This window comes from Isoptericola sp. Y541 (genome assembly GCF_059445465.1).
The window spans coordinates 1-330,375 of the sequence record NZ_JCAIUJ010000001.1 but is presented as its reverse complement, the minus strand read 5'-3'; the positions used below and the strand labels follow the sequence as shown (position 1 = coordinate 330,375).

The 330,375-nt window shown below is 73.5% G+C and carries 303 protein-coding genes, 5 tRNA genes, 1 other RNA gene, 6 pseudogenes and 1 riboswitch; of the genes and pseudogenes, 191 read left to right on the top strand and 124 right to left on the bottom strand.

Features of this window, described 5'->3' with window-relative positions; all coding sequences use genetic code 11:
* Positions 1 to 86 precede the first annotated feature (86 nt).
* The gene (gene glgB, locus AC1C2V_RS01575; RefSeq protein ID WP_495387813.1) at positions 87 to 2,363 is read right to left on the bottom strand and encodes a 1,4-alpha-glucan branching protein GlgB; all 2,277 of its coding nucleotides are present in this window, start codon (positions 2,361 to 2,363) and stop codon (positions 87 to 89) included.
* Positions 2,364 to 2,833: 470 nt separating this feature from the next.
* Between glgB and AC1C2V_RS01570 the strand changes: the two genes are divergently transcribed.
* On the top strand, positions 2,834 to 5,419 hold the full coding sequence (locus AC1C2V_RS01570; protein ID WP_495387812.1) for a glycoside hydrolase family 2 protein: 2,586 nt from the start codon (positions 2,834 to 2,836) through the stop codon (positions 5,417 to 5,419).
* Between the two features lie 1,770 nt (positions 5,420 to 7,189).
* Here the strand turns inward: AC1C2V_RS01570 and treS are convergent.
* The 4 genes from treS to glgX all read right to left on the bottom strand — a co-directional run bounded on the left by treS (position 7,190) and on the right by glgX (position 15,495).
* Positions 7,190 to 8,983, bottom strand: a complete 1,794-nt coding sequence (treS, locus tag AC1C2V_RS01565) for a maltose alpha-D-glucosyltransferase (protein WP_495387811.1) — start codon at positions 8,981 to 8,983, stop codon at positions 7,190 to 7,192.
* Positions 8,984 to 9,007: 24 nt separating this feature from the next.
* Complete coding sequence (locus tag AC1C2V_RS01560) at positions 9,008 to 11,083, bottom strand: alpha-1,4-glucan--maltose-1-phosphate maltosyltransferase (protein ID WP_495387810.1); 2,076 nt, start codon at positions 11,081 to 11,083, stop codon at positions 9,008 to 9,010.
* A gap of 247 nt (positions 11,084 to 11,330) precedes the next feature.
* Positions 11,331 to 13,079, bottom strand: a complete 1,749-nt coding sequence (locus AC1C2V_RS01555; RefSeq protein WP_495387809.1) for an FAD-binding dehydrogenase — start codon at positions 13,077 to 13,079, stop codon at positions 11,331 to 11,333.
* A gap of 85 nt (positions 13,080 to 13,164) precedes the next feature.
* Positions 13,165 to 15,495 (bottom strand): glycogen debranching protein GlgX, encoded by a 2,331-nt coding sequence (gene glgX, locus AC1C2V_RS01550; protein ID WP_495387808.1) that lies wholly within the window; start codon positions 15,493 to 15,495, stop codon positions 13,165 to 13,167.
* A 309-nt stretch (positions 15,496 to 15,804) separates the two neighbouring features.
* Here glgX and AC1C2V_RS01545 point away from each other — a divergent pair, with 309 nt between their 5' ends.
* Both AC1C2V_RS01545 and AC1C2V_RS01540 read left to right on the top strand, forming a co-directional pair.
* Complete coding sequence (locus AC1C2V_RS01545) at positions 15,805 to 16,611, top strand: electron transfer flavoprotein subunit beta/FixA family protein (protein ID WP_495387807.1); 807 nt, start codon at positions 15,805 to 15,807, stop codon at positions 16,609 to 16,611.
* Between the two features lie 13 nt (positions 16,612 to 16,624).
* The gene (locus AC1C2V_RS01540) at positions 16,625 to 17,620 is read left to right on the top strand and encodes an electron transfer flavoprotein subunit alpha/FixB family protein (protein ID WP_495387806.1); all 996 of its coding nucleotides are present in this window, start codon (positions 16,625 to 16,627) and stop codon (positions 17,618 to 17,620) included.
* Positions 17,621 to 17,653: 33 nt separating this feature from the next.
* On the opposite strand, the gene AC1C2V_RS01535 is transcribed toward AC1C2V_RS01540, so the two are convergent.
* From AC1C2V_RS01535 to AC1C2V_RS01465, 15 genes are all read right to left on the bottom strand, one after another.
* Positions 17,654 to 18,109 (bottom strand): TA system VapC family ribonuclease toxin, encoded by a 456-nt coding sequence (locus tag AC1C2V_RS01535; RefSeq protein ID WP_495387805.1) that lies wholly within the window; start codon positions 18,107 to 18,109, stop codon positions 17,654 to 17,656.
* Complete coding sequence (locus AC1C2V_RS01530; protein WP_495387804.1) at positions 18,102 to 18,347, bottom strand: hypothetical protein; 246 nt, start codon at positions 18,345 to 18,347, stop codon at positions 18,102 to 18,104. Before AC1C2V_RS01530 ends, AC1C2V_RS01535 begins: the two co-directional genes overlap by 8 nt.
* A gap of 83 nt (positions 18,348 to 18,430) precedes the next feature.
* Complete coding sequence (locus AC1C2V_RS01525) at positions 18,431 to 18,718, bottom strand: MoaD/ThiS family protein (RefSeq protein WP_495387803.1); 288 nt, start codon at positions 18,716 to 18,718, stop codon at positions 18,431 to 18,433.
* Between the two features lie 16 nt (positions 18,719 to 18,734).
* Positions 18,735 to 19,841 carry a GTP 3',8-cyclase MoaA gene (gene moaA / locus AC1C2V_RS01520; protein WP_495387802.1) on the bottom strand — a complete coding sequence of 369 codons (1,107 nt, stop codon included), beginning with the start codon at positions 19,839 to 19,841 and terminating at the stop codon, positions 18,735 to 18,737.
* Positions 19,842 to 19,845: 4 nt separating this feature from the next.
* Positions 19,846 to 20,190, bottom strand: coding sequence for a DUF6457 domain-containing protein (locus AC1C2V_RS01515; protein ID WP_495387801.1), 345 nt, complete (start codon positions 20,188 to 20,190; stop codon positions 19,846 to 19,848).
* Positions 20,187 to 20,876, bottom strand: coding sequence for a molybdenum cofactor guanylyltransferase (mobA, locus tag AC1C2V_RS01510; protein ID WP_495387800.1), 690 nt, complete (start codon positions 20,874 to 20,876; stop codon positions 20,187 to 20,189). Before mobA ends, AC1C2V_RS01515 begins: the two co-directional genes overlap by 4 nt.
* Position 20,877: 1 nt before the next feature.
* Positions 20,878 to 22,254, bottom strand: coding sequence for a molybdopterin molybdotransferase MoeA (locus AC1C2V_RS01505; RefSeq protein WP_495387799.1), 1,377 nt, complete (start codon positions 22,252 to 22,254; stop codon positions 20,878 to 20,880).
* A gap of 91 nt (positions 22,255 to 22,345) precedes the next feature.
* Positions 22,346 to 23,581, bottom strand: coding sequence for an MFS transporter (locus AC1C2V_RS01500; protein WP_495387798.1), 1,236 nt, complete (start codon positions 23,579 to 23,581; stop codon positions 22,346 to 22,348).
* Positions 23,582 to 23,618: 37 nt separating this feature from the next.
* The gene (narI, locus tag AC1C2V_RS01495) at positions 23,619 to 24,377 is read right to left on the bottom strand and encodes a respiratory nitrate reductase subunit gamma (protein WP_495387797.1); all 759 of its coding nucleotides are present in this window, start codon (positions 24,375 to 24,377) and stop codon (positions 23,619 to 23,621) included.
* Positions 24,368 to 25,066, bottom strand: coding sequence for a nitrate reductase molybdenum cofactor assembly chaperone (gene narJ, locus AC1C2V_RS01490; protein ID WP_495387796.1), 699 nt, complete (start codon positions 25,064 to 25,066; stop codon positions 24,368 to 24,370). The genes narI and narJ overlap by 10 nt, the downstream gene beginning before the upstream one ends.
* Positions 25,063 to 26,832, bottom strand: coding sequence for a nitrate reductase subunit beta (gene narH, locus AC1C2V_RS01485; RefSeq protein ID WP_495387795.1), 1,770 nt, complete (start codon positions 26,830 to 26,832; stop codon positions 25,063 to 25,065). Before narH ends, narJ begins: the two co-directional genes overlap by 4 nt.
* The gene (locus AC1C2V_RS01480; RefSeq protein WP_495387794.1) at positions 26,829 to 30,686 is read right to left on the bottom strand and encodes a nitrate reductase subunit alpha; all 3,858 of its coding nucleotides are present in this window, start codon (positions 30,684 to 30,686) and stop codon (positions 26,829 to 26,831) included. The genes narH and AC1C2V_RS01480 overlap by 4 nt, the downstream gene beginning before the upstream one ends.
* A 205-nt stretch (positions 30,687 to 30,891) precedes the next feature.
* Positions 30,892 to 31,347, bottom strand: coding sequence for a hypothetical protein (locus AC1C2V_RS01475; protein WP_495387793.1), 456 nt, complete (start codon positions 31,345 to 31,347; stop codon positions 30,892 to 30,894).
* 24 nt (positions 31,348 to 31,371) lie between these two features.
* Complete coding sequence (locus tag AC1C2V_RS01470; protein ID WP_495387792.1) at positions 31,372 to 31,872, bottom strand: hypothetical protein; 501 nt, start codon at positions 31,870 to 31,872, stop codon at positions 31,372 to 31,374.
* A gap of 78 nt (positions 31,873 to 31,950) precedes the next feature.
* Positions 31,951 to 32,427, bottom strand: coding sequence for a hypothetical protein (locus tag AC1C2V_RS01465; RefSeq protein ID WP_495387791.1), 477 nt, complete (start codon positions 32,425 to 32,427; stop codon positions 31,951 to 31,953).
* Between the two features lie 193 nt (positions 32,428 to 32,620).
* Between AC1C2V_RS01465 and AC1C2V_RS01460 the strand changes: the two genes are divergently transcribed.
* The gene (locus AC1C2V_RS01460; protein WP_495387790.1) at positions 32,621 to 34,846 is read left to right on the top strand and encodes an AfsR/SARP family transcriptional regulator; all 2,226 of its coding nucleotides are present in this window, start codon (positions 32,621 to 32,623) and stop codon (positions 34,844 to 34,846) included.
* Between the two features lie 139 nt (positions 34,847 to 34,985).
* Entirely contained in the window at positions 34,986 to 36,476 is a 1,491-nt protein-coding gene (locus AC1C2V_RS01455) for an HNH endonuclease signature motif containing protein (RefSeq protein WP_495387789.1), read from the top strand.
* A gap of 71 nt (positions 36,477 to 36,547) precedes the next feature.
* On the opposite strand, the gene AC1C2V_RS01450 is transcribed toward AC1C2V_RS01455, so the two are convergent.
* Entirely contained in the window at positions 36,548 to 37,264 is a 717-nt protein-coding gene (locus AC1C2V_RS01450; protein ID WP_495387788.1) for a class I SAM-dependent methyltransferase, read from the bottom strand.
* Between the two features lie 48 nt (positions 37,265 to 37,312).
* Here AC1C2V_RS01450 and AC1C2V_RS01445 point away from each other — a divergent pair, with 48 nt between their 5' ends.
* Both AC1C2V_RS01445 and AC1C2V_RS01440 read left to right on the top strand, forming a co-directional pair.
* A complete protein-coding gene (locus AC1C2V_RS01445) occupies positions 37,313 to 37,960 on the top strand; it encodes an HAD family hydrolase (protein WP_495387787.1) in 648 nt (215 codons plus the stop codon).
* A gap of 1 nt (position 37,961) precedes the next feature.
* The gene (locus AC1C2V_RS01440; RefSeq protein WP_495387786.1) at positions 37,962 to 38,483 is read left to right on the top strand and encodes a P-loop nucleotide/nucleoside kinase family protein; all 522 of its coding nucleotides are present in this window, start codon (positions 37,962 to 37,964) and stop codon (positions 38,481 to 38,483) included.
* A 7-nt stretch (positions 38,484 to 38,490) separates the two neighbouring features.
* Here AC1C2V_RS01440 and AC1C2V_RS01435 read toward each other — a convergent pair whose 3' ends face one another.
* Positions 38,491 to 39,075, bottom strand: a complete 585-nt coding sequence (locus AC1C2V_RS01435; RefSeq protein ID WP_495387785.1) for a DUF4143 domain-containing protein — start codon at positions 39,073 to 39,075, stop codon at positions 38,491 to 38,493.
* Positions 39,076 to 39,233: 158 nt separating this feature from the next.
* Between AC1C2V_RS01435 and AC1C2V_RS01430 the strand changes: the two are divergent.
* From AC1C2V_RS01430 to AC1C2V_RS01420, 3 genes and pseudogenes are all read left to right on the top strand, one after another.
* A pseudogene (locus tag AC1C2V_RS01430) lies at positions 39,234 to 39,464 on the top strand (SAM-dependent methyltransferase); the annotation flags it as partial.
* 104 nt (positions 39,465 to 39,568) lie between these two features.
* The gene (locus tag AC1C2V_RS01425) at positions 39,569 to 39,733 is read left to right on the top strand and encodes a hypothetical protein (protein ID WP_495388454.1); all 165 of its coding nucleotides are present in this window, start codon (positions 39,569 to 39,571) and stop codon (positions 39,731 to 39,733) included.
* A gap of 28 nt (positions 39,734 to 39,761) precedes the next feature.
* Entirely contained in the window at positions 39,762 to 40,859 is a 1,098-nt protein-coding gene (locus AC1C2V_RS01420) for a uroporphyrinogen-III synthase (protein ID WP_495388426.1), read from the top strand.
* Between the two features lie 341 nt (positions 40,860 to 41,200).
* On the opposite strand, the gene AC1C2V_RS01415 is transcribed toward AC1C2V_RS01420, so the two are convergent.
* The 4 genes from AC1C2V_RS01415 to AC1C2V_RS01400 form a co-directional block, all read right to left on the bottom strand.
* Positions 41,201 to 42,268, bottom strand: coding sequence for a sulfate/molybdate ABC transporter ATP-binding protein (locus AC1C2V_RS01415; protein WP_495387784.1), 1,068 nt, complete (start codon positions 42,266 to 42,268; stop codon positions 41,201 to 41,203).
* On the bottom strand, positions 42,265 to 43,035 hold the full coding sequence (locus tag AC1C2V_RS01410; protein ID WP_495388425.1) for an ABC transporter permease: 771 nt from the start codon (positions 43,033 to 43,035) through the stop codon (positions 42,265 to 42,267). Before AC1C2V_RS01410 ends, AC1C2V_RS01415 begins: the two co-directional genes overlap by 4 nt.
* A gap of 200 nt (positions 43,036 to 43,235) precedes the next feature.
* Positions 43,236 to 44,054 carry a molybdate ABC transporter substrate-binding protein gene (modA, locus tag AC1C2V_RS01405; protein ID WP_495387783.1) on the bottom strand — a complete coding sequence of 273 codons (819 nt, stop codon included), beginning with the start codon at positions 44,052 to 44,054 and terminating at the stop codon, positions 43,236 to 43,238.
* A complete protein-coding gene (locus AC1C2V_RS01400) occupies positions 44,051 to 44,458 on the bottom strand; it encodes a TOBE domain-containing protein (RefSeq protein ID WP_495387782.1) in 408 nt (135 codons plus the stop codon). Before AC1C2V_RS01400 ends, modA begins: the two co-directional genes overlap by 4 nt.
* Before the next feature lie 177 nt (positions 44,459 to 44,635).
* Between AC1C2V_RS01400 and AC1C2V_RS01395 the strand changes: the two genes are divergently transcribed.
* The 7 genes from AC1C2V_RS01395 (at position 44,636) to araA (ending at position 54,555) form a co-directional block, all read left to right on the top strand.
* Entirely contained in the window at positions 44,636 to 46,000 is a 1,365-nt protein-coding gene (locus AC1C2V_RS01395; protein ID WP_495387781.1) for a molybdopterin molybdotransferase MoeA, read from the top strand.
* Complete coding sequence (moaC, locus tag AC1C2V_RS01390) at positions 45,997 to 46,590, top strand: cyclic pyranopterin monophosphate synthase MoaC (protein ID WP_495387780.1); 594 nt, start codon at positions 45,997 to 45,999, stop codon at positions 46,588 to 46,590. Before AC1C2V_RS01395 ends, moaC begins: the two co-directional genes overlap by 4 nt.
* On the top strand, positions 46,587 to 47,756 hold the full coding sequence (locus AC1C2V_RS01385; RefSeq protein ID WP_495387779.1) for a molybdenum cofactor biosynthesis protein MoaE: 1,170 nt from the start codon (positions 46,587 to 46,589) through the stop codon (positions 47,754 to 47,756). Before moaC ends, AC1C2V_RS01385 begins: the two co-directional genes overlap by 4 nt.
* A 182-nt stretch (positions 47,757 to 47,938) precedes the next feature.
* Positions 47,939 to 50,191 (top strand): PhoX family protein, encoded by a 2,253-nt coding sequence (locus AC1C2V_RS01380; protein WP_495387778.1) that lies wholly within the window; start codon positions 47,939 to 47,941, stop codon positions 50,189 to 50,191.
* Positions 50,192 to 50,526: 335 nt separating this feature from the next.
* On the top strand, positions 50,527 to 52,140 hold the full coding sequence (locus tag AC1C2V_RS01375; RefSeq protein ID WP_495387777.1) for a xylulokinase: 1,614 nt from the start codon (positions 50,527 to 50,529) through the stop codon (positions 52,138 to 52,140).
* A gap of 81 nt (positions 52,141 to 52,221) precedes the next feature.
* The gene (locus AC1C2V_RS01370; protein WP_495387776.1) at positions 52,222 to 52,932 is read left to right on the top strand and encodes an L-ribulose-5-phosphate 4-epimerase; all 711 of its coding nucleotides are present in this window, start codon (positions 52,222 to 52,224) and stop codon (positions 52,930 to 52,932) included.
* A 111-nt stretch (positions 52,933 to 53,043) separates the two neighbouring features.
* Complete coding sequence (araA, locus tag AC1C2V_RS01365) at positions 53,044 to 54,555, top strand: L-arabinose isomerase (RefSeq protein ID WP_495387775.1); 1,512 nt, start codon at positions 53,044 to 53,046, stop codon at positions 54,553 to 54,555.
* A gap of 207 nt (positions 54,556 to 54,762) precedes the next feature.
* Here araA and AC1C2V_RS01360 read toward each other — a convergent pair whose 3' ends face one another.
* The gene (locus AC1C2V_RS01360) at positions 54,763 to 55,362 is read right to left on the bottom strand and encodes a TetR/AcrR family transcriptional regulator (protein WP_495387774.1); all 600 of its coding nucleotides are present in this window, start codon (positions 55,360 to 55,362) and stop codon (positions 54,763 to 54,765) included.
* Positions 55,363 to 55,429: 67 nt separating this feature from the next.
* Here AC1C2V_RS01360 and AC1C2V_RS01355 point away from each other — a divergent pair, with 67 nt between their 5' ends.
* The 4 genes and pseudogenes from AC1C2V_RS01355 to AC1C2V_RS01340 all read left to right on the top strand — a co-directional run bounded on the left by AC1C2V_RS01355 (position 55,430) and on the right by AC1C2V_RS01340 (position 59,501).
* Positions 55,430 to 56,356 (top strand): SDR family NAD(P)-dependent oxidoreductase, encoded by a 927-nt coding sequence (locus AC1C2V_RS01355; protein ID WP_495388424.1) that lies wholly within the window; start codon positions 55,430 to 55,432, stop codon positions 56,354 to 56,356.
* Between the two features lie 143 nt (positions 56,357 to 56,499).
* Positions 56,500 to 57,481: pseudogene (locus AC1C2V_RS01350) on the top strand (LacI family DNA-binding transcriptional regulator).
* Between the two features lie 35 nt (positions 57,482 to 57,516).
* Positions 57,517 to 57,933: pseudogene (locus AC1C2V_RS01345) on the top strand (carbohydrate ABC transporter permease); the annotation flags it as partial.
* A gap of 92 nt (positions 57,934 to 58,025) precedes the next feature.
* Positions 58,026 to 59,501 carry a helix-turn-helix domain-containing protein gene (locus AC1C2V_RS01340; RefSeq protein ID WP_495387773.1) on the top strand — a complete coding sequence of 492 codons (1,476 nt, stop codon included), beginning with the start codon at positions 58,026 to 58,028 and terminating at the stop codon, positions 59,499 to 59,501.
* Positions 59,502 to 59,675: 174 nt separating this feature from the next.
* Here the strand turns inward: AC1C2V_RS01340 and AC1C2V_RS01335 are convergent, their stop codons facing one another.
* The gene (locus AC1C2V_RS01335) at positions 59,676 to 60,962 is read right to left on the bottom strand and encodes an MFS transporter (RefSeq protein WP_495387772.1); all 1,287 of its coding nucleotides are present in this window, start codon (positions 60,960 to 60,962) and stop codon (positions 59,676 to 59,678) included.
* Positions 60,959 to 61,585, bottom strand: a complete 627-nt coding sequence (locus AC1C2V_RS01330; protein ID WP_495387771.1) for an ArsR/SmtB family transcription factor — start codon at positions 61,583 to 61,585, stop codon at positions 60,959 to 60,961. Before AC1C2V_RS01330 ends, AC1C2V_RS01335 begins: the two co-directional genes overlap by 4 nt.
* A gap of 192 nt (positions 61,586 to 61,777) precedes the next feature.
* On the opposite strand from AC1C2V_RS01330, the gene AC1C2V_RS01325 reads away from it, so the two are divergent.
* The 7 genes from AC1C2V_RS01325 to AC1C2V_RS01295 all read left to right on the top strand — a co-directional run bounded on the left by AC1C2V_RS01325 (position 61,778) and on the right by AC1C2V_RS01295 (position 67,454).
* On the top strand, positions 61,778 to 62,176 hold the full coding sequence (locus AC1C2V_RS01325) for a hypothetical protein (protein WP_495387770.1): 399 nt from the start codon (positions 61,778 to 61,780) through the stop codon (positions 62,174 to 62,176).
* A complete protein-coding gene (locus tag AC1C2V_RS01320; protein ID WP_495387769.1) occupies positions 62,106 to 62,690 on the top strand; it encodes an NPCBM/NEW2 domain-containing protein in 585 nt (194 codons plus the stop codon). The genes AC1C2V_RS01325 and AC1C2V_RS01320 overlap by 71 nt, the downstream gene beginning before the upstream one ends.
* Before the next feature lie 21 nt (positions 62,691 to 62,711).
* Positions 62,712 to 62,799: riboswitch (ZMP/ZTP riboswitch) on the top strand.
* A gap of 81 nt (positions 62,800 to 62,880) precedes the next feature.
* Positions 62,881 to 64,164, top strand: coding sequence for a serine hydroxymethyltransferase (gene glyA, locus AC1C2V_RS01315; protein ID WP_495387768.1), 1,284 nt, complete (start codon positions 62,881 to 62,883; stop codon positions 64,162 to 64,164).
* Positions 64,161 to 65,018: a bifunctional 5,10-methylenetetrahydrofolate dehydrogenase/5,10-methenyltetrahydrofolate cyclohydrolase gene (locus AC1C2V_RS01310; RefSeq protein WP_495387767.1), complete on the top strand. Its 858-nt coding sequence runs from the start codon at positions 64,161 to 64,163 to the stop codon at positions 65,016 to 65,018. Before glyA ends, AC1C2V_RS01310 begins: the two co-directional genes overlap by 4 nt.
* Before the next feature lie 82 nt (positions 65,019 to 65,100).
* Complete coding sequence (locus AC1C2V_RS01305; RefSeq protein ID WP_495387766.1) at positions 65,101 to 65,964, top strand: polyphosphate kinase 2 family protein; 864 nt, start codon at positions 65,101 to 65,103, stop codon at positions 65,962 to 65,964.
* 117 nt (positions 65,965 to 66,081) lie between these two features.
* On the top strand, positions 66,082 to 66,564 hold the full coding sequence (locus AC1C2V_RS01300; RefSeq protein WP_495387765.1) for a VOC family protein: 483 nt from the start codon (positions 66,082 to 66,084) through the stop codon (positions 66,562 to 66,564).
* Between the two features lie 68 nt (positions 66,565 to 66,632).
* Positions 66,633 to 67,454 carry an exodeoxyribonuclease III gene (locus AC1C2V_RS01295; protein WP_495388423.1) on the top strand — a complete coding sequence of 274 codons (822 nt, stop codon included), beginning with the start codon at positions 66,633 to 66,635 and terminating at the stop codon, positions 67,452 to 67,454.
* A gap of 214 nt (positions 67,455 to 67,668) precedes the next feature.
* Here AC1C2V_RS01295 and AC1C2V_RS01290 read toward each other — a convergent pair whose 3' ends face one another.
* The 4 genes from AC1C2V_RS01290 to AC1C2V_RS01275 all read right to left on the bottom strand — a co-directional run bounded on the left by AC1C2V_RS01290 (position 67,669) and on the right by AC1C2V_RS01275 (position 72,160).
* A complete protein-coding gene (locus AC1C2V_RS01290) occupies positions 67,669 to 68,973 on the bottom strand; it encodes an alkaline phosphatase (RefSeq protein WP_495387764.1) in 1,305 nt (434 codons plus the stop codon).
* 106 nt (positions 68,974 to 69,079) lie between these two features.
* A complete protein-coding gene (gene galK, locus AC1C2V_RS01285) occupies positions 69,080 to 70,345 on the bottom strand; it encodes a galactokinase (RefSeq protein WP_495387763.1) in 1,266 nt (421 codons plus the stop codon).
* A gap of 70 nt (positions 70,346 to 70,415) precedes the next feature.
* On the bottom strand, positions 70,416 to 71,570 hold the full coding sequence (locus AC1C2V_RS01280; protein WP_495387762.1) for an Mrp/NBP35 family ATP-binding protein: 1,155 nt from the start codon (positions 71,568 to 71,570) through the stop codon (positions 70,416 to 70,418).
* Positions 71,567 to 72,160: a P-loop nucleotide/nucleoside kinase family protein gene (locus AC1C2V_RS01275; RefSeq protein ID WP_495387761.1), complete on the bottom strand. Its 594-nt coding sequence runs from the start codon at positions 72,158 to 72,160 to the stop codon at positions 71,567 to 71,569. Before AC1C2V_RS01275 ends, AC1C2V_RS01280 begins: the two co-directional genes overlap by 4 nt.
* A 111-nt stretch (positions 72,161 to 72,271) precedes the next feature.
* On the opposite strand from AC1C2V_RS01275, the gene AC1C2V_RS01270 reads away from it, so the two are divergent.
* Positions 72,272 to 73,081 (top strand): maleylpyruvate isomerase family mycothiol-dependent enzyme, encoded by an 810-nt coding sequence (locus tag AC1C2V_RS01270; protein WP_495387760.1) that lies wholly within the window; start codon positions 72,272 to 72,274, stop codon positions 73,079 to 73,081.
* Between the two features lie 33 nt (positions 73,082 to 73,114).
* Here AC1C2V_RS01270 and AC1C2V_RS01265 read toward each other — a convergent pair whose 3' ends face one another.
* Both AC1C2V_RS01265 and AC1C2V_RS01260 read right to left on the bottom strand, forming a co-directional pair.
* Positions 73,115 to 73,621 carry a DUF1003 domain-containing protein gene (locus AC1C2V_RS01265; protein WP_495387759.1) on the bottom strand — a complete coding sequence of 169 codons (507 nt, stop codon included), beginning with the start codon at positions 73,619 to 73,621 and terminating at the stop codon, positions 73,115 to 73,117.
* Positions 73,614 to 74,885 carry a magnesium transporter MgtE N-terminal domain-containing protein gene (locus tag AC1C2V_RS01260; protein WP_495387758.1) on the bottom strand — a complete coding sequence of 424 codons (1,272 nt, stop codon included), beginning with the start codon at positions 74,883 to 74,885 and terminating at the stop codon, positions 73,614 to 73,616. The genes AC1C2V_RS01265 and AC1C2V_RS01260 overlap by 8 nt, the downstream gene beginning before the upstream one ends.
* 91 nt (positions 74,886 to 74,976) lie before the next feature.
* On the opposite strand from AC1C2V_RS01260, the gene AC1C2V_RS01255 reads away from it, so the two are divergent.
* Complete coding sequence (locus AC1C2V_RS01255; RefSeq protein WP_495387757.1) at positions 74,977 to 75,789, top strand: YflT domain-containing protein; 813 nt, start codon at positions 74,977 to 74,979, stop codon at positions 75,787 to 75,789.
* Positions 75,790 to 76,485: 696 nt separating this feature from the next.
* Here AC1C2V_RS01255 and AC1C2V_RS01250 read toward each other — a convergent pair.
* Positions 76,486 to 78,051: an aminopeptidase P family protein gene (locus tag AC1C2V_RS01250; RefSeq protein ID WP_495387756.1), complete on the bottom strand. Its 1,566-nt coding sequence runs from the start codon at positions 78,049 to 78,051 to the stop codon at positions 76,486 to 76,488.
* A 54-nt stretch (positions 78,052 to 78,105) separates the two neighbouring features.
* Positions 78,106 to 79,008 (bottom strand): alpha/beta fold hydrolase, encoded by a 903-nt coding sequence (locus AC1C2V_RS01245; RefSeq protein ID WP_495387755.1) that lies wholly within the window; start codon positions 79,006 to 79,008, stop codon positions 78,106 to 78,108.
* 174 nt (positions 79,009 to 79,182) lie between these two features.
* Between AC1C2V_RS01245 and AC1C2V_RS01240 the strand changes: the two genes are divergently transcribed.
* The 4 genes from AC1C2V_RS01240 (at position 79,183) to AC1C2V_RS01225 (ending at position 82,691) form a co-directional block, all read left to right on the top strand.
* Entirely contained in the window at positions 79,183 to 80,049 is an 867-nt protein-coding gene (locus tag AC1C2V_RS01240; RefSeq protein WP_495387754.1) for a PHP domain-containing protein, read from the top strand.
* Entirely contained in the window at positions 80,046 to 80,681 is a 636-nt protein-coding gene (locus tag AC1C2V_RS01235; RefSeq protein ID WP_495387753.1) for a MarC family protein, read from the top strand. Before AC1C2V_RS01240 ends, AC1C2V_RS01235 begins: the two co-directional genes overlap by 4 nt.
* A 61-nt stretch (positions 80,682 to 80,742) precedes the next feature.
* Entirely contained in the window at positions 80,743 to 81,501 is a 759-nt protein-coding gene (locus tag AC1C2V_RS01230; protein ID WP_495387752.1) for a FadR/GntR family transcriptional regulator, read from the top strand.
* Positions 81,498 to 82,691, top strand: coding sequence for a CynX/NimT family MFS transporter (locus AC1C2V_RS01225; RefSeq protein WP_495387751.1), 1,194 nt, complete (start codon positions 81,498 to 81,500; stop codon positions 82,689 to 82,691). The genes AC1C2V_RS01230 and AC1C2V_RS01225 overlap by 4 nt, the downstream gene beginning before the upstream one ends.
* 19 nt (positions 82,692 to 82,710) lie before the next feature.
* On the opposite strand, the gene AC1C2V_RS01220 is transcribed toward AC1C2V_RS01225, so the two are convergent.
* Entirely contained in the window at positions 82,711 to 83,007 is a 297-nt protein-coding gene (locus tag AC1C2V_RS01220; RefSeq protein WP_495387750.1) for a DUF1905 domain-containing protein, read from the bottom strand.
* Between AC1C2V_RS01220 and AC1C2V_RS01215 the strand changes: the two are divergent.
* A pseudogene (locus tag AC1C2V_RS01215) lies at positions 83,006 to 83,257 on the top strand (hypothetical protein); the annotation flags it as partial. The gene AC1C2V_RS01220 and the pseudogene AC1C2V_RS01215 overlap by 2 nt on opposite strands.
* A 552-nt stretch (positions 83,258 to 83,809) precedes the next feature.
* Here AC1C2V_RS01215 and AC1C2V_RS01210 read toward each other — a convergent pair.
* A pseudogene (locus tag AC1C2V_RS01210) lies at positions 83,810 to 84,703 on the bottom strand (DEAD/DEAH box helicase); the annotation flags it as partial.
* A 470-nt stretch (positions 84,704 to 85,173) separates the two neighbouring features.
* On the opposite strand from AC1C2V_RS01210, the gene AC1C2V_RS01205 reads away from it, so the two are divergent.
* Positions 85,174 to 85,899 carry a ferritin-like fold-containing protein gene (locus AC1C2V_RS01205; protein ID WP_495387749.1) on the top strand — a complete coding sequence of 242 codons (726 nt, stop codon included), beginning with the start codon at positions 85,174 to 85,176 and terminating at the stop codon, positions 85,897 to 85,899.
* Between the two features lie 95 nt (positions 85,900 to 85,994).
* On the opposite strand, the gene AC1C2V_RS01200 is transcribed toward AC1C2V_RS01205, so the two are convergent.
* Positions 85,995 to 86,219: a DUF3107 domain-containing protein gene (locus AC1C2V_RS01200; RefSeq protein ID WP_495387748.1), complete on the bottom strand. Its 225-nt coding sequence runs from the start codon at positions 86,217 to 86,219 to the stop codon at positions 85,995 to 85,997.
* A gap of 221 nt (positions 86,220 to 86,440) precedes the next feature.
* Here AC1C2V_RS01200 and AC1C2V_RS01195 point away from each other — a divergent pair, with 221 nt between their 5' ends.
* A complete protein-coding gene (locus AC1C2V_RS01195; protein WP_495387747.1) occupies positions 86,441 to 89,860 on the top strand; it encodes an ATP-dependent helicase in 3,420 nt (1,139 codons plus the stop codon).
* A gap of 209 nt (positions 89,861 to 90,069) precedes the next feature.
* Complete coding sequence (locus tag AC1C2V_RS01190) at positions 90,070 to 93,519, top strand: ATP-dependent helicase (protein WP_495388422.1); 3,450 nt, start codon at positions 90,070 to 90,072, stop codon at positions 93,517 to 93,519.
* Between the two features lie 116 nt (positions 93,520 to 93,635).
* Here AC1C2V_RS01190 and AC1C2V_RS01185 read toward each other — a convergent pair whose 3' ends face one another.
* Positions 93,636 to 94,559, bottom strand: coding sequence for a macrolide 2'-phosphotransferase (locus tag AC1C2V_RS01185; RefSeq protein WP_495387746.1), 924 nt, complete (start codon positions 94,557 to 94,559; stop codon positions 93,636 to 93,638).
* Between the two features lie 151 nt (positions 94,560 to 94,710).
* On the opposite strand from AC1C2V_RS01185, the gene nudC reads away from it, so the two are divergent.
* The gene (nudC, locus tag AC1C2V_RS01180) at positions 94,711 to 95,703 is read left to right on the top strand and encodes an NAD(+) diphosphatase (protein ID WP_495387745.1); all 993 of its coding nucleotides are present in this window, start codon (positions 94,711 to 94,713) and stop codon (positions 95,701 to 95,703) included.
* Between the two features lie 35 nt (positions 95,704 to 95,738).
* Here nudC and AC1C2V_RS01175 read toward each other — a convergent pair whose 3' ends face one another.
* Positions 95,739 to 96,008, bottom strand: coding sequence for a mycoredoxin (locus AC1C2V_RS01175; protein ID WP_495387744.1), 270 nt, complete (start codon positions 96,006 to 96,008; stop codon positions 95,739 to 95,741).
* 72 nt (positions 96,009 to 96,080) lie between these two features.
* Here AC1C2V_RS01175 and AC1C2V_RS01170 point away from each other — a divergent pair, with 72 nt between their 5' ends.
* Both AC1C2V_RS01170 and AC1C2V_RS01165 read left to right on the top strand, forming a co-directional pair.
* Positions 96,081 to 98,114, top strand: coding sequence for an ATP-dependent helicase (locus tag AC1C2V_RS01170; protein ID WP_495387743.1), 2,034 nt, complete (start codon positions 96,081 to 96,083; stop codon positions 98,112 to 98,114).
* 523 nt (positions 98,115 to 98,637) lie between these two features.
* Complete coding sequence (locus AC1C2V_RS01165; RefSeq protein ID WP_495387742.1) at positions 98,638 to 99,009, top strand: WhiB family transcriptional regulator; 372 nt, start codon at positions 98,638 to 98,640, stop codon at positions 99,007 to 99,009.
* 134 nt (positions 99,010 to 99,143) lie between these two features.
* Here AC1C2V_RS01165 and AC1C2V_RS01160 read toward each other — a convergent pair whose 3' ends face one another.
* Entirely contained in the window at positions 99,144 to 100,208 is a 1,065-nt protein-coding gene (locus tag AC1C2V_RS01160) for a ThiF family adenylyltransferase (protein ID WP_495387741.1), read from the bottom strand.
* Positions 100,209 to 100,311: 103 nt separating this feature from the next.
* Between AC1C2V_RS01160 and AC1C2V_RS01155 the strand changes: the two genes are divergently transcribed.
* Complete coding sequence (locus AC1C2V_RS01155; protein ID WP_495387740.1) at positions 100,312 to 100,887, top strand: M48 metallopeptidase family protein; 576 nt, start codon at positions 100,312 to 100,314, stop codon at positions 100,885 to 100,887.
* A 188-nt stretch (positions 100,888 to 101,075) separates the two neighbouring features.
* Here the strand turns inward: AC1C2V_RS01155 and AC1C2V_RS01150 are convergent, their stop codons facing one another.
* A complete protein-coding gene (locus AC1C2V_RS01150) occupies positions 101,076 to 102,542 on the bottom strand; it encodes a zinc-dependent metalloprotease (protein ID WP_495387739.1) in 1,467 nt (488 codons plus the stop codon).
* A 238-nt stretch (positions 102,543 to 102,780) separates the two neighbouring features.
* Here AC1C2V_RS01150 and AC1C2V_RS01145 point away from each other — a divergent pair, with 238 nt between their 5' ends.
* The 9 genes from AC1C2V_RS01145 (at position 102,781) to AC1C2V_RS01105 (ending at position 112,747) form a co-directional block, all read left to right on the top strand.
* Positions 102,781 to 103,941, top strand: coding sequence for a YlbL family protein (locus AC1C2V_RS01145; protein ID WP_495387738.1), 1,161 nt, complete (start codon positions 102,781 to 102,783; stop codon positions 103,939 to 103,941).
* A 116-nt stretch (positions 103,942 to 104,057) separates the two neighbouring features.
* Positions 104,058 to 107,105, top strand: coding sequence for a UPF0182 family membrane protein (locus AC1C2V_RS01140; RefSeq protein ID WP_495387737.1), 3,048 nt, complete (start codon positions 104,058 to 104,060; stop codon positions 107,103 to 107,105).
* Between the two features lie 158 nt (positions 107,106 to 107,263).
* A tRNA-Met gene (locus tag AC1C2V_RS01135) sits at positions 107,264 to 107,340 on the top strand.
* 164 nt (positions 107,341 to 107,504) lie between these two features.
* Positions 107,505 to 107,774, top strand: coding sequence for a DUF7218 family protein (locus AC1C2V_RS01130; protein WP_495387736.1), 270 nt, complete (start codon positions 107,505 to 107,507; stop codon positions 107,772 to 107,774).
* A 386-nt stretch (positions 107,775 to 108,160) separates the two neighbouring features.
* Positions 108,161 to 108,655, top strand: coding sequence for a dsRBD fold-containing protein (locus tag AC1C2V_RS01125; protein WP_495387735.1), 495 nt, complete (start codon positions 108,161 to 108,163; stop codon positions 108,653 to 108,655).
* 132 nt (positions 108,656 to 108,787) lie between these two features.
* Positions 108,788 to 109,648: an ABC transporter substrate-binding protein gene (locus tag AC1C2V_RS01120; RefSeq protein WP_495387734.1), complete on the top strand. Its 861-nt coding sequence runs from the start codon at positions 108,788 to 108,790 to the stop codon at positions 109,646 to 109,648.
* Positions 109,649 to 109,655: 7 nt separating this feature from the next.
* Positions 109,656 to 110,549 carry an amino acid ABC transporter permease gene (locus AC1C2V_RS01115; RefSeq protein ID WP_495387733.1) on the top strand — a complete coding sequence of 298 codons (894 nt, stop codon included), beginning with the start codon at positions 109,656 to 109,658 and terminating at the stop codon, positions 110,547 to 110,549.
* Positions 110,546 to 111,334, top strand: coding sequence for an amino acid ABC transporter ATP-binding protein (locus AC1C2V_RS01110; protein WP_495387732.1), 789 nt, complete (start codon positions 110,546 to 110,548; stop codon positions 111,332 to 111,334). The genes AC1C2V_RS01115 and AC1C2V_RS01110 overlap by 4 nt, the downstream gene beginning before the upstream one ends.
* 72 nt (positions 111,335 to 111,406) lie before the next feature.
* Positions 111,407 to 112,747: a T6SS phospholipase effector Tle1-like catalytic domain-containing protein gene (locus AC1C2V_RS01105; RefSeq protein WP_495387731.1), complete on the top strand. Its 1,341-nt coding sequence runs from the start codon at positions 111,407 to 111,409 to the stop codon at positions 112,745 to 112,747.
* Positions 112,748 to 112,839: 92 nt separating this feature from the next.
* Here AC1C2V_RS01105 and AC1C2V_RS01100 read toward each other — a convergent pair whose 3' ends face one another.
* Positions 112,840 to 113,232, bottom strand: a complete 393-nt coding sequence (locus tag AC1C2V_RS01100) for a universal stress protein (protein ID WP_495387730.1) — start codon at positions 113,230 to 113,232, stop codon at positions 112,840 to 112,842.
* Positions 113,233 to 113,366: 134 nt separating this feature from the next.
* Between AC1C2V_RS01100 and AC1C2V_RS01095 the strand changes: the two genes are divergently transcribed.
* Positions 113,367 to 113,756, top strand: coding sequence for a TFIIB-type zinc ribbon-containing protein (locus tag AC1C2V_RS01095; protein WP_495387729.1), 390 nt, complete (start codon positions 113,367 to 113,369; stop codon positions 113,754 to 113,756).
* A gap of 41 nt (positions 113,757 to 113,797) precedes the next feature.
* On the opposite strand, the gene AC1C2V_RS01090 is transcribed toward AC1C2V_RS01095, so the two are convergent.
* Positions 113,798 to 114,238: a SufE family protein gene (locus AC1C2V_RS01090; RefSeq protein ID WP_495387728.1), complete on the bottom strand. Its 441-nt coding sequence runs from the start codon at positions 114,236 to 114,238 to the stop codon at positions 113,798 to 113,800.
* A 105-nt stretch (positions 114,239 to 114,343) separates the two neighbouring features.
* A complete protein-coding gene (locus AC1C2V_RS01085) occupies positions 114,344 to 115,270 on the bottom strand; it encodes a sulfurtransferase (protein ID WP_495387727.1) in 927 nt (308 codons plus the stop codon).
* A 420-nt stretch (positions 115,271 to 115,690) separates the two neighbouring features.
* Between AC1C2V_RS01085 and AC1C2V_RS01080 the strand changes: the two genes are divergently transcribed.
* Positions 115,691 to 116,230 carry a nucleoside deaminase gene (locus AC1C2V_RS01080; RefSeq protein ID WP_495387726.1) on the top strand — a complete coding sequence of 180 codons (540 nt, stop codon included), beginning with the start codon at positions 115,691 to 115,693 and terminating at the stop codon, positions 116,228 to 116,230.
* Here AC1C2V_RS01080 and AC1C2V_RS01075 read toward each other — a convergent pair.
* Positions 116,145 to 116,645 carry a nucleotidyltransferase family protein gene (locus AC1C2V_RS01075; RefSeq protein ID WP_495388421.1) on the bottom strand — a complete coding sequence of 167 codons (501 nt, stop codon included), beginning with the start codon at positions 116,643 to 116,645 and terminating at the stop codon, positions 116,145 to 116,147. The two genes, AC1C2V_RS01080 and AC1C2V_RS01075, sit on opposite strands and share 86 nt — an antisense overlap.
* A gap of 253 nt (positions 116,646 to 116,898) precedes the next feature.
* Between AC1C2V_RS01075 and AC1C2V_RS01070 the strand changes: the two genes are divergently transcribed.
* The 6 genes from AC1C2V_RS01070 to AC1C2V_RS01045 all read left to right on the top strand — a co-directional run bounded on the left by AC1C2V_RS01070 (position 116,899) and on the right by AC1C2V_RS01045 (position 123,255).
* Positions 116,899 to 118,071, top strand: coding sequence for an SPFH domain-containing protein (locus AC1C2V_RS01070; protein ID WP_495387725.1), 1,173 nt, complete (start codon positions 116,899 to 116,901; stop codon positions 118,069 to 118,071).
* 3 nt (positions 118,072 to 118,074) lie between these two features.
* The gene (locus AC1C2V_RS01065) at positions 118,075 to 119,151 is read left to right on the top strand and encodes a TFIIB-type zinc ribbon-containing protein (RefSeq protein ID WP_495387724.1); all 1,077 of its coding nucleotides are present in this window, start codon (positions 118,075 to 118,077) and stop codon (positions 119,149 to 119,151) included.
* A gap of 288 nt (positions 119,152 to 119,439) precedes the next feature.
* Positions 119,440 to 119,736: a DUF3175 domain-containing protein gene (locus AC1C2V_RS01060; RefSeq protein WP_495387723.1), complete on the top strand. Its 297-nt coding sequence runs from the start codon at positions 119,440 to 119,442 to the stop codon at positions 119,734 to 119,736.
* Between the two features lie 141 nt (positions 119,737 to 119,877).
* A complete protein-coding gene (locus AC1C2V_RS01055) occupies positions 119,878 to 121,146 on the top strand; it encodes a GAF domain-containing protein (protein ID WP_495387722.1) in 1,269 nt (422 codons plus the stop codon).
* Between the two features lie 146 nt (positions 121,147 to 121,292).
* Entirely contained in the window at positions 121,293 to 122,816 is a 1,524-nt protein-coding gene (gene exaC, locus AC1C2V_RS01050) for an acetaldehyde dehydrogenase ExaC (protein ID WP_495387721.1), read from the top strand.
* 16 nt (positions 122,817 to 122,832) lie between these two features.
* A complete protein-coding gene (locus tag AC1C2V_RS01045; RefSeq protein ID WP_495387720.1) occupies positions 122,833 to 123,255 on the top strand; it encodes a DUF779 domain-containing protein in 423 nt (140 codons plus the stop codon).
* Between the two features lie 18 nt (positions 123,256 to 123,273).
* Here AC1C2V_RS01045 and AC1C2V_RS01040 read toward each other — a convergent pair whose 3' ends face one another.
* Positions 123,274 to 123,639: a DoxX family protein gene (locus AC1C2V_RS01040; RefSeq protein ID WP_495387719.1), complete on the bottom strand. Its 366-nt coding sequence runs from the start codon at positions 123,637 to 123,639 to the stop codon at positions 123,274 to 123,276.
* Between the two features lie 161 nt (positions 123,640 to 123,800).
* On the opposite strand from AC1C2V_RS01040, the gene AC1C2V_RS01035 reads away from it, so the two are divergent.
* On the top strand, positions 123,801 to 124,796 hold the full coding sequence (locus AC1C2V_RS01035; protein ID WP_495387718.1) for a hypothetical protein: 996 nt from the start codon (positions 123,801 to 123,803) through the stop codon (positions 124,794 to 124,796).
* 48 nt (positions 124,797 to 124,844) lie between these two features.
* Here the strand turns inward: AC1C2V_RS01035 and AC1C2V_RS01030 are convergent, their stop codons facing one another.
* Positions 124,845 to 125,324, bottom strand: a complete 480-nt coding sequence (locus tag AC1C2V_RS01030; RefSeq protein ID WP_495387717.1) for an HNH endonuclease — start codon at positions 125,322 to 125,324, stop codon at positions 124,845 to 124,847.
* Between the two features lie 322 nt (positions 125,325 to 125,646).
* Between AC1C2V_RS01030 and AC1C2V_RS01025 the strand changes: the two genes are divergently transcribed.
* On the top strand, positions 125,647 to 125,964 hold the full coding sequence (locus AC1C2V_RS01025; RefSeq protein WP_495387716.1) for a dihydrofolate reductase family protein: 318 nt from the start codon (positions 125,647 to 125,649) through the stop codon (positions 125,962 to 125,964).
* Positions 125,965 to 126,082: 118 nt separating this feature from the next.
* Here AC1C2V_RS01025 and AC1C2V_RS01020 read toward each other — a convergent pair whose 3' ends face one another.
* Positions 126,083 to 127,198, bottom strand: coding sequence for a class I SAM-dependent methyltransferase (locus AC1C2V_RS01020; RefSeq protein WP_495387715.1), 1,116 nt, complete (start codon positions 127,196 to 127,198; stop codon positions 126,083 to 126,085).
* Positions 127,199 to 127,326: 128 nt separating this feature from the next.
* Here AC1C2V_RS01020 and AC1C2V_RS01015 point away from each other — a divergent pair, with 128 nt between their 5' ends.
* Positions 127,327 to 130,086, top strand: coding sequence for an ATP-binding protein (locus AC1C2V_RS01015; RefSeq protein WP_495387714.1), 2,760 nt, complete (start codon positions 127,327 to 127,329; stop codon positions 130,084 to 130,086).
* Positions 130,087 to 130,125: 39 nt separating this feature from the next.
* Here AC1C2V_RS01015 and AC1C2V_RS01010 read toward each other — a convergent pair whose 3' ends face one another.
* From AC1C2V_RS01010 to aceA, 5 genes are all read right to left on the bottom strand, one after another.
* Complete coding sequence (locus AC1C2V_RS01010; protein ID WP_495387713.1) at positions 130,126 to 130,986, bottom strand: PKD domain-containing protein; 861 nt, start codon at positions 130,984 to 130,986, stop codon at positions 130,126 to 130,128.
* Positions 130,987 to 131,033: 47 nt separating this feature from the next.
* Positions 131,034 to 131,660 carry a DUF6318 family protein gene (locus AC1C2V_RS01005; RefSeq protein ID WP_495387712.1) on the bottom strand — a complete coding sequence of 209 codons (627 nt, stop codon included), beginning with the start codon at positions 131,658 to 131,660 and terminating at the stop codon, positions 131,034 to 131,036.
* 142 nt (positions 131,661 to 131,802) lie between these two features.
* Complete coding sequence (locus AC1C2V_RS01000; protein WP_495387711.1) at positions 131,803 to 132,228, bottom strand: hypothetical protein; 426 nt, start codon at positions 132,226 to 132,228, stop codon at positions 131,803 to 131,805.
* Between the two features lie 243 nt (positions 132,229 to 132,471).
* Positions 132,472 to 134,214, bottom strand: a complete 1,743-nt coding sequence (aceB, locus tag AC1C2V_RS00995) for a malate synthase A (protein WP_495387710.1) — start codon at positions 134,212 to 134,214, stop codon at positions 132,472 to 132,474.
* 56 nt (positions 134,215 to 134,270) lie between these two features.
* A complete protein-coding gene (gene aceA / locus AC1C2V_RS00990; RefSeq protein WP_495387709.1) occupies positions 134,271 to 135,593 on the bottom strand; it encodes an isocitrate lyase in 1,323 nt (440 codons plus the stop codon).
* Positions 135,594 to 135,766: 173 nt separating this feature from the next.
* On the opposite strand from aceA, the gene AC1C2V_RS00985 reads away from it, so the two are divergent.
* Together AC1C2V_RS00985 and AC1C2V_RS00980 are read left to right on the top strand one after the other, a co-directional pair.
* On the top strand, positions 135,767 to 137,278 hold the full coding sequence (locus AC1C2V_RS00985; RefSeq protein ID WP_495388420.1) for a helix-turn-helix domain-containing protein: 1,512 nt from the start codon (positions 135,767 to 135,769) through the stop codon (positions 137,276 to 137,278).
* Between the two features lie 126 nt (positions 137,279 to 137,404).
* Entirely contained in the window at positions 137,405 to 138,154 is a 750-nt protein-coding gene (locus tag AC1C2V_RS00980) for a DedA family protein (protein ID WP_495387708.1), read from the top strand.
* Here the strand turns inward: AC1C2V_RS00980 and nhaA are convergent.
* Positions 138,120 to 139,319 (bottom strand): Na+/H+ antiporter NhaA, encoded by a 1,200-nt coding sequence (nhaA, locus tag AC1C2V_RS00975; protein ID WP_495387707.1) that lies wholly within the window; start codon positions 139,317 to 139,319, stop codon positions 138,120 to 138,122. The genes AC1C2V_RS00980 and nhaA overlap by 35 nt on opposite strands.
* 232 nt (positions 139,320 to 139,551) lie before the next feature.
* Positions 139,552 to 140,166, bottom strand: a complete 615-nt coding sequence (locus AC1C2V_RS00970; protein ID WP_495387706.1) for a DUF1697 domain-containing protein — start codon at positions 140,164 to 140,166, stop codon at positions 139,552 to 139,554.
* 436 nt (positions 140,167 to 140,602) lie between these two features.
* Here AC1C2V_RS00970 and phoH2 point away from each other — a divergent pair, with 436 nt between their 5' ends.
* On the top strand, positions 140,603 to 141,886 hold the full coding sequence (phoH2, locus tag AC1C2V_RS00965; protein WP_495388419.1) for an RNA 5'-3' helicase PhoH2: 1,284 nt from the start codon (positions 140,603 to 140,605) through the stop codon (positions 141,884 to 141,886).
* Positions 141,887 to 141,896: 10 nt separating this feature from the next.
* Here the strand turns inward: phoH2 and AC1C2V_RS00960 are convergent, their stop codons facing one another.
* Complete coding sequence (locus AC1C2V_RS00960; protein ID WP_495387705.1) at positions 141,897 to 143,246, bottom strand: FUSC family protein; 1,350 nt, start codon at positions 143,244 to 143,246, stop codon at positions 141,897 to 141,899.
* 48 nt (positions 143,247 to 143,294) lie between these two features.
* Here AC1C2V_RS00960 and AC1C2V_RS00955 point away from each other — a divergent pair, with 48 nt between their 5' ends.
* Entirely contained in the window at positions 143,295 to 143,804 is a 510-nt protein-coding gene (locus tag AC1C2V_RS00955; protein WP_495387704.1) for a MarR family winged helix-turn-helix transcriptional regulator, read from the top strand.
* 197 nt (positions 143,805 to 144,001) lie between these two features.
* Here the strand turns inward: AC1C2V_RS00955 and AC1C2V_RS00950 are convergent, their stop codons facing one another.
* Positions 144,002 to 145,441 (bottom strand): class II fumarate hydratase, encoded by a 1,440-nt coding sequence (locus AC1C2V_RS00950; protein ID WP_495387703.1) that lies wholly within the window; start codon positions 145,439 to 145,441, stop codon positions 144,002 to 144,004.
* Between the two features lie 83 nt (positions 145,442 to 145,524).
* On the opposite strand from AC1C2V_RS00950, the gene AC1C2V_RS00945 reads away from it, so the two are divergent.
* Positions 145,525 to 146,082 (top strand): DUF1697 domain-containing protein, encoded by a 558-nt coding sequence (locus AC1C2V_RS00945; protein ID WP_495387702.1) that lies wholly within the window; start codon positions 145,525 to 145,527, stop codon positions 146,080 to 146,082.
* 21 nt (positions 146,083 to 146,103) lie between these two features.
* On the opposite strand, the gene AC1C2V_RS00940 is transcribed toward AC1C2V_RS00945, so the two are convergent.
* The 3 genes from AC1C2V_RS00940 to AC1C2V_RS00930 are packed head-to-tail and all read right to left on the bottom strand — an operon-like array spanning position 146,104 to position 147,997.
* The gene (locus tag AC1C2V_RS00940) at positions 146,104 to 146,736 is read right to left on the bottom strand and encodes a carbonic anhydrase (RefSeq protein ID WP_495387701.1); all 633 of its coding nucleotides are present in this window, start codon (positions 146,734 to 146,736) and stop codon (positions 146,104 to 146,106) included.
* The gene (locus AC1C2V_RS00935) at positions 146,733 to 147,704 is read right to left on the bottom strand and encodes a carbohydrate kinase family protein (protein WP_495387700.1); all 972 of its coding nucleotides are present in this window, start codon (positions 147,702 to 147,704) and stop codon (positions 146,733 to 146,735) included. The genes AC1C2V_RS00940 and AC1C2V_RS00935 overlap by 4 nt, the downstream gene beginning before the upstream one ends.
* Positions 147,701 to 147,997: an exodeoxyribonuclease VII small subunit gene (locus AC1C2V_RS00930; RefSeq protein ID WP_495387699.1), complete on the bottom strand. Its 297-nt coding sequence runs from the start codon at positions 147,995 to 147,997 to the stop codon at positions 147,701 to 147,703. Before AC1C2V_RS00930 ends, AC1C2V_RS00935 begins: the two co-directional genes overlap by 4 nt.
* A 103-nt stretch (positions 147,998 to 148,100) precedes the next feature.
* Here AC1C2V_RS00930 and AC1C2V_RS00925 point away from each other — a divergent pair, with 103 nt between their 5' ends.
* The gene (locus tag AC1C2V_RS00925; RefSeq protein WP_495387698.1) at positions 148,101 to 149,729 is read left to right on the top strand and encodes an ABC-F family ATP-binding cassette domain-containing protein; all 1,629 of its coding nucleotides are present in this window, start codon (positions 148,101 to 148,103) and stop codon (positions 149,727 to 149,729) included.
* Positions 149,730 to 149,763: 34 nt separating this feature from the next.
* Here the strand turns inward: AC1C2V_RS00925 and AC1C2V_RS00920 are convergent, their stop codons facing one another.
* Positions 149,764 to 150,414, bottom strand: a complete 651-nt coding sequence (locus AC1C2V_RS00920) for a TetR/AcrR family transcriptional regulator (RefSeq protein ID WP_495387697.1) — start codon at positions 150,412 to 150,414, stop codon at positions 149,764 to 149,766.
* A 97-nt stretch (positions 150,415 to 150,511) separates the two neighbouring features.
* Between AC1C2V_RS00920 and AC1C2V_RS00915 the strand changes: the two genes are divergently transcribed.
* Positions 150,512 to 151,723 carry an FAD-dependent monooxygenase gene (locus tag AC1C2V_RS00915; RefSeq protein ID WP_495387696.1) on the top strand — a complete coding sequence of 404 codons (1,212 nt, stop codon included), beginning with the start codon at positions 150,512 to 150,514 and terminating at the stop codon, positions 151,721 to 151,723.
* Positions 151,724 to 151,769: 46 nt separating this feature from the next.
* Here AC1C2V_RS00915 and xseA read toward each other — a convergent pair whose 3' ends face one another.
* On the bottom strand, positions 151,770 to 153,062 hold the full coding sequence (gene xseA, locus AC1C2V_RS00910) for an exodeoxyribonuclease VII large subunit (RefSeq protein WP_495387695.1): 1,293 nt from the start codon (positions 153,060 to 153,062) through the stop codon (positions 151,770 to 151,772).
* 81 nt (positions 153,063 to 153,143) lie between these two features.
* On the opposite strand from xseA, the gene AC1C2V_RS00905 reads away from it, so the two are divergent.
* Entirely contained in the window at positions 153,144 to 154,187 is a 1,044-nt protein-coding gene (locus AC1C2V_RS00905) for a 4-hydroxy-3-methylbut-2-enyl diphosphate reductase (RefSeq protein ID WP_495387694.1), read from the top strand.
* A gap of 98 nt (positions 154,188 to 154,285) precedes the next feature.
* On the opposite strand, the gene AC1C2V_RS00900 is transcribed toward AC1C2V_RS00905, so the two are convergent.
* Positions 154,286 to 155,881: a DNA recombination protein RmuC gene (locus AC1C2V_RS00900; protein ID WP_495387693.1), complete on the bottom strand. Its 1,596-nt coding sequence runs from the start codon at positions 155,879 to 155,881 to the stop codon at positions 154,286 to 154,288.
* Positions 155,882 to 155,997: 116 nt separating this feature from the next.
* Between AC1C2V_RS00900 and AC1C2V_RS00895 the strand changes: the two genes are divergently transcribed.
* The 7 genes from AC1C2V_RS00895 to AC1C2V_RS00865 all read left to right on the top strand — a co-directional run bounded on the left by AC1C2V_RS00895 (position 155,998) and on the right by AC1C2V_RS00865 (position 162,483).
* Positions 155,998 to 156,849 (top strand): ABC transporter ATP-binding protein, encoded by an 852-nt coding sequence (locus AC1C2V_RS00895; protein WP_495387692.1) that lies wholly within the window; start codon positions 155,998 to 156,000, stop codon positions 156,847 to 156,849.
* Positions 156,819 to 158,414 carry a hypothetical protein gene (locus AC1C2V_RS00890; RefSeq protein WP_495387691.1) on the top strand — a complete coding sequence of 532 codons (1,596 nt, stop codon included), beginning with the start codon at positions 156,819 to 156,821 and terminating at the stop codon, positions 158,412 to 158,414. The genes AC1C2V_RS00895 and AC1C2V_RS00890 overlap by 31 nt, the downstream gene beginning before the upstream one ends.
* Positions 158,415 to 158,525: 111 nt before the next feature.
* Positions 158,526 to 159,566 (top strand): GNAT family N-acetyltransferase, encoded by a 1,041-nt coding sequence (locus AC1C2V_RS00885; protein ID WP_495387690.1) that lies wholly within the window; start codon positions 158,526 to 158,528, stop codon positions 159,564 to 159,566.
* Positions 159,567 to 159,632: 66 nt separating this feature from the next.
* Positions 159,633 to 160,406 (top strand): DinB family protein, encoded by a 774-nt coding sequence (locus AC1C2V_RS00880; RefSeq protein WP_495387689.1) that lies wholly within the window; start codon positions 159,633 to 159,635, stop codon positions 160,404 to 160,406.
* A complete protein-coding gene (locus AC1C2V_RS00875) occupies positions 160,403 to 160,975 on the top strand; it encodes a chloramphenicol phosphotransferase CPT family protein (RefSeq protein ID WP_495387688.1) in 573 nt (190 codons plus the stop codon). The genes AC1C2V_RS00880 and AC1C2V_RS00875 overlap by 4 nt, the downstream gene beginning before the upstream one ends.
* Positions 160,976 to 160,986: 11 nt before the next feature.
* On the top strand, positions 160,987 to 162,072 hold the full coding sequence (gene ychF / locus AC1C2V_RS00870; protein WP_495387687.1) for a redox-regulated ATPase YchF: 1,086 nt from the start codon (positions 160,987 to 160,989) through the stop codon (positions 162,070 to 162,072).
* A 51-nt stretch (positions 162,073 to 162,123) separates the two neighbouring features.
* Positions 162,124 to 162,483, top strand: a complete 360-nt coding sequence (locus tag AC1C2V_RS00865) for a nucleoside triphosphate pyrophosphohydrolase family protein (protein WP_495387686.1) — start codon at positions 162,124 to 162,126, stop codon at positions 162,481 to 162,483.
* Between the two features lie 4 nt (positions 162,484 to 162,487).
* On the opposite strand, the gene AC1C2V_RS00860 is transcribed toward AC1C2V_RS00865, so the two are convergent.
* The gene (locus AC1C2V_RS00860) at positions 162,488 to 163,696 is read right to left on the bottom strand and encodes a N(5)-(carboxyethyl)ornithine synthase (RefSeq protein WP_495388418.1); all 1,209 of its coding nucleotides are present in this window, start codon (positions 163,694 to 163,696) and stop codon (positions 162,488 to 162,490) included.
* A gap of 122 nt (positions 163,697 to 163,818) precedes the next feature.
* Between AC1C2V_RS00860 and AC1C2V_RS00855 the strand changes: the two genes are divergently transcribed.
* Both AC1C2V_RS00855 and AC1C2V_RS00850 read left to right on the top strand, forming a co-directional pair.
* Positions 163,819 to 164,457, top strand: a complete 639-nt coding sequence (locus tag AC1C2V_RS00855; RefSeq protein ID WP_495387685.1) for a LysE family translocator — start codon at positions 163,819 to 163,821, stop codon at positions 164,455 to 164,457.
* Between the two features lie 86 nt (positions 164,458 to 164,543).
* Entirely contained in the window at positions 164,544 to 164,933 is a 390-nt protein-coding gene (locus tag AC1C2V_RS00850; RefSeq protein ID WP_495387684.1) for a hypothetical protein, read from the top strand.
* On the opposite strand, the gene AC1C2V_RS00845 is transcribed toward AC1C2V_RS00850, so the two are convergent.
* Together AC1C2V_RS00845 and AC1C2V_RS00840 are read right to left on the bottom strand one after the other, a co-directional pair.
* Positions 164,910 to 165,659 (bottom strand): YqjF family protein, encoded by a 750-nt coding sequence (locus AC1C2V_RS00845; RefSeq protein WP_495387683.1) that lies wholly within the window; start codon positions 165,657 to 165,659, stop codon positions 164,910 to 164,912. The two genes, AC1C2V_RS00850 and AC1C2V_RS00845, sit on opposite strands and share 24 nt — an antisense overlap.
* A 46-nt stretch (positions 165,660 to 165,705) precedes the next feature.
* Entirely contained in the window at positions 165,706 to 167,274 is a 1,569-nt protein-coding gene (locus tag AC1C2V_RS00840) for an alcohol dehydrogenase catalytic domain-containing protein (protein ID WP_495387682.1), read from the bottom strand.
* 501 nt (positions 167,275 to 167,775) lie between these two features.
* Between AC1C2V_RS00840 and AC1C2V_RS00835 the strand changes: the two genes are divergently transcribed.
* Complete coding sequence (locus AC1C2V_RS00835; RefSeq protein ID WP_495387681.1) at positions 167,776 to 168,558, top strand: phosphatase PAP2 family protein; 783 nt, start codon at positions 167,776 to 167,778, stop codon at positions 168,556 to 168,558.
* 20 nt (positions 168,559 to 168,578) lie between these two features.
* Here AC1C2V_RS00835 and AC1C2V_RS00830 read toward each other — a convergent pair whose 3' ends face one another.
* Entirely contained in the window at positions 168,579 to 169,247 is a 669-nt protein-coding gene (locus AC1C2V_RS00830) for a LysE family translocator (protein ID WP_495387680.1), read from the bottom strand.
* A gap of 77 nt (positions 169,248 to 169,324) precedes the next feature.
* Between AC1C2V_RS00830 and AC1C2V_RS00825 the strand changes: the two genes are divergently transcribed.
* Complete coding sequence (locus tag AC1C2V_RS00825) at positions 169,325 to 169,762, top strand: GNAT family N-acetyltransferase (RefSeq protein ID WP_495387679.1); 438 nt, start codon at positions 169,325 to 169,327, stop codon at positions 169,760 to 169,762.
* Complete coding sequence (locus tag AC1C2V_RS00820; RefSeq protein ID WP_495387678.1) at positions 169,759 to 170,355, top strand: hypothetical protein; 597 nt, start codon at positions 169,759 to 169,761, stop codon at positions 170,353 to 170,355. Before AC1C2V_RS00825 ends, AC1C2V_RS00820 begins: the two co-directional genes overlap by 4 nt.
* Before the next feature lie 31 nt (positions 170,356 to 170,386).
* On the opposite strand, the gene AC1C2V_RS00815 is transcribed toward AC1C2V_RS00820, so the two are convergent.
* On the bottom strand, positions 170,387 to 171,247 hold the full coding sequence (locus AC1C2V_RS00815; protein WP_495387677.1) for an alpha/beta hydrolase: 861 nt from the start codon (positions 171,245 to 171,247) through the stop codon (positions 170,387 to 170,389).
* 63 nt (positions 171,248 to 171,310) lie between these two features.
* Here AC1C2V_RS00815 and AC1C2V_RS00810 point away from each other — a divergent pair, with 63 nt between their 5' ends.
* From AC1C2V_RS00810 to AC1C2V_RS00720, 19 genes are all read left to right on the top strand, one after another.
* Positions 171,311 to 172,033 (top strand): TetR/AcrR family transcriptional regulator, encoded by a 723-nt coding sequence (locus AC1C2V_RS00810; RefSeq protein ID WP_495387676.1) that lies wholly within the window; start codon positions 171,311 to 171,313, stop codon positions 172,031 to 172,033.
* Positions 172,034 to 172,096: 63 nt separating this feature from the next.
* Entirely contained in the window at positions 172,097 to 172,906 is an 810-nt protein-coding gene (locus tag AC1C2V_RS00805) for a GNAT family N-acetyltransferase (protein WP_495387675.1), read from the top strand.
* A 13-nt stretch (positions 172,907 to 172,919) separates the two neighbouring features.
* Positions 172,920 to 173,135, top strand: coding sequence for a hypothetical protein (locus tag AC1C2V_RS00800; protein ID WP_495387674.1), 216 nt, complete (start codon positions 172,920 to 172,922; stop codon positions 173,133 to 173,135).
* 234 nt (positions 173,136 to 173,369) lie between these two features.
* Positions 173,370 to 176,333, top strand: coding sequence for an FtsX-like permease family protein (locus tag AC1C2V_RS00795; RefSeq protein ID WP_495387673.1), 2,964 nt, complete (start codon positions 173,370 to 173,372; stop codon positions 176,331 to 176,333).
* Positions 176,333 to 179,086 carry an FtsX-like permease family protein gene (locus AC1C2V_RS00790; protein WP_495387672.1) on the top strand — a complete coding sequence of 918 codons (2,754 nt, stop codon included), beginning with the start codon at positions 176,333 to 176,335 and terminating at the stop codon, positions 179,084 to 179,086. Before AC1C2V_RS00795 ends, AC1C2V_RS00790 begins: the two co-directional genes overlap by 1 nt.
* Before the next feature lie 11 nt (positions 179,087 to 179,097).
* Positions 179,098 to 180,030: an ABC transporter ATP-binding protein gene (locus AC1C2V_RS00785; RefSeq protein WP_495387671.1), complete on the top strand. Its 933-nt coding sequence runs from the start codon at positions 179,098 to 179,100 to the stop codon at positions 180,028 to 180,030.
* Positions 180,027 to 180,788, top strand: coding sequence for an ABC transporter ATP-binding protein (locus tag AC1C2V_RS00780; RefSeq protein WP_495387670.1), 762 nt, complete (start codon positions 180,027 to 180,029; stop codon positions 180,786 to 180,788). The genes AC1C2V_RS00785 and AC1C2V_RS00780 overlap by 4 nt, the downstream gene beginning before the upstream one ends.
* A 210-nt stretch (positions 180,789 to 180,998) precedes the next feature.
* A complete protein-coding gene (locus AC1C2V_RS00775) occupies positions 180,999 to 182,618 on the top strand; it encodes a peptide ABC transporter substrate-binding protein (RefSeq protein WP_495387669.1) in 1,620 nt (539 codons plus the stop codon).
* A 244-nt stretch (positions 182,619 to 182,862) separates the two neighbouring features.
* A complete protein-coding gene (locus AC1C2V_RS00770; protein ID WP_495387668.1) occupies positions 182,863 to 183,789 on the top strand; it encodes an ABC transporter permease in 927 nt (308 codons plus the stop codon).
* Positions 183,782 to 184,759: an ABC transporter permease gene (locus tag AC1C2V_RS00765; protein WP_495387667.1), complete on the top strand. Its 978-nt coding sequence runs from the start codon at positions 183,782 to 183,784 to the stop codon at positions 184,757 to 184,759. Before AC1C2V_RS00770 ends, AC1C2V_RS00765 begins: the two co-directional genes overlap by 8 nt.
* Positions 184,756 to 186,549, top strand: coding sequence for a dipeptide ABC transporter ATP-binding protein (locus AC1C2V_RS00760; protein ID WP_495387666.1), 1,794 nt, complete (start codon positions 184,756 to 184,758; stop codon positions 186,547 to 186,549). The genes AC1C2V_RS00765 and AC1C2V_RS00760 overlap by 4 nt, the downstream gene beginning before the upstream one ends.
* Before the next feature lie 98 nt (positions 186,550 to 186,647).
* Positions 186,648 to 188,474, top strand: a complete 1,827-nt coding sequence (locus AC1C2V_RS00755) for a BCCT family transporter (protein ID WP_495387665.1) — start codon at positions 186,648 to 186,650, stop codon at positions 188,472 to 188,474.
* A 55-nt stretch (positions 188,475 to 188,529) separates the two neighbouring features.
* Complete coding sequence (gene typA, locus AC1C2V_RS00750; protein WP_495387664.1) at positions 188,530 to 190,440, top strand: translational GTPase TypA; 1,911 nt, start codon at positions 188,530 to 188,532, stop codon at positions 190,438 to 190,440.
* A 2-nt stretch (positions 190,441 to 190,442) separates the two neighbouring features.
* Positions 190,443 to 191,462 (top strand): PIG-L family deacetylase, encoded by a 1,020-nt coding sequence (locus tag AC1C2V_RS00745; protein WP_495387663.1) that lies wholly within the window; start codon positions 190,443 to 190,445, stop codon positions 191,460 to 191,462.
* Positions 191,459 to 191,950 (top strand): DUF6113 family protein, encoded by a 492-nt coding sequence (locus AC1C2V_RS00740; RefSeq protein ID WP_495387662.1) that lies wholly within the window; start codon positions 191,459 to 191,461, stop codon positions 191,948 to 191,950. Before AC1C2V_RS00745 ends, AC1C2V_RS00740 begins: the two co-directional genes overlap by 4 nt.
* A gap of 224 nt (positions 191,951 to 192,174) precedes the next feature.
* Positions 192,175 to 194,559 (top strand): VanW family protein, encoded by a 2,385-nt coding sequence (locus AC1C2V_RS00735; RefSeq protein ID WP_495387661.1) that lies wholly within the window; start codon positions 192,175 to 192,177, stop codon positions 194,557 to 194,559.
* Entirely contained in the window at positions 194,559 to 195,473 is a 915-nt protein-coding gene (locus AC1C2V_RS00730) for a hypothetical protein (protein ID WP_495387660.1), read from the top strand. The genes AC1C2V_RS00735 and AC1C2V_RS00730 overlap by 1 nt, the downstream gene beginning before the upstream one ends.
* Complete coding sequence (locus AC1C2V_RS00725; protein WP_495387659.1) at positions 195,470 to 196,513, top strand: prephenate dehydratase; 1,044 nt, start codon at positions 195,470 to 195,472, stop codon at positions 196,511 to 196,513. Before AC1C2V_RS00730 ends, AC1C2V_RS00725 begins: the two co-directional genes overlap by 4 nt.
* A gap of 20 nt (positions 196,514 to 196,533) precedes the next feature.
* Entirely contained in the window at positions 196,534 to 197,595 is a 1,062-nt protein-coding gene (locus AC1C2V_RS00720; protein ID WP_495387658.1) for a prephenate dehydrogenase, read from the top strand.
* A gap of 41 nt (positions 197,596 to 197,636) precedes the next feature.
* Here AC1C2V_RS00720 and AC1C2V_RS00715 read toward each other — a convergent pair whose 3' ends face one another.
* Positions 197,637 to 197,924 carry a DUF6725 family protein gene (locus AC1C2V_RS00715; protein ID WP_495387657.1) on the bottom strand — a complete coding sequence of 96 codons (288 nt, stop codon included), beginning with the start codon at positions 197,922 to 197,924 and terminating at the stop codon, positions 197,637 to 197,639.
* Positions 197,925 to 198,055: 131 nt separating this feature from the next.
* Between AC1C2V_RS00715 and fdxA the strand changes: the two genes are divergently transcribed.
* The 3 genes from fdxA (at position 198,056) to AC1C2V_RS00700 (ending at position 201,055) form a co-directional block, all read left to right on the top strand.
* The gene (fdxA, locus tag AC1C2V_RS00710; RefSeq protein ID WP_495387656.1) at positions 198,056 to 198,373 is read left to right on the top strand and encodes a ferredoxin; all 318 of its coding nucleotides are present in this window, start codon (positions 198,056 to 198,058) and stop codon (positions 198,371 to 198,373) included.
* Positions 198,373 to 199,551: a succinyldiaminopimelate transaminase gene (gene dapC / locus AC1C2V_RS00705; RefSeq protein ID WP_495387655.1), complete on the top strand. Its 1,179-nt coding sequence runs from the start codon at positions 198,373 to 198,375 to the stop codon at positions 199,549 to 199,551. Before fdxA ends, dapC begins: the two co-directional genes overlap by 1 nt.
* Positions 199,552 to 199,732: 181 nt before the next feature.
* Entirely contained in the window at positions 199,733 to 201,055 is a 1,323-nt protein-coding gene (locus AC1C2V_RS00700; protein WP_495387654.1) for a citrate synthase, read from the top strand.
* A gap of 118 nt (positions 201,056 to 201,173) precedes the next feature.
* Here the strand turns inward: AC1C2V_RS00700 and AC1C2V_RS00695 are convergent, their stop codons facing one another.
* Both AC1C2V_RS00695 and dapD read right to left on the bottom strand, forming a co-directional pair.
* Positions 201,174 to 202,100, bottom strand: coding sequence for a hypothetical protein (locus AC1C2V_RS00695; protein ID WP_495387653.1), 927 nt, complete (start codon positions 202,098 to 202,100; stop codon positions 201,174 to 201,176).
* Positions 202,101 to 202,140: 40 nt separating this feature from the next.
* Positions 202,141 to 203,109, bottom strand: a complete 969-nt coding sequence (gene dapD / locus AC1C2V_RS00690) for a 2,3,4,5-tetrahydropyridine-2,6-dicarboxylate N-succinyltransferase (protein WP_495387652.1) — start codon at positions 203,107 to 203,109, stop codon at positions 202,141 to 202,143.
* A gap of 30 nt (positions 203,110 to 203,139) precedes the next feature.
* On the opposite strand from dapD, the gene dapE reads away from it, so the two are divergent.
* The 4 genes from dapE (at position 203,140) to AC1C2V_RS00670 (ending at position 206,562) form a co-directional block, all read left to right on the top strand.
* Positions 203,140 to 204,348 (top strand): succinyl-diaminopimelate desuccinylase, encoded by a 1,209-nt coding sequence (gene dapE / locus AC1C2V_RS00685; RefSeq protein ID WP_495387651.1) that lies wholly within the window; start codon positions 203,140 to 203,142, stop codon positions 204,346 to 204,348.
* 9 nt (positions 204,349 to 204,357) lie between these two features.
* Entirely contained in the window at positions 204,358 to 205,230 is an 873-nt protein-coding gene (locus AC1C2V_RS00680; protein WP_495387650.1) for an LOG family protein, read from the top strand.
* A 29-nt stretch (positions 205,231 to 205,259) separates the two neighbouring features.
* Positions 205,260 to 206,231 (top strand): dihydropteroate synthase, encoded by a 972-nt coding sequence (gene folP / locus AC1C2V_RS00675; protein WP_495387649.1) that lies wholly within the window; start codon positions 205,260 to 205,262, stop codon positions 206,229 to 206,231.
* A 163-nt stretch (positions 206,232 to 206,394) separates the two neighbouring features.
* Positions 206,395 to 206,562, top strand: coding sequence for a DUF3117 domain-containing protein (locus AC1C2V_RS00670; RefSeq protein WP_079573043.1), 168 nt, complete (start codon positions 206,395 to 206,397; stop codon positions 206,560 to 206,562).
* A 115-nt stretch (positions 206,563 to 206,677) separates the two neighbouring features.
* Here the strand turns inward: AC1C2V_RS00670 and AC1C2V_RS00665 are convergent, their stop codons facing one another.
* Positions 206,678 to 207,247, bottom strand: a complete 570-nt coding sequence (locus AC1C2V_RS00665) for an O-methyltransferase (protein WP_495387648.1) — start codon at positions 207,245 to 207,247, stop codon at positions 206,678 to 206,680.
* Positions 207,248 to 207,440: 193 nt separating this feature from the next.
* On the opposite strand from AC1C2V_RS00665, the gene sigE reads away from it, so the two are divergent.
* From sigE to AC1C2V_RS00630, 7 genes are all read left to right on the top strand, one after another.
* Complete coding sequence (sigE, locus tag AC1C2V_RS00660; protein ID WP_495387647.1) at positions 207,441 to 208,094, top strand: RNA polymerase sigma factor SigE; 654 nt, start codon at positions 207,441 to 207,443, stop codon at positions 208,092 to 208,094.
* On the top strand, positions 208,091 to 209,077 hold the full coding sequence (locus AC1C2V_RS00655; RefSeq protein WP_495387646.1) for a zf-HC2 domain-containing protein: 987 nt from the start codon (positions 208,091 to 208,093) through the stop codon (positions 209,075 to 209,077). The genes sigE and AC1C2V_RS00655 overlap by 4 nt, the downstream gene beginning before the upstream one ends.
* Complete coding sequence (locus tag AC1C2V_RS00650; protein ID WP_495387645.1) at positions 209,074 to 210,420, top strand: S1C family serine protease; 1,347 nt, start codon at positions 209,074 to 209,076, stop codon at positions 210,418 to 210,420. The genes AC1C2V_RS00655 and AC1C2V_RS00650 overlap by 4 nt, the downstream gene beginning before the upstream one ends.
* Positions 210,421 to 210,494: 74 nt before the next feature.
* Entirely contained in the window at positions 210,495 to 210,860 is a 366-nt protein-coding gene (locus AC1C2V_RS00645; protein ID WP_495387644.1) for a twin-arginine translocase TatA/TatE family subunit, read from the top strand.
* A 68-nt stretch (positions 210,861 to 210,928) separates the two neighbouring features.
* Positions 210,929 to 212,011: a tryptophan--tRNA ligase gene (gene trpS / locus AC1C2V_RS00640; RefSeq protein WP_495387643.1), complete on the top strand. Its 1,083-nt coding sequence runs from the start codon at positions 210,929 to 210,931 to the stop codon at positions 212,009 to 212,011.
* Positions 212,008 to 212,562 (top strand): 2'-5' RNA ligase family protein, encoded by a 555-nt coding sequence (locus AC1C2V_RS00635; protein ID WP_495387642.1) that lies wholly within the window; start codon positions 212,008 to 212,010, stop codon positions 212,560 to 212,562. Before trpS ends, AC1C2V_RS00635 begins: the two co-directional genes overlap by 4 nt.
* A 9-nt stretch (positions 212,563 to 212,571) precedes the next feature.
* On the top strand, positions 212,572 to 213,615 hold the full coding sequence (locus AC1C2V_RS00630; protein WP_495387641.1) for a YihY/virulence factor BrkB family protein: 1,044 nt from the start codon (positions 212,572 to 212,574) through the stop codon (positions 213,613 to 213,615).
* Here the strand turns inward: AC1C2V_RS00630 and AC1C2V_RS00625 are convergent.
* From AC1C2V_RS00625 to sdhC, 4 genes are read right to left on the bottom strand one after another with little or no spacing between them, the layout of a single operon-like run.
* Complete coding sequence (locus AC1C2V_RS00625) at positions 213,599 to 214,375, bottom strand: succinate dehydrogenase iron-sulfur subunit (protein ID WP_495387640.1); 777 nt, start codon at positions 214,373 to 214,375, stop codon at positions 213,599 to 213,601. The two genes, AC1C2V_RS00630 and AC1C2V_RS00625, sit on opposite strands and share 17 nt — an antisense overlap.
* Positions 214,375 to 216,210 carry a succinate dehydrogenase flavoprotein subunit gene (gene sdhA, locus AC1C2V_RS00620; protein ID WP_495387639.1) on the bottom strand — a complete coding sequence of 612 codons (1,836 nt, stop codon included), beginning with the start codon at positions 216,208 to 216,210 and terminating at the stop codon, positions 214,375 to 214,377. The genes AC1C2V_RS00625 and sdhA overlap by 1 nt, the downstream gene beginning before the upstream one ends.
* A 15-nt stretch (positions 216,211 to 216,225) precedes the next feature.
* A complete protein-coding gene (gene sdhD, locus AC1C2V_RS00615) occupies positions 216,226 to 216,696 on the bottom strand; it encodes a succinate dehydrogenase, hydrophobic membrane anchor protein (RefSeq protein ID WP_495387638.1) in 471 nt (156 codons plus the stop codon).
* Positions 216,696 to 217,079, bottom strand: coding sequence for a succinate dehydrogenase, cytochrome b556 subunit (sdhC, locus tag AC1C2V_RS00610; protein WP_495387637.1), 384 nt, complete (start codon positions 217,077 to 217,079; stop codon positions 216,696 to 216,698). Before sdhC ends, sdhD begins: the two co-directional genes overlap by 1 nt.
* A gap of 179 nt (positions 217,080 to 217,258) precedes the next feature.
* Between sdhC and AC1C2V_RS00605 the strand changes: the two genes are divergently transcribed.
* The 15 genes from AC1C2V_RS00605 to AC1C2V_RS00535 all read left to right on the top strand — a co-directional run bounded on the left by AC1C2V_RS00605 (position 217,259) and on the right by AC1C2V_RS00535 (position 233,914).
* Positions 217,259 to 218,422, top strand: coding sequence for a mannose-1-phosphate guanylyltransferase (locus AC1C2V_RS00605; protein WP_495387636.1), 1,164 nt, complete (start codon positions 217,259 to 217,261; stop codon positions 218,420 to 218,422).
* Positions 218,419 to 219,612, top strand: coding sequence for an amidohydrolase (locus tag AC1C2V_RS00600; protein WP_495387635.1), 1,194 nt, complete (start codon positions 218,419 to 218,421; stop codon positions 219,610 to 219,612). The genes AC1C2V_RS00605 and AC1C2V_RS00600 overlap by 4 nt, the downstream gene beginning before the upstream one ends.
* A 161-nt stretch (positions 219,613 to 219,773) precedes the next feature.
* Complete coding sequence (locus tag AC1C2V_RS00595) at positions 219,774 to 220,880, top strand: BMP family lipoprotein (protein WP_495387634.1); 1,107 nt, start codon at positions 219,774 to 219,776, stop codon at positions 220,878 to 220,880.
* 179 nt (positions 220,881 to 221,059) lie between these two features.
* Positions 221,060 to 222,616: an ABC transporter ATP-binding protein gene (locus AC1C2V_RS00590; protein WP_495387633.1), complete on the top strand. Its 1,557-nt coding sequence runs from the start codon at positions 221,060 to 221,062 to the stop codon at positions 222,614 to 222,616.
* 221 nt (positions 222,617 to 222,837) lie between these two features.
* Positions 222,838 to 224,112: an ABC transporter permease gene (locus AC1C2V_RS00585; protein WP_495388417.1), complete on the top strand. Its 1,275-nt coding sequence runs from the start codon at positions 222,838 to 222,840 to the stop codon at positions 224,110 to 224,112.
* Complete coding sequence (locus AC1C2V_RS00580) at positions 224,109 to 225,407, top strand: ABC transporter permease (protein WP_495387632.1); 1,299 nt, start codon at positions 224,109 to 224,111, stop codon at positions 225,405 to 225,407. The genes AC1C2V_RS00585 and AC1C2V_RS00580 overlap by 4 nt, the downstream gene beginning before the upstream one ends.
* Positions 225,408 to 225,418: 11 nt before the next feature.
* Complete coding sequence (locus AC1C2V_RS00575; protein WP_495387631.1) at positions 225,419 to 225,838, top strand: cytidine deaminase; 420 nt, start codon at positions 225,419 to 225,421, stop codon at positions 225,836 to 225,838.
* A complete protein-coding gene (locus tag AC1C2V_RS00570) occupies positions 225,835 to 227,148 on the top strand; it encodes a thymidine phosphorylase (RefSeq protein WP_495387630.1) in 1,314 nt (437 codons plus the stop codon). Before AC1C2V_RS00575 ends, AC1C2V_RS00570 begins: the two co-directional genes overlap by 4 nt.
* Before the next feature lie 24 nt (positions 227,149 to 227,172).
* Positions 227,173 to 227,994, top strand: coding sequence for a serine/threonine-protein kinase (locus tag AC1C2V_RS00565; RefSeq protein ID WP_495387629.1), 822 nt, complete (start codon positions 227,173 to 227,175; stop codon positions 227,992 to 227,994).
* Between the two features lie 86 nt (positions 227,995 to 228,080).
* The gene (locus AC1C2V_RS00560; RefSeq protein WP_495387628.1) at positions 228,081 to 228,335 is read left to right on the top strand and encodes a hypothetical protein; all 255 of its coding nucleotides are present in this window, start codon (positions 228,081 to 228,083) and stop codon (positions 228,333 to 228,335) included.
* Between the two features lie 19 nt (positions 228,336 to 228,354).
* On the top strand, positions 228,355 to 229,473 hold the full coding sequence (locus AC1C2V_RS00555) for an adenosine deaminase (protein ID WP_495387627.1): 1,119 nt from the start codon (positions 228,355 to 228,357) through the stop codon (positions 229,471 to 229,473).
* Positions 229,470 to 230,216 (top strand): deoxyribose-phosphate aldolase, encoded by a 747-nt coding sequence (deoC, locus tag AC1C2V_RS00550; protein ID WP_495387626.1) that lies wholly within the window; start codon positions 229,470 to 229,472, stop codon positions 230,214 to 230,216. Before AC1C2V_RS00555 ends, deoC begins: the two co-directional genes overlap by 4 nt.
* A 41-nt stretch (positions 230,217 to 230,257) precedes the next feature.
* A complete protein-coding gene (locus tag AC1C2V_RS00545) occupies positions 230,258 to 230,893 on the top strand; it encodes an ABC transporter ATP-binding protein (protein ID WP_495387625.1) in 636 nt (211 codons plus the stop codon).
* A complete protein-coding gene (locus tag AC1C2V_RS00540; RefSeq protein WP_495387624.1) occupies positions 230,890 to 232,545 on the top strand; it encodes a hypothetical protein in 1,656 nt (551 codons plus the stop codon). The genes AC1C2V_RS00545 and AC1C2V_RS00540 overlap by 4 nt, the downstream gene beginning before the upstream one ends.
* 550 nt (positions 232,546 to 233,095) lie before the next feature.
* Complete coding sequence (locus AC1C2V_RS00535) at positions 233,096 to 233,914, top strand: siderophore-interacting protein (protein WP_495387623.1); 819 nt, start codon at positions 233,096 to 233,098, stop codon at positions 233,912 to 233,914.
* Between the two features lie 4 nt (positions 233,915 to 233,918).
* On the opposite strand, the gene AC1C2V_RS00530 is transcribed toward AC1C2V_RS00535, so the two are convergent.
* Positions 233,919 to 235,763 (bottom strand): phospho-sugar mutase, encoded by a 1,845-nt coding sequence (locus AC1C2V_RS00530; RefSeq protein ID WP_495387622.1) that lies wholly within the window; start codon positions 235,761 to 235,763, stop codon positions 233,919 to 233,921.
* Positions 235,764 to 235,811: 48 nt separating this feature from the next.
* A complete protein-coding gene (locus AC1C2V_RS00525) occupies positions 235,812 to 236,663 on the bottom strand; it encodes a purine-nucleoside phosphorylase (protein WP_495387621.1) in 852 nt (283 codons plus the stop codon).
* A gap of 76 nt (positions 236,664 to 236,739) precedes the next feature.
* Between AC1C2V_RS00525 and AC1C2V_RS00520 the strand changes: the two genes are divergently transcribed.
* A complete protein-coding gene (locus AC1C2V_RS00520) occupies positions 236,740 to 238,239 on the top strand; it encodes an NAD(P)H-quinone dehydrogenase (RefSeq protein ID WP_495387620.1) in 1,500 nt (499 codons plus the stop codon).
* 37 nt (positions 238,240 to 238,276) lie between these two features.
* Here the strand turns inward: AC1C2V_RS00520 and AC1C2V_RS00515 are convergent, their stop codons facing one another.
* From AC1C2V_RS00515 to AC1C2V_RS00495, 5 genes are all read right to left on the bottom strand, one after another.
* Positions 238,277 to 238,822, bottom strand: coding sequence for an NUDIX domain-containing protein (locus tag AC1C2V_RS00515; protein WP_495387619.1), 546 nt, complete (start codon positions 238,820 to 238,822; stop codon positions 238,277 to 238,279).
* Positions 238,823 to 239,044: 222 nt separating this feature from the next.
* Positions 239,045 to 240,835, bottom strand: coding sequence for an acetyl/propionyl/methylcrotonyl-CoA carboxylase subunit alpha (locus tag AC1C2V_RS00510; protein ID WP_495387618.1), 1,791 nt, complete (start codon positions 240,833 to 240,835; stop codon positions 239,045 to 239,047).
* 164 nt (positions 240,836 to 240,999) lie between these two features.
* Positions 241,000 to 241,671 (bottom strand): Maf family protein, encoded by a 672-nt coding sequence (locus tag AC1C2V_RS00505; protein WP_495387617.1) that lies wholly within the window; start codon positions 241,669 to 241,671, stop codon positions 241,000 to 241,002.
* A 49-nt stretch (positions 241,672 to 241,720) separates the two neighbouring features.
* Positions 241,721 to 242,647, bottom strand: coding sequence for an AEC family transporter (locus tag AC1C2V_RS00500; protein WP_495387616.1), 927 nt, complete (start codon positions 242,645 to 242,647; stop codon positions 241,721 to 241,723).
* A gap of 27 nt (positions 242,648 to 242,674) precedes the next feature.
* Complete coding sequence (locus AC1C2V_RS00495) at positions 242,675 to 244,414, bottom strand: DUF885 domain-containing protein (protein ID WP_495387615.1); 1,740 nt, start codon at positions 244,412 to 244,414, stop codon at positions 242,675 to 242,677.
* A 458-nt stretch (positions 244,415 to 244,872) separates the two neighbouring features.
* Here AC1C2V_RS00495 and AC1C2V_RS00490 point away from each other — a divergent pair, with 458 nt between their 5' ends.
* Positions 244,873 to 246,081, top strand: a complete 1,209-nt coding sequence (locus tag AC1C2V_RS00490) for a glycerate kinase (protein ID WP_495387614.1) — start codon at positions 244,873 to 244,875, stop codon at positions 246,079 to 246,081.
* Positions 246,082 to 246,134: 53 nt separating this feature from the next.
* On the opposite strand, the gene AC1C2V_RS00485 is transcribed toward AC1C2V_RS00490, so the two are convergent.
* From AC1C2V_RS00485 to AC1C2V_RS00470, 4 genes are all read right to left on the bottom strand, one after another.
* Positions 246,135 to 246,707 carry a hypothetical protein gene (locus AC1C2V_RS00485; RefSeq protein WP_495387613.1) on the bottom strand — a complete coding sequence of 191 codons (573 nt, stop codon included), beginning with the start codon at positions 246,705 to 246,707 and terminating at the stop codon, positions 246,135 to 246,137.
* The gene (locus tag AC1C2V_RS00480; protein WP_495387612.1) at positions 246,704 to 246,946 is read right to left on the bottom strand and encodes an acyl-CoA carboxylase epsilon subunit; all 243 of its coding nucleotides are present in this window, start codon (positions 246,944 to 246,946) and stop codon (positions 246,704 to 246,706) included. Before AC1C2V_RS00480 ends, AC1C2V_RS00485 begins: the two co-directional genes overlap by 4 nt.
* Positions 246,943 to 247,509, bottom strand: a complete 567-nt coding sequence (locus AC1C2V_RS00475; RefSeq protein ID WP_495387611.1) for a hypothetical protein — start codon at positions 247,507 to 247,509, stop codon at positions 246,943 to 246,945. Before AC1C2V_RS00475 ends, AC1C2V_RS00480 begins: the two co-directional genes overlap by 4 nt.
* 62 nt (positions 247,510 to 247,571) lie before the next feature.
* Positions 247,572 to 249,182 carry an acyl-CoA carboxylase subunit beta gene (locus tag AC1C2V_RS00470; RefSeq protein WP_495387610.1) on the bottom strand — a complete coding sequence of 537 codons (1,611 nt, stop codon included), beginning with the start codon at positions 249,180 to 249,182 and terminating at the stop codon, positions 247,572 to 247,574.
* 112 nt (positions 249,183 to 249,294) lie between these two features.
* Between AC1C2V_RS00470 and AC1C2V_RS00465 the strand changes: the two genes are divergently transcribed.
* Positions 249,295 to 250,236 (top strand): biotin--[acetyl-CoA-carboxylase] ligase, encoded by a 942-nt coding sequence (locus tag AC1C2V_RS00465; RefSeq protein WP_495387609.1) that lies wholly within the window; start codon positions 249,295 to 249,297, stop codon positions 250,234 to 250,236.
* Positions 250,237 to 250,256: 20 nt separating this feature from the next.
* Positions 250,257 to 251,369, top strand: coding sequence for an adenylate/guanylate cyclase domain-containing protein (locus AC1C2V_RS00460; protein ID WP_495387608.1), 1,113 nt, complete (start codon positions 250,257 to 250,259; stop codon positions 251,367 to 251,369).
* 34 nt (positions 251,370 to 251,403) lie between these two features.
* On the opposite strand, the gene AC1C2V_RS00455 is transcribed toward AC1C2V_RS00460, so the two are convergent.
* Positions 251,404 to 252,285 (bottom strand): helix-turn-helix transcriptional regulator, encoded by an 882-nt coding sequence (locus tag AC1C2V_RS00455; RefSeq protein ID WP_495387607.1) that lies wholly within the window; start codon positions 252,283 to 252,285, stop codon positions 251,404 to 251,406.
* Positions 252,286 to 252,439: 154 nt separating this feature from the next.
* Here AC1C2V_RS00455 and AC1C2V_RS00450 point away from each other — a divergent pair, with 154 nt between their 5' ends.
* The gene (locus AC1C2V_RS00450) at positions 252,440 to 253,195 is read left to right on the top strand and encodes an SDR family NAD(P)-dependent oxidoreductase (RefSeq protein ID WP_495387606.1); all 756 of its coding nucleotides are present in this window, start codon (positions 252,440 to 252,442) and stop codon (positions 253,193 to 253,195) included.
* A 21-nt stretch (positions 253,196 to 253,216) separates the two neighbouring features.
* On the opposite strand, the gene AC1C2V_RS00445 is transcribed toward AC1C2V_RS00450, so the two are convergent.
* Positions 253,217 to 254,005 carry an SOS response-associated peptidase gene (locus AC1C2V_RS00445; protein WP_495387605.1) on the bottom strand — a complete coding sequence of 263 codons (789 nt, stop codon included), beginning with the start codon at positions 254,003 to 254,005 and terminating at the stop codon, positions 253,217 to 253,219.
* A gap of 92 nt (positions 254,006 to 254,097) precedes the next feature.
* Here AC1C2V_RS00445 and AC1C2V_RS00440 point away from each other — a divergent pair, with 92 nt between their 5' ends.
* Entirely contained in the window at positions 254,098 to 255,327 is a 1,230-nt protein-coding gene (locus tag AC1C2V_RS00440; protein WP_495387604.1) for a multidrug effflux MFS transporter, read from the top strand.
* A gap of 10 nt (positions 255,328 to 255,337) precedes the next feature.
* Here AC1C2V_RS00440 and AC1C2V_RS00435 read toward each other — a convergent pair whose 3' ends face one another.
* Complete coding sequence (locus AC1C2V_RS00435) at positions 255,338 to 256,699, bottom strand: permease prefix domain 1-containing protein (RefSeq protein WP_495388416.1); 1,362 nt, start codon at positions 256,697 to 256,699, stop codon at positions 255,338 to 255,340.
* Complete coding sequence (locus AC1C2V_RS00430) at positions 256,699 to 257,079, bottom strand: PadR family transcriptional regulator (RefSeq protein ID WP_495387603.1); 381 nt, start codon at positions 257,077 to 257,079, stop codon at positions 256,699 to 256,701. The genes AC1C2V_RS00435 and AC1C2V_RS00430 overlap by 1 nt, the downstream gene beginning before the upstream one ends.
* A 119-nt stretch (positions 257,080 to 257,198) precedes the next feature.
* Here AC1C2V_RS00430 and AC1C2V_RS00425 point away from each other — a divergent pair, with 119 nt between their 5' ends.
* Positions 257,199 to 258,431 carry an LCP family protein gene (locus tag AC1C2V_RS00425; RefSeq protein ID WP_495387602.1) on the top strand — a complete coding sequence of 411 codons (1,233 nt, stop codon included), beginning with the start codon at positions 257,199 to 257,201 and terminating at the stop codon, positions 258,429 to 258,431.
* Between the two features lie 69 nt (positions 258,432 to 258,500).
* Here the strand turns inward: AC1C2V_RS00425 and AC1C2V_RS00420 are convergent, their stop codons facing one another.
* Positions 258,501 to 259,463, bottom strand: coding sequence for a LysR family transcriptional regulator ArgP (locus tag AC1C2V_RS00420; RefSeq protein ID WP_495387601.1), 963 nt, complete (start codon positions 259,461 to 259,463; stop codon positions 258,501 to 258,503).
* Between the two features lie 85 nt (positions 259,464 to 259,548).
* Here AC1C2V_RS00420 and AC1C2V_RS00415 point away from each other — a divergent pair, with 85 nt between their 5' ends.
* Positions 259,549 to 260,172, top strand: coding sequence for a LysE/ArgO family amino acid transporter (locus tag AC1C2V_RS00415; RefSeq protein WP_495387600.1), 624 nt, complete (start codon positions 259,549 to 259,551; stop codon positions 260,170 to 260,172).
* Between the two features lie 27 nt (positions 260,173 to 260,199).
* Here the strand turns inward: AC1C2V_RS00415 and AC1C2V_RS00410 are convergent, their stop codons facing one another.
* Entirely contained in the window at positions 260,200 to 261,438 is a 1,239-nt protein-coding gene (locus tag AC1C2V_RS00410; protein WP_495387599.1) for a pyridoxal phosphate-dependent aminotransferase, read from the bottom strand.
* 103 nt (positions 261,439 to 261,541) lie between these two features.
* Here AC1C2V_RS00410 and AC1C2V_RS00405 point away from each other — a divergent pair, with 103 nt between their 5' ends.
* From AC1C2V_RS00405 to AC1C2V_RS00350, 12 genes are all read left to right on the top strand, one after another.
* Positions 261,542 to 262,234 carry a TetR/AcrR family transcriptional regulator gene (locus AC1C2V_RS00405; protein WP_495387598.1) on the top strand — a complete coding sequence of 231 codons (693 nt, stop codon included), beginning with the start codon at positions 261,542 to 261,544 and terminating at the stop codon, positions 262,232 to 262,234.
* Positions 262,231 to 263,157: an alpha/beta fold hydrolase gene (locus tag AC1C2V_RS00400; protein ID WP_495387597.1), complete on the top strand. Its 927-nt coding sequence runs from the start codon at positions 262,231 to 262,233 to the stop codon at positions 263,155 to 263,157. The genes AC1C2V_RS00405 and AC1C2V_RS00400 overlap by 4 nt, the downstream gene beginning before the upstream one ends.
* Positions 263,158 to 263,279: 122 nt before the next feature.
* The gene (locus AC1C2V_RS00395) at positions 263,280 to 264,542 is read left to right on the top strand and encodes a TadA family conjugal transfer-associated ATPase (RefSeq protein WP_495387596.1); all 1,263 of its coding nucleotides are present in this window, start codon (positions 263,280 to 263,282) and stop codon (positions 264,540 to 264,542) included.
* Positions 264,542 to 265,399 (top strand): type II secretion system F family protein, encoded by an 858-nt coding sequence (locus AC1C2V_RS00390; protein WP_495387595.1) that lies wholly within the window; start codon positions 264,542 to 264,544, stop codon positions 265,397 to 265,399. The genes AC1C2V_RS00395 and AC1C2V_RS00390 overlap by 1 nt, the downstream gene beginning before the upstream one ends.
* Complete coding sequence (locus tag AC1C2V_RS00385) at positions 265,396 to 266,337, top strand: type II secretion system F family protein (RefSeq protein WP_495387594.1); 942 nt, start codon at positions 265,396 to 265,398, stop codon at positions 266,335 to 266,337. Before AC1C2V_RS00390 ends, AC1C2V_RS00385 begins: the two co-directional genes overlap by 4 nt.
* A 60-nt stretch (positions 266,338 to 266,397) precedes the next feature.
* Positions 266,398 to 266,589, top strand: a complete 192-nt coding sequence (locus tag AC1C2V_RS00380; RefSeq protein ID WP_495387593.1) for a hypothetical protein — start codon at positions 266,398 to 266,400, stop codon at positions 266,587 to 266,589.
* Between the two features lie 22 nt (positions 266,590 to 266,611).
* Positions 266,612 to 267,037, top strand: a complete 426-nt coding sequence (locus AC1C2V_RS00375; protein ID WP_495387592.1) for a VOC family protein — start codon at positions 266,612 to 266,614, stop codon at positions 267,035 to 267,037.
* The gene (locus AC1C2V_RS00370) at positions 267,034 to 267,453 is read left to right on the top strand and encodes a TadE family protein (protein WP_495387591.1); all 420 of its coding nucleotides are present in this window, start codon (positions 267,034 to 267,036) and stop codon (positions 267,451 to 267,453) included. Before AC1C2V_RS00375 ends, AC1C2V_RS00370 begins: the two co-directional genes overlap by 4 nt.
* Complete coding sequence (locus tag AC1C2V_RS00365; protein ID WP_495387590.1) at positions 267,450 to 267,938, top strand: pilus assembly protein; 489 nt, start codon at positions 267,450 to 267,452, stop codon at positions 267,936 to 267,938. Before AC1C2V_RS00370 ends, AC1C2V_RS00365 begins: the two co-directional genes overlap by 4 nt.
* Positions 267,935 to 268,417, top strand: a complete 483-nt coding sequence (locus tag AC1C2V_RS00360; protein ID WP_495387589.1) for a hypothetical protein — start codon at positions 267,935 to 267,937, stop codon at positions 268,415 to 268,417. The genes AC1C2V_RS00365 and AC1C2V_RS00360 overlap by 4 nt, the downstream gene beginning before the upstream one ends.
* A 77-nt stretch (positions 268,418 to 268,494) precedes the next feature.
* Positions 268,495 to 268,938, top strand: a complete 444-nt coding sequence (locus tag AC1C2V_RS00355; protein ID WP_495387588.1) for an RrF2 family transcriptional regulator — start codon at positions 268,495 to 268,497, stop codon at positions 268,936 to 268,938.
* A gap of 63 nt (positions 268,939 to 269,001) precedes the next feature.
* Entirely contained in the window at positions 269,002 to 270,216 is a 1,215-nt protein-coding gene (locus AC1C2V_RS00350) for a globin domain-containing protein (RefSeq protein WP_495387587.1), read from the top strand.
* A gap of 17 nt (positions 270,217 to 270,233) precedes the next feature.
* On the opposite strand, the gene AC1C2V_RS00345 is transcribed toward AC1C2V_RS00350, so the two are convergent.
* Entirely contained in the window at positions 270,234 to 270,770 is a 537-nt protein-coding gene (locus tag AC1C2V_RS00345; protein WP_495387586.1) for a putative glycolipid-binding domain-containing protein, read from the bottom strand.
* A gap of 75 nt (positions 270,771 to 270,845) precedes the next feature.
* Here AC1C2V_RS00345 and AC1C2V_RS00340 point away from each other — a divergent pair, with 75 nt between their 5' ends.
* From AC1C2V_RS00340 to AC1C2V_RS00305, 8 genes and pseudogenes are all read left to right on the top strand, one after another.
* Entirely contained in the window at positions 270,846 to 271,229 is a 384-nt protein-coding gene (locus AC1C2V_RS00340; protein ID WP_495387585.1) for an ankyrin repeat domain-containing protein, read from the top strand.
* Between the two features lie 70 nt (positions 271,230 to 271,299).
* Complete coding sequence (gene prfB / locus AC1C2V_RS00335; RefSeq protein WP_495387584.1) at positions 271,300 to 272,415, top strand: peptide chain release factor 2; 1,116 nt, start codon at positions 271,300 to 271,302, stop codon at positions 272,413 to 272,415.
* 162 nt (positions 272,416 to 272,577) lie between these two features.
* Positions 272,578 to 273,255, top strand: a pseudogene (ftsE, locus tag AC1C2V_RS00330) (cell division ATP-binding protein FtsE); the annotation flags it as partial.
* Positions 273,256 to 273,594: 339 nt separating this feature from the next.
* Positions 273,595 to 274,506: a permease-like cell division protein FtsX gene (ftsX, locus tag AC1C2V_RS00325; protein WP_495387583.1), complete on the top strand. Its 912-nt coding sequence runs from the start codon at positions 273,595 to 273,597 to the stop codon at positions 274,504 to 274,506.
* An 8-nt stretch (positions 274,507 to 274,514) separates the two neighbouring features.
* Entirely contained in the window at positions 274,515 to 276,008 is a 1,494-nt protein-coding gene (locus AC1C2V_RS00320) for a peptidoglycan DD-metalloendopeptidase family protein (protein ID WP_495387582.1), read from the top strand.
* 115 nt (positions 276,009 to 276,123) lie between these two features.
* Positions 276,124 to 276,624 carry an SsrA-binding protein SmpB gene (gene smpB, locus AC1C2V_RS00315; protein WP_495387581.1) on the top strand — a complete coding sequence of 167 codons (501 nt, stop codon included), beginning with the start codon at positions 276,124 to 276,126 and terminating at the stop codon, positions 276,622 to 276,624.
* 126 nt (positions 276,625 to 276,750) lie between these two features.
* Positions 276,751 to 277,117: a transfer-messenger RNA gene (gene ssrA / locus AC1C2V_RS00310) on the top strand.
* A gap of 113 nt (positions 277,118 to 277,230) precedes the next feature.
* Complete coding sequence (locus tag AC1C2V_RS00305) at positions 277,231 to 278,958, top strand: beta-N-acetylhexosaminidase (protein WP_495387580.1); 1,728 nt, start codon at positions 277,231 to 277,233, stop codon at positions 278,956 to 278,958.
* A 4-nt stretch (positions 278,959 to 278,962) separates the two neighbouring features.
* On the opposite strand, the gene AC1C2V_RS00300 is transcribed toward AC1C2V_RS00305, so the two are convergent.
* The gene (locus AC1C2V_RS00300; protein WP_495387579.1) at positions 278,963 to 279,985 is read right to left on the bottom strand and encodes a DUF4349 domain-containing protein; all 1,023 of its coding nucleotides are present in this window, start codon (positions 279,983 to 279,985) and stop codon (positions 278,963 to 278,965) included.
* A gap of 200 nt (positions 279,986 to 280,185) precedes the next feature.
* Here AC1C2V_RS00300 and AC1C2V_RS00295 point away from each other — a divergent pair, with 200 nt between their 5' ends.
* From AC1C2V_RS00295 to AC1C2V_RS00255, 9 genes are all read left to right on the top strand, one after another.
* Positions 280,186 to 281,361, top strand: coding sequence for an ROK family transcriptional regulator (locus tag AC1C2V_RS00295; RefSeq protein WP_495387578.1), 1,176 nt, complete (start codon positions 280,186 to 280,188; stop codon positions 281,359 to 281,361).
* Positions 281,362 to 281,464: 103 nt separating this feature from the next.
* Positions 281,465 to 282,811 (top strand): extracellular solute-binding protein, encoded by a 1,347-nt coding sequence (locus tag AC1C2V_RS00290; protein ID WP_495387577.1) that lies wholly within the window; start codon positions 281,465 to 281,467, stop codon positions 282,809 to 282,811.
* Positions 282,812 to 282,904: 93 nt separating this feature from the next.
* On the top strand, positions 282,905 to 283,849 hold the full coding sequence (locus AC1C2V_RS00285) for a carbohydrate ABC transporter permease (protein ID WP_495387576.1): 945 nt from the start codon (positions 282,905 to 282,907) through the stop codon (positions 283,847 to 283,849).
* Positions 283,846 to 284,793: a carbohydrate ABC transporter permease gene (locus AC1C2V_RS00280; protein WP_495387575.1), complete on the top strand. Its 948-nt coding sequence runs from the start codon at positions 283,846 to 283,848 to the stop codon at positions 284,791 to 284,793. The genes AC1C2V_RS00285 and AC1C2V_RS00280 overlap by 4 nt, the downstream gene beginning before the upstream one ends.
* Before the next feature lie 19 nt (positions 284,794 to 284,812).
* Entirely contained in the window at positions 284,813 to 285,853 is a 1,041-nt protein-coding gene (locus AC1C2V_RS00275) for an ROK family protein (protein WP_495387574.1), read from the top strand.
* 20 nt (positions 285,854 to 285,873) lie between these two features.
* The gene (locus tag AC1C2V_RS00270) at positions 285,874 to 287,211 is read left to right on the top strand and encodes an extracellular solute-binding protein (protein WP_495387573.1); all 1,338 of its coding nucleotides are present in this window, start codon (positions 285,874 to 285,876) and stop codon (positions 287,209 to 287,211) included.
* Between the two features lie 49 nt (positions 287,212 to 287,260).
* Entirely contained in the window at positions 287,261 to 288,043 is a 783-nt protein-coding gene (nagB, locus tag AC1C2V_RS00265; RefSeq protein WP_495387572.1) for a glucosamine-6-phosphate deaminase, read from the top strand.
* A 74-nt stretch (positions 288,044 to 288,117) separates the two neighbouring features.
* Positions 288,118 to 288,432, top strand: coding sequence for a DUF3039 domain-containing protein (locus tag AC1C2V_RS00260; RefSeq protein ID WP_495387571.1), 315 nt, complete (start codon positions 288,118 to 288,120; stop codon positions 288,430 to 288,432).
* A 113-nt stretch (positions 288,433 to 288,545) separates the two neighbouring features.
* A complete protein-coding gene (locus tag AC1C2V_RS00255) occupies positions 288,546 to 290,327 on the top strand; it encodes a DEAD/DEAH box helicase (RefSeq protein ID WP_495388415.1) in 1,782 nt (593 codons plus the stop codon).
* Between the two features lie 9 nt (positions 290,328 to 290,336).
* On the opposite strand, the gene AC1C2V_RS00250 is transcribed toward AC1C2V_RS00255, so the two are convergent.
* Positions 290,337 to 291,656: a nicotinate phosphoribosyltransferase gene (locus tag AC1C2V_RS00250; RefSeq protein ID WP_495388414.1), complete on the bottom strand. Its 1,320-nt coding sequence runs from the start codon at positions 291,654 to 291,656 to the stop codon at positions 290,337 to 290,339.
* Positions 291,657 to 291,922: 266 nt separating this feature from the next.
* Here AC1C2V_RS00250 and clpS point away from each other — a divergent pair, with 266 nt between their 5' ends.
* From clpS to AC1C2V_RS00225, 5 genes are all read left to right on the top strand, one after another.
* The gene (gene clpS / locus AC1C2V_RS00245; protein ID WP_495388413.1) at positions 291,923 to 292,249 is read left to right on the top strand and encodes an ATP-dependent Clp protease adapter ClpS; all 327 of its coding nucleotides are present in this window, start codon (positions 291,923 to 291,925) and stop codon (positions 292,247 to 292,249) included.
* Positions 292,246 to 292,947, top strand: coding sequence for a DUF2017 family protein (locus AC1C2V_RS00240; RefSeq protein ID WP_495387570.1), 702 nt, complete (start codon positions 292,246 to 292,248; stop codon positions 292,945 to 292,947). Before clpS ends, AC1C2V_RS00240 begins: the two co-directional genes overlap by 4 nt.
* Before the next feature lie 90 nt (positions 292,948 to 293,037).
* Positions 293,038 to 293,841, top strand: coding sequence for a glutamate racemase (gene murI / locus AC1C2V_RS00235; protein WP_495387569.1), 804 nt, complete (start codon positions 293,038 to 293,040; stop codon positions 293,839 to 293,841).
* Positions 293,838 to 294,677 carry an MBL fold metallo-hydrolase gene (locus AC1C2V_RS00230; protein ID WP_495387568.1) on the top strand — a complete coding sequence of 280 codons (840 nt, stop codon included), beginning with the start codon at positions 293,838 to 293,840 and terminating at the stop codon, positions 294,675 to 294,677. The genes murI and AC1C2V_RS00230 overlap by 4 nt, the downstream gene beginning before the upstream one ends.
* Positions 294,678 to 294,694: 17 nt before the next feature.
* Complete coding sequence (locus tag AC1C2V_RS00225; RefSeq protein WP_495387567.1) at positions 294,695 to 295,075, top strand: DUF3054 domain-containing protein; 381 nt, start codon at positions 294,695 to 294,697, stop codon at positions 295,073 to 295,075.
* Positions 295,076 to 295,161: 86 nt separating this feature from the next.
* Here AC1C2V_RS00225 and AC1C2V_RS00220 read toward each other — a convergent pair whose 3' ends face one another.
* Positions 295,162 to 295,833 carry a non-canonical purine NTP pyrophosphatase gene (locus AC1C2V_RS00220; protein ID WP_495387566.1) on the bottom strand — a complete coding sequence of 224 codons (672 nt, stop codon included), beginning with the start codon at positions 295,831 to 295,833 and terminating at the stop codon, positions 295,162 to 295,164.
* Between the two features lie 2 nt (positions 295,834 to 295,835).
* Positions 295,836 to 296,609, bottom strand: a complete 774-nt coding sequence (rph, locus tag AC1C2V_RS00215; RefSeq protein ID WP_495387565.1) for a ribonuclease PH — start codon at positions 296,607 to 296,609, stop codon at positions 295,836 to 295,838.
* A gap of 117 nt (positions 296,610 to 296,726) precedes the next feature.
* Here rph and AC1C2V_RS00210 point away from each other — a divergent pair, with 117 nt between their 5' ends.
* Both AC1C2V_RS00210 and AC1C2V_RS00205 read left to right on the top strand, forming a co-directional pair.
* Entirely contained in the window at positions 296,727 to 297,284 is a 558-nt protein-coding gene (locus AC1C2V_RS00210) for a dihydrofolate reductase family protein (RefSeq protein WP_495387564.1), read from the top strand.
* 89 nt (positions 297,285 to 297,373) lie between these two features.
* The gene (locus AC1C2V_RS00205) at positions 297,374 to 299,068 is read left to right on the top strand and encodes an ATP-binding cassette domain-containing protein (protein WP_495387563.1); all 1,695 of its coding nucleotides are present in this window, start codon (positions 297,374 to 297,376) and stop codon (positions 299,066 to 299,068) included.
* Here AC1C2V_RS00205 and AC1C2V_RS00200 read toward each other — a convergent pair.
* A complete protein-coding gene (locus AC1C2V_RS00200; RefSeq protein ID WP_495387562.1) occupies positions 299,061 to 299,630 on the bottom strand; it encodes an NUDIX hydrolase family protein in 570 nt (189 codons plus the stop codon). The genes AC1C2V_RS00205 and AC1C2V_RS00200 overlap by 8 nt on opposite strands.
* 98 nt (positions 299,631 to 299,728) lie before the next feature.
* On the opposite strand from AC1C2V_RS00200, the gene trxA reads away from it, so the two are divergent.
* Positions 299,729 to 300,106, top strand: a complete 378-nt coding sequence (gene trxA, locus AC1C2V_RS00195) for a thioredoxin (protein WP_495387561.1) — start codon at positions 299,729 to 299,731, stop codon at positions 300,104 to 300,106.
* Between the two features lie 161 nt (positions 300,107 to 300,267).
* Here trxA and AC1C2V_RS00190 read toward each other — a convergent pair whose 3' ends face one another.
* Together AC1C2V_RS00190 and AC1C2V_RS00185 are read right to left on the bottom strand one after the other, a co-directional pair.
* Entirely contained in the window at positions 300,268 to 300,624 is a 357-nt protein-coding gene (locus AC1C2V_RS00190; protein WP_495387560.1) for a VOC family protein, read from the bottom strand.
* 15 nt (positions 300,625 to 300,639) lie between these two features.
* Entirely contained in the window at positions 300,640 to 301,683 is a 1,044-nt protein-coding gene (locus AC1C2V_RS00185; protein WP_495387559.1) for an aldo/keto reductase, read from the bottom strand.
* 72 nt (positions 301,684 to 301,755) lie between these two features.
* Here AC1C2V_RS00185 and AC1C2V_RS00180 point away from each other — a divergent pair, with 72 nt between their 5' ends.
* Positions 301,756 to 302,295: a TetR/AcrR family transcriptional regulator gene (locus tag AC1C2V_RS00180; protein ID WP_495387558.1), complete on the top strand. Its 540-nt coding sequence runs from the start codon at positions 301,756 to 301,758 to the stop codon at positions 302,293 to 302,295.
* Between the two features lie 263 nt (positions 302,296 to 302,558).
* On the opposite strand, the gene AC1C2V_RS00175 is transcribed toward AC1C2V_RS00180, so the two are convergent.
* A tRNA-Leu gene (locus AC1C2V_RS00175) sits at positions 302,559 to 302,640 on the bottom strand.
* A 31-nt stretch (positions 302,641 to 302,671) separates the two neighbouring features.
* Positions 302,672 to 303,178: a peroxiredoxin gene (locus AC1C2V_RS00170; protein ID WP_495387557.1), complete on the bottom strand. Its 507-nt coding sequence runs from the start codon at positions 303,176 to 303,178 to the stop codon at positions 302,672 to 302,674.
* Between the two features lie 125 nt (positions 303,179 to 303,303).
* On the opposite strand from AC1C2V_RS00170, the gene AC1C2V_RS00165 reads away from it, so the two are divergent.
* The 7 genes from AC1C2V_RS00165 to AC1C2V_RS00135 all read left to right on the top strand — a co-directional run bounded on the left by AC1C2V_RS00165 (position 303,304) and on the right by AC1C2V_RS00135 (position 308,576).
* Positions 303,304 to 303,600: a GroES family chaperonin gene (locus AC1C2V_RS00165; RefSeq protein ID WP_495388412.1), complete on the top strand. Its 297-nt coding sequence runs from the start codon at positions 303,304 to 303,306 to the stop codon at positions 303,598 to 303,600.
* Positions 303,601 to 303,646: 46 nt separating this feature from the next.
* Complete coding sequence (locus tag AC1C2V_RS00160; RefSeq protein WP_495387556.1) at positions 303,647 to 304,843, top strand: acyl-CoA dehydrogenase family protein; 1,197 nt, start codon at positions 303,647 to 303,649, stop codon at positions 304,841 to 304,843.
* An 83-nt stretch (positions 304,844 to 304,926) separates the two neighbouring features.
* Positions 304,927 to 305,002 (top strand) — tRNA-Lys (locus AC1C2V_RS00155).
* Between the two features lie 128 nt (positions 305,003 to 305,130).
* Entirely contained in the window at positions 305,131 to 305,535 is a 405-nt protein-coding gene (locus tag AC1C2V_RS00150) for a pilus assembly protein CpaE (RefSeq protein ID WP_495387555.1), read from the top strand.
* A 113-nt stretch (positions 305,536 to 305,648) separates the two neighbouring features.
* Positions 305,649 to 306,464, top strand: a complete 816-nt coding sequence (trmB, locus tag AC1C2V_RS00145; protein ID WP_495387554.1) for a tRNA (guanosine(46)-N7)-methyltransferase TrmB — start codon at positions 305,649 to 305,651, stop codon at positions 306,462 to 306,464.
* Positions 306,465 to 306,588: 124 nt separating this feature from the next.
* Positions 306,589 to 306,933: a DUF485 domain-containing protein gene (locus AC1C2V_RS00140; protein ID WP_495387553.1), complete on the top strand. Its 345-nt coding sequence runs from the start codon at positions 306,589 to 306,591 to the stop codon at positions 306,931 to 306,933.
* A complete protein-coding gene (locus AC1C2V_RS00135) occupies positions 306,930 to 308,576 on the top strand; it encodes a monocarboxylic acid transporter (protein ID WP_495387552.1) in 1,647 nt (548 codons plus the stop codon). Before AC1C2V_RS00140 ends, AC1C2V_RS00135 begins: the two co-directional genes overlap by 4 nt.
* 111 nt (positions 308,577 to 308,687) lie before the next feature.
* Here AC1C2V_RS00135 and AC1C2V_RS00130 read toward each other — a convergent pair whose 3' ends face one another.
* The 3 genes from AC1C2V_RS00130 to AC1C2V_RS00120 all read right to left on the bottom strand — a co-directional run bounded on the left by AC1C2V_RS00130 (position 308,688) and on the right by AC1C2V_RS00120 (position 311,209).
* The gene (locus tag AC1C2V_RS00130) at positions 308,688 to 309,731 is read right to left on the bottom strand and encodes a glycine betaine ABC transporter substrate-binding protein (protein ID WP_495387551.1); all 1,044 of its coding nucleotides are present in this window, start codon (positions 309,729 to 309,731) and stop codon (positions 308,688 to 308,690) included.
* Positions 309,732 to 309,851: 120 nt separating this feature from the next.
* Entirely contained in the window at positions 309,852 to 310,541 is a 690-nt protein-coding gene (locus AC1C2V_RS00125) for an ABC transporter permease subunit (protein WP_495387550.1), read from the bottom strand.
* Positions 310,538 to 311,209 (bottom strand): ABC transporter permease, encoded by a 672-nt coding sequence (locus AC1C2V_RS00120; protein ID WP_495387549.1) that lies wholly within the window; start codon positions 311,207 to 311,209, stop codon positions 310,538 to 310,540. Before AC1C2V_RS00120 ends, AC1C2V_RS00125 begins: the two co-directional genes overlap by 4 nt.
* Before the next feature lie 96 nt (positions 311,210 to 311,305).
* On the opposite strand from AC1C2V_RS00120, the gene AC1C2V_RS00115 reads away from it, so the two are divergent.
* On the top strand, positions 311,306 to 312,367 hold the full coding sequence (locus AC1C2V_RS00115) for an ABC transporter ATP-binding protein (protein ID WP_495387548.1): 1,062 nt from the start codon (positions 311,306 to 311,308) through the stop codon (positions 312,365 to 312,367).
* Positions 312,368 to 312,376: 9 nt separating this feature from the next.
* Positions 312,377 to 313,282, top strand: a complete 906-nt coding sequence (locus AC1C2V_RS00110) for an ATP-grasp domain-containing protein (protein ID WP_495387547.1) — start codon at positions 312,377 to 312,379, stop codon at positions 313,280 to 313,282.
* Between the two features lie 72 nt (positions 313,283 to 313,354).
* Here the strand turns inward: AC1C2V_RS00110 and AC1C2V_RS00105 are convergent.
* The 4 genes from AC1C2V_RS00105 to AC1C2V_RS00090 all read right to left on the bottom strand — a co-directional run bounded on the left by AC1C2V_RS00105 (position 313,355) and on the right by AC1C2V_RS00090 (position 314,717).
* Positions 313,355 to 313,430: transfer RNA gene (locus AC1C2V_RS00105), tRNA-His, on the bottom strand.
* 57 nt (positions 313,431 to 313,487) lie between these two features.
* On the bottom strand, positions 313,488 to 314,126 hold the full coding sequence (gene orn / locus AC1C2V_RS00100; protein WP_495387546.1) for an oligoribonuclease: 639 nt from the start codon (positions 314,124 to 314,126) through the stop codon (positions 313,488 to 313,490).
* A gap of 162 nt (positions 314,127 to 314,288) precedes the next feature.
* Complete coding sequence (locus AC1C2V_RS00095) at positions 314,289 to 314,630, bottom strand: hypothetical protein (protein WP_495387545.1); 342 nt, start codon at positions 314,628 to 314,630, stop codon at positions 314,289 to 314,291.
* A gap of 13 nt (positions 314,631 to 314,643) precedes the next feature.
* A tRNA-Arg gene (locus AC1C2V_RS00090) sits at positions 314,644 to 314,717 on the bottom strand.
* Between the two features lie 99 nt (positions 314,718 to 314,816).
* Here AC1C2V_RS00090 and AC1C2V_RS00085 point away from each other — a divergent pair.
* Positions 314,817 to 315,248, top strand: coding sequence for a group I intron-associated PD-(D/E)XK endonuclease (locus tag AC1C2V_RS00085; RefSeq protein ID WP_495387544.1), 432 nt, complete (start codon positions 314,817 to 314,819; stop codon positions 315,246 to 315,248).
* A gap of 48 nt (positions 315,249 to 315,296) precedes the next feature.
* On the opposite strand, the gene AC1C2V_RS00080 is transcribed toward AC1C2V_RS00085, so the two are convergent.
* Together AC1C2V_RS00080 and AC1C2V_RS00075 are read right to left on the bottom strand one after the other, a co-directional pair.
* Complete coding sequence (locus tag AC1C2V_RS00080; RefSeq protein ID WP_495387543.1) at positions 315,297 to 315,479, bottom strand: hypothetical protein; 183 nt, start codon at positions 315,477 to 315,479, stop codon at positions 315,297 to 315,299.
* 73 nt (positions 315,480 to 315,552) lie between these two features.
* Complete coding sequence (locus AC1C2V_RS00075; RefSeq protein WP_495387542.1) at positions 315,553 to 316,461, bottom strand: EamA family transporter; 909 nt, start codon at positions 316,459 to 316,461, stop codon at positions 315,553 to 315,555.
* A 109-nt stretch (positions 316,462 to 316,570) separates the two neighbouring features.
* Between AC1C2V_RS00075 and AC1C2V_RS00070 the strand changes: the two genes are divergently transcribed.
* Positions 316,571 to 317,149 carry a CGNR zinc finger domain-containing protein gene (locus AC1C2V_RS00070; protein ID WP_495387541.1) on the top strand — a complete coding sequence of 193 codons (579 nt, stop codon included), beginning with the start codon at positions 316,571 to 316,573 and terminating at the stop codon, positions 317,147 to 317,149.
* 6 nt (positions 317,150 to 317,155) lie between these two features.
* Here AC1C2V_RS00070 and AC1C2V_RS00065 read toward each other — a convergent pair whose 3' ends face one another.
* The gene (locus AC1C2V_RS00065; protein WP_495387540.1) at positions 317,156 to 317,536 is read right to left on the bottom strand and encodes a winged helix-turn-helix transcriptional regulator; all 381 of its coding nucleotides are present in this window, start codon (positions 317,534 to 317,536) and stop codon (positions 317,156 to 317,158) included.
* Positions 317,537 to 317,662: 126 nt separating this feature from the next.
* Between AC1C2V_RS00065 and AC1C2V_RS00060 the strand changes: the two genes are divergently transcribed.
* Complete coding sequence (locus AC1C2V_RS00060) at positions 317,663 to 318,346, top strand: NAD(P)-dependent oxidoreductase (protein ID WP_495387539.1); 684 nt, start codon at positions 317,663 to 317,665, stop codon at positions 318,344 to 318,346.
* 294 nt (positions 318,347 to 318,640) lie between these two features.
* Here the strand turns inward: AC1C2V_RS00060 and AC1C2V_RS00055 are convergent, their stop codons facing one another.
* Genes AC1C2V_RS00055 through AC1C2V_RS00045 form a run of 3 tightly spaced genes read right to left on the bottom strand, consistent with a single transcriptional unit; the run spans position 318,641 to position 323,346 of the window.
* Positions 318,641 to 321,166: a PEP/pyruvate-binding domain-containing protein gene (locus AC1C2V_RS00055; protein ID WP_495387538.1), complete on the bottom strand. Its 2,526-nt coding sequence runs from the start codon at positions 321,164 to 321,166 to the stop codon at positions 318,641 to 318,643.
* 48 nt (positions 321,167 to 321,214) lie between these two features.
* Positions 321,215 to 322,810, bottom strand: coding sequence for a multicopper oxidase family protein (locus AC1C2V_RS00050; RefSeq protein ID WP_495387537.1), 1,596 nt, complete (start codon positions 322,808 to 322,810; stop codon positions 321,215 to 321,217).
* A 56-nt stretch (positions 322,811 to 322,866) separates the two neighbouring features.
* A complete protein-coding gene (locus AC1C2V_RS00045) occupies positions 322,867 to 323,346 on the bottom strand; it encodes a hypothetical protein (RefSeq protein WP_495387536.1) in 480 nt (159 codons plus the stop codon).
* A gap of 166 nt (positions 323,347 to 323,512) precedes the next feature.
* On the opposite strand from AC1C2V_RS00045, the gene AC1C2V_RS00040 reads away from it, so the two are divergent.
* The 3 genes from AC1C2V_RS00040 to AC1C2V_RS00030 all read left to right on the top strand — a co-directional run bounded on the left by AC1C2V_RS00040 (position 323,513) and on the right by AC1C2V_RS00030 (position 325,284).
* Positions 323,513 to 324,412: a LysR family transcriptional regulator gene (locus tag AC1C2V_RS00040; protein WP_495387535.1), complete on the top strand. Its 900-nt coding sequence runs from the start codon at positions 323,513 to 323,515 to the stop codon at positions 324,410 to 324,412.
* Positions 324,413 to 324,556: 144 nt separating this feature from the next.
* Complete coding sequence (locus tag AC1C2V_RS00035; protein WP_495387534.1) at positions 324,557 to 324,979, top strand: relaxase domain-containing protein; 423 nt, start codon at positions 324,557 to 324,559, stop codon at positions 324,977 to 324,979.
* Between the two features lie 131 nt (positions 324,980 to 325,110).
* Positions 325,111 to 325,284, top strand: a complete 174-nt coding sequence (locus tag AC1C2V_RS00030; protein ID WP_495388411.1) for a relaxase domain-containing protein — start codon at positions 325,111 to 325,113, stop codon at positions 325,282 to 325,284.
* A 344-nt stretch (positions 325,285 to 325,628) separates the two neighbouring features.
* On the opposite strand, the gene AC1C2V_RS00025 is transcribed toward AC1C2V_RS00030, so the two are convergent.
* From AC1C2V_RS00025 to AC1C2V_RS00005, 5 genes are read right to left on the bottom strand one after another with little or no spacing between them, the layout of a single operon-like run.
* Complete coding sequence (locus AC1C2V_RS00025) at positions 325,629 to 326,801, bottom strand: MFS transporter (RefSeq protein ID WP_495387533.1); 1,173 nt, start codon at positions 326,799 to 326,801, stop codon at positions 325,629 to 325,631.
* On the bottom strand, positions 326,798 to 327,409 hold the full coding sequence (locus AC1C2V_RS00020) for a PPOX class F420-dependent oxidoreductase (RefSeq protein ID WP_495387532.1): 612 nt from the start codon (positions 327,407 to 327,409) through the stop codon (positions 326,798 to 326,800). The genes AC1C2V_RS00025 and AC1C2V_RS00020 overlap by 4 nt, the downstream gene beginning before the upstream one ends.
* A gap of 8 nt (positions 327,410 to 327,417) precedes the next feature.
* Positions 327,418 to 328,884, bottom strand: coding sequence for a carboxylesterase/lipase family protein (locus AC1C2V_RS00015; protein WP_495387531.1), 1,467 nt, complete (start codon positions 328,882 to 328,884; stop codon positions 327,418 to 327,420).
* A gap of 44 nt (positions 328,885 to 328,928) precedes the next feature.
* Entirely contained in the window at positions 328,929 to 329,633 is a 705-nt protein-coding gene (locus AC1C2V_RS00010; protein ID WP_495387530.1) for a VC0807 family protein, read from the bottom strand.
* On the bottom strand, positions 329,626 to 330,225 hold the full coding sequence (locus tag AC1C2V_RS00005) for a TetR/AcrR family transcriptional regulator (protein WP_495387529.1): 600 nt from the start codon (positions 330,223 to 330,225) through the stop codon (positions 329,626 to 329,628). Before AC1C2V_RS00005 ends, AC1C2V_RS00010 begins: the two co-directional genes overlap by 8 nt.
* Positions 330,226 to 330,375: the final 150 nt, after the last annotated feature.

The following is a 330,375-nucleotide window of genomic DNA, read 5'->3' as shown; positions in this document are numbered from 1 at the left end:
CAACCACGAAAAAAAACCCCCCCAAACCACCCCCCCCTCCTTCTCTTTCCCCCCCCCCCCTTCTCTATCTCGCGGGTCTGCCTTCTCTATCTCGGCGTGAGGAGCAGCGCGCCGAGGGGCGGCACGCGCAGCACGACGGAGTGCTGCCGCCCCTTCCACGGCACGTCCTGGGCCACGACTCTCCCGAGGTTGCCGACGCCGGAGCCGCCGTAGTCCTGGGCGTCGGTGTTGAGCGCCTCGTCCCAGGTGCCGCCGTCGGGCAGGGCGAGGCGGTAGTCCTCGTGCGGGACGCCGGCGAAGTTCACGACGACCACGACGGGCCGGCCCTCGTGGTCGCGGCGCACCCACGAGAGCGTGTCGTGGTCGGCGTCGTCTGCGTCGAGCCACTCGAAGCCGGCGGGGTCGAAGTCGCGCTCCCACAGGGCCGGCGTCGCCCGGTAGATGGCGTTGAGGTCGCGCACCAGGCGCTGCACCCCGGCGTGGCCGGGGGTCTCGAGCTGCCACCAGTCGAGGCCGGAGCCCTCGTCCCACTCGGCGTCCTGCGCGAACTCCTGGCCCATGAACAGCAGCTGCTTGCCGGGGTGGGTCCACTGGTAGGCGAGGAAGGCGCGGACCCCCGCGAGCTGCTTCCACCGGTCGCCGGGCATCCGGCGCAGCAGCGAGCCCTTGCCGTGCACCACCTCGTCGTGGCTGATCGGCAGCACGTACTGCTCGGAGAACGCGTAGACCAGCGAGAACGTCAGCTCGTGGTGGTGGTAGCGGCGGTACATCGGGTCGTGGGCCACGTACCGCAGCCCGTCGTTCATCCAGCCCATGTTCCACTTCAGGCCGAAGCCCAGGCCGCCCGCATCGGTGGGGCGCGTGACGCCGGGGAACGCGGTGGACTCCTCGGCGATCATCATGACGCCCGGGGTGCGGCGGTAGGCGGTCGCGTTCGCCTCCTGCAGGAGGGCGATCGCCTCGAGGTTCTCCCGGCCGCCGCGCACGTTGGGCTCCCACTCGCCGGGCTTGCGCGAGTAGTCGAGGTAGAGCATCGACGCGACCGCGTCCACCCGCAGCCCGTCCGCGTGGAACTCCTCGAACCAGTAGGTCGCGTTGGCGACCAGGAAGTTGCGCACCTCGCGCCGGCCGAAGTCGAAGACGTACGTGCCCCAGTCGGGCTGCTCGCCGCGGCGCGGGTCGGGGTGCTCGTACAGCGGCGAGCCGTCGAAGCGCGCGAGCGCGAACTCGTCGCGGGGGAAGTGCCCTGGCACCCAGTCGAGGATGACGCCCACGCCCTCCTGGTGCAGCCGGTCCACCAGGAACCGGAAGTCGTCGGGATGGCCGAACCGCGCCGTCGGGGCGTAGTAGCCCGTCACCTGGTAGCCCCACGAGCCGCCGAACGGGTGCTCCGCCACGGGCAGCAGCTCCACGTGCGTGAAGCCCTGCTCGACGACGTACGCGGTGAGCTCCGCGGCGAGCTCGCGGTAGCCGAGGCCCGGCCGCCACGACCCCAGGTGCACCTCGTACACGCTGACCGGGCCGGAGTGCGGGTCGGTCGCGGCGCGCCGCGCCATCCAGTCCGCGTCCTGCCAGTCGTAGGACGAGTCGACGACGACGGACGCCGTGGCGGGCGGCACCTCGGTGCCCTTCGCGAGCGGGTCGGCCTTGGCCCGCCAGACCCGGTCGGCGCCCAGCACCTCGTACTTGTACCGGGTGCCCGCGCCGACGTCCGGCACGAAGATCTCCCACACCCCGCTCGCGCCCAACGAGCGCATCGGGTGCACGGCGGTCCACTGGTTGTGGTCGCCCACGAGCCGCACCCCCCGCGCGTTCGGCGCCCACACGGCGAACGCCGTGCCGCGCACCTCGCCGGCCGCGCTCGGGTAGCGCCGGGGGTTGGCGCCCAGCACGCGCCACAGCTCCTCGTGCCGGCCCTCGGAGACCAGGTGCAGGTCCATCTCGCCGAGGGTCGGCAGGAAGCGGTACGGGTCGTCGACGACGCGCACGTCGTCGTCGTAGCGCGTGCGGAGCCGGTAGTCGGGGGCGTGCCACCCGCCGTCCGCGTCCACCTCGGCCGGGACGACCGCCTCCCACACGCCCGCGGCCACATGCCGGGCGGGGTACTCGGTCGAGGTCCCTGGCACCGCGCCAGCGGTGGACGCGCCGGCAGTGGCGGTGAGTACGACGACCTCGTCGGCCAGCGGCCGCAGCACCCGGACCACCGCCCAGGCGGCGCCCGTCCCGTCCCTCGTCCCGTCCTTCGTCCCGGCGTGCTCGACGTCGAGCAGGTGCGGGCCGAGCACCGCGTGCGGGTCGTGCAGGGTGCCCTGCGCGACGGCGGTGAGCACCTCGGGGTCGACCGGCGGCGGAGACGGCGTCATGGCCCCACGATTCCACGCCACGTCGGCGGTCGCGTGGCGACGCGCGCCGGGCCGCTCGCGGAGGGCGGGCGGCGGGCCGGCATACGATCCAGGTCGAAGGGGGTGGCGTGACCCGGATCACGATTGCGGCATGGCCGTCCTGGACGTCCCGCACGACCTCGCGACCGCCCGGCACTTCTCCACGAGATCGTGGTGCTGTACCGCGGGCGCGTCGTCGAGCGGGGTCCGTCGGACGCCGTCGACCGCGACGCGATCGACAACAGCGTGTACTTCGACCACTTCACGGGACCGCGGCAGGTGGCGGGGTCCCGGCGGACAGGGCACGTTCCGAGAGTGCGTCGTCCGCCTGACCGCTCCACGGCACCCCTATCGTCCCTCCCGACCCGACCCGACCCGACCCGTCCCGCCCCACCCGAACGACAGACCCGCGTCCGGCATGCCCGGACCCACCGATCGACCAGAGGACACCGATGACGTACATCCCCCCGACCTTCCGCGCCCTGCACGGCGGCTGGACCCTGACCGCGGCCGGGCTGCCCGCCGACCCGCCGGACGGCGTGGCCGGCCCGCTCGAGGCGGGGATCCCCGCCGTCGTGCCGGGCGAGGCGCACCTCGACCTGCACCGGGCGGGGCTGATCGACGCCCCGTTCGACGGGGACAACGAGGCCGCGCAGCAGTGGATCGGCGACACGGCGTGGCGCTTCACCACGACGTTCGGGTGGGCGCCGGGAGACGCCGCCCGCCACGACCTCGTCGCCCACGGCCTGGACACGGTCGCGACGGTCACGCTCAACGGCGTCGAGGTGGGCCGCACCCAGAACATGCACCGGGGGTACCGGTGGGACGTGCGCGACGCGCTGCGCGAGGGCGAGAACACCCTGGCCGTGGCGTTCGCGGCCCCCGTGCCGGAGGCCCTCGCCCGCGCGGACCGCGACGGCTCCCTGCCGTCGACCAACCACCACGAGTACAACCAGCTGCGCAAGATGGCGTGCTCGTTCGGCTGGGACTGGGGCATCGACGTCGCCGGCGCGGGCATCTGGAAGCCGGTCGGGCTCGAGGCGTGGTCCGGGGTTCGGGTCGCGTCGGTGCGCCCGCTGGTCGACGTGGTGACCGGGGCCGACGGCGCGCCCGAGGGCGTGCTGACGGCGTACGTCGAGATCGAGCGCGACGGGGTCGTGTCGGACGAGGGCTCGCCCGGCGGCGACGTGCCCGTGACCGTGCGCCTCGCCGGTCCGGACGGCGAGGGGCTCGTGGCCGCGGGCGTCGTCCCGGCCGGGGAGACCACCGGGACCGTCACCGTCCGCGTGCCCGCGGTGCGGCGCTGGTGGCCGGTCGGCCGCGGCGACCAGCCGCTCTACGGGGTCGAGGTGGTTGCTGGCGGCACCGGCACGTGGTCCGGCCGGGTCGGGTTCCGCACCGTCGCGCTGGACACGACGCCCGACGCGGCCGGCGCGCCGTTCGCGCTGCAGGTCAACGGCGAGACCGTGCTGGTGCGTGGGGCCAACTGGATCCCCGACCACGCGTTCCTCACCGAGATCGACCGCGACCGCTACGCCCGCCGGGTGGACGACGCGCTCGAGGCGAACGTCAACCTGCTGCGCGTCTGGGGCGGCGGCATCTACGAGTCCGACGACCTCTACGACCTCGCGGACGAGGCCGGCCTGCTGATCTGGCAGGACTTCCCGTTCGCCTGCGCCGCGTACAGCGAGGACGAGCCGATGCGCGCCGAGGTGGAGGCCGAGGCCCGCGAGAACGTCACGCGGCTCAGCCCGCACGCGTCGCTCGTGCTGTGGAACGGCAACAACGAGAACACCTGGGGCTCGGTCGACTGGGGCTGGGCCGCGCGCCTCGGCGGCCGCCCGTGGGGCGACCTCTACTACCGCGAGCTGCTGCCCGGCGTCGTCGCCGAGCTCGACCCCACGCGGCCCTACTCGCCGGCCAGCCCGTACTCGTTCGGCGACTACCGGCACCCGAACGACGAGCGCTACGGCACCATGCACATCTGGGACGTGTGGAACCGCGAGGACTACTCCGTCTACGCCCGCTACAAGCCGCGGTTCCTCTCCGAGTTCGGCTTCCAGGGGCCGCCCGCCTGGTCGACGCTGACCCGCGTCGTGCACGACGAGCCGCTCGACCCGTTTGGCCACCAGATGCTCGTGCACCAGAAGGCGCACCTGGGCAACGCCAAGCTCGAGCGCGGCTGGCAGGGTCACCTGCCGGACCCGGCCACGATCGAGGACTGGCACTGGACCACGCAGCTCAACCAGGCGCACGCCGTGCGCTTCGGCATCGAGCACGTGCGCTCCCTGACCCCGCACAACACGGGCACGATCATGTGGCAGCTCAACGACAACTGGCCCGTCGTCTCGTGGGCGGCCGTGGATCACGACGAGCACCGCAAGCCCCTCTGGTACGCGCTGCGCTCCGCCTACGCGCCGCGGCTCGCCACGTTCCAGCCGCGCGCGTCCGCCGAGGCGCGGGCCGCGGCCTGGGCGGGCATCGAGCCGGAGCCGGACGTCGTGGCGCTCGTCGTCGTCAACGACACGGGCGAGCGCCTGGCCGGGACGTGGACCGTCACGCGCGAGGCGCTCGACGGCACCGTGCTCGCCAAGACGATCCTCGAGGTCGACGCCCCGGCGCGCGGGGCCGCCACGGTGGCCGTGCCCGCCGAGGTCGCGACGTTCGGTGACGGGGCCGGCGAGGTGCTCACGGCCACCGCGGACGACCCGGACGCCGACGTCGCCCCGGCCCTGCGGCACGGCGCCGAGGTGGTGGACCAGCGGCTCGCCCCCCGGCCCCTGCAGATAGAGGCGTCGGCCACCGCCGACGGCTGCGAGCTGCGGGTGACGGCCACGTCGCTTGCCCGCGACGTGTTCTGCCCGGCGGACGTCGTGGACCCAGCGGCCCGCGTCGACGCGGGCATGGTCACCCTGCGGGCCGGGCAGACCGCAACCCTCCGGATCACCTCGCCGGGCGGCGGCGACCCCGCCGGCTTCGCCGCCGCGGTGCGCTGCGCCAACGACCTGCTCGGGACGGGGGTCAGCGCGGCCGGCTGAGCACGCCGTCGATGGCGGACAGGGGGATGTGCACCCACCCCGGCCGCTGCCGGGTCTCGTAGACCACCTCGTACAGCGCCTTGTCCAGGACCAGCGCGCCGAGCACGACGTCCGTGGTGTGCGGGTCGAGCTCGGCGCGCGGGCCGGTCGACAGGCCCCGGAGCGTCGGGCGGGCCGACTCGCGGTAGCGGGCGAGGAAGGCGTGCACCGCCTCGGCCTCCCAGGTGGGGTCGGGTGCGCCGCCCACGGCCGCCGCGTACGCGAACGAGCGGATCATGCCCGCGACGTCGCGCAGCGGCAGGTCGGCGGCGGCGCGCTCGGCGGCGGGGCGCTGCGGCTCGCCCTCGAAGTCGAGCAACTTCCACCCCGTCTCGCCGTGCAGCGCCTGGCCCAGGTGCAGGTCGCCGTGCACGGTCTGGAGGGGCACCTGCGGCACCCGGGGCAGACGGCGCTCCAGGTCGGCGAGGAGGCCCATGATCTCGGGAGCGCGCGGGATCAGGGCGGGCGCCTCCGCGACGGCGAGCTCCGCCCGGTGGCGCAGCCCGGCCACGAACCGCGTCGGGTCGAGCAGCGGGCCCGGCGGCATCGCCTGGCGCAGTACGGTATGCAGCTCGGCCACGACGCGCCCGAGGTCGGCCGCGAGATGCGCGAACGACTCGCCCTGGCGGGCGTGCTCGCAGGCCAGCTCGAACCCGTCCCGGGCCCGCGGCACCAGCTCGCTCAGCACCGCCAACGCCGCTGGTCGATCCTGTCGGGTTCCGACGGGCTCAGCCAGTGTGGTCTCCACAGGCTCGACCGGCGTGGTCGGGCCGGGCTCGACCAGCGGGACCTGCAGCGCGCCGAGGAACTGCGGCACGCCGTCCCAGCCGGCGCGCGTGAGCGCCCGCGGCACCACGACGTCGGGGTGGGGCCCGGGCACGACCGTCCGCAGGATCTTGAGCATCCCGCCCGTGCCGGCCGGCGACGGCACGCCCGGCAGCACGACGCTCGTGTTGGACTGCTCGCCCGCCACCACGTGCCCGCCGGCCACGAGGGCGGCGTCCGGCACCGGCTCGCCGCCGCGCACGCGGTCCGCGCCCATCGCGTGCAGCATCGCGAGCCAGCAGGCGGGGTGGGCGCCGCCGTCGTGCACCGCGACGTCCCCCGCGGCGGTGTGCACGTCGGCGATGAACCCCGGCCCGTGCTCGCCCGGGTCGGTGAGCACCAGCGGCACCTGCGCCACCACCGACCCGCCCGGCACCCCGGCGCCGCGCAGGTGGACCAGCAGCACGAGGACGTCCGCTCCCGGCGGGCCTGCGCTCGGTCTGCTCGCGCTCCCGACGGCCGCGCTCCCGACGGCCGCGCTCCCGACGGCCGCGCTCCCGACGGCCGCGCTCCCGACGGCCGCGCTCCCGACGGCCGCGGGCCCGACGGCGGCGNCCGACCCGCCCGGCACCCCGGCGCCGCGCAGGTGGACCAGCAGCACGAGGACGTCCGCTCCCGGCGGGCCTGCGCTCGGTCTGCTCGCGCTCCCGACGGCCGCGCTCCCGACGGCCGCGCTCCCGACGGCCGCGCTCCCGACGGCCGCGCTCCCGACGGCCGCGCTCCCGACGGCCGCGGGCCCGACGGCGGCATCGTCGGCCTCGTCGAACGTCACCGCGAGCCACGGCTCGACGCGCACGCCGGCGCCGCTCGCACCGCCTGCCGGGAACCAGCGGCGGCCGGGCAGCCAGGCCGCGAGCAGGTCCCCGACGCTCGGGTCGGGGACGCCCGCGGCCGGCCGCACGGCGGTCATGACGATGCGCCTCCCGGTGCCGGTGGGCTGAGCAGGAGCCAGTAGAAGTCGCGCGACCCCCACGTCATCGTGACGGCCCCGCCCGCGGCGACGTCGGGGAAGCGCGCGCCGCCGAACAGGTCGGTGAGCGACCAGCCCGCATGCGCCGGCAGCCACACGTGCGCCGACCGCGCCGTGGCCGACAGGTTCGCGGCCACCAGCAGCGTCTCGCCCGGCGTCGTCCGGGTGTACGCGATGACGGCCTCGTCGTCGGCCTCGAGCGCCGTGAACTGACCGGTGCCGAACGCCGGGTGCAGCCGCCGCACGGCGAGCATGCCGTGCACCCAGTGCAGCAGCGACGACGGCTGGGCGAGCTGGACCTCGACGTTGGTGTGCTGGTAGTGGTGCACCAGGGACTGCACCAGCGGCAGGTACAGCTTGCCCGGGTCGGCCGTGGAGAAGCCGGCGTTGCGGTCCGGCGTCCACTGCATGGGGGTGCGCACGGAGTCCCGGTCGGGCAGCCAGATGTTGTCGCCCATGCCGATCTCGTCGCCGTAGTACAGACAAGGGCTGCCGGGCAGGCTCAGCAGCAGCGCGTGCGCCAGCTCCACCTCCTTGCGGGAGTTGTCGAGCAGCGGGGACAGACGGCGGCGGATCCCGATGTTCGCGCGCATGCGCGGGTCGGGGGCGAACCACCCGTACATCGCGGCGCGCTCCTCGGTGGAGACCATCTCGAGGGTGAGCTCGTCGTGGTTGCGCAGGAAGGTGGACCACTGGCCGCCGGGCGACGGGATGTCCGGGGTGTCGGCCAGGATGTCGAGCAGCTGGCGGGCGCGCTGGTCGCGCATCGCATAGTAGACGCGCGGCATCACGGGGAAGTGGAAGCACATGTGGCACTCGGGCGCGTCCGGCGTGCCGAAGTAGTCCACCACCTCCTGCGGCCATTGGTTCGCCTCGGCGAGCATGATCCGACCCGGGAACTCGTCGTCGAGCATCCGCCGCACCCGGCGCAGGAAGGCGTGCGTCTCCGGCAGGTTCTCGCAGTTGGTGCCCTCGGCCTCGAACAGGTACGGCACGGCGTCGAGCCGGAACCCGTCCACGCCGATCCGCAGCCAGAACCGCGCGACGTCGAGCATCGCGTCCACCACGCGCGGGTTCTCGAAGTTCAGGTCCGGCTGGTGGCTGAAGAACCGGTGCCAGAAGTACTGCCGCCGCACCGGGTCGAACGTCCAGTTGGACGTCTCGGTGTCCACGAAGATGATCCGCGCGTCCGGGTAACGGGTGTCGTCGTGCGACCAGACATAGAAGTCCCCGTACGGGCCCTCCGGGTCGTTGCGGGACGACTGGAACCACGGGTGCTGGTCGCTCGTGTGGTTCATCACCAGGTCCACCACCACGCGGATGCCGCGGGCGTGCGCCGCCTCGATGAGCTCCTGGAAGTCGGCGATCGTGCCGTACTGGCTCGCGATCGACGTGTAGTCCGCGATGTCGTACCCGCCGTCGCGCAGCGGCGACGGGTAGAACGGCGGCAGCCACAGGCAGTCCACGCCCAGCCACTGCAGGTAGTCGAGCCGCTCGGTGACGCCGCGCAGGTCGCCCATGCCCGCCCCGCCCGTGTCCGAGAAGGCGCGCACGATGACCTCGTAGAAGACGGCCTTCTGGTACCACTCCGGGTCGTCCGACAGGCCCGGCTTGTCCAGCGGCGGCGGCAAGGGCTGCTCCCGCGTGGGCAGCACCTGCACCGGCACCTGCCGGGTGATCGGGCGGGGCACCTGAGCGCCGCGGGCTGCGGGCGGCACGTCGGTCGTCATCGTCGCCTGCTCATGGCTGCCTCGTCATGCCAGGCCCACCTTGAGCACGTGCGCCACCTGCTCGCGCGGGTCGAGGCGCACGTACGGGTGCGCGCCCCACGGGTAGGTGGCGCCGGACAGCTCGTCGTGCGCGACGAAGAACGGCTGGTCCTCCACCCCGTCGGGGCGGGTCAGGCCGAGCGCCTCGAGGTCGAGGAGGACCGTCGACTCCTGCGTGGCCCACGGGTCGAGGTTGAGCACCACGAGCACGACGTCGTCCTGCGTGGCGCCGGGGCGGCCCGCGGCGGGCAGGTGCTCGGCCCGCACCCGGCTGGAGAACGCGACCACCTGGTCGTTCGTCGTCGGGTGCACCGCGAGGTCGCGCAGCTGCTGCAGCGCCGGGTGGGCACGGCGGATCTCGTTGAGCCGGCGCAGCAGCGTGGAGATGCCGATCACCTCGGCCTGCGACCAGTCGCGCGGCTTGAGCTCGTACTTCTCGTTGTCGATCTGCTCCTCGACGCCCGGGCGCGGCACGTTCTCCACCAGCTCGTAGCCGGAGTAGACGCCCCAGGTGGGGGAGCCGGTGGCGGCGAGCACCGCCCGCACCGCAAAGCCCGCGACCCCGCCGTGCTGCAGGTACGGGGGCAGGATGTCGTGCGTGGTCGGCCAGAACGACGGGCGGAGCACCGAGCCCTGCGGGCCGCTCACCTCGGCCAGGTACTCCTCGATCTCCTCCTTGGTGTTGCGCCAGGTGAAGTACGTGTACGACTGGTGGAAGCCGATGCGCGCGAGCGTCTGCATCATCGCGGGGCGGGTGAACGCCTCGGACAGGAAGATCACGCCGGGGTGCGCGTCGTGCACCTGCGCGAGCAGCCACTCCCAGAAGTTCAGCGGCTTGGTGTGCGGGTTGTCGACCCGGAACGCCGTCACGCCGCGGTCGATCCAGAGGAGCACGATCCGCAGGATCTCGGCGCTCAGTCCGTCCGGGTCGGTGTCGAAGCTCAGCGGGTAGATGTCCTGGTACTTCTTGGGCGGGTTCTCCGCGTACGCGATGGTGCCGTCGGCGCGGTGGGCGAACCACTCCGGGTGCTCGGTGACCCACGGGTGGTCGGGGGAGCATTGCAGCGCCAGGTCCAGCGCCACCTCGAGGCCTTCGTCGCGGGCCGCCGCGACGAAGGCGCGGAAGTCCTGCTCGGTGCCCAGCTCCGGGTGGATCGTGTCGTGGCCGCCGTCGGGCGAGCCGATGGCGTACGGGCTGCCAGGGTCGTCCGGCTGCGGGTCGAGCGTGTTGTTCCGACCCTTGCGGAACGTGGTGCCGATGGGGTGCACCGGCGTCAGGTACACGACGTCGAACCCCATCGCCGCGACCGCGGGCAGGCGCTGCGCGGCCGTGCGGAACGTGCCCGAGCGCCTCGTCCCGTCCTTGCGCCGGGTGGCGCCCTCCGAGCGCGGGAACAGCTCGTACCAGGCGCCCGCGAGCGCCAGCGGGCGGCTCACGCGCAGCGGGTATGCGGCGCTCGCGGTCACCAGGTCGCGCAGGGGGCCGCGGCGCAGCGCGTCCTTCACGGCCGAGGTCATCGCCATCGCGAGCCGCGCCTCCGGCGGGCGGGTGTCGTCCGCCAGCTCGTGGGCAGCCGCCGTCAGCGTGGCGGCGTCCTTGGCGCTCCGGGTGGCCTGCAGCTGCCGGGTCACGATGCGCTCGAAGAGTTGCCTGCCTTCCGCGAGCACGAGGTCGACGTCCTGGCCGGCATCGAACTTGATCACGGCGTCGTGCACCCACGTGGCGTACGGGTCGGACCAGCCCTCCACGCGGAACGACCAGTCGACCGTTCCGTCGGACGTCGTGTCGGGCTGCAGGAAGCCGCGGAACCGGTCGAGCCCCGGTGCGACGTCGACCATGGGGGCGGTGGAGTGTACCGAGCCGTCCGGGGCGAGCAGTACGGCGGTGGCGGAGACGGCGTCGTGTCCCTCGCGGAAGACCGTCGCCTCGACGGGCACCACCTCGCCGATCGCCGCCTTCGCGGGCCAGCGCCCGCCCTCGACCACGGGGGAGACCTCCAGGACGGGGATCCGTCCGATCGGCACGTGCGGCGTGGGCTGCGGAGACGTCACGGCCTCCACGCTAGCCAGCGCACCCCGGCAGCGCGCGCCAACCCGCCCACCGCCGGGGTAGTGCCCGATCCCGCGAGGTAGTTTGAAATCCCGCGAGGTAGTCCCGAATTTCGCGAGGTAGTTCAAAAATCGCCGAGGTAGTTCGATTCTCAGCGAGGTAGTGCGCTACCTCGCGAATCTTGGAACTACCTCGGCGATTTTTGAACTACCTCGCGAAATTCGGGACTACCTCGCAGGATCTAGCACTACCTCGCGGTCAGACGCCGGCGGCGAGGGCGCGGCCGGTGACGCGACCGGTGTGCAGGCAGCCGCCGAGGAAGGTGCCCTCCAGCGCGCGGTGGCCGTGCACGCCGCCGCCGCCGAACCCGGCGGCCTCGCCGACGGCCCACAACCCCTCGAGCACGGACCCGTCGGCGCGCAGGACGCGGCCGGACGGGTCGCACCACAGGCCGCCGAGGGTCTTGCGGGTCAGCACGGACAGCCGGACGGCGAGCAGCGGGCCGTCCTTCGGCGTCGTGAGCGGGCGGGGCTTGGCGACGCGGATGAGCTTGTCCACCCGGTAGTCGCGGGCGGCGCGCGTGGCCACGACCTGCGGGTCCTTGCCCAGCCCGGAGGCAACCTGCGCGTCGCGGGCCGCGACCAGCGCCGCGAGGGCGTCGGGGTCCACGTGCCCGCGCGAGCCCGGCGTCGCGTCGACGAGGGCGTTCATCTTGGCGGCGAGCTCGGCGGGGGTGTCGGCCCAGAGGAACTCGGGCGACTCGTGGGCGAACCGCTCCACCGGCCCGACGGCGCGGGGCAGCACCCGCTGCGCGAGGAGCTTCACGTCCTTGCCGGTGAGATCCGGGTTCTGCTCCGACCCCGACAGCGCGAACTCCGACTCCATGATCGCCTTGTTGAGCACGAACCAGGAGTGGTCGTCCCCGCGCTTGGTGACGTGCTGCAGCGCGCCGAGCGCGTCGAACCCGGGGAACAGCGGAGCGGGGAGCCGCCCGCCCTCGGCGTCGAGCCACAGGGAGCTCGGCCCGGGCAGAATGCGGATGCCGTGGTTCGTCCAGACCGGGGAGTGGTTGGCGATGCCCTCCGGGTAGTGCCACATGCGGTCCTCGTGCACGAGGGCGGCCCCGGCGTCGGCGGCGTGGCCGAGCATCAGGCCGTCGGTGGAGTCCGGGACGCCGGAGAGCATCCGGTCGGGCAGCGTCCCCGCCTCGGGGTCCCAGTGCGCGCGGGCCAGGTCGTGGTTGGCGCCGATGCCGCCGGTGGCGACGACGACCGCGCCCGCGGCGATCTCCTCGGTGCCCACGACGTCGCGGTTCGACGGCGCGCCGCGCCCGCCGAACGGGAGACCGCCCATCGCCTGGCCGGCCAGCACCTCCGCCCGGACGCCGGTGACGCGGCCGTCGGTCGTGACGAGCTCGGTGACCCGCCGCCGGAACCGCAGGTCGAGCAGACCGGCGTCGCGCGCCGCCCGTGCCGCCGTCACGAACGGCTCGACGATCCCGGGCCCGGTGCCCCATGTGACGTGGAAGCGGGGCACGGAGTTGCCGTGCTCGACCCTGCCGTCATCGTGGCCCACGGTGTACCCGCCGCGCTCGGCCCACTGCACCAGCGGGAACCAGCGCACGCCCTTGCCGTGCAGCCACGAGCGCATGTCGCCGGAGGCGAACTCGACGAACCGCCGCGCCCACGCGTACCCGTGCCGGTCGGGGCCCTCCCCGCGCTCGGCGCCGGGCGCGAACTGCGCGGAGCCCAGCCAGTCCGACCACGCCAGGTCGGCCGAGTCGTGCACGCCCATCGCGCGCTGCTCCGGCGACCCGACGAGGAACAGCCCGCCGAACGACCACCACGCCTGGCCGCCGAACGACGCCTCGGGCTCCTGGTCGAGCAGCACCACCCGTTTGCCCGCCGCGGTGAGCTCGGTCGCGGTGACCAGCCCGGACAGTCCGGCTCCGACGACGACGACGTCGGCGGTCACGGGCGAGGCAGCGGGGGAAGCGTCGGCGCTCATGACTCGCAGTGTGGCAGAGGAGTGCCGGTCAGCACACGGGCGAAGAGCGGTCGACGTCATGCACCCCGGAGCGGTGCCGTCGGCCCTATCGCCCGACGAAGACCTCCACGCTCAGCGCCTCGAGCGTCGTCCCGCCGGCGTCGTCGCCCTCGTCGCCCTCGTCGCCCTCGTCGCTCAGGCCGCCCTCGGGCGGCTCGGGCCGGTCCCAGGCCGAGCTCCACACCTGCTCCCAGGCCGTGTCGCCGGGCGCGGGTGGCAGCGCGACGTCCGCCCCGTCGAGGCCGCCGTTCAGCACCAGCAGCACGTGCGCGTCGCCGTCCTCGGGGCCAGGGCGCAGCATCTGCACCACCCGTCGCCCGGCCACGGCCCACGCGTCGCGGTCCATCGCCTCGCCGCGGTCGTCGAACCACAGCAGGTCGGGCTGGTCCTCGCCGGGCCGCGGCGTGCCGAGGAAGAAGGAGTCCGCGCGCAGGGCGGCGTGCCCGCGGCGCAGCGCGAGCAGGAACCGCGTGGTCTCCAGGAGGTCGCGGGCGGCGTCGTCGAGGTCCCAGCCGAGCCACGAGATCTCGTTGTCCTGCGCGTAGGCGTTGTTGTTGCCGCCCTGCGTGCGGCCGAGCTCGTCGCCGGCGGTGAGCATGGGCGTGCCAGCGGACAGCAGCAGCATCGCGAGCAGGTTGCGCTGCGAGCGGCGGCGCAGCGGCACGACGGCGGACCACGGCTCGGTGGTCGTGTCGCCTCCGTCTCCGCCGTCGTCGTCGACGCCGGGCGGCGCGTGCCCCTCGACGCCGTGGTTCCAGGACAGGTTGTGGTCGGACCCGTCGCGGTTGTCCTCGCCGTTGGCCTCGTTGTGCTTGTGGTCGAAGGCGACGAGGTCGGCGAGCGTGAATCCGTCGTGCGCGGTGACGTAGTTGACCGACGCCACCGGGCCGCGGATCAGCGGCGGGTCGGAGTGCCCGAACAGGTCGGCGGAGCCCGCCAGGCGCGTGGTGAGCTCGCGCAGCCCGTGCATCTCGCGCCCGTGGGAGCCCTCGCGCGGGGCGTCGAGCCAGAACCCGCGGACGCCGTCGCGGAACCGGTCGTTCCACTCCGCCATCGGGGGCGGGAAGTTCCCGGTCTGCCACCCGCCGGGCCCCACGTCCCAGGGCTCCGCGACGAGCTTGAGCCCGTTCAGCACCGGGTCGGTCTGGAGGGCAACGAGGAACGGGTGGTCGGGGGAGAAGCCGTGGTGCGTGCGGCCCAGGGTGACGGCGAGGTCGAACCGGAAGCCGTCGACGCCCACCACCTCGGCCCAGTAGCGCAGCGAGTCGAGGGCGAGCTGCACCACGCGCGGGCGGCGGAAGTCCAGCGAGTTGCCCGTGCCCGTGACGTCCGCCAGCGCGGCGGGGGACGCGCCGTCGTGCAGGTAGTAGCCCGCGTTGTCGAGGCCGCGCCAGCTGATCTGCAGCGCGTCGTCGCCGCCCTCGCAGGTGTGGTTGTAGACGACGTCGAGCAGCACCTCGATGCCCGCCTCGTGCAGCAGGTGCACCATGCCGCGTACTTCGTCGAGGACGGCGGCCGGTCCGGCCTCCTGCGCCGCCCGCGTGGCATACGCGGCGTGCGGGGCGAAGAAGCCGAGCGTCTGGTAGCCCCAGTAGTTGGTGAGGCCGTGCGCCACCAGGCGCGGCTCGCTCGCGAACGCGTGGATCGGCAGCAGCTCAAGGGTCGTGGCGCCGAGGCTCGTCAGGTGCTCGATGGTCGCCGGGTGCGCCGCCCCCGCGTAGGTGCCGCGCAGCTCGGGCGGGACGCCGGGGTGCCGCGCCGTCAGCCCCTTCACGTGCGCCTCGTAGACCACCGTGTCCGCCCACGGCACCCGCGGGCGGCCCAGCGGCACCGAATCCTCGTGCAGTGGCATGACGACGGAGTGCGGCACGAAGGCGAGCGAGTCGCGGTCGTCGGCCTCGCCGTACTGCTCGGCCACCCACCACCGGCCGTCCGGGTCGTCGCCGTCCTGGCTCCGCGGCGCGCTCACCGCGCCGAGCGTCTCCGGGCCGTACGTCAGGTCGCCCACCAGACCCCGCGCGTACGGGTCCACCAGCAGCTTCGCGGGGTTGTGCCGCTGCCCGGCCTGCGGGTCCCACGCGCCGTGCGCCCGGAACCCGTACCGCTGCCCCGGCGCGACGTCGGGCACGTGCGCGTGCCACACGCCGTAGACCGGCCCGTCGAGGGCGATCCTCCGCTCGGCGTACCGGGCCGGGTCGTGGGCGTCGCGGTGCGGCTCGACGACGTCGACCAGGCACAGCTCCACGCCGTCCGCGTGCGACGCCGCGACGGCGACGTCGATGCCGCCTTCCGGCGTGGGATGCACCCCCAGCGGCCGCACATGGCTGCGTCGCGCGCTCGGGCGCGTGAGCGGCGTGACCTTCGGGCGCGACTCCATGGGGACATGGTGCCCGGCGTGGCTGACAGGCGCGCGGCTCACGGCGGTATGGCGCACGGCGGCATGTTGTTCGCCGGGTCTCTCCTTGAGTGGATCATCGTGCAGGTCGACCGACCCAGACTTTTCGTCCCTCCACAGATGCGCTCCATGCAGGGGATGAGAGAGATCTTGGGGGAGCGCGCGGATCGTGGCGTTGCCGCGGACTTCACACCGGATCCCGCACCGGGCGGGAGGCCGCCGCGGGTAGGCTCGGCAGCGTCGGCCGCGCTGCCCGCGGCCCACTGTCACCGTGAGCTGGAGGTCGCGCCCGTGCGCATCGTCGTCGCCGTGAAGTACGTGCCGGACATCAATGCGGAGCGGCGGTTCTCCGGCCGTCGCGTCGACCGCGATCCGGGCGTCGGCACCCTCAACGAGCTGGACGAGAACGCGCTGGAGGCGGCGCTGCGGATCCGGGACGGCCTGCCCGAGGACGAGCGCGCGGCGAGCGAGATCGTGGCGCTGACCGTGGCTCCGGCGACCGGGGACGTGGCGCTGCGCAAGTCGTTCCAGCTGGGCGTGGACCGGGCCGTGCGGGTCACGGACGACGCGCTGGCCGGGTCGGACTACTTCGGCACCGCCGCCGCCCTCGCGGCCGGGGTGCGCAAGCTCGAGGCCGACGGCGCGCCCGTCGACCTGGTGATCACGGGCATGGCGGCGCTCGACGGCCTCGGCTCCGTGGTCCCGGCCCTCGTGGCAGCCGAGCTCGGCCGCCCGGCGCTCACGCTGGCGAAGAAGATCGGCGTCGCGGACGGCACCCTCACGGTGGGCCGCGAGACCGACGAGGCCAGCGAGACGCTCACCGCGCCGCTGCCCGCCGTCCTGTCCGTCGCGGACACGGCGAACAGGCCGCGGATGCCGAACTTCAAGCTGATCATGGCGGCCCGCACCAAGGAGATCGAGGAGTGGTCGGCCGCCGACCTCGGCCTCGACCCCGGGTCGGTCGGCGATGCAGGGGCGCGCACGCAGGTGCTCAGCGCTGCCCAGCGCCCGCTGCGGCCGGAGGTCGAGCTGGTGGTCGACAAGGGCGAGGGCGGCACCGCGCTCGCCGAGTACCTCATCCGCAACGAGCTGGTCTGAGAGGGCTGCCACCATGACCAACCGCACCGTCCTCGTCCTCCTGGACCCCGCCACCGAGGTGCGCTCCGGCGCGCTGGAGCTGCTCACCATCGCGCGCGGCCTCGGCCGCGTCGAGGCCGTGGCCCTCGAGGCCCCGACCGTCGAGGTGCTCGCCCAGCTCGGCGCCTACGGCGTCGAGATCGTGCACCAGGCCGAGGTGCCGCCCGCCGCGCTCGGCGCGGCCGGGGGTGACGCCGCCCGCCACCTGCCGTCGGTCGTCGCCGCGACGCTCGCCTCCGCCGTCCGGCGCACGGACGCCGACGTCGTGCTGGCCCCCGCCACGTTCGGCGCGAAGGAGGCCGCCGCGCTGGCCGCGTACACCCTCGGCGCCGGTCTGGTCATCGACGCCGCCGCCGTCGGCGAGGACGACGACGGCCGCATCGTGGCCGGCAAGCGCGTCTTCGCCGGCGCCTGGGACACGCGCTGCGTGGTCACCGCCGACGTCGCCGTGCTCACCGTGCGGTCCAACGCCGTCGTGCCCGAGCCCGCCGAGGCGGCCGTCGCCACCGAGGTGGAGGCCCTGCCCGTCGAGCTGCCCGCCGGCACGTCCGGCGTGGTCGTGACCTCGCGCGAGCTCAAGGAGCGCACCTCCGGCCGCCCGACGCTGGAGGACGCCGCCGTGGTCGTCGCCGGCGGGCGCGGCACGGGCGGCGACTTCGGCCCCGTCGAGGAGTTCGCCGACGCGGTCGGCGCCGCCATCGGCGCGACCCGCGACGCCGTCTTCGAGGGCTGGTTCGACCGCTACGTCGGCCAGACCGGCGTCACCGTCGCCCCCCGGCTGTACGTGGGCGCGGGCATCTCCGGTGCCCCGCACCACCGCGGCGGCATGCAGGCGTCCCAGGTGATCGTCGCCGTGAACTCCGACCCGGAGGCCCCGATCTTCGAGATCTGCGACTTCGCCGTCGTCGGCGACCTCACGGACGTGCTGCCGCAGGCGGCGGCAGCGATCCGCGCCCACCGCGCGTCCTGACCCGCTCGTTGCACGGAGGTCAGGTGGCGAGCGCTACCGTCTGCTTCCACCGACCAGGTGGACATGCTTGCGGTCGCGCGGCCTGAGCGAGTCGCGGATCCTGGCATCGAACGTCGCAAGGACGCCGCCGTGCGAGATCGCGAGGTTGAGCAGATGGGCGTCGGTGACCTGTCGGTGTCCGGTGACGTGTCGGGTCAATGACCGGGCGTCCGCGATCGACGTCGCATCGGCGACGAACTCGGCGTTCGGCAGGGCTTTGATGGCCCGCAGGGCGTCGAGCGCGACATCGATCTTGAGGGGCTTCCCGTCGGAGCCGACCGTGATCGCCGGGTTGAGCAGGAGGCGCACCAAGGCGGTCTCGGTCATCGGAGTCGTCGCGAACCGTGTCACCTGCGACAGCCAGCGCCGCGCGTCCGCGTGATCGACATGCTCCTGGAGTGTGAGCGCGATCAGGACGTTGGCGTCGGCGATCGCGACCTGCTCACTCATCGTCGTCCAGGGCCTCGGCGACCATCTCGCGGGTGACCGTTCGGGCCGCGGAGTGGAACACGGGGATGGAGTCCAAGGGGTAGTCCCCCTCCCGCGCTAGCTGGTCGGCCCGCTCGGTGGCGAGCTGAACCAGGACACGACCGGGGCGATGGTCCGGGAAGCGGCGCGCCCCGAGCGAGAGGAGCCTTTCCACGTGCTCGTCCCGGGTGACCTGGATGCGTTCGTGGATGGTCGGCATAGCCGCGAGTGTACCACCGGGGGTACGTCAGGTGACACACCTGCGCAGTCTCTGCGCCGCTCGGACTCGAATCGTGCGTCGGTTCAGCCGCCCGCGAAGGGCGGCAGCAGGTCCAGGCTCGCGCCGACGGGCACGACGTCGGACGGCGCGGCCCGGCGCCCGTCGAGGAGCACGCTGCAGCGGGCGAGCACGGGCTCGGCCGCTGGGGTGGCGGCGGCGAGGTGGGCGAGGACGTCGCCGACGGTCGCTCCCGACGGCACGGTGAGTGTCTGCTGCGAGCGGCCGAGGGCGGCCCGCGCGGCGGCGAAGTAGCGCAGCGCCACGTCCTGCGTGGCCGTCGGAGCATCTGCCGTGGTCGTCGTGTCAGTCATCGTCGTCTCCCGGGTCTCATCCACCGATGGCGCTCATGGTCCGTTCGGGCTGCGTGAACCCGCCGTCGAACCCCGTGCCGGAGCCGGTGTCGCTCATCCCGTGGCCGGACTGCTTGCCCCACATGGCGGTGCGCCACAGGTCGGCGAGCACCGCGTCGGACGCCCCCGCGCGCAGGGGGCCGAGCAGGTCGGTCTCGGTGTGCGCGAACAGGCAGTCGCGCACGCCGCCCTCGGCGGTGAGGCGGGTGCGGCGGCAGTCGGCGCAGAACGGCTCCGTCACCGACGCGATGATGCCCACCCGGCCGAGGCGCCGACCGCCGGCGTCGCGCACCACGAACCGCTCCGCGGGCGCGCCGTCGCGCGGCTCCTCGTCGGTCTCGAGGGCGAACCGCCCACCCAGCTGGGCGCGCACCTCTGCCGCGGTGACCATCGCGGCGCGGTCCCACGCGTGGTCGGCGTCCAGCGGCATCTGCTCGATGAAGCGCAGCTCGAAGCCGCGCCCCAGGCACCAGGTCAGCAGGTCGGCGGCGTGGTCGAGGTTGACGCCGCGCACCAGCACGGCGTTGACCTTCACGACGTCGAACTCGCGCGCGGCGGCGTCGATCCCCGCGAGCGTGCGCTCGAGGAACGGGCGCCGCGCGAGCGTGGCGAACGTGTCCGGGTCGAGCGTGTCCAGCGAGATGTTCACCCGGTCCAGGCCCGCCTCGCGCAGCGCGCGGGCGCGGGAGTCGAGCCCGACGGCGTTGGTGGTGAGGCTCAGCTCCGGGCGGTGGGGGAGGGCGGCGCAGTCGCGCACGATGTCGAGCAGGTCGCGGCGCAGCAGCGGCTCGCCGCCGGTGAAGCGCACCTGCCGGACGCCGAGCTCGCCGGTCGCGATCCCCACCAGCCGTACGATCTCCTCGCGCGTCATCACCTGGTCGCGGGGCAGCGTGGGCAGCCCCTCGGCCGGCATGCAGTAGGTGCAGCGCAAGTTGCAGCGGTCGGTGAGCGACACCCGCAGGTCGGACGCCACCCGCCCGAACGAGTCCACCAGGCCGGGCGTCGCGGGTCGCTCGGCGGGCAGGCGGACGTCCGGCACCCCCTCGGCGGGCAGCCGCGGCATCCCGAGCGCGACGGTCGTCATCCGATCAGCTCCCAGGGTTGGTGGCGAGGTCCGTGGCTGTGCCCGACGAGGGGCCCGCCGACGCTTTCGGCCCGGGGTCCTGCCAGGACAGCGCAGCCGCCGTCGCCCGCTCGAGCGCGTCGGAGCCGTTGCCGTGCGCGGCGGCGAGCCCGGCCGCGAAGCCGACGACGTACGTGGTGACAGGCGCGGCCGGCCGGGCGACCTGATGCGCGGCGTCGCGTGCGAGGTCCAGCACGGCCCCGACGTCAACGCTCCGCGGGGGCAGGCCGAGCTCGGCCTCGAGCGCGTCCACCCATCGGTCCAGCACGCTGGAGCCGGGGTCGTCGGTGCGGGGCGTCTGATCGGTCATCGGGTTCCTTCCCGCGGTCGGGCGTGTGGTCGTCCCACCGTAAGCCGTCGCACGTCGTCCCAGGTGTCGACGTCGGCGCTGAGGCCCCCGCCGTCCGGCACCTCGACGCACGACAGCGCCGCGACCAGCCGCCGCACCGACACCCCGACGAGGCCCTCCGGCCCGGCGGCCGACCGCAGGGCACGGCGCAGCGCGTCGCGGCGGTAGAGGCCGACCAGCCACTGCGCGCGGCCGTCGCGCACGAGGTAGGCGCCGTCGGCGTGCGGCGCGGGACCGGTCGTGCTCACGGCGCCGACGGCGGTCCGCAGCAGGGGCACGGCCGCGGCGGCGCGCGGCACGTCCACCGCGAGGACGAGCACCCACGGTGCGGCGAGTTCCGTGCGGTCGTGGCTGTGGTCCAACGCGCGTAGCCCGGCGTCGAGGCCGGCCACCGGACCGCCGAACGGCGGGTCCTCGCGCGTGAGGACGACGTCACGGACGTCCAGGGCACCCGGCGGGAGCGCCGCCGCGGGGCCGACGATGACGGTGCGCGCGGCGTCGCGGGTCGCGGCGAGCGCGTGGTCGAGCAGCGGTGCGCCGTCGACGACGACGGTCGGCTTGGGCACCCCGCCGAGCCTGGCCGCGCGCCCGCCGGCGAGGACGACCGCGTCGTGCAGGGCCGGGGTGGGGCCGGGGCCGGCCGTCACGTCACGCCTCGCCGTCGGTCGTGGGTGCACCGAACGGCAGGTCCAAGGGGAGCACGTCGATGTCGGCGCCGGCCTCGACCTTCTCGACGTCGGCCGGCACGAGCGCGAGCCCGTCGGCGCCGAGCAGAGCCGACGTCGCGTGGCCTCCCGCGGCGCCGGGTCGGTCGTCACCGGGGGCTGCGGCTCGCTCGACCTCTCCCGAGGGCAGCGTCCGCACCGGCACGACGTGCACGCGCCCCGGCGGGCTCGACCAGGCAGAGGCCGCGCGACGTCGCGCCGGAAGTACGGGCGCCCGGCCCGCCAGCACCGCGACCGCCGGGCGGACGAAGAGCGCGAACGACACGAAGGCGCTCACCGGGCTGCCGGGCAGCGCCACCCACGGCACCCCCTGCCAGCGCGCCAGCGCCTGCGGACGCCCCGGCCGCACCGCCACGGCGGCGACGTCGACGTCGCTCAGCCGCGCGTCGTCGTCGGCGAGCACCGCCCGCACGACGTCCGACGCCCCGGCCGAGACCCCGCCCGTCGTCACGATCAGGTCCACCCCCGCCCCGCCGCCCACCACGTCATCGAGGGCGGCGCAGAGGGCGGCGCGGAGCGCGTCGGGATCGTCGGGGACGGCGCCGACGCGCACGACGTCGGCCCCCGCAGCCCGCACCAGGGCAGCGAGCAGCAGGGAGTTCGAGTCCGGGATGCTGCCGAACCGATCCGTCGGCAGGAGCTCCGAGCCCGTGGACAGCACCGCCACCCGCGGGCGGGCGCGCACCGGCAGGGCGGTGAGGCCGCCCGAGGCGGCCACGGCGACGAGGGCCGGCGTCACGGGGTCGCCAGCGGACCCGAGCAGGTCCCCGGGCCGCACGTCCTCGGCGCGGAAACGCACGTGCGCGCGGGGCTGGCGGGCGAGCGTGACCTCGCGCTCCGTCGTCGGGCCGCCGGCGACGAACCGCCCGGTCGACGTGCGCTCCACCGGCACGACGGCGTCCGCCCACGCCGGCACTGGCGCGCCGGTCATGATCCGGACCGCCCCGCCTTCGTCCGAAGTGTTGTGGGCGCGATTTCGGGGGCTATCCGTCGACGGATAGCCCCCGAAATCGCGCCCACAACACTCGGGGAGGGCGGGGGAGCCGGGGCGGAGGTCGCCGACGACGGGCAGGGTGACGGCGGCGCCGTCGTCGGGCAGGTCGGCCAGGCGCACCGCGTAGCCGTCCATCGCGGCGGCGTCGAACGGCGGGACGGCGGCGTCCGCGCGCACCGGCGCGGCCAGCACGCGGCCGGGCGCGCCGACGGCGAGGTCCGCGAGCGGCACGTCGCGCGACGGGAGCGGCGCGACCAGGGCGAGCACGGCGGCGACGTGCTCGTCGACGGTGCGGGCCGGGTTCACGGCGCCACCGTAGGCCGGGTGCGTGACGCGGGTGCGGCCGGGTCCTCACCGCGCGCCGTCGCGGGCTGTGAACGGGTGCGGCGCGCCGCGCTCATCCCGCCCCCGTGTTGGCGCGCACGCGCTTGCGCACCGGTCCGAGCGTGAACAGCAGCGTGATCAGGCCGGTGAGCGCCAGCAGCGCGAAGCCGATGCCGTAGTCGCCGCGCCCACCGTAGACGGCGCCCATGATCAGCGGCGGGATGAACCCACCCAGGCCGCCCGCGGCGCCGACGACGCCCGTCACGGCCCCCACCGTCCCGGGGGGAGCCATCTTCGCCACGAGGGCGAACGTCGCCCCCGACGACGCGCCGAGCGCGACCGCCATCCCGAGGAACGCGATGGTCGCGCCGGGCATCAGGGCGGGCTGGAAGATGATCACCGCCGCGAACACCGTCACCACGGTGAAGCACGCGATCGACACCGGCACGCCGCCGAACTTGTCCGACAGCGTGCCGCCGATCGGCCGGCAGAGCACCGCCAGCACCACGAACCCGGCGGTGCGGAACGACGCGTCGCTGGCACTGAGCTCATACGCGTTCTGCAGAAACGTCGGCAGGTACACGGAGAACGCCACGAACCCGCCGAAGCCGATCGCGTACAGCCAGGAGAGCTGCAGGGTGGCGGGGATCTTCATGGTCGCCCAGGTGCGCGCCCACATGCCGCTGCCGGTGCCGGGCGTCCAGGCCGGCGAGTCGCGCAGCAGGGCCCGCGAGACGAGGGCGAAGACCGCCAGGAACACCGAGACGATGATGAACGGAGCGCCCTCGCCCCACGCGTCGCGGATCGGCACGGTGGAGAAGGATGCGATGGCGGTGCCGCCCATGCCGGCGCCGAAGATGCCGATGGCGGTGCCACGCCGGGCGGGCGGGTACCAGTTGTTGACGAACGGGACGCCGATGGCGAACGTCGTGCCGCCCAGCCCGAGGAAGAACCCGCCGACCAGCAGCCAGGGCAGGCTGTCCGCGACGAACCCGACGAACAGCACGGGCAGGATCGTCAGCACGCTGCACAGCGGGAACATCACCTTGGCGCCGAAACGGTCGGTGAGCGCCCCGATCGGGATGCGGCCGAGGGACCCGACGATCACGGGGACGGCCACGAGCACCGACACCTCGAAGTCGGACAGGTGGTACAGCTGCCCGTAGGTGTTGCCCAGCGGGCCGAGCAGGGCCCACGCCCAGAAACAGATCGCGAACCCGGCCGTCGCGAGCGCGAGCTGGGTCCCGTTACCCTGCACGGCCTGAGCCGCCGGCGCGTCGGCGGGGCCGGTGGACGGTGCCGAGGTCATGGATCCTCCTGGTGCGTGGGCGGTGCGGTGAGCGGGGTCATCGCGGGCTGTCGGACGGGTCCCAGCCCGGCCGCGGCGCCCGCGACGACACTGACGCCTCGCGGGACCGGTAGACCACGTACGGGCGGAACGGGTACTGCACGGGGGCGGAGAACGCGTGCACCAGGCGGGTGAACGGCCACAGGGCGAACAGCAGCAACGCCGCCACGATGTGCACCTGGAACGCCAGGGGCACGCCCTCCATGAGGGCGGGCTGCGGCTGCAGGTACCACAGCGACCGGAACCACGGCGAGATCGTCTCCCGGTAGTCGTACCCGTGGCCGCCCGCCAGGATCTGGGTCTGCACCGTCGCCCAGGCGCCCGACAGCAGCGAGGCGGCGAGGAACACGTACATGGTCTTGTCCATGCGCGTGGTCGCCAGGAACACCGGTCCGGTGGAGCGGCGCCGGTAGATGAGGATGAGCAGGCCGGAGACGGCGACGAGGGCGGCGACGGACCCCATGGACGTGGCGATGAAGTGGTAGACGCCCTCGCTGATGCCGACGGCCTCGGTCCAGGAGCTCGGGATCACGAGACCGAGGAAGTGCCCGAGCACCACGAAGAGCAGCCCGAAGTGGAACAGCGGCGAGCCGTAGCGCAGCAGCCGCTTCTCGTACAGCTCGCTGGACCGGGTGGTCCAGCCGAACTTGTCGTACCGGTACCGCCAGATCGACCCCACCACCAGCACGGCGAAGGTCACGTACGGCAGCACCACCCACAGCAGGATATTGTCGCCGCCCGTGTCGGTCACGCCCATGGCAGGTCCTCCCCGTCCCCGTATCCGCTCAGCCCGACCATCTCCGCCGGCGGACCGGCCGTCACGAGGTCGGCGATCCGCTCGGCCGTCGCGTCGTCGACGGGCGGCAGGGTGAGGCACACGGCCTCGATCGCCGCCGTCCACGGCGAGCCCTGCGCCGCGAGCGCGGAGCGCAGGACCTCGATGCCGTCGCGGTGGACGGCCAGCAGGCTGCCGGCGATCCGGGCGCCGTCCTCGCCCCCACGGGCGGACAGCTCGAGCACGGTGGGCAGATAGTCGGGCAGCTCGTCGCCCGTGGGCTCGAAGCCGGCCGCGCGATACGCCTCGACGAACCGCACCAGCGCGGTCCCTCGGCGCCGGGTGTCGCCCGCCGCGTAGTACGACAGGTACATCGCGCACCGGCGCTTGAGGTCGAACGTCGCGACGTAGGCGGTCTGCAGGGCGGCGGGGTCGCCGTCCGTCAGGGCGTCGGCCAGGCCGGTGAGGCGCTCGCGTACCGGCGCGGGCAGGCCGCCGACGGCGTCGCGCACCGTCTGCGCGGCCGCGCGCGTCTCGTCGTCCGGGTAGCCGAGCAGGACGGCGGCCCCCATGTGCGCGACGGCGCGCTGGCCGCCGTCGAGCCGCACGGGTGTCAGCGGGTCGAGGCGCTTGGCCCGGACGCCGGGACGAGGCAGGAAGGCGAGGCTCATCGCGCGCTCCCTGATCCGGAGGCATCGGAGCCGCCGGGCTCCTCGTACGTGGCGTCCTGCCGGCCGCCCGGCACGGTGCCCGGGCTGCCGGGGGGCACGCCGCCGCCGCCGCCCTCGGAGGGCGGGAACAGGCCCGTGGGGCTCCCGTTGCCGTCCCAGTTGAGCAGGTTCACGCGCCCGGGGGTGGACGGCCCGTAGGGGGAGTCGGCGGTCTGCCGGTTGGCGAGCGCGTGGAAGTTCTCCACCGCGACCGGCAGCGGGGTGCCTGACGACGAGCCGAACGGTCCGGCGCCGCTCATCCCCTGGCCGCCCATGCCCGGCCCGCCCTCGACGTCGAGGGAGCACGCCATCTCCTCCAGCTCGCGCGCCACCTCCGTGTGCGCGGACGGGATGACGTACCGGTCCTCGTACTTGGCGATCGCGAGCAGCCGAAACATCTCCTGGACCTGATCGCCGGTCATGCCGACGGCGGTGGCGGTCTCCTCGGGGAACTCGCGGCCCAGGTTGACCTCCCGCATGCCGGAGCGCATCGCCGCGAGCTTGCGCAGCACCCGCTCCACCGGCCTGGTGTCGCCCGCGGTGAACAGGCCCGCGAGGTACTCCAGCGGGATGCGCAGCTGCGAGATCGCAGCGAACAGGGTGCGGCCGTCCTCGCCGTCGTTGCCGGAGCTGGCCACGACGTCGACGACGGGCGACAGCGGCGGGATGTACCAGACCATCGGGAGCGTGCGGTACTCCGGGTGCAGGGGGAGCGCCACCTCGTAGTCGTGGATGAGCTTCCAGATGGGGGAGCGCTGCGCGGCCGTGATCCAGTCGTCCGGGATGCCCTCGCGGCGGGCGGCGGCGACCACCTCGGGGTCGTGCGGGTCCAGGAAGACGGAGCGCTGCGCGGCCAGCAGGTCCTGCTCGTCCTCGATCGCGGCGGCGGCCCCGACCTTGTCCGCGTCGTACAGCACCAGGCCTAGGTAGCGCAGCCGGCCCACGCACGTCTCGGAGCACACGGTGGGCAGGCCCACCTCGATGCGTGGATAGCACAGCGTGCACTTCTCGGCCTTGCCGGTCTTGTGGTTGAAGTAGACCTTCTTGTACGGGCAGCCGGTGACGCACATGCGCCAGCCGCGGCACTGGTCCTGGTCCACCAGCACGATGCCGTCCTCGACCCGCTTGTACATCGCGCCCGACGGGCAGGACGCGACGCACGACGGGTTGAGGCAGTGCTCGCAGATGCGCGGCAGGTAGAACATGAACGTCTGCTCGAGCTCCTCGGCCACGTGCTCGCTCATGTGCTTGAGGATCGGGTCGTCCTGCATCGTCGCCGTCGACCCGCCGAGGTCGTCGTCCCAGTTGGCCGACCACTGGATCGACATGTCGTCGCCCGTGAGCAGCGACTTCGGCTTCGCGACCGGCGTGTGCTCGCCCTGCGGCGCGCTGAGCAGCATGTCGTACTCGTACGTCCACGGCTCGTAGTAGTCGTGGATGGACGGCAGCTTCGGGTTGTGGAAGATCGACGCGAGCTTCTTCGCCCGACCGCCCGCACGGAGCTTCAGCTTGCCGCGCTTGGTGCGCATCCAGCCGCCCTGCCACGTCTCCTGGTCCTCGTACTGGCGCGGGTAGCCCAGCCCCGGCCGTGTTTCGACGTTGTTGAACCACACGTATTCCATTCCCGTGCGGTTCGTCCAGGCCTGCTTGCAGGTCACCGAACACGTGTGGCACCCGATGCACTTGTCGAGGTTCATCACCATCGACATCTGCGCCATGACCTTCACTGGTAACGCACCTCCTGGCTGCGGCGTCGGATGACGGTGACCTCGTCGCGCTGGTTACCGGTGGGGCCGAGGTAGTTGAACGCGTAGCTGAGCTGCCCGTACCCGCCGGCGAGGTGCGTGGGTTTGAGCAGGATGCGCGTCAGCGAGTTGTGGATGCCGCCGCGCTTACCGGACGTCTCCGCCAGCGGCACGTCCACCGTGCGGTCGGTGGCGTGGTGCATGTAGACGGTGCCCTCGGGCATGCGGTGGGAGAGGACGGCGCGGGCGACGACGACGCCGTTGCGGTTCACCGCCTCGATCCACTCGTTGTCCGCGACACCGATCTTCGCGGCGTCTGCCGGGCTCATCCAGATGTTCGGCCCGCCGCGCGACAGCGACAGCATGAACAGGTTGTCCTGGTACTCCGAGTGGATGGACCACTTGGAGTGCGGGGTGAGGTAGCGCACGGCGACGGCGGCATGACCGGTGACGCTGCCGTCGTCGAACGTGCCGGGCACGGGACTGTCGCCGAACAGGTGGTGGAGGTCCAGCGGCGGCCGGTACACCGGCAGCTGCTCGCCCAGCTCGATCATCCAGTCGTGGTCGAGGTAGAAGTGCTGGCGGCCGGTGATGGTGTGCCACGGCTTGAGCCGCTCCACGTTGACCGCGAACGCCGTGTACCGGCGCCCGCCGTGCTCCGACCCGGACCACTCCGGGGAGGTGATGACCGTGGTCGGGCGGGACTGCACGTCGGGGAACGTGACGCGCTTGGCATGGTCGTCGCGCGCCAGGTCGGCGAGCGGCTGCCCCGTGCGGCGCTCCAGGTTCTCGAAGCCCTGCACCGCCAGCCGCCCGTTCGTGGTGCCGGACAGCGCGAGGATCATCTCGCACGCGTGGGTGTCGCGGTCCAGCCGCGGGCGCCCGGCCGCGGGCCCGGAGGTCACGACGCCGTTGACCTGGCCGAGCTTGCGCACCTCCTCGTCCGGCATGTACGCGACCCCCTTGGTGGCCATGCCCTTCGTGTCGGTCAACGGGCCGAGGGCCGCCATGCGCGCCGCGAACGCCGGGTAGTCGCGCTGCACCACCTGCAGGCGCGGCATCGTGACGCCGGGCACCAGCTCGCGCTCGGTCATCGGTGCGCCCGCGTCGGTGAGGGTGCCGTGCGGCACGGCGAGCTCGTCGGGGGTGTCGTGCATCAGGGGGGTCGCGACCAGGTCCTCGCGCACCCCCAGGTGGGTCTCGGACATCTGGGACACGAGCCCGGCCAGCGTGTGGAACGTGTCGAAGTCCGTACGGGTCTGCCACGGCGGGCTGATCGCCGGGTTGAAGGAGTGCACGAAGGGGTGCATGTCCGTGCTCGACAGGTCGTGCTTCTCGTACCAGGTGGCGGCGGGCAGCACGACGTCGGAGAACAGCGTGGTGCTCGTCATGCGGAAGTCCATCGTGACGAGCAGGTCGAGCTTGCCGCGCGGCGCCTCGTCGCGCCACGCCATGGACGCCGGCCGCCGGTCGGGCGGCGCCTCGGCGGCCAGCACGGACGAGTCCGTGCCGAGCAGGTGCTTGAGGAAGTACTCGTTGCCCTTGCCCGAGGACCCGAGGATGTTGGCCCGCCAGATCGTCAGCACGCGCGGGAAGTTCGCCGGGTCGTCGGGGTCCTCGCAGGCGAACTTGAGCGTCCCCTTCTTGAGCTCGTCGACGACGTGCTGCTCCGGCTCCTTGCCGGCGGCACGCGCCTCGTCCACCAGGTCCAGGGGGTTGCGGTCGAACGTCGGGTAGCTCGGCATCCAGCCGCGCTGGGCGGACTCCACGAGCGTGTCCGCCGTCGTGCGTCCGGCCAGGCGGCCCGGCGCGAGCGGGGAGGCGAGCGCGTCGGCCGGCATCCCGTCGTACCGCCACTGGTCTGTGGCGAGGTAGAACCACCCGGTGCCGATCATCTGCCGCGGCGGCCGCAGCCAGTCCAGGCCACCCGCGTACTGCGCCCACCCGGTGATCGGCCGGCACTTCTCCTGCCCCACGTAGTGCGCCCAGCCGCCGCCGTTGACGCCCTGGCAGCCCGTGATCGTCGTGAGGGTGAGGAACGCGCGGTAGATGGTGTCGGCGTGGAACCAGTGGTTCGCGCCCGCGCCCATGATGATCATCGACCGGCCGCCGGAGTCCTCCGCGTTCTGCGCGAACTCCCGGCCGATCTGCGCGGCGTCCGCGGCCCGCACGCCGGTGATCTCCTCCTGCCAGGCAGGAGTGCCGGGGGCGGTCGCGTCGTCGTAGCCGGTGGGCCACTCGCCCGGCAGGCCGAGCTCGGCACGCTCCACGCCGTACTGCGCGAGCAGCAGGTCGAAGACGGTGGTCACCAGGTGCCCGCCCACCCGCCGGGTCGGCACGCCGCGTGTCAGCACGCCCTTGCCGCCGAGGTGCGCCTCGACGTCGGTCGAGCCTGTCGAGACCATGTCGAACCGGGGGAGCAGCACAGGTACGCCGGTTTCGACAGGCTCGACCGGCGGTGGGGCGTCGGCCACCGACAGCAGCGGGTCGACGTCGCCCAGGTCGAGGTTCCACTTGCCCTCGCCCGCCTCGCCGTACCGGTCGGCGAGGGTGCCGTTGGGGGCGACGACGGTGCCGTCGGCGTCCAGCAACAGCGTCCTGAAGTGCGGGTTCGCCCCGGACGACGCCCCGGGCAGGACGTCGTCGTCCACGTCCGCGGCCGTGAGGAACTTGCCCGGCACGTACGTCGCCGCCTGTCCTGAGCCTGCGCCGTCCTGAGCCTGTCGAAGGGTCGAAGGGTCGTGCTCGTCGAGGCGCACCAGGAACGGCGCGTCGGCGTACTTCTTGAGATAGTCGGCGAACGGCGCGGTGCGCTTCTCCACCAGGAACTCGCGCAGGATGACGTGCCCCATCGCCAATGCCAGCGCGCCGTCCGTGCCCGGCTGGGGGGCGAGCCACTGGTCCGCGAACTTCGTGTTGTCCGCGTAGTCCGGCGAGACCGAGACCACCTTGGTGCCGCGGTAGCGCGCCTCGGTCATGAAGTGCGCGTCCGGGGTGCGGGTCACCGGGACGTTGGAGCCCCACATGATCAGGTAGGACGAGTTCCACCAGTCCGCCGACTCGGGCACGTCCGTCTGGTCGCCGAACACCTGCGGGGACGCGACCGGCAGGTCGGCGTACCAGTCGTAGAACGACAGCATCGTGCCGCCGAGCATCTGCACGAATCGCGCCCCGACGCCGTGCGACACCATCGACATCGCCGGGATGGGGGAGAACCCCGCGACCCGGTCCGGGCCGTGCTCCTTGATGGTGTGCACGTGCGCGGCCGCGACGATCTCCGCGGCCTCGTCCCACGTGGCGCGCACCAGCCCGCCCTTGCCGCGGGCCGACTTGTACGCGCGGGCCGTCTCAGGGTCGGACGTCACCCGCTGCCACGCCAGCACCGGGTCGCCGCCCACCGCGGCCTTCGCCTCTCGGTAGGCGGCGAGCAGCACGCCGCGCACGTACGGGTAGCGCACCCGGGTGGGGGAGTAGGTGTACCAGGAGAACGCCGCGCCGCGCGGGCAGCCCCGCGGCTCGTACTCGGGGGAGTCCGGGCCGACCGACGGGTAGTCCGTCTGCTGCGTCTCCCACGTGATGATGCCGTCCTTGACGTACACCTTCCACGAGCACGACCCCGTGCAGTTCACGCCGTGCGTGGAGCGCACCACCTTGTCGTGCGACCACCGGTCCCGGTAGAAGACGTCGCCCTGACGCCCGCCCTTGAGGAACAGCTGGCGCAGGTCGTCGGACACCTCCCCCTTGCGCAGGTGCTTGCCGAGTCTCAGGAGGGCGTCGGCCGCTCCGGTCGGTGGTGCCGTCCCGGTCTCGACGTCGGGCGGGCGGGTGGGCGACATGCGCACTCCTGAGGCTGGGGGGATCCGAAGAATCACTGCTTCGAATCATGGTCCCGGACCTGCGGCAGTGCACGCCAGACACCCCTGATCGGGGTACGGCATTGATCACGCGGCCGCGTCATCTCGGTCCTGACGGGACGTCGGAACACCCGTCACGGTGCTCCGACGCCCGTCCTCCCGTCGTGCGGACGCGTGTGGGCACCCGTCAGGACCTGCCCGGAACCTTCTTCTTCGCCGTGCACACCGCCCCGGCCGTGTCGGACGTGCACGTCTGGATGTACACGGTCTGCCCCTCGTCGTACGACAGGTTCACCTCTCGGTAGGTGTTGTCGCCCTTGGAGTAGAAGACCGCGGGCCCGCTGCCGCCGACCCAGAGCCGGACGATCGACTTGCGGTCGTTGTCGTGGTAATCCCAGATCGACAGAACCTCGCCGTAGGCGCGGAACCGGCCGTGGACGTACTCGTCGCTGCCGCTCTTGGACGCCATCTCGGCCACGGAGACGCCGCCGGCGTCCTCGGGATCGTTCCAGGCGTAGTAGTTGGGGGTCCAGCTGGCCTGCGGTGCCACGTCGGAGGCCACGTCGGAGGACGCGGCGCCGGCGGCCGTGCCGCCGAACGTCCCCAGGGCGGCGACGGCGAGCGTCGCGGCCGCTGCTGTCATCGATCGAAGTCGCATGATCCCTCCTCAGGACTTGCCCTTCGCGGTCTTGGGCGTGCAGACGGCGTTCGCGGACGTCGAGGTGCAGGCCTGCAGGTACACGGTCTGGCCCTCGTCGTAGGACAGGTTCAGCTCGCGCTTCGTCCCGTCGCCGTTGGAGTAGAAGACGGCCGGGCCGCTGCCGCCGACCCAGAGCTTGACGATCGACCTGTAGCCGTTGGGGTGGTGGTCCCAGATCGTCAGGTGCTCGCCCTTGGCCTCGAACATGCCCATCACGTACTGCTCGGTGCCGTTCTTGATGGCCTGCTCGTAGATGCTGACGCCGCCGGCGTCGCCGTCGTCGGCCCAGGCAGCGGTGTCCATGTACCAGCTGGCCGCCGTGGCGGTCGTGGCGGTCGTGGCGGTCATGTCGGTCATGTCAGGTGCGGGCACAGGCGCGGGGGCGGCCGTGGCCGCCGGACCGAGCAGGCAGAGGCCGGCGACGCCGAGCGTCGCGGCGACGGCCGCCGTCATGGTGCGAAGTCGCATGATTCCTCCTCGAGATCGTTCGTGGGTCGTTCGTGGGTCGTTCGTGGGTCGTTCGTGGGTCGTCCGTGGCGGTGGCGGTCAGGACCTGCCCTTGTACTTCCTGTCCGAGCAGACAGCGTTCGCCGAGTCGGAGGTGCAGACCTGCACGTAGACCGGCTGGCCCTCGTCGTACGACTTGTTGACGACCCGCTCGGTGCCATCGCCGTTGCCGTAGAAGACGGCGGGGCCGCTGCCGCCGACCCAGAGCTTGACGATCGCCTTCCGGTCGTTGTCGTGGCTGTCGATGATCGTGATCTTCTCGCCGTAGGCGATGAACTGGCCGAGGACGTTCTCCCCGGTGCTGGGCTTGGAAGCCCGCTCGTAGACGGAGACTCCGCCGACGTCGTTCGGGTCGTTCCACGTGGCGCCGGTGCTCGTCCACGCGGCCGCCGTGGCCGGGTCGGCGCCCGGCGCGTCCGGAGCGGGTGCGGCGGTGGCCGCCGTGGCGCCCAGCAGGCCGAGCCCCGCGGCACCGACGGCCGCAGCCGCCAGCGTCCTTCTCGTGCTGTGTCGCATGGGTTTCCCCTCGTGTCCCTCGCGCCGGGCGGACGGTGCGGTCGTCGGCCCGGCCCGGCGGCGGTCGACGACCTCTGATGGGCACCACCGTGCCGACGGCCGCTTTCCTCGCCCTTTCGCCGTACTTCCGTCGCCCCGGTCACCTCTTGTGTGGGGTGGGGATCAATCGGTCCCGACGTCGGAAGGGGACGACATGCGCTTCGAGGTGCTGGGGCCGGTGCGGGTCGCGCGGGCGGACGACGTACCGCAGGTGTCCGGGGCGGTCCGGCTCGGGCTGTTGGCGTTGCTGCTCACCCGCGCCAACTCGCCGGTGCCGGCCGAGGCGCTGTTGGACGCGCTCTGGGACAGCGGGGACCCGGCCGACCTGCAGCGTCTGCACCTGACGGTGCACCGGTTGCGCCGTGCGCTCGGGGAGGAGGGCCGGCTGGCGCTCGACGCCGGGGGCTACGTGCTGCAGGTGCACCCGGGGGAGCTGGACGCGCACCTTTTCGACGAGACCGTGGAGCGCGCGACGGGCACCGCCGACCCCGGCCGCCGGGCCGAGCTGCTGCACTCCGCGATGGGGTTGTGGCGAGGCGAGCCGTTCCAGGGCCTCGACCTCGGCCCCCTCGCCGCGGAGGCGGGGCGGCTCACCGAACGGAGGGACTCCGCGCTCGAGCAGCTCTACGCCGCCGAGCTCGAGTGCGGACGCCACGCGAGCGTCGTCGGGGACCTCGCCGATCTGGTGGGCCGCCACCCGCTGCGGGAGCGCCTGCACGCGCTGCTCATGACGGCGCTGTACCGCAGCGGCCGACAGGCCGACGCGCTCGCCGCCTACCGGTCGGCCCGGCAGACCCTCGTCGACGAGCTCGGCCTGGAACCCGGATCGGAGCTCCGCGAGCTCGAGCGGTGCATCCTCACGGGCGAGGACGCCGCGATGGCGCCATCCCCCGTACCGGCGCACCGTCCGCCTGCGCACCGTCCGCCTGCGCAGCTGCCGCACGACCCGTGCGGGTTCGTCGGTCGCGCCGAGGAGCTGGCGGCGCTCGACCGGTTCAGCAGGCACTCGGAGGGCGGTGCGCGGGTGGTCGTCGTCACCGGGACCGCCGGGGTCGGCAAGACGGCGCTGGTGACGCACTGGGCGCACCGGGCGCGCAAGCGGTTCCCCGACGGGCAGCTCCACCTGGACCTGCACGGCTTCAGCCCGCACGCACCGGTGTCGCCCGTGGACGCGCTCGGGGTGCTGCTGCGGTCCGTCGGCGAGGCCGGCGACGCGATCCCCGCCGACCTGGATGCCCGCGCCGCGAGGTTCCGCACCCTGACCGACGGCCGCCGCCTGCTGCTCGTGGTGGACAACGCGTCCGACGCCGACCAGGTGCGGCCCCTGCTGCCCGGGTCGGCCGGCTGCGTCACGGTGGTCACCAGCCGCGACACACTTGCCGGGCTGACCGCGGGGGAGGGCGCCGACCGGCTCGACGTCAGCCGGATGACCCGGCGGGACGCGCGGGCCCTGCTGGGTGCTCGGCTCGGGGACGACCTCCCTGCCCACAGCGACTCCGGGCGCGGGGTGGACGACCTGGTGGACGACCGAGTGGACGACCTGGTGGACGCCCTCGTCGAGCGGTGCGCCCGCCTGCCGCTGGCGCTGCGCGTCGCCGCCGAGCGGCTGCGCGACGCCGGGCCCGACGACATCGCGCACCTGGTGGCGGCGCTGGGCGTGGAACGGGACCGGCTGGACCTGTTGGAGACCGGCGACAGCCACACGTCGGTCCGCTCGGTGCTGTCGTGGTCGTACCGGCAGCTCGCGCCGGAGCAGGCGCTGCTGTTCCGGCGCTCCGGCTTCCACTGCGCGCACGCGCGCCACTACCTGGACCCGTTCTGCGCGTCGGCGCTGCTGGGCAGCACGGACCTGCAGCGCACGCGCCGGCTCATCGACGACCTCGTACGGTGCCGCCTGCTCGACGAGGCGGAGCGCGGCCGCTACGAGATGCACGACCTGCTGCGCATCTACGCCGCGGAGCTCGCGGCGGAACACGAGGACGCCGCGGCCGGCCCGCGGCGGATGTTCGACTACTACCTGGCCGCGGCGGTGCGCGCTGCCGCCTGCCTCGAACCGGCCGAGACGCGCCTGCGCACCGACCTCCCCGAGGTGCTCACGCCACCGCTGGACGGGCCCGACGCCGCCCTGCGATGGCTCGACGACGAACGGTCGACCCTGGTGTGCGCCGCGGAGCAGGCGCTGCTCCTGGGCCACCTCACCCACGTCGTCGACCTGTCGACCGTGCTGTGGCGGTACCTCGACGCGCACGGGCACCGCGACGAGGCGCGGCGCCTGCACACCGCCGCGCGTCGCGCGGCCCGGGACCTGGGGGACCGCACCGCCGAGGGCGTCGCGACGCGCTCGCTCGGCGTGCTGGAGCTGCAGAGCAAGCCCGCCTGAGCCGCACAGGCCTGGCGTGCGCCCTGTGCGTTCGCGCTCGCGCGCGTTTCACGCCTCGACCCGCCCCGCCCGGGGCACGGCCGCGATGGGTCGAACGCGTGTTCGAGTGCCTGTCGGTGGCTGGTGGTTGACTCGTCCCATGGCAACGCAGCCCGGCACCGTCGCAGCGCAGCAGGCGCTGGATGCTGCCCTGGGTCGGGCGACGGACGAGCAGACAGCTCTGAATGCGGCCGCGGGACGACGTACGGTCGCCCTGGCCGAGGTGCTCGAGGCCGCCGATGCTGCCCCGGAGTCGATGCTGGACGTCGAGGTCGCGCGGGTGGAGTCGTCATCTGCCGAGCGTCGTGGGTCGGTCGCGCACCGGGCGTTGGCGGCCGAGGTCGCCTGCGCCCTGGGGGTGAGCGAGCACGTCGCGCAGGGGTTCCTCGCTGACGCGCAGGTCCTCGCGTCGACGGCGACCGCGACGCTGGAAGCCCTGTGCGGGGGCCGCATCTCCTACCAGCACGCCTCGACGCTCGTCGACGCGGTCGCCGACCTCCCCGCCCAAGCCGCCGCCCAGGTCGAGCGCGCGGTCCTGGACCGGGCGCCCGCCCTGACACCGGCGCGGTTCGGCTCCCTGGCCCACGCCGCGCGAGACCGGTTGCACCCCATCCCCGCCGAGGTCCGGCGGGAGGCCGCCGCCCTGCGCGCCGACGTCTGGGTCGACGACGGCAAGGACGGCATGTCCTGGCTCACCGCCCACGTGCCCACCCCCGTCGCCCACGCCGTCCACGACCGGCTCACCCGCGCCGCCGCGCGCGCCAGGTCCGCCGGCGACCCTCGCGGGATCGGTCAGCTGAGAGCAGCCGGGCTCAGCGCCCTACTGCTCGACGGTGCACAGGTCGAGGACGCGCAGGTCGAGGACGCACAGGTCGACAGCGCACAGGTCGACGGTGCACAGCACGAGCACGACTGCGGTCCTCCCGACCCGTTGGTCACGCTGGCCCGGAGCGTGCGGCCCGTCGTCCACGTCACGGTCCCGATGTCCACGCTCGCGGGCACGAGCGAGTCCCCCGCGACTCTCGACGGCACGACGCCCGTCGACGCCGAGACCGCGCGACATCTCGCTGCTCGCGCACCCACCCTCAGACGCATGCTCACCGATCCGGTCAGCGGCGCGATGCTCACCGTCGACCGGCGCAGCTACGTCGTGCCCGCCGACCTGCGCACCTTCCTCACCCAACGCGACGTCACCTGCCGGTTCCCGGGCTGCCGCGTGCCCGCCGCGCGCTGCGACGTCGACCACACCCTCGGCTGGGCCGACGGCGGCTCCACCGACGCCGGCAACCTGGCGCATCTCTGCCGCGCGCACCACACCCTGAAGCACGAGTCCTGCTGGCAGGTCGAGCAGCTCGACGACGGCGTCCTCGCCTGGACCTCGCCCCGCGGGCGCACCTACCTCACCGCCCCCGGCAGCGCCGACCACGCCCTCGACCAGCTCGACACCTGGGCGATTGAGGCACAGTTCCTGGCGGGCCAGGCGCCCCCCGAACCTCCCGCCGCTGGCCCGGTCGACGAGCCCACCAGGGAAAGCGCTCCGGAGTCGGCGGCACGGACCGTCGTCACTGATGACGGCATCCCGCCGTTCTGACCGAAGCGTCCACCGTGCACGACGGCACCGCGATGGTGGGCTCGCTCACCAAGAACGCACAGCCGCCCTTTCTAGCAGTCCGTCGGACGGGTCCACTCGAGCGTGTAGCGGAAGAACAGCCGCTGCCGGAAGCGCGCACCGGGCAGCACGCGGCGCGCGGCCGTGGCGACCTCGCCGTACGTCTCGCGCGCGTCCCGCACGGGCACGACCGGCCGGCCCTCGGCGTCGGTCCCGGCCTCGTCCGGCAGGGCGGCCGGCGCGGCGACGCGCGGGTGCTTGATCATCCCTACAACGGGGTTTGCGAACGATGAGACCAGGTCGACGGCGAGGTCCCGCGGCGCTCCCAGCCGCGCCAGGCCGACCACCAGCAGCCGCCCGCCGGGCGCGAGTACGCCGGCCGCGTGGCGCAGCGCGGCCTCGAGCTCCATGTGGTGCAGCGAGGCCACCATCGTCACGACGTCGAACGAGCCGTCGGCGGGCAGGTCGAGGAAGCCGTCGTGGCGCACGGTGACGGCGGGGTCGTCGGCGAACCGGGCGCGCGCGGCCTCGGCCATCGTGACGTCGACGTCGAGGCCCACGACCTCGAAGACCTCGCGGCGCAGGCGGTTCACGAGGGCGCCTGTGCCGCACCCGACGTCCAGGGCGCGCAGGCGCCGCCGCGGCAGCCGCCGCAGGATCCAGCCGTGGAAGTGGTCGTTGTGGTTCCACGGGTGCCGGGCGTTCAACCGGCCGAGGGCTCGGCCACCGGCACGGACCAGCGGGTTCGTCGTCGTGCGCGGGTCGGCCATGGGCGACGAGGCTACGCGCGCGACCAGGCCGGCGGTAGTGTCCCGGGCATGGCGATCCGGCACGTGCTCTTCGACGCGGACGAGGTCCTGCAGGTGATCCCGGGCGGGTGGGACGCGGTGCTGGACCCGTACCTCGGCGACCGGTCGAGCGAGTTCCTGCGCGAGACGTGGACGCAGGACCTGCCGATGCTTGCCGGGCGGGGCAACTATCTGCCGGTGCTCGCTGACGGGCTCGCGCGCTTCGGCGTGCCCGACGACCCCTGGGACGTGTTCCGCGCCGTCTGGCTCCGGATCGAGGTGATCGACGCGTCGATCGGTCTGGTCCGCGAGCTGCGCGCGGCGGGCTACGGCGTGCACCTCGGCACCAACCAGGAGGCCCACCGCGAGGCGTACATGCGCACGGAGCTGGGGTACGACTTGCTGTTTGACGTGAGCTGCTACTCCTGCGACCTTGGCGCCGCGAAACCCGCCACGGAGTTCTTCGACGAGGCGGTGCGGCGCATCGGCGCCGAGCCGGACGAGGTGGTCTTCGTCGACGACGTGGAGCGGAACGTCCTCGGCGCGCGCCAGGCGGGGCTCCACGCCGTCCAGTGGTGCGTCGACGACGGTCACGACCAGCTGCGGCGCCTGCTGGCCGAGCACGACGTCGCCGTCGACGCGGGCGACGTCGGGCCGGACGCGATGCTCGAGGCCTGAGGTGACCACGGCCCGCCCCGCCGCCGGCGCGGTGCGCCGCCGCCTCGTCCTGATGTGCGGCCCCGCGGGCGCCGGCAAGTCCACCCACACCCGCCGGTACGCGGACGCGGGGTACGCGGTGGCGTCGGTCGACGAGCTCGCGTGGGAGGCCACGCACGCGGCCCGCCACCCGCTGCCGGAGGACGACGCGCGGCGGGTGGGCGAGGCGCTGCGGGAGCGGGCGGACGACCTGCTCGCGCAGGGTCGCGACGTCGTCGTGGACTCGTCGTTCTGGTCGCGGGCCTCCCGCGACGAGTACCGGGCCCTCGGGGCGGCCCACGGCGCGGACACCCTGGTGGTGTACGTCGACACGCCGCGCGACGTGGCCCTGGCGCGCGTGGCCGCGCGCACCGGCGCGCACGCGCACGACGTCCTGCTGGCACCGGAGGTCGCGGCGGCCCACTACGACGGGTTCGAGGTCCCGACACCCGAAGAGGGCCCGCTCCAGGTCGTCCCCGGCGTCGTGCCGGGGACCTTCGCATGAGAGGTCCTCAGGGTCCGAGCAGCGCGGCGGGAATGACGGCGATCCCGTCGCGGCGACGGTAGGCCCGCTCGCCCGTCGTGATGACCGCGGCGTCCAGAAGGTCGTCGCCGAGCTTGTCGCGGAGCCAGAGCAGGTGCTTGACGTCGGCGTCGCTCACGCTGCTCGCGAGCTTGGTCTCGAGCGCGACGACGGCGCCGTCGTCGCGCTCGACGATCAGGTCGACCTCGTCCTCGTGAGTGCCGCCCTGGGTGCGCAGGTGCTGGGCTCGGGCCCGTGCCGACTCGGCGTAGGTCTGGACGCTCAACGACACGAGATACTCGAAGAGCGGTCCGAGCAGCGAGCCGTGCCGGCCGAGGTGGAGCGAGGCCTGGGTGGCCCCGAGGAGCCTGGCGGCCAACGCGGGGTCGGCGAGCTGGTGCTTGGGCGCCGAGACGTGGCGGTCGAAGGCGCTGCGGCTCGGGGACCACGCCGGCAGGTCGTCGAGCAGCCAGAGGCTGGTCAGCGCGTCTCGATAGGCGATGGTCGTCGTCAGTGCGGGGCTGTCCCCCTCGCCTGGCGTTGCCGCGTCCAGGATCCTGGACGCCGCCGGCAAGGATCCGCGGGCGGGGCTCGCCGGCGACCTCGCCTCGTACCCGGTCGTCGTGACGGGCGGCGTCGTTCACGTGGGGCTCGGATGACGAACGCCGCGCCCGGCGCTCCGGCCGGGCGCGTGACGCTCGTCGGCGCCGGCCCCGGCGCCGCGGGGGAGAGGTGGTCGCGGCCTGCCCTGCCGCCGGGGTACCGGTCGAGGTGGTGCCCGGGGTGTCGTCCGCGCTCGCTGCACCTGCCCTGGCCGGGGTGCCCTTGACCCAACGCGGCACCACGACGGCGTTCCACGTGGTCACCGGGCACGCGCGCGACGGCGCGGAGCACGCGGGAACAGGAACTGACGCCGTCCTCGACGCGGTCTCCGTGGCCTGCGTCACGTCCCGCGCCGCTACCCTGGTGATCCTCATGGGGGTGTCCGCCCTGCCCGCGATCGTGGCCCGGCTGCTCGATGCGGGCGCGAACCCGGCCACCCCGTGGCGATCGTCGAGCGGGGTTCGTTGCCCGACCAGCGCGTCACGCGGGTCGCGCTCGACCTGGCGGCCCAACGTGCCGAGGAGGTCGGGGTGCGGGCTCCCGCCGTGGTCGTGGTCGGGGACATCGCGGACGAGAAGCTGCTGGAGGTCGCTGGTGACGCAGGAGCCGTGGGGTGGGCCGGTGCCTGAGGGCGCCCGGCCCGCGCTGGGCCAGGTGATGGCGGGGTGCACGGTGCTGGTCACCGCCGATCGGCGCTCCGGCGAGCTCGCTGCGGCCCTCGAGCGGCGGGGCGCCGCGGTGCGCCACGCGCCCGCGCTGAGCATGGTGCCGCACGTGGACGACGACGCGCTGATCGCCGCCACCCGTGCCCTGGTCGCCGACCCGCCGGACGTCGTCGTCGCCACGACGGGCGTCGGGTTCCGCGCCTGGATCGAGGCCGCCGACGCGCACGGGCTCGCCGACGACCTGCTCGCCGTCCTCGGCCGGTCGCGGCTCGTGGCCCGCGGGCCCAAGGCGCGCGGCGCCATCCAGGCCGCAGGGCTCCAGGCCGACTGGGTGGCGGAGTCGGAGACGTCCGCCGAGGTCGCCGAGGTGCTGCTCAGCGAGGGCGTGTTTGGGCTGCACGTCGCGATCCAGCACCACGGCGCCGGCGCCGACGGGCTCGACGGGGTATTCGCGAAGGCGGGTGCCCGGGTGTCGGCCCTCGTCGTCTACCGCTGGGGGCCGCCGCCCGACCCGGCCGCCGTCGAGGCGTCCGTGCGAGCGGCCGCCGCGGGGGAGGTCGACGCCGTCGCGTTCACGTCGGCCCCGGGTGCCGAGGCGTGGATGCGGGCCGTCGAGGACCAGGGGCTGCGGGGCGCGGTCGTGGCGCGGTTCGCGGACGGGGAGATGGTGGCCGCCGCCGTCGGCCCGGTGACCGCGCGCCCGCTGGAGTCGCGCGGCATCCCGACGCTACAGCCCGAGCGCGGCCGTCTCGGGGCCCTGGTGCGGTCGCTCGTGGGGCACTACGAGCACCTCGAGTCGGTGGCGCTCGCCACCGTCGCCGGGCCCCTCGTCATCCGCGCGCGCGTCGCCGTCCTCGCCAGCCAGGTGCTGCCGCTGTCGCCCACGGGCGTCGAGGTGCTGCGGCTGCTGGCGGCCGCGGGCGGCGACGTTGTGTCGCGGGAGCGGGTGCTCGACGTGCTGCCCGGCTCCTCGCGCGACCCGCACGCCGTCGGGGTCGCCGTCGCGCGGCTGCGCGAGGCCGCCGGTCGCCGCGACCTGGTCAAGACCGTCGTCAAGCGCGGCTACCGCCTGGAGCTGGCCCACGGCTGAGCGCCAGCTCGAGCTTCGGCGCGGAGGGCGACCCGATCGCTCCGCGTCTGACCTCGACCGTCTGGACGGCAAGGGAGCTGCGCAGTTGTCGGACCCGAAGTATGAGCGCCGGTGAGGACATTGCCGTCGCGGTCCACGACCGATCCCTTGTTCGCCCCGGTCACCAGCGCGACCGTCTGACGGTCGTCCTGCTCGTTCATGATCGGCTCCTTGTCGAGCACGATCGACCTCCGGGAGCGGAGACGCCTGCTCGCTGTGTCTCTTCGAGACTTCGGGTCTTCGAACCTGGGACGAGACAGCCGACCTGGCTGTGACACGGGCCGCACGCGGGCCCGCCGCCGCTAGACCGGGTAGACGTCCACCTCGGCGGCCTTCACGGACAGCCACACCCGGGTGCCGGGGGTCAGCGCGAGCTCGGCGGCGGCCTGGGGCGTGACGTCGGCGGCGAGGTGGTCGGTGCGCACGCGCTCGAGGTCGCCGTGCGGCTCGAGCGTGCGGACCGTGCCGCGGAACGTGTTGCGCGGGGAGCCGTGACGCTCGTCGAGGTAGACGGAGACGGCGGACGGCCGGAACACCGCGGTCATCGGCGTGCCGACGGGGAGGTCGCGGCCGGGCTCGTCGGCGTGCGCCAGCCCGTGCACGACCTCGCCGGCCTCGGTCGTGACCCCGTCGCCGGACCACGTGCCGGCGAGCAGGTTCAGCCCGGCGATCCGCGCGGCGTACGCGCTGCGGGGGCGGCCGAGCACCTCGGCGGTCGGGCCGCGCTCGACGACGCGCCCGCCCTCGATGACGGCGATCTCGTCGGCCAGGAGCAGGGCGTCGAGCACGTCGTGGGTGGTGATGATCGCGGTCTGCCCGGCGAGCAGGTGCCGCAGCGTCTGGCGCAGCTCGGGGGTGACGTCGACGTCGAGGGCGGCCATGGGCTCGTCGAGCAGCAGCAGGCGCGGGCGGGCGGCGAGCGCGCGAGCGACCGCCACCCGCTGCGCCTGGCCGCCCGACAGGGTCGCCGGCCGGCGGTCGGCGAGGTGCGCCAGCCCGATGCGCTCCAGCCACCGGTCGGCCTCGGCGTCGGCGGCCCGCCGCGGCGTGCCCTGGGAGCGGGGCCCGAACGCGATGTTGTGGCGCACCGACAGGTGCGGGAACAGCAGGGGCTCCTGGGCCAGCAGCGCCACCTGCCGGGCGTGGGGCGGCACCCAGGCCCGGGTGCGGCTGGCCGCGGCGCGGACCAGCGGGCGCTCGCCGAGCGTGATCTCGCCGTCGTGCGGCCGGAGCGTGCCCGCGGCCAGGCCGAGCGCCGTGGACTTGCCGGCGCCGTTGGGCCCGAGCAGGGCGAGGGTGCGGCCCTCGGCGACGTCGAGCTCGACGTCGAACCCGCGTGCGGGCAGCGTCGCGGCGAACGAGAGCGTCACAGCGCAGCCCCCCGGTGCCGGGTGAAGCCGATGACCAGCACAGCGATCACCACCAGCAGCAACGAGAGGGCGACCGCGGCGTCCGGGTCGGTCTCGCGCTGCAGGTAGATCTCCAGCGGCAGCGTGCGCGTGGTGCCCTGGAGGCTGCCGGCGAAGGTGATCGTGGCGCCGAACTCGCCGAGGGCGCGGGCGAACGACAGCACCGTCCCCGACAGCAGGCCGGGCCACACGAGCGGGAGGGTCACGCGGCGGAGCACCGTCGTCGGGCGGGCCCCGAGCGACGCCGCGACGACGTCGTACCGCGCACCCGCCGTGCGCAGCGCGCCCTCCACGCTGACGACCAGGAACGGCAGCGCGACGAACGTCTGGGCGAGCACCACCGCCGTCGTGGAGAAGGCGATCTGCAGGCCCAGCACCTCCATCGTCTCCCCGAGCAGGCCGCGGCGGCCGAACGTGTACAGCAGGGCGATGCCGCCGACGACGGGGGGGAGCACCAGCGGGATCAGCACCAGCGACCGCAGCAGGTCGAGACCCGGGAACCGGGAGCGTGCCAGCACCAGCGCCATCGGGATCCCCAGCACCAGGCACGCCACCGTGCTGGTGGCCGACGTCTGCAGGCTCAGCACGAGCGCGGCACGCGCGGACTCGCTGGTGACCAGCCCCCAGTAGCCCGACCAGTCGACCCGCGTGCCCATCGCGACCAGCGGTAGCACCACGAGCAGCCCGCCCAGGGCGGCGGGCACGAACGCCCAGCGTGGCAGGCCGATGGCGGCCTCGCCGGTTGAGCTCGTGGGAACCCGACCGCTGGTTGAGCTTGTCGAGACCCGATCGCTGGTTGAGCCTGTCGAGACCCGATCGCTGGCTGAGCCTGTCGAGACCCGATCGCTGGTTGAGCTTGTCGGGACCCGATCGCCGGTTGAGCTTGTCGGGACCCGATCGCCGGTTGAGCTAGTCGAAACCCTCATGGCTATGCCGACGGCGTGGCGAAGCCGAAGTCGGCCAGGATCGACCGGCCGTCGTCGCCGAGCACGAGGTCGACGAACTCCCGGGCGAGGTCGGCCCGGTCGCTGTCGTCCGCGCCGCGCTCGACGGTGGCGATCGGGTAGGTGTTCACCGCGCTGGACGACTCGGCGAACTCGACGCCCTCGACGTCGACGCCCGCGGCGGCGACGTCCGTGACGTAGACGAGGCCGGCGTCCGCCTCGCCCGCGATCACCTTGTTGAGCACGTCGGTGACGCTCTGCTCCTCGCTCACCGGCTGCAGGTCGAGGCCGGCGGCCGCCTCGACCTTCGTCGAGGCGGCGCCGCACGGAACCTCGGGGGCGCACAGGACGAGATCGAGGCCCGAGTCGGAGTCCGGGGCAGCAAGGTCGGCGAGCGAGGAGACGCCGGCCGGGTTGCCCGGCGGGACGGCGATCTCCAGCGTGTTGGAGGCGAAGTCCTGCGGGTCGCCCACGAGGTCGTCGGCGACGAGCTTCTCCATGTTCGCCGTGTCCGCCGAGGCGAAGACGTCCCCCGGCGCGCCCTGCTGGATCTGGGCCACGAGGTCCGACGACCCGGCGAAGCTGAGCTGTACGTCCACGCCGTCGTGGTCGGCCTCGAACCGCTCGGCGAGCTGCTCGAACGAGCCCGTCAGCGACGACGCCGCGAACACCGTGAGCGTCGTCGTGCCGCCGCCCGCGTCGTCGTCCCCCTGGGCGGCGCCGCCGCAGCCCGCCAGCGCGGCGACCGCCAGCGCGCACAGGCTCAGCGCGCACGGCCCGGTCAGCGCCACGCGCCTGCTCATGCGGCTCCTCGGCCCTCGGCCTCGATCACCACGGTGGTCGACTTGATGACCGCCACCGCCACGGAGCCGCGCTCCAGGCCGAGGTCGCGCACGGCCTCGCTGCTCATCAGCGACACCACGCGGAACGGCCCGCACTGCAGCTCCACCTGCGCCATCACCGTGTCGACCGTGAGGTCGGTGACCAGGCCGACGAAGCGGTTACGTGCCGAGCTCTTCGTCCCGCCCGGCACCGCCGGCGGCGTCGCGTGCTCGCGGGCCACCATCGCCACCTCGTACCCGTCCACGACCTTGCGGCCCGACGCGTCGGCGGTCGCCCGCAGCAGGCCGCGGTCGATCCAGCGGCGCACGGTGTCGTCGCTGACGCCGAGGTAGACGGCGGCTTCGGAAACTCTCATGTGCGGCATCGTGGCGAGCATAGCGCCGTATCTGCGGGTTGGCATCCGTCGGTCGAGCCTGTCGAGACCACCTCGTCGGTCGAGCTTGTCGAGACCGGGTTTCGACAAGCTCAACCAGGGGTCGAGGCGGTCGAGGCCACCTCGTCTCAACCAGCGGTCGGTGGTCGAGACCATAGGCTTGCGCTCGTGCATGACGTGACGCATTCCCGCCGGACGGTGGCCGAGCACACCGCCGCGGTGACCGACATCGTCGTCCCGGCGCTGGCGTCGGCGCGCGAGCGTGGGGTGCAGCCGGTCGAGGTCGCCGCACTGCTCGCCGCGGCCGCGGCCGGCGCCTCGCTCGCCCCGCGCGTGCTGGCGCGCGACGCCGTGGCCGCCGTCGCGCTGCCGGGCTTCGACAACTCCCAGATGGACGGGTACGCGGTGCACTCCGCGGGCCTCGCCGCGGCGTCCGAGGCCGAGCCGGTGGTGCTCCCCGTCGGCGCGCCCGTGCCCGCCGGCACGCAGCCGCCGCCGCTCGCGCCCGGCAGCGCCGCGCCCGTCATGACCGGCGCGCCCGTGCCCGCCGGGGCCGACGCCGTCGTGCGGATCGAGGACGTTGACCCGCCGCGCTTCCCCGCCCCCGGTCAGGATGCCGAGGTGCGGTTCGCCGCGCCGGTCGCGCGCGGTACGTACGTGCGGGCCGCGGGGTCCGACGTCGCGGCGGGCGCCGTGCTGCTCCGCGCCGGGACGCCGCTGGGTGCCGCGCAGCTCGGCGCGCTCGTCGCGGCGGGCGTGCCACGCGTCGACGTCGCCCCGCCGCCGCACGTGCTGCTCGTCTCCACCGGGTCGGAGCTCGGGCCCGCCGGCGTCGTCCTCGGCCCCGCCCAGGTGCACGACGCCAACGGCGCCGCCCTCACCGCCGCCCTCGCGCAGGCCGGCGCGCGCGTCACGACCCGCGTCGTGCCGGACGAGCCCGACGCGCTGCACCGCGTGCTCGCCGCGGCGCCGACCGACGTCGTGCTCGTCGTGACGACCGGCGGCGTGTCCGCGGGGGCGTACGAGGTGGTGCGCCAGACCCTCACTGCCGCTCCACCCGAGGACGCCTCCGGCGTCTGGTTCGGGCACGTCGCCGTCCAGCCGGGCGGGCCGCAGGGCCTCGGCACGGTCACGCTCGGCGAGTTGTCAGGACCACACGCAGGTCCTCATGCTCCTGGCCCTGACAGCTCGGGGGAGCGGACGGTGCCGCTCGTGGCGTTCCCCGGCAACCCGGTGAGCGCGTACGTGTCGTTCGAGCTCTTCCTGCGCCCGCTGCTCGCCGCCGCCACGGGCGCCGTGCCGGCCCGCCGCCCCGTCGGCCGCGCGCCGCTTGCGGAACCCCTCGACTCGCCGCCCGCCCTGCATCAGGTGCGGCGCGGCAGGCTCGACGACGACGGCCGCGTGCGCATGACCGGCGGCCCCGGTTCGCATCTTTTGACCCACCTCGCCGCCGCGACGATCCTCGTGCACGTGCCGCCCGGCGTCGCGCGGCTCGAGGCCGGCGACCCCGTCGACTACTGGGAGCTCCGATGACCGCACCAACTGCCGACCCGACACCCGATCCGACACAGGGTCTGTCGCACTACCGGGCCGACGGCGCCGCGCACATGGTCGACGTCTCGGCCAAGGACGTGACGAGGCGCGAGGCCACCGCGACCGGCGTGCTGCGCACCCGCGCGGACGTCGTCGCGCGCATCGCGTCGGGCGACCTGCCCAAGGGGGAGGCGATCGCCACCGCGCGGATCGCCGGGATCCTGGGCGCCAAGCGCACGCCCGACCTCGTGCCGCTGTGCCACCCGCTGCCGATCTCCGGGGTGGAGATCGACATCGTCCCCGCCGATGGCGCCGACACCGTCGAGACCGGCACCGTCGAGACCGGCACCGTCGAGACCGGCACCGTCGAGATCCGCGCGACCGTGCGCACCACCGGCCGCACCGGCGTCGAGATGGAGGCCCTCACCGCCGTCACCGTCGCCGGGCTCACGCTGTACGACATGATCAAGGCGGTCGACAAGACGGCGGTGCTCACGGACGTGCAGGTCGTCGCGAAGTCGGGCGGCAAGTCCGGCGACTGGGCGCGACCGGCCGCATCGAACCCGGCCGCGGACCAGGAGGACGCATGAGCGGGTCGCACGAGCACGAGCACGAGCACGAGCACGAGCACCACGGGGCGGACGGCGCGGTGCCCAGCGTGGCCGTCGTCGTCGCGTCGGACCGTGCCGCCGCGGGCGAGTATGCGGACCGCTCCGGGCCGGCGGCCGTGGAGTGGTTCGCCGCGCGCGGCTGGCGCACGTCGTCACCCGTCGTGGTGCCCGACGGCGACCCGGTGCGCGAGGCGCTCGAGTCGCTGCTCGCGGGCGCAGTCGCCGGCGTGGTCCCGGACGTGATCGTGACCAGCGGCGGCACCGGGTTGGGCCCGCGCGACCGGACCCCGGAGGCGACCCGCGCCGTCCTCGACCGGGAGGTCCCCGGCATCGCGGAGCTCGTCCGCGCCCGGTCGACCACCCCGACGGACCCGGCGAAGCCGCCGGTGGTGGCCGCGGCGCTCTCGCGCGCCGTCGCCGGGGTGGCCGGGCGGACGCTGGTCGTGAACCTGCCCGGGTCCGTCGGTGGGGTGCGCGACGGTCTGGACGCGCTGGCCGACGTGCTCTCGCACGCCGCCGACCAGCTGAGCGGCACCGACCGCCCCATCACCCCGCCGGCCGAGCCCGGCCCGTCGGTTGCCCTTCGACAGACTCAGGAACCGCTGGTCGAAACCCGATCATCGTCGATTGAGCCTGTCGGTACCGCGTCCGGGGCTTCGACCCTTCGACAGGCTCAGGACGGCGCAGGCTCGACCAGCGACGCGGTCGTGCTGCGCGCCGACGTCGTCGACACGCGCCTGGACCCGCTGCTCGCGGAGCTGAGCACCCTGGTGCGCGACGACACGTGCGGCGCGGTGGCGACGTTCACCGGGTTCGTGCGCGACCACGACTCAGGGCGGGGCGTCACCCGGCTGCACTACGAGGCGCACCCGGAGGCGGCGTCGGTGCTGCGCGCGGTGGCCGAGCGGGTGGCCGCGCGGACGGCGGCGGCGACGGGCGACCGCGTGCGGGCCGCCGTCGTGCACCGCACGGGCGACCTGACCGTGGGCGACGTCGCCGTGGTGGCGGCCGTCGCCGCGGGGCACCGTCACGCGGCGTTCACCGCGGCGTCGGACCTGGTCGAGGAGCTCAAGGCCGAGGTGCCGATCTGGAAGGAGCAGGGCTTCGACGACGGCACCTCCGAGTGGGTGGCGTCGCTGGGCTGAGCGCCAGGGCTGAGCGGCAGGGCTGAGCGGCAGGGCTGGACGAGCCGACCCGGCCGAACCTGTAGGTCACCTGGTGTTCACCTGAGGGTCGGTGTCACGACGGCGAGCGGCCATCGGTGATCCCTAGCGTCGGGCGCGTCACCCCCGGCCTCAGTCACCGCCCTACCTCAGGAGTGTCACCGATGACGATCGCCCCCGAGTCACGCCCGCTGCTGGAGCTCGCCGCCACCCCGCACGCCCTTCACTACGCGCGCGGCAAGCGCAGCGCGGTCACGTGCCGGCTCAAGTGCGCCGACGCGTGCTCCCACCCCGCCCCCAACGAGTCCGCCAACGAGTACTTCCGCGACGTCGCGGCCCGCGCGCTGTCCCGGCGCGTCATGCTCGGCGGCCTCGCCGCCGCGGCCGCCACCGTCGTCGTCGGCGCCCAGGTGGCCGGCGCCCCCGGAGCGAGCGCCGCCACGTCGTCCGGGATGGCTGCGGGTCGCGGCGGGTCCAAGGGCCTCGCCTTCGGCGCGATCACGCCGCAGGACGCCGCCACCGACGCGTTCGTCGTGCCCGAGGGTTATGAGTGGTCGCCGATCATCCGATGGGGCGACCCGATCCTGCCCGGCGGCCGCGCGTTCGACGTCGCGCGCCAGACGCCGGAGCAGCAGGCCAAGCAGTTCGGCTACAACGTCGACTACCTCGACATCCTGCCCGCCGACCCGGACGACGTCCGCCCGCGCGGCACGACGAAGCGCGGCAAGCGCGGCCTGCTGGTGAGTAACCACGAGTACACCAACGCGGGCATCATGTTCGACGACTCGTACGACGCCGCCACACGCCGTGCGATCGAGCGGGCGGCGTGGGGCATGTCGGTGGTCGAGGTCCGTCGCGACCGCGAGGGCTCGCCGTGGAGCTACTCCCGGATCAGCCGCTACAACCGCCGCATCACCGTGGACACGGAGTTCGAGGTCGACGGCCCGGCGGCCGGGTCGTACCTGCTGCGCACGGTCGAGGACCCGACCGGCACGCGCGTGCGCGGCACCCTGAACAACTGCGCGGGCGGCACCACGCCGTGGGGCACCGTCGTCTCCGGCGAGGAGAACTTCAACGCCAACCTGCGCGTCAACGGCAAGGACCCGCGCGACGCGCGCTACGGCCTCGCCGACAAGGCGACCAGCTACGGCTGGGAGCTCGACGACCCGCGCTTCGACGGCAACAACGCCGGCTACGAGTACGAGAACCACCGGTTCGGCTGGGTGGTCGAAGTGGACCCGTACGAGCCCGACGAGGCGCCCGTGAAGCACACCGCGCTGGGCCGCCTCAAGCACGAGGGCGCCAACGTCATCCTCTCGAAGCGCGGCCACGCCGTCGCGTACATGGGCGACGACGAGCGGTTCGACTACGTGTACAAGTTCGTCTCGAAGGAGCGGTTCCGCGACGGCAGCAGCCGCTGGGCGCGCCGCCACAACAAGACGCTGCTGAGCGCGGGCGACCTCTACGTCGCACGGTTCATCGGCGACTCCCCGGCGTCCGAGATCGACGGCACGGGCGCGGTCCCCTCGGACGGCGGCTTCGACGGCACAGGCGAGTGGATCCCGTTGGTGGAGGACGGCCGGTCACGCGTCGAGGGCATGACGGTCGAGGAGGTGCTGGTCTTCACCCGGCTCGCGGCCGACGCCGTGGGCGCAACCAAGATGGACCGCCCCGAGGACGTGGAGCCCAACCCCGTCACCGGTCGCATCTACGTGGCCTGCACCAACAACACCGACCGCGGCGCGGACGGCAAGGAGGGGGCCGCCGAGCCCAACCCACGCACCACCAACCGCGACGGCCACATCGTCGAGATCATCGAGGACCGCGGCGACCAGACCGCCACGACGTTCACCTGGAACCTGCTCCTCGTGGCCGGTGACCCGTCGGTGAACGACTCGACCTACTTCTCCGGCTTCCCGGCGGACAAGGTGTCGCCCATCTCGTGCCCCGACAACGTGGCGTTCGACGCCGAGGGCAACCTGTGGATCTCCACCGACGGCGCGCCGTCGACCATCCAGAAGTGCGACGGCCTGTTCAAGGTGACCCTCACCGGGCGCCGGCGCGGCCGGGTGGAGCAGTTCCTGTCCGTGCCGCGCGAGGCCGAGACCTGCGGGCCGGTCGTGGACTCCCGCGACGCGATGGTCTACGTCAACGTGCAGCACCCGGGCGAGAACGGCAGCGTCGACGACCAGCACTCGTTCTTCCCCGACTACCTCGCCGAGGGCGAGCAGGCCCCCGCAGGCGCGTGGCGCGGCCCGCGCCCCGCCACGGTGCAGGTCTACAAGATCGGTCGTGACGAGCACCCCGGGAACGGGAACGGCAATGGGCACGGCAACGGGAACGGCGGCGGGAACGGCGGCGGCTGGGACGGCCCCGGCCCTTTCCCGTGGCCCCGTGGCCCGAAGGGTCGTCGCTGACCCCGAGGTAGTACCCAGGCAGGCCGAGGTAGTTCAGAGCCGCCCGAGGTAGTACCCAGGCGGGCCGAGGTAGTTCAGAACCGCCCGAGGTAGTTTCGTTCCCAGGCCAGAACGGAACTACCTCGGGCGGTTGGGCTACTACCTCGCCGAGGATCGGACTACCTCGGCGGATTCCGAACTACCTCGGCGGGGGGCGGGGTTGGTCGGGCGTCATGTGAGCGCTAACATCCTTGTGTCATCCGGGGAGAGCGCCGGGTGGAGGCCGCAGCGGTGGCGGCCGCACGCGACGATGGACTCGACGACGCCCGGGACGGCCGGGCGGGGACGGAGCAGCAATGACGCAGCTGGACGCGACGGTCGAGATCCGGGAGGCGATCGCCGCCGGCCGGACGTCGCTGGGGATCGAGCTCGGTTCGACCCGGATCAAGGCCTGCCTGGTGGGGCCGGACCGCGCCCCGATCGCGAGCGGCGGCCACGACTGGGAGAACCAGCTGGTGGACGGGGCGTGGACGTACTCCCTGGACGAGGTCTGGGCCGGCCTGCAGGAGAGCGTCGCCGCCCTGCTGGCCGACGTCGAGGAGCGGTACGGCGTCCGCCCCACGACGTTCGGTGCGCTCGGCGTCTCGGCGATGATGCACGGCTATCTCGCGTTCGGCGCGGACGACGAGCAGCTGGTGCCGTTCCGCACCTGGCGCAACACCAGCACGGGCCCAGCCGCCGCGGAGCTCACCGACCGGTTCGGCTACAACGTGCCGCTGCGCTGGTCGATCGCCCACCTGTACCAGGCGATCCTCGACCACGAGCCGCACGTGCCGCGGGTGCGCTTCCTCACCACGCTCGCGGGCTACGTCCACTGGCGGCTGACGGGCCGCAAGGTGCTCGGCGTCGGCGACGCGTCCGGCATGTTCCCGGTGGACCCGGAGACGGTCGACTACGACGCCACGATGCTCGAGCAGTTCGACCACCTGGCGGCCGCGCGCCGCCCGGGGCTGGCCGTGCGCGACCTGCTGCCCGAGGTGCTGGCCGCGGGCCGCGAGGCCGGCGAGCTCACCGCCGAGGGCGCCGCGCTGCTCGACCCGACCGGCACGCTGCGGCCAGGGATCCCACTGTGCCCGCCCGAGGGCGACGCCGGCACCGGGATGGTCGCGACGAACTCCGTCGCGCAGCGCACCGGCAACGTCAGCGCCGGCACGTCGATCTTCGCGATGGTCGTGCTCGAGCACCCGCTGCGCAAGGTCCACCACGAGCTGGACCTCGTGACCACGCCGGCGGGCGACCTCGTCGCGATGGTGCACTGCAACAACGGCGCCAGCGAGCTCGGCGCGTGGGCCGACATGTTCGGCCAGTTCGCCACGGCGCTGGGGGCGCCCGCCGACGACGACGCCGTGTTCGGCACGTTGTTCCGCGCCGCCCTGGACGGTGACGCTGACGGTGGTGGGCTGCTGGCCTACAACTACCTGTCCGGCGAGCCGATCACCGGCCTGGACGCCGGGCGCCCGCTGTTCGTCCGCACGCCCGACAGCCGCCTGACCCTGGCGAACTTCATGCGCGCCCAGATCTACGGGGCGTTCGGCACGCTCGCCCTGGGCATGCACGTGCTCGCGGAGGAGGACGTCGCGCTCGACGCGATGTTCGCCCACGGCGGCCTGTTCCGCACCGAGGGCGTGGCCCAGCGGCTGCTCGCCGCGGCGCTCGGCGCGCCCGTCGCCGTCGGGACCACCGCGGGGGAGGGCGGCGCCTGGGGCATCGCGGTGCTGGCGGCCTTCCGGGCGGCGTGCGCCGCGAACGAGGCGTCGGACCTCGGCGCCTACCTGCGCGAGCGGGTCTTCGCCGACGCGAACATCGTCGTCGTCGAGCCGGACCCGGCGGACGTCGCGGGGTTCGCCGCGTACCTCGAGCGCTACGCCGCCGGCCTCGCCGTCGAGCGTGCCGCCACCGACGCGATCTAGCTCGACCTGACACGACCTGACACGACCTGACACTCGATCTGACACTTCGATCTGACACGACCTGAGACGAGGAGCACCACCATGACCGCGCTGACCGAGGTCCCCGCCCACCTGCGCGAGGCCGTCGGCGCCGCCAAGGAGCGTGTCGCCGCGCTGCACGCCGAGCTGCCCCGCTGGGAGCTCGTGGTGTGGACGGCGGGCAACGTCTCCGAGCGGGTCCGCGACGACGCCCGCCCCGACGGCTCCGGCGACCTCCTCGTCATCAAGCCGTCCGGCGTCGCGTACGACGACATCACCCCCGGGTCGATGGTCGTGTGCGACCTGGACGGCACCCTGCTCGAGGGCGACCGCTCGCCGTCGTCGGACACCGCGGCGCACGCCTACGTGTACCGGCATATGCCCGAGGTGGGCGGCGTGGTGCACACCCACTCCACGTACGCGACGGCGTGGGCCGCGCGCGGCGAGGAGATCCCCTGCGTGCTGACGATGATGGCCGACGAGTTCGGCGGGCCCGTCCCCGTGGGGCCGTTCGCGATCATCGGCGACGACTCGATCGGCCGCGGCATCGTCGCGACCCTGGACGGCCACCGCAGCCCGGCCGTGCTGATGCGCAACCACGGCCCGTTCACGATCGGCAAGGACGCCCGCGCCGCGGTGAAGGCCGCCGTGATGGTCGAGGAGGTGGCGCGCACCGTGCACGTCTCGCGCCAGCTCGGCGAGCCGCTGCCCATCGAGCAGGCCCACATCGACTCCCTGTACGCGCGCTACCAGAACGTCTACGGCCAGCACTGAGCCCCTTCGGCGGTTGAGCCTGTCGAAACCCCGCCTGTCGAAACCGGGTTGCGACAGGCTCAACCAGCGGGGTGGTTTCGACAGGCTCAACCACCGAAGGAGACACATCCCATGAGCAAGCCGTACGCCGACCGCGAGGTCTGGTTCTTCACCGGCAGCCAGGACCTGTACGGCGAGGAGACCCTGCGCCAGGTCGCCGAGCAGTCGCAGGAGGTGGCGCGCGCCCTCGACGCGTCGTCCGACGTGCCCGCAACCGTCGTGTGGAAGCCGGTCCTCAAGGACTCGGACTCGATCCGGCGCGCCATGCTCGACGCGAACGCGGACGACAACGTGCTCGGCGTCATCACGTGGATGCACACCTTCAGCCCGGCCAAGATGTGGATCTCCGGCCTCGACGCGCTGCGCAAGCCGCTGCTGCACCTGCACACGCAGGCGAACGTCGAGCTGCCGTGGGCGGACATCGACATGGACTTCATGAACCTCAACCAGGCCGCGCACGGCGACCGTGAGTACGCGTACCTCGCCACCCGCCTGGGCGTCGCCCGCACGACGGTCGTGGGCCACGCGTCGAACCCGGCCGTGACCCGCCGGTTGGGTACCTGGGTGCGCGGCGCCGCCGGCTGGGCCGCCACGCACGAGCTGAAGCTGGTGCGGTTCGGCGACAACATGCGCAACGTCGCCGTCACCGAGGGCGACAAGACGGAGGCCGAGCTGCGGTTCGGCGTCTCGGTGAACACGTGGGGCGTCAACGACCTGGTCGCGGCCGTCGGTGCCGTGGAAGACGCCGCGGTGGATGCGCTCGTCGCCGAGTACGAGGAGCTCTACGACGTCGCCGACGGGCTGCGCCGGGGCGGCGAGCGGCACGAGTCGCTGCGCTACGCGGCCCGCCAGGAGATCGCCATGGAGGCGTTCCTCGTCGAGCGCGGCGCCAAGGCGTTCACCACGAACTTCGAGGACCTCGGCGCCCTGCGCCAGCTCCCGGGCATCGCCGTGCAGCGGCTCATGAGCAAGGGCTACGGCTTCGGCGCCGAGGGCGACTGGAAGACGGCCGTCCTGGTGCGCGCCGCGAAGGTCATGGGCGAGGGGCTGCCTGGCGGGGCCTCCCTCATGGAGGACTACACCTACGACCTCACGCCCGGCTCCGAGCTGATCCTCGGCGCGCACATGCTCGAGGTGTGCCCGTCCCTCACGACGTCGAAGCCGCGGGTGGAGATCCACCCGCTCGGCATCGGCGGCAAGGAGGACCCGGTCCGCATGGTCTTCGACGCGGACGCGACCGAGGACGCCGTCGTGGTGTCCCTGGCCGACATGCGCGACCGGTTCCGCCTCACGGCGAACGTGGTCGACGTCGTGCCGCCCACCCAGGAGCTGCCGAACCTGCCCGTGGCCCGCGCGGTCTGGGCGCCGCGGCCGGACTTCACCACGTCCGCCGAGGCGTGGCTGACCGCCGGGGGAGCGCACCACACGGTGATGTCGACCGCGGCTGGGGTGGAGGCGTTCGAGGTGTTCGCGAACATCGCGCGCACCGAGCTGCTCGTCATCGACGAGTCCACCACGCGGCGTGGGTTCGCCGACCAGGTGCGCTGGAACCAGGTGTACTACCGCGTGGCGCAGGGCCTGTGACCTGCTGAGTCCGGTGGTGCCCCGAGGGCCGTCGTCCGCGAGGACGGCGGCCCTTCGTCGTGCGCTGGCGCGGCTGTTACGGAATCGTGATGGCAGCGCTCCCGCGCAGGTGATGCGATGTGGGTCGCAACATCGCCCGCAGGCTCTGGGAGGTCTCCGAAGGGCACACCGACACTCGCTTCCCGCTCTAGGCCGGTCGGTGACGCCCTACGGGGAGTGGGGTCGGACGACGAGGCCGGTGAGCAGCAGGTCGACCACGGCGGCCAGCTCGGCCTCGTCGGGCACCTCTCCGACGACGAACACGCTGAAGAACAGGGCGCCGCCGAAGGCCCGGTGCAGGGTCGCGGCGTGCGGGGTCCGGTCCAGCTCGCCGCGCTCGGTGGCCCGGACGAGGAGGGCGTCGATCTCCGCGCGCTCGCCGGCGACGAACTCGCCGCGCCACCGTTGGGCGACGGCGGCCGAGCGCGAGATCTCCGCGATCACCTGCGGGGCGACCTCGCGCGCGGCGGGGGAGGCCATGTCGTCCAGGATGCGCCGGCCGAGGGTGAGCAGGTCGCCGCGCAGGGACCCCGTGTCCGCGGGCACCGCGACCTCGGCCGGGTGCAGCGTCGCCGCGAACAGCAGCTCCGCCTTCGAGCCGTACCGGCGGTAGATGGCGGCCTTGGAGGTGCCGGCCCGGGCCGCGGCCGCGTCCATCGTCACGCGGGCGTACCCCACCTCGGCGAGCAGGTCGCGCGCGGCGGCGAGCACCGCGCCGTCGATCTCGGCGTCCCTCGGCCGCCCCGGCCCTTGACCCGTTCGTCGCATGGTGGCAGCATACGATACGCCGGTATCGATACGCCGGTATCGGAAAAGGCTGGGGCGGGTGACGACGATGCGGAACGTCGTGATGACCGGCGGGACGTCGGGGTTCGGCGCGTTCGCCGCGCGGGACCTCCTGGCGGGCCCGAGCACGCGGTTGCTGCTCGGCACCCGCGGCACGCGAGTGCCGGACGGCGCCCACGAGGCGCCGCTGGACCTCGAGCGCCTCGAGAGCGTGCGCTCGTTCGCCGCCGCGGCGGCCGGCTGGGCGGGCGGGCGCATCGACGCGCTCGTCCTCAACGCCGGCGTGCTGCGCCCGGACCTCGCGGGGCGCACCCCGGACGGGTTCGAGACCACCTTCGCCGTCAACCACCTCGCCCACTACCTGCTGCTGCGCCTCCTGCTGGGCGCGCTCGCTCCCGGCGCCGTCGTCGTCCTCACCACCAGCGGCGCCCACGACCCGGCCGAGAAGGCCGGGCTGCCCGTGCCGCGCCACGCCGACGCCCGCCTCCTGGCCCGCCCGGACCGGGGTGCGCGCGACCGGTCTGACGACGACGGGACAGGCGACCCGCCCGGCGTCGCGGGCCGCCGGGCGTACACCGCGTCCAAGCTGTGCGCCGTCCTGACGGCCCGGGCGCTCGCCGACCCGGACCTCGCAGGCGGGCGGGGGGTCGCCGGGGTCGCGTTCTGTCCCGGGCAGACCGCCGGGACCGGTCTGGTGCGCGCCATGCCCCTCCCGCTGCGCGCCGGGTGGCGGCTGCTCGGCGGCCCGTTGCGCGTGCTGAAGCCGGGGGTAAACCGGCGCGCGGACGCCGGGCGCGCGCTGGCAGGGCTCGCGCTCGGCGAGCCGCGGCCACCGAAGGGGCAGTACTACGCGGCGCTCCGCCGCGGTCGCCTCGTCTGGAAGGAGCCGTCGGAGCTCGCCCGACGCGAGGACGCGATGCGGGCGCTCTGGCGCGACAGTGCGGAGCTGGTGGGGCGGGACGCCCCGGTCGCGTGACCGTGACCCCGCTGCCTGTTCGGCGCTGGGCTGGGGGCGGGTAGTCCGACGCGCACGCAAGCGACGCAACGGCGCGCAAGCGGCTTGCGTCCGCGTGTAGGGGCGCGAGCACGTCGAGACGACTTGCAGACGTCGCCGCGAAGGTGGGGGTCAGCGAGGCGACGGTCAGCCGGGTGCTCAACGGCAAGCCCGGGGTGTCGCAGGCGACCCGGGACGCCGTCCTCACGGCGCTCGACGTGCTCGGGTACGAGCGCCCCACCAAGCTGCGCGGCGACCGGCCGCGGCTCGTGGGCCTGGTGCTGCCCGAGTTGGCCAACCCGATCTTCCCCGCGTTCGCCGAGGTTGGTCGGTGGAGCGCTCGCCCAGCAGGGGTTCACCCCCGTGCTGTGCACGCGCACGGCGGGCGGCATCTCGGAGGCCGAGTACATCGACCTGCTCCTGGGGCAGCAGGTCTCGGGCGTCATCTTCGCGGGCGGCTTCTACGCCGAGCGCGACGCCGACCACGCGCACTACGAGCGCCTGCAGGCCCTGAGCCTCCCGGTCGTGCTGATCAATGCCTCGATCGAGACGCTCGAAGTCCCGCACGTGTCGTGCGACGACCAGGTGGCTACGCACCAGGCGCTGGAGCACCTGGTGTCCATGGGCCACGAGCGGATCGGCCTGCTGCTGGGCCCGGACGACCACGTGCCGTCGGAGCGCAAGCTGGCCGCGGCGCGCACCTTCGCCGACCGGCACGGGCTCGCGCCGCTGGAGGCCGCGCACAGCCAGTACTCGCTCGAGAGCGGGCAGGCGGCGACCAGCCGGCTCCTCGAGTCCGGGGTGACGGCGATCATGTGCGCGTCGGACCCGCTGGCGCTGGGGGCGGTGCGCGCGGCGCGTCGCGCGGGGCTCGACGTCCCGCGCGACGTGTCCGTCGTGGGTTACGACGACTCCGCGCTGATGAACTCGACCGGCCCGGCCCTCACCACCGTCCGCCAGCCCGTCGACGCGATGGGGCGCACCCCCGTCGACCTGCTGGCGAACACGATCGCCGGCGGCACCGTCTCGCGCGACGAGCTGCTCTTCGAGCCCGAGCTGGTGGTACGACGCTCGACGGCGGCGGCCCCGCGGCCGCAGGCCGGCTGACTCCCACCGCTCCACGACGGCCGGCGGCGTGCCCGAACAGCTTCTGGGCGGTGTGGCTGCCCGCCGGTGCGAGCGCCTTCAACGTGCTGTTGGTCACGCGGTTCTTCGACAACCTGCCGCGCGAGATCTTCGAGGCCGCCCGGGTCGACGGCGCCGGGCCGTTCCGCGTCGGCTGGTCGATCGTGCTGCCGACGTCGAAGCCGATCCTCGGGGTGGTGTCCGTGTTCGCGTTCATCGCGGCCTGGAAGGACTTCCGGTGGCCGCTGCTGGTGCTGCGCGACGTCGACAAGCAGCCGCTGTCCGTGCGGCTCCCGGCCCTGCAGGACTACGTCGAGCTCGACGTCTTCCTCGCGGCGCTCGCGATCTCGACCATCATCCCGGTCGTTCTCTTCCCGGCGTTCCAGCGGACGTTCCTGCGCGGCGCCGGCCTCGGGGGCGCGGTCAGGGGTTGACAGGCGGTCTTCACCCGGAGCGGCGTTGACTCCGAGGCCGTCCCAATGCTCCTATATGCCAGATCACCGACACTCCGGAGGAAGAGGAAGATGTGACCCAGTCCGACACGACGGCCGACGCTCGAGGCGGCGGCCGGCCCGCGGTGCGCTACCGCGGCCGGCACCTGCCGATGGTCGCGGTCGTCATCGCCGCGACGATCGCGACCGCCCTGGCCTACAGCGGCATGGTCCTGTTCGGCCTCGAGGTCGCGGGCATGTCCCCGGCGGAGGCGTACGCCCTCGCCGGCTTCCTGGAGGTCAGCCTCGTCGCCGTCGCCCTCATGGCGCGCAACGCCGCCCTCGAGGGCCGCCCCTACGGCGTGCTGCTGACGCTCACCTGGGTCCTCTCCGGCACCTCCGGCGTGTTCGCGGCGCTCCACGAGATCGCCGTGCCGGACGCCAGCACCCCGTACATGGTCGCGTTCCGGTTCGTGCCCCCGCTGGTCGCCGCGCTCATGTGGCACCTCGCGCTCGTGGGCGAGCGGCACATGGTCACGGGGCACACCCTCGACGAGCGCCGTCGCGAGCACCGGGTGCACCAGTACGTCACCGCGCTGGAACTGTGGCGCGACGCGCGGCTCGACAGCTCGGGCACCCGGCGCGGCATGCGCAGGGTCCGGGCGGCGCACCGCCGCCAGCGCTCCGCGCGGGACGGTGCGCTGAAGCTGCTGACGGTCGAGGACTTCGTGCGGCGCATGCAGGTCTGGGTCGAGCGGCTCGAGGCCGCCGAGCGGCACGGCAACCGCCTCGACCTGATCGGCGCCAGCTCGCTCGAGCGGGGCGTGGTCCGTGGCGCCGCCCTCGGCACGACGCGGGCGGTGCCTGCGCTCGCGGCCGCGCGGTCCGGCGCGCCCGCAGGGGAGGTCGTGCCGGCCGCGGCTGCCGCACTGTCCCCGATCGAGCCCGTCGAGCGACCGGCGGACGAGTCGCTCGACGAGCCGTTCGCCGACGAGTTCCAGGCGGCGCTGACCGGAGGGACCCCGGTCGTGCAGCCGGAGGAGCGGGCGGACTACTTCGCCGACGGCACCGCAAACCTGGCGGCGGCCGACGGCGCGGAAGACGGCGTGGACGACGGCGCGGAAGACGCGGACGCCGAGGCGGAGGCCGCCGCCGCGGAGCGCGAGGCGGAGGCCGGGCTGCCGGGCACGCGCGAGCCGCTGCCGGAGACGGGGCACACCCGCCGGGTGGAGGTGTTCGACATGCTCCGGCAGACGGACCCGGCGATGGGCGACGCCCTCGCCCACCGGTCCGCGTTCCTCACGGCGCACGGCGCCGCCGAGGAATCGACCGAGACCGGGGGCGGGGCCGCGGCGGCCCTCGCGCCGGACCCGGCGCCCGGCGTGGCGAACGAGCCGGCCGCGCAGCCGACGGGCGACGTCGTGCCGCCGGACGACGAGCCCGCGTCGGCCCGCGACCGCCGGATCGTGGAGCTCGCCGGTGACGGCCTGAACCACCGCGAGATCGCCGAGCACGTCGACGTGTCGAGGGCGACGGTGGGGCGCGTCGTGAAGCGGTACGCCCCCGCCTGAGGACGTCCCACCCGTCGGGGGCGGGGTCAGGCGCGGGCGAACGTCCCCGCGAACGCGTTCCACGACTCCGGGGCGAGCGGCACACACCCGGGTGCACCGGCGACGTGGCGGCCGCCGGCCAGGAGAAGGTCGTGGCCGTGCAGCCGGGCGGCAACGAGGAGATCGTGCCGGTCCTCAGCTCGACGGGCTGAGCTCCCGCGGCTCGGGCAGGTCGCGCAGCCCGCGCAGCGGTCCGCGGACGACGCTCAGGCAGGCCGCGCAGTGCACGGCCGCCATCAGCACGACGGTCTCCCGCACGCCCAGGGCATCGCCCAGCACACCCGCGACCAGGCCGGCCAGGGGCATGGTGCCGAAGTTGACGACCTGGCTCGTCGTGACGACGCGGCCCATCAGCGGCTGCGGCACGTAGCGCTGCCGCCACGCCCCGCGCAGCACGTTGCCTGCCACCACGGCGAGGCCGACGAGGAAGAGCCCGGCCACGGTCCATGCGACCCGGGCGCCTCCGCCCCCGAGGCCCACGAGGAGTGCCGGCGGGCCGGCCGCGACCATGAGCAGCACGGTGGCGCGGGCGCTGCCGAGACGCCGGCTGAGCCGGGTGGCCACGGTGGCGCCGAGCAGGCCGCCGCAGCTGCTGACCGCCAGCACCAGGCCGAGCGCGGACGGCTCGAGGCCGACGGTGTCCACGAGGAACAGGACGAGCAGTGCGCCGTACCCGGTGAGCCCGAAGTTGGAGATGCCGCCGACGACGACCATCCAGCGCAGGTACCGGTCGGACGCGACGAACGCGACGCCCTCGCGGATCCGCTGCCGCAGCGGTGCGGTCGGCGGGCGCTCCGGCCGGCGCCCGGGGCGGATGCGCCAGAGGCAGACCGCCGAGACGACGAAGCTCACGGCGTCGAGGGCCAGGCCGATCGCGGCGCCGAGCGCCTGCGCCATCGCGCCGCCGACACCGGGGCCCGCGACCTGCGTGGCCGACTCGGTGCCCAGCAGGCGCGCGTTGGCGGCCTCGAGCTGGTGGCTGGGCACGACCTGGGGGAGGAAGACCACGTACGCGGTGCGGAAGAACACGGTGCTCACCCCGGAGGCCAGGGCGACCGCGATCAGCTGCGGCACGGTCAGCACGTCGAGCGCCGCCGCCACGGGCACGCTGCCGATGGCCACCGCGGCGACGAGGTCCGCGACGATCATGACAGCCCGCGCCGGGAGCCGGTCGATCCATGCGCCCGCGGGCAGCCCGATCACGAGCCACGGCAGCCATGCCGCCGCGGTGAGCAGACCGACCGTGGTGGCCCCGGCGTCGAGCTCGAGGACGGCGACGAGCGGCAGCAGCACAGACGTCGTGGCGTTGCCCAGCACGCTGACGCCCTCGCCGATCCACAGCCGGAGGAAGCCGGCGTTGCGCCCGAGCGGGGCGTCGCCGGACTCGTCGGCGCGGGGGTCGCGGCTGGTGGTGGCGGTCATGGCTGCGCGGGGAAGCCGCGGCCGAAGACGAGCACCGGCTCGCGCTCGACGTCGTCGTCGGGGCGCGGGCGTTCCGCCCACCGCACGAGCACGGCCGTGATCTCCGAGCCGAGCTCGGCGAGCTCGGCGGGCGACAGGTGCAGCCAGGTCTCCGTGGCGAACGCGGCGGCGTCCCACGCGGGGGCGGACTCGGCGTTCGCGACCCACTGGCGCACGCGGTCGACCTGGCGCTGAAGGTTGAGCGCCTCTGCGGCCTGGGCGGCCGTGACGGCGGCGGTGTCGTCGGCGAACTCCTGGCGCGACCAGCGCAGCCGCGGCGCGACGAGCCGCCACCACCGCTCCCGACGGTCGCGGGCGAGCTCGGGCGCCTCGGTCACGAGGCCGGCGTCGTGCAGCACCTTGAGGTGGTGGCTGGCGCTGCCGACGGCCTGGCCGGTGCGGCGTGCGAGGCCGGAGGCGGTCGACGGCCCGTCGACCTTGAGGGCGTCCATGATGCGCGCGCGGTACGGGTTGGCCAGGGCGGCGAGTGCCTTGGCCTCGGTGACCGTGCGCACCGGGGGCTGCGCCGCGGGGGCGGTGGCGGTCTCGGGCGCGCCGTCGGGCTCGGGAGGAAGCTGCGTCATCCCGCCACCGTAAACCCACAAGAAGTGTTGTACAAGAGGTCTTGTGGATTGCGTCCAGCTGTGGTGGCTCGGCACGCGCCTCCCTGGACTCGCCGCGACGGCTCGACGACGAGCCGCACGACTCGACGACGAGGAGTGGCGATGACCCACCGCCCGGCACGACGTACGAGGCCCCGAGGCCTGCGATCCCTGGTGGCACCGGTGACGGCGGTCGCCGTCGCCCTCGGCGTCGCCGCGGCCGGCCCCGGCGCGGCGGCCGAGGGGGACGCCGACGCCTCCCGGTGGCGCGTCGCCTCGCCGTCGGGCTCCGTCGACGCCGAGGTGCGGCTCGTCGACGGCGCGCTCGACCTCGCCGTGCGCCGGGACGGCCGGCAGGTCCTGACCGTGGGCTCGCTGGGCGTGGTGACGGACGTGGCCGACCCCGGGCATGGCGGCGTGGTCGTGGATCACCGGCGGCTCGACCCAGGCAGTGACGCGGGGCCGGCTCGCGGGCGGGCAGACGGTCACAGGGATTTGGGCCGTGCGGTGGGCCGCGACGGGCCGCGACGGGCCGGTCGGCGCCGTCGACCTGCCGGTCGTCGGCACCTATGAGACGCGGGACGGCCGGACGATCCGCTCGGGCGACGCCGCGCGGCTCGACGTCCTGCCGCCGGTGCCGCAGGGCGACGCCTGGGTCTCGGGCCTACCGTTCGTCGAGGCGACGACGGGCTTCGGCGACGTCACCCGGGACGTCGACCTGGGCGGCGGGCCCATCGACGTCGGGGGCCAGCAGTTCGCGCACGGGATCGTCGCGCACGCCCCCGCCGACGTCCAGGTGCGCCTCGGCGGGGCATGCGCCACGTTCACCGCGACGCCCGGCATCGAGCCCGGAGGGGATGACCCGGAGGAGGGCAGCGCGACGTTCACGGTCGTCGGCGACGGGGTGCCGCTGGCCACGGTGGGCTCGGACGCCGACCCGGTGACCGTCGAGACGGCGCCGGAGCCCCTCGAGGTGGACGTGACCGGCGTCGAGTCCCTCTCCCTGCAGGTCGGCGACGGCGGCGACGGCAAGAACAACGACCACGCGGCGTGGGGGGACGCCCGGCTCGCCTGCGCCGGCTCCTGACCCGCCCTCTGCTGCTAGCATCGACGGCGTCGCGACTGGCGTACAGGTGGATCACCATCGGGGAGCGACGCGCTGTGCAGACGACGGGTCGTTCGCCTGGGCCCGGTCGCTCGATTGACATGATGGCCCGGCCTCCTGACGGTCGGCCGAGCCTGTCCGAACGCCGTCCGACACAGCAGGAGAACGCCGCATGAGCACTCCCGACCCCACGTTCAACGCGCCCCTGGCCGAGCTCGACCCCGAGATCGCGGCCGTCCTCGACGGGGAGCTGGCCCGCCAGCGCGACACCCTCGAGATGATCGCGAGCGAGAACTTCGTGCCCCGCGCCGTCCTGCAGGCGCAGGGCAGCGTGCTCACCAACAAGTACGCCGAGGGCTACCCGGGCCGCCGCTACTACGGCGGCTGTGAGCAGGTCGACATCGCGGAGAACCTCGCGATCGCCCGGGTCAAGGACCTGTTCGGGGCCGAGGCCGCGAACGTCCAGCCGCACTCCGGCGCCCAGGCCAACGCGTCAGTGCTGCACGCCCTCATCAACGCGGGCGACAAGATCCTCGGCCTCGAGCTGGCGCACGGCGGCCACCTCACGCACGGCATGAAGATCAACTTCTCCGGCAAGCTCTACGACGTCGGCGCCTACGGAGTGGACCCGCAGTCGTACCGCATCGAGATGGACGAGGTGCGCAAGCGCGCTCTCGAGCACCGCCCCGACGTCATCATCGCCGGCTGGTCCGCCTACCCCCGCCACCTCGACTTCGCCGCGTTCCGCGAGGTCGCGGACGAGGTCGGCGCCAAGCTCTGGGTGGACATGGCGCACTTCGCCGGCCTCGTGGCCGCGGGCCTGCACCCGAGCCCCGTGCCGCACGCCGACGTCGTGAGCTCCACCGTGCACAAGACCATCGGCGGCCCGCGCTCCGGCTTCATCCTGAGCAAGGAGGAGTACGCCAAGAAGATCAACTCCGCCGTGTTCCCGGGCCAGCAGGGCGGCCCGCTCATGCACGTGATCGCGGCCAAGGCCGTCGCGTTCAAGGTCGCGGGCACCGACGAGTTCAAGGACCGTCAGGAGCGCACGCTGCGCGGCGCTCAGATCATCGCCGAGCGGCTGACCCAGGCCGACGTCGCCGAGCAGGGCGTGTCCGTGCTCACCGGCGGCACCGACGTGCACCTGGTGCTCGTGGACCTGAGGAACTCCGCGCTCGACGGCCAGCAGGCGGAGGACCTCCTGCACGATGCCGGCATCACCGTGAACCGCAACGCCGTGCCGTTCGACCCGCGCCCGCCGCGCGTCACCTCCGGCCTGCGGATCGGCACGCCGGCGCTCGCCACCCGCGGGTTCGGCGACGCCGAGTTCACCGAGGTCGCGGAGATCATCGCGGTGGCCCTGCGCGACGGCGCCTCGGCCGACGTCGACACCCTCTCGGCCCGCGTCGCGAAGCTCACCGCCGACTTCCCGCTCTACCCCGGCCTGCAGCAGTGACCGCCCGGATGCTGCCGGGCAAGCCGGTCGCGGAGGCGGTGTTCGCAGACCTCGCTCCGCGGATCGAGTCGCTCGTCGCCGCCGGTCACCGGCCGGGGCTCGGCACGATCCTCGTCGGCGACGACTCGGCGAGCGCCGGCTACGTCCGGATGAAGATGGACAAGGCGACCGAGCTCGGGTTCACCTCGCCGCACATCCACCTGCCGCAGGACGCCACGCAGGCGGACGTCCTGGCGGCCGTGCGGGAGATGAACGACGCCAAGGACGTCGACTCCGTCCTCATCCAGCACCCCACCCCTCCGCAGATCGACTTCGACGCGGCGCTGCTGGCCCTCGACCCGGACAAGGACGCCGACGCGCTGCATCCGGTGAACATGGGGCGTCTCGCGCTCGGCATGCCGGGCCCGGTGCCGGCGACGCCGGCGGGGATCGAGACGCTGCTGGCGCACTACGAGATCCCGGTCGCCGGTCGCGAGGTGTGCATCCTCGGCCGTGGCACGACCCTCGGGCGGCCGCTGGCGCTGCTGCTCTCGCAGAAACGTCCCACGGCCAACGCGGCCGTCACCGTGGTCCACACCGGGGTGCCGGACTGGCCGGAGTACACCAAGCGTGCCGACATCGTCATCGCCGCCGCTGGTGTCCCGGGCATCCTGCGGCCGGAGCACCTGACGCCGGGCGTCACGGTGATCGGCGGCGGTGTCCGGTACGAGGGCCGCAAGCTGCTGCCGGACGTGGACGAGTCCTGCGAGGAGGTCGCCGGCGCGATCACGCCGCGGATCGGTGGCGTCGGGCCGACCACCATCGCGATGCTGTTCCGCAGCGCCGTCGAGGCTGCCGAGCGCTCGGTCGCCTGAGCGCCGCGGCCCGAGAGGTCGCGTCCCGGGCCCGTCGTCCCTTCGGGGCGACGGGCCCGGTCACGTCCGCCATCATGAGCGCATGACCGCGAAGAGCCAGCAGGGATGGGCGGGCGAGCCGAGCGAGCTGCTCCGGGTGGGCGAGGGGTTCCGGCTCGCGGACGTCGACCCCGACGCGAAGCCCGGGTACGAGGGGAAGAAGAAGGACGGCGCGGCCGACCTCCGAGCGGGCGCCGAGGAGCTGGACGAGCTCCAGGAGCGCCTCTACGCCCAGAGCCGCGAGGACCCGTCCGCGCCGGCCGTGCTGCTCGTGCTGCAGGCCATGGACTCCGCCGGCAAGGGCGGCATCGTGCGCCACGTCATCGGCGCCACCGACCCGCAGGGCATCCACCTGAAGGCGTTCAAGAAGCCCACGCCGGAGGAGCTGGGCCACGACTTCCTGTGGCGGGTCGAGAAGGAGGTCCCGGAGGCCGGCTACATCGGCGTCTTCGACCGCTCGCACTACGAGGACGTCCTCATCGGCAGGGTGCGCGAGCTTGCCCCGCCCGCGGAGATCGAGCGCCGGTACGGCGCGATCGACGAGTTCGAGAAGCGGCTGACCGACGCGGGCACCCGCGTCGTCAAGGTCATGCTGCACATCTCGTACGAGGAGCAGAAGGAGCGCCTGGCCGAGCGGCTCGAACGACCGGACAAGCACTGGAAGTACAACCCCGGCGACGTCGACGAGCGGTTGCTGTGGCCGCGGTACATGGATGCCTTCCAGCAGGTCTTCGAGCGCACCTCGACCGACAACGCCCCGTGGTTCGTGGTGCCCGCGAACGCGAAGTGGTACGCCCGGCTGGCGGTGCAGGCGCTGCTCCTGGAGGCGTTGGAGGACATCGACCCGCGCTGGCCGGCCGCCACGTTCGACGTCCAGAAGGAGAAGGCGCGCCTCGCCGCGACGTGACGTCCCATCCGACCGGCATCTGACTGGCGATGAGTTCGCCCGCCCGTCCCGGTCGACCCCTGGGACGACACCGCGCGCCACCGACGGCGCGTGGGCCGGGAAGAACGGGAGACGGACATGGTCGACGTGCTCACCCACCTGTGGTTCGGCAACAACAAGGCCCACGAGGCCGCCGAGTTCTACGCCGCGCACATCCCCGACTCCTCGGTGGGCTCGGTGCTGGTCTCGCCCGAGGGCGTGCCCGGGGCCGAGCCGGGGCGGCCGTTCATCGTGGAGTTCACGCTGGCCGGGCACCGCGTCATCGGGCTCAACGCCGGGCCGGAGTTCCAGCTCAACGAGGCCTTCAGCTTCTACCTGCGGGTCGACTCGCAGGAGGAGGTGGACCGGTACTGGGAGGTCCTCACGTCCGACGGCGGCGAGCCCGGGCCCTGCGGCTGGTGCAAGGACCGCTACGGCGTCTCGTGGCAGGTCGTGCCGAAGCGGCTCGAGGAGCTGTCGGGCGACTACACGACCGAGGCCAACATCCGCGTGATGAACGCGATGCTGCAGATGCACAAGATCGAGGTCCCCGTGCTGGAGGCCGCCTACCGCGGAGAGTGAGCAGGGGCACCCGCCGCCGACGTCGTCGGGTGCGGGCGGTGTCGCCGGCGTGTGATGGGATGACCGGCGTGCTGACCGTCGCCACCGCCAACGTCAACGGCATCCGTGCCGCCTTCCGCCGCAACATGGACGCCTGGATCGCCACCCGCACGCCGGACGTGCTGCTGCTGCAGGAGGTGCGCGCCCCCGACGAGCTGGTCCACGAGTTCCTCGAGGGCTGGCACGTCGCGCACCTGCCGAGCGAGATCAAGGGCCGCGCGGGGGTGGCGGTCGCGTCGCGGCTGCCGCTGCACGCCGTCCGCATGGGTCTCGCGGCCCACGGCCCAGCGGGGGAGCCCGAGCCCCCGGTCGACACCGGCCGCTGGGTGGAGGCCGATGTCGAGCTGCCGGGCGGCGGCCTGCTCACGGCCGTCTCCGCCTACCTGCATTCGGGGACGAACACCCCGGGCAAGGAGCACACGATGGCGGCCAAGTACGCGCACCTCGACAAGGTGACGGCGCGCCTGGCCGAGCTCGCCGCGGCCGAGCGGCCCGCCGTCGTCGCCGGCGACCTCAACGTCGCCCACCAGAACGCCGACATCGCGAACTGGAAGGGCAACCTCAAGAACGCTGGATTCCTCCCCGAGGAGCGGGCGTATGTGGACCGCTGGCTCGGCGAGCTCGGCTGGGCCGACCTCGGCCGCGTGCACGCCGGCGACGGCCCCGGACCGTACACCTGGTGGTCGTGGCGCGGGCAGTCGTACGTCAACGACCGCGGCTGGCGCATCGACTACCAGCTTGCCAACACCGTGCTCGCGCCGCGGGCCGTCAAGGTCGAGGTCGACCGCGCGCCCACCTACGACGAGCGGTGGAGCGACCACGCGCCCGTGATCGCCACGTACGACCTCTGAGTCTCCGCTGGTTGAGCCTGTCGAAACCCGGATCCTCGCTGGTTGAGCCTGTCGAAACCCGGATCCTCGCTGGTTGAGCCTGTCGAAACCTGCGTGAGGGGTTCGACAAGCTCAACCGGCGGCGCGGGGTTTCGACAAGCTCAACCGGCGGCGCGGGGTTTCGACAGGCTCAACCGGCGGCGCGGGGTCTCGACAGGCTCAACCGGCGGCGGAACTATCGGCGCGGGAACATCGCCTTCAGCACCGCGTCGTGCACGTCGGTGTTGAGCTGGGCGCCGCTGAGCCGGTCGGCTCCCGGGCCCTGCGCGGTGATCGGCGTGGCCTCGCCGGTGTGCCCGCCGGTGGTCCAGTCGACGGTGAACTCCAGGTCCGTGCCCGGGATCGGGAACGGGCCGTCCTCGGCGGTCGCGCCCGCGCCGGACTCGTCGTCGGCGTCCACGTTCTCGATGGCGAGCCCGCCGGTGGCGTGGTCGCCGACCACGAGGATCAGCGTGTCCTTGTGCTTCTTCTGGAAGTCCAGCGCGAGCGCGACGGTCTCGTCCAGCGACTGCCCGGCCTCGATGGTGCGCGTGGCGTTGCTCTGGTGGGCGAACTCGTCGATCGCCTCCTCCTCGAGGAAGAGGAAGAAGCCGTCCCGGTCCCGGGAGACGACGTCGAGGGCCTTGGCGGCCATGTCGACGAGCGGTACCTCAGGCGAGTAGATGTCGCCCTCGCCCTCGTTGGCCTGCTGGAACGTCTCCTCGTTGGCGAACAGGCCGAGCAGGCGACGGCCGTCGGCGTCGGCCAGCCCCTCGGCGTCGCTCACGTACGTGTACCCGATCTCCTGCGCCCGCTCGACGAGGTTGCCCTCGGTGCCCTGGCTCTCCTCCTCGGGGTCCTGGGCCGGGTTGTCCGGCCAGGCGCCCGGGTCGCCCGCCGGGTACCACCAGTCCTCGCCACCGCCGAGCATGACGTCGGGCCTGGTCTCCTCGAGGTACTGGCGCGCGATCTCGCTGTGGTCGTACCGATCGGTGACGTGTGCGCCGAAGGCGGCTGGGCTCGCGTCGGTCACCTGCGCCGTGGAGACGAGGCCGGTCGCCTTGCCTCCCCGCTTCGCCCGCTCGAGCAGCGTCTCGACCGGGGTGCCGTCCGCGTCGACGCCCACGGCCCCGTTGAACGTGCGCACGCCGGTGGCGAACGCCGTCGCCGCGGCGGCGGAGTCGGTCACGGCCTCCTCCGGGTCCGCGGAGTCGGTCGCGGTCCAGCCGGCCTCGTCCAGCGAGTCCATGGTCAGCCGGCCGTCCTTGCCCTCCGTGGCGAGCCGGATGAGCTCCCGCGCGGAGAGCCCCATCCCGTCGCCCTGGATGAAGATGACGTTGCGGGCCCTGTCCTTGGTCGGGTGCCTGTGGTCGCGGTCGGCGGCGTGGCCCGCGGGCCGCTCGGTGGCGTCGTACGACGCCACCGCGGCCACGGATGCGCCGGCGGCGGCCAGCGCCGTCAGGCCCGCGGCGCCTGCCCTGAGAATTGCCTTGCGTGACATCGCTCCTCCTCGAACGCATGCCGGCGGCGTCCGTGCCGCCATGCCGGGGCACCGTAAGCAGGCCCGGCCGCGGCCGGCATCTCGGGGGAGGCTCGAACGACGGGGGTCAGGCGGTGCGGCCCGCGGCGGCCGACGGCGGCGCGAGCAGGAAGCCGGGCGAGCGCAGCCCGGCGTCGTCGAACGCGGCCTGCACGGCCGCGACCACGTCGTCGACCTCGCCGGCGCGCACGAGCGCGATCGCGGAGCCGCCGAATCCACCGCCCGTCATCCGGGCGCCGAGGGCCCCGGCGGCGAGGGCCGCGTCCACGACGAGGTCCAGCTCGCGTGCGGAGACCTCGTAGTCGTCGCGCAGGGAGGCGTGCGACGCGACCATCAGCGGCCCGACCTCGCCGGCCCGGCCGCCGGTGACGAGGCCGCGGAACTCCTCGGTGCGCGCGATCTCGGTGACCACGTGCCGCACGCGCTGATGCAGGACGCCGTCCGGGTCGTGCGGCTCGAGCGCGGCGAGCGTCTCGTCCAGGTGGTCGGCGTCCACGTCTCGCAGCGTCTCGATCCCGAGCAGTGACGCCGCGTGCTCGCAGCTGGCGCGCCGCTCGGCGTACTGGCCGTCCACGTGGGAGTGCTCGGCGCGGGTGTCGACCACGAGCAGCGTGAGACCGGCGGCGGCGAGGTCGAAGGGCACGGGGGTGCCGGACTCCAGCGCGGTCAGCCCGGGGCGGGAGTCGACCAGCAGGGCGTGCCCGGCCGTGCAGCGCAGCGACGCCGCCTGGTCCATGCCACCGGTCGGCGCGCCGGCGATCTCGTTCTCGGCGCGCACGCAGGCGGTGACGAGCGTCGCCCGGCCCGCGTCGTCCGCAGGGTCACCGATGAGGCCGAGTCCGAAGACCTCGTCGAGGGCGACGGCGACGGCGCACTCCAGCGCGGCCGACGAGGAAAGGCCGGCACCGAACGGCACGCAGGAGTCGACGACGGCGTCGAAGCCGCCCACCGTGCGCCCCGCCTCGCGCAGCGCCCACGCGACGCCCGCGACGTACGCCCCCCACCCGGTCACAGCGCCGGGGGCGACGTCTGCCAGGTGGGTCGTCCAGGTCTCGCCCGGCGCCTGCGCGGAGCCGAGGCGCACGACGTCGTCGTCCCGGCGGCGCAGGGCGACGTAGGTGCGGTGGGGCAGCGCGGTCGGCAGCGCCAGGCCGCCGTTGTAGTCCGTGTGCTCGCCGATGAGGTTGACGCGGCCCGGGGCCGACCACACGCCGTCAGGCCCGGCGCCGTCGTCCCTGCCGTCACCGCCGCCGAAGGTCGTGGCGAACAGCTTCGCCGCGCGCCGCGCGCCGTCGTCGTCGGACCAGGACTCGAGCCACTCGGGCGTGCTCATGGCAGTGCTGCTCCTTCGTAAGCGGGGTAGGTGGGGGGCACCGCGGCGTGCCCCGGGCGAGGGTATCGCGTCAGCCCGAGACCGGGCTGAGGTTCAGGTGCATGCCCGCGAGCCCGCGGGAGCGGCGGCCGAGCGATCGCGCGACGTCGCGCAGCACGCGGGCGCCGGCGGAGTCGGGGTCGCTGAGGACGACGGGGGTGCCGTCGTCGCCCGCCGCGCGCACTGCGACGTCCAGGGGCACCTGGCCGAGCAGCGGCACGGGGGTACCGAGGGTCTGCCCGAGCCGGTCGGCCACGCGCTGCCCGCCGCCGGAGCCGAAGACCTCCAGCCGCGACCCGTCCGGCTGCTCCAGCCACGACATGTTCTCCACCACGCCCACCACGCCCTGCGACGTCTGGGTGGCGACCGACCCGGCGCGCTCCGCGACCTCGGCGGCCGCGGCCTGCGGCGTGGTCACGACGAGGATCTCGCTGCTCGGCAGCAGCTGGGCCACGGAGATCGCGATGTCGCCGGTGCCGGGCGGCAGGTCGAGGAGCAGCACATCCAGGTCGCCCCAGAACACGTCGGCGAGGAACTGCTCGAGCGCGCGGTGCAGCATGGGGCCGCGCCAGACGACCGGCTGCCCCGCCGGCACGAACATGCCGATGGACACCACCTTGACGCCGTGCTCGACCGGCGGCAGCAGCATCGAGTCCACGCGCGTGGGCTGACGGTCCACGCCGAGCATGCGGGGGATGGAGAAGCCATAGATGTCGGCGTCGACGACGCCCACGCTGAGGCCGTCGGCCGCCATCGCCACCGCGAGGTTCGCCGTCACGCTCGACTTGCCCACGCCGCCCTTGCCGGACGCGATCGCGTACACCTTGGTGAGCGACCCCGGCTGAGAGAACGGGATCACCGGGTCGCCCGCGCCGCCACGCAGCTGCGAGCGCAGCGACTGGCGCTGCTCCGGGGTCATGACCCCCAGCTGCACGTCGACGCCGGTCACGCCCTCGAGGGTCTCCACGGCGGCGGTCACGTCGCGCACCAGGGTGCCCTTCATCGGGCAGCCGGCCACCGTGAGGTCGATGCCGACCGTCACCCGCCCGCCGTCGTGCACGTCGACCGACCGGACCATGCCGAGCTCGGTGAGAGGGCGGCGGATCTCCGGGTCGATGACCGTGCCCAGCGCGGTGCGGACGAGGTCGCTCAGCGGTGCGGAGCTGTCGGGGGAGCCGGTGGTCATGCCTCGATCCTAGGCGCGGAGCGCCCCGGGCCGGTGCGGCGTCGGTCACGGGCGCCCGCGGCGGCGCCCGGCAGCGCCGCGGCCACCCGGTGCGCCAGGTGGCCGACGTCCACGGGGCCGCTCGTATCCTGCATGACGACGCGCCCCAGGGCGAGCGGCGTGCCCTGGGCGGACCACGCGGCCCACTCGGCCGCCATGTCGCGGCCGTCCGTGTGCGCGGGGTGCCGGTGCGGTGCCCCGGCCTCGAAGCGCTCGCGCGCGACGGCGGGCGGCACGTCGCACCAGACCTCGACGACGGCGTCGGCGCCGGCCGTCGCCAGCCCGCGCAGTGCGTGGTCCAGGTCGCGGGGCCGGAACCACCAGGACTCGACGACGACGAGCGGCAGCGGAGCGGCGGCCAGCAGCCACAGCGCCTCCGACGCGGCGGCACCGAGCCGGGCGTGTGCCCGGGGGTCGGAGGCGTTCGCGAGGGCCTCCTTGACGACGTCCTTGCCCAGGAGCGGTGCGTCGAGCCGCGCGGCGAGCGGCGCCGCCAGGGTCGACTTGCCGGACCCGGGCAGGCCGTTCACGAGCACCACCTGTCGCGCCATGACCAGCAGCACCTCCTTCGGTGACCGAACGTGAGCCCCCGGCGGAGGCTATCGCTCCGGACGCGGTGGCGCTCCGCGCGGTAGGACCTGCCGAGGGCTACGTTGACCAGCATGGACGCCCTCGCCTCGATAGCCCGCGACTCGGCCCTGCTGGTCGAGGCCGTGAACGCCGCGCCCGCAGAAGCCCGCGTGCCGGCCTGCCCGGAGTGGACGGCGGGCGACCTGGCGTTCCACGTGGCGTCGGTGCAGGCCTTCTGGGCGGAGGTCGTCGGCCACGAGCCGGGCGCGGGGAGGGCGCACGGTGCCGTCGTCGCCCTCGAGCGCCCGGACGACGACGCGGCCCTGACCGACCTCGTCCGCCGAAGCACCGCCCGGCTGGTCGCGGCGCTCGCGGGGCGTGACCCGCACGAGCCGTGCTGGTCATGGCACCCGGAGGGCCACACCGTCGGGTGGGTGACCCGGCGCCAGCAGCACGAGGCGCTGATCCACCGCGTGGACGCCGAGCAGACGGCCGGGCGCGGCGTCACGCCGCCGGACCCCGACGTCGCCGCGGACGGCGTGGACGAGGTGCTCGGCGTCCTGCTCGACGGGCACCCGGACTGGACGACCTTCGTGCCGGACGGCGGCACCGTCGCCGTCGCGGTGGACGCGCCCGGCGAGGCGGCGCACACGTGGTACGTCGAGCTCGGGTGGGTGCGCGGTACCGGTCCCGAGTCGGGCCGGGAGTACGACGTGCGGGGTGGACGGCTGGTCGACGCCGCTGCCGATGCTGACGCCGCTGCCGTCGCCGTCGTCGCGGGTGCCGCCGCCGACCTCGACCTCTGGCTGTGGGGGCGTGCCGGCGCCGAGCCGGCGCGCTTCACCGGCGACGCCGGGGCCGTGGTGGCGCTGCGCGTCGCTGCGGTCGGCGCCATGCAGTGATCCGGGTGCTTCGGACCTCGCCCGGGCCGTGACTCAGGACGACGACGCGTCCCGGCTCCGCTCGACCTCCTTCTCCTCGAGCTCCTCGAGGAGGTTGCGGATCTCCGAGCGCACGAAGTCGCGCGTGGCGACCTCGCCGAGCGCGATCCGCAGGGCGGCCATCTCCCGGGCCAGGTACTCCGTGTCGGCGAGGTTGCGCTCGGCGCGCTGCCGGTCCTGCTCGGCCGTGACCCGGTCCCGGTCGTCCTGGCGGTTCTGCGCGAGCAGGATGAGCGGCGCCGCGTAGCTGGCCTGCAGCGACAGCATGAGGGTGAGCGCGGTGAAGCCGTTCGCCGCGGAGTCGAAGCGCAGCTCCTGCGGCCCCCAGGCGTTCCAAGCCAGCCACATCGCGCAGAACACGGTGAGGTAGACGAGGAAGCGCGGGGTGCCGAGGAACCGGGCGATGCCCTCCGTGGCCTTGCCCACCGCGTCCTGGTCCATCTGCGGGCGGGGGATGAAGGTGCGGCGGCTCTCCTTCGGCTGGTCGAGGCGGTCAGCCACGCGGCACCTCCTCCAGGTTCTCGTCGATGTGCTCGCGCCAGTCGTCCGGGAGGATGTGGTCGAGCACGTCGTCGACGGAGACGGCGCCGAGGAGCCGCTTCGCGTTGTCGAGCACGGGCAGGGCGAGGAGGTCGTACGCGGCCAGCAGCCGGGTGACCCGGCCTACCGTGGCGTCGGAGGTGAGCCACTCGGTGTCCGTGTCGAGGACGGACCCTACCGAGGCGTGCGGGGGCTCGCGCAGCAGCCGCTGGAAGTGGGCGACGCCGAGGAAGCGGCCGGTCGGCGTCTCCAGCGGCGGCCGCACGACGAACACCATGGAGGCGAGCGCGGGCGGCAGGTCCTGCTTGCGAATCTGCGCGAGCGCCGTCGCGATCGAGGTCTCCGGGCCGAGGATCACCGGCTCGGTGGTCATGAGGCCACCCGCGGTGTCCTCGGCGTAGGAGAGGAGGCGCCGTACGTCCTTCGCGTCCTCCGGCTCCATGAGCTCCAGAAGCCGGGTTGCCTGCTCGTTGGGCAGCTCGTTGAGCAGGTCGGCCGCGTCGTCCGGCTGCATGGCCTCGAGCACGTCGGCCGCGCGCCCGGAGTCCAGCCGGGACACGATGGCGACCTGGTCGTCCTCCGGCAGTTCCTCGAGCACGTCGGCCAGTCGCTCGTCGTCGAGGGCGGTCGCGACCTCCAGGCGGCGCGTGTCGCCGAGCTCGTGCAGCACGTCCGCCAGGTCGGCGGGCCGCAGGCCCTCGTATGCCTCGAGCAGCTTGGCGGCGCCCTGCTCCTGTGTGGAACCCGCCAGGCCGGTCACGGCGGTCACGGGAACCACGAGGGTCTCGCCGCGGCGGCGCAACGACAGCCCCTTGGACGGCTGCTTGCGGCGCACGAAGAGCTGGTCCACGAGCCAGTCGCCCGTGCGCTGGCGGGTGATCGACAGGTCCTCCACCGTCGCCTCGCCGGAGCCGTCCGAGAGCCGCACCGTGCGGTCGAGCAGCTCGCCCAGCACCAACGACTCCATCGCGCGCTGCTCGAAGCGGCGCATGTTCAGCAGGCCGGTCGAGAGCACCTGGCCGGCGTCGATCGCCGTGACCCGCGTCAGGGGGAGGAAAACCCGGCGGCGACCCGGCACCTCCACGACGAGGCCGACGGCGCGGGGCGCGCCCTTGGCACGGATCAGGACGACGGCATCGCGCACGCGCCCCACCTCGTCACCGATCGGGTCGAAGACCTGGGTGCCGGCGAGGCGTGCCACGAAGACCCTGGTTGCCACGCTCACGCGGTCAGCCTACGCGGGGCGAACCCGTCGGTCCTGGTAGGAGGCGCGCGGTGTGGTGGTGCCTGGGCCCGGAAGGGGCCAGACTGGGTGAATGACCTTCAGCCGCCCGAACGCAGTGCCCCGCGTCCCCACCCTGCCGGGCGGCGACGAGGTCGCCGCGTACGACACGTACCTCGAGGCCCAGCAGGCCGTCGACTACCTGTCGGACAACAAGTTCGCCGTCGAGCACGTGACGATCGTCGGCACCGACCTGCGGATGGTCGAGCGGGTGACCGGCCGCCTGTCCTACGGCAGGGTGGCGCTCGCGGGTGCCCTGTCGGGCGCGTGGTTCGGCTTCTTCGTCGGGCTGCTGCTGAGCCTGTTCGGCGGGGCGGGGATGGGTGGCGTGCTCCTGGTCGGCATCGGGCTGGGCGCCGGCTTCGGCCTGCTCTTCTCCGTGCTGTCCTACGCCCTGACCGGCGGGCGGCGAGACTTCACCTCCTCCTCGCAGATCGTGGCCTCCACCTACGCGATCCTCTGCGGGCCGGAGCAGGCCGGCGAGGCGCGGTCCATGCTGCTGAAGTCGCCCAACGGCCTGGGCAAGGCGCGGCGCGGATCCACCACTGTCTCCGCCCCGCCCGCGGCGGCACCGGCCGCTCCCGCCGGGTCGGCGCCGGCTGCACCCGCCCCCACCACGCCCCGCGCTCCCGACCCGCGCTGGACCACACCCAGCGGCGCGCCGCGGTACGGCGCCATGCGCCCCGCCGGCGAGCAGGCACCCGCGGCCCCGCAGGCTCCGAGCGCCGAGCCGCAGACCGCCGAGCCCTCGACGGCCGAGCCCCAGCCTTCGGAGCCGCAGACCACTGAGCCGCAGGAGCCGCGACCGGAGGAGCGGGACGACCCGTACCGCCCGCCCCAGCCCTGACCCGTCGATCAGTTCGGCAACGGATTGTTCTGTTCGGCACGGATGTCTGCCGAACGGACCCACCTACTGCCGAACTGAAGCAGGTGGCCGCGGACTCCCTGGTGGCGATGGGAGCAGAGGATGGGTGCGCAGCGTTCGGCGTACGTCATCCGGAAAGCGCGCGGCCAGCGTGTCGACGATCCTCGCCAGGGGTGCGCAGGGACGAGCGAGGTCAGGTGCCGCCGGACGTCCGACGCGGCACCACCGGATCGTCGACAGCGTTGCACGACGTGCGTCGCGGCGGGAGGCGTCCAGAGGCGCAGCCCGTGGCACCGGGCGGCGGTCTCGTGACTGAAGACGTGGTCCGCCGTGAGCTGACGGTGCACGGCACGGGCGAGGTCGAGCATCCGCCGTCGAGCGGTCTCCGCGGCGTGCTCGACGCGGGTCGGCTCCGCTCGCCGGTACGCGCCGTGACGAAGTCCTTCGAGTTCCCCGGCGCGGCGCGCTCGGTCGAGTTCGTGCCGCTGGACGCGCGGGCGATCACGAGGGGGGCGTCGTCGGTCACACGCCAAGACTGGCGGACCACAGGAACAAGGCGACCATGCCCGTGGACAATGCCCTGGCGCTCTCAGGTCAGTTCGGCAGGGGGTTGATCTCCTCGGCACAAATGTATGCCGAAGAGATCAACCCCCTGCCGAGCAGAGCGGATGGGTCCGGTCAGCCGCGCAGGCGCGCCATCCAGGCCTCGACGTCCTCGGGACGGCGGGGGAGGGCGGCGGACAGGTTCTCGTTCCCGTCCTCCGTGACGAGCACGTCGTCCTCGATCCGCGCGCCGATGCCGCGGTACTCCTCGGGCACCGCGAGGTCGTCGGCCTTGAAGTACAGGCCCGGCTCGATGGTGAACACCATGCCCGGCTCGAGCACGCCGTCCAGGTAGAGCTCGCGCCGCGCCTGCGCGCAGTCGTGCACGTCGAGGCCCAGGTGGTGGCTGGTGCCGTGCACCATCCAGCGACGGTGCTGCTGGCCCTCGGGGGACAGGGACTCCTCGGCGGTCACGCCGTCGGGCAGCAGGCCCCACTCCTCGAGGCGGGCCGCGATGACCTCCATCGCGGCGGCGTGGATGTCACGGAACTTCGTGCCCGGCTTCGCGACGTCGAACGCGGCGTCAGCCGCGTCGAGCACGGCGGAGTAGATCCTGCGCTGCACGTCGGTGAACTTGCCGTCCACCGGCAGGGTGCGGGTGACGTCGGCGGTGTAGAGGGAGTCGACCTCGACGCCCGCGTCCAGCAGCACCAGCTCGCCCTCGTGGACCACGCCGTCGTTGGAGATCCAGTGCAGCGTGGTGGCGTGCTCGCCGGCGGCCGCGATGGTCTCGTAGCCCACGGTGTTGCCCTCGATCCGGGCGTGCGCGTCGAACGTCGTCTCGATGACGCGCTCGCCGCGGCGGTGCGCCACGGCCTTGGGCAGCGCCGGCACCACCTCCTCGAAGCCCTCGATCGTGCGGGCCACGGCCTCGCGCAGGTGCTCGAGCTCGATCGCGTCCTTGACCAGGCGCAGCTCGGAGGTCGCCTCGACCAACGACCCGTCCTGGGACTCGGCCTCGACGCCGGCCTCCTCGCGGATCGCCTCGACGAGCGTCTCGATGCCCTCGTCGGCGCCGGTCACGACGAGGATCCGCACGCCGTCCGCGCCGACGTCCTTGGCCAGGGCGTCGCGCAGGTCGTCGACGTGGCGCGCGTGGACGCCGGTGAGCGTCGTGACGTCGTCGAGCGAGGGACGGGCGCCCACCCAGAACTCGCCGTAGCGCGAGTCGGCGTAGAACTCCTCGGTGTCGCGTGCCGCGAGCGGGCGCACGTAGAGCACGGCGTGGTGCCGCGACGGGGCGCCGTCGGCGCCCGGGTCGCCCTCGCCCTCGGCGACGGGGTGCAGCACAAGCACGGCGTCGGGCTCCTGGTCGGTGCCCAGGCCGGTGAGGTGCGCGAACGCGGAGTGCGGGCGGAACCGGTAGTCGGTGTCGTTGGACCGGACCTTCAGCGGACCGGCGGGGATCACGAGCCGAGCACCGGGGAAGAGAGCGGAGAGCTTCGCGCGACGCTCGGCGGTGAACGGGGCGGCGTCGCCCGCGACGATGCCGAGGTCGGCGCGCGGGGCCCAGTGCGAGGTGATGAACGACCTGAACGCCTCGGAGACGGGGCGCTGGGAACGGTTGCTGCCGCGGTCCTCTTCGCCGGGCGGAGTGTTCGGGGCGGGTGCGGACTCGTCGACGGGGGTGGAGTCGGTCATGGTTCCAGTGTCCCACCCGACGGCGGGGCGGACGGGCCGGGCGGGGGGCGCGGTTCAGGCGCGGGCGAAGTCGTGCAGGGCGCGCGTCAGGACGCGGTTGAAGGCGTCGGGCGCATCGGAGTTGACGTCGTGACCTGCCTCCGGCACGACGACGAGCGCCCCGCGGTCGGCGGCCGCCACGTGGCGGGACTCCTCGAGCCGCATCCGGTCGCGCGCCCCGTTGACGAACCACACGGGCACGCGGAGCGCGCGCGTGCTCGCCACCGAGGACCTGCCGGCGAGGTGGGTGAGCGCGTCGGTCACCACGTCCCAGCCCGGACGGTGGACGCCCGCGGTACCGAGGGCGTCACCCATCAGCTCGGCCACCTGCGTGCCGCCGGCGCGGGAGCGCCCGCCCATCAGCGCGGACTGCCAGGCCAGCGACGCGTCCCGCAGGCCGCGTCGGAGCGTCGTCGTGCCGGAGACGGCGAGGCGAGCGACGTCGCGGTACAGCGCGACGGGCTTGCCCTTCGGGTCGGACGTGCAGCCGGCCGCGACCACCCCGGCCAGCCTCGGGGCGTCGGCGTCGGCGTCGGCGGCGGGGGTGGTGTGCCGCGCCGCGTGCTGGGCCTGCTGCGCCGCGTGCTGGGCCGCCCAGGCGAGCGAGGTGTACCCGCCGAGGGAGAGGCCCACCACGACCACCGGCGTCCCCGCGTCGAACGACCGGGCCGCGTCGTCGAGCACCTCGAAGGCGCCGGGCATCGAGAACCGCTCGCCGTGCCGCGCGCCGTGCGCGGGCAGGTCGACCGCGACCGCGTCGTGGCCCGCGTCGCGGACGTGCTCCAGCTGCCGTTCCCAGATCGCCGACGACGTGCGCATGCCGTGCACGAAGACGATCCCGGACCGGCCGTGGCCGGATCCGGGAAGGGGGGTGAGGTCGGGCAGCGAGGGGGCGACGTCGGCGCGGGTGTGGTCCATCGCGACGATCGTCTCGCGCCCATCGGCGCGTGCCGGGGGCAGGAGCAGCGGGCGCGGTGGAGAGCTTGTGTCTCCCGCCTTCACGACGCTCGGGCGGCGGACGTGGCCGACGTCGCACCGGTGCGGGCGCCGGATCGCGCGTCGTCACGCCCCTCGCTCCCTAGACTTGGGCCCGTGACGACTCGGCCCGTGATCGACCTCCATACCCACTCGCGGGCGTCCGACGGCACCGACCGGCCGCGTGCCGTGCTGGAGGCCGCGGCCGGAGCCGGGCTGAGCGTGGTGGCGCTGACCGACCACGACACCGCCGCGGGCTGGGCGGAGGCCGCCGACGCCGTTGCCGGCACCGGGGTCGCCCTGGTGCGGGGCACCGAGGTGTCCACGCGGGTGCGCACCGCCGAAGGGGGCATCAGCGTCCACCTGCTGTCGTACCTGCACGACCCGGACGGCACGGACCTGCGCGCCGAGTTTGAACGCACCCGCTCCGACCGGCTGACGCGGGCGCGCCGGATGGCGGACCTGCTGGCGGAGGACTTCCCGGTGACGTGGGACGACGTCGTCGCGCAGACGGGCGACGACGCCACGGTGGGGCGCCCCCACCTGGCGGACGCGCTGGTCGCCGCGGGGGTGGTCGCGTCGCGGGACGAGGCGTTCGCGACGATGCTGCACCCGGGCGCCCGGTACTACGTGCCGCACTACGCCCCCGACACGGATGCGGCCGTGCGCGCGGTGCTCGCCGCGGGCGGCGTGCCCGTGCTGGCGCACCCGGCCGCGGGGGCTCGGGGGCGCGTCGTGAGCGACCAGACCGTCGCAGACCTCGCCGCCGTCGGCCTCGCGGGGCTCGAGGTGGACCACAGGGACCACGACGCCGCCTCGCGCGACCGGCTGCGGGGCCTGGCGGCCGAGCTCGGGCTGCTGGTCACGGGCTCCAGCGACTACCACGGCACCGGCAAGCTGAACCGCATCGGGGAGAACTCCACCGATCCCGAGGTGCTCGCACAGATCGAGGATCGAGGTCGACTGGACGTGATCCGCCCGTGAGCGCGGTGCTGGACACCGCGCTGTTCACCGAGGTGTTCGTCACCCTGTTCGTGATCATGGACCCGCCCGGCACCGTTCCGGTCTTCCTGGGCCTGACCTCCGCCATGGGCGCTAAGCAGCGCAACCGCGCCGCGCGGCAGGCGATCCTCGTCGCGTTCGGCGTCATCGTGGTCTTCGCGCTCTTCGGCCAGCAGGTGCTGCACTACATGGGCATCTCGCTGCCCGCGCTGCAGGCGTCCGGCGGGCTGCTCCTGCTGCTGGTCGCGATGGAGCTGCTGACCGGCAAGATGGAGGAGCCGGCGCCGTCCGGGAACAAGGGCGTCAACGTGGCCCTGGTGCCGCTCGGGACGCCGTTGCTCGCCGGCCCGGGCGCGATCGTCGCGACCATGGTCTTCGTGCAGCAGACCAGCGTCTCGGACGGCGGCGCGCCGCAGCTGATCGCCATCGCGGTGGCGATCGTGCTGGTGCACGTGAGCCTGTACCTGGCGATGCGGTTCGCGAACGTGATCCACCGGGTGCTCAAGGACTCCGGCGTCACGCTCGTGACGCGGATCGCGGGCCTCCTGCTGGCCGCGATCGCGGTCCAGCAGATCGCCACGGCGGTCACGGAGTTCGTCAAGATGGCGCAGTGAGCACCCGGCGTCCGCCGCCGGCGGACGCCGATCCGCAAACATGGGATGTTAGGGTTTTTGGATGCCTGAGCCCACCGCCTCCCCGATCTCCACCCCCCGCAAGGTCTCCGAGCTCGTCGTCGAGCACCTGACCGACCTGGTCGAGCGGGGGGAGTGGCCCGTCGGCTCACGCATCCCCGCCGAGCCCGAGCTGGTGGCCCAGCTCGGTGTCGGGCGCAACACCGTCCGCGAGGCCGTGCGCGCCCTCGAGCACGCGGGCATCCTCGCGCCGCGGCGCGGCGACGGCACGTACGTGCGCGCCGCGAGCGGGCTCGACGCCGCACTCGGGAGGCGCGCCCGGACGGCCGACGCGCTGCAGGTGCTCGAGGTGCGCTCGATCCTCGAGCGCGGGTCCGCCCGGGCCGCCGCGGCCCGTCGCGACCCCGCCGCGCACGAGGCGCTGCGCGCGGCCCTGGCCGCACAGGTCGCCACCCGCGGGGCCGCCGACGACGTCGCCTACCGCGCAGCCGACATCGCCTTCCACGCCGAGGTCGTCCGCGCCGCGGGCAACCCCCTGCTCGCCGAGCTCTACGACGGGCTCGACCACGTGCTGCTGCGGACGCTCGCCACCGACGCCCACGGCCGCCACCACCGCGACGTCCCCGGCCACGAGGAGGTGGTCGCCGCCGTGCTCGACGGCGACCCCGACGCCGCCGAGCGCGCCGTCCTCGCCACGATCGAGGCCGTGCGTGCCCACGTCGTCGAGAGCACGAGCGGCGGTGCCGGCGGTGCCGGCGGTGCCGGCGGTGCGGCGCGCGACGGGCACTGGGAGGACGCATGATCGCCGACCGCCGCCCCCTGGCCGCCGGCGCCGTCCTCGCGATCGTCCTCGCCGCGCTCAACCTGCGCCCGGGAGTCGTCGCAGTCTCGCCGCTGCTGGGGGAGATCCTGGCCGAGGAGGGCCTCGGCGCGACCGCCGGTGGCTTCCTCACGACGCTCCCCGTGCTGTGCTTCGGCCTGCTCGCCCCTGCTGCCCCGGCGCTCGCCCGCCGGTTCGGCCTGGAGCGGTCGCTGTTCGCGAGCCTCGTGCTGCTGTGCGTGGGGTTCGCCCTGCGGCTCGTCCCCGGCGTCGGCACCCTGCTGCTCGGCACGCTCGCCGTCGGGTGCGCCATCGGGCTGGGCAACGTGCTCCTCCCGGCACTGATCAAGCGGGACTTCGCGGAGCGGGTCGGCCTCATGACGGGCCTGTACTCGATGGCGCTGTCCGGCGGGGCGGCGCTCGCGGCCGGGCTCACGGTGCCGCTCGCCACCGCCGCGGGCCTCGACTGGCGCGCTGCGCTGGCGTCGTGGGGACTGCTCGCGGTGCTCGGCGCGGTGGTGTGGGCGCCGCGCGCGCTGCGCGCCGGGGAGCGGACGGCGGCCTCGCTGCGCCCGGCCGGCGCCTCGCCCGTCGACGCCGCGAGGTCGGTGTGGCGCAGCCCGCTGGCCTGGGCGGTCACGGTGCTGATGGGGACGCAGTCGCTGTCGTTCTACGCGATCAACGCCTGGCTGCCGGAGATCTTCGTGGCCGCGGGCCGCAGCGTCGCGGTGGGCGGCTGGCTCCTGGCGCTGACCAACCTGCTCGGCATCGTGGGGTCGTTCGTCACCCCGGTGCTGGCCGGGCGTCTGCGGCGGCAGCGGGCGATCGGCATCGTCATCGTCGCCCTGATCACGACGGGCCTGCTGGGCCTGGCACTCGCGCCGGGCGCGGCATTTCTCTGGGTGGTGCTGCTCGGCCTCGGTCAGGGCGGCGGCATCAGCCTGGCGCTGACCCTCATGGCCCTGCGCACCGAGAACGCCGCTCGCACGTCGGAGCTGTCGGGCATGGCGCAGAGCGCGGGCTACGTGCTGGCCGCCTGCGGGCCGCTCGGCCTCGGCGTCGCGCACGACGCCACCGGGTCGTGGACGGTGCCCCTGCTGGTGCTGGTCGCAGCCTCGCTGGTGCAGGGTGTCGCCGCCTGGTTCGCCGGCCGCGACGAGATCGTGCGTTGACCCGCGGTGTCGCCCGCCCTCAGGGCCCGACCGGCTCCAGGGTGACCCGGACCGTCCCGCCCGGCTCAATGCCCTCGGCCTGGCGCACCGCCTTCTTCAGCGGCAGCACGTAGCCCTTCTGCTCGTCGCTGGGGAAGACTGACGTGGACCACGTGGTGGCGCCGACCGTGACGGTCACCTTGATCGAGCCGAACCCCCGCGGGGGCAGCGGCAACTCGGCGAGCGTGTCGGACTCCTCCGGCGGCACGGTGACGAACCACCACGAGTCGCTGCGCACCTGCCACTGCCACAGCGGTGCCGAGAACGTCAGATGCATGACGGCAGGCTACGGCGTACCGCCGACAACAGAACGGCGGTCGAGCCCGCGGGCTCGACCGCCGGCTTCCGGTGGGTCAGCTCTCCGACGGCGCCTGCGGAGCCGACGAGGCGCCACCCTCGGTGGGGCGGCCGCCGCGGGTGCGGCGCCGGTTGCGGTTGCGACGGCGCTGCCCGCCCTCGGACTGCTCCGCAGCACCGTGCTCGCCGGTGCCGTGTTCGCCGGTGCCGTGTTCGCCGGTGCCGTGTTCGCCGGTGCCGTGTTCGCCGGTGCCGTGTTCGCCGGTGCGGTGCTCGGCGCTGCCAGACGTCGCGGCGTCCGGCCGCGAGCCCTGCGTGGCGCCGCCGCGGGGGCCCTGGCCGGAGCGCGAGCCGTCACGACGACCGCCGTCACCTCGACCGCCGTCACCTCGACCGCCGTCACGACGACCGCCGTCACCTCGCCCGCCGTCACCTCGCCCGTGATCACCCCGGCCGCCGTCGCGCGGGCCGCTCTGGGCGCTGGTGCGCTTGCCGGTCTCGCCGAGGTCCTCGAGTACCTCGGCATCGAGGCCGCCGAGCTGCTGCTTGTTCCTCGGCAGCCGGCCCTTGGTGCCCTCGGGGATGCCGAGGTCGGAGAAGAGGTGCGGCGAGCTGGAGTACGTCTCGACGGGCTCGGGGAAGCCCAGGTCGAGGGTGCGGTCGATCATCTGCCAGCGCGGGATGTCGTCCCAGTCGACGAACGTCACGGCCGTGCCCTTGTTGCCCGCGCGGCCGGTGCGGCCGATGCGGTGCAGGTAGGTGCGCTCGTCCTCGGGGCACTGGTAGTTGACGACGTGCGTCACGTCGTCGACGTCGATGCCGCGCGCGGCCACGTCGGTCGCGACGAGGACGTCGATGTGGCCGTGGCGGAACGCGCGCAGCGCCTGCTCGCGGGCGCCCTGGCCGAGGTCGCCGTGGAGGGCACCGGCCGCGAACCCGCGGTCGCGCAGCTCGTCCGAGACCTTCGCCGCGGTGCGCTTGGTGCGGGCGAAGACGATGGTGCGGCCGCGGCCCTCGGCCTGCAGCAGGCGGGCGAGCACCTCGATCTTGTCCAGCGCGTGCGCGCGATAGATCACCTGGCGCGTGTCCTTCACGGTCGCGCCCTGGTCGTCGGGCTCGGCCGCGCGGATGTGCGTGGGCTGCGACATGTAGCGGCGGGCCATCGAGACCACCGGCCCGGGCATCGTCGCGCTGAACAGCATGGTGTGCCGCACGGCGGGGGTGCGCGACAGGATCTTCTCGACGTCGGGCAGGAAGCCGAGGTCGAGCATCTCGTCGGCCTCGTCGAGCACGACCGTCGCAGCGCGCGTGAGGTTGAGGTGCCCCTGGTTGAGCAGGTCCACCATGCGGCCGGGGGTGCCGACGACGACCTCGACGCCGTTGTTGAGCGTCTCGATCTGCGGCTCGTAGGCGCGGCCACCGTAGATCTGGACGATCCGGACGCTGCGGTGCTTGGACGCGGTCTCGAGGTCGCGCGCCACCTGCGAGGCGAGCTCGCGGGTGGGGGCGACGACGAGGGCCTGCGGCTTGCCCGGGGCGGGCAGCTCGTCGAAGCCCGGCTCGCCCGGCGCGACCACGCGGTTCAGCAGCGGGACGCCGAAGCCGAGGGTCTTGCCGGTGCCGGTCTTGGCCTGGCCGATGATGTCGTGCCCCTGCAGGGCCACGGGCAGCGTCATCGCCTGGATGGGGAACGGGTGGGTGATGCCGGAGTCGGCCAGGGCCTCGACGATCTCGGGGCGCACCCCGAAATCGGCGAAGGAGACGCCCTGCGCCTGGATGGCGGCGGGGGAGGAGTAGTCGGGCTCGCCGGCGGTGCCGGTCGTGGGCGCCACCGTCTCGGCGGCGCTGCTGTCGGTCGTGGTCACGGGTACCTTCGTCTGCTCGTCGGCGCGCGCGAACCGGGCTCCCGAACGGGCCGGAGGGCCGTTGACGGGCCGCACTGTTCGGATCGCATGAAGCGCCGAGGTGGTCGGCAGCCGATCGTGAAAGAACGTCGCTCAGGCTCCGCGGGACGTCCCGCGGGCCGCTGCGGTCGAGTCAAAGCGTGACGACCGGGCAACCGAAGTACATGTCCATGGTACGCGACCGGCCCGCGACGAGGGTCTCGCCGCGACGGACGCGCGGCGGCCGCACTTATCCTGGGCGGGTGAGCCACCAGCGCAGCACCCCGGCCGATCATCCCGGAGGCGTCGCCGGCGCCGACACCGCGCCGGCAGGCGGGGCCCCGGACCCCGCGCGCGCGGTGCTGGTCGGGCTCGCCGCCTACACCGAGCTGTCGGCGTTCGGGCTGCTCGCGAGCAGCTCCGTGGACGCGCCCGACCTCGCCACGCGCCAGACGCTCGCCACCGCCGCGGGCGACGCGCTCGACCGGCAACGACGGCTGCTGGTGTCCGTACCGGGCGAGGTGGCTCCGGCGGCCGTGATGGCGCCGTTCGACGGGGCGCTGGCCGACTTCGACGCGCGGACCGCGCCCGCGAGCTGGGCGGAGGGCCTGCTGAAGGGCATCGTCGGGCACGGGGTGGCGCAGGACCTGTGCCGCGAGCTCGCGCGGGGCCTGCCGGCCGGCGGCGAGGAGTTCCTGCGCGCCGTCGGGGGACCCCGTACCGACGACGCCGCGACGGTGCTCCTGGCGGGCGCCGCGGCAGCCGACGACGTGCTCGCCGCGCGTCTCGCCCTGTGGGGGCGACGGGTGGTCGGCGAGGCCCTGGGGCTGGTGCCGGTGCTGCTGGCCGCCCACCCGCCGCTGGCCGCGCTGGCAGCCGCGGCGCGGGGGGCCAGACCCGCCGCGGGCGCGTCCGCGCAGGGATGGCTCGTCTCGCGGCTCACCGCCGAGCACACCCGGCGCATGGACCGGATGGGCCTGGCCGCCTGACGATCCGCGGAGCGTCCCGGCCGACGACTGACCCGGCCGCACACCGACGGTGCGACCGGGTCAGGGATGGTGCCGTCGTCAGGGACGGAGCCGGCTCAGAGCGCGCCGAACCCCACCCGACGCTGGTCCTCGGCGCCGACCTCGACGTAGCCGATGGTGGCGGTGGGCACCAGGATCTTGCGCCCGCGGGCGTCGGTGAGCTCGAGCACGCCGTTGTCGGCGAGGGCCTCGCGGACAGCGGTGGTGACGGCCTCCGCCGTCTCGTCGGTCTCGATGACGAGCTCGCGCGCCAGGTTCTGCACACCGATCGTGATCTCCACGTTGTCTCCTTCGCGAGCTGCGCCGGCGCTGCCGGCGGCGGTCTGTCGTTCTCCGGTCACCCGGACGTCCCGTCGATCCTAGTCACGGCGGGCCCCGGTAACGGGCCACGACGCCCTTTGTCAGCGGAGGGTGAAACTCGCGACGGCGCTGTCGGTGTGACCGGCGGCCCGTGGGGCTGTCGGTGGGGCGGGCTGTCGGTGGGGCGTGGTCGAATCGGCCCGTGACGCCAGCGACCGCGACCGCCCCCCGCCTCGTGCCGTCGGCGTCCGTGGACGCCGACGGCATTGACGGCGCCGATGTCCTGGACGCGACGCAGACGTCCGCCGTCGTGGCGGCGCTCTCCGGGCCGGCGACGCTGGTGGTGGGCGCACCCGGCACGGGACGCACCACGGTGGCGACGGCGGTCGCGGTGCAGGCGCTCGAGGCCGGCGCGGACCCGGCGCGCGTGCTCGTGCTCGCGGCGTCCCGCAGGTCGGCGGCCCGGCTGCGCGACCGCGTCACCGCGCGGGCGGGGCGCACGGTCGGAGCACCGATGGTCCGCACCCCCGCGTCGGCCGCGTTCGCCGTGCTGCGCACCCGGGCGGCAGCGCACGGCGAGGCCGCGCCCACGCTCGTCTCGGGGCCCGAGCAGGACCTCGTGCTCGCCGAGCTCCTTGAGGGTCACCTCTCCGGCGAGGGCACCGACCTGCAGCTGCCGCCCGGGCTGCCCGAGGAGTCGCTGGGCCTGCGCGGCCTGCGCCAGGAGCTGCGCGACCTGCTGATGCGGGCCGCGGAGCGTGGGCTGGGGCCGGTGGACCTCGCGGGGCTGGGCGCCCGGCACGACCGCCCCGAGTGGGTCATGGCGGCGCAGCTCTACGAGGAGTACCTGGACGTCACGACGCTGAGGCTCGGCACGCCGGACGCGGGCGCCCGGTACGACCCGGCCGGTGTCGTCGACGAGGCGGCGCACGCGCTCGCGGGCTGGGACGAGGAGCTGCCGGACGTGCCGCGGCCCGCCTGGGACCTCGTGGTCGTGGACGACTACCAGGAGGCGACCGTCGCGACGGCGCGCCTGCTGCACGTGCTGCACGACGCGGGCGCCCGGCTGGTGCTGCTCGCCGACCCGGACTCAGCCGTGCAGGGCTTCCGTGGCGCGTCCCCGGGGCTCGTCGGGCGGGCTGCGGCGCCGGCCCGGCACGGCGTGGTCGGAGCCTTCGACGCCCGCACGGTGGTGCTCGGCACGGCGTGGCGTCAGCCCGAGGAGCTGCGCGCCGTCACGCGGGGGGTCACGTCGCGCATCGCCACGGTCTCCGGGGCGTTGCACCGCGTCGCCGGGGCCCGCCCGGAGGGGGACGACGACCTCACGGACGCCGACAGCTCCGGGACGGGCGAGGCTGCAGCCGCTGCCGGCGCCGGCGACGTCGAGGTGGGCGACGCGCCTGGGAGGGGCGTGCAGGTCGCGGTCCTCGCCGGCCCGGCCCAGGAGGCCGCGTACGTGGCACGCGAGCTGCGCGCCGAGCACCTGCTGCACGGGACGCCCTGGGAGCGGATGGCTGTCGTCGCCCGCAGCGGCGACCGGCTCGCCTCGGTGCGCCGCGACCTGGTCGCCGCCTCCGTCCCGGTGGCGCTGCTCGGCTCTGACCTGCCGCTGCGCGACGAGCCGGCCGTGACGCCGCTGCTCGCCGCGCTGCGGGTGTGCGCCGCCGGGGGCGGGATCGACCGCCTGCTCGCCGACGAGCTGGGGGAGCCGGGGCCCGGCGTCGGCTCGGAGCTCGACGCCGACACGGCCGCGCTGCTGCTCACGTCGCCCGTCGGCGGCCTCGACGCGGTGGCGCTGCGCCGGCTGCGTCGCGCGCTGCGCGCGGAGGAGCTCTCGGGGGGCGGGGGCCGCTCGTCCGACGCCCTGATCGTCGAGGTGCTGGACGACCCCGCGCGCGTCGAGACGCTCCCGTCCCCGGTGCGCCGGGGGCCGGGGGCCGTCGCCCGGGTGCTCGCCGCGGGACGCGCGGCGGCGGCCGAGCCGGGCGCCACCGCACAGACGGTGCTGTGGGCCGTGTGGGCTGCCACCGGGCTGGCTGACCGGTGGCGGGATTCCGCGCTCGCGGGCGGCTCGTCGGGTGCGCGCGCGGACCGCGACCTGGACTCCGTGCTCGCCCTGTTCCGGGCGGCGGAGACGTACGTCGACCGGATGCCCGGCGCCCCGGTCGCGGCGTTCGTCGACTACCTCGCTTCGCAGGACCTGCCGGCCGACTCGCTCGCCGCCTCGGCGGCCGGCGCGCACGCGGTGGAGGCGCTGACGCCGGCCGGCGCGGCGGGCCGGGAGTGGGACGTCGTGATGGTGGTCGGCGTGCAGGACGGTGTGTGGCCCGACCTGCGCCTGCGCGACTCGCTGCTCGGCTCGCAGGCCCTCGTCGAGCTGCTCGCGGGGCGCTCCGACGACGCGCACGGGATGGGCACCGAGGCGCGGCGCCAGGTGCTCGCCGACGAGCTGCGCGCCTTCGCCGTCGCGACCTCGCGGGCGCGACGGCGGCTGGTCGTGACAGCGGTCGAGGACGCCGAGGACGCGCCGTCGGTCTTCCTCGACCTCGTGACGCCGCCCGGCACCGACGTCACGGGTCCCGACGGCGGGCCCGACCCGCGGAGGGTCACGGTGGGGCCTCCGCTCGACCTGCGCGGCGTCGTCGCCGAGGCCCGGGCCGCGCTGGTCCGCGACGCCCGGGCGGGCGCGCCGGACGGTGGCCCGGTGACTGCCGGCCCGGTGCCGGACGAGGTGGCGGCGCACGACCCGGCGAGCGTGGCAGCCGCCCTGCTCGCCGACCTCGCCGGCGCGGGGATCGCCGAGGCAGACCCGCGCACCTGGTACGGCGTCGCGACCACCTCCAGCGACGAGCCGCTGTGGGGGCCGCAGGACGAGGTGACCGTCTCGCCCTCGAAGGTGGAGACGGTGAGCACGTGCGCGCTGAAGTGGGCGTTCGAGTCGGCCGGGGCCACGGCCCCCGACGCCACCCACCAGACGCTCGGCACGCTGGTGCACGAGATCGCCGAGACGCTGCCGAAGGCGCCGCTCTCCGCGCTGCGCGCCGAGCTCGACCGTCGCTGGCCGGAGCTCGCGCTGCCCGAGGGATGGCCCTCGCGCCAGCTGCGCCGCCGGGCCGAGCAGATGGTGGAGCGGCTCGCCGCGTACTACGCCGACGCGGGGGACCCCGTGCTCGTCGAGCCGGCCTTCGAGCTCACCGTCGGCCGTGCGCGCCTCAAGGGCAAGATCGACCGGGTCGAGGACGCGGGCGACGACGGGGTCACCGTCGCCGACCTCAAGACCGGCCGCACCGCGGCGTCGCGGGCCAAGGCGACCGAGCACCCGCAGCTCGGCGCCTACCAGCTGGCCGTGGCCGAGGGCGCCCTCGACCTGCCCCCGGGCACCCCGAGCGCGGGGGCGCGGCTGGTATACGTCGGGACGCCCACGGTGGCGCCCAGCGTCCGCAGCCAGCCCGCGCTGCCCGTCGAGCAGGACGGCTCGAGCTGGGCGCGGGCGCTGGTCGAGAGCGCGGCCGACACCATGGCCGCCGCCCGCTTCACCGCGCACGAGAACGACCTGTGCCCCATGTGCCCCGTGCGGCGGTCGTGCCCCGTGCAGCCCGAGGGAAGGAACGTCATCGGATGACCGGCGACAGCACGTCCGCACCCGGCCCGGTGCCGGCCTCTGGGCCGGACCCGGCGTCGGCCGCCGCGCCCGACGGCGCGTGGGATGCACTCGGCGAGCCTGACCGGGCGGCGGACCTCGGCTTCCCCGAGCTCGCCGGCCTCGGCGCGCCCGACGGCGTGCTGTTCGACGACCCATTGCTCGACGGCGGGGCTCTCGACGACGGACCGATGCACCGCGACGGTGCGGCCGCGTCGGCGACGCAGCGGCTGTCGGCCCGCGAGATCGCCGAGCTGCTGGGCCGCCCGTCGCCCACCGACGAGCAGGCGGCCGTCATCGAGGCTCCGCTGGAGCCGGTGCTCGTGGTGGCGGGCGCGGGGTCGGGCAAGACGGAGACGATGGCGGCCCGCGTGGTGTGGCTCATCGCGAACGAGCTCGTGGCGCCCGAGGAGGTGCTCGGGCTGACGTTCACGCGCAAGGCGGCCGCCGAGCTCACCACGCGGGTGCAGTCGCGGCTCGCGCAGCTCGCCCGCGCGCAGGGCCGCGCGGCGTCGGGCCTCGACCTGTTGGCACGCCCGACGGTCGCGACCTACAACGCCTACGCGGCGTCGCTCGTGGCCGACCACGGGCTGCGGCTGGGGATCGAGCCGGGCTCGCGGCTGCTGGGCGAGGCGAACCAGTGGCAGCTCGCGGCCCAGGTCGTGGAGTCGTGGGCTGACGACCTCGGCACGGACCGCGCGGTGAGCACCGTGGTGGGGGCCGTGCTCACGCTCTCGGGGGCGCTCGGGGAACACCTGCTGGCGGTGGACGACGCGCGCGACGCGCTGGCCGACGTCGTCGCCCGGCTCGACGCGGTGCCGCTCGGCCCGCGGCAGAAGAAGCGGACCAAGGAGATCCAGGGCCTGATCGACTCGGTCGCGGAGCGGGCGCGGCTGCTCGACCTCGTCGCCGAGTACCGCCGCCGCAAGCGCGTCGTGGACGCGCTCGACTTCGGCGACCAGATCGCCTTCGCGGCCGAGCTGGCGCGGTCGGTCCCCGCCGTCGGGGCCACCGAGCGCACCCGCTACCCCGTGGTGCTGCTCGACGAGTACCAGGACACGTCGTACGCGCAGGTGGAGCTGCTCGCCGGGCTGTTCGGCGGCGGCCACGCGGTCACGGCCGTGGGTGACCCGCACCAGTCGATCTACGGCTGGCGCGGGGCCTCCGCGTCCGGCCTGGCGCGGTTCCCCGAGCGGTTCCGCACCCGTGGTGTCTCGCCCGCGGCGGTGCGCTACCTCAGCACGTCGTGGCGCAACGACGGCGCGGTGCTCGCGGCCGCGAACGTGGCCGCCGCTCCGCTGCGGGAGCGCGCGCGGCAGACGGGCACGGGCATGGACGTGCCGCCGCTCGACCTGCGGCCCGACGCCGGCACCGGAACGGTGCGGGCGCACGTAGCCACGACGAGCGAGGAGGAGGCCGAGGCGGTGGCGGAGGTCGTGGCCGCGCGCTGGCGGCGCGGGACGCGCCGCGACGGCTCCGACCGGGTGACGGCGGCCGTGCTGTGCCGGGCCCGCTCGCAGTTCGCGGCCGTCGAGGTGGCGTTGCGCCGTCGCGGGCTGCCCGTCGAGGTGGTGGGCCTGGGCGGCCTGCTGTCGACGCCGGAGGTGGTCGACGTCGTCGCGCTGCTCGAGGCCGTGCACGACCCGTCGCGCGGTGACTCGCTGTTGCGGCTGGTCACAGGGCCGCGGGTCAGCCTCGGCGCGGCAGACCTGCACGCACTCGGGTCGTGGGCGTCCGACCTGGCACGTGCCGCCGGCGCCCGGCCGGGTGCCCCGTCCGGTGCGGGTGCCGGGCCCGAGGACGAGAGCGCCCCGGTGATCGAGGGCGACGTGGTCGACCACCGCTCGATCGTCGACGCGCTGGACGACCTGCCTGCCCCCGGCCGGCCGGCCAGGGACGGGCGTGTGTTCACCGCGGTGGGGCACGGGCGGCTGACGGCCCTCGCACGCCTGCTGCGCGAGCTCCGCGGGCTCACCTACCTCTCCCTGCCGGAGCTCGTCGTCGCGGCCGAGCGCGCGCTGGGGCTCGACGTCGAGGTCGCCACCGCCCAGGTGCTGGCCGACGCGCTCGCGTCCGGCCCGCCCGGCAGCCCCGGCGCGGTCGCCGGGGCCGGCGTGAGCCTGCGAGGGCGCGAGCATCTCGACGCGTTCCGGGACGTCGCCGCGAGCTTCGCGCAGTCGGCGGACGTCGCGACGCTCGGCGCGTTCCTCGCGTGGCTCGGCGTCGCGGGCGATCGGGAGCGCGGGCTGGACATGCCGGTGCGTGAGCCCGACCCGGACGCCGTGCAGGTCATCACCGCGCACGCCGCCAAGGGGCTCGAATGGGACGTCGTCGCGGTGCCGGGGCTGGTGGACGGGGTATTCCCGAGCCAGGCGGAGTCGGCCGGCGGGCGCACCGACAGTGGCTGGCTCACCGACCCGGCCGCACTCCCGTACCACCTACGGGGCGACGCCGCCGATCTGCCTGAGTTCACCTGGGCGGACGCCTCCGACACCAAGGACCTCGCCGCCCGCCGGGACCAGTTCCGCGCGGACAGCGGCGCCCACCGCCTGGCCGAGGAGCGCCGGCTGGCCTACGTCGCGTTCACCCGGGCGCGCAAGGAGCTCTTCCTCACGGCGCACTGGTGGGGCACGGGCAGCAGCCCGCGCCGCGTCTCCCCGTTCCTCGCCGAGCTCGTCGAGGCCGGCGTCGTGGACCCGCGCGGCTGGGCCGGTCAGCCGGACCCCGGCGACGGCAACCCGCGCGACGCGCAGGAGCGCGCCGGCTCGTGGCCCACGCCCGACGCCGCGCCCGACGCCGCGGCCGGCCACGCGGCAGCCGGCGGCGACGGAGCAACGACCGCGGACGCTGTGCCCTCGCCGCGCGAGCTCCTGCGGCGGACGGCGTCGCGGGTGGACACGGCGCGCGCGGCGGGCGGCGGCGCGACCACCGGGATCCTGCGTGACGACTCCGGCCGCGACCTCGTCGTCCTGGCCCGCACCCTGCTGACGGAGCGTGGGGCGCGCACGACGCGGGAGGTCGAGATGCCCGCGCACGTCTCCGCGTCGGGCCTGGTGCGGCTGGCCGCCGACCGGGACGCGTTCGCGCTCCAGCTGCGCCGCCCCGTGCCGCAGCAGCCCACCGTGCACGCGCGCCGCGGCACCCGCTTCCACGAGTGGATCGAGCGGTTCTTCACGTCGTCCTCGCTGGTCGACGTGGACGACCTCCCCGGCGCCGAGGACGGCGAGATCCCGCCCGACCTCGACCTCGAAACCCTGCGGCAACGCTTCCTCGACTCGCCCTGGGCGGCACGTACGCCGCTCGCCGTCGAGGTGGACGTGGAGACGCCGGTCGCGGGGGTGATGCTCCGCAGCCGGATCGACGCCGTCTTCGCCGACCCCGAGGCCGCGTCACCGGCGGGTGGCGAGGCGCCCGCCGTCGTCGTCGTGGACTGGAAGACGGGCCACGAGCCGACCGACCCGGCGGCCCGTGCCGCCCGCGAGGTGCAGCTGGCCGTCTACCGGTTGGCCTGGTCGCGGTATGCCGGGCTGCCGCTCGACCAGGTGTCCGCGGCGTTCGTCTACGTGGCGAGCGGTACCACGGCGCGCCCCCGACGCCTGCTCGACCAGGCGGAGCTGGAGGCGCTGGTGCGCGGCGCCTGAACGACGACGGGCCCGGGCACCGGCGACGTCCGGGTCACCAGCGGTATGCCCGTGGTTTCGGCCGCCTCGCATGCCCGGCCGCGTCGCAGTGAGGATGTGCCGTTGCCCGGGCGGGGTCAGGCGGGGGCGTCCTCGCGGGTGGCCTCGTCGAGGTCGGCCAGCATCGCCTCGGCGTCGGCGACGACGTCGGACAGGGCGTGCCGGACGCCGTGCAGCAGCCAGCGGGCGAGCGCGAGCTCGCCGACGAGGAGCGCGCGGTCGACCAGCCGGGCGTCGTGCAGCTCGGTGCGCCGCAGCTGGTAGGCCTCCATGATCGAGTCGACCGAGTCGGGCGGGGCGGCGACGAGCAGCCAGGCGAGGTCGTCGGCCGGGTCGGCCACGCGGGCGTCGGACCAGCCGCTGATCGCGGTGACGCGCCCGCGGGTCACGAGCATCTGATCGGTGGCGAGGTCGCCGTGCACCACGACGGGCTGGAAGCGCCACAGCGCGACGTCCTCCAGCGCGGCCTCCCAGCGGCGCAGAAGCGTGGGCGGCACCTTGCCGGTGGCCGCGGCCTCGTCGAGCTCCACGAGACGCCGCTCGCGGTACTCGGCGGCGGTGTACGAGGGCAGCCCGCACGACTCGACGACGGATGCCGGCAGCTCGTGCACGGCGGCGAGCGTGCGGCCGAGGTCGGCGGCGAGCCCGGGGCCGGGGCGCAGTGCCTCGAGGTCCAGCGCGGCGCCCGTCACGTGCCGGTGCACGACGGCGCGCCCGCCTTCCGGCAGCAGCGCGTAGCCGGCCACCTGCGGCACGGTGAACGGGAGCACGCCGGCGTCGACGTACAGGTGCAGCGCCTCGAGCAGCTCGATCTCGGCCTCGAGGGCGGCGCCGGCAAGCGTGGTGCGGGGCGCGCGCACGAGCCAGTCGACGCCGTCGTCGGCGGTGACGACCGCGGCGTCGTAGTCGCCCGGCAGGTCCTCGGGGCGGACCGAGTGGGCGTCCAGGCCCGGGACGGCGGCCGTCGCGAGAGCGGCGAGAGCGAGTGGACTGCGTGGCACCCGCCCACCGTAGACGCTCGCGGGGGCCGCCCGGGGGCACCGCGGCGCGCGTGTCCGTCGCCGCGCCGGGCGAGTTCCGGCCGCATGCCGGTGCCGGCCGGCCGGGGCCGGGCACGGCCATGACCGGAGCGGGCGCGGGTACCGTCGAGGCGTGACTGCACCCTCCTCGCTCCCCGACCTCTCCTACACCCGCGCCACCCACGACCGTGCCGCCGGGCGGCGCGTGGAGCCGGGACTGGTCCCGGACCTGCTCGCCGACGCCGCGACCCGGGTGGTGCTGGTGCTCCGCGGCCGGGTGGCGGTCGACGCCGCGGGCGACCTCCTGCTCACCGGCCCTGCTGGCGTTGCCGGCCTCGCGGCCGAGGCGGAGCGGCCCGAGGGTCACGCGCCGGGCCACCGCTGGCTGTTCCTCGGCGAGGAGGACGGCGGCGGTCTGCTCGGGCTCGTGCTCCCGGACGAGGCGGACGCCGACGCCGTCGGCATCGAGGGCGTCTCTCCGGCGACCCCTGCGACGCGCCTCGCCCGCGAGCACACCTGGGCCGGCCTGCGCGACGTCGGGGGCCGGCCGCACGACGCGCTCGCCTCCGAGGCGGTCGCGCTGTCGGCGTGGCACGCCTCGCACGAGCGGTGCCCGCGCTGCGGGGAGCCGACGGTGGTCGAGCAGGCGGGCTGGGTGCGCCGCTGCGTGGCGCAGGACGTCGAGATCTACCCGCGCACCGACCCCGCCGTGATCATGGCCGTGGTGGACGACGCCGACCGCCTGCTCCTGGGGCGCGCGGCGCACTGGCCCGAGGGGCGCTTCTCGACGCTCGCCGGATACGTCGAACCGGGAGAGGGGCTGGAGCAGGCCGTGCGGCGGGAGGTCGCCGAGGAGACGGCGGTCGTCGTCGGCGACGGCCCCGACGACGTCGTGTACCGCGGGAGCCAGCCGTGGCCGTTCCCAGCCTCGCTGATGCTCGGGTTCCGTGCCCGGGCGGTCGCGACCGACATCGAGGTGGACGGCGCCGAGGTCACCGCCGCGCGGTGGTTCACCCGCGCCGAGCTCGCCGACGAGGTCCGGGCCGGCGCCGTGGGCCTGCCGGCGCGGCCGTCGATCGCCAGGGCGCTCGTCGAGGAGTGGTTCGGGGGCGAGCTGCCCGGCTGACCGCGCTGATGACCTGCCGGTGACCGTGCCGGGCGTCAGGACGCGAGCCGCGCCTTGACGTCGTTCAGCGACGGGTTGGTCGCTGCGGTGCCGTCGGGGAAGACGACGGTCGGGACGGTCTGATTCCCGTCGTTGACCTGCTCCACGTACGCGGCCGTCCCCGGCTGCTCCTCGATGTCGACCACCGTGTACCCGATGCCCGCGGAGTCGAGCTGAGTGCGCAGCCGGCGGCAATAGCCACACCACACGGTCGAGTACATGGTGACGGTGCCCGGCGCGGGGAGCTGGGGGGTGACGATAGTCATGGGGGTCCTTCGGGGAGTCGGCTGGGGACGAAGGGAGCGCGTTGTCGGCGACGGCTGCGAGAATCGCAGACGATGCCGACAGCTACCAACTCCCCGTCCGCCCTGCTTCATCCCGACGCGATCCTCGACGCGCTCGATCCCGAGCAGCGCGAGGTGGCGCTCGCGCTCACCGGGCCGGTGTGCGTGCTCGCGGGCGCGGGCACGGGCAAGACGCGGGCGATCACGCACCGCATCGCCTACGGGGTGCGCTCGGGTACCTTCAAGCCGACGTCCGTGCTCGCGGTGACGTTCACCGCCCGGGCGGCGGGAGAGATGCGCACCCGGCTGCGCGAGCTCGGGGTCGCGGGCGTCCAGGCCCGCACGTTCCACGCGGCCGCGCTGCGCCAGCTCGGCTACTTCTGGCCGCGCGTGGTGGGCGGCGCCCCGCCTCGGATCCTCGAGCACAAGGCCTCCGTGGTCGCGGAGGCGAGCCGCCGCATCGGGGCGAGTGTCGACCGGGTCGCGGTGCGCGACCTGTCGTCGGAGGTGGAGTGGGCCAAGGTCTCCCTCGTCACCGCCGAGGACTACGTCCGCGCGGCGGCGGCCGACGACCGCCCCTCGCCGTCGGGCTACGACCACCAGACAGTGGCCCGGCTCATCACCGCGTACGAGGACGTCAAGACCGAGCGCGGCGTCATCGACTTCGAGGACGTCCTGCTCATGCTCGCCGACATGCTGAACTCGCACCCGCAGGTCGCGCAGGAGGTGCGCTCCCAGTACCGGCACTTCGTCGTCGACGAGTACCAGGACGTCTCGCCGCTGCAGCAGTTCCTGCTGGACCAGTGGCTGGGCGGGCGCAACGAGCTGTGCGTCGTCGGCGACCCGTCGCAGACCATCTACTCCTTCACGGGGGCGACGCCGCACTACCTGCTGGACTTCACGCGCACCCACCGCGACGCCCAGGTGGTGCGCCTGGTGCGTGACTACCGCTCGACCCCGCAGGTGGTCCACCTCGCCAACGAGGTGCTGCGCCGCGGGCGGGTGCCGGGCGCGCTCGAGCTCGTCGCGCAGCGCCCTGCGGGCCCGCCGGCCGGCTTCACCGCGTACGACGACGACGACGCCGAGGCCGTCGGGATCGCCGCGCGGGCCGGCCGGCTGATCGCGGGCGGAGTGCGGCCGAGCGAGATCGCCGTGCTCTACCGCACCAACGCGCAGTCCGCGGCGTTCGAGTCGGCGCTCGCCGACGCCGGGATCAGCTACCTGGTCCGCGGCGGGGAACGGTTCTTCCAGCGCAAGGAGGTCCGCGACGCGATCGTGCTGCTGCGGGGCGCGGCGCGGTCGTCCGACCCGGACCAGCCGATGCCCGAGCAGGTGCGCGACGTGCTGACCTCGGCCGGCTGGTCGGAGCGGCCGCCGGCCGCCCGAGGCGCGGCGCGGGAGCGCTGGGAGGCGATGCAGGCGCTCGTCGGGCTCGCCGACGACGTCGTGGCCGCTGGCACCACGGAGGCCCCGGCCACCATGGCGACCCTCGTCGGGGAGCTCGAGGAGCGCGCGTCGGCGCAGCATGCGCCCACTGTCGAGGGGGTCACCCTCGCGTCGCTGCACGCGGCGAAGGGGCTCGAGTGGGACGCCGTCTTCCTCGCGGGCATGAGCGAGGGGCTGATGCCGATCTCGCTCGCGGACACGGACGAGGCGGTGGCCGAGGAGCGCCGGCTCCTCTACGTGGGGGTGACCCGCGCCCGGGAGCACCTGGAGCTGTCGTTCGCGCGGTCCCGCAACCCGGGAGGCCGGGCCACGCGCAAGCGCACGCGGTTCCTGGACGGGCTGTGGCCGGACGACCCGTCGGCGCGCGGCCGCTCCCGCGGTGCGCGCGGCCAGGCTCGGCAGCAGCTGACGGGGGATCACGACGTCGCCCTCTTCGACGCGCTGCGCGAGTGGCGTCTGTCGGTGGCGCGGGAGACAGACAAGCCCGCGTTCACCGTGCTGGGGGACGCCACGCTCGCGGCGATCGCCGAGCTCAAGCCCACCTCGGTGGCCCAGCTCGCCCGCGTCAACGGCGTCGGGCCGGCGAAGATCGATCGCTACGGGCAGGCGATCCTCGCGATCGTGGCCGACTCGATCGGCTGATTCCCGCGGCGGACGGGCGGATGTCGGGGTCTCGAGCATTGCCCCGAGAAATTGGTCGAAGAAAAATCAGATAAAAGATGTGGCGCCCCGGACGGGGGCGTCTATGCTCGGAGAGTCCCAGACGGAGTGGCGTCTGCCGAGAGGCGGATCGTCCGAGAGCAGTGAGGAGGTGGGTGCAGAAATGGACACGATGACTCAGATGATGAAGGTGAACGCGTCTGTCGGCGCGCCGGGGCACATGTCTGCCTATGGCGAGCTGATCGCAGTCGTCCCGTTCCGTGCGCGGAAGCACGGAGCAGGCCTCGTCGATCTCCACATCGCACCCGACTCCGCCCCCTGGAGCCCACCGGTTTAGGTACCGGTCCAGGCCGCGGAGTCCCACCGGGACCCGCGGCTTTCGTCTTTCCGCCCAGGGAAGAAGACCTCACCAGGTCGCACGAGCCGGCCCCCTGACTCCAGGGGACCACCGCAGGTCCTGAACACCGACGTTCACATCAACACCCAGGACCTGACGGAGGAACTCGTGCGTCTCGCACAGCTGTTGGACGAGCGGCTGCTCGACACGACCCCCCAGGGCGGATCCGGCCCCTGGACACCCCATCAACCCCTCACGCAGAGCCCGGCCGAGGTGGCCGAGCTCGACCGCCAGTTCGCTGCGCTGCTCCCGTGCCGCACCAACGACCCGGAGCTGTGGTTCGCTGAGCACACCGCCCAGGTCGAGGAGGCCAAGGCGCTGTGCCGCAGCTGCCCGCTGCAGGCCGGCTGCCTCTCCGGTGCGCTCGGGCGGCAGGAGCCCTGGGGCGTGTGGGGTGGTGAGGTCTTCGTCGACGGAAAGGTCGTCGCCCGCAAGCGCGGACGCGGCCGGCCCCGGAAGTCGGAGACTGTCGCAGCATGACCGCCGGCGTTGCCGGACAGAGAACCCGGCTCGCCGAGATAGAGAACCCCGGACCGCGAGATAGAGAAGCTCGGACGCGACCGCACTCAGGTGCGGCTTCGTCCGAGCTTCTCTATCTCGCGGTCCGGGGTTCTCTATCTCGGCAGTGCCGTGCAGCTGCAGCCCGGGTGGGGTGCGACCTCGCGCACCCGCGGGACGGCCTCGGGCAGCGCCACCTCCAGGACCCGGCCCACGGCCGTAGGCGTGGCGCCGTCGATCAGCGCGAGCACCTGCCCCGCGGCGAGGGCGGCACCCGTCGCGGCGAGCGTCGTCTCGTGGGCCGCGACGTCCGTCGCGCCCCCCGTCAGGGCGGCGACGACGTACGGCCAGCGGTGGTCGGTGTCGGTGGCGTGCCGGTCGCAGCACCCGACGCACGCCGACCGCCCGGGCAGCACCAGGGGGCCGACCACCACGTCCGCCTCGCGCACCACGACGGGCAGGTGCGGGACGGCCGCGCCGAGCAGCCGCTCGTAGCGCGCCGGCCGAGCGGCGTGGGACTCCAGGACCACCACGACGTCGAGGGCTCCGGCGTCGTCCAGCTCCGTGTTGACGCGCAGGCGCGGGTGCCGCCGCCGCAGGAGCGCTGCGACGGCGTTCTCCCGGGGCCGGCCGACGTCCTCGGGTCCGTACCCGCCCAGCCCGAGGTCGCCGACGTGCACCGGGTCGCGGTCGTCCAGCACCAGCGTGCCGACCCCCGCCGTCGCGAGATGCTCGGCCAGTGCTGCGCCGAGCCGGCCCAGTCCGTGCACCCCCACGGTGGACCGGTGCCGACGCTCGAGCGTTGCGGCACCGGCGCCGTCGGGTCGCAAGGCACCCAGGACGGCGACGTCGGGCGACCAGCCCGACGGCTCGGCCCCGCCGCGCCGGGCCGACGCGGGGCGGACCAGGAAACCGCCGTCGACCAGGACGCGGACGATGTCCGCCTGCCGCTCCGGGCTCACGCCCCAGTGCCGCGCACTCCGGTCGAGCGACCGGTGCCTGCGCACCCCGACGTCGCGCAGCCAGCCGGCCTCGTGGTCGGCGAGGCCGGCCAGGACGAGGCTCCACCGCGGGTCGGTGCCGAGCTGGACCTCCCCGTCGCCGTGGCCGAGCACGGGCGTGGCGGGGCGCAGGGCGAGGCGCTGGTCCGACCCCGCCTCGGGGTTCTCGGCATCTGCCATGCGGTCACCCTGGCACGCGCCCCGCGGAGCCCGAGGCCGTCGTCCACAGGGCTCAGGGGGGCCTCCGTACCACCCGGTTCGTGTGGTGTGACACACAAAGATCATGAATCCCCGGTACGGTCGTGCCGTGGCCCACGACACCATGACGTCGGTGGAGGTCCGGCGAAGCCGTCGACGGACCGCCACGGTCAGCGCGTACCGCGACGGGGAGCGCACCGTCGTGGCCATTCCCGCGCGCTTCTCCCGCGCGCAGGAGCGCGAGTGGGTCGCCAAGATGCTCGCGCGGCTCGAGGACAAGGAGCGCCGGCGCCGGCCGTCGGACGCCGAGCTGGTGGAGCGGGCGCGGGAGCTGTCCGAACGGTATCTCGACGGACGAGCCCGGCCGACCAGCGTGTCGTGGTCGCCCCACCAGGGCCGGCGCTGGGGATCGTGCACCCTCGTCGACGGCTCCATCCGGATCTCCACGCGCGTGCAGGGGATGCCGGAGTGGGTGCTGGACTACGTGCTGCTGCACGAGCTGGCGCACCTGCTGCACGCGGGCCACGGCCCCGCCTTCTGGCAGCTGCTCGAGGCCTATCCGCGCACCGAGCGGGCGCGCGGCTTCCTGGAGGGGGTGTCGTTCGTCCAGGACGACGGCGGCGCGACGCCCGCCGCCGCGGGCGACGACACCGCTGGTTGAGCCTGTCGACACCGCTGGTTGAGCCTGTAGACACCGCTGGTTGAGCCTGTCGACACCGCTGGTTGAGCCTGTCGAAACCCCGTGAAGTGGGCTCGACAGGCTCGACCGGCTCGACCGGCTCGACCGGCTCGACCGGCTCGACCGGCTCGACCGGCTCGACCGGCTCGACCGGCTCGACCGGCGGCTGGTCAGCGGGCCGGCGTGTCCCCGTCGTCAGACCCGTCCGTGTCCGCCTGATCTGCCGACTCGAAGATCTGGGCCAGGGCCGCGTCGACGTCGGACTGCTCGTCCGCCTGCTCCGCCCGCCGCGAGAAGTAGCCGGCGGGGTCGTCGAGGTCCGCAGTGCCGGGCAGCAGGTCGGGGTGGTCCCAAATTGCGTCCCGGGCCTCGGGCCCGCCCTCGGCGAGGACGTGGGCGAAGAGAGCGGTGGCGTCGCGCGAGCGGCGGGGCCGCAGCTCGAGCCCGACCAGGGTGGCGAAGGTGCGCTCCGCGGGCCCGCCCGCCGCCCGCCGGCGCTGGATCATCTCGCGCAGGGGGTAGGCGTGCGGCAGGTGCGGCAGCGCCGCCGTCGCCGCGACCTCCGTGACCCAGCCCTCCACGAGTGCGAGCGCGGTCTCCAGACGCAGCAGGGTCGCCTCCTGCTCGGGGGTGTGCTGCAGGCCGAAGACCCCGCCGGTGAGGGCCCCGCGCAGGGCCTCCGGGTCGCTGGGGTCGATGTCGCGCACCTGCTGCTCGAGCATGTCCAGGTCGATGGTGATCCCCCGCGCGTACTGCTCCACGAGCCCGTGCAGGTGCGCGGCGAGCCACGGCACGTGCGTGAACAGCCGGGCGTGCGCCGCCTCGCGCAGGGCGAGGAAGAGGCGTACCTCCTCGAGCGGCGCGTCCAGACCGTCGGCGAAGGCGGCGACGTTGGTCGGGACGAGCACGGTGGCGGGCTCGGACAGCAGCGGGACTCCGACGTCGGTGGCGCCGAAGACCTCGCGTGAGAGCGTGCCTGCCGCCTGCCCGACCTGCATGCCGAAGACGGCCGAGCCGAGGCGCCGCATCATCTGGGTGGGGTCGAGGCCGCCGCCCAGGGCCCCGACGGGCAGCCCCGGCAGCGCGGGGGTCCCGAAGTCGTCCGACTCGCCGAGCTCGCCGGGGAGCTGGTCGCGCAGCACGGTCGCGAGGGCGTCGGCCACCGACGCCGCGACCGGGGCGACCAGGCGGTCCCACGCCGGGAGCGTGGCCTCCACCCACTCCGAGCGGCTCCAGGCGTGCGTGCGGCCGCCGGCGGGGGGCAGGTCGGTCACCGCGTCGAGCCATAGCTCGGCCACGCCGAGCGCGTCCGTCGCGGCCTTTGCCTGCCCGCCCGTGAGCGACGGGTCGCCTCCGGCGATCGCGGCCTGGCGCGCCACGTCGTGCGCGACGTCGGTGTTCACGGGCCCGTCTCCGGAGGCCGAGAGCAGGCGCTGCACCTGGGTGAGCACCTGCTGCATCGTCGCTGGGTCCGGGGCGCCCCCGGGCATCCCTGCCAGCGTCGCCGGATCGATGCCCTGGGCGCGCATCTGGTCGAGCACCTCGTCGGTGCGCTCGCCGAAGAAGCCCTCGAGCATGGCGTGCAGCATGCGTTCGCGCTCCTCGGCACCCTCGGGGTCGTCGGGAAGGTTGCTCATGCGGGCTCCTCGGCTGTACGTCTCGGCTGAAACGTCTCTGCTGAACGTCTCGCGGCCGTCGGTCGACCGGTTCACCGTAACCACCCTCGACGTCCGCCCGGGCCGTCTGGTTCCGCCAGTTCGCTCTGGGCGCAGATCTCCCGAGGCACCCTGAGTCACGGGCGTCGGAGCGCCTGTGCCCGGCCGGCGTCGGCGTCGTGACCGGCGCGCGCCCAGGAACGTCGGCGATGATGGATCCGTGACCTTCGACCGCGACATCCTCGCGCCCGACGACCCCTCGGCCGCGGAGGCCGACGTCCCGACGCCGCGGGCGTCGCGGCGCAGCGTGACCCTCGGCATCTCCCTGCTGGTGACCGCGCTCCTGGCCGCCGTGCTCCTCGTGCTGCCCGCGCCGTACGCGATCCGGGCGCCCGGGCCCACCGAGGACACCCTCGGCCTGCAGGGGCAGGACGTCTCGGGCGACGACGTTGCCTCGGGCGGGCGGAGTGCCACGGCGCTGCCCGTCGTCGAGATCGACGGGGCGGAGACGTTCGACGTCACGGGGGAGCTGCGGCTCACCACGGTCTCGGTGTACGGCGGCCCGGGCGGCGACGTGCTGCTGGGAGACGTCCTGTGGGGGTGGGGCTCGCGCGAGCGCTCGGTGCAGCCGGTGGAGGCGATCTTCCCCGAGCAGACCACTCAGGAGGAGCAGCAGCAGGTGGGCCAGGCGCAGATGGCCGGCTCGGAGTCGTCCGCCACGGTCGCGGCGCTCACGGAGCTCGGCTACGACGTGCCCGCCACGCTGACGGTCGCGGGCACCGCGCCCGGGTCGGGCGCGGAGGACGTGGTGAAGCCGGGTGACGTGGTGCGCAGCCTCGACGGGCACGCGGTCACGACGCACCAGGAGCTGCTCGCGGACCTCGACGCGGTGGCGCCGGGTGACGACGTCACGCTGGGGGTGGAGCGCGACGGCGAGCCCTTGGACCTGACGGTGACCACGGCGGAGGGCGACGGGCGCGCCGCCCTGGGCGTGTACCTCGACCCGAAGTACGACTACCCGGTCGACGTGTCGATCCGCCCCGGGAACATTGGCGGCCCGAGTGCCGGCACCATGTTCGCGCTCGCGATCATCACCAAGCTGACCCCGGAGGACGAGCTCGACGGCGCACGCGTCGCGGGCACGGGGACGATGAGCGTCGACGGTCAGGTCGGGCCGATCGGCGGCATCCAGCAAAAGCTGTTCGGGGCGGTCGAGGACGGCGCGGACTGGTTCCTCGCCCCCGCGGACAACTGCGACGAGGTCAAGGGACACGTGCCCGACGGCCTGAACGTGGTGCGGGTGGCCACGCTCGACGACGCGCGGGCGGCCGTCGAGGCGATCGGCTCCGGGAAGGGCGCGGAGCTGCCCACCTGCGCGTAACCCTCCCGTGAAGGGCCCGTTCCCCCACCAGGGTGCGAAGCGTGGGAACCTGAGGGATGACAGGGACGTTTCACCAGACGTCCGCCCGTCCCGAGCACGAGTGAGGTGCCCGCACCGTGTCTTTCGCTGCCCCACCCCGTCGACGTCCCGGCGGTCCGCCGGCCAAGCGCCGGCGTAGCCCCCTGGCGATCACGCTGGTGGTGATCGCGGCGATAGTCGTCGCGCTGCTCCTGCTCGCGCAGTTCTGGACCGAGGTGATGTGGTTCGACGCGATCGGCTTCAGCAACGTGATCTGGACGGAGTGGATCACGCGCGGCGTCCTGTTCGTGCTGGGCTTCCTGGTGATGGGCGCGGCGGTGTTCTCCTCGTTCGCCGTCGCCTACCGGGTGCGCCCGGTCTACGCGCCGTCGACGCCGGAGCAAGCCACCCTCGACCAGTACCGCGAGGCGATCGAGCCGCTGCGGCGCGTCGTGACGATCGCGGGCCCGGTCGTGGTCGGATTCTTCGCCGGCGTCGCGGCGTCGGCGCAGTGGCGCGGCGTGCTCCTTGCGCTGCACCCTGCCGAGTTCGGCAAGGACGACCCCCAGTTCGGTTTCGATCTCGGGTTCTTCGTCTTCACGCTGCCCGCGCTGCGGTTCGCCGTGAGCTTCCTCATGGCGGTGGTGATCATCGCCGGCATCGCGGCCCTGGTCACGCACTACCTGTACGGCGGGCTGCGGCTGGGACCGGTGCCCGCGGGCACCCCGCGCACCACTCGCGCGTCCCGCGTGCACCTCGCCGTGCTCGGCGCTGTGCTCATGGTGGTGATCGCCGCCAACTACTGGCTCGACCGGTACTCCCTGCTCACGTCGACCAACACGAAGTTCGACGGCGCGTCGTACTCGGACGTGCACGCGGTGATCCCGTCGAAGGAGATCCTCACGGGCGTGGCCGTGCTCGTGGCGCTGCTGTTCGTGCTCGCGGCAGTGCGCGGCACGTGGCGCCTGCCGGCGATCGGCGTCGGCCTCATGGTCGTGTCGGCGATCGCGATCGGCGGGATCTACCCGGCGGTGGTGCAGCGCTTCCAGGTGCAGCCGAACGCCCAGGAGCTCGAGGCCGACTACATCCAGCGCAACATCGACGCTACGCACTCGGCGTACGGCCTGGACGGCATCGAGACCGAGCCGTACGACGCCACCACGGAGGCGGAGGCCGGCGCGCTGCGCGAGGACGCGGACACCACGGCGTCGGTGCGTCTGCTCGACCCGCAGGTGGTCAGCCCGTCGTTCCGGCAGCTGCAGCAGAACAAGCAGTACTACGACTTCGCCGACAACCTCTCGGTGGACCGGTACGACATCGACGGCGAGTCCCGCGACACCGTGATCGCGGTACGCGAGCTGAACCTCGCCGGGCTGGGCGACAACCAGCGCAACTGGGTCAACGACCACACCGTGTTCACACACGGGTACGGGGTGGTGGCCGCGTACGGCAACCAGCCGGGGCCCGACGGCCAGCCTGCCTTCTACGAGGGCGGCATCCCCACGCAGGGCGCCCTGACGGACAAGGGCTACGAGCCGCGCATCTACTTCAGCCCGTCCACGACCGACTACTCGATCGTCGGCGCGCCTGAGGACACCGACCCGTGGGAGCTCGACTACCAGGCCGACGACGAGCAGGGGGGCGAGCAGGTCAACACGGCCTTCCCGACCGAGGACATCGCCGCCGGCCCGGACATCGGGTCGTTCGGCAGCAAGCTCCTGTACGCCCTGAAGTTCGGCTCGCAGGAGATGCTCTTCTCCAACCGCGTCACCGACGACTCGCAGATCATGTACGACCGCGACCCCATGACGCGCGTGCAGAAGGTGGCGCCCTGGCTGACGCTCGACCAGGGCATGTACCCCGCGGTGGTCGACGGGCGGGTCAAGTGGATCGTCGACGCGTACACGACCACGGACGCCTACCCGTACTCCACCGGGCAGCCGATGCAGGAGGCCACGGCCGACTCATTGACGCTCGCGGCGCAGGGCGTGCCTGTGGACATGCCCCCGGAGGTCAACTACATCCGTAACTCCGTCAAGGCGACGGTCGACGCGTACGACGGGTCCGTGACGCTCTACGCCTGGGACGCCGACGACCCGGTACTCAAGGCCTGGTCGGAGGTCTTCCCGGCGTCGGTGAAGCCGATGTCGGAGATGTCGGGCGAGCTGATCAGCCACGTGCGCTACCCGGAGGACATGTTCAAGGTCCAGCGGACGCTGCTCGCGCAGTACCACGTGGAGGATGCCGGGCAGTTCTTCTCGGGCCAGGACTTCTGGGCTAACCCGACGGACCCCGTGTCCAGCGGGGACACGTCCGCGGCCAAGCAACCGCCGTACTACCTGTCGCTGCAGATGCCCGGCCAGGACACCTCGGCGTTCTCGCTGACCAGCACCTTCATACCCGGCGGTAATACCGACCGCGAGATCCTCACGGGATATCTGGCCGCCGACGGCGATGCCGGGGCCACCGCGGGCGAGGTCGCCGACGGGTACGGAGACCTGAGGTTGCTGGAGCTCCCGAGAGACTCCACGGTGCCCGGCCCCGGCCAGGTGCAGAACAACTTCGACTCGAACCCCACCATCTCCGAGCAGCTCAACATCCTGGAACGGGGCTCGTCGAGCGTCGTGCGAGGCAACCAGCTGACGCTGCCGGTGGGTGGCGGCCTGCTGTACGTGCAGCCGGTGTACATCCAGTCCGCCGGGGGCACCCAGTTCCCGCTGCTGCGCCGCGTGCTCGTGGCGTTCGGCGACCAGACCGGGTACGCCGAGACCCTCGACGAGGCTCTGGACCAGGTCTTCGGCGGCGACTCCGGCGCCAACGCCGGCGACGCCGGCGGCGAGGCGGAGACGGACGTCCCGACAGCGCCGGTGGAGGGCGGCGACACGGCTGAGCCGGGCACCGAGCCGTCGGCGGAACCCTCCACGGAGCCGAGCGACGAGCCCACGGGCGAGTCGACGCCGGCGCCGACAGGCGACGCGCAGGCGCGTCTGAACTCCGCCCTCGAGGACGCGAACGACGCCCTCGCACAGAGCGATCAGGCGCTGAAGGACGGCGACTTCACCGCGTACGGGGAGGCTCAGGACCGCCTGCAGAAGGCGATCGAGGAGGCCCTGGCCGCGGAGGAGGAGATCGGGTCCGCGGGCTGATCGGTTCGCGGTCGCACGTGGCGGGGTCGTCGGTCCATCGGACCGGCGGCCCCGCCGTCGATCTCGGGCGTTTTCGCGACCCCTTGTGTGACGTGGGTCCCATTTGCCCGAACCGACTTGGCACTCGTCCATCCGTGGCGTAATGTTCGAGGAGTCGACGCGGGGTGGAGCAGTTCGGTAGCTCGCTGGGCTCATAACCCAGAGGTCGCAGGTTCAAATCCTGCCCCCGCTACCAAAAGGGAAGGCCCGATCGGATTCGTCCGGTCGGGCCTTCGTCATGTCCGGACGGTTTCGCCTGCGCTCCCCTTGGGCAGACGCCCCGAGATGTGGCGGTCGGCTCGCTGTGGTCACGCTGAGGTGACAGCACTACGGAGCAGCCGTGGACGGAGGGAGCGCACCATGCCGCGACGGGATGCCGGGCCGAGCGTCAAGGACAAGGAGCTCTACGAGGAGCTCCGCGACGAGGGCAGCAGCAAGGAGAAGGCGGCGCGCATCGCCAACGCCGCCGCGGCCCGCGGGCGCAGCAAGGTCGGCGCCAAGGGCGGCAAGGCCGGGTCGTACGACGACTGGACGGTGGATCAGCTGCGCGAGCGGACCGCCGAGCTCGGCGTCGAGGGCCGCTCGACAATGCGCAGGAGCGAGCTGATCCAGGCCCTGCGCTCCCGCTGAGCGCCCCCGGGCCGTGGCTGTGGGATAACCCGCCCGGGGCGCGACCCGACCTCGCTACCTTCGCGTCGTCGGCGCACGCGTCGTCGGCGCACGCGTCGTCGACGACACAGTCGAAGGAGCGAGATGTCCGACCCGCCGTCGACGGGCGCGCCCTCGTCACACCCTTGCCGACCCCGCGCCGTACGGAGCCGGTGGATCCGGCTCGTGGGGTCGGGGCGGTCGTCACGCTCCTGGTGCTCGCCTTCCTGGCGTGGGTCGTGTTCGAGCCGGCGAGCCTGCGTACGCGTCCTCCCGAACCGAGGCGCTGCCGGTGGCGCCCACCGGGCGCATGATGGAGGGACCTGACGGTTCGACGGCGAGCACGCGACGATGCGAGGAGGCTGGCGATGAGGGCGACGGTGGGCGACCGGATCGTGGTGGCGTCGGGGGTGGTCGGCGGCGCGGTGCGGGACGGCGTGATCGTCGGCTGCGCACACGAGGACGGGTCGCCGCCGTACCGGGTGCGCTGGTCGGACACGGACGAGGAGACGCTGGTCTTCCCGGGCGTGGACACGGTGGTGCAGCACGACGGTGCGGACGTGGGCGGTGCGGTGGCCGCGAAGCCCGAGCCGGCCCGGGCGCTCACCTGGGAGGTGCGGGTGACGCTCATGGAGGCGTCGGGGAACACGACGGCCGAGGCGATGCTGACCCCTGGGCCGGACGTCGGCTCGCTGCGGGGCGTCGGGCACGCGCGCAAGGACCCCGACGACACCCAGATGCCCGTGATCGGGGACGAGGTCGCGGCAGCACGTGCCCTGCGCCGGCTCGCGGACGTGCTCCTGGAGCAGGCGGAGCAGGATATCTCGAACGAGACCGGGCACCGGGCGCACGTGCACCCCTGACGACCCGACCGCGGGAACCGACAACCCGGTACGCCCCGGCCTGTGACCAGCGCCATGCCCGGTCGGGGCCGCGTCGGCATAGGCTCGACGACGTCGTGTCCCGTCGTGTCCCGTCCATGGAAGGCCCCACCCGTGCGTACCCCCCGCCCCCTCGTCACGGTCGCCCTCGCTGCTGCCGTCACGCTCGGGATCACCGCCTGCTCCTCGTCGGACGACGGCGGCGACGAGTCGTCGGATTCGGCGTCTGCCGTCGACTGCACGCCCGAGGGTCTGCAGACTCTCGCGGCGGGCACCCTGACCGTCGGAACGAGTGACCCCTTCGAGCCCTGGTATGTCGGCGAGGCGAGCAGCGGGAAGGGCTTCGAGTCCGCCCTCGTGTACGCGGTGGCCGACGAGCTGGGTTTCGCGAAGGACGACGTCGAGTGGACGCCGGTGACCTTCGAGCAGATCATCAGCCCCGCCGTGAAGCCGTTCGACATCGCCGCGTACCAGACGACGATCACCGAGGAGCGCAAGGGCGCGGTCGACTTCTCCAGCCCCTACCTCACCAGCCGCCAGGGCGCCATCGTGGCCGACGAGGGCGAGTTCGCCGACGCCGCGAGCCTCGCCGACCTGACGGGCGCGAAGATCGGCGTCACCGCGACGCAGACCTCGCTCGCCGCCGCCGAGGCGGCATGGGGCGACGACGTCGACGTCACGCCGTTCAACGCCGCCGGCGACGGGATGACCGCGCTGAGCTCCGGCACGATCGACGCGATGGTGATGGATGTCGACCAGGGCGTGGCGGCGTCGACCGTCTACTTCCCGGACACGCACGTGGTCGGCACCCTGCCGCCCGTCGGCGACCCGGAGCAGCTCGGCCTGGTGCTCGACAAGGGCTCGTCCCTCACGGCGTGCGTCTCCGGCGCCGTCGACACGCTCGAGGAGAACGGCACCCTCGACGAGCTGCGGACCGAGTGGCTCAAGTCGGACGACATCGCCGAGCTCTCCTGATCCGCGCGTGAGCGACCCCACGACCGCGGCGACCGATGGCCGGCAGCCGTCGGGGAGGGCGCGCGCCCGCGAGGCCTTCCGCCGCGCCCAGCGGCGACGCGCGACCCTCGTCGCCCTCGTCGCGACCGTCGTCGTGCTGGCCGCCGTGGTGTACGTCGTGACGACGGCGCCCGGGTGGGAGCGAGCACGCGAGGCCTTCTTCTCGCCGGAACGCGCCTGGGAGGTGCTGCCCGAGATCGCCTCCGGGCTGTGGCTCAACCTGCGGGTGTGGGTCGTGGCGAGCGTCGTGGGCCTGGTGCTGGGGCTCGTCCTCGCCGTCGTGCGCACCTCCCGCATCCCGGCGCTGTTCCCGGTCCGCGTGCTCGCCGTGGTCTACGTCGACGTGTTCCGCGGCGTGCCGCTGCTGCTGGTGCTGCTGCTGGTGGGCTTCGGCCTGCCGGCGCTGCGGCTGCCCTGGCTCCCCGTGAGCGCGGCGTTCCTCGGCGGGCTGTCGATCGTGGTCTGCTACACCGCATACCTCGCGGAGATCTTCCGGGCCGGGATCGAGTCGGTGCACCCGTCGCAGGTCGCCGCCGCGCGCTCGCTCGGGCTGAGCCGCGGGCAGGCCGTGCGGCGCGTGGTGCTGCCGCAGGCGGTACGCCAGGTGACCGCGCCGGTGGCCAGCATGCTCGTGTCGCTGCAGAAGGACTCCGGCCTGATCTCGATCCTCGGTGCGGTCGACGCGATCCGGGCCGCGCAGATCGCCACCACGGGGGACTACAACTTCACGCCGTACGTGGTGGCCGGCATCCTCTTCCTGCTGGTCTCCATCCCGCTGACCCGCCTCGTCGACGCCTGGTCGGCGCGGCAGGGCTGGCGCGGCGAGCTGCGTGGCGTCAGCGGAGCGGGGGTCGTGCGATGAGCGCGCCGTCCGCCCAGGGGGCGCCGGGCGCCCCGCTCCTGTCGCTGCGCGACGTGCGCAAGTCCTTCGGCACGGGCGCCACGCGCAAGGTCGTCCTCGACGGCATCGACCTCGACGTGGCCGAGGGGTCGTGCGTCGTGGTGGTGGGCTCCTCGGGCTCCGGGAAGTCCACCCTGCTGCGGGTGGTCGACCTGCTCGAGGAGGTCGATGACGGCGAGGTGCTGCTCGACGGCGAGGACGTCGCCGACCCGTGGGTGGACGCGGACGCCGTGCGGGCGCGGCTCGCGATGGTGTTCCAGCAGTACAACCTCTTCCCGCACCTGCGGGTGCTCGACAACGTGACCCTCGCACCGCGCGTCGTGCACGGGCTCGGCCGCGCGGACGCCGACGACGCCGCGACGGCGATGCTGGAGCGCGTCGGGCTGGCGGACAAGGCGGGGGCGTACCCGGACCAGCTCTCGGGTGGACAGCAGCAGCGCGCGGCGATCGCCCGGGCCCTGGTGAACGGGCCCGAGCTGTTGCTCCTCGACGAGATCACGTCCGCCCTCGACCCCGAGCTGGTGGGGGAGGTGCTCGACCTGCTGCTCTCCCTGCGCAGCGAGGGCGTCGCCGGGCGACCGACCACCATGCTCGTCGCGACGCACGAGATGGGCTTCGCCCGCGAGATCGCCGACGAGGTCGTCTTCCTGCACGCGGGCCGCGTGCACGAGCGCGGCACCCCCGAACAGGTGCTAGGCGACCCGCGGCAGGAACGTACGCGGGAGTTCCTGCGCCGCCTGCGGTGAGGCGCCCGGCCGTCGCCTGAGCCCGCCGGCGATCCGGGGTATCACCCCCGCTCCCGCGGCCCTCCGAGGTACATGGAAGGGACGATCATGAGGCGACTGGTGCTGTGCTGTGACGGGACATGGAGCCACGCGGTGAACCCGCAGGTATCCAACATCGAGAAGCTCGCGCGCTCCGTGCTGCGCTCCGGGGGGAGCGGCGAGTCCGACGTCGAGCAGATCGTCGGGTACGTGGCGGGTGTCGGGGCCCGCGGCTACCTGATGGACCAGCTGCTCGGCGGGGCGTTCGGCTACGGCTTCGCGCGCAACGTCGTCGAGGGCTACCGCTTCCTGGCGATGAACTACGAGCCGGGGGACGAGATCGTCGTGCTCGGCTACTCCCGCGGGGCGTACACGGCCCGCAGCGTGGCGGGGATGCTGGCGCAGGTCGGGCTGATCACGCCGGAGGCGATGGACGCCGGGCTCCTGTGCGAGGCCGAGCGGGTGTACCGGCTCAAGCCGCCGCCGCCGCGCCGAGTCGCCCGCGCCGAGCGCACCGTGCAGCGCACGCGGCCGGGGTCGTGGCGCCGCCGCCGCGCCGAGGCCGTGATCCGTCGCGGTGACGACGTCCGGACGGCGAAGGAGCATTTCCGGTCCGCCAACGGACGCCAGGTGCCGGTGCGGTTCCTCGGCGTCTTCGACACCGTCGGCGCGCTGGGCGTCCCCGGGCCCTCGCGGCGCAAGAACCGGTTCCACGACGTCTCGCTCTCGGCGTCCGTCCTCACCGCGCGGCAGGCGCTCGCGATCGACGAGCGGCGCCTGACGTTCGCCCCCTGCCTCTGGACCGTGCCCGACGACGACCCGCCCGACCGCGTGCAGCAGGTCTGGTTCCCCGGCACGCACGGGGACGTCGGCGGCGGGGGGTCGCGCTGCGGCCTCGCCGACGTCGCCCTGCAGTGGATGGCCGCGGAGATGCGGGCCGTGGGCGTCCAGTTCGACGAGCACCGCCTCGCCCGACAGCTCACGCCGCGGGCCGAGCTCGTGCTGGCCCAGGCGCCGCCGTGGCCGTTCCGGGTGCTGAACACGGTCAAGCGGGTGCAGCCCGGCTACGAGGTGATCGACGGCCGCGTCGTCTTCCGCCGGGGCCTGCGCGTGCTGGCCCTGCCGTCGGTGGTGGACGGGGCCACGGGGGAGGCGGTGTCCGCCTGGCGCGACGGCGTCCGCCTGGCCGATACCGTGCTGCGGCACGTGCTGCGCGACGGCTATGCGGCGCTCGCCCCCAACCTCGGGTGGTGGATGGCCGAGGCCGGTGGCGTGGAGCGGGTGCCGGTCGAGCAGATCGCGGCGGCACGCGCCGACCTGCGGCCGCTCGTCGTGCCCGAGCGCGCGGTCATCGCGTCCGAAGAGGCTCCGCGAGCTCTACCGGTGGGTCGGTGAGGTCGGGGTCCTTCGCCAGGTACGCCTTCGCCTCCCGTGCGATGAGGCGCCGACACACGACCCGTCCGACGCGTGTCGGCGGATCGCGCAGATCAGTCGTCGTAGGTGTCCTTGACGACGAGCACGGGGACGGGGGCGTCGAGCAGAACGCGCTGCGTGGTCGTGCCGATGAGGAAGGTCCCGGCGTTCGACCGCTTGCGCGACCCGAGCACGACGAGCGTCGCTCCCGAGGCCTCGGCGGCGTCCAGGATCGCGTCCGCCGGCTCGGTGCCGGAGCTGCGGCGGGTCACCGGCTGCACTGTGACGTCCTGGGGAGCCTCGGCGAGGAGCGACTCAAGCGGGTCCTCCTCGTTCGGCGCCGCGGCGTCCGCGCGGGCCAGGTGGACCACGTGCAGGGGAAGTCGCCGTCGTGCCGCCTCCGCGATCGCGGTCCGGACGGCCGCCGCACCGTGGGGCGACGGGTTGTAGGCCACGAGCACCGTCATGGGCACACTCTCGCACATCCGTCGGCGTGGCCGCGGGTGTCCGTGACGTCCGGACCGACGCCCTGACCGGTGCGCAGGAACTCCGTCGCGCCGCCGGGCGTTGACCCAGCCATCCAGACGAAGGAGCAAGCGCGATGCAGTGTCCGCAAGATCAGTCCGTCCTGGTGATGACCGAGCGCAAGGGGGTCGAGATCGACTACTGCCCGCAGTGCCGGGGCGTGTGGCTGGACCGGGGGGAGCTCGACAAGATCATCGACCGCTCCATGGAGGCCGAGATCGCCGCGGAGGCGGGGGGCGCGAGGCCTGCCGAGACGGCCGGCCACGGCGGGCCCGCCCCGGCCGGGTACCCGGGGGCCGCGCCGTACGACGACCGGCGCCCCGACCCGCGGGGGTACGACCCGCGCTACGACGACCGCCGCCGGGACGACCGGGGGCGCGACAGCCGCGGGTACGACCCTCGGCGCGATGACTACCGCCGCAAGAAGAAGAAGGAGTCCTTCCTCGGCGACCTCTTCGACTTCTGACCGGCCGCTGAGCGCCGCGGCCTGGTGCGGCGCCCTCCGCGTCAGGCCGCGAGCTGCTCGCGCACCTGGCGCTTGGCGCGCGTCAGCATGCCCGCCATGCCGTTGAGCCGTAGCGGGCTGACGGCGCGGGTGAGGCCGATCATCAGGGGGAAGTCCTCGGGCACGTCCAGCACCTGCTGCGTCGTGAGGCCAGACAGGCCCTGGGCGAGGATCGAGGCGAACCCGCGGGTGGTCGGCGCCTCCTCAGGAGCGGTCGCGTAGAAGTGCACGACGTCGCCGTCCACCTCGGCGAACGCGCGCACGGGGGACTGGCACTCCTCGACGGCCTCGAGCAGGCCGGGGGCGCTCTCGTAACGCGGCGGCAGCCCGGGCAGCTCGTGGGAGAACTCGAGCAGCAGCTGCAGGCGGTCGCGCTCCTCCAGGGCGAGGAAGTCCTCCCGGATCTCGGCGAGCGACTCGGGCAGGGCGGGGGCGTCGGTCATGGCTCCAGTGTCTCGTACAGGGGAGATGCCGGTCGAGCCTGTCGAGACCACGCGTCAAGGGCTGACAGGGTGTCGACAGGCTCGGCCGGCGGGTGGTGGGGCGGGTCAGGCAGCCTGCTGCTGCTTGACGCTCGCGGGGACCTCGCCGGGCTCGGCGCCGGCCGCGATCGGCACGCGGACGGCGTTGCCCCACTCCGTCCAGGAGCCGTCGTAGTTGCGCACGTCGTCGATGCCGAGCAGGTAGCGCAGGGCGAACCAGGTGTGGCTGGAACGCTCGCCGATGCGGCAGTACGTGATCACGGAGTCGCCGTCCGTGAGGCCGAGGCCGCCCTCCTGGTAGATCGCCTGGAGCTCGGCGCGCGGCTTGTAGGTGCCGTCCTCGGCCACCGCGGTGGCCCAGGGCACGTTGCGCGCCGACGGGATGTGGCCGCCGCGCAGCACGCCCTCCTCGGGGTAGTCCGGGATGTGCAGGCGCTCGCCGGAGAACTCCTGCGGGGAGCGGATGTCCACCAGCGGGCCGTTGCCGAGGTGGGCCAGCACGTCCTCCTTGAAGGCGCGGAACGTGGAGTCGTCGCGCTCGACGACGGGGTACTCGCCCGGCGCGGGGGAGGGCACGTCGGTGGTGAGCTCGCGGCCCTCGGCGGTCCACAGGTTGCGGCCGCCGTCGAGCAGGCGCACGTCCTCGTGGCCGAACAGCGTGAAGACCCACGCCGTGTACGCCGCCCACCAGTTGTTCTTGTCGCCGTAGAGCACGATCGTCGTGTCGCGGGAGATGCCGCGGCTCGCGAGCAGGTCGGCGAAGCCGGCGCCGTCGAGGTAGTCGCGCTCGACGGGCTGCAGCAGGTCGGTGTGCCAGTCGATCTTCACGGCGCCGGGGATGTGCCCCGTCTCGTACAGCAGCACGTCCTCGTCGGACTCCACGACCACGAGGCCCGGGGTGTCGAGGTTCTCGGCGAGCCAGGACGTCGTGACGAGGCGCTCGGGGTGCGCGTACTCGGCGAGACGCGGCGTCGGATCGGTGGGTGCGGGCATGGGTTCCTCCATCTATCGGCGCGCATGCGCCGGTGCGTCGGGTGCGTCCGAGAGCCACTGTAGGAACCGCGCCACCTGCAGCGAAAGCGCGTGTCCATCATGTGGGACCACGATGCGAGACGACCGCTTCTCGCGGCTCGAAGTCCGGCATGTGGAGGTGCCATTCCGAGCCAGTGGTGGGCCGTGTCACCGGCTGCTAGCGTCGTGAATGCCAACGGCGGGCCCGGGCCGAGCGGACGTGAACGTCCCCGCGGTGGTCGACCTGAAGTCGATCCGACACCGGCAGCTATCTACCAGGCGGCATGAAGGACAACTCGCCTGCAGCGGCCCGCCGAGCGCCCGGTCTTCACCCGGTCCCGGTGTGGTCCCGTCGACCCGAGGTGCACCCGGGGGTCGCTGCCCGAACCGTGGAGACCCACCATGGACCGCAATGCCGTGGACACCCGGCCGGCCGGCGCCGCGGCCGAGCCGCCGGCCGCCGCATACCTCGAGCGGGCCATCACCCTCGCCGTCGACAGCGTCGCGAACGCCGGCGGCCCGTTCGGCGCCGTGATCGTCACCCGTGACGGCCGCGTGGTCGAGGGCAGCAACCGCGTCACCCAGGACAACGACCCCACCGCCCACGCCGAGGTCACCGCCATCCGGCGGGCGTGCGCAGAGCTCGGCACCTTCGACCTGTCGGGCTCCGTCCTCTACTCGAGCTGCGAGCCGTGCCCGATGTGCCTCGCCTCGGCGTTGTGGGCGCGCGTGGACGCGGTCTACTTCGCCGCGGACCGGCACGACGCCGCGTCCGCCGGCTTCGACGACGCCGCGTTCTACGACTTCTTCGCCGCTCGGCTCCAGGACCTGCCCGAGGACCGGCCAGACGGCGGGATCATGACCGTGCGGCACGAGCGCACCGGCAGCGCCCTCGCCCCCTTCGACGCGTGGCGCGTCCTCGAGACCCGCACCGACTACTGACCCGCGGCGCCCTCGTACTTCGTGCGCGGAGGAAGGACACCGATGCTGTGACGCGTCCAGGCCGGTGAGCGGCCAGCAGGCGCGCGACATCGCCGGGCTCCACGCCGGGCTGGTCCACGTGGGCGACCACCACGCGCTGCGGGCCCAGGGCGAGCGCGGTGGTCACGCCGGCACGCAGCGAGGAGGCCATGCCCGACGCCCAGTCCGGATTGTCGACGACGCGCATGCGCGGGTCGTGGAACGAGGCCTCGGCGCGCGCACGGTCTGCCTCGGCACCGAGGACCACGGCGACGGCGTCGCACCCGCCGGCGAGCAGGGTACCCACGACGTGCTCGACGAGCGGACGGCCGCGGTGGGGGAGCAGGCCCTGGGGACCGCGCCCCAGCCGGCTCCCGGCACCGGCCGCGAGGAGCACCGCGACGGCCGGCGTCCGGGTGGAGGTCGTGGGCGCGGCGGGCACCCGGTCAGGATAGGTCCCTGCGCGCGCCGTCGGTCGGGAGTCGCGCGGGCGCGAACGTGGCGAGGGGTCCGGTTTCGGAGGCCGGATCACAGTGCCGCGACCTGGCGATTTTGCCAAGACTTGGCGTCTTCATCGTCCGTGCCGGGCACCGCTATGCTCAGCCCGGCGCGACGGTCGCGCCCGACTCGAACGACGCGAAGGATTCCGGATGAGCTTCATGGAGAAGCTGCGTGGACAGCTGATCGACATCGTCGAGTTCCTCGACGAGAGCCGGGACACGATGGTCTGGCGCTTCCCCCGCCAGGGCAACGAGATCAAGAACCAGGCGAAGCTGGTCGTGCGCGAGGGACAGACGGCCGTGTTCGTCAGCGAGGGCCGGCTCGCCGACGTGTTCGGCCCGGGCACGTACACGCTCGAGACGAAGAACATGCCGATCCTGTCCACCCTCCAGGGCTGGAAGTACGGGTTCAGCTCCCCGTTCAAGGCGGAGGTCTACTTCGTCGCCACACGCCAGTTCACCGACCTCACGTGGGGCACGCAGAACCCCGTGATCCTGCGCGACCCCGAGCTCGGCGCGGTCCGCATCCGCGCGTTCGGCACGTACGCCCTGCAGGTGGTCGACCCGGCCTCGCTCCTGCGTCAGCTCGTGGGCACCGACCCTCAGTTCCGCACCGACGAGATCGGCGACTACTTTCGCAGTCTCGTCGTCGGACAGCTCGGCCCGGCGCTCGCCGAGGCGGGCGTCGCCGCGATCGACCTCGCCGCGAACCAGCGCGAGATCGCGGTGCGCCTGGCGGGGCAGCTCTCCGAGGACCTGGCGGAGTACGGGGTCGCCGTGCCGCGCTTCGTCCTCGAGAACGTCTCGTTCCCGCCGGAGGTCGAGGCGGCGCTCGACAAGCGCACCCAGATGGCCGTCGTCGGGAACCTCGACCAGTACACGAAATTCCAGACGGCGACCGCGATCGAGACCGCCGCCGCGAACCCGGGCGGCGCGGGCGAGGGCCTCGGCCTGGGCATGGGGATGGCGATGGGCCAGCAGATGGCCCAGACGCTCGCCCCGTCGCCGGCCCGGCCCGCGCCTGGCGCTCCGCCGGCTCCCGGCGGCCCGCCGCCGCTGCCGGTCGCCGAGGCGACATGGTTCTGGGCGGCAGGAGGGTCGCAGGCCGGACCCGGCACGACGGCGGACGTCGCCGGGCTCGTCCGGGCCGGTGAGCTCACGGGCGAGACGCTCGTGTGGCAGCAGGGCATGGCCGCGTGGACGGCCGCCGGTCAGGTGCCCGCGCTCGCGCCCCTCTTCGCCGCGACACCGCCCCCGCTGCCTCCGGCCCCCGGACCGCCCGCAGGTCCGGCGTCCGGCACCTCGACCGGAACCGAGGGCTGACCGTTGAGCGACGTCCAGGGTGACCTCGTCCGCACGCGCTGTGAGGCGTGCGGGTCCCAGCTCGCGTACTCGCCCGGCACCCGGCACCTGCGGTGCGTGGCGTGCGGCGGTGAGGTGGAGATCGTCCACGCGGCGGGCGACGCCGTCGACGAGCACTCGTACGACTCATGGGCCGCCGCGCAAGGGGGGTCGCGAGCCGGGATCCTCGACGCACGGCTGCTCACGTGCGACGGGTGCGGCGCGACCACGCAGGGCACCGACCTGTCCGTCGCGTGCCGGTTCTGCGGCGGACATCTCGTCGCTGTGGCAGAGGCCGACGGGCTCGTGCAGCCGGAGGCGGTCGTCCCGTTCGGCGTCGAGCAGGCGCAGGCGCGGGAGGCGTTCCGCCGCTGGGTGCGTTCGCGCCCGTTCGCGCCGGGCGAGCTCAAGAAGGTCGGCGACACGGAGTCGCTGCACGGCACGTACGTGCCCCACTGGACGTTCGACGCCGAGACCTCGTCGTCGTACACCGGCCAGCGCGGCCACGAGTACCACGTCACGGTGAAGGACGGCGACAACGAGCGTCAGGAGCGGCGGGTGAGCTGGACGCCCGTGTCGGGACAGGTCGAACGGTCTTTCGACGACGTGCTCGTCCCGGCCTCGTCCCAGGTCGCCGAGCTCGATCTCCGCCGCCTCGGGCCATGGCCGCTCGAGGACGCCGTGCCGTTCCGTGCGGAGTACCTCGCGGGCTACTCCGCGGCCCGGTACGAGGTCGAGCCTTCCGACGGTCTCGAGCGGGCCAAGGCGACGATGGCCAAGACCATCACGAAGGACGTCCGGCGGGACATCGGCGGCGACGAGCAGCGGGTCGGCACGGTCGGGACCGCGTACGCCGACGTCATGTTCAAGCTCGTGCTGCTCCCGCTCTGGATCGCGACCTACGTGTACGCGGGCAGGCAGTGGCAGGTCATGGTCAACGCGAACACGGGCCAGGTCGTCGGGAAGCGCCCCTTCAGCAAGGCGAAGATCGTGTTCGCCGTGCTCGTCGGGCTGCTCGTCGTGGCGGCACTCGTCTTCTTGTACGTGCGCTCGCGGACGTGAGGGTCACGCGTCCCGGCGACCTGCGGACGGTGCTGCTGCAGTTGCTGGCGCCGTGCGTCGTCGGGCAGCTGCTGCAGCCGCTCGTCGGCGACCGGTTCCGCGCCCGCCGGTGGCTCACCCTCGGCGTGGACCGTGGCGACCATTCCCGTCGCGGTGGCCGGCGGATCGCGGTCCCGGTGATCCTCTTCCACCAACTCCAGCTCGTGGTGTGCGCGGCGCCTCGCGCTGCGCGACCGAGCCCCTGCCCGCACCGCTGCGAGCAGGCGGCGTCCCGCCTAGCGTCGGGGGATGGCGAAGCGGGACGACGGCGCGTCGGGGGAGCGGTGGTCGCAGGACGTCACCGAGCACTCCGACGCGCTGGACCTGGAGGAGGACGTCTTCACCTGGGACGACCCCGCGCGCATCGCCGCGTCGCTCAAGCGCTCGGCGGAGGCGAGCGGCCGGCGCAAGGGCACGCCGTACCAGTCGGCGATGTCGATGCTGACGTTCTACGTCAACCGCGCCGGCACGGGCCTGCCCGCCGCGCAGCGGGACGTCCTCGAGCGGGCGAAGGGCGAGCTGCGCAAGGCGTTCGGCCGGGAATGACGCACGCGGCGAGACGTCACGCGGTCGGCCGACAGACCTCGCCGTCAAACCTCTCACGAAGGCGGGAGAGACCCCCCTACACTGGCTCGGACGCACCGGACGACGACGTCGGGAGTCGCGATGGAGGGGACGGCCGCCTCGGTGGCACGTGCAGGGGACCCGCGCGGGGCCGCCGTGCGTCGTGACCCGCGCACGGTGCGCGCCGCGTACGAGCGGTTCCTCGGCACCGGAGAGCCTCCGGGCGATATCGACCCGGTGGTCGCCGACTCCTGGCGCCGATCGCTGCGCAGCGGCGTCGACCCGGACACCCTGAACCCGCAGGTCTCCCTCGCGGACGACGACCTCGCCGCCTACCGTCTGGCACACCCCCTGGCCGCGGTGATGCCGGTGGTGCGCGAGTTCGTGGTCGACGGCGCGGCCGACGACGGCCTCGTGGTCGCGGTCTCCGACGAGGCGGGGCGGCTGCTCTGGGTCGAGGGCAACCACCGCCTGCGCGGCACGGTCGACCGCGTCGGGTTCGTCGAGGGCGCGGTGTGGCGGGAGGAGAACATCGGCACCAACGCGCCGGGCACGGCGCTGGCCACGCGGCGCGCCGTCCAGGTGATCGGCGCCGAGCATTTCTCGCGTCCCATCCAGGACCTCAGCTGCGCCGCCGCGCCCATCCGCGACCCCGCCACCGGCCGGGTGCTCGGCGTCCTCGACGTCACGGGGCGGCGGGCCGCGGCGACGCACGTCGTGATGTCGCTGGTGCGGGCCACGGTCGCGACGGTCGAGCGGGAGCTCGCGACCCGGGCCGCCGCCGGTCCCCGCCGGCCGGACGTCGTCGCCGGACCCACGCCGGTCGACCTCCACGTCCTCGGGCGCCCCGCCCTGCGCGGGCGCGACGGCGCACGGCCGCTGTCGCTGCGGCACGCCGAGATCCTGCTGCTCCTCGCCGAGCACCCCCGCGGCCTCGGCGCCGACGAGCTCGCCGTGCTGCTGCACCCCGGGGAGCTGTCCGACGTCACCGTGCGTGCGGAGGTCTCCCGGCTGCGGCACGTCGTGGGCCCCCTGCTCGCCGGGTCGCGGCCCTACCGGCTCGCCCGCGCGCTGCGTACCGATGCCGACGACGTGCGGGCGGCGCTCGCCGCGGGCGACGTGCGCACCGCCGTCGCCGCGTACGCTCCGCTGCTGCCCCGGTCGGTCGCCCCGGGGGTGGAGCGGCTCCGGGCCGAGCTGTCGGCCGAGGTGCGCGCCGCCGTCCTGGCCTCGGGAGACGCCGACGCCCTGGACGCCTGGGTGCGCGGCGTCGACGGCGCCGACGACCACGCCGCGTGGACGCGCCTGCTCGCCGCGTCGTCCGCCGGCAGCCCGCAGGCCCTGCGCGCCCGCGCACGCGTGACGCTGCTCGACGTCGACCTCGGCGGTTGAGCATGTCGCAACCTGGTTGAGCGTGTCGAGGTCTGACAGCTCAACCAGCGGGACCGCAACGCACTGCAACGGGACTGCAACCTTCGGCGTCCTAGGGTCGCCTCATCGCGGCGCGACGAGGCGCTGCAGGCACGCGAGGAGGCAGCATGACCGTCTACGCAGCCCCTGGTCAGCCCGGGGCGATCGCCGAGTACCGAGCCCGCTACGACCACTGGATCGGCGGCGAGTACGTGCCGCCGTCGAGCGGGCAGTACTTCGAGAACCCGAGCCCCGTCACCGGGCAGACCTTCACCGAGGTGGCGCGCGGCAACGCCGACGACATCGAGGCGGCCCTCGACGCCGCGGAGGGCGCCGCGCCCGCGTGGGGCCGCACCTCGGTCACGGACCGCGCGAACATCCTCAACAAGATCGCCGACCGCATGGAGGCACACCTCGAGGAGCTGGCCGTCGCCGAGAGCTGGGAGAACGGCAAGCCCGTCCGCGAGACGCTCGCCGCCGACATCCCGCTCGCCATCGATCACTTCCGCTACTTCGCGGGCGCCATCCGCGCGCAGGAGGGCTCGATCTCGGAGATCGACGAGGACACGATCGCCTACCACTTCCACGAGCCGCTCGGCGTGGTCGGGCAGATCATCCCGTGGAACTTCCCGATCCTCATGGCCACGTGGAAGCTGGCGCCGGCGCTCGCGGCGGGCAACGCCGTCGTGCTCAAGCCCGCCGAGCAGACCCCGGCGTCGATCCTGTTCCTCATCGACATCATCGGCGACCTGCTCCCGCCGGGTGTGCTCAACATCGTCAACGGCTTCGGCGTCGAGGCGGGCAAACCGCTCGCGTCGTCGTCGCGCGTCCGCAAGATCGCCTTCACCGGCGAGACGACGACCGGCCGCCTGATCATGCAGTACGCGTCGCAGAACATCATCCCGGTCACGCTGGAGCTGGGCGGCAAGAGCCCCAACATCTTCTTCTCGGACGTCGCGGCGGCGCATGACGACTACTACGACAAGGCGCTCGAGGGGTTCACGATGTTCGCCCTCAACCAGGGCGAGGTGTGCACGTGCCCGTCGCGCGCGCTGATCCAGTCCGACATCTACGACCAGTTCCTGGGCGACGCGCTCGAGCGGACCAGGGCGGTGAAACAGGGCAACCCGCTGGACACCGACACGATGATCGGCGCCCAGGCGAGCAACGACCAGCTCGAGAAGATCCTCAGCTACATCGACATCGGCAAGGCGGAGGGCGCGAAGGTGCTCACCGGCGGGCACCGGGCCGAGCTCGACGGCGACCTGGCAGGCGGCTACTACGTGACGCCGACCGTCTTCGAGGGCAAGAACTCGATGCGGATCTTCCAGGAGGAGATCTTCGGGCCTGTCGTGTCGGTGACGGACTTCGCGGACTTCGACGACGCGATGAAGCTCGCGAACGACACGCTGTACGGGCTCGGCGCCGGCGTCTGGTCGCGCCAGGGCGAGACGGCGTACCGGGCGGGACGCACCATCGAGGCCGGCCGCGTGTGGACCAACTGCTACCACGCCTACCCGGCGGCCGCGGCCTTCGGCGGGTACAAGGGCTCGGGCGTCGGGCGTGAGAACCACAAGATGATGCTCGATCACTACCAGCAGACCAAGAACCTGCTGGTCAGCTACTCGGGCCAGAAGCTCGGGTTCTTCTAGGAGGTTCGAGAACCACATGGATGACGACGACGGGGCCAGCCCCGCACGTGTCGCCGTGACGGACGCCGCGGCCGGGCTCCTCGCCCGGTTGCGGCGTCAGCACGGCGAGCTGATGTTCCACCAGTCCGGCGGCTGCTGCGACGGGTCGAGCCCCATGTGCTACCCCGACGGGGACTTCCTACTCGGGGACGCCGACGTGCACCTGGGCGACCTCGAGCTGAAGGACGAGCCGGTCGCCGCCCCCGGCGCGACGGGCGAGCCGTTCACCGTCGCGGTGTGGATGAGTCGCGCGCAGTTCGAGTACTGGCAGCACACGCACCTGACGATCGACGTCGTGCCCGGCCGCGGTGCCGGGTTCAGCGTCGAGGCGCCCGAGGGCGTGCGGTTCCTGACCCGGTCGCGGCTGCTCACCGATGCCGAGAGGGTGGCGCTCAGCTGACGACGACCGGGCTGACGGTCACCAGCCGGCGAACCGGCCCACCGCGACGAAAGCGGCCGCGAGCAGCAGGAGCACGTTGACCCACAGCTGCCCGAGCTCGCGGCGCCGCACGTGCACGGAGATCGCCAGCACCTGAAGCACCACCAGGAACGATGCGGCGATCGGCGTGAGTACGGTCACGGTATTGGTGGCCCACGGCAGGATCAGCCCCAGCGCGCCCGCGATCTCCGCGAGCCCGATGAATCGCACCACTATGCCCGGGAAGTCCTCCACCCAGCCCATGCCTGATCGCAGCCGTTCGCGGCTCCGGGTGAGCTTCACGAAGCCCACCGCCAGGTAGAGCAGGGCCAGCAGCCCCGCGGCGACCCACAGTCCGATGTCCATCCGGTGCCTCCTCGCGGCAAACAGCTCGACGGCGAGCGGCGGCGGAGCCGTGGGCGGAGCGGCGACGCCGTCGTGCCTGCTGGGAACCTAGCGCGGGGACGCCGCAACCGGAACGACCTCGGCCGTGGTGTCGGAGGGCCCGCGCCCGATATGTTCTGCAGGTGACCCGAGAGACCCTCCCCTCCCTGTCGGCGCTGCCTGCCTGGCTCGTGCCCTCCGTGTACCTCCACTGGTCGACCGACTGGCTGCAGGAGGCCGTCGCGATCTCCATCCGCTCCCCGGAGCACCGGCTGCCCGGCGGGCAGGACGGACCGCAGCGCGGCGACGTCGTCGTGACCGTGCTCGGCGACGCGGGCGTCGTGGCCGCGGTCGAGCTCATGGGGTCCAGCGACGGCGAGAGCTGGGTGAGCGACGAGCTCTTCGGCCCCGACCGGCCCATCGTCTGGGCCGACTTGTTCGAGGGCGCAGAAACGTACACGAACTCGTCCGGCTGGCTGCCGCCCGAGCACGCGCGGCTCGTGCTCGACGGCGTCGCCGAGCAGTTCCGCGGCGGCCCCGTCCACACCCTCGACCCGGGCGACTGCGGCGCCGGGGACACTTCGCCCGACGTGCACGCGCTGCGCATCCTCGGCCACCGCGCCGTGACGGGCTGGGCGATGCGTCGCGAGGAGCGGTGCGCCACCTGCGAGCGGTTCGTCGACGTGCACCGCATGCACGCCCACGACGACGGCGCCGTCCGCCTCGGCACCACCACCGCGGGCGGGCGCACGCTCGAGCAGCTGGTGCGCGACGTCCACCTCCTGTGCGAGCAGTGCCACGACCTCATGCACGCACACACCGTCGCGTCCCAGCGCGCCCGGATGCGGCCGCAGTGCCCCGGCTGCGGCGCGCGCGGCAAGACCAAGCGGATCGTGTGGGGCATGACGTTCCAGGACGACGTGATGAACGCCGAGCCGGACGTCGTGTACGGCGGCTTCGAGGTGCCCGTGCCCACGCCCGAGTGGTACTGCACCGAGTGCCACGCCAACTTCGCGAGCAGCGTGATCGCGTCGCGCGCGCTGACGTCCGCCGAGACGGGTGGCAGCTCCGGGGCCGTGGCGGTCACCGGGTCGCTGTCCGTGGTGCCGGACCTGTCGGACGACGAGCCCGTCGCCTGAGCGCATGGCCCGATCGCGGTGCCTGACCGTCCGGCGGTGGCCGAGGGGTCAGGCCGCGGCCGTCACGGCGGTGCGTCGATGCCGGCGCACGAGGCCGTGCTCGGCAGGCGGCACGTACGGGGCGTGCAACAGCGGCATGCCCGCCTCGAGCGGGGTGCGGTCGGCCTTGCGGCTGTTGCACGGCTCGCACGCCGCGACCAGGTTGAGCCAGGTGGAGTCCCCGCCGCGTGAGCGCGGGATCACGTGGTCCACAGTCTCGGCCGGGCCGCCGCAGTACGCGCACGCGCCGTCACGCCGCCGCACACCCTCCTTGGTGACGGCCGGGTGACCGGCGCTGCGATACCGCCAGCGCATCGCGACATACCGCACGAGGCGCAGCACGCGGGGGAGCGGGTACGGGCCGAACTGATGCCCCTCCACCGCCTCCTCGACCACCGCCACCTCGCGCACCAGCATCGTGATGGCGTGCTTGACCGACACGCGGTGCAGGGGCTCGTAGCCCGCGTTGAGCACCAGTACGTCGGCCACGGCCCTGCTCCTTCCGGTGGCGGTGCGCGCCGGGTGGCGCGCGGGCGGCTCCTTGTCGCTCGGTCTGCTGTCGGTCGGGGCTGTGAATCCGATCACAGCATCCTGCCGAGGCGAAAGTATTCCGCCGCGCCGCGGAAGTCCAGCGTGATTGCCCGTCGCTGTGCGACGAAGCCGGTGGTTGAGCCTGTCGAAACCCGATGATTCCGCGCCGTCGGCGCCGTCCCCCCCGTCGCGGACTCCGGTGGTTGAGCCTGTCGAAACCCGATGAGTCCGCGCCGTCGGCGCCGTCCCCCCCGTCGCGGACCCGCTGTTCGGGGAAGTGGTGGACGGGTGGCTGGGCGAGCCGGCGTGGGCCGGGAGCACCGTGATCGACCCCGCCGACCTCGTCGACCTTGCCGCCCAGGTGCAGGCGCTCAAGGACGGCCCTGACGGCGAGCTGCAGGTGCACGGCAGCGCCCGGCTCGCCAGCACCCTGCACGACCTCGGCCTGGTGGACGTCTATCGGATCTTCGTCGCGACCGTCGTCACCCCGTCCGAGGTCGGCGAGAGCGGGCTGGTGTACCTGGAGCTCGAGCCGCGGGCACTGCAGCACGGCACCGCCGCCGTCGCGGACGGCGCGCAGGCGGTCCGGATCGAGTGAACTGCCGAGCGAGCGCCCGGGAGCTGCCGAACAGGCGGTTGACACCGTTATGGCGGCCCTGACGGCCCGGTGTCAACCGCCTGTTCGGCACGGGGTGGGCGCGGGGTGGATGCTGCCGTCACCGCCGGGCTTCGAAGACGAGGTTGAACGGCGTCTGCGCGACCTCGCGGAACCGCGTGAGCCCACCCGCCGTCACGACGTCGCGGATCCGCGCCGGGCCCGCCTGGGTGCCGAGCGCGAGGCCGACGTCCTGGGCCAGCGACGTCGGCGTGCACAGCAGCGTGGAGAAGCCGTAGTAGGCGCGGCCCACGGGGTTGAGGTTGTCCTCGACCCGGTCGCCGGCCATCGGCTCGACGATCATCCACGTGCCGTCGTCGGCCAGGGCGTCGCGCACGTGCCGGGCAGCTCCCACGGGGTCGCCCATGTCGTGCAGGGCGTCGAACATGGTCACGAGGTCGAACCCTGCGCCGGGGAAGTCCTGCGCCGACGCGACCTCGAACCGCACACGGTCGCCGACTCCTGCCGCCTCGGCGCGCTCCCGCGCCGTGGTGACCGACCCCTCGTGGTAGTCGTAGCCCACATAGGTGGAGCGGGGGAACGCCTCCGCCATGAGGATCGTCGACGAGCCGTGGCCGCAGCCGACATCGGCGACGACCGCCCCCTGGGTCAGCTTGTCGACCGTGCCGTCGAGGGCGGGCAGCCACGACTCCACGAGGTTCGCGTGGTAGCCGGGTCGGAAGAACCGTTCGCACCCGACGTGCACGTCGGCGCCGTGCTCGTGCCAGCCGAAGCCTGTGCCGGTCCGTGCGGCCTCCAGGATGTGGTCCGTGTCGTGGACCGTGCCGAGCGCGGTCTGGAAGAGGCCCGGGAGGAACGCCGGGCTGTCCTCGACCGTGAGGGCGACGGCCTGCTCGGGCGGCAAGGTGTACCGGCCCGACGCCGGGTCGTAGGTCACGTACGCGCCCGCGGCCTGGGCGTTGAGCCACTCGCGGGCGTAGGGCTCGGCGGTGCCGGTGCGGGCCGCGAGCTCGGCGGGCGTGCTGGGCCCGTGGTCCGCGAGGTCCCGGTAGTAGCCGAGCTTGTCGCCCATCACGACGAGCGCCGCGTTCAGGGTGGCGCCCGCCTCCTCCACGGCGCGGAACACGAACGCCATGAGGGCGTCGGTGTCGACCTGCGGCGTGGCGGGTGCGGGTGTCTCGGGCGTCTGGGTGCCGGGCGTCTGGGTGTCGGTCATGGTGCTCTCCGTCGGACGGGTGCCGGCCGGGTGCCGACAGGTGCCCCTCGCCCGACCGTAGGAAGCGGGCGGGTGAACCCGCGTCAGGGGCCCCACCTGGTGGTGCCGCGCTGCCTAGACTCGAAGGCGTGCTCCTGGGGCGCGACGCCGAGGTCGCGACGATCGACCGGATAATGGCCGGGGCCCGGCTCGGGGAGGCGGGACGGCTCGCCATCCTCGGTGAACCGGGCGTCGGCAAGAGCGCGCTGCTCGAGCACGCGGCGGAGGCGCTCGGGTCGTCGTTCCGCGTCCTGCGCGCCACCGGCACGGCGGCCGAGTCCGGGATCGCGTTCGCGGGGCTGTCCCAGCTGTTCGGGGGCTGCCTCGACCTGCTCGGCGATCTCCCCGCGCGCCAGGCGGACGCGCTCGCGGCGGCGCTCGCGCTCGAGGGCGCCGTCGACGAGGTGGTGGCGGGCGACCGGCTCGCCGTCGGCGCCGCGACGCTCGGGATGCTCACCCGGTGCGCCGAGGCCGGCCCCGTCGCCGTCCTCGTCGACGACCTGCACGAGCTCGACCCGCCGTCGTCGCGGGCCCTCGTCTTCGCCGCACGACGGCTCTCCGCGGACCGGGTGGTCATGGTCCTCGCGGGACGCACCCCCGAGGCGGACGCCCTGGTCGACGGCCTCCCGGTACTCGTCCTCGCGGGGCTCGACCGGGCACCCGCGCGGACGCTCGTGGAGCGCGCCGTGGGATCCCCGGTGCCGCGCGACCGCTTCGCCGAGCTCTACGGGCGCGCGGCCGGGAACCCGCTCGCACTGATCGAGCTCGCGACCCAACCCGACCCGCTGTGGCCCGAGATCCCGGGCATGCCGTCGACGGTGCCCGAGACCATCACCCGTGCGTTCGCCCAGCGGGTGCGGCGGCTGCCGACCGCGACGCAGCAGGCGCTGCTGGTGACGGCCGTGGCCGACGGGGACCTCGCCGTGACCGCCGCGGCGGCGACGGCCCTGGGGCTCGACCTCGCGAGCCTGAGCGCGGCCGAGGACGCCGGCCTCGTGGCCTCCACCGGTGGCGGCACCACGTTCCGGCACCCGCTGCTGCGGTCGGTGGTGTACTCCGGGGCGCACGCGTCCGAACGACGCACGGCACACCGGGCGGTGGCCGCGGCGCTCCCGCGCGGCGACGACGACCGCCGGGCGTGGCACCTGTCCGAGTCCGTCTGGGGGCCCGACGCCGGCGTCGCCGACCTGCTCGACGCGGCGGCCGAGCGGGCGATCTCGCGGGCGGGGTACGCGGTCGCGTCGACGGCGTACCAGCGGGCGGCGGCCCTCAGCCCGGCCGCGCCCGCGCGGCACGGCCGGCTGCTGCGTGCCGCGAGCACCGCCTGGGCGGACGGCGACGCGCACCGGGCGGTCCTCCTGCTCGACGAGCTGGCCGGGCAGCGTCCCGAGCCCGCGGTGGCGCGTGGGGCGCTCGAGCTGCGAGCCCGGGTCGCCGCCCGGACGGGGGCCCTGGGGGAGGCGATCGCCATGCTCCGGCGGCTGGCGGCCGACACGCCGTCGCCCGACGACCGCGTCTACCTGCTCGCGGACGCCGCGTACGTCGCGTTCTTCCTGGGCGGCACCACCACCTCCCTCGAGCTGGCCGACGAGCTCGAGGCGCTCCTGCCTGCGGTGTCCTCGTCCCGGACGCGGGCCCTGGCGCTGCTCGGCTGCGGCGTCGCGCGCATCCTCGCCGGCCGTGGCGGCACCGGCCAGGTCGAGGCCGCCGTCCCGCTCCTCGAGGCGGACGGCGGGCTGGTGGCCGACCCGCGGTGGTGGCAGTGGCTCATGATCGTGCCGCTGTACCTGCGCGACGCGTCGGGAGCGGCCGCGCTCGGGAGCCGGGTGCCGGAGATCCGCCGCTCCGCGACCGTCGCCGAGCTCCCGGGGCTGCTGTTCCTCGCGGCACGCGGGCACGCGACGGGCGACGCGTGGGGCCGCGCCACGGCCGAGTACTCGCTCGCCGTCGACATCGCCCGCGAGACCGGCCAGGTGGGGCCGCTCGCGGCTGCGCTCGCCGGCCGGTGCTGGCACGCCGCGCGGCAGGGCGATCCCGAGCGTTGCCTGGCCGACGCCGAGGAGGCGCTGGCGCTCGGCCGGGGCGGCGACATGCACCTGCTCGAGGCCTGGGTGCGCTTCGCCCTGGGGGACCTCGCCCTGTCGCGGGGAGACGTCGGGACGGCGGTCACCGAGCTCACGGGCCTCGAGTCGCTGCTCGTGCGGCACGGGATGGACGACGTCGACCTGGCGCCCGTCCCCGAGCTCGCCGAGGCGCTGCTCCGGTCGGGGGACCGGCCCGGAGCCCAGCGACGCGTGCGGGCCTACGCGGCGGCCGCCCGGGCCAAGGGCCGGCCCTGGGCGCTGGCGAGGGCGCACCGCGCCAGTGCCCTCGTCACGGACGACGCCGACGACACGGACATGGGCGCGTCGTTCGCCGCGGCCCTCGCGCTGCACGCCCGGACGCCCGACGTGTTCGAGACGGCCCGCACGCAGCTGGCGTTCGGGCAGAGGCTGCGCCGCGGCGGGCACCGCGTCGACGCCCGCGAGCACCTGCGGGCGGCGCTCGCGACGTTCGAGCAGCTGGGGTCCGCGCTCTGGGCCGGGAGCGCCGGCGCGGAGCTCACCGCGACCGGGGAGGTCGTCCGCCCGTCCGCCGACGGCTGGCGGGCCGAGCTCACGCCGCAGGAGCTCCAGGTGGGGCTGCTGCTCGCCGACGGGCACACCACGCGCGAGGCGGCGGCCGCCCTCTTCCTGTCGCCGAAGACCGTCGAGTACCACCTGCGCAAGGTGTACCTCAAGCTCGGGATCCACTCGCGGCCGGATCTCGCCGGGGCGATGGCCGACCGCGCGGCCGGGGTCGGCCCCTGAGCTGACAGGCCGGCCCGTCACGCGTCGTGCGAGGCGGCGTCACCGGCCGGGGACGGTGTCCTCGACGAGGTGGGTGTGGGCCTCATGGACGGTGATCGGGTCGGAGGACGACGAGGTGGTGAGCTCGCCGTCGACCGGTTCCCAGCCGCTTGCGCCGCGGAGCTGGAACTCGCCGTGCCAGGTGGTGGTCAGGGTGACGGTCACGTCGCCCGGGGCGGTGTAGGTGTGCCCGACCCAGCTCGCGTCGGGGACGGGATCACCCTTCGTCCACGGGTGCCCGGGATCGTCGGTGACAAGAGGTGCGGTGCCGTCGCCGTAGTCCCAGGAGTAGGAGTCCGGGACCGCCCGCACCGTCACGGGGATGTCGAGCAGCTCGATGTCGAACGACTGGGGATCGGCGTCGGTGTAGGTCACGGTGCGCAGGTTGATGAGCGTCCAGCCCTGGTCGGGCTGAACGTGCACGGGTGACGGGTCCAGCGTGAGCTCCTGGAACGCGCGGCGGGCCTCGTCGGCGAGGTCGGCCGCGCCGAGGCACGTACCTTGGTTGACCGGAGCCCAGTCGGAGTACTCACCGGCGGCCGCATCCCACTTCTGGCTCCACAGCGGGTCGAGCTGCTGCTCGTCGTCCGCGCACGCCAGGTCGTTCGCGATTTCCGTCTCGCGGGCGTCGCACGCCTCGCGGATGCGGCGTGGAGCGGTGGGGGAAGCCACCGTCATGCACAGTGCCGAGTCGAGGCGCCGGTAGCGGGGCGCGTGGTCCGAGAGAGTCTTGCCGCCGGTGGCCGACGCCTGCGCAGCGCGCTCGGCGGCCGTCATGACAACGGTGTTGTTGTATTCCGAACCGTCGCCTCGTTCGGAGTCACCCCCGAAGCTGCTCGCGACGGCGTAGGTCGTGGACATCGCAAGGACCGAGCACGTCAGAGCCGCGACGGCCGCGATCCGCCGGCTCACAGGTTGGACCTGTCCAGAACGTTGACAAGTCGCCAATTGCTTCCGTCGTGCAGCAACTCGAATCTGGCCTTTGTCACCCCGCCAGGCTCAGTGTGTACACGCTTACCCTCGGCGTCGCTAATGACGAGATCGCTCTCCTTGATGGTCGCATCGAGGGGATACCCGTTCGTCATGGTGTCCTTGGCGTAGGTCTTGGTCACCTCGATGGTCATGTCTCCTCCCTCGAAGACGCTTCCCATGGAGTGGTACTTCTTCGTCGTCTCGTAGGCGTTATCGCAGAAGACGCAGGTCTTGGGCCACGCGAGCTTCTTGAACGTCGTGGTGTCGCCGGTATGGATCATGTACGAGTACAGCTCGACGAAGTACTTCGCCGCCACCACGGCGCCCTTCTCGTCGGTGCGCTCGAAGTCCGGCCCGGGCTGCGGCTCGGCGCGCGTGGCGGTGGGCGACGGGCTGGGGCTCTCGGACGGCGTCGGGGCGCTGGTGCTCTGCTCGGGCGACGACGACCCTGACGCGGCGGGTGGTTCCGACGGGTCGCTGCAGCCGGCGAGCAGCATTGCGGCGATCGTGGCGGTGATCGCGGTGGCGGCGAGCGGTCGGCTGCGGCCGTGGGTCCGTGCCATCGGGGAGACCTTCCGGTTGGCGGGCTCGTCATGACCGGGCAGTCAGTTCGAGCAACGCTGCGTCGAGAACGCTCGGCAGAATACCCGTGACGGCCCCCCGGGGCCGCCGTCGGTCCACAGGTCAAACGGCCCGGCGGGCCGGTCACGCGTCGTCGAGTGCCAGCGGCCGCACCTGCCCGCCGGCGGCGACGAAGAACCCCCGCAGGCGGACGCCCTGCACGCGCGCCTGTTCGCGCAGGTCACGGTTCCAGGCGCGGTCGTCGGCAGCGATCCCGGCCTCGCCGGGCCGCTCGAGCACGGCGACGGCGCAGCCTCCGGGCGCCTCGTCGTCGATGACGCTGCGCAGCACGGTGCCCAGCCCCACGAGGGCGGCGCCGTCGGGGCGTGCGGGCACGTCGTCGATGGGGAGGGCGAGCCCGAGGAGCCGGTCGTCGGCGTCGAGCCAGGTGATGGTGAGGGTGCGGCGCCGTGGCCGGGCACCGCCTGCGAGGAACGTGGCGAGCTCCAGCAGCTCGGCGTCGTCGGCGATCAGGGCGCCCGGGCGGAAGGGTGCGGTCGAGGTGTCCATGCGTCGTGACCCTGCCCGACGACGAAGGCGTGCGTTGGGGTTATCCACAGGCCCATCGCCCTCGAGCCCCTTCGCCGGTCGAGCCTGCCGAGACCTCGAGGGGTTTCGACAGGCTCAACCGGCGGGGTGGTTTCGACAACCGGCGGGGTGGTTTCGACAGGCTCGACCGGCGGGGTGGTTTCGACAGGCTCAACCGGCGGGGTGGTTTCGACAGGCTCGACCGGCGGGGTGGTTTCGACAGGCTCAACCGGCGAGGTAGCGGGCGTAGGCGCCGGTGGTGAGGAACGGCGGGAACTCCTCGCCGAGGGCGATCTCGCGGAACAGGGCCACGGCGTCGTCGAAGCGGTCGCCGGGCGACCGGTCGAGGCCGCGCACGACGTCGCGCAGCACGGCCTCGCAGCGCACCCGGGTGATGGGCAGGCCGTCGTCCGTGGTGGTGCCCGCCGCGACCCACTGCCACACCTGCGACCGGGAGATCTCCGCGGTGGCGGCGTCCTCCATCAGGTGGTCGATCGCGGCGGCGCCCACCCCGCGCAGCCATGACTCGATGTACCGCACCCCGACGGACACGTTGGTGCGCAGCCCGGCCGCGGTGACGGTCGCACCCGCCCGGCGGGCCGACGCGACGTCCAGCAGCTCCGCCTGGCCCACCGCGACGTCGTCGCGCAGGCGGTCCACCTGGTTCTCGCGCTCGCCGAGCACCTCGTCGAAGGCGCCCCGCGCCACCTCCACCAGGTCGGGGTGCGCCACCCAGGTGCCGTCGAAGCCGTCGTGGGCCTCGCGGGTCTTGTCGGCCCACACCTGCTCGACGGCGCGCTCCGTGACCTCGGGCGAGTGGCGGTCGGGGACGAAGGCGCTCATCCCGCCGATGGCGTGCGCCCCGCGCCGGTGGCACGTGGCCACCAGCAGCTCGGTGTACGCCCGCATGAACGGCGCCGTCATCGTCACCTGGCCGCGGTCGGGCAGCACGTACGACGACCCCCGCGTGCGGAAGCACTTGATGATGCTGAACAGGTAGTCCCAGCGCCCGGCGTTGAGGCCGGCGCAGTGGTCGCGCAGCTCGTGCAGGATCTCCTCCATCTCGAACGCGGCCGGCAGCGTCTCGATGAGCACCGTGGCGCGGATCGTGCCGCGCGGGATCCCCAGCGCGTCCTGCGCCGCCTCGAAGACCTCGTTCCACAGCCGCGCCTCGCGGTATCCCTCGAGCTTGGGCAGGTAGAAGTACGGCCCCCGCCCGCGGGAGATCAGCTCGCGGGCGTTGTGGAACAGGTACAGCCCGAAGTCCACGAGGGACCCCGACGCCGGCTGCGTCGACCCGTCCGGGCCGGTGTATGCCAGGTGCGACTCGAACAGGTGCCAGCCGCGGGGGCGGAAGACGATCGTCGGGAGCCCGGTGAGGTCCGTCGAGCGCAGCTCGTACTTCTTGCCCGCGTCGTTCGTGAACGTCAGCGTGCCGCGGATCGCGTCGTGCAGCGCGAGCTGGCCCTCGACGACGTTGCGCCACGTCGGGGACTGCGCGTCCTCGGCGTCGGCCAGCCAGCACCGGGCGCCCGAGTTGAGGGCGTTGATCGTCATCTTCGGGTCGGTCGGGCCCGTGATCTCGACCCGCCGGTCCTCCAGCCCCGGTGCCCCGGCCGCGCCCGCGACCCGCCAGGACGGGTCGTCTCGCACGGGCCGCGTGGCCGGGTTGAAGTCCGGGTCGTCGCCGTCGGCGATCCGCCGCATGCGGCGCTGCCGCTCGAGCAGCAGGCCGGTGCGGTCGTCGGCGAACCGGTCGTGCAGCATCGCCAGGAACGCCAGCGCCTCCGGGGTGAGGATCTCCTTGTCGCGCGGCCCGAGCGGGGCGGAGACCGTGACGTGGCCCTCGGCGAGGGTCGCCGCGCCCCAGGCCGACGGGCCGCCAACGGTCTCGGCGAGCGAGTCGCCGACGACGGGCACGGGAGCGGTGCGCGGGGGAGCGGTGGTCGGGGACGTGAGCGTGGTCATGGCATGCCTCCGGTCGATCGGGGCTAGGGCTGGGTAGGGAACGGCGTGGGGACCGCTCAGAACTGCGCGGCCTCGGTGGAGCCGGCGAGCGCGAGGGTGGCGGCGTCGGGGTTGAGCGCCGTCGACACGCGGTCGAAGTAGCCGGTGCCGACCTCGCGCTGGTGCCTGGTCGCGGTGTAGCCGCGCTCCTCGGCGGCGAACTCGGCCTCCTGCAGCCGCACGTACGCCGACATCTGCTCGCGGGCGTAGCCGTGCGCGAGGTCGAACATCGAGTAGTTCAGGGCGTGGAAGCCGGCCAGGGTGATGAACTGGAAGGTGAAGCCCATCGCGCCCAGCTCGCGCTGGAACTTCGCGATGGTGTCGTCGTCCAGGTGCTTCTTCCAGTTGAACGACGGCGAGCAGTTGTAGCTGAGCATCTGGTCCGGGAAGTCGGCCTTGACGGCCTCGGCGAACGTGCGCGCGAGCTCGAGGTCGGGGGTGCCGGTCTCCATCCAGATCAGGTCGGCGTACGGCGCGTACGCCTTGGCGCGGGCGATGCACGGCTCGATGCCATTGCGGACCTCGTAGAAGCCCTCGCCCGTGCGCCCGCCGGTGAGGAACTCCCGGTCCCGCTCGTCGACGTCGGACGTGATCAGGGTGGCGGCCTCGGCGTCGGTGCGGGCGATCACGACCGACGGCACGTCGGAGACGTCGGCGGCGAGGCGCGCCGCGTTGAGCGTGCGCACGTGCTGCTGGGTGGGCACGAGCACCTTGCCGCCCAGGTGGCCGCACTTCTTCTCGCTGGCGAGCTGGTCCTCCCAGTGCACGCCCGCGGCGCCGGAGGCGATCATCGACCGCATCAGCTCGTACGCGTTGAGCGGGCCGCCGAAGCCGGCCTCCGCGTCCGCCACGATCGGGGCCAGCCAGTCGCGGGTGGCGGCGCCGTTCTCCGACACGTCGATCTGGTCGGCGCGCAGCAGCGCGTTGTTGATGCGGCGCACCACGGCCGGCACCGAGTTGGCGGGGTAGAGGGACTGGTCCGGGTAGGTCTGGCCCGCGAGGTTCGCGTCGCCCGCGACCTGCCAGCCCGACAGGTAGATGGCCTGGAGACCCGCCTTGACCTGCTGCACGGCCTGGTTGCCGGTCAGCGCGCCGAGGGCGTTGATGTAGTCCTCCTCGTGCAGCTGACGCCACAGCCGCTCGGCACCGCGACGCGCCAGCGTGAACTCCTCGCCGACCGACCCGCGCAGCGCCACGACGTCCTCCGCGCTGTACGTGCGCTCGACGTCGGCCCAGCGCGGGTCGGCCGCCCACTGCTCGGCGAGGTCCGCGGCGGTCTGTGTCTGGTCGCCGGCAGCGCCGGTGGTGCCGGTGGAACCCTGCTCGAGGATCGCGGTCATGTCGTGCCTCTCTCGTCTCTCGTGGTGCGCCGACGGCGGGTGCCCGCCGTCGTGCCTTCGTCGTCCTTGCCCACGACCCTGACGCGCCGCACCAGCCCCCGGCCAGCAATCTGGCGGAGAAGTTTCAGCGTTCTTCTCCTGGACGGAAGCTGTGGCGCGTGTCACCCTCGAGCATGGCGATCTCGACCGACCCCAGGCCCGATACCCGGGACGGCACGGCGCTGCCGCTCGACATCCCGATCGAACGCGAGGCCGACGCCCTGACGATCGGCCGCCGCATCCGGCACCTGCGCACCCGCCGCGGCATGACCCTGGGACAGCTCGGAGAGGCCATCGGACGTGCGCCGTCACAGGTCTCGATGCTGGAGAACGGCAAGCGCGAGCCCACGATCGCGCGGCTGCAGGCGGTGGCGCGCGCGCTCGGTGCGAGCGTCGAGGACCTGCTCGCCACGGAGCCCCCGTCACACCGCGACGCCCTCGAGATCGAGCTCGAGCGCGTGCAAAGGGGGTCGCTCTTCTCCGCACTCGGCGTGCATCCGGTGCGGGTGGGCAAGTCCCTGCCGACGGACGCGCTGGAGGCCATCGTCGGCCTCCAGCGCGAGCTGGAGCGGCTGCACTCCGAGCGGGCGCTGACGCCCGAGGAGGCCCGGCGGGCCAACACGGAGCTGCGGGCCGACATGCGCGCGCAGGACAACTACTTCCCGGACCTCGAGATCGTCGCGCGCGGCCTGCTGGACGACGTCGGGCACGCCCGCGGCCCGCTGCCGCAGCGCGCCGCGGGCGAGCTGGCGGCGCACCTCGGCTTCACCATCCACTACGAGCCGGACCTGCCGCAGTCCACGCGCGCCGTCATCGACCAGCGGAACCACCGGGTCTACCTGCCGAGCAACGGGATCCGCGGGCGGTCCGACGCCCGGTCGGCGGTGCTTCAGGCGCTCGCCTCGCACGTGCTGGAGCACGCCGAGCCGCGGGATTACCGGGAGTTCCTGCGCCAGCGGGTCGAGGCCAACTACCTGTGCGCGGCGCTGCTCGTGCCCGAGCGGGACGCCGTGCGGCGGCTGCGCGAGGCCAAGGAGGCGCGCGCGATCTCGCTCGAGGACCTCCGCGACGCCTTCGCCGTCTCCTACGAGACGGTGGCCCACCGCTTCACCAACCTGGCCACCCGGCACCTGGGCATCAAGGTGCACTTCATGAAGGTCCACGAGTCGGGATCGATCCACAAGGCGTACGAGAACGACGGCGTGCGCTTCCCCGCCGACCCGCTCGGCACGCTCGAGGGACAGCACGTGTGCCGGCACTGGACCGCCCGCGTGGTGTTCGGCATCGCCGACCGGCTCAGCCCGTACTACCAGTACACGGACACGCCGACGGGCACGTACTGGTGCACCTCGCGGGTGACCGACACGTCCGACGGCCGGTTCTCGGTGAGCGTCGGGGTGCCCTACGCGCAGGTCAAGTGGTTCCTGGGTCGCGAGACGACGGCGCGGACCACCTCGCGGTGCCCGGACGAGAGCTGCTGCCGCCGTCCCGACGAGCCGCTGGCCCGCCGCTGGGACGGGCACGCCTTCCCCAGCGCCCGCCCGCACGCGTCGATGCTCGCGGCGATGCCGTCGGGCGCCTTCCCCGGCGTCGACACCACCGAGGTGTACCAGTTCCTGGAGCGCCACGCCCCGGCCTCGGACTGACCTCGCTGCGCCGTCGGCGAGGGGGCCACCCGCGCGGCTGACCAGGGAGGGGTCGGGGTCACCCCAGGGTCGAACCGGGGGGACACCCCATAGTGACGCACCACCGCCGCAGCAGAGGGTGGAGCCATGTTCGAAGCGATCGCCTCGCTGTGGGGCCAGCTCGAGACCGCGCTCTTCGCGCTCGTCTCCTCCGACTGGGCATACCCGGCGCTGTTCGCGGCCACGGCGGGCGACGGCCTCTTCCCGCCCGTGCCCGGCGAGACGGTGATCATCATGCTCGCCGTGGGCGCGCAGACCGGCGGGGGCGTGAACCTCGCCCTGGTGGTCCTGGTGGCCGCGCTCGGTGCCTGGTGCGGCGACCAGCTCGCCTATGCCCTCGGCCGGGCGCTGGGCACGTCCCGGGTGCCGTTCCTGCGGGGCAGGCGCGGGCGCCGCGCCGTGGACTGGGCGGCGCGCTCCTTCGAGCGACGCGGGGCGTCGGTGGTGCTGGGCGCGCGCTTCGTCCCGGTGGGGCGGATGGCGGTGAACGTCACCGCCGGCGCGGTCGGTCTGCCTCGCCGCCGCTTCATGGCCCTGTCGGCCGTGGCCTCCCTGGCCTGGGCCTGCTGGTCCGTGCTCATCGGCGTGGTGGCGGCCGAGCCCCTCGGCGACCGGCCGCTGCTGGCCGTCGCGGTCGGGGTGGTGGTCGGGACGGTGCTGGGCGTGGTGGTCGACCGGGTCCTCACGGCCTGGGGAGCCAGGGCTGCCCGGGTCGCTGCCCCGGCAGCAGAGCTGGTGCCCGTGGCGGAACTGGCGCCGGCGTTCGCGTGCGCCGCCGGCCCGAGCGTCCCGGCGCGGGGCGTCAGTGTTCCTGGCGGTCCTTCTCGTCCCCGATGAAGTCGGCGACGGCGTCGTCCTGCCCGTCGAGGTTCATGTCCGGGGTGCGCGCCTTGCGAGCGTCCCACCGCAGGGTGATCGCGCCGAGCGCGGCCGCGATCACCGAGCCCATGAGGATGGCGGCCTTGGCGCCCTCGGTGTGCTCCGACGCGTGCCCGAACGACAGCTCCGACACGAGCAGCGCGACGGTGAACCCGATGCCGGCGAGGAAGGCGACGGGCAGCAGGTCGCGCACGCCGATGCCCTGCGGAAGCCGCAGCGGGGTCAGCCGGGTGACGAGCGCCGTCGTCCCGAGCACGCCGATGAGCTTGCCGACCACGAGCCCCACGGTGATGGCCGGCACCACCGGCTGACCGAGGATCTCGCCCACGCCGCCGCCGTCGACCAGGTTCACGCCCGCGGCGAAGAACGCGAAGACCGGGAGCGCGAGGCCCTGGGACCAGGGCTTCACCGCGTGCTCGTAGCGGTGCGTGCGGGGTTCGGCCTCGCCGTGAGCCGGCCGCGCGGCGACGGTGAAGCCCATGAGCACGCCGGCCACCGTGGCGTGCACCCCGGAGGCGTGCATGAAAGCCCAGGCGACGACGAACAGCGGCACCAGCAACCACCACCGCGGCGCGCGTGAGCGCACGTACCAGCCGAACACCACGACGGTGACCAGCGAGGCGGCGAGGTAGGCGAAGTCGAGGGCGTCGGTGTAGATGACGGCGATCACGACGATCGCGAGCAGGTCGTCCACCACGGCGAGGGTGAGCAGGAACGTCCGCACGGCGGCGGGCAGGCCCCTGCCGAAGACCGCGAGCACGCCGAGCGCGAACGCGATGTCCGTGGCGGTGGGGATCGCCCAGCCGTTCAGCGCGCCCGGCTCGCCCAGCACGACGACGGTGACCGCGTAGATGGCGGCGGGGACCGCCATGCCGCCCACGGCGGCGAGCATCGGCACGCCCGCCTCCCTAGGGCTGCGCAGGCTGCCCGCCACGAACTCGTGCTTGAGCTCGACGCCGACGACGAAGAAGAAGATCGCGAGGAGGCCGTCGGCCGCCCAGGCGGCGACCGTGAGGTCCAGGTGGATGTGCAGGGGCCCGAGGGAGTCGAAGCCGAGGACGGTCTCGGAGAGGGCGGAGTACCACTCGCGCCACGGGGCGTTCGCGCAGATCAGGGCCAGCACGGCGGCGCCGATCAGGAGCGCGCCCCCCGTGGTCTCGCGGGCGGCGAAGCGGCGCAGTCGTGCGCCGCGGGACGGGGTGGTGGTCTCGGAGGTCAGGGTCGTGCTCCTGTCCGGTCGTGGGGTCGCTCGTGTCCCGGCGTTGCAGCCGGTGCCACCGACCAGACTTCCCGGCTCACCGCCCGACAGCGTACCGGCCGGGCGCAGTGCCTGCGGGTCCGGGAGGCGCGGCGCATCAGGTGGCCTCGCGTGCCATCGTCGCGAGCCGGGTCAGGGTGTTCCAGTTCCGAGCGGTGGTCCACGTGCCCGCCGCCCGGTCGATCGCGGCGGGGGTGAGCCGGGACCGACCGATCCCGTCCACGTAGTCCACGAACAGGACGCCCTCGGCGACGGCGAAGCTCTCGCCGCCGGGGTTGTCCTCCTCCAGGCGGGCGATGCCCTCCGGGTCCACCGGCACCGGGCCCACGTGCACCTGGACGTGGGACGGGTGGTCCGCGGTGGCGTCGGGGAACGGGTCGGCGGCGACGACGGCGGCCGCGCGCCCGGCGGACAGCGCGACCGCGCGTACGTCGCCGCCGAGCCGGTCGACGAGCGCCGCCGCGACCCGGTCGGCGACCGCGGTGCTCTCGGTGCTCTCGACGTCCGTGCCCGCCCCGGCCCCGGCACCGGCACCGGCGCCGACGGTGACGGCAACCAGGTTGCCGCTGTTGGCGTAGGTACGCGCGTCGGTCAGCCCCGCCGCGGCCGCCGCGTCGCGCAGCTCGGCGGAGCTCACGCGTCGGTGGGGGCCGAGATTGACCCCGCGGAGCAGGACGACCCAGGCGGTGGGGGTCGCGTCGGTCTTCGGCATGGGCACCATCGTGCCCGCCCGCGCTCGCCGGTGCGTCGTGGGGGAGTCCGGCCCGTGAACGCCGGGTGACATCTTCCCGACCCGCCGCGGTGGGGGTGGTGGCACGAATCACAGCGTCGTAGTTTGACGACAAGGACGACAACCAGCCGTCCTCCGGGAGGCCAGCCGATGGGGTTCACGCTCCGCGCAGGAGGGCCGGCACCGGCTCTGCGTCGCACGGCGCCCAGGGCCGGCCGACCGCCCACCACCAGTCCGCCCCTGCCCGGCCGGGACCACACCGGTCCCACACCGGGCTCGTGGCCGGAGGGAGCTCGCCGTGGCCCACACCGCACCCGTCCCTGAGCAGGCTGTTGATTCCCCCGCTGTCAGCACGAGCGCTGCCGGCACCACCAGCGACACCGTCGACGCCCGTCGGACGTTCGTCGTCGACACGTCGGTGCTGTTGTCCGACCCCCGGGCGTTCCACCGGTTCGCCGAGCACGACGTCGTCCTCCCGGTCGTGGTCGTCACCGAGCTGGAGGCCAAGCGGCACCACGCCGAGCTCGGCTACTTCGCCCGCAGCGCCCTGCGCATGCTGGACGACCTCCGGGTGAAGCACGGCCGGCTCGATGCCCCGATCCCCGTCGGGGACGGCGGCGGGACGCTGCGCGTGGAGCTCAACCACACCGACCCGCTGGTGCTGCCCGCGGGCTTCCGGCTCGGCGACAACGACACCCGGATCCTGTCGGTCGCGGCCAACCTGTCGGCGGAGGGGCGCGACGTCACCGTCGTGTCCAAGGACCTGCCGATGCGGGTGAAGGCCTCGGCCGTCGGGCTCCGCGCGGAAGAGTACCGGCACGAGCTCGCCGTCGACTCCGGGTGGACGGGCATGCGCGAGGTGGACGTGGCGCAGGAGCAGGTCGGCGCGCTGTACGAGGGTGAGGAGCTCGAGCTCGCCGCGCTCGACCCGGCCGTCGTCGAGGCGGCCTCCCCGCTGCTGTGCCACACCGGGCTGGTGATCCACTCGCCGAGCGGGTCGGCGCTCGGCCGGGTGACCGCCGACAAGAAGATCCGCCTGGTCCGGGGCGACCAGGACGTCTTCGGCGTGCACGGCCGCTCCGCGGAGCAGCGCATCGCCATCGACCTGCTGCTCGACCCCGAGGTGGGGATCCTCTCGCTCGGCGGCCGCGCCGGGACCGGCAAGTCCGCGCTCGCGCTGTGCGCCGGCCTGGAGGCGGTGCTGGAGCGTGGTCAGCACCGCAAGGTGATCGTCTTCCGCCCGCTGTACGCGGTCGGCGGCCAGGAGCTGGGCTACCTGCCCGGGTCCGAGTCGGAGAAGATGAACCCCTGGGCGCAGGCCGTGTACGACACCCTGGGCGCGCTCGTGTCGCCCGAGGTGGTCGACGAGGTGATCGGCCGCGAGATGCTCGAGGTGCTACCCCTGACGCACATCCGCGGGCGCTCGCTGCACGACGCGTTCGTCATCGTCGACGAGGCCCAGTCGCTGGAGCGCAACGTGCTGCTCACCGTTCTCTCGCGCATCGGCCAGGCCTCGCGGGTGGTGCTCACGCACGACGTCGCGCAGCGGGACAACCTGCGGGTGGGACGGCACGACGGCGTCGCGGCCGTGATCGAGGCGATGAAGGGCCACCCGCTCTTCGCGCACGTGACCCTCACTCGCTCGGAACGCTCGCCCGTCGCGGCGCTCGTCACCGAGATGCTGGAATCGATCGAGATCTGAGCGCCCAGGCTCAACCAGCGGTGGGGCGGCGCGGGTGCACCAGCACGACGGCGAGCACGCCGAGGGCGGCGCCCACCACGGTGTCGAGGGCGCGGGACGCGGCGATGCCCGCCGGGTCGGCCGCCCCGCCGAGTGACGTCATGAGCAGCGCCATCGGCGTGATCGTGAGCATCGCGAGGCCGTAGTGCCGGCCCACGACGATCTCGGTGACCACCTGGAGGGCCACGACGAGCACGCACGTGGCGGCGAAGCCGAGGTGGGCGCTGAGCAGCGGCCACGCCAGGAGCGCGCCGAGCGCGGTGCCGCCCGCGCGTTGCAGGGCGCGGACCACGGCGTGGTGCGTCGTCGAGCCCTGCAGCGTCGCGGTCGCGCCCATCTGGGCCCAGGCGGGGTGCCCGAACCCCGCGACCAGCGCCACGGCCCCGGCCATGAGGCTTGAGACGACGACGCGCACCGAGGCGAGGCGCCAGCCGCGCGCCGGCCACGTGGCGCGCGCGGTGTCGCGCAGGCGCTCGCGCGGGGGGAGCGCCGCGGCGGGGCCGCCGTCGAGCGTGCCAGCCTCGGGCACCGGGTGGTCGGGCACTGGGTCGAGCAGCGCGGTGATCTCGGCGAGGTCGGCGGCGAGCAGGCGCGCGGTGTCGCGGGTGCGGCGGTGGGAGAGGTCGTCGGCGAGCACCACGCGGGCGCGGGCGACGGTGGCGCGGGCCGCGGTGTCGGCGGGTAGAGCAGGCGCGTCGTCGGTGTCGCGGACGGCCAGCGCACCCCGCACGGCGTCCGCCGCGCGACGGACGGCGAGCCGCGCCGGGCCGCTGGGGCGCACGAGGTAGCCGCTCATCGCGACCGCCCAGGCGATCGCCGCGCCGGCCGCGCAGGCCAGGCCCTGCTCGAGCACCCCGGCCCAGGAGTGCGGGGCCGCGAGCCCGCCGGCCGCGGTAAAGACCACGATGGTGGTGCCTGGCGGGCCGGAGCGCACGAGCACGCAGGCGGCGGTGGCTGCGCTCGCCACGAGGCCGACGACGGCGAGGGTCACCGGGAGCGGCGAGCCCGCGGCGGTCAGCACTGACGTCAGGGCGAACGAGCCGACGAGAGCGACCGCCGCCCCCGCGAGGATCGCCGCCCGGCGCCGGTACGGCTCGTACCGGCCGTACAGGGATGTCAGGGCGCCGAGCGCGGCGATCCCCGCCAGATCGGTGCGGCCGGTGGTAGCCGCGACCACGAGCGCGAGCGCGACGGCGGCGCCGCACCGCAGGGCGGCGGCGAGGGTGGCGTCCGCAGGGTTGACGTGCAGCGCGGCGCGCAGGTGGTGGGGATCGAGCACGTCACGGGCGCTCGCGAGTACGAGGGAGGAGGAGGGGGGCATTGGTTCCACAATAGTTCACCGGTAAATCATCATGGAACTATTCGCTGTGTGACGTCTATCCTGGTCGCCGTGGACTACATCGAGCGCGTGCGTGCGCAGTGGGTCGAGCGGCTGCCCCGCGTCGACACCTCCCCGGCCGACGTCGGCGCGCGGGTGCGGCGCATCGCGGCGCTGCTGGAGGCCGAGCTCGCCGACGACCTCGCCGCGAACGGCCTCACCCGGCCCGAGCTCGACGTCCTGACCGCGCTGCGTCGCTCCGGTCGCCCGCTGCGAGCGGGGGAGATCACCACGATGACCGGTTCGCCCGGCGCGTCGATCACCAAGCGGGTCGACCGCCTCGAGTACGCCGGGCTGGTGGAGCGGGCCGTGCACGAGCGCGACAAGCGCGGGGTGCTCGTGGCGCTCACGGCGCAGGGCGAGGAGCTCGTCGATGAGCTGTTCCCGCGCCAGGTCGAGCACGAGCGGGCGATGCTGGCCGACCTGAGCGAGGCCGACCGGGCCGAGCTCGGCCGGCTGCTCGCCATCGTGCTGCGCCGGCTGGACCCGCGCGACTACTGAGCCGTTCCGCGGGGAGGCGCCACGCATCAGGTGGAACCCCCCAGCCCCGCGCCCCGAGGGACGCCTCCCCGCGTACCGCCGACATTAGCAGGTGAGGTTAGGCTAACCAACCCCTGATCGGGATGCGTGAGAACCCCGGGGACGTCGACGGCGGCAGTCCCGGTGGGGACCGCCGCCGTCGCGGGTGCGGGAGAGGATCAGGCCTGCGGGGGCCGCGTCATCGAGAGCACGTCGAGCGCGGAGTCGAGCTGCGCCTCCGTGACCTCGCCGCGCTCCACGAAGCCGAGGTCGATCACGGCCTCGCGCACCGTGAGGCCCTGCTTTACCGAGTGCTTGGCCACCTTGGCCGCCGCCTCGTAGCCGATCACGCGGTTGAGCGGCGTGACGATCGACGGCGAGGACTCGGCGAACGCGCGGGCCTTCTCCACGTTGGCGGTGATGCCCGAGACGGCCTTGTCGGCCAGCACGCGCGACGCGTTGGCGAGCAGGCGGGTCGACTCCAGCACGCCCTGCGCGATGACGGGAATCTGCACGTTCAGCTCGAACGAGCCGCTCGCGCCGGCCCACGCGACCGTGGCGTCGTTGCCGATCACCCGCGCCGCGACCATGAGCACGGCCTCCGGGATGACCGGGTTGACCTTGCCCGGCATGATCGAGCTGCCCGGCTGCAGGTCGGGGATCGCGATCTCGCCCAGGCCGGCGTTGGGGCCGGAGCCCATCCAGCGCAGGTCGTTGCAGATCTTGGTGAGCGAGACCGCGATGGTGCGCAGCGCGCCCGAGAGCTCGACGAGGCCGTCGCGCGCCGACTGCGCCTCGAAGTGGTCGCGGGCCTCGGTCAGCGGCAGCCCGGTGTCCTCGCGCAGCAGCTCGATGACGCGCTGGGGGAAGCCTGCCGGGGTGTTGATGCCGGTGCCGACGGCCGTGCCGCCCAGCGGCACCTCGGCCGCGCGGGGCAGCGCCGTCTCGACGCGCTCGATGCCGTAGCGGATCGCCGCGGCGTACCCGCCGAACTCCTGGCCGAGGGTCACGGGGGTGGCGTCCATGAGGTGGGTGCGGCCCGACTTCACGACGGTCGCGAACTCCTCGGCCTTGGCGCCCAGCGCGTCGGCGAGGTGCCGCAGCGCGGGCACCAGGTCGCCCGTCGCGCCGGCCGTGGCGGCCACGTGCACCGACGTCGGGAAGACGTCGTTGGAGGACTGTGACGCGTTGACGTGGTCGTTGGGGTGCACGTCCTTGCCGAGCGAGCGGGTGGCCAGCGTCGCGAGCACCTCGTTGGTGTTCATGTTCGACGACGTGCCGGACCCGGTCTGGAAGACGTCGATCGGGAAGTGCGCGTCGTGCGCCCCCGACGCGACCTCGTCGGCGGCCGCGGCGATCGCGTCGGCGATGTCGCGGTCGAGCACCCCGAGCTCGGCGTTCGCGAGGGCGGCGGCCTTCTTGATGCGGGCCAGGGCCTCGATGTGCCCCCGCTCGAGGGTGGTGCCGGAGATGGGGAAGTTCTCCACGGCCCGCTGCGTCTGCGCGCGGTAGAGGGCGTGCGCCGGGACGCGCACCTCGCCCATCGTGTCGTGCTCGATGCGGTAGGTCTCGCCGTTGCCGGACGCGCCGGTGCCGGGGACGACGGTGTCGGAAGTCATGCCTCTATCGTGCCGCACCCCGGCGGGCGGTCCGTCGTGAGCCGGATCACGCCGGTGTGGGTGCTGCACGCGAGGATGGCGCCGTGACCTACACCCACGCGGCCTTCTACCGCGCGATGAACCTCGGGCACCGGGGCAGCCCGGTGCGTGCCCAGCTCGAGGACGCCCTCGTCGAGGCGGGCGCCCGCGCCGTGCGGTCGTTCCAGACGAACGGCACGGTGCTGCTCGACGTCGCTGGCGCGCCCGACGACGTCGCGGCGGCCGTGGTCCGCGGTGCGGCGCCCCTGCTGGCCGAGCGGTCGGGCTACTCCCACGCGGCGCTGGTGCGGTCCCTCGAGGACGTGACTGCGGCGATCGACGGCGACCCGTTCGCGCTCACCCGCGACGAGCGGACCTACCGCGAGACGCTGACATTCCTGGACGGCGGAGAGCCGCTGCCCATGGTCCTGCCGTGGACCGACCCGCGCGACATGCTCGACCTCGTGGCCGCACGACGCGGCGTCGTGGTGGGCGTGGTCCGGGGCGGGCCGGGCACCTGGGCCGACCCGAACTCCCTCGTCGAGCGGTTCACCGGCGGGGTCGCCACGACGCGCACCCTCGGCACCGTGCAGCGCCTGCTGGTCGCCGCCGCACGGGCCTGAGCCCCGCCGCCCCGGGGCGGGTCAGTCGACCGGCTGCTCGGCGACGTCGCCGTCGACCGCCACGAGCCGCGCGCTGCCGTCGTCCAGGTCGTAGACGACGCCGACGACGGCCAGGCGGCCCGCGTCGACCGCCGCGGCCATCGCGGCCGAGTAGCCGCGCAGCAGGCCGACGGTGTGCTTGACGTGCTCCGTGCGCAGCACGTCGGGGTCGATCGGGCCCGAGAGCCCCTGGCGGCTCGTGAGCTCCGCCAGCGACGGGATGACCTTGTCGACCACGGCGCGGACGAAACCCGGCGGCTGCTCGCCCGTGCTGAGCGTGTGGGCCGTGGCCGCGATGGCCCCGCAGGAGTCGTGCCCCAGCACGACGACCAGCGGAGTGTGGAGCACCTCCGTGCCGTACTCGATGGAGCCGAGCACGGTGGTGTCGACGACGTGCCCCGCCGTCCGCACGACGAAGACGTCGCCCAGGCCCTGGTCGAAGATGATCTCCGCCGCCACCCGCGAGTCCGAGCACCCGAAGATGACGGTGTGCGGGTGCTGCACCGTGCGCAGCTCGTGGCGGCGGACGGCGTCCTGGTCGGGGTGCTCCGGCATGTTCTCCACGAACCGGGCGTTGCCGGCGCGCAGCCGGGCCCAGGCCTCGATGGGCGTCATGCGGACTTCTCCTGGGTGTGCCCGGTGGGCCTGTCGACGCGCACGCGGTCTGGCCCGATCAGGTCCGTGGGCCACGGCGGGTTCGCGCCGGCGCGGGAGACGGTCACGGCCGCCACCGCCACGCAGCGGACGAGCAGGCGCGCGGTGGCCGCACGGTCGATACCGCGCAGCGCCTCGCGCCGGCCGGCCCCGAGCAGCTCCGCGCCCCACAGCCAGTCGAGCAGCGCGCCCATGAAGGAGTCGCCGGCGCCGACCGTGTCGACCACGTCGACCTTCGGGGCCGCGATCGTCACCTCGCCCGCAGCCGTGATCGCCGTCGCGCCCTCGCCCCCGAACGTCACGACGAGGACCGCGGGCCCGGAGCGCTGCCAGGCGCGGGCCACGTCGAGCGGGTCGGCGCCGGGCGCGAGCCAGGCGAGGTCCTCGTCGCTGACCTTCACGACGTCCGAGAGTGCCACCAGCTCCTCGATGCGGGGCCGGGCGTCGGCGGCCTCGCCCATCAATGCCGGCCGGGCGTTGGGGTCGTAGGTGATCGTCGACGTCGAGCGGGCCGACTCCACCAGCCGGCGCACGTCCGCCGCCCCGGGCGCGAGGACCGCGGCGATGGAGCCGGTGTGCACGGCGACGGTGTCGTCCCCGGCGGCCGCCCGGCCCGGCACGCGCCACTCGAGGTCGAAGTCGTAGGTGGCGGCGCCCGTGCCGTCCAGGGTGGCCTGCGCGACGCTGGTGCGGTCGGCGCCGTCGCTGCCGTCGACCAGCTCGACCTTCGACTCGGCGAGCCACGACCGGACGTCGTCGCCGCGCGCGTCGCGGCCGAGCCAGGTGGCGAGCCGCACGTCGCGACCCAGCCGGCCGAGGGTGAGGGCGACGTTCGCGAGGCTGCCGCCGGGGTGCTCCTCGCTGGTGCCGTCGGGGCGGTGCACCACGTCCACGAGCGCCTCGCCGATCGCGAGCACGTGCGCGCTCATGCGTCGTCCCCGTCGTCGGTCGCGTCGTCGTCGGCGGCGCGGGTCTCGGCCTGCGCGGCCTCGAGCCGCCGGCGGGCGCCGTCCAGCCACTCCTGGCAGCGGGCCGCCAGGGCCTCGCCGCGCTCCCACAGCGCGAGCGAGGCCTCGAGCGGCTCGCTGCCGGCCTCGAGCCGGGCGACGACGCTCACGAGCTCGTCGCGCGCCTCCTCGTAGGTCAGCGCGGAGACGTCGGCAGGGAGGTCGGGGGACGCGCCGGGGGGTGAGCTCGGGGCGTCGGTGTTCGCGTCGGTCACGGGGACAGTCAACAACACGGTGCCGACACCATGTCACCGTGTTCCGTAGGCCGGGCCGAAAATGGGCTTGCCGCGCCGGACTGCGTCGGGCAGCGTGCGCGCTATGGGACATCTCGAGGTGGCGCACGTGGAGCACGTGCTGCCGGACGGTCGCACGCTGCTCGACGACGTCTCCTTCCGCGTGCCCGAGGGCAGCGCGACCGCCCTCGTCGGGCCCAACGGGGCGGGCAAGACGACGCTGCTGCGCCTGCTCTCGGGCGAGCTGGCGCCGCAGGCCGGCTCCGTCACGGTGACGGGCGGCCTCGGCGTCATGCCGCAGTTCGTCGGCTCGGTCCGCGACGAGACCACCGTGCGCGACCTGCTCGTCGCGGTCGCCCCGCCGCGGGTGCGCGACGCCGCGCGCGCCGTCGACGCCGCCGAGCTCGCGATCATGGAGACCGACGACGAGCCCGCCCAGATGCAGTACGCGCAAGCGCTCGCCGACTGGGCGGAGGCGCAGGGCTACGAGGCCGAGACGCTGTGGGACGTGTGCACCGTCGCAGCCATCGGCATCCCGTACGAGCAGGCCCGGTGGCGCGAGGTGCGTACCCTCTCGGGCGGCGAGCAGAAGCGTCTGGTGCTCGAGGCGCTGCTGCGCGGCCCCGATGAGGTGCTGCTGCTCGACGAGCCGGACAACTACCTGGACGTGCCAGGCAAGCGGTGGCTCGAGGGGCAGCTGCTGGCCACCCGCAAGACCGTCCTGTTCGTGTCGCACGACCGCGAGCTGCTGGCGCGCGTCGCCCATCGCATCGTCTCCCTCGAGCCCGCGCCGTCGGGCGCCGACGCCTGGGTGCACGGCGGCGGCTTCGCCACCTTCCACGAGGCGCGCCGCGAGCGGTTCGCGCGCTTCGAGGAGCTGCGCCGGCGCTGGGACGAGAAGCACGCCCAGCTGGTGCGCCTCGTGCGCGAGCTGCGGCAGGCGGCGGCGAACAGCGACGCGCTGGCGTCGCGGTACCGCGCCGCGCAGACCCGCCTGAGCAAGTTCGAGGAGGCGGGCCCGCCGCCCGAGCCGCCGCGCGAGCAGGACATCCGGATGCGGCTGCGCGGCGGGCGTACCGGCGTGCGCGCGGTGACGTGCGAGCGCCTCGGCCTCACCGGCCTGATGCAGCCGTTCGACCTCGAGGTCTTCTACGGCGAGCGCGTCGCGGTGCTGGGGTCGAACGGGTCCGGCAAGTCGCACTTCCTGCGGCTGCTGGGCGGCGGCGACGTCGCGCACACGGGCGCCTGGAAGCTCGGCGCGCGCGTCGTGCCCGGCGTCTTCGCGCAGACCCACGCCCAGCCCGAGCTGTTCGGCCGCACCCTGGTGCAGGTGCTGTGGGAGGACCATGCACGCGACCGCGGTGCGGCGATGTCCGTGCTGCGGCGCTACGAGCTCACCGTCGCCGCGGACCGTGAGTTCGAGCGGCTCTCGGGCGGCCAGCAGGCGCGGTTCCAGATCCTGCTGCTCGAGCTGGCGGGCTGTACGGCGCTGCTGCTCGACGAGCCCACGGACAACCTCGACCTCGCCAGCGCCGAGGCCCTGCAGGAGGGGCTCGAGGCCTTCGACGGCACGGTCCTCGCCGTCACGCACGACCGCTGGTTCGCGCGTTCCTTCGACAGGTTCCTCGTCTTCGGGGAGGACGGCGCCGTGCGCGAGACCTCTGAGCCGGTCTGGGACGAGGGGCGCGTCGCCCGAGAACGAGCCGCTGGTTGAGCCTGTCGAAACCCGGCGCCGGGTTTCGACAGGCTCAACCAGCGGTCGTCCCGAGCGCCTCGGACGCCGTGCGCGCCCGCCGGCCGGCGACGACGTCGAGCACGTTGTCGACGAGCTGCCCGGCGACCTGCTCGGCGTCGTCACCCGCAGGGGTGATCATGCCGAGGGTCGCGCCGAGGTGGGCCGGGGCGATGATCAGCAGCACCAGGTCGAGGGGCGTCAGCTCGCTGGTGCCGCTCGCGTCGAGCAGCTCCTGGAAGAGCGTGAGCCGCGGCTGCAGGAGTTCCTCGACCCGGTCGGGCCCGGTCAGCTCGTCGCCGGACGCCCGCATCAGGGCGTCGACGAACGCGAGCCCGCCGGGGCGGTCGAACTCTTCGAGGAGGTTGCGGGCGTAGGCGAGCAGGTCGGCCCGGAGGTCGCCCGTCGCCGGCACGGGTGACCGCGCGTTGACGTCGGACACCGCGACGTCCAGCACGAGCGCCTCGCGGGTGCGCCAGCGGCGGTAGATGGTCGTCGCGTGGACGCCCGAGCGGGCGGCGACGTCGGGGATCTCGGGGGGCACGCCGCCGTTCGCGGCCATGAGCGCGCGCACCGCGTCGTGGACGGCGGCCCGCGTCCGCGCCGTCCGCCCGCCGGGGCGCACGGTGCCGGTCGCCTGGAGCGCAGGGTCATGGGGATCGGGCATGCCCCGACCTTATCGCAATCGCTCTTGCATTAGGAGTCTCGTCGCGCCTAGGCTCTGCTAACGCAAACAGCGTTGCATCAAGGGCGAGGGGGACGAGATGTCGAAGGTGCTGATCGTGGGGGCGGGGATCGCGGGCGACGCGCTGGCGGTGCTGCTGGACCGGGCCGGCTGGCAGGTCGACGTGGTCGAGATCGCGCCGTCCCTGCGCCCGGGTGGCCAGACCGTCGACCTGCGCGGGGACAGCCGCGAGGTGCTCGAGCGGCTCGGGCTGCTCGACGCCGCCCTCGCGCTCACCGTGGAGCAACGGGGCGTCGCCTGGATCGACGAGCGCGAGCAGCGGCGGGCCGAGATGCCGGTCGAGGCCTTCGGCGGCGCCGGCTTCGTCTCCTCGGAGGAGCTGCTGCGCACGGACCTCGCCCGGCTCCTGCACGGGGCCACCGGCCCGCGGACCTCGCACCGCTTCGACGACACGGTCGTCGGCCTCACCGAGGTCGACGGCGGGGTCGCGGTCGAGTTCCGCGAGCGTCCCCCCGAGATCTACGACCTCGTCGTGGGAGCGGACGGCGCCCACTCCCGGGTGCGGCAGCTCGTCTTCGGGCCCGAGGAGGCGTTCCGCCGGCCGCTCGGGCTCGCCCACGCGTGGTTCACGCTGGACGAGACGCCGACGACCCCCGCCCTCGACGGGTGGTTCCTCATGCTCAACCTGCCCGGGTCGCGTGTCGTGGAGGCACGACCCGGGCACCCCGGCCAGCAGGAGGTCGGCCTGACGTTCCCGGCCGACGCACTGCCGCCGCGGCACGACGCCGAGGCCCGGTTCGCGCTCCTCGAAGGCACCTTCGCGGACGTCGGCTGGCGCACCGCCGAACTCCTCGCCGCCGCCCGCGTGGCCGGCGACTTCGCCCTCGACACCTACGACCAGATCCTGATGGACACCTGGTCCCGGGGCCACGTCGTCCTCCTCGGCGACAGCGCCTGGTGCGTCAGCCCGCTGAGCGGCCTCGGCACGGCGCTCGCCCTCCGGGGCGCTGCGGCGCTCGCTGACCGGCTCGGCGCCGGCCTCCCGGCGGACGTCGTGGGGGCGCTCGCCGGCTACGAGTCCGCCATGCGCCCGATGGCCCTCCGGGCGCAGGCGATGTACCCGGGGCGCGTGCGGTCGTTCGCACCGCGCACCCGGTGGGGCATCCGCGCCATGACCACCGTGATGCGGCTGGTCCAGCGCGGCCCGGTCGGCGCGTTCCTCACCCGGCACGTCGGCGACTACGGCCGCGCGGACGGCGCGCCGGAGCTCGCGGCGGCTGTGCCGAGGTAAGTCGGGCCGAGGTGAGTCGGGCCGAGGTGAGTCGGGCCGAGGTGGGTCAGGCCGCGACGGTGCGGGCGACCTCGGCGTCGAGGGCGCCGCGGCCGAGGTGGACGTGCACGGAGTCGCCGACGGCGACGTCGTCGGCGGAGCGCACCACGTGCCCGTCCGCGCGCTGGACGACGGCGTAGCCGCGGGCGAGCGTCGAGTCGGGGGACAGGGCGCGCACCTGGGCCTCGAGGCGCCCGAGCTCGCCCGCGGCGCGCAGCAGCGTCGCGTCCAGGAGGTGGCGGGCGTGCCGCACGAGGTGGCCGATCTCGCGCTCGCGGGCGTCGACCGTCGTCTGGGGCCGGGCGAGCACCGGCCGCGACCGCAGGCCGTCGAGCCCGTGCTGCTCCCGCTCGACACGGGTGGCGACCGCGGAGCGCATCCGCCGGCGCGACTGCTCGAGGCGGAGCCGTTCCTCGCCGACGTCGGGCACGATCGCCTTGGCGGCGTCGGTGGGCGTGGAGGCGCGATGGTCGGCGACCAGGTCGAGCAGCGGGGCGTCCGTCTCGTGCCCGATGGCGCTGACCAGCGGCGTCAGGCACGCCGCGGCGGCCCGCACGAGCGCCTCGTTGCTGAACGGCAGCAGGTCCTCCACGGACCCGCCGCCGCGCGCGACGACGATCACCTCGACCTCCGGGCGGGCGTCGAGCTCCGCCAATGCCGCGCTGACCTCGCGGACGGCGTCGACGCCCTGGACGGCGACCTCGCGGATCTCGAAGCGCACCTGCGGCCAGCGGGCGCGGGCGTTGACCACGACGTCGTGCTCGGCCTTCGACTCGCGCCCGCACACGAGGCCCACGACGCCAGGCAGGAACGGTAGGGGTCGCTTGCGGTCGAGGTCGAACAGTCCCTCGGCGGCGAGCACGCGGCGCAGCTGGTCGATGCGGGCGAGCAGCTCCCCGACGCCGACCTGCCGGATCGCGGTGGCGCGCAGCGACAGCCGGCCGTTCTTCATCCAGAACTCGGGCTTGGCCTGGACCACCACGTGGTCGCCCACCTCGGGCTTGTGGTGCAGGCCTTCGTAGATCTTCGTGAGCACGTGCACGGGGAGCGACGCTTCGGCGTCGGTGTCCCGCAGGGTCACGAACTGCAGCCCCGACCGTCCGCGGTACGTGTGCTCCACGACCTGGCCCTCGACCCAGACCAGGGACATCTTGGCGACGTAGTCGCGGATCTTCGCCGACAGCAGCCGCACCGGCCAGGGCCGTTCCGCCGTCGTCTCGCGGGCGAGGGTGGGCAGGGGCTGCGGCTGGGCCTGCGGCTGGGCTTGCGACTGGGGCGTGTCCGACACGCCGTCCAGCATGCCCCACACCTCCGACGGCGCACACGCGCTCGGGTCGTCCCCGTCACAGACCGTCCACACCCGCCCGCCTAGACTGACCGGGTGACTGCGACCGCCACTGCCCACTCCCTCCCGACGTCGACCAAGCGCGTGCTGCTGGCCGCGCCGCGCGGCTACTGCGCGGGGGTCGATCGCGCCGTCGTGGCCGTTGAGAAGGCCCTGGAGACGTACGGCGCGCCCGTGTACGTGCGCAAGGAGATCGTGCACAACAAGCACGTCGTGGAGACGCTGCGTGACCGCGGTGCGATCTTCGTCAACGAGACGGACGAGGTGCCCGAGGGCGCCCGGCTCGTGTTCTCGGCCCACGGCGTCTCGCCGGCCGTCCGCGAGTCGGCCGCGGCGCGCAGCCTCGACACCATCGACGCCACCTGCCCCCTCGTGACCAAGGTGCACAAGGAGGCCGTGCGCTTCGCCAAGGACGACTACGACATCCTCCTCATCGGCCACACCGGCCACGAGGAGGTCGAGGGCACGGCGGGCGAGGCGCCCGATCACGTCCAGGTCGTGAACTCCCCGGCCGAGGTGGACCAGGTGCAGGTGCGCGACCCGGACAAGGTGGTGTGGATCTCGCAGACCACCCTGTCGGTGGACGAGACGATGGAGACGGTGCGGCGCCTGCGCGAGAAGTTCCCCGAGATGCAGGACCCGCCCAGCGACGACATCTGCTACGCCACGCAGAACCGCCAGGTCGCGGTGAAGAAGCTCGCGCCGGACTGCGACGTCGTGATCGTCGTCGGCTCGGCGAACTCGTCCAACTCGGTGCGGCTCGTCGAGGTGGCGCTGCAGGCCGGCGCGCGTACCTCCTACCGGGTGGACCGGGCGACGGAGATCGACGACGCGTGGTTCGAGGGGGCACGGACGGTCGGCGTGACGTCGGGCGCCTCGGTGCCGGAGATCCTCGTCGATGACGTGCTGACCCGCCTGGCCGGCCAGGGGTTCGGCGACGTCGAGGAGGTGCGCACCGCGACCGAGGACCTGATGTTCTCGTTGCCGCGGGAGCTGCGGGCCGGCCTCAAGGCCGCGGGCCAGGACGACAGCCGTCCTCGCCGTGGCCCCCGTACCGCGCTGCCGGTCGAGCCGGCCTGACGTCGGGCCTGTGCGGCGCGTTGGTTGAGCCTGTGCAGCGCGTTGGTTGAGCCTGTCGAAACCTGGCTTCGAGGTTTCGACAGGCCCGCGAGAACGCCTCAGCCGGCGGCGGTGTCGTCCTTCGAGTCGTCGGTGGAGCGAGCCAGGCCCTCGTGGTCGGCGTCCACGAGGGAGTCGACCGACGAGCGGTCCTTTGCGACGACGGCGACGTCCCCGAGATCGACGACCAGCCCCTCCTCTGCCGCGAGCAGCTCGGGCTTGGTGAGCGGCCGGGTGGTGTCCTCCACGACCTTCAGCGGCTCGATGGTCATGCCCGGGTCGGCCACCTTGAGCTCGACCATGCGCCGGGCCTGCGGCAGCACGCGGGTCTCCAGGGAGCCCACGAACTCGTTGTAGCGCTTCGTCGTCGTGGTCATCGCCTGGCCGAGCTTCGAGATCTTGCCCGTCATGGTGACGATGCGGCTGTAGAGCTCCTTGCCGACCTGCAGCACCTTCTGGGCGTCCTCGGCGATCGCGTCCTGCTGCCAGGCATATGCCACCGTGCGCAGCATGGCGATCATCGTCATCGGCGTCGCGAGGATGACGTTGCGCCGCGCCGCCGTGTCGAGCAGCTCGGGCCGGCGCTCGACGGCGGCCGAGAGGATCGGCTCCGCCGGCACGAACAGCACGACGAACTCGGGGGTTGCGTCGAACTGCGACCAGTACGCCTTGCCCGACAGCACGTCGACGTGCTTCAGCAGGTCCTTGACGTGGGCGTCCAGGTGGGCCTCGGCCTCCTGCGGGACGGCGGTCGCCTGTGCCTTGAGGTAGGCGCCCAGCGGCACCTTCGAGTCGACGACGATGTTCTTGCCGCCCGCCAGGTGCACGACCATGTCCGGGACCAGCAGCTCGCCCTCCGCGCTGGTGACGTGCACCTGAACGTCGAAGTCGACGTGGGCGACCATCCCCGCGGCCTCGACCACGCGCTGCAGCTGCAGCTCGCCCCAGACGCCGCGCGTCTGGTTCGAGCGGAGCGCGGAGAGGAGGTCGTGGGTGCCCGTGCGGAGCTCGGAGTTGGCGGTCTCGAGGTGACGCAGGTGCTCCGTCAGGCTGCTGTGCCCCTCCCGGCGGGCCTTCTCGGCCTCGTCGACCCGCACCGTGACCTTCTCGAGCGTCTTGCTCATCGGGTCCAGCAGGGCGCGGATCGCCTGCTCGCGTCGCGCCAGCGTCTCGTCGTTCTTCACGGTGCTGGAGGCGAGCCGCTGCTCCGCGAGCTCGAGGAACTGCTTCTGGCTGGCCGTGAGCACCTCGTTCGCCAGGCTGCGGAACCGCTGCGCCGCCGCCTCCTGGTCGCCCTTGGCCTCCGCGAGCTGCCGCTCCAGGTCCTCGCGCACCTGACCGAGCAGGCGGTCTGCCTGCTCCCGCGTCTCCGCCACCCGGCGGTCGGCCTCCTCGCGGGCCCGGACGAGATCGCGCTCGGACTGCTCGTGCTGGGTGGCCAGCCGGCGCTCGGACTCGGCGGCCGCGCGGTCGAGGCGGCTGCGCTGCTCGGCGGCGTCGCGGCGCAGCGACTCGAGCTCCCCGTGCATACGCACGGTCTCCATCTCCTCCGACCGCCGCGAGCGCGCCGCCCGGTTCGCGTGCCCGAGCCAGCCGACCACAGCGCCCATCACCAGGGCGCCGAGCATCAGGAGCAGAGCGGTCGTCGTCGTCATGGGCTCAGGCTGCCACGGCGCACCGACAGGTCGGCGCCGACCGGCCGGGCGCCGCCGAGAACGCCGCGACGGCGACGCCCTCGCCGGTCGTCGGAGGCCCGCACTACGGTTGACCCGTGAGCGACCAGCCCGGACCGGCGCCCGGAAACGCCGTCCCCTCCCCTCCGCCCGACAACGCCGTCCCCTCCCTACCACCCGACCTCGGCGCCGCCCTCAGCCTGCGCGGGCTGTGGAAGCGGTTCGGCCAGAAGATCGCCGTCGCCGGCGTGGACCTGGACGTGCCCACGGGCTCGTTCTTCGGCCTCGTCGGGCCCAACGGGGCGGGCAAGACGACGTCGCTGTCGATGGCCACCGGCCTGCTGCGTCCCGACTTCGGCACGGTGCACGTGCACGGCACCGACCTCTGGGCCCACCCGGACCGGGCGAAGGCGACCCTCGGCGTGCTGCCCGACGGCGTCCGCCTCTTCGACCGCCTCACCGGGGCGCAGCTGCTCACTTACGCGGGCCTGCTGCGCGGCCTGGACCGCGCCACCGTGGCGGAGCGCACCGAGGACCTGCTGCAGGCCATGGACCTGGTGGCCGACCGCGACACGTTCGTCGTCGACTACTCCGCGGGCATGACCAAGAAGATCGCGCTCGCCTCGGCCATGATCCACGCTCCGCGCGTCCTCGTGCTGGACGAGCCGTTCGAGGCCGTGGACCCGGTCAGCGCCGCGAACATCCGCGACATCCTGCACGCGTACGTGACCGACGGCGGCACGGTCGTGGTCTCGAGCCACGTCATGGACCTGGTGCAACGGATGTGCTCGCACGTGGCGATCATCGCGGGCGGGCACGTGCTCGCGGCCGGCACCGTGGCCGCGGTGCGTGGCGACCAGAGCCTGGAGGACCGGTTCGTGGACCTCGTGGGCGGCCGCCGGGAGTCGGAGGGATTGGCGTGGTTGCGCAGCTCGTCCGCCTCAAGCTGACCCTGCTGGCCAACACGTTCCGCCGGAGCGTGTGGCAGACGATCGGGCTCGTCGTCGGCTCCCTGTACGGGCTCGGCGTCCTCGTTCTCGTGGTGCTCGCGGCCGTGGTGGGCGGCACCGCCGACGCGGCCGTGACCGGGCAGGTGCTCACCATCGTCGGAGCGCTCGTCGTGCTCGCCTGGTGGGTGGTCCCGGTCTTCGCATTCGGCCTCGACGCCACCCTCGACCCGCACCGCTTCGTCACCTTCGCCATCCCGCGGCGGCCGATGCTCGTCGGCCTGGCGCTGGCCGGCCTGATCTCCGTGCCGGCCGCGGTGACGGCGCTCGCGGCGCTCGGCGTGTCCTTCGCGTGGTGGCGGGAGCCCGCGGCGCTCGTCGCCGCGCTGGTGGGCGGGGTGCTCGCGGTCGCACTGTGCGTGGTCGGGTCGCGCGCGACGACGACGGTGCTCGCGCCCCTGCTGGACTCGCGCCGTTACCGCGAGGTGCTGGCGGTCGTCGCCGTGGTCCCGCTGGTGCTGATCGGGCCGGCGTTCGGCTGGCTGGCCAACGGCGTGGAGGTCACCGTGGGCGGGGACGCCGACGCGCTCGGCGCGGCGATCGCCCCGTTGGCCGAGGTGGTGGCGTGGATGCCCCTCGGCGCGCCCTGGGCCCTGGCGTCCGCGGTGCACGACGGTGCGTGGGCCCTGCTGGGCGCGCGGCTCCTGATCGCCCTCGCCACGCTCGCGCTCGCCTGGGTGGTGTGGGACCGGGCGCTCGCCCGCGAGCTGGTGACGCCGCGCGGCGGCAGCAAGGCCGGCGCCGGCAAGGGGCTCGGCTGGTTCGACCGCCTGCCCGCGACCCCGACGGGTGCGGTCGCGGCGCGCGCCGCGACGTACTGGCTGCGCGACCCTCGGTACGCGGTCTCGATCGCCATGGTGCCGCTGCTGCCGGTGGTGCTCCTCGCCATCGGGTTCTCCAACGGCGCCGGCGGCGGGCTCCTGCTGGTCATGGCGCCCCTGGCGGCCTGGCTGCTCGGGTTCGGGATCTCGAACGATGTGGGCTACGACAACACCGCGTTCGCCCTGCACGTCGCCACCGGCACCTCCGGCCGCGCGGACCGGTGGGGGCGGGTGCTGCCCGTGCTGGTGGGCGGGCTCCCGCTGTGCCTCGCGTTCGCGCTGGTGGGCTGCGGGGTCGCGCAGCGCTGGGACGCGCTGCCGGCGATGCTCGGGGTGACGTGCGCCACGCTCGGCGCGTCGCTGGGGATCTCCAGCGCCGTGTCCGCGCGGCTGGTCTACCCGGTGCCCAAGCCGGGCGACAGCCCGTTCAAGACGCCGAAGGGCGCGACGATGGCGACGATGGTCGCGCAGATGGTGGCGATGCTGATCGTGCTCGCGGTGAGCGTGCCCACCCTCGCCCTGGCCCTCCCCGGGATCCTCGTGCCGCAGCCCGCGCTCGGGTGGGCGGCGCTCGGCGTCGGCCTCGTCACAGGGGTGGGCGTGCTGGCCCTGGGCGTGCGCTGGGGCGCCCGCACCTACGACCGCCGGCAGCCCGAGCTGCTGCAGCAGGTCATGGCGTTCGGCTGACGAACCGGCGGGCGGGCGAGGGTGATCCCGCCGGGTCGGTCACGGGTTCCCCAACGAGGTCGTGCGACGGCCGTGCGACGGTCTTGCGACGGTCTTGCGACAATGGGGGACGTGACTTCTGAGAACCACGACCACCCGACCCTCCCCGAGCGCTGGACCACCGCGACGCCCGACCTCGCCGACCTGACCCGGCTGAGCAACCTGCGCGCGGCGCTCGCGGAGCCGTTCACCGGGTCGGCGACGGTGAACTCGGAGGCGATCGCGGCCGAGGTCGCCGGTCCCATGTCGTGGACACGCCGGCAGGTCGTCGTGCGTGACCCGGACGGGGTGGTGCGGGCCTGGGCGACGGCGCACGACCGCGCGGCCGGCCGCGTCGTCGTCGGGCTCGATGTCGACCGGTCCGTGCCGCAGGCGGACGACCTCGCCGCCTGGGGGTACGCCTGGGGTGCCCGGCGGGGGCGCGAGCTCGCCGCGCAGCGGGGCCTGGGACGCACCCAGCTCGACTCGGGCGCCTACGCCGGCGACGAACGCCAGCGCGCGTGGCTCGCGGAGGCCGGCTACCGCCGCGCCCGGTCCTGGTTGCAGATGACGCGGCCCGTGCAGCCGGAGGAGGCCGCCCCCGGCGTGCTCCCGGCGCCCCGCCCCGGCGTCACCGTCCGCCGGATCGACACCCACGACGGCGGACTGCCGGTCGCCGAGGACCTGCAGACCGTGCACCGGGTGCTGGAGAGCGCGTTCGAGGACCACTTCAACTCCTACCGCGAGAGCTTCGGGGAGTTCCTGGTGCGGCTCCGCGCGGACCCGGGCCACCGGTGGGACCACTGGTGGCTCGCCCTCGTGGCCGACCCCGACGACCCGGCCTCCGTGCCCGAGCCGATGGGCGCGCTCGTGGGCGCCGTCCTGCCCTCCGGGGCGTCGGGCAAGGAGGCCAGCTACATCGAGTACCTCGGCGCCGACCGCCGGGCCCGCGGCCGCGGCGTGGCCACCGCGCTGCTGTTCGCCGTCGTCCAGGACGCGGCGGCGCGGGGGCACGACCGGGTGGGGCTCGAGGTCGACGCCGACAGCCCGACCGGGGCCGCGGCCCTCTACGAGAAGTGGGGCTGGCGCACGGCGTACGTCACCGAGTCCTGGCACCAGGACGTCGACGTCTGACCGCGCCCGGACGCGCCGCCCGGACCTGCACCCGGGTGCGTCGGTGCCCCCGCGTAGGTTCGGCGCATGACACGGTTCGGGCCGGACGACGACCTGCAGGGCGCCGAGTTCGTCGAGGCCGACATGACGGGCGCCGCGTTCCGCCTCGCGCGGCTCGACGGCGTGACGTTCGACCAGAGCTTCCTCCCGGGCGCCCGGATGCGGGGCGTCGACCTGACCGACGCGGAGATCGACGGCGAGATCACGGGCCTGCGGGTCAACGAGGTCGAGGTGGCGCCCCTGGTCGAGGCCGAGCTGGACCGGCGGTTCCCGGGGCGGGAGCAGGCGCGCTCGCAGGACCTGGCCGAGCAGCTCGCGTCGTTCGACGCGGCGTTGCTGCGCTGGGACCGCCTGCTCGAGCGCGTGGCGGCGATGCCCGCGGGGACGGTCGACGTGTCGGTCGACGGCGAGTGGTCGACCACCCAGACGCTGCGCCACCTCGTGTTCGCGGTCGACGGCTGGCTGCGCTACGGCCTGCGGGGGATGGACGACCCGTTCTGGTACGCCGGGCTGCCGTTCACCGAGTACGAGCCCGAGGTGGCGGCGCTCGGCGTCGACCTCGACGCGACCCCGTCGCTCGACGAGGTCCTCGCCGTGCACGCCGACCGGGTCGCCCAGATCCGCGCCGCCTACGCCGAGCTCGCGGGCACGGACGTCACCGTGGACGCGCCGCGCCTGCCCCCGTGGGTGCCGGACGGGATGACGCGCCCGGTCTGGCGCAGCCTCGGCGTGCTCCCGCGGGAGCACTGGGAGCACCTGCGGTTCGCGGAGCGCGATATCGACCGGCTCGCCGCGTCGTGACCGACGTGATCGTCCTCAACGGCGGCTCGAGCTCGGGCAAGACGACCATCGCGCGGCGCCTGCAGGAGCTGCTGCCGCGCCCGTGGCTCGCGCTGAGCATCGACGACCTGGTCGATGCCCTCCCGCCCTCGGTCCGCGACGGCGAGGGTGGCATCGAGCTCGGCGCAGAGGTCGTCGTCGGTGAGGCCTTCGGCGCGCTGGAGAGGGCCTGGCGGGCCGGCATCGCGGCGACGGTGCGTGCCGGGGCGCCCGTCGTGATCGACGACGTCTTCCTCGGAGGCGCCTCCTCCCAGGAACGGTGGCGGTCCACGCTGCACGGGCTCGACGTCCTGTGGGTCGGCGTCCGGTGCGACGCCGACGTGGCGGCCTCCCGCGAGGCGTCCCGCGGCGACCGCGCGGCCGGCATGGCCGCGACGCAGGCGGTGGTCGTCCACGACGGCGTGACGTACGACGTCGAGGTCGACACGTCGTCGGCCGGCCCAGGGGAGTGCGCCGGGGCGATCGCCGCCCGGTGCGCTGAGCCGGTGCGGGACCCGGTGGGCCGAGAGGGGGCGCGGCCCGGCACGTAGACTTGCGCAACGTGGCACTCACCATCGGCATCGTCGGCCTGCCCAACGTCGGCAAGTCCACCCTTTTCAACGCCCTGACCCGCAACCAGGTGCTCGCGGCGAACTACCCGTTCGCGACGATCGAGCCCAACGTGGGTGTGGTCCCGCTGCCGGACCCCCGCCTGGACAAGCTCGCCGAGATCTTCTCCTCGGAGCGCACCCTGCCCGCCACCGTGTCGTTCGTCGACATCGCGGGCATCGTCAAGGGCGCCTCCGAGGGCGAGGGGCTGGGCAACAAGTTCCTCGCCAACATCCGTGAGGCCGACGCGATCTGCCAGGTCACCCGCGTGTTCGACGACGGGGACGTCGTCCGCGTCGAGGGCTCGGTGGACGCCGAGGGCGACATCGAGACCATCTCCACCGAGCTGATCCTCGCCGACCTCCAGACGCTGGAGAAGTCGCTGCCGCGGATGGAGAAGGAGGTCAAGATCAAGCGTGGCGACCCCGCGCTCTTCGCCGCCGCCAGCACCGCGCAGAAGATCCTCGAGTCCGGCACCACGCTCTTCCAGGGTGCCAAGGCCGAGGGGCTCGACCTGGCCGACATCGACTCGCTGCAGCTGCTGACGGCCAAGCCGTTCATCTACGTCTTCAACACCGACGACGCCGGCCTCGCCGACAAGGGGATGCAGCAGCGGCTGCGCGACCTCGTCGCCCCCGCGGACGCCGTGTTCCTCGACGCGAAGTTCGAGGCGGAGCTCGTCGAGCTCGAGCCCGACGACGCGCGCGAGATGCTCGCCGACTCCGGCCAGGAGGAGGCGGGCCTCGACCAGCTCGCTCGCGTCGGTTTCCACACGCTCGGCCTGCAGACGTACCTCACCGCCGGCCCGAAGGAGTCCCGCGCCTGGACGATCCGCAAGGGCTGGACCGCCCCGCAGGCCGCCGGCGTCATCCACACCGACTTCGAGCGCGGCTTCATCAAGGCCGAGGTCATCTCGTTCGACGACCTCGTCGAGACCGGCTCCGTGCAGGCCGCCCGCGCCGCCGGCAAGGCGCGCATCGAGGGCAAGGACTACGTCATGCAGGACGGCGACGTCGTGGAGTTCCGCTTCAACGTCTAGCGTGACGACGGGTGCCTGCACCATCGACGCCACCAGCGGAAGGCAGGATGCATGACCGACACCGACCAGACAGCCGGGATCCTCGCCGAGGCGCGAGAGCGGGCCCTCGACGTGCGGGCCCTCTACGAGATCCTGGAGAACCGGTTCAACGGCACGACGTGGTCCCTGCACGAGCTGATGCTGGGCTTCTCCAACGACGTCGGCTACATCGGACGCCTGCTGCTCGCCCACGACGGCACCTGGGACATCGACGGCGACGTCGACGTGGAGCTGAAGCACAAGCTTGCCGAGACGCTGTGGTGGGTGTTCGTCCTCGCAGACCGGCTCGACGTCGACATCGACACCGCCTACGACGACACCATGACCCGTATCCGCACCGGACTCGAAGAGACCGTCGACCGCACCGCCTGAAAGCCTAGGCAGTCAGGGCGTGCGGATAGGCCGGCTCGCGACCCTGGAAGCTCAGGATGCTCGGGTTGCTGATCTCTCCGTCGTGGATCTCGATCGCGCGGGAGATGGTGAGATCGTTCGCCCACGCCGCCGGCCCCTCCATGACCGTGCGCAGGAACGGCAGGATCGCCTCGCTGATCTCCCACGTGGCGGAGTTCCACAGGTACGACGGGCTGTGGTCGACGGCGTAGTAGTGCACCCCTCGGCCGACCGTGAACATCGGGTCGTCGAACCCGGTGGGCCTGGCCCACTCGAATCCCATCCCCGCGTCGCAGGAGACGTCGACGACGAGGCTTCCCGGGGTGAATCCCTCGAGGTCCTCGGTGCGCAGGTAGGTCAACGGTGCGGCGACGTCCTGGAGCGTGCAGTTGACCACGATGTCGTGCGAAGCCAGGAACTCCGGGAGCAGGACGTCGCCGTCCTGCGTCTGCACCGTGCTGAGGTGGGCCGCGCCGCCGTCGGTGTTGAGCTGGATGATGTGTGCGGCGTGGATCGGCGAGCCGACGGCCGCGACACCGCGCTGCGTGAGGACCTGGATGTCGTGGATCCCGTGCGCCTTGAGCGCGGTCACCGCACCACGGGCCGTCGCGCCGAAGCCGATGACGACCGCGCTGAGTCGCGGCCCGTAGTCGCCGGTCGAGCCGATCAGGCTCAAGGCGTGCAGCACGGAGCTGTAGCCGGCGAGCTCGTTGTTCTTGTGGAACACGTGCAGGCTGAAATCGCCCCGGTGCGACCAGTGGTTCATCGCCTCGAAGGCGATCAGCGTGAGTCGGCGGTCGATCGCCGTCTGCGTCATTCCGGCGTCCTGCACGCAGTGCGGCCACCCCCACAGAACGCGGCCCTCGGGGATCGCGGCCACGTCCGCCGCCTGCGGCTTGGGCAGGAGCAGGACATCGGCCGACTCGATCACCTCGGATCGCTCCGCGACCCTGCCCACGCGCGACTCGACGTAACCCGGTTCCAGCTGGAACTCCGCGCCGTAGCCATGCTCGACCGTCATCCGCGCGCGCACGTCCGGGTCGATCCGGTCCAGGTGATGCGGATGTATCGGTAGCCGGTGCTCGTTCTCCATCGAGGAGCTCGCGAGCAGCCCGAGGGTGAGCAGATCATCGCTCGGCGAGGCGTCGTTCGACGACTCGGCGGGGACAGCGGAAAGTTGAGCGGCGCCGGACATTCGGACTCCCATCATCGGGGAACCAAGGTCGTCAGCTCCTGGCCCGATAGTACGCTGACGTGCCGTGGGACCTGGCCGAGGGCCGGAGTCGGTCACGGGGTCGGCGGCAGAGGGGGAGATCCGTGCTGGTGAGCTGGGCGGCAGTCGGGGGCGTAGCCCTCGTGGAACTGGGGATGGCGCTGACGCCGGGACCGAACATGATCCATCTGGCGTCGCGGTCGATCGGGCAGGGGACCCGTGCCGGGCTGACCGCCCTGGCCGGGACGGCGGTCGGCTTCCTGGCGTACCTCGTGGCCGCAACGCTCGGCCTCGCGGCGCTGTTTGCCGCCGTGCCCGCGGCCTTCGTCGCAGTGAAGGTCGCCGGGGCGGTCTACCTCGGCTGTCTCGCCTGGCAGATGCTCCGCCCCGGCGGTCGGTCCGTGTTCGATCCGGCGGAGGTGGCGCCGATACGCCCACGACGGCTGTTCGGCATGGGCCTGGTCACCAACCTGCTCAACCCGAAGATCGCCGTGCTGTACGCCGCCCTGCTCCCGCAGTTCATCGATCCGACCCGCACGCTGTGGCCCCAGTTCCTGCTGCTCGGTGGCGTCCAGGTCCTCATCGGGGTCACCGTGAACGGCCTGGTCGTCCTGGGCGCGGGAAGGCTCGCCGGCTTCCTGCGCGGCCGTCCGCGGGCGATGCAGGTGCAGCGCTGGCTGTCGGGGACCGTGCTGGCCGGGTTCGCCGTCAAGCTCGCCCTCGAACGGCAGCCCGCGTCGTAGTCCCCGGTCCCTGTCGTCGTCCTCGGAGAGGGCGGCTCGCCGCCGACTCGCTTGCGTCCGGTAGCAGCCGTTGGGAGCCTATCGGGATGAATCTCCCAGCCCGCGCGCCCGAGGCACCGTCACGCGCTCGTCACGCGGCAGCGTTCGTGGCGGGGCTCCTGGTCGCCAACTCTGCACCCCACGTCGCGTCGGCCGTGACGGGACGCGAGCATCTGACGCCGCTGGCGGGCAGGGAGTCGTCGCCGCTGGTCAATCTCGCGTGGGGTGCGGCCAACCTCGGCTGCGGGCTCGCGCTGGTGCGCGCGGCCGCGGGGAGGGGGCGGCGTTGGGACCGGCGGCTCGTCACCTTCGAGGCGGGCGTCGTGACCTTCGCCGCCTGGATGGTGGTGAGCGAGGGGCTGATGCCCTTGAACTCGATCCCTCGTCCGGGCGGGCGGCGCGCAGGTGCGAGCTCACGTCGGAACCAGACCTGGTGAGGCGAAGACGGTGTGCACCGCCCTGGCGTAGAGCACCGAGTCCGGCGCACGGTCGGCGAGACCGACGAAACCCGCCGTCGCCAGGAGGGTGTCGTCGAGCTGGACGAGCTCGGCGCGCTGCAGAGGCCACGGTTCGTGGTGGTTCCGGCAGTAGAGCGTGCGACCGAGGTGCGCCTCGTGGAACGCCCAGCGGGCGGTGAGCGCGGTGGCGATCGGATCGGCGGCGACCTCCGCGGTGCTCGCCGGGTCGTCGACCGGGCGGACCACGATCCGGGAAGCGGCAGCTCCTCGGCCGTGCCGCCTCGTCGTGTAGGCGATCGATCCGTCGATGCGGCGGATCGACATCGAGGCCCACTGGTACCTGAGGCCGAAGGCGGCCCTGGCGACCAGCACGGGGACGAGGCGCGAGGCCTCCAGGCTCAGGAAGACGACGCCCCGGCGGCCCTGCGAGTCGACCGAGTACAGGCGCACGTTGACCTCGGGAAAGTCCCCCAGCCAGGGGATGCGCGGCCCGCCGAAGAGGGCGGTCCGAGACATCTGGAACGCGACGAGCCCGACCCAAGCGGTCCCGTCGACGACGTCCGGCACGCAGTCGGCCGGCAGGTGCCGCGCCACCACGCACGGGTCCACGCGCCAGTGCAGGAACGAGACCTCGCTCCATCGCTGCCGCATGATGCCCTTGCGGCCCAAGGGCGGTGCTACGGCGGAGATCTCCTCGATGCGCATCTCGGTCTATCCGGGTCGGCGGACTGGGGACGGACAAGTATGCCCCTCAGGCGCGACGGGGCGGGGCCTCCTGGACGTCGACGTCGCGGTCGGCGACCCGCTCGAGGGCGAAGTAGTAGAGGTCGCCGTGGTCGGCGGCCTCCCGCCCGGTCATCACACCGAGGACGGCGTCGTCGGACACCCGGGTGAAGTGGTCGATGATCGGCTGCCCGTCGTAGACCATCGACGCCGTGCGGATGCCGTCGTGCTCGACCGTCCGCAACGTCGCGCCTCCGCGGGCGAGCCTCTCCTGGCCGACGAGCATGCCGTCCGGGCCCTCGCACACGAGCGGGAGCACGTCGTCGTCGGCGCGGAAGAGCTTGCCGAACCAGTGGCTGCGGGTCAGCAGCGCCTGGGTGCGATGCCCGGTGCTGACGCCGAACCCTCGCCAGAGCCCGCGCAGCTCGGCGGTCCCCACGGGCGGCAGCGAGCGCCAGAGCCCGGGGAGGTCGCGCGCGGGGATCCTGCCGTCCCGCAGCAGGTCGATCAGATCGCCGCGGAGCGGCGTGGGGGAGACGCCGGGGTCGCCCATCCGCAGCACCGGCTTGATCGCGCGCCCCGCGCGCACGTCGTCGATCGCCGTCGCGACGTCGGCGAACGGGTACGTGCGCACCAGCCGCTCGACCGGCAGCCGGCCGGCGCGCCAGAGCGCCACGAGCGTCGGGATGTCCCGGGCCACGTCGGCATCGCCCTCGATGACGCCCGTCAGGGTGCGGCCCCAGAGCACCTGCGTCTGCGACACCGTGATCCGGTTGGCTCCGGCGTGCAGCGCCACCGTGGCGCAGACCCCTCGGGGGGCCAGCGCGGCCAGACCGAGGTCCACCGTCTCCTGCCGCCCGACGGTGTCGAGCGCGTGCGTCGCCGCGAGGGTGCGTGCCGGTACATCGTCCGGCGTGTGCGCCTCGGTCGCACCGAGCTCGAGCGCCAGGGCCCGCCGGTCGGCCGCGGGGTCGCTGACCACGATGCGCCGCACGCCGCGGTGCTTCGCCGCCATGACGGCGGCGAGACCGGTCGTGCCCGCTCCGATCACGAGCAGGGTGTCGTCCGGTCCGGGAGCCAGCACGCGGAGCACCGTGCCCGCGCCGGTGAGGATCCCGCAGCCGAGCGGCGCCGCCACCTCCCAGGGCACGTCGTCGCCGATGCGGACGGCGTTGGTGGCGCGCGCCAGTGCGTGCGTCGCCCAGGACGACTGCGCCATCCAGCCGGTGGTCGCCGGGACGCCGTCGACGACGGCTCCCGCCCGCGACCGGTAGTTGAGGTCCGCGAACCGCTCGCAATAGGCGGGGTGCCCGTCCGCGCACGACGCGCAGCCTCCGCACGAGTCGAAGCTCAGCACCACGCGATCGCCGGGCCGGAGCGAGTCGACGCCGGGCCCGACCGCCTCCACGACGCCGGCGCCCTCGTGCCCGAACACCGCCGGGAAGCGGTCGCCGGCCCTGCCGGCGATGCCGAAGAGATCGGTGGGGCACACACCGGAAGCGAGGATGCGGACCAGGATCTCGCCGTCGCCGGGCTCGCTCATCGTGACGTCCGAGAGCGCCACGGGTCCGCCGGGTTCGTGAACCAGGGCGGCCACGGCCGCCGTCATCGTCCGGGCCGGGGGGAGCGCAGAGGGGTGAAGCGCGGTGGTGCAGGTGCGGGGATCGCCCTCGGGGCCAGGTCGGACATCGGTGCCTCTCCCTCGTGCGTCGTCGGAGGATGTCGCGCCACAGGGGCCACGGCATCGCCCCGAGTCTGGCAGCGCCCGCGCCGGAAGTCACGGAGCTTGTTAATGGCAATTCACATCGGCATCGCTTCGAGGAGGCGGCCGCCTGTCCGCACCGGCTACATGGCCCGGCTGCTGAAAGGGTGCACAACGCCTGGCTCGTGGAGGAGTCGACGCCGCGCGGCTGACGCGCCCCGGCCGCGTGCCGGTGCCGCACGCCACACCACTGACCCGGTCCGCTCTCCCGCCGGATATCGGGGCAGGTCAGAGCCTTTGCGCCTCCTGCGGGGGACGCGGGGCGTGCGCCCGATGGGCCGGGGGAAGGGCGGAACGGGTGAACGATCCCGCGCGTCGCTGCCTACATTGGGGCCGATGTTGCTCCAGGCTCCCTCCCCACCCGCGCGTGATCTCGGCCGACCGCGCAGCGCGGCGGGAGGCGGCGCGAGCCCGCGACCGGCGACGCTGCCCTGGGCACGGCTGACGTCGGTGCCGGTGCTGTTCCTGGCGCTGCTCGGCGTGACGCTGCTGGCCGCCGGCCCGTTCCGGGGCGTCGACGAGGCCGCCCACCAGTACTGGGTGGCCCGGCTCACCCCGGGGCTGCAGCCGTTCATCCAGCACGTGCTCGACCCGATCGCCGGGCAGGCGGTCTGCCTGCCCGTGCTCGTCGTCGTCGCCGGCACGCTGTCGTGGCGCCACCGCACGTGGCGGCCGCTGGGCTGCGCGGCCGCCGCCGAGCTGGCGTTCTACGGGGGAGTGGGGCTGCTCAAGGTGGTGCTCGCCCGCCCCGCGCCGACGACCGACGACGCCGACCTGTTCGGCGGCGGCCTGCGCGCCCTGGGGTGGAGCGGGATCAGCTTCCCGTCGGGCCATGCGGCCGAGGCCGTGCTCGTCTACGGCGCGGCGGTGTACCTCGTGAGCCGGTGGACCACGGCGTCGCCGCGCACCCTGCGCACCCTGCGGCTCGCGGTGGGCGTCGTCGCGCTGAACGCGGTGGCGGTGTCGTACTACCTCGGGTGGCACTGGATCTCGGACCTCGTGGGCGGCCTGCTCGTGGGCGGCCTCCTGCTGCGCCTGCTGGTCGTGGCCGACCGGCGCGGGTGGCGCCGCCGCTCGGCGAGTCGCGTCGTCGACTCTGTCCCGGGTCAGCACGGCTAGCTCACGCCCGCTGTCCGTGCTTACACGACGACGGCCACCCCGGCCAGGGCCAGGTACACGCCGCCGGTCGCGCGGCCCAGGCGCCGGCGGGCTCGCTCCGACCCACGCAGCCGACCCGACATCCGGTCGGCGAGGACGGCGTAGGTGCTGTCCACGAGAGTGGCCAGCACCACGAACACCGCCCCCAGGACGGCGAGCTGCGCGGCGACCGCGCCGTGCCCCGGCCGCACGAACTGGGGCAGGAACGCGAGGAAGAACAGCGCGGTCTTCGGGTTGAGCACGTCCACGAGCACGCCGTCGGCGAAGAGCCGCCAGGGCCGGGGCACAGCCTTAGCGGCGCCGTCGTCCGCCGTCGCGGGCTGGGCGCGGGCCGTGCGCAGCTCCCGCACCCCCAGCCACACCAGGTAGGCGGCGCCCGCCCAGCGGACCGCGTCGAACAGGGCGGGGGACCGCGCCAGCAGGGCGGCCAGCCCGGCGGCCGCCGCGACCACGTGCAGCGCGGCGCCGGTCTCGAGCCCCGCCATCGACCAGAGGCCCGCCCGCCGGCCTTGGACGGTGCTGCGCGCGACGACGTACACGACCGACGGTCCCGGAACGGCCAGCGTCGCGAGCGAGGCTCCCAGGAAGCCCAGCAGCGCCGGGGCGACCGGCAGCAGCGCGGTCACGCTCTCCATCGCCTGCGTGGTCATGGTGGTGAGGAGGGCGGGCGCCGGCTGTCCGTGACATCCGTTCGCCCCGGTGCGCGATCCGGGTGACGATGGCGGGCATGGCCGGCTGGACGATCGCGCAGGTCACGGACCCGGCCGAGCTGGTCGCGGCGTCGCACCTCTTCGACGCGCCGGTCTCGCCCCGGGGCGCGGCCGACGCGCTGGGCCGGCCCGGGCACGTCGTGCTGCTCGCGCGCGCCCCGGACGGGCTCGGGATCGGCTTCGTCTCCGGGGTGGAGATGCGGCACCCGGACAAGGAGCCGGAGATGTTCGTCTATGAGCTGGGCGTGGACGAGGCGTGGCGGCGCCGCGGCGTGGCCACCGCCCTGCTCGGGTCGCTGCGGGACCTCGCGGTCTCCCGCGGCTGCCGCGGGATGTGGACCGGCACCGAGGCGGACAACGTCGCGGCGCTCGCGACCTATCGTTCGCTCGGCGCCGAGGTCGACCGGGACTCCGTGTTCGTGGTCTGGGAGAACCTGGCCGAGGGGGGCCGATGACGGAGGTCACGGCGGCGCTGCGCCGCGCGTGGGGCGAGTTCGTCGGCCCGGAGGCCACGCGGGCGAACCACGTGCTGACGGTCGTCACGACGGTGGCCGGGGCCGTCGCGGCGCCGGTCGTGGCGCGGGCACGCGGTGCCGACACGAAGCGCGCGGTGGTCGCGTGCCTGCTGGCGGTGGACCTCGCGGGCGGCGTCTACGTCAACAACACGCGCGCGTGCGCCCGCTGGTACGAGCGCCCGGGGCAGGGGGACGCCGAGCACTACTCCTTCGCCGCGCTGCACGGGCACCCGGCCGCGGTGGCGTGGCTGGACGCGGGGCCCTCGGGTCGGGGCGCGGGGCGCCGGGTCCAACCCGCGGCCTGGGCCGCCGCCCACTACGCCTTCATGGTGGCCGCGACGGTCGCGATCCGGCGCCACCCGGCCCGTCGGCGCCCGCTCGGGGTGGCCCTGACCGCCGGCGGGCTCGCGCTCGACGGGCTGCTGGGCCCCTCGCGGACCGCGCCCTGGTTCGCCTGGGCGTACTACCCCAAGCTGCTGGCGGGGCACGCCGCGGCGGCGCTGTGGTCGGACGACGACCTCGCCCCGCGCTGAGGCCGCGCTCACCGGCCGGCCCCCTCGCGGGTCATCGCGCGAGGTGCTCCGTCAGCCACGGCAGCAGCACCGGGAGCACGGCGTCGGCCTGCATGGCCGACAGGTGGTCCTTGCCGGGCAGCACCTCGACGCTCCATCCGGCGGCCTCGAGCTCGGCACGCCGGCCGGTCACGGCCCCGGCGATGACCACCTCGACGTCGCCCCAGCCGGGGCCGTAGGTGATGTCATCGTCCGCGCCGACGACGACCAGGCGCGGGAGGGCGAGCCCGAGGGACACCCGGTCGTCGAACCCCGCGAGGGACTCGTAGAGGGTGAGGTACTGCTGCGTCAGCTCGGGCGGCTGCGTCATCTCGACGGAGTCCCAGTCGCCCGGCTCGGTCGTCGCGGGCTCGGTCGTCGCGTCGGACGGCGGCGCGTCGCGGTGGGCGAGCGCCAGGCGGTGCGCGGCGCGGGTGACCGCGAGCATCGCGTCGTACGGGCCGTCGAGCGGCGGGTACCCGCCCATGGCCAGCCCCGTGAGGCGGTCGGTGCGCAGTGCGAGCTGCAGCCCGGCGAGGGCGAGCCACGAGTAGCCGTAGTACGCGAACCGGTCCGTGCCGGCGGCGTCGGCGACGGCCAGCAGGTCCGCGGCCAGCGCGTCGGCAGTGAGGCTGTCGGGGGCGGGGTGGGCTGCGCGGTGCCCCTCGTAGTCGGCGGCGACGACGCGGAAGCCGGCGTCGGACAGCCTGGTCGCGAGCGTGCGACCGAGGTCCGGGTCGGCGCCCCAGGCTCGCATCGCGTCGGCCTGGGGGCCGTCCAGCGGGGCGGTCCGGACCGGGAGCAGCACCGCCGGGCCCTCCCCGAGGACGGTCGCCTCGATCGTCGTCCCGTCGTGCAGTCGTGCGGTGGGCATCCGGGCTCTTCGGGATGGGGGAATAAACTACGTACACTGTAAGCGAATGAGAGGATCGCGGCGATGAGCGAGACCGAGGAGCATGTGCGCCGGCTGTGGCGGCACCGTGGCGTGGCGCCGTCGGCACCCCGGCGAGGCCCGCGGCGCCGCCTCGACCTGGACGCCGTCCTCGACGCCACCGTGGCCGTCGCCGACGCGGACGGGCTCGACGGGCTGTCCACGCGGGCCGTCGCGACGCGGCTGGGGCTCAGCGCCATGGGCCTGTACCCGTACGTCGGCACCAAGGGCCAGCTGCTGGCGCTCGCGGAGGACCACGCGTCCGCGCTGCCCGGCTGGGCGGACCCGGGCCCCGACCTCGCCGCGGACCTCGACGCCTGGGCCGGGCGCCTCTTCGACCTCTACCTGCGCCACCCCTGGCTCACGGAGCTGTCGTGGTCCGAGGCGCCGGGCGGGCCGCGCCAGCAGGACTGGCTCGAGCGGCTGCTCGACGTCCTCGCCCGGTGGGACGTGGCGACCGAGGCGCGCGCGGCCGTCGTCACAGCCCTGTACGCCGTGGTGCGGGCCTCGGCGCAGACCGCCGCCGCGCACCGGCGGCTGGACGCGGCCGGGGCGCAGGCCTGGCTGGAGCGCGCCGCGGCGACCCGCCGGCTCGTGCCGGACCTCGAGCGGCGGTACCCGTGGTCGGTCGCCCTCGCCCCGCAGGTCGACGGGGACTGGCGGGACGCGCCCCGCGCCGCGGTGCGGCACGTGGTCGACGCGCTGTGCCGGGGCGTCGAAACGTCCTGACCCCTCGATGCGCCCTGGCGAAAACCGTTGCCCGGCGCGCGCGGCTCTGGAAGGGTTGCGGCCGTGAACGCACCCGCCGCGGCCCTGGACGCCGCCCTCCTCCTCGCCGCCTACGACGACCAGCTCCGCACCGACGCGGAGACGCCGAGCGCCGTCTCGGTGACATGCCTCGGCCCGCTCCGGCTCGTGACCTTCGCCGGCGGCCGGGGGTTCGTCACCTACCGCGACCTCGATGGGGCGGACGCCGCGACGATCCGCGGCTTCGTCGCGTCGGCGCTCGCGCACTTCTGCGCGGACCCCGAGATCACCCGCGCGGAGTGGAAGACCCGTGGCCACGACGTCGCGCCGGGGCTGCACGAGGCGCTCCTCGACCACGGCTTCGAGCCCGACGAGACGGAGTCGGTCATGATCGGCGAGGTGGCCGCGCTGGCCGTCGACGTCCCTCTGCCCGACGGCGTGACCCTGCGCCGTGTGACGGCGGAGGCGGACGTGCGCGCGATGACCGCGATGGCGGACGAAGTCTTCGGCGACGACCCCGCGACCTCCGGAATCGCGGACGCGCTGCTGCGCCGCCAGGCGATCGACCCGGACATGGAGCTCTGGGTCGCCGAGGCGGACGGGCAGGTCGTCAGCGCCGGCCGGCTCGAGCCGGTGGCCGACACGGCGTTCGCCGGGCTCTGGGGCGGGTCGACCCGCCCCGAGTGGCGGGGCCGCGGCATCTACCGCGCGCTGACCGCCGCCCGGGCGCGCTCCGCCCTCGCGCGGGGCAAGACGTACATGCACAGCGACTCCACCGAGTTCTCCCGGCCCATCCTGGAGCGCTCGGGCCTGGTCAAGGTCTCCACCACGACGCCGTACATCTGGCGCCAGTAGACGGGGCGGGCCCGTGGGACTCGACGACGATCCCTTCGACCACCGCGTCACCAAGGACGGCAAGGTCCTGGTGAGCCGGGGTGGTCGGTTGGTCGTCACCGTCTCGGGCGCGCGCGCCGCCCGGCTGGTCGCGCTGCTCGGCCAGGACCCCGCGACCGACCAGGAGCTGCTGGCGCGCGCGACCGGCAACTACCGCCGCGGCAACGAGCGTCGCGAGCACCGGCCGTGACCGGTGTACGAGACGGGCGGCAGGCGCCTCCCTCCCCGATGACGCCCCGTGGCAAGCGCTCTTTGCGCCCTGGTGACAAGGGGAGCGCGGCGGGCCGTGGGGGGACTAGGGTCCGTCATTGCCGCCCGCACCGTTGCGGGCGGCGCCCGCAGGATGGCACCGGGGGTGGACCCCGGGCCGGGACGCAGGAGGGCACGTGAGCGAGGCGCTCAGGCCGCTCGTGGGGGCACGCCGGTGAGCCGCGCGCGGCTGCTCGTGCGGCGTTCGTCCGCGCACCGGGGTCTGCTGCTCCTCGTGGCGCTGCTGGTCGCCACCGTCTCGGCGGCGCTCGGCACGACGGCCGGCACCGTGCGGGCGGCCGAGGCACAGATCGTGCAGGACGGGCTCACCCGGGGCGGCGCGCCGGGCGTGGTCGAGGTGACCACGCGGCTCGCGCCGCCCGAGGACGCCGCCGCGCAGGACGAGGCGCTGCGCCGGCACCTCGGCCAGCTCTTCGCCGGCGCCAGCTACGACGTCGTGCGGCAGGAGGTGCCCGACGACGACTCGGACGACCCGTTCGTCCGCTGGACGCTCACCCCGGACGTCGCGGCGAGCCGCGTCGCCGACCTGAAGGTCCTGGCGGCGGGCTCCGACGAGCTCCTGGAGACCGTGCTCGGCGACGAAGCAGTCGCGGTGCGGGGCGGCACGGTGACGGGAGACCTGGGCGAGCGCGCGTCCGACACGGTGGCGGCCGTGGGCGCGGCGTCGGCCGTCACGCTGGTCCCGATGCTGTTGCTCGCACTCGCCGGCGCGGTCGCGGTCACGCAGGTCGCGCGGTTGCTCGCCGGCTCCCGGGAGGGCGAGGTGCGCCTCCTCGTCTCCCGGGGTGCCTCGCCCGGCCAGGTCACGCTGGCGGCGGCCCTCGAGGCGTGCGCGGTCGCGCTTGTCGGCGCGGTCGTCGGGGTCGGGGTCGCGGCCGTCGTGCTCGTCGCCCAGGGCGCGGTCGCCGGGGCGGGAGCGGGCGGGCGCCTGGCCGCCGCGGTCGCGCCGGCCGCAGTGGTCACGGCGGTGGTCGCCGTCCTGGTGCTCGGCGCGGTGAGCGGTGCGCAGGCGCGCGCCGCGGCCTCGCTGCGGCCTGCGGACGCCTCGGGGCGGGGGCGGCAGGCGGCGGCGTGGGGCACCGTCGTGCTCGTCGTCGCCGCGGCCGGGGTGACGACGTGGCTGCTGCGGCGATACGGCTCACCGCTGGTGCCGACGCCGCAGGGTGGCCAGACCGACCCGGCGGCGGCCGCGGCGCCGGCCCTCGTCCTCGCGGCCGCGGCCGTTGTGGCGGTCGCGCTGCTCGGCCCGCTGTCGCGCGGCTGGGCGACGCTCGCCGCGCGCCGCACCGACACGCGGGTGCTGGCCGCACGGCAGGTCGCGCGCCGGCTGGCGGTCACGGCGGTCCCCGTGGTCCTGGTCGTCCTCGCCGCCGGGAGCCTCGCCCTCTCGGCCGCCTACACGGGCACGGCCCAGCAGGTCCGCGCGGACGCCACCGGCCTCGCCACCGGCAGCGACGTGCGCGTCGTGGCGAACGGCGAGGCGCCCGGGCCGCTGGCGTCGTTCGCGTCCCTGCGCGGTGCGGCCGCCGTCGCTCCGGCGCTCGTGCTCGGCGGCACGGTCGACCAGCGCGAGCTGTCCGTGACGGGCCTGCCCGTGGACCGCATCGAGGACGTGGCCCTCACGCCGGCGAGCACGGGCGGCGCGCAGCGGCTCCGGTCCGCGCTGGCGGGCGCCGACCCGTTCGAGGACACGCCCGTGCTGCCGGCCACGACCAGCGAGGTCACGATGCGCGTCTCCGGCCGGTTCTTCGTCGTCGACGCCGCGCTTGGCGGCACCTCCGCCCTCGGTGAGCCCATGACCCGGGCGGAACTCGCGCGGGAGGCAAGCGGCTCCGCCAGGCTCAAGGGCGCGCTGCAGGGCCTCGAGGCGGGACAGGTGCGGGTGCGGCTCTGGCTCGGCGGCGCCGACGGCCGGCTCGTCCCCGTCGAGGTGGGCGCGTTCGACATCGACCTGGACGGCGACGGCGACGGTGCGAACCCGATCGGCCCGCAGGAGAGCACCCACGAGCTGACGGTGGACGTCCCGTCCGCGGCGGCTGAGTCGCTGCGGGACGACGCATCCTGGCGCGTGCTCGCCCTCGACGCGGTGCCCGAGGGTTCGTCCGCCTGGGAGACGGCCCTCCGGCTCCACGTCGACGAGCTCGTGGCCACCACCGACGACGGGGCCGAGCAGGTCGACGTGGCGAACGCCGGCTGGGCGCCGGCGTCGAGCGACCCGGTCGTGCAGGCCGTCTGGGGCGCGCGCGGGGACGGGATGAGCCTCGCGTTGCGGACCAGCGAGGCGGGGCCGTCGGCGTTCCGGATGATCGCCGCGGGCATCGCGCGCGAGGCGGTGCCTGCCGTCGTCTCCCGGCCCCTGGCCGACCTGCTCGACCTCGACGTGGGCGAGCAGGCCGAGATCCCGGTGGGGTCGCGTCGCCTCACCGTCGAGGTCGCCGACGTCGTGGACGCCGTCCCGGGGGCGCAGCAGACCGCCGCGGCGATGGTCGGGCTCGGCGACCTGCAGGCCGCCTTCCTGCGGCTCACCTCCACCGTCCCCGAGGCCTCCGAGGTGTGGGTCCGCGCCGCGGAGGGGGCCGACTCCGACTCCGCGCTCGGGCGGCTGGCGGAGGCCGCCCGGCAGGCCGCGGCCGCGGACGACGTGCAGGTGACGACGTCGGCCGGGGGCGGCCGGTCCGACGCCGCGGCGCCCGTGCGGCAGGCATTCGGCGTGGCCGCGCTGGCGGCGGTGCTGCTCGCGCTCGTCGGGGTCGCGGCCGTCACCGTGAGCACGCTGCGGGAGCGCCGGGCCGAGGTCGCGGTGCTCCGCGCCGTCGGGATGCCCCCGCGCGCGCAGGGGAACGGGCGGGCCCTCGAGCTGGTGGTCGTGACCGCCGCCGCGGCGGTGGCCGGAGCGGCGGCGGGGCTGGCGCTGGCGGCCGCGACGGTGCCGGGCCTCGCCGAGGCCACGCTCACCGGGTTCGCCGTGGTCCCGCCCGCGGTGACCGCCCTCTCGCAGTGGGCCGCCCTCGTCCCCGGCATGGTGCTCCTGGGCGGGCTGGCGGGGCTCGCGCTCGCCGTGCGGGCGCAGGTCGTGGCCCAGGCACAGGACGGCACCTACCGCGAGGAGGTGCGCTGATGTTCCGGCTGCTGCTGCGCCGCCACCTGCGGACCGGATGGGGCACCGCCCTCGTCCTCGCGCTCGTCACCCTCCTCGCCGCGGCCGCCGGCACCGCGGCCACACGGGCGATCGGGGAGATGCGCGCGCGGCAGGTGTCCTACGCCACCGAGAACCTCACGCCCCTGCTGCGCGACGCCGTCTCCCTCGCCGGCGACGTGCCCGACGGGGACCCGGCGCTCGAGGCCAGTGCCCTCACCGTCCTCGACCCCCACCCGGGTGTCCCCGACGAGCCGGCCTGGGACGAGTTCCTCGACGCGATGGTGGGCCTGCGCGACGCGCGGCCGCAGCCGCTGCGCGGCGTGCTCGGCGACCCGTCGTTCGCCGTCTCGTCGACCGACCCCGTCGTGACGGAGGTGGTGCCCGGCAACGACGTCGACGTGCCGCAGGTGGTGCTGCGGGCGTCGGCGCGCCTCGGGCAGGACGCGCGGCTCGTCGAGGGCAGCTGGCCGGAGGCCACCGAGATCACCGCCGGCGTCAACGGCGCCGAGGGGGACGAACCGGTGCAGGTGGTCGTGACGCGCGACGTCGCGCACACGCTCGGGTGGGAGGTCGGCGGCGTCTATGCCGTCGAGGAGTGGAAGCACCCGCCGCTGCGCGTGGTCGGGCTCACCGAGCCGGTCGCGCCGGGGGCGACCGCCTGGTACCACCAGCCGTTCGGCCGCCAGGCCCAGGTGGTGCCGGACCCGGAGGTCGGCAACATCGCCACCGCAGCCGCCTACGTCGACCCGGCGATGATCGGCTCCGTCACGATGCGGGGGAGGACGACCCGCCTCTGGTACCCGGTGTCGACCACCGACCTGAGGTCGGACGACGTGGTCGAGCTCGCCGCCCAGGTGCGGGGACTGACCCACGACTCCCTCGAAATCGTGCCGGGCGATCCCGTGCGGCTGCAGGCGCGCACCCAGCTGGCCGACGTGCTCGACCAGGTGGTGCGGGACCGGGCGGGGACGGACGCCGTCCTCGCGGTGCTCGTGGTGGGGCCCCTGGGCGCGCTCGTCGCGGTGACCGTGCTGGCCGCGCGGCTCGTCGTCGAGCGCCGGCGCTCGGCGCTCGCGGTGCTGCTCGCGCGCGGGGCCACCGGGACGCAGCTCCGGCTGCTGACGGCGACGGAAGGGCTGGTGGTGAGCGTGCCTGCCGCCGTCGTGGGCGTGCTGCTCGGCCTCCTCGCATGGCCCGGGGACGTCACGGGGACCCAGCTCCTGATCGCGGGCGCGGCGGCGCTCGCGCCAGCCCTGGCGGCCGCGGCCGTGACCGTGCCGCGCACCCTGCGGGTGCAGCGGCAGGACCTCGCGGCCGGGAAGGTGAACCGCTGGCGCCGCACGACGGAGCTGGCGGTGGTGGGCCTCGCGGTCCTGGCGGTCCTGCTGCTGCTGCGCCGCGGCCTGGTCGCCGGGGCCGGGTCGGGCGGCGTCGACCCCCTGCTGGCGGCGACGCCGCTGCTCGTCGCGGCCGCGGCGGCCGTGCTCGCCGTCCGCGTGCTGCCGGTGCTCGCGCGCGGGCTCGAACGCCTGGCGGCCCGCCGGCGGGACCTGGTCCCGTTCCTCGGTGCGGCACGGGCCACCCGGTCACCCGCCGGCGGCGTCGTGCCGGCGCTGGCCCTGGTGCTCGCGGTGTCCGTCGGGGCGTCGTCGGCCGTGCTCCTGTCCACGGTGGACGCCGGCGTCGCGCGGCAGGCGCACGTGGAGCTCGGCGCCGACCTGCGTGTCACGGGCCTGGTCGTGACGCCCGAGACGGCGGCGGACCTGCGCCGCGTGGACGGCGTCACCGGGGTGGCGACGGTGTCGCGGCTCGCCGAAGGCGGCAGGCTGACCGGGTCGGACGGCCGCGGCCGTCCCGTCCAGGTCGTCGCGGTGGACGCCGCGGCGCTGGCGGCGGTCCAGGCCGACGTCCCGGACGCGCCGCGGGGCGTCGCGGCCCTGGCCGGACCGGAGGAAGCGCCCGGTGAGGACGGGGCGCTGCCGGTCGTGACGCAGTTCGTCGACGGCCTCGCCCTGGGCGCCGACGAGGCCACCCTGCAGATCGTGGACCGCACCCTCGACGTCGACGTGACGGGCACGGCCGGTTCCCTGCCCGGCCTGGGCGGCGCGACGGCGGCCGTGCTGGTGGACCGGGAGGCCCTCGTGGCGGCCTTCGGCGAGGAGGTCGAGCCGCGCACCGCGCTGGTCGCGCTCGCGCCGGACTCCGACCCGGCCCGGGTCGCGGCGGCCGTGCGGGACCTGGTGCCGGGGGCCACGGTGGACGACCTCGCCACGACGACGGACGACCTGCTCGACGCGCCCGCGGCGAGCGGGATCACCACCGGGGCCACCGTGGCCGTGGTGCTGGCCGCCGTGCTGATCGTGCTCACGGTGGCGATCACCCTGGTGCTGGCCGCCCCCGACCGGGAGCGGCTGCTGAGCGTGCTGCGGTCGATGGGGATCCGGCGTGCGGAGTCCCGCGCGCTGGTCGCGTGGGAGGTCGGGCCGTGGTCGCTGGCCGCGCTGCTCGTCGGCGCGCTGGTCGGGGTGGTCGTGCCCGCGCTGCTGCGCGCCCGCGTGGACCTGACGTCGCTGACCGGCGGCGGCCCGCAGCCGGGCCTGTCGATGAGCCCGGTGCTGGTCGCGGTCGGCGTGGTCGGGTTCGTCGTGACCGTGGCGGTCGGGGCGGGCGTCGCCGCGGTCGTCGGGCGGCGCTCCGCCTCGACGGAGCGGCTGCGAGAGGCAGCGGAATGAGGGAGGACGACATGGTGGTGACAGAGGAGCGGGCGCCGGAGCCCGCGGTCGACGGGACCGGCGAGCCGGGCGAGGAGATCCGGTGCCGCGGTCTGGTCCGGATCTTCGCGACGGACGGGATCGAGGTGCAGGCGCTGCAGGGACTGGACCTCAGCGTGCGGCGCGGCGACCTGGTCGCCGTCGTCGGGGCGTCCGGCTCGGGCAAGTCGACCCTGCTCAACATCCTGTCCGGCATGGACGTGCCGACGGCGGGCTCGGTGGTCGTGGCGGGCACCGACCTGCTGGCGATGGCCCGCGCGGACCGGGTGCGCTACCAGCGGTCGACGGTCGGGTTCGTGTGGCAGCAGACCGCCCGCAACCTGCTGCCCTACCTCACGGCCGCGGAGAATGTGCGGCTGCCGTTGGAGATCTCGCGGTCCGACGCCGGGGCGAGCCGCGGGGCGCGCGTCGCCGAGCTGCTGGAGATGCTCGACGTCGGCGCGGTCGCCGACCGCCGCCCGGGACAGATGTCCGGCGGCCAGCAGCAGCGCGTCGCGATCGCGGTGGCCGTGGCGGGCTCTCCCCGCGTGCTCCTGGCCGACGAGCCCACGGGTGAGCTGGACGAGGCGACGAGCGTCGAGGTGCTCGAGGCCCTGCGGTCGGTGAACGCCGAGACCGGGGTGACGACGCTGATCGTCACGCACGACCCCACCGTGTCGGAGCACGTCGCGCGGACCGTGCAGATCCGCGACGGGCGCACCTCGACGGAGGTGCTGCGGCGTGTGGAGGTCGACGAGCACGGCACGCAGCACCACGTGGCGGAGGAGTTCGCGGTGCTCGACCGCGTGGGCCGCCTGCAGCTGCCACCCGACTTCGTCAGCGCGCTCGACCTGCGCGACCGGGTGCGGTTGGCGCTCGAGGAGGACCGGGTCGAGGTCCGGCCGGACGGGAGGCAGGGGCGATGAGCGGCACGACGGATGTCACGACGACGGTGCTGCGCGCCGACGGCGTCTCGCGGGTCTTCGGCACGGGGGCGGGCGAGGTGAGCGCCCTCGCGGACGTGTCGATCGAGGTGGGCGCCGGGGAGCTGGTCGTGGTGGTCGGCCCGTCCGGCTCCGGGAAGTCCACGCTGCTGCACGTGCTCGGCGGTCTCGACCGGCCGTCGTCGGGCACCGTGCACCTGGGGGCCGACCCGCGGGCGGCTGGCTCGGGGTCGGACGGGGGGACGGGCTCCGGGGCGCGCGCCGGTGAGCGCGAGCTCGGCACGCTGGGCGAGGCGGAGCTGCACGCCGTGCGCCGCACCGAGATCGGCTTCGTCTTCCAGTCCTTCGGCCTGGTGCCCGTGCTGTCCGCGGCGGAGAACGTGGAGGTGCCGTTGCGGCTGGCGCGGGTCGACCCGGCGGAGCGTGCGGAACGCGTCGCGGAGGCGCTCGCGGCCGTGGGGCTCGCCGAGCACGCCGACCAGCGGCCGTACGAGCTCTCCGGCGGTCAGCAGCAGCGGGTGGGCGTGGCGCGCGCGCTGGTCGCCCGGCCGCGCGTGCTGCTCGCCGACGAGCCGACCGGTCAGCTCGACTCGGGCACCGCCGCGCGCGTGATGGTCCTGGTCCGCGACCTGGTGCACTCCCGCGGGGTGGCCGCCGTCGTCACGACGCACGACCCCGAGCTCGTCGCGATGGCCGACCGGGTCCTGGTGCTGCGCGACGGGCGGCTGGCCGCCGTCTGAGGGTGCCCGCGGCGTGGGACCGAGTGTCTCGGAGGTTGCGCGGAGATACCGGAATGGTCACGGTTCCGGGCGCAAATGGGATCAAGGGTATGAGCCGGGGCCCAGACGTGACTAGGCTCACCGGCGCACAGTGCAGTGCGCGCGCACACGCGCATGCACCTCACCGAGGGCTGACCCCCGCCGGTGAGCGACCCTTACTCAGGAGGACACGTGACACCTCGACGACGTCTAGCAGGCATCGGGGCCTTCACCCTCGCCTCGGCCCTGCTGCTGTCCGCGTGCGGTGGCGGTTCCGGCGACGACCCCGAAGCCACGGGCGACGGTCCCAGCACCGGCATCGTGACCGTCAGCAACGGCGAGCCCCAGAACCCGCTCATCCCCACGATGACCAACGAGACCTACGGGTCCAAGGTCATCAACAACCTGTTCTCCGGCCTGGTGTACTACGACGCCGACGGCATCGTGCACAACGAGATGGCGGAGTCCATCGAGTCGGACGACCAGCAGACCTGGACGATCACCATCCAGGACGGCTGGAAGTTCACGGACGGCACCCCCGTCACCTCGCAGAGCTTCATCGACGCGTGGACGTACGGCGCGGACCTCGAGAACGCGCAGAACCTCTCGTACTTCTTCGAGCCGATCGAGGGCTACAACGGCGAGAAGAGCGCCGAGCTCACCGGTCTCACCGCCGTCAGCGACACCGAGTTCACGGTCAAGCTCAAGCAGCCGGAGTCGGATTTCAAGACGCGCCTCGGGTACGCGGCGTTCATGCCGGTGCCGGAGTCGTTCCTCGACGACCCGGAGGCCTTCGGCGAGACGCCGGTCGGCAACGGCCCGTACAAGCTGGACTCGTGGGAGCACAACTCGCAGATCTCGCTGGTCCCCAACGAGGACTACAAGGGTGAGCGGGCGCCCCAGAACGGCGGCATCGACCTGATCGCGTACACCCAGGAGGACACGGCGTACAACGACCTCCTGTCGGGCAACCTCGACATCGTCACCAACGTCCCGTCGTCCGCCTTCGCGACGTTCGAGGACGAGCTGGGCGACCGCGCGGTCAACCAGGCGTCGGCGGTCATCCAGGTCGTCAACGTGCCCGAGTACCTGCCGGAGTACGGCGGCGAGGCGGGCCACCTGCGCCGCCAGGCCATCTCGATGGCCATCGACCGCGACCAGATCACCGAGACGATCTACAACGGCTCGCGCACGCCTGCCAAGGACTTCAGCTCCCCGGTGATCGCGGGCCATTCCGACGAGGTCGAGGGCAACGAGGTGCTCGAGTACAACCCCGACGAGGCCAAGAAGCTCTGGGCCGAGGCCGAGGGCATCGAGAAGTGGGGCGACAAGCCCGTCACGATCGCCTCGAACGCCGACTCCGACCACCAGACCTGGGTGGACGCGGTCTGCAACAACGTCCGCAGCACCCTCGGCGTCGACTGCGAGTTCGCCCCGTTCCCCACGTTCGACGAGTTCCTCGACGCGCGTGACAACGAGACGCTCACCGGCCTCTTCCGCGGTGGCTGGCAGGCCGACTACCCGTCCATGGGTAACTTCCTCGGGCCGATCTACGGCACGGGCGCCGGCTCGAACGACATGGGTTACTCGAGCAAGGAGTTCGACGCCAAGCTCAAGGAGGCGAACGGTGCCTCCGACCCCGAGCAGGCGATCACCCACTTCAAGGAGGCCCAGACGATCCTGTTCCAGGACCTCCCGGGTATCCCGCTCTGGTACCAGAACGTGACCGCCGGCTACGGCGAGGACGTCGAGAACGTCGTCTTCGGCTGGGACAGCGACCCGCTGCTCTACCAGGTCACGAAGGCCGAGTGACACCCGGTCGACCCTGATCGACCGGCCCAGGGCGGGCAGGGCGCATGCCCGGCCCGCCCCGGGCCGATCGATCGATTCGGAGCGTGCCGTCCGCGTCCTGTACCGTCGCCGACGGCCTCCCGACTGAAAGGGGGGCGGGGCGTGCCGACGACGCACGCTCCGCCCCCGCACCTGTCCGGGCAGAGACGGCCGGACAACGACCCGTAGCCCGGGGAACCCCGGAGCGAACGAGGAGAAAACACGCATGCTCTGGTATCTCGGACGCAGGCTCCTGCAGGTGATTCCTGTGTTCCTGGGGGCGACCCTCCTGCTCTACGCGCTCGTGTTCCTACGGCCCGGTGACCCCGTGGCCGGCCTGGGCGGGGAGCGCGGTCTCCCCGAGGCCGTGCAGGAACAGATCCGTCAGCAGTACAACCTGGACGAGCCGTTCATCGTCCAGTACCTGCTCTTCCTCAAGGGTGTCTTCACCCTCGACTTCGGCGTCGACTTCCGCGGCCGCGAGATCCTGGACGTGATCGCGGAGGCGCTGCCCGTCACGTTCCAGCTCGCCATCATGGCGCTGGTCATCGAGGCCGTCTTCGGCATCGTGTTCGGCCTCATCGCGGGCATGCGCAAGGGCGGCTGGTTCGACGGCAGCGTCCTGGTGCTCAGCCTGCTCGTGATCTCGGTGCCGACGTTCGTCATCGGCTTCGTGCTGCAGTTCGTGATGGGCGTGAAGCTCGGCTGGTTCCCCGTGACGGTGGGCCGAGATCCGAACTTCTACACCCTGCTGCTGCCGGCGATAGTGCTCGCCGCCACGTCGTTCGCGTACGTGATCCGGCTGACCCGCACGTCGGTGGCGGACAACCTCAGCGCCGACTACGTGCGGACCGCGCGGGCCAAGGGCCTGAACCGGACACAGGTGACCGGTCGGCACGTGCTGCGCAACTCGCTCATCCCCGTCGTGACGTTCCTCGGCGCCGACCTCGGCAACCTCATGGGTGGCGCGATCGTCACCGAGGGAATCTTCAACATCCAGGGCGTCGGGGGCACGCTCTACCAGTCGATCATCCGTGGCGAGAGCATCACCGTGGTCTCGCTGACGACGGTGCTGGTGCTGGTCTACATCGCGGCGAACCTGCTCGTCGACCTCCTCTACGCCGCCCTCGACCCGAGGATCCGTTATGCCTGAGAACCGATACGACACGGTGCCCGGCGGGCGCCGACCCCGCCCGGGGCAGGAGCACTTCGCCGCCGAGCTGGACGAGGGCGGCCTCGGCGCCGTCGACGCCGTCAAGTCCGACGAGAAGCCCTCGAGCCTGTGGCGCGACGCCTGGCGGGACATGCGCCGCCGCCCGATGTTCTGGATCGCCGCCGCGATCATCCTGCTGGTCGTGACCGTCGCCGCGTTCCCGGGCTGGTTCACCGACGTGCACCCGCGCTTCGAGTGCGAGCTGCCCAAGTCCCTCGGCGGGCCCGAGCCGGGCCACCCGTTCGGCTTCGACCGACAGGGCTGCGACATCTTCGCGCGCACGCTCTACGGCGCGCGGGCCTCCGTGCTCGTCGGCGTCCTGTCCACGGCGATGGTCGTGATCATCGGCACGATCATGGGCGCGGTCGCCGGGTACTACGGCGGCTGGTTCGACGCGATCCTCTCCCGCATCACGGACATCTTCTTCGCGATCCCGCTGGTGCTCGCCGCCATCGTCATCATGTCCGTCACGACCAACCGCACGAGCTTCACGGTCGCCCTGGTGCTCGCGTCGTTCGGCTGGACGTCGATCGCCCGCATCACGCGCGGCACGGTCATGTCGGTGAAGAACAACGAGTTCGTCACCGCGGCCCAGTCCCTGGGCCAGAGCCGCGGCGGGATCCTCGTCAAGCACGTGCTGCCGAACTCAGCCGCGCCGATCATCGTGTACGCCACGGTGGCGCTGGGAACGTTCATCGTGGCCGAGGCGACGCTGAGCTTCCTCGGCATCGGCCTGCCGCCCAGCACCGTCTCGTGGGGCGGGGACATCGCCCAGGCGCAGGCGTCGATCCGCCAGGCGCCGCAGATCCTCTTCTACCCGGCCGGCGGCCTGGCCCTCACGGTGCTCGGCTTCATCATGATGGGCGACGTCGTGCGCGACGCCCTCGACCCGAAGGCACGGAAGCGATGACGACACAGTTCCCAGTGACGGATGGCATCCGGCCTTCCGGTCAGGTCTCCGGCACGAGCTACGAGGCGGGCACCGACAAGCCCCTGCTCGAGATCCGCGACCTCGAGGTGTCGTTCACCACCTCCGAGGGCGTGGTGCACGCCGTGCGCGGCGCCGACATCTCGGTGTACCCGGGGCAGTCGGTCGCCATCGTCGGCGAGTCCGGCTCGGGCAAGTCGACCACGGCGCACGCCGTCATCGACCTCCTGCCCGGCACGGGCAAGGTCACCGGCGGCAGCATCAAGTTCGACGGTCGGGAGATCGTCGGCCTGCCACGCGCGGAGATCGAGGCGATGCGCGGCAAGGACATCGGCCTCGTGCCGCAGGACCCGATGTCCAACCTCAACCCGGTGTGGCGTATCGGCACCCAGATCGAGGAGGCGCTCAAGGCCAACGGCTTCCAGGGCGGCCGGCGCGAGCGCAAGGACCGCGTGACGGGCCTGCTCGAGGAGGCCGGCCTTCCGGACGCGGCGCGGCGTGCGCGCCAGTACCCGCACGAGTTCTCCGGCGGCATGCGGCAGCGCTCGCTCATCGCGATCGGCCTGGCCTCGCGGCCCAAGCTGCTCATCGCGGACGAGCCGACGTCGGCCCTCGACGTCACGGTGCAGCGGCAGATCCTCGACCACCTCGAGGTGCTGACGCGAGAGCTCGGCACCGCCGTCCTGTTCATCACCCACGACCTGGGCCTGGCCGCCGAGCGCGCCGAGCACCTCGTGGTGATGTTCAAGGGCCGCGTGGTGGAGTCCGGGCCGGCCCGACAGATCCTGGCCGACCCGCAGCACCCGTACACCAAGCGACTCGTCGCCTCGGCGCCGTCGCTCGCGTCCCGCCGCATCCAGGTGGCGCACGAGCGCGGCCAGGAGTCGGGCGAGCTGCTGGCTCCCGACCTCGACGCCACGGTGTCCCTCGCCGCGGTGAACGCCGGGGTGGCCAAGGCCAAGGCACGGGACATCGTCGCGGTGCGCAACCTCACCAAGGTGTTCAGCATCCGTGGCGGCCGGCCGGGGACCTCGACGGACTTCACCGCCGTCGACGACGTGAGCTTCACCCTCAAGCGCGGGCACACGCTCGCGCTGGTGGGGGAGTCGGGCTCCGGCAAGTCCACGGCGGCCAACCTGGTGCTCGGCCTGCTCGAGCCCACGTCGGGCGTCGTCGAGTTCGACGGCACGGACATCGCGGGGCTCTCCCCCAAGGAGCTGTTCGCCTTCCGCCGGCGCATCCAGCCGGTCTTCCAGAACCCCTACGGGTCGCTGGACCCGACGTACTCGATCTTCCGTTCGATCGAGGAGCCGCTGCGGCTCCACCGCGTGGGGACCAATAAGGAGCGCGAGCTCCGGGTGCGCGAGCTGCTCGACCTCGTCTCGCTGCCGCAGTCGGCGATGCGCCGGTTCCCCAACGAGCTGTCGGGCGGGCAGCGTCAGCGCATCGCGATCGCGCGCGCGCTCGCGTTGCGGCCCGAGGTGATCGTGCTCGACGAGGCCGTCTCGGCGCTCGACGTGCTGGTCCAGGCACAGATCCTCGACCTGCTGGGCAACCTGCAGGACGAGCTGGGGCTGTCGTACCTGTTCATCACCCACGACCTCGCGGTGGTCCGCCAGATCGCCGACTCCGTCGTCGTGATGCAGACGGGCAAGGTCGTGGAGCAGGCCTCGACCGACGAGGTCTTCGACAACCCGCGCCAGCAGTACACGCGCGACCTGCTCGCCGCCATCCCCGGTGCCGGGCTGGAGGGCGCCGCGATCGCGGGCTGACCGCGCACCCCCGACGGGGCCGGCAGACGATCTGATCGTCCGCCGGCCCCGTCGTGCTCCGTTTGCCGACCCCGCACCGGGGGGCCAGTGTGATCCCCATGGCAGGGGCGTCGACGCTGGCCCGCGGGGTCTTCTATCCGGCAGCAGGGATCATCCTGCTGTTCGTGCTGGTCGCCGTGTTCGCCGCCGACGCCACCGACGCCGTGATGAGCACGCTGCAGGGCGAGGTCGTCGGCGCCTTCGGCTGGTACTACGTGATCCTCGTCGCCGGGTTCGTGATCTTCGCGATCTGGATGGGCCTGAGCCGGTTCGGCGACATCGTGCTGGGACCGGACGACGAGGAGCCGGACTTCAAGCTCCCCGTGTGGTTCTCGATGCTCTTCGCCACGGGCATGGGCATCGGCCTGGTCTACTACGGCGTCTCGGAGCCGTTGTCCCACTTCGTGAGCCCCAAGCCGGGCGTCACCGGCGACGACGCGGCGCTAGCCCAGGCCGCGATAGGCCAGACGTACGTGCACTGGGGCTTCCACGCGTGGGCCATCTACGTGGTGGCGGGCCTCGCGCTCGCGTACTCGATCCACCGCAAGGGCCGGCCGGTGTCGATCCGGTGGGTGCTGGAGCCGCTCCTCGGGGACCGGGTGAAGGGGTGGCTGGGCAACGTCATCGACGTGGTCGCGATCATCGGCACGGTGTTCGGCGTCGCGACGTCGCTGGGCCTCGGCGTGCTGCAGGTGGCCCACGGCCTGGGGTACCTGGACGTCGTCGAGCCCAGCACCGGGCTCCAGATCGGGCTGATCGCCGTGATCACGGTGCTCGCCACGATGTCCGTGGCCTCGGGCCTGTCCAAGGGCATCAAATGGCTCTCGAACGGCAACATGGTCCTCGCCGGGGCGGTGCTGGCGGTGGTGCTGGTGCTGGGCCCCACGCTGTTCCTGCTGCGCAGCTGGGTGCAGTCGTTCGGCTACTACTTCGCGAACGTCGTGCAGATGACCTTCGACACACTGGCGTTCCGGGGTGACGCCGGGCTGGAGTGGGAGTCGTCCTGGACGATCTTCTACTGGGGCTGGTGGATGTCGTGGGCGCCGTTCGTCGGCGTCTTCATCGCCCGCATCTCCCGGGGCCGCACGGTGCGCGAGTTCGTGCTCGGCACGCTCGCGGTGCCGATGGCGGTCACCACGATCTGGTTCAGCGTGTTCGGCGGCGCCGGCCTGCACCAGGAGATGACGAGCCCGGGCAGCATGCTGGACCCGGATACCGGCGAGGTGAACACCGACACCGCGATGTTCCAGCTCTTCGACAGCCTCCCGGGCTCCGGGACCTGGCTGGCCGTCGCGGGGATCGTGCTGGTCGTCATCTTCTTCGTCACCTCCTCGGACTCGGGGTCGTTCGTCGTCGACATGCTCGCCCACGGGGGCAACCCGAACCCGCCGCTGTGGAGCCGGTTGTTCTGGTCGATCCTCGAAGGGCTGGTCGCGGCGGCCCTGCTGCTGGCGGGCGGCCTGGAGGCGCTGCAGACCGCGGCGATCCTCATCGCCCTGCCGTTCTCGCTCGTCCTGATCGCGATGTGTGTCTCCGTCGTCAAGGAGCTCAGAGTCGAGCACCGGGCGATCGTGCGGGCAGAGCGCCGCGCCGCACGGCAGGTGTTCACCGAGCAGGTCACCGACAAGGTCACCGACAAAGTCACCGACAAAGTCACCGAGCAGGTCACCGAGAAGGTGGCGACCACGCTCGCCGGCCGTGGGGAGAACGTGCTCCCGCCGGCCCCCGGCGCGCTGCGGCTGCGGGTTCCACGACGGCGGGAGCCGTGTGCGCCCGGTGAGACGGGAACGACGGGCGGGACAGACGGCGGGACAGATGGTGGGACAGATGGTGGGACAGATGGTGGGACAGATGGCGGGACAGATGGTGGGACCGGGGGCGGGTAAGATGGAGGTTGCCCGATTCGCGGGCACCCTCCCTCTCCAGGAATGAGAACCCTCGATGTCTGTGCGCTCCGACCTGCGCAACGTGGCGATCGTCGCCCACGTCGACCACGGCAAGACGACCCTCGTGGACGCCATGCTGCGCCAGGCAGGCGCCTTCTCCTCCCACCAGCACGTGGACGACCGGGTCATGGACTCCGGCGACCTCGAGCGGGAGAAGGGCATCACGATCCTGGCGAAGAACACGGCGGTCCGGTACTCGGGCCCGTCGGCGGCCGAGACGGGCGAGCCCGGCGGCATCACCATCAACGTCATCGACACCCCGGGCCACGCGGACTTCGGCGGCGAGGTCGAGCGCGGCCTGTCGATGGTCGACGGCGTCGTCCTCCTCGTCGACGCGTCCGAGGGCCCGCTGCCGCAGACCCGCTTCGTGCTGCGCAAGGCGCTCGCCGCGAAGCTGCCCGTCATCGTCGTCGTGAACAAGGTCGACCGCCCCGATGCGCGCATCACGGAGGTCGTGGGGGAGACCACCGACCTGCTGCTCGGCCTCGCGAGCGACCTGTCCGACGAGGTCCCCGACCTCGACCTGGACGCGATCCTCGACGTGCCCGTCGTCTACGCCTCGGCCAAGGCCGGCCGCGCCTCGATCGACCAGCCCGCCGACGGCTCGCTGCCCGCGAACGAGGACCTCGAGCCGCTGTTCGCCACGATCCTCGAGAAGATCCCGGCGCCGACCTACGACGAGAGCATGCCGCTGCAGGCCCACGTCACCAACCTCGACGCGTCGCCGTTCCTCGGCCGCCTCGCGCTGCTGCGCATCTTCAACGGCACGCTCCGCAAGGGGCAGACGGTCGCCTGGGCGCGCCACGACGGCACGCTGTCCAGCGTCCGCATCACCGAGCTGCTCGAGACGAAGGCGCTCGACCGCGTCCCGACCGAGTCCGCCGGCCCCGGCGAGATCGTGGCTGTCGCGGGCATCTCGGACATCATGATCGGCGAGACCCTCACGGACGTCGACGACCCGCGGCCCCTGCCGCTCATCACCGTCGACGACCCGGCGATCTCGATGACGGTCGGCATCAACACCTCGCCGCTGGCGGGCAAGGGCGGCAAGGGCCACAAGGTCACCGCCCGGCAGGTCAAGGACCGCCTCGACGCGGAGCTCGTCGGCAACGTGTCGCTCAAGGTGCTCCCGACCGAGCGTCCCGACGCGTGGGAGGTGCAGGGCCGCGGCGAGCTGGCCCTCGCGATCCTCGTCGAGCAGATGCGCCGCGAGGGCTTCGAGCTCACGGTCGGCAAGCCGCAGGTCGTCACCAGGCAGATCGACGGCAAGCGGCACGAGCCGATGGAGCGCATGACCATCGACGTCCCCGAGGAGTACCTCGGCGCCGTCACCCAGCTCCTCGCGCAGCGCAAGGGCCGCATGGAGACGATGAGCAACCACGGCACCGGCTGGGTCCGCATGGAGTTCATGGTCCCGGCGCGCGGGCTCATCGGCTTCCGTACGCGCTTCCTCACCGACACGCGCGGCACGGGCATCGCGTTCTCGATCGCCGAGGGTTACGAGCCGTGGCACGGGCCGATCGAGACCCGTGTCAACGGCTCGCTCGTCGCGGACCGTTCCGGTGTGGTGACGCCGTTCGCGATGATCAACCTGCAGGAGCGCGGCACCTTCTTCGTCGACCCCACGCAGGAGGTCTACGAGGGCATGATCGTCGGCGAGAACGCTCGCAACGAGGACATGGACGTCAACATCACCAAGGAGAAGAAGCTCACGAACATGCGTGCCGCCTCGAGCGACACGTTCGAGAACCTCACTCCTCCGAAGCACCTGACGCTCGAGGAGTCGCTCGAGTTCGCGCGCGAGGACGAGTGCGTCGAGGTGACGCCGGAGGTCGTGCGCATCCGCAAGGTCGTGCTCGGCGCCTCCGAGCGTGCCCGGGCGACGGCGCGGGCCAAGCGCGACTGAGGATGATCCCGGCGGGGCCGCTGCTGGCCGTGCACGCGCACCCGGACGACGAGACGCTGTCGACCGGGGCGCTGCTGGCGACCTGGGCGGCGGCGGGCGAGCCGGTGACGGTCGTGACGTGCACCCGCGGGGAGCGCGGCGAGGTCATCGACACGCCGTCGCACCCGACCGGGCTCGCGCACCTGGAGGGCGGCGGTCCGGCGCTGGCCGCACACCGCGAGACCGAGCTGGCGGCCGCGCTGGCCGCGCTCGGCGGCCCCGCTCTCATAGGGCACGCGTTCCTCGACTCGGTGCCGGTCCGCGGCGCGGACCGCACGCGGTTCGAGGACTCGGGGATGTCGTGGCTGGCCCCGGGGATCGCGGGCCCCTCCGACGACGCGCCGCCGACGGCGTTCGCGCGGGTTCCGCTCGACGACGCCGCCACCCGCCTGGCGGCGCTGGTGCGCGCGCACCAGCCGGCTGTCGTCGCGTCCTACGACGGCCGCGGCAGCTACGGGCACCCCGACCACGTGCGGACCCACGAGGTCACCGTGCGGGGGCTCGAGCTCGCGGCCGACCCCGCGGCCCCCGTGCCGGGCGAGCCGTGGTCGGCGGAGTTCTGGCAGTCCGTCGCACCGTCCGCGGCGCTGCGGGCCGCGCGCCGGGCCCTGGCCGCCGACCCGGACGCCCGCCAGATCGCCGCCCGCGCCGGGCTGACCTTCCCGGACCCCGACGAGCCCCTGCCGCCGCTCGCGTGCCACGACGCGGAGCTGGCGCACGGTCCGGTGCGCACGGTCGACATCGCCCCCGTGCTGGACCGGGTGCTCGCCGCCATGGACGCGCACGCCACGCAGGTGCAGCACGCCGTCGCGGCCGGTCGCGGCGACGACCCTTCCGCAGACCCTGCCCTCCTCGGGTGGTACGCCCTGAGCAACGACGTCCTCGTGCCTGTCCTCGCGCACGAGTGGTACGTCGTCGACGCGACGGCGTCCCCGGTGGACGACTCGCCGGCCCCGGGAGCGCCGGTAGGCTCGGCGCGATGAGCCTGCCCGAGCCCTCGACGGCGCCCGACCCGGCCGTGCCCGACTCGGCCGTGCCCGATCCGGCCGGGCCGACCGCTGCAGATCACGGCGCCGTCCCCGGCCGGGCGCCCGCGGCGGGCCGCGCGGGCCGCTGGTGGCGGTCCGTCGCCCGCGCGGTGCTCGCCCTCCTCCTGGGCGCGGTGGTGGGCGTCCTCGGCACCGTCGCGCACCGGGCGCAGTGGGAGGACCTCCCGGTCGGCATCGTGCTGGCGCTGGCGATCACGCTCTCGACCGCGGTGCTCTGCCGGGCGTGGGCGGGGCTCGGCCCGCTGCTGGCCGCCGGCGCGGGCTGGGTCGTCGCGGTGCAGGTGCTGTCCGTCGCGGGGCCGGGCGGAGACGTGCTCGTGCCGGCCCAGGCCGTCGGGCTCGTGTGGACCTACGGCGGGGTCGCGATGTTCCTGGTCGCGGCATTCCTGCCGCGCTCCTGGTTCGTCGACAGCCAGGGCTGAGCCCCACGGAGGCCCGTGCCGCGGGCATCTGTGTGAGGGACCGGTGCACGCCGGCCCGCCACCGGTGACGAAGCTGTGCGAACTTCCGCCCAAAAGCCACTTTCACCCGGAGTCGGGCACGGTCGGGGTGGGGCTCCCGAGTAGGATCCTCCAGGCGGGCGCGCCCCGCGTCCCCTAGTCCTTTCCGGGGCATCGTCCCCGTTCTTTCACCTGACGGAGCCTGCATGGGTCACCCGACCGAGCGCGAACCGGAGACCACCGAGCCCGAGAGCACCGAGCCCGAGATCGCCGGTTCGAGCCCCACCCTGCCCGAGAACCCGGGGACGAGGGCCGCCGAGCCCAAGACCCCGCCTTCGGGGAGCACCGAGCCGGCCGCCGCCGAGCCGCCGACCGAGACGACTGCGGCCGACGCGGCACCGGTTGACGCGACCCCGGCCGAGCCGACCCCGGCCGACTCGATCCCGGCCGGGCCGGCTCCCGTCGTCCCGACTCCGGGTGAGCCGACTCCGGGTGAGCCGGCCCTGGTCGGGGGCGGCGACGGGGCTCCCGATGCCGTCGACGCGGCCGCCGTCGCTCCGCACGGCGCCCGGGCCGACCCGTCCGACCCGTCCGACCCGTCCGACCCGTCCGACCCGTCCGTCCCCGAACCGTCCGCACCCGACGTGCCGTACCAGCCCACGGTGCGGCTGTACGAGCAGCGCGTGATCGGGACCGTGCCGGCGCCGACCACCGGCCCGCCGACGCAGGCGCTCCCCGCGGTGGCACTCTCGGCGGGGGCGTTGGGCGGCGCCGCGAGCGCGATCCCGGCCGATGCCCCCGACACCGGTTCCGCCGGCACCGATTCCCCCGACACCGGTGCGCCGGGCGCGCCGAGCTCCCCGCTCGATGGCCTGGCGGGCGACGGCGCGCCGAGCCGCGCGCCGAAGGTCGCGCTCTGGGCGGGCGTCGGGCTGGTGGTCGTGGCCGGTCTGTACGTGGGCGCGCAGTGGGCGGTCTCCGGCACCGTGCCGAAGGGCACGAGCGTCGCGGGCGTCGAGGTCGGCGGCATGGAGACCTCGGACGCGGTCGCCGCGCTCGACTCCGGGCTCGCGCCGCGCGCCGCCGAGGCGATCACGGTGCAGGCGGGCGAGGCGTCGAGCACCCTCGACCCGGCAGAGTCGGGCCTGTCGTTCGACGCCGAGGCGACCGTCGACGGGCTCACCGGGTTCTCCCTGAACCCCGCTCACCTGTGGGAGCACCTCGGCGGCGGCGGCACCGCGGACCCCGTCGTGGACGTCGATCGCTCCACGCTCACCGGGACGCTCTCCGGCCTGGAGGAGACCCTGCAGGTGGAGGCCGTGGACGGCACGGTCGGGTTCAGCGGCGGCAAGGCCGTCGCCACCGAGGCCGTGGACGGGTCCCGCGTCGTCGTCGACGACGCCGTGGACGCGGTCGCGGACGCGTGGCTCGTCTCCTCGGGGCCGGTCGGCCTGCCCACGGAGGCGGTCGAGCCCGGCATCACCCAGGCGGAGACGGACGCCGCGATGGCGGAGGCGGAGCAGGTCGTGAGCGGGCCCGTCGAGGTCGCGGTGAGCGACCAGACCGCTGAGCTGGGGGCGAAGGCGCTCGGCAAGGTCACGTCGTTCAAGTCGGACGACGGTTCGCTGACGGCACAGTTCGACGGCGAGAAGATCGTCGCCTCGGTGGTCAACCGCACGGACGACCTGCTCACGGAGCCGGACGACGCGCACTTCGTCTTCACGGGCGGCAAGCCGGTCGTGGCGGGCGGCGAGCAGGGCACGACGCTGGACCCGGACGCCACCGCCGACGCCGTCGGGAAGGCCGCGCTCGGCGACGACCGGACGGCCCCGGTGAAGCTCGTCGAGCGCGACCCGGAGCGCACGGCGGAGGCGCTCAAGGGCATGGGGGTCAAGGAGGTCGTCTCGAAGTTCTCCACCCCGCTGACGAGCGAGCCGATCCGCACCAAGAACCTCGAGCGGGGCGCCAAGATCCTCACGGGCACTCTCGTGGCGCCGGGCGAGACCTTCTCGTTGCTGGACACGCTGTCGCCGATCGACGAGTCCAACGGCTTCGTCGCCGCCGGCGTCGTGAGCAACGGGGAGCACGTCGATGCCGTCGGCGGCGGGCTCTCCCAGATGGCCACGACGACCTACAACGCCGGCTACTTCGCCGGCTTCGACGACGCCGGGCACCAGCCCCACAGCTACTGGTTCAGCCGGTATCCGGCCGGTCGCGAGGCCACCATCTACGTGGGCGCGATCGACATGAAGTTCACCAACGACACGCCCTACGGCGCGGTGATGCAGTCCTGGGTCTCCGGCGGGGAGCTGAACGTCGCGATCTGGTCGACCGAGTACTACGACGTCAAGACCTCGAAGGGCGACCAGCAGAACGTGGTTCCGGCCACGGCCGTGCACAAGTCGGGCGCGAATTGCGTGAGCTACGGGGGCGGCAACGACGGGTTCACCATCACGAACTACCGCAAGGTCTCCCACGGCGGCGAGGTGGTCAAGGACGAGTCGAAGACGTGGACGTACAAGCCGGACAACCCGGTCGTCTGCGACAAGCCGAAGGACGACGCGAAGGCCGACGAGGGCAAGGAGGGCTGATGCTCGGACGCTCGGAACGCGAGTCCCCCGCGCACGCCGCGCAGGCGGCGCACGACGCGGGATGGTCGGGGGTCGCAGCCGGGTCGGGGGTGGCGACGGCGGTGGCGGACGAGTCGCTCGAGCTGCTGGACCTCGGCACGACGTCGGACACGCTCGCGACGGTGGCGACCATCGACGACCTCGCGGCCGTCGTGCACCTGGGGCACCCGGAGCAGCCGTCCCCGGCGCTCGAGGAGGCGCTCCTCGCGGGCGACACGGCGCTCATCGTGACCGGGGCGGTCGCCGTCGCCCCGCAGTGGGTGTGGGTGGCCCCCGCGGGCGCCTCGGGCGGGCAGGTCGTCATCGACGAGGCCGGGATGCGCGACTGCCAGGACCTGCTGCGTGGCATGGGCGTGAGCCCCCGGCTCGTGCCGACCCGCACGCCGGTCGACGAGCGGGTGAGGCTGGCCGGGCAGGCGGGCTCGATCGTCGTCGAGCGGTCGCGGGTGCCCGCCGGCTGGGTCGAGGTGCCCGGCAGCGGGCGCCTGGCCGGCCGCCGGCCGGTCTGGTACGGCCTGCTCGAGTCCCGCGGCTCCTGGCCGCGCTTCGACGCGTCCTCGCAGGTGTGGCTCGCCGTCGGGCCGTCGGACGACCACCGCGGTTCCCTGCAGCGCACGCTCGCCGTGCTCTCCGCCGCAGGCGTGGACCTGCAGCACCTGCGCAGCCACCTGTCGACCCGCGGGCCGCACGTCTTCTTCACGTCGTTCCGGTGCCCGACGGTCGAAACGCTCGACGGCCTCGTGGCCGAGCTCGACGGGCGGGGCGTGGCGCACCGCACGCTGGCGGTGCTGCCGGGCGAGAGCTTCGTCCCCGGGCCGGTCCCGCTGGCACCGCGGTGGGCCGAGGGATGGGCCGAGGGAGGGACGGGGGCATGACCCGGGTCGCCTACCTCGGCCCGGAGGGCACGTTCACGCACGAGGCGGCGCGCCGGTGGGCCGCCCGGGTCGGACCGGGCGGACCGGGCGGCCCGGGCGGCCAGGGCGGACCGGGTGGACTGGACGGACCGGGCGGACCGGGCGGACCGGGCGGACCGGGCGGCGGCGAACCCGTGACCGCCGTGCCGCTCCCCGCCGTGGACCGGGTGCACGACGCCGTGGCGTCGGGTGCCGCGGACCGGGGTGTGGTGGCGATCGAGAGCTCCGTCGAGGGCTACGTCGTCCCCTCGCTCGACGCGCTCCTCGGCAGCCCCGACGTGGTGGCCGTCGACGAGGTGGTGCTGGACGTGTCGTTCGACGCGTTCGTCCGCCCGGGGCACACCGACCCGGCCGGGCTCCGCGAGGCCACGGCCCACCCGCACGGCCTGGCACAGTGCACCCGCTTCGTGGCGGAGCGCGGCCTGCTGCCAGTCCCGGCGTCGTCCAACGCTGCGGCGTGCCGCGACCTGACCGACCACCAGGTCGCCTTCGGGCCCCGCCTGTGCGGCGAGCTGTACGGGCTGGAGACCCTCGCGACCGGCGTGGAGGACTTCGCGGGCGCGCGGACCCGGTTCCTCGTGCTCTGCCGACGGGACGGCGCGGCGGACGCGTGGGCGTCGCCGCGCGCCGCCGGCGAGGGCGCGTGGCGCACCATGCTGGCCGTGACGCCGGTCGTCACGGGCCCGGGGGTGCTCGCGCGCGTCACGGCCGAGTTCGCGCGGCGCGACGTCAACATGTCGAGCCTCGTGGAGCGGCCGTTGAAGGTGCGCGAGGCCCAGTACGTCTTCGTCATCGCGCTGGACGGCGCACCTTGGGACCCGCGGGTGCGGGACCTGTTCGGCGCCCTGCTCGACGCGGGCGACTCGCTCAAGGTGCTCGGCGCCTTCCCCGTCGCGCCGGGCGGGCCCGGGCTGGACGGCGTGCTGCCCGACCACGTGCCCACCGGCAGCGTGCTGCGCGCCGACGCCGACGCGAACCTCGCGCGGGGCCTGCTGTGGTGAGCGGGCAGGCGAGCGAGCAGATGAACGAGCAGATGAACGAGCAGTTGAATGAGCAGGGACCGAGCCGCGTGGGCGTCGTCGGCCTGGGGCTCGTCGGCGGGTCGCTGACCCGCCTGCTGGCCGCGCGCGGGGTCGACGTCGTCGCGACGGACACCGATCACGGCACCCGGACGGACGCGCGGGCCGTGGGGCTGGAGGTCACCGACGACCTCGCCGGGCTGTGCGCCGCGGCGCCTGACCTGATCGTGCTCGCCGTGCCGCTGCGCGCGGTCCACGCCACCGCCGCCGAGCTGGCGCCGCTCCTGCCCGCACGGGCCACGGACGACGACGGCGGCCCGACCCTGACGGACGTCGGCAGCGTCAAGGGTCCCGTGCGGGCGGCGCTGCGGGCGGCGGGCCTGGGCGATCGGTACGTCGGCGCGCACCCGATGGCGGGGACGGAGCACAGCGGTTTCGCCGCCTCCGACGCGGCGCTCCTCGACGGGGTCCCGTGGGCGGTCACGGTGGCCGAGCCGGGCGGCGCGGCCACCGACGAGCCCGCGCGGCTCGCGCAGGTGCTGCGGCTCGTCACCGGCCCGCTGGCCGGCACGGCTGCGGTGGTCACCGACGACCGGCACGACGAGGCCGCGGCCCTGATCAGCCACGTGCCGCACGTGCTGGCCACCCAGCTGCTCAACGCGGTGGCGGGCGCCCCCGTGCGCGACCTGGCGCTCGGCCTCGCGGCCGGCAGCTTCCGGGACGGCACCCGGGTGGCGCTCACAGACCCAGGGCGCACGGAGGCGATGGTCACGGAGAACGCGGCGTGGGTGGCGCCCATGCTGCGCAAGGTGGTGCGCGACCTCGAGGTCGTGATCGGGGCACTGGAGACCAACGGGTCGCTGCACGACGTCTTCCATGCGGCCGACGACGTGCGGGCGCAGCGCGCTGGTGCCGAGGTGGGGGTCGGGGGCGCGCCGGCGCGGCTGCCGCTCACCGACGGCTGGGCACCGGGCCTGGTGGAGTCGCTCGTGGGCCGGTGCGTGGCCGGTGCCGTGGTGGTCGGCCTGGACGACGACGCCGTGCACCTGCGCGCGCCGCGCTGAGCACCGCCCGGCTGGTGTGCGAGCGGGCCGTCAACCCGTCGTCAGCGCTCGGACCGTCGGGCGGGCCGGGGCGGGACCGGCTTCATCGCCTCGACGTCCGCCGCGGCCACGCGCACCTCGGCGAGGCCGGGCACGCGGTCGGGGCGCACGCGGACCCCGTCGTCGCCGTTGGCGGTGAGAATTCCCACGACGTCGGTCCACAGGGCCCTGCTGTCGGCCGCCTCGGCGGCGTCCAGGCGGCGCCGGACGACGACGCGCGCGCCCACCGGGACGCCGCGCCAGCGGGGCGGGGGGACGGCTGGCGGGACGGCTGACGACGAAGGCACCACGTCAGCGATACTAGAGTTGGCAGTGCGGGTCTCGTGCCCTTGAAAATTCTCGCAGCACCGACGATTCATCGAGCGCCGCAGCCCCCGGTCTCCCGGGTGGCCGCACCCTCGTCAGCTGGAAGGTAGCCGCAGTGACCTACGTGATCGCTCAGCCGTGCGTCGACGTCAAGGACCGGGCGTGCATCGAGGAGTGTCCCGTGGACTGCATCTACGAGGGCTCGCGGTCGCTCTACATCCACCCGGACGAGTGCGTCGACTGCGGTGCGTGCGAGCCGGTGTGCCCGGTGGAGGCCATCTACTACGAGGACGACGTGCCCGACCAGTGGAAGGACTACTACCGCGCCAACGTGGAGTTCTTCGACGACCTGGGCTCGCCGGGCGGCGCCGCCAAGATGGGCGTCATCGAGAAGGACGACCCCATGATCGCCGCCCTGCCGCCCCAGGCCTGATGGGGTTCGCCGACCTCGGCTCGCTGCCCTACCCCTGGGACACGCTCGAGGACGTGCGCGCGACCGCGCGCGCCCACCCGGACGGCGTCGTCGACCTGTCGATCGGCACGCCGGTCGACCCGACGCCGCCGGTGGTGCGCGAGGCGCTCGCTGCCGCGTCGGACGCCCACGGCTACCCGACGACGCACGGCACGCCCGCGCTGCGGGAGGCGGTCGTGGACTGGTTCGCCCGGCGCCGCGGCGTCCCGGGCCTCGACCCCGCGGCCGTTCTGCCCACGGTGGGTTCCAAGGAGCTCGTGGGCCTGCTCCCGTCGCTGCTGCGCCTGGGCCCCGGCGACGTCGTCGTGCACCCCGCCATCGCGTATCCCACGTACGACGTCGGGGCGCGCCTCGCCGGGGCGACCCCTCTGGCCACGGACGACGTCGAGGAGTGGGCGGGCCGCACGGACGTCCGCCTGGTCTGGGTCAACTCGCCGGGCAACCCGACAGGCAAGGTCGCCGACGTGGCGCACCTGCGTCGCGTCGTGGAGGCCGCGCGGGAGATCGGCGCCGTGGTGGCGGGCGACGAGTGCTACGCCGAGCTGCCCTGGGCGGACGCCTGGGTCGGCGAGGGCGGGGTGTCCCGGGTGCCGAGCCTGCTCGACCCGCGCGTCACGGGCGGCAGCCACGACGGCCTGCTGGTGGCGTACTCGTTGTCCAAGCAGTCCAACGTCGCCGGGTACCGCGCCGCCTTCGTCGCGGGCGACCCGGCCCTCGTCGCCGGGCTGCTCGCCACCCGCAAGCACCTCGGCATGATCGTGCCCGCCCCCGTGCAGGCCGCGATGACCGCCGCCCTCGGGGACGACGCGCACGTGGCCGGCCAGCGCGAGGTCTACCGGCGCCGGCGCACGGCGCTGGCCGGGGCTCTGGCCGCCGCGGGCTTCACGGTCGACGGCTCCGAGGCGGGCCTCTACCTGTGGGCCCGGCCCGCCGGGGAGTCGACGAGCGGCTCGGCCGCGCCAGGCTCGCCGGCGGCCGGCGCGTCCTCGCGCGAGCTGGCGGCCTGGTTCGCCGGGCGCGGCATCCTCGTCGGCCCGGGCGAGTTCTACGGCTCGGCGGGGGAGCGGCACGTGCGTGTCGCGCTCACCGCCCCCGACGATTCCGTGGCCCAGGCTGTGGTGCGCATCACATCTCCGTGACTGGATGATTGGTCGGGGATTGGATCACCTTGGTGTTCGGGGGTAGGTTCGACCGCAGGCCGAGGTCGCCCTGGAGGACGCCACGGCCGGCGTACCCCGGGCCGCCCGCCTCCGAGCCACGAGTCACGCGCTTTCCGGAACCCCTCGCAGGGACCCGTCGAGCCCGTCACGGAAGGAAGTCATGACGTCTACCACGCCTGCCGCCGGCACCAGGGGCACCGCCGCCACGGTCGAGCTCGCCGTCGACGGCACCGCCCGGCAGCTGCCCGTCGTCCCCGCCACCGAGGGCAACGACGGCATCGTCGTGTCGTCCCTGCTCAGGGACACCGGGTTGGTCACGGTCGACCCCGGCTTCACCAACACCGCGTCGTGCGAGTCCGAGATCACCTACATCGACGGGGACCAGGGCATCCTGCGCTACCGCGGGTACCCGATCGAGCAGCTCGCCGACTCCTCGACGTTCCTCGAGGTCGCGTACCTGCTCATCCACGGCGAGCTGCCGTCGCCGTCCGAGCTCGCGTCGTTCGAGGAGCGGGTCAACCGGCACACCCTGGTGCCCGAGGGATTCCGCGCCTTCCTCTCGTCGTTCCCGCGCGGCGGCCACCCGATGTCGATCCTCGCGTCGGCCGTGAACGCGCTGGCCACGTACTACCCGGAGTCCCTGGACCCGCACGACCCGGACGCGGTCGAGCTCGCCACGGTGCTCATCCTGGCCAAGATCCGGACGATCACGTCGTACCTGCACCGCGCCACGCGCGACGAGCCGCTCATGTACCCGGACTACGCCCGCGGCTACGTGGACGACTTCCTGCGCATGACGTTCTCGCGGCCCTACGAGCAGTGGGAGTCCGACCCGGTGCTCGTGTCCGCGCTGGACAAGCTGCTCATCCTGCACGCCGACCACGAGCAGAACTGCTCGACGTCCACCGTGCGCATCGTCGGCTCGTCGAACGCGACGCTGTACGCGTCCGTCTCGGCGGGTATCAACGCGCTGTCGGGCCCGTCGCACGGTGGCGCCAACGAGGCGGTCCTCACGATGCTCGAGAGCATCCGCAGCGGCGACGACTCCGTCGAGACCTTCATGAAGAAGGTCAAGAACAAGGAGGCCGGTGTCCGGCTCATGGGCTTCGGGCACCGGGTCTACAAGAGCTACGACCCGCGCGCGGCGATCGTCAAGAAGCACGCCGACGCCGTGCTCGACCGGCTCGGCGCCAAGGACGAGCTCCTCGATATCGCCCGCGGGCTCGAGGAGATCGCGCTGGGCGACGACTACTTCGTGGAACGCAAGCTCTACCCGAACGTCGACTTCTACACCGGCCTCATCTACAAGGCCATGGGGTTCTCCCCGGCCATGTTCACGCCGCTGTTCGCCCTGGGGCGCATGCCTGGCTGGATCGCCCAGTGGCGCGAGATGATGACCGACCCGCAGACCAAGATCGGGCGCCCGCGCCAGATCTACACCGGCCCGACCGAGCGCGCGTACGTGCCGCTCGAGGCCCGCTGAACCCCTCGCCGAGGTAGTGCGAAACTCCGCGAGGTAGTCCGAGATCGCGCGAGGTAGTCCGAGATCGCGCGAGGTAGTCCGAACTTCGCGAGGTAGTGCGGCTCCAGTTGCGGAGGCGCTAGTCCACGGGGAGGAGCACGGTGACCTGGCCGTCGGGCTGGCGGTCGGCGTCGTCGTCGCCGACGGCCCAGTCGCCGGTCTCGCGGGACCAGGAGCGCGCCCCGGCGCGGACCTCCTCGGCGCCGGTGACCGACGCGGTCGCGACGGCCCAGTGGGCGACAGCCCAGGTGGCGATGTCTGCTTGGAGCGCCACGGCGGTGGCGTCGAGGCGGACGGCGGCGCGGTCGTCGTCCACCTCGACATCGCGCAGGGCGCCGGCGGGCAGGCCCAGGTCGCGGGCAGCGCGCTCGGCGAGGGCAGCGCGGGCGTCGTCGCCGGTGGGGGCGTCGTCCTCGTCGGTCGGAGGCAGCGTGCAGGTCACGGCGCCGGGAGAGTGGCCGGTGAGGGCGGAGGCCCAGGCGCGCGAGCGCGCCTCGTGCTGGGCGTAGGCCTCGGGGAACGCGGAGCGCTGCACGGCCTGGGCGGCCACCGTGACCTCGAGCGACTCGTAGTCCTTCACCTCGACCAGGCCGTCGTAGAACGCGCCCGTGGAGTACACCGGGTCCATGATCTCGTCGGGCGTCCCCCAGTCCTGCGAGGGACGTTGCTGGAACAGGCCGAGGGAGTCCCGGTCGCCGTAGTCGATATTGACGAGCCTCGACTCCTGCAGGGCCGTGGCGAGCGCGATCGTCGCTGCCCGGCCGGGCAACCCGCGCTGCACCGACGTCCCGACGACCAGCGCGGCGTTCTCCGCCTGCACCGGCGTGAAGTACCACCCGGTGCCATCGAGCTCGGCGGCGCACCGTTCGGGCTCGGGCGTGTCGATTCGATCGAGGAACCACACGACGCCGGTGGTCGCGGCGGCGCCCACGACGAGCACGACGGCGAGAGCTCCCGCCGTGCGTCGCGCACGCCGGTGGCGGCTCGGCGCCGGACGGGTATTCATCGGTGGTTCCCCGGGCTCGGTCGGTGCAGCGCGGACGGGCTCAGTTGGCGTGCAGCGCGGCGTTGAGCTCGATGCCGACGCCGCCGCGCTCGAGCACCTCGACGGTGCCGGTGCGGGAGTTGCGACGGAAGAGCAGGTTGTCGCGGCCGGCCAGGTCGCGGGCCTTGGCGACCAGCGGGTCGCCGTCGGCGCCCATCTCGCCGAGCACGGTCACCTTGGTGCCGGCCGTGAGGTAGAGCCCGGCCTCGACCACGCAGTCGTCGCCCAGCGGGATGCCGAGGCCGGCGTTCGCGCCCAGCAGGGACCGCTCGCCCAGGGCGATGACCTCCTTGCCGCCACCGGACAGCGTGCCCATGATCGACGCGCCGCCGCCCACGTCGGAGCCGTCGCCCACGACCACCCCGGCGGAGACGCGGCCCTCGATCATGGACGCGCCGAGCGTGCCGGCGTTGAAGTTCACGAAACCCTCGTGCATCACGGTGGTGCCCGCCGCGAGGTGGGCGCCCAGGCGCACGCGGTCGGCGTCGGCGACGCGCACGCCCGCGGGCACCACGTAGTCGACCATCCGCGGGAACTTGTCGATGCCGTACACGGTCACCGCCCGCCCGGTGTCCGCCCGCAGCCGCAGGCGCGTGGCCTCGAAGCCCTCGACCGCGCAGGGCCCGTGCGAGGTCCACACGACGTTGGTCAGCACGCCGAACAGGCCGTCGAGGTTGAGGCCGTGCGGCTGGACGAGGCGGTGCGACAGCAGGTGCAGGCGCAGGTACGCGTCCGCGGTGTCCTGGGGCGCGGCGTCGAGGTCGATCACCGTGAGCACCACGGCGACGTCCACCCGGCGGGAGTCGTCGCGCTCCGTCAGCGCGTCGAGCTCGGCGGGGATGTCGACGTCGGACTCCGGCGGTGCGCCGAGGACGGGGGAGGGGTACCAGACGTCGAGCGTCGTGCCGTCGTCGGCGACCGTGGCGAGTCCGAGGCCCCAGGCGGGGCGCGATGCAGCAGGCGTCGTCATGCGGGCCAGCCTATCTGCGCGTCTGCCACGATGGTGGGCGTGACTACGGACCATCCCGCGCCGCCCGCCGTCGATCTCGCCCCCCACCTCGACCCGGCTGCGGTCGCGTCGTCCGACCTGGTGGACCTGCTCGCCGCGATCTGCGACGTGCCGTCGGTCTCGGGCGACGAGGCGGCCCTCGCGGACTCCGTCGAGCGGGTGCTGCGCGCGCAGCCGCACCTGGACGTGCTGCGGGACGGCGACGCGCTGGTCGCGCGGACGCGCCTGGGTCGTGACCGCCGCGTGGTGCTGGCCGGGCACCTCGATACCGTGCCGCTGACGGTCCCGCCGAACCTGCCCACGCGGCTCGAGACGACGCCGGACGGCCAGGTCGAGATGTGGGGCCGCGGCACGGTGGACATGAAGGGCGGGGTGGCGATCATGCTCGCCCTCGCGGTCGAGCTCGGGCGCCCGGGCCGCGAGCCCGTCGTCGACCTCACCTACGTGTTCTACGACCACGAAGAGGTCGAGGCGTCGCTGAGCGGGCTCGGCCGGCTCGTGCGGCACCACCCCGGGGCGCTCGCGGGCGACTTCGCGATCCTCGGGGAGTCGAGCAACAACGGGATCGAGGGCGGCTGCAACGGGACGCTGCGCGCGGAGGTCCGCACCACCGGGGTGGCCTCCCACTCGGCGCGGGCGTGGGCGGGGGTCAACGCGATCCACGCCGCGGCGCCGGTGCTCGCGCGCCTCGCCGACTACGAGGCGCGCCAGGTCGAGGTCGACGGGCTGGTCTACCGCGAGAGCATGAGCGCGGTCGGCATCTCCGGAGGCATCGCGGGCAACGTCGTGCCCGACGCGTGCACCGTCACCGTGAACTACCGCTTCGCCCCGTCGCAGGGGGTCGTGGCGGCGGAGGCGCATGTGCGGGAGCTCTTCGACGGGTACGACGTCGTCGTGACGGACGCCGCCGGCGGTGCGCGCCCGGGCCTGGACGCCCCGCTGGCGGCGGACTTCGTCGCGGCGGTGGTCGCAGCCACCGGTGGCGAGCCGCGACCGAAGTACGGATGGACGGACGTGGCGCGGTTCGCGGAGCTCGGTGTCCCGGCGGTGAACTTCGGCCCGGGCGACCCGGTGCTGGCGCACAAGGACGACGAGCGCCTGCCCGTCGCCCGGCTCGCGGTGGGCCGCGACGCCCTCCGCTCCTGGCTGCTGGGCGAGGGCGCGGCGGCGGGGACAACGGCGACGGCGCAGGGCGCTTAGGCTCGAGGCATGACGCGAGCGACGACCTCACAGGGCAGCCCAGGTACCGGCCGCGGAGACGACGGGGTGCCGCAGAAGGGCAAGGGCTACCGCAAGGGCCCCGTGCTGCTGCGGGGCACCCAGATCCCTGCCCAGACCACCGACCAGCGGCTGCTCTCGAGCGGGGGGGACCCCGACTGGGTGCACTCCGACCCGTGGCGCGTCATGCGGATCCAGTCGGAGTTCGTCGAGGGCTTCGGCGCCCTGGCCGAGGTCGGGGCGGCCGTGTCCGTGTTCGGCTCCGCGCGCACGCAGCCCGACCACCCGGACTACGCGCAGGCCGTGGAGGTCGGACGGCTCCTCGCCGAGGAGGGGTACGCCGTGATGACCGGGGGCGGGCCGGGGATCATGGAGGCCGCCAACGCCGGTGCGCAGAAGGCGGACGGCACGTCGATCGGGCTCGGCATCGAGCTGCCGTTCGAGCAGGGCATGAACGAGTACGTGAACCTCGGCGTGAACTTCCGCTACTTCTTCGCGCGCAAGACCATGTTCGTCAAGTACGCGCAGGGCTTCATCGTGCTGCCGGGCGGGTTCGGCACGTTCGACGAGCTGTTCGAGGCGTTGACGCTCGTGCAGACGCACAAGGTGACGGAGTTCCCGATCGTCCTGGTGGGCACGGACTACTGGGGCGGGCTGCTCGAATGGCTGCGCGGGGCGGTCGCGGACCGGGGCATGATCGCACCGGCCGACCTCGACCTGCTCCACCTGACCGACTCGCCCGCCGACGCCGTCAGCTACGTGATCGAGCGCGGCCGGGCGCTGGCGGCGTCCGAGCGCGAGGCCCTGGACGAGCTCGTGGAGGACCAGCAGGACGCGGCGAGCGCCTCGGCCGACGGCTCGTGAGCGAACCGGGCACCGGAGGGACCGCGGGCGTGCCCGCCGCCGGGACCTCGCTGGTGCTCCGCGGCCGCGAGGTCGGCCGTGCGGACGGTGGTGGTCCGGACGGCGCGCTGCGGCCGGTGGTGATGGCGATCGTCAACCGCACCACCGACTCGTTCTACGCCCCGGCGCGGCTGTCCGACGACGGCGCCGCGCTCGACGCGGCGCACCGGGCGTGGGCGGACGGTGCGCAGATCCTCGACGTCGGAGGGGTGCGCGCCGGCGTGGGTCCCGAGGTCGACGAGGCTGCCGAGATCGCGCGGGTGGTCCCGTTCGTCGCGCGGGTGCGCGAGCAGATCCCCGACCTGATGGTCTCCGTCGACACGTGGCGCTCGGGTGTGGCCCGCGAGGCTGTCGCTGCGGGCGCCGATCTGGTCAACGACACGTGGGCCGGGCACGACCCGGCCCTGGTCGAGGTCGCCGGGGCGGCCGGCGTCGGCGTGGTGTGCTCGCACACGGGCGGGGCGGTGCCGCGCACCGACCCGTATCGGGTCGAGTACCCCGGCAGGGGCCACGACACGAGCCACGACACGAGCCACGACACGAGCCACGACACCGACCCGCGGGACGGGGTCGTGGACGATGTCGTGGCGACCCTGCGGGCAGCGGCCGAGCGCGCGGTCGCGTGCGGAGTGCCGCCGCGGTCGGTGTTGGTGGACCCGACGCACGACTTCGGAAAGAACACCTGGCACTCGCTGCACCTCCTGCGCCGCACCGAGGCGCTCGCCGAGCTGGGCTTCCCGCTGCTGATGGCGCTGAGCCGCAAGGACTTCGTGGGGGAGACCCTGGGGCTCGGGCCGGACGAACGACTGGAGGGGACGCTGGCCGCCACGGCCCTCGCCGCGTGGATGGGCGCGAGCGTCTTCCGGGCGCACGACGTGCGTGCCACCCGGCGCGTCCTGGACCTGGTCGCGGCCGTCCGCGACGAGGTCCCGCCGCAGGCCGCGGTCCGTGGGCTGGCCTGACGCCCGACAGTCTCGCCTGTCGACCGCTGACGTCCGGGGTGTGGAAGTGATGGTCCGGTTCTGACCTAGAATGGTGAGGCGCGCCTCAACCCGCCCCGCCGACCGGCGGACGCCGGGAACGAGGTCAGGTCGAGGAACCAGACAACGGAATGGAGAGCCACAGATGGCTGCGATGAAGCCGCGGACGGGCGACGGGCCGCTGGAGGTCACCAAGGAAGGGCGCGGCATCGTCATGAGGGTCCCGCTCGAGGGTGGCGGCCGTCTGGTCGTGGAGCTGAACGCCACCGAGGCAACCGAGCTGGGCGAGGCACTCCAGGCCGTCGTCTCCTGACGACGACCGGGCCCGCGGCCGGGAGGATCCCGGAAGCCGCGGCCCGCCGGGACTGATCATGTGAGCGCGGGGCGGGTCGTCCGTCCCGCGCTCATGCGTGTGCGTACGAAGGTCGCTAGCGCCGCACGGCGAGCAGCAGCCCGTCACCGGACGGGGCGAGCGCGGACAGCACCCGCTCGTCCGCCCGCAGCGACCGCCCGACGTCGCGCACCACGGTGGTCGCCTCGTCCCGCCGCGCCGGATCGGGCACCCGGCCACCGTGCAGCGCCCCGTCGACGGCGAGGACCCCGCCCGGTCGCAGCAGCCTCAGCCCGGCCTCGACGTACTCCGGGTACGCGTGGGGTTCCGCGCCGACGAGCACCAGGTCGTACGCCCCGTCGGTGAGTCGCGGCAGGACGTCGGCGGGGCGGCCCGGGATCGCACGCGTGCGGGCGGGCGCCAGCCCTGCCTCGGCGAACGCCCGCTTCGCGGCGCGCTGGTGCTCCAGCTCCGGGTCGATCGTCGTGAGCACACCGTCGTCGGGCATGCCGCGCAGCATCCAGAGGGCGGCCACGCCGGTGCCTGTGCCGACCTCGACGACGGCACGTGCGCCGAGCGCGGCGGCCACGACCTGCAGCAGGGCACCCGTGCCGGGGGACGCTGCCTGGCACCCCAGCTCGGCGGCGCGCTCACGGGCGCGCAGCAAGACGTCGTCCTCGGGGACGAAGGCCTCGCTGTAGGCCCAGGCGGCGGTACGACCGCTGCGGGCGTCGACGTCGGTGCTGATAGTGGGTCCTCCACGGCGGGTCGCCGGCGGACGGCCGGCGTCGTGATGCTGCGGTGATCGTACGCGGGAACGACCCGGCGTGCCTGGACGTTGCCGTGGGACGATGGGTGTGATGACGAAGAACCCTGCTCCCGTGCACGCCGCGCCAGTGGCGCCCGCGCCGCCCGGCGCTGCGACGACCTCGGACACCGGGGAAGGATCGCAGGACCAGGCACCGTGGACGCCTCCGACCTGGGACGCGATCGTCCGCGAGCATTCCGCACGGGTCTACCGGCTGGCGTACCGCCTGAGCGGCAACCGGCAGGACGCCGAGGACCTGACGCAGGAGACGTTCCTGCGCGTCTTCCGTTCCTTGTCCAGCTACACCCCGGGCACGTTCGAGGGCTGGCTGCACCGCATCACGACCAACCTCTTCCTCGACCAGGTCCGACGGCGCAAGCGCATCCGCATGGAGGCCATGGGCGACGACGCCGCGCGGGTCGCAGCGCCGGAGGACCACAGCCGGCCCGAGCGCGGTTTCGAGCACGCCAACCTCGACAACGACGTGCAGGCGGCGCTCGACGCGCTGCGGCCCGAGTACCGCGCCGCCGTCGTGCTGTGCGACATCGAGGGGCTCAGCTACGAGGAGATCGCCGTGACCCTGGGGATCAAGCTCGGCACGGTCCGCTCCCGCATCCACCGGGCTCGCGCGCAGCTCCGAGACGCGCTGGAGCACCGTCGCGCGGAGGTGACGGCGCGAGGCGCGAGCGGCAGGGCCGGGTCGTGACGGGGTTCTTCGGCTCGGGTCACCTCGGCGCGAGCCATCTCGGGACCTGGGTGAGCGACCTCGCCGACGGCCAGCTCGACGCGGCGACCACGGAGCGGGCGCTCGCCCACGTGGCGCGCTGCGCGCGGTGCGCGGCCGAGCTCGACGCCGCACGAGCCGCGCACCGCGCGCTCGCCGCCGCCTGCGACGTGGCCCCGGACCCGGCACTCACCGACCGCCTGCTGGCGCTGTCGGCGTCGATCCCGTCCACGGCGGGGGACCCGCTGCGCGACCCGGGCCGCTCCAGCGCGTGGGAGCGTCCGGCCGCCTGGGAACCCGCGCTGACCGGCGATCTCGGCTCGAGGCGCCGCCATCGCACCCGTCGTCTGGTCGCAGTGGGCGCCGGCGGCGTCGGGGTGCTCGGCATGGCGCTCTTCGTCCTCGGGCAGGCGCCGGTGGTCAGCCCGGACCCGTCGAGGGCCGCTGCGCTCACACTGCTGGCGGGAGCGGAGACGACCGTGGGTGACGTGACCGTCGCCGGGGAGACGACCGCCGAGTCCCTCGCCTGGTTGCAGGAGCACGGCTGGGAGGCGCCGACGTCGCTGCCCGCGGGGTACGAGGTCACGGCGCTGCGGACCGGGACGTGCCAGACCGGCGACGGCGCGGACGCCGCGTCCGTGGAGCTGGATCTCACCGGACCGGACGGCGCTGCCGTCGTGTGCCAGCGGCAGGGACGTCTCGCCGACGTCGGCGGCGCCGGCGTGGAGGGCCCTGGCGCCCTGGACGTCGACGGCCACGACCTGCGCGTGCTCTCGACCGAGCCGTGGCACGTCGCCTGGCAAGCCGGGGACACCGCGATCGACGTCGCCGCCGACGTGCCGGCCGACGTGCTCGCCGAGCTCGTCGCAGCGTTCCCGGTTTCCGCCGAGGGCGACGGCACGGGCGTGCTGCGTGAGATCTCGCGCGGATGGACGACCATGACAGGAGCCCTCTGGCGACGATGACCACGCCTCCCGACCCCGCCGACGACCTGTTCGCGCCGCCCGAGCCGCCCGAGCGTGCACCCGAGCCGCCCGCACGGGACCCCGAGCCGGCGCCGCATCTCACCCTGCCCGCGTCGCCTTACCCGACGCTCCCGACGCTCGCGGTGCCCATGCCCCAGCCCTCGGGCACGGGCGCGACGGCGACCGACCCGCTCCCGGTGGCGGCGCGAGACGCGCCGCGCCGCCGCCGCCCGCGGACGGCGGCCGTCGTCGTGGTCGCCCTGCTCGCGGGTGCGGTGGGCGGGTTCGCCGGCGACCGGCTCTCGGACGCGCTCGCCGACGGCCGTCCGGCCGACGCGGCGCTCCCCGAGCCGGCCGCAGCACGCCAGGGCACGGCGGAGACAGCGGGGGAGCGCCCCGCGGGCTCGGTGGCCGCGCTGGCCGCCGACGTCCTGCCGAGCGTCGTCTCGATCCAGGTCGCGGGCGCGGACGGGGTCGCCACGGGCTCGGGCTTCGTGCTGCGTGCGGACGGCTACATCCTCACCAACAACCACGTCGTGGCCGGGGCGACCGGCGCCGACGACAACGCCGTGGTGACGTTCGCGGACGGCCGGGAGCGGGACGCGGAGGTGGTCGGCCGCACGGCCGACTACGACCTCGCCGTCATCAAGGTGGACGAGAAGGGCCTCGTGCCGCTCGTCCTCGGCGACTCCGACGAGGTCGTGGTGGGCGACCCGGTGCTCGCGGTCGGCGCGCCCCTGGGCCTGGACTCCACGGTGACGACGGGGATCGTGAGCGCCCTGCACCGGCCCGTGCAGGCCGGGGACGAGACGGGCGGCGCCGCGGCGACCGCGTTCATCGACGCGATTCAGACGGACGCCGCGATCAACCCCGGCAACTCCGGCGGCCCGCTGGTCGACGCGGACGGCGAGGTGGTGGGCATCAACTCGGCGATCGCGCAACCGCCCGGTGCCGCCGCCGCGACGGGCAGCATCGGCCTCGGGTTCGCGATCCCCGCCGCCCAGGCGCGGCACACCGCGGAGCAGCTGATCGAGTCGGGGCACGCCACGTACCCCGTCATCGGGGCCCTGATCGACACGTCGTACACCGGCGAGGGCGTGCAGGTCTCCAGCGATGCCCAGCAGGGCCAGCCGGCCGTGACGCCGGACGGCCCCGCCGACCGCGCCGGGATCCGGCCGGGCGACGTGATCCTCACGATCGACGGGCGGCCGGTCGCGCGGAGCGACGAGCTGATCGTGGCGATCCGCGCGCGGCAGCCCGGCGACGCCGTGACGCTGCGCGTGCGCGACGACGGCGACGAGCGGGACGTGCGCGTGGTGCTGCAGGAGAAGGAGAGCGGGTGACGCGGCGACGCAGGTCCGCCGCGAGTCCACCCCGCCGGGTCCGTCCGTCCCCCTCCGACCGTTAGGCTGCTGCCGTGTTGGACATCAACGGCGGTGAGCTCATCATCATCGTGGTGCTTGCCGTCCTGCTCATCGGGCCCGAGCGCCTCCCCGGTTACGCCGCCCAGCTCGCCTCGCTCGTGAAGCGTGGCCGGGGCCTGCTGCGCGACGCGAAGGAGCGGGTGGACACCGAGCTCGGCCCGGAGTTCAAGGACGTGGACTGGTCCAAGCTCGACCCGCGCCAGTACGACCCGCGCCGGATCGTGCGGGAGGCGCTCCTCGACGACGACGAGTCGGCGCCGACCCCGAGGGCCGCCGCGCCCGCCGCTGCCCCGACGTCCGCCACGGGCGACGCCGCGAGGTCGGCCGCCCCGGCACCGTTCGACGACGAGGCCACCTGATCCCACCCATCGGGACCGCCCCCGACGTGGTTTCCGAGGTGCCCCGCCGACCTGCCACAATGGACGCCATGTCCGACGTCGCCACCCCCGGTTCTCTCGAACACGGTTCCCTCGAGCGCGGGACCGCCCCACAGGGACTGCCTCGCATCTTCTCCGGTATGCAGCCGACCGACGGTTCGCTGCACCTCGGGAACTACCTGGGAGCCCTGGCCCAGTGGGTGGCGCTCCAGGAGGACCACGAGGCGCTCTACTGCGTCGTCGACCTGCACGCCCTGACCGTGGGCCCGGACCCGGCCGCGCTGCGCGAGCGCACGCGCCGCACGGCCGCGCAGTACCTCGCGGGGGGCATCGACCCGGGGCGGTCGATCCTCTTCGTGCAGTCCCACGTCGCGGAGCACGCCGAGCTGGCCTGGGTGCTGAGCTGCCAGACCGGGTTCGGCGAGGCAGGCCGGATGACGCAGTTCAAGGACAAGTCGGCGAAGCAGGGGGTTGAGGGCACCACGGTGGGCCTGTTCACCTACCCGGTGCTCATGGCGGCAGACATCCTGCTCTACGACACCGACCTGGTGCCGGTGGGCGAGGACCAGCGCCAGCACCTGGAGCTCACCCGCGACCTGGCCCAGCGGCTCAACGCCCGCTTCGGCGAGGGCACCGCCGTGGTCCCCGAGGCGCACATCGTCAAGGCCGTGGCCAAGATCCAGGACCTCCAGGAGCCCACGGCCAAGATGAGCAAGTCGAACGCCGGCGGCAAGGGCGTCGTCTGGCTGCTCGAGGACCCGAAGAAGGCGGTCAAGGCGATCAAGTCCGCCGTCACGGACGCCGACGAGACCTATGGGGTGCGCTACGCCCCCGCGGCCAAGCCGGGCATCTCCAACCTGCTGACCATCTTCTCGGCGGTCACGGGTCGCGGCGTGGACGAGATCGCGGCCGAGTACGACGGCCGCGGCTACGGCTACCTCAAGGCGGACCTGGCGGACGCGGTCGTCGCCTTCCTCGAGCCCTTCCAGGCCCGGGCCCAGACCTACCTGTCGGACCCGGCCCAGCTCGACAAGGTGCTCGCCGACGGCGCCGAGCGGGCGCGGGAGATCGCCCGACCGGTGCTCGGCCGGGTCTACGACCGGTTCGGGCTGCTGCCGCGAGGCGCTCGGTGAACCTTCCCGAACGCGGCCCTTCCCAGGTGCGGATCGGCGTCGCCATCGCGGTGCCCGAGCCGTTCGGGAGCCGGCTCCAGGACGCGCGCGCCCGGCTCGGCGACCCGCTCGCGCACGCCATCCCGCCGCACATCACGGTGGTCGGCCCTACCGTCGTCGACGTGTCGGTGCTGGACGCGGTGTCCGAGCACCTCGAGAAGGTGGCCGCAGAGACGCCCCCGTTCCGCGTGCACCTGCGCGGTGCCGGCACGTTCCGCCCCGTCTCGCCCGTCGTGTTCGTCTCGCTCGCCGAGGGCATCGCGGAGTGCGAGCAGCTGGAGATGGCCGCCCGGTCGGGGTTGCTGGCACAGGACCTGCGCTTCAACTACCACCCGCACGTCACGGTGGCGCACGAGGTGGCCGACGCCTTCCTGGACCGGGCCTTCGACGAGATGGCCGACTTCGACGGGGTCTTCGAGGTCGACCGGCTCTGGCAGTACGAGCACGGCGACGACGGCGTGTGGCGTCCCCACCGCTGGTTCCGGCTCGCGGGGGCGTCCTCGGCTTCCTAGGGTCGGCCTGTGAGCGCAGCCGTCGACCGGGTCAAGGCCCTGATGGAGTGGTGGAACGACACGCGGCTATCCCGGGCGCTCTCGTGGTACGGCGCCCGCCGGGGTGCGCTGCTGTGCGGCGGCATCGCGTACACGGCGCTGTTCTCGCTCTTCGCCGGGCTGACGATCGGGTTCAGCGTCTTCTCCGCCGCGCTCGGCAGCCGCCCCGAGCTCCAGGCGGCGGTGTTCGAGCAGATCGACACCTGGATCCCGGGGCTGATCGCGACGGGCGGCAAAAAGGGCGCCCTGGCGCCCGAGAACCTCGTCCTCTCGCACGCCCTGAACCCGGCGACCGTGGTCGCGGTGGTGGTGCTGCTCTTCTCCGCCATCGGTTTCATGAGCGCGATCCGCATCTCGGTGCGCACGATGTTCGACGAGCCCATCACGGCGGAGAGCCCCGTGTGGTCCAAGGTGTGGGCCCTGGTCGGCTTCGTGCTGCTGGGCGCGATGGTGCTGGCCTCGGCGGCCGCGAGCATCGTCTCCCGATGGGTGGGCGGCGAGGTGCGCGAGCTCCTGGGCAGCTCGGCCCTCGTCGGCTGGGCCCTCAGCCTGGGGAGCGTCGCCGTGGGCGTGGTCCTCGACGCGTTCCTGGTGTTCCTGCTCGTCCGGGTGATCGCCCGGGTCCACCCGCCCCGCACCCGGGACCTGGTCCTCGGGTGCCTGGTCGCCGGCCTCGTCGCCGGGTTCCTGCGCTGGGCGGGGACGTCGATCATCGTCGGCAGCGCGGCGCGCAACGCGCTCCTGGCGTCCTTCGCCGTCATCGTCACGGTGCTCGTGCTGGTCAACTTCGTCGCCCGCGTGCTGCTCATGGTCTGCGCGTGGATCTTCGACCCGCCGCGCCTGGACGAGCTGGAGCGGGCCGAGGCCGAGCTCCGTGCCCGCCGCAGGGCCCTCGAGACCGAGCGCATCGTGCGACAGGGGCAGGGCAGCGGAAGGCCGTGGAGCCCCGTCGTACGGGGGGTACGACGGGGCTCCTACGACCGGGTGGCTCCCAGCGTCAGAACGCGCGGGTGATCATCGCGCGCTTGACCTCCTGGATCGCCTTGGTCACCTCGATGCCGCGGGGGCAGGCCTCGGTGCAGTTGAAGGTCGTGCGGCAGCGCCACACGCCCTCCTTGTCGTTGAGGATCTCCAGGCGCTGGGTGGCGCCCTCGTCGCGGCTGTCGAAGATGAACCGGTGCGCGTTGACGATCGCCGCCGGGCCGAAGTACTGCCCGTCGGTCCAGAAAACGGGGCACGACGACGTGCACGCGGCGCACAGGATGCACTTGGTGGTGTCGTCGAAGCGGGCCCGGTCCTCGGCGGACTGGATCCGCTCGCGGCTGGGCTCGTTCCCCGAGGTGATGAGGAACGGCATGATCTCGCGGTAGGAGGCGAAGAACGGCTCCATGTCGACCACGAGGTCCTTGACCACGGGCAGGCCCTTGATGGGCTCCACGGTGATCGGCTTGTCCGGGTTGACGTCCTTGAGGAGCGTCTTGCAGGCGAGCCGGTTGCGGCCGTTGATGCGCATGGCGTCGGAGCCGCACACGCCGTGGGCGCAGGAGCGACGGAACGTCAGGCTCCCGTCCTGCTCCCACTTGATCATGTGCAGGGCGTCCAGGACGCGGTCGGTGCCGTGCGCGGTGACCGTGAACTCGTCCCAGGTCGATTCCTCGCCGTGCTCCGACTCCGGGTTGTAGCGCCGGATGCGCAGCGTGACCTCGAACGAGGGGATGGCGCCCACCTCGGGCTTCAGCGACTCGGTCGCGGGGTTCTCGAGAACAGCAGTCATCAGTACTTCCGCTCCATCGGCTCGTAGCGCGTCTGGGTGACGGGCTTGGATCCGAGGACGACCTTGTAGTCCCCGAAGTCCTCGACGTGGTCGAAGTAGCCCGTGACGTGCCCGTCGGCGGCGTCGGAGGCCGACGTCGGACGGCGGTACGCCATCGTGTGCAGCATGTAGTTGGAGTCGTCCCGGTCCGGGTAGTCCTCGCGGTAGTGCCCGCCGCGCGACTCCTTGCGGTTGATCGCCGCGACGACCGTGACCTCGGCGATGTCGAGCAGGAACCCCAGCTCGATGGCCTCGAGGAGGTCGGTGTTGAACAGCTTGCCCTTGTCCTGAACCGAGACGTTCCGGTAGCGCTTCTGCAGCTCGCGGATCGTCGAGAGCGCCTCGTTCAGCGAGTCGCCGGTGCGGAACACCTGGGCGTTCGCGTCCATGGTCTCCTGCAGGGCCTTGCGCACGTCGGACACGCGCTCGCCGTCGGGCCGGTCGCGCATCTCGGAGAGCTGCGCCTCGACGCGGGCGGTCGGTGCCTCGGGGAGCTCCCGGTGCTGGGGGACCGTCTTGGAGTACGCGGCCGCCGCGCGCCCGGCCCGCTTGCCGAAGACGTTGATGTCGAGCAGCGAGTTGGTGCCGAGCCGGTTGGAGCCGTGCACGGACACGCACGCGACCTCGCCGGCCGCGTAGAGGCCCTTGACGACGGTGTGGCTGTCGCGGAGCACCTCGCCCTGCACGTTGGTCGGCACGCCGCCCATGGCGTAGTGCGCCGTGGGGTACACCGGCACGGGCTCGGTGTAGGGCTCGACGCCGAGGTAGGTGCGCGCGAACTCCGTGATGTCCGGGAGCTTGGCGTCGATGTGCGCCGGCTCCAGGTGCGTGAGGTCGAGCAGCACGTAGTCCTTGTTCGGGCCGGCGCCGCGGCCCTCCCGCACCTCGTTGGCCATCGACCGGGCCACGATGTCGCGCGGCGCGAGGTCCTTGATGGTGGGCGCGTAGCGCTCCATGAACCGCTCGCCCTCGGAGTTGCGCAGGATGGCGCCCTCGCCGCGTGCGGCCTCCGAGAGCAGGATGCCCAGGCCGGCGAGGCCCGTCGGGTGGAACTGGAAGAACTCCATGTCCTCCAGCGGCAGGCCGCGGCGGTAGGCCAGCGCCATGCCGTCGCCCGTGAGGGTGTGCGCGTTCGACGTGGTCTTGAAGATCTTGCCCGCGCCGCCGGTGGCGAAGATGATCGCCTTCGCCTGGAACACGTGGATCTCGCCCGACGCGAGGTCGTAGGCCACGACGCCGGTCGCGTTGACCTCGGCGCCGTCGGCCAGCTCCTCGGTGGTGAGGTCGTGGTCGGTGAGCAGGTCGAGCACGTAGAACTCGTTGAAGAACTCCACGTCCTGCTTCACGCAGTTCTGGTAGAGCGTCTGCAGGATCATGTGCCCGGTGCGGTCCGCGGCGTAGCAGGCGCGGCGCACGGCGGCCTGCCCGTGCTCGCGGGTGTGCCCGCCGAAGCGACGCTGGTCGATCCGGCCCTCGGGGGTGCGGTTGAACGGCAGCCCCATCTTCTCGAGGTCGAGGACGGAGTCGATGGCCTCCTTGGCGAGGATCTCGGCCGCGTCCTGGTCGACGAGGTAGTCGCCGCCCTTGACCGTGTCGAAGGTGTGCCACTCCCAGTTGTCGTCCTCGACGTTCGCGAGGGCCGCGGCCATGCCGCCCTGGGCGGCGCCGGTGTGGGAGCGGGTGGGGTAGAGCTTGGAGATGACGGCGGTGCGGGCCTCGCCGGAGGCCTCGAGCGCCGCACGCATGCCGGCGCCGCCTGCGCCGACGATGACGACGTCGTACTGGTGTGTCTGCATCGGGGGAGCCAGTCCTTAGTTCGCGGAACAGATCGACGGCAGGAGGTTCGCCGGCGCATCCGGCGGGCAGGGGTTGAACGTGAAGATCACGAGCGTGCCGAGCACGACGACGATCACGGACGCCAGGTAGAGCAGCACCTTGAGCACGCCGCGCGTCGCGTCGCGCTGGGCGTAGTCGTTGATGACGGTGCGCACGCCGTTGGTGCCGTGGATCATCGCGAGCCACAGCATCAGCAGGTCCCAGACCTGCCAGAACGGGCTGGACCACTTACCGCCGACGAAGGCGAAGTCGATCGCGTGCACGCCCTCGCCGACCATGAGGTTGACGAACAGGTGCCCGAAGACGAGCACGAGCAGCAGCACGCCCGACACCCGCATGAACACCCAGCTGTACAGCTCGTAGTTGCCGCGCGTGGTCTTGCGCCGCGCGTACGGGGAGCGGGGTTCGGCGATCGCGGACGGGGACCCGGTCTGTGTCGCTGCCATCAGTGCCCACCTCCGAAGACGTTCATCAGGTGCCGCGGCAGGAAGCCGGCCATGGTGACGACGAACAGGCCGACGACGACCCAGAGCATGGCCCTCTGGTACTTCGGGCCCTTGGCCCAGAAGTCGACGAGCACCACGCGGACGCCGTTGAACGCGTGGAAGACGATCGCGGCCACGAGGCCGGCCTCCCCGAGTCCCATGATCGGCGTCTGGTACGTCCCGATCACGGCGTTGTAGGCCTCGGGCGAGACCCGGACCAGTGCGGTGTCCAGGATGTGCACGAGGAGGAAGAAGTAGATGAGCACGCCGGTCACGCGATGCGCGACCCAGGACCACATGCCTTCACGGCCGCGGTAGAGCGTGCCAGCAGGTGCTGTAGGCACGGGGGGAGCCTCCGTTGGCGGATTCTGGGTGGATTCCGTTCACGTTCACTGTAGTGACATCAGGTCGTCTCGCGGCACACGGGGTCCGGCAAACCGGGGCGCTCCGGTGCCTTTCGTGACCTATTCCACAGGGTTGACGTCGCCGACGGCTCGGCCGTCAGCACGCCTATGCTGCGGACATGAGCACTGCGGCACCTCCGTCCGGATCATCGAGCCCGGCCGGACCGGCCTCCCGACCGATCCCTGGGTTCTACGCCGTGGTCCCCGCCGGCGGCGCCGGCACCCGGCTGTGGCCGCTGTCCCGCGCGGGCGCCCCCAAATTCCTGCACGACCTCGCCGGTACCGGGCGCTCCCTGCTGCAGGGCACGGTGGACCGGCTCGGGCCGCTCACCGGCCCCGGCGGCGTGGTGCTCGTCACCGGGACGCAGCACGTGCCCGCGGCCCGCGAGCAGCTGCCCGAGCTCGGGGCGGACGACGTCCTGGCCGAGCCCTCGCCGCGGGACTCGATGGCGGCGATCGGGCTGGCGGCCGCGGTGCTCGAGCACCGGCACGGCGACGTCGTCGTCGGCTCGTTCGCCGCGGACCAGGTGGTGTCGGGCACGGCCTCCTTCGAGGCGGCGGTGCGCGAGGCCGTCGCGGCCGCGCGCGCGGGGTATGTCGCGACGATCGGGATCGCCGCCTCGCGCCCGTCCGTGGCGTTCGGCTACGTGCACAGCGGCGACCCCCTGGGTGTCGACGACGCGCCGAGCGCCCTGCACGTGCGGGGTTTCACGGAGAAGCCGGACGCCGCGACCGCCCGCGAGTACGTCGCCTCCGGGGAGTACCGCTGGAACGCGGGGATCTTCGTGGCCCGCGCGTCGGTGCTGCTCGGCCACCTTGCGCAGCAGCGGCCGGCCCTGCACGACGGGCTCCGCGCCGTCGCGGCCGCCTGGGACGGCCCGGACCGCGACCGGGTGCTGGCCGAGGTGTGGCCAGGCCTGGAGAAGATCGCGATCGACCACGCCGTGGCCGAGCCCGTCGCGGCCGAGGGCGGCGTCGCCGTCGTTCCGGGCACGTTCGGCTGGGACGACGTGGGGGACTTCAACTCGCTCGCGGCCCTGCTCCCGTCGGACGACGACAGCGGGTCCAAGGTGCTCGGCGACCCGGGGGACGTGGTGCGCGTGCAGTCGGCCGGGTCCGTCGTCGTACCCGGCGGGGACCGGGTGGTGGCGCTGCTCGGCATCGACGACGTCGTCGTGGTGGACACGCCCGACGCCCTGCTGGTGACGACCCGTGCCCGCGCCCAGCAGGTGAAGGACATGGTCGACGCGATGCGCTCGCACGGCCGCGAGGACCTCCTGTGAGCGCCCCCGTGGACGCCGGCGCGCGGCTCGACGAGGTCCTCGCGGCCCTCGAGGCCGAGCTGATCGAGATCCGCCGCGACGTGCACGCGCACCCCGAGCTCGGCCGCCAGGAGGTGCGCACCACCGCCCTGGTGGCCGACCGCCTGCGCGCGGCGGGTCTCGCGCCGCGGCTGCTGGAGGCCACGGGGCTGGTCTGCGACGTCGGGCCGGAGCGCTCGGCGGACGGGCGCGGCCGCGTCGCGCTGCGCGCCGACATCGACGCGCTGCCGCTCGACGACTCCTGCGGGCTGCCCTTCGAGTCCGTCGTGCCGGGCGTCGCGCACGCCTGCGGCCACGACGTGCACACCACGGTGGTGCTCGGCGCGGGGCTGGCGCTCGCCGCCCTGCACGACGAGGGTCTGCTCGACCGCGGGGTGCGGCTCGTCTTCCAGCCGGCTGAGGAGGTCACGCCCGGCGGCGCGCACGACGTCGTGGCGCAGGGCGCGCTGGACGGCGTCGACCGGATCGCCGCGGTGCACTGCGAGCCCAAGCTCGACGTCGGGCAGGTCGGCACCCGGATCGGCCCCATCACCTCCGCCTCCGACAGCGTCACCGTGACCCTGTCGTCGGGCGGCGGGCACACGTCGCGGCCGCACCTGACCGGGGACGTGGTGTACGCGCTGGGCCAGGTCATCACGCAGGTGCCGGCGGTGCTGGGCCGGCGGCTCGACCCGCGCTCCGGCGTGAACCTCACCTGGGGCACCGTGCACGCGGGCAACGCGCACAACGCGATCCCGGCCACCGGCACGGTCAGTGGCACGCTGCGCTGCCTCGACGTGCGCGCCTGGGAGCGGGCCGGCCAGGTGCTGCACGACGCGGTGGAGCAGGTGGTGGCCCCGTACGAGGTGGACGTGACAGTGCGGCACGCGCGCGGCGTCCCGCCGGTGGACAACGACGCGGCGGTGACGGGCGCGCTCGAGGCCGCCGGCGCCGCGGTGCTCGGGCCCGACGGCGTGGTGCTCACGGAGCAGTCCCTCGGCGGCGAGGACTTCGCCTGGTACCTGACCAAGGTCCCGGGCGCGATGGCCCGGCTGGGCACCGGGACGCCGGGGGAGCGGCGCTACGACATCCACCAGGGTGACCTGGTCGTGGACGAGCGGTCGATCGCCGTCGGGGCCCGGCTGCTGGCACGTTTCGCGCTGCAGCCCTGATTCACCGGAAAGTCTCCGGCGTGTTCCCGGTCGATACCGCTTCGGTAACGACTACTGCGGGTTCGTGGCGCGCGGTACTCCGCGTCCCCAGCGGTGACTAGGATTCCCTGCGTGACGGGCCGGACGACCCTGGCCCGACGAACGATCGACAGGAGCGACAGGTGAAGAGAGCGATCCAGCTCACTGCCCTCGCAGGCGTCGCCGCGCTCGCGCTGGCGGCTTGTGCCGAGGCCCCGGAGGAGTCCGGTGGCGACGGGGGCGGTTCGGCCGCCGCGAGCGACTTCAAGCCGTGCATCGTCTCGGACCAGGGCGGGTTCGACGACAAGAGCTTCAACCAGCTCAGCTACGAGGGTGTGCTCCAGGCCGCGGAGGAGCTCGGCACGGAGGCCGTCGAGGTCCAGTCGCAGTCCGAGAGCGACTTCAAGCCGAACCTCGAGTCCCTCGTCGGGCAGAACTGCGACACGATCGTGTCGGTGGGCTTCGCGCTCTCGGCCGCGACGATCGAGTCGGCGACCGCCAACCCGGAGTCCGAGTACATCATCGTCGACGACGCCGCGGACGCGGACTTCGACGGCACGACGGACGCCGAGAACATCAAGCCCTTGCTGTACGACACCGCCCAGGCCGCGTTCCTGGCGGGCTACCTGTCGGCCGGGTACTCGGAGACGGGCAAGGTCGGCACGTTCGGCGGCCAGCCGTTCCCGACCGTGACCATCTTCATGGACGGCTTCAAGCAGGGCGTCGAGTACTACAACGAGGCCAAGGACGCCGAGGTCGAGGTCGTCGGGTACTCCGGCGGCGACGAGGGGTCGTTCACGGGCGGCTTCGAGGCCAACGAGACCGCGAAGACGACCGCGCAGAACATCATCGACCAGGGCGTGGACGTGCTCCTGCCCGTCGGCGGCCCGATCTACCAGTCCGCCATCGCGGCGATCCAGGACTCGGGCAAGGACGTGGCCCTCGTCGGCGTCGACGCGGACTTCTTCGAGACCGACCCGTCCACCCAGGACTACGTGCTGACGTCGATCCTCAAGAAGATGGACGTCTCCACCTACGACGCGGTGATGGCGGCCGGCAAGGGCAACTTCGACCCGACGCCGTACGTCGGCACGCTGGAGAACGAGGGCGTGGGGCTCGCCCCGCTGCACAACTTCGAGGACAAGGTCGACCCGGCCCTCATGGAGGAGGTCACCGCCCTCCAGGAGAAGATCATCTCTGGCGAGGTCGAGGTCGACTCCTACCTCTCCGGCCTCTCCGGCAAGGAGTGATGGCAGCGGCGTGACGGCACGTTGAGCGGTGGCGCGGTCCGCATGGACCGCGCCACCCGTGCGTGACCGATGCAGACGGTGTCGGGGCTGCCCCTTGAGAGGCTGCCCCGGTGAGAGGCTGATGGCGGTGCGCTGCTCCACCACCTCCTGAGACCCCGCGATCGGACGGAAGGCTGAGCATGAGGCTCGAGCTGCGAGGCATCACGAAGCGCTTCGGCGCGCTCGTGGCGAACGACCACATCGACCTGGTGGTGCAGCCCGGCGAGATCCATTGCCTGCTGGGCGAGAACGGCGCCGGCAAGTCCACGCTGATGAACGTGCTCTACGGCCTGTACCAGGCCGACGAGGGCGAGATCCTGCTGGACGGCGAGGTCCGGACCTTCGACGGGCCCGGCGACGCGATGGCGGCCGGTATCGGCATGGTGCACCAGCACTTCATGCTCGTGCCCGTGTTCTCGGTGGCCGAGAACGTCATGCTCGGCCACGAGTCCACGCGCGCCGCAGGCGTGCTCGACCTGGACAGCTCGCGCACCAAGGTCACCGAGATCGCCGACCGCTTCGGTTTCCACGTGGACCCGGACGCGCTGGTGGAGGACCTCCCCGTGGGCGTGCAGCAGCGGGTCGAGATCATCAAGGCGCTCGGGCGCGACGCGGACGTGCTGATCTTCGACGAGCCGACCGCGGTGCTCACCCCCCAGGAGACCGACGAGCTCATGGGGATCATGCGCCAGCTGCGGGACGAGGGTGCGGCGATCGTCTTCATCACGCACAAGCTGCGCGAGGTGCGGGCCGTCGCGGACCGCATCACCGTGGTGCGGCACGGCAAGGTGGTCGGCGAGGCCAGCCCCACCGCCACCGACGCGGAGCTGGCCTCCCTCATGGTGGGCCGCGCCGTCGAGCTCACCGTGCGCAAGGACGAGCCGCAGACCACGGCCAACGAGCTCGTCGTCACCGACCTGCGGGTCGCCGGCCCGGACGGGCAGGTGCTGGTGGACGACGTGAGCTTCACGGTGGGCGGCGGCGAGGTGCTCGTGGTCGCCGGGGTGCAGGGCAACGGACAGACCGAGCTGACCGAGGCGCTCGTGGGCCTGCAGGAGTCGGTGACCGGCAGCGTGCGGCTGGACGGCAAGGAGCTGGTGGGCCGCTCGGTGCGCCGGATCCTCGACGCCGGCGTGGGCTTCGTGCCCGAGGACCGCACGGTGGACGGGCTGGTCGGCGAGTTCACCATCGCCGAGAACCTCGTGCTCGACCGCACCGACGGGCCGCCGTTCGTGCGGCACGGCACCCTGCAGCTCGCGGCGCGCGACCAGTTCGCCGTGGAGAAGGTCGCCGAGTTCGACGTGCGCACCCAGGGCATCGAAACTCGCGTGGGCCGGCTGTCGGGCGGCAACCAGCAGAAGGTCGTCCTGGCGCGGGAGCTCTCGCGCGACCTCAGCCTGCTGGTCGCCGCGCAGCCGACCCGCGGCGTCGACGTCGGCTCGATCGAGTTCATCCACAAGCGGATCGTCGAGACCCGCGACACCGGCATCCCGGTGCTGGTGGTCTCGACCGAGCTCGACGAGGCCGTCGCCCTGGCCGACCGGATCATGGTCATGTACCGCGGGCGCGTCGTCGGCATCGTCCCGGCGACGACCCCGCGCGACGTGCTCGGCCTCATGATGGCCGGCATCGCGCCGGAGACCGGCCCCGAGGCAGGCCCCCAGACCGGCCCCCAGAACCAAGGAGACGCGGCGTGAGCGGCGAGACGCCCCGGCCCGACGGCACCGACCCGGACGGTACGCAGCCCGAGGTCCCGGAACCCGGGTCCTCGACGGGCTCGACGCGCTCGACGCGCTCGACGGGCTCGACGCGCTCGACGCGCTCGACGGGCTCGACGCGCTCGACGGGCGATCTCGTCGACCCCGACTCGCCGCTGGGCGAGGCGCTCGAGACGGTCGACCCGGAGGCCGAGCCCGGCCTGGCGGAGGCGCTCGAGCAGGAGGTCGCCCGCGAGCAGGCGCCCGCCCTGGACGAGTCCGGCGACCGGTGGCGCGACGCGCTGCGGCGCGCGACCTCCGGCGGCTGGGCCGTGGCGCTCGGCGCGATCGTGCTCGCGATCGTGGCGGGCTCGATCCTCATCGTCGTCACGGACGAGGAGGTGGTCGCCGCCGCGCCGTACTTCTTCGCCCGCCCGGGCGACACGCTCGCGTCGATCGGCCAGGCCGTGGGCGGCGCGTACTCCGCGCTCTTCCAGGGGGCGGTCTACAACTTCGGCGCCGACTCGTTCGCGCAGGGCATCCGCCCGCTGACGCAGACCCTCACGAACGCCACGCCGCTGATCGCGGCCGGCCTGGGCGTCGCGCTCGCGTTCCGCGCGGGCCTGTTCAACATCGGCGGCCAGGGGCAGATGCTCATGGCCGCCACCGCCGCCGGCTGGATCGGCTTCGGCGTGACCGGCCTGCCGTTCCCCCTGCACATGCTGCTCTGCCTGGTCGCGGGCATCGCCGCCGGCGCGCTGTGGGCGGGCATCGCGGGCCTGCTCAAGGCCCGCACCGGCGCGCACGAGGTGATCGTCACGATCATGCTCAACTACGTCGCGTTCTACCTGCTGTCGTACTTCCTCGCGACGCCCGGGCTGATGCAGGCGCCGGGGTCGGCTAACCCGAAGACGCCGCCGATGCAGGACAGTGCCGTGCTGCCGGGGCTGCTCGGCGAGCGCTACAACCTGCACTGGGGCTTCGTGCTGTCGCTGCTCGCCGTGGTGGGCGTCTGGTGGCTGCTCAACCGCTCGAGCGCCGGCTTCGCGTTCCGCGCCGTGGGGGAGAACCCCAAGGCCGCGCGGGTCGCGGGCATCGACGTGCCCCGCACCACGGTGCTCGTCATGCTCGTCGCCGGTGGTCTGGTGGGCCTCGCGGGCACACAGCAGGTGCTGGGCACCGTGACCACGGGCTTCAGCGCCGACATCGACGCCGGCATCGGCTTCGACGCGATCACGGTCGCGCTGCTGGGCGGCTCCTCGCCGTGGGGGGTGCTGGGCGCGGGCATCCTCTTCGGCGGCTTCAAGGCCGGCGGCTCCGCGATGCAGGCGGCGCAGGGCATCCCCATCGAGATCGTGCTCGTCGTGCAGTCGCTGATCGTGCTGTTCATCGCGGCGCCGCCGCTCGTGCGGGCCATCTTCCGCCTGCCGCAGCCGGACCGGGCGCCGAAGCGACGAGAGCGCCGCCGTCGCACCGCACAGGAGGGACAGGCATGACCGCCACGACCGTCGACGCCCCGGGGCCCGCCGCCTCGCGGGCCACGTCGCGCACCGTCAGCACGGTGACGTGGAAGGCCGTCATCGGCCTCGGGGTGGTGCTCGTCCTGTACGCGCTGCTCCTGTTGGTCGGGCCGCACGAGGGGTCGGCTCGTTTCCAGCTGTCCACCAGCACCGACTACGTCGTGCTGTCCACGATCGTGGTCCCGGCCATGGCCACCGCCTGGGTGTGCGGCGCCGTGGGGATGCTCGTGCTCGGGTTCGCCGCCGTGCGCACCCGGGCCGGGCGGCCGGTGCCGGTCTGGGCGATCGCCGTCTTCGTCGCCGCACTCCTCGTGGGCTTCCTCGCCTGGGCCGCCGCCGGCAGCCCGCGCGACCTGTCTGTCGTCGGCCTGCTGAGCGGCGCCGTCGGGCTGTCCGTGCCGATCGTCTACGGCGCGCTCGGCGGCGTCGTGGGCGAGCGTGCCGGCGTGGTGAACATCGCGATCGAGGGCCAGCTGCTCGCCGGCGCGTTCGTCGCCGCCATCGTCGGGTCGATCACGAACAGCCCCTGGGCCGGCCTGTTCGCCGCGGTGGTCGCGAGCGCCCTGGTGGCGCTGGTGCTCGGCCTGTTCACGATCACCTACAAGGTCAACCAGGTGATCGTCGGCGTGGTGCTCAACGTGCTGGTGATCGGCCTTACCAGCTTCTTCTACTCGGAGCTGCTGGTCCCCAACACCGAGGCGCTCAACGCCACCACGCGCTTCGAGCGCCTGCCAATCCCGCTGCTCGAGCGCATCCCGATCGTCGGCCCGGTGCTGTTCAACCAGACCATCGTCGTGTACCTGATGTTCGTCGCCGTCGCCGCGGTGTGGTTCGCGCTGTTCCGCACCCGCTGGGGCCTGCGGGTGCGCGCCGTGGGCGAGCACCCCAAGGCGGCGGACACGGTCGGCATCGACGTCGTGCGCACCCGGTACCGCGCGGTCCTCATCGGCGGCGCGATCGCCGGCATGGGCGGCGCCTTCTACACGGTGGTGTCGATCAACCAGTTCGGCCGGGAGATGACGGCGGGCGCCGGGTTCATCGCCCTCGCGGCCGTCATCTTCGGCAAGTGGGACCCGCTGCGCGCCGCGCTGGCGGGCCTGCTGTTCGGCTTCGCCACGAACCTGCAGAACGTGCTGTCGGTGGTGGGATCCCCGGTGCCGAGCCAGTTCATGCTCATGCTCCCGTACCTGGTGACGCTGCTGGCGGTGGCCGGGCTCGTCGGGCGGTCGCGTGCCCCCGCGGCGTCCGGGACCGCGTACACCAAGGAATAGGGGGCACAGCCATGCCCGACGAGCACATCGACTGGGACACGCTGCGGGCGGCGGCGCGCGACGTCGTCACCCGGGCGTACGCGCCGTACTCCGGGTTCCCGGTGGGCGCGGCGGCGCTCGTCGACGACGGGCGCGTGGTGGTGGGCTGCAACGTGGAGAACGCCGCCTACGGCGTGACGCTCTGCGCCGAGTGCTCGCTGATCTCCGCGCTGGTCACCGGCGGGGGAGGCCGCCTCGTCGCCTTCACCTGCGTGGACGGTACCGGCGAGGTCCTCATGCCCTGCGGGCGCTGCCGGCAGCTGCTGTGGGAGCACGGCGGGCCCGACCTCCTCGTCGAGTCCGTCCGGGGCGTGGTGCCCATGACCGAGGTGCTGCCCGACGCGTTCGGCGTGCAGGACCTCGAACGCCACAAGGGAAGGGGCACGGCATGAGCAACACCTCGTCAGGTCACGAGCCATTCGACGCCGTCGACGTCATCCGGGCCAAGCGGGACGGACTCCCGCTCGGCCCCGACCAGATCGACTGGGTGGTGGGCGCCTACACCCGTGGGGCCGTCGCCGAGGAGCAGATGTCGGCGCTCGCGATGGCGATCCTGCTGCGGGGAATGAGCCGGCCCGAGGTGGCCCGCTGGACGGGCGCGATGATCGCCTCCGGGGAACGGATGGACTTCTCCGGCCTGTCGCGCCCCACGGCGGACAAGCACTCCACCGGCGGGGTGGGCGACAAGATCACCCTGCCGCTCGCGCCCCTGGTGGCGTCGTTCGGGGTCGCCGTCCCGCAGCTCTCCGGGCGCGGGCTCGGCCACACCGGCGGCACCCTGGACAAGCTGGAGGCGATCCCGGGCTGGCGCGCCTCGCTGACCAACGCCGAGCTCATGGACCAGCTCGAGGACGTCGGCGCCGTGGTCTGCGCCGCGGGCGCCGGCCTCGCCCCCGCCGACAAGAAGCTCTACGCCCTGCGCGACGTCACCGGCACGGTCGAGTCGGTGCCGCTCATCGCCAGCTCCATCATGAGCAAGAAGATCGCGGAGGGCACGGGCGCGCTCGTGCTCGACGTGAAGGTCGGCTCGGGCGCGTTCATGAAGGACCTGGAGTCCGCGCGGGAGCTCGCGCGCACCATGGTGGACCTGGGCACGGACGCGGGGGTGCGCACGGTCGCGCTGCTCACCGGCATGCAGGTACCGCTGGGCCGGACGGCGGGCAACGCGCTCGAGGTCCGCGAGTCGGTGGAGGTGCTCGCCGGCGGCGGCCCCGCCGACGTCACCGACCTGACGGTGGCGCTCGCGGTCGAGATGCTCGCGGGCGCGGGACGCCCGGTGCCCGAGGCGGAGGTGCGCGCCGCGCTCGGCGACGGGCGCGCCATGGACGTGTGGCGGCGGATGATCGCGGCGCAGGGCGGCGACCCCGACGCGCCGCTGCCCGTCGCCCGGCACCGCGAGGACGTGGTCGCCGACCAGGGCGGCGTCCTCGCCCGCCTGGACGCGTACGGCGTGGGCATCGCGGCCTGGCGGCTCGGTGCGGGCCGCTCCCGGCGCGAGGACCCGGTCCAGGCGGGTGCGGGCGTCGAGATCCATGTGCGCCCCGGCGAGCGTGTCGAGCCCGGGCAGCCGGTGCTGACGCTCCACACGGACACCCCGGAACGCTTCGACCGGGCCCGCGCGGCGCTGGACGGCGCGTGGTCCGTGGCCGAGGACGGCGGCCCGGCCGCGGTGGCGCCGCTGGTGCTCGACCGGATCGGCTGAGGGCAGGCGGCGATGGGCCCGCGGGTGCGTCTGACCGACGTCCTCGCGACGGTCGGCGCCTTCGCGGGGCGGCCGCCCGAACCGCCGCCGGCTGGCCGGTTCGCACGCCCGACGGTGCCGGCCGACGTGACGGCAGCGCTCGGCGACCTGCGGCCGTCGGCCCGCGCCCGCGTGCTCGACCCGCTCGGTCGTGACGCGCAGCCGCCGCAGCCCGGGCGACCGCGCGTCCTGCTGCTCCCGGCGGTCGGGGGAGCGGCGCCGCCGGCCCGCCAGGTCGACGAGCGCACGTGCGGCTCGGCGGTGCTCGCGATGCTCAGCCTCGTGGGCGACCCCCGACGGGCTCTCGAGCTGGCGCGGTGGCCGACCGGGCCCGCCGCGGCGTTCTCCGGGATGCAGCGGCGCTGGCACGCGCGCACCACCCACGGGCCCGGTGGGCTGGTGTGGTGGCTCCCGTCCCTCGGCACCCCGCCGTGGGGCGCGGCGGCGCACGCGCGGTACGGGCGTGTGCGCTACACCCACCGGGTGGTAGGCGGCACGACCGCACGGCGCACCCTCGAGGCGGCGGTCGCCGCCGCGGCGGCGGGAGTGCCCGTCCCCCTCTTCACGGGCGGGGACCTCGCCCGCGGGGTGACGACGGCGGTGCCGCGGCACGTCGTCCTGCTCACCGCCGTCCGCGACGGGCTGGCCACGCTGTACGAGCCGTCGTCGGGCCGCCTGCACGCCGTGCCGGCGAGCGCCCTCACCGCGCCGGCGCCGTCGGCGGACGGCCGCGCCGCGCTGGTGGCGGCGCTGGGCGGCTGGCCGCACGTCGTCTGGGCGCTGCTGCCGCGGGACGCGCGCGGCTGAGGTGCGCGGCCCCTCTGGCGCTCCGATCCGGCCCGGGCCACGATGGAGCGGCAGGCACACGACGCCGTCGAGCGAGGAGGAACGCCATGAGCACCGTTCCGGAGGACGCCTGGCGCGACGCCGGGCTGGAGTCGCCCGAGGACACGACGAGCCTGGTCGAGGACGCCCTGGCTCAGGACGCGCCGTCGCCCGACGACGCCACGGACGCCGGCGGCCCGGAGGAGTACCGCCCGCGGCACGCGCGCGCCGACCTCGACGACCGGGCCGCCGAGGCCGACGTCGTGGAGCAGAGCCAGGAGGTGTCCGGCCTCGACGAGCCCGATGCCGTCCAGGACGCGTGATCGCCGGTAGGTTGAGCCCATGACGCAAGCCCTCGTCGACCTGATCCCTGCCCTGCCCAAGGTGCTGCTGCACGACCACCTCGACGGTGGTCTCCGGCCGCAGACCGTGCTCGAGCTCGCCGCGGAGGTGGGGCACGACCTGCCCGCCGGCGACGCCGCCGCGCTCGGCACCTGGTTCGTCGAGTCGGCCGACTCGGGTTCGCTGGTGCGGTACCTGGAGACCTTCGACCACACGATCGCGGTCATGCAGACCACCGACGCGCTGGCGCGCGTCGCGCGCGAGGCCGTACTCGACCTCGCCGCGGACGGCGTGGTGTACACCGAGCAGCGCTGGGCGCCCGAGCAGCACCTGGCGCGCGGGCTGACGCTCCCCGAGACGGTCGAGGCCGTGCAGGCGGGCATCGACGAGGGCATCCGCGAGGCCGCCGCCCGTGGGCAGATCATCCGGGTGGGCCAGCTCGTCACCGCCATGCGGCACACGGACCGGTGGCAGGAGATCGCGGAGCTCGCCGTCGCGTACCGCGACCGGGGCGTGGTGGGCTTCGACATCGCCGGGCCGGAGGACGGCTTCCTGCCGTCGCGGCACGCGGGGATCTGGCGCTTCCTGGCGGAGCAGGACTTCCCCACGACCATCCACGCGGGTGAGGCGGCGGGGCCGGCGTCGATCGCCGAGGCCGTGCACGTGGGGCAGGCGGACCGCATCGGGCACGGGGTGCGGATCGTGGAGGACATCACGTTCCACGACTCCTTCGACGACGGCGGCGAGCGGCGGGCCGAGCTCGGCCGCCTCGCGCACTGGGTCCGGGACCACCAGATCGCGCTGGAGGTGGCCCCGGTCTCGAACCTGCAGACCGGCGCCACGCCGTCGGCGACGTCGGTGGCCGACCACCCGATCACGCGGCTGAAGGAGCTCGACTTCGCGGTCACGCTCAACACGGACAACCGCCTGATGTCGCGCACCTCCATGTCGAACGAGATGACGCGCCTCGTCACGGAGGCCGCCTGGACGATCGACGACCTCGCGGACGTCACGATGACGGCCGCGTGGAGCACGTTCATGCACCACGACGAGCGCCGCGCCCTCGTCGACGAGATCATCCTGCCGGGGTACCAGCAGGCCGAGGGGGCGCAGCGATGAGCGACCTGCGCCTGCCCGACGGGGCGCGCCCCGTGCCCGCCGACGCGGCCGCCCTCGCGCGGTACGTCGACCACACGCTGCTCAAGCCCGAGGCGACGACGTCCGACGTCACCGCGCTCGTCGAGGAGGGCGCGCGGCTCGGGGTCTTCTCGGTATGCGTGTCGCCCACGTTCGTCGCGCACGCCCGGTCGGTGGCGGCCGGACGCCTCGCCGTCGCGACGGTGTGCGGCTTCCCGTCCGGCAAGCACGTCAGCGAGGTCAAGGCGGCCGAGGCCGCGCGGTCCGTCGCCGACGGCGCCGACGAGGTGGACATGGTCATCGATGTCGGGGCCGCCAAGGAAGGCGCGTTCGACGCCGTCGAGGCGGACATCGCGGCCGTGCGGTCCGCCGTGCCCGCGGATCGCGTCCTCAAGGTCATCATCGAGGCGGCAGCCCTGACGGACGCCGAGATCGTCGCGGTGAGCCGCGCGGCGCGGTCCGCCGGCGCGGACTTCGTCAAGACGTCGACCGGGTTCCACCCCGCAGGCGGCGCGTCGGTGCATGCCGTGGCGCTGATGGCCGAGACGGTCGGCGACGCCCTGGGCGTCAAGGCATCGGGCGCCGTCCGCACCCTGGACGACGCGCTCGCGATGGTCGCGGCGGGCGCCACGCGGCTCGGGCTGTCGGGGACGGCGGCCGTGCTGGCGGGCTTCGACGCCCCGGCGAGCGATGGCGCCGCGGCGCCCGCGACCGACGCCTACTGAGCCGCGGAGCTGTGTCCTCGATGAGCGGGCCCGTCGATCCCGTGGTTCGTGCACGAGACGTCTCGCGCAGGTACGGGACCGTCGAGGTGCTCGCGCCGACGTCGCTGATCGTCGCCCCGGGCGGGGCGCTGGCGGTGACGGGGTCCAACGGCAGCGGCAAGTCCACGCTGCTGCGCCTGGTCGCCGGCCTCGACGCCCCGACGTCGGGCACGGTGCACGCGCTGGGCCTGCCCGCTGAGGAGGCCCGCCTGCGCCGCCGCGAGGATGTTGCGCTGCTGCTCGGGGGCCTGTCCTCCTACCGCGACCTGACGGTCGCCGAGCACCTGCGGCTCGTGTCCGTCGCGTGGGCGGGTCGGCATCCGGGCCCGGGCGTGGACGACGCCCTCGCGGAGGCGGAGCTCGACCGCGTCCGCGACCAGTTCCCGGGGGAGCTGTCGTCGGGTGAGAGCCAGCTGTTCTCCCTCGCCACGACGCTGTACCGGCCGGCACGGCTGGTGATCCTCGACGAGCCGGAGCAGCGGCTCGACGCCCGTTGGCGCGCGGTCGCGCGGCGGCTCGTCGGCCGCGCGCTGGACCAGGGGCGTGCCGTGGTGGCGGCCACCCACGACCCTGGCCTGCGGGCCGAGCTCGGGGGGCGCGGTCAGGTCCTCGAGCTCGCGGAGCCGGGGCCCCGGTGAGCGCTTCCGCCGAGGGGGCCGGCCTGGTGATGCCGTACCCGCGGTGGCGGCGGTGGGTCAGGTCCCTGCGCCGACGCTCGGCGCTGGCGCACGCCGCGGCGTCAGGCACGGACGCGAACGACCGCGTCTACCTGGGCTACGGCGCGGTCCTACTCGTGCTCGTCTACGGCCCCGTGCTGTGGGCCGCGCTGGCGCAGGCGGCGGCCCCGCTGGGTGCGGCGGCCGCCGGGCTCGGCGCGTTCGAAGGGCTCGTGGTCGTCGGCCTGGGCGCCGTCGGCCTCGCCTCCGTGTTGGCCGTCGCCGCGGCGCGGGCCGGCGGGCCCTTGTGGGTGAGCCCGCCGGAGGCGACGTTCGCGCTGTCCGGGCAGTTCTCGCCCAGGGCCGTGCTGTGGCGGCGCGCGGCGCTGCTCGCCGTGGGGGCGGGGGTGCTCGGCGCTGCCGTGGGCTCCGCGGTCGCCGCCGGTGCGCTGGGGATCGCGGGCGGTGCCGGCGGGGACGCGTCGGGCGGGACGGCGGCCGACGTGGCCGCGTGGGCACTGGCGGCCGCGCTCGCCCTCCAGGCGCCGCTGGCGGTCGGGGTCGCCGCGCAGTGCCCAGGTCGGCGCCGCGGGGCCGACGGGGTCGCAATGACCCTCGCCGCACTGGGGGCGCTGGCCGTCGGAGCGTGGCTCGCGGCCCCAGATGTCCTGAGCACGGTCGCGATGGCCTGCCTCGGCCCGGGCGGCGCGCCGGAGCGCTGCCCGGTCGCGACCGGGCCCGGCGCGGGCGTCCTCGTCGTCGCAGGGCTGCTCGGGCTCGCGAGCCTGTGGCTGGTGCTGCGCGTGCTGCCGGCCGAGGTCGACCCGGACGTGACGTCGGCCGCCCAGCGGCGAACGGTCGCCGCCGGGCAGGCGCTCGCGGGGGGCGAGGCGTCCGCGGCCCGAGGCGTCCTGGGCGTGCCCCGGTTCCGCGGCCGGGGTCGGACGTACGCGGGTGCTCTGCTACGCCGCGCACCGCTCGTCGCCCGCGACCTGCTGGGCCTCTCGCGGCGGCCGCTGCCGGTCGCCGTGTCCCTGACAGCGGGACTGGGTGCGGCGCTGCTCGTGCTGATCGGCATGCCGACGGGGGCGGGCGGGCGGTCCGGATCGACGCTCGCCGTCGTCGTGGGTGCCGTGGTGCTGTACGCCGCATCGGCGGTCTGGGCCGGGGGCCTGGCCGACATGGCGGCCCAGCCGGTGCCCGGTGGGCTGCTGCCGGGCCGCGTCGCGCGCCTGGTGGCGGGGCACGCCGTCGTCCCGGCGACGGCCGCGCACGCGGTCGGGGCCGCGGCGGTCGGTCTCGGTGCCCTGCTGCCGGGGGAGTTCGCGCCGATGTCGGCCGTCGGGCTCGCCGCCGTGCTGGTGACCGTGATGGCGGCGCGGGGCTGGGTGGCCGGCGCGACGACCGCGCCGGTCGAGCTGTTCACCCCGATGTCCACGCCGGCGGGCGATGCCCAGACGCTCGTCGTGGGCGCCTGGTACCTACGTGGCTGGATCGTGGTGACGGGTGCCGCGTGGGTCGTGCACCGCTCCGCCGCCGCGGGGACGGACGCCGCCGTGGCGGCCGCGGTGCTGGTCGCGCTGTGCGCTGGCGCGCTCGCGGCCGCCGGCGTGCGCCGGCTCGGGCGAGCCTAGGACCCGATCGCGGACCCGCTGATCGCGGGGGCGTCCGGGCCGAGGCCGGCGAGCACCGCCAGGACGTGCTCGGCGGGGTGCTCGGCGATCCGGTTGATGGCCCAGAGCCACCACTCGGCGCCGTAGACGACGTACTCGCGGGTGCGGTAGCCGTCGGCGTGGAGCCAGTCGAGCAGCGCGGTGCCGAGCCCAGCAGCATCTCGAACTCGACGTCCGGTGCCTTGAGCCGGTCGCCGTGTGTGCCGACGAGCTGTCCGATGAGCTCTGCGTCGTGAGTGGCGAACGTGACGGGGTGCCCCGCCCCGACGATCTCGGTGGACAGGGCGAGGTAGGAGTCGGTCAAGCTCGGCGCGCTGCGGCGTAGCCTCGCCTGCAGCGTGATGCCGACCGCGTTCGCGTTCTTCATGCCCCGGCACGCGGGCTGGTCCCGGAGGTCGCGGGCACCGCGCGTCGCGAGCGGGCGGACGACGCCCTGGAGTGAGGGCGCGACCGGCGGGTGACCGACGTCACAGGGGGAGCGGGTGCGCGCGGAAGTTAGGCTCGCCTGACCATGACAGACACGAACCCGGAGACTCCCGCCGGCCCGCCGGCCCGCAAACGCATCCCCCGCCACGCGACCGTCTCGGCCGTGCGCCACGTCACCCCGCACCTGGTGCGGGTCACGGTCGCCGGCCCCGAGCTCGCGACGCTCGACCCCACCGCGCACACCGACAGCTACGTGAAGCTTGTGCTGGGCGAGCTGGCCGACGGCCGCCCGCTGCTGCGCACGTACACGGTGCGGGCGGTGCGCGACACCGACGGGGGCGCGGAGTGGGACCTCGACCTGGTGGTGCACGGCGACGAGGGCGTCGGCGGCCCCTGGGCCACGCGGGTGCAGCCGGGCGAGCCCGTGGCCTTCATGGGGCCGGGCGGCGGGTACGCACCCGACCTCGGCGCGCCGTGGCACCTGCTCGTGGGCGACGACTCCGCCCTGCCGGCGATCGCGACCGCCGTCGAGGCGCTCCCGGCGGGCGCCGTCGCGCACGTGGTGGTCGAGGTGCCCGGGCCCGAGGACGAGCAGCGCATCGAGTCCGCCGCGGACCTGACGGCCACCTGGGTGCACCGGGGGAGCGGCGACCTCGCCGACGCCGTCCGGACGGCGCACGCCGCCGGCCGGTTCCCTGCGGGCGTCCCGCACGTCTTTCTGCACGGCGAAGCGGGCTGCGTGCGCGACCTGCGCCAGTGGGTCCGCACCGAGCTCGGCGTGCCGCGCGAGCTCCTCTCGGCGTCGGGCTACTGGCGCCGCGGCAGCGACGACGAGGACTGGCGCGGGCGCAAGCGCGACTGGGCCGCCGCCGTCGAGCAGGACGACGCCGCCCTCGTGGGCTGACCCGTCAGAGCCCCAGCGCCGTCCTCAGGTCGGCCTTGATCCGCTCGAGCTTGGCGTGCGCCGCCACGCGCAGGCTCCCGACGTCGAGGGCGGACGCGTCCGGCTCCACCGGTTCCACGACCTCGAGGTAGCACTTCACCTTCGGCTCGGTGCCGCTGGGGCGCACGACGACGCGCGTGTCGTCGGCGCCGAGCAGCACGATGCCGTCGGTGGGCGGCAGCCCGTCGATGCCGTCGGAAAGGTCGAGCACCTGGGCCACGCCCGCTCCGCCGAGCGTGCGCGGGGGAGCGTTGCGCAGCCGCCTCATCGTCTCGGGGATCAGGTCGAGGTCGTCGTAGCGCAGCGAGAGCTGGTCGGTGACGAACAGCCCGTTCTCGCGGGCCACGTCGTCGAGGGCGTCGATCAGCGTGCGGCCCTCGGCCTTGAGCCGGGCCGCGAGCAGCGCGACGAGCACGGCAGTGCTGAGCCCGTCCTTGTCGCGCACGTGCGCCGGGTCCACGCAGTACCCGAGGGCCTCCTCGTAGCCGAAGACCAGGCCCGGGGTGCGGGCGATCCACTTGAACCCCGTGAGCGTGGTGGCGTGCCCGACGCCGTGCCGGACGGCGATCGACGACAGCACGCGCGAGGACACCACGGAGCACGCCACCACGGTCCCGGCGGCGCCGTCGGGGGCCACGAGGTCGCCCCGCGCGACCCGCAGCACCGCCTCGCGGCCGAGGAGCGCGCCCACCTCGTCGCCGTGCAGCATGCGCCAGCCATGCGAGCGCGCGGTCTCGGCGCCCTGGTGCGTGCCAACGGTCGGGTCGTAGACGGCGACCGCGCACCGGTCCGCGTCGGGGTCGTTGGCGATCACCAGGTCCGCGTGCGCCTCCGCGAGCGCCACGGCCATGTCGATCGCGCCCGGCTCCTCCGGGTTGGGGAAGCGGACCGTGGGGAACCGCGGGTCGGGGTCCAGCTGCTCCTCGACCGGCGTCACGTGCGTGAAGCCGGCGTCGGCGAGCACCTGGGCGAGCACCCGGCCGCCGACGCCGTGCAGCGACGTCGTGACGATGCGGAGCCCGGCCCGCTCCTGCGGCCCAGTCCCCGTCCCGGCACGCTCGGCGAGCGCGCGCACGGACGCCAGGTACGCGTCCACGACCTCGCGGCCCAGCACCGTCCACCCCGACTCCACCCGGGGGACGCCCGACGGCGGCCCGACGGCGGCGATGCGCTCGGCGATGCGCGCGTCGTGCGGGGGCACGATCTGCGCGCCCTGCCCGGCGTCGGTCACGACGCGGCCGCCCAGGTACACCTTGTACCCGTTGTCCTGGGCGGGGTTGTGGCTCGCGGTGACCATGACGCCTGCGTCGGCGTCCAGGTGGCGCACCGCGAACGCGAGCACGGGGGTGGGCAGCGCGGCCGGCAGCAGCAGCACCTCGGCGCCCGCGGCGGTGAGCACCGCCGCCGTGTCCGTGGCGAACGTCGACGACCGGTCGCGGGCGTCGTACCCGACCACGACGCGCGGCCTCGCGCCGGGGCGGAGCGCCGACGCGAGGTACGCGCCGAGGCCCGCGGCCGCCGTGGTGACCACCGCGCGGTTCATGCGGTTCGGGCCGGGCGCCATCGCGCCGCGCAGCCCGGCCGTGCCGAACTGCAGCGTGCCGGCGAACCGGTCGTGCAGCAGGGCCACGGCCCGCCGCCGGGTGCTCTCGCGGGGTGACGACGTCTGCTCGGCGAGCTGGGCGAGCTCGGCCTTGTCGTCGTCGTCGACGTCGTAGCGGATCCAGGCCTCCACCTGGTCCAGCAGCACGGGCAGGTCGAGCGCGCCGGCGGCCGGCTCGAAGGCGGGGTCGTCGGTGTCAAGGCTCATGGTGAAACCCCTTGGATGATCGGCGGCGGTGTCACAGGGACGTGGCAGTCACAGGGACATGGCGATGCGGGCGAGCAGGTCGCTGATGCGCGGGCCGGCTGTCTGGCCGGCCTCGAGCACCTCCTCGTGCGACAGCGGTTGCGGGCTGATGCCGGCGGCGAGGTTCGTCACCAGGGAGATGCCGAGCACCTCCATGCCCGCGTGCCGGGCGGCGATGGCCTCGAGCGTCGTCGACATGCCCACGAGGTCAGCGCCCATGATCCCTGCCATCTTGACCTCGGCCGGGGTCTCGTAGTGCGGGCCGCGGAACTGCGCGTAGACGCCCTCGGGCAGCTCGGGGTCGACGGTCCGGGCGATCGCGCGCAGCCGCGGCGAGTAGAGGTCGGTGAGGTCGACGAACGTCGCGCCCTCGAGCGGGGAGGCGGCCGTGAGATTGATGTGGTCGCGGATCAGCACCGGCTGGCCGGGGCGCCACGCGATGTGCAGGCCGCCGCAGCCGTTGGTGAGGACGACGGTCTCGCACCCGGCCGCGGCCGCGGTGCGCACACCGTGGGCCACCCGCCGCACGCCCTTGCCCTCGTACAGGTGGGTGCGGCCGCCGATCACCAGGGCGTTTCGCACCGAGCCGTCCGGGCGCTCCACGCGGATCGAGCGGGTGGTCGCGGCGTGCCCGGCCACGGACGGCTTGGCGAAGCCCGGGATCTCGTGGGTGGGGAGCTCGGCCACCACGTCGCCGATCAGCTCCGCGGCGCCGCCCCAGCCGGAGCCCAGCACGAGCGCGACGTCGTGCCCGGGCACCCCCGTCGCCTCGGCGATGTGGTCGGCCGCCGCGCGGGCGACGTCGAACGGGTCGGTGGTCGGGTCGTCGAGGTCCCCGACGCTGCGGCTCGTGGTGCTCATGATCCCGAGGGTAGTCCGGGCGGCGGGGTGGCGCCGCGTCGACGCCGCGGCCCTGGGGGCCTGACACAATGGCCCCGTGCCCTCCGTGAACACCTCTTCCCCGGACACCTCCGACACCCCGGCTTCCTCGATCGCCCCCACCCCCGGCGTCCCCGAGGCCGACCCCCGCACCCCGCACGTCGTCGTGGTCGGTGGCGGCCCCGGCGGCTACGAGGCCGCCCTGGTGGCGCGCCGGCTCGGCGCCCGAGTCACCGTGGTCGAGCGCCAGGGCGTCGGCGGCGCCGCGGTGCTCACGGACGTCGTGCCCTCCAAGACCCTCATCGCTACCGCCGAGTGGTTCGTCACCGCCGAGCAGGGCCCAGAGCTCGGCATCCGCGGGGACGCCCCGGCGGGTGACCGTCGTGACCTCGTGGACCTCAAGGCGGTCAACGCCCGGGTGCTCGCCCTCGCCGACGCGCAGTCGCGGGACATCCACGCGCGGCTCGAGCGGGAGGGCGTGGACGTCGTCGCCGGCACCGGACGGCTCGACGGGCCGTCGCGCGTCGTGGTGGAGGAGCCGTCGGGGACCTCGCGGGCGCTCGAGGCCGACACGGTGCTGCTCGCCATGGGCGCGACCCCGCGCACGCTGCCCACCGCCGTCCCGGACGGCGAGCGGATCCTCACGTGGACGCAGCTCTACCGGCTCAACGAGCTGCCCGAGCGGCTGATCGTGGTGGGCTCCGGGGTCACCGGCGCCGAGTTCGCCGGCGCGTACCAGGCGCTGGGTTCGCAGGTGGTGCTGGTCTCCTCGCGCGACCGGGTGCTGCCGGGCGAGGACGTGGACGCGGCCGAGCTGCTCGAGGGCGTCTTCCGCTCCCGCGGCATGATCGTCATGTCCCGCTCCCGCGCCGCCTCCGCCGAGCGCACCGCCGACGGCGTCGCCGTCACGCTCACGGACGGCCGCGTGGTCGAGGGGTCGCACGTCCTCATCGCGGTCGGCGCCGTGCCGTCGACCGAGGGCCTCGGCCTCGAGGAGGCGGGCGTGCGCCTCGCCGCGAGCGGCCACGTCGAGGTGGACCGCGTCTCGCGCACGTCCGTGCCCGGCGTCTACGCCGCGGGCGACTGCACCGGGGTGCTGCCGCTGGCGTCCGTGGCCGCCACGCAGGGCCGCACCGCGATGGCGCACGCCCTGGGCGACGCTGTCGTGCCGCTCAAGCTGGGCCGTGTCGCCGCCAACATCTTCACCGCCCCGGAGATCGCGACCGTCGGGTTCAGCGAGGAGCGGCTGCGCGAGCGCGGGCACCGGTACGTCACGACGACACTGCCCTTGGCCCGCAACCCGCGGGCGAAGATGCTCGGCATGCGCGACGGGTTCGTCAAGCTCTTCGCCCACCCCGACGCGGGCGTCGTGCTGGGCGGGGTGGTCGTGGCGCCGCGGGCGAGCGAGCTGATCTTCCCGATCACGCTGGGCGTGGCGCACCGCCTCACGGTGGACGACGTGGCGGACTCGTTCACCGTCTACCCGTCGCTGTCGGGGTCGATCGCCGAGGCCGCGCGCGTCCTGCACGGGCAGTCCGGGCAGCGCGACAGCGACTGACGTCTGCTCGACGACTGAGGTCTGTTCGAGAGCCGGCTCAGCGGCCGGCGTCGAGCCGCGCGCGCAGCGCCGGCCAGGCGGCGCCGAACGCCGGCAGCAGCGGGAGGCGCGCCACGTCCTCGACGGGGACCCACCGGACCTCGAGGCTCTCCGGGTCGGCCGCGGTCGGCTCGACCACCGCCCCCGGCACGACGTCGGCGAGGACGGTGGTGTAGGCCCACGGGCCGTGGTCGAGCAGGTGCGTGCCCAGAAGGTGCACGGTCCGGGGCTCGACCGCGGCCTCCTCGAGGCTCTCGCGCAGCGCCCCCTCGACCGGCGTCTCGTCGGGTGCCAGGGCCCCGCCGGGGACGCCCCACGTGCCGCCCTGGTCCGACCAGGGAGCGCGGTGCTGGAGGACGACGTCGGTCACGGGCGCGAGCGCGCCGTCCGTCGTGGCGCCGAGCTTGGTTGCGGGCGTCGCGCGCCGGGCGAGCAGCAGGCCCGCCGCGCCGTACCGGCCCCAGTGCCGGTGGTCGCCGCAGGCCACCCAGCCGTCCCCGGCGTGGCGATGGAGCGTCTCGCGCGGGGGAAATGGGCTGGGCACGCCGTCAGGCTACAGGCGACGATGATCGGGTGAGCGACCCGCCGGCACCCGAGCCCGCGGAGGTAGCACCCGAAGAGCGCGAGGTAGTTCAAAGATCGCCGAGGTAGTTCGAAAATTGCCGAGGTAGTTCGCAGACCGGCCGGTCGCGAACTATCTCGCCCAGAATCGAACTACCTCGGCGATCTTTGAACTACCTCGGCGAAGGTGGGACTACCTCGGCGGTCAGTCGACGATGTCGCAGATGGTGGCGCCGGCGGTCACCGTCTCGCCGGCAGCGGCGGCCAGGGACCGCACGGTCCCGGCGCGGTGGGCGAGGAGCGGCTGCTCCATCTTCATGGCCTCGAGCACGACGACGAGGTCGCCCTCGGCCACCTGCGCGCCGTCCTCGACGGCGACCTTGACGATGGTGCCCTGCATGGGGGAGGCGAGCGTGTTGCCGCCGGCCCCGGAGGACGCGCGGGACGCGCCGCGGTGCACGGGGCGGCGGGCCGCGTTGGCGCGGCGCGCCCGGCCCGCCGCCACGCCGAGCCCGGCGGGCAGCACCACCTCGAGGCGGCGCCCGCCCACCTCGACGACGACTCGCTCGGCCAGCTCCTCGGTCGACTCCTCGGCATCGGGCACGGGCGCAGGCGCCGCGGGGGCGAGGGCGCTCAGGGCGCCGGCGAAGTCGGTCTCGATCCAGCGGGTGTGCACCCGGAAGGGCGCGCCGTCGCCGGGGACGAAGTCCTCGGCGTCGAGCAGCGCCCGGTGGAACGGCACGACGGTCGGGATGCCGGCCACCTCGAGCTCGCGGAGCGCGCGACGCGCCCGCTGCGCGGCCTGCTCGCGGGTGGCACCGGTCACGATCAGCTTGGCGATCATCGAGTCGAACGCGCCCGAGACCGTGTCGCCCTCGACGACGCCCGTGTCGACGCGGACGCCGGGCCCGCTGGGCCAGCGCAGCGTCGTGATCGTGCCGGGGGACGGCAGGAAGCCGGCGGCCGGGTCCTCGCCGTTGATGCGGAACTCGAACGAGTGGCCGCGCACCGTCGTGGTGTCGTAGCCGAGCGGCTCCCCGGCGGCGATGCGCAGCTGCTCGCGGACCAGGTCGATGCCGGTGACCTCCTCGGTCACGGGGTGCTCCACCTGCAGGCGGGTGTTCACCTCGAGGAACGACAGGGTGCCGTCGGTCCCGACGAGGAACTCGCAGGTGCCGGCGCCGACGTAGCCGGCCTCCGTGAGGATGGCCCGCGACGCGCGGTCGAGCTCCGCCTCCTGCGCGGGGGTGAGGAACGGCGCGGGCGCCTCCTCGACCAGCTTCTGGTGCCGGCGCTGCAGGGAGCAGTCGCGCGTGGACACGACCACGACGTTCCCGTGCGTGTCCGCGAGACACTGCGTCTCCACGTGCCGGGGCCGGTCGAGGTACCGCTCCACGAAGCACTCGCCGCGGCCGAAGGCCGCGGTGGCCTCGCGCACCGCCGACTCGAACAGCTCGTCGATCTCGTCCGCGCTGCGGGCGACCTTGAGCCCGCGGCCGCCGCCGCCGAACGCGGCCTTGATTGCGATCGGCAGCCCGTGCTCCGCGGCGAAGGCGCGCACCTCGTCCGCGCCCTTGACGGGGTCGGGGGTGCCGGGCACCAGCGGTGCGCCGGCGGCGGCCGCGATGTGCCGCGCGCTCACCTTGTCGCCCAGGGACTCGATCGCGGCGGGGGGCGGGCCGATCCACACCAGGCCGGCGTCGAGCACGGCCTGCGCGAACTGCGCGTTCTCCGACAGGAAGCCGTAGCCGGGGTGCACCGCGTCGGCGCCCGCGCGGCGCGCGACGTCGAGCAGCTTGTCCATGTCGAGGTACGTGTCGGCGGCGCGCTGGCCCTGCAGCGCGAACGCCTCGTCGGCGAGCCGCACGTGCAGCGCGTCCCGATCGGAGTCGGCGTAGACGGCGACGGACGTGATGCCGGCGTCCGTACAAGCGCGGGCGATGCGGACGGCGATCTCGCCACGGTTCGCGACGAGGACCTTGCTGATGGTGGGCACGGCTCACGGTAACGCGCGGCCCGGCGTCCCCCGGCATGCGCGCGGCCTCTCCGAGGAAGTCTGTGCCCGGTGCCAACGCGGATCCGGGCCGTTTGGAGGGATCCCACATGGACTGTGCCGCTTCAGGGTGTCGGACCACCTCCGCGTTGGTGGTTTCGGCAGGCTCAGCCGGCGTCGCGGAGGCTGCGCCAGGGGACGCCCAGCTCGCCGAGGAGCTCGCGCAGCAGCGGCAGGCTCAGCCCGACCACGCCGTGGTGGTCGCCCTCGATCCGCTCGACGTACGGCCCGCCGAGGCCGTCGATCGTGAACGCGCCCGCGACCTCCAGCGGCTCGCCGGTGGCGACGTAGGCGTCGATCTCGGCGTCGTCCACGTCGGCGAAGTGCACGGTGGTGGCCGACGACGCGCCGAGCGTGCCCCCGGTGCCGCCGTCCTCGGGGTCCCGCGCGTCCACCAGCCAGTGCCCCGTGTGGAGCACCGCCGCGCGGCCGCGCATCGAGCGCCACCGGCGCCGGGCGTCCGCCGCGTCGGCCGGCTTGCCCACGACCTCTCCGTCCAGCTCCAGCATCGAGTCGCAGCCGAGCACCAGCGCGGAGACCTCGTCCTCGACGCGGCGGGTCACGGCCTCCGCCTTGCCGCGGGCCAGCACGAGGACGGCGTCGGCGGGCCCCAGGCCGTCGCCGTCGCCTTCGAGGCTCGCGCGGGCCGCGTCGAGCGCCGCGGGCTCGTCGACGTCGGACACGACGACCTCGGGCGTGACGCCCGCGGCCGCGAGGGTGGCGAGGCGGGCGGGGGACCGGGAGGCGAGGACGAGGGTGACGGTCGCTGATGCAGGCACGGTGGGCACCCTAGCGACCGGGTCAGCCGTGTGCATCAGCCCGTGTGCATCAGCCCGTGTGCAGAAGCAGGGTCGACACGATGAGCACGATCGGCGAGGCCACCGTCGTGACGAGGATCGTGTCGCGCGCCAGCATCTCGCCCGTACGGAAGCGGGCCGCATAGTTGTACACGTTCTGCGCGACGGGCAGCGCCGCGAGCACGACCGCGGTCGCGACCTGCGCCTCGTCGAGGCCGAACGCGTACCGCGCGAGCGCGAACGCGACGGCGGGCATGACCGCCGCCTTCAGCACGCACGCCACCACCACCGCCGTGCGGCCGCCGGCCTGCTGGAACGGTCGCGACCCGTGCAGCGACATCCCGAAGGCGAGCAGGATCATCGGCACGGCGGCGCCGCCCAGGATCTCGAGCGGGGCGAGCACCGGGGCGGGCACGCGCCATCCGGTGAGCGAGACCACGGCGCCCGCGAGCGAGCCGAGGATGATCGGGTTACGCACTGGCTGGCTCAGCACGAACCGCACCGACACCCGGCCCGAGGTCTGTGCGTCGAGCACCAGCAGGGTGACGGGAGCGAGGATCAGCAGCTGCAGCAGGATCACCGGCACGACGGCGGCCGGGTCGCCGAGCACGTACACCGCCACCGGCAGGCCGATGTTGTTGGCGTTGACGTACCCGGCGGAGACTGCGCCGATCGTGGCCTCGGCCGCCGGGCGGCGCAGCCACAGCAGGTTCACGGCCACGAAGACCCCGGCCATCGCCACGGCCGCCAGGGCCTGCACCAGCAGCGGGGCCTGGAACAGCTCCCCGACGTCGGCGTCCGCGATCACCGTGAACAGCAGCGCGGGGCTGGCGACGAAGAAGCCGATCCGGTTCAGCGCGGTGCGGGCGTCAGGCCCGCCGAGGCGCAGGCGGGCCGCGACGTAGCCCACGGCGATGACGACGCCGATGATCGCGAAGCCGGTGAGGATCCCTTCCATGCCTGACGCGTCCCGTGCGCGCGGGCGTCAGGCGAGCGGGTCGCGCAGGGCGCCGGTGAGCACGTCCAGGCCGACCGAGCCGAGGCTGAGGGCCCGGGCGTGGAACGCCCGCAGGTCGAACTCCTCGCCGCGGCCCTGCGCCGCCGACCACGCGTCGTCGCGCGCCTGCTCCCACAACCGCTGGCCCACCTTGTACGACGGGGCCTGCCCCGGCCAGCCCAGGTACCGGTTGAGCTCGAACCGCACGAAGGACTCGGGCATGTTGACGTTGGCCTTGAGGAACGGCCAGGCCTTCTCGGCGTCCCAGACCCCGCCGCCCCACTCCGCGGGGGCCGGCTTGCCCAGGTGCACGCCGATGTCCAGCACCACGCGGGCGGCGCGCATCCGCTGCGCGTCGAGCATGCCGAACCGGTCGCCCGGGTCGTCGAGGTGGCCGAGGTCGGCCATGAGGCGCTCGGCGTACAGCGCCCAGCCCTCGCCGTGCCCGGAGACCCAACACATCAGGCGGCGCCACGAGTTGAGGGTGTCGCGCGCGAGGACGGTGGCCGCGCACTGCAGGTGGTGGCCCGGCACGCCCTCGTGGTAAACGGTCGTCTTCTCGCGCCAGGTGTTGAACTCGGTGACGTCGGCCGGCACCGACCACCACATGCGGCCGGGGCGGGAGAAGTCGTCGCTCGGCGGCGTGTAGTAGATGCCGCCGGTCTGCGTGGGGGCGATGCGGCACTCGATGGTGCGCACGGGGCCCTCGATGTCGAAGTGGGTGCCGGCGAGGTCGTCGATCGCGGCGTCGGCAGTCTCCTGCATCCAGCGACGCAGCTCGTCGGTGCCGTGCAGGGTGCGCGACGGGTCGGCATCGAGGGCGGCGACGGCGTCGGCCACGCTCGCGCCCGGGCCGGCGAGACGCTGGGCCACCGACTCCTGCTCGGCCACGATGCGGGCCAGCTCGTCGAGGCCCCACTCGTAGGTCTCGTCCAGGTCCACCGTCGCGCCCAGGAACTCGCGCGAGAACATCGCGTAGCGGTCGCGGCCCACGGCGTCCCGCTCCGGCGCCTGCGGCGCGAGGTCGCGCTCCAGGAAGTCGGCCAGCCGCGCGTACGCGGACCGGGCGGCGTCGGAGCCGCGCTCCAGCTCGGCCCGCACCAGGCTGCACGCCGACGACTCGTCGAGCACGGCCTCGGCATCCTCGCCCCGCACGAGACTGCGGAAGAAGGAGCCCTCCCCGGCGAGCTCGCGGGACTGGGAGACCCCCTCGCGGACCTGGCGGATCGCGGCGACCTGCCCGCGGCGCGCCGCCTCCGTCAGCGACGCGACGTAGCCGTCGATCGCGTCCGGGATCGAGTTCAGCCGGGCGGCGACGTTCTCCCATGCCTCCACGCTGCCGGTGGGCATGAGGTCGAAGACGTCGCGCAGCTGCTGCACGGGCGACTCGATGTTGTTCAGGCTGGCCAGCGGCTCGCCCGCGTCGTGCAGCTCGAGCTGCAGCCCCACGCGCTCGCGCATCGCGGCCAGGGTGACGCGGTCGACGTCGTCTCCGGCTCCGCCGTCGCGCTCCGCGGAGTCGAGCTCGCGGAGCACCGCGCGGTCCGCCTCCGCTCGGGCCTCGTGCCCGGCGGGAGACAGGTCGGTCATGCGGTGGTCGTGACCCGGCAGGCCGATCGCGGTGGCGAGCATCGGGTCGAGCTCGGCGGAGCGGACGACGTACGCGTCGGCCACGGCGTCGATCGCGGAGGGCGTGCGGGGCGTGGTGGGTGGGGTGCTCGAGGTCACGCGTGCAGCCTAGGGCGTGCCGCTGGGTCGTTCGCGTGATTTCGCTGCGGGTCTTGCCGCCGCGCGGCCAGATGGCGAGAAGCTGGGCGCCGTGGAGTCCGAGCCCACGCTCACCACCGTGCACGTGGACCATCGCAAGCTCGGGCGGGCCGCCATGGCGCGGCTGGTCGCGACGCTCCGGGCGGAGCCGGACCCGGCGCCCCTCGCGGAGCCGCTCAACACGATTATCTGCCGGAGTTCCACCGGGCCGCCTGGGAGGCCGCCACCGCGGCGTGGGCCAAGGGCGGCGGCGACACGATCCGCGACGAGTACGAGAAGGCGCTCGCCGACAGCCCGGAGTGGCGGCCGGGGTGACAGCCGGAGTGACGGCCGGGATGACGAGCCGGGTGCAAGTGCGGCCGGGCGGGGGCGCGAGACGCCCGCGCCCGCCGCGGGTCGAGGCGCTAGCCTCGACCACCGTGCACGAGGACGTGAAGAACACCGCCCCCGACCTGCAGCCCCGACCGTGGCGGGTGGTGGTCGCGCCCGACTCGTTCAAGGGCAGCGCCACGGCCACCGAGGTGGCCCAGGCGCTCGCTGCGGGGGCCCGGGCTGCGCTCGGCGAGACCGCCGAGGTGCTCGCAGTGCCGTTCGCCGACGGGGGCGAGGGCACGCTCGACGCGATCCTCGGGGCGTGGGGCCGGGCGCCGCGCACCTGCGACACCACCGATGCGTTGGGGCGCCCGACGACGGCCCGATTCGGCGTCTCGCCCGACGGCCGCACGCTCGCCGTCGAGGCGGCGGAGGCGTACGGGCTGCCGAAGGTGTCCGACGTGCCGCTGCGCCCTTTGGACGCGACGAGCCGCGGCGTGGGCACCGTCGTGCTCGCCGCCCTCGACGCCGCGCCGCAGGCCGAGGAGGTCGTGCTGTTCGTGGGCGGGTCCGCCTCCACCGACGGCGGCGCCGGCCTTCTGCACGCGCTCGGGGCGAGCCTCCTCGACGCCGCGGGCGAGCCGGTGCCCCCGGGCGGCGGCGGCCTGCGCGACCTGGCGACCATCGATCTCGACGCGCTGGACCCGCGGGCCCGCGCGCTGCGCTGGCGCATCGCGTGCGACGTCGACAACCCGCTGCTCGGGCCGCGCGGCGCCGCCGCCGTCTTCGGGCCGCAGAAGGGCGCGTCAGCCCGCGACGTGACGGCGCTGGAGCACGGCCTGGCGCACCTGGCCGACGCGCTCGCCGCCGTCACCGGCGACGACGCCCGCGACCTGCCCGGTGTGGGGGCCTCCGGCGGGCTGCCGGTCGGGCTGTCGGCCGCACTGGGCGCCGAGCTCGTACCCGGCGGCGCGCTCGTCGCCGACGCCGTGGGGTTGGCCGATGCCCTGGTCGGCGCGGACCTCGTCCTCACGGGGGAGGGGCGGCTCGACGAGCAGTCGCTGCACGGCAAGGTCGTGGACACCGTGGTGCGCCTCGCGGACGGCGGGGCGGACGGCGGGGTGGCGGTCGTCGTGGTCGCCGGCGACGTCGAGCTCACACCCGCGCAGGTCGCGGGCGCGGGCATCGCGGCCGCGTTCTCGATCGCGCCCGGCCCGCGCACCCTCGCCGAGCTGTCGCGCGACGCGCTGATGGAGCTCGAGCGCACGGCCGCCCATGCCTGCCGGCTCTTCGCGGCGGGGCGCGCCGCGCGCTGAGCCGCGGCGCGTCGTCGACGCAGTGCCGGGTCAGCGTCCGGCGGGAACCGGCCTCAGCGGCCGGCGCGCCGGCGCACGGCGTCGGCCCAGTCCCGGTGGTAGCGCACCACGATCGTGTCGGTCTCCGGCGCCCACCAGACGGCCACGGGGTCGCCGTCGCGCGGCGGCAGCGGTGCGTCGTCGCCGCGCACCAGCAGCGAGTACGCCTGCTCGGCCGTGCCGGCGGCGGGGTCGTCCGTCGGGTAGGACACGACGCCGCTGATCAGGAGGCCGGAGTTGGTCGTGCGGCCGTTCACCGCGACCGTGCCCGTCGTGGACCGCGCGCCGGCGGCGAACGCCGTCGCCGCGCGGGCGTCGGCGGCGCGGCGCTGGTCGTCGCGGTAGCGCACCAGGGCGGCGACGGCGGTGACCATCAGCCCCGCGAGCACGCCCATGAACAGCCAGAGCTCGACCTCCCCGGACGGGTTCTCGATGGTACGCCGCAGTACGTACAGCCCGGCCGTCACCACGAGCGCCGGCGCCCACAGCCAGCGGCGCAGCCAGCCGGGACGCGGCGGCGTGGGCAGCTCGGTCAGCGGGGCGTCCGCCCCGTCGGCGCTCTCCACCTGCTGCCAGACGACGCTCACGAGTGCAGGCTCCAGCGCCACGCGTCCGCGTTGTGGCGGCCCCACCGGCCGCCGAAGTTCTTGGCCGTGACGCCGGCCCCGTTGCCGCGCACCGTTCGCGCGCGGTTGGTCCACTCCTCGACGGGCGCCTCGTCGTCCGGCAGCCCGCTCGCCGACGCGACGGCCGCGAGCCCGGCCACCAGCGCGGCGACCTCGACGTCGTCGGGCCGGCCGCGCACCACGCGGACCTCGCGCGTCATCGGGCACCCCCCAGCGGGTCGTCGTCGGGCTCGTCGTCGTCGCCCTCGTCGGCGCCGAAGTCCACCGCGGCGCCGCGTGACGTGGCCCACTCCGCCACCTCGTAGCCGCCGTCGAAGAGCCGCTGCGCGACGTCGTTCCCGGCCTCGTCGAGCAGCTCCACGACCCCGTCGAGGGTCATGCTCGCGCCCGGCGCCGGGTCGGCGACGACGAACCCGAGGTAGAAGACCTCGGCGGGCACCGCGCCCTCGGGGGTGTCGTGCGCGTGCTCGGGCTCCTCGTCCTCCTCCGCCTCCCACACCGAGCTGGTGAGGTCGGGATGCATCCCGAGGCCGTCGTGCAGCGCGTCGAAGACGGCGGCGTTGAGCTGGCCCACCCGGCTCTCCAGCGCGAGCACGCGCGGGTCCTCGTCCGCCTCGGCGGCGCCGAACTCGGCGCGCACGCCGACCGCCGTCTGCACGTACTCGTGCAGCGCCTCCGCCAGCGCGTCGACCGCGCGGTGCATCGGTTCGGGTTGCACCGACCCCAGCGGGGCCGGTCCGTGCGTGGCGTCCTCGTGGCTCATTCAGACATTCTCTCTCGGTTCCTGAGCCTGTCGACGGACGACAGGCTCAACCAGCGGGCCCGTCACAGGGGGATGTTGCCGTGCTTCTTGGGCGGCAGGCTGGCGCGCTTGGTGCGCAGGGCCCGCAGGGCGCGCACCACCTGCACGCGCGTCTCGGACGGGCGGATCACCGCGTCCACGTAGCCGCGCTCGGCGGCGTCCCACGGGTTCACGATCGCGTCCTCGTACTCCGCGACGAGCCGCGCCCGCTCCGCCTCGACGTCGCCGCCGGTCTCGGCGACCTCCTTGAGCGCCGAGCGCTGCAGGATGTTCACCGCGCCGCTCGCGCCCATCACCGCGACCTGCGCCGTCGGCCAGGCGAGGTTCACGTCGGCACCGAGCTGCTTGGACCCCATGACGATGTAGGCGCCGCCGTACGCCTTGCGCGTGATCACCGTGATGAGCGGGACCGTGGCCTCGGCGTACGCGTAGATGAGCTTGGCGCCGCGACGGATGATGCCCTGGTGCTCCTGGCCCACGCCGGGCAGGAAGCCGGGCACGTCGACGAACGTCAGGACCGGCCGGTTGAACGCGTCGCAGGTCCGCACGAACCGGGCGGCCTTTTCGGCGGCGTCGATGTCGAGGGTGCCCGCCATGGACAGCGGCTGGTTGGCGACGATGCCCACCGATTGACCCTCGACATGCCCGAAGCCGATCAGCACGTTCTGCGCGAACAGCGGCTGCACCTCGAGGAACGAGTCGGGGTCGAGGACGGTCTCGACCACTGCGCGCATGTCGTACGGCTGGTTGTCGCTGTCGGGGACGATGACGTCGAGCGCCTCGTCGTCGGCCGTGACCTCCAGCGGGGTCTCGTCCTCAGGCGGGAACGCGGGGGCGTCGCCGAGGTTGTTCTGCGGCAGGTAGCCCACGAGGTGGCGCACGTAGTCGATCGCGTCGTCCTCGTCGGCCCCCAGGTAGTGGGCGACGCCGGACTTCGAGTTGTGCGTGCGGGCCCCGCCCAGCGTCTCGAAGTCCACGTCCTCGCCGGTCACCGTGCGGATCACGTCCGGGCCGGTGATGAACATGTTCGACGTGCCGTCGGCCATGACGATGAAGTCGGTCAGGGCGGGGGAGTAGACGGCGCCGCCCGCGCTGGGGCCGAGGATGAGGGAGATCTGGGGGATCACGCCGGACGCCGCCACGTTGCGCCGGAACATCTCCGCGAACTGGGTGAGCGCGGCAACGCCCTCCTGGATACGCGCGCCGCCGCCGTCGGAGATGCCGATGATCGGCGCGCCGGTGCGCAGCGCCAGGTCCTGGACCTTGGCGATCTTCTCGCCGTGCACCTCGCCGAGGGACCCGCCGAAGACGGTGAAGTCCTGGCTGAACACGCACACCTGGCGGCCGTCGATCGTGCCGTGGCCCGTGACGACGCCGTCGCCGGCGACCCGGCGCCTGTCGAGGCCGAAGTTGCGGCTGCGGTGCATGGCCAGCGCGTCGAGCTCGACGAAGCTGCCCTCGTCCAGCAGTGCGTCGATGCGTTCGCGCGCCGTCTTCTTGCCGCGGGAGTGCTGCCGGGCCCGGGCGTTCTCCTCGGCGTCGGTGACGGCCTCGGCCCGGCGGCGATCCAGGTCGGCGAGCTTGGCGGCCGTGCCGGAGGGCTGCGGGTCGGCTGCGGTGGTGGCATCGTTCACCCGACCGACCCTAGTTGGTGGGTTGCCACGGATCGATGCGCGACAGGCTGCGGGGAGGCTCCGTTCTTTGGTGGGACCCGACAAAGCGCGAGCGGTGCGGCACCATCGTGCCGTGACCTGTGACCGCCGCGCCCCGTTGGACGTCCACGCCTTGCGCCGCGACCTGCTCGCGCCGTCGGGACCCCTCGCCCGACTCGACGTCGTCGAGGCCTCCGCGTCGACGAACACGGACCTGGTGGCGGCCGTGGGCCGCGCGCCGGGCGACTGGCCCGCCCCCGCCGCGCTCGTGGCGGAACACCAGGTGGCCGGCCGCGGGCGGGCGGGCCGCGCGTGGCAGGCGCCGCCGCGGGCGGCGCTCACCGTCTCGGTGCTGGTGCGCCCCCGCCTGCGCCCCGCGGCGCTGGGCTGGGTGCCGCTGCTCGCGGGACTGGCCGTGGTGCGGGCGGTGGGCGACGGGGCCGTCGCCCCGGGGGCCCGGGTGAAGTGGCCGAACGACGTGTTGCTGCCCGCGCCGACCGAGGCGCCCGGCCTGGGATTCTTCCGCAAGGTGGCGGGCGTCCTCGCGGAGGTGGTGCCCGGGAGCACCGCCGTCGCCGGGGCGCCGACCGCCGTCGTGGTGGGCGTCGGGCTCAACGTGGACCAGACCGCCGCGGAGCTGCCCGTCCCGACCGCGACGTCGCTGGCGCTCGGTGCCGGTGCCGGTGCGGGAACCGGGGCCGACCCGGACCGCGGCGCGCTGCTCGCCGCGCTGGTCCGCGAGCTGGTGGACCTCGTCGGCCGGCTCGAGGCCGCGGGCGGCGACGCCTCCGCGGCGGGGCTGGCGCAGGAGTACGCGGCCACGTCGGCCACGCTCGGGACGCGCGTGCGAGCCGAGCTCGCGGGCGGCGGCGAGGTGGTCGAGGGCACGGCGGCCCGTGTCGCGGACGACGGCGCGCTGGTGATCGCGACCGCCGACGGCGAGCGGACCGTGACCGCCGGGGACGTGCACCACCTGCGCACCCGACCGGCGGAGCGGGGCTCCCAGCCGGGGTACAGCGGGTTCTCACCGCAGTAGACGCTGGCTACAGTGGGGGCGTGACGAGCGATACCACGACGGGACCCGATCTGCCGACCGACGACGCGGCGGACGCCCCGGGCTCGGGTGCCTCGGTGCGCCGGGTCACCCGCGGCGACGAGCCCCGGCGGGCAGGGGACACGGCAGCGCGGCTCGACGAGGAGATCCTGGGCGGCCCGCGGCGGTACACGCTGTCGGACCTGGTCGAGGGCACGGGCCACTCCCGGGAGTTCATCGAGCACTACTGGCGCTGGCTGGGGCTGCCGGTCACCCATCCGACGGAGGTCTGGTTCACCGACGCGGACATGCAGGCCCTGCGCGAGATCGGCGAGCTCGTGGATTCCGAGCGGCTGGACGAGCAGGCGCAGATGACGCTGATCCGCTCGCTCGGGCATACCACGGACCGGCTGGCGCTGTGGCAGGTGGAGGCGTTCGTCGAGCACCTGAGCCGGCGCGACGGCCTGGACGACGTCAGCGCCCGGCTCGCCGCGCTGGATCGCATGCCCGACCTGACCGAACGGCTCTCCCGGCAGCTCGAGCACGCCTGGCGGCGCCAGCTCGCCGCCCTCACGGGCCGGCTGGCCACGGAGTTCGGCGGCGCCCGCGGCGCGACGGAGGCGCAGGACGACGAGCTGCCGCTACCCCGCGCGGTGGGGTTCGCCGACATCGTCTCGTTCACCAAGCGCACCGCTGGCCTCGGCTCCCAGGAGCTGTCGGAATTCGTGCAGCTCTTCGAGTCGCGAGCCCGGGACGTCATCACGGAGGCGGGCGGGCGCGTGGTGAAGACCATCGGCGACGCCGTGCTGTTCGTGGCCGACGACGTCACGACGGGCGCCGAGGTGGCCCTCGGCCTGGCCGCGCCGCACGCCACGGAGGCCGAGATCCCCGTGCGGGTCGGGTTCGTGTGGGGGCGGGTGCTGTCGCGGTTCGGCGACGTCTTCGGCTCGGACGTGAACCTCGCCTCCCGGATCACCGAGCTCGCCGAGCCCGCCACCGTGCTGGTCGACCCGCACACGGCGTCGCTGCTCGCGTCGTCGTCCCGCTACGCGCTCACGGCCCAGCCGACGCAGGAGGTGCAGGGCCTCGGCGAGATCACGCCGGTGCGCCTGCAGCGCGCGTACACGGGCTCCTGAGCCGTCGGGGCCGAAGTGCCTGATGACGCCCTGACTACGAGGCGTCGCTGCGTACCACGCGCAGCCCCCGGCCCCCGGCCGCGAGGGTGTCGAGCGCCCTCTCGCTCGCGTCGTCGGCCGGCAGCAGCAGCTCGATCCGCAGGTGTTCGCCGCTGGCGGGCACCAGGACCTGCGGCTCCACGCGCAGCGGCCCGGCCGCGGGGTGGTCCAGCCGGAGGACGGCGCTGCGACCTCGGTCGGCGAGGGGTCGCGCCCACCGCTGCGTGAACGCGGCGCCCGCGAGCACGGTGAGCGCGTCCACGAGCTCCGCCAGCACCGGGTCGGACGGGACGGACCCGCGCTGCAGGTCCGCGACAACCCGGTCTGCGACGGCCTCCCAGTCGGGGAAGAGGGCGCGGGCGCGCGGGTCGGTCAGGACGGCGTGCGCCACGGTCGGCTGCGCGGGCGCGGTGTCGAACAGCCCCGCCGGGGCGAGGAGCGCGCGGTAGGCGGGCGTGCACGCGAGCACCGCGCCGAACCGGTCGAGGAGCACCGCGGGCGCCGGAGCGAGGCGGTCCAGGACGGCGCGGGTGCCCGCCGGGACATCGTCGCCGGAGGTGGTGGCCAGGCAGGTGCCGGTCCCCAGTGCGTCCTTGGAGGCGAGCAGCAGCACCCGCCGCTCGTCGTGACCCAGGCGGAGCGCGTCGGCCAGCGCACCGACCACCGCGGGGGACGGGCGCCGGTCGCGGCCCTGCTCCAGCCGGGTGAGGTACTCGACGCTCACGTCGGCGAGCACCGCCAGCTCCGAGCGGCGGAGCCCCGGGGTCCGTCGCCGCCCGCCCGGGGGCAGGCCCACGTCCCGCGGGCCGACCGACTCTCGGTACCCGCGCAGCAGGGAGCCGAGGTCGCGGTCGATCCGGTCGCTGTCGTCGGTCATGCGGCCAGCGTAGGCGCGCCTCCCGGCGCGAGGGTGGCCCTGCCACGGCCAGTCTCGGCGCGGCCTCCCCACTGCGCGGCGCACGGGCGACGGTGGTCGACGTCGGACGCCGACCGGGCGCCGCACCACCGGCTCGCACACGAGGGGAACCGCCATGGACCTGGGACTGCAGGGACGCACCGTCGTCGTCACGGGGGCGTCGGGAGGGATCGGGCGGCACGTCGCCGCGACGTTCGGCGCCGAGGGCGCGCACGTCGTCGTCACGTACCGCGAGTCGAAGGACGACGCGGCGCGCGTCGCCGAGGAGATCGGCGACCGGGCGCTCGTCGTCCGCTACGACCAGGACGAGGAGGGCGCGGCCGAGGGGCTGCGCGACGCGGCCCTGGCATGGACTGGGCGCGTGGACGTGCTGGTCAACAACGCCGTGTCGTGGGGCGGGACCGCGCCGGAGGCCGCGGCAGGTTTCGAGCACGCGCCGGACGACGCCTGGGTGCCGACGCTGCGCTCCAACATCGAGGGCGCGGTGCGGCTCACGCGCGCCGTCGCGCCGACGATGCGCACGCAGCGGTGGGGTCGCCTCGTGCACCTGTCGTCGAGCCTCGTGAACGACGGCGCCGAGGGCACCGAGTACTACGCGACCGCCAAGTCCGCGCTGCACGGCTTCAGCCGCACCATCGCGTCCTCGCTGGGCAGGGACGGCGACATCCTGTCGAACGTCGTGCTTCCGGGGCTGACGCGCACGGTGCGCAACGGCGGGATCGTCGAGGCGTTCGGCGACGCCCAGGCCGCGCGCGCCCCGCTCGGCCGTCTGCTCGACGCGCGGGAGGTCGCGAACTCGATCGTCTACCTGGGCTCGGCCGCCAACACGGGGATCACGGGCCAGGCCGTCTCGGTCTCCGGGGGCGCGTGACGCCGTCGGGCGCGTGACGCCTCAGCCACGGCCCGTGGTGACCACGTCGGGGTCCCGCGGGTCGGGGTCGGGGTCGAGCAGCGAGGGGCGGTTGTTCTGCACCGACCCCACGGCGTCGCCGACGGGGCGGGTGGCCATGCCGACCTGCGGGCCGGTGACGATGCCCATCGCCTGCTCGGCGCCGACCGCCGGGTCGAGCCACGCGTCCCACGACGCGCGCGGGAGCACCACGGGCATGCGGTCGTGGATGCGCTCGAGGTCGGACGACGCGGCCGTGGTGATGACGGTCGTCGAGACGAGCCAGCGGTCGGGGTCGTCATCGGCCTTGGACCGGTCGCGCCAGAACTCGTAGAGGCCCGCGAGGGCCGCGAGGCCGCCGTCGTCCGGGTGGATCCAGTAGGGCTGCTTCGGGACCTTGGCGCGGGTAGGGGCGCCGTCGGGCAGGTCCAGCTTGCGCCACTCGTAGTAGCCGTCCGCGGGCAGCAGGCAGCGCCGCGCCGCGAGGGGCTTGGCGAACGTCGACTTGTCGAGCAGCGTCTCGGTGCGGGCGTTGATCATGCGCGCGCCCACCGACGGGTCCTTCGCCCACGACGGGACGAGGCCCCAGCGCGCGACCTGCAGCGTGCGCGTGATCTCGCCGGTACTGCCGCCCTCGAGACGCTTCGGGCGTTCGACGACGATCCGCACCGGGTCCGTCGGGGCCACGTTCCACGAGGCGGGCAGGACGCGTGCGTCCTCGGCGATCTCGGCGACGGCGAGGTCGTCGGCGATGTCCTGGGCGTCACGGAAGGACGCGTAGCGGCCGCACATGGGTCCATCGTGACGCATCCCACCGACAGTCGCGGGGCCTTGGGCGGCCAACTCCCTGGGCGGCGTCGTATCGATTCGATAGGATGGCGGCCATGCCCGCTGAACCCGCGACGTCCCCGCGCGCCCGCTCGCCGTACCGCTGGGTGCTCATGCTCGGGGCGCTCGCCGCGCTCCCGGCGTTCACCGTCGACATGTACCTGCCGTCGCTGCCCGAGGTGGCGGTGGACCTGGGTTCCACCGCGTCCTTCGCGCAGCTCTCGGTGTCCGTGATGCTCGTCGGCGGCGCCCTGGGTCAGCTCACGATCGGGCCGCTCTCCGACCGCTTCGGGCGGCGGGCGCCGCTCATGTGGGGGCTGGCCCTGCACGTCGTGACCTCGCTGCTGTGCGCCATCGCGCCGAACATGACGATCCTCATCGTGCTGCGCCTGCTGCAGGGTTTCTTCAACGCCGCGTGCGGCGTCGCGGCCATGGCGGTCGTGCGCGACCGCTTCGTCGGGGCCGAGGCCGCCCGCATCCTGTCGCGCCTCATGCTCGTCATCGGCGTCGCGCCGATGCTCGCGCCCACCTTCGGCTCCGCGGTCGCGGCGGCCGCCGGCTGGCGCTGGGTCTTCGGCTTCCTCGCCCTCGCGGGCGTCGCGATGGCATTCGTCGTCTCGCGCTTCATGCCCGAGACGCTCCCCGTCGAGCGCCGGCAGGGCGGGGGCGTGCGCAGCATCTTCGCCGGCTACCGCACGCTGATCAAGGACAAGCAGTTCATGGCGCTCGCGGTCATCCCCGGGCTGGGCCAGGCCGTGCTCATGAGCTACGTCGTCGGCTCGCCGTTCATCTTCCAGCAGGGCTACGGGCTGACGCACGGGCAGTTCTCCCTGCTGTTCGCCGCCAACGGGCTGGGCCTGGTCCTGTCCGCGCAGGTGAACGCGGCGCTGGTGCGCCGCGTCGCCCCGATCCGCCTGCTGCGCGCCGCGCTCGCGATCCAGGGGGTCGTCGCGATCGGCCTGCTGGCCGTGGCGCTCACCGGGGCCGGGGGGCTGATCGGCCTGCTCGCTGTGCTGTGGTTGGTGCTCGCCTTCCAGGGACTGATCCCCGCCAACGCGTCGGCGATCGCGCTGTCGCGGCACGGCGAGCGCGCCGGGTCGGCGGCGGCCGTCATCGGCGCCGTGCAGTCCGGCGTCGCGGGGCTCGTCTCGCCGCTGGTCGGCGTCCTGGGCGGCGACGTCGTCGCGATGTCGTGGGTGATGCTCGCCGCGCTGGCAGGCGCGCTGGCCGTGCTGGGGTTCGCCACCCCGGCCTACCGCCGCGACGGCTGGGTCAAGCTGGCGTGAGCGGTCGCCGTCAGGCGAAGCCGAACACCGGCCCGAAGGCCACGACCACCACCGCGGCCCACACCGCGTAGACCGGCAGGAACTGCGTCTGCCAGCGGCCGAGCGCGCCGAACGGCGCCCGGTCGCGCAGGAAGGCGAGCTGGAGCCATCCCGAGCGCGCCAGGTGCACCAGCAGCAGGAGGTTGAGGCCGAGGGCCGCGACCTTGTTGGGGCTGAACCCGAACTCCGCGATGCGGGTGAGCATCGCCGTCAGCGCGACCGCGTCGACGGCGAGGGCGGCCGCGACGAGCAGCAGCTGCAGGCCGTCGAACCAGCCCGCCCGGGCGAGCGAGTCACGCGCCGAGATGGAGTACAGCAGCAGGCACAGGACCAGCACGAGGATCGCGTCCATGAGGATGAGCAGGTCGCGGTCCGCGGCGGCGAGGTCCCCCGCGCCGACCAGCACGACCAGCGTCACCAGCAGCATCACAGTGGTCAGGGGCGTGAAGACGCGGGTGAGCACCGGGGCGATGTTCTCCACCACGTCCTGCTTGGCCTCGACGAGCCAGGCGCCCACCACGACCGCGCCGGGCACCGCGAACGGCAGGATCCACTGCTCCAGCGCCGGCTCGATGTCGACGCCGACGAGGCCGAGAGTCGCGGCGGTGAGGCCGACGAGCACGCCGCCGCCGAGCGCGAGCAGGGTGACGTAGACGGCGAGCTCGCCCGTGAAGCGGGCGAAGTCCATGCGGGGCTCCTCGGCGCGCCACCGGCCGCCGACGTACGCGACGCCGACCAGGGCCCACAGCACGACCGGCGCGTGCAGGGCGGCGAGCAGCACCGTGGAGCCCGCCGGGTCGTACGGGTACACGTTGAGCACGACGGCGAGGAGGGCGAACGGGATCAGAAGCGCCCCGACCGCCCGCCAGGTGAGCCGCCGCTTCCACGCGAAGTAGCCGGCCAGGAACGGCGCGGTCAGGAGGGGAACGTTCCGGAGCAGCACGGTGTCGTCGTGGAACGCGGCGAGCCCGACCTTGGCGGCGATCCCGGCGCCGACGGCGAGCGCGAGGACGACGGCGAGCTCGCGCCACGCCGGCGCGTGCTCCTCGGCGGGGCCGTCCGGCACGAGCACGAGCTGCTTCCAGAGCCGCTCGGAGTGCTCGCGGGCGAACTCGCGCGAGACGGCGTCGAGGTTGCCCATCCGGCGGACGGCCACGAGGAACGCCTCGTCGTCGTCGAGCCCGGTCGCCGTCAGGTCGGCGACCTGGCCCCGCAGGTGGTCCTCCATCTCGTCCACGTCGGCGGCCGAGATGGCCCGGCTGCGCTGCACGTAGGAGCGCCACTGGTCGATCTGCGCCTCGAGCTGCGCGTGCTCCTGCTCGTGGTCGCGCATCACGCCCACCCCTCCGCCGTCGTCCCGAGAACCGGCCCGGCGGGCGGCGCCTGCGCGGCCTTCCATACCTGCTGCAGGACCTCGGCGACGACGGACCACTGCTGCTGGCGCTCGGCCAGCGCGTCACGACCCGCAGCCGTGATCGCGTAGTGCTTGCGTCGGCGGCCCGCCTGGGACGTGCCCCACGACGCGACGACGAGGCCGAGCCGCTCGAGGCGGTGCAGGAGGGGGTAGAGCATCCCGTCGGTCCATTCCATGCGGCCGCCGGAGAGCTCGTTCACCCGCTTGCCGATCGCGTAGCCGTACGACTCGCCGTCGGCGAGGATCCCGAGGACCAGCGGGGTCGCGGAGGCCGCGACGAGGTCTTTGTCGATGTGCACGACCCACCCCATGTCTAGATCTGCTAGGGGTGTCAAACCTAGCAGATCTAGGTGTGTCGTGAAGCGGAGAGACCGGCACTTCTCGCGCGAACGCGCTGCTCACGGCCTATGCTCGCGCTGTGCGGACCCAGCCCCGGCACGCGCCGAGCATCGCCTCGCATCGCGTCGTCCGCTCGATCGCCCTCGTCGTCACTGCGGTGCTGGCGTTCGGCGCGGCGGCCGCGGTCGCGACGTTCCTCGACCTGCGCTCCCAGATCGGCGTGTCGGACGTCGACGCCCTGCTGGGCGACGACGGGAACCGGCCCGCGGTGGCGGAGGACCCGGACGACCCGTTCGCCGGCAAGGCGCTGAACATCCTGGTCATGGGGACCGACTTCCGCGACGAGGCCAACGCCGAGATCGCGGGCGCCGGCGACGAGTTCCACTCCGACACGACGCTGCTGGTGCACATCTCGGGCGACCGCAGCCGCATCGAGGCCGTCTCGATCCCGCGCGACTCCCTCGTGGACATCCCGTCGTGCCCGCTGCCCGGCGGGGGCGAGACCGCGTCGCAGTCGAACGCGATGTTCAACACGTCGTTCACGCTCGGCGGCGGGCCCGACAAGGACGTCACCGGGGCCGCGGCCTGCACCATCCACACGGTGGAGGAGCTCACCGGGGTGCCGGTCACCGACCACGTCGTCGTCGAGATGACGGGCGTGATCGGCGTCGTCGACGCCATCGGCGGCGTCACCATGTGCCTGCCCGAGCCGGTCAGGGGCGAGCGCGTCGACCTCGACCTGCCGAAGGGCGAGCAGAAGCTCGACGGCTACACGGCCATCAACTTCCTGCGGGCCCGCAAGGGCGAGGGCATGGGCCTGGAGATCGGTAGCGACCTCAAGCGGATCGAGCGCCAGCAGGCGTTCTTCGACGCGACGATGCGCGAGGTCCTGTCGCAGAACGTCATCACCGACTCGCCCCGCCTGTACCGGATGGTGCGGGAGATCCTCGGCGCGATCTCCACCAGCCCCCAGCTCGCGAGCCCCACGGCGCTCGCGGGCCTCGCCTGGAGCATCCGCGACCTCGACCCGGCGCAGATCGTGTTCACCTCCGTGCCGGTGGTGAACGCGCCGAGCGACCCCAACCGGGTGGAGTGGACCGCGGAGGCCGAGGCGGTCTGGGAGCGGATCATCGCCGACGACGCGCCGCCGGGCAGCCCGGAGCCGACGGCTGGCGGCACGACGAAGCCGACCGACGCCACCGCCGTCGAGGACGAGGTCCCCTCGCCCGACGCGGGGGACGACGGGGGGGCCGGCACGCCGTCCTCAGACCCGTCGCCCAGCCCGACGCTGCTGCCCGGCGTCTGCGCCTGACGCGCTTTTCGCTGGTTGAGGCTGTCGAAACCACGGGGGTCTCGACAGGCTCGACCGGCGACGACGGGGTCAGGCCTGCGGGAGCGCGCGGCGGGCCTCGGTGCGCAGGGCCTGCGATACCCGGTCCAGCACGGACGAGCGCAGCTTCCACTGCTGCAGGTAGATCGGGACGTCCACGACGGCGTCGGCGTCGAGCAGCCGCACGCCGCCGCGCCCGCCGGCCCGGACCTCCAGCGCGTCGCCGAGCAGCGGGAACCGCGCGTCCGGGCCGGGCAGCGGGCCCCACATGCCCCAACCGAGGCCGCGCCGGATCGCGTCGAGGTACTCGGACGTGCTCGGCACGTGGTGCCGCGGCGGGTCCGGGACGGCGGCGCCGGCGGTGGCGGCGCGCTCGCGCAGCCAGAGGTCCTGCAGGTCGTCGGCGCGGTTGAACACGATCATCGGGGCGCGGTCGAGGGCCTCGAGCGTGGGGCCGTCGGGGAACCACCGGTCGACGACGTGCCGGGCGGCGGCGGGGCGGTACCGGGTGATGCCGAGCGGCACCGACGTGCACCCCTGCACCGGTTCGCGCTGGGACGTGATGGCGGCCATGACGACGCCGGCGGGCAGCAGGTCCACGGTGCGGTCCTGGTCCTCGCGGTAGAGGTCGAAGGACACGTCCTCCACCCGCGCGAGCGCGGGCATCACCCAGGTGGCCAGCGAGTCGGCGTTGACGGCGAGCGGCACGGTCACCGGGCGTGGGGGCGGGGCGTCGTCGCCACCCGAGGCCTCGGCCTGCGGGCCGAGCTCGCGGGAGGCCTCCGCGCCGAGCAGCTCGACCTGGCGGGCGAGGCGCAGCAGGGTGCGGCCCGGCTCGGTCGGCGCGACGGGGCGGGTGCGGCGTACCAGCACGGACCCCGCCGCGTTCTCCAGGGCGCGCACCCGCTGGCTCACCGCGGACGGCGTGACGTGCAGGGCGTGGGCCGCGGCCTCGAACGACCCCTCCGTGACGACGGCGGCCAGGGCCTCGAGCTGTCGGGAGTCCCATCTCATCCCGCCACCCTAGATGAAGCGAGGCTTCATCAGATGAAGAAACAGTAGATGGACTTCATCTGCCCGGCCCGCCTACCGTCGACGCGTGCTCACCGTCCTCGCCGGCCTCGGCTTCGGCCTCTCCCTCATCGTCGCCATCGGCGCGCAGAACGCGTTCGTGCTGCGCCAGGGCGTGCGACGCGAGCACGTGGGCGTGGTCGTCGCGGTGTGTGCGGCATCCGACGTGCTGCTGTACACCGCGGGCACCGCGGGGCTCGGCGCCCTCGTCGTGAGCCACCCGGCCGTCGTCGAGGCCGCCCGCTGGCTGGGCGCCGCCGTCGTGCTCGGGTACGGGGCGCTCGCGGCGCGGCGGGCGTGGCGCGGGGAGGAGGCCGGCCTGGAGGCCGCGTCGTCCGGGGCCGCGCCCGACGCCGGGCGCCGGCTGCGGCCCGTGCTGCTCACCGCCCTCGCGCTCACCTGGCTCAACCCGCACGTGTACCTGGACACGATCGTGCTGCAGGGCTCGCTCGCGGCCTCGCACGGCGACCTGCGCTGGATGTTCACCGCCGGCGCAGTCGTCTCGAGCGTGCTGTGGTTCGTCGGCCTCGGCTACGGGGCCCGCCTGCTGGCACCGGTGCTCGCGCGGCCGGGTGCGTGGCGCGTCGTGGACGGCATCGTCGCGGCGATCATGGTCGTCGTCGCGGTCACCCTCCTGGCGCCCGTCGGTTGAGCCCGTCGAAAGCCGGTGTCGACAGGCTCAACCAGCGGCGGGGGAGAGCCGGTGGAGCCGCCCGACCGCGTCGCGCAGCACGTCCTCGCGCTTGACGAACGTGAACCGGACGCGGGAGGCGAGCGCGTCGGCCGTGGCCGAGCCGGCGCGGCAGAACGCGGAGACCGGCACGCCCACGACGCCGGCGAGCTCCGGCAGCCGGCGGCACAGGTCGTGTCCGTCGGGGAAGCCGAGCGGGCCGCCGTCGGCCACCACGAAGTACGTGCCCTGGGGGACGACGACGTCGAAGCCCGCGGCGGTCAGCCCGTCGCACAGCAGGTCGCGGCGCGCGGCGAGCGAGGCCGCGAGCGCGCGCGGGGCGTCGTCGTCCGCGAGCGCCAGGGCGATGGCGGGCTGGAACGGCGCGCCCGACGTGTAGGTGAGGAACTGCTTGACCGTCCGCACCGCCGTGATCAGCTCGGCGGGGCCGTGCACCCAGCCGACCTTCCAGCCCGTGAGGCTGAACGTCTTGCCGCTGGAGGAGACGGTGAGGGTGCGCTCGGCCATGCCGGGCAGCGTGGCGATCGGCACGTGCACGGCGTCGTCGAAGACGAGGTGCTCGTAGACCTCGTCGGTGAGCACCACGGCGCCGGCATCGCGCGCGACGGCGGCGACCTGCTCCAGCTCGGCCCGCGTGAGCACCGTGCCGGTGGGGTTGTGCGGGGTGTTGACCACGATGAGCCGCGTGCGCGGTCCGACCGCGGCACGCAGCGCGGCGGCGTCGAGCCGCAGGCCCTCGGCGGTGAGCGGCACGGGCACGTGCGTGGCGCCGGCCAGCGCGATGCTCGCGGCGTGCGAGTCGTAGTACGGCTCGAGGGTGACCACCTCGTCGCCCGGGCCGGCGAGGGCGAGGATCGACGCGGCCAGTGCCTCCGTGGCGCCGGTGGTGACCAGCACCTCGGTGTCCGGGTCGACGTCGAGGCCGTAGTGGCGGCGCTGGTGGTCGGCGATCGCGCGGCGCAGCTCGGGCACGCCGTCGCCCGGCGAGTACTGGTTGCGGCCCGCGTCGATGGCGTCCTTGGCCGCCTGTTTGATGTACGCGGGGCCGTCGACGTCGGGGAAGCCCTGGCCGAGGTTGATCGCGCCGGTGCGCGCGGCGAGCGCCGTCATCTCCGCGAAGATCGTCTGCGCGACGGCGCCGTCGGGCGAGAGCAGGCCCGTCGCGCGGGCGACGTCGTGCCAGCGGCCGGGCGGGGGAGTGAGCGGCGCTGTCGGCATGGTCGGCATGGTCGGCATGGTCATCGACGATAACCGCACGGGGTGGATGCGGTAGGGGCGTCCGGCTATGGTAGTGACCAGATATATCAATCTGGTCACTAAGGAGTCCTCCGTGCCCCGCCCGCTCGTCCCGGACCGCCGAGCCCGCATCCTCGACGCCGCCCGCGCGCTGATCCTCGAGCACGGCTGGCAGCGCACCACGGTCGCGGACGTCGCCGCGCGGGCCGGGATCGGCAAGGGTGCGGTCTACCTGGAGCTGCCCGGCAAGGCGGCGATCCTCGACGCCGTGCTGCGGCGCAGCACCCGCGCGCTCACCGCCGAGGTGCATCGACGGGTGCTCGACGCCCCCGGCCTGGTCGACCTGCCGTCCGTCTACCGGTTCGGCGTCGAGGCGCTGCTGGCCGACCCGCTGATGCGCGCGCTCTGGCTGGGCGACGACGCCGTGCTGGGCGAGCACGTCCGGGAGGTTGCCGCGTCCGGCGAGGGCCGCTACCGGGACCGGTTCGACTGGCTGACGGCGTACGTCGCGCGGCTGCAGGACGCCGGGGTCCTCGACGCCGCGGTGCCGCGCGAGACCGTCGTGCGCGTGCTCGCCGTCTTCACCGTCGGGCTCGTGCACGCCCCGGGCACCCTCGGCGCCACGACGGACGCGCAGCTGCGCGACGCCGTCGCGCTGTTCGCCGACCTCGTCGGCCACGGGCTCGCAACCGGCCGGCCCGCCGACACCGCCGCCGCCCGCGCGGCGCAGCTGGACCTGCTCGCCCGCCTCGACCACCAGCTCGACCAAGCGGAGGATCCCGCATGACCGACATGACTGACCCCACCGAGACCACCGCCGACCCCGCCGGCGACGCCGCCGACGTCTTCGCCCGGTGGTCCGACCTCACCGTCTCCGGCGGCCCCGTGCGGGCGTACCGCGCGGGCGACACCGGCCCGCCGGTGCTGCTGCTGCACGGCGGGATGCTGGACACCGCACGGGGCGTGTGGCGGGCGGTGGCGCCGCGGCTCGCCGTCGACCACCGCGTGCACCTGGTCGACCTGCCCCGTCACGGCGGGAGCCGCCCGTGGCCGGGGCTCCTCGACGACGCCTTCTACCGCCGCTTCCTCGGCGACCTGCTCGACGCGCTCGACCTGGAGCACGCGGCGCTCGTCGGGCTCTCGCTGGGGGCCGGCGTCGCCGTCGGGTACGCCCTGGACCACCCGGAGCGCGTCGACGCCCTGGTGGCGATCGGGCCCGGCGGGATCGGCGCGCGGCGCAAGGCGCAGCTCCTCACCTGGCTGGCGCTGCGCGCGCCGGGCCTGATGCGGCTCACCAGCCGGTACCTGGCCCGGCGCCCCGCGCTGGTGCGGCGGTCGATGGTCGACAACCTCACCGCGGGGGAGGGCACCGACGGCTTCGAGGAGATCGTCGCGCTGGCGGTCGAGGAGGCGCGGGCGAAGGCCGCGCACGGCGAGCCCGCCCTCGACGACTGGATGGCCCGCGCCTACGGGCCGTTCTCCATGGCCGTGGACCGCATCCCCGAGCTGCCGGGCCTGCGCGTGCCGAGCCTGTGGGTGCGCGGCGACGCCGACCCGCTCGTGGGGCACGAGGAGCTCGCGGCCGCCGCCGCGGCCGCGCCGGGCTCGCAACTGTTCACGATGCGAGACGCCGGCCACATCGTGACCTACGACCGACCCGAGGAGACGACTCGGCTGGTCAGGGAGTTCCTCGCGCACGCGATCCGGTAACGCTCCCGGGGCGCCGGACAGGGTTGTCCACAGGTCGGCGCCGCGCCATTGCCCGGGACCCTTATATTGGTGCCGCCTTGCCGCCGCCGCACCGTCGCGGCACCACGAGAGGGAACAGATCAGTGTCGATCGACACGGTGGCGCCGACCGCCGCACCCGCCATCCTCGAGCACGAGGTGCGCGAGCTGGTGCGCCGCCGCGCCATCGACCCCGTCCGCGACCGGGCGGGGCTCGAACGGCTCGTCGCGGAGGCCGCTGCCGACTACACCGAGCGCGCCACGCGCGGCCTGGTCCCTCCGCTGGTCGACCCGCACGACGCCGTCCGCGCCGTCGTCGACGCCCTCGGCGGGCTCGGCCCGCTGCAGAAGTACCTCGACGACCCCGAGGTCGAGGAGGTCTGGATCAACACCCCGGCCAAGGTGTTCGTCGCCCGGCGCGGTGTCCCGGAGCTCACGACGACGATCCTCACCGCCGCCCAGGTGCGCGACCTCGTGGAGCGGATGCTCAAGGCGAGCGGTCGCCGCCTGGACCTGAGCAGCCCGTTCGTCGACGCGTCGTTGCCCGGCGGGGAGCGCCTGCACGTGGTGATCCCGGACGTCACCCGCGAGCACATGGCGGTGAACATCCGCAAGCACCTGGTGCGGGCCGACCACCTCGACCACCTGGTGCGCCTCGGTTCGCTCACCCCGCACGCCGCCGCATTCCTCGACGCCGCCGTCCGGGCCGGGCTGAACGTGCTCGTCTCGGGGGCCACGCAGGCCGGTAAGACCACCATGCTCAACGCGCTCGCCGGCTCGATCCCCGCGGGGCAGCGGGTGGTCTCGTGCGAGGAGGTCTTCGAGGTGCGGTTCGCCGCCCGCGACCACGTCGCCATGCAGTGCCGGCAGCCCAGCCTCGAGGGCACCGGAGAGATCCCGCTGCGCCGCCTGGTCAAGGAGGCCCTGCGGATGCGCCCCGACCGCATCGTCATCGGCGAGGTGCGGGAGGCCGAGAGCTTCGACATGCTCGTTGCCCTCAACGCGGGTATTCCCGGGATGTGCACGGTGCACGCCAACTCGGCCCGCGAGGCGGTCACGAAGATGTGCACGCTGCCGCTGCTCGCGGGGGAGAACGTGTCCGACCGCTTCGTCGTGCCGACCGTCGCGTCGGCGATCGACCTGGTGGTGCACCTGGACGTGTCGTCGGACGGCGCCCGGCAGGTGCGCGAGGTCGTCGCCGTGACCGGCCGGGTCGAGGCCGACCGGGTCGAGACGGCAGGCATCTTCCACCGGCTCCCCGCCGAGCAGGGCGGGGACCTCGTGCGCGGGGACGGGTTCCCGCCGGGCGAGGAGCGCTTCGCGCGGGTGGGGATCGACGTGCGGTCCATGTTGGCCGGGAGTCGCTGATGGGGGTCGTGGTCGGCCTGCTCCTCGGCGCGGGCCTGGTGTGCGTGTGGCTGTCCTTCTGGGAACCGGCGTCGCGGCCGGTGCGCCGGGACGGGCGCAGCGCCGCCGTGCAGGACCTGCTCGTCCAGGCGGGCGCGCCGTCGGTGACGCCGGCTGCCCTGTGGTGGCTGAGCGCGACGACCGGGGTCCTCATCCTGCTCGCCGGTCTGGCGCTGACGCGTTCGCCGGCGATCGCCGCCTGCTTCGCCCTGATGGCGGCCGTCGCCCCGGAGACCCTCGTGCGGGTGCGGGCGCGCAGGCGGCGCCGGGACCTGCGGGACGTCTGGCCGGAGGTCGTCGACCACCTCGCCTCGGGGGTGCGGGCCGGCCTGTCCCTGCCCGAGGCCGTGGCGCAGCTGAGCGAGCGGGGGCCGGCCGAGCTGCGCGAGCCCTTCGCGCGCTTCGCGGCGGACTACCGGGCCACGGGCCGCTTCGGCGAGTGCCTCGACCTGCTCAAGGCCCGCCTCGCGGACCCGGTGGCCGACCGGATCATCGAGGCGTTGCGGCTCACGCGGGAGGTGGGCGGCACCGACCTCGGCCGGCTGCTGCGCACGCTGTCGTCCTTCCTGCGCGAGGACACCCGCACCCGCGGCGAGCTCGAGGCACGCCAGTCCTGGACGGTCAACGGCGCCCGCCTGGCGGCCGCGGGGCCGTGGGTGGTCCTGGCGTTCCTCGCGACGCGGCCCGAGACGGCGCAGGCGTACAACTCGCCGGCCGGGGTGGGCGTGCTCGCGGCGGGCGGCGCGACGTCCCTGGTCGCGTACTGGCTGATGCGCCGCATCGGCCGGCTGCCGGAGGAAGGGCGGGTGCTGCGGTGAGCGGCGACTGGATCTCCGCGCCCGGCGCCCTGATCGGGCTCCTCGGGGGCCTCGGCCTGCTGCTAGTGGTCTCCCGCGTCCGCGCGCGCCGCATGACGCTCGACGAGCGGCTCGCCCCGGCCCTGCGCCCCCGCGACGCCACCTCCGGCCTGCTGCGCGACCAAGCCACGCACACCCCGTTCCCGGTGCTCGAACGCCTGCTCGCCCCGTGGATCGCGGACGCCGCGCACTGGTTCGAGCGGCTCGGCTCCACGCGCGCCGACGTGCGCCGCCGCCTGGACCGGGCGGGTTGGTCGGAGAGCGTCGAGGCGTTTCGCGCGCGCCAGGTGGTCTCCGCCGCGCTGGGCCTCGCGGCCGGGCTGGTGCTCGCGCTCCTGCTCGCCGCGACGCGCGGGTCGTCGCCGGTGCCGTTGGCGGCCCTCGTCCTGCTGTGCGGGGCGACGGGGTTCGTCCTGTGCGACCAGTGGTTGAGCCGGGCCGTGCGGCGCCGCGAGGAGCTGATGCTGGCCGAGTTCCCGACGATCGCCGAGCTGCTCGCCCTGGCTGTCACCGCAGGCGAGGGGCCGGTGCCCGCGCTCGAACGGGTGGCGTCCACGGCCCGGGGCGAGCTCTCCGGCGAGATCGGCGCCATGCTCGCCGACGTACGCGCCGGCGCGCCGATCGCGGCCGCCCTGACCTCGATGGCCGACCGCACCGGCCTGCCTTCGCTCACACGCTTCGCCGAGGGCGTCGCCGTCGCGCTCGAGCGCGGCACCCCGCTCGCCGACGTGCTGCGCGCCCAGGCGCAGGACGTCCGCGAGTCCGGCCGCCGCGCGCTCATGGAGGCTGGCGGGAAGAAGGAGGTCGCGATGCTCGTCCCGGTCGTCTTCCTGATCCTGCCGATCACCGTCGTGTTCGCCGTCTTCCCGTCCCTCGCCACGCTCAAGATCGGCCTGTGAGCCGTGCGTCGTGACCCCGATCCCGCCGCGCAGGCGCGGCACCACCCGAAAGGACCGACCATGCAGCACGACGAGACCGAGAACCGGCAGCCCGACCGGCCCGCGGCCGACGACCCGGAACGCGGCGACGTGCCAGGGTGGGTGCTGGTCACCCTCATGACGGCGGGCCTCGTCGTGGCGTTGTGGGCCATCGCCAGCCCGCTGCTGGAGGACGCCTTTACCCAGGCGATCTCCAGCGTCACCGGCGGCTGAGCCGCGCGGTGCGGGAGGAATCATGATCGGTCGGTTGCACCACACGGTCGTCGACTGTCCCGACCCGCTCGGTCTCGCGACGTTCTGGTCCACGGTGCTCGGCGAGCCGATCACCTCCCGGAGCGACGACTTCGTGGTGGTCGCGCGGAGCGACCGACACTCCGGCCTGGCGTTCCAGCGTGCGACCGACCATCGGCCGCCCGTCTGGGGCGACCCGGCGCGCCCGCAGCAGCTGCACCTGGACGTCATGGTCGACGACATCGTCCTCGCGCACTCCCAGGTGCTGGCGATCGGGGCGCGCCGGCTCACGCCCGAGCCTCCCGGCAGCGGCGCGGGGGACGTGTACGCAGACTCCGCCGGGCACCCGTTCTGCCTGGTCGCGCGCCCGTCGTGGGCATCGCCGGTCGGCGAGCCGATCCACGCGTCGATCGACGGGCCGGGTGCGTGACGGGTGTCGGGGCCGGACCGGGCACGCGGGCGTCGTGGTCCCGTCCGGACGGGGAGTCGGGGTCGGCGGTCGCGGAGTTCCTCATGGTCTCGGCCCTCGTGCTCGCGCTCTTCCTTGGGGTGGTGCAGGTGGCGCTCGCGATGCACGTGCGGGCGCTGACCATCGACGCGGCGGCTGAGGGCGCCCGGATCGCGGCCCGGGCCGACCGGGACCTCGCCAGTGGCGCCACGCGCACGCGGGAGCTGCTGGCGTCGTCGCTCGGCTCGCGTTACGCGGACGACGTGTCGGTGCAGCAGACCCGCCTGGACGGCCTGGATGTGGTCGAGGTGACGGTCCAGGTCCCGCTGCCGGTGGTGGGGCTCCTCGGCCCGTCCGGGGTGCTCACCCTGCAGGGGCATGCCCTGGAGGAGGCATGAGCGCGGCCGACGCCCGGGTCGAGACCGTGCCCGGCACCGTGCCCGGCACCGACGTCGACGGCGAGAGCGGTGCAGCGCTGGTCGAGTTCCTGGGCACCGCGGTGCTGCTGCTGGTGCCGCTCGTGTACCTGGTGCTGACGCTGGCGCAGGTGCAGGCTGGGGCGTTCGCGGTCGAGGGCGCGGCGCGGGAGGCGGGGCGGGCGATGGTCACCGCGGATTCCTCCGCCGCGGGCGGCGAGCGCGCCCGGGCCGCGGCTGGCATCGCGTTCGCCGACCAGGGTTTCGACGCGGGGGACGGCGTCGTGGAGCTGGAGTGCTCCGCCGATCCCTGCCTCACGCCCGGCGCCACCGTCGGGGTGCGGGCCCGGCTCACCGTGCCGCTGCCGTTCGTGCCCACGGGGCTGCGCAGCTGGGTACCGCTCGAGATCCCGGTCACCGCGACGCACGTCGCGACGGTCGACGAGTACGGGCAGGTGCGGCCGTGATCGCACGCGCAGGACGCGGCCGGGTCGAGCCCGGACCCGAGGACGGCCGGATCATGCTCCTCACCGCGGGCGTGGTGGCGCTGGCGCTCATGATCGTCGGGATGGTCGCGTCGGCGACGGCAGTGCACCTGGACCGCAAGCACCTGTACGACCTCGCCGACGCGCTCGCGGCCGACGCCGCCGACGCGATGCCGCCCGACCGGTTCTACGCCGGCGAGGCCCGCGCGCCGAGCGGGTCGGCGGTGCTGACGCTCACCGACGCGGACGTCGAGGAGTCGGCGGTCGCCTATCTCGCGGCGCACCCCGGCGAGGCCGACGGCCTGGACGGCCTGCGGATCGTGGAGGCGGCCTCGCCGGACGGGCGGACGGCGCGCGTCGGCCTGGTCGCGACGTCGCACCCGCCGCTGGTCCGGTGGTTCACGGACGCGTTCGGCGGCGGCTTCGCCGTGGCCGCTACGTCGTCCGCCCGCGCCGGCTGAGCCCGCGCCGGGACGTGTGGGGCAGGCCACAGCGCAAAAAGGCGCATTTGAGATACCAGTTTGATTAACCTGCGGGTGTGCAGCTCACCGCATTCACCGACCTCGGACTGCGCATCGTGATGCGCCTCGCCGTGCTCGACGACGGACGGACCGCGACGACGCGGGTGCTCGCCGAGGCGCTGAACGTGCCCGCGGCGCACGCGGCCAAGGTCGTCACGCAGCTCGGCCGGCTCGGGGTCGTCGAGGTACGGCGGGGTCGTACGGGCGGGCTGCGGCTCGCCGACGCAGCCCGGGACACCTCCGTCGGCCTCGTCGCCCGAGCCCTCGAGGGCGACGGGGAGGTCGTCGAGTGCGAGGGCGCCAACCCGTGCCCGTTGCGGGGCGGCTGCCGGCTGCGCGGCGCGCTCGCGCACGCCCGCGAGGCATTCTTCGCGGCTCTCGACCCGGTCACCATCGCCGACGTCGCCGCACCACCGACCCGGGACCTGCTCCTGCACATCGGAGCACGCCCGCCCGGCTGACCGCCCACCGAGCACGCCCGGCGCGTCCGGCCAGCACCGTAGAACACCAGACAGGAGTCATCCATGCTCAGCCCCGAGTCCGCCGTCGTCGTCCGCGCCACGCTGCCCGTGATCGGCGGGGCGATCGGCGACATCACACCGATCTTCTACCGCCGCATGTTCGCGGCCCACCCGGAGCTGGAGCGGAACCTGTTCAACCGCGGCAACCAGGCCCGCGGCGACCAGCAGCGGGCGCTCGCCGGGGCGATCGCCGCCTACGCGACCCTCCTCGTGGGCGACGGGCCGGACCCGCGCACGGTGCTCGCTCGGATCGCGCACAAGCACGCGTCGCTCGGCATCCTGCCCGAGCAGTACCCGATCGTGCACGAGCACCTGTTCGCGGCGATCGTCGAGGTGCTCGGCGACGCGGTGACGCCCGAGGTGGCCGCCGCGTGGGACGAGGTCTACTGGGACATGGCCGACGCGCTCGTGTCGGTCGAGCTGGGCCTGTACGCCGAGTCTGGCGTGACGCCGGGCGACGTGTGGCGCACGGTGCAGGTCCGCCGCCGGGTGCAGGAGTCGCCCGACACCGTCTCGCTCGAGCTGGCCGCGCCCGACGGCGGGCCGCTGCCGTCGGCGCGGCCGGGACAGTACGTCTCGATCGCCGTCACGCTGCCCGACGGCGCGCGCCAGATCCGCCAGTACAGCCTCACGGGCGCGGGGGCGGCCGACGTGTGGACGATCTCGGTCAAGGCGCTCCCGCCCGTGGCGGGGGCGGACCGGATCTCCCCGGCCGGGGAGGTGTCGAACCACCTGCACGCCAACGTCTTCGAGGGGGACGCGCTCGAGGTCTCGGCACCGTTCGGCGAGCTCACGCTGGTGGAGGGCGAGAACCCGCTCGTCCTGGTCTCGGCGGGCATCGGCATCACCCCGATGATCGGGTTCCTGCACCACCTGCGCCGCACCGGCACGACGCGGCGGGTGGTCGTGCTGCACGCCGACCGCTCGCCCGCGCGGCACGCGCACCGCGCCGAGCTGCGGGCGCTCGTCGCCGACATCCCGACGGCGGAGCTGCACCGGTGGTACGAGGACCTCGGCACGCGAGCGGGGGGCGACCGGCTCCGATCCGGTCTCATCGACCTCGCCGATGTCGACCTGCCGCACGACGCGGACGCCTACCTGTGCGGGCCGGCCCCCTTCATGACGGTGGTGCAGTCGGCCCTGCTGGGCCGCGGCATCACGGACGACCGCATCCACCACGAGGTATTCGGCCCCGGCCGGGAGATCGCCGCGGCCTGACCCGCCCGCGCCGATGGTCAGCCGGCGACCGGCAGGCGGGAGAAGAGCCCGGGGTAGTCGACGACGAACTTGTCGTCGTCCACCGTGATCTCGCGATGGAAGTCGCCGTCGCCGGACTCGTAGACGTAGCGGTCCGGCGCCAGCCGGGTGTACCGCCGGGTGTCGGGCGCGACCTCGAACGTCGCCCCGTCGACGTGTGCCGTGACGATGTCCGCCGCCGTCTCGACCGCCAGGTCGAGGCGGCGGATCGGCAGCGTGTTGGTGAACGGGCTGAACGAGAGGTCCACGTCCACCGCGTCGGCGAGGTCGGACCGAGCCGCCCCGTCGACCAGCCAGGCGCCCGCGGGGTCCCTGCTCAGGTCGAGCTCCCGCCCCGACGACGACCGCACCCGCAGGGCCAGGAACATCCACGCCGGGTCGAGCTCCAACGCGTACTCCAGACGCTCCGGGCCGAGGTCGACCACCGACCGGGCCCGTAGCAGGCCGTCGCGCTCCCTGAGGTCCAGATGCTCGACGCTGCCCGTCTCGAGCCCCCGCCACCCGTACGACGCCACCGCGGACCACCTCCGGCTTCAGGATCGGGGAGGAACGGGGAGCCCGCCCGCGGGCCGCCCGGTAGATTCGCCCGCATGCCCGACGACAAGCCGCCGGTGGACAGACTGCCGGTCGATCTCGATCAGATGTTCGACCTCGCCCGCGCGGGCTCCGACCTGCTGCTCGAGTTCGTCGACGCGGGCGTGCCGGCCGACCACGCGGACGCGGCAGGCAACACGCTGCTCATGCTCGCCGCTTACCACGGGCACGCGGGCCTCGTGCGGGGCCTCGCCGAGCGCGGCGCCGATGTCGATCGCGTCAACGCGCGCGGGCAGTCGCCGCTCGCGGGCGCCGTCTTCAAGGGCTCCGACGACGTGATCGCGGCGCTGCTCGCCGCGGGCGCGGACCCCGACGCGGGCACGCCCAGCGCCCGGGACACCGCGCAGATGTTCGGCCGCACCCTGCCCGAGCGGGACTGACACCGGGCGGACCCCAGGCTGACTTGGGGCACGTGAGGGGAACCCGCGGTGGCGGGTAACCTTGAGGATCGTGGCCACCATCGACTTTCCCGCAGAGATCAAGGCGCTGCGCGCCACCCTCGAGTCCATCGAGAGCGTGAGCGACCCCACCGCCCTGCGGGCGAAGATCGAGGACCTGTCGGAGCAGGCGTCCGTGCCCGATCTGTGGGACGACCCCGAGAAGGCGCAGAAGGTGACGTCGGCGCTGTCGACCACGCAGGGCGAGCTCGAGCGCGTCTCACGGCTCCAGCGGCGCATCGACGACGTCGAGACCCTCGTCGAGATGGGGGTCGAGATGGACGACCAGGACACCCTCACCGAGGCCGAGACCGAGGTCGCCGCGATCCGCAAGGACCTCGACCTCCTCGAGGTCCGCACCCTCCTCAACGGCGAGTACGACGCCCGCGAGGCGGTCGTGACCATCCGCGCGGGCGCCGGCGGCGTCGACGCCGCCGACTTCGCCGAGATGCTCATGCGCATGTACCTGCGCTGGGCCGAGCGGCACGGCTACCCGACGAAGGTCATGGACACCTCGTACGCGGAGGAGGCCGGGCTGAAGTCCGCGACCTTCGAGGTCAACGCGCCCTACGCCTTCGGCAACCTGTCCGTCGAGGCCGGCACGCACCGGCTCGTGCGGATCTCGCCCTTCGACAACCAGGGCCGCCGGCAGACGTCGTTCGCCGCCGTCGAGGTGGTGCCCCTCATCGAGCAGACGGACTCCGTCGAGATCCCCGAGGCGGAGCTCAAGATCGACGTGTTCCGCTCGTCGGGTCCGGGCGGGCAGTCCGTGAACACCACGGACTCCGCCGTGCGCATGACGCACCTCCCGACGGGCACCGTCGTGTCGATGCAGAACGAGAAGTCGCAGATCCAGAACCGTGCCGCGGCGCTGCGCGTGATGCAGTCCCGCCTGCTGCTGATCCGCCGGCAGGAGGAGGCCGCGAAGAAGAAGGAGCTCGCCGGCGACATCAAGGCGAGCTGGGGCGAGCAGATGCGCTCCTACGTGCTGCAGCCGTACCAGATGGTCAAGGACCTGCGCACCGAGCACGAGTCCGGCAACACGCAGGCCGTGTTCGACGGCGCGATCGACGACTTCATCGAGGCCGGGATCCGCTGGCGCCGCTCCGGTGGCGCCGACGCCGCCTGACCGTCGCTGCTCCTGATCGCTGCTCAGGGCGACGACCTCGACCCACGACTCCCCGGCGTGTCCTTCCTGTGACCATCGCCGCCGGGTGCGACTCTCGGGAATCGGGCGGCCCGGCCATCGTGCCGGCGCCGCACGGTCGACCTGGCAGGGGAGAGGCACGTCGTGATCCGGTTCGAGCACGTCTCGAAGGTCTACGCCCGAGGGGCGCGACCCGCGCTCGACGACGTCTCCGTGGACGTCTCGCGGGGGGAGTTCGTCTTCCTCGTGGGAGCGTCGGGCTCGGGCAAGAGCACCTTCCTGCGGTTGGTGCTGCGCGAGGAGCGGCCGACGGGCGGCAGCGTGTATGTCGCGGGTCGTGACCTCTCCCGGCTCTCGAGCTGGAAGGTGCCGTCGCTGCGCCGCAGCATCGGCGTCGTCTTCCAGGACTTCCGCCTGCTGCCGAACAAGACCGTCCACGAGAACGTCGCGTTCGCGCTGCAGGTGATCGGCAAGCCTCGGCACACGATCAGGTCGACGGTGCCCGAGGTGCTCGAGATGGTGGGCCTGGACGGCAAGGAGAAGCGGCTTCCGCACGAGCTCTCCGGCGGCGAGCAGCAGCGCGTGGCGATCGCCCGGGCGTTCGTGAACCGGCCGCAGATCCTGCTGGCCGACGAGCCGACCGGCAACCTCGACCCGACGACGTCCCTGGGGATCATGCGCCTGCTCGACCGGATCAACCGCACGGGCACCACGGTGGTGATGGCCACGCACGACGACGAGATCGTCAACGAGATGCGCAAGCGCGTGGTGGAGCTGTCGACGGGTTCGGTCGTGCGCGACGAGGCCAACGCCGGCTACGGCGAGCGGGAGTCGATCCTGCCGCAGGTGGGCCGGACGCCGGTGCTCGACGCCCCCGGGCGTGGCGAGCGGACCGTGCAGCGCGTGCAGGTGACCCCGGAGCCCGCCGACCTCGAGGCCGAGCATGCCGCCGAGGCCGCTGCGGCGAGGTCCGAGACCGAGGAGACGGGCCCGCCGGCACCGGCGCACGCGGCACACGCGGCGGAGGCCGCCGTGGAGGCGGAGCCGGCCGACGCGGGGGCGGCCGAGCCTTCGGGACCGGGCCCCGGCTCGGCCGACCAGGTGGTGCAGCAGGTGCTGCGCGAGCACGAGCGCGTGCGCGCGGGACGGGAGGCCTGAGGCGTGCGGTTGCAGTTCGTCCTCACCGAGGTCCTGGGCGGCCTCCGGCGCAACATGTCGATGGTGATCTCGGTCGTCCTCGTGACGTTCGTGTCGCTGACGTTCGTCGGAGCGGCGGCCCTGCTGCAGACCCAGGTGACCAAGCTCAAGGGGGACTGGTACGACCTCGTCGAGGTCTCCGTCTTCCTGTGCCCCGACGGCTCGACCTCGCCGACGTGCGCGGACGGCGAGGCCACCGACGAGCAGGTCGAGGCGCTCCAGAAGGTGATCGACACCGAGCTGGCCGACGTCGTCGACACCACCTACTTCGAGAGCAAGGCCGATGCGTTCGACGCGTTCGCCGAGATGTACCCGGACGGCTACCAGGGCACACAGCTCACCGAGGACGACATGCAGGCGTCGTTCCGGCTCAAGCTGATGGACCCGGAGCAGTACCAGGTGGTGGACGACGTGCTCGAGGGCCGCTCGGGCGTCGAGGTCGTGGAGGACCAGCGCGAGGTGTTCGAACCGTTGTTCCTCGCGCTCGGCCGCGCCTCGCTGCTGGCCGCGGGGCTGGCGGGCGTGATGCTGCTCGCTGCGGTGCTGCTCATCACGACGACCATCCGGCTGTCCGCCGTCTCGCGGCGCCGCGAGACCGGCATCATGCGGCTCGTGGGCGCGTCGAACCTGTTCGTGCAGCTGCCGTTCATGCTCGAGGGCGCGATCGCGGCCCTCGTCGGCGCACTCCTGGCCGTGGGCGGGCTCTGGCTCGCCGTGCAGTACCTGGTGACGGACTGGCTCCAGGACTCCGTCGACTGGGTGGCGTACGTGGACGTGGGCGACGTCCTGCTCATCGCGCCGCTGCTGATAGGAATCGCCGTGCTGCTGGCGGTGGTGTCCTCCGTGGTGACGCTCAACCGGTACACGAGGGTGTGAGATCACAGATGACGACCCTGAGCACGACCCGAGGCGTCTCACGACGCGTGCTGGGCGGCCTGGTGGCCGCGGTGCTGGTGCTGGGCGGGGCGACGACGTCGGCGACCCTGTCCGCGAGCGTCTCGGCGCCCGCCGCCGCCGCGGACGACATCGACGACCAGCGAGCCGCCGCGGAGGCGAAGCAGCGCGCCAAGGAGCGCGAGCGCGACAGCCTCCACGAAGAGCTCGAGGACACCAACGCGAAGTACCGGAAGGCCGTGCTCGACCTGAACGAGGTCGAGGCGCGGCTGCCCGTGGCGCAGGCCGAGCTCGCCGCCGCGCAGGCGGCGCTCGAGGAGGCGCGCCGCAAGGCCGCGATCCTCGCCCAGCGGCTCTCCGACGCCGAGGCGGAGGAGGCCGCGGTCGCCGAGCAGATCGACTCCGGCAAGGGGAAGGTCGAGTCGGCGCGGGCCGACGTCGTCCAGATGGCCCGCCAGGCCTACCGCAACGGCGACGACTCCAGCACGATCGGTCTCGTGACGGGGGCCCAGTCCACCGAGGACTTCCTCGACGAGTTCGCCGTGTCGTCGTCGGCGGCGCGGAGCCAGGCGCGCACGCTCACGGACCTGCAGGACGCCGAGGCGGTGGCCCGCAACCAGCAGGCGCGCCTGGACGCGATCCGCGCCGCGATCGCCGACCTCAAGGCCGAGGCGGACGCGAACGTGGTCGCGGCCGAGAAGGCGCAGCGCCAGGCCGCCGACCGCAAGGCCGAGGTCGAGGGGCTCATCGCCAAGCAGCGCACGCTCAAGGCCTCGATCGCGTCGCAGCGGGAGACCGCCCTCGCCGACCTGAAGTCCAACGAGAAGGCGCAGGCCGGGCTCGAGTCGCAGCTCAAGGAGATCATCCAGAAGCAGAAGGCCCGCGACGCCCGGCTCGAGGAGCAGCGCCGCAAGGCAGACGAGGAGGCGCGCCGCAAGGCCGCCGCCGAGCGGAAGAGCAACAGCGGCGGCGGCGGTGGCTCCAACGACGGCGGCAGGTCCGGCGGTGGCGGTGGCGGCGGTGGCGGTGGCGGAGGTGGAGGTGGCGGAGGAGGCGGAGGAGGCGGCTCGTCGTCCTCGGGGCCGTTCCTCGGCTGGCCGACGAACTACCACGTGGTCACCAGCAGCTACGGGATGCGCTTCCACCCGACGCTGCACTACTGGCGGCTGCACGCCGGCACCGACATCCGCACGTACTGCGGCACCGCGGTCTACGCCGCCCAGAGCGGCTACGTGGAGCAGGCGCACTTCTCGTCCGGCGGCGGCAACAACGTGCTCATCAACCACGGCACGCGCAAGGGCGACAACGTGATGTCGCGCTACCTGCACCTGACGCGGGACATCGTGGGGGTCGGCCAGAAGGTCGACAAGGGGCAGACCATCGGCTACTCGGGCTCGACGGGCACCTCCGCGGCGTGCCACCTGCACTTCGAGGTGTACGTGAACGGCAGCACGACCGACCCGATGGGCGGCTGGCTCAACTGAGCCAGCCCCCGCGGGCGGCGGGTTGCGTCCGCGGTCCGCGGAAAAGCCCTGGCCACCGCCCGGCTCTCCCGTATCCTGGGTCGTCGCGAGACCGCGATCCCGGGAGGAGGAGACCATGTCCAACAAGGCCAAGGGCGCCAAGAAGAAGCCGGACGACCCGCGCAAGATCGTGGCGAACAACAAGAAGGCCCGCCACGACTACGTGATCGAGGACGTCGTCGAGGCCGGGATCGTGCTGTCGGGCACCGAGGTCAAGGCGCTCCGCATGGGCCGAGCGTCGCTGATCGACGGCTACGCGGCGATCGACCACGGCGAGGCCTGGCTCGAGAACGTGCACATCCCCGAGTACTTCCAGGGCACGTGGAACAACCACGCGCCGCGCCGCAAGCGCAAGCTGCTGCTGCACCGCGAGGAGATCGACCGGCTGGGGGCCAAGTCGCGGGAGAAGGGCCACACCCTGATCCCGCTGAGCCTGTACTTCCTGGACGGCCGCGCCAAGGTCGAGATCGCCCTGGCACGCGGCAAGAAGGAGTACGACAAGCGGCAGACGCTGCGCGAGCAGCAGGACATGCGCGAGGCGCGGCGCGCCATCCGCCACCAGGAGATGCTCGGCTGAGCGAGGCTCGGCCGGCCGTGGTCCGGCCGGCGGAAATAACGGCGCCGCGGTGGCGGTTGATCCTCTAGACTGGAGAACGTCGGCGCGCGAGCGTCGGCGGATGCCAACACAGTTGACAAATCCATAGGGGCTGATCGGTTTCGACGGTGGTCGTGCTTCAAGGAGAAGCGGGCCGAGGATGCAGGCTCATCTCGTGAACGCTTGCCTGCAAACTTATAGGTGCCGATAACAAGCGCACCGACTTCGCACTCGCCGCCTGAGCGAGTCTGAAGTCCGTCGGCCCGGGGATGCTCTCGCCCCGGTAGCCGGCGTCATCTAGAGAGCCACTGCTTGCCGTCCTCGTCATCGGGGCGGTGGGGACTTTTTGATGACTGGGCCCGTCCGCACCTTGTCTGCGTGAGTGCGGGGGCCGAGAAAAGCACAGCAGACTGCGCCCGGAGAAGTCCTCGAAAAGCGCCACCGGACCCGGGTTCGATTCCCGGCAGCTCCACCCCTCTCGACGAGGCGGGTCACCATCACGGTGACCCGCCTCGTCGTGCGTTGCGGGGAGGTCGCGGCCGGCCCGGCCATTGCTTCGGAGTCCGTACATTCACCTAGGGTTGCCGCATGCCGAACGCCAGCGATGTCGTCCCTGCGCCCGTTCCCGCCCCCCTGACCCTGCACGCCGACGGGGCGACGGTCGTCCTGGCGGAAGGCGCGCGGGTCGCCGCCGACCCGACCCTCTATCCGGCCGCCCGGTGGTGGCGCCGCGTGAGCGAGGACGCCTTCGGGCTCGACCTGGTGCCCGTGGGCCCGGGGCAGCCCGCCGACGTCACCTTCGACCTGGATGCCGCCCTTCCGGCGCGCGGCTATCGGATCGAGGTCGAGGGCGAGGGCGAGGGCGAGGGCGAGGGCGCACGGGTGCGCGTGTCCGCGGCCGACGCCGCCGGTGCGCACGCGGCCGCGCAGACGCTGCGGCAGCTGGCCGGCCCGCAGGCGTTCCGCCGCGCAGGAGCGGCGCCGCTCGCCCTGCCGGTCGCCACCATCGACGACGCGCCCCGGTTCGCCTGGCGCGGCGTGCTGCTCGACGTCGCGCGGCACTTCCTGCCGAAGGCGGACGTGCTGCGGTTCGTCGACCTCGCGGCCGCCCATCACCTGAACGTGCTGCAGCTCCACCTCACGGACGACCAGGGGTGGCGGATGGAGGTCGAGCGCTACCCGCGGCTCACCGAGGTGGGCTCCTGGCGGCGCGAGTCCGGCGTCGGGACCTGGCGGGCCGGACGGCACGACGGCCGACCGCACGGCGGCTTCTACACCCAGGCCGACCTGCGCGAGATCGTCGTGTACGCGCGCGAGCGGGGCGTCACCGTGGTGCCGGAGATCGGCTCGCCCGGCCACGTGCAGGCGGTACTGACGGCCTACCCGGAGCTCGCCGCGCGCCCCGGCGAGCACGAGGTGCGCACCACCTGGGGCATCAGCGAGGACGTGCTCGACCCGTCGCCCGCGGCCGTCGACTTCTTCCGAGACGTGCTGGACGAGGTGTGCGACGTCTTCGACGCGCCGTTCGTCTCCCTCGGCGGCGACGAGGTGCCCACGACGGCGTGGCGCGAGCGGCCCGACATCGTGGCCCGCGCCGCCGACCTGGGGCTGAGCGCCGCGGACGGCACGGGCGACGTCGCCCGCCTGCACGGCTGGTTCCTGGCGCGGCTCGCCGAGCACCTGCGCTCGAAGGGCCGGCGGGCGGTGGTGTGGGACGAGGCGTTCGGCCCCGACCTGCCGCGCGACGTCGTCGTCACCTGCTGGCGCGGGCACGCGGTGGCCGCCGACGCGCTCGCCGCCGGCCACGACGTGGTGATGGCCCCGGAGCAGGAGATGTACCTCGACCACAGGGCCGCCGACGGCCCCGACGAGCCCGTGCCCGTCGGGTTCGTGCGCACCGTCGACGACGTCCGGGCGTTCGAGCCGCTGCCCGCCGGGCTGCTCGCCGCGCGCCCCGAGCTGGCCGGCGACCTGCCGGGCACGCTCCTCGGGGCGCAGGCGCAGGTGTGGGCCGAGCACCTCGACTCCGCGCGCCGCATCGACTATGCGGCCTACCCCCGCCTGGCCGCGTTCGCGGAGGCGGTCTGGAACCCGGACGCCACCGGGTTCGCCGAGCGGCTGCGCCGCGCGCACCTGCCCCGTCTCGACGCGGCGGGCGTCGAGTACCGCCCGCCGGGTGGGCCGCACCCGTGGCAGCAGCGGCCGGGAGTGCAGGGCTACCCCCGCAACCTCGCGGCCGAGCGCGCCGCGGCCGGGTGGGCCGGCATGGGCGGCTGGGTGGCGGGGCGCGACGGCGCCGGGCCCGGGGACGGGTGAGAGCTCAGCGCCCGGCGGGCACGGGCTCCGGGTCGCGCTCGGTGTCCGGGTCGGCAAGGACGGCGGGGTCGCCGCCGTCGCGGGGCCCGTCGGGGCCCTCGGATCCGCCCGCATCACCGGCCCCGCCGCCGGTGGCGGCCGACGGCCGCCGACGGCGCAGCCACCGGTACCCGAGGTAGCCGAGCGCGGCGACGGCGAGCCAGGGGAGCAGCACGCCGAGCACGAGGACGACGGTCTGCACCGTGGAGACCAGCGCGGCCCAGCCGGACGACAGCCCGCCCAGGAACCCGCCCCGCGACTGGGCGGCGGCCGCGGGCTCGGGCACGATCTCGACCTCGAGCGTGGACATCGCCACCTGGTCGGACAGGAGCTGGCGCTGCCCGGTGAGCGAGTCCAGCTCCGCCTGCCGGCCGGAAAGCTCCTGCTCCACCTGGAGCAGGTCCTCGGTGCTGCCGGCGCTGGCCATGAGGTCGCGCAGGCGGTCCGTGGACGTGGTCAGGGCGGCGATCCGCGCGTCGAGGTCCCGGCCCTCGCCGGTGACGTCCACGCTCTGCACGTCGACGTCCTCGACGGTGCCCAGGCGGTCCAGGGCCTCGACGGCCCCGGTCATGCGGTCGGCCGGGAGGCGGACGGTCATCGACGCCGACCCCGGGGAGTCGTCCGTGGCGGCGGTCTCGGAGCGCCGCTCCACGCGGCCGCCGGCCTCCTCCACCTGTCGGGCGAGCTCCCGGGCGGCGGCCGCGGGGTCGTCCGCCACGACCGTCGCGTGGCCGGTGGTGACGATCTCGCGCTCGGCCGCGGTGCCCGGTGCCTCCGCGGCGTCGGCGACCGCCTCGCCGCCGGCCTCCTCGGCGGCGCCGCCCTCGGCGACCCCGGCGGTGTCGGCGGCGGAGCGGGAGCCGTCCGACCCGGCCGAATCGCCGCCGCCCGAGCCCGAGCAGGCCGCGAGCACCAGGAGCAACGCCGTCGCGAGGGAGGCGACGAGAGGCGCGCGACGCGCCCGGGTGGAGCGCGGTGTGGCAGGCATGGACCCGAGCGTAGGGCGGCGCGACGTCCGCCCCGGTCGCGGCCGCGGGATCGTGACCGGACCGTGCCGCGACCGTGACCTTGGGCCCCGGCCGCGGGGCCCGGTGATGTCGGGGCGCACCGTCACGATCCGGTAACACGACCGTGCGCCGGGGGCCGGTGGATTGACAGGCGTCTAGTTAAGACGCTGTACTAACAAACATGTCCACACCGACGACGCGCACAGTGCGACGAGGTCTGGGTGCCGGCCTGCGAGCCACCTCCAAGGTGCTCCCCGAGCATGCCCGGGCGCACAACCGCTCGTTGGTGCTGCAGCACCTGTTCCATGAGGGGTCGACGTCCCGGGCCGACCTGGCCCGCGCCACCGCCCTGACCCGGGTGACGATCTCCGACCTCATCAGCGTGCTCCTCGCCGAGGGGCTCGTCGAGGAGCTGGGCGTGCAGCCCGGCCGCCGGGTCGGCAAGCCCGCGATCCTCGTCGGGATGCGGACCGACGCCTACCAGATCGTCGCCCTGGACCTGTCGGACGACGCGGTGATGCGCGGCGCCGTCATGACCCTCACCGGCGAGGCGGTGGTGCGTCGCTCCCTGCCCGTGGCCGGCCAGGTCGGCGACGAGCTCGTCGACCTCCTCACGCGCTTCGCCCGCACCCTGATCTCGGCGGCGACCCGCCCGGTCATCGGCGTCGGCGTCGGCTCGCCGGGCGTGGTGGACGGCTCGGGCCGCGTCATCGAGGCCCCCAACCGCCAGTGGACCGACCTGCCCCTGGCCACCATCCTCACCGAGCGGCTCGCGCTCCCGGTGCACGTCGCGAACGACGCCAACTCCGCTGCCCTCGGCGAGTACACCTACGGGGGAGCGGCGGGCTCGATGCTCGTGCTCACCGTGGGCCAGGGCGTGGGCGCGGGCGTCATGGTCGACGGCGCACGGGTGCAGGGCGCGGCCGACGCCGCGGGCGAGCTCGGGCACGTCACCGTCGTCGACGGCGCTTCGACAGGATCAGGGCGGCGCGCCGAGCTGTGCGCGTGCGGCCGCTACGGCTGCCTGGAGACCGTGCTCGCCGCGCCCGCGCTGCGACGCGCCGTCGCCGGCCTCGACCCGGCCGCCGCCGACGAGGAGCTGGCCGCCGTCGGGCGCATCCTCGGGTCGGCGCTGGCACCCGTCGTCGGCGCACTCAATCTGGCCGAGGTGCTGCTCAGCGGCCCGCCCGAGCTGCTCGACGGAGCCCTGCGGACCGCCGCCCTACAGACCCTGACCGACCGCACGATGCCGGCCACCGCCGCCGGCCTGCGGCTGCGGATGGCGACCCTCGACGAGGACGTCGTCCTCGCCGGGGCGGCCGTCCTGGTGCTGGCCGCCCAGCTCGGGGTCTCGTGACCCCGACGTCCCAGCCGAACCGACGGACGACCCGCACCCGGCAGCGCCGCCGCTGGCGCCGCGCTGCTCAGAACGAGCCAGTACAGATCGAGAGGAATCCCCAGTGAAGAGGACCCGTGTCGTCGCCACAGGCGTGGCGACGAGCCTGACCCTCGCGCTCGCGCTCGCTGCGTGCGCACCCGCCGACGAGGGGGACGGCGAGACCGGCGGCACCCCCGAGTCCGGCGACATCACACTGTGGCTCAACGGGCCCGACACGCCCGACGAGCTGCGCGACTACCTGGTCGACACGTTCGAGTCGGAGAACCCCGGCTCGACGCTGTCGATCGAGCAGCAGGACTGGGAGGACCTCGTCACCAAGCTGACGACCGCCCTGCCCGACACCGCGAACACGCCCGACGTCGTGGAGATCGGCAACACGCAGGCCCCCACGTTCACGTACGCGGGCGCGTTCCGGGAGGTCTCGCCCGAGCTGTACGACGAGCTCGGCGGCGACAAGCTGCTGCCGTCCTTCGTCGAGGCCGGCGCGGTCGACGACGTCAAGTACGCGCTGCCGTACTACTACGGCTCGCGCTTCATGTTCTTCCGCAAGGACATCTGGTCCAAGGCCGGCCTCGAGGTGCCGACCACGCTCCAGGAGTTCGGCGACTCGGTCAAGGAGCTGCACACCAAGGACCGCTCGGGCTTCGCCATCGGCGGCCAGGACTGGCGCAACGGCATCTCCTGGGTCTTCGCGAACGACGGCGAGCTCGCGGTCAAGGACGGCGACCAGTGGACCTCCACGCTCTCCGACCCGAACACCGTCAAGGGCCTGGAGCAGTGGCAGGACGCCTTCGAGGGCGCCTCGAACCTCCCGCCGACGGCCAAGGACGAGGCGTACTGGGACTTCCTGAACGACGGCTCCGACGGCGAGGCGCCCGACGGCGCCACGATCATGGCGCCGGGCTGGGCCCGCTGGTCCCTCGGTGACCTGACGAAGAACGACGACGGCGAGGAGGTCCGCGACGGGATGGCGGACGACTCCACGTTCGACATCTTCGCCCTGCCGGGCGTCGACGGCGGCGTGGCCCCCGTCTTCGCCGGCGGCTCGAACCTCGCGGTCTCCGCGAAGTCGGAGCACCCGGAGCTCGCGGAGAACCTGCTGCGGATCGTCTACTCGGACGAGTACCAGACCATGCTGGCGAAGAACGGCCTCGGCCCGGCGAACTCGGACTTCGACGAGCTCATGACGGTCGACGCCGACGGCAACCCGAACAAGTTCGGCGAGGTCACGGTCGAGACCGCGGCGGCGTCGAAGCTCACCCCGGCCGCGCCGGGCTGGGCCGCCGTCGAGGGCGCCTCCGTCTACGAGGAGCTCTTCCAGAAGATCGCCGAGGGCGGTGACGTGGCGGCGCTCGCCAAGCAGTACGACGAGAAGGTCACGCCGATGCTCAACGGCCAGGCGGGCTGACACCCACCCTCGTCAGACCCCCGACGGGCGGGGTGGCAACCAGCGACAGGATGCCACCCCGCCCGTCACCCACGACCCGGGAAGGAGGACCGCATGACCAGCACGTCGACCCTTGCCTCACGGGAGACGCCGCGCGTCGCGATCCGCCGCCGGCGCACGCCGGCCACCCCCTACCTCCTGCTGATCCCCGCTGTCGCGGTCCTGCTCATCGGTCTCGGGTATCCCGTGTACTGGCAGGTCGTGACCTCGCTGCAAGAGTTCGGCATGCTGCAGCAGTTCGGCGCCCCGCCCACGTTCGTGGGGCTCGACAACTACGCGCGCATCTTCGCCGACGACCGCCTGTGGGCCGTCGTCGGCCGCTCGATCGTCTTCTGCCTGGTGAACGCCTTCGTCACGGTGGCGATCGGGCTCGGGTTCGCGATGCTCATGCGGGCCGTGCACGGCGCGGTGCGGATCGTCATGCAGGTGGTGCTGCTCCTCGCCTGGGCGACGCCGCTCGTGGCGGCGGTGACCGTCTTCCGGTGGCTCTTCGACTACCGCACGGGCGTGGTGAACTGGCTTCTCGTCCAGATCGGGTTCGAGCAGTACCAGGGATACGCGTGGCTGGCGCAGCCGCTCACCTTCTACTTCGTCGCGACGCTCGTCATCGTGTGGATGTCGGTGCCGTTCGTCGCCATGTCCCTGTACGCCGGCCTGACGCAGGTCTCCGAGGAGGTCCTGGAAGCGGCCCGCCTCGACGGCGCCAACGGCACGCAGATCCTCATGCGGATCCTGCTGCCGCTCGTGCGTCCCGTGCTCGCCATCGTGCTGCTGCTGCAGATCATCTGGGACCTGCGCGTCTTCGGGCAGATCCGGCTGCTGCAGGACGGCGGCGCGCCGATCGCCGAGACGAACCTGCTCGGCAACTTCATCTACGAGCTCGGCATGGGCAGCCAGGACTTTGCCGGCGCCGCCGCCGTCTCGATCTTCGTCCTGCTGCTCACGGTGCTGCTCTCGGCCCCCTACGTGCGCAGTCTCATGAAGGAGGACGCCGCATGAGCGCCGCGACCGAGCCCGCCCCGGCGGCGGTCCGGGCGCCCACGACGGCCCCCGGTTCCGGCCAGCGCATGCCCCGTCCCGTCGCCCGGCGCAAGCCGCGCGCCGGCAAGGCGCTGCTGAGCGTGCTGGGCGTCGTGGTGTCGCTCGTGTGGATCTTCCCGGTCTACTGGATGGTGCTGTCGGCCGTCACGCCGAACGCGCGGCTGACCACCTCGACGCCGAGCTTCCTGCCGACGCACTTCACCCTCGGGAACTTCTCGAGCGTGCTGACCGATTCCGGCTTCGGGGGCGCTCTCCGGATGAGCCTGACGATCACGGGCATCGCCCTCGTGCTCGTCCTGGCGTTCGCCTTCCTCGGCGCGCTCGCGATCAGCCGGTGGCGCTTCCGCGGCCGCGCGAGCTTCGTGCTCGCGATCCTGTTCATCCAGATGTTGCCGGCCGAGGGCCTGTTCATCGCCCAGTACAAGATGCTGTCGACGGTGGGGGAGAGCGCCCCGGTCCTCGGGCTGAACTCCGTGCTCGGCATCTCGATCCTGTACACCGCGATGCTCGTGCCGTTCACGATCTGGATGCTGCGCGGCTTCGTCGCGGGCGTCCCGGCCGAGCTCGAGGAGGCAGGGATGGTCGACGGGCTCTCGCGGACCAAGGCGTTCCTGCGGATCACGTTCCCGCTGCTGGCGCCGGGCCTCGTGGCCTCCGGCGTCTACGCGTTCCTGCAGGCCTGGAACGAGTTCACCACGGCGCTCGTCCTCCTCCCCGCGGAGTCGAGCCAGACCCTGCCGGTCTGGCTGCGCAGCTTCCTGTCGGCGTCCGCGTCCCGTGGGATCGACTGGGCCGAGGTCATGGCCGCGTCGACCCTCATCGCGGTGCCGGTGATCATCTTCTTCATGTTCGTGCAGGGCCGGATGACGTCCGGGCTCGTCGCCGGGGCGGTGAAGGGCTGACGTGGACGACGGCACAGACATGACTGCAGGGCCCGGGGCCGGCCCCACTGTCGGACCTACCGTCGGACCGACGGTCGGGCTGGACATCGGCGGCACCAAGACGCTCGCCGTGCTGCTCGACGCGAGGGGCGAGATCGTGGCGCAGGCCCGGCTCGCCACCGAACGTGGCCCGCGCGGCGTGGTCGCGGGCGCGGCCCGCGCCGTGCGCGGCGTGGCGCGGCAGGCCGGGACCGACGTCGCCGACGTGGTCGGCGTGGGCGTGGGCATGCCCGGCCTCGTCGACCCGGCGGCCGGCACCGTCCGGCACGCCGTCAACGTGGGCATCGACGGCGAACCCCTGGCGCTGACGGAGCTGCTGGCCGCCGAGCTCGACGACGTCCCCGTGGGCCTCGAGAACGACCTCAACGTGGCCGCCCTCGGCGCCGCCCACCTCGAGGGCATCGCGGGCATCGAGGGCACGGCGTCCGGCGGGGCCGGGCACGACGCCCGCGGGGTCGACCTCGCGTTCCTCGCGCTGGGCACCGGGCTGGCCGCGGGCCTCGTGCTGGACGGCCGGCTGCGTCGCGGCGTCGGCGGCGCCGCCGGCGAGATCGGGCACGTGCCGGTGGACCCGGCCGGCCCCGTCTGCCCGTGCGGGCAGCGCGGCTGCCTGGAGCTGTACGCCTCCGGGACGGCGGTGGCCCGGCTGTGGCCTGCCACGACCGGGCGCCCGGCGCCCGTGGAGCTCTTCGAGGCCGCTGCCCGGGGCGTGCCCGGCGCCGTCGAGGCCCGGGAGACGTACGCCTCCGCGGTGGCGGCGGCGGTGCGCATGCTCGTGCTCACGGTGGACGTGCAGCACGTGGTGCTCGGCGGCGGGGTGGCACACCTCGGCGAGCCGCTGCTCGACGCGGTGCGCGGCGCGCTTGCGCGGGAGTCGACGTCCTCGGGCTTCCTGACGTCGCTGCACCTGCCGGAGCGCGTCCGCCTGGCCCCCGGCCGCGTCCCCGTCGGGGCCGTCGGCGCCGCTGTCGTGGGCCGGTCGGTCGCGCGGCCTGTGCCCGCGGGCGGGGTAGCCTCATGACCCGCCGCGTGATCCGACCCGTGACCCGACCCGTGACCCGCCGCGGGAGGGCCGCAATGGTCCTGGCCGGCGTCGTGACGCTGGCGCTGGCCGGGTGCGGGGTGCTGGGCGCGGACCCGAAGGAGTCCGCGCCGGACCTCGACCTGACGATGTGGCTCGTCGGCACGGACACGACGCCCGAGCTGCGCGAGTACCTCGTGCAGACCTTCGAGGACGAGCACCCCGGCGCGACCCTCACCATCGAGCAGCAGGAGTGGGGCGACCTCGTCCAGAACCTCACCCGGTCCCTGCACGACCCCGCCACCACGCCGGACGTGGTGGAGGTCGGCAACACCCAGTCGCCCACGTTCACCACCTCCGGGTCCTTCCGCGAGATCTCGCCCGAGCTGTACGAGGAGCTGGGCGGCGACAAGCTGCTGCCGTCGTTCGTGGAGGCGGGCTCGGTGGACGGTCGTCACTACGCGCTCCCGTACTACTTCGGGTCCCGGTACGTCTTCTACCGCAAGGACCTCTGGCGCGAGGCCGGGTTCGAGAAGCCGAAGACGCTCGCCGAGTTCGGCGAGACGGTGAAGGCGCTCACCGACGACGACCACGCGGGCCTCGCGATGGGCGGCCAGGACTGGCGCAACGGCATCTCCTGGGTCTTCGCCAACGGCGGAGAGCTCGCCGTGAAGGAGGGCGACGGCTGGGTCTCCACCTTGGCGGAGCCCCGCACCGTCAAGGGCCTGGAGCTGTGGCAGGACGTGTACGAGACCGCGTCCTACCTGCCGTCGACGGAGAAGGACGTCTCGTACTGGGACTTCCTCAACGACGGCGTGGAGGACGCGCCGCCCGCCGCGGCCACGATCATGGCGCCCGCGTGGGCGCGCTGGTCGATCGGCGGCCTCGAGCGCACCGACGGGGGCGAGGAGGTGCGCGACGGCATGAAGGACTCCTCGACGTTCGACATCTTCGCGCTGCCGGGCGTGGACGGCGGCCTGGCCCCGGTCTTCGCAGGCGGGTCCAACATCGCGGTCTCCGCGGCCTCCCCGAGCCCGGACCTGGCCGAGGACGTGCTGCGCGTGGTCTTCTCCGAGGAGTTCCAGACGAAGCTCGCCGAGAGCGGGCTCGGCCCGGCGAACGCCGACGCCCAGGAGGCGATGGAGGGCGACAAGTTCGGCCGGACGCTGGTGGCCACGGCCGCGGCGTCGAAGCTCACCCCGGCGGCCCCGGGCTGGGCGTCGATCGAGGACGCCGGCGTCTACGAGGACCTGTTCGGGCGGATCGCCGGCGGCGGGGACGTCGCGACGCTCGCCGCCGAGTTCGACGCGCGGCTCACGCCGATGCTCAACGCCCCGCCCGCCGAGCCCGAGGAATGAACTCCGGGATGATGTGCTGCATCCTGGAACCGAGAGACTGGAGCCCCGTATGGAAGTTGTGATCGCCCCCGCCGAGGAGCTCGCCGTGCTGGCGGCCGACGCGATCGAGACGCTGCTGCGCCGCGATCCCGCGACCGCGCTCGGTCTGGCCACCGGGTCGAGCCCGCTGAAGGTGTACGACGAGCTGGCCCGCCGCCACGAGGAGACGGGGCTGTCGTTCGCCCGAGCTCGCGGCTTCATGCTCGACGAGTACGTGGGCCTGCCCACCGAGCACCCGCAGCGCTATCGCAACGTCATCGAGACGGAGATCGCGTCGCGCGTCGCGTGGCCGGCGGACCAGGTGCACGGCCCGGACGGCCTGGCCGAGGACATTCCTGCGGCGTGCGCGGCGTACGAGCAGGCGATCACGGACGCGGGCGGCGTGGACCTCCAGCTCCTCGGGATCGGCACCGACGGGCACATCGCGTTCAACGAGCCGGGCTCCTCCCTGGCGTCGCGCACCCGCATCAAGACCCTGACGCGCCAGACCCGCGTGGACAACGCGCGGTTCTTCGACGACGACGTGGAGCGGGTGCCCGCGCACTGCCTCACGCAGGGTCTCGGCACCATCATGGAGGCGCGCCACCTCGTGCTGCTGGCCACCGGGCGGCACAAGGCCGAGGCCGTGCACCAGCTCGTCGAGGGCCCGGTCTCCGCCATGTGGCCCGGCACGGTGATGCAGCTGCACCCGCACGCCACCGTGCTGGTCGACGACGCCGCGGCCTCGCGCCTGCAGCTCGGCGACTACTACCGGCAGACCTTCGGGTCGAAGCCGAACTGGCAGGGGCTGTGATCCGTGCCCGGATCCCCGGCAGGGGGGCCGTGACGGTCGGGGAGCGTCACAGGGTGCGTCGTAGACTGCCCGGCATGAGCGATCCCCTCTCCACCCCGCCTGCCGAACCCTCGCGCGACACGGGTGCCGGCACCAGCGTGCTGGAGCGCCCGGACACCCGCGAGCAGACGGCGGAGCCGGGCGACCACGAGCGCTTCGCGCACTACGTGCGCAAGGAGAAGATCATGGAGTCCGCCCTGTCGGGCAAGCCCGTGATCGCGCTCTGCGGCAAGGTGTGGGTGCCGGGTCGCGACCCGGCGAAGTTCCCGGTGTGCCCGATCTGCAAGGAGATCTACGACGGGCTGCGGGAACCGCAGGACGGCGAACCTGGGGACGACTCCGGCAAGTGAGCGCCCAGCCACTGCCCGAGCCCGAGTCCGAGTCAGTACCCGCCCCCGCGATCGAGGCCGACGGCTTCGATCTCTTCGCGGCGGCCGAGGACCCGGCCGCCAAGGCCCTGCCGCTGCCGCAGTCGCCGTCGTCGGCCGCGGCGTCCCACCTCAGCCCCGCATTCCCGCGCCGTGCCCCGTGGGGGACGGCGTCCAACCTGCGCGCCTGGCAGGCGGAGGCGCTCGAGCTGTACCGGCAGCGCGACCCGCGGGACTTCCTCGCGGTCGCGACGCCCGGGGCGGGCAAGACGACGTTTGCGCTGCGCGTCGCCACCGAGCTGCTGGAGGCCGGCGTCGTGCGGCGGGTGGCCGTCGTCGCGCCCACGGAGCACCTCAAGCACCAGTGGGCCGACGCGGCCGCGCGCGTCGGCATCCGCATCGACCCGTCGTTCAAGAACAGCCAGGGCCGGCACGGCTCGCACTACGACGGCGTCGCCCTGACGTACGCCCAGGTCGCCGCCAAGCCCGCGCTGCACCGCGCGCGCACCGAGGCCGCCCGCACGCTCGTCATCCTCGACGAGGTGCACCACGGAGGCGACGCCCTGAGCTGGGGCGACGCCGTGCGCGAGGCGTTCGAGGGCGCCACCCGGCGGCTCGCGCTGACCGGCACGCCGTTCCGGTCGGACACCTCCCCGATCCCGTTCGTCACGTACGAGCAGGACCGGGAGGGGATCCGCCGGTCCAAGGCCGACTACACCTACGGCTACGGCGAGGCGCTGCGCGACCACGTGGTGCGGCCCGTGCTGTTCATGACCTACTCCGGCGAGATGCGCTGGCGCACGCGGGCGGGCGACGAGATCAGCGCCCGCCTCGGCGAGGCCATGACCAAGGACATGCACGCCCAGGCCTGGCGCACCGCGCTGGACCCGAACGGCGAGTGGATCCCGTCGGTCCTCGCGGGGGCGGACAGGCGACTCACCGAGATGCGTCGCGTCGTGCCGGACGCGGGCGGTATGGTCATCGCGACCGACCAGACCGATGCCCGCGCCTACGCGGGCCACCTCGCCCGGCTGACGGGCGAGAGCCCGATCGTGGTCCTGTCCGACGACGACGGCGCCAGCGCGCGCATCGACGAGTTCGCCCAGGGCGACTCGCGCTGGATGGTGGCGGTACGCATGGTGTCCGAGGGCGTGGACGTGCCGCGCCTCGCGGTGGGCGTCTACGCCACCAGCACCTCCACCCCGCTGTTCTTCGCGCAGGCCGTCGGCAGGTTCGTCCGCGCCCGTAAGCGCGGCGAGACCGCGTCCGTCTTCCTGCCCAGCGTGCCGCTGCTGCTGGAGCTGGCGAACGGGATGGAGATCGAGCGGGACCACGCGCTCGACCGGCCCCAGACGGCGGAGGAGCAGGGCATCGAGTACGACCCGGAGGCGGCGCTGCTGGCGGCCGCCAACCGGGAGGAGAAGGCGTCCGGCGAGCTCACGGGCAGCTTCGAGGCGCTCGAGGCGCAGGCGTCGTTCGACCGGGTGCTGTTCGACGGCGGCGAGTTCGGCACCGGCGCCGACGTCGGCTCGGCCGAGGAGCTCGATTTCCTCGGGCTGCCGGGGCTGCTCGAGGCCGACCAGGTGACCACGCTGCTGCGGCAGCGGCAGGCCCAGCAGGTCCGCGGACGGTCCGGCGCCGCGTCCTCCGAGGCCGCGCTCGAGCAGTCCGAGGCGGAGCACCGGCGGGCCGCCGACCTGCGCAAGGAGCTCTCCAAGCTGGTGTCCGCCTGGGCGCGCAAGAGCAGCACCCCGCACGGGTCGGTGCACACCGAGCTGCGACGGCGCTGCGGCGGCCCCGAGGTGCCGCTCGCCACGGCCGACCAGCTCACCGCGCGGATCGAGATGGTGCGGGGCTGGTTCGTCGGGAAGCGGTAGGGCCGGCGCTCAGGTGAGCGGGAGCTCGACGGTCGGGATGGCCGCGTCGCCGGCGGAGAGGCGGCGTCCGCCGCGCGGCAGCTCGGCCCGGGCCTGCAGGTGGTGGCGCGCCGCGGTCTGGACGCCGTACGGGCCCACCCAGCGGGAGTCGACGGCGCCGTCCACCACGAACGGGACCAGCAGACCGCGCAGGTCGGGCCGCTCGCCGTCGTCCACCGGCTCGCCCGGGTCGCCGTCCTCGGGCGACCACGCGAGGACGAGGTCGTCGGCGCCCGTGACCAGCACCTCCTCGACGGCGCGGCCGTCGGGGCCGTACCGCCGGGCCGCGGACTTGCGGCCACCCTGGCTGGACTTGTGGGCGGACGCCTTCGCCACCGGCTGCAGCACGCCGGACGCGTCGGCCCGGGCCACGAGCTTGTAGACCATCCCGCAGGTCGGCGCGCCCGAGCCCGTGACCAGCGACGTGCCGACGCCGTAGACGTCGACCGGCATGGCCGCGAGCCCCGCGATGGCGTGCTCGTCGAGGTCGGACGTCACGACGATCTTCGTGCCCGTGGCGCCGAGCTCGTCGAGCTGGCGGCGCACCTCGACGGCCAGGACGCCGAGGTCGCCCGAGTCGAGGCGTACGGCGTCGAGCGACGTACCGGCCGCCGCGATCGCGTTCTCGACGCCGCGCCGCACGTCGTAGGTGTCGACCAGCAGGGTGGTGCCGGACCCCAAGGACGCGACCTGCGAGTCGAACGCCGAGCGCTCGTCGTCGTGCAGCAGGGTGAACGCGTGCGCGGCCGTGCCGATCGTGTCGAGCCCGTACCGCATGCCGGCCTCGAGGTTGGAGGTGCCCGCGAACCCGCCCACCACGGCAGCCCGGGCGGCCGCCACGGCGGCCTGCTCGTGCGCCCGGCGGGACCCCATCTCGAGCACGGGGCGGTCCACGGCGGCGCTCGTCATGCGGGAGGCGGCGGAGGCGATCGCCGAGTCGTAGTTGAGGATCGACAGGACGAGCGTCTCCAGGAGCACGGCCTCGGCGAAGGTGCCCTCGACCTGCAGGACGGGGGAGCCGGGGAAGAAGATCTCGCCCTCGGCGTAGCCCTGGATGCTGCCGGTGAACCGGTAGCCGCGCAGGAAGTCGAGCGTGCGGTCGTCCACGACGCCCGCACGCTCGAGGAACGCCAGCTCCGCGTCCGTGAAGCGGAAGTGGGCGAGGGCCTCCAGGACGCGGCCGGTTCCGGCGAGGACGCCGTAGCGCCGGCCCGCCGGCAGCCGCCGCGTGAACACTTCGAACACGCAGTGCCGGTGCGCCGTGCCGTCCGCGAGCGCGGCCTGCAGCATGGTCAGCTCGTACCGGTCGGTGAGCAGCGCCACCGACGGTCGGACGGCCGGGAGCGGCGCGGCGGGCACCGAGTCCGGGATCCGCAGACCAGGCAGGGTGGGGGTGGCCGGCGCAGCGCCCGGCGAGAGGGCGGCGCTGCCCCGGGGCTCGTCGGTCATGGGGACACGGTAGGGCGCCCGCGGAGATCCGGCAGTTCGGCGCCCGCCAGTCGGACGGTCGACGCCCGGCACTCGGCTGTGCCTAGGCTGGGGCGGTGAACGGGGTGATGACGCTCGCGACGGCAGTCGCGGGGACCGAGGTGCAGCGCGAGACGGACGCCGAGCAGACGGCGGCCGTCGCGGACCCATGGATCACGATCGTCTGGAACGACCCGGTCAACCTCATGTCGTACGTGAGCTACGTCTTCGAGAGCCACTTCGGCTATCCGCCGCCCAAGGCGCAGAAGCTGATGATGCAGGTGCACCACGACGGCCGGGCCGTGGTGTCGACCGGGCCGCGCGAGCGCATGGAGGTGGACGTGCAGGCCATGCACGGGTTCGGGCTGTGGGCCACGCTGCGTCGGTCCGGCGAGTCGGACGGGGGTGCGGCGTGACGCCGTTCCGGTCCGCCCCGGTGGGCTACGTGGCCCGGTGGGAGCCGGTGGAGCGCGAGGTGCTCGCGCGGGTGGCGCGCGACGTCGCCGAGCTGGTGCGCGCCGAGTCGGGTCTGGAGCCGGGCGTCGAGGTCGGCGACGGGGTCGCCTTCACGGGCATCGGGCGGGTGCCGCAGGACCCGGCGGTGCAGCGGCTGCTCCCCGATGCGCACGACGAGGACGCGGACGTCGCGACCGAGTTCCGCCACCTCACCCAGACGGACCTGGCGGCGGGGAAGGTCGCGCGGCTCGTCGCCTTCGCGGAGGAGATCGACCCGGACGACGACCTCCCCGGGCTGGAGGGCGACCTCCGGGGCACCGCGGCCCTGGACGAGGCGGAGGTCGTGGTGCCCCGCGAGTCGGCGCAGGAGTTCGCGGGGGCGCTGACCGACGTGCGCCTCGTGCTGGCGGAGCGGCTCGGCCTCGTCGACGACTCCGACGTCGAGTCCCTGCACGACGACGTCCTGGCGGGCGTCGACGACGAGGAAGACGACGACGATGACGACGGCGACGGCGAGCTTGCCGGCTGGGAGCGTGCGGGTCTGACCGGCGCGGAGCGGCGGTACTGGGGCGGCGTCTTCGTCGCGGCAGGCTTCGCGCAGGAGTCGCTGGTCGACGAGATGCTCGCCGACCTGCGGGCGGGCCGCCCCACCCTGTAACCCGCCCCGTCATCGCTGTGGCGGGCGCCACGCCGTGTCGCTGCTCACCCTCGAGTGTCCTGACGGTCCGTCACGACTAGGCTGCTCGGCGTGAACGACGCCCCCATCGGGATCTTCGACAGCGGCGTCGGCGGGCTGACCGTCGCGCGCTCCATCCTCGACCAGCTGCCGCACGAGCAGGTGCTGTACCTGGGCGACACAGCCAACAGCCCGTACGGGCCCAAGCCGCTCGCCGCCGTGCGGGCGATGGCGCTGGCGGTGATGGACCGGCTCGTCGACGAGGGCGTGAAGATGCTCGTCATCGCCTGCAACTCAGCGACCGCCGTCGCGCTGCCCGACGCCCGCGAGCGGTACACCGTGCGGCGCGGCATCCCCGTTGTCGAGGTGATCCGCCCGGCCGCGCGCCGCGCCGTCGTCGCGTCCAAGACGGGCCGCATCGGCGTCATCGGCACGAAGGCCACCATCGACTCCCGCGCGTACGACGACGCCTTCCATGTGACGCCCGGCCTGGAGATCACGACGCAGGCGTGCCCGGAATTCGTCCCCCTCGTGGAGCGCGGGCTGACGACCGGCCCCGAGGTGCTCGAGGTGGCGCACCGGTACCTCGACCCGGTGCGGGCCGCGGGCGTCGACACCCTTGTGCTGGGCTGCACGCACTACCCCCTGCTCGCGGGCGCGGTGTCGTACGTCATGGGCGAGGACGTGACGCTGGTGTCCAGCGCGGAGGAGACCGCCAAGGACGTGTTCCGGAACCTGGTCTCGCACGACCTCGAGCGGTCGCCCGGCGCCCCGGAGCCCACGCACCGCTTCCTCGCCACCGGGACTCCCGAGCCGTTCCAGCAGCTCGCGAGGCGGTTCCTCGGCCCCGAGGTGGCGCTGGTGGAGGCGGCGTGAGGCTCGTCACCGTCGGCGTGGCCGGGTCGTTCCCGGGCCCCGCGTCGCCGGCGTCCGCGTACCTGCTGCAGGTGCCCGCCGCGCTGGCCGCGGCGTCGGGGCTGACGGGCGAGGACGCACGCGACTGGAACGTCGTGCTGGACCTGGGCAACGGCGCGCTCGGCGCGCTGCAGCGGCACGTCGACCCGCTCGACCTGGACGCCGTCGCCCTCTCCCACCTGCACCCGGACCACTGCGCCGACCTGTCCGGGCTGTACGTGTACCTGCGGTACCACCCGGAACGGGGCTCGGCGCGCACGGGCTCCAGGCGCGGGCTGCCGGTGATCGGTCCGAGCACGACCTCGGAGCGGGCGGCCGCGATGTACGGGCTGGAGCCCGGCGAGTCCATGGCGGGGGAGTACGACTTCCACACCTGGCGCACGGGCTCGGCGGTGCGCGTGGGGCCGTTCGAGCTGGAGCCGTTCGCGGTCTACCACCCGGTGGAGGCGTACGGCATCCGGGTCACGGGCCCGTCGAGCGAGCGGCCGGGAGAGCAGGTCACGCTCGCCTACTCCGGCGACACCGACAGCTGCGACGGCCTCGTCGCCGGCGCGCGGGACGCGGACCTTCTGCTCGCCGAGGCGGCGTTCCAGGAGGGTCGGGACGACGGCGTCGAGCGCGGCATCCACCTGACCGGCCGGCGCGCGGGCGAGGCCGCGACGCAGGCGGGGGCGCGCCGGCTGCTGCTCACGCACCTGCCGGTGTGGAGCGCCCCCGAGGTCGCGCTCGCCGAGGCGCGGTCGGCCTACGACGGCCCCGTCGAGGTCGCGGTGGCCGGCGGGGTGCACGATCTGTGAGCGGTAGCCTCGGCCCCGTGAACGCTGCTCCATCCACGCCCCGCCCTGCTTGGCCCGCGGTCGTCTGCGACCTCGTGTGCGTGCTCGTCTTCACCGTGGTGGGCACGCTCAACCACGCCACCGCGGGTGTCGGCCACGTCGCGCTGGTCGGCCTGCCGTTCGTCGTAGGGCTGGCCGTCGGCTGGGTCGCGACGCGCGCCTGGCGGGCGCCCGCGCAGGTGTGGCCCACCGGCCTGGCCGTGTGGTTCGCCACGGTCGCGCTGGGGCTCTTCCTGCGGCCGGTGCTCGGCATCGGCGGCGTCGAGGTGTCGTTCGCGATCGTCACCGCCGTCTTCCTCGGCGTCACGATGCTCGGCTGGCGCGCCCTTGCGCCGCTCGCCGCCCGCCGCGCCGCGTAGGCGCGCTGCCGGCCGCGCAGCGGCGCGCCACTACCCGCCTGCTGGAGCTGCTCGACGAGGGCTGCGCCCCGCAACCCCGGGGTTCGTCAGCGCGTCAGGGCCTCGGCGATCGCGGGGGCGAGGGCGCGGAACGCCTTGCCGCGGTGGCTGATCGCGTTCTTCTCGGCCGGCTCCAGCTCGGACGACGTGCGCGTGCCCGGCGCCCCGTCGGGGCCGGCGTCCTGCTCCGACGGCACGTGGATCGGGTCGTAGCCGAACCCGTTCTCGCCGCGCGGGGCGCGCACCAGCGTGCCGGGCATCTCGCCGAGGCACACCTCCTCGCGGTCGGGCGTCACCAGCGCGGCCGCGCAGACGAACGCCGCGCCGCGGTGCTCGTCGCGGACCTCGGAGAGCTGCGCGAGCAGCAGCTCGAGGTTCGCGACGTCGTCGCCGTGCCGGCCGGCCCACCGGGCGGAGAAGATGCCGGGCGCGCCGCCCAGCACGTCCACGCTCAGGCCGGAGTCGTCGGCGACGGCGGGCAGGCCCGTGGCCGCCGCCAGGGCGCGGGCCTTGATGAGGGAGTTCTCGACGAACGAGACGCCGTCCTCGACCGGCTCGGGTGCCCCCAGGTCGCCCGCGGTGACGACGGCGTCGTCGGGCAGGGAGTCCAGGCCGGGCTGCTCGCGCAGGATGGCGCGCAGCTCCACGAGCTTCTTGCGGTTGTGCGTGGCCAGCACCAGCCGCGCGCCGGGCGGCACGACGGTGGTCGCGTCGACCACCGTCAGACCTCCTGTGCCAGCGCGGCGCGCTGCGTCTCGGTCAGATCCGCCGTGCCGGCGACCGCCAGGTCGAGCAGCGCGTCGAGCTCCGCGCGGTCGAACGGCGCGTGCTCGGCGGTGCCCTGCACCTCGACGAACGTGCCGGACCCGGTGGTCACGACGTTCATGTCCGTCTCGGCCCGCACGTCCTCCACGTAGGGCAGGTCGAGCATCGGGGTGCCGTCGATGATGCCGACGCTCACGGCGGCGACCGAGTCCGTGAGGACCTGCTTGCCGCCGGTGACGTGCCCGTGCCGTGCGCCCCACGCGACGGCGTCGGCGAGGGCCACGTAGGCGCCGGTGATCGCTGCGGTGCGGGTGCCGCCGTCGGCCTGCAGCACGTCGCAGTCCAGCACGATCGTGTTCTCGCCGAGGGCTGAGACGTCGACGACGGCGCGCAGGGCCCGGCCGATGAGGCGGGAGATCTCGTGCGTGCGCCCGCCGATCTTGCCCTTGACCGACTCGCGCTGGCTGCGCTCGTTCGTCGCGCGGGGGAGCATCGCGTACTCCGCCGTGACCCAGCCCTCGCCTGAGCCCTTCTTCCAGCGCGGCACGCCCGCGGTGAAGGACGCGGTGCACAGCACCCGGGTCTTGCCGAACTCCACCAGCACGGAGCCCTCGGCGTTCTCGGTCCACCCGCGGGTGATGGTCACCGGGCGGAGCTGGTCGGGCGTGCGGCCGTCGACGCGCGTCGTGGTGGCAGGTGTAGCGGCGCCGGGGGAAGCAGGGGAAGTCATGCCGCCACCCTAGACGAGCGCCGCTCCGAGGATGGCGGCCGATCGATGAGTCTGCCCTGGTGCGGACGTCACATCCTGCAGGGCCCCCGCCGGCCCTCTCGTCCCCGAAGGAGACTCATGGCCAAGCTCATCTACTCGATGATCACCTCGCTCGACGGCTACGCCGAGGCCGCGGAGGGCAGCCTCGGTACCGGCGCCGAGGACCCGGAGGTGCACACCTTCGTCGGCGACGTCTTCCGCGACGTGGGCACGTACCTCTACGGCCGGCGGATGTACGAGACGATGGTCTTCTGGGAGACCGCGCACACCGATCCCGACGCGCCGCCGCACATCCTGCAGTACGCGCGGGACTGGCAGGCCGCCCAGAAGGTCGTGTACTCCACGACGCTCGAGTCGGCGTCCAGCGCGAAGACCCGGATCGAGCGGACCTTCGACCCGGACGCGGTGCGCAAGCTCAAGGCCGAGGCCGACCACGACCTGACCGTCGACGGCCCGAACCTCGCGGCCCAGGCCATCAGGGCCGGCCTGGTGGACGAGTACCACCTGTTCATCACCACGAGCGTGGTCGGCGGCGGCAAGCGGTTCTTCCCCGACGGCGTCCGCCTCGATCTCGACCTGGTCGAGGAGCGCGCCTTCGACAGCGGGCTGATCTACGCGCGCTACCGGACCCGCTGAGGCCGCGGCCCGGTCGGCCCACCGCGCCGGGCCGCGCGGCCGTGCCCACCGGCGCGGGCCCGGGCAGGGCACGGCCCTAGGATCGACGGGTGCACCTCACCGCTACCGACCTCGCGTTCGCGTACCCCGGCCGCCCGGTGCTCGACGGCGTGAGCCTGCGCGTGTCCGACTCCACCCGGCTCGGCGTGGTGGGGGAGAACGGTTCCGGAAAGTCGACCCTGCTGCACCTGCTGGCCGGTGACCTGCGCCCCGCGCGCGGCGAGGTCCGGCGGCGGGGGAGCGTCGCGCTGGTGGAGCAGGAGCTCGCCACGACGCCCGGCCAGACGGTCGGTGACCTCGTGCGCGGCACGCTGACGGGCCTGCGGACCCTCGCGGCCGAGCTCGAGGCCGAGGCCGCGGCGTTCGATCACGAGTCGGGGGACTTGCGCCGGCTGTCCGGGCTGCTCGCCCGGGCGGAGCACCTGGCCGTGTGGGACGCCGACCGCCGGGTCGAGGTCGCGCTGAGCCGCCTCGAGGCGGAGCGGGACCCCGACCGCCGCCTCGACACCCTCTCCGTCGGGCAGCGGTACCGCGTGCGCCTCGCGTGCCGGCTCGCCGAGCGTGCCGACCTGCTGCTCCTCGACGAGCCCACCAACCACCTCGACGACTCGGCGATCGAGTTCCTCACGGGGGAGCTGGTGGCCTGGCGCGGCGGCGTGGTCGTGGTGACGCACGACCGCGAGCTGCTCGACGACGTGGCCACCGGCATCCTCGACCTCGACCCCTCGATGGACGGCAAGCCCGTGCTCTATGGGCAGCCCGGCTATCTCGCGTACCGGTTCGCGAAGAACCAGGCGCTGCACCGGTGGCGCCAGCGCTACCGGGCAGAGCAGGAGCGCGCCCGCGTGCTCGCCGAGCGGCTCGACACCTCCTACGAGGGGCTGTCCGACGAGTGGCGCCCCGAAAAGGGCTCCCAGAAGCACCGGCGGGCCACCCGGGCGCGCATCCACGTCAAGGCCGCCGACCGGCTGGTGCAGCAGCTCGAGGCCGAGGCCGTCGAGGTGCCCGTCCCGCCGGCGCAGCTCGCGTTCCCCGACCTGCCCGCGATGTCGCCAGGCTGGGACCCGGGGGACCCGCTCGTCGAGCTGCGGTCGCCGCGGGTCGTCGCCGACGACCCTTCGACCCCTCGACAGCCTCGGGACGGCGCAGGCTCAGGACGGCGCGGCGGGCCCGCAGTGCGGCTCGACCTGCCCGGCACGCGGGTGGCCGTGCCGCCGTCGGGACGGCTGCTCGTCGTGGGCCCCAACGGGGCGGGCAAGTCGACGCTCCTCGCGGCGCTCGCGGGCCGCGTCGGGCTGGAGCGCGGCACGCGGTCGGTCACGGCGGGGGCGCGGCTCGGCGTCGTGACGCAGGAGGGTCGCACCGCCGTGCCGGCCGGGCAGGACGCCGCGCGGTCCGGGTTCGACGCGTACGCCGCCGAGGCGCTCGAGCTGCTGGAGCGGGGCGAGCTGGACCCGGAGCACGTGGTGCCGGTCGCCGCCCTCGGCCTGCTGAGCGAGGAGGACCTGGACCGGTCCCTCGCCGAGCTGTCGGCCGGTCAGCGGCGCCGGTTCGAGCTGGCGAGGGCGCTGCTGCACGCCCCCCACCTGCTGCTCCTCGACGAGCCCACCAACCACCTGTCGGTGGACCTGGTGGACGAGCTGACGCGGGCGTTGATCGCCACCCCGGCCGCCGTCGTCGTCGCGACGCACGACCGCCGCATGCGCGCCGACCTCGCCGACTGGCCGGTGCTCGACCTCAGCTGAGGCGGCCCGCCCAGGCCATCGCCTGCTTCACGAGCATGCCCTGCCCGTGGATCATCTCGGCCTGCACGGTGTCGCTGCATGCCTCCTCCGGCGTCAGCCACGCGAGGTCGAGCGCGTCCTGCTGGGGGCGGCAGTCGCCCGCCACGGGCACGACGTACGCCAGGGAGACCGCGTGCTGGCGCGGGTCGTGGTACGGCGTGATCCCGGGGGTGGGGAAGTACTCGGCCACAGTGAAGGGTTGCGGGGACGCCGGGACCTGCGGCAGGGCCACGGGGCCGAGGTCCTTCTCGATGTGCCGCAACAGCGCGTCGCGCACCCGCTCGTGGTAGAGCACACGGCCGGAGACGAGCGCGCGGGTCATCGTGCCCAGGGGGGTCACCCTGAGCAGCAGCCCGATGGCGACGACGTCCCCCGAGTCGTCGACCCTTACCGGCACGGCGTCGACGTACACGAGCGGCAGCTGGGCGCGCACGGCCGCCAGGTCCTCCGGGGTGAGCCAGCCGGCAGGCTGCGGCTCGTGGTAGAACTCGTCGTCGGGAGGGAACTCGGCCGTGTCGGTCACAGGTCGTTTCTACCAGCCCACGAGGGCGACCACCGCGCCGGGAATACTGCGGCACGCACCGGTGCTGTGCCGAGGAGACCCCCATCGGAAGGATACCCATGGCTACCGTCGAGCTCACCGACGACACGTTCGAGAAGACCGTCACCGACAACGACATCGTGCTGGTCGACTTCTGGGCCGACTGGTGCGGCCCGTGCAAGCAGTTCGCACCGGTCTACGAGGCCTCGTCCGAGGAGCACGCGGACGTGGTGCACGCCAAGCTCGATACCGAGGCGAACCAGCAGATCGCCGCCGCCGCCGGCGTCAGCGCCATCCCCACGCTGATGGCGTTCCGCGAGGGTGTGCTCGTCTTCAACCAGGCCGGCGCCCTGCCCGCCCCCGCCCTCAAGCAGGTCGTGGACGCGGTCAAGGAGCTCGACATGGACGACGTGCGCGCCCAGATCGCTGCCGCGAACAACGGCGCGCCGCAGGCCTGATCGCCGCAGCGTCAGCACCACCGACGACGGCTGCCCCGGGATGCCCGGGGCGGCCGTCGGCGCCTACGCTCACTGACTCCGGCCAGATACTGCTGGGCGTGTCCCTACGTGAGCGAGCGGCACTTTCATGTCGATGAGCACACGGCTCCCAGGGTCGTGAGCTATGCCCGGAGGCAGAACGGGTGGCCGGCTGGGTCGCGGAGGACTCGGAACCGGTCCGGGCTCGGCTGTTCGATCACCTGGGTCGCGCCGAGGCGCAGCACCTCCTCCTCGGCAGTGTCGAGGTCCTCGACCGCGAGGTCGAGGTGGAGCTGTTGTGATCGTTCGGCGGACGGCCAGGTGGGCGGCAGATAGCCCTCGACGCGGGCGGTGCCCAGGTAGAGCGAGTCGACCTCGACGGCGCAGAAGTCGGGTGTCTCGACCACGACCTCGCCACCGAGGACGGCGGCCCAGAAGCCGGCCAGCACGGCCGGGTCGGTGCACTCGAGGTTGATGGAGGCGATGCGGGCGACGCTCATGGTTCTCCTGGTGCTTCAGATAGCGAGGACGTGGGTGTCGAGCAGGCTGCGATCGCCGTCGAGGCCGTGGCTGAGGGCGGCCGCGACGTCGTCGTGCGGAGTACCGAGGCGGATGGCGCTGACCTCGTCGAGACGGTGGTAGTGCTCCTCTCCGAGCTCCAGGTCCAGGGACCGGAGGTATGCCTCGAGGTGGGCTGGGGTCCGGGGGCCGATGATCGGGACCATCGAGATGGACGTGAGGGAGGCACGGCGGCGCAGCCAGGCCAGGGACGTCTGGACGGGGCTCGTGCCGAGGTCGTCGGCGACGGCCAGCACGGCGTCGACCACCGCGGTCCGTCGGGCGTCAGTCTCGACACCCGGTCCGCGCGCGCTGAGCCGCCCCTGCCCGCCCTGGCGGTACTTGCCGGTCAACAGGCCGCCTGCGAGCGGTGAGTAGAGCGCGACCCCCAGGCCGTGGGCCTGCGCCATGGGCAGCAACTCCCTCTCGGCGGACCGCTCGGCCAGGCTGTATTCGGTCTGGATGCCGACCAGCGGCGCGAGGCCGCGCAGGTCGGCCCGGGTGGCCGCACTCGCTACGCGCCAGGCAGGGAAGTTCGACAGTCCGCCGTGCAGGATCTTGCCGGCGCGGATCAGGTCGTCGAAGCCGGACATGATCTCCGCGACGGGGGTCGTGCCGTCGGGGAAGTGCGGCATGAAGACGTCGACGTAGTCCGTGTTCAGCCGGCGCAGGCTCTGCTCCAGGGACCTGACCATGGTCTTGCGGCTGTTTCCGGTCGTGCCCGGCCGGGCCTGGGCGTCCCGGGTACCGGTGTACTTGGTGATCACCACGAAGTCGTCGCGCTGCCGGCCCAGCAGCCCACCGAGGACGGTCTCGGCTTCGCCGCCCTGGTAGATGTTCGAGACGTCGAACGTGGTGCCGCCGGCCTCGACGTACGCCTCGAAGATCTGGCGGGAGCCCTCTAGCCCGGCACTGGCGTCGGCCGAGCCGAAGTTGGCGGTGCCGAGGACGTACTCGGAGACGCGGAGCCCGGTGCGTCCTCCGAAGGTCTGGTAGCGCATGAGGGAGCTCCTGACGGTTGGAGACGGGTAGAGTCGCTAACGTACATCTAAAACGAAGGGTCGTTCTATTTCATGCCGAAGGTCACCCAGGCGCACCTCGACGCACGGCGGGAGCAGATCCTCGACGCCGCCCGCGCCCGCTTCGCCAGCCACGGTTTCGCCGGGACGTCCATGGCCACCCTCGTCGCCGTGTCGGGTCTCTCGACCGGGGCGATCTACCGGTACTTCTCGAGCAAGGACGAGATCGTCACCGCCGTCTGTGAGCAGTCGTCCGATGACGTGTTCCCGACCCAGCTCACCGCCGAGTCCGTCCACGGCATGCTCGAGCGCATCCGGACGATGGCTCGCGAACGCGACCACGCCAGGCTCGTCGCCCAGATCTACGCCGAGGCTGCTCTCTCCCCATCCCTTGCGGCCATCGTCGACCAGCAGCTCGCCGGCCTGCGGTCCGCCGTCGTCACCCTGCTCGCCGACCGCCTGGACGACGAGGCCGCGAAGATCGCCGAGGCCTTTGTGGCCGTCTGCGTCGGCTACAGCCAGCAACTCGCAGTGAGAGGCGACCTTGACCCCGCACCTTTCGCCGCCGCGCTCATGGCGATCCTGAAGCAGTAGCTGGCCGGACCTCCCGGCCGAGAATCCCAGGAGGAGGGCCAGGGCGCCGCGGGCGACATCGTCGGGCGGGCGGCAGGAGCTCGGCCACACGCAGGTGAGCGATGTCCAGGCGATGTCCCGGATCGTGTCGGTGGCGATCGCGTCGCTGATCGCGCGCGCAGCGACCGGCCGGGTGCCCCGCCGCAGCCTGCATGGACTCATCGACGCACCGACTCATCCCCGACGCCGACCTGCTCCGCGACCGCGGTCGAGGCTGTCGTGGGTGCGCGAGGCGGGACTCGAACCCGCACGTCCGAAGACACTGAGACCTAAACCCAGCGTGTCTGCCAGTTCCACCACTCGCGCGCCGGCCCAGTGTAGGCGCGGCGGTGTGACGTCAGTCGAGGCCGAGCGTCTTGCGCAGGCGTGCGACGTGCCCGGTCGCCTTGACGTTGTACTGCGCCACGGCGACCTTCCCGTCCGGGTCCACGACGACGGTGGAACGGATGACGCCCACGTACGTCTTGCCGTAGTTCTTCTTCTCGCCCCAGGCGCCCCAGGCCTCGAGCGCGGCGTGCTCGGTGTCCCCGGCGAGCGGGAAGGTGAGCGCGTCGCGCTCGGCGAACTTCGCGAGCTTGTCCACGCCGTCGGGGGAGACGCCGACGACGGCGTACCCGGCGCCCTGCAGGGACGCGAGGGAGTCGCGGAAGTCGCACGCCTCGGTGGTGCAGCCCGGCGTCATCGCGGCGGGGTAGAAGTACACGACGACGCCCTGGCGGCCCGGCTCCGAGAGTGCGGTGGCGAGCGAGAAGGTGCCGGTGGTGTGCCCGGTGCCCGACCGGCCGGGCAGGACGGCGGGCAGCTCGAGGGCGGGGGCGGTGTCGCCGACGGCGAGGCGGGTCACGGGCACTCCTTCGGGTGGAGGGGGGGGTGGAGGTGGGTCGGTGCCGGTCGAGCCTAGACGCCGCCGTCGTCTAGCGTTGTCCCGTGACCGACGCCGTGCCCAGCACCACACCCCTGCCGATCCGCATGCTGCACGACCGCCTGCTCGTGCAGCCCGAGGTGGACTCCTCCGAGCGACAGTCGACGGCGGGCCTGGTGATCCCCGCGACGGCGTCCGGGCCGAAGCGGCTCGCGTGGGCGGTGGTGGTGGCCAAGGGCGAGCACGTGCGCCAGGTGGCCGTCGGCGACCGCGTCCTGTTCGACCCGGAGGACCGGGCCGAGGTGGACCTCGGCGGCACGGACTACGTGCTGCTGCGCGAGCGCGACGTGCACGGCGTCACCGAGACCGCCGACGAGGGCGGCGCCACCGGGCTCTACCTCTGACCTGTCCTGACCTGCTCGTGACACCGGTCGCCCCTACGGTGGGGCCATGACCGGCGACGACGCCCTCCGGGCCGCGGACCCCCTGGACCTGCTCGCGCTCGACGGCGAGCTCAGCGCCACCGAGCTCGAGACCCGCGACGGGGTGCGGGCGCTCGTCGACGAGCACGTCCGGCCGCACGTCGCGCGCTGGTTCGCCGACGGCGTCTTCCCGCTCGACCTGGTGCCCCGGCTCGCCGACGCCGGGCTGCTCGGCATGCACCTGCACGGGCACGGCTGCGCGGGGCGGTCGGCGGTCGAGTACGGGCTGGCGATGGCCGAGCTGGAGGCCGCGGACTCCGGGATCCGCACGTTCGTCTCGGTGCAGGGCTCGCTCGCGATGACGGCGATCGCCAAGCACGGCTCGTCCGAGCAGCAGGAGCGCTGGCTGCCGGGCATGGCCGCGGGCGAGCTCATCGGCTGCTTCGGCCTCACCGAGCCCACGGCCGGGTCCGACCCGGGGGCCATGCGCACCACGGCGACGCTCGCCGGCGACGAGTGGGTACTCGAGGGCAGCAAGCGCTGGATCGGGCTGGCGTCCGTCGCGCAGGTCGCCGTGATCTGGGCGCGGGCTGACGACGGGGACGGGCCCCGCGTGCGCGGGTTCCTCGTCCCCACGGACACGCCGGGATTCCGGGCCACGCCGATCGAGCCGAAGCTGTCGCTGCGGGCCTCGGTGCAGTGCGACGTCGCGCTCGGCGGCGTGCGCGTCCCGGCCGACGCGATCCTGCCCCACCACCCCGGCCTGGCGGGACCCTTCGCATGCCTCGACGAGGCGCGGTACGGCATCGCGTGGGGCGCGACGGGCGCGGCGCGCGACTGTCTGGAGGTCGCGCTGCGGCACGCGGGGGAGCGGGTCCAGTTCGGCCGCCCCCTCGCCGCGTTCCAGCTCACCCAGGCCAAGCTGGTGGACATGGCGCTCGAGGTCTCCCGCACGCAGCTCCTCGCGCTGCGCCTGGGGCGGCTCAAGGACGCCGGCCGGCTGGAACCGCACATGATCTCGATAGGCAAGCTGGCCAACGTCCGGTCGGCGATCGAGGTGGCCAGGACCGCGCGCACGGTGCTTGGCGGCGACGGCGTCACGCTGCAGCACTCGCCCATGCGGCACGCGGCGAACCTCGAGTCGGTGCGCACGTACGAGGGCACCGACGAGGTGCACACGTTGATCCTCGGGCGGCATCTCACGGGCCACCAGGCGTTCCGGTGACGCCTGTCGTGCAGGTCACAGGTTCGCCCCACGGACCCGGTGACGTGCCGGCTCCGGGGGGCTGGTAATGTTTCACACCGCCGGCGCCATTAGCTCAATGGGTAGAGCAGCTGACTCTTAATCAGCGGGTTCGGGGTTCGAGTCCCTGATGGCGCACCACAAGCCCCGTCCGGCAGTGCCGGGCGGGGCTTTGCCGTCCCCGCGCACCGTTCTTCCATGGCCGTGGTGGGCCTCCTCCGGTTCGTGCAGCGGGTGCTCGGGCTGGGGTGAGGGGTCAGGATGGGGCGATGATCTCCACCGAGCTCGCGGCCCGGCTGCGCGACGCGGGGCTGGTGTGGAACCCCGCCGACGGCGACCGGTTCCGCATCGACGCCCCCGATCTGTCCGCCGACGTCTTCACCGTCAGCACGATGACGATCCAGGCGCACGACTTCCCGACCGGCACCATCCTCGGCTTCAACGGCACCACGGAATGGGCGCTCGACTCCGTCGCGATCGAGGACACGCTGTGGCTACCGCGCGAGGACCAGCTGCGCGACCTGCTGCGCACCACCTTCCTGGGCCTGCGCCGCGCGGACGACGGCTACGAGGTCGAGGTCGAGCTGCTGGGTGAGCACCGGGCCTTCGCCGACCCCGAACCGACCGGGGCCTACGGCAAGGCGCTGCTCGCCCTCGTCGAGCTCAGCTCCTGAGGAGGGCCGGCGGACGGGGCTGTCGGACGGGGCTGTCGGAACCGGGCTGTCAGAACCGGGCTGTCAGAACCGGGCTGTCGGAACCGGGCGCCGGGCCCGCATACCCTTGACCCGTGCCCGATCCCGTGACGTCCGAGCCCGCCGACGGCCCCGGTGCCGACACCCGCGCCGCCGCTGAGCTGCCGCTGTACCGCCGCCAGCCCGTGAGCTTCGTGCGGCGCAGCGCGCGCCTCACCACCGCCCAGCGCAAGGCGTGGGACACCCGGCGCGACCGGTACGTCGTCGAGGTGCCGCGCGACCTCACGGTGACGTCGGTCGACCCGTCGTGGCGGCTCGACCCGGCGCAGGTCTTCGGTCGCGCGGCGCCGCTGGTGCTCGAGATCGGGTCCGGGCAGGGCGAGGCGATCGTGTCGGCCGCGGCCGCGCACCCCGAGCGCGACCATCTCGCCGTCGAGGTGTACACCCCGGGCCTGGCACAGGCGATCGTGCGGGCCGGCCATGCGGGTGCCGACCCTGGTCGGGCCGGGGGCGCCCCCGGGAACGAGCTCGGGAACCTCCGGCTGGTGCAGGCCGACGCCGCGGAGCTGCTGGCCACCGCCCTGCCCGCCGCGTCGGTCGACGAGCTGTGGGTCTTCTTCCCCGACCCGTGGCACAAGTCCAAGCACCAGAAGCGGCGCCTCGTCACCCCGGCCTTCGCCGAGCTCGCGGCCCGCGTGCTGCGCCCCGGCGGCGTCTGGCGCCTCGCCACGGACTGGCTGCACTACGCGGAGCAGATGATCGCGGTGCTCGATGCCGCCCCCGACTTCCGCAACGCGCTTGGGACGGGGGAGCGGGCGCCGCGCTTCGACGGCCGCGTGCTCACGAGCTTCGAGAAGAAGGGTTCCGCGGCGGGACGGGTCGTGACCGACCTTGAGTACGTCCGCCGCTGACCTGTGGACCCGCCCGCGTAGTGACTTGCGCCATACCGCCCGCCTCTAGCAGGGTGTGCCTCGCGAAACGTTATCGCCCGGGGCAGCGTTGCCTCGGCCACCCGCATGAGCCAACGGAGGCATCATGACCGACCTGTCCACGGCAGGGCCGCCCGGGGAGACCGAGTACCAGAGGGTGCAGCGGTCGGCAGAGTTCCAGAGTTTGCGGCGGGCTTTCCGCAACTTCGTGTTCCCGATGACGGCGCTGTTCCTCGTCTGGTACTTCGTCTACGTGCTGCTCGCCAACTACGCGCACGATTTCATGAGCATCCGGCTGGGCGCGAGCAACATCACCGTCGGCCTGCTGTTCGGGCTCGGCCAGTTCGTCACCACGTTCGTCATCACGATGCTCTACGCCCGCTGGGCGAACCGGAAGTTCGACGCCCGGGCCGACGCCCTGCGGCGCGAGATCGAGGGGGACGAACTGTGACCGGCCTGCTGACCGCCTCCCCCACCCCCGTCGTGCTCGCCGCCGAGGCGACCGATGTCGGCAATCCTCTGGTGAACATGGGCATCTTCGCCGCGTTCGTCGTCGTCACCCTGGTGATCGTCTTCCGGGCGTCGCGGCAGAACAAGTCCGCCGCCGACTTCTACGCCGGCGGCCGTAACTTCACCGGCCCGCAGAACGGCACGGCCATCGCGGGCGACTACCTGTCCGCTGCGTCGTTCCTCGGCATCTGCGGCGCCATCGCCGTCAACGGCTACGACGGCTTCTTGTACTCCATCGGCTTCCTCGTGGCCTGGCTCGTCGCGCTGCTGCTCGTCGCGGAGCTGCTGCGCAACACCGGCCGCTTCACGATGGCGGACGTGCTCTCGTTCCGGCTGCGCCAGCGGCCGGTCCGGATGGCGGCCGCGCTCGCCACCCTGCTGGTCGTCTTCTTCTACCTGCTCGCGCAGATGGCGGGTGCCGGGGGGCTGGTCGCGCTCCTGCTGGGCGTCGACAGCCGGGCGGGGCAGAGCCTCGTCATCGCCGTCGTCGGCGCGCTGATGATCCTCTACGTGCTGGTGGGCGGCATGAGAGGCACCACCTGGGTGCAGATCATCAAGGCCGTGCTGCTCATCGTCGGCGCCGCGATCATGACGTTCTGGGTGCTGGCCAAGTTCGGGTTCAACCTCTCCGACCTGCTCGGCGGGGCGGTCGACGTGGCCGGGCCGGGTGGCCAGGCGCTGCTCGAACCGGGCAAGCAGTACGGCGAGTCGGGCACCACCAAGCTCAGCTTCCTGTCGCTCGCGCTGGCCCTCGTGCTCGGCACCGCCGGCCTGCCGCACGTGCTGATGCGGTTCTACACCGTGCCCACGGCCAAGGAGGCGCGGCGCTCGGTGGTGTGGGCGATCTGGCTGATCGGCATCTTCTACCTGTTCACGCTGGTGCTCGGGTACGGCGCGGGCGCGCTCGTGGGTCCCGACGCGATCCTCGCCGCGCCGGGAGGGGTCAACTCGGCCGCGCCGCTCCTGGCGTTCGCCCTCGGCGGTGAGATCCTGCTCGGCCTGATCTCGGCGGTGGCGTTCGCGACGATCCTCGCGGTGGTGGCCGGGCTGACGATCACGGCGGCGGCGAGCTTCTCGCACGACATCTACGCCAACGTGATCAAGAAGGGGAAGGTCAAGGCCGACTCCGAGGTGCGGATCGCCCGCTGGACCGTCGTGGTGATCGGCATCATCGCGATCATCGGCGGCATCTTCGCCCAGAACCAGAACGTCGCATTCCTCGTGGCGCTCGCGTTCGCGGTCGCGGCCTCTGCCAACCTGCCGACCATCGTGTACTCGCTGTTCTGGAAGCGGTTCAACACCTCGGGCGCGCTGTGGAGCATCTACGGCGGTCTGATCTCGTGCATCCTGCTCATCGTGCTCTCGCCCACGGTGTCCGGGAACGAGACGGCGATGTTCCCGAGCGCCGACTTCGACATCTTCCCGCTCACGAACCCCGGCCTGGTGTCGATCCCGCTCGGGTTCATCCTCGGGATCGTGGGCACCTTCGTGTCGAAGGAGAAGCCGCACCCGGAGAAGTTCGCCGAGATGGAGGTCCGGTCGCTCACCGGCGCCGGCGCTGAGAGGGCGACCGCCAAGCACTAGTCCGCGAGAGAGAACCCAGTTCGCCGAGATGGAGAAGCTCGGGGGACACCGCGACCAGTCGCGGTGTCCCCCGAGCTTCTCGGCGAACTGGGTTCTCTCTCGCGGTGGGTCTCAGCTGCCCGACGTCGCCAGAGAGCCGTCGGAGCTGAACACCAGGCCGAGGGTGATCTCGCCCTTCTGCAGCGCGGCCTTGGTCAGCGGGCCGCCCGCGTCCAGGGACCGGAACTCGGCGAACGACAGCCCGTAGGTCTCCTCGAGGCCGGGCTGGCAGAACGGGCGCTCGGTGCACTCCGGCCCGGCGCCGAGCACGAGCCCGCCACAGGCGGCGGCCAGGTCGCTCAGCGTCGTGAGGTCGTGCTCGGTGGCGAACGCCTCCGTGACGGCGAACGCGTTCTGGTCCTGCGCCGGGGACGGCGCGCCGAAGACCAGGCCGGCGTCGTCGCCCAGGCTCGTGAGGGCGTCGACCGTCGCGTCCAGGTCACCACTCGCGACCGGCTCGGCGTCGGCGCCGTTGGCGTCCTTGTTGAGGAACTCCGTGAGCGTGCCGACGTACTCGGGCACCACCTGCACCTGGTCGCCCTTGAGGAGGGCCGGCAGGTACGTCTCGCGGTTGCCGATCGTGGTGACGGTGGCGTCGTAGCCGGCACTCTGCAGCACGTCGGCGTAGATGTTGCCCAGGGTCGCGCTCTCGGCGAAGTCCGCCGCGCCGATGGCGACGCTGACCCCCTCGCCGGCGGACGCGTCGTCGGCGGTGAGGCCGGCGTCCTCGACGAACTGCGCCGCGACGTCCTCGGACGTCTTGCGGTCGATGTCGACCGCCTTGTTGAGCTCGATGAGCGTGTCGGTGTCGAGCGCGGCCGACACGGTGTCCAGCAGCGGGATCAGGTCGGGGGACTGCGCCGCGGCCTCGGCGTTGACGGCCGGGATGATGTTGTCGACCGTCTGCAACTTCTTGTCGTCCTCGAGCACCACCAGGGCGTCGCCGGGGACGGCCTCGCAGGTCGCGGCCGCGTCGCCCGAGGCGGCGGAGGCGGACGACCCGCCACCTCCTGCCGAGCCGGGCTCGCCGCAGGCGGCGAGCAGGGCAGCGACGCCGACGGCGGCGGCAAGGGCGGCCGTCGTGCGACGCAGGGTGGTCGAGCGGTGGGAGGTCATCGTGCTCTCCGTCCGTGGAGGGATCAGGGGTGCTTCCAGGGTGGGTGGGGGAATCGCCCTATTCGACCGCGAGGGTCCCGGCGGGGCAACCGGTCCGTGGATCCCGCTCCCCGGACGCGCTCACCGCCGGGCGGCGGCGCGCAGGGGAGCCGGGGTGACGAGGCGTTGCACGACGGCGAACACGCCGTCGAGCACCAGCGCCAGCAGCGCGACGAGCACGCCGCCGGCGAGCACCTGCCCGTACCGCTGCGTGCCCATGCCGAGCGCGATGATCTGCCCGAGGCCGCCGCCGCCCGCCAGCGCGGCGAGCGGCACGGTGGCGCTGACCTGCACGACGGCGGTGCGGATGCCGGCGGCGACGAGCCCGGTGGCCAGCGGGAGCTCGACCCGGGTGAGCACCTGACGGCCCGGCATCCCGAGGCCGATCGCGGCGTCGCGCGCCGACGGGTCGGCCCCGCGCACGCCCTCGTACGTGTTGACCAGGAGCACCGGGACGGCGAACAGGGCGGCCGCCACCACGGTGGCGCCGTCGCCGAACAGCCCCGCCGTGGCGAGCAGCAGGATGATGCCGAGGGTGGGGACGGCGCGGCTGGCGTTGGTCAGCCACACGGTGACGCCGCCGCCGCGGCGGCCGTGGCCCAGCCCGGCGCCGACCGGCAGGGCGACTGCCGCGGCGACGAGGACGGCCGCGGCCGTGAGCAGCAGGTGCTCGCGCCCCAGCTCGAGGATGCCGCCGGGGCCGGTCCAGCTCAGCGGGTCGTTGAGGTAGGCGACGGCCTCGTCCACGACGCCGGCGCGCACGCCGCTCATGCCGACCTCCCGCGCAACCACGGAGTGAGGGCGCGCCCGGCGGCCCACAGCACGAGGTCCAGCACGAGCGCGAGCACGACGCAGGCGAGGGTGGCCGTCACGATCTCCGCCCGGTAGAAGTTGTTGCGGAAGCCCTGGAACATGAGCTGCCCGAGCCCTCCGTAGCCCACCACGACGCCCACGGTGACCAGTGCCACCGTCGTGACCGTCGCGAGCCGTAGCCCGGCGACGATGCTCGGCAGCGCGTTCGGCAGCCGGACCTGGGCGAGCACCTGCAGCGGGCCGTGACCCACCCCGCGGGCGGCGTCGACCGCCGCCGGGTCCACGCCGTCGAGGCCGGTCACGGTGTTGCGCAGGATGACGAGCAGCGCGTACAGGACCAGCCCGAGCAGGACGGGCTGGCGCCCGATGCCCATGATGGGCGCGAGGATCGCGAAGAGCGCGAGCGACGGGACCGTGTAGACCACCGCGGCGGCGCCCAGCAGGGGGCCGGCGAGCCAGCGGACCCGGGACGCGATCAGCCCGAGGGGGATCGCGATGACCGCGGCGATCGCGACCGCCTCCACCGTGAGCAGCGCGTGCTCGGAGGTGCGCGCCCACAGGACGTCGGCGTTCGCGGTCACGTAGGACCACGAGAACCACGGGTTGTCCGCGGCGGTGGCGATCATGTGCTCGAACTTAGCGGGGCCCACCGACGGCCCGCGCGCTGCCGGCCCGGCGCGCCGCGGCCCGGCGTGTGGGACGCCCTCGATAGCCTCGCTCCCATGCCCGCCGCCCACCCCGCCTCGACGTCCGGCGCCACCTCCCCGTCGAGACCCGCCCGTCTGTCCGCAGGCATCGAGCTCGACTCGGTCCGCAAGGCCTACCCGGACGGCACAGTCGCGGTCGAGGGCCTGAGCCTCACGGTGGAACCCGGCGAGGTGCTGGCCCTGGTCGGCCCGTCCGGCTGCGGCAAGTCGACCACGCTGCGGATGATCAACCGCCTCGTCGAGCTCAGCTCGGGGCGCGTGCTCGTGGACGGGGCGGACGTGACCCAGGTCGACCCGGTCGCCCTGCGCCGCCGCACCGGTTACGTCATCCAGGACGTCGGCCTGCTGCCGCACCGCACGGTGGCGGCGAACGTGGCCACCGTGCCGCGGCTGCTCGGCTGGGACCGCGCGCAGGTGCGGGCGCGGGTGGACGAGGTGCTGGAGCTCGTGGGCCTCCCCGCGGGGCAGTACGGCCGCCGATACCCGCACCAGCTCTCGGGCGGGGAGCGACAGCGCGTCGGGGTGGCGCGGGCCCTCGCGACCGACCCGCCGGTGCTCCTCATGGACGAGCCGTTCGGCGCCGTCGACCCGGAGCGCCGCCGGGACCTGCAGCACCAGGTGTCGCGCATCCTGGCCGAGGTCGGCTCCACCGTGGTGCTGGTGACGCACGACGTCGACGAGGCGGTGCGCCTGGGCGACCGGGTGGCGGTGCTGTCCCGCGGGGGCCGGCTGGAGCAGGTCGCGTCGCCGCTGACCGTGCTGGCGCACCCCGCGACGGACCGGGTGCGCGACTTCGTCGGGTCCGGCGCGCACCAGCGCATGCTGGCGCTCGCCCGCGTCGAGCGGGAGGACCTGGAGGACGCGAGCCTCGTCGTGCAGCCCGCGCCGCGACCCGTCGCCCTCGGGGCGACGCTCGCCGACGCGTTCGAGGCCGTCGCCGCGCTCCCGACGTCGTCCCAGGGCCGGGTGCCCGTGACGGGCGAGGGCGGGGACGTCGTCGGTTCGCTCACGGCCGCCGGCATCCTGGGCGGCCTGCGTCGGGCGGCCGACGCCGCGGCGCCCGAGCCGTCGCATTAGGCTCACCGGGTGACTTCCACCCGCGTCGGCCTCGCCACCTGCTCCGCCCTGCCCCAGCTCGACAGCGACGACCGCCCGCTGCTCGCCGCGCTCACCGAGCGTGGCGTGGTGGCCGAGGCCGTCGTGTGGGACGACCCGGATGTGGACTGGTCGGTGTACGACCTCGTCGTCGTCCGTTCCACCTGGGACTACTCGCCCCGCCGCGACGAGTTCCTCGCGTGGGCCGAGCGGGTGCCGCGCCTGGAGAACCCCGCCGAGGTGCTGCGCTGGAACACCGACAAGGGCTACCTGCGCACCATGGAGGACGCGGGCGTGCCCGTCATCCCGACGATCTGGCTCGACCCCGACCGCCACCTGTCGAAGCGGGCCGTGCACACGCGCATGCCGGCCTTCGGCGACTTCGTCGTCAAGCCCGTCGTCAGCGCGGGTGCGCAGGACGCGGGCCGCTACCAGCCTGTCTCCGCGCAGTCGCGGGCGCTCGCCATCAAGCACGCGGTGGACCTGCTCGACGGCGGGCGGGCCGTGATGATCCAGCCGTACGTGACGTCCGTGGACACGGCGGGGGAGACGGGTCTCGTCTTCGTCGACGGCGAGCTGCGGCACGCGGTGCGCAAGCACGCGCTGCTGACCGGCCCGGCGCAGGCCTCCGAAGAGCTGTACGCCGCGGAGCGGATGACACCGGCCGTCGCCACGCCCGAACAGGTGGACGTGGCCGAGAAGGCGCTCGCCGTGGCGCGCGAGCAGGTGGGGGGCGAGAGCCCGTTCCTCTACGCGCGCGTGGACCTGGTGACGCGGGACGACGGCATGCCGCTCGTCATCGAGCTGGAGCTCACCGAGCCGTCCCTGTGGATGCAGCACTCCGGCACCGCCGCGACGCTCGACGCGTTCGCGGACGCGATCGTCGCGCGGGCCTGACGCCGCGCGGCCGACGAGAAAGGCCCACCGCGGTCGAGGGCGAACCCTCGACCGTGGTGGGCCTTGTCCTGCTGGGGTGGCTAACCGGGCTTGAACCGGCGACCTCCTGGACCACAACCAGGCGCTCTACCGACTGAGCTATAGCCACCATGACCGGCTGCTTGCGCACCGGCCGACCAGAAGCATACCTGCTCCGAAGGGCTGGTCAGGAACCTGCGGCCAGCCGGGTGACGGACGTCTCGCTGATCCGGGCCGCCACGGCGCGCACGGTCGCGGTGTCGGGGCCGGGCGGGGGCACGAACAGGGCCTCGCGGTAGTACCGCAGCTCGTCGATGCTCTCGAGGATGTCTGCGAGGGCCCGGTGGCCGCCGTCCTTCTTGGGGGAGGCGAAGTACACGCGCGGGTACCAGCGGCGGGCCAGCTCCTTGATCGACGAGACGTCCACGATCCGGTAGTGCAGGTGGCCCACGAGCGCGGGCATGTCCCGGTCGAGGAACATCTTGTCCGTGCCGACGGAGTTGCCGGCGAGCGGCGCCTTGCCCGGGTCGGGCACCCAGGCGCGGACGTAGTCGAGCACCGTCTGCTCGGCCTCCTCGAGCGACACGCCTGCCGGCAGCTCCTCGATGAGTCCGGAGGTGGTGTGCATGTCACGCACGAAGTCGTTCATCTGCTCGAGGGACGCGGTCGGCGGGGAGATGACGACGTCGACCCCCTCGCCGAGCACGTTGAGCTCGGAGTCGGTGACCACGGCGGCGACCTCGACGAGGGCGTCGGCGCGCACGTCCAGGCCGGTCATCTCGCAGTCGATCCACACGATGCGTTCGTTCGGGTTCGCAGGGCTCACGGGGTCAGCCTACGGTCCGCGCGCGGGCCCCCGGGTCGCCGCCCCGGACATGACGAGGGCCCCGGTGCTCCGGACGGGTTCGGTGTGAACCGTCCGGGCCCCGGGGCCCTCGTGGGGGTGGCGTCTGCCGGTCGGTGGTGGGCCGGCGGCCGCCTGCGGGTGTCATGCGTTGAGCCAGTTGTACAACCACCGGGCGATGCTCGTGCGCCGTCGGCGGGTGTTCGGCTGCGGGCGCAGCTTGCGCTGCTCGCGCAGTCGGAGGATGGTGCGATGGCGTTCGGCCTCTTCGAGGCGTTCACGCTGGATGGCCTGCACGAGAAGCAGGTTCTCCGGAGGGAACATGATGGTGATTTCCTTCGTGACGTGGGTCGTTGGTCCGGGCCAGGGACCACCCGTGCGACCGGTGTAGGACCGGCCGCGCGTCACCGCGGTGCAGGCACGAGTCTGCCGGGCGCCATACCGCGGACGCACGGCTTTTTCCCAGGTGGAGCAGCGTTGCTCCACGGCAGCTGATCGGTGCCCCCGGCAGGATTCGAACCCGCGACCCGGTCATTAGAAGTGACCTGCTCTATCCAACTGAGCTACGGGGGCAAGCGAGCAGAGTTTAGCCCAGCACGTGCTGGCACTGACCAGGCCAGACGAGGCATTCAGACGTAGAGCAATGGAATACCCATCCGCTAGTCTTGCGAGATGGCGCAGCATCACACCAAGGACAAGGGCGACCTCGGTGTAGCCAAGGCGCACGCGGACATCGTCGGTCAGGGCTTCGTCGTGCTCTTCCCTGCGACAGCGCACGCGCCGTTCGATCTCGTCGCCTACGCGGACGGTGCCTTCCATCGGCTGCAGGTGAAGTATCGCGCGGCGCGTTCCGGTGCGATCACGGTCCACTTCCGGTCGGTCTGGAACGATGGCCAGGGCACTCACGCCGAGCCGGCGGACAAGGACGCGATCGATATCGTGTGCATCTACTGCCCTGAGACCGACGAGTGCTACTACATCCGGCCACACGCCCATGGAGCGTCGGTCACGCTCAGGATCACGCCGAGCAGGAACGGCCAACGAAGCGGTGTGCTCGACGCCGCCACGTTCCGCAACCTCGCCGATCTGGTCTGCCATCGCTGACACCAGATCTGACCGGTCCGCATCGGACCGGTCCGTGCGGTGCTCGTGCTACGGGCGGGGCATCGCCGCCGCGTCGGCATGATCGACCAGCTCCGGCCCCTCGCGCCGGATGCGCTCCATGCCCCAGCGGCCGAGCGGGGTGGGCGCTCGGCCACCGACCGAGCTCACATTGATGATGCGGCCGGTCCGCTCGGCGCGCCGCACCGTAGGCCGTGCTGCCGCGGGAGTCATGGCAGGCAGGGGAGGGGTCTCAAACACTCGACGAAGGTGCACCGGTGCCAGCTGGGCCCGGTGCGTGATCCGATCAGCCGCGTGGCCTGATCGTTCGGGGGGCGGCCTCCGCCGGCGAGGGCTCGCGGTGGACGGCGACGGCGGCGACGACGAGCCCAACGCCGACCAGCTCGGCGGCGGTAGGGATCTGCGCGAGGACGACGACGCCGATGACGGTGGCGGTCGCGGGCAGCAGCGCGGTCATGAGTGCGTAGGTGCCACGGGCGAGGCGCCGCATGGCCAGTTGGTCGAGCGCGTAGGGGATCACCGACGAGGTGACGCCGACGCCGACCGCCGCGGCGAGCGCGACGGGGTCGACGAAGGCGGGGACCGCGTCCGCGACGCCGACGGGGAGGGCGACGACGGCGGCGATCACCATGGCCGCGGCGAGGCCGTCGATCCCCGCCAGGTGCTCCTGCCGGGAGACACGATGGCCGATCACGATGTAGCCGGTGAACAGCGCCATGTTCACGAGCGCGAAGACGAAGCCGAGCGGTGCGCCGGCCAGACTCACCTCGCTGAGCGCCGCCACGCCGAGCACGGCGAGCGCGAGCGCGGCGACGTTGCGGGTGCTCCGCATGGCGATCGCGGCCAGCAGGATCGGGCCGGCGAACTCGATCGCGGCCACCGTGCCCAGGGGCAGTGCGTCGATCGCGAGGTAGAAGCTCGCGTTCATCAGGGCCAGGAGGGCGCCCCAGGCCGCGACCGTGAGGCGTTCGCTCCGGCTGGCGGTGGCCCACGCACGCCACGGTCGCCGCCAGACGGCGAAGACGACCCCGGCGGTCAGGATGCGCAGCCAGGCCACGCCGAGCGGCTCGACCCGCGCGAACAACAGGACGGCGAACGACGGCCCGAGGTAGTGGAACACCGCGGACCCGACGAAGAAGAGCTCGGGTCGCACGCGGTGGGTGAGCGGGCGAGGTGCCCGCGCCCTTTCGGTCATGCTTCTCACCTCCGACCCGCCTCCTGCCCGCACCCGGCGATGCCGAGGGAGAGAACGCTTCCTGCCATGCTAACGTCTTAAACGTCAATAGAACATTAGGAGGCTGAAGGTGGCGGAGCCCGTCGATCTCCGTCCCGGTCCTTACCGGGGCACCTACAAGCTCGTCGGCGGCAGCCCTGCGCTGGACTTCGCCAACCTGGTCAGCTACCGCGGCACCGAGCGGGAGCATGACTGGCTCGACCCGGCCACGAACGCGGCGCGGTGGGCGGAGGTCTCGGGGCTGCCCGCCCCGACCGACGAGGAGCGCGCCGGTCTGCCGGCGCTCCGGGAGCTGCTCGCGCGCGTCTTCCTCGCCGTGGCCGATGGGGCGACCCCCGACGCCGCCGGCATCGACCGGATCGGCTCCCTGGCCGCGGACGCTCACGCCCGCCGCCGCCTGCGGTTCCCGGCCGGCGCGTCGGCGGGGCGCTGGGTCGACGCGGCCCCGACTCTGGTCGGGGAGCTGGCCCTGGACGCCGCGGACCTGCTCGCGTCGCCCGAGCGGCTGAGCAGGATGGCTGCCTGCCGGGAGTGCCGCTGGCTGTACCTCGACACCACGCGCAACCACAGCCGGCGCTGGTGCGACCCGGCCGACTGCGGCAACCGCACGCGGCAGCGCCGGCACTATCACCGGTCCCCGGAGCCCTGACCGGCGTCAGGGGCGGGGCATCGCCGCCGCGTCGGCGTGGTCGACCATCTCCGGCCCCTCGCGCCGGATGCGCTCCATGCCCCACAGGCCGAGCGGGCCGAGTGCGTCGTTGAGGGCCCGCCCGTGCTCGGTGAGCGAGTACTCCACGCGGGGCGGCACCTCGGCGTAGACGGTGCGGACCACGAGGTCGTCGGCCTCCATCTCGCGCAAGTGCTGGGTGAGCATCTTCTCGCTGACCCCCGGCAGGCCGCGCCGCAGCTCCGCGAACCGCCGGACGCCATGCTCGTCGAGCTCCCAGAGGATCAGGCCCTTCCACTTGCCGCTCACGACGTCGAGCGCGGCGTCGATGCCGCAGACGTAGGGGCCGCGTCGGTTCGTCGATGCCATCGTCGTCGTCCTCCCGGGCACTTCCCTTTCGGTAAGTACCGCAGCAAATAGTGCGTACTTCACAGGGTGTCGGTACCCCCTGAGCATGGAGGTACTCCGACCCGACGCACCAGAGGAGCCCGCACAATGACACACCAGCCCGCACCGGTCACCGTGATCGGCCTCGGCCCGATGGGCCAGGCGATGACCCGTAGCCTGCTGGCCGGCGCCCATCCGGTCACGGTCTGGAACCGCACGCCGGCCCGCGCCGACGGCGTGGTGCGCGCCGGCGCTGCCCTCGCCCCCACCCCGCGCGCGGCGCTCACGGCGTCCGACCTGGTCGTCCTCAGCCTCACGGACTACGCGGCGATGGACGACGTCCTCGGCGGCGCCACCGAGGCGCTCGCCGGCCGCGCCCTCGTCAACCTCAGCTCCGACACGCCGCAGCGCACGCGGGAGGCCGCCGACCGGGCGTCGGCGCACGGCGCCGGGTTCCTCACCGGGGGAGTGATGAGCCCGGCCCCGACGGTCGGTACGCCGGCCGCCTACGTCTACTACAGCGGGCCCCGGGAGCTGCTCGACCGCCATCGCGACGCGCTCGGGCGGATCGGCGAGCCGCGGTACCTCGGCGCCGACCCCGGGCTGGCGCAGCTGATGTACCAGGCGCAGCTCGACGTCTTCCTGACCGCCCTGTCCGCCCTGATGCACGCGACCGCGCTGGTCGGCACCGCCGGCATCCCGGCGCGCGAGTTCCTCCCCGAGGCGCTGACCACGCTGACCGACATCCCCCAGTCACACCAACACCGACATCAACAGTCACACCAACGGTAACAACAATCCCACAAACCACCCCAAAACCCCTCACTAGTACCCCAAACAACAAACCACACCCCCAACCGGGGTACCAGTGGGGTTGGTCCAACTATAGCCATTGCGGCTTTCCCTGCGCTGCTTTGACGATGTGGTCTGACGCGGTGACGACGAATAGCGCCGCCGTCATACCGTCCGAAATGAGTGCGGCGATCGCCACCGCCCCGTGACGCGGATTCATCGCTGCTGCGCGGTGGAACGCCCAACCGGCCCAGAGAGCCACCGGGGCTGCGAGGACGAATGAGGCTATAACCCTCAGGCCTCCCCTCGGCGGTCCCGTGATGGCGCGATCTGCGATTCTCGTGAGATGGCAGTCCTAAACACCGCTCCGCGATCCCCATCAACGGTGACGACCATGCCATCGGTCAAGGTGTCAAGGGCGTTGATCGTCCCCAGCACCGCCGGCCTTCCGTATTCGCGCGCGACGATGACTGCGTGCGAACCGGGGCTGCCGATGTCGACGATGATGGCGGCGGCTCGCTGGAACAGTGGCGTCCACGACGGATTGGTGTAGGGAGCAACAAGGACATCGCCCTCGCGGAGACGTTCGAACTCGCGTTCGGACCGGATGAGTCGGACCGGACCACTGGCAGTCCCGGACGCTCCCGGAACCCCTGTCAGCAAGGCATCTTTCACCCTTGCCCGCGAGGCGACATAGCGCGGATCCTGCAGCGGCCGCCCTTCCATCTGCTCGGTGATCGCCTTCCGATCGATGATCAGATCTCGCAACCGCGCGATGTCGGCCGCGGTTGGTGGCCAGCTGAGATCAAGATCCTGACGCCGGAGCCAGAAGATCTGCTCTTGGTCCGCCAGCACTCCCGCCTCTACGAACCGCCGACCGTATTCGATCAGGAGCCGCCTCACCACGGGTCGTGCCATCGCTGAATAGAAGTGGGTGTCCTCACGGAGCTGCGTGTAGTCGCGGGCACGGCCCATCTGACGTTCAACGAGATGGCGAACAGAACCGATCCGGAGTGCAGGATGCCGGAAAAGTCGCCGCTCGGCCCTCGCCACACCGACCTGCTCCGTTGGGATATCCGCCGAGTCAATCATGCCCTTCAATAATGCAAAGACTGTTGCGGGTGAATCGCCCCAGCCGGGCAGGCTGGCGTAGAGGGCCAGCGCTTCACGGTGTCCATACGCGGCCAGAAACTGGTCGAACGACACCAGGAATGCTCGTCCGGCGGGTAAATCGGCAAGGGCCTCACCCAAGCTAGCCGCATCGGTATCGCTGAACATGCCCACCAACTCCTGATCGGACCGCACCAGCCGGGCCAGATCCGCCAGTGCTTGGTTGGTCTCCGCAGTCTTGGTCTCGGTGCCTGCGGCCAAGGTTCCGAACTCCTTGTGCAGGCCCAGCAGGCCAAGGGTGATCATGAACTTTGCCGAGGCAATCGCCCCGCGGGCCATGAAGCGAGTCCGAACCTCCATCATCACCACGTCGAGCAGCCCAAGGGCGTCCCGCAAGGCAGGCATCAGGTCGGTGTACGCCAGTTGCTCCAGATCACGGTCCAGTGCATCTCGCACGCCAGCAAAGAATCGACGCATGCGCGGATCGCTCAGCAAGGCCTGGCTGCTGTAGTCATCGCCCTGGATCACGCTCTTGATCAGCCGGACCGGGGTGCGAAGTCCGATGTGCATGATCGGCGGTGCGAACGAGACGGCAACACCGTTTTCCAGCTTCATGACCCGCTGGAACGGGGACAGGCCGACGCCCATCGAACCGGTGAAGACACACACTCCTTGATAGACGTGCGGTGTCCACGTGCTGACATCCATCGGGGTCGGCCGCACCGGAAGGAGCTCGGCGAACATCGCCGCGGTAATCCGTTGCCGAGGGTCTATCCTTAGTGGCTCTGGCAGGGCAGTCATCGGTCTTGCCTGCACAATTGAGAAAGCCCCGTCGGCGAGGGTCCATTCGACATCCTGCGGCGAGCCGAAAAGATCTTCGATCTGTCGCCCGAGCCGCGTCAGCTCGCGTACCTGTTGACGGTCGAGTACAGGAGCCGTCGCGACCTCCCCCACGGACTCCGTGGTGCCGCCGCCTGGTGTGGAGCGGACCACGACTTCGGCACGCCCCAGGTTCATCTCGCGGCGGCGGCCACTCTTCTTGTCCACCAGATAATGGTCCGGCGTCACCTGGCCGGAAACGAGGGCCTCTCCGAGGCCGTGGCTGGCATCGATCACTAGCTTTCCCCGGTCTCCGCTGACCGGATCGACGCTGAACATCACTCCGGCGTATTCAGAGTCGATCATCCGTTGCACGACGACCGCCATAGTGACGTCCGCACCGTTGATACCCAACCGTGCGCGATATTCCACGACACGATCGGTCCAGAGGGAAGCCCAGCACCGCCGAATGGCATCCACCAATGCGGCCTCACCGATGACGTTGAGAAAGGTATCGTGCTGACCGGCAAAGGCGGCTCCCGGTAGGTCCTCGGCAGTGCCGGACGAACGGACGGCGACAGCCCCGCCACCGAAGCGTCGATAAGCCACAACCACCTCCTCGGCCAGCTCGCGCGGTGGTTCGAGCGCGATCAGGTCCTCGCGCAGCGCGGACAGACTCTCCGAGTCGTGCGGGCCCTCGAGGCGACCGAGGAAGCCAGCCTTCGAAAGGGTGAGCCGATAGGCGTTCGTGGTCACCACGAACCCGGGTGGGACTGCAATCCGAGCCTGAACGAGGGCGCCCAGATTGGCTCCCTTGCCTCCGGCCAGCGACACAGAACCTCGGTCGACGGCCGTGAGGGGCAGGACAATCTGGTTGTGATCCGTTGACACTTCTATCTCCTTGGTTGTTCCTGTGCGAAATGGGCTTGCTGCGGGGTGTCAGACGACTTCGAGGTTGGCCATCATTCCCATGTCTTCGTGTTCGGCGTTGTGACAGTGAAAGAGGTAGCGGCCGCGGTAGCCCTCGAACCGGGTGATGATCTCCGCGGATTCGCCCGGGCGCAGCGAGATGGTGTCCTTGAGGCCCGCGTCCTGAGACAACGGCGCTCCGCCGCCTCGTGCGAGCACACGGAAGCCGACCAGGTGTAGGTGGACGGGGTGGTGGACGTCGGCGGCCAGACGCCACACCTCAACATCGCCGAGATTTGTGATCACATCCGACCGGGCGGGGTCGAAAGGTTTCCCGTCGATCAGCCATCCGTGTTCGCCATCCATCCGCCCGGCATTGAACGTAAACTCGCGCACCCTGGCGGCATCCGACCGACGCCATGTCGGCAGATCGCTGGCTAGGACTGACGGAGTACGGCTCGTATCGGTGACGGTGCGTGCGATCCGGAATGCCATCACGTCGCGCGTACGCCCAGAGCCCAGCCGGTTGATGAGTCTGACGCGGCCGCCGACCGGCACGCCGGCGAAATCGATGATCACGTCATAGCGTTCAGCCGGAGCCATGCGCAAGAGACGGTGGGTGACTGGCGCCGCGAGTAGACCCTGGTCGGCACCCACTTGGACCAGGTCGAGCGGTCGTCCGTCGTCGGTAACCGCTTCGAGCTCATAGTGCCGGGCGTTCGAGGCGTTCAGAAACCGCAGCCGGTACCGCGCCGTGTCAACCTCATGGAGGGGCCACGGGGCGCCGTTGACGAGGATCACGTCTCCGAGGACTCCGGCGAGAAAGGGCCCGCGCACCCCGGGCGGCTTTCTCAGGGTGGGATCGATCGAGGGGTATGTGAGGGTGCCGTCGGCGGCGAAGGCGCGGTCGGCGATCATGAGGGGCAGCTCGTACTGCCCGGCGGGGAGGCCGAGTGAGTCTTCCGCGTCGTCGCGCACGACGTGCATTCCGGCGAGGCCCCGCCAGATTGCGGGACCGGTGAAGTCCATCCGATGGTCGTGATACCACAGCATTGTCGGTCGCTGCTCCGACGGATACTCATAGTTGCGTGTCAGCCTGGTCACCACCGCCCGATGATCGCTCAAGTCCTGCATGTCGTGACCGTCCATGTCGTGGCCGGCCATCTGACGTGGACCCTGGCCGGGGAGCGCTGTGTCCTGCCTTTCCTCAGGCAAGATGAAGTCGGTCGGGTACCCGTCGGAGCTTGCCGGAGTCCGGCCACCGTGCAAGTGCACGACCGTCGGAACGGGCAGCTCATTGCGATGTGTCACCGTGATCGGGTGGCCGCGGCGCGACTCGATCGTCGGCCCAGGGAAGGTGCCTGCATACGTCCACATCGGCGTTTTGACACCGGGCAGGATCTCCAGGATCGCTTCGCGCTGGCTGATCTCGTAACGGTCGACACCGCCCGAGGTGCTGACCGGCGTCAGCACCGCGGGAATCGGCAACGGCACCTGGAACGCGCGTGGTTGCGGCACCGCGCTGCGCAGCTCGTCACCGGTTACCGAGGGGCGGTGGGAAAACACGGCCGCGGCCGACAGCCCAGTGATCGCCGTCAGCCCGAGTGTGCCGCCGATGCCCAGCACCTGACGTCTGGTCACCCCGCGGGCACGATCAGCTCGGCCGTCATCCTGCTCACTCATCACTCGCGTTCCAGTTCTGTCTTGGTGCGTCTCCGCTGGCGTCGGGTCCGCTCCCGCGGCCGGAGGAGCCGAAGCCACACGGCGATGAACATCACGGCAATCGCCACGATGATGATGGCCCCCAGCGGCAGGTGCAGCCACAGTGCACCGTCCATCCCGGCGAAGTACTGCACCGTCTCGGCGGCAACTATGGCGAACGTGAGATATAACGGCCAGCTTTGACGCAGCCGAACCCAAACAAAGATCGCCACGACCAGCTGCACGTAACCAATAGATGTGGCGACGTTTGCGCCGACCTCGTGCCAGTGCAAGCCGTCGTAGCTACCGCTAAGGAAGATGCCGGCGAACACGGGCTGACCGAAGATCGCAACCAAATGCAGGCTGACGACTGCCCGCAATACCCACCCGCTGAGCGCTCTCTGGCGCGTGGCATCGGAGGGTGCCAGCACCGCCGGGTCACGCTTGTCGACTGTAGTCACCACGGACGCCGGCTCCTTCTCTCTCGTCTCGGACTCTTGGTTCTCGCCGACTTCGACACTATGATCAACGGGATCTTCTGTCCAAGATCAATATTGCTATGAAGGTATATTGGTCCTGACATGATCTCGGTGCCGATGTGCGCCGGGAAGGCGACGAGGAGACGTCATGGATCTGAACACGCTCAGGCAGTTCCTGGTGGTGGCGCGGCTGGAGCATCTCAGTGGCGCGGCAGACGAGCTTCACGTCGCACAGCCGTCCTTGAGCCGCACCATCGGCCGGTTGGAGCACGAGCTGGGTGCCCCGTTGTTCGATCGCACCGGCCGGCTCCGGCTGAACGACACAGGCAAACTGTTTCGCGGTTATGTCGAACGCTCGCTCGGTGAGCTCGACGCGGGGCGGCGAGCCGTCGCTCATGCCGCCTCCGACGGCGTCGGCACTGTGAGGCTGGCGTCGGAAACGTTCCAAACACTCACTGGACCACTGGCGGCCTACAAACGGGCGCATCCCACCATCGAGATTGAGCTTCAGTGGTCACCGGCCGAAGAGATGGCCCGGCGTTTGCGAGCCCAGAGCGTTGACCTGTGCGTTGCGTCGCAGCCGATCGACGCCGAGGGATTGGAATCGATTCAGCTGCTCGATGAACCAGTGGGTGTGGCCACACCACCCAATCATCCACTGGCCGGCCGCGCCCCAGTGAGCATCGACCGACTCGCCGACCAGCCCTTCGTCAGCGCACGTAAGGGGCACTGGCAACGTCGACTTCTCGATCAACTTTTCGCAGCACGGGGACTCACACCGAAGATCGTCTGTGAAGTCGACGAACTCAGCTCCATCGCCGACCTGATCAGCGCGGGACTCGGAATTGGGCTCGTCCCCGCCATCGCGCAACGTACCTCTCACCATCCCTCTCTCGTCTGGAACGTCGTCGACAGCCCGGACTGCCGCCGCACGCTTACTCTCTTCTGGGCCGCCGACAGCCGCTTGCCGCCCGCCGCCAGCTTGATGCGCACCACGATCACCAACTGGGACTGGCCCGGTAGTGAACGGCAGGAGAAACGTGGATGACTGCCCGTCCGCGTGGTCAGGTAATATCCGTATCGCCTGACCTTTGATCCCAGACGGGCAAGTGGCGATAGAAGTTCCCGATCTTGCGTACCCAGTCAGCCCTCGTTCGGGCGTTTCCGTAACGCCGCTGCGCACCTTTCGGGTGTGGCGGTATCGATCAGGGTGATGACGGCCGTTGACGGCTACCGATTTCTGCTGAACTCTGTCGTGGCCAGTGATGTCGACCGAGATGCAGCGTCCGCGCTGATGAGATATTACCTCGAGTCGGGCACACCTCCAGATTCATGGCTTGAGACCGGCCTCGCGGATTCTTCCGGTCCTGTCGCGCTCGGCAGCGATGTTCGTGAGGAGCAACTGCGACGTCTCATGGGGTATGGGCAGGACCCGAACACGGGAGAACAGATTGGCCGGCGGTATCGGCGGTTCGCAACCGCGGCTGAGCGAGTAGAGCGACGCCTTGAGAAGCTCACGGAGACCCTCACCCCGACTGACCGGGCGGCGCAGACCGCGTTGATCGAGGCTGAGGAATCGGGTAAGCACGACGGGTGCTCCGGTCGCAGGGTTTGATCTGACATTCTCTGCTCCCAAGTCCGTCTCTACCCTGTGGGCGGTTGCCGATGGTGGGACGCAGGCGCTGATCGCTGGGGCATCATGCGGCGATCAAGGACGTGATCGTGCTGGTGGAGCAGGATGTGGCGATGACGCGTGTCGGGGCGAAAGGGCCTCGTGGCGCGGTCGCGCAGGTGGAGGTTCGGGGCGTGATCGCCGCCGCTTACGACCATTACGACTCGCGGGCCTCGGACCCGCAACTACACACGCATGTGGTCGTCGCGAACCGTGTCCAATCCGTTCGGTTCCGCAGGAGTGGTTAAGGCGCGAGGCATCGGAACGCGTCCAACCTATGTGCGCGCGAGCAACCAGTAGAGTCCAGCGGCCACCAGTACCACAAGCAGGGGGACCAACGCGCACCACAGTGCCACTCGTTCTTTCAGCTGCGGCAGCTGCGGAGCGACGAAGTAGAGGGCCGCCAGGGCGAAGACCGCGGCTGCGACTAGCTCGCCGGTGCCGAGGTTCAAGTACTTGCGGCGAAGGCTCTCTCTTCCCTGCATTCATGCAACCACCCTAGCTAGACGACCACTTCGGCAGGTAGTCCTCGTTCGGATAGCGGGCGATTAGACCAGTGCCCGGTGCCAGGCCATCCGCGTGGGGCAGGCATCTACAGACGAGCAGTTGTCATGACGACTGCCGCGACGAGCGCGATGAACGCTGTTCCCAAGAAGAACACCTCGATGCCCATGGTTGCTGCAACGACTCCAGCGGCGGCATACAGCAACGGACCGGCACCGAGCGTAAGAAGAGTGAGGATTGCGGTGACGCGCCCCAGCAATTCCACTGGAGTGGATTGTTGAATCTGGCCGTGGCAGATGACCATTGTGAAACCCGTGGCCACGCCGAGCACCGCGCCGATGGCCAACGCCAACCAGGGGGTCGCAGCGACTGCAAGTGCGCCCAAGAACACAATCGTGACGCCTATAGATGTCAATACCGTCGTTTTGCCCATGACGCACTTGGGGAGCACTGTGCACGCGAGGGTGGCGGCCAGACCGCCAATGCTGAACGCCGAGAGCACTCCGCCGGCGGCTTCGGCCGACCAGTGACGTTCCTGCACCAGCAGCACAATTCCGACCGCGACCGGCCCCGAGAACGGAAGCTCCGACAGCGCCGTTGCGAGTATCAAACTGCGCAGACGGTGCTCCCGGAGCTGCGACAGCGTGGGGCGGATGCCGAACCCGGCGGGGACGACAGGCTGGGCTGAGGACGGTGGCTGCCGCAGCTTCACGGTAATCAGCAGGGCCACAGAGATCGCGAACAGCGCAGCGATGGCGGCGAAAGCGGCCGGCACTCCCACCGTGATCAAGACAGCCCCAGCAGCAGGGCCAACTGTGTTGCTTACCCGTAGCCCGGTGATCCGCCAGGCTTGAAGTCGTTTCAGTTGGTCTGGAGGCACCAGATGGACGGGCATCGCTCCCACTGCTGGCAGAAAGAAAGCATCGACTATCCCGAATACAACGGCAACCACGGCTAGCCACCCGGGCAGCACACCCAGCAGCGCTCCGAGCCCGGCGGCCGCCAGCATTACGAGACACCGCAACCCATCGCTGCCGATCACTAGCCGCCGCGGGTTCATCCGATCAGCGAACACGCCCCCCGGCAGCATCAATAGCGCACGAGGGATCGCCCCGGCCGCCAAAATTAGGCCGGACCCTAGTGGGCCGCCGGCCTCCGCGGCAGCCCAACTCAACACCACGAAATACATCGCATCGCCCGCTACCGCCGATGTGTATGCCAGCAACCATCGAGCCGCGCTCCAGTCATGCTCTACCTTCACGGCTGTGGATAGAGCTGAAGGTGTGCAATGACGGGCCGAGCGGAATCCGATCCGGGAGGCGGATATTGCCGGTATTTCTCGATGACGCCAAGCAGATCGGCTTTCAACGAGCCCAACCCAGCACTGTCCAGAATCAGTTGATGATCCGAAAGCAACGTCGAATCTAAGAGGTTGATCCTCGGGGCTGGTTGTTGCACCTTGGTATCCTCCGGAATCGTGAGTGTGATTTCGATTCGGACGGCGCGGGCACCGTGCTTGCGTAGCCGTCCTATGAACGTCACGATAGTGAATAGGCGGAACCGATTGCCGTATTTTGCCGTCAGTGCGTGTTTGGCCTCGCGGAGCTGCGAGGACGGAAGTGTCCTGGCATGGCCGGCGTGCCAGTCCCCGATGGGCTCGCCGTGGAAGGTGGATTGTGCGATCTGCACGTGGTCGTTGCGGCCGATGCGTCTGATCTTCCACGATCTGCTTGGTGTGTAGCCGTACCAGCGTCCGTTGGATGGTGCGAGCCAGATTGGCGCACTGACCGCCGATCCGTCGGCGCGGAAGGTTCTCAGTGCGAAGAACTGATCGTCGCGTGGGTCGTGTTGAAACTGCAATGTGGGCATGGGGCTGGTTACTGTTCTGGCCGCCAGAAGTCGCAGTGGTGGTCGGCGCAGTAGGGCGCTGGTCGGATGGCGTGATGATCGAGTCGAAGGACGGGCTCATCGCCAGTGAATTGCGGCCAGGGCGGCGCATCGGGACCGTTGGGGTTTCCGGTGTGCGCGAACGTGGTCCAGTAGTCGGCCATGGTGTTGGCGAGACGTTGTTGTGCTCGAGTGAGAAGGTTTCTGCCGCCGAGGTCGAAGAGGTAGGGCAGGTCTGAAGCGTGTGCTGCGCCCATGGGTAGCCCGGGAATGTTCATCCCGTTGATGTTCGGCGCGGTGCGGTCGGCGAATTCGTAGGCGTAAACAGGGATGTGTTGGGCCATGAGCCGATTCCCCATCAAGGTGTCGGATGCCCAGGACGCGTCGGTGGTGATCGCCGACCAGGCCATCGCGGGCGACTGATAGTCGGCCAGCGGGTAGCGGGCGGCGACCTGGCTGGCATTGTCGCCGAAGGCGTTGCGCAGCAGTTGGGGGTAGCGCTCTTCGGTGATCGGGTCGTGCATGCTGAGGCCTCCGATGAAGGGGCGCATTTCATCGCGGGTGCCGCCGGAGATCACCGGGACACTGTGGAACCGGCCGAGGCGAATAGCCTCCGCTGGATCGAGTGGCAGCAACGGCGTCTGGTAGGCGAGGTGGTTGGCGAAATCCTGCGTGTGCTCGACAAGCTCGTCGGCCGGCTTCCCGCGCAGGAGCTCGAGCGCATCGGGCCCGATGCATCCGACCAATTCCGCGACGCGTGCGCCTGTCGCCTCGACCTCGGCCAGTTCGGCGTAGGGGGCGTGGGCCGGCGAGGCAGGGAACATGATGCCCTTGGGCCAGTGCAGCATGCCGGATCCGGACTGGAGGATGGCCTTGTGGAAGAGGCCTGTCGTCACCGGACTGGTCAGCAACGCGCTCGCGCTCATCGAGCCTGCGGATTGGCCGAACAGGGTGACATTGTCGGCGTCGCCACCGAATGCCGCCGCGTTGCGTTGCACCCATTGCAGCGCGGCGATCTGATCGGCGAGTCCGAAGTTTCCCGACCCGGGCAATCCGGGGTATCCGAAGTAGCCGAAAACGCCGAGGCGGTAGTTGATGGTCACCACGATGACACCACCCTGGCTGGCCATTCGTTGCGCGTCGTAGAGGCCACCACCGTCCCTGGTGTAGCCGCCGCCGTGCAGCCACACCATCACAGGAATCGGTTCGCCGGCGGCTTGCGCGGGAGTCGTGACGTTGAGGAACAAGCAATCCTCCGAAGACATGCTTGCGAAGGCGCCCTGTTGTGGGCTGAGCTTGGCGGGCTTGGTGGCGTCGGCGACGCCGTGCCATGGTTGCACGGGTTGCGGTAGTTGCCAGCGCAGCGGTCCGACCGGTGGCGCGGCATAGCGGATGCCGGTGAAGACCTGGGTGGTGCCCGCGTCAACACCGCTAATCAGACCGGAGTCGAGGCGCACCACCGGAGCTTCGCGCCGTGCACGTCCGGGACCTCGTGATCGTCTCACGTGGCTGTCCTCCCTTGGGTCGCACTGCCGGCAGAGTCGGCCGCGCGGGTGCGAAGCTCGGTCCATAAGCCGACGTGAGTGAAGTAAAGGTGCTGAATGAGCTGCAGGAGTATGAATGTGCCGGCCCACAGTGCACCGGCAAGCCCTGGGACGACATCCACGGGTAAGGCGTAGGCCATGATCACACGCACCGCGGCGTCAGCGATCAGGCCAATACCCCAGAACACGGTGACTACCCGCCACGTACGGCGAAACCGAGGTTCGTTCTGCCAGATTTCGTCCCAGGCGTGCACGGCCAGTGAAGCTCCGAGCGCCGAGCTCCGCAGCATCGCCCGAGCGATGGAGAAGGCGAACGGTCGCGCAAACCGCAAGCTCACCAGGAACGCGACGCCGATCGCCGCGGTGAACCAGGCTTCTTTCGCGAGCAAGAACCGTGCGCTTCCAGTGACGAACGTCAGGACAACACTGCCAGCCAGGACGATCAGCACGAAGACGCCGACCGCATCCACCCTGCGCTGGCGGATCGCGCGGTACGCAATGGCCACAGTCGTGGGTATGCCCGCCAGAATCAACGCCAGCACCGGATCGATCCCGGCCGCTCGCAGCAGATAGAACCCTGCGACGGGAACCACGAGGTCCATGAGCAGGGTGACTAGCATGCCGCCCGTGCCGGTCGACTGGACCCGTGCGGAGTCACTCATGTCGGTCCTCACCTTTCCGAGTGGCGACGTCAAACAGAGTCACCAGTTCGTGAATATAGCCATCGAGATCCAGTTCGGGCTGGTGAGCGAACAGGAAGGTGGGACCCTCGACCGAGCGTTGCACGCTTGTAGCCATCACTCGGATATTGAAATCGCGGAACTCCCCGGTCTCCTGGCCCCAGCACAGGATGTGCTCAATCGCAGAGGCCGCCTCCCGTTCGGAGTTCTCGTCGTAGTCGAGGCCGCCGCTCACGAAGATATTCATCAACGCCTGCATCTGTGTACGGTGTGTCGCGGAGAACCGAACATTGCTCTCGACATAGGTGCGCAGTGCGGCCGTCGCGGTCGGCTGCCCCTCGAGCCGCGCGGTCATGAACGCCTGCAGCTGCGTGTACACCGTGACCACGACCTGCTCGACGAGGTCGCGCTTGCTCGCGAAATGATACGAAATCAGACCGGTACTGGACAGTCCCGCGCGCCCCGCGATCTTCACGAAGGACGCGCCCGCGTACCCCTCGGCCGCGATGACCTCGATCGCCGCGCTGACGATTTGCGTCCTACGTGAAGTTTCCACCGGAGTTGTTGCTTGCATGAGCAAAAAGGTAGCTTGCTCAACCAAGCAATGCAAGTCGACAGATCGGAGGGCGACCGACGAACGCAGGCCGGTGTCATACGGTCCAAGCAACACTCCTGGTCAGCGGGCGTCGGACCGGAGGCTTGCTGGGTGGGCGCACGGGTGCTG

Bases quoted from the DNA above. Each gene is read 5' to 3' on its own strand.
- glgB (WP_495387813.1), bottom strand. From the start codon at position 2,363: ATGACGCCGTCTCCGCCGCCGGTCGACCCCGAGGTGCTCACCGCCGTC.
- AC1C2V_RS01570 (WP_495387812.1), top strand. From the start codon at position 2,834: ATGACGTACATCCCCCCGACCTTCCGCGCCCTGCACGGCGGCTGGACC.
- treS (WP_495387811.1), bottom strand. From the start codon at position 8,983: ATGACGACCGACGTGCCGCCCGCAGCCCGCGGCGCTCAGGTGCCCCGC.
- AC1C2V_RS01555 (WP_495387809.1), bottom strand. From the start codon at position 13,079: ATGAGCGCCGACGCTTCCCCCGCTGCCTCGCCCGTGACCGCCGACGTC.
- glgX (WP_495387808.1), bottom strand. From the start codon at position 15,495: ATGGAGTCGCGCCCGAAGGTCACGCCGCTCACGCGCCCGAGCGCGCGA.
- AC1C2V_RS01540 (WP_495387806.1), top strand. From the start codon at position 16,625: ATGACCAACCGCACCGTCCTCGTCCTCCTGGACCCCGCCACCGAGGTG.
- AC1C2V_RS01535 (WP_495387805.1), bottom strand. From the start codon at position 18,109: ATGAGTGAGCAGGTCGCGATCGCCGACGCCAACGTCCTGATCGCGCTC.
- AC1C2V_RS01530 (WP_495387804.1), bottom strand. From the start codon at position 18,347: ATGCCGACCATCCACGAACGCATCCAGGTCACCCGGGACGAGCACGTG.
- AC1C2V_RS01525 (WP_495387803.1), bottom strand. From the start codon at position 18,718: ATGACTGACACGACGACCACGGCAGATGCTCCGACGGCCACGCAGGAC.
- moaA (WP_495387802.1), bottom strand. From the start codon at position 19,841: ATGACGACCGTCGCGCTCGGGATGCCGCGGCTGCCCGCCGAGGGGGTG.
- AC1C2V_RS01515 (WP_495387801.1), bottom strand. From the start codon at position 20,190: ATGACCGATCAGACGCCCCGCACCGACGACCCCGGCTCCAGCGTGCTG.
- AC1C2V_RS01500 (WP_495387798.1), bottom strand. From the start codon at position 23,581: ATGACCTCGGCACCGTCCACCGGCCCCGCCGACGCGCCGGCGGCTCAG.
- narI (WP_495387797.1), bottom strand. From the start codon at position 24,377: ATGGGCGTGACCGACACGGGCGGCGACAATATCCTGCTGTGGGTGGTG.
- narJ (WP_495387796.1), bottom strand. From the start codon at position 25,066: ATGAGCCTCGCCTTCCTGCCTCGTCCCGGCGTCCGGGCCAAGCGCCTC.
- AC1C2V_RS01480 (WP_495387794.1), bottom strand. From the start codon at position 30,686: ATGTCGCCCACCCGCCCGCCCGACGTCGAGACCGGGACGGCACCACCG.
- AC1C2V_RS01475 (WP_495387793.1), bottom strand. From the start codon at position 31,347: ATGACAGCAGCGGCCGCGACGCTCGCCGTCGCCGCCCTGGGGACGTTC.
- AC1C2V_RS01470 (WP_495387792.1), bottom strand. From the start codon at position 31,872: ATGCGACTTCGCACCATGACGGCGGCCGTCGCCGCGACGCTCGGCGTC.
- AC1C2V_RS01465 (WP_495387791.1), bottom strand. From the start codon at position 32,427: ATGCGACACAGCACGAGAAGGACGCTGGCGGCTGCGGCCGTCGGTGCC.
- AC1C2V_RS01460 (WP_495387790.1), top strand. From the start codon at position 32,621: ATGCGCTTCGAGGTGCTGGGGCCGGTGCGGGTCGCGCGGGCGGACGAC.
- AC1C2V_RS01455 (WP_495387789.1), top strand. From the start codon at position 34,986: ATGGCAACGCAGCCCGGCACCGTCGCAGCGCAGCAGGCGCTGGATGCT.
- AC1C2V_RS01450 (WP_495387788.1), bottom strand. From the start codon at position 37,264: ATGGCCGACCCGCGCACGACGACGAACCCGCTGGTCCGTGCCGGTGGC.
- AC1C2V_RS01445 (WP_495387787.1), top strand. From the start codon at position 37,313: ATGGCGATCCGGCACGTGCTCTTCGACGCGGACGAGGTCCTGCAGGTG.
- AC1C2V_RS01420 (WP_495388426.1), top strand. From the start codon at position 39,762: ATGGCGGGGTGCACGGTGCTGGTCACCGCCGATCGGCGCTCCGGCGAG.
- modA (WP_495387783.1), bottom strand. From the start codon at position 44,054: ATGAGCAGGCGCGTGGCGCTGACCGGGCCGTGCGCGCTGAGCCTGTGC.
- AC1C2V_RS01400 (WP_495387782.1), bottom strand. From the start codon at position 44,458: ATGCCGCACATGAGAGTTTCCGAAGCCGCCGTCTACCTCGGCGTCAGC.
- moaC (WP_495387780.1), top strand. From the start codon at position 45,997: ATGACCGCACCAACTGCCGACCCGACACCCGATCCGACACAGGGTCTG.
- AC1C2V_RS01385 (WP_495387779.1), top strand. From the start codon at position 46,587: ATGAGCGGGTCGCACGAGCACGAGCACGAGCACGAGCACGAGCACCAC.
- AC1C2V_RS01380 (WP_495387778.1), top strand. From the start codon at position 47,939: ATGACGATCGCCCCCGAGTCACGCCCGCTGCTGGAGCTCGCCGCCACC.
- AC1C2V_RS01375 (WP_495387777.1), top strand. From the start codon at position 50,527: ATGACGCAGCTGGACGCGACGGTCGAGATCCGGGAGGCGATCGCCGCC.
- AC1C2V_RS01370 (WP_495387776.1), top strand. From the start codon at position 52,222: ATGACCGCGCTGACCGAGGTCCCCGCCCACCTGCGCGAGGCCGTCGGC.
- araA (WP_495387775.1), top strand. From the start codon at position 53,044: ATGAGCAAGCCGTACGCCGACCGCGAGGTCTGGTTCTTCACCGGCAGC.
- AC1C2V_RS01360 (WP_495387774.1), bottom strand. From the start codon at position 55,362: ATGCGACGAACGGGTCAAGGGCCGGGGCGGCCGAGGGACGCCGAGATC.
- AC1C2V_RS01355 (WP_495388424.1), top strand. From the start codon at position 55,430: ATGCGGAACGTCGTGATGACCGGCGGGACGTCGGGGTTCGGCGCGTTC.
- AC1C2V_RS01335 (WP_495387772.1), bottom strand. From the start codon at position 60,962: ATGACCGCCACCACCAGCCGCGACCCCCGCGCCGACGAGTCCGGCGAC.
- AC1C2V_RS01330 (WP_495387771.1), bottom strand. From the start codon at position 61,585: ATGACGCAGCTTCCTCCCGAGCCCGACGGCGCGCCCGAGACCGCCACC.
- glyA (WP_495387768.1), top strand. From the start codon at position 62,881: ATGAGCACTCCCGACCCCACGTTCAACGCGCCCCTGGCCGAGCTCGAC.
- AC1C2V_RS01305 (WP_495387766.1), top strand. From the start codon at position 65,101: ATGACCGCGAAGAGCCAGCAGGGATGGGCGGGCGAGCCGAGCGAGCTG.
- AC1C2V_RS01300 (WP_495387765.1), top strand. From the start codon at position 66,082: ATGGTCGACGTGCTCACCCACCTGTGGTTCGGCAACAACAAGGCCCAC.
- AC1C2V_RS01290 (WP_495387764.1), bottom strand. From the start codon at position 68,973: ATGTCACGCAAGGCAATTCTCAGGGCAGGCGCCGCGGGCCTGACGGCG.
- galK (WP_495387763.1), bottom strand. From the start codon at position 70,345: ATGAGCACGCCCGAGTGGCTCGAGTCCTGGTCCGACGACGACGGCGCG.
- AC1C2V_RS01280 (WP_495387762.1), bottom strand. From the start codon at position 71,570: ATGACCACCGGCTCCCCCGACAGCTCCGCACCGCTGAGCGACCTCGTC.
- AC1C2V_RS01275 (WP_495387761.1), bottom strand. From the start codon at position 72,160: ATGGCGCGACAGGTGGTGCTCGTGAACGGCCTGCCCGGGTCCGGCAAG.
- AC1C2V_RS01270 (WP_495387760.1), top strand. From the start codon at position 72,272: ATGGACGCCCTCGCCTCGATAGCCCGCGACTCGGCCCTGCTGGTCGAG.
- AC1C2V_RS01255 (WP_495387757.1), top strand. From the start codon at position 74,977: ATGACCTTCAGCCGCCCGAACGCAGTGCCCCGCGTCCCCACCCTGCCG.
- AC1C2V_RS01250 (WP_495387756.1), bottom strand. From the start codon at position 78,051: ATGACCGACTCCACCCCCGTCGACGAGTCCGCACCCGCCCCGAACACT.
- AC1C2V_RS01245 (WP_495387755.1), bottom strand. From the start codon at position 79,008: ATGGACCACACCCGCGCCGACGTCGCCCCCTCGCTGCCCGACCTCACC.
- AC1C2V_RS01230 (WP_495387752.1), top strand. From the start codon at position 80,743: ATGCCTGAGCCCACCGCCTCCCCGATCTCCACCCCCCGCAAGGTCTCC.
- AC1C2V_RS01225 (WP_495387751.1), top strand. From the start codon at position 81,498: ATGATCGCCGACCGCCGCCCCCTGGCCGCCGGCGCCGTCCTCGCGATC.
- AC1C2V_RS01220 (WP_495387750.1), bottom strand. From the start codon at position 83,007: ATGCATCTGACGTTCTCGGCACCGCTGTGGCAGTGGCAGGTGCGCAGC.
- AC1C2V_RS01190 (WP_495388422.1), top strand. From the start codon at position 90,070: ATGCACCGCGACGGTGCGGCCGCGTCGGCGACGCAGCGGCTGTCGGCC.
- AC1C2V_RS01175 (WP_495387744.1), bottom strand. From the start codon at position 96,008: ATGACTATCGTCACCCCCCAGCTCCCCGCGCCGGGCACCGTCACCATG.
- AC1C2V_RS01170 (WP_495387743.1), top strand. From the start codon at position 96,081: ATGCCGACAGCTACCAACTCCCCGTCCGCCCTGCTTCATCCCGACGCG.
- AC1C2V_RS01160 (WP_495387741.1), bottom strand. From the start codon at position 100,208: ATGGCAGATGCCGAGAACCCCGAGGCGGGGTCGGACCAGCGCCTCGCC.
- AC1C2V_RS01155 (WP_495387740.1), top strand. From the start codon at position 100,312: ATGAATCCCCGGTACGGTCGTGCCGTGGCCCACGACACCATGACGTCG.
- AC1C2V_RS01150 (WP_495387739.1), bottom strand. From the start codon at position 102,542: ATGAGCAACCTTCCCGACGACCCCGAGGGTGCCGAGGAGCGCGAACGC.
- AC1C2V_RS01130 (WP_495387736.1), top strand. From the start codon at position 107,505: ATGCCGCGACGGGATGCCGGGCCGAGCGTCAAGGACAAGGAGCTCTAC.
- AC1C2V_RS01125 (WP_495387735.1), top strand. From the start codon at position 108,161: ATGAGGGCGACGGTGGGCGACCGGATCGTGGTGGCGTCGGGGGTGGTC.
- AC1C2V_RS01110 (WP_495387732.1), top strand. From the start codon at position 110,546: ATGAGCGCGCCGTCCGCCCAGGGGGCGCCGGGCGCCCCGCTCCTGTCG.
- AC1C2V_RS01105 (WP_495387731.1), top strand. From the start codon at position 111,407: ATGGAAGGGACGATCATGAGGCGACTGGTGCTGTGCTGTGACGGGACA.
- AC1C2V_RS01100 (WP_495387730.1), bottom strand. From the start codon at position 113,232: ATGACGGTGCTCGTGGCCTACAACCCGTCGCCCCACGGTGCGGCGGCC.
- AC1C2V_RS01095 (WP_495387729.1), top strand. From the start codon at position 113,367: ATGCAGTGTCCGCAAGATCAGTCCGTCCTGGTGATGACCGAGCGCAAG.
- AC1C2V_RS01090 (WP_495387728.1), bottom strand. From the start codon at position 114,238: ATGACCGACGCCCCCGCCCTGCCCGAGTCGCTCGCCGAGATCCGGGAG.
- AC1C2V_RS01085 (WP_495387727.1), bottom strand. From the start codon at position 115,270: ATGCCCGCACCCACCGATCCGACGCCGCGTCTCGCCGAGTACGCGCAC.
- AC1C2V_RS01080 (WP_495387726.1), top strand. From the start codon at position 115,691: ATGGACCGCAATGCCGTGGACACCCGGCCGGCCGGCGCCGCGGCCGAG.
- AC1C2V_RS01070 (WP_495387725.1), top strand. From the start codon at position 116,899: ATGAGCTTCATGGAGAAGCTGCGTGGACAGCTGATCGACATCGTCGAG.
- AC1C2V_RS01060 (WP_495387723.1), top strand. From the start codon at position 119,440: ATGGCGAAGCGGGACGACGGCGCGTCGGGGGAGCGGTGGTCGCAGGAC.
- exaC (WP_495387721.1), top strand. From the start codon at position 121,293: ATGACCGTCTACGCAGCCCCTGGTCAGCCCGGGGCGATCGCCGAGTAC.
- AC1C2V_RS01045 (WP_495387720.1), top strand. From the start codon at position 122,833: ATGGATGACGACGACGGGGCCAGCCCCGCACGTGTCGCCGTGACGGAC.
- AC1C2V_RS01040 (WP_495387719.1), bottom strand. From the start codon at position 123,639: ATGGACATCGGACTGTGGGTCGCCGCGGGGCTGCTGGCCCTGCTCTAC.
- AC1C2V_RS01020 (WP_495387715.1), bottom strand. From the start codon at position 127,198: ATGACCGACACCCAGACGCCCGGCACCCAGACGCCCGAGACACCCGCA.
- AC1C2V_RS01010 (WP_495387713.1), bottom strand. From the start codon at position 130,986: ATGTCCACGACCTACGCCGTCGCGAGCAGCTTCGGGGGTGACTCCGAA.
- AC1C2V_RS01005 (WP_495387712.1), bottom strand. From the start codon at position 131,660: ATGGCACGGACCCACGGCCGCAGCCGACCGCTCGCCGCCACCGCGATC.
- AC1C2V_RS01000 (WP_495387711.1), bottom strand. From the start codon at position 132,228: ATGGACACCTCGACCGCACCCTTCCGCCCGGGCGCCCTGATCGCCGAC.
- aceB (WP_495387710.1), bottom strand. From the start codon at position 134,214: ATGACCACGCTCACGTCCCCGACCACCGCTCCCCCGCGCACCGCTCCC.
- aceA (WP_495387709.1), bottom strand. From the start codon at position 135,593: ATGACCGCGATCCTCGAGCAGGGTTCCACCGGCACCACCGGCGCTGCC.
- AC1C2V_RS00985 (WP_495388420.1), top strand. From the start codon at position 135,767: ATGGCGATCTCGACCGACCCCAGGCCCGATACCCGGGACGGCACGGCG.
- AC1C2V_RS00980 (WP_495387708.1), top strand. From the start codon at position 137,405: ATGTTCGAAGCGATCGCCTCGCTGTGGGGCCAGCTCGAGACCGCGCTC.
- AC1C2V_RS00970 (WP_495387706.1), bottom strand. From the start codon at position 140,166: ATGCCGAAGACCGACGCGACCCCCACCGCCTGGGTCGTCCTGCTCCGC.
- AC1C2V_RS00960 (WP_495387705.1), bottom strand. From the start codon at position 143,246: ATGCCCCCCTCCTCCTCCCTCGTACTCGCGAGCGCCCGTGACGTGCTC.
- AC1C2V_RS00950 (WP_495387703.1), bottom strand. From the start codon at position 145,441: ATGACTTCCGACACCGTCGTCCCCGGCACCGGCGCGTCCGGCAACGGC.
- AC1C2V_RS00940 (WP_495387701.1), bottom strand. From the start codon at position 146,736: ATGACGCCCATCGAGGCCTGGGCCCGGCTGCGCGCCGGCAACGCCCGG.
- AC1C2V_RS00935 (WP_495387700.1), bottom strand. From the start codon at position 147,704: ATGAGCGCGCACGTGCTCGCGATCGGCGAGGCGCTCGTGGACGTGGTG.
- AC1C2V_RS00925 (WP_495387698.1), top strand. From the start codon at position 148,101: ATGGGACATCTCGAGGTGGCGCACGTGGAGCACGTGCTGCCGGACGGT.
- AC1C2V_RS00920 (WP_495387697.1), bottom strand. From the start codon at position 150,414: ATGCCCGATCCCCATGACCCTGCGCTCCAGGCGACCGGCACCGTGCGC.
- AC1C2V_RS00915 (WP_495387696.1), top strand. From the start codon at position 150,512: ATGTCGAAGGTGCTGATCGTGGGGGCGGGGATCGCGGGCGACGCGCTG.
- xseA (WP_495387695.1), bottom strand. From the start codon at position 153,062: ATGCTGGACGGCGTGTCGGACACGCCCCAGTCGCAAGCCCAGCCGCAG.
- AC1C2V_RS00900 (WP_495387693.1), bottom strand. From the start codon at position 155,881: ATGACGACGACGACCGCTCTGCTCCTGATGCTCGGCGCCCTGGTGATG.
- AC1C2V_RS00880 (WP_495387689.1), top strand. From the start codon at position 159,633: ATGACACGGTTCGGGCCGGACGACGACCTGCAGGGCGCCGAGTTCGTC.
- AC1C2V_RS00865 (WP_495387686.1), top strand. From the start codon at position 162,124: ATGACCGACACCGACCAGACAGCCGGGATCCTCGCCGAGGCGCGAGAG.
- AC1C2V_RS00860 (WP_495388418.1), bottom strand. From the start codon at position 163,696: ATGTCCGGCGCCGCTCAACTTTCCGCTGTCCCCGCCGAGTCGTCGAAC.
- AC1C2V_RS00850 (WP_495387684.1), top strand. From the start codon at position 164,544: ATGAATCTCCCAGCCCGCGCGCCCGAGGCACCGTCACGCGCTCGTCAC.
- AC1C2V_RS00845 (WP_495387683.1), bottom strand. From the start codon at position 165,659: ATGCGCATCGAGGAGATCTCCGCCGTAGCACCGCCCTTGGGCCGCAAG.
- AC1C2V_RS00835 (WP_495387681.1), top strand. From the start codon at position 167,776: ATGTTGCTCCAGGCTCCCTCCCCACCCGCGCGTGATCTCGGCCGACCG.
- AC1C2V_RS00830 (WP_495387680.1), bottom strand. From the start codon at position 169,247: ATGACCACGCAGGCGATGGAGAGCGTGACCGCGCTGCTGCCGGTCGCC.
- AC1C2V_RS00825 (WP_495387679.1), top strand. From the start codon at position 169,325: ATGGCCGGCTGGACGATCGCGCAGGTCACGGACCCGGCCGAGCTGGTC.
- AC1C2V_RS00820 (WP_495387678.1), top strand. From the start codon at position 169,759: ATGACGGAGGTCACGGCGGCGCTGCGCCGCGCGTGGGGCGAGTTCGTC.
- AC1C2V_RS00815 (WP_495387677.1), bottom strand. From the start codon at position 171,247: ATGCCCACCGCACGACTGCACGACGGGACGACGATCGAGGCGACCGTC.
- AC1C2V_RS00810 (WP_495387676.1), top strand. From the start codon at position 171,311: ATGAGCGAGACCGAGGAGCATGTGCGCCGGCTGTGGCGGCACCGTGGC.
- AC1C2V_RS00790 (WP_495387672.1), top strand. From the start codon at position 176,333: ATGTTCCGGCTGCTGCTGCGCCGCCACCTGCGGACCGGATGGGGCACC.
- AC1C2V_RS00785 (WP_495387671.1), top strand. From the start codon at position 179,098: ATGGTGGTGACAGAGGAGCGGGCGCCGGAGCCCGCGGTCGACGGGACC.
- AC1C2V_RS00780 (WP_495387670.1), top strand. From the start codon at position 180,027: ATGAGCGGCACGACGGATGTCACGACGACGGTGCTGCGCGCCGACGGC.
- AC1C2V_RS00770 (WP_495387668.1), top strand. From the start codon at position 182,863: ATGCTCTGGTATCTCGGACGCAGGCTCCTGCAGGTGATTCCTGTGTTC.
- AC1C2V_RS00765 (WP_495387667.1), top strand. From the start codon at position 183,782: ATGCCTGAGAACCGATACGACACGGTGCCCGGCGGGCGCCGACCCCGC.
- AC1C2V_RS00760 (WP_495387666.1), top strand. From the start codon at position 184,756: ATGACGACACAGTTCCCAGTGACGGATGGCATCCGGCCTTCCGGTCAG.
- AC1C2V_RS00755 (WP_495387665.1), top strand. From the start codon at position 186,648: ATGGCAGGGGCGTCGACGCTGGCCCGCGGGGTCTTCTATCCGGCAGCA.
- typA (WP_495387664.1), top strand. From the start codon at position 188,530: ATGTCTGTGCGCTCCGACCTGCGCAACGTGGCGATCGTCGCCCACGTC.
- AC1C2V_RS00745 (WP_495387663.1), top strand. From the start codon at position 190,443: ATGATCCCGGCGGGGCCGCTGCTGGCCGTGCACGCGCACCCGGACGAC.
- AC1C2V_RS00740 (WP_495387662.1), top strand. From the start codon at position 191,459: ATGAGCCTGCCCGAGCCCTCGACGGCGCCCGACCCGGCCGTGCCCGAC.
- AC1C2V_RS00735 (WP_495387661.1), top strand. From the start codon at position 192,175: ATGGGTCACCCGACCGAGCGCGAACCGGAGACCACCGAGCCCGAGAGC.
- AC1C2V_RS00730 (WP_495387660.1), top strand. From the start codon at position 194,559: ATGCTCGGACGCTCGGAACGCGAGTCCCCCGCGCACGCCGCGCAGGCG.
- AC1C2V_RS00725 (WP_495387659.1), top strand. From the start codon at position 195,470: ATGACCCGGGTCGCCTACCTCGGCCCGGAGGGCACGTTCACGCACGAG.
- AC1C2V_RS00720 (WP_495387658.1), top strand. From the start codon at position 196,534: ATGAACGAGCAGATGAACGAGCAGTTGAATGAGCAGGGACCGAGCCGC.
- dapC (WP_495387655.1), top strand. From the start codon at position 198,373: ATGGGGTTCGCCGACCTCGGCTCGCTGCCCTACCCCTGGGACACGCTC.
- AC1C2V_RS00700 (WP_495387654.1), top strand. From the start codon at position 199,733: ATGACGTCTACCACGCCTGCCGCCGGCACCAGGGGCACCGCCGCCACG.
- AC1C2V_RS00695 (WP_495387653.1), bottom strand. From the start codon at position 202,100: ATGAATACCCGTCCGGCGCCGAGCCGCCACCGGCGTGCGCGACGCACG.
- dapD (WP_495387652.1), bottom strand. From the start codon at position 203,109: ATGACGACGCCTGCTGCATCGCGCCCCGCCTGGGGCCTCGGACTCGCC.
- dapE (WP_495387651.1), top strand. From the start codon at position 203,140: ATGGTGGGCGTGACTACGGACCATCCCGCGCCGCCCGCCGTCGATCTC.
- AC1C2V_RS00680 (WP_495387650.1), top strand. From the start codon at position 204,358: ATGACGCGAGCGACGACCTCACAGGGCAGCCCAGGTACCGGCCGCGGA.
- AC1C2V_RS00670 (WP_079573043.1), top strand. From the start codon at position 206,395: ATGGCTGCGATGAAGCCGCGGACGGGCGACGGGCCGCTGGAGGTCACC.
- sigE (WP_495387647.1), top strand. From the start codon at position 207,441: ATGACGAAGAACCCTGCTCCCGTGCACGCCGCGCCAGTGGCGCCCGCG.
- AC1C2V_RS00650 (WP_495387645.1), top strand. From the start codon at position 209,074: ATGACCACGCCTCCCGACCCCGCCGACGACCTGTTCGCGCCGCCCGAG.
- trpS (WP_495387643.1), top strand. From the start codon at position 210,929: ATGTCCGACGTCGCCACCCCCGGTTCTCTCGAACACGGTTCCCTCGAG.
- AC1C2V_RS00625 (WP_495387640.1), bottom strand. From the start codon at position 214,375: ATGACTGCTGTTCTCGAGAACCCCGCGACCGAGTCGCTGAAGCCCGAG.
- sdhA (WP_495387639.1), bottom strand. From the start codon at position 216,210: ATGCAGACACACCAGTACGACGTCGTCATCGTCGGCGCAGGCGGCGCC.
- sdhD (WP_495387638.1), bottom strand. From the start codon at position 216,696: ATGGCAGCGACACAGACCGGGTCCCCGTCCGCGATCGCCGAACCCCGC.
- AC1C2V_RS00605 (WP_495387636.1), top strand. From the start codon at position 217,259: ATGAGCACTGCGGCACCTCCGTCCGGATCATCGAGCCCGGCCGGACCG.
- AC1C2V_RS00590 (WP_495387633.1), top strand. From the start codon at position 221,060: ATGAGGCTCGAGCTGCGAGGCATCACGAAGCGCTTCGGCGCGCTCGTG.
- AC1C2V_RS00580 (WP_495387632.1), top strand. From the start codon at position 224,109: ATGACCGCCACGACCGTCGACGCCCCGGGGCCCGCCGCCTCGCGGGCC.
- AC1C2V_RS00575 (WP_495387631.1), top strand. From the start codon at position 225,419: ATGCCCGACGAGCACATCGACTGGGACACGCTGCGGGCGGCGGCGCGC.
- AC1C2V_RS00570 (WP_495387630.1), top strand. From the start codon at position 225,835: ATGAGCAACACCTCGTCAGGTCACGAGCCATTCGACGCCGTCGACGTC.
- AC1C2V_RS00560 (WP_495387628.1), top strand. From the start codon at position 228,081: ATGAGCACCGTTCCGGAGGACGCCTGGCGCGACGCCGGGCTGGAGTCG.
- AC1C2V_RS00555 (WP_495387627.1), top strand. From the start codon at position 228,355: ATGACGCAAGCCCTCGTCGACCTGATCCCTGCCCTGCCCAAGGTGCTG.
- deoC (WP_495387626.1), top strand. From the start codon at position 229,470: ATGAGCGACCTGCGCCTGCCCGACGGGGCGCGCCCCGTGCCCGCCGAC.
- AC1C2V_RS00535 (WP_495387623.1), top strand. From the start codon at position 233,096: ATGACAGACACGAACCCGGAGACTCCCGCCGGCCCGCCGGCCCGCAAA.
- AC1C2V_RS00530 (WP_495387622.1), bottom strand. From the start codon at position 235,763: ATGAGCCTTGACACCGACGACCCCGCCTTCGAGCCGGCCGCCGGCGCG.
- AC1C2V_RS00525 (WP_495387621.1), bottom strand. From the start codon at position 236,663: ATGAGCACCACGAGCCGCAGCGTCGGGGACCTCGACGACCCGACCACC.
- AC1C2V_RS00500 (WP_495387616.1), bottom strand. From the start codon at position 242,647: ATGGAAGGGATCCTCACCGGCTTCGCGATCATCGGCGTCGTCATCGCC.
- AC1C2V_RS00480 (WP_495387612.1), bottom strand. From the start codon at position 246,946: ATGACGCGCGAGGTCCGCGTGGTGCGCGGCCGGCCCGACGACGTCGAG.
- AC1C2V_RS00475 (WP_495387611.1), bottom strand. From the start codon at position 247,509: ATGAGCCACGAGGACGCCACGCACGGACCGGCCCCGCTGGGGTCGGTG.
- AC1C2V_RS00455 (WP_495387607.1), bottom strand. From the start codon at position 252,285: ATGACCGACGACAGCGACCGGATCGACCGCGACCTCGGCTCCCTGCTG.
- AC1C2V_RS00450 (WP_495387606.1), top strand. From the start codon at position 252,440: ATGGACCTGGGACTGCAGGGACGCACCGTCGTCGTCACGGGGGCGTCG.
- AC1C2V_RS00445 (WP_495387605.1), bottom strand. From the start codon at position 254,005: ATGTGCGGCCGCTACGCGTCCTTCCGTGACGCCCAGGACATCGCCGAC.
- AC1C2V_RS00440 (WP_495387604.1), top strand. From the start codon at position 254,098: ATGCCCGCTGAACCCGCGACGTCCCCGCGCGCCCGCTCGCCGTACCGC.
- AC1C2V_RS00435 (WP_495388416.1), bottom strand. From the start codon at position 256,699: ATGCGCGACCACGAGCAGGAGCACGCGCAGCTCGAGGCGCAGATCGAC.
- AC1C2V_RS00420 (WP_495387601.1), bottom strand. From the start codon at position 259,463: ATGAGATGGGACTCCCGACAGCTCGAGGCCCTGGCCGCCGTCGTCACG.
- AC1C2V_RS00410 (WP_495387599.1), bottom strand. From the start codon at position 261,438: ATGCCGACCATGCCGACAGCGCCGCTCACTCCCCCGCCCGGCCGCTGG.
- AC1C2V_RS00400 (WP_495387597.1), top strand. From the start codon at position 262,231: ATGACCGACATGACTGACCCCACCGAGACCACCGCCGACCCCGCCGGC.
- AC1C2V_RS00390 (WP_495387595.1), top strand. From the start codon at position 264,542: ATGGGGGTCGTGGTCGGCCTGCTCCTCGGCGCGGGCCTGGTGTGCGTG.
- AC1C2V_RS00380 (WP_495387593.1), top strand. From the start codon at position 266,398: ATGCAGCACGACGAGACCGAGAACCGGCAGCCCGACCGGCCCGCGGCC.
- AC1C2V_RS00375 (WP_495387592.1), top strand. From the start codon at position 266,612: ATGATCGGTCGGTTGCACCACACGGTCGTCGACTGTCCCGACCCGCTC.
- AC1C2V_RS00365 (WP_495387590.1), top strand. From the start codon at position 267,450: ATGAGCGCGGCCGACGCCCGGGTCGAGACCGTGCCCGGCACCGTGCCC.
- AC1C2V_RS00350 (WP_495387587.1), top strand. From the start codon at position 269,002: ATGCTCAGCCCCGAGTCCGCCGTCGTCGTCCGCGCCACGCTGCCCGTG.
- AC1C2V_RS00340 (WP_495387585.1), top strand. From the start codon at position 270,846: ATGCCCGACGACAAGCCGCCGGTGGACAGACTGCCGGTCGATCTCGAT.
- AC1C2V_RS00320 (WP_495387582.1), top strand. From the start codon at position 274,515: ATGACGACCCTGAGCACGACCCGAGGCGTCTCACGACGCGTGCTGGGC.
- smpB (WP_495387581.1), top strand. From the start codon at position 276,124: ATGTCCAACAAGGCCAAGGGCGCCAAGAAGAAGCCGGACGACCCGCGC.
- AC1C2V_RS00305 (WP_495387580.1), top strand. From the start codon at position 277,231: ATGCCGAACGCCAGCGATGTCGTCCCTGCGCCCGTTCCCGCCCCCCTG.
- AC1C2V_RS00300 (WP_495387579.1), bottom strand. From the start codon at position 279,985: ATGCCTGCCACACCGCGCTCCACCCGGGCGCGTCGCGCGCCTCTCGTC.
- AC1C2V_RS00295 (WP_495387578.1), top strand. From the start codon at position 280,186: ATGTCCACACCGACGACGCGCACAGTGCGACGAGGTCTGGGTGCCGGC.
- AC1C2V_RS00285 (WP_495387576.1), top strand. From the start codon at position 282,905: ATGACCAGCACGTCGACCCTTGCCTCACGGGAGACGCCGCGCGTCGCG.
- AC1C2V_RS00280 (WP_495387575.1), top strand. From the start codon at position 283,846: ATGAGCGCCGCGACCGAGCCCGCCCCGGCGGCGGTCCGGGCGCCCACG.
- AC1C2V_RS00275 (WP_495387574.1), top strand. From the start codon at position 284,813: ATGACTGCAGGGCCCGGGGCCGGCCCCACTGTCGGACCTACCGTCGGA.
- nagB (WP_495387572.1), top strand. From the start codon at position 287,261: ATGGAAGTTGTGATCGCCCCCGCCGAGGAGCTCGCCGTGCTGGCGGCC.
- AC1C2V_RS00260 (WP_495387571.1), top strand. From the start codon at position 288,118: ATGAGCGATCCCCTCTCCACCCCGCCTGCCGAACCCTCGCGCGACACG.
- AC1C2V_RS00250 (WP_495388414.1), bottom strand. From the start codon at position 291,656: ATGCTGCAGGCCGCGCTCGCGGACGGCACGGCGCACCGGCACTGCGTG.
- clpS (WP_495388413.1), top strand. From the start codon at position 291,923: ATGACGCTCGCGACGGCAGTCGCGGGGACCGAGGTGCAGCGCGAGACG.
- rph (WP_495387565.1), bottom strand. From the start codon at position 296,609: ATGACTTCCCCTGCTTCCCCCGGCGCCGCTACACCTGCCACCACGACG.
- AC1C2V_RS00210 (WP_495387564.1), top strand. From the start codon at position 296,727: ATGGCCAAGCTCATCTACTCGATGATCACCTCGCTCGACGGCTACGCC.
- trxA (WP_495387561.1), top strand. From the start codon at position 299,729: ATGGCTACCGTCGAGCTCACCGACGACACGTTCGAGAAGACCGTCACC.
- AC1C2V_RS00190 (WP_495387560.1), bottom strand. From the start codon at position 300,624: ATGAGCGTCGCCCGCATCGCCTCCATCAACCTCGAGTGCACCGACCCG.
- AC1C2V_RS00185 (WP_495387559.1), bottom strand. From the start codon at position 301,683: ATGCGCTACCAGACCTTCGGAGGACGCACCGGGCTCCGCGTCTCCGAG.
- AC1C2V_RS00180 (WP_495387558.1), top strand. From the start codon at position 301,756: ATGCCGAAGGTCACCCAGGCGCACCTCGACGCACGGCGGGAGCAGATC.
- AC1C2V_RS00165 (WP_495388412.1), top strand. From the start codon at position 303,304: ATGCTGCACGACCGCCTGCTCGTGCAGCCCGAGGTGGACTCCTCCGAG.
- AC1C2V_RS00160 (WP_495387556.1), top strand. From the start codon at position 303,647: ATGACCGGCGACGACGCCCTCCGGGCCGCGGACCCCCTGGACCTGCTC.
- AC1C2V_RS00150 (WP_495387555.1), top strand. From the start codon at position 305,131: ATGATCTCCACCGAGCTCGCGGCCCGGCTGCGCGACGCGGGGCTGGTG.
- AC1C2V_RS00140 (WP_495387553.1), top strand. From the start codon at position 306,589: ATGACCGACCTGTCCACGGCAGGGCCGCCCGGGGAGACCGAGTACCAG.
- AC1C2V_RS00130 (WP_495387551.1), bottom strand. From the start codon at position 309,731: ATGACCTCCCACCGCTCGACCACCCTGCGTCGCACGACGGCCGCCCTT.
- AC1C2V_RS00125 (WP_495387550.1), bottom strand. From the start codon at position 310,541: ATGAGCGGCGTGCGCGCCGGCGTCGTGGACGAGGCCGTCGCCTACCTC.
- AC1C2V_RS00120 (WP_495387549.1), bottom strand. From the start codon at position 311,209: ATGATCGCCACCGCCGCGGACAACCCGTGGTTCTCGTGGTCCTACGTG.
- AC1C2V_RS00115 (WP_495387548.1), top strand. From the start codon at position 311,306: ATGCCCGCCGCCCACCCCGCCTCGACGTCCGGCGCCACCTCCCCGTCG.
- AC1C2V_RS00085 (WP_495387544.1), top strand. From the start codon at position 314,817: ATGGCGCAGCATCACACCAAGGACAAGGGCGACCTCGGTGTAGCCAAG.
- AC1C2V_RS00080 (WP_495387543.1), bottom strand. From the start codon at position 315,479: ATGACTCCCGCGGCAGCACGGCCTACGGTGCGGCGCGCCGAGCGGACC.
- AC1C2V_RS00075 (WP_495387542.1), bottom strand. From the start codon at position 316,461: ATGACCGAAAGGGCGCGGGCACCTCGCCCGCTCACCCACCGCGTGCGA.
- AC1C2V_RS00065 (WP_495387540.1), bottom strand. From the start codon at position 317,536: ATGGCATCGACGAACCGACGCGGCCCCTACGTCTGCGGCATCGACGCC.
- AC1C2V_RS00060 (WP_495387539.1), top strand. From the start codon at position 317,663: ATGACACACCAGCCCGCACCGGTCACCGTGATCGGCCTCGGCCCGATG.
- AC1C2V_RS00040 (WP_495387535.1), top strand. From the start codon at position 323,513: ATGGATCTGAACACGCTCAGGCAGTTCCTGGTGGTGGCGCGGCTGGAG.
- AC1C2V_RS00030 (WP_495388411.1), top strand. From the start codon at position 325,111: ATGACGCGTGTCGGGGCGAAAGGGCCTCGTGGCGCGGTCGCGCAGGTG.
- AC1C2V_RS00020 (WP_495387532.1), bottom strand. From the start codon at position 327,409: ATGCCCACATTGCAGTTTCAACACGACCCACGCGACGATCAGTTCTTC.
- AC1C2V_RS00010 (WP_495387530.1), bottom strand. From the start codon at position 329,633: ATGAGTGACTCCGCACGGGTCCAGTCGACCGGCACGGGCGGCATGCTA.
- AC1C2V_RS00005 (WP_495387529.1), bottom strand. From the start codon at position 330,225: ATGCAAGCAACAACTCCGGTGGAAACTTCACGTAGGACGCAAATCGTC.